The sequence below is a fragment of the Pantoea agglomerans genome (genome assembly GCF_020149765.1).
GTDB classification, from domain to species: domain Bacteria; phylum Pseudomonadota; class Gammaproteobacteria; order Enterobacterales; family Enterobacteriaceae; genus Pantoea; species Pantoea alvi.
The window spans coordinates 1,134,953-1,596,325 of record NZ_CP083809.1 but is presented as its reverse complement, the minus strand read 5'-3'; the positions used below and the strand labels follow the sequence as shown (position 1 = coordinate 1,596,325).

At 58.7% G+C, this 461,373-nt stretch carries 425 protein-coding genes, 5 tRNA genes, 5 pseudogenes, 1 riboswitch and 1 other annotated feature (2 of these 437 only partly in view); of the genes and pseudogenes, 165 read left to right on the top strand and 270 right to left on the bottom strand.

Annotation, left to right across the window (positions count from 1 at the left end; translation table 11 throughout):
• The 5 genes and pseudogenes from fliP to LB453_RS10125 all read left to right on the top strand — a co-directional run.
• Positions 1–382, top strand: the 3' portion of a protein-coding gene (gene fliP / locus LB453_RS10145) for a flagellar type III secretion system pore protein FliP (protein WP_103797693.1). 350 nt of this gene lie to the left of the window's left edge; only the last 382 of its 732 coding nucleotides appear in the window; its start codon lies off the left edge, out of view; its stop codon occupies positions 380–382.
• Between the two features lie 25 nt (positions 383–407).
• Positions 408–677: a flagellar biosynthesis protein FliQ gene (gene fliQ / locus LB453_RS10140; RefSeq protein WP_103797683.1), complete on the top strand. Its 270-nt coding sequence runs from the start codon at positions 408–410 to the stop codon at positions 675–677.
• Positions 677–1,462: a flagellar biosynthetic protein FliR gene (gene fliR, locus LB453_RS10135; RefSeq protein WP_103797682.1), complete on the top strand. Its 786-nt coding sequence runs from the start codon at positions 677–679 to the stop codon at positions 1,460–1,462. The genes fliQ and fliR overlap by 1 nt, the downstream gene beginning before the upstream one ends.
• Before the next feature lie 636 nt (positions 1,463–2,098).
• Positions 2,099–2,734: a transcriptional regulator RcsA gene (gene rcsA / locus LB453_RS10130; RefSeq protein WP_224481718.1), complete on the top strand. Its 636-nt coding sequence runs from the start codon at positions 2,099–2,101 to the stop codon at positions 2,732–2,734.
• Positions 2,735–2,869: 135 nt separating this feature from the next.
• Positions 2,870–4,577, top strand: a pseudogene (locus tag LB453_RS10125) (methyl-accepting chemotaxis protein).
• A 139-nt stretch (positions 4,578–4,716) separates the two neighbouring features.
• Here LB453_RS10125 and dsrB read toward each other — a convergent pair.
• Positions 4,717–4,911, bottom strand: coding sequence for a protein DsrB (gene dsrB / locus LB453_RS10120; protein WP_103796915.1), 195 nt, complete (start codon positions 4,909–4,911; stop codon positions 4,717–4,719).
• 48 nt (positions 4,912–4,959) lie between these two features.
• Positions 4,960–5,118 carry a YqaE/Pmp3 family membrane protein gene (locus tag LB453_RS10115; protein WP_033749833.1) on the bottom strand — a complete coding sequence of 53 codons (159 nt, stop codon included), beginning with the start codon at positions 5,116–5,118 and terminating at the stop codon, positions 4,960–4,962.
• 331 nt (positions 5,119–5,449) lie between these two features.
• Between LB453_RS10115 and LB453_RS10110 the strand changes: the two genes are divergently transcribed.
• The 3 genes from LB453_RS10110 to LB453_RS10100 all read left to right on the top strand — a co-directional run bounded on the left by LB453_RS10110 (position 5,450) and on the right by LB453_RS10100 (position 8,063).
• Entirely contained in the window at positions 5,450–5,674 is a 225-nt protein-coding gene (locus LB453_RS10110) for a DUF2525 domain-containing protein (RefSeq protein ID WP_158253398.1), read from the top strand.
• Positions 5,675–6,020: 346 nt separating this feature from the next.
• Complete coding sequence (locus tag LB453_RS10105) at positions 6,021–6,809, top strand: mannosyl-3-phosphoglycerate phosphatase-related protein (protein WP_103796913.1); 789 nt, start codon at positions 6,021–6,023, stop codon at positions 6,807–6,809.
• Between the two features lie 33 nt (positions 6,810–6,842).
• The gene (locus tag LB453_RS10100; protein ID WP_033749838.1) at positions 6,843–8,063 is read left to right on the top strand and encodes a glycosyl transferase; all 1,221 of its coding nucleotides are present in this window, start codon (positions 6,843–6,845) and stop codon (positions 8,061–8,063) included.
• Here the strand turns inward: LB453_RS10100 and dgcQ are convergent.
• The 6 genes from dgcQ to LB453_RS10075 form a co-directional block, all read right to left on the bottom strand.
• Positions 8,060–9,709: a cellulose biosynthesis regulator diguanylate cyclase DgcQ gene (gene dgcQ / locus LB453_RS10095; RefSeq protein ID WP_103796912.1), complete on the bottom strand. Its 1,650-nt coding sequence runs from the start codon at positions 9,707–9,709 to the stop codon at positions 8,060–8,062. The genes LB453_RS10100 and dgcQ overlap by 4 nt on opposite strands.
• Positions 9,710–9,818: 109 nt before the next feature.
• Positions 9,819–9,998 (bottom strand): YodC family protein, encoded by a 180-nt coding sequence (locus LB453_RS10090; RefSeq protein WP_103796911.1) that lies wholly within the window; start codon positions 9,996–9,998, stop codon positions 9,819–9,821.
• A 178-nt stretch (positions 9,999–10,176) separates the two neighbouring features.
• Positions 10,177–10,308, bottom strand: coding sequence for a hypothetical protein (locus LB453_RS23305; protein WP_255351574.1), 132 nt, complete (start codon positions 10,306–10,308; stop codon positions 10,177–10,179).
• A gap of 41 nt (positions 10,309–10,349) precedes the next feature.
• Positions 10,350–11,261 carry a DUF808 domain-containing protein gene (locus LB453_RS10085; protein ID WP_103796910.1) on the bottom strand — a complete coding sequence of 304 codons (912 nt, stop codon included), beginning with the start codon at positions 11,259–11,261 and terminating at the stop codon, positions 10,350–10,352.
• Positions 11,262–11,271: 10 nt separating this feature from the next.
• Positions 11,272–11,544 (bottom strand): hypothetical protein, encoded by a 273-nt coding sequence (locus LB453_RS10080; RefSeq protein ID WP_103796909.1) that lies wholly within the window; start codon positions 11,542–11,544, stop codon positions 11,272–11,274.
• 65 nt (positions 11,545–11,609) lie between these two features.
• Positions 11,610–12,086 (bottom strand): very short patch repair endonuclease, encoded by a 477-nt coding sequence (locus LB453_RS10075; RefSeq protein ID WP_103796908.1) that lies wholly within the window; start codon positions 12,084–12,086, stop codon positions 11,610–11,612.
• Between the two features lie 188 nt (positions 12,087–12,274).
• Between LB453_RS10075 and dcm the strand changes: the two genes are divergently transcribed.
• Together dcm and LB453_RS10065 are read left to right on the top strand one after the other, a co-directional pair.
• On the top strand, positions 12,275–13,669 hold the full coding sequence (gene dcm, locus LB453_RS10070) for a DNA (cytosine-5-)-methyltransferase (RefSeq protein ID WP_409520909.1): 1,395 nt from the start codon (positions 12,275–12,277) through the stop codon (positions 13,667–13,669).
• Between the two features lie 125 nt (positions 13,670–13,794).
• Positions 13,795–15,378, top strand: coding sequence for a methyl-accepting chemotaxis protein (locus LB453_RS10065; RefSeq protein ID WP_103796907.1), 1,584 nt, complete (start codon positions 13,795–13,797; stop codon positions 15,376–15,378).
• A 39-nt stretch (positions 15,379–15,417) separates the two neighbouring features.
• Here the strand turns inward: LB453_RS10065 and LB453_RS10060 are convergent, their stop codons facing one another.
• Positions 15,418–15,669 carry an Arc family DNA-binding protein gene (locus LB453_RS10060; protein WP_103796906.1) on the bottom strand — a complete coding sequence of 84 codons (252 nt, stop codon included), beginning with the start codon at positions 15,667–15,669 and terminating at the stop codon, positions 15,418–15,420.
• Between the two features lie 78 nt (positions 15,670–15,747).
• Positions 15,748–16,446: a phosphohydrolase gene (locus LB453_RS10055; RefSeq protein WP_103796905.1), complete on the bottom strand. Its 699-nt coding sequence runs from the start codon at positions 16,444–16,446 to the stop codon at positions 15,748–15,750.
• A 605-nt stretch (positions 16,447–17,051) separates the two neighbouring features.
• Between LB453_RS10055 and LB453_RS10050 the strand changes: the two genes are divergently transcribed.
• The 3 genes from LB453_RS10050 (at position 17,052) to LB453_RS10040 (ending at position 18,843) form a co-directional block, all read left to right on the top strand.
• Complete coding sequence (locus LB453_RS10050; RefSeq protein WP_224481717.1) at positions 17,052–17,729, top strand: hypothetical protein; 678 nt, start codon at positions 17,052–17,054, stop codon at positions 17,727–17,729.
• 158 nt (positions 17,730–17,887) lie between these two features.
• Positions 17,888–18,664: a DgsA anti-repressor MtfA gene (gene mtfA / locus LB453_RS10045; RefSeq protein WP_103796903.1), complete on the top strand. Its 777-nt coding sequence runs from the start codon at positions 17,888–17,890 to the stop codon at positions 18,662–18,664.
• 103 nt (positions 18,665–18,767) lie between these two features.
• Positions 18,768–18,843: transfer RNA gene (locus LB453_RS10040), tRNA-Asn, on the top strand.
• A 152-nt stretch (positions 18,844–18,995) separates the two neighbouring features.
• On the opposite strand, the gene LB453_RS10035 is transcribed toward LB453_RS10040, so the two are convergent.
• The 11 genes from LB453_RS10035 to LB453_RS09985 form a co-directional block, all read right to left on the bottom strand.
• Complete coding sequence (locus tag LB453_RS10035; RefSeq protein ID WP_103796902.1) at positions 18,996–19,748, bottom strand: alpha/beta fold hydrolase; 753 nt, start codon at positions 19,746–19,748, stop codon at positions 18,996–18,998.
• 8 nt (positions 19,749–19,756) lie between these two features.
• Positions 19,757–20,821 (bottom strand): class I mannose-6-phosphate isomerase, encoded by a 1,065-nt coding sequence (locus LB453_RS10030; RefSeq protein WP_103796901.1) that lies wholly within the window; start codon positions 20,819–20,821, stop codon positions 19,757–19,759.
• A gap of 18 nt (positions 20,822–20,839) precedes the next feature.
• Entirely contained in the window at positions 20,840–21,697 is an 858-nt protein-coding gene (locus tag LB453_RS10025; protein ID WP_224481716.1) for a glucose 1-dehydrogenase, read from the bottom strand.
• Between the two features lie 201 nt (positions 21,698–21,898).
• Positions 21,899–23,701, bottom strand: coding sequence for a DNA/RNA non-specific endonuclease (locus LB453_RS10020; RefSeq protein ID WP_224481715.1), 1,803 nt, complete (start codon positions 23,699–23,701; stop codon positions 21,899–21,901).
• A gap of 123 nt (positions 23,702–23,824) precedes the next feature.
• Complete coding sequence (locus LB453_RS10015) at positions 23,825–23,995, bottom strand: hypothetical protein (RefSeq protein WP_199187350.1); 171 nt, start codon at positions 23,993–23,995, stop codon at positions 23,825–23,827.
• 123 nt (positions 23,996–24,118) lie between these two features.
• Entirely contained in the window at positions 24,119–25,528 is a 1,410-nt protein-coding gene (locus LB453_RS10010; protein ID WP_103796898.1) for an EmmdR/YeeO family multidrug/toxin efflux MATE transporter, read from the bottom strand.
• A 119-nt stretch (positions 25,529–25,647) separates the two neighbouring features.
• Positions 25,648–26,397, bottom strand: a complete 750-nt coding sequence (locus LB453_RS10005; protein ID WP_103796897.1) for an ABC transporter ATP-binding protein — start codon at positions 26,395–26,397, stop codon at positions 25,648–25,650.
• Positions 26,390–27,265 carry an ABC transporter ATP-binding protein gene (locus tag LB453_RS10000; protein ID WP_103796896.1) on the bottom strand — a complete coding sequence of 292 codons (876 nt, stop codon included), beginning with the start codon at positions 27,263–27,265 and terminating at the stop codon, positions 26,390–26,392. Before LB453_RS10000 ends, LB453_RS10005 begins: the two co-directional genes overlap by 8 nt.
• Positions 27,258–28,532, bottom strand: a complete 1,275-nt coding sequence (gene livM, locus LB453_RS09995; RefSeq protein WP_375337764.1) for a high-affinity branched-chain amino acid ABC transporter permease LivM — start codon at positions 28,530–28,532, stop codon at positions 27,258–27,260. Before livM ends, LB453_RS10000 begins: the two co-directional genes overlap by 8 nt.
• Positions 28,533–28,542: 10 nt before the next feature.
• Positions 28,543–29,457: an ABC transporter permease subunit gene (locus tag LB453_RS09990; RefSeq protein WP_103796894.1), complete on the bottom strand. Its 915-nt coding sequence runs from the start codon at positions 29,455–29,457 to the stop codon at positions 28,543–28,545.
• Positions 29,458–29,540: 83 nt separating this feature from the next.
• A complete protein-coding gene (locus LB453_RS09985) occupies positions 29,541–30,656 on the bottom strand; it encodes a branched-chain amino acid ABC transporter substrate-binding protein (RefSeq protein ID WP_103796893.1) in 1,116 nt (371 codons plus the stop codon).
• Between the two features lie 348 nt (positions 30,657–31,004).
• On the opposite strand from LB453_RS09985, the gene LB453_RS09980 reads away from it, so the two are divergent.
• The gene (locus LB453_RS09980; RefSeq protein WP_103796891.1) at positions 31,005–32,459 is read left to right on the top strand and encodes an AMP nucleosidase; all 1,455 of its coding nucleotides are present in this window, start codon (positions 31,005–31,007) and stop codon (positions 32,457–32,459) included.
• Positions 32,460–32,534: 75 nt separating this feature from the next.
• Here LB453_RS09980 and LB453_RS09975 read toward each other — a convergent pair whose 3' ends face one another.
• Both LB453_RS09975 and LB453_RS09970 read right to left on the bottom strand, forming a co-directional pair.
• On the bottom strand, positions 32,535–33,125 hold the full coding sequence (locus LB453_RS09975; protein WP_224481714.1) for a hypothetical protein: 591 nt from the start codon (positions 33,123–33,125) through the stop codon (positions 32,535–32,537).
• Positions 33,126–33,446: 321 nt separating this feature from the next.
• On the bottom strand, positions 33,447–34,745 hold the full coding sequence (locus tag LB453_RS09970) for an NCS2 family permease (protein ID WP_224481713.1): 1,299 nt from the start codon (positions 34,743–34,745) through the stop codon (positions 33,447–33,449).
• Positions 34,746–35,173: 428 nt separating this feature from the next.
• Here LB453_RS09970 and LB453_RS09965 point away from each other — a divergent pair, with 428 nt between their 5' ends.
• Positions 35,174–35,908 (top strand): winged helix-turn-helix domain-containing protein, encoded by a 735-nt coding sequence (locus tag LB453_RS09965; RefSeq protein WP_103796889.1) that lies wholly within the window; start codon positions 35,174–35,176, stop codon positions 35,906–35,908.
• 30 nt (positions 35,909–35,938) lie between these two features.
• Here LB453_RS09965 and LB453_RS09960 read toward each other — a convergent pair whose 3' ends face one another.
• From LB453_RS09960 to LB453_RS09950, 3 genes are all read right to left on the bottom strand, one after another.
• Entirely contained in the window at positions 35,939–36,877 is a 939-nt protein-coding gene (locus tag LB453_RS09960) for an ABC transporter substrate-binding protein (RefSeq protein ID WP_103796888.1), read from the bottom strand.
• Positions 36,878–36,946: 69 nt separating this feature from the next.
• Entirely contained in the window at positions 36,947–37,927 is a 981-nt protein-coding gene (locus LB453_RS09955) for an ABC transporter permease subunit (RefSeq protein ID WP_103796887.1), read from the bottom strand.
• A gap of 13 nt (positions 37,928–37,940) precedes the next feature.
• The gene (locus LB453_RS09950) at positions 37,941–39,455 is read right to left on the bottom strand and encodes a sugar ABC transporter ATP-binding protein (protein WP_224481712.1); all 1,515 of its coding nucleotides are present in this window, start codon (positions 39,453–39,455) and stop codon (positions 37,941–37,943) included.
• Positions 39,456–39,597: 142 nt separating this feature from the next.
• Between LB453_RS09950 and LB453_RS09945 the strand changes: the two genes are divergently transcribed.
• Positions 39,598–42,174 carry an ATP-binding protein gene (locus LB453_RS09945; protein WP_103796885.1) on the top strand — a complete coding sequence of 859 codons (2,577 nt, stop codon included), beginning with the start codon at positions 39,598–39,600 and terminating at the stop codon, positions 42,172–42,174.
• On the opposite strand, the gene phnE (LB453_RS09940) is transcribed toward LB453_RS09945, so the two are convergent.
• The 14 genes from phnE (LB453_RS09940) to phnF all read right to left on the bottom strand — a co-directional run bounded on the left by phnE (LB453_RS09940) (position 42,128) and on the right by phnF (position 53,574).
• A complete protein-coding gene (gene phnE, locus LB453_RS09940; RefSeq protein WP_224481711.1) occupies positions 42,128–43,012 on the bottom strand; it encodes a phosphonate ABC transporter, permease protein PhnE in 885 nt (294 codons plus the stop codon). The two genes, LB453_RS09945 and phnE (LB453_RS09940), sit on opposite strands and share 47 nt — an antisense overlap.
• Positions 43,009–43,869 carry a phosphonate ABC transporter, permease protein PhnE gene (phnE, locus tag LB453_RS09935; protein ID WP_224481710.1) on the bottom strand — a complete coding sequence of 287 codons (861 nt, stop codon included), beginning with the start codon at positions 43,867–43,869 and terminating at the stop codon, positions 43,009–43,011. The genes phnE (LB453_RS09940) and phnE (LB453_RS09935) overlap by 4 nt, the downstream gene beginning before the upstream one ends.
• Before the next feature lie 280 nt (positions 43,870–44,149).
• On the bottom strand, positions 44,150–45,076 hold the full coding sequence (phnD, locus tag LB453_RS09930) for a phosphonate ABC transporter substrate-binding protein (RefSeq protein ID WP_103796882.1): 927 nt from the start codon (positions 45,074–45,076) through the stop codon (positions 44,150–44,152).
• Between the two features lie 26 nt (positions 45,077–45,102).
• On the bottom strand, positions 45,103–45,933 hold the full coding sequence (phnC, locus tag LB453_RS09925) for a phosphonate ABC transporter ATP-binding protein (protein WP_103796881.1): 831 nt from the start codon (positions 45,931–45,933) through the stop codon (positions 45,103–45,105).
• An 83-nt stretch (positions 45,934–46,016) separates the two neighbouring features.
• Positions 46,017–46,787, bottom strand: coding sequence for a phosphonate metabolism protein PhnP (gene phnP / locus LB453_RS09920; protein ID WP_103796880.1), 771 nt, complete (start codon positions 46,785–46,787; stop codon positions 46,017–46,019).
• A complete protein-coding gene (phnN, locus tag LB453_RS09915; protein WP_103796879.1) occupies positions 46,784–47,320 on the bottom strand; it encodes a ribose 1,5-bisphosphokinase in 537 nt (178 codons plus the stop codon). Before phnN ends, phnP begins: the two co-directional genes overlap by 4 nt.
• Positions 47,320–48,456: an alpha-D-ribose 1-methylphosphonate 5-triphosphate diphosphatase gene (phnM, locus tag LB453_RS09910; RefSeq protein ID WP_103796878.1), complete on the bottom strand. Its 1,137-nt coding sequence runs from the start codon at positions 48,454–48,456 to the stop codon at positions 47,320–47,322. Before phnM ends, phnN begins: the two co-directional genes overlap by 1 nt.
• Entirely contained in the window at positions 48,453–49,157 is a 705-nt protein-coding gene (gene phnL / locus LB453_RS09905; protein WP_103796877.1) for a phosphonate C-P lyase system protein PhnL, read from the bottom strand. The genes phnM and phnL overlap by 4 nt, the downstream gene beginning before the upstream one ends.
• Before the next feature lie 14 nt (positions 49,158–49,171).
• On the bottom strand, positions 49,172–49,933 hold the full coding sequence (gene phnK / locus LB453_RS09900; protein ID WP_103796876.1) for a phosphonate C-P lyase system protein PhnK: 762 nt from the start codon (positions 49,931–49,933) through the stop codon (positions 49,172–49,174).
• A complete protein-coding gene (locus LB453_RS09895) occupies positions 49,923–50,771 on the bottom strand; it encodes an alpha-D-ribose 1-methylphosphonate 5-phosphate C-P-lyase PhnJ (RefSeq protein WP_103796875.1) in 849 nt (282 codons plus the stop codon). The genes phnK and LB453_RS09895 overlap by 11 nt, the downstream gene beginning before the upstream one ends.
• Positions 50,764–51,840, bottom strand: coding sequence for a carbon-phosphorus lyase complex subunit PhnI (locus tag LB453_RS09890; protein WP_103796874.1), 1,077 nt, complete (start codon positions 51,838–51,840; stop codon positions 50,764–50,766). The genes LB453_RS09895 and LB453_RS09890 overlap by 8 nt, the downstream gene beginning before the upstream one ends.
• On the bottom strand, positions 51,840–52,415 hold the full coding sequence (gene phnH, locus LB453_RS09885; protein ID WP_103796873.1) for a phosphonate C-P lyase system protein PhnH: 576 nt from the start codon (positions 52,413–52,415) through the stop codon (positions 51,840–51,842). Before phnH ends, LB453_RS09890 begins: the two co-directional genes overlap by 1 nt.
• Complete coding sequence (gene phnG, locus LB453_RS09880) at positions 52,415–52,861, bottom strand: phosphonate C-P lyase system protein PhnG (protein WP_103796872.1); 447 nt, start codon at positions 52,859–52,861, stop codon at positions 52,415–52,417. The genes phnH and phnG overlap by 1 nt, the downstream gene beginning before the upstream one ends.
• Positions 52,861–53,574 (bottom strand): phosphonate metabolism transcriptional regulator PhnF, encoded by a 714-nt coding sequence (gene phnF / locus LB453_RS09875; protein ID WP_103796871.1) that lies wholly within the window; start codon positions 53,572–53,574, stop codon positions 52,861–52,863. Before phnF ends, phnG begins: the two co-directional genes overlap by 1 nt.
• A gap of 318 nt (positions 53,575–53,892) precedes the next feature.
• Here phnF and LB453_RS09870 point away from each other — a divergent pair, with 318 nt between their 5' ends.
• The gene (locus LB453_RS09870) at positions 53,893–56,049 is read left to right on the top strand and encodes a putative bifunctional diguanylate cyclase/phosphodiesterase (protein ID WP_103796870.1); all 2,157 of its coding nucleotides are present in this window, start codon (positions 53,893–53,895) and stop codon (positions 56,047–56,049) included.
• A gap of 37 nt (positions 56,050–56,086) precedes the next feature.
• Here LB453_RS09870 and LB453_RS09865 read toward each other — a convergent pair whose 3' ends face one another.
• The 18 genes from LB453_RS09865 to LB453_RS09780 form a co-directional block, all read right to left on the bottom strand.
• On the bottom strand, positions 56,087–56,929 hold the full coding sequence (locus LB453_RS09865; RefSeq protein ID WP_103796869.1) for an oxidoreductase: 843 nt from the start codon (positions 56,927–56,929) through the stop codon (positions 56,087–56,089).
• A gap of 118 nt (positions 56,930–57,047) precedes the next feature.
• A complete protein-coding gene (locus LB453_RS09860) occupies positions 57,048–58,826 on the bottom strand; it encodes a thiamine pyrophosphate-requiring protein (protein WP_103796868.1) in 1,779 nt (592 codons plus the stop codon).
• A 56-nt stretch (positions 58,827–58,882) separates the two neighbouring features.
• Positions 58,883–60,844, bottom strand: coding sequence for a hydantoinase B/oxoprolinase family protein (locus LB453_RS09855; protein ID WP_103796923.1), 1,962 nt, complete (start codon positions 60,842–60,844; stop codon positions 58,883–58,885).
• Between the two features lie 2 nt (positions 60,845–60,846).
• On the bottom strand, positions 60,847–62,898 hold the full coding sequence (locus LB453_RS09850; RefSeq protein ID WP_103796867.1) for a hydantoinase/oxoprolinase family protein: 2,052 nt from the start codon (positions 62,896–62,898) through the stop codon (positions 60,847–60,849).
• Between the two features lie 16 nt (positions 62,899–62,914).
• Positions 62,915–63,361 carry a GNAT family N-acetyltransferase gene (locus LB453_RS09845; protein WP_103796866.1) on the bottom strand — a complete coding sequence of 149 codons (447 nt, stop codon included), beginning with the start codon at positions 63,359–63,361 and terminating at the stop codon, positions 62,915–62,917.
• Between the two features lie 409 nt (positions 63,362–63,770).
• Positions 63,771–64,283 (bottom strand): Lrp/AsnC family transcriptional regulator, encoded by a 513-nt coding sequence (locus LB453_RS09840; protein WP_033749932.1) that lies wholly within the window; start codon positions 64,281–64,283, stop codon positions 63,771–63,773.
• A gap of 141 nt (positions 64,284–64,424) precedes the next feature.
• Positions 64,425–65,741: a 4-aminobutyrate--2-oxoglutarate transaminase gene (gene gabT / locus LB453_RS09835; RefSeq protein ID WP_103796865.1), complete on the bottom strand. Its 1,317-nt coding sequence runs from the start codon at positions 65,739–65,741 to the stop codon at positions 64,425–64,427.
• Positions 65,742–65,917: 176 nt separating this feature from the next.
• Positions 65,918–66,844: a 2-hydroxyacid dehydrogenase gene (locus LB453_RS09830; RefSeq protein ID WP_103796864.1), complete on the bottom strand. Its 927-nt coding sequence runs from the start codon at positions 66,842–66,844 to the stop codon at positions 65,918–65,920.
• Entirely contained in the window at positions 66,844–67,692 is an 849-nt protein-coding gene (locus tag LB453_RS09825) for a GNAT family N-acetyltransferase (RefSeq protein WP_103796863.1), read from the bottom strand. The genes LB453_RS09830 and LB453_RS09825 overlap by 1 nt, the downstream gene beginning before the upstream one ends.
• A 10-nt stretch (positions 67,693–67,702) precedes the next feature.
• Positions 67,703–69,034: an NAD(P)/FAD-dependent oxidoreductase gene (locus tag LB453_RS09820; protein WP_103796862.1), complete on the bottom strand. Its 1,332-nt coding sequence runs from the start codon at positions 69,032–69,034 to the stop codon at positions 67,703–67,705.
• A gap of 116 nt (positions 69,035–69,150) precedes the next feature.
• Positions 69,151–70,815 carry an ABC transporter ATP-binding protein gene (locus LB453_RS09815; protein WP_103796861.1) on the bottom strand — a complete coding sequence of 555 codons (1,665 nt, stop codon included), beginning with the start codon at positions 70,813–70,815 and terminating at the stop codon, positions 69,151–69,153.
• Positions 70,812–71,660 (bottom strand): ABC transporter permease, encoded by an 849-nt coding sequence (locus LB453_RS09810; protein WP_103796860.1) that lies wholly within the window; start codon positions 71,658–71,660, stop codon positions 70,812–70,814. Before LB453_RS09810 ends, LB453_RS09815 begins: the two co-directional genes overlap by 4 nt.
• On the bottom strand, positions 71,657–72,613 hold the full coding sequence (locus LB453_RS09805; protein WP_224481709.1) for an ABC transporter permease: 957 nt from the start codon (positions 72,611–72,613) through the stop codon (positions 71,657–71,659). Before LB453_RS09805 ends, LB453_RS09810 begins: the two co-directional genes overlap by 4 nt.
• Before the next feature lie 24 nt (positions 72,614–72,637).
• Positions 72,638–74,224: an ABC transporter substrate-binding protein gene (locus tag LB453_RS09800; RefSeq protein WP_103796858.1), complete on the bottom strand. Its 1,587-nt coding sequence runs from the start codon at positions 74,222–74,224 to the stop codon at positions 72,638–72,640.
• A gap of 48 nt (positions 74,225–74,272) precedes the next feature.
• Positions 74,273–75,550, bottom strand: coding sequence for an NAD(P)/FAD-dependent oxidoreductase (locus tag LB453_RS09795; RefSeq protein WP_103796857.1), 1,278 nt, complete (start codon positions 75,548–75,550; stop codon positions 74,273–74,275).
• A gap of 10 nt (positions 75,551–75,560) precedes the next feature.
• Positions 75,561–76,229 (bottom strand): haloacid dehalogenase type II, encoded by a 669-nt coding sequence (locus tag LB453_RS09790; protein WP_103796856.1) that lies wholly within the window; start codon positions 76,227–76,229, stop codon positions 75,561–75,563.
• Between the two features lie 28 nt (positions 76,230–76,257).
• A complete protein-coding gene (locus LB453_RS09785; RefSeq protein WP_103796855.1) occupies positions 76,258–77,727 on the bottom strand; it encodes an aldehyde dehydrogenase family protein in 1,470 nt (489 codons plus the stop codon).
• A 374-nt stretch (positions 77,728–78,101) separates the two neighbouring features.
• On the bottom strand, positions 78,102–79,562 hold the full coding sequence (locus LB453_RS09780) for an NAD-dependent succinate-semialdehyde dehydrogenase (RefSeq protein ID WP_103796854.1): 1,461 nt from the start codon (positions 79,560–79,562) through the stop codon (positions 78,102–78,104).
• A gap of 162 nt (positions 79,563–79,724) precedes the next feature.
• Here LB453_RS09780 and LB453_RS09775 point away from each other — a divergent pair, with 162 nt between their 5' ends.
• Complete coding sequence (locus tag LB453_RS09775) at positions 79,725–80,390, top strand: O-methyltransferase (protein ID WP_103796922.1); 666 nt, start codon at positions 79,725–79,727, stop codon at positions 80,388–80,390.
• Here the strand turns inward: LB453_RS09775 and cbl are convergent.
• A complete protein-coding gene (cbl, locus tag LB453_RS09770; protein WP_103796853.1) occupies positions 80,387–81,346 on the bottom strand; it encodes an HTH-type transcriptional regulator Cbl in 960 nt (319 codons plus the stop codon). The two genes, LB453_RS09775 and cbl, sit on opposite strands and share 4 nt — an antisense overlap.
• A gap of 249 nt (positions 81,347–81,595) precedes the next feature.
• Here cbl and LB453_RS09765 point away from each other — a divergent pair, with 249 nt between their 5' ends.
• A complete protein-coding gene (locus LB453_RS09765; protein WP_224481708.1) occupies positions 81,596–82,228 on the top strand; it encodes a hypothetical protein in 633 nt (210 codons plus the stop codon).
• A gap of 279 nt (positions 82,229–82,507) precedes the next feature.
• Entirely contained in the window at positions 82,508–82,987 is a 480-nt protein-coding gene (locus tag LB453_RS09760; protein WP_103796851.1) for an Hcp family type VI secretion system effector, read from the top strand.
• 96 nt (positions 82,988–83,083) lie between these two features.
• On the opposite strand, the gene nac is transcribed toward LB453_RS09760, so the two are convergent.
• From nac to LB453_RS09740, 4 genes are all read right to left on the bottom strand, one after another.
• A complete protein-coding gene (gene nac / locus LB453_RS09755; RefSeq protein WP_103796850.1) occupies positions 83,084–84,001 on the bottom strand; it encodes a nitrogen assimilation transcriptional regulator NAC in 918 nt (305 codons plus the stop codon).
• 401 nt (positions 84,002–84,402) lie between these two features.
• Positions 84,403–85,425: an ABC transporter permease gene (locus LB453_RS09750; protein WP_199187352.1), complete on the bottom strand. Its 1,023-nt coding sequence runs from the start codon at positions 85,423–85,425 to the stop codon at positions 84,403–84,405.
• A 23-nt stretch (positions 85,426–85,448) separates the two neighbouring features.
• Complete coding sequence (locus LB453_RS09745; RefSeq protein ID WP_103796848.1) at positions 85,449–86,933, bottom strand: sugar ABC transporter ATP-binding protein; 1,485 nt, start codon at positions 86,931–86,933, stop codon at positions 85,449–85,451.
• 32 nt (positions 86,934–86,965) lie between these two features.
• Positions 86,966–87,889: a sugar ABC transporter substrate-binding protein gene (locus LB453_RS09740; RefSeq protein ID WP_103796847.1), complete on the bottom strand. Its 924-nt coding sequence runs from the start codon at positions 87,887–87,889 to the stop codon at positions 86,966–86,968.
• A gap of 507 nt (positions 87,890–88,396) precedes the next feature.
• Between LB453_RS09740 and LB453_RS09735 the strand changes: the two genes are divergently transcribed.
• A tRNA-Asn gene (locus tag LB453_RS09735) sits at positions 88,397–88,472 on the top strand.
• 98 nt (positions 88,473–88,570) lie between these two features.
• Here the strand turns inward: LB453_RS09735 and LB453_RS09730 are convergent.
• The gene (locus LB453_RS09730; RefSeq protein WP_103796846.1) at positions 88,571–89,044 is read right to left on the bottom strand and encodes an Lrp/AsnC family transcriptional regulator; all 474 of its coding nucleotides are present in this window, start codon (positions 89,042–89,044) and stop codon (positions 88,571–88,573) included.
• A 190-nt stretch (positions 89,045–89,234) separates the two neighbouring features.
• On the opposite strand from LB453_RS09730, the gene LB453_RS09725 reads away from it, so the two are divergent.
• The gene (locus tag LB453_RS09725; protein WP_103796845.1) at positions 89,235–89,657 is read left to right on the top strand and encodes a DUF2000 domain-containing protein; all 423 of its coding nucleotides are present in this window, start codon (positions 89,235–89,237) and stop codon (positions 89,655–89,657) included.
• Between the two features lie 224 nt (positions 89,658–89,881).
• Positions 89,882–90,508: a LysE family translocator gene (locus tag LB453_RS09720; RefSeq protein ID WP_103796844.1), complete on the top strand. Its 627-nt coding sequence runs from the start codon at positions 89,882–89,884 to the stop codon at positions 90,506–90,508.
• Between the two features lie 2 nt (positions 90,509–90,510).
• On the opposite strand, the gene LB453_RS09715 is transcribed toward LB453_RS09720, so the two are convergent.
• Both LB453_RS09715 and LB453_RS09710 read right to left on the bottom strand, forming a co-directional pair.
• On the bottom strand, positions 90,511–91,296 hold the full coding sequence (locus tag LB453_RS09715) for a DeoR/GlpR family DNA-binding transcription regulator (protein ID WP_103796843.1): 786 nt from the start codon (positions 91,294–91,296) through the stop codon (positions 90,511–90,513).
• A gap of 34 nt (positions 91,297–91,330) precedes the next feature.
• Entirely contained in the window at positions 91,331–92,227 is an 897-nt protein-coding gene (locus LB453_RS09710; protein ID WP_103796842.1) for a sugar kinase, read from the bottom strand.
• A 165-nt stretch (positions 92,228–92,392) separates the two neighbouring features.
• Between LB453_RS09710 and yihU the strand changes: the two genes are divergently transcribed.
• The 6 genes from yihU (at position 92,393) to LB453_RS09680 (ending at position 100,424) form a co-directional block, all read left to right on the top strand.
• A complete protein-coding gene (gene yihU / locus LB453_RS09705; protein ID WP_103796841.1) occupies positions 92,393–93,310 on the top strand; it encodes a sulfolactaldehyde 3-reductase in 918 nt (305 codons plus the stop codon).
• Position 93,311: 1 nt separating this feature from the next.
• A complete protein-coding gene (gene yihT, locus LB453_RS09700; RefSeq protein ID WP_103796840.1) occupies positions 93,312–94,190 on the top strand; it encodes a sulfofructosephosphate aldolase in 879 nt (292 codons plus the stop codon).
• 15 nt (positions 94,191–94,205) lie between these two features.
• Positions 94,206–95,447, top strand: a complete 1,242-nt coding sequence (gene yihS, locus LB453_RS09695; RefSeq protein WP_103796839.1) for a sulfoquinovose isomerase — start codon at positions 94,206–94,208, stop codon at positions 95,445–95,447.
• 103 nt (positions 95,448–95,550) lie between these two features.
• Positions 95,551–97,587: an alpha-glucosidase gene (locus LB453_RS09690; RefSeq protein ID WP_103796838.1), complete on the top strand. Its 2,037-nt coding sequence runs from the start codon at positions 95,551–95,553 to the stop codon at positions 97,585–97,587.
• A 46-nt stretch (positions 97,588–97,633) separates the two neighbouring features.
• The gene (locus LB453_RS09685; RefSeq protein ID WP_103796837.1) at positions 97,634–99,013 is read left to right on the top strand and encodes an MFS transporter; all 1,380 of its coding nucleotides are present in this window, start codon (positions 97,634–97,636) and stop codon (positions 99,011–99,013) included.
• Positions 99,014–99,047: 34 nt separating this feature from the next.
• Positions 99,048–100,424, top strand: a complete 1,377-nt coding sequence (locus LB453_RS09680) for an MFS transporter (protein WP_103796836.1) — start codon at positions 99,048–99,050, stop codon at positions 100,422–100,424.
• Between the two features lie 100 nt (positions 100,425–100,524).
• On the opposite strand, the gene LB453_RS09675 is transcribed toward LB453_RS09680, so the two are convergent.
• From LB453_RS09675 to LB453_RS09620, 12 genes are all read right to left on the bottom strand, one after another.
• Positions 100,525–100,827 (bottom strand): helix-turn-helix domain-containing protein, encoded by a 303-nt coding sequence (locus LB453_RS09675; protein WP_103796835.1) that lies wholly within the window; start codon positions 100,825–100,827, stop codon positions 100,525–100,527.
• A gap of 4 nt (positions 100,828–100,831) precedes the next feature.
• A complete protein-coding gene (locus tag LB453_RS09670; RefSeq protein WP_103796834.1) occupies positions 100,832–101,185 on the bottom strand; it encodes a type II toxin-antitoxin system RelE/ParE family toxin in 354 nt (117 codons plus the stop codon).
• 237 nt (positions 101,186–101,422) lie between these two features.
• A complete protein-coding gene (locus LB453_RS09665) occupies positions 101,423–102,721 on the bottom strand; it encodes an NtaA/DmoA family FMN-dependent monooxygenase (protein ID WP_224481707.1) in 1,299 nt (432 codons plus the stop codon).
• Positions 102,718–103,929: a M20 family metallopeptidase gene (locus tag LB453_RS09660; RefSeq protein ID WP_224481706.1), complete on the bottom strand. Its 1,212-nt coding sequence runs from the start codon at positions 103,927–103,929 to the stop codon at positions 102,718–102,720. The genes LB453_RS09665 and LB453_RS09660 overlap by 4 nt, the downstream gene beginning before the upstream one ends.
• Positions 103,926–104,714 (bottom strand): ABC transporter ATP-binding protein, encoded by a 789-nt coding sequence (locus tag LB453_RS09655; protein ID WP_103796831.1) that lies wholly within the window; start codon positions 104,712–104,714, stop codon positions 103,926–103,928. The genes LB453_RS09660 and LB453_RS09655 overlap by 4 nt, the downstream gene beginning before the upstream one ends.
• Positions 104,711–105,484 (bottom strand): ABC transporter permease, encoded by a 774-nt coding sequence (locus LB453_RS09650; RefSeq protein WP_103796830.1) that lies wholly within the window; start codon positions 105,482–105,484, stop codon positions 104,711–104,713. The genes LB453_RS09655 and LB453_RS09650 overlap by 4 nt, the downstream gene beginning before the upstream one ends.
• Positions 105,481–106,485 (bottom strand): ABC transporter substrate-binding protein, encoded by a 1,005-nt coding sequence (locus LB453_RS09645; protein ID WP_103796829.1) that lies wholly within the window; start codon positions 106,483–106,485, stop codon positions 105,481–105,483. Before LB453_RS09645 ends, LB453_RS09650 begins: the two co-directional genes overlap by 4 nt.
• Positions 106,486–106,586: 101 nt before the next feature.
• Positions 106,587–107,285: an aspartate/glutamate racemase family protein gene (locus tag LB453_RS09640; RefSeq protein WP_103796828.1), complete on the bottom strand. Its 699-nt coding sequence runs from the start codon at positions 107,283–107,285 to the stop codon at positions 106,587–106,589.
• Positions 107,278–108,294, bottom strand: a complete 1,017-nt coding sequence (locus tag LB453_RS09635; RefSeq protein WP_103796827.1) for a D-cysteine desulfhydrase — start codon at positions 108,292–108,294, stop codon at positions 107,278–107,280. The genes LB453_RS09640 and LB453_RS09635 overlap by 8 nt, the downstream gene beginning before the upstream one ends.
• 110 nt (positions 108,295–108,404) lie before the next feature.
• Complete coding sequence (locus tag LB453_RS09630; RefSeq protein WP_103796826.1) at positions 108,405–109,061, bottom strand: methionine ABC transporter permease; 657 nt, start codon at positions 109,059–109,061, stop codon at positions 108,405–108,407.
• Entirely contained in the window at positions 109,042–110,160 is a 1,119-nt protein-coding gene (locus tag LB453_RS09625) for a methionine ABC transporter ATP-binding protein (protein ID WP_103796825.1), read from the bottom strand. Before LB453_RS09625 ends, LB453_RS09630 begins: the two co-directional genes overlap by 20 nt.
• 11 nt (positions 110,161–110,171) lie before the next feature.
• On the bottom strand, positions 110,172–111,002 hold the full coding sequence (locus tag LB453_RS09620; RefSeq protein WP_103796824.1) for a MetQ/NlpA family ABC transporter substrate-binding protein: 831 nt from the start codon (positions 111,000–111,002) through the stop codon (positions 110,172–110,174).
• A 214-nt stretch (positions 111,003–111,216) separates the two neighbouring features.
• Between LB453_RS09620 and LB453_RS09615 the strand changes: the two genes are divergently transcribed.
• The 3 genes from LB453_RS09615 (at position 111,217) to LB453_RS09605 (ending at position 114,161) form a co-directional block, all read left to right on the top strand.
• Positions 111,217–111,858, top strand: coding sequence for a TetR family transcriptional regulator (locus LB453_RS09615; RefSeq protein ID WP_103796823.1), 642 nt, complete (start codon positions 111,217–111,219; stop codon positions 111,856–111,858).
• A 73-nt stretch (positions 111,859–111,931) separates the two neighbouring features.
• Positions 111,932–113,314 (top strand): D-arabinono-1,4-lactone oxidase, encoded by a 1,383-nt coding sequence (locus LB453_RS09610; protein ID WP_199187349.1) that lies wholly within the window; start codon positions 111,932–111,934, stop codon positions 113,312–113,314.
• Positions 113,315–113,333: 19 nt separating this feature from the next.
• On the top strand, positions 113,334–114,161 hold the full coding sequence (locus LB453_RS09605) for a glycosyltransferase family 8 protein (RefSeq protein WP_103796822.1): 828 nt from the start codon (positions 113,334–113,336) through the stop codon (positions 114,159–114,161).
• A gap of 39 nt (positions 114,162–114,200) precedes the next feature.
• Here the strand turns inward: LB453_RS09605 and LB453_RS09600 are convergent, their stop codons facing one another.
• The gene (locus LB453_RS09600; protein WP_103796821.1) at positions 114,201–115,322 is read right to left on the bottom strand and encodes a Gfo/Idh/MocA family protein; all 1,122 of its coding nucleotides are present in this window, start codon (positions 115,320–115,322) and stop codon (positions 114,201–114,203) included.
• Positions 115,323–115,414: 92 nt separating this feature from the next.
• Here LB453_RS09600 and LB453_RS09595 point away from each other — a divergent pair, with 92 nt between their 5' ends.
• From LB453_RS09595 to LB453_RS09585, 3 genes are all read left to right on the top strand, one after another.
• Positions 115,415–115,627: a hypothetical protein gene (locus tag LB453_RS09595; protein ID WP_103796820.1), complete on the top strand. Its 213-nt coding sequence runs from the start codon at positions 115,415–115,417 to the stop codon at positions 115,625–115,627.
• Positions 115,628–115,648: 21 nt separating this feature from the next.
• Positions 115,649–115,724 (top strand) — tRNA-Asn (locus tag LB453_RS09590).
• Between the two features lie 243 nt (positions 115,725–115,967).
• Positions 115,968–119,573 (top strand): AAA domain-containing protein, encoded by a 3,606-nt coding sequence (locus LB453_RS09585; RefSeq protein WP_224481705.1) that lies wholly within the window; start codon positions 115,968–115,970, stop codon positions 119,571–119,573.
• Between the two features lie 33 nt (positions 119,574–119,606).
• On the opposite strand, the gene LB453_RS09580 is transcribed toward LB453_RS09585, so the two are convergent.
• On the bottom strand, positions 119,607–120,818 hold the full coding sequence (locus LB453_RS09580; RefSeq protein WP_103796819.1) for an MFS transporter: 1,212 nt from the start codon (positions 120,816–120,818) through the stop codon (positions 119,607–119,609).
• A gap of 201 nt (positions 120,819–121,019) precedes the next feature.
• On the opposite strand from LB453_RS09580, the gene LB453_RS09575 reads away from it, so the two are divergent.
• Together LB453_RS09575 and LB453_RS09570 are read left to right on the top strand one after the other, a co-directional pair.
• Entirely contained in the window at positions 121,020–121,562 is a 543-nt protein-coding gene (locus LB453_RS09575; RefSeq protein ID WP_103796818.1) for a TetR/AcrR family transcriptional regulator, read from the top strand.
• 76 nt (positions 121,563–121,638) lie between these two features.
• Entirely contained in the window at positions 121,639–122,835 is a 1,197-nt protein-coding gene (locus LB453_RS09570) for an MFS transporter (protein WP_103796817.1), read from the top strand.
• 80 nt (positions 122,836–122,915) lie between these two features.
• Here LB453_RS09570 and LB453_RS09565 read toward each other — a convergent pair whose 3' ends face one another.
• A complete protein-coding gene (locus tag LB453_RS09565) occupies positions 122,916–123,938 on the bottom strand; it encodes an LLM class flavin-dependent oxidoreductase (protein WP_103796816.1) in 1,023 nt (340 codons plus the stop codon).
• Between the two features lie 210 nt (positions 123,939–124,148).
• On the opposite strand from LB453_RS09565, the gene LB453_RS09560 reads away from it, so the two are divergent.
• Positions 124,149–125,207, top strand: coding sequence for a fatty acid desaturase (locus LB453_RS09560; RefSeq protein ID WP_103796815.1), 1,059 nt, complete (start codon positions 124,149–124,151; stop codon positions 125,205–125,207).
• Complete coding sequence (locus LB453_RS09555) at positions 125,113–125,871, top strand: phosphate/phosphite/phosphonate ABC transporter substrate-binding protein (protein WP_103796814.1); 759 nt, start codon at positions 125,113–125,115, stop codon at positions 125,869–125,871. The genes LB453_RS09560 and LB453_RS09555 overlap by 95 nt, the downstream gene beginning before the upstream one ends.
• Position 125,872: 1 nt before the next feature.
• On the opposite strand, the gene LB453_RS09550 is transcribed toward LB453_RS09555, so the two are convergent.
• The 8 genes from LB453_RS09550 to fusA all read right to left on the bottom strand — a co-directional run bounded on the left by LB453_RS09550 (position 125,873) and on the right by fusA (position 136,888).
• The gene (locus LB453_RS09550) at positions 125,873–127,207 is read right to left on the bottom strand and encodes an LLM class flavin-dependent oxidoreductase (protein WP_103796813.1); all 1,335 of its coding nucleotides are present in this window, start codon (positions 127,205–127,207) and stop codon (positions 125,873–125,875) included.
• A gap of 11 nt (positions 127,208–127,218) precedes the next feature.
• Positions 127,219–128,820 (bottom strand): dipeptide ABC transporter ATP-binding protein, encoded by a 1,602-nt coding sequence (locus tag LB453_RS09545; RefSeq protein WP_103796812.1) that lies wholly within the window; start codon positions 128,818–128,820, stop codon positions 127,219–127,221.
• Positions 128,817–129,650, bottom strand: coding sequence for an ABC transporter permease (locus LB453_RS09540; RefSeq protein WP_103796811.1), 834 nt, complete (start codon positions 129,648–129,650; stop codon positions 128,817–128,819). Before LB453_RS09540 ends, LB453_RS09545 begins: the two co-directional genes overlap by 4 nt.
• The gene (locus LB453_RS09535; protein WP_103796810.1) at positions 129,650–130,639 is read right to left on the bottom strand and encodes an ABC transporter permease; all 990 of its coding nucleotides are present in this window, start codon (positions 130,637–130,639) and stop codon (positions 129,650–129,652) included. Before LB453_RS09535 ends, LB453_RS09540 begins: the two co-directional genes overlap by 1 nt.
• 12 nt (positions 130,640–130,651) lie before the next feature.
• On the bottom strand, positions 130,652–132,265 hold the full coding sequence (locus LB453_RS09530; protein WP_103796809.1) for an ABC transporter substrate-binding protein: 1,614 nt from the start codon (positions 132,263–132,265) through the stop codon (positions 130,652–130,654).
• A gap of 39 nt (positions 132,266–132,304) precedes the next feature.
• Positions 132,305–132,829: a GNAT family N-acetyltransferase gene (locus LB453_RS09525; protein WP_103796808.1), complete on the bottom strand. Its 525-nt coding sequence runs from the start codon at positions 132,827–132,829 to the stop codon at positions 132,305–132,307.
• Between the two features lie 173 nt (positions 132,830–133,002).
• The gene (locus LB453_RS09520; RefSeq protein WP_103796807.1) at positions 133,003–134,619 is read right to left on the bottom strand and encodes an ABC transporter substrate-binding protein; all 1,617 of its coding nucleotides are present in this window, start codon (positions 134,617–134,619) and stop codon (positions 133,003–133,005) included.
• A gap of 172 nt (positions 134,620–134,791) precedes the next feature.
• Positions 134,792–136,888 carry an elongation factor G gene (fusA, locus tag LB453_RS09515; protein ID WP_103796806.1) on the bottom strand — a complete coding sequence of 699 codons (2,097 nt, stop codon included), beginning with the start codon at positions 136,886–136,888 and terminating at the stop codon, positions 134,792–134,794.
• A 141-nt stretch (positions 136,889–137,029) separates the two neighbouring features.
• Here fusA and LB453_RS09510 point away from each other — a divergent pair, with 141 nt between their 5' ends.
• Both LB453_RS09510 and LB453_RS09505 read left to right on the top strand, forming a co-directional pair.
• A complete protein-coding gene (locus LB453_RS09510) occupies positions 137,030–137,335 on the top strand; it encodes an ArsR/SmtB family transcription factor (RefSeq protein WP_103796805.1) in 306 nt (101 codons plus the stop codon).
• Positions 137,336–137,407: 72 nt separating this feature from the next.
• Entirely contained in the window at positions 137,408–138,319 is a 912-nt protein-coding gene (locus tag LB453_RS09505) for a ketopantoate reductase family protein (RefSeq protein ID WP_103796804.1), read from the top strand.
• Here LB453_RS09505 and LB453_RS09500 read toward each other — a convergent pair whose 3' ends face one another.
• Positions 138,320–139,099: a YdcF family protein gene (locus LB453_RS09500; protein ID WP_103796803.1), complete on the bottom strand. Its 780-nt coding sequence runs from the start codon at positions 139,097–139,099 to the stop codon at positions 138,320–138,322. It lies immediately after the preceding gene.
• 92 nt (positions 139,100–139,191) lie between these two features.
• Between LB453_RS09500 and LB453_RS09495 the strand changes: the two genes are divergently transcribed.
• Positions 139,192–140,253, top strand: coding sequence for a LacI family DNA-binding transcriptional regulator (locus LB453_RS09495; RefSeq protein ID WP_103796802.1), 1,062 nt, complete (start codon positions 139,192–139,194; stop codon positions 140,251–140,253).
• 72 nt (positions 140,254–140,325) lie between these two features.
• On the opposite strand, the gene tmaR is transcribed toward LB453_RS09495, so the two are convergent.
• Positions 140,326–140,646, bottom strand: a complete 321-nt coding sequence (gene tmaR / locus LB453_RS09490; RefSeq protein ID WP_103796801.1) for a PTS system regulator TmaR — start codon at positions 140,644–140,646, stop codon at positions 140,326–140,328.
• 161 nt (positions 140,647–140,807) lie between these two features.
• Complete coding sequence (locus LB453_RS09485; RefSeq protein ID WP_199187348.1) at positions 140,808–141,866, bottom strand: FUSC family protein; 1,059 nt, start codon at positions 141,864–141,866, stop codon at positions 140,808–140,810.
• 207 nt (positions 141,867–142,073) lie between these two features.
• Between LB453_RS09485 and LB453_RS09480 the strand changes: the two genes are divergently transcribed.
• Genes LB453_RS09480 through LB453_RS09470 form a run of 3 tightly spaced genes read left to right on the top strand, consistent with a single transcriptional unit; the run spans position 142,074 to position 145,797 of the window.
• Positions 142,074–142,826, top strand: a complete 753-nt coding sequence (locus LB453_RS09480; RefSeq protein ID WP_103796800.1) for a gluconate 2-dehydrogenase subunit 3 family protein — start codon at positions 142,074–142,076, stop codon at positions 142,824–142,826.
• Positions 142,823–144,586 (top strand): GMC family oxidoreductase, encoded by a 1,764-nt coding sequence (locus LB453_RS09475; RefSeq protein WP_103796799.1) that lies wholly within the window; start codon positions 142,823–142,825, stop codon positions 144,584–144,586. Before LB453_RS09480 ends, LB453_RS09475 begins: the two co-directional genes overlap by 4 nt.
• Positions 144,583–145,797 carry a cytochrome c gene (locus tag LB453_RS09470; protein ID WP_103796798.1) on the top strand — a complete coding sequence of 405 codons (1,215 nt, stop codon included), beginning with the start codon at positions 144,583–144,585 and terminating at the stop codon, positions 145,795–145,797. Before LB453_RS09475 ends, LB453_RS09470 begins: the two co-directional genes overlap by 4 nt.
• 34 nt (positions 145,798–145,831) lie before the next feature.
• Here the strand turns inward: LB453_RS09470 and dacD are convergent, their stop codons facing one another.
• Positions 145,832–146,995 carry a serine-type D-Ala-D-Ala carboxypeptidase DacD gene (dacD, locus tag LB453_RS09465; protein WP_199187351.1) on the bottom strand — a complete coding sequence of 388 codons (1,164 nt, stop codon included), beginning with the start codon at positions 146,993–146,995 and terminating at the stop codon, positions 145,832–145,834.
• A gap of 289 nt (positions 146,996–147,284) precedes the next feature.
• On the opposite strand from dacD, the gene sbcB reads away from it, so the two are divergent.
• The 7 genes from sbcB to LB453_RS09430 all read left to right on the top strand — a co-directional run bounded on the left by sbcB (position 147,285) and on the right by LB453_RS09430 (position 155,917).
• Positions 147,285–148,715, top strand: a complete 1,431-nt coding sequence (sbcB, locus tag LB453_RS09460) for an exodeoxyribonuclease I (protein ID WP_103796796.1) — start codon at positions 147,285–147,287, stop codon at positions 148,713–148,715.
• Positions 148,716–149,375: 660 nt separating this feature from the next.
• Positions 149,376–149,990, top strand: coding sequence for a helix-turn-helix transcriptional regulator (locus LB453_RS09455; RefSeq protein WP_224481704.1), 615 nt, complete (start codon positions 149,376–149,378; stop codon positions 149,988–149,990).
• Between the two features lie 20 nt (positions 149,991–150,010).
• Complete coding sequence (locus LB453_RS09450; RefSeq protein WP_103796795.1) at positions 150,011–150,556, top strand: fimbrial protein; 546 nt, start codon at positions 150,011–150,013, stop codon at positions 150,554–150,556.
• Positions 150,557–150,655: 99 nt separating this feature from the next.
• Positions 150,656–151,372 (top strand): fimbria/pilus periplasmic chaperone, encoded by a 717-nt coding sequence (locus LB453_RS09445; protein ID WP_224481703.1) that lies wholly within the window; start codon positions 150,656–150,658, stop codon positions 151,370–151,372.
• 40 nt (positions 151,373–151,412) lie between these two features.
• Positions 151,413–153,899, top strand: coding sequence for a fimbrial outer membrane usher protein (locus tag LB453_RS09440; protein WP_233215871.1), 2,487 nt, complete (start codon positions 151,413–151,415; stop codon positions 153,897–153,899).
• A 4-nt stretch (positions 153,900–153,903) separates the two neighbouring features.
• On the top strand, positions 153,904–155,229 hold the full coding sequence (gene stbD / locus LB453_RS09435; protein ID WP_224481702.1) for a fimbrial usher protein StbD: 1,326 nt from the start codon (positions 153,904–153,906) through the stop codon (positions 155,227–155,229).
• Positions 155,195–155,917: a fimbrial assembly chaperone gene (locus tag LB453_RS09430; RefSeq protein ID WP_103796791.1), complete on the top strand. Its 723-nt coding sequence runs from the start codon at positions 155,195–155,197 to the stop codon at positions 155,915–155,917. Before stbD ends, LB453_RS09430 begins: the two co-directional genes overlap by 35 nt.
• Positions 155,918–155,987: 70 nt before the next feature.
• Here LB453_RS09430 and LB453_RS09425 read toward each other — a convergent pair whose 3' ends face one another.
• Entirely contained in the window at positions 155,988–157,343 is a 1,356-nt protein-coding gene (locus tag LB453_RS09425; protein WP_103796790.1) for an APC family permease, read from the bottom strand.
• 347 nt (positions 157,344–157,690) lie between these two features.
• Positions 157,691–159,106 carry a glutamine synthetase family protein gene (locus LB453_RS09420; protein ID WP_103796789.1) on the bottom strand — a complete coding sequence of 472 codons (1,416 nt, stop codon included), beginning with the start codon at positions 159,104–159,106 and terminating at the stop codon, positions 157,691–157,693.
• 209 nt (positions 159,107–159,315) lie between these two features.
• Between LB453_RS09420 and puuD the strand changes: the two genes are divergently transcribed.
• Genes puuD through LB453_RS09405 form a run of 3 tightly spaced genes read left to right on the top strand, consistent with a single transcriptional unit; the run spans position 159,316 to position 161,936 of the window.
• A complete protein-coding gene (puuD, locus tag LB453_RS09415; protein WP_103796788.1) occupies positions 159,316–160,080 on the top strand; it encodes a gamma-glutamyl-gamma-aminobutyrate hydrolase in 765 nt (254 codons plus the stop codon).
• A complete protein-coding gene (gene puuR, locus LB453_RS09410; RefSeq protein WP_103796787.1) occupies positions 160,077–160,634 on the top strand; it encodes an HTH-type transcriptional regulator PuuR in 558 nt (185 codons plus the stop codon). The genes puuD and puuR overlap by 4 nt, the downstream gene beginning before the upstream one ends.
• Before the next feature lie 24 nt (positions 160,635–160,658).
• Positions 160,659–161,936, top strand: coding sequence for an NAD(P)/FAD-dependent oxidoreductase (locus LB453_RS09405; protein WP_103796786.1), 1,278 nt, complete (start codon positions 160,659–160,661; stop codon positions 161,934–161,936).
• 9 nt (positions 161,937–161,945) lie between these two features.
• Here the strand turns inward: LB453_RS09405 and LB453_RS09400 are convergent, their stop codons facing one another.
• The gene (locus tag LB453_RS09400) at positions 161,946–162,773 is read right to left on the bottom strand and encodes an SDR family oxidoreductase (RefSeq protein WP_103796785.1); all 828 of its coding nucleotides are present in this window, start codon (positions 162,771–162,773) and stop codon (positions 161,946–161,948) included.
• 147 nt (positions 162,774–162,920) lie between these two features.
• Here LB453_RS09400 and hisL point away from each other — a divergent pair, with 147 nt between their 5' ends.
• The 12 genes from hisL (at position 162,921) to LB453_RS09340 (ending at position 172,962) form a co-directional block, all read left to right on the top strand.
• Positions 162,921–162,968 (top strand): his operon leader peptide, encoded by a 48-nt coding sequence (gene hisL / locus LB453_RS09395; protein ID WP_100396937.1) that lies wholly within the window; start codon positions 162,921–162,923, stop codon positions 162,966–162,968.
• Positions 162,944–163,064 (top strand) — a sequence feature (His leader region). (Overlaps the previous gene by 25 nt.)
• A 50-nt stretch (positions 163,065–163,114) precedes the next feature.
• Positions 163,115–164,014, top strand: coding sequence for an ATP phosphoribosyltransferase (hisG, locus tag LB453_RS09390; RefSeq protein WP_103796917.1), 900 nt, complete (start codon positions 163,115–163,117; stop codon positions 164,012–164,014).
• A 3-nt stretch (positions 164,015–164,017) separates the two neighbouring features.
• A complete protein-coding gene (gene hisD, locus LB453_RS09385) occupies positions 164,018–165,325 on the top strand; it encodes a histidinol dehydrogenase (RefSeq protein WP_103796784.1) in 1,308 nt (435 codons plus the stop codon).
• Complete coding sequence (gene hisC, locus LB453_RS09380; protein WP_103796783.1) at positions 165,322–166,398, top strand: histidinol-phosphate transaminase; 1,077 nt, start codon at positions 165,322–165,324, stop codon at positions 166,396–166,398. Before hisD ends, hisC begins: the two co-directional genes overlap by 4 nt.
• Positions 166,395–167,462: a bifunctional histidinol-phosphatase/imidazoleglycerol-phosphate dehydratase HisB gene (gene hisB, locus LB453_RS09375; RefSeq protein WP_103796782.1), complete on the top strand. Its 1,068-nt coding sequence runs from the start codon at positions 166,395–166,397 to the stop codon at positions 167,460–167,462. The genes hisC and hisB overlap by 4 nt, the downstream gene beginning before the upstream one ends.
• Positions 167,463–168,053, top strand: coding sequence for an imidazole glycerol phosphate synthase subunit HisH (gene hisH / locus LB453_RS09370; protein WP_103796781.1), 591 nt, complete (start codon positions 167,463–167,465; stop codon positions 168,051–168,053). It begins immediately after the preceding gene.
• The gene (hisA, locus tag LB453_RS09365; RefSeq protein WP_103796780.1) at positions 168,053–168,790 is read left to right on the top strand and encodes a 1-(5-phosphoribosyl)-5-[(5-phosphoribosylamino)methylideneamino]imidazole-4-carboxamide isomerase; all 738 of its coding nucleotides are present in this window, start codon (positions 168,053–168,055) and stop codon (positions 168,788–168,790) included. The genes hisH and hisA overlap by 1 nt, the downstream gene beginning before the upstream one ends.
• Entirely contained in the window at positions 168,772–169,548 is a 777-nt protein-coding gene (gene hisF, locus LB453_RS09360; RefSeq protein ID WP_103796779.1) for an imidazole glycerol phosphate synthase subunit HisF, read from the top strand. The genes hisA and hisF overlap by 19 nt, the downstream gene beginning before the upstream one ends.
• Positions 169,542–170,153 (top strand): bifunctional phosphoribosyl-AMP cyclohydrolase/phosphoribosyl-ATP diphosphatase HisIE, encoded by a 612-nt coding sequence (gene hisIE / locus LB453_RS09355; RefSeq protein WP_103796778.1) that lies wholly within the window; start codon positions 169,542–169,544, stop codon positions 170,151–170,153. Before hisF ends, hisIE begins: the two co-directional genes overlap by 7 nt.
• A gap of 70 nt (positions 170,154–170,223) precedes the next feature.
• Complete coding sequence (locus LB453_RS09350) at positions 170,224–170,700, top strand: YbaK/prolyl-tRNA synthetase associated domain-containing protein (protein WP_103796777.1); 477 nt, start codon at positions 170,224–170,226, stop codon at positions 170,698–170,700.
• A gap of 62 nt (positions 170,701–170,762) precedes the next feature.
• Positions 170,763–171,557 (top strand): ABC transporter substrate-binding protein, encoded by a 795-nt coding sequence (locus tag LB453_RS09345; RefSeq protein ID WP_224481701.1) that lies wholly within the window; start codon positions 170,763–170,765, stop codon positions 171,555–171,557.
• 106 nt (positions 171,558–171,663) lie between these two features.
• Positions 171,664–172,962, top strand: coding sequence for a succinylglutamate desuccinylase/aspartoacylase family protein (locus LB453_RS09340; protein ID WP_103796775.1), 1,299 nt, complete (start codon positions 171,664–171,666; stop codon positions 172,960–172,962).
• Positions 172,963–172,994: 32 nt separating this feature from the next.
• Here LB453_RS09340 and gndA read toward each other — a convergent pair whose 3' ends face one another.
• The 24 genes from gndA to wbaP form a co-directional block, all read right to left on the bottom strand.
• Positions 172,995–174,404, bottom strand: coding sequence for an NADP-dependent phosphogluconate dehydrogenase (gene gndA, locus LB453_RS09335; RefSeq protein ID WP_103796774.1), 1,410 nt, complete (start codon positions 174,402–174,404; stop codon positions 172,995–172,997).
• 165 nt (positions 174,405–174,569) lie between these two features.
• Entirely contained in the window at positions 174,570–175,784 is a 1,215-nt protein-coding gene (locus LB453_RS09330; RefSeq protein ID WP_224481700.1) for a hypothetical protein, read from the bottom strand.
• Positions 175,785–175,796: 12 nt separating this feature from the next.
• Complete coding sequence (locus tag LB453_RS09325) at positions 175,797–176,924, bottom strand: glycosyltransferase family 4 protein (RefSeq protein WP_103796772.1); 1,128 nt, start codon at positions 176,922–176,924, stop codon at positions 175,797–175,799.
• Positions 176,924–177,826 (bottom strand): glycosyltransferase, encoded by a 903-nt coding sequence (locus LB453_RS09320; RefSeq protein ID WP_103796771.1) that lies wholly within the window; start codon positions 177,824–177,826, stop codon positions 176,924–176,926. Before LB453_RS09320 ends, LB453_RS09325 begins: the two co-directional genes overlap by 1 nt.
• Positions 177,823–178,974, bottom strand: a complete 1,152-nt coding sequence (glf, locus tag LB453_RS09315; RefSeq protein WP_224481699.1) for a UDP-galactopyranose mutase — start codon at positions 178,972–178,974, stop codon at positions 177,823–177,825. The genes LB453_RS09320 and glf overlap by 4 nt, the downstream gene beginning before the upstream one ends.
• A gap of 3 nt (positions 178,975–178,977) precedes the next feature.
• Positions 178,978–180,879 (bottom strand): DUF4422 domain-containing protein, encoded by a 1,902-nt coding sequence (locus tag LB453_RS09310; protein ID WP_103794045.1) that lies wholly within the window; start codon positions 180,877–180,879, stop codon positions 178,978–178,980.
• Between the two features lie 11 nt (positions 180,880–180,890).
• Complete coding sequence (locus tag LB453_RS09305; protein WP_103794046.1) at positions 180,891–181,628, bottom strand: ABC transporter ATP-binding protein; 738 nt, start codon at positions 181,626–181,628, stop codon at positions 180,891–180,893.
• Positions 181,628–182,395, bottom strand: coding sequence for an ABC transporter permease (locus tag LB453_RS09300; RefSeq protein ID WP_103794047.1), 768 nt, complete (start codon positions 182,393–182,395; stop codon positions 181,628–181,630). Before LB453_RS09300 ends, LB453_RS09305 begins: the two co-directional genes overlap by 1 nt.
• Positions 182,396–182,695: 300 nt before the next feature.
• A complete protein-coding gene (galE, locus tag LB453_RS09295; RefSeq protein ID WP_103794048.1) occupies positions 182,696–183,709 on the bottom strand; it encodes a UDP-glucose 4-epimerase GalE in 1,014 nt (337 codons plus the stop codon).
• A gap of 53 nt (positions 183,710–183,762) precedes the next feature.
• Positions 183,763–184,659 carry a UTP--glucose-1-phosphate uridylyltransferase GalF gene (gene galF, locus LB453_RS09290; protein ID WP_103794049.1) on the bottom strand — a complete coding sequence of 299 codons (897 nt, stop codon included), beginning with the start codon at positions 184,657–184,659 and terminating at the stop codon, positions 183,763–183,765.
• 275 nt (positions 184,660–184,934) lie between these two features.
• Positions 184,935–186,275: a lipopolysaccharide biosynthesis protein gene (locus tag LB453_RS09285; protein ID WP_103794050.1), complete on the bottom strand. Its 1,341-nt coding sequence runs from the start codon at positions 186,273–186,275 to the stop codon at positions 184,935–184,937.
• A complete protein-coding gene (locus LB453_RS09280; protein ID WP_103794051.1) occupies positions 186,272–187,495 on the bottom strand; it encodes a glycosyltransferase in 1,224 nt (407 codons plus the stop codon). The genes LB453_RS09285 and LB453_RS09280 overlap by 4 nt, the downstream gene beginning before the upstream one ends.
• A gap of 4 nt (positions 187,496–187,499) precedes the next feature.
• Positions 187,500–188,762 carry a colanic acid biosynthesis pyruvyl transferase WcaK gene (gene wcaK / locus LB453_RS09275; RefSeq protein ID WP_103794052.1) on the bottom strand — a complete coding sequence of 421 codons (1,263 nt, stop codon included), beginning with the start codon at positions 188,760–188,762 and terminating at the stop codon, positions 187,500–187,502.
• 186 nt (positions 188,763–188,948) lie between these two features.
• Positions 188,949–191,159 carry a phage tailspike protein gene (locus LB453_RS09270; RefSeq protein ID WP_103794053.1) on the bottom strand — a complete coding sequence of 737 codons (2,211 nt, stop codon included), beginning with the start codon at positions 191,157–191,159 and terminating at the stop codon, positions 188,949–188,951.
• A 90-nt stretch (positions 191,160–191,249) separates the two neighbouring features.
• On the bottom strand, positions 191,250–192,284 hold the full coding sequence (locus LB453_RS09265) for a glycosyltransferase (protein ID WP_103794054.1): 1,035 nt from the start codon (positions 192,282–192,284) through the stop codon (positions 191,250–191,252).
• Between the two features lie 40 nt (positions 192,285–192,324).
• On the bottom strand, positions 192,325–193,077 hold the full coding sequence (locus LB453_RS09260; RefSeq protein ID WP_103794055.1) for a glycosyltransferase family 2 protein: 753 nt from the start codon (positions 193,075–193,077) through the stop codon (positions 192,325–192,327).
• A 64-nt stretch (positions 193,078–193,141) separates the two neighbouring features.
• Positions 193,142–194,059: a glycosyltransferase family 2 protein gene (locus tag LB453_RS09255; RefSeq protein WP_103794434.1), complete on the bottom strand. Its 918-nt coding sequence runs from the start codon at positions 194,057–194,059 to the stop codon at positions 193,142–193,144.
• A gap of 81 nt (positions 194,060–194,140) precedes the next feature.
• The gene (locus LB453_RS09250; protein WP_103794056.1) at positions 194,141–195,343 is read right to left on the bottom strand and encodes an acyltransferase family protein; all 1,203 of its coding nucleotides are present in this window, start codon (positions 195,341–195,343) and stop codon (positions 194,141–194,143) included.
• A 32-nt stretch (positions 195,344–195,375) separates the two neighbouring features.
• Complete coding sequence (locus tag LB453_RS09245) at positions 195,376–196,098, bottom strand: SGNH/GDSL hydrolase family protein (protein ID WP_103794057.1); 723 nt, start codon at positions 196,096–196,098, stop codon at positions 195,376–195,378.
• 13 nt (positions 196,099–196,111) lie between these two features.
• Positions 196,112–197,248 (bottom strand): EpsG family protein, encoded by a 1,137-nt coding sequence (locus LB453_RS09240; protein WP_103794058.1) that lies wholly within the window; start codon positions 197,246–197,248, stop codon positions 196,112–196,114.
• 239 nt (positions 197,249–197,487) lie between these two features.
• Entirely contained in the window at positions 197,488–199,665 is a 2,178-nt protein-coding gene (gene wzc / locus LB453_RS09235; RefSeq protein ID WP_103794059.1) for a tyrosine-protein kinase Wzc, read from the bottom strand.
• A gap of 12 nt (positions 199,666–199,677) precedes the next feature.
• Positions 199,678–200,112: a protein tyrosine phosphatase gene (locus LB453_RS09230; protein WP_103794060.1), complete on the bottom strand. Its 435-nt coding sequence runs from the start codon at positions 200,110–200,112 to the stop codon at positions 199,678–199,680.
• 8 nt (positions 200,113–200,120) lie between these two features.
• Complete coding sequence (locus LB453_RS09225) at positions 200,121–201,260, bottom strand: polysaccharide export protein (protein WP_033750198.1); 1,140 nt, start codon at positions 201,258–201,260, stop codon at positions 200,121–200,123.
• 293 nt (positions 201,261–201,553) lie between these two features.
• Positions 201,554–202,987 carry an undecaprenyl-phosphate galactose phosphotransferase WbaP gene (wbaP, locus tag LB453_RS09220; RefSeq protein ID WP_103794061.1) on the bottom strand — a complete coding sequence of 478 codons (1,434 nt, stop codon included), beginning with the start codon at positions 202,985–202,987 and terminating at the stop codon, positions 201,554–201,556.
• A 796-nt stretch (positions 202,988–203,783) separates the two neighbouring features.
• Between wbaP and LB453_RS09215 the strand changes: the two genes are divergently transcribed.
• The gene (locus tag LB453_RS09215; RefSeq protein WP_103794062.1) at positions 203,784–205,358 is read left to right on the top strand and encodes a TerC family protein; all 1,575 of its coding nucleotides are present in this window, start codon (positions 203,784–203,786) and stop codon (positions 205,356–205,358) included.
• Between the two features lies 1 nt (position 205,359).
• Here LB453_RS09215 and asmA read toward each other — a convergent pair whose 3' ends face one another.
• The 3 genes from asmA to udk form a co-directional block, all read right to left on the bottom strand.
• Positions 205,360–207,183 (bottom strand): outer membrane assembly protein AsmA, encoded by a 1,824-nt coding sequence (gene asmA / locus LB453_RS09210; protein WP_103794063.1) that lies wholly within the window; start codon positions 207,181–207,183, stop codon positions 205,360–205,362.
• A 20-nt stretch (positions 207,184–207,203) separates the two neighbouring features.
• Positions 207,204–207,785: a dCTP deaminase gene (dcd, locus tag LB453_RS09205; RefSeq protein ID WP_033750209.1), complete on the bottom strand. Its 582-nt coding sequence runs from the start codon at positions 207,783–207,785 to the stop codon at positions 207,204–207,206.
• 83 nt (positions 207,786–207,868) lie between these two features.
• A complete protein-coding gene (udk, locus tag LB453_RS09200; RefSeq protein WP_103794064.1) occupies positions 207,869–208,510 on the bottom strand; it encodes a uridine kinase in 642 nt (213 codons plus the stop codon).
• Positions 208,511–208,806: 296 nt separating this feature from the next.
• Here udk and LB453_RS09195 point away from each other — a divergent pair, with 296 nt between their 5' ends.
• The 3 genes from LB453_RS09195 to yegD all read left to right on the top strand — a co-directional run bounded on the left by LB453_RS09195 (position 208,807) and on the right by yegD (position 213,565).
• Positions 208,807–209,421 carry a phosphatase PAP2 family protein gene (locus tag LB453_RS09195; RefSeq protein WP_103794065.1) on the top strand — a complete coding sequence of 205 codons (615 nt, stop codon included), beginning with the start codon at positions 208,807–208,809 and terminating at the stop codon, positions 209,419–209,421.
• Between the two features lie 166 nt (positions 209,422–209,587).
• Entirely contained in the window at positions 209,588–212,149 is a 2,562-nt protein-coding gene (locus LB453_RS09190) for a diguanylate cyclase (RefSeq protein ID WP_103794066.1), read from the top strand.
• Between the two features lie 63 nt (positions 212,150–212,212).
• The gene (gene yegD, locus LB453_RS09185) at positions 212,213–213,565 is read left to right on the top strand and encodes a molecular chaperone (protein ID WP_103794067.1); all 1,353 of its coding nucleotides are present in this window, start codon (positions 212,213–212,215) and stop codon (positions 213,563–213,565) included.
• 156 nt (positions 213,566–213,721) lie between these two features.
• Here yegD and LB453_RS09180 read toward each other — a convergent pair.
• Together LB453_RS09180 and LB453_RS09175 are read right to left on the bottom strand one after the other, a co-directional pair.
• A pseudogene (locus LB453_RS09180) lies at positions 213,722–215,062 on the bottom strand (carbohydrate porin).
• Between the two features lie 212 nt (positions 215,063–215,274).
• Positions 215,275–216,234, bottom strand: coding sequence for an aldo/keto reductase (locus LB453_RS09175; protein WP_103794069.1), 960 nt, complete (start codon positions 216,232–216,234; stop codon positions 215,275–215,277).
• A 238-nt stretch (positions 216,235–216,472) separates the two neighbouring features.
• Between LB453_RS09175 and LB453_RS09170 the strand changes: the two genes are divergently transcribed.
• From LB453_RS09170 to LB453_RS09110, 13 genes are all read left to right on the top strand, one after another.
• The gene (locus LB453_RS09170; protein WP_224481698.1) at positions 216,473–217,696 is read left to right on the top strand and encodes an MdtA/MuxA family multidrug efflux RND transporter periplasmic adaptor subunit; all 1,224 of its coding nucleotides are present in this window, start codon (positions 216,473–216,475) and stop codon (positions 217,694–217,696) included.
• Positions 217,696–220,818: an MdtB/MuxB family multidrug efflux RND transporter permease subunit gene (locus LB453_RS09165; protein ID WP_103794071.1), complete on the top strand. Its 3,123-nt coding sequence runs from the start codon at positions 217,696–217,698 to the stop codon at positions 220,816–220,818. Before LB453_RS09170 ends, LB453_RS09165 begins: the two co-directional genes overlap by 1 nt.
• Positions 220,815–223,889: a multidrug efflux RND transporter permease subunit MdtC gene (mdtC, locus tag LB453_RS09160; RefSeq protein WP_103794072.1), complete on the top strand. Its 3,075-nt coding sequence runs from the start codon at positions 220,815–220,817 to the stop codon at positions 223,887–223,889. Before LB453_RS09165 ends, mdtC begins: the two co-directional genes overlap by 4 nt.
• Positions 223,890–223,903: 14 nt before the next feature.
• Positions 223,904–225,307, top strand: a complete 1,404-nt coding sequence (mdtD, locus tag LB453_RS09155; RefSeq protein WP_103794073.1) for a multidrug transporter subunit MdtD — start codon at positions 223,904–223,906, stop codon at positions 225,305–225,307.
• Positions 225,304–226,692, top strand: a complete 1,389-nt coding sequence (baeS, locus tag LB453_RS09150) for a two-component system sensor histidine kinase BaeS (RefSeq protein WP_103794074.1) — start codon at positions 225,304–225,306, stop codon at positions 226,690–226,692. Before mdtD ends, baeS begins: the two co-directional genes overlap by 4 nt.
• A gap of 6 nt (positions 226,693–226,698) precedes the next feature.
• A complete protein-coding gene (baeR, locus tag LB453_RS09145) occupies positions 226,699–227,406 on the top strand; it encodes a two-component system response regulator BaeR (RefSeq protein ID WP_103794075.1) in 708 nt (235 codons plus the stop codon).
• Positions 227,407–227,526: 120 nt separating this feature from the next.
• Positions 227,527–228,870 (top strand): tRNA 5-hydroxyuridine modification protein YegQ, encoded by a 1,344-nt coding sequence (yegQ, locus tag LB453_RS09140; RefSeq protein WP_103794076.1) that lies wholly within the window; start codon positions 227,527–227,529, stop codon positions 228,868–228,870.
• Positions 228,871–229,110: 240 nt separating this feature from the next.
• A complete protein-coding gene (gene yegS / locus LB453_RS09135) occupies positions 229,111–230,010 on the top strand; it encodes a lipid kinase YegS (protein ID WP_103794077.1) in 900 nt (299 codons plus the stop codon).
• A gap of 216 nt (positions 230,011–230,226) precedes the next feature.
• Positions 230,227–231,441 (top strand): D-mannonate dehydratase ManD, encoded by a 1,215-nt coding sequence (gene manD / locus LB453_RS09130; RefSeq protein ID WP_103794078.1) that lies wholly within the window; start codon positions 230,227–230,229, stop codon positions 231,439–231,441.
• Between the two features lie 10 nt (positions 231,442–231,451).
• Complete coding sequence (locus LB453_RS09125; protein WP_103794079.1) at positions 231,452–232,459, top strand: Zn-dependent oxidoreductase; 1,008 nt, start codon at positions 231,452–231,454, stop codon at positions 232,457–232,459.
• A gap of 81 nt (positions 232,460–232,540) precedes the next feature.
• Positions 232,541–233,824, top strand: a complete 1,284-nt coding sequence (locus tag LB453_RS09120; RefSeq protein WP_103794080.1) for an MFS transporter — start codon at positions 232,541–232,543, stop codon at positions 233,822–233,824.
• Between the two features lie 60 nt (positions 233,825–233,884).
• Entirely contained in the window at positions 233,885–235,345 is a 1,461-nt protein-coding gene (locus LB453_RS09115) for a mannitol dehydrogenase family protein (RefSeq protein ID WP_103794081.1), read from the top strand.
• A 100-nt stretch (positions 235,346–235,445) separates the two neighbouring features.
• Positions 235,446–236,132 (top strand): GntR family transcriptional regulator, encoded by a 687-nt coding sequence (locus LB453_RS09110; RefSeq protein ID WP_103794082.1) that lies wholly within the window; start codon positions 235,446–235,448, stop codon positions 236,130–236,132.
• Positions 236,133–236,160: 28 nt separating this feature from the next.
• Here the strand turns inward: LB453_RS09110 and thiD are convergent, their stop codons facing one another.
• The gene (gene thiD, locus LB453_RS09105) at positions 236,161–236,961 is read right to left on the bottom strand and encodes a bifunctional hydroxymethylpyrimidine kinase/phosphomethylpyrimidine kinase (protein WP_103794083.1); all 801 of its coding nucleotides are present in this window, start codon (positions 236,959–236,961) and stop codon (positions 236,161–236,163) included.
• On the bottom strand, positions 236,958–237,752 hold the full coding sequence (thiM, locus tag LB453_RS09100; protein ID WP_224481697.1) for a hydroxyethylthiazole kinase: 795 nt from the start codon (positions 237,750–237,752) through the stop codon (positions 236,958–236,960). Before thiM ends, thiD begins: the two co-directional genes overlap by 4 nt.
• Positions 237,753–237,786: 34 nt before the next feature.
• Positions 237,787–237,883: riboswitch (TPP riboswitch) on the bottom strand.
• 133 nt (positions 237,884–238,016) lie between these two features.
• Here thiM and LB453_RS09095 point away from each other — a divergent pair.
• The 3 genes from LB453_RS09095 (at position 238,017) to LB453_RS09085 (ending at position 240,412) form a co-directional block, all read left to right on the top strand.
• Positions 238,017–238,235 carry a hypothetical protein gene (locus tag LB453_RS09095; protein ID WP_146053791.1) on the top strand — a complete coding sequence of 73 codons (219 nt, stop codon included), beginning with the start codon at positions 238,017–238,019 and terminating at the stop codon, positions 238,233–238,235.
• Positions 238,235–238,615 (top strand): hypothetical protein, encoded by a 381-nt coding sequence (locus LB453_RS09090; protein WP_224481696.1) that lies wholly within the window; start codon positions 238,235–238,237, stop codon positions 238,613–238,615. The genes LB453_RS09095 and LB453_RS09090 overlap by 1 nt, the downstream gene beginning before the upstream one ends.
• 612 nt (positions 238,616–239,227) lie before the next feature.
• Positions 239,228–240,412, top strand: coding sequence for a XylR family transcriptional regulator (locus LB453_RS09085; RefSeq protein WP_103794085.1), 1,185 nt, complete (start codon positions 239,228–239,230; stop codon positions 240,410–240,412).
• Positions 240,413–240,520: 108 nt separating this feature from the next.
• Here the strand turns inward: LB453_RS09085 and LB453_RS09080 are convergent, their stop codons facing one another.
• The 4 genes from LB453_RS09080 to LB453_RS09065 form a co-directional block, all read right to left on the bottom strand.
• Positions 240,521–241,228: an oligogalacturonate-specific porin KdgM family protein gene (locus LB453_RS09080; RefSeq protein WP_158253378.1), complete on the bottom strand. Its 708-nt coding sequence runs from the start codon at positions 241,226–241,228 to the stop codon at positions 240,521–240,523.
• A gap of 251 nt (positions 241,229–241,479) precedes the next feature.
• The gene (locus LB453_RS09075; RefSeq protein WP_103794087.1) at positions 241,480–243,858 is read right to left on the bottom strand and encodes a glycoside hydrolase family 3 N-terminal domain-containing protein; all 2,379 of its coding nucleotides are present in this window, start codon (positions 243,856–243,858) and stop codon (positions 241,480–241,482) included.
• 36 nt (positions 243,859–243,894) lie between these two features.
• The gene (locus LB453_RS09070; RefSeq protein ID WP_233215840.1) at positions 243,895–245,319 is read right to left on the bottom strand and encodes an MFS transporter; all 1,425 of its coding nucleotides are present in this window, start codon (positions 245,317–245,319) and stop codon (positions 243,895–243,897) included.
• A 153-nt stretch (positions 245,320–245,472) separates the two neighbouring features.
• The gene (locus LB453_RS09065; RefSeq protein ID WP_199187287.1) at positions 245,473–247,311 is read right to left on the bottom strand and encodes an alpha-glucuronidase; all 1,839 of its coding nucleotides are present in this window, start codon (positions 247,309–247,311) and stop codon (positions 245,473–245,475) included.
• Between the two features lie 646 nt (positions 247,312–247,957).
• On the opposite strand from LB453_RS09065, the gene LB453_RS09060 reads away from it, so the two are divergent.
• Entirely contained in the window at positions 247,958–248,158 is a 201-nt protein-coding gene (locus LB453_RS09060) for a hypothetical protein (protein ID WP_103794436.1), read from the top strand.
• A 96-nt stretch (positions 248,159–248,254) separates the two neighbouring features.
• Positions 248,255–249,214, top strand: a complete 960-nt coding sequence (locus tag LB453_RS09055; protein ID WP_103794090.1) for an AEC family transporter — start codon at positions 248,255–248,257, stop codon at positions 249,212–249,214.
• A 54-nt stretch (positions 249,215–249,268) separates the two neighbouring features.
• On the opposite strand, the gene ahpF is transcribed toward LB453_RS09055, so the two are convergent.
• Positions 249,269–250,837: an alkyl hydroperoxide reductase subunit F gene (gene ahpF, locus LB453_RS09050; protein WP_103794091.1), complete on the bottom strand. Its 1,569-nt coding sequence runs from the start codon at positions 250,835–250,837 to the stop codon at positions 249,269–249,271.
• A 72-nt stretch (positions 250,838–250,909) separates the two neighbouring features.
• Positions 250,910–251,473, bottom strand: coding sequence for an alkyl hydroperoxide reductase subunit C (gene ahpC, locus LB453_RS09045; RefSeq protein ID WP_103794092.1), 564 nt, complete (start codon positions 251,471–251,473; stop codon positions 250,910–250,912).
• 286 nt (positions 251,474–251,759) lie between these two features.
• Here ahpC and LB453_RS09040 point away from each other — a divergent pair, with 286 nt between their 5' ends.
• Positions 251,760–252,188: a GNAT family N-acetyltransferase gene (locus LB453_RS09040; protein WP_103794093.1), complete on the top strand. Its 429-nt coding sequence runs from the start codon at positions 251,760–251,762 to the stop codon at positions 252,186–252,188.
• A 23-nt stretch (positions 252,189–252,211) separates the two neighbouring features.
• On the opposite strand, the gene apbC is transcribed toward LB453_RS09040, so the two are convergent.
• Positions 252,212–253,324 carry an iron-sulfur cluster carrier protein ApbC gene (apbC, locus tag LB453_RS09035; protein ID WP_103794094.1) on the bottom strand — a complete coding sequence of 371 codons (1,113 nt, stop codon included), beginning with the start codon at positions 253,322–253,324 and terminating at the stop codon, positions 252,212–252,214.
• Positions 253,325–253,488: 164 nt separating this feature from the next.
• On the opposite strand from apbC, the gene metG reads away from it, so the two are divergent.
• The 6 genes from metG to sanA all read left to right on the top strand — a co-directional run bounded on the left by metG (position 253,489) and on the right by sanA (position 260,600).
• Positions 253,489–255,519, top strand: a complete 2,031-nt coding sequence (gene metG, locus LB453_RS09030) for a methionine--tRNA ligase (RefSeq protein ID WP_103794095.1) — start codon at positions 253,489–253,491, stop codon at positions 255,517–255,519.
• Positions 255,520–255,807: 288 nt separating this feature from the next.
• Positions 255,808–256,197: a CidA/LrgA family protein gene (locus LB453_RS09025; RefSeq protein WP_103794096.1), complete on the top strand. Its 390-nt coding sequence runs from the start codon at positions 255,808–255,810 to the stop codon at positions 256,195–256,197.
• Entirely contained in the window at positions 256,190–256,882 is a 693-nt protein-coding gene (locus LB453_RS09020) for a CidB/LrgB family autolysis modulator (protein WP_103794097.1), read from the top strand. The genes LB453_RS09025 and LB453_RS09020 overlap by 8 nt, the downstream gene beginning before the upstream one ends.
• Positions 256,883–257,001: 119 nt before the next feature.
• A complete protein-coding gene (gene cdd / locus LB453_RS09015; protein WP_103794098.1) occupies positions 257,002–257,892 on the top strand; it encodes a cytidine deaminase in 891 nt (296 codons plus the stop codon).
• Positions 257,893–258,047: 155 nt separating this feature from the next.
• Positions 258,048–259,745 carry an NAD-dependent malic enzyme gene (locus tag LB453_RS09010; RefSeq protein ID WP_103794099.1) on the top strand — a complete coding sequence of 566 codons (1,698 nt, stop codon included), beginning with the start codon at positions 258,048–258,050 and terminating at the stop codon, positions 259,743–259,745.
• Positions 259,746–259,880: 135 nt separating this feature from the next.
• A complete protein-coding gene (gene sanA, locus LB453_RS09005) occupies positions 259,881–260,600 on the top strand; it encodes an outer membrane permeability protein SanA (RefSeq protein WP_103794100.1) in 720 nt (239 codons plus the stop codon).
• A 162-nt stretch (positions 260,601–260,762) separates the two neighbouring features.
• Here the strand turns inward: sanA and mglC are convergent, their stop codons facing one another.
• From mglC to LB453_RS08970, 7 genes are all read right to left on the bottom strand, one after another.
• The gene (mglC, locus tag LB453_RS09000; RefSeq protein ID WP_103794101.1) at positions 260,763–261,773 is read right to left on the bottom strand and encodes a galactose/methyl galactoside ABC transporter permease MglC; all 1,011 of its coding nucleotides are present in this window, start codon (positions 261,771–261,773) and stop codon (positions 260,763–260,765) included.
• 19 nt (positions 261,774–261,792) lie between these two features.
• The gene (gene mglA, locus LB453_RS08995; protein ID WP_103794102.1) at positions 261,793–263,313 is read right to left on the bottom strand and encodes a galactose/methyl galactoside ABC transporter ATP-binding protein MglA; all 1,521 of its coding nucleotides are present in this window, start codon (positions 263,311–263,313) and stop codon (positions 261,793–261,795) included.
• A 69-nt stretch (positions 263,314–263,382) separates the two neighbouring features.
• Entirely contained in the window at positions 263,383–264,378 is a 996-nt protein-coding gene (gene mglB, locus LB453_RS08990) for a galactose/glucose ABC transporter substrate-binding protein MglB (protein WP_033791578.1), read from the bottom strand.
• Positions 264,379–264,692: 314 nt separating this feature from the next.
• Positions 264,693–265,733, bottom strand: a complete 1,041-nt coding sequence (gene galS, locus LB453_RS08985; protein ID WP_103794103.1) for an HTH-type transcriptional regulator GalS — start codon at positions 265,731–265,733, stop codon at positions 264,693–264,695.
• A 156-nt stretch (positions 265,734–265,889) separates the two neighbouring features.
• Positions 265,890–267,041, bottom strand: coding sequence for a DUF418 domain-containing protein YeiB (gene yeiB, locus LB453_RS08980; protein WP_103794104.1), 1,152 nt, complete (start codon positions 267,039–267,041; stop codon positions 265,890–265,892).
• A gap of 269 nt (positions 267,042–267,310) precedes the next feature.
• The gene (folE, locus tag LB453_RS08975; RefSeq protein ID WP_033750312.1) at positions 267,311–267,976 is read right to left on the bottom strand and encodes a GTP cyclohydrolase I FolE; all 666 of its coding nucleotides are present in this window, start codon (positions 267,974–267,976) and stop codon (positions 267,311–267,313) included.
• Between the two features lie 122 nt (positions 267,977–268,098).
• Entirely contained in the window at positions 268,099–269,229 is a 1,131-nt protein-coding gene (locus tag LB453_RS08970; RefSeq protein WP_103794105.1) for a YbfB/YjiJ family MFS transporter, read from the bottom strand.
• Between the two features lie 105 nt (positions 269,230–269,334).
• Here LB453_RS08970 and ptrR point away from each other — a divergent pair, with 105 nt between their 5' ends.
• From ptrR to fghA, 3 genes are all read left to right on the top strand, one after another.
• Positions 269,335–270,246 carry a putrescine utilization regulator PtrR gene (ptrR, locus tag LB453_RS08965; RefSeq protein ID WP_103794106.1) on the top strand — a complete coding sequence of 304 codons (912 nt, stop codon included), beginning with the start codon at positions 269,335–269,337 and terminating at the stop codon, positions 270,244–270,246.
• Between the two features lie 88 nt (positions 270,247–270,334).
• A complete protein-coding gene (locus LB453_RS08960; protein ID WP_103794107.1) occupies positions 270,335–271,459 on the top strand; it encodes an S-(hydroxymethyl)glutathione dehydrogenase/class III alcohol dehydrogenase in 1,125 nt (374 codons plus the stop codon).
• A 12-nt stretch (positions 271,460–271,471) separates the two neighbouring features.
• Entirely contained in the window at positions 271,472–272,314 is an 843-nt protein-coding gene (gene fghA, locus LB453_RS08955) for an S-formylglutathione hydrolase (protein WP_103794108.1), read from the top strand.
• Positions 272,315–272,386: 72 nt separating this feature from the next.
• Here fghA and LB453_RS08950 read toward each other — a convergent pair whose 3' ends face one another.
• The 5 genes from LB453_RS08950 to LB453_RS08930 all read right to left on the bottom strand — a co-directional run bounded on the left by LB453_RS08950 (position 272,387) and on the right by LB453_RS08930 (position 277,228).
• Positions 272,387–273,175 (bottom strand): ABC transporter ATP-binding protein, encoded by a 789-nt coding sequence (locus tag LB453_RS08950; protein WP_103794109.1) that lies wholly within the window; start codon positions 273,173–273,175, stop codon positions 272,387–272,389.
• Positions 273,172–274,230 carry a FecCD family ABC transporter permease gene (locus LB453_RS08945; RefSeq protein WP_103794110.1) on the bottom strand — a complete coding sequence of 353 codons (1,059 nt, stop codon included), beginning with the start codon at positions 274,228–274,230 and terminating at the stop codon, positions 273,172–273,174. Before LB453_RS08945 ends, LB453_RS08950 begins: the two co-directional genes overlap by 4 nt.
• A 145-nt stretch (positions 274,231–274,375) precedes the next feature.
• Positions 274,376–275,842: an amino acid permease gene (locus LB453_RS08940; protein WP_103794111.1), complete on the bottom strand. Its 1,467-nt coding sequence runs from the start codon at positions 275,840–275,842 to the stop codon at positions 274,376–274,378.
• A gap of 129 nt (positions 275,843–275,971) precedes the next feature.
• Positions 275,972–276,838: a DNA-binding transcriptional regulator YeiE gene (yieE, locus tag LB453_RS08935; RefSeq protein WP_103794112.1), complete on the bottom strand. Its 867-nt coding sequence runs from the start codon at positions 276,836–276,838 to the stop codon at positions 275,972–275,974.
• A gap of 9 nt (positions 276,839–276,847) precedes the next feature.
• Positions 276,848–277,228: a YkvA family protein gene (locus LB453_RS08930; RefSeq protein ID WP_103794113.1), complete on the bottom strand. Its 381-nt coding sequence runs from the start codon at positions 277,226–277,228 to the stop codon at positions 276,848–276,850.
• Between the two features lie 101 nt (positions 277,229–277,329).
• Between LB453_RS08930 and LB453_RS08925 the strand changes: the two genes are divergently transcribed.
• Positions 277,330–278,397: a YeiH family protein gene (locus tag LB453_RS08925; protein ID WP_103794114.1), complete on the top strand. Its 1,068-nt coding sequence runs from the start codon at positions 277,330–277,332 to the stop codon at positions 278,395–278,397.
• Between the two features lie 40 nt (positions 278,398–278,437).
• Complete coding sequence (nfo, locus tag LB453_RS08920) at positions 278,438–279,283, top strand: deoxyribonuclease IV (protein WP_103794115.1); 846 nt, start codon at positions 278,438–278,440, stop codon at positions 279,281–279,283.
• Between the two features lie 209 nt (positions 279,284–279,492).
• Here nfo and fruA read toward each other — a convergent pair whose 3' ends face one another.
• From fruA to LB453_RS08900, 4 genes are all read right to left on the bottom strand, one after another.
• Positions 279,493–281,184: a PTS fructose transporter subunit IIBC gene (gene fruA, locus LB453_RS08915; RefSeq protein WP_224481694.1), complete on the bottom strand. Its 1,692-nt coding sequence runs from the start codon at positions 281,182–281,184 to the stop codon at positions 279,493–279,495.
• 16 nt (positions 281,185–281,200) lie between these two features.
• Entirely contained in the window at positions 281,201–282,139 is a 939-nt protein-coding gene (fruK, locus tag LB453_RS08910) for a 1-phosphofructokinase (protein WP_224481693.1), read from the bottom strand.
• Positions 282,136–283,266, bottom strand: coding sequence for a fused PTS fructose transporter subunit IIA/HPr protein (gene fruB / locus LB453_RS08905; protein WP_103794118.1), 1,131 nt, complete (start codon positions 283,264–283,266; stop codon positions 282,136–282,138). Before fruB ends, fruK begins: the two co-directional genes overlap by 4 nt.
• A 265-nt stretch (positions 283,267–283,531) precedes the next feature.
• Complete coding sequence (locus LB453_RS08900) at positions 283,532–283,795, bottom strand: YkgJ family cysteine cluster protein (protein WP_103794437.1); 264 nt, start codon at positions 283,793–283,795, stop codon at positions 283,532–283,534.
• 160 nt (positions 283,796–283,955) lie between these two features.
• Here LB453_RS08900 and yeiP point away from each other — a divergent pair, with 160 nt between their 5' ends.
• The 9 genes from yeiP to yejF all read left to right on the top strand — a co-directional run bounded on the left by yeiP (position 283,956) and on the right by yejF (position 294,833).
• Positions 283,956–284,528 (top strand): elongation factor P-like protein YeiP, encoded by a 573-nt coding sequence (yeiP, locus tag LB453_RS08895; RefSeq protein WP_103794119.1) that lies wholly within the window; start codon positions 283,956–283,958, stop codon positions 284,526–284,528.
• 72 nt (positions 284,529–284,600) lie between these two features.
• Entirely contained in the window at positions 284,601–285,578 is a 978-nt protein-coding gene (locus LB453_RS08890; RefSeq protein WP_103794120.1) for a CobW family GTP-binding protein, read from the top strand.
• A gap of 41 nt (positions 285,579–285,619) precedes the next feature.
• Positions 285,620–286,324, top strand: coding sequence for a phosphatase PAP2 family protein (locus tag LB453_RS08885; RefSeq protein WP_103794121.1), 705 nt, complete (start codon positions 285,620–285,622; stop codon positions 286,322–286,324).
• Positions 286,325–286,865: 541 nt separating this feature from the next.
• Entirely contained in the window at positions 286,866–287,435 is a 570-nt protein-coding gene (gene mepS, locus LB453_RS08880; RefSeq protein WP_065426286.1) for a bifunctional murein DD-endopeptidase/murein LD-carboxypeptidase, read from the top strand.
• A gap of 225 nt (positions 287,436–287,660) precedes the next feature.
• Complete coding sequence (locus tag LB453_RS08875; protein ID WP_224481692.1) at positions 287,661–289,184, top strand: cyclic di-GMP phosphodiesterase; 1,524 nt, start codon at positions 287,661–287,663, stop codon at positions 289,182–289,184.
• A gap of 121 nt (positions 289,185–289,305) precedes the next feature.
• On the top strand, positions 289,306–291,114 hold the full coding sequence (locus LB453_RS08870; protein WP_103794123.1) for an extracellular solute-binding protein: 1,809 nt from the start codon (positions 289,306–289,308) through the stop codon (positions 291,112–291,114).
• A 10-nt stretch (positions 291,115–291,124) separates the two neighbouring features.
• On the top strand, positions 291,125–292,210 hold the full coding sequence (locus tag LB453_RS08865; protein WP_103794124.1) for a microcin C ABC transporter permease YejB: 1,086 nt from the start codon (positions 291,125–291,127) through the stop codon (positions 292,208–292,210).
• The gene (locus LB453_RS08860; RefSeq protein WP_103794125.1) at positions 292,210–293,232 is read left to right on the top strand and encodes an ABC transporter permease; all 1,023 of its coding nucleotides are present in this window, start codon (positions 292,210–292,212) and stop codon (positions 293,230–293,232) included. Before LB453_RS08865 ends, LB453_RS08860 begins: the two co-directional genes overlap by 1 nt.
• 2 nt (positions 293,233–293,234) lie before the next feature.
• Positions 293,235–294,833, top strand: a complete 1,599-nt coding sequence (gene yejF, locus LB453_RS08855) for a microcin C ABC transporter ATP-binding protein YejF (RefSeq protein WP_103794126.1) — start codon at positions 293,235–293,237, stop codon at positions 294,831–294,833.
• Here the strand turns inward: yejF and LB453_RS08850 are convergent.
• The 3 genes from LB453_RS08850 to rsuA form a co-directional block, all read right to left on the bottom strand.
• On the bottom strand, positions 294,820–295,140 hold the full coding sequence (locus LB453_RS08850) for a hypothetical protein (protein ID WP_033750373.1): 321 nt from the start codon (positions 295,138–295,140) through the stop codon (positions 294,820–294,822). The genes yejF and LB453_RS08850 overlap by 14 nt on opposite strands.
• Positions 295,141–295,481: 341 nt before the next feature.
• A complete protein-coding gene (locus tag LB453_RS08845; RefSeq protein WP_103794127.1) occupies positions 295,482–296,678 on the bottom strand; it encodes a Bcr/CflA family multidrug efflux MFS transporter in 1,197 nt (398 codons plus the stop codon).
• Between the two features lie 10 nt (positions 296,679–296,688).
• Entirely contained in the window at positions 296,689–297,408 is a 720-nt protein-coding gene (gene rsuA / locus LB453_RS08840; RefSeq protein ID WP_103794128.1) for a 16S rRNA pseudouridine(516) synthase RsuA, read from the bottom strand.
• A 164-nt stretch (positions 297,409–297,572) separates the two neighbouring features.
• On the opposite strand from rsuA, the gene LB453_RS08835 reads away from it, so the two are divergent.
• Together LB453_RS08835 and rplY are read left to right on the top strand one after the other, a co-directional pair.
• Positions 297,573–299,327: a DEAD/DEAH box helicase gene (locus LB453_RS08835; protein ID WP_103794129.1), complete on the top strand. Its 1,755-nt coding sequence runs from the start codon at positions 297,573–297,575 to the stop codon at positions 299,325–299,327.
• Positions 299,328–299,457: 130 nt separating this feature from the next.
• A complete protein-coding gene (gene rplY, locus LB453_RS08830) occupies positions 299,458–299,742 on the top strand; it encodes a 50S ribosomal protein L25 (RefSeq protein ID WP_103794130.1) in 285 nt (94 codons plus the stop codon).
• Positions 299,743–299,804: 62 nt separating this feature from the next.
• Here the strand turns inward: rplY and yejK are convergent, their stop codons facing one another.
• Positions 299,805–300,809 carry a nucleoid-associated protein YejK gene (yejK, locus tag LB453_RS08825; RefSeq protein WP_103794131.1) on the bottom strand — a complete coding sequence of 335 codons (1,005 nt, stop codon included), beginning with the start codon at positions 300,807–300,809 and terminating at the stop codon, positions 299,805–299,807.
• Positions 300,810–300,967: 158 nt separating this feature from the next.
• On the opposite strand from yejK, the gene LB453_RS08820 reads away from it, so the two are divergent.
• The 5 genes from LB453_RS08820 to LB453_RS08800 all read left to right on the top strand — a co-directional run bounded on the left by LB453_RS08820 (position 300,968) and on the right by LB453_RS08800 (position 304,691).
• Positions 300,968–301,195 (top strand): YejL family protein, encoded by a 228-nt coding sequence (locus LB453_RS08820; RefSeq protein ID WP_033750387.1) that lies wholly within the window; start codon positions 300,968–300,970, stop codon positions 301,193–301,195.
• Between the two features lie 21 nt (positions 301,196–301,216).
• Complete coding sequence (yejM, locus tag LB453_RS08815) at positions 301,217–302,971, top strand: LPS biosynthesis-modulating metalloenzyme YejM (protein WP_103794132.1); 1,755 nt, start codon at positions 301,217–301,219, stop codon at positions 302,969–302,971.
• Positions 302,972–303,042: 71 nt separating this feature from the next.
• Positions 303,043–303,119, top strand: a tRNA-Pro gene (locus LB453_RS08810).
• A 557-nt stretch (positions 303,120–303,676) separates the two neighbouring features.
• Positions 303,677–303,880 carry a hypothetical protein gene (locus tag LB453_RS08805; RefSeq protein WP_103794438.1) on the top strand — a complete coding sequence of 68 codons (204 nt, stop codon included), beginning with the start codon at positions 303,677–303,679 and terminating at the stop codon, positions 303,878–303,880.
• Positions 303,881–303,941: 61 nt separating this feature from the next.
• Complete coding sequence (locus tag LB453_RS08800) at positions 303,942–304,691, top strand: 4'-phosphopantetheinyl transferase (RefSeq protein WP_103794439.1); 750 nt, start codon at positions 303,942–303,944, stop codon at positions 304,689–304,691.
• A 110-nt stretch (positions 304,692–304,801) separates the two neighbouring features.
• On the opposite strand, the gene LB453_RS08795 is transcribed toward LB453_RS08800, so the two are convergent.
• The 3 genes from LB453_RS08795 to apbE form a co-directional block, all read right to left on the bottom strand.
• Positions 304,802–306,472, bottom strand: a complete 1,671-nt coding sequence (locus tag LB453_RS08795; RefSeq protein WP_103794133.1) for a multidrug ABC transporter permease/ATP-binding protein — start codon at positions 306,470–306,472, stop codon at positions 304,802–304,804.
• A gap of 84 nt (positions 306,473–306,556) precedes the next feature.
• Positions 306,557–307,198 carry a DNA oxidative demethylase AlkB gene (gene alkB / locus LB453_RS08790; protein ID WP_103794134.1) on the bottom strand — a complete coding sequence of 214 codons (642 nt, stop codon included), beginning with the start codon at positions 307,196–307,198 and terminating at the stop codon, positions 306,557–306,559.
• A 17-nt stretch (positions 307,199–307,215) separates the two neighbouring features.
• Positions 307,216–308,247, bottom strand: a complete 1,032-nt coding sequence (gene apbE / locus LB453_RS08785; protein ID WP_103794135.1) for an FAD:protein FMN transferase ApbE — start codon at positions 308,245–308,247, stop codon at positions 307,216–307,218.
• A 375-nt stretch (positions 308,248–308,622) separates the two neighbouring features.
• Here apbE and LB453_RS08775 point away from each other — a divergent pair, with 375 nt between their 5' ends.
• Positions 308,623–308,772: a hypothetical protein gene (locus LB453_RS08775; protein WP_199187279.1), complete on the top strand. Its 150-nt coding sequence runs from the start codon at positions 308,623–308,625 to the stop codon at positions 308,770–308,772.
• Here the strand turns inward: LB453_RS08775 and LB453_RS08770 are convergent, their stop codons facing one another.
• Positions 308,773–309,228: a DUF1348 family protein gene (locus LB453_RS08770; protein WP_199187280.1), complete on the bottom strand. Its 456-nt coding sequence runs from the start codon at positions 309,226–309,228 to the stop codon at positions 308,773–308,775.
• A gap of 95 nt (positions 309,229–309,323) precedes the next feature.
• On the opposite strand from LB453_RS08770, the gene LB453_RS08765 reads away from it, so the two are divergent.
• Entirely contained in the window at positions 309,324–309,887 is a 564-nt protein-coding gene (locus LB453_RS08765; RefSeq protein ID WP_103794136.1) for a TetR/AcrR family transcriptional regulator, read from the top strand.
• Between the two features lie 25 nt (positions 309,888–309,912).
• Here the strand turns inward: LB453_RS08765 and ompC are convergent.
• Positions 309,913–311,025: pseudogene (gene ompC / locus LB453_RS08760) on the bottom strand (porin OmpC).
• A gap of 921 nt (positions 311,026–311,946) precedes the next feature.
• On the opposite strand from ompC, the gene LB453_RS08755 reads away from it, so the two are divergent.
• Genes LB453_RS08755 through rcsB form a run of 3 tightly spaced genes read left to right on the top strand, consistent with a single transcriptional unit; the run spans position 311,947 to position 316,431 of the window.
• Positions 311,947–313,101 carry an MFS transporter gene (locus tag LB453_RS08755; RefSeq protein WP_224481691.1) on the top strand — a complete coding sequence of 385 codons (1,155 nt, stop codon included), beginning with the start codon at positions 311,947–311,949 and terminating at the stop codon, positions 313,099–313,101.
• A gap of 23 nt (positions 313,102–313,124) precedes the next feature.
• A complete protein-coding gene (gene rcsD / locus LB453_RS08750; RefSeq protein ID WP_103794441.1) occupies positions 313,125–315,779 on the top strand; it encodes a phosphotransferase RcsD in 2,655 nt (884 codons plus the stop codon).
• 1 nt (position 315,780) lies between these two features.
• Positions 315,781–316,431 carry a response regulator transcription factor RcsB gene (rcsB, locus tag LB453_RS08745; protein WP_224481690.1) on the top strand — a complete coding sequence of 217 codons (651 nt, stop codon included), beginning with the start codon at positions 315,781–315,783 and terminating at the stop codon, positions 316,429–316,431.
• Between the two features lie 62 nt (positions 316,432–316,493).
• On the opposite strand, the gene rcsC is transcribed toward rcsB, so the two are convergent.
• Together rcsC and gyrA are read right to left on the bottom strand one after the other, a co-directional pair.
• Entirely contained in the window at positions 316,494–319,346 is a 2,853-nt protein-coding gene (rcsC, locus tag LB453_RS08740; protein WP_103794138.1) for a two-component system sensor histidine kinase RcsC, read from the bottom strand.
• A 192-nt stretch (positions 319,347–319,538) separates the two neighbouring features.
• A complete protein-coding gene (gyrA, locus tag LB453_RS08735; RefSeq protein WP_103794139.1) occupies positions 319,539–322,178 on the bottom strand; it encodes a DNA topoisomerase (ATP-hydrolyzing) subunit A in 2,640 nt (879 codons plus the stop codon).
• A 177-nt stretch (positions 322,179–322,355) separates the two neighbouring features.
• Here gyrA and ubiG point away from each other — a divergent pair, with 177 nt between their 5' ends.
• The 4 genes from ubiG to yfaE all read left to right on the top strand — a co-directional run bounded on the left by ubiG (position 322,356) and on the right by yfaE (position 327,236).
• Positions 322,356–323,084 carry a bifunctional 2-polyprenyl-6-hydroxyphenol methylase/3-demethylubiquinol 3-O-methyltransferase UbiG gene (gene ubiG, locus LB453_RS08730; protein ID WP_103794140.1) on the top strand — a complete coding sequence of 243 codons (729 nt, stop codon included), beginning with the start codon at positions 322,356–322,358 and terminating at the stop codon, positions 323,082–323,084.
• A 394-nt stretch (positions 323,085–323,478) separates the two neighbouring features.
• Entirely contained in the window at positions 323,479–325,764 is a 2,286-nt protein-coding gene (gene nrdA / locus LB453_RS08725) for a class 1a ribonucleoside-diphosphate reductase subunit alpha (RefSeq protein ID WP_103794141.1), read from the top strand.
• Between the two features lie 78 nt (positions 325,765–325,842).
• Positions 325,843–326,973 (top strand): class Ia ribonucleoside-diphosphate reductase subunit beta, encoded by a 1,131-nt coding sequence (gene nrdB / locus LB453_RS08720; RefSeq protein WP_103794142.1) that lies wholly within the window; start codon positions 325,843–325,845, stop codon positions 326,971–326,973.
• 2 nt (positions 326,974–326,975) lie between these two features.
• Entirely contained in the window at positions 326,976–327,236 is a 261-nt protein-coding gene (yfaE, locus tag LB453_RS08715; RefSeq protein WP_081140402.1) for a class I ribonucleotide reductase maintenance protein YfaE, read from the top strand.
• Between the two features lie 187 nt (positions 327,237–327,423).
• On the opposite strand, the gene LB453_RS08710 is transcribed toward yfaE, so the two are convergent.
• Positions 327,424–328,620, bottom strand: coding sequence for a nicotinamide mononucleotide deamidase-related protein YfaY (locus LB453_RS08710; protein WP_103794143.1), 1,197 nt, complete (start codon positions 328,618–328,620; stop codon positions 327,424–327,426).
• A 178-nt stretch (positions 328,621–328,798) separates the two neighbouring features.
• Positions 328,799–329,110: a stress response protein ElaB gene (gene elaB / locus LB453_RS08705; protein WP_103794144.1), complete on the bottom strand. Its 312-nt coding sequence runs from the start codon at positions 329,108–329,110 to the stop codon at positions 328,799–328,801.
• A 272-nt stretch (positions 329,111–329,382) separates the two neighbouring features.
• Here elaB and LB453_RS08700 point away from each other — a divergent pair, with 272 nt between their 5' ends.
• Positions 329,383–331,041: a glucan biosynthesis protein D gene (locus LB453_RS08700; RefSeq protein WP_224481689.1), complete on the top strand. Its 1,659-nt coding sequence runs from the start codon at positions 329,383–329,385 to the stop codon at positions 331,039–331,041.
• A gap of 33 nt (positions 331,042–331,074) precedes the next feature.
• Here LB453_RS08700 and LB453_RS08695 read toward each other — a convergent pair whose 3' ends face one another.
• The 15 genes from LB453_RS08695 to lrhA all read right to left on the bottom strand — a co-directional run bounded on the left by LB453_RS08695 (position 331,075) and on the right by lrhA (position 348,313).
• Positions 331,075–331,524 (bottom strand): GNAT family N-acetyltransferase, encoded by a 450-nt coding sequence (locus LB453_RS08695; RefSeq protein WP_103794146.1) that lies wholly within the window; start codon positions 331,522–331,524, stop codon positions 331,075–331,077.
• Positions 331,525–331,587: 63 nt separating this feature from the next.
• Positions 331,588–333,045, bottom strand: a complete 1,458-nt coding sequence (nuoN, locus tag LB453_RS08690) for an NADH-quinone oxidoreductase subunit NuoN (RefSeq protein WP_103794147.1) — start codon at positions 333,043–333,045, stop codon at positions 331,588–331,590.
• 6 nt (positions 333,046–333,051) lie between these two features.
• Complete coding sequence (gene nuoM / locus LB453_RS08685) at positions 333,052–334,572, bottom strand: NADH-quinone oxidoreductase subunit M (RefSeq protein WP_103794148.1); 1,521 nt, start codon at positions 334,570–334,572, stop codon at positions 333,052–333,054.
• Positions 334,573–334,782: 210 nt separating this feature from the next.
• Positions 334,783–336,618 carry an NADH-quinone oxidoreductase subunit L gene (nuoL, locus tag LB453_RS08680; RefSeq protein ID WP_103794149.1) on the bottom strand — a complete coding sequence of 612 codons (1,836 nt, stop codon included), beginning with the start codon at positions 336,616–336,618 and terminating at the stop codon, positions 334,783–334,785.
• Positions 336,615–336,917: an NADH-quinone oxidoreductase subunit NuoK gene (gene nuoK / locus LB453_RS08675; protein ID WP_103794150.1), complete on the bottom strand. Its 303-nt coding sequence runs from the start codon at positions 336,915–336,917 to the stop codon at positions 336,615–336,617. Before nuoK ends, nuoL begins: the two co-directional genes overlap by 4 nt.
• Positions 336,914–337,453 carry an NADH-quinone oxidoreductase subunit J gene (nuoJ, locus tag LB453_RS08670; protein WP_103794151.1) on the bottom strand — a complete coding sequence of 180 codons (540 nt, stop codon included), beginning with the start codon at positions 337,451–337,453 and terminating at the stop codon, positions 336,914–336,916. The genes nuoK and nuoJ overlap by 4 nt, the downstream gene beginning before the upstream one ends.
• A gap of 10 nt (positions 337,454–337,463) precedes the next feature.
• Entirely contained in the window at positions 337,464–338,006 is a 543-nt protein-coding gene (gene nuoI, locus LB453_RS08665) for an NADH-quinone oxidoreductase subunit NuoI (protein WP_103794152.1), read from the bottom strand.
• Positions 338,007–338,017: 11 nt separating this feature from the next.
• Complete coding sequence (gene nuoH, locus LB453_RS08660) at positions 338,018–338,995, bottom strand: NADH-quinone oxidoreductase subunit NuoH (RefSeq protein ID WP_103794153.1); 978 nt, start codon at positions 338,993–338,995, stop codon at positions 338,018–338,020.
• Positions 338,992–341,715: an NADH-quinone oxidoreductase subunit NuoG gene (gene nuoG, locus LB453_RS08655; protein WP_103794154.1), complete on the bottom strand. Its 2,724-nt coding sequence runs from the start codon at positions 341,713–341,715 to the stop codon at positions 338,992–338,994. Before nuoG ends, nuoH begins: the two co-directional genes overlap by 4 nt.
• Positions 341,716–341,818: 103 nt before the next feature.
• Positions 341,819–343,159, bottom strand: a complete 1,341-nt coding sequence (nuoF, locus tag LB453_RS08650; RefSeq protein WP_199187289.1) for an NADH-quinone oxidoreductase subunit NuoF — start codon at positions 343,157–343,159, stop codon at positions 341,819–341,821.
• Between the two features lie 2 nt (positions 343,160–343,161).
• A complete protein-coding gene (gene nuoE, locus LB453_RS08645) occupies positions 343,162–343,677 on the bottom strand; it encodes an NADH-quinone oxidoreductase subunit NuoE (protein ID WP_081140392.1) in 516 nt (171 codons plus the stop codon).
• 2 nt (positions 343,678–343,679) lie between these two features.
• Positions 343,680–345,479 (bottom strand): NADH-quinone oxidoreductase subunit C/D, encoded by a 1,800-nt coding sequence (gene nuoC, locus LB453_RS08640; RefSeq protein ID WP_103794156.1) that lies wholly within the window; start codon positions 345,477–345,479, stop codon positions 343,680–343,682.
• A 116-nt stretch (positions 345,480–345,595) separates the two neighbouring features.
• A complete protein-coding gene (locus LB453_RS08635) occupies positions 345,596–346,273 on the bottom strand; it encodes a NuoB/complex I 20 kDa subunit family protein (RefSeq protein WP_103794157.1) in 678 nt (225 codons plus the stop codon).
• 15 nt (positions 346,274–346,288) lie between these two features.
• A complete protein-coding gene (locus tag LB453_RS08630) occupies positions 346,289–346,726 on the bottom strand; it encodes an NADH-quinone oxidoreductase subunit A (RefSeq protein WP_033750490.1) in 438 nt (145 codons plus the stop codon).
• A 663-nt stretch (positions 346,727–347,389) separates the two neighbouring features.
• Positions 347,390–348,313 (bottom strand): transcriptional regulator LrhA, encoded by a 924-nt coding sequence (lrhA, locus tag LB453_RS08625; RefSeq protein WP_224481688.1) that lies wholly within the window; start codon positions 348,311–348,313, stop codon positions 347,390–347,392.
• A 753-nt stretch (positions 348,314–349,066) separates the two neighbouring features.
• Between lrhA and LB453_RS08620 the strand changes: the two genes are divergently transcribed.
• The 3 genes from LB453_RS08620 (at position 349,067) to yfbR (ending at position 351,158) form a co-directional block, all read left to right on the top strand.
• Positions 349,067–349,243, top strand: coding sequence for a hypothetical protein (locus tag LB453_RS08620; protein WP_158253380.1), 177 nt, complete (start codon positions 349,067–349,069; stop codon positions 349,241–349,243).
• Positions 349,244–349,272: 29 nt separating this feature from the next.
• Positions 349,273–350,490: a pyridoxal phosphate-dependent aminotransferase gene (locus LB453_RS08615; RefSeq protein ID WP_103794158.1), complete on the top strand. Its 1,218-nt coding sequence runs from the start codon at positions 349,273–349,275 to the stop codon at positions 350,488–350,490.
• 68 nt (positions 350,491–350,558) lie between these two features.
• Positions 350,559–351,158: a 5'-deoxynucleotidase gene (gene yfbR, locus LB453_RS08610; RefSeq protein ID WP_103794159.1), complete on the top strand. Its 600-nt coding sequence runs from the start codon at positions 350,559–350,561 to the stop codon at positions 351,156–351,158.
• Positions 351,159–351,170: 12 nt separating this feature from the next.
• On the opposite strand, the gene LB453_RS08605 is transcribed toward yfbR, so the two are convergent.
• From LB453_RS08605 to yfbV, 3 genes are all read right to left on the bottom strand, one after another.
• Positions 351,171–351,830, bottom strand: a complete 660-nt coding sequence (locus tag LB453_RS08605; protein WP_103794160.1) for a sugar phosphatase — start codon at positions 351,828–351,830, stop codon at positions 351,171–351,173.
• Between the two features lie 11 nt (positions 351,831–351,841).
• Positions 351,842–352,336 (bottom strand): YfbU family protein, encoded by a 495-nt coding sequence (locus LB453_RS08600; RefSeq protein WP_224481687.1) that lies wholly within the window; start codon positions 352,334–352,336, stop codon positions 351,842–351,844.
• 145 nt (positions 352,337–352,481) lie between these two features.
• Entirely contained in the window at positions 352,482–352,934 is a 453-nt protein-coding gene (yfbV, locus tag LB453_RS08595; RefSeq protein ID WP_033750506.1) for a terminus macrodomain insulation protein YfbV, read from the bottom strand.
• A gap of 341 nt (positions 352,935–353,275) precedes the next feature.
• On the opposite strand from yfbV, the gene ackA reads away from it, so the two are divergent.
• Both ackA and pta read left to right on the top strand, forming a co-directional pair.
• Positions 353,276–354,478 carry an acetate kinase gene (gene ackA, locus LB453_RS08590; protein ID WP_048780908.1) on the top strand — a complete coding sequence of 401 codons (1,203 nt, stop codon included), beginning with the start codon at positions 353,276–353,278 and terminating at the stop codon, positions 354,476–354,478.
• A gap of 66 nt (positions 354,479–354,544) precedes the next feature.
• A complete protein-coding gene (gene pta, locus LB453_RS08585) occupies positions 354,545–356,689 on the top strand; it encodes a phosphate acetyltransferase (protein ID WP_103794162.1) in 2,145 nt (714 codons plus the stop codon).
• A 286-nt stretch (positions 356,690–356,975) separates the two neighbouring features.
• Here the strand turns inward: pta and yfcD are convergent, their stop codons facing one another.
• On the bottom strand, positions 356,976–357,494 hold the full coding sequence (yfcD, locus tag LB453_RS08580) for an NUDIX hydrolase YfcD (protein WP_033750514.1): 519 nt from the start codon (positions 357,492–357,494) through the stop codon (positions 356,976–356,978).
• Positions 357,495–357,607: 113 nt separating this feature from the next.
• The gene (gene yfcF / locus LB453_RS08575; RefSeq protein ID WP_103794163.1) at positions 357,608–358,249 is read right to left on the bottom strand and encodes a glutathione transferase; all 642 of its coding nucleotides are present in this window, start codon (positions 358,247–358,249) and stop codon (positions 357,608–357,610) included.
• Between the two features lie 172 nt (positions 358,250–358,421).
• Here yfcF and LB453_RS08570 point away from each other — a divergent pair, with 172 nt between their 5' ends.
• Positions 358,422–359,342 (top strand): TIGR01777 family oxidoreductase, encoded by a 921-nt coding sequence (locus LB453_RS08570; protein ID WP_103794164.1) that lies wholly within the window; start codon positions 358,422–358,424, stop codon positions 359,340–359,342.
• A gap of 46 nt (positions 359,343–359,388) precedes the next feature.
• On the opposite strand, the gene hisP is transcribed toward LB453_RS08570, so the two are convergent.
• The 15 genes from hisP to LB453_RS08495 form a co-directional block, all read right to left on the bottom strand.
• The gene (hisP, locus tag LB453_RS08565) at positions 359,389–360,162 is read right to left on the bottom strand and encodes a histidine ABC transporter ATP-binding protein HisP (protein ID WP_103794165.1); all 774 of its coding nucleotides are present in this window, start codon (positions 360,160–360,162) and stop codon (positions 359,389–359,391) included.
• Between the two features lie 8 nt (positions 360,163–360,170).
• Positions 360,171–360,887 (bottom strand): ABC transporter permease, encoded by a 717-nt coding sequence (locus LB453_RS08560; RefSeq protein ID WP_103794166.1) that lies wholly within the window; start codon positions 360,885–360,887, stop codon positions 360,171–360,173.
• On the bottom strand, positions 360,884–361,570 hold the full coding sequence (locus LB453_RS08555) for a histidine ABC transporter permease HisQ (protein ID WP_033750538.1): 687 nt from the start codon (positions 361,568–361,570) through the stop codon (positions 360,884–360,886). Before LB453_RS08555 ends, LB453_RS08560 begins: the two co-directional genes overlap by 4 nt.
• Positions 361,571–361,697: 127 nt before the next feature.
• Positions 361,698–362,480: a lysine/arginine/ornithine ABC transporter substrate-binding protein ArgT gene (gene argT, locus LB453_RS08550; protein ID WP_103794167.1), complete on the bottom strand. Its 783-nt coding sequence runs from the start codon at positions 362,478–362,480 to the stop codon at positions 361,698–361,700.
• 268 nt (positions 362,481–362,748) lie between these two features.
• The gene (locus LB453_RS08545) at positions 362,749–363,318 is read right to left on the bottom strand and encodes a UbiX family flavin prenyltransferase (RefSeq protein ID WP_103794168.1); all 570 of its coding nucleotides are present in this window, start codon (positions 363,316–363,318) and stop codon (positions 362,749–362,751) included.
• A 112-nt stretch (positions 363,319–363,430) separates the two neighbouring features.
• Complete coding sequence (gene purF, locus LB453_RS08540) at positions 363,431–364,948, bottom strand: amidophosphoribosyltransferase (protein ID WP_103794169.1); 1,518 nt, start codon at positions 364,946–364,948, stop codon at positions 363,431–363,433.
• A gap of 36 nt (positions 364,949–364,984) precedes the next feature.
• Complete coding sequence (cvpA, locus tag LB453_RS08535) at positions 364,985–365,470, bottom strand: colicin V production protein (RefSeq protein WP_103794170.1); 486 nt, start codon at positions 365,468–365,470, stop codon at positions 364,985–364,987.
• 252 nt (positions 365,471–365,722) lie between these two features.
• A complete protein-coding gene (gene dedD, locus LB453_RS08530) occupies positions 365,723–366,502 on the bottom strand; it encodes a cell division protein DedD (RefSeq protein WP_103794171.1) in 780 nt (259 codons plus the stop codon).
• Entirely contained in the window at positions 366,492–367,766 is a 1,275-nt protein-coding gene (folC, locus tag LB453_RS08525; RefSeq protein WP_103794172.1) for a bifunctional tetrahydrofolate synthase/dihydrofolate synthase, read from the bottom strand. Before folC ends, dedD begins: the two co-directional genes overlap by 11 nt.
• Positions 367,767–367,852: 86 nt before the next feature.
• Entirely contained in the window at positions 367,853–368,764 is a 912-nt protein-coding gene (gene accD / locus LB453_RS08520) for an acetyl-CoA carboxylase, carboxyltransferase subunit beta (RefSeq protein ID WP_103794173.1), read from the bottom strand.
• A 150-nt stretch (positions 368,765–368,914) separates the two neighbouring features.
• On the bottom strand, positions 368,915–369,577 hold the full coding sequence (locus tag LB453_RS08515) for a DedA family protein (protein WP_103794174.1): 663 nt from the start codon (positions 369,575–369,577) through the stop codon (positions 368,915–368,917).
• Between the two features lie 27 nt (positions 369,578–369,604).
• Complete coding sequence (truA, locus tag LB453_RS08510; RefSeq protein WP_103794175.1) at positions 369,605–370,411, bottom strand: tRNA pseudouridine(38-40) synthase TruA; 807 nt, start codon at positions 370,409–370,411, stop codon at positions 369,605–369,607.
• A complete protein-coding gene (locus tag LB453_RS08505; protein ID WP_103794176.1) occupies positions 370,411–371,421 on the bottom strand; it encodes an aspartate-semialdehyde dehydrogenase in 1,011 nt (336 codons plus the stop codon). The genes truA and LB453_RS08505 overlap by 1 nt, the downstream gene beginning before the upstream one ends.
• A gap of 104 nt (positions 371,422–371,525) precedes the next feature.
• A complete protein-coding gene (gene pdxB, locus LB453_RS08500) occupies positions 371,526–372,659 on the bottom strand; it encodes a 4-phosphoerythronate dehydrogenase PdxB (protein ID WP_103794177.1) in 1,134 nt (377 codons plus the stop codon).
• A gap of 58 nt (positions 372,660–372,717) precedes the next feature.
• Positions 372,718–373,497: an AraC family transcriptional regulator gene (locus LB453_RS08495; RefSeq protein ID WP_224481686.1), complete on the bottom strand. Its 780-nt coding sequence runs from the start codon at positions 373,495–373,497 to the stop codon at positions 372,718–372,720.
• A gap of 94 nt (positions 373,498–373,591) precedes the next feature.
• Between LB453_RS08495 and LB453_RS08490 the strand changes: the two genes are divergently transcribed.
• Positions 373,592–374,488 (top strand): DMT family transporter, encoded by an 897-nt coding sequence (locus LB453_RS08490; protein ID WP_103794179.1) that lies wholly within the window; start codon positions 373,592–373,594, stop codon positions 374,486–374,488.
• A gap of 100 nt (positions 374,489–374,588) precedes the next feature.
• The gene (flk, locus tag LB453_RS08485; RefSeq protein WP_103794180.1) at positions 374,589–375,620 is read left to right on the top strand and encodes a flagella biosynthesis regulator Flk; all 1,032 of its coding nucleotides are present in this window, start codon (positions 374,589–374,591) and stop codon (positions 375,618–375,620) included.
• A 17-nt stretch (positions 375,621–375,637) separates the two neighbouring features.
• On the opposite strand, the gene LB453_RS08480 is transcribed toward flk, so the two are convergent.
• Both LB453_RS08480 and fabB read right to left on the bottom strand, forming a co-directional pair.
• Positions 375,638–376,822, bottom strand: coding sequence for an MFS transporter (locus tag LB453_RS08480; RefSeq protein WP_411970196.1), 1,185 nt, complete (start codon positions 376,820–376,822; stop codon positions 375,638–375,640).
• An 87-nt stretch (positions 376,823–376,909) separates the two neighbouring features.
• Positions 376,910–378,130, bottom strand: a complete 1,221-nt coding sequence (gene fabB / locus LB453_RS08475; protein ID WP_103794181.1) for a beta-ketoacyl-ACP synthase I — start codon at positions 378,128–378,130, stop codon at positions 376,910–376,912.
• A 155-nt stretch (positions 378,131–378,285) separates the two neighbouring features.
• On the opposite strand from fabB, the gene mnmC reads away from it, so the two are divergent.
• A complete protein-coding gene (mnmC, locus tag LB453_RS08470) occupies positions 378,286–380,298 on the top strand; it encodes a bifunctional tRNA (5-methylaminomethyl-2-thiouridine)(34)-methyltransferase MnmD/FAD-dependent 5-carboxymethylaminomethyl-2-thiouridine(34) oxidoreductase MnmC (protein WP_103794182.1) in 2,013 nt (670 codons plus the stop codon).
• Between the two features lie 30 nt (positions 380,299–380,328).
• Here the strand turns inward: mnmC and LB453_RS08465 are convergent, their stop codons facing one another.
• Genes LB453_RS08465 through prmB form a run of 6 tightly spaced genes read right to left on the bottom strand, consistent with a single transcriptional unit; the run spans position 380,329 to position 384,919 of the window.
• Positions 380,329–380,610, bottom strand: coding sequence for a YfcL family protein (locus LB453_RS08465; protein ID WP_033750596.1), 282 nt, complete (start codon positions 380,608–380,610; stop codon positions 380,329–380,331).
• Between the two features lie 31 nt (positions 380,611–380,641).
• A complete protein-coding gene (locus LB453_RS08460; RefSeq protein WP_103794183.1) occupies positions 380,642–381,187 on the bottom strand; it encodes an elongation factor P hydroxylase in 546 nt (181 codons plus the stop codon).
• Positions 381,188–381,237: 50 nt separating this feature from the next.
• Positions 381,238–382,035 carry a sulfite exporter TauE/SafE family protein gene (locus LB453_RS08455; protein ID WP_103794184.1) on the bottom strand — a complete coding sequence of 266 codons (798 nt, stop codon included), beginning with the start codon at positions 382,033–382,035 and terminating at the stop codon, positions 381,238–381,240.
• Positions 382,036–382,044: 9 nt separating this feature from the next.
• Entirely contained in the window at positions 382,045–382,869 is an 825-nt protein-coding gene (mepA, locus tag LB453_RS08450; protein WP_103794185.1) for a penicillin-insensitive murein endopeptidase, read from the bottom strand.
• A 4-nt stretch (positions 382,870–382,873) separates the two neighbouring features.
• Complete coding sequence (aroC, locus tag LB453_RS08445; protein WP_103794186.1) at positions 382,874–383,959, bottom strand: chorismate synthase; 1,086 nt, start codon at positions 383,957–383,959, stop codon at positions 382,874–382,876.
• A gap of 27 nt (positions 383,960–383,986) precedes the next feature.
• Positions 383,987–384,919 (bottom strand): 50S ribosomal protein L3 N(5)-glutamine methyltransferase, encoded by a 933-nt coding sequence (gene prmB / locus LB453_RS08440; RefSeq protein WP_103794187.1) that lies wholly within the window; start codon positions 384,917–384,919, stop codon positions 383,987–383,989.
• A gap of 160 nt (positions 384,920–385,079) precedes the next feature.
• Between prmB and smrB the strand changes: the two genes are divergently transcribed.
• On the top strand, positions 385,080–385,628 hold the full coding sequence (smrB, locus tag LB453_RS08435; RefSeq protein WP_103794188.1) for an endonuclease SmrB: 549 nt from the start codon (positions 385,080–385,082) through the stop codon (positions 385,626–385,628).
• 32 nt (positions 385,629–385,660) lie between these two features.
• On the opposite strand, the gene sixA is transcribed toward smrB, so the two are convergent.
• The 4 genes from sixA to LB453_RS08415 form a co-directional block, all read right to left on the bottom strand.
• Entirely contained in the window at positions 385,661–386,143 is a 483-nt protein-coding gene (gene sixA / locus LB453_RS08430; RefSeq protein WP_103794189.1) for a phosphohistidine phosphatase SixA, read from the bottom strand.
• 204 nt (positions 386,144–386,347) lie between these two features.
• Positions 386,348–388,465, bottom strand: a complete 2,118-nt coding sequence (gene fadJ, locus LB453_RS08425) for a fatty acid oxidation complex subunit alpha FadJ (RefSeq protein WP_103794190.1) — start codon at positions 388,463–388,465, stop codon at positions 386,348–386,350.
• Positions 388,465–389,775 (bottom strand): acetyl-CoA C-acyltransferase FadI, encoded by a 1,311-nt coding sequence (fadI, locus tag LB453_RS08420; RefSeq protein ID WP_103794191.1) that lies wholly within the window; start codon positions 389,773–389,775, stop codon positions 388,465–388,467. Before fadI ends, fadJ begins: the two co-directional genes overlap by 1 nt.
• Before the next feature lie 161 nt (positions 389,776–389,936).
• Positions 389,937–390,233, bottom strand: a complete 297-nt coding sequence (locus LB453_RS08415) for a YfcZ/YiiS family protein (RefSeq protein WP_103794192.1) — start codon at positions 390,231–390,233, stop codon at positions 389,937–389,939.
• A gap of 364 nt (positions 390,234–390,597) precedes the next feature.
• On the opposite strand from LB453_RS08415, the gene fadL reads away from it, so the two are divergent.
• Positions 390,598–391,881, top strand: a complete 1,284-nt coding sequence (gene fadL, locus LB453_RS08410; RefSeq protein WP_103794193.1) for a long-chain fatty acid transporter FadL — start codon at positions 390,598–390,600, stop codon at positions 391,879–391,881.
• Between the two features lie 236 nt (positions 391,882–392,117).
• Here fadL and mlaA read toward each other — a convergent pair whose 3' ends face one another.
• From mlaA to ccmA, 10 genes are read right to left on the bottom strand one after another with little or no spacing between them, the layout of a single operon-like run.
• A complete protein-coding gene (gene mlaA, locus LB453_RS08405) occupies positions 392,118–392,882 on the bottom strand; it encodes a phospholipid-binding lipoprotein MlaA (RefSeq protein ID WP_103794194.1) in 765 nt (254 codons plus the stop codon).
• Between the two features lie 35 nt (positions 392,883–392,917).
• Positions 392,918–394,129, bottom strand: a complete 1,212-nt coding sequence (gene ccmI, locus LB453_RS08400; protein ID WP_103794195.1) for a c-type cytochrome biogenesis protein CcmI — start codon at positions 394,127–394,129, stop codon at positions 392,918–392,920.
• Positions 394,126–394,584 (bottom strand): cytochrome c-type biogenesis protein, encoded by a 459-nt coding sequence (locus LB453_RS08395; RefSeq protein WP_103794196.1) that lies wholly within the window; start codon positions 394,582–394,584, stop codon positions 394,126–394,128. Before LB453_RS08395 ends, ccmI begins: the two co-directional genes overlap by 4 nt.
• A complete protein-coding gene (locus tag LB453_RS08390; RefSeq protein WP_103794197.1) occupies positions 394,581–395,135 on the bottom strand; it encodes a DsbE family thiol:disulfide interchange protein in 555 nt (184 codons plus the stop codon). Before LB453_RS08390 ends, LB453_RS08395 begins: the two co-directional genes overlap by 4 nt.
• A complete protein-coding gene (locus LB453_RS08385) occupies positions 395,132–397,090 on the bottom strand; it encodes a heme lyase CcmF/NrfE family subunit (RefSeq protein ID WP_103794198.1) in 1,959 nt (652 codons plus the stop codon). The genes LB453_RS08390 and LB453_RS08385 overlap by 4 nt, the downstream gene beginning before the upstream one ends.
• Entirely contained in the window at positions 397,087–397,572 is a 486-nt protein-coding gene (gene ccmE, locus LB453_RS08380) for a cytochrome c maturation protein CcmE (RefSeq protein ID WP_103794199.1), read from the bottom strand. Before ccmE ends, LB453_RS08385 begins: the two co-directional genes overlap by 4 nt.
• Positions 397,569–397,802, bottom strand: coding sequence for a heme exporter protein CcmD (ccmD, locus tag LB453_RS08375; protein ID WP_103794200.1), 234 nt, complete (start codon positions 397,800–397,802; stop codon positions 397,569–397,571). The genes ccmE and ccmD overlap by 4 nt, the downstream gene beginning before the upstream one ends.
• Positions 397,799–398,539 (bottom strand): heme ABC transporter permease, encoded by a 741-nt coding sequence (locus tag LB453_RS08370; protein WP_103794201.1) that lies wholly within the window; start codon positions 398,537–398,539, stop codon positions 397,799–397,801. The genes ccmD and LB453_RS08370 overlap by 4 nt, the downstream gene beginning before the upstream one ends.
• A gap of 56 nt (positions 398,540–398,595) precedes the next feature.
• On the bottom strand, positions 398,596–399,255 hold the full coding sequence (gene ccmB, locus LB453_RS08365) for a heme exporter protein CcmB (RefSeq protein ID WP_103794202.1): 660 nt from the start codon (positions 399,253–399,255) through the stop codon (positions 398,596–398,598).
• Positions 399,255–399,872 carry a cytochrome c biogenesis heme-transporting ATPase CcmA gene (gene ccmA / locus LB453_RS08360; protein WP_103794203.1) on the bottom strand — a complete coding sequence of 206 codons (618 nt, stop codon included), beginning with the start codon at positions 399,870–399,872 and terminating at the stop codon, positions 399,255–399,257. The genes ccmB and ccmA overlap by 1 nt, the downstream gene beginning before the upstream one ends.
• Positions 399,873–400,116: 244 nt before the next feature.
• On the opposite strand from ccmA, the gene LB453_RS08355 reads away from it, so the two are divergent.
• From LB453_RS08355 to LB453_RS08345, 3 genes are all read left to right on the top strand, one after another.
• Positions 400,117–401,034: a formate/nitrite transporter family protein gene (locus tag LB453_RS08355; protein WP_103794204.1), complete on the top strand. Its 918-nt coding sequence runs from the start codon at positions 400,117–400,119 to the stop codon at positions 401,032–401,034.
• Between the two features lie 75 nt (positions 401,035–401,109).
• Positions 401,110–401,184: transfer RNA gene (locus LB453_RS08350), tRNA-Arg, on the top strand.
• 162 nt (positions 401,185–401,346) lie between these two features.
• A complete protein-coding gene (locus tag LB453_RS08345; RefSeq protein WP_103794205.1) occupies positions 401,347–402,519 on the top strand; it encodes a tyrosine-type recombinase/integrase in 1,173 nt (390 codons plus the stop codon).
• A gap of 329 nt (positions 402,520–402,848) precedes the next feature.
• Here the strand turns inward: LB453_RS08345 and LB453_RS08340 are convergent, their stop codons facing one another.
• The 3 genes from LB453_RS08340 to LB453_RS08330 all read right to left on the bottom strand — a co-directional run bounded on the left by LB453_RS08340 (position 402,849) and on the right by LB453_RS08330 (position 407,771).
• On the bottom strand, positions 402,849–406,184 hold the full coding sequence (locus LB453_RS08340) for a phage tail tip protein (RefSeq protein ID WP_158253381.1): 3,336 nt from the start codon (positions 406,182–406,184) through the stop codon (positions 402,849–402,851).
• 138 nt (positions 406,185–406,322) lie between these two features.
• Positions 406,323–407,066 carry a phage antirepressor KilAC domain-containing protein gene (locus tag LB453_RS08335; protein WP_103794207.1) on the bottom strand — a complete coding sequence of 248 codons (744 nt, stop codon included), beginning with the start codon at positions 407,064–407,066 and terminating at the stop codon, positions 406,323–406,325.
• 69 nt (positions 407,067–407,135) lie between these two features.
• Positions 407,136–407,771, bottom strand: coding sequence for a Bro-N domain-containing protein (locus LB453_RS08330; RefSeq protein WP_103794208.1), 636 nt, complete (start codon positions 407,769–407,771; stop codon positions 407,136–407,138).
• A 332-nt stretch (positions 407,772–408,103) separates the two neighbouring features.
• Between LB453_RS08330 and LB453_RS08325 the strand changes: the two genes are divergently transcribed.
• Entirely contained in the window at positions 408,104–408,439 is a 336-nt protein-coding gene (locus LB453_RS08325) for an Arc family DNA-binding protein (protein WP_103794209.1), read from the top strand.
• 40 nt (positions 408,440–408,479) lie between these two features.
• Here LB453_RS08325 and LB453_RS08320 read toward each other — a convergent pair whose 3' ends face one another.
• The 24 genes and pseudogenes from LB453_RS08320 to LB453_RS08200 form a co-directional block, all read right to left on the bottom strand.
• Positions 408,480–409,133, bottom strand: a complete 654-nt coding sequence (locus LB453_RS08320) for a tail assembly protein (RefSeq protein ID WP_103794210.1) — start codon at positions 409,131–409,133, stop codon at positions 408,480–408,482.
• On the bottom strand, positions 409,120–409,479 hold the full coding sequence (locus LB453_RS08315; protein ID WP_103794211.1) for a C40 family peptidase: 360 nt from the start codon (positions 409,477–409,479) through the stop codon (positions 409,120–409,122). The genes LB453_RS08320 and LB453_RS08315 overlap by 14 nt, the downstream gene beginning before the upstream one ends.
• A complete protein-coding gene (locus tag LB453_RS08310) occupies positions 409,476–410,177 on the bottom strand; it encodes a phage minor tail protein L (RefSeq protein ID WP_103794212.1) in 702 nt (233 codons plus the stop codon). Before LB453_RS08310 ends, LB453_RS08315 begins: the two co-directional genes overlap by 4 nt.
• A gap of 10 nt (positions 410,178–410,187) precedes the next feature.
• On the bottom strand, positions 410,188–410,517 hold the full coding sequence (locus tag LB453_RS08305; protein WP_103794213.1) for a phage tail protein: 330 nt from the start codon (positions 410,515–410,517) through the stop codon (positions 410,188–410,190).
• Positions 410,517–413,093 (bottom strand): phage tail tape measure protein, encoded by a 2,577-nt coding sequence (locus LB453_RS08300; RefSeq protein ID WP_103794214.1) that lies wholly within the window; start codon positions 413,091–413,093, stop codon positions 410,517–410,519. The genes LB453_RS08305 and LB453_RS08300 overlap by 1 nt, the downstream gene beginning before the upstream one ends.
• On the bottom strand, positions 413,074–413,379 hold the full coding sequence (locus LB453_RS08295; RefSeq protein WP_103794215.1) for a phage tail assembly protein T: 306 nt from the start codon (positions 413,377–413,379) through the stop codon (positions 413,074–413,076). The genes LB453_RS08300 and LB453_RS08295 overlap by 20 nt, the downstream gene beginning before the upstream one ends.
• 8 nt (positions 413,380–413,387) lie before the next feature.
• A complete protein-coding gene (locus LB453_RS08290; protein WP_103794216.1) occupies positions 413,388–413,783 on the bottom strand; it encodes a phage minor tail protein domain-containing protein in 396 nt (131 codons plus the stop codon).
• 41 nt (positions 413,784–413,824) lie between these two features.
• Positions 413,825–414,325 (bottom strand): annotated as a pseudogene (locus LB453_RS08285) (phage tail tube protein); the annotation flags it as partial.
• Between the two features lie 9 nt (positions 414,326–414,334).
• A complete protein-coding gene (locus LB453_RS08280; protein ID WP_103794218.1) occupies positions 414,335–414,733 on the bottom strand; it encodes a phage minor tail U family protein in 399 nt (132 codons plus the stop codon).
• Entirely contained in the window at positions 414,730–415,296 is a 567-nt protein-coding gene (locus LB453_RS08275; protein WP_199187290.1) for a phage tail protein, read from the bottom strand. Before LB453_RS08275 ends, LB453_RS08280 begins: the two co-directional genes overlap by 4 nt.
• A complete protein-coding gene (locus LB453_RS08270; protein ID WP_103794220.1) occupies positions 415,262–415,573 on the bottom strand; it encodes a hypothetical protein in 312 nt (103 codons plus the stop codon). The genes LB453_RS08275 and LB453_RS08270 overlap by 35 nt, the downstream gene beginning before the upstream one ends.
• Positions 415,566–415,889: a DUF2190 family protein gene (locus LB453_RS08265; protein WP_103794221.1), complete on the bottom strand. Its 324-nt coding sequence runs from the start codon at positions 415,887–415,889 to the stop codon at positions 415,566–415,568. Before LB453_RS08265 ends, LB453_RS08270 begins: the two co-directional genes overlap by 8 nt.
• 84 nt (positions 415,890–415,973) lie before the next feature.
• Positions 415,974–417,896: a ClpP-like prohead protease/major capsid protein fusion protein gene (locus LB453_RS08260; protein ID WP_103794222.1), complete on the bottom strand. Its 1,923-nt coding sequence runs from the start codon at positions 417,894–417,896 to the stop codon at positions 415,974–415,976.
• 13 nt (positions 417,897–417,909) lie between these two features.
• Positions 417,910–419,415: a phage portal protein gene (locus LB453_RS08255; RefSeq protein ID WP_103794223.1), complete on the bottom strand. Its 1,506-nt coding sequence runs from the start codon at positions 419,413–419,415 to the stop codon at positions 417,910–417,912.
• Entirely contained in the window at positions 419,415–419,627 is a 213-nt protein-coding gene (locus tag LB453_RS08250; RefSeq protein ID WP_103794224.1) for a hypothetical protein, read from the bottom strand. Before LB453_RS08250 ends, LB453_RS08255 begins: the two co-directional genes overlap by 1 nt.
• Positions 419,624–421,717 (bottom strand): phage terminase large subunit family protein, encoded by a 2,094-nt coding sequence (locus tag LB453_RS08245; RefSeq protein WP_103794225.1) that lies wholly within the window; start codon positions 421,715–421,717, stop codon positions 419,624–419,626. Before LB453_RS08245 ends, LB453_RS08250 begins: the two co-directional genes overlap by 4 nt.
• Positions 421,714–422,226: a DUF1441 family protein gene (locus tag LB453_RS08240; RefSeq protein ID WP_103794226.1), complete on the bottom strand. Its 513-nt coding sequence runs from the start codon at positions 422,224–422,226 to the stop codon at positions 421,714–421,716. The genes LB453_RS08245 and LB453_RS08240 overlap by 4 nt, the downstream gene beginning before the upstream one ends.
• 123 nt (positions 422,227–422,349) lie before the next feature.
• Entirely contained in the window at positions 422,350–422,691 is a 342-nt protein-coding gene (locus tag LB453_RS08235; protein ID WP_199187282.1) for a hypothetical protein, read from the bottom strand.
• On the bottom strand, positions 422,688–423,260 hold the full coding sequence (locus LB453_RS08230; RefSeq protein ID WP_103794227.1) for a BRO family protein: 573 nt from the start codon (positions 423,258–423,260) through the stop codon (positions 422,688–422,690). Before LB453_RS08230 ends, LB453_RS08235 begins: the two co-directional genes overlap by 4 nt.
• A 174-nt stretch (positions 423,261–423,434) precedes the next feature.
• Positions 423,435–423,896, bottom strand: a complete 462-nt coding sequence (locus LB453_RS23300; RefSeq protein WP_103794228.1) for a lysis protein — start codon at positions 423,894–423,896, stop codon at positions 423,435–423,437.
• Positions 423,893–424,417 (bottom strand): lysozyme, encoded by a 525-nt coding sequence (locus tag LB453_RS08215; RefSeq protein ID WP_103794229.1) that lies wholly within the window; start codon positions 424,415–424,417, stop codon positions 423,893–423,895. The genes LB453_RS23300 and LB453_RS08215 overlap by 4 nt, the downstream gene beginning before the upstream one ends.
• Entirely contained in the window at positions 424,404–424,718 is a 315-nt protein-coding gene (locus tag LB453_RS08210; protein ID WP_103794230.1) for a hypothetical protein, read from the bottom strand. The genes LB453_RS08215 and LB453_RS08210 overlap by 14 nt, the downstream gene beginning before the upstream one ends.
• A 202-nt stretch (positions 424,719–424,920) precedes the next feature.
• Positions 424,921–425,322 carry an antiterminator Q family protein gene (locus LB453_RS08205; protein ID WP_103794231.1) on the bottom strand — a complete coding sequence of 134 codons (402 nt, stop codon included), beginning with the start codon at positions 425,320–425,322 and terminating at the stop codon, positions 424,921–424,923.
• Between the two features lie 442 nt (positions 425,323–425,764).
• A complete protein-coding gene (locus LB453_RS08200; protein WP_103794232.1) occupies positions 425,765–427,318 on the bottom strand; it encodes a GGDEF domain-containing protein in 1,554 nt (517 codons plus the stop codon).
• Between the two features lie 710 nt (positions 427,319–428,028).
• Here LB453_RS08200 and LB453_RS08195 point away from each other — a divergent pair.
• The 3 genes from LB453_RS08195 (at position 428,029) to LB453_RS08185 (ending at position 429,249) form a co-directional block, all read left to right on the top strand.
• Positions 428,029–428,319, top strand: coding sequence for a hypothetical protein (locus LB453_RS08195; protein ID WP_103794233.1), 291 nt, complete (start codon positions 428,029–428,031; stop codon positions 428,317–428,319).
• 251 nt (positions 428,320–428,570) lie between these two features.
• Positions 428,571–428,741 (top strand): general stress protein, encoded by a 171-nt coding sequence (locus LB453_RS08190; protein WP_103794234.1) that lies wholly within the window; start codon positions 428,571–428,573, stop codon positions 428,739–428,741.
• A gap of 133 nt (positions 428,742–428,874) precedes the next feature.
• Positions 428,875–429,249, top strand: a complete 375-nt coding sequence (locus LB453_RS08185; protein ID WP_103794235.1) for a hypothetical protein — start codon at positions 428,875–428,877, stop codon at positions 429,247–429,249.
• 282 nt (positions 429,250–429,531) lie between these two features.
• On the opposite strand, the gene LB453_RS08180 is transcribed toward LB453_RS08185, so the two are convergent.
• The 6 genes from LB453_RS08180 to LB453_RS23425 all read right to left on the bottom strand — a co-directional run bounded on the left by LB453_RS08180 (position 429,532) and on the right by LB453_RS23425 (position 433,380).
• On the bottom strand, positions 429,532–430,194 hold the full coding sequence (locus LB453_RS08180; protein WP_146053792.1) for a hypothetical protein: 663 nt from the start codon (positions 430,192–430,194) through the stop codon (positions 429,532–429,534).
• Positions 430,187–431,107 carry a hypothetical protein gene (locus tag LB453_RS08175; protein WP_146053793.1) on the bottom strand — a complete coding sequence of 307 codons (921 nt, stop codon included), beginning with the start codon at positions 431,105–431,107 and terminating at the stop codon, positions 430,187–430,189. The genes LB453_RS08180 and LB453_RS08175 overlap by 8 nt, the downstream gene beginning before the upstream one ends.
• Complete coding sequence (tmk, locus tag LB453_RS08170) at positions 431,104–431,781, bottom strand: dTMP kinase (protein ID WP_103794237.1); 678 nt, start codon at positions 431,779–431,781, stop codon at positions 431,104–431,106. Before tmk ends, LB453_RS08175 begins: the two co-directional genes overlap by 4 nt.
• A gap of 1 nt (position 431,782) precedes the next feature.
• Complete coding sequence (locus LB453_RS08165; RefSeq protein WP_103794238.1) at positions 431,783–432,436, bottom strand: helix-turn-helix domain-containing protein; 654 nt, start codon at positions 432,434–432,436, stop codon at positions 431,783–431,785.
• Between the two features lie 406 nt (positions 432,437–432,842).
• Positions 432,843–433,016: a hypothetical protein gene (locus tag LB453_RS08160; protein WP_158253382.1), complete on the bottom strand. Its 174-nt coding sequence runs from the start codon at positions 433,014–433,016 to the stop codon at positions 432,843–432,845.
• A 184-nt stretch (positions 433,017–433,200) separates the two neighbouring features.
• On the bottom strand, positions 433,201–433,380 hold the full coding sequence (locus tag LB453_RS23425; RefSeq protein WP_411970222.1) for a replication protein P: 180 nt from the start codon (positions 433,378–433,380) through the stop codon (positions 433,201–433,203).
• A 436-nt stretch (positions 433,381–433,816) separates the two neighbouring features.
• Between LB453_RS23425 and LB453_RS08150 the strand changes: the two genes are divergently transcribed.
• The gene (locus tag LB453_RS08150) at positions 433,817–435,376 is read left to right on the top strand and encodes a recombinase family protein (RefSeq protein ID WP_103794443.1); all 1,560 of its coding nucleotides are present in this window, start codon (positions 433,817–433,819) and stop codon (positions 435,374–435,376) included.
• 140 nt (positions 435,377–435,516) lie between these two features.
• On the opposite strand, the gene LB453_RS08145 is transcribed toward LB453_RS08150, so the two are convergent.
• The 4 genes from LB453_RS08145 to LB453_RS08130 form a co-directional block, all read right to left on the bottom strand.
• A complete protein-coding gene (locus LB453_RS08145; RefSeq protein WP_103794240.1) occupies positions 435,517–435,780 on the bottom strand; it encodes a hypothetical protein in 264 nt (87 codons plus the stop codon).
• Positions 435,781–436,000: 220 nt separating this feature from the next.
• Positions 436,001–436,708 carry a replication protein P gene (locus LB453_RS08140; RefSeq protein ID WP_103794241.1) on the bottom strand — a complete coding sequence of 236 codons (708 nt, stop codon included), beginning with the start codon at positions 436,706–436,708 and terminating at the stop codon, positions 436,001–436,003.
• Positions 436,705–437,484 carry a helix-turn-helix domain-containing protein gene (locus LB453_RS08135; RefSeq protein WP_103794242.1) on the bottom strand — a complete coding sequence of 260 codons (780 nt, stop codon included), beginning with the start codon at positions 437,482–437,484 and terminating at the stop codon, positions 436,705–436,707. The genes LB453_RS08140 and LB453_RS08135 overlap by 4 nt, the downstream gene beginning before the upstream one ends.
• 39 nt (positions 437,485–437,523) lie before the next feature.
• Positions 437,524–437,745: a hypothetical protein gene (locus LB453_RS08130; RefSeq protein ID WP_033753576.1), complete on the bottom strand. Its 222-nt coding sequence runs from the start codon at positions 437,743–437,745 to the stop codon at positions 437,524–437,526.
• Between the two features lie 117 nt (positions 437,746–437,862).
• Between LB453_RS08130 and LB453_RS08125 the strand changes: the two genes are divergently transcribed.
• Both LB453_RS08125 and LB453_RS08120 read left to right on the top strand, forming a co-directional pair.
• Positions 437,863–438,543, top strand: a complete 681-nt coding sequence (locus tag LB453_RS08125) for a helix-turn-helix transcriptional regulator (RefSeq protein ID WP_103794243.1) — start codon at positions 437,863–437,865, stop codon at positions 438,541–438,543.
• A gap of 300 nt (positions 438,544–438,843) precedes the next feature.
• Entirely contained in the window at positions 438,844–439,221 is a 378-nt protein-coding gene (locus LB453_RS08120) for a hypothetical protein (RefSeq protein ID WP_146053794.1), read from the top strand.
• 99 nt (positions 439,222–439,320) lie between these two features.
• Here the strand turns inward: LB453_RS08120 and LB453_RS08115 are convergent, their stop codons facing one another.
• Entirely contained in the window at positions 439,321–440,016 is a 696-nt protein-coding gene (locus LB453_RS08115) for a hypothetical protein (protein ID WP_146053795.1), read from the bottom strand.
• A 213-nt stretch (positions 440,017–440,229) separates the two neighbouring features.
• Between LB453_RS08115 and LB453_RS08110 the strand changes: the two genes are divergently transcribed.
• From LB453_RS08110 to LB453_RS08070, 9 genes are all read left to right on the top strand, one after another.
• The gene (locus tag LB453_RS08110; protein ID WP_103794245.1) at positions 440,230–440,448 is read left to right on the top strand and encodes a hypothetical protein; all 219 of its coding nucleotides are present in this window, start codon (positions 440,230–440,232) and stop codon (positions 440,446–440,448) included.
• A gap of 55 nt (positions 440,449–440,503) precedes the next feature.
• Complete coding sequence (locus tag LB453_RS08105; protein ID WP_224481685.1) at positions 440,504–440,776, top strand: hypothetical protein; 273 nt, start codon at positions 440,504–440,506, stop codon at positions 440,774–440,776.
• A gap of 69 nt (positions 440,777–440,845) precedes the next feature.
• Positions 440,846–440,995, top strand: coding sequence for a hypothetical protein (locus tag LB453_RS08100; RefSeq protein WP_158253383.1), 150 nt, complete (start codon positions 440,846–440,848; stop codon positions 440,993–440,995).
• 235 nt (positions 440,996–441,230) lie between these two features.
• Positions 441,231–441,440 (top strand): hypothetical protein, encoded by a 210-nt coding sequence (locus LB453_RS08095; RefSeq protein ID WP_103794248.1) that lies wholly within the window; start codon positions 441,231–441,233, stop codon positions 441,438–441,440.
• Positions 441,437–441,703 carry a hypothetical protein gene (locus LB453_RS08090; RefSeq protein ID WP_103794249.1) on the top strand — a complete coding sequence of 89 codons (267 nt, stop codon included), beginning with the start codon at positions 441,437–441,439 and terminating at the stop codon, positions 441,701–441,703. The genes LB453_RS08095 and LB453_RS08090 overlap by 4 nt, the downstream gene beginning before the upstream one ends.
• Positions 441,704–441,770: 67 nt before the next feature.
• The gene (locus LB453_RS08085) at positions 441,771–442,037 is read left to right on the top strand and encodes an ANR family transcriptional regulator (RefSeq protein ID WP_146053796.1); all 267 of its coding nucleotides are present in this window, start codon (positions 441,771–441,773) and stop codon (positions 442,035–442,037) included.
• Positions 442,038–442,250: 213 nt separating this feature from the next.
• Complete coding sequence (locus LB453_RS08080) at positions 442,251–442,412, top strand: hypothetical protein (protein ID WP_158253384.1); 162 nt, start codon at positions 442,251–442,253, stop codon at positions 442,410–442,412.
• 19 nt (positions 442,413–442,431) lie between these two features.
• Positions 442,432–442,680 (top strand): hypothetical protein, encoded by a 249-nt coding sequence (locus LB453_RS08075; protein ID WP_103794251.1) that lies wholly within the window; start codon positions 442,432–442,434, stop codon positions 442,678–442,680.
• 100 nt (positions 442,681–442,780) lie between these two features.
• Positions 442,781–442,969 carry a helix-turn-helix transcriptional regulator gene (locus tag LB453_RS08070; RefSeq protein WP_103794444.1) on the top strand — a complete coding sequence of 63 codons (189 nt, stop codon included), beginning with the start codon at positions 442,781–442,783 and terminating at the stop codon, positions 442,967–442,969.
• 112 nt (positions 442,970–443,081) lie between these two features.
• Here LB453_RS08070 and LB453_RS08065 read toward each other — a convergent pair.
• From LB453_RS08065 to LB453_RS08055, 3 genes and pseudogenes are all read right to left on the bottom strand, one after another.
• A pseudogene (locus LB453_RS08065) lies at positions 443,082–443,831 on the bottom strand (type VI secretion system contractile sheath domain-containing protein); the annotation flags it as partial.
• Between the two features lie 30 nt (positions 443,832–443,861).
• Positions 443,862–444,356, bottom strand: coding sequence for a type VI secretion system contractile sheath small subunit (gene tssB / locus LB453_RS08060; protein ID WP_103794253.1), 495 nt, complete (start codon positions 444,354–444,356; stop codon positions 443,862–443,864).
• A gap of 868 nt (positions 444,357–445,224) precedes the next feature.
• Positions 445,225–446,091 (bottom strand): helix-turn-helix domain-containing protein, encoded by an 867-nt coding sequence (locus tag LB453_RS08055; protein ID WP_103794445.1) that lies wholly within the window; start codon positions 446,089–446,091, stop codon positions 445,225–445,227.
• 194 nt (positions 446,092–446,285) lie between these two features.
• Here LB453_RS08055 and LB453_RS08050 point away from each other — a divergent pair, with 194 nt between their 5' ends.
• Positions 446,286–447,185, top strand: a complete 900-nt coding sequence (locus LB453_RS08050) for a DMT family transporter (protein ID WP_103794254.1) — start codon at positions 446,286–446,288, stop codon at positions 447,183–447,185.
• A gap of 36 nt (positions 447,186–447,221) precedes the next feature.
• On the opposite strand, the gene LB453_RS08045 is transcribed toward LB453_RS08050, so the two are convergent.
• Positions 447,222–447,458 carry a hypothetical protein gene (locus LB453_RS08045; RefSeq protein ID WP_103794255.1) on the bottom strand — a complete coding sequence of 79 codons (237 nt, stop codon included), beginning with the start codon at positions 447,456–447,458 and terminating at the stop codon, positions 447,222–447,224.
• A gap of 276 nt (positions 447,459–447,734) precedes the next feature.
• Here LB453_RS08045 and LB453_RS08040 point away from each other — a divergent pair, with 276 nt between their 5' ends.
• Positions 447,735–448,961, top strand: a complete 1,227-nt coding sequence (locus LB453_RS08040; protein ID WP_103794256.1) for an MFS transporter — start codon at positions 447,735–447,737, stop codon at positions 448,959–448,961.
• A 76-nt stretch (positions 448,962–449,037) separates the two neighbouring features.
• Here the strand turns inward: LB453_RS08040 and LB453_RS08035 are convergent, their stop codons facing one another.
• Positions 449,038–449,913, bottom strand: coding sequence for an SMP-30/gluconolactonase/LRE family protein (locus LB453_RS08035; protein WP_103794257.1), 876 nt, complete (start codon positions 449,911–449,913; stop codon positions 449,038–449,040).
• Positions 449,914–450,176: 263 nt separating this feature from the next.
• On the opposite strand from LB453_RS08035, the gene LB453_RS23295 reads away from it, so the two are divergent.
• Positions 450,177–450,308, top strand: coding sequence for a hypothetical protein (locus LB453_RS23295; protein WP_255729686.1), 132 nt, complete (start codon positions 450,177–450,179; stop codon positions 450,306–450,308).
• Between the two features lie 73 nt (positions 450,309–450,381).
• Here the strand turns inward: LB453_RS23295 and LB453_RS08030 are convergent, their stop codons facing one another.
• The 4 genes from LB453_RS08030 to LB453_RS08015 form a co-directional block, all read right to left on the bottom strand.
• Positions 450,382–450,663: a hypothetical protein gene (locus LB453_RS08030; protein ID WP_103794258.1), complete on the bottom strand. Its 282-nt coding sequence runs from the start codon at positions 450,661–450,663 to the stop codon at positions 450,382–450,384.
• Between the two features lie 254 nt (positions 450,664–450,917).
• Complete coding sequence (locus LB453_RS08025; RefSeq protein ID WP_103794259.1) at positions 450,918–451,721, bottom strand: hypothetical protein; 804 nt, start codon at positions 451,719–451,721, stop codon at positions 450,918–450,920.
• Positions 451,722–451,731: 10 nt separating this feature from the next.
• Positions 451,732–452,184, bottom strand: coding sequence for a universal stress protein (locus LB453_RS08020; RefSeq protein ID WP_103794260.1), 453 nt, complete (start codon positions 452,182–452,184; stop codon positions 451,732–451,734).
• Positions 452,185–452,190: 6 nt separating this feature from the next.
• On the bottom strand, positions 452,191–452,976 hold the full coding sequence (locus tag LB453_RS08015; protein WP_103794261.1) for an IclR family transcriptional regulator: 786 nt from the start codon (positions 452,974–452,976) through the stop codon (positions 452,191–452,193).
• A gap of 146 nt (positions 452,977–453,122) precedes the next feature.
• On the opposite strand from LB453_RS08015, the gene LB453_RS08010 reads away from it, so the two are divergent.
• From LB453_RS08010 to ypdK, 3 genes are all read left to right on the top strand, one after another.
• Positions 453,123–454,727, top strand: a complete 1,605-nt coding sequence (locus LB453_RS08010; protein WP_103794262.1) for an MFS transporter — start codon at positions 453,123–453,125, stop codon at positions 454,725–454,727.
• Between the two features lie 4 nt (positions 454,728–454,731).
• Positions 454,732–455,760: an HlyD family secretion protein gene (locus LB453_RS08005; RefSeq protein WP_224481684.1), complete on the top strand. Its 1,029-nt coding sequence runs from the start codon at positions 454,732–454,734 to the stop codon at positions 455,758–455,760.
• A gap of 200 nt (positions 455,761–455,960) precedes the next feature.
• The gene (gene ypdK / locus LB453_RS08000) at positions 455,961–456,032 is read left to right on the top strand and encodes a membrane protein YpdK (RefSeq protein ID WP_102990980.1); all 72 of its coding nucleotides are present in this window, start codon (positions 455,961–455,963) and stop codon (positions 456,030–456,032) included.
• A gap of 39 nt (positions 456,033–456,071) precedes the next feature.
• Here the strand turns inward: ypdK and alaC are convergent, their stop codons facing one another.
• Complete coding sequence (gene alaC / locus LB453_RS07995; protein WP_103794264.1) at positions 456,072–457,307, bottom strand: alanine transaminase; 1,236 nt, start codon at positions 457,305–457,307, stop codon at positions 456,072–456,074.
• Positions 457,308–457,425: 118 nt separating this feature from the next.
• Complete coding sequence (locus LB453_RS07990) at positions 457,426–457,950, bottom strand: GNAT family N-acetyltransferase (protein ID WP_103794265.1); 525 nt, start codon at positions 457,948–457,950, stop codon at positions 457,426–457,428.
• 257 nt (positions 457,951–458,207) lie between these two features.
• Here LB453_RS07990 and LB453_RS07985 point away from each other — a divergent pair, with 257 nt between their 5' ends.
• Both LB453_RS07985 and LB453_RS07980 read left to right on the top strand, forming a co-directional pair.
• Complete coding sequence (locus LB453_RS07985) at positions 458,208–459,896, top strand: sensor histidine kinase (RefSeq protein ID WP_103794446.1); 1,689 nt, start codon at positions 458,208–458,210, stop codon at positions 459,894–459,896.
• Complete coding sequence (locus tag LB453_RS07980) at positions 459,896–460,621, top strand: LytR/AlgR family response regulator transcription factor (RefSeq protein WP_103794266.1); 726 nt, start codon at positions 459,896–459,898, stop codon at positions 460,619–460,621. Before LB453_RS07985 ends, LB453_RS07980 begins: the two co-directional genes overlap by 1 nt.
• Before the next feature lie 55 nt (positions 460,622–460,676).
• Here the strand turns inward: LB453_RS07980 and glk are convergent, their stop codons facing one another.
• Positions 460,677–461,373, bottom strand: partial view of a glucokinase gene (gene glk / locus LB453_RS07975; RefSeq protein WP_033753641.1) — the 3' portion only. The gene runs 269 nt beyond the window's last position; 697 of the gene's 966 nt are visible here — the last part of the coding sequence; the start codon falls outside the window, past its right edge — the gene reads right to left on this strand; it ends in the stop codon at positions 460,677–460,679.

Sequence of the window (461,373 nt, the reverse complement as noted above, 5' to 3'; positions counted from 1 at the left end):
TAAGATCAGCATGGAGGTGGCGCTGGAGAAAGGTGCGCAGCCGCTGCGCGACTTTATGCTGCGCCAGACGCGCGAAGCGGACCTGGCGCTGTTTGCCCGCCTGGCGAACACGCCGCCTATCCAGGGGCCGGAAGCGGTGCCGATGCGCATTCTGCTGCCCGCTTACGTTACCAGCGAGCTGAAAACCGCCTTCCAGATTGGTTTTACCGTTTTTATCCCGTTTCTGATTATCGACCTGGTGGTCGCCAGCGTGCTGATGGCGCTGGGGATGATGATGGTGCCGCCGGCAACCATCTCGCTGCCCTTCAAACTGATGCTGTTTGTACTGGTGGATGGCTGGCAGCTGCTGGTCGGTTCGCTGGCACAAAGCTTCTATTCCTGATTATTCCGATTTCCCGGAGAGACTAATGACGCCAGAATCCGTTATGGTAATGGGCCAGGAAGCGATGCGCCTGGCGTTAATGCTCGCAGCACCGATGCTGCTGGCGGCGCTGGTCAGCGGCCTGATTATCAGCCTGCTGCAGGCGGCGACTCAGGTGAACGAACAGACACTTTCCTTTATACCGAAGGTGCTGGCCGTCGCGGCGACGGGCGTGATTGCCGGGCCATGGATGCTGAATCTGGTGCTGGACTATATCCGCACCCTCTTCACCAACCTGCCCTATATGATCGGCTGATGATTACTCTCGACAGCGGCCAGCTGGTTCACTGGGTCAGTCAGTTTTTCTGGCCGCTGGCGCGCATGCTGGCGCTGTTTGCCACTGCGCCGCTGCTGAGCGAGCGTGCTATCAGCAAACGCGTGAAAATCGGTCTGGCGGCGCTGATCACCTGGATAATGATACCAACGCTGCCTCCGGTTGACGTCACGCTCTTCTCGCCCGCCGGCTTCTGGCTGCTGCTTCAGCAGATGCTGATCGGTATCGGGCTGGGGTTCACGATGCAGCTGGCATTTGCTGCGGTGCGCCTCTCGGGCGAGGTGATCGGTTTACAGATGGGCCTCTCTTTCGCCACGTTTTTCGATCCAGGCAGTCGCTTGAATATGCCGGTTCTGGCCCGTTTTCTCGATATGCTGGCGATGTTGCTGTTCCTGACCTTCAACGGGCACCTGTGGCTGATCTCCCTGCTGGCGGACAGTTTTCATACGTTGCCGATTGGCGGGCAGCCGTTAAACGCCAACGCCTTTAATGCACTGGTCAAAGCGGGCGGTTTAATTTTCCTTAATGGCATGATGTTAGCGCTACCCTTAATCGTTTTACTGCTTCTGATAAACCTGGTCCTGGGTTTGTTAAACCGTGTTACACCTCAACTATCCATTTTCGCGATTGGCTTTCCAATTACCTTAACAGTGGGAATTTTGACCATGGGGTTGATGATGCCTCTGGTTGCGCCCTTCTGTGAGCATCTGTTCAGCGAAGTCTTTGATTTGCTCGCTCAGTTTATATCGGAACTGTCTCACCCCTGATGATTAAGTATCTCACTATCTTTCTAAAGTGATACTTAAGCCACCCAAAACATTCTGTGCATTTTTCAAACCAGTTTTCTCAGAAATCAACTAAGGAAATTCTGATAAGTGAGAAGTAACTCTGAAAATTATTCTTATTAAACCGCGCTTCAAGTATTTTATTTCTCAGATTCCCGCTACAGCTAACTCGGTGGAATCGTTGACAAAATCGGCAACAGATTGTTTTGGAACAAAAAAAATCCTTTAACGATTTTTCTTGTCAGAACCTTTTTTTTCCGGCATTGTCAACACTCGCTAAAACGTCACACTTTCGCGAATCAAATGTTTTTAAGAATTGTCCTATCAGCATTGGCTGTGTTATGCGCGATAGTGACGAGGCTCTCAAAACAGGGTGTTATGCACGCTTATTGCAAATCGCCAGCGATTCCCGCTATCACTGGCGAGTTAAGTGACGTCGAGGCAACACAAAAAATAACTTTGCAGAAACGGGTCAGGGAAGAATACTTTTGGCGGGCGTATGGCCTGTCGCCAGACTGCTGAGCAGAATAAAAAAGTGTCTTAGAAATCTCTCTCGTACAGCAACGCGTAATTCATCGTTGATTTAAACGGATAACAAATTGGTGAGGGTCGCTAAACATGCCAACGATTATTATGGATTCATGCAACTACACACGCCTGGGATTATCGGACTACATGTCCTGTAAAGGAGTCAAAAAGAAAAACATTTTTTCTGTCTCCGATATTGAGCAATTACAGCATCGCTGCGAACAGCTAAAACCTGGCGTAGTGTTTATTAACGAAGAGTGTTTTATCCACGAAGCGGATTCCAGCGACCGCATCCGAAATATTATTATGCAGCACCCGGAAACGCTGTTTTTTATCTTCATGGCCATTTCTAATATCCATTTTGAGGAATACCTCTACGTTCGTAAGAACTTGATTATTACGTCAAAATCGATAAAAACGACGACACTGGACTCATTACTCAGCACGTATTTACAGAAAAAGCTTAACGCATCAACTCGTATTTCTTCAGGTCTGGATGTACACCCTCTGACATTAAGCCAGACGGAGTCAAATATGCTGAAAATGTGGATGTCAGGCCATGACACCATTCAGATCTCAGACAAGATGCAAATTAAAGCCAAGACCGTTTCGTCACACAAAGGCAATATTAAACGCAAGATCAAAACCCATAACAAACAGGTTATCTACCATGTGGTGCGTTTAACTGACAATGTGACGTCAGGTATCTATGTCAATGTGAGATAATCAACTCGCGAAAGAACCGGCCCCCTGGCCGGTTTTTTTTTCGCCATTTTTGCGAGCCAGATCGCACTCCCTCACCTAACCCTTTCCCCTTCTCTGCCGATGTTAGTTTCATAACCCCGACATGAGATCAAGGATATGAACACACCACTGGACTCTTCTACACCGTTCAAGGCTGGCCTGTGGCGCAACCTGCGCCTGGTGCCGCTCTTTAGTATGATTTTCGGCGGTATTCTGCTGCTGTTCGCCCTCTGTATCGCCCTGGCCAGCTATTTTCTGATTCAGAGCAACCAGTCTCTTAAGGATGCCACTGATGAGATCCAGGTGCGCATGGGACTCTCTAACAGTTCAAACCACCTGCGCACCGCGCGTCTCTCTATTATTCAGGCCGGTGCCGCCGCTCGCATCGGCGAGATGGATGAGTTCAAAGCCAACATCGCCGCCTCCGAAAAGCGTATCCAGCAGGCACAGGAAGGCTTTAAGGTTTATCAGGATCGCAAGGTCAAAACCCCGCAGGATATCGCCCTTGACGCCCCGCTGACGGCGCGCTTCAACGACTATATTGAGAAAGGCCTGAAGCCGATGATCCACGCCGGCAAGCAGGGGAGCTTCGAGGGTATTATCGCGCAGGAGACCGACGTCACGCGCAAACTCGACAATGCCTATAACGAGGTGCTGCTGCAGGCGATTAAACTGCGCACCCAGCGCGCCGAGTCGATCAACGCGACGGCGGAGCACGAGTCGCGCATCGGCTTTATCGCCATGGCGGCCGCCTTCGTCGCCGCTTTACTGCTGACGCTGATGACCTTTGTCTTTCTGCGTCGCGTGGTGATCAGCCCGCTGCGTCTGTCGGTGGCGCGTATTGAGCGCATCGCGCAGGGCGACCTCACCGCCCCGCCGGAGCCGCACGGCCGCAGCGAAATTGGCACGCTGCTGCATAACCTGCAGCTGATGCAGGATTCGCTGGTGAAAACCGTTGGCACGGTGCGCGAAGGCGCGGTGGCGATCTATCAGGGATCCGGCGAGATCTCCGCCGGCAACACCGATCTCTCTTCCCGTACCGAGCAGCAGGCCGCCGCGCTGGAGCAAACCGCCGCCAGCATGGAGCAGCTGACCGCGACGGTGAAGCAGAACGCCGAGAACGCTCATCACGCCAGCCAGCTGGCGGCAGACGCTTCCGGCAAAGCCCGCAACGGCGGCGAGCTGGTGAGCGGCGTGGTGAAAACCATGACCAATATCTCCGGCAGCTCGAAGAAGATCGCCGAGATCACCAACGTCATCAACAGCATCGCCTTCCAGACCAATATTCTGGCGCTCAATGCCGCGGTGGAAGCGGCGCGCGCCGGCGAACAGGGTCGCGGCTTTGCGGTGGTGGCCAGCGAGGTGCGCAGCCTGGCGCAGCGCCCAGGCGGCCAAAGAGATTGAGTCGCTGATTGCCGAATCGGTCAGCTTGATTAAAGAGGGGTCGCATCAGGTAGGCGAAGCGGGCGACACCATGGGCGAAATCGTCGAGGCGGTACGCCGCGTGACCGATATTATGGCGGAGATCGCCGCCGCGTCAGATGAACAGAGCCGCGGCATCCAGCAGGTCAGCCAGGCGGTCACCGAGATGGATAACGTTACGCAGCAGAACGCCTCGCTGGTTGAAGAGGCGTCGGCAGCGGCCGCGTCGCTGGAAGATCAGGCTGGCAAGCTGACCAGGGCTGTCGCCGCCTTCCGCCTGCAGGAGAGTCCCGCGCTGCCCGCTGCGTCCGCCGCCTCTGCCGCGCCGGCGCTGACGTCGCCGCGGGTCATGCCGCGTCCGGCGCTGGCGACCTCCGGCAATGACAACTGGGAAACCTTCTGAGCCGGAGCAAAAACCGAGGCGCGTCGGCGCTTGCTTATTGCCGATCAGCCATAAAATAAGGCGCCGTCAGGCGCCTTATTATTTTGCGATATTAAGAGGATAAAAGATCGGTCGCGCGCCCACTCCGGCCGCTTCGCGTTTATTCCGCCTGATAAGGCTCCACGAATACCCCTTCTGGATCATCGCTCTCATTAAAGAACCAGATGCCGAGCGGATAATCTTCCAGCGCCACCAGATACATAACGCCTTCGTTAAACGGCTCTACGGCAAGGACGGTGCCGAGGCGGCGCGGGCCGCCATCGGTCTTTACGGTGACGCGGTCATTGACCTTCATGGGGGTTGCTCCTGATGATTTTCCTGTGCATCAGTGTAAACGTCCGCCTCAGCGACGCGCAATCACCCAAACCGCATGAATGATACCGGGAATATAGCCGCACAGCGTCAGTAAGATATTTAGCCAGAAGGCGCCGCCGAAACCGACCTGCATAAATACGCCCAGCGGCGGCAAAATAATGGCGATAATAATGCGTAACAGATCCATGGTCTCTCCTTGTCGCGTCAGTTGTCATTCCGTCTGTAACTATAGACGATGCTGCTGATAACAAAGGAAAAAAGAGGTAAATTTACGTAAGCGGACGCTTTTTCACTTTCTTAACGTTTCACAACAAGACTTCTGACACGTCAACCTTTTACACTTCTCTTACTGCCCCACCCCTAAGGGGTAGTCAACCTAAAAGTAACAAGGATTTTGCCCGCGCAGCGCGGGCTTTTTTTTGCCTGCGTTTTTTCCTGCCGTCTATACTTAATCGATCCGCCTTAGTCTCCGGCGTGAGTGAAGTGAAGTGTCCTTTTTTGACAAAAGGAGAGCGATGATGGCGCCAATAACCCCTGAGCGGCCCGCCAGCGAAAAACCCGAAGTGGACTCGCTGCTTAACAGCCTGCCGCGCAGCACCGCCGAGCGCGCGCAAACCCTCCCCGAAGCAGATAGCAGCCGCCATTTAAGAACCGGCGGCAGAGCCTGGGGAGGGAGTATTGAGCTGGCGGACGAGTATGAGCTGGATATTCGCGACTGTAGCTGCAACGAACTCAACCGCTAACCGCGCGGCAAAAAAAACCCGGCAGGGAGCGCCGGGTGAAGAACCACATAAATTCGTTACATCAGGAAATGCTTGACACCTCTGCAGATTACGCCTGCCCGGCATTAAGACAAGTCCTGGCTATGCACAAATCTGCTGACCTTTCCGCATCAGACCCGCTGAAGTTACCGGAAACAGCCTGATTTCACCCGCTTTCAGCCATGCATTTTCTGTGCATTACGCTTTGCTTTACCGTTGCGTTTTAAGAATTATCCTGGAAGTGGCGCGCGACGGGTGAAAAGCAGGCGCAATTGTTCATCAACTATAATACTGAAAATCCGTTGGTTAATGTCGCAAGGAGCCTGCTATGCCCAGTTTGCAACAGCCGCTGTTAGTCATTACCGATCTGGATGGTTCCCTGCTCGATCATCACACCTATCGCTGGGATGCCGCGGCCGCCTGGCTGGATGAACTGCAGCGTCAGCAGGTGCCGGTGGTGCTTTGCTCCAGTAAAACCGCCGCCGAAATGGCGCCGCTGCAAAAGCGCCTCGGCCTGACAAATACGCCTTTTATTGCGGAAAACGGCGCGGTGGTGCAGATGTCAGCGCAGCGACGCGAGCGGATCCCGCCGGATAGCCTCGCCTGGGACGCGCTCTGCCGCACGCTGGATACGCTGCAGGGGAACTTCCGCTTTCAGGGCTTCAGCCACTTCACCGATGCCGAAGTGGCGGCAATGACCGGCCTGACTGAAAGCGACTCGGCGCTGGCGCGCCAGCGTGAGGCGTCAGAAGTGATCGTCTGGCGCGACGACGAAGAGAAGCTGGAGGCGTTTCGCACCGCGCTGGCCCAGCATCAGCTGCAGCTGACGCAGGGCGGCCGTTTCTGGCACGTCATGCCCGCAGGCAGCGGCAAAGGCGAAGCGCTGCGCTGGCTGCTCGGCCAGTATGACAGCGCACCCGCCACTATCGGCCTCGGCGACGGCCCCAACGATGCGCCGATGCTGGATGCGGTTGACTACGCCGTGGTGATTAAGGGCTACAGCAAAACGCCGGTCTCGCTGACCCGACAGGATACAAGCCGGATCTACCATACGGCGCACTACGGCCCCGAGGGCTGGAAAGAGGGACTCGACTATTTCCTGACCCAACCCGATTAAGCCGCAACCACTGATGATTAACAGGATGGCGCGATGAGTGATTTTTATCAGAATGGCGTGATTACCAATTTCCATAATCTGACCAACCGCAGCGTTGAGTCGCTGGAAAAAGAGATGGTGCGCTTCGCGCGCAAACGCAAAATGGGGCTGATTCTGCCGTCGCTCTTCTCCGAACTGGAAGGACCGGCGCTGGGCAATATCGTCGATGAGCTGGCTAAAGTGCCCTATCTTGACGAGATCGTGATTGGCCTCGATCGCGCCGACCGCGATCAGTTTCTCTTCGCGCGCGAATTTTTTTCGCGCCTGCCGCAGCGCCACCGCATTTTATGGAATGATGGCCCGCGTCTGAAGGCGATTGACGCCGAGCTGGATAAAGAGGGACTTTCCCCTTCCCAGCCGGGCAAAGGGCGCAACGTCTGGTTCTGCACCGGCTTTACCCTCGCCTCGGACCGCACCCAGTGCGTGGCGCTGCACGACTGCGATATCGTTACTTACGAACGCGGCATGCTGGCGCGCCTGCTCTATCCGCTGGCGAACCCGGCGTTTCAGTATGAGTTCTGCAAAGGCTTTTACGCGCGCGTCGCCGACGGCAAGCTGAACGGCCGCGTCGGCCGACTGCTGGTTGGCCCGCTGCTGCGCTCGCTGCAAAAGGTGTATGGCCACTCCGAGTATCTCGACTATCTTGCCAGCTTCCGCTACCCGCTGTCGGGCGAATTCGCCATGCGCACCCACGTGCTCAACGGCATTAAGATTCCCGGCGACTGGGGGCTGGAGATTGGCGTGCTGTCGGAAATCTACCGCAACTACACCACGCGTCAGACCTGCCAGGTTGAGATCGCCGACAACTACGACCACAAACATCAGCCGCTGGCGGAAGATGACGGCACCGGCGGCCTGAAGCGGATGAGCAGCGATATCGTGCAGTCACTGCTGCGTAAACTGGCGACCATGGGAGTGCCGCTCACCAGCGACTCGTTCCGCGTGCTGAAGGCCACCTACTACCGCAACGCGCTCGATATGATGGAAATCTATAACCACGAGGCGGCAATGAACGGCCTGAAGTTCGATCAGCATATCGAAGAGGCGGCGGTGGAGATGTTCACCCAGTCGATTCTGGAAGCGGGACAGGCCTTTATCGAGCGTCCCAACGACAAGCCGTTTATTCCCAGCTGGAGCCGCGTCCAGTCCGCCTTCCCCGATATCCTGCAGCGTATCTATCAGGCGGTGGAAGAGGACAACGCCGGCAACGTTTAACCTCTGGCTACCACGCGGTTGCGGCCCTGACTCTTCGCCAGATAGAGTCGGCGGTCCGCTTCCGCCTGTAAGCGAATCGCCTGATACTCGCCCTGCTCTTCGCTGCTGGCAACGCCCGCCGAGAGCGTCACGCTAAAGCTCTGGCTGGCGTTAACCAGAATAGTTTTCGCCGCCAGCCGCTCGCGCATCCGCTCTGCTACCTTTTCCGCATCCGCCAGCCCGGTTTCCGGCAGCACCACGCAGAACTCCTCACCGCCGACGCGGCCCGCCAGATCGTTTTTCCGCAGCCCCTGACTTACGATCGCCGCGACGCGCACCAGCGCCTGATCGCCCGCCTGATGGCCCCAGGTGTCGTTAACCCTTTTAAAATGGTCGATATCGAGCTGGATCACCGTCAGCGGTGCGTTAAGCGCCCGGCAGCGCGCCACCTCGGCTTCAAAGCGCTCAAAAAAGGCGCTGCGGTTAAGCAGCTGCGTCAGGCCGTCGTAGCTGGCGCGCCACACCAGACGGGCGGAGAGCTGGCTCAGCCGCCGCACCAGGCGCACAATAATCTGATCCGCCAGCAGCAGCAGCAGCACAAACAGCAGCCACATCAGCAGCATAAACAGCATGGCGCGCCCTAAATCCTGGCGCAGCCCCTGCCCCAGGGTCTGCTGGTTCAGCAGATAGCCGTCCATGTTTTTTAGCTTGCTCCAGCTGATGAACTGATTCTCCAGCCGCAGCGCGCCCTGCGGCTGTCGGGCAATCCGGGCGTAGAGGCGCCGCTGCGCGCCGTCGCTCAGCGGCCTGCTGTCCGTCGCGTCAAGGGAGGCCACCAGCTGCTGTCGCTTATCGAGCAGCACCACGCTGCCCTGCAGCGCGCTGTGGCGCATTGTGCTCAGCTCGCTGGCGATACGCTCCCGGGTGAAATCCATCGACAGCGCGCCATACCAGTAGCCGTTATTGAAAACGGGCGTGCTGGCCGTCAGCATCGCCCCCTCCTCCTCCGCGCCCTGATAGACGCCGGACCAGCTCAGCTGCTGAGGCGTCACCTGCGTCGCCATGGCGCGGAACCAGGGACGCGAAACCATAGTGGCGTAGCTGGCGGAGATGGCGGAGAGGCTTTGCGGCGGACGCGAGGTAATAAAGAAGCCAGCGCGCGAGGTGTACCAGAAGCGCGAGTGGAAATCGGCTTCCGCATCGCTGAACTGCATAATAAAGCTGAACTCCAGCGCCGCGAGCATCTCATCATTAAGCCGTGCCGGATCGCGCTGCAGCAGCGCGTCCTGCACCAGCGCGCTGTCGCCGACGCCGTTTATCGGCATGCTGCGCGGCATATTAAGCCGCAGCTGCCAGGCGGGCTGCGGGCGCAGCTGCTGAAACTTCGCCAGCGCATGGCGCGCGTGGTGGGCGTCGAGCGGATGCGCCAGCGCATAGGTGAACATACGGCGGTAGTAGATCATCCCGTCGATGCTCTCCTGAAACTGACTCTCCAGCCTGCTCTGCATATCCGCCAGCGCGGCGCGCTGTCGATCCTCATAGTTGGCTTTCAGAACATGCAGTTCGCGCCAGGTCAGAAAAGAGGAGAAGAGAAAGACCGCTAAAAACAGGAGATGTACGCGCAGTTCGGGACGTAATTTTCGAACGGAATGCGGCAAAGCAGCCATCAGCAACGGTGCTCCGAATAACTGGGATCAAGGGAGTATAGCAGGCGAGGAGGATCTAAAAATGGCAGAAATCACGGGGGATGAACAGCGCATCCCCGTTAACTAACGCTCAGCTGGCGAGCTGCGCGTCGGGAATGGCGTGGCTGAGTTCATCCTGATGAAAGGCTTCGCGGCGCACGGCGTAGCCGTCATACCAGCGACACTCTACCATTCCGCTGGCGTAGCCGGTGACCACCATGGCAGGCCCGCCCTCTTTGTGCTGCACTTCATCGCTAATACCAAAGATCATGACGCATCCTCCTTTTGACCGTTAACAGAACCTTTCTATCTATAGCAGCCATCTGGACACCCTGCCCGTTAAGGCATGGAAAAAAAGCGTAAATTCAGAATAAATCAGTAAGAAATGTTGAAAATAAAAAAAGCGGATAAGAATGCTTATCCGCTTTTAATATCTGCTGGCGTGGAAATCAGATTTTGCAGCCTTCGCAATCCGCTTCGTCGCCTAAGTCGTCAGGCACTTCATTGACCTTTTCCGCCGCTTTGGCTTCGGCCTGCTCCAGCTGGGCATCAATATCAAATTCAAACATATCGTCGTTCATGGCCTCTCCTCTTCTGGCTTCACATCATATGGCAGTGCGCTTTATACCGATTTACCGCGCAGTTTAGCAATCAGATTCACCGCTAACAGCACGATCGACCCAACGATAAAGCCGAGCACCAGGTTAGCGCCGTTGCTGAGCAAACTGGCCACCAGACCGCTCATATCGCCGGTGACCGACTCGATCAGATGATGCAGCGGCGTCAGGCCATGCACGATAATGCCGCCGCCGACCAGGAACATCGCCAGCGTGCCGACCACCGATAAAATCTTCATCAGCCAGGGGGCAAACGCCAGCAGAAAACGGCCGATGCCCTGCGCCAGCGCCGAGGATTTCTCATTCAGCCAGTAGCCGAGATCGTCGATTTTAACGATAGCGGCGACGATGCCGTAGACGCCAATGGTGACCAGGATAGCGATGCCCGCAAGGATCAGCACCTGGTTAAGCAGCGGCGCGTCAGAAACGATGCCGAGGGTAATGGCGACGATCTCTGCGGAAAGAATAAAGTCGGTGCGCACGGCACCTTTGACCTTGCTCTTTTCATAGGCGCGCGGATCCTGCTGCGACAGCTTATCCAGCCGCTGCTGACGTGCCTCCGGGCTTTTCTCCTGCTTATCGTGCTGCAGGCTGTGCAGCACTTTTTCTACCCCTTCATAGCAGAGGTAGGCACCGCCGATCATTAGCAGCGGCGTAATAAGCCAGGGGGCAAAGGCGGAGATCAGCAGCGCCAGCGGCACCAGAATCAGCTTATTAAGAAAGGATCCCTTGGCGACGCCCCACACCACCGGCAGCTCGCGATTGGCCTTGACGCCCGTCACCTGCTGGGCATTAAGCGAGAGATCGTCGCCCAGCACGCCCGCGGTTTTTTTTGCCGCCACTTTGCCCATGACGGAAATATCGTCCAGAAGTGTTGCAATATCATCTAATAAAGTCAGTAAGCTGGATCCAGCCAAAATGTCTTCCTTATTCCGGTTCGTTATGTTGACAACAGGGACAGCGTTCCAGCGTCGCGACGGTAATGTCAGCGATGCCGTCGCACTCCCACTCTACGCGGACCGCGCCGGACAGCTCCCCTGCGTGCAGGTATTTGCTGACCGGACTTTCCGTCATGCCGGTAATCTCCTCCGTCGCAACCAGGGCGTCGCCAATGTAGACGCGTGCGGTCGCATGGGCGTTTACCATGCGCTCGTCGCGCAGCTGATAAAGGCGTTTTACCGTGAGTTTAATACTGCTCATCCACAACTCCTGATCGCGAGGGAAGGCGAAATCTAACCCGGCGCAGCCCACAAGGCAAGGCGGCCTCAGCGCGGGCGATAGTGCTGAATGCCGTTGTGATCGATCTCGGCGCTCTGGTCCATCGCCAGCAGCCACTCCTCCAGCCGCTCCTGCAGATCGGCGTCGCTGAGCCGCAGCTTGTTGCGCAGCGCGCACTCCCAGATAATCAGCACCTTCCAGCCGCTCTCCTGCAGCTGGCGCACGTAGCGGTTATCGCGCTCGACGTTGCTGTTGATCTTGCCGACCCAAAACTCGGTGCGCGTCGCCGGCACCTTAAACAGATAGCAGTGATGGTGATGCCAGAAGCAGCCGTGCACAAAGATAATCGCCTGCTGCTCCAGCAGAACGAAATCGGGACGGCCCGGCAGGTTCTTATCCTGAACGCGGTAAGCGAAACCGCGATCCTTTAGCAGCTGCGCCACCCGCAGTTCGATGGCGGTATCCTGCTGGCGTATCGCACGCATATTCTTGCTGCGCGTCGTGCTGGAGTGTACATCGGCCATGGCGTCTCCTTTTTGCCCTCTCTTACAACTTTAGCCTGACTCAATAAAAGCGAAAGCCTGCGTCGCAGTTAGCGACGCGGGTAAAATTGCGGCGAAGCGTCCTGCAACCCGCCTTTAGGCATCGTGCGCCAATTTCTTCGCAGCCAGAGGAGTGTTAGCATAGCCCGTTCACAGTTAAGGAAAAACGCATGCTTGTCGATGACGCCACCGCAATGACGGAACCCGCTTCTCCCCTGCTCTCTGCCGATAGCGAAACGGCTGACCTGATGCGCCAGGCGCTGGCGATTTACGCCGCGCGCGATTTAGCCGCCGCCTTTCATCAGGCGGGCTTCCGCGACTGGACGCCGCAGCAGCTGACCCGTCTGCGGCAAAACAAAAGCGCGCTGCCGCCGCTGAGCGAAGGTGAATTAACGCTGCTGCGCGGCCTGCTGCCGGCGCGTCCGGCGCACTACGACAATCCGCTGTTTCGCTTTATCGATCTCTTCGCGGGCATTGGCGGCATCCGCCGCGGCTTCGACGCCATCGGCGGAAAGTGCGTTTTTACCAGCGAGTGGAACAAAGAGGCGGTGCGCACCTACAAGGCGAATCACTATAGCGATCCGCAAGAGCACCGCTTCAACACCGATATCCGCCTGATTACCCAGCCTGATGGCCTGCGCGACGAGGCGGATATCTATCGCCATATTGACGCGGCGATCCCTGACCATCAGGTGCTGCTGGCTGGCTTTCCCTGCCAGCCTTTTTCGCTGGCGGGCGTCAGCAAAAAGAACGCGCTGGGCCGCGCGCATGGCTTTGAGTGCGAAGCGCAGGGCACGCTGTTTTTCGACGTGGCGCGCATCATCGCCGCCAAAAAGCCCCCGATCTTCGTGCTGGAGAATGTTAAAAATCTCAAAAGCCACGATAAGGGCCGCACCTTCGCCGTGATTATGGCGACGCTGGATGAGCTGGGCTACGACGTGGCGGATGCCGATGCCACCGCGCCCGACGCAAAAATCATCGACGCGCGCCACTTTCTGCCGCAGCACCGCGAACGCATCGTGCTGGTCGGTATCCGCCGCGACTATCCCTTCAGCAAGTCGCTGTCGCTGCGCCAGATCCAGCAGCTCTACCCGGCTCAGGTGCCGACCCTGCAGAGCCTGCTGGAGCCCGAGCCGGAGGAGAAATATATTCTCTCCGCCCAGCTCTGGCGCTACCTCTACGACTACGCCAGAAAACATAAAGCGAAAGGCAACGGCTTTGGCTTCGGGCTGAACGATCCGCGTCAGGCTGACGTCTGCGTCCGCACCCTCTCGGCGCGCTACTACAAAGACGGCTCGGAAATCCTTATCGACCGCGGATGGGATCGCGCGCTGGGCGAAGCGGACTTTAGCAACGCCGACAATATGGCGCGCCGACCGCGCCGTCTCTCGCCGCGCGAGTGCGCGCGCCTGATGGGCTTTGAAGCGCCGGGCGAGCGCCGCTTCCGCATTCCGGTTTCCGATACCCAGGCCTATAAGCAGTTCGGCAATTCGGTGGTGGTTCCGGTTTTCGCCGCGGTGGCGAAGCTGCTGCTGCCCTGTATCAGGCAGATAAATCAGGCGTAACGGGTCCAGAGTTTAGCTTAGTCGCGCGCATTATGCTGTTTTGCTGCGAATGCGCCCGCTGTCACAATGCTGTCACGCAACCGGCGAATACTCGCTTTTTATTTTCAGGCTGCGCGATTGCTTCTATGACTCTTTTTACTCGCCGCTTTCGCCTGCGCATGCCGGGATTACCCGGCTGGCTCAGGAGTTTACGCGGAAACTTCACCCTGTTCGTTATCCTTTTCTGCCTGCTGCAGGCGCTAGGCGTCGCGCTGCTCGCGGCGCAGGTCAGTCATACCCAGAGTACGCTGGCGCAAACGGCGCAACTACGGGAAAGACTGGCCCTGCTCGATAAGGCGCGCATCGAACTGCTCACCGCCAGCGACAGCAGCCACCGCGCGGGCATCTATCTGATGCAGGATCAGCAGAGCGGCTCGGTTGATAGCTGGAAAAGCCTGGCAGAGAGCGCCAGCGCCTCGCTGCAGCAGGCGAAAACGCTGTTCGCCCGCTACCGCGCCGATGAGAAAAGCGCACTGGCACAGGCCTTTACCCTGCTGGCGCAGGGGCTGGAAGAGCAGCTGAAAGGGCTGAAGGATAACCAGATCGACGCCTTTTTTATGGTGCCGATGCAGGCCTGGCAGCAGCAGTTCAACGACGCCTGGTTCGCGGAAATTGACGCGGCGAACCAGCAGCTTAGCGCGGTCAACCGCAGTATGCTGGCGAGCATGACCCACAGCCGCAATCTCTCGCTGCTGGTCAGCGCGCTGCTGTTCGCGCTACTGCTGGTGGGCGGCGTGCTGCTGGCGAGCGGCGTCATCGCGCCGCTGCGTCACGCCAGCGGCCAGCTGCAGCGCATCGCCACCGGCGACCTGCAGCCGCCCCCTGTCGCCGGACGTCTGCAGCCGCGTGAAACGCAGCAGCTGTTCAGCGCCATGGCGGAGATGCGCCAGGGGCTGTGCCATATCGTCTATGAGATCAACACCATTGCCGCCAGCGTGGCGGCGGGCGCAGGCGAGATGCAGCAGCACAACGCGCGCGTTAGCGAGCAGCATCAGGCGCAGAACGCCAGCTTTACCCATCTGTCGCAGCGGCTGCGTCGCGTGGCGGATGAGGTAGAGAGCAGCGCGCAGGTGTCGCAGCAGGCGACCCAACAGGCGTATGACGCCGACCAGCTGATGCAGCAATGCGTATCGCGGGTGGATGAGATGGAGACGCAGATGCGCCAGATTGTCGCCGCCTCAGGGGATATCGCCGGCATCGTCGAGATGCTGGAGAGCCTCTCGCTGCAAACGCGCCTGCTGGCGCTTAACGCGGCGATTGAGTCGGCGCACGCCGGCGTCTACGGCCGCAGCTTCTCGGTGGTGGCGAAGGAGATTGGCCTGCTCTCCAGCCAGAGCAGCGGATCGACGCAGCGCATCGACGGTTTGATCCAGCATACGCAGCAGCATGTTGCCCAGGGCTTTAGCAAGGTCAAGGTGCTGGAGGCGCTGTTTCAGACCATCAGCGGCGCGGTTACCGCTATCGCCGCGCAGCTGCAGGCGCTGCAGCAGAACGCCACGGCGCAAAGCACGCGCGTCAGCCATATTGCCGCCGAAATCCACAAGCTGGACGAGACGCTGCAGGCCAGCGCCGGACTCAGCGCGCAGCAGCAGCGTGCGGCGGATGCGCTGCAGCAGCAGGCGGCGCGCCTGGCGCAAAGCGTACAACAGTTCCGCATCGGTCAGGCCTGAGCGCCGCCCATAAAAAACCCGTCTCGCGACGGGTTCTGATTATTTCTTCTTCTTGCTCTGTTTCTTTAGCAGAGCACGGAGCTGTTTGACCTCGTCGGCGGAAAAAGCACTGGACGCGGTTTCCGCCGTATCCTGGTTGTCTACCGCCGATGCGCTGGGTGGCAGCAGGCTCTCCTGTAAACGCTGAACAATCTCCTGACTCATTGAGATCTGATTCTCCTGCGCCAGCTGTTTAAGCTGCTCTTTCAGCGCGGGATCAATCTTAATCGTCAAATTTACCGTCTCAGTCATTCCTTTACTCCCTTCGTTTATTTTCATCAACGTAGCGGAAGCAACGAACATTTAACAGACTGTCATAAAAATTTAATATTAGGCGCGTAAGGGGCTGAAATCGCGCAGCACCGATTCGTCAAAGCTGGTGAGATTGCCCTGCAGCTCGGCGCATAGCTTGGCCATATAGTGCACCAGAAAGTCCGCGTTATGCTGCGCCAGCGCCCTGCCCGCCTCGGTCTGCATGGTATCGGGCAGCCGCAGCAGCTTCTTCTGAAAGTGATCCAGCGTCCAGTTGACGTCGTTAAGCTCGCGCATCTTGCCGAGCGGATCCTCATTATCAAACAGCGGCCGGTTGAGCGCGCCAGCCGTATAGAAGACGCGCGCCAGCCCGATAGCGCCCAGAGATTCAAGCCGATCGGCGTCCTGCACAATTTTCGCCTCCAGGCTTTCCGGTGCGATGGCGGCGCTGAAGCTATGTGCCTTCACCGCGTGCGCCACCGCCGGGATCAGCGCGGCGGGAAAGTCAGGGAAATCCTGCGTCAGGATGCGCGTCGTCTCTTCGGCGGCGTAGGTTGAAGCGAGATGGCGTTCAGGATGGTTTTTCGGCAGGTTGACCACATCGTGAAAGTAGCAGGCGGTAAGCACCACCAGCGGGCTGGCGTCGCTGCCTGCCATAATACGCTGTGCGCTCATCCAGACGCGGCGCAAATGGGCAATATCGTGCGCCTTGTCATCGTGAATCCAGTTAATCTGAAACCAGCTTTCGAAGCGCGTTTGCCAGAGTGAGAGCGTCATGGCTTATCTCCCTGTTAATGTTTGGGTAGCGGTCTTAACAGCGGACCCTACGCAGTGGGACGTCATCTTACCGACTGGTTGATGACAAATTTTTGACACAGGGTGATGTAAAATGCGTCGTAATAAAAAATGATTCGGAAAAAATGGGACCGAAATCGAGTTATAGCGCTAATTCAACCATTATCCCAGCCTTTCGCAAATTTTCAGCATTACCCCATATCATTTAGCTTAAGCAAAACTTATTAATATCCGGCAAAACTGACTCGCTATACCCCAACCCGGAGAGGCTGCCTGCCGGTCTCAACTCTCAGGCTCAATCAGGATATCTACGCCTTGTGAAGGTTAAAGAATCTGAAAAGGTTTCAAAAACGTCCGATATAACGTACTGTATTCGGGTTATACCAGGTAAGGGACCACTTAGTAGACTCGGACTGGTGCGTTTTTTGCATTTTCGCTTTTTCCTAAAGGCAAATCGTTGTGTTGCCGTTACTGTAAGTCGACAAAGTGTTAAGCAGATTGATGTAAAATTATCAAAGCTGCACGCAGGCGCAAGACAGCGGTTTAGTGTGTGTCCACCGGGTTCTATTTATATTCAGAGGTAATCAATGAAAGAACGGCCGATTCTTTTTTCCGAACAGCGGGTTCGCGCCCTGTTGGTTGGCCAGCAGACCCAGACCCGGCGCATCATGAAAACCCAGTCTTTCGGACCCGGTCAGGATCATCATGAGGGCGTTCACGCGTTTGACGTCAACGCTAACCATCTTCATGGCTATAAACTGATGTCGATGGCCGATATCAGCCAGCACTGCCCTTACGGCAAGCCGGGCGATATCCTGTGGGTGCGTGAAACCTGGCGCGGCCCTATCGTGCCGGAAAGCGATCTGGCGGAGTATGAGCGCGATCCGGCGCCGTTCCGCCTGCCAGCCTTTTGCCAGTACCGCGCCGATAACAATGAGCTGGGACATCACGCCCAGAGCGGCCCGGAAGCCGATCAGTTCGGATGGCAGACCGCCATTCATATGCCGCGCTGGGCCAGCCGTATCAACCTGCAGATCACCGCCGTGCGCGCGGAAAAAATCCAGGATATCAGCGACGATGACATTATGGCGGAAGGCGTGCAGACCGATTCGCACTTCCTCAATAACTTCTTCACCATGAATATGAATGCAGAGACGCCTAAAGAGGCTTATCGTAAGGCGTGGCAGAAGCAGTACGGCGCCACCAGCTGGGAAGTAAATCTCTGGGTCTGGGTTATTGAATTTGAACGCGTCGCGCGCAATTAAGCGCTTTGCGCGCTGAATCACAGACATATTGCATGCTAAGTGGTTGAATAGACAGCTCTCATCCCTGCAGTCAGATTAAGGTGCCAGCGACCGCTTTGGATGCTGGCATTTTTTCTGGCGGTCAGGATAGCGCGGGTAGTTCGTCAGCGAGTATTGCGATGTTTAAATGGCCGTGGAAAAACGAGAACCGCACCTCCGTCGCCGATCTTCCCTGGCGACAGGCGCTGGCGCAGCCGGTGTTCAGCTGGCTGGATGAGGATGAACAGCAGGCGCTGATCGGCATGGCGCAGCGTTTCCTGCAGCAGAAGAAGCTGGTGCCGCTGCAGGAGGTAGAGCTTGACGCGCTGCACAGCGCGCGCCTCGCCCTGCTGTTCTGCCTGCCGGTGCTGAAGCTGGGGCTGGAGTGGCTCGATGGCTTTCACGACGTGCTGATCTACCCGGAACCCTTCGAGGTCGCCGACAGCTGGGAAGATGAGCAGGGGCTGGTGCATCACGCCGCCGCCGTCCATGCCGGGCAGAGCTGGACGCAGGGACCGATTGTGCTTAACTGGCTCGATCTGCAGGATGCGTTCGATCTCTCTGGCTACAACCTGGTGATCCATGAGGTGGCGCACAAGCTCGACGCGCGCGGCCGTGGCTATACCAGCGGTATACCAGTAATGGCGCTGCGCGATGTGGCGCTGTGGGAGAAAGATCTGCGCGCCGCCATGGATGAGATTGAAAATGAAGTTGAGCTGGTGGGCGAACAGGCCGCCACCATCGATCCCTACGCCGCCAGCGACCCCGCCGAGTGTTTCGCCGTGCTCTCTGAATACTTTTTCACCGCGCCCGATCTGCTCTATGAGCGCTTCCCGGCGATGTATCACCACCTGAGCCAGTTTTATCGTCAGCATCCGCTGCCGCGTTTTGACGGTTTTTCATCCCGCGACGCTTAATTCGCGATCGCTTTGCTGCAAAGCTAGCCAGTTGAATGCTAATGTGTTTTTCGCTGTTGACAGGCCGGAGCGCGGCCATTAATATGCGCTCCATCGAAACGATTCCTCTGTAGTTCAGTCGGTAGAACGGCGGACTGTTAATCCGTATGTCACTGGTTCGAGTCCAGTCAGAGGAGCCAAATTTAAAAAGCCTGCTTACGAGCAGGCTTTTTGCTTTCCGCTGCGGACGACGATGACTAGTCGCAGCGGCGACGCTTTTTTCCCCCTTTGCAAAAAGCCCGCTCAGAGCAACCTGAGCGGGCTTTTTGATTTTAACGCCTGGCTTGCGGACTCAGAGATCGCGCTGTGCAAACGCCAGCATCCGCTCCGCCAGCGCCTGAGGCGTCTGCATCGGCAGCAGATGCCCGGCGCCGTCGATAATCTCCAGCTCCCCCTGCGGCAGATGGGTGCGCATCACCTCAATCTGATCCTCAACGCCCGGCACGTTGCCATCCTCGCTGCCGAGAACCATCATGGCGGGCAGCTCAAGACGGCCAATCTGCTCGCGCAGATCTTCGCGGCTGCCGTGCAGCGCCCAGGCGCGAAAAGCGGCTGGCGCGGCGTGTTGTGCATCGGCTATCGCCACCTCGCGCAGCACGTCCGGCAGGCGCGCGGAGCAGGCGCCGTCGACAAAGACCTCCGCCTGCTGGCGCGAGCCATCAAAGGCGGCCTGCGCCTGGCGATCCTGCTCGCTCATCGGCTGTGGCCCAGGCGGCGATGGTGCCACCAGCACCAGCCGCTGAAGGTAATCGGGCCGGCGGGCGGCAAGCGCCAGAGCCACTTTGCCGGTCATCGAGTGGCCAACAAGAATCACCTTTTCCAGCTGCAGCTGGCGAAGGGTTTCATCAACCCGATCCGCCATAGCGGCCACATCATAGCCATCCTGGTCTGACGCCTCACCAAAGCCGGGCATATCCAGCGCTACGCAGCGGGCGGCGCGGTCCAGCCAGGGCAGCACTGAAAACCAGGTGCGATGCGATCCACCCAGATAATGCATCAGCACAAATGTCGTCTCGCCCTCTCCCTGCAAGCTGTAAGGCAGCATAGAACCTCCTATATCATGGTGCCGTGAATGTCGCCCAGCCGCGCAATCGCCGCCTCGCTATATCCCGCCTGACGCAGCGGGGCAACCACCTCGCGCGCCAGATCCGGCACATAGCCAATCAGCAGCTCCCCGGCGTCGCGCAACCTCACCTCCTGCAGCGCGGCGGGCAGCAGCAGCGATTCAGCGCGGCCCAGCGTGACGCTGACGCCATTCGCCTCGACCGTTAACGGCTCGCCGAGGTTGGAAACAATCCGCGCGCTATCGAAGCTGAACTGCTGCGGCTCGCTAAAGCGCCAGCGCTCCAGCGCAAAATAGGGGCCTGCGCAGCAGAACAGCCGCGTCAGCCCCGGGGCCTCCAGCGCCAGTCCGGGCTGCGGCGTGCAGCGCAGCGCCGGCCGTAGCTCCTCCAGCAGCGCATCGATATTCTTCTCCCACTCCTGCTGAGAGAGGCGCGAGCCATCCTCCATGCGCCACGGCATCGCATGCTGCTGGATATTGGAGGTCTGTTCAATCTCATAGATCAGCGTATCGGGACCGAAGCTGTGCAGCATGCCACCGGGCACATAAAAGGTATCGCCCGCCTTCACCGGTACACGATGCATTACCGCATCGTAATCCTGCGCCAGCAGTGCGGCCTTTAGCCGGGCGTTATCCACGCCGTCACGCACCCCCAGCAGGCAGGTGGCGTCAGGGGCGGCCCAGAGAATATGCCAGGCTTCGCTTTTGCCGTTCGGCTGCTGCTCGAGCTTTTGCGCCAGCGCGTCGTTAGCGTGCAGGTGAACCGGCAGCATGCCGGTTCCGTCGATAAACTTGCTGAGCAGCGGAAAAAAGGGGCCGCGCCAGCCAGGGGCGACCATCTCGTCAGGGTAGCGTTCGGTGAGCTGGCGCAGCGTCTGGCCCGCCAGCTCGCCGTTGGTGACGGTGGCGATCATGCCGTCCACGTCGCTGATTTCCCAGCTCTCCGCCACGCGCGTCTCAGGCAGCCCCGCTTTTCCCAACTGCTCCCTGATACGCTGGCCGCCAAAGATATGGGTGGCGAGCGGCGTAGTCAGTTTTAAAGGATAAGCGTTCATCTCTCCTCCTGGACGAAATCAGATAACCGCGACGCCGCCTGTCACCGCAATGGTGGCACCGGAAATATAGCTGCCTTCATCGCTGGCCAGCATCACATAGGCTGGCGCCAGCTCGGCGGGCTGTCCCATACGCTCCAGCGGGACTTCGCTGCCGAAGCTTTCCACCTGCTCTGGCGGCATGGTGGCCGGGATCAGCGGCGTCCAGATAGGACCAGGGGCCACGGCGTTGGCGCGAATGCCCTTCTCTGCCAGCAGCGCCGCCAGACCGCCAGAAAAGTTCACGATAGCGGCTTTGGTAGCGGAGTAGGCCAGCAGCTTCGGCTTCGGCTGATCGGCATTGATCGAGGCGGTGTTAATAATGGATCCGCCAGCTGGCATATGGGGCACCGCCGCCTTGCAGATATAGAACATGGCGTAGAGATTGGTTTTCATGGTGCGATCGAATTCGTCATCGCCAATCTCCTCCAGTGAGGTGCGCGTCATCTGGAAGGCGGCGTTATTCACGACGATATCGATTTTGCCGAAGCGCTCGGCGGTCTGCGCCACGATGCTGCGGCAGTGTGCCGCTTCGGTAACGTCGCCGGCAATCAGCAATGCCTGCTGACCCGCCTCTTCAACCAGTTTCGCCGTATCTTTTGCGTCTTCATGCTCGTCCAGATAGGAGATCACCACGTCCGCGCCTTCCCGGGCGTAGGCGATGGCAACGGCACGGCCGATGCCGGAGTCGCCGCCGGTAATAACGGCGGTTTTGCCTTTCAGGCGGCCAGATCCCTGATAGCTGGTTTCCCCATGATCGGGTTTGGGGTCCATTTTCAGAAAGCTGCCGGGCCACGTCTGCTGCTGCGCCTGATGAGGATTCTGGGGACGATCTGTCATAGTTTCTCTCCTTTTAGCGACTCTTTCACGCTCGTCGGTGGAGCTGAATCGTTATCAGCCTTGAGCCCTAAGTGTAGCAGCCATGTCAGAATCGCAAGTCCGATGGCTAAGCGTAACGGCTTGAAGGAACAACGATTTTGTCAAAAAAGAGGCGTAAAAAAGCCCGCACAGCCGGGGCTGGGCGGGCTTTCGCAGGCAGGGTTACAGCAGATCTTCCCAGTCCATAATCAGCTTCGCCGGCAGCGGTTGCGCCAGCAGAGACTCATCCGGCTGCCAGCTCTCCCAGTCGCGAAAAGCGGCGAAGTTCAGCCCGGTGAGCGTCTCCAGCGCGCTGACCGTCACGCGGTACTCATCGACGTTGGGGCGCGGCGCTGTCTGGGCGTGGGGCAGCACGCGGCGCGGCTCATCCAGCAGATCCGCCTGGCTGACCAGCAGCGCCGTCGCCTGCGGCTGACCTGCCCTGTTAATGCGCAGCACCACCTTCCAGAACATCAGCGGCACCTGCCATTCAGCATACTGCCGCCACTGGTCGTTCAGTACCGGACCGGTCAGCACGCTGATTTTCCGCTTCGACTCCAGCACGCCCGACTCCAGGATATAGCGCTCTACCCCCTGCCAGTACTGCAGGCTCTGGTTGAAGCGAAAATGCTGCGGCGAACAGTTGGTAAAGTGAAAGGTATCTTTGTTAGCGCGCACTGCTTCCGCCGCCGTGCCCCATGTGGGGTCGCTGCGCCGCGTGAGATGACCGCGATCGAACCAGCGGCTGAACTCGCTGTAAAAAGCCTGACCGGTGACGTAGCGGCTGTCGATACGGCTGTCTTCCACCCAGCGATCCCCCTCCTCCAGCAGCGACGGCTGGCCGTTGCCGCGATCGATGGCGATATAGCGCGCGCCGTCGATATTGGTGGCGGTAAAAAAGGCGAGCCGCCGCTCGGCGTTCATCAGCAGTGAAAAATGCTCATAGTCGAGCTGCGCTTCCGCTCCCTGACGGCCGTCGCGCAGCGGTGCCACCTCGGCGGCGCGCGGCGCAATAATGGCCGCCAGATCGATCGGCGCGCCCTCAAGAAACACTGGCTGAAAACCGTCGCGGTTGCCATAGCCGCTCTCCGGCGCGGTGGCGGTGGCATACGGCGGCACGCCGTCGCTGCCGGTGAGCGCCTGCATCAGCAGCGCCTGCTGCGGCGCAGGCAGCTGCGGCAGCTCGCCCTTCAGCCAGTCGATAATAGCGCTGATGCGGATCCCTTCATTCACCCAGCCGTCGTCGCTCTCGACCCCGCCGTGATGCAGCGCCACCAGCTGCCAGCTGTCGTTGAACACCGGTGCGCCGGAAGAGCCGCCGTCGGTGTCGGCCGCATAGTGCAGCAGCTGCTGGTGACGCGCCAGCAGCGCGTTGTTGCGCAAGGTGATCTGCTGCGGCGCGCCGCCCGGATGGTGGATAAGGTTGAGACTGATGCCCAGCGCATGCTTGTCGTTGCGATCGTTAAGCGCCAGCGGCTGCGGCGCGTCGCCGCCTCCCTCAATCCCCTCACCCAGCGCAATCAGGGTGCAGTCCAGCTCATCGGTGGGGCTGGTGAGGAAAAAACGCGCTGCATCGATGCCAAAAGTGACGCCGTCCACCAGTTCGCCCGCTTCCGTGCGCCGCCAGCCGAACTGCAGGGTAATGCGGCCCGACGCAGGGGGTGCCGGCAGCAGATGATGACAGGTGACCAGCAGGCCGCCGTGGGTTAAAAACGCGCTGCCGACGGGCACGCCATCTTCGCGCAGCAGCGCTACGCCGCGTGCGCAGGTCAGGCCCTGCGCTAAAAAAGCGATCGGCAGCAGATCGTTGCTGCCGCCGACAATCACCTCCTGACGCACGTGCTGCTGAAAGGCGTAGCGCTGCGCGCGGCCGCGATCCGGCTCCGCCGTTACGCCCTGCGCCAGCGCGGCGCGGGTCTGCGCACGCTGCTGCGCGGTCAGTGCCAGCCGCGCGCTAATCAACGCGGCACTCTCTTTATCGCTCATTCGCTTCTCCAGGATAAAAGGCATGCTGCCCTTTTAACCATAGCCGCTGCGGCTGAACCTCAGACGAAAAAAAGCCCGCTGGGTAGGAGCGGGCTTTAGCGCCGGTAGCGACAACAGGGATCGCTATTTTTCATGGTAGCGATGCACAGAGGGAAAATATTCAAAGCCGTAAAGCTGGCTAATGGGAAGCAACAGCTCCTGCTCCAGGCTTAACTCACTCTCGACGCGCGCGTCGTGCTGGGGTACCAGCCAGGCATCGACGCGCTGTTTCCACAGCTGCAGTAATGTTTTCATCGGGTTCACCCTCCGTCAGTCAGGCATTCAGTAAACCCTCTGCGCAGCCGTAACTGAACCATCAATTTCTGCGCTTTATTGCTGAAAAACAGATAACGGTGGACCGCGCCGGTCAGCCTGGCGCTACGGCTGCTTCGCCGCCATCTTGCGGTAATTATCCAGCCACTTGCCGCTCTTCAGCCGCCACCAGAAGCAGACGCCGCGCACCGCCCAGTCGAGGAACATGCCGAGCCAGACGCCGACCACCCCCATGCCGAGCATAATGCCCAGCACGTAGCCGACCACCACGCGCGCCCCCCACATGCTGAACATCGAGACGTACATGGTGTAACGGGCGTCGCGCGCCCCCTTCAGCCCGGCAGGCAGCACCCAGGAGGCGGCCCAAATTGGCATAAAGGCGGCGTTCAGCCAGATGAGATGCTGGGTCACGCTGATTACGTCCGGGTCGCGGGTATAGAAGCGCGCCAGCACGCCGGAGAGCGGCACGGTCATAAACGCCAGCACGCAGAGACAGAGGCTCGCCAGCCAGAAGACATGCCTGATCTGCCGCTCCGCCTGATAGACCTGATTGCGCCCCAGCCGGGTGCCGGTGATGATGGTTGAGGCGGATCCCAGCGCGTTGCCCGGCAGGTTGATCAGCGAGGCGATAGAGAAGGCGATAAAGTTGCCGGCGATAGCGTCGGTGCCCATGCCCGCCACAAACACCTGGGTCAGCAGCTTGCCGCCGTTAAACAGCACCGATTCGATACTCGCCGGGACGCCGATACCCAGCACCTCCATCAGGATTTTCGAATCCCAGCGGCGGAAATAGCTCGGCAGGCTGATCTTCAGCGAGGCGTTAAAACCGATCATCAGCACGTAAATTACGCCGATAGCGCCGATATAGCGCGAGATGGTCAACCCCAGCCCGGCGCCGACGAAGCCCAGCCCTTCCCAGGAGAAGGCGCCGTAGATCAAGACGCTGCTGATGGCGATATTCAGGATATTCATCCCGCCGTTGATCAGCATCGGGATTTTGGTATTCCCCGCGCCGCGCAGCGCGCCGCTGCCGATCAGCGCAATCGCCGCCGCCGGATAGCTCCACGCCGAGGTCTGCAGATAGCTCAGCGCCAGCTCTTTGACTTTTGGCTCCGCGCCGCCGGCGATCAGATCGATGATCAGATGCCCCCACAGCTCGATGGCGAACACCAGCACCAGCGACAGCACCGTCATCAGCGCCAGCGACTGACGCGTAGCCGCGCGGGCGCGCTTGCCGTTGCGCTTCGCCAGGCTAAAGGCGACCACCACCGTCGTGCCGAGATCGATGGCGGCAAAGAAAGAGATAATGATGATGTTGAAGCTGTCCGCCAGCCCAACGCCCGCCATCGCCTCTTTGCCCAGCCAGCTCACCAGAAATGTGCTTAATACCCCCATCAGCATCACGCACAGGTTTTCGATGAAAATGGGCACCGCCAGTGGCGTGATCTCACGCCAGAACAGCGTGCGATAAAAGCGTCGTTTGGGATACCACGCGGTGCGCTTTATCGCCTGCATCACTGCTACGCCAGGATTTTGCAAGGGAATAACCAAATCAGAACAGATTGGACAGGAGTTCTAATGATGAGTCCGCTTATCTATTTATGCAAAGCGTTTCCCTGATTTTTCAATCATTATTACACTCTTTTCTCGTCGTTTACCGCAGCGGCTGCCGCGCCGCCCAGATAGGCGCTGCGCACCTCTTCATTATTGAGCAGCTCCCGGCCGCTGCCGCTGAGGCGGATCTCGCCGTTAGCCATCACATAGCCGCGATCGGCGATAGCTAACGCATGACGGGCATTTTGCTCGACCAGAAACAGCGTCATGCCCTGCTGCGTCAGCTCGCGCAGAATCGCGAAGATCTGCTTAACCACAATCGGCGCCAGCCCGAGGCTCGGCTCGTCGAGCAGCAGCAGCTTCGGCCGGCTCATCAGCGCGCGGGCGATCGCCAGCATCTGCTGCTCGCCGCCGGAAAGGGTCATTGCCCGCTGCCTGCGCCGCTCCAGCAGGCGCGGAAAAAGCTCATACATCCGCGCCAGATCGCTTTTCTGATGCGCGCTGCCGATGGCGATGGTACCCATCTGCAGATTCTCCTCAACCGTCATATCGGCAAAAATCCGCCGCCCTTCCGGCGCCTGGGCGATGCCGCTGGCGGCGATAAAATGGGTCGAGCGCTGGCTGACAGGTTCTCCCTGAAAGTAGATTTCACCCTGTGCGATGCGCGGCTGGCCGAAAATCGACATCAGCAGCGTCGATTTGCCGGCGCCGTTGGCGCCGATCAGCGCCACGGTCTCGCCGGGCTGCACGCTGAGCGACACCTTTTTCAGCGCCTGCACCGGGCCGTAATAGAGATCGACCGCGTCAAACTTCAGCATCGGTTCAGCCATCAACATCCTCCTCTTCTGCGCCAAGATAGGCGGCAATCACGCGCGGGTCCTGCTGGATCTGTCGCGGCGCGCCCTGGGCGATAACGTCGCCGTGGTCGAGCACCACGATATGGTCGGAGATCGCCATTACCATCGGCATGTCGTGCTCGATCAGCAGCACGCTGATACGGTGGTCAGCGCGCAGACGGTGCAGAATTGCGCTCAGCGCCTCGGTCTCCACGGGATTGAGCCCCGCCGCCGGCTCGTCGAGGCAGATAAGCTCCGGCTGGGTACACATGGCGCGCGCAATCTCCAGACGCCGCTGCTGGCCATAGGAGAGCGTGCCGGCCAGCCGATTGGCCGTCTGCGTCAGATCTACCGTTTCCAGCCAGTAGAAGGCGCGATCGAGCGCGCGGTTCTCCGCCTCGCGATAGCTGCGGGTATTGAAAATGCCCGCCAGCAAATTGCGGTTCGCCAGCATATGCTGCGCCACCAGCAAGTTCTCAATCACTGACATTTCGCGAAACAGGCGGATATTCTGAAAGGTGCGCGCCAGCCCGGCGCGGTTCACCAGGTGGGCGCCGCCGAACATCTTGTACCAGAGCCGTGAACCCAGCTGCGTCGGCCGCAGCCAGTCCTGCGGCTCGATTTTCTGGCCGAGAATTTGAATCACATCGGTGCTGCGCGACTGGGCGTTCAGCAAAATGCGGCCGCCGCTGGCGCGGTAGAAGCCGGTCAGGCAGTTAAAGACCGTGGTTTTGCCCGCGCCGTTGGGGCCGATTAGCGAGGTAACCGAACCGCGCTGCACGCGCAGGCTGACGTCGTTAAGCGCCCTGATGCCGCCGAAGCGCATCATCAGATGATCGACCTGAAGGATAGCGTCACTCATGGCGAACTCCTTTGCGCGGCGCGACGCCGACGCGGCTGGTGCGCACCAGTCCGCGCGGCCGCCAGATCATCATCACCACCATCAGCATACCGAACAGCAGCACGCGGTATTCGGCAAAGCTGCGCAGCAGCTCTGGCGCCACCGTCAGCACAAAGGCCGCTAGCACCACGCCGAGCGTCGATCCCATACCGCCCAGCACCACAATGGCGAGGATCAGCGCCGACTCGAAGAAGGTAAACGAGGTCGGATTGACGAATCCCTGATAGCTGGCGAAAAAGACGCCCGCGATGCCCGCCGTCGAGGCGCCGAGCATAAAGGCCGACAGCTTCACCAGCACATGATTTAACCCCATCGCGCGACAGGCGATCTCATCTTCACGCAGCGCCTCCCACGCGCGTCCGACCGGCATGCGCGTCAGGCGGTGCTTGATAAACAGCACCAGCGTCACCACCAGAACCAGCACCACGTAGAGAAAGATAAATTTCATATTGGGGTTGTAGTCGAGGTGAAAGAACGCATGAAAAGGTACGCCGCCTTCGCGCGCGCGCCGACCAAACTCCAGGCCGAGAAAGGTTGGCGACGGCACGGAGACGCCGTTCGGCCCGCCGGTGAAGCTCAGCCAGTTGGTCAGCACCAGGCGGATGATCTCGCCGAACCCCAGGGTAACGATAGCCAGGTAGTCGCCGTGCATGCGCAGCACCGGAAAGCCGAGCAGCGCCCCGGCGAAGGCGGCCAGCAGCGCGGCCAGCGGCAGCATGCTCCAGAATCCCAGCCCGAGATACTGATAGCCGAGTGCCAGCCCGTAAGCGCCGATGGCGTAAAAGGCGACGTACCCGAGATCGAGCAGCCCCGCCAGCCCCACCACGATATTTAGCCCCAGTCCCAGCAGCACGTAGATCAGCCCGAGGATCGCCACGGTCAGCAAGTATTTGCTGGAGAGAAAGGGAAACAGCAGCGCCACCGCCAGCAGCAGCGGCAGGATCCAGCGCAGCCGCGAGCGGTAGCCCGGTTCGCGCACGTAGACGCCGTCGTCCGCACCTTCGAAGCGTCGCAGCAGCGCCCGCCCGCGCCCGGTCTGCAAAAAGAGGCTGAGCAGTAGCCGTCCCGCCATCACCACCGCCACCAGCAGCGCCACGCGCATGGGGGCGAGCGTAAAGGCGTACCCTTTCAGTACCACGCCGACGACAGGTCCGAACACCACCACCGCAATCAGCCCGGCCAGCAGGGTTTCACGCAGCGCCTGAGACACACTGATAGATCGACTCATCATTGCGCCCTCACACTTTCGCCACCAGCGGACGGCCAAGCAGCCCCTGCGGGCGGAAGATAAGGATCACCACCAGCAGCGCGAAGGAGAAAACGTCTTTGTAGTCTGAGTTCACCAGCCCGGCGAACTGCGCCTCCGCCACGCCGAGCAGCAGCCCGCCCAGCATCGCGCCAGGCAGCGATCCGATACCGCCCAGCACCGCCGCGGTGAACGCCTTGATGCCGATGATAAACCCGGCGTAAAAGTCGAAGGTGCCGTAGTTCATCGTCACCAGCACCCCGGCCAGCCCGGCCATCGCCGCGCCGATCACGAAGACCAGCGAGATAACGCGATCGGTATTGATGCCGAGAATAGCCGCCATGCGCCGGTCCTGCTGCACCGCGCGGCAGATACGGCCGAGGCGGGTGTACTGGATAATCCAGGTGAGCAGCGCCATGCCGCAGAAGGCGGCGGCGAGAATAAAGAGCTTGGTCCAGGTGATCTGCACCAGCCCGCCGTCAAACTCGAAGCGCAGCACGCCGGTGAGCAGCGTCGGCACGCCCTGCTGATTAGGTCCCTGGCTCAGCTGCACGTAGTTTTGCAAGATAAGCGACATGCCGATGGCGGAGATGAGCGGCGCGAGGCGCGTCGAGTGGCGCAGCGGCCGGTAGGCGATACGCTCGATGGTCCAGCCGTAAACCGCCGTCACCACCACGGTAAACAGCAGCGTGCCGAAAATCAGCAGCGGAAAAGAGTGCACGCCAAAAAAAGAGAGCAGCGCCAGGCCGATGGCGCAAAGATAGGCGGAGATCATATAGACCTCGCCGTGCGCAAAGTTAATCATGCCGATAATGCCGTACACCATGGTGTAGCCGATCGCGATCAGGCCATATACCGCGCCCAGCGTCAGCCCGTTGATCAGTTGCTGAAGTAAAAAGGCGTCCATAACGAAGTCTCTGCGCAAAGCGGACCGCGCAACCGGGCGGTCCGGACAGGAAACGCCCTGCGCTGCGCAGGGCGGGCTCAGGCTTACAGCTGGTGATATTTACCCTTGTCGTCCCACTGATAAACGACATAATCGGACACTTTCAGATCGCCCTTGCCGTCCCAGGCTTTTTTACCCATAACGGTGGGCACATCGTGAGATTTCAGCCATTCGCTGGCTTTCTCATTGTCTTTGCCCGCGCCTTTATAGGCGGCAGCCAGCGCCTGAACAGAGGCGTAGGCGTAGAGGGTATAGCCTTCCGGTTCAAAGCCCCCTTTGCGGAATGTCTCAATCACCGCTTTGCCGTCGGCGATCTGACGCGGATCGTTGCCGAAGGTCATATAGATGCCGTTGGTGTACTGCGGCCCGCCCGCGGCGGTGACCAGCTCCTGCGTCACGATGCAGTCGCCGGAGAAGAAGTTAGCTTTAACGCCCTGCTCGCGCATCTGGCGCACCAGCGGGCCCGCCTCGGGGTGGCAGCCGCCGAAATAGACCACGTCGGGATGCGCCTGGGCGATTTTGGTCACCAGCGCGTTAAAATCTTTCTCGCCGCGCGACAGGCCCTCATACATCACCTCTTTTACGCCGCGCTTCTCCAGCGCCGCTTTCGTGGCGTCGGCCAGCCCCTGCCCATAGGTATCTTTGTCATGGATAATCGCGACCTTTTTCGCTTTTAGCTTATCGAGCATAAAAGTGGCGGCGATGGCGCCCTGCTGGTCGTCGCGCCCGCACATGCGAAACAGGGTTTTCATGCCGCGCTCGGTGATCTGCGGATTAGTGGATCCCGGCGTAATCGACAGCACGCCGGCGTCGTCGTAGACCTCCGAGGCGGGCATGGTGCTGGAGGAGCAAAAATGGCCGACCACCGCCATCACCTTATCCTGATCGACAAGTCGGTTCGCCACCGCAACCGCCTGTTTGGGTTCGCAGGCGTCGTCTCCCTGCACCAGCACGATTTTCTCGCCGTTGATGCCGCCCGCCGCGTTGATATCCTCCGCTGCCTGCGTCGCCCCTTTCCAGTACTGCGCGCCATAGGTGGCGTTGGGGCCGGAGAACGGCCCGGCGACGCCGATTTTTATATCGGCCTGCGCACTCAGCGCAGCGCCGAAACAACCTGCAATTACGACGTTTAACGACAACTTGATCAGTTTCTGAGACATGCTGTCTATCCTCGACACAGTTAGTTTGCGTTCGCCAGACCACGGCGCAGGAGCGGTGAATGTTTTTTAATTCGGTTCGGGAATGCTACGCGCGACGCTGAAGGCCGCTATTAATCGCAAGCAAGAATCTCGCCAGAACCAATCGGGCGGCGGGATTTCGCCAAAGGAAGGTGGCAACGCCAGCGACAGCGCACGACGTCACCTTCTGATTCATTTAAACGTAGGCGGGGTTTGGCAACACGCCAGCACCCTGTTGGTGCATAATGCGGTCGATCACAGATTCTTGCTTTGCGGCGGCGGCAAACCCGCTAAGCTGTGGGGAAGGATCGCTTAATATCAGGAGAGCTTATGCCTACACAACGGAACGGCCTTACCCGCCAGCAGGCGCTGGATGAACTGGAGCGTCTGTATGACAACGCGGTGAACGCGCTGCGCGCGGCGATAAAAACCTATACCGAACAGGGCACGCTCCCCGAGGCGGAAGCGCGTCGCCAGGGACTCTTTGTCTACCCCGAGCTGCGCATTACCTGGCGCGGCGAAGGGCCGCAGCAAAACCGCACGCGCGCCTGGGGACGCTTTACCCATACCGGCAGCTACAGCACCACCATCACGCGTCCGGCGCTGCTGCGTCACTATCTCAGCGAACAGCTGGCGATGCTGGAAAAAGAGTATGAGGTTGAGATTCAGGTCGGCCCGTCCAGCCAGGAGATCCCCTATCCTTACGTCATCGACGGTTCCGATCTGTCGCTGGACCGCACCATGAGCGCCACTATCGCGCGTCACTTCCCGACCACTGAGCTGTCACAGATTGGCGATGAAACCGCCGACGGTCTGTTTAATCCGGACGCGGTTTTCCCTTTGTCTCACTTCGATGCGCTGCGCACCGACTTCTCTCTGGCACGCCTGCGCCACTACACCGGTACCTCGGTAGAGCATTTCCAGCCGTTTGTGCTGTTCACCAACTACACGCGCTATGTGGATGAGTTTGTTCGCTGGGCAACAGAGCAGGTGCGCGATCCCGCCAGCGACTATGACAGCCTGGCCTGCGCGGGCGGCGCGGTGATCACCGCCGAGACGGCGGAGAGCGATGCGGCGATGCTGGATCTGGCGTGGAAAAAGCATCAGATGCCCGCCTGGCATCTCACCTCGCCTGGCCGCCGCGGCATCACGCTGGTAAATATCGGCGTCGGCCCGTCCAACGCCAAAACCATCTGCGATCACCTTGCGGTAATGCGACCGCACGCCTGGCTGATGATCGGCCACTGCGGCGGCCTGCGCGAAAGCCAGCGCATCGGCGACTATGTGCTGGCGCACGCCTACCTGCGCGACGACCACGTGCTCGACAGCGTCTTACCGCCCGATATTCCGGTGCCAAGCATCGCGGAAGTGCAGCGCGCGCTCTATGACGCTACCAAAGCAGTGAGCAATATGCCGGGAGAAGAGGTTAAGCAGCGTCTGCGCACCGGCACCGTGGTAACGACGGACGATCGCAACTGGGAGCTGCGCTACTCCGCCTCGGCGCTGCGCTTTAACCTGAGCCGCGCGGTGGCGGTGGATATGGAGAGCGCCACGATTGCAGCACAGGGCTATCGGTTCCGCGTCCCTTACGGCACGCTGCTCTGCGTCTCGGATAAGCCGCTGCATGGCGAAATCAAGCTGCCAGGGCAGGCAAACCGCTTTTATGAAGGGGCGATTTCAGAGCATCTGCAAATTGGCATTTGCGCGGTAGAGCTGCTGCGCGCCGAAGGAGATAAGCTGCATTCACGCAAGCTGCGTACCTTTAACGAACCGCCGTTCCGTTAATGGTTCAGAGCACGGGGACCACCGCTCGTGCTCTGCCTTAACCCGATGTAGAGAGACGCAGCAGGTTTCGTCTCTCTACCTCATCCAGAATTCTCTCGCCAGCCAGCCGAGCACGGCGAGCACAGCTGGCACCATCAGCGTCCAGGTAATGCGATCGTTAAGGCGGTCAAACTTTTCGTCGACGCGCTCAAACTTTCCGTCCAGGCGCTCAAACTTCTCGTTCATACGTTCAAACTTTTCGTCGACCCGCTCAAACCTTTCATCAATACGCTCAAACTTTTTGTCAACGCGTTCGAACTGTTGATGAATCCGCTCAAAGTGCTTGTCAATGGCGGCAAAATTATTGTCGACCTGCCCGCTCCAGTCACTGACGCGCGCAAACCTCTCATCAATACGCGCAAACTGGGCTGCCGACTGGGCGAAGCCTTCAAGCATTTCACATCGCATCCTGAACTGTTCGGTACGCAGGCCTTCAACATCCGTTTTCGTGGCGAAATGTTGCGAACGTTCGGTCAGTACCGCCAGGTCTGTTTTTATCTGTTGCGTATCCAGCTCAAGCCGCTCAACGCGTTTGGTCAATCGCTCCACAGGATCGCCTCCTGATTGCTGAAGAGGGATGAGGGGACAGGCAAACCTGCGCGGAAGAGGGCTTAACGGCAGTTCCATACTATTCTCTCCTTTCCCTGTTACGCCTTACAGTCACGTCACCGGTGCGTCCCCAGACTGTTGGGTATTTAACCAGATTACCGCCCAGTAAACATTCCCCGTTCCGCTAATTCGGTTATAAATGGCGATCGATGCGCCTCTCGAATTAGCGCTGGCAGGGTAGCGCTGCGCCAGCAGAGTTAACACCCTTTCTGACCCATTCTGGAAGCCGCTACGCAAACGTACAGGAGCAGGACAAAAAAATGCGCGCAAGACGGTTTACGTCTTGCGCGCAGCTAAAGGATAAAACCGCACCAGCCTGCGCCGGCGCGGCGATCGCTATCAGGCGCTGAGCCAGCCCAGCTTGATCACGAACAGCAGTGAAAGGATCACCAGCGCCGCATTGATCTCTTTCGTGCGGCCGCTCAGCAGCTTCACCACCGTCCAGGTGATAAAGCCGAAGGCGATGCCGTTGGCGATGGAGTAAGTCAGCGGCATGGTCAGCGCGGTAACGGTGACCGGCGCCGCGGTAGTAATATCTTTCCAGTCAATCTCCGCCAGCCCGGAGGTCATCAGCACCGCGACAAACAGCAGCGCCGGCGCCGTCGCGTAGACCGGAACGCTGCCCGCCAGCGGCGAGAAAAACAGCGCCAGCAGGAACAGGATAGCGACCACGACCGCCGTTAAGCCGGTGCGTCCGCCCGCGCTCACGCCAGCTGCAGATTCCACATAGCTGGTGGTGGTCGAGGTACCGAGCAGCGAGCCAAACAGCGCCGCGGCGCTATCGGCCACCAGCGCGCGCCCCATCTTCGGGATATTGCCCTGCTCATCCGCCAGCCCGGCGCGTTTAGTCACTCCCAGCAGCGTACCGGTATTGTCGAACACGTCGACAAACAGAAAGGCGAAAATCACGCTAACCAGGCCGACGTTAAAGGCGCCGGCGATATCCAGCTGCATAAAGGTAGGCGCGATAGAGGGCGGCACGGAGAAGATGCCAGCAAAGGGCGACAGGCCGATGCCCATCGAAATAAAGGTGATCAGCAGGATGCCAATCAGCACCGCGCCGGTGACGCGACGTGCCTCCAGCACCACAATCACCACAAAGCCCAGCAGCGCCAGCAGCGGGCCCGGCTTCGTGAGATCGCCCAGACCAACCAGCGTTGCCGGGTTATCCACCACGATGCCCGCGCCTTCCAGCGCGATCAGCGCCAGGAACAGCCCGATGCCCGCCGCAATCCCGGCGCGCAGCGGCAGCGGAATGCTGGCGATAATCCACTCGCGAATTTTAAAAATCGACATCGCGAAGAAGATCACCGCCGACAAAAACACTGCGCCTAGCGCGATTTGCCAGGTGTAACCCATATGCAGCACGACGGTATAGGTGAAGAAGGCGTTCAGCCCCATGCCGGGCGCCAGCGCGATCGGGTAGTTGGCGATCAGCCCCATCAGTACCGATCCGATCGCCGCCGCCAGACAGGTGGCAACAAACACCGCGCCTTTATCCATCCCGGTTGCGCCCAAAATGCTGGGGTTAACAAACAGGATATAGGCCATCGCCAGGAAGGTGGTGATCCCGGCGACCACTTCGGTGCGAACCGTCGTGTTATGCGCTTTTAGCTTGAATAGTTTTTCTAACATCATCATCTCTCAAGAGCGGAGACGGCACGAATGCGCGTTCTCACTTGCCAGTGTGGGTTACATGCTGATTATTGTGGTACCGCACGACGCGCCGCTGCATGCTGACGGACGCTGTCGTCACGCCCTGAATCTCCATAAGGCCTGAAGTCATAGCAAGCGCTATGCCAGCGGGAAACGCAATCGTTTACCTCGCCAGGCCCGGCATTTTCTAAGAGAAATCTGAACCAAAACAAGGCGCGATTATGGTGCATTGCCCCGCTTCCGCGCAATCGTTTTCATCGCTTCCTCTGCGCTGCGCAAAATTCTGCGCCAACGCACGCTTCAGCAAAGCCGAAGGCGATATCGCTCACGTTTCCATCGCTTGTCAGGGCGGCGCAAATCGCGCCGTGTACACTCTTGTTAACCTTTTTTTAACCTTGAGGTCGCCCTGCATGAAGCCCGCCATTCTGGTTATCGATGATGATAAAGCCGTCTGCGAACTGCTGCAGGATGTGCTGAATGCGCAACAGTTTAGCGTTTACTGCTGCCACTATGGCCGGGACGCGCCGGCGCTGCTGGCGCAGCACGGCGATATCGCGCTGGTGATGCTGGATATGATGCTGCCCGATACCAACGGCCTGCTGGTGCTGCAACAGCTGCAGCGCCAGCGCCCCGATCTGCTGGTGATCATGCTGACCGGCATGGGCTCCGAAGCGGAAATGGTGGTCGGGCTGGAGATGGGCGCGGATGACTATATCGCCAAGCCTTTTAATCCGCGCGTGGTGGTGGCGAGAGCGCGCGCGGCGCTGCGGCGCGGCGGACGGCTGATATCGCCGGAGACGGTGGAGAGCGGCTGGCGCTTTAACGGCTGGCAGCTGGATGAGGCGCGCTGTCAGCTGCTCAATCCGCAGCGCGAAGCGGTGCCGCTGACGCAGGGTGAATATGCGCTGCTGCGCGCGCTGGTGCGCCACGCGCGCAAGGTGCTGACGCGCGATCAGCTGCTGGAGCTGACCCACGGCGAAAGCCTGGACGTTTTCGATCGCACCATCGACGTGCTGATAATGCGACTGCGGCGCAAAATCGAAACGAATCCGCATCAGCCCAGTTTGATCCGCACTATTCGCGGCCTCGGCTATGTCTTTTCCGCCGATGTCACGCGTCCGGAAGCGGTCCGGCTGAGCGCCTGACGGGGCGAACAGCCGGGCGCGCGCCCGGCGCTATTTCACCGTCCAGCCCTTGTAGCTGCCCACATTGTCGCGATCGATCAGGGAAACCGGGATCAGCACCGGCTTATCGGGCGCCGGTTTGCCCTGCAGAATGTCATAGCCGATCTCCACCGCTTTTGCCGCCATCACCTGTGGATCCTGCGCCGGCGTAGCGACGAACAGCGAGTTCTTACGCTTCAGCGCCTCTTCGCCGTCGGGCGATCCGTCGACGCCGACAATAAAGAATTCGTTGCGCTGTGCCTGTTTCGCCGCCAGATCGGCACCGATCGCCGTTGGATCGTTGATAGCGAACACCGCATCCACCTTCGGATTGGCCGACAGCAGACCCGTCATCACTTCCAGCCCCCCTTCACGGCTGCCCTTGGCGTTCTGGTTCCAGGAGAGCAGCTTGATCTCAGGATGGCGTTTCAGCTCGGTCATACAGCCCTCAACCCGGTTCTGCACGGCGGAAACCGGCGGGCCATTGATAATCAATACGTTGCCCTTCTCCTTCAGGCGATCGGCGATATATTTACAGGCCATCTCCCCCGCCTGGGTGTTGTCTGAGGTAATGGTAGCGTTGGCGCCGTCAGCCGCCACGTCGACCGCCACCACCACGATGCCAGCGTCGCGGGCGCGTTTCACCGCCGGCGCGATGCCTTTGGAATCGGCGGCGTTCAGAATAATCATGTCGACTTTCGCCGCGATAAAGTTATCGATCTGCGCCACCTGCTGGCCCAGATCGTAGCCGCTGGAGACCAGCGTCACGTTGACCTTGTCGCCCGCCAGCTCACGCGCTTTCATCTCCGCGCCTTTGGTAATCTGCACGAAAAACGGGTTGGCGAGATCGCCGACGGTGACGCCGATGGATTTAAGATCTTTCGCCTGAGCGAAGGAGGCGCTGAACAGCGTTGCCGCCAGCAGCCCGGTTACGATCGGATTAAAACGCATAGATCTTCTCCTGCTGTTATTAGAATCGCCAACGGCTGAATGGCGGAGGGTAAAAAGAGGGCGCCGCGCTCAGGAGACGTGGTGCCGGGTGCGATATTTGTCGATCAGCACCGCAATAATGATCACCGCGCCTTTGATCACCAGCTGCCAGAAATAGGAGACCCCCATCAGCGTCATGCCGTTGTTGAGCGTGGCGATAATCAGCGCGCCGATCAGGGTGCCGGTAATGGTGCCGATGCCGCCGACGAAGCTGGTGCCGCCGAGGATCACCGCGGCGATGGCGTCCAGTTCATAGCCGACGCCGAGGTTGCCGTTGGCGCTATAGAGACGCGACGCCGACATCAGCCCGCCTAGCCCGGAGAGCAGCCCGCTCATGGCGTAAACGAACAGCAGTACCGCGCTGACCTTAATCCCGGTGAGACGCGCCGCCTGCATATTGCCGCCCACCGCGTAGATATGAACGCCCAGCGTGGTGCGGCGCAGGATAAACCAGCAGACGGCGATCACCGCGAAGGCGATAACGATCAGCCAGGGCACCGGGCCGAGATAGCCGTTGCCTATCCATTCAAAGCTGATATCGGAGTTAATCACCGTGGTGCCGTTTGCCAGCAGATAGGCGGCGCCGCGCAGCGCCGTATAGGTGCCAAGGGTAACGATAAAAGGCGGCAAGCCGGCCCAGGCGACCAGTATGCCGTTAAACAGCCCCATCACCAGGCCAGCGCCGAGCGCCATGGGGATAGTCATGCCGGCGAGCATGGGATCGAGCGAGGCAACCATCGCCACCACCGCCGTGGTGCCCAGCATTGAGCCCACCGAAAGGTCGATGCCGCCGGTGAGGATCACAAAGGTCATACCGGCCGCCAGCACGATATTAATCGAGGCCTGGCGGGTAATATTGAGCAGATTGCCCTCGGTGAAGAAGTTCGGCGCGACAAAGCCGAACACCACCACAATCAGCACCAGAATCGGCAGAATGCCGACGGTTTGCAGCATGTCGCCTATCAGCGCCCGCTTAACGGTGGGCGGTTTCGCCCGCGTGGTTTCTGTCATCGCTCTCTTCTCCTTATATTTCCAGCGGCGAGGCGGTATGCGCCCCGGTGGCCAGCGTCATAATGTTTTCCTGGCTGATCTGCTCTTTATCCAGCTCACCGGCGATGGTGCCTTCGCGCATCACATAGACCCGATCGCTCATGCCGACCACTTCCGGCAGCTCGCTGGAGATCATCAGGATCGCCACCCCCTGCTGCGCCATCTGGTTCATCATGCGGTAGATTTCGCTTTTGGCGCCGACGTCAACGCCGCGCGTCGGCTCATCGAGGATCAGGATGCGCGGCCCAATCGATACCCAGCGCGAAATCAGCAGCTTCTGCTGGTTGCCGCCGGAGAGGCCCCCCGCCCGCACCTGCGCATGCGGCACGCGGATGTTAAGCGTGGCGATGGCGTCGCCGGCGATCTTTCTTCCTTTGCGTCGGTTGAGCAGCCCGTAGCTGGCGTCGCGCTCCAGCGTCGCCATCACAATGTTCTCCTGCGCCGCCATCTCCAGAAACAGCCCCTGCTCTTTGCGGTTTTCAGTGAGAAAGCCGATGCCACGCGCAATGGCGTCGCGCGGCGAATGGATTGTCACCTGCTGCCCGTCAATCCAGATCTCGCCGCCGCTCGGCTTACGCACGCCAAAAATCAGCTGCGCCAGCTCGCTGCGTCCTGCGCCCACCAGCCCGGCGAGCCCGACGATCTCGCCGGCGCGCACCGCCAGGCTGCTCGGCCGCACCTTGCCGCCGTCGGTAAGATGATTGACCGCCAGGCGAATATCGCCGAACGGGATGGTGCGATCCTTGTTAAAGAGATCGCTGAGCGGACGGCCCACCATCATGCGCACCAGCTCGCTGGCGTTAAGCGTGTCGCGGGTCAGGCTGCCGACATACTGCCCGTCGCGCAGCACGCTGACGCGATCGGAGAGCTCATAGACCTCCGCCATACGATGGCTGATATAGATAATCGCCATGCCTTCCGCGCGCAGGCGCTTGATGAGCGCGAACAGCTGCTCGGTTTCGCGGTTGCTCAGCGCGGCGGTGGGTTCATCCATCACCAGAATGCGGCTGTGGCGGTGCAGCGCGCGGGCGATTTCAACCTGCTGCTGTTCGGCGATGCTGAGGCGGCTGACGCGGTCGGTGGCGCTAAACTGCGCGCCGAGCCGATCGATCACCTGCTGCGCCTCCTCGGCCATCTGGCGACGCCGAATCAGCCCGCCGCGCGTGATTTCGCTGCCGAGAAAGATGTTCTCCGCCACCGTGAGGTTGGGGGCCAGATTGATCTCCTGATAAATCAGGGTAATGCCTGCCGCCAGCGCCTCTTTCGGCCCTCTGATCACACAGGGGCGACCGTCGATCAGGATCTCACCGCTGGTGGCGCTGTAGGCGCCGGCGAGGATCTTCATCAGGGTACTTTTGCCTGCGCCGTTCTCCCCCATCAGCGCGTGGATTTCGCCAGCATAGACCGTCAGATCGACGCCCTTAAGCGCATAAAACTGGCCGAAGCGCCGCGTGATTTCGCGCATTTGCAGAATCGGTGTGGCTGTCATGGGCCGCTCCAGATAACCGTGGTTAGGGCTGAGTAAAGCAACGCCAGATAAATGGAAAATGTCAGCGGCCGTTCATATTTGTCATAAATGCGCCCGGGCCGCGCCCTATACTCGCCTCACTGAGGGCGGGCGGAGGCGCGATATGCGGCATCAACATCTCTGGCAGGCGGGCGCGCGCGGCCGCCTGCTGCTGTTTAACCTGCTGGTGGTGTGCGTCACGCTGATGGTGAGTGCGGTAGCGATACTTGGCTTTCGCCACGCCGGGCGCATTCAGGAGCAGGCGCAGGCGCAAACCCTGAGCGATATGAGCGCCAGCCTGGCGCTGGCGCGCGATACCGCCAGCGTCGCCACGGCGGCGGTGCGCCTGTCGCAGGTGGTGGGCGCGCTTGAGTATCAGAGCGAATCGCAGCGACTCCAGCAGACGCAACAGGCGCTGCAGCAGTCGCTGTCGCTGCTTGCCTCGGCGCCGCTTGCCGCGCGTCAGACGGCGCGGGTGGCGCGCATTCGCGCGCGCAGCCTGATGCTGGAGCAGACCATCACGCAGCTGCTGATCAACGGCCATCAGCGCCACCTGCAGCGCAACGCCCTGCTCAGCGGCCTGTGGCAGTCGCAGCTGCTGCTTGACCATATTAACCAGCTCGCGGTGCGGCGCGGCCCTCCGGCGGCGCTGCGCCAGCAGACCGAGCGCTTGCTGGCGGCGGCGATCCGCACCCCGTCTCCGGTTGCGGTGGTCGATCAGCTGCAGCAGGTGATGGCAGCATGGCGGCCAGAGGCGGGCGAGGCGGTGCTGGATGAGAAAATCGCCCGCCTGATCGCGACCCAGCAGTCGCTGCGGCCGCTGGCGGAACGGCTGGCGGAGAACGATCTGGCTATCGCCTATTCCACCTACCGCATCAAAGCGCTGGTGGCGGCGCTCAACGACGACATCACCGCCTGCGTGCAGCAGGTGGCGCAGCAGAGCGAAATGCGCAGCGCGGAAACCCACCGCGAACTCAACTCGGTGATCCTGTTTATCGCGCTGTTCGCCCTGCTGGCGCTGGCGATCACCGGCTATGCCGGGATCTATATCTACCGCAATCTCGGCTCCAGCCTGACCGCCATCGCCGACGCCATGACGCGGCTGGCGCAGGGAGAGAAGCGCGTTGCGGTGCCGGGCCTGCAGCGGCGCGACGAACTGGGCGATCTGGCGCGCGCCTTTAACGTTTTCGCCCGCAATACCGCGTCGCTGGCGCACACCTCCCGCCTGCTCAAGGAAAAGAGCAGTCAGCTTGAGTCCACCTTTCTGGCGATGCGCGACGGCTTTGCGCTGTTTGATAACCACGGCCAGCTGGTGGTGTGGAATGCGCAGTATCCCCAGCTGCTGGGGCTGCCCGAACAGGCGCTGCATCGCGGCCTGCACTATCGCCAGCTGCTGAAGCGGGTGGGCGTGGATCTGCAGCATCCGGGCGAGCCGCAGGAGGTGCGGCTGGCGGATGGCCGCACGCTGGAGCTGCGCTTTAGCCCGGTGCCGCGTCGCGGCATCGTCAATACCGTGCTGGAGCGCACCGCGCGCAAGGCGCTGGAGGAGGCGCTGGTACACAGCCAGAAGATGAAAGCGGTTGGCCAGCTGACCGGCGGCATCGCGCACGACTTCAATAACCTGCTGGCGGTGATTATCGGCAGCCTGGCGCTGACCCAGGGGCAGCTGCCGCCGGGCAGCCTGGCGAGCCGCATCGACCGCGCCCGTCAGGCAGCGGATCGCGCCGCCCTGCTCACCCAGCGGCTACTGGCCTTTTCGCGCAAGCAGGCGCTGCATCCGCGCGCCGTGTCGGTGACGCAGCTGGTGGAGGAGCTGCAGAACCTGCTGCAGCACTCGCTGCTGCCCGGCCAGCGCCTGACGGTCGAGGCGCCGCGGCCCGGCTGGCTCGCCTGGATCGACGCCAGCCAGCTGGAGAACGCACTGATGAATCTGGTGGTGAACGCGCGCGACGCCATGCAGCAAAAAAGCGGCGAGATCCGCCTGCGCATCGCCAGCCAGCAGCGCGAACAGGGCGAGCGCGTAGTGATTGAGGTGATCGACCAGGGCTGCGGCATGACGCCAGAGGTGCGGGAACAGGTGTTCGAGCCCTTTTTCACCACTAAAGAGACCGGCAGCGGCAGCGGGCTGGGGCTGTCGATGGTGTATGGCTTTGTGCGCCAGTCAGGGGGCCAGATTGAGATCGACACCGCGCCCGGCCAGGGAACCACCGTGCGTCTGCTGCTGCCGCGCGCCCCAGAGAGCGCCGTCGCCCCCGCGCCAGCCGCGCCGGTGGTGCCATCCGCCCCGTGCGATAAGCTGATTCTGGTGCTGGATGACGAACCGGCGGTGCGCCAGACGCTGTGCGAGCATCTGCACCAGCTTGGCTACGTGACGCTGGAGTGCGCCAGCGGCGAAGAGGCGCTGGCGCTGCTGCGGCAGACCCCCGATATCGATCTGCTGATCAGCGATCTGATGCTGCCCGGCGGGCTGAACGGCGCCGAGGTGATCCGCCAGGCGCAGCAGCAGTGGCCGCAGCTGGCGACGCTGCTGATCAGCGGGCAGGATCTGCGCCTGCAGCCGGTGGCGCTGCCGCTGTGCGAGCGGCTGGCAAAACCCTGGCGCAGCGCGCAGCTGGCGCAGGCGCTGGCGCGCGCCTGGCAGCGCAGCGAGCGCCTCAGTCGCGCGCGGCAGGCTGCCAGAGCGGCACCGGCTTGCCGCTGATATAGCGCTTACGCAGGCGGCTGGAGAGCGCATCCATAATCATCACCACCGCCACGAGGATCAGGGTTAAAAACATCACCACGTCCCAGTTCCACAGGCGCATATTCTCGGCGTAGACCAGCCCGACGCCGCCCGCGCCGACAAAGCCCAGCACCGCCGCCGAGCGGGTATTGGATTCGATCTGATAGAGGCTGAGCGCCAGGAAATGGGGAAACGACTGGGTAAAGATGCCGAAGCGGTGCTTCTGCAGGCTGTTGGCGCCGACCGCACTCAGACCGCGGCTCGGCGAGCGCTCTACCGCCTCGTGCCCTTCCGAGTAGAGCTTGCCCAGCAGACCGACATCCTGCATCACAATCGCCAGCACGCCCGCCAGCGGCCCCATGCCGACGGCGCGCACAAAAATCAGCCCCCATATCGCCATATCGATGCCGCGCAGCAGATCGAGCAGGCGACGCACCGCCCAGGCGATGGGCCGCATGGCGCGGTCGTGCATCACGTTGCGCGCGGCGAAAAACGACAGCGGCAGCGCGATAAGGGACGCGGTCAGCGTCCCGGCGAAAACGATCGCCAGCGTGATACCGATTTGTGAGAAATAGTAGCCAAACGGCCAGTTAACAAAATCGTGCCAGACGAACATACGCAGAAAATAGCGTCCCAGCTGCTGGGCGCCCAGCGCGGCGCGGCTCCACTCAATGCCGTAAAACTCAAAGAAGTAGAGGTAGTAAAGCAGAATGGCCGCCGCCGCCAGCGCGAGTCGCCGCAAATAGCGCGGCTGCGCGGCGAACAGCCCGCCATTTTCCCGTCTGATTTTGCCGATATCCGGCGCCAGCGACATCATGATGCTCCCTCCACGACGCGGCGGCGCAGCCGGCCGGAACAGCTGTCCAGCAGCGACACCACCAGGATAATCAGCAGCAGCGTGATGCTGACCTGATCGTAACGATCGAGTTTGATATTGGTCATCAGCTCCTGGCCGATGCCGCCCGCGCCCACCAGCCCCAGAATGGTTGATGAGCGAAAGTTGATCTCCAGCCGCATAAAGCTGTAGGAGAGAAAGATCGGCTTCACCTGTGGCCAGAAGGCGAAGCGCATGCGCTGCAGCTTGCTGGCGCCGCAGGCGGCCAGCCCGCGCACTGGCTTATCGGAGGCGCTTTCAATCGCCTCGTAGAAGAGTTTGGTCAGGCTGCCAATGGTGTGCAGCACCAGCGCTAGGAAGCCGGGAATGGCGCCGATACCGAACGCCATCACGAACATCACCGCCCAGGCCAGCTCCGGCATGGTGCGCAAAAAGGCGACAAAGGCGCGAATGGCAACGCGCAAACCAGGCGGGGTTTGGGTGTTATCGGCGGCAAAAAAGGCCAGCACGGCGGCGATACAGACCGCCACAACGGTGGATGCCAGCGCCAGCTGCAGGGTTTCCCAGATGAGCGGCAGCTGGAAATGGAGGCGGTAGCCCCAGTAAGCGAGCGATCCTTCGGTCTTCACGCCGTCGAACAGCGTGGCGACGTGCAGCACCGGCAGGGTTTGCCACAGGTAGTCGAAGAAGTGCGGCAGCGATAGCCACAGCGTGGTCAGGCTGAACTCTGACAGGTTGCCTGCGACGAGGTAGAGCGTCACCAGCACCAGCGACCAGAGCAGCGTGTCGCGTTTCTGCTGGCTGCGGATGCGTTGGTAGTAGCGTTCGAAGTCAGTCAAAAGTAGATTCCTGCGTAATAAAAGAATTTTGAGCGTGCAACAGGCAGATTCTCAGGCCGCAGATCGGCTTACTCAGCGGGGTACAGGGTGAGAAGAGCAACGCGGCCCGCGCAGGGACAAAAACGCCGCGAGCGTTGTTGAACAGCGCAGCGCGCTGGCCCGGTAACGGGCGCACCTCAAGGATGAGGTGCGTATCCGCGCGGGCCTGGCCGGCAGGGATGCCCTCCCCTGCGTCTTTGCGATCTCACCCTGTTACCCGCATCAGCGCCGGGTAACGCCCTTAGCCGCGCTGCCCTTTCGCCAGATCGCGCTTCATATCGATAATATTCTGATAGTCCGCCACTGACGCCGGGCCAATATGCTGCGCGCCGCCCACGGCCTTCACGAAGCAGGCGTGCTGCTCTTTATCCAGCTTCTTAATCGTCTCGACCACTTTCTGTTTGAAATCGGCGGGCAACTTATTGCTCACCAGCAGCGGGCCGTTGGGGATCAGCGGCGACTGCCAGATAATGCGGATCTGCTTCATCAGATCGGGGTGATCCATGCGGATCAGGCGACCAAAGGCGCCAGCGCTGTAGCCGCTGTTATAGTCGCCCACCAGCGAACTCCAGGTCACCGCGCCGTCGAACTGATTGTTCAGCACGCCGAGGATGTCCTGCTCGTGGCCGCCGGAAAAGGTCACGCTGGAGAAGAAGCCGTTGTACTTGTCATCCACGCTGCCGCCGAACTGCTTTTTAAACGCCTGGTTCGGCATCAGGAAGCCGGAGGTGGAGTCCGGGTCGGCCATGCCAAAGGATTTGCCCTTCAGGTCTTCCAGCTTCTTATAGGGGCTGCTGTTTTTCACAATCACCACCGAGTGATAGCCTTTCGAGCCATCTTTGTCATCCACCAGAATGCCGACGATATCCACGGCTTTGGCATCCTGCAGGTAGACCGAGGCGTAAGAGGCAGGCGACATGCTCAGCACCATATCGATCTTGCCGCCCAGCAGTCCCTGAATAACGCCGGCGTAGTCGGAGGAGTTGCGCAGCTTCGTGTCGACGTTGAGTTCCTTATCAAAAAAGTCCTTCACGCACTGGTTATCGCCAATCTGCTGGGTGGCGTTCTGCCCGCCGAGAATGCCCAGATTCAGCTCTTTCGGTGCATCCGCTGCGTTCACGCCAAAGGTCACTACGCTGGTCAGTAATGCTAATAAAGTCAGTTTCATTCGAGTTTTGTCTCTTGCCGTGGAGGTTAGTGAAGCTGATTGATTTCATCGCCGTAGAGCTGTTGCAGCAGGCTGTCGGTCAGGTGCGCCGGATGGCCGTCGAACAGCACTCTGCCGCGCTGAATACCGATGACGCGCGTGCAGTAGCTTTTCACCAGCTCAACCGAATGGAGGTTTACCATCACGCTGATGCCCTGCTCGCTGACCTGGCGCAGCACATCCATGATGCGTTTGGTATTTTTGGGATCGAGCGACGCCACCGGTTCGTCGGCCAGCAGGATTTTCGGGTTCTGCATCAGGGCGCGGCAGATGGCCACGCGCTGCATCTGCCCGCCCGACAGGTTCTCGGCGCGCTGCAGCGCCTGCGGCAGCATATTCATCCACTGCAGCAGTTCGATAGCATGGGCGCGGTCGCTGTCAGAGAAGACTTTAAAAAAGGATTTCAGCGTTGAGGTCTGGCTAAGACGGCCCAGCAGCACGTTGGTCAGCACATCGAGGCGCGGCACCAGGCAGAAGTCCTGAAAAATCATGCCGCATTCGCTGCGCCACTGCCGCAGCTGACGGCTGCTGAGGGTCAGCAGGTTGCGCTCGGCTTCGCCGTTGCGCAGGCTGTAAACCGCCCCTTCAGAGGCGTCGATGGTGCCGTTAAGCATATGCAGCAGCGTCGATTTGCCTGCGCCCGAGCGGCCGATCACGGCGACCATTTCTCCCGCATGCAGATCAAAACTGACATTGTCCAGCACGCGGTTCTCGCCCCAGCGCTTGCCCAGCCCCTGCACCGACAGCACCTTCTCTGCTGGCGGGCTAAGGGGCGCGCTGCTGTTGTCCACCACGGTTCTTAACAGTGCCTGTGCCATGATTCACTCCGTATGCGTTGACAAGGTGTAAGTTGACGCCTATTACGGCCCGGCGTGATGACTCTCTGATGACAGCGAGATGATCAAACGGTGACAGGGTCGTCCGCGCTCAGCGACAGCGTTATGCCGTCGGCAGCCGCGAAGAGAGACGGAGGCAAAGGATTGTTTGCTAACCAGTTATCCATCTGATGCGACAGATGCGTCAGCCAGGCGCGCCGCGGCGCAAGCCGCTCGACAATCGCCAGCGCGCGCGTCAGATCGTTATGGTTGCGCGCAGCGGGCGACGGCGGATCGTTGCAGTCGATCACCAGCTCATCGATGCGCTGGCCGGTGAGAAAATCGTCGGTGTCGGGCGGCAGGCCGCAGGTATCGCACAGCCAGGCGAGCCGCGCGCCGTGCCAGTCAAACAGGTAGCCGTGCGTCAGCTTTGAGTGCTGCAGCGGCAGCGGCGTCACCTGCAGCGCGCCGAAAAGATGCGGCACAAAGGGCGTCAGCGACGGGCGAAAATCGAGCAGGCCGGGATGCTTAAAGAGATCGTCGCAGCCCCGCTCGTCCGGCGGCCCCCAGACGGGGATCGCCGCCCCCAGCCCCCAGCGCAGCGCAAACAGCCCCTGTACGTGATCCATATGGTAGTGGGTCAGCAAAATGCGCGACAGCTCGCCGGGCGCGAAGCGCTCCGCCAGCAGCGGCAGTCCGGCGTCGAGCAGGATGCGCTCGCCCCCCGCCTCGATCAGCGCGCTGCAGGGGGCGCGTCGCCTTTTGGCGTCGGCGCGCGCCCGCATGCAGGCGGCGCAGTCGCAGCCGAAAAGCGGCGCGGCGGTCACCCCGCCGGTACCGAGAAAGGTCAGCTTCATGGCAGCGGCTCCAGCAGCTGGCGCAGCTGCAGCAGGGTCTGCGACAGCGCGCCGTTGTTGTTCAGCAGGTAGCAGCCCGCCGGCGGCGCGTGCGCGGCGCGATCCAGCCGCCGCGCGATCTCGCTCTCGCTCTCACGCCCGCGCTGGCGCAGACGCGCCGCCAGCACCTCCGGCGCCACCGTCAGGCAGAGCGGCAGCAGCCGCGCGCCGTAGCGTGCCTGCGCCTGCGGCAGATGGTGGCGCGAGCCGTTGACCAGCACCTGGTGGCCGCGCGCCAGCCAGAGGTCGATCTCCAGCCCGAGGCCGTAGTGCAGGCCGTGCGCCGTCCAGCGCAGGGCAAACAGCCCCTGCGCCGCGCGGCGCGTGAACTCCGCTTCGGTCAGGGCGATATGGTTCTCGCCGCCCGCGTCCGCCGCCCGCGTGATATAGCGATGCGCGATCAGCAGATTCGGCGGCGGCGCTTCGCGCAGCGCGTTGAGCAGGCTGTCTTTGCCCGAGCCTGACGGCCCGATAAGCCAGATCAGGCGCGCCATCAGTAGACCTGCCTGCCCTGCGACCAGACGTGACGAATATGCGGATGGCCGTGGTCGGTATGCGCCAGCACCAGATCGGCGCGGCGGCCTTCGGCGATCGTGCCGCGATCCGTCAGGCCGAGGGCGCGCGCCGGATTGCACGTCACCAGCGCCACCGCCTGCGGCAGCATAAGCGGATTACGCTCGTCGGCGGCGAGGCGGAACGCCGCGTCGAGCAGCGATGCCGGATAGTAGTCGGAGGAGAGAATATCGAGCAGCCCCTCCGCCGCCAGCGCCCAGGCGGCGACGTTGCCGGAGTGAGAGCCGCCGCGCACGATATTGGGCGCGCCCATCAGGATCTGCATCCCTCTGGCGCGCGAGGCGCGCGCCGCCGCCAGCGTGGTGGGAAACTCGGCGATGGCGCTGCCGACGCCGTGCGACTCCTCAACGTGCGCCTCGGTGGCGTCGTCGTGGCTGGCAATGGCGATATTGCGCGCGCGGCAGAGCGCGGCGATCCCCTCGCGGTTCGGCTGCGACCACTGTGCCGCCAGCGTCAGCTGCTCCTGCTCAAAGGCATCCATCTGCTGGTCGTTGAGCGCGTATTTGCCCTGGTAATATTCGCGGTACTTCTCCAGCGAGGCGTACTGCCGCTGGCCCGGCGAGTGATCCATCAGCGACACCAGCGACAGCTCCGGGGTGCTCATCAGCGCCTCGAACAGCGGCAGCGTGGCGTGATGCGGCAGCTCGCAGCGCAGGTGCAGCCGATGCTCGGCGCGGTTCAACCCTTTGCGGTTGCTGTCGCGGATGGCGTTGATCATTTTGCTCAGGTTATCGAGACGATGGCCGCCGTCGCGCACGTCGCCGACGCCGATGGCGTCCAGCACCGTGGTGATGCCACTGGCCACCATGAGTGCGTCGTGGCTGCTCATCGCCGAGTGGGCGGGCCAGTCCACCTTCGGCCGCGGGGCGAAAAACTTATCGAGATTGTCGGTGTGCAGCTCCACCAGGCCGGGCAGCAGATAGCCGCCCTCGCCGTCCAGCGCGCCGGGCTGGCGGCTCGGGGTTTCGCTAAAGCTGGCGATCAGGCCGTCACGCATCTCCAGCGATCCCGCCACCAGCTCATTTTCCAGAATCAGATGAACATGGTTGATAATCATGCTTCCGCTCCGCTGTTAACCGGCTGCATAACGTGCAGGCGATCCGCCACCCGTTCGCGCACCGCTTCATCGTGAAAAATGCCGACAATCGCCGCGCCGCGCGCGCGCGCCTGCTCGATCAGCTCCACCACCGCTGTGCTGTTGGCCTTATCCAGCGAGGCGGTCGGCTCGTCCAGCAGCAGCACCGGATAGTCGGCGATAAAGCCGCGCGCGATATTGACGCGCTGCTGCTCGCCGCCGGAGAAGGTCGAGGGGGCCAGCGACCAGAGGCGCGACGGCACGTTAAGCCGCGTCAGCAACTCTTTTGCGCGCTTCTCGCAAAAGGCGCGCGCCACGCCGCGCTCCAGCAGCGGCTGCATCACGATTTCCAGCGTCGGGACGCGCGGGATCACGCGCAGAAACTGACTGACCCAGCCGAGGGTGTCGCGGCGCATCGCCAGCATTTGACGCGCCGGGGCGTGCGCCATATCGATCCATGCGCCGTCGTGGCGCAGCCAGATATGGCCGCTGTTGGCCTGATAGTTGCCGTAGAGCGCGCGCAGCAGCGTCGATTTGCCGCTGCCGGAGCGGCCGTGCAGCACCACCACCTCCCCCGCAGCCACCTCAAGCGAGGCGTTTTGCAAAACCGGCAGTTCAGCCCCTCCCTGGTTGTGCAGCACAAAGGTTTTGCACAGATTCTCGACGCGCAGTTGTATGTTCATGGGGTTATCCGTCATTAGTTGAGCACCGATGAAACCAGCAGCTGGGTATAGGGATGGTGAGGATCGTCCAGCACGCGGTCGGTCAGGCCGCTCTCCACCACGCGGCCCTGCTTCATCACCAGCAGCCGGTGCGCGAGCAGGCGCGCCACGCCGAGATCGTGGGTGACAATAATCACCGCCAGATTCAGCTCGCGCACCAGGGTGCGCAGCAGATCGAGCAGGCGCGCCTGCACCGACACGTCCAGGCCGCCGGTCGGCTCGTCCATAAACACCAGCTTCGGCTGGGTAACCAGGTTGCGGGCGATCTGCAGGCGCTGCTGCATGCCGCCGGAAAAGGTGGTGGGCAGATCGTCGATGCGGCTGGCGGCGATCTCCACCTCCTGCAGCCAGCGGCCCGCCTGGGCGCGGATATCGCCGTAGTGGCGGTTGCCTACCGCCATCAGCCGCTCGCCGATATTGCCGCCCGCGGTGACCTGGGGGCGCAGCCCGTCAAGGGGGTGCTGATGCACCACGCCCCATTCGGTCCGCAGCAGGCGGCGGCGATCGCTCTCCGACAGTGCGTAGAGGTCGCGCTGGCGGTAGAGAATGCTGCCCTGCTGCGGCGTCAGGCGCGCGGAGAGGCTGCGCAGCAGCGTGGTTTTGCCGGAGCCGGACTCGCCGACGATGCCCAGCACTTCGCCGGGATAGAGATCGAAACTCACGGCTTCGAAGCCTTTGCCCGGCGCGTAGAGGTGCGTCAGGTTATTAACCGCAAGCAGCGGCTGTTCACTGTGCATGTTGCTGTTCCTGCTGCTGATGGCAAAAGTCGGTGTCGGAGCAGACAAAAAGACGCGTGCCCCGATCATCCATCACCACTTCGTCGAGATAGCTGTGGCGCGAACCGCACAGGGCGCAGGGCTCCTCCCACTGCTGCACGGTAAAGGGGTGGTCCTCGAAATCGAGGCTCTCGACTTTGGTATAGGGCGGCAGCGCATAGATACGCTTTTCACGGCCTGCGCCGAACAGCTGCAGCGCGGGCATCATATGCATCTTCGGGTTATCAAATTTCGGGATCGGCGACGGGTCCATCACGTAGCGATCGTTAACCTTTACCGGATAGGCGTAGGTGGTGGCGATATGGCCGTAGCGCGCGATATCTTCATAGAGCTTCACCTGCATCACGCCATACTCCTCCAGCGCGTGCATGGTGCGGGTTTCCGTTTCGCGCGGCTCAATAAAGCGCAGCGGTTCAGGGATCGGCACCTGGAAAATCAGGATCTGATCCTCCGCCAGCGGCGTCTCCGGGATGCGGTGGCGCGTCTGGATCAGGGTGGCGTCGGTGGTGCGCTCGGTGGTCGCCGCGCCGCTGACGCGCTGAAAGAAACGGCGGATCGACACCGCGTTGGTGGTGTCGTCCGCCCCCTGATCGATCACCTTCAGCACGTCGGCGTCGCCGATAACGCTGGCGGTGATCTGAATGCCGCCGGTGCCCCAGCCGTAGGGCATCGGCATCTCCCGTCCGGCGAACGGCACCTGATAGCCGGGGATCGCCACCGCTTTCAGGATGGCGCGGCGGATGGCGCGCTTAGTCTGCTCGTCGAGATAGCCGGAGTTATAGCCGCTCAGTTCAGCCATGATTGCGCTCCTCGTGCTCCTGACGCAGGCGCTTCAGCAGCGCCAGCTCCGCCTGAAAATCGACGTAGTGCGGCAGTTTAAGGTGAGAGACGAAGCCGGCGGCCTCGACGTTATCGGCGTGCGCCAGCACAAACTCCTCGTCCTGCGCCGGGCTGGTGACGCGCTCGTCGTGCTCGCGGGTTTGCAGCGCGCGATCCACCAGCGCCATCGCCATCGCCTTACGCTCGGCGCGGCCAAATACCAGCCCGTAGCCGCGGGTAAAGTGCGGCGCCTCTCTGCCCTGGGTGGTGAAGCCGTTGACCATTTCACATTCGGTCAGCAGCACTTCGCCGATCTCCAGCTCGAAATCGAGCTCATCCGGACAGATGCTGACGCTGAGGTAGCCGGTGCGGATCTCCCCGGCGAAGGGATGGGTGCGGCCGTAGCCGCGCTGGGTCGAGTAGCCGAGCGCCAGCAGAAAGCCTTCATCGCCGCGCACCAGCTGCTGCAGGCGCGCCGCGCGCGACGCCGGGAAGCCCATCGGTTCGCGGGTGATATCCACCGGCTCGCTGCCGTCGTCAGTTTCCCGCGCCGCCAGCCCTTCATCGCTCATCATGGTGAACATATGGGGACAGCGCGCGGCCAGCGCCTCGTCGGCGCGCGGCGCGGCCGGGGCGTCGCCGTTGGCCAGCAGCGTAAAGTCGAGCAGGCGGTGGCTGTAGTCACAGGTCGGGCCCAGCACCTGGCCGCCAGGCAGATCTTTATAGACGGCGGAGATGCGGCGCTCGAGGCGCATGTCGCCGGTCGCCAGCGGTGCGCTGTCGGCGAGGCGCGGCAGCGTGGTGCGGTAGGCGCGCAGCAGGAAAATCGCCTCCACCAGGTCGCCGCTCGCCTGCTTGATCGCCAGCGCCGCCAGCTCGGGATCGTAGATGCCGCCCTCGGTCATCACGCGGTCGACCGCCAGGCCAAGCTGCTGCGCCACCTGGTCGCAGCCCAGCTCCGCCACCTCGCGCGCGCCGCGCCGCAGGTCCGCCTGCAGCTGATGGGCATTGGCAATCGCCTTCTCGCCTCCTTTAACGGCTACGTACATCAGCACACCTCCACGCGGGTGGTGCGCGGCAGCGCCATCATCGCTTCGCCGCAGGTGAAGATAAGATCGACCCCCTGCGGAAAGGGATGCGGACGGTTGCGCAGATAGTCCAGCACGCTCTCCGGCAGCTGTGGCGCGATAGCGCGCGTCTCGCGCAGGCCCGGCCCGGAGAGGCGCAGCGTCAGCCCGCCGTTAAGCGACGGCACCTCAATAATCAGCGTGGTGCTCTTTTCCGGCGCCAGGTTGTCCCCTGCGGCGAACGCCGCCGGGCGGGGGCTGCTGGCGGCATGGCTCAGCGCAAACGGGGCGTCGCGACTCTCGCTCAGCGGCGCACCGGTATGGAAGCGCAGGTTGCTGCGCAGGATGGGGTTATCGACCTGCGGATCGATCCACAGCGGACTCTCCTGATCCACCAGCGTCAGCAGCACCGCGGTCGCGGCGGGCGACAGCGCGCCCCAGCCCTGCGCCAGCGGCAGCGAGACCATCACGCCCGGCTCGCTCATCGCTTTCAGAATGCGGCGGAAGGCGCGCTGCGCATCGGCCACCGGATGGTTAAAACTAGCCAGTAAAGTCATCAGTTATCTCCGCGAACCAGCGTAAAGAAATCTACTTTCGAGCTGGCGATCTCGCGCGCCCGCAGCTGGCGCTGCTCCTCGCGCAGGGCCGCCAGCGGCGTTATCACTTTTTCGGTCAGCAGCGCGTGGGTCTGCGGCTGCTGCAGCAGCGCGTCTATCAGGGCGCAGCGCTCGGCGTGCGCCTTGTCGCGGCCCAGCACGTAGCTGTAGCCAAGCGTGCCGTCCTCCAGCTGCACCACGGCGCGCGTCACGGTGGCGTCGCCCATAACAAAGCGCTTGCCGCTGGCGCCCATGCGCGCCATCAGCCGCGTCAGGCCGATTTCCGCCGGACGGATCAGCGAGAAGCGCGGCGAGAGGCGCAGCGCCTGCCAGTGCTGCGCCAGCGCCGACGCGCTGCTGTGCGCCAGCACCGACAGCCACTGCTGTCGTTGGGTTATGCTTTCCATCAGTGCTCCAGGGTCAGTTCGATCATATCGCCGCGCGTCAGGCTGACGGAGTACTCCGCCAGCGCGCCGTCGCGGGTGCGGTTCAGGGTGCGCACGCAGAGCAGCGGCGCGTGCAGCGCGATCTCCAGCAGGCGGCACTCTTTGGCCTGCGCGCGGCGCGTGCTGATGCGGGTCTGGCTGCGGGCCAGCTGGTGGCCGCCGTGCTGCTGCAGAAAGTCGTGCAGCGAGCCGCTGCTGAAGCGCTGCAGCGCCGGCCACCAGTTCAGATCGGGCAGAAAGTGGTTAATCACGCAGACCGGCATGCCGTTCACCCGGCGCAGCGTACGCAGATGGATCACGCTGTCGCCCTCGGCCACCCCCAGCGCGCTGGCGACGTCGGCGCTGGCCGGCCGCAGCACCGCCAGCAGCCGCTCGCTGGTGGGATGGCTGCCCTGCTCCATCAGGTTCTGGCTAAAGCGCGCCTGCGCATGCAGCGGATAGTCGTAAGGGCGCATCAGCACCAGGATGCCAACGCCGTGACGGCGCTGCAGCAGACCTTTGTTGACCAGTTCGTCTACCGCGCGCCGCAGCGTGTGGCGGTTGACCTCATAGCGCTCGGCCAGCTGTTGTTCGGAAGGCAGATAGTCGCCGCTGCGGTAGTTCTCGCGCAGCGCCTGCTCCAGCTGCGCGGCGACGGCCTGGTAAACAGTGGTCGGATGTCTGGATATCTCCATCTTGAACAGATCCTCAACCTTGACTGAGTGGGGAGCGCAGCGGTCAGCCCGGCTGCGTGTTGGCCACTACCTTGACCTGCAGAGATGACAGGATGGTGACCGTGCAGTGACGCGACGATGAATTCCACCCGGTGGCGCTCAACGGAGCAGCGAAATGCGGGGCGATTAATTAACGCTGCTGAACGGTTTGACCTGCGTATCCACATCTGTATTTTTTAGTGCGTAATCAGTCACAATCTTGCACCTCCTGTGACGTGCAGGCTGAGGGATTTCTGCCAGGCTATTAACTGACACAGGATGACGACGTGAACAGGTAAAATGATTAACAGCGCCAAACTTTCCGCGGGCTTTCGCGGCAGTTTTATTCGTGAAGTGTTGTTGCCGCTGGCGGCGATCCTGCTCCTGACGCTGGCAGGGGCCGGAACCGGTCTGTTTCTCAGTACCGCAATCAGCAACCAGAAAGCGCTGGCGCAGCAGCAGCGAATGATTGAAGCCTCTTTTTCCCAGAGCCTGGCGGAACATCAGCGCCAGCTAAACAGCCTGTCGCGCTGGACGCCGCTGCAAACGCATCTCGACGCAGCTCAGCCCGACCAGCACTGGCTGGATGACAACGTAGGCCGCTGGCTCTATGAGATGTTCGGCCATCAGCTGATTATGGTTCTGGACGAGGGGCGTCGGCCGGTGCAGGCGTGGCGCAACGGCGCGCTGCTGCCCGAACCGGCGCGCGATGCTGGCGTGCAGACGATTTTAACCAGCGCGCTGCTGCGCGCCGCGCCGCAGGAGGCGGTGGATCTCGCCCGCGTCGACGGCCGCGTGGCGGCGCTGGCCATCGGCACCATTCACCATGCTGCGCAGAGCGCGCCGCGCTTTATGCTGGTCAGCCTGAAGTATCTCGACGACGGCTATCTTGCCGCCCTGGCGGAGCGCAGCCAGCTCAAGGGGCTGCACTACTCCGATCCCGGCGCGCCGCCCGTCGCCCCGGCGCGCTTTATGCTGAAGTCGCCAGCGGCCGGCGACGTCGGCTATATCAACTGGAGCCCGGCGCGGCCCGGCGCGGAGATGCTGCGCACCATCGGCCCCTCAACCGGCATCGCCGTGCTGGTGGTGATGCTGCTCTGCCTCTATATGGTGTGGCGGCTCTGGACCTCTTCCCTGAAGCTGTCGCAGTCGATGCTGAAGCTCGGCGCCAGCGAAGCGCAGGCGCTGCATCTGGCCTTTCACGACGTGCTGACCGGCCTGCCGAACCGCGCGCTGGTAGAGGATCGGCTGACCCAGGCGCTGGCGCTGGCGACGCGACACGAACAGCGCGTGGCGCTGCTGCTGATCGATCTCGACCGCTTTAAAAATATCAACGACACCTACGGCCATCACGCCGGCGACGAGCTGATTATCGCCGTCGCCCATCGTCTCGCCAGCCTGATGCGCCCCTGCGATACCGTGGGGCGCATCGGCGGCGACGAATTTCTGGTGGTGATGCCGGAGGTCGATAATATCGGACAGGTCGAGGCGCTGGCGCAGCGTATTCTCGAGGCGCTCAGCCAGCCCTTTCCGCTGTTTGGCGGCGAGGTGTGGAGCGGCGCCAGCATTGGACTGGTGCTGGCGCCGAAAGATGGGGTGGATCGTCAGGAACTGGTGCGCAAAGCGGACATCGCGCTCTATGAAGCGAAAAGCAGCGGGCGCGGCAAATATCGTCAGTTTGAACGGGTGATGGACGAGTCGATCCGCACGCGACAGAGCATCGCCGCCGACCTGCGCGTTGCGCTGCAAAACTTCAAGGGTCTGGCGGTCTGGTACCAGCCGCTGATGGATATCGACGGCAAAAATATGGTGGCCGTTGAGGCGCTGCTGCGCTGGGATCATCCGACGCGCGGCGCCATCCCGCCCGGCGATTTTATCGCTATCGCCGAAGAGACCGGGCTGATTATTCCGCTGGGGGAGTGGGTGCTGCGCGAGGCCTGCCAGACCCAGCAGCGCTTTGCCGATTTAACGGTGGCGGTAAACGTCTCGCCGGTGCAGTTCCGCGCCAGTGGCTTCGTCGCGCGGATGGTGGAGATCGTGCGGGAAAGCGGCGGCGATCCGCAGCGTATCGAGCTGGAGATCACCGAAGGGGTGCTGATTGAGGATGAGCATGAGGCGCGCGCCATTATTATCGCCCTGCGCGAGGCTGGCTTCCGCATCGCGCTGGACGACTTCGGCACCGGCTACTCCAGCCTTAACTACCTCAGCACCTTCCCGGTGGACAAAATCAAGATCGACCGCTCTTTTACCCAGTCGCTGGGCGTGGCGGAGAATTCCGTGGCGATTATTGAGTCGGTAGTCAAGCTGGGACATGCGATGGGGCTGACGGTGACGGCGGAAGGGGTGGAAACGCCGGGACAGATGAACGCCCTGGCCGATGCGGGCTGCAATCAGCTGCAGGGCTATCTCTTCAGCAAGGCGGTTCCGCTGGAACGGCTGGGCGACTGGATGCGCTAAAGCGGCGTGCGCGCTGGCAGCCAGCGCGCAGCCTCACTTATTCTGGAAAGTCGGTTTCCACCGAGGTCTGCTTCCAGGCTTCAATCTGCGCCAGACGCTCTTTCAGCTTCGCCGTGACCGCGTCATAGCCCCACGCGCCCATAACCAGATGGCGCGGCGGATTATCGTGCTCGGTTATGGCGATCATCGCCTGGGCCGCGCGCGCCGGATCGCCTTTCTGCGTGCCGCTGTTCTCAGCGGTCGCCTTCATGCGCGCCGCCGCGGTTTCCGCATAGTCTGGCAGTTTGCTGGGCGTCTGATGCAGCGAGCGGCCAGCCCAGTCGGTGCGGAACGGGCCCGGCTCGACGCAGGTAACGTGAATGCCGAGCGGCGCGGTTTCCAGCGCCAGCGAGTCGGACCAGCCCTCGACCGCGTGCTTGCTGGCGGAGTAGTAGCCGGAGCTGGCAAAGCCGATAAAGCCCGCCACCGAGGTGATGTTAATAATATGGCCGCGGCGCTGCTGGCGCAGGGTCGGCAATACCGCGCGCGTCAGGGCAAACAGGCCGAAGACGTTGGCGTCAAACTGGTCGCGAATCGCCCGATCCTCGCCCTCTTCCACCGAGCTCTGGTAGCCGTAGCCGGCGTTATTCACCAGCACGTCGATGGTGCCGAATTTTTCCAGCGCCGCCCTGACCGCGCTGTCGATGCTCTCCATGCGGGTGACGTCGAGCGTCACCGCCAGCGCGTTGCTGTGGCCCGCAACCAGATCGGCCACTTTCCCGGTGTCGCGCGCCGTCACCACCACATTAAAGCCGCGCGCGATGGTCTGCTGCGCCAGCTCACGACCAAAACCTGTCGAACATCCTGAAATAAACCACACCGGAGTGTTTTCTGTTGCCATGGGTGACTCCTGAACGAGAGTGATGGCGAATCGCCTGAACCCCGACGCGAACGGCCTGGGGAAAGAGAGAGGATAAGAGTAGCGGCCCGCAGCCGGGCCGCTTAACCCTTCGTGCCTGTTACTTTTTGTGCAGCAGCTGGCTGGCGGTGTCGCTGATAATCTGCGCCGCGCCGCGATCGCCCTTCGCCATTGAGCTCATAAAGGCTTTTGCCTGTTTAAAGGTGATATGCGGCGGCAGCGGCGCCACTTCCGGGTCGGTTTTCACCTCCAGCACCACCGGACGATCGGCGCTCAGCGCGCGTCGCCAGGCCTCCTCCAGCTCATCCGGGTTGTCAACAAAGATGCCCTGCAGGCCAAGCGACTCGGCAAACTGGGCGTAGCGCACGTCCGGCAGCTGCTGCGTCGCCTCAAAGCGTGCATTGCCTTCCATGACGCGCTGCTCCCAGGTAACCTGGTTAAGATCCTGGTTGTTGAAGACGCAGACGATAAGGCGCGGATCGCTCCACTGCTGCCAGTATTTCTGAATGGTGATCAGCTCCGCCATATTATTCATCTGCATCGCGCCGTCGCCGACCAGCGCCACCACCGGCCTGTCGGGATGGGCGAACTTGGCGGCGGTAGCGTACGGCACCGCCGCACCCATGCAGGCGAGCCCGCCCGACAGCGTGGCGCGCTGCCCCTGCTTGACGCGGTAGTCGCGCGCGAACCAGTTGGCGCAGGAGCCGGAGTCAGAGGTGACGATGGCGTTGTCGGGCAGCTGCGGCGACATCTCCCACACTACGCGCTGCGGGTTAACCGGGTTGGCGGGCGCATGGGCGCGATCTTCCATGACCTTCCACCAGTCGCGTACCTGCACGGCGATCTCCTCCTGCCAGCTGCGGTCCTCTTTGTGCTCCAGCAGCGGCAGCAGCGCGCGCAGGGTTTCCGCCGCGTCGCCGTGCAGGTTCACTTCGCAGGGGTAACGCAGGCCGAGCATCGCCGGGTCGATATCGATCTGCACCGCGCGCGCCTTGCCCTCTTTCGGCAGGAACTCGGTCCAGGGGAAGCCGCTGCCGATCATCAGCAGCGTGTCGCAGTTCTGCATCAGCTCCCACGAGGGTTTGGTGCCGAGCAGGCCGATAGAGCCGGTAACGAACGGCGCGTCGTCCGGCAGCACATCTTTACCCAGCAGCGCTTTGGCGACGCCCGCCGCCAGCACGTTGGCGGTCTGCACCACTTCCACCGCCGCGCCACGCGCGCCTGCGCCGATCAGAATAGCGACCTTTTTACCGGCGTTCAGCACCTCAGCGGCGCGCTGCAAATCCGCCTCGTAAGGCACCACTTTAGGACGCTGATAGCCGGGGCCGGAGTGGGTAAAGCCGTGCAGATGCTTTGGCGCTTCCCAGGGTTCGTCCTGAATATCTTTCGGCACAATCACTACCGCCACGCCATTTTGCGCTTTGGCGATGCGCACGCCGCGGTCAATCAGATGGCGCACCTGCGCCGGCGCGGCCGCCTCCTGCACGAAGTTAGCCACATCGGCAAACACGCGATCGAGGTTCATCTCCTGCTGGTAGCTGGCGCCGCGCGCCGTCACTTCCGCCTGACCGGCAATCGCCAGCACCGGCGCGTGATCCATTTTGGCGTCGTAGAGGCCGGTCAGCAGATGGGTCGCGCCCGGGCCGCCGGTGGAGAGGCAGACCCCCAGCTCGCCGGTGAACTTGGCGTGACCAGCCGCCATAAAGGCGGCCATCTCTTCGTGCCGCACCTGAATAAACTCAATGCCGTCGCCCTTTTCATTGGCGCGCTGGATGGCGCCGAGCACGCCGTTGATGCCGTCGCCGGGGTAGCCGTAAATCCGCGTGACGCCCCAGGCCTTCAGCCGCTGCACAAAGAAATCGCTGGTTTTCATGCTCATCGTTGTCGCCTCCTTGAAAATCCGTGTCAGAGAGTAAGGGTAGACGACAATCTGGCTTATTCGCCTGCTAATGCGGGAAAGCGCAGCCGTAAGGCGCTGAATATTTGCGCCATATCCGCCGCTTCACCTGCCTGCTCGACGGCGCGAAACACCTGGGTTTTCAGAAAATGGCGCCAGCTTACCGGCGCGTCGGCGAGAAAGGCGGTGAGCAACCGGTAGCGTTCCGGCGTCCAGATCGCCTCAAACGCCTGGCGCGCCGTGCCGTGATGAAAATGCGCCCCGACCTGCTGCGGCATTGCGGCGCGCAGCCGCGCCGTTGCCGCCTCATCCACCTCGCCGTTGGCTATCGCCACCCCGTACTGCGCGCGCGCCGCCGCCGCGCTGAGAAAGCCGCAGCGCACATCCTGGAGCACCGCATTAACGTCGCGCTGCGACGGCAGGCCGTAGCCGCCCGCGCCCGGCCCGCGCACCTCTACCACATCCCCCGGCTGGCAGTGGATCACGTCGCGGTTGCCGTGCTCCAGCACCTTGCCGTCGCGCAGGGTGCGAAAGTAAGAGAGCGCACCCGCGCAGCCGCCCGCCGCCCCTGCCGAGGCGAACACCGATCGGTTGCGGTTGCGCGCGGTGACGGTGGTCTCCGGGGTAAAAATTTCAAACGCCATTTCGGTCGCCAGCCCGCCGCGATAGCGCCCGGCACCGGCGCTGTTGGCGGCGAGACCGTAGCGCAGGAAGCGAATCGGCACTTCCGCCTCGTTGATCTCAATCGGGGTGTTTTTCAGAAAGGCTGACAATCCGCCCGAACCGTCCGGTCCGTCGTGGCGCGGCGTACCGCCCGCGCCGCCGCCAACCGGCCCGAGCGAGGCCACCACGCTGCGGTTGCGCGCGTCCAGCGTGCGGATATTCATAATCGAGTTGCCGCCCGGCGAGTTAGCCGGCAGGCGCGTCGGCAGCGCCAGAGAGAAGACGCCGACGGTAGCGATTTGCGACAGCGCGCAGGTAAGGGAACGCATGCCGACGGCGGCGGGCGCTTCGCAGTTCATTACCGTGCCCGGCGGCAGGATCGCGCGCGTCGGGCGCAGCGTTCCGGCATTGAGCAGCAGATTGCGATCGAGCGTCGAGAGCACGTAAGTGACGCCAACCAGCGCCAGCGGATGGCGCTCGCGGCCGCCGGTCGGCATATTGAGCGACGAGGCGAGCTGCGGATCGCTGCCGGTATAGTCAAGCTCCAGCGTATCGCCGCGCACCCGCAGCGTAATGGCGATGCGACAGGGATAGCCCCCTTCGCCATCTTCATCGGCGTAGTCGGCGTAGACGTAGTCGCCGTCGGGAATGGTGCGGATCGCGGCGCGCGCCTGCTGTTCGGCGTAGTCGAGTATCCCCTCGATGCCCTGCAGGAAATCGGCCACGCCGAAGCGGGCGACAATCTCATGGATTTTGCGCTCGCCGATATTCACCGAGGCGATTTGCGCCTTAAAGTCGCCCCAGTTCTGCTCCGGCACCCGCACGTTCAGCCGCAGAATGCGCGCCACATCCTCGTTGAGCTCGCCGTTGCGCATGATCTTCAGCGGCGGGATGCGAATACCCTCCTGCACGATATCGGTCAGGGATCGCGACAGCGAGGCGGGCACCGCGCCGCCAATATCGGTGTTATGAATATGGCCGACCACAAAGCAGAGGATTTCACCGGCGTGAAACACCGGCTTCCAGATATGGATATCCGGCGAATGGGTGGCGACGTTGCCAGCGTAGGCGTCATTGGTGATGCAGATGTCCCCTTCGTCATAGCGATCGATCAGCGCCAGCACCGGCGCATAGTCGATGCCGCTGTACCAGGGGGCGCCGAAGCTGCGCGGCGAGGCAAACGCCAGCCCCTCGCGGCTGACGATCTGGCAGGAGAAATCCTCGGTCTCTTTGACGAAGGTGGAGTGCGCGGTGCGCATCAGGGTAAAGGCCATCGCGTCAGCCGCCGCCGCGCAGTAGTTGGCGAGAATTTGCAGGTTACGTCCGTCAATAGCCACGATCACTTCTCCTCGTTCAGCGGGGTAATTAACAGATTGCCGAAGCTGTCCACCTCAACCTGCATGCGCGGCGGTACGCAGGTGGTGCAGTCATCCTGCGCCACGATGACCGGGCCGCGCAGCCGATGGCCGGGGCGCAGCGTCGCGCGCAGCACCAGATCGACCTGATGAAAAGCGCCCTCTATCCACGCCTGAACCTGTTTCACCACCGCCACGGGCGCGGTGGCGGGCGCGAGGCGATTCAGCACCGGTTTCGGCGTGGGCGAGGTAATGACCAGCCGCAGATTGATAAGCTGCACCGGCGCGTCAGCGTCGCTGTGGCCAAAGAGCTGGTGATGCTGGCGATCGAAGGCCGCATGCAGCGCCGCCACGTCGGCGCTCATCAGCCACGCCGCCTCCAGCGGCACGTCAACTTCAAACGACTGGCCGCGATAGCGCATATCGGCGCTGAACTGCAGCCTGAACGGCATCGCCGCGCCGTGCTCCGCCGTCAGCCAGGCCTGCGCCCGCTGGCTCAGGCTCTCCGCTTCAGAGGCCAGCCGGTCCGCCAGCTGTGCGTTAAGATCGCCATAAAGCGTGCGGATAAAGTCGTTGCGGATATCCGCCACCAGCCCGCCCAGCGCCGAGAGCACGCCCGGCGTCGGCGGCACGATTACGCCTTTCATATTGAGTTCGCGCGCCAGAAAACAGCCCATCATCGGACCGGCACCGCCGAAGGCGAGAAACCAGAACTCGCGCGGATCGAGGCCGAAGCGCGACAGCAGGCCGCTGGTATCGCCGTACATGCTGGAGATCGCCAGTTCAATAGCGGCTTCAGCGGTCTGCTCTGGCGACACGCCAAGGCGATCGGCCAGCGGCTGCCAGGCGGCGCGGGCGGCGGCAACATCCACCTGCACGGCGTGGTAGCCGAGATCGCCGTGGCCGATCATGCCGCAGGCGGCAAAGGCGTCGGTGGCGGTCGGCTGAGTGCCGCCGCGCTGGAAACAGACAGGGCCGGGCAGCGAGCCGGCGCTGTCCGGCCCCATCTGCATCACCCCCTGCTCGTCGATCCACGCCAGCGACCCGCCCCCCTGCCCGACGGAGGTCACCGCCACCGAGGGGATATAAACGGGAAAGTCGCCGATGATCTCGCCGTTGCCCTGCGCCACCTCACCGTTAATAATCACCGCTACGTCGGCGCTGGTGCCGCCGATATCCAGGCTGAGGATGCGATCAAAGCCGCAGGCGCTGGCGAGATAGCTGGCGCCGATTACCCCGGAGGCGGTGCCGGAGAGCACCATCTGCACGCATTCGCGCTTCGCCTGCTCAACGCCCATTACGCCGCCGTTGGATTTGGTCATGCGCGGCGGCGTGGTGACGCCTTTATCACGCAGCGCGCCTTCAAACTTTTCCAGATAGTTGATGACCATTGGCTGCACGTAGGCGTTGATAGTGGCAGTAATGGTGCGCTCATATTCGCGGATAACGGGCCAGATGTCGGCCGAGCAGGAGGTCAGCAGCTCGGGCGCGACCTCCTCAACGATCGCCTTTACCGCCGCCTCATTGTGCCGGTTGCGGTAGCTGTGCAGCAGCGCCACCACGATGCCCTCACAGCCCGCCGCGCGTGCGCCCGCGATAGCCGCCAGCACGCTCTGGCGATCCACCGACTGCAGCACCTTGCCGTCGCGGTCGGTGCGCTCGCGGATAGCGAAGACGCGGTCGCGGCTAATCAGCGGCGTGGGCCGACGGGAAAAGAGATCGTGAATATGGGGAATTTTCAGCCGCGCCAGCTCCAGCACGTCGCAGAAGCCTTTGGTGGCAAACAGCGCCAGCCGCACGCCGCGCCGCTGGATCACCGCGTTGATGCCGACCGTGGTGCCGTGGGTAAAGTAGCCGATCTGGGCGGGATCGACGCCGTCGCGCGCGGCGAGCTGCGCCAGCCCGGTCAGGATTTCACTGCCGGGCGCATCGGGCCGCGACAGCACTTTCAGGGTATGGATCTGGTTGGTTTGCCGATCCAGCACGGCGAAATCGGTAAAGGATCCGCCAATGTCCACGCCAACGCGGTAACGCATCTGTGTCACTCCAGGGTCAGGAGAGAGGGAATTCCATCAGCTTGTGCGGCTCCTGCACCACGCGCCAGCCAAGCCGCTGATAGAGCTGATGAGCATCGTTTGTTGAAAGCATCCAGCGCCGCACCGTGGCAAGCTCCGGATGCTCGCGCACGCAGCCTGCCAGCCAGCTGCCCAGGCCATGCCCGCGCCACGCCTCGTCGATAATGACGTCGCACAGCCAGCCGAAGCGGGTGTAGTCGGTAATCAGCCGCGCAAAGCCGATCTGCGCATCAATGTGATAGAGCCCAAACGGCAGCGAGGCCGCCACGGCCCGCTCGGTGGTGGCGCGCGCCTGCCCTTTCGCCCAGTAGGATCGCTCGGCCAGCTGGAAGTGGACCCAGTCCATATCCAGCCGCGTCCGTTTGGTAGAAAGGGTAAAGTCGTCGCGCTGCCAGAGATGGTCGGCGATAATCAGTGCGGTCATAAATAACTCCTTGTGGCGGCATCGATTTATAGTAAGCGCGCCTCTTCAGCCGACGCGGCTGAAGAGGCGCGGCGAACCCGTTAAATGCGTTGAAAAAAGGGCGGAAAAGAAATGTTATGCTGTGTGAAAGGGGCTGGCTGCGGCCATAAAAAAGCCCCATAGCGGGGCGGAACAGGCGGATGATTTTTTAAAGCCGCAGGCAGAGGCAATCGCTCGTCCATAAGCCGCGATATCCGCGTGGTAAGCGTGCCCGTCTCTTCGCGCCGCGATGAAATGTCTGCTCTTCCCAATGACCGGTTAACTGCCTGACGGGTGGAACAGAACGTTTTTATCCTGCGCTGTTTTCACGCCCTTCCCTTGCTCGCCCGCGTTGATAAAGCAGACTGTAAAAGGCTCAGTGCGGCAGAAACTAGAGCGCGCCCAGCACGTCATTCTGCCGGGTAATCAGCGAGCGCAGCGGCACGCTGCTCTTCATTACCGGCGACTTAATCACGATATAGCTGAAGTATTTATCGATGCCGATCTGCGCATCCAGCATCTTCTCAATGACTTCCTGGTAGTGCTCAATGCTGCGGGTGATAAAGCGCAGCAGATAGTCGTAGCCGCCGGTAATCAGGTGGCACTCCATCAGCTCGTCGACATCGCGCAGCGCGCTCTCGAACTTCATAAAATCTTCGCGGCGATGGCCGGAGAGCGTCACTTCGGTAAAGACCGTGACCGAATCGGTTATTTTGGTGAGATTGATATGGGCTTCATAGCCGGTGATAAAGCCAGCCTGCTCAAGGCGCTTGACGCGCTGCAGGCAGGGGCTGGGCGAAAGTCCCACGGCATCGGCGAGATTAACGTTGCTGATACGGCCATCTTTTTGCAGTTGCACCAGGATGTTGATATCGATGCGGTCAAGTTTCATTAAGCCGTTCATACCACCCCTCATTGTTAACCAATTGTGCAGGACGTGCTGATGGTATAACACGCTTTGCGCCGCCAGCGCCAGCGTTAACGCGCGCGTTATCCATCAGGAAAAATTATAATTATTCCAGCAATATCAATGAGGAAGCGGGTTTCAGCCCAGCCGGCCTGTGGCGCGCGCCAGCGCAATATCGAAAATGTGCAGCGCCTCCTCCAGCTGTGAATCGGTCGTTACCAGCGGCGCCAGGAAGCGCACCACATTGCGCTGAACGCCGCACTTGATCAGCAGCAGTCCCTCCTGGCAGGCGCTGTCGAGGATCTTCTGCGTCAGCGCCGCGTCCGGCCTGCCGGTTTCAAAATCGAGGATCTCCACCGCCAGCATAAAGCCGAGGCCGCGCACGTCGCCGATGCAGGCATATTTCTCCGCCAGCAGCTGCAGCCGCGCCAGCAGCTGCTCGCCAAGCTGGTTAGCGCGCGCCAGCAGGTTGTCGTGCTCCAGCAAATCGAGCACCGCCAGCGCCGCCGCGCAGCCCAGCGCATTGCCGCCGTAGGTGCCGCCCAGCCCGCCGGGCGTCGGCGCGTCCATTATCGCCGCCTTGCCCACCACGCCAGAAATAGGCAAACCGCCGCCCAGGCTTTTCGCCACCGTGACCAGATCGGGTTTGATGTTGAAGTGCTGGAAGGCGAACATCTTGCCGGTACGGCCAAAGCCGCTCTGCACCTCATCGCAGATCAGCACGATGCCGTGCTGCTCGGTAATGCGGCGCAGCGCCTGCATAAACGCCGGGCCGGCCGGCAGGAAGCCGCCGTCGCCCTGCACCGGCTCGATAATGATCGCCGCCACGCGCTCTGGCGCGATCTGCACCGCAAAGAGCTGATCCAGCGCCTTCAGGCAGTCCACTTCGGTGACGCCATGCAGCGGATTGGGGAACGGCAGGCGGTAGATATCCGCCGGGAAAGGACCAAAATTCTGCTTATAGGGCTGGCTCATGCCGGTCAGCGTCACGCCCAGCAGCGTACGGCCGTGAAAGGCGCCGTCAAAGGCGATAACGCCAGAGCGGCTGGTATGCGAGCGGGCAATTTTAATGGCGTTCTCTACCGCTTCCGCGCCGCTGGTAAAGAAGACGCTTTTGTACGCTTCGCCGCCGCCCACCAGCCGGTTAAGACGCTGCGCCAGCTCGATATAGCCCGGATAGGCCACCACCTGAAAACAGGCGTGCGACACCAGGCCCAGCTGGCGCGTCACCGCATTCACCACCGCCGGATGATTGTGCCCGACGTTGAGCACGCCGATGCCGCCGACGAAGTCGAGATAGCGGTTCCCCTCGACGTCCCAGACTTCACTGCCTCTGGCGCGCTCAATCACCAGCGGATGGGCGGTCACCACGCCGCGCGGCACATTCTGCTCGCGCGCGTCCAGCAGCAAACTGTTGTCGGAATAGGTCTGTTGTTCGGCCATGACATTCTGCATTTTTATACCTCATCCACGTAACGTTCGGTTGGCTCAAGTATCGCAACCGGCGGGTTTCGCATGCTGCCGTTGTAGGGTGTGCGGCGGCATATCCTGTTAAAATCAGTGCCCTTTCAGCAGGGAAATTTCTTAACGCAGCGCACGCCACGCCCCAGAGGCCCGCAAGCCGAGGCGCATCAGTAGCCTCGCGCGCGGTCGATAAGGCCGACCATCGGCTCGCCGCGCTGGTAGCGACGCAGGTTTTCCAGCAGCGCGGCGACGGCGCTTTCGTTTTGCGTCTGGCTGGCGATATGCGGCGTCAGCCAGATAGCGGGATGACGCCAGAAAGGATGGGACGGCGGCAGCGGTTCAGGATCGGTCACGTCGATCACCGCTGCCGCGAGCTGGCCGCCGTCAAGCGCCGCCAGCAGATCCTGTGAGTTAAGCTGCGCGCCGCGTCCCGCCTGCACCAGCGCCGCTCCCGGCGGCAGCTGCGCAAACAGGTCGCGGTTAAGCAGGCCGCGCGTCTCTGCGGTCAGCGGCAGCAGACAGACCAGAATGTCGCTGCGCGCCAGAAAGGCGCCCATCTGCGCTGCGCCGTGAAAGCACTGCACGCCGTCGAGCTGGCGCGGCGTGCGGCTCCAGCCTGCGCAGTCAAAGCCGAGCGAGACCAGCTGGCGCAGCACCGCCTGCCCCAGCTCGCCCAGCCCCATTACGCCGACGCGGCGCGTCGCGGCGGGCCTGACGCTGTGCGCCTGCCACTGCGCGGCGCGCTGCTGTTGCAGGTAGCGCGGCATATCACGATGAATGCCGAGCACCGCAAAGGTAACGTACTCCACCATGCCCTGCGTCAGGCCCGGCTCAATCATGCGCACCACCGGCAGATCGGGCGGCAAGGCGGCAAGATCGAACTGATCCGCCCCCGCCCCCACCGACAGCAGCGCCTTCAGGTTGGGAAAGGTCTCTGTCAGCTTTTCCGGCGGCTGCCAGACGATCGCTATCTCAATCGCCTGCGGATCGCCGGTCTCCGGCCAGAGATGCAGCTGGACATCGGGCGCGTGCTGCGCCAGCCACTGCTGCCACAGCGCGCCGCGCTGGGGGTCCGATTTATAGAGGATCTGCATCAGGCCATCGCCTGCGTCATCAGGCCAAACGCCTGCATGCCGCCCGCTGGCACCGTCCAGGGCGTGCCGCGCACCATGGTGGTCGGGTTATCCACCTGCGCCAGCCCCAGCGTGGCGAGCCAGCCGGCCAGCGGCAGCGCGGCGTCGGTGTCGATACGCACAAATTCGCCGCGCAGCCCCTGCATCAGCGAGGCGACCAGCGCCTGTGCGGCCGGGAAATCCTGCGCGATGACCGGGCCGATCGCCCAGCCGTGGCCGAAGCGGCGCAGGCTGGCGAAGCCGTGAACCGTGCCGCGGGTATCCTCCAGCAGCACGGTCTGATGCTCGCTGACGATGTGCGCAATCAGCGGCGACCGCAGCATGCCGTGCGCCTGCTGGTCGAGCGCGGTCAGGGTCGCCACATCCTGCGCCTGCGCCCGGCGCAGCGTTACGCCCGCCGGCATCACTACCGGCGGCACCGCCGCCAGCGCCCGCGTCTGGTGCTGCAAAATCTCGCCGGTGGTGACAAAGCCGAGCTTTTCATACAGCCCCTTGCCCATCTCGGTGGCGTGCAGCCGCACGTTATAGTCAGGCACTTTCTCCAGCAGGGTCAGCATCAGCTGTTTGCCCAGGCCGCGCCCCTGCTGCTGGTTATTGACAATCACCAGCCCGATGGTGGCGGCGCGTTCGCCCCAGCGCCAGAGAACAGCGCTGCCGAGCAGTTTGCCCTGCTCCTCAATCACCACGCCTTCGCCCAGCGCCAGCGCCTGCTGCCAGTCTTCGCGGCGGTGCGGCCAGTTCAGCTGCTGCGTCATGGCGTAGCAGGATTCAATATCGTGCGCCTTCATGGCGCGAAAAATGGGGGTCATGCGTTGCTCCTTACATCATGCCAGGCGTTTCAAGTGCGCTGCCGTCAACCAGACGGCTATAGCGATAAGGTGTCGGGTCGACGATCGGCGCGTCGTCGGCGGCGAGATCGGCCGCCAGCCGCCCCGCGCCCGGCCCGATGCCGAAGCCGTGCGCGCTGTAGCCTGCCGACAGCACCAGGCCCGGCAGCTGCGCCACGGTGGAGATAACCGGGATCGCATCGGGGGTGCTGTCGATCATGCCGCCCCAGGCCTGCGCCAGCTTAAGGCCCGCCAGCGCCGGGTATTCGTTGCGCATCGCATCCAGCCCGGCCTGCACGGTCGCCGCGTCGGCAGCGGGATCGAGAATGCGCGCGCGCTCAAAAGGCGATTCACGGTCAAAGGCCCAGCCGCCGAGCGCTTCCGGGCCGTGGAAAAAAGGTTTCATGCCGAGGTTCAGGCGCAGATTTTTACGGCGGCTTTTGAAGGTGGGATAAAACTGACGCGCGTAGCGGATGCCCTGCGCGCCCGGCTCCAGTCGGCCGCGTCCGGAGACGGAGACGGTATAGCTGCCGTCGAGCTGCGGGCGGCAGGCAAAGCCTGGGGTATAGAGCGGCACCGCAATCGCCTGCGCAATGGGCCGGGTGCGAAACGCGGTGCCGATAACGTTGCCGATCGGCAGATCGATGCCGTGGCGGCGGCAGAACATCGAGGTCCACGCCCCCGCCGCGCAGATCACCCGGCTGGTTTTGATTAAGCCGCGCTCAGTCCAGACGCCGCTGACGCGACCGGCGGCAATATCCAGTCCGCGCACCGCGCACTGCTGAAACAGCCGCGCGCCAAGGCGCTGGGCGGCGATCGCCAGACCCGGCGCGGCCAGCCGCGGCTCGGCATGGCCGTCGTCAGGCGACGAAACGCCCCCGAGCCAGCGCGTGGTGCTGCCGGGCGTCATCGCCTTCGCCCGATGCGCCGTCAGGATCTCGCTCTGCACCCCATAATGCTTCGCCATGCGGTTCCAGCGCTCCCACGCGGCGATATCCGCCTCGCTGCGCGTCGCGTAGATCAGTCCGCTGCGGCGGAAGCCCAGCTCTTCGCCGGTCTCCTCACCCAGTTCGCCCCAGCGCTGCAGCGCGTGGATGATCAGCGGCAGCTCGCGCTCGTCGCGGTTCTGCTGGCGGCACCAGCCCCAGTTGCGGCTCGACTGTTCAGCGCCGACCAGTCCCTTCTCCAGCAGCGCCACCTTCAGTCCTTTTTTGGTCAGCTCCCAGGCGGCAGCGGCGCCAGCAATACCGGCGCCAATAATCACCACATCGACGGCGTCGGGAAAATCGGCGCTGTCCTGTACATAGCGGAGTGGAGCGGGCATAGCGTTGATACCTCTTTTTTTGCAGTGAAAAGCCAACCTTTCAGAGCGTTATCTGCGCAGCCAGATTGTTCACGGCCAGCGCACTGCCTGGGGACAGTATGGCAAGCAAGATAGCCCTATTCCGCCTTTAAAATCTCTTCGTGCTCATCCAGCCACCCCTGCCGCAGCTCCGGCACCGCGCGCTTCAGGCGCTCGAAATAGAGTTCGCTGGTCGGCTTGTCGTAATCTTCACGCGCCAGCTGGGTGACGATGCGCCCCGACTTCATCACCACGATGTTGTCGCACACCGCCCGCACCGCGTGCATATCGTGGCTGATAAACAGCACCGACAGCCCCAGCTCGCGCCGCAGCTCGCTGATAAGATCGAGCACCGCCGCGGCAACCACCGTGTCGAGCGCCGAGGTCACTTCATCGCACAGGATCAGATCGGGCTCTGCCGCCAGCGCGCGCGCCAGGTTGACGCGCTGCTTCTGCCCGCCCGAGAGCGCCCAGGGGCGCCGCCACAGCACGCTGCGCGGCAGCTTCACCAGATCGAGCAGCTGGTGCAGCCGCTGGGTCAGCGCCTGGCCGCGCAGGCCGTGGAACAGCGCCAGCGGCCGCGACAGGATGCGCTCAACGCTGTGCGCCGGATTAAGCGCGGTGTCCGCCATCTGAAACACATACTGAATGCGGCGCAGCTCGTTGTCAGGCCGCTTGTGCATATCCCCCGCGATATAGTGGCCGTTAAACAGCATATGGCCGTGGCTGGGGGCGTTAAGCCCGGCGATGGCGTGCGCCAGGGTTGTTTTACCCGATCCCGACTCGCCGATAATGCCGATCGCCTGCCCTTTCCACAGCCTGAGGTTGATATCCTGCAGAATGGGGATCTTCGGCTGGCCGTCACGGCCGCGCGGGCCGTAGCCGGCGCTGAGGTCGCGCACCTCCAGCAGCGGCTGCCGCTCGCCGCTCTCCCCGCGCCACGGGCTGGGACGCTCCTGCTGCCGCGCCGCGTCCATCAGCAGGCGGGTGTAGTCCGCCTGCGGCGCGCCAATCAGCCGTTCGGTAGTGCCGTACTCGGCGATCTGACCGCGCAGCAGCACCAGAATGCGGTCCGCCATCTGCGCCACCACCGCCAGATCGTGACTGACGTAGATGGCGGTGACGCCGCGCTGCGCCACGACGCGACGAAAGGCCTTCAGCACTTCCACCTGGGTGGTGACGTCGAGCGCGGTGGTTGGCTCGTCGAGGATCACCACGTCGGGATCGCCAATCAGCGCCATCGCGGTCATCAGACGCTGCAGCTGCCCGCCAGAGACCTGATGCGGCCAGCGGTCGCCAATGGTGTCGGGACTGGGCAGCGCCAGCTCGCGGAACAGCGCCACCGCCTTGGCTTTCGCCGCCTTGCGCGTCATGATGCCGTGGATCACCACCGGCTCGATCACCTGATCGATAATTTTCATGCCGGGGTTGAACGACGCCGCCGCGCTCTGGGCGATATAGGCGACTTTGTTACCGCGAAATTCGCGCAGCTGCTGCGAGCTGAGGCTGTTGACGTCAACGCCCGCCACGTGAATATTACCCTCGGCGATGCGGCAGCCGTGGCGCGCATAGCCCATCAGCGCCATCGCAATGGTGGTTTTTCCCGAGCCCGACTCGCCAATCAGGGCGAGCACTTCCCCTTTCTGCACGGTAAAGCGGATATCTGACACCAGATCGACGGCGTCGCCCTTGTCGCTTTGCGCCGTGACGCGCAGATTTTCCACCGAAATCACCGGCATTGCGGTATGCGGCATAACGTTCATACGCCCTCCTTCGCCAGCATCAGCGGGCGCATCTGTTGCAGGCTGTCGATAAACAGGTTGGCGCCGATAGTCAGGCTGGCGATGGCCAGCGCCGGCATCAGCACCGCTGGCGAGCCGTCAAACAGCCCCTGCATATTTTCGCGCACCAGCGTACCCCAGTCGGCATAGGGCGGCTGCACGCCGAGGCCGAGAAAGCTCAGGCCGCTCAGCAGCAGCACGATATAGACGAAGCGCAGGCCGAAGTCCGCCAGCATCGGATGAACCATATTGGGCAGGATGTCGTGAATAGCGATATACCAGCGGCTTTCGCCGCGCAGCCGCGAGGCGCGCACGTAATCCATATTGCGCAGGCTGCCCGCCATCGCAAACGCGATGCGGAACGCCCCCGGCCAGAAGGTAAAGATCGCCGTCACCAGCAGCATCGGCAGCGAGGAGCCAAACACCGCCACGATCATCAGCGACAGCACCTTGCCCGGCAGCACCAGCATGGCGTCGTTGATGCGGCCCAGCAGCTCCTCCAGCCAGCGGCCGGTCACCGCCGCCAGCAGCGCCAGCAGCGTGCCGACCAGGCTGGCCCCGATCGCTGCGCCCAGCGCCAGGCCGATAGAGAACTTCGCGCCGTAGAGAATGCGGCTAAGGATATCGCGCCCCAGCGCGTCGGTGCCGAGCCAGTTGTCGGCGGTAAATCCGCCGAACAGCGGGCCGCCGCCGATATCTTCGACGTTGTGCGGCGCCAGCTGGCTGCCAAAAATAGCCATCAGCAGCCAGAAAATCGACAGCGTCAACCCCAGCCGTCCTGAGACAGAGAGCGACTGAAAGAAACGAACCGGAAGTAAGGTATTCATGCGCTTCTCCATTTCGGGTTGAAGGCGATAGTCAGCACGTCGGCCAGCAGCAGCAGCACCAGATAGCAGCCCGCAAACAGCATCACGCAGAACTGCACCACCGGCAGATCGCGGTTGCTGACCGCATCCACCAGCTGGCTGGCGAGGCCGGGGTAGCTAAAGATGGTTTCGATAATGATCACGCCGCCGAACAGGTAGGCGAGGCTGAGCGAGATGGCGTTGGCAATCGGGCCGACCGCGTTAGGCAGAGCGTGGCGCAGCACGGCGCGCAGCGGTGAGACCCCCTTCAGCAGCGCCATCTCCAGGTAGGGGCTATCGAGCTGGTCAATAATGGCGGCGCGCGACATACGCGCCATCTGCGCCACCAGCACGCAGCAGAGCGTCAGCACCGGCAGCGCGTAGGCCTTCAGATAGCTGACCAGATCCATATTTGGCGAGCCGAAGGACATGGCCGACACCCAGTGCAGCTTCACGGCAAAGATCAGCACCGCCACCGTCGCCACCAGGAACTCCGGCACCGCCACCGTCGCCATGGTGGTAACCACCAGCAGGCGATCCAGCAGCGAACCGCGCGTCATGGCCGCCGTAATGCCAGTCAGCAGCGCCAGCGGCACGCAGATTAGCGTGGTGATCGCCGCCAGCTCAAAGGTGGCGGGAATGCGCTGCGCCATCAGCTGCATCACCGGCAGGTGGCTGGCGAACGAGGTGCCGAAGTCGCCCTGCAGCATGCCGCCCAGCCAGCTGAAGTAGCGCAGCAGCAGCGGCTGATCCAGCCCGAGCTGTGCGCGCAGCGCCGCCACCGTCTCCGGCGTGGCGTTTTGCCCCAGGATCATCTGCGCCGCGTCGCCCGGCAGCAGGCTGGTGATAAAGAACACCACCGCCGAGACGATAAGCAAGGTCAGGATGCCGGCGCCGGTGCGTCGGGCGATCAGGAACATCATGTATCGGTTCATCGGCGATCTCCAGCGTCGAAAGGGTTAAGCGGACAGCCAGGCAAATTCGTGGAAGCGGTAGCCCATCATCATGCCGGAGGGCCAGGCTTCAACGCCCTTCACCTTTTTGCTGTAGCCGTCGGTGGAGCTGATAAAGGTCGGGATAATGGTGCCGCAGTGGTCGTAGATTAGCTTCTGCATATCCCCGTACATCTGCTTGCGCTTCGCCTGCTCGCGCTCGCCGCGCGCCGCCACCACCAGCTGATCGAACTGGGCGTTTTTCCAGCCCGACTCGTTATTGGGCGCGCCGGAAAGGTAGAACTGCGAAAAGAGCATATCGAGCGTCGGGCGCGGGTTGATGGAGCCGTAGCCCACCGGATCTTTGGTCCAGTGCGTTGACCAGTAGCCGTCATAGGGCACGCGGCGCACCTTGATAGTGATGCCGGCATTGCGCGCCACCTGCTGGATCAGCTGGCCCCCCTCGACCGCGCCTTCGATATTGGGCGTGGTGACGATCTCCACCGTCGCCCCCTTCATGCCCGCCTTTTCGATGTGAAATTTCGCCTTTTCGACGTCGAGCGGGCGTGGCTTCAGTTCGGCGTTGTAGAGCGGATGCCACGGCGGCACCGGCGTATCGTTGCTGACGTCGCCGTAGCCCTGCAGCACGGTTTTCACCAGCATCTCGCGCGGCTGCAGGTATTTCATCGCCAGCACGAAATCTTCGTTGCTGCCGGGCTTGATATCGGTGCGCACAATCAGGTTGGTATACATGCCCGATTTGCTCTCCAGCACCCCGAAATCGCTGGTCGCCTTGATGCGCTTGCAGTCGCTGGCGCTCAGGGTCGAGACGATATGCAGATCGCCCGACATCAGCGCGTTGACGCGCGCCGCCTGGTCGGTGACGCCCAGCAGTTCTACCTCGTCGAGGTGCGGCAGGCCCGGCTTAAAGTAGTTGGGATTTTTGCTGCCCACCGTGCGCACGCCCGGGGTAAACTCCTTGCAGACGTAAGGCCCGGTGCCGATGCCTTTGTTGAACGCTTTGGTGCCGTCCTGCACGATCAAAAACGGCGGCGCGGCGAGGATATAGGGCAGATCGAAGTTTGCCTGGCTCAGCACCAGCTGTACTTCGTTATCATTGACGGCGCTAAGGGTTTTAAACTGCTCGGCAATTTTAAAGGCGTTTGAGGCGACCGCCGCGTCTTTATGGCGGCTGAGCGAATAGACCACATCTTTCGCGGTCAGCGGCTTGCCGTCGTGGAAGGTGACGCCGCTGCGCAGCTTAATCTGCCAGGTGACGCCGTCGCTGGAGTCAAGGGAGGCGGCCAGCGCGGGCAGCGCTTTCAGATCCTTATCCAGCTCGGTCAGGCCGTTGTAGAACATGTACTGACGGGTGTAATCGCCGCTGTTGTTGGCTTTGGCGGGGTCAAGGGTATCGGTGGCGGAGGCGTTAGACATCGCGGCGCGGATTTTGCCGCCTTTTACCGGCGTTTCCGCGGCGAAGCCCAGCTGCGGAAAACCGATAATGCCGCTGCTCATCACCGCCCCGGCGGAGAGCATTTTCATCAGGCCGCGGCGTGACAGCGTGCCTTCGGTCAGCATGCGCGTCAGCGCGTTATTATCATTTTTACTCATCTGCGTACCCTCAATAAGCGTTAAGGTTCAGCCCCTGGAATGCAAGCATCAAGAGAAACGATCTTTGGCTTTGTAATAGAGTCCGGCCAGCGGCAAAAACCACGGCTTGCCGTGATAGCCCGGCAGTGCGGGCCAGGCGTCGCGCTGCCAGGGATTGCGGTTGCTTTTTTCCGCGATGAGATCGGCCATTACCGCCCCCATCCACACCGACATCTGTGTGCCGTGACCGCTGTAGCCCATGGAGTAGAACAGGCCGTCATGCTCGCCCGCATGCGGCAGCCGATCGGCGGACATATCCACCATGCCGCCCCAGCAGTAGTCGATGCGCGCCTGCGCCAGCGGCGGAAAGAGGCTGGCCAGCGTGGCCTGTAGAATTTCACCGCTGCGTGAATCAGAGGTGGGATTGCTGACCGCGAAGCGCGCGCGGCCGCCGAACACCAGCCGACGGTCGGCGGTGGTGCGAAAGTAGTTGCCGAGGTTAAGTGAGGTGACGTAGGTGCGATCCTGCGGCAGCACCTGGCGGATTAACGCGTCGCCCAGCGGCTCCGTCACCACGATAAAGCTGCCCACCGGCACGATGCGCCGCTGGAACCAGCGAAAAGGGCCGACGTTGGAGCAGCCGGTCGCCATCAGCACCTTGTCGGCGAGGATCTCTCCTCTGGCGGTCTGCACGCGGTGGCGATAGCCGTCAAGGCGGGTCAGGCCGGTCACGGCGTGGTGCGGGAAAATCTTCGCCCCGCTGCGCGCCGCCGCTTCCGCCAGCCCAATGCCGAACTTGCCCATATGCATCTGGCCGCCGCGCTTTTGCAGCAGCCCGCCGTGAAAGGCGTCGCTGTTCACTTCGCGGCGGATCGCCGTCTGGTCGAGCAGCTCAATCTCCGGATCGACGGTGCGACGCATCAGCGCCCAGGCCTCGCGCAGCCCGGCGAAATGGGACGCCTTGCTGGCGAGCTTGAGCTTGCCGCACAGGCGGAAATCGCAGTCGATCCGCTCGTCGCGCACCAGCTGTTCGACGTAGCTTACCGCGTCGTCGTAGGCGCGGTAGAAGCGCGTGGCTTTCTCGATGCCCTGGCTCGCTACCAGCGAGGCGAAGTTCTGTGCCACCCCGGTATTGCAGTGGCCGCCGTTGCGCGCCGAGGCCTGGCTCATCATGCCGCCGCCCTCCAGCAGCACCACGTCAAGGCCGCTGCGCGCCAGGCTCAGCGCCGCCGAGACGCCGGTAAAGCCGCCGCCGATCACCACCACGTCGGCGTGCGACGGCAGTGCCCTTTCCGCCGCGCCGTGAAACGAGGGCGCGGTCGCCTGCCAGAACGATTCGAGTTTCATCGCGCGATCCTCAGAGTCCGACCAGGGCAGGCAGGCCGCCGATGTCAGGGATTTCGCTATAGCCGTAGTAGGGGTTTGCCGGCTCATGACCGCGATTAACCCAGGCTTTATGGGTGATGCCGAGATCGTGCGCCGTCATCAGGTCGTAGCGGAAGCTGGAGGAGACGTGCAGGATCTCGTCAGGCCGGCAGTTGAGCTTCTGCAGCATATACTCGAAGCCTTTCATCTGCGGTTTGTAGGCGCCCACCTCTTCGGCGGTAATCGCCAGGTGTATCGGCGCGCCCAGCCGCGGAATATGGTGCGGCAGCAGATCTTTCATCGAGTTGCTGAGCAGCACCAGCGGGAACTCGGTCGCCAGCTTCGCCAGCCCGGCCGGCACGTCGGGGTGCGGCCCCCAGGTGGCGCAGTCGGTGTAGATAAAGTCGCTGTCCGCCTTGTCCCACGCTACGCCCCACTTTTTGCAGGTGCGCTGTATCGCGTTGCTCACCACGTCGTAGTAAGGCTTCCAGGCACCCAGCACTTCATCCAGGCGGTAGCGGGAGAAATCGGTGGTGAAGGCCGCCATCTTATCGGCCGCCACGCGGTCATCAAAGCAGCGCGCCGCCGCGCCCGCCATATCGAAGTTAATCAGCGTGCCGTAACAGTCAAAGGTGATGTATTTCGGTTTAAACAGAGCCATGACGCGACCTCATCTCTATCATAAAAAGTTAAAAATCGATCAGTACGCTTTTCTGGCGCTGGCAGGCCTGAAATGCCTGCCGCCCCAGATCTTTGCCGATGCCGGAGCCGAGAAAGCCGCCGGTGGGAATGATGAAATCGCCAGAGCGGCCATAGCGGTTTACCCAGACCGTGCCCGCCTCGATGGCGCGTATGGCGCGCATGGCGCGCGGCAGGCTCAGGGTATGCACCCCCGCGCACAGGCCGTAAATCTCGTGCGCCGCCAGCTGCAGCCCCTCTTCTTCATCGTCGAAGGTCTGCACCGTCAGCACCGGACCGAAGATCTCCTGCTGCACCGCCGGGTTGTCCTGAGCGACGCCGCACAGCAGCGTCGGCTGCCAGAACCAGCCCTCGTCGGTGTCGGCGAAACGCTCACCGCCGACCAGCACCTCCGCGCCCTGCGCTTTCGCGGCGGCGATCACCGAGGCGACTTTATTCCCCTGGCGTTCGTCGATCAGCGGCGCGTAGCGGCTGTCGTCGCGCCAGGTGACGCCGGGGCGCACGCTGCTGCACAGGGTTGCGAGGCGATCGAGCAGCGGCGCGGCGATGGCGCGCTGCACAATCAGGCGAGTGCCCGCGACGCACGCCTGCCCGCCGTTAGCGGTAAAGCCGCGCAGGATGCGCTGCGCCAGCACTTCGATTTCGCCCGCGTCGTCAAACACCAGCTGCGGGCTTTTGCCGCCCAGCTCCAGCGTCACCGGCTTCATGCCGTGCTGCGCCACGTCGCTCATAATGCGCGCGCCGGTCAGGGTCGAGCCGGTAAAGGAGACCTTGCGCACCAGCGAATGCGTCACCAGCGCATGGCCGGTTACCGCCCCACTGCCCTGCACAATATTGAGCACCCCGGCCGGCAGGCCGGCCTGCACCGCCAGTTCCGCCATGCGCACCGTCGAGAACGGCGTCAGTTCAGAGGGTTTCAGCACCACCGCGTTGCCTGCCGCCAGCGCCGGCCCGCATTTCCACGAGGCCATCGACAGCGGAAAATTCCACGGCGTAATGGCGCCCACGACGCCATACGGCTCGGCGATCAGCATGCCAAGGCTGCTGTCGCGCGTCGGAAAGAGATCGCCGCTGTACTTGTCGGCGCACTCGGCGTAGAAGCGGATCGCCTCAGCGGTAAAGGGAATTTCATGCTGCACCACATCGCTGACGGGGCGCGTGGATCCCAGCGCCTCCAGCTGCGCCAGCAGGCTGTCCTGCTCGATCAGATCGGCCCAGCGGCGCAGCACCCGGCCCCGCTCGCGCGGTGCGCAGCCTGACCAGCCGCTGGTTTTCAGCGCCTGGTGCGCCGCCTGCACCGCACGGTCAACGTCGGCGGCGTCAGCCTCATGCAGCGTGGCGTAGACTCTGCCGTCCGAGGGACGTTTCACCGCAAACGCCGTCCCCTGGGTCTGAATGTGATGGCCGTCAATATAGTGGCCGACAGGAAGCGGAACTTTTTCAGGGTCGAAACTTAACATGGATAAATCCTTATTTGTTGCACCCGTCAACCGTCAGGGAATTAGCGCACTGGCAGCGCTTATATTCAGCGAGAATAAGCTCATGAAAACTGGTAATGCAGAAAGTATGCCAGTCAGCTAAAAAATAAAAATGCGTTTAAAACAGCGCAAAAAAATTTTCTGCCGTATTGAAAGCGGAAATTTTGCGTAATTGCCGAACCAATAAACAGATGATTTGGCTCACAAAATTCATGCATTGCCGTGGTGCATCGCGCATGAAACTTGCACTAAAATGGCAAACGGCGAGAAAAAGCCGACGCAGCGCACAAAATAAAAAAAGCGTTTGCCGCAGATGCGACAAACGCTTGCAATAGAGAATGATAAACAGAGAAGAATTAATTCAGGCTGCCAATATGAAACGCTTTCTGTTCCAGATATTCTTCGATGCCGTAGCGCGACCCTTCCCGGCCTATTCCTGATAATTTTACGCCGCCGAACGGCGCCACTTCTAATGAGATTGCGCCGGTATTAAAGCCGACCATGCCAAATTCCAGCGATTCCGCCACGCGCCAGGCGCGACGAATATTTTCGGTGAAAAAATAGGCTCCCAGGCCAAAGGGCGTATCGTTGGCCATCGCAATCGCCTCTTCTTCCTTATCAAAGATAAACAGCGGCGCGACCGGCCCAAAGGTCTCTTCATGGGCGATACGCATCTGCGTCGTGACCTTGCCAAGCACCGTCGGCTGCACCCAGGTGCCGTTGCCGTGGCTGGCGCCGCCGGTCAGCAGCTCCGCGCCCTGGCGCAGCGCATCCTCAATATGGCCGTTAACTTTCTCTACCGCCCGGTCGTTGATCAGCGGACCGATCGTGCTGCCGACCGCAAAGCCGTCGCCCACCTTCAGCGTGGCAACCGCTTCAAGCAGCTTCGCCGCGAAGCGCGGATAGATGCCGCGCTGCACCAGAATACGGTTGGCGCAGACGCAGGTCTGTCCGGCGTTGCGGAATTTGCTGACCATCACGCCCGCCACTGCGATATCGATATCGGCATCGTCGAAAACAATAAAAGGGGCATTGCCGCCCAGCTCCAGGCTCAGCCGCTTTACGCTGTCGGCGCTCTGCTGCATCAGCAGCTGACCAATGCGCGTCGAGCCGGTGAACGAGATCTTGCGTACCAGGGGGCTGCCGGTGAGCGCCGCGCCGATCTCTGCTGGCAGGCCGGTCACCACCTGCAGTACGCCAGCCGGGAAGCCGGCGCGCTCCGCCAGCACCGCCAGCGCCAGCGCCGACAGCGGCGTCAGCTCCGACGGCTTCACGATAATCGGGCAGCCTGCCGCCAGCGCGGGAGCGACTTTACGGGTGATCATGGCGATGGGGAAGTTCCACGGCGTGATGGCTGCCGCCACGCCGACCGGCTGTTTCAGCACCAGGATACGGCGATCCTCACTCGGCGCCGGGATGGTATCGCCGTAGATGCGGCGCGCCTCCTCGGCGAACCATTTCACAAAGCTGGCGCCGTACAGCACCTCGCCTTTCGCCTCCGCCAGCGGCTTGCCCTGCTCGGCGGTCATAATGGTCGCCAGATCCTCGGCGTTATCGAGGATCAGCTGGTGCCACTTCTCCAGCAGCGCGGCGCGGCTGGCGTTGGGGGTTTTGCCCCAGGCGATGCGCACCGCGTCGGCGCAGGCGATGGCCGCTTCCGTCTCTGCACGGCCCAGCGCCGGAATGGTCGCCAGCGTTTCACGCGTGGCGGGATCGACCACCGGCAAGGTTTCGCCGTTGCGTGCATCCTGCCAGCGGCCGTCAAACAGCGCCTGCTGGCGCAGCAGACTGGAATCTTTTAGTTGAAGACGCGACATCTCACTCCCCTTTTTGCTCGGTTTGATTCCACTCTATCGCGTCGTCTCAGCGCAGGATGTTTTTCTTACCGGGCAGAAACCTTAAACAGCGAGTTTTGCGCGCGGAAAGAAAATTTTATGCCGCACGGCTGCTATGCTCAGTTTTTAAACAAGGAGATAACCATGAGCGATCATATGTGGCGAGCGGTGGATGATTACTTTATCCAGACGCTGGTCAAACCCGATGCGACGCTGGCGTCGGTGCTGGCACGTAACGCCGCCGCCGGTCTGCCGCCGATCGACGTAGCGGCCAACCAGGGCAAGCTGCTCTACCTGCTGGCGCGCATGATGAACGCCTCACGCATTCTGGAGATCGGCACTCTGGGCGGCTACAGCACGCTGTGGCTGGCGCGCGCCCTGCCGAAGAACGGCAAAATCGTGACGCTGGAGTTTTCGCCGCAGCATGCGCAGGTGGCGCGCGAGAATTTCGCCGAGGCGGGCGTAACCGATAAAGTTGAGCTTCTGGTGGGGCCGGCGCTGGAGAGCCTGCCGCAGCTGCAGGGGCCGTTCGATATGATCTTTATCGATGCGGACAAGCGCAATAATCCACACTACCTGCGCTGGGCGCTGCAGCTGGCGCGCGTCGGCAGCGTGATTATTGGCGATAACGTGGTGCGCAGCGGACGGATCGTCGATTCGCAGTCCGCAGATGAAAACGTACAGGGGCTACGGCAGTACCTGCGCGACGTCGGCGAGAGTCCGCACCTGACGGCTACCGCGCTGCAAACCGTCGGCAGCAAAGGCTGGGATGGCCTGCAGCTGGCCATCGTCGAGTCGCTGCCGGATTAGATCTGAAAGTCGATCGCCGGCTCTTCTACGCTTTGATAAGAGAGCGCCTGACGTTTGATCTCCTCCAGCGACAGGTTGGCGTTGCACAGCTCCATGAACTGCCACACATAGTTGCGCTGCAGCTGGCCGCGCTTCAGGCCAAGCCAGACGGTATTGGCGTCAAACAGATGGCGCGCGTCGATGCGCACCAGCGACTCTTCCGGCTGAATGTCGCACGCCTGATCGGCAAGGATGCCGACGCCGAGGCCCAGTTCGACATAGGTTTTCACCACGTCTGAATCCTGCGCGCTCAGCACGATATCCGGCTTGAGGCCAGCGGCCTGAAAGGCACGATCGACGCGCGAGCGCCCGGTAATGCCCTGGCGATAGGTTATCAGCGGATAGCGGCTCAGCGTGCCGAGCGAAACCGGCTGCTGCTGCACCAGTTCGTGATCGCTGGGTACCAGCAGCGCATGGTGCCAGCTGAACCAGGGAAAGGCCGCCAGGCTGGGATTGTTCACCAGCAGTTCGCTGGCGATACCAACGTCCGCTTCGCCTGCCAACAGCATGGCAACGATCTCCTGCGGCGATCCCTGGTTAAGCTCCAGACGCACGTTAGGATAGAGCTGACGAAACGCTTTGATGACCCGCGGCAGGCTGTAGCGCGCCTGAGTGTGGGTGGTGGCGATAGTGAGAATGCCGCTGGTTTCGTTGGTAAAGACATCCGCCAGGCGGCGTACTTTTCCCGCCTCGTCGAGGATGCGTTCGGCAATGGTCAGCAGCGCTTTACCCGGTTCCGTCATGCCCAGCAGGCGCTTGCCGCGGCGGATAAAAATCTCAACGCCCAGCTCATCTTCCAGATCGCGGATATGGCGGCTCACGCCTGACTGCGAGGTAAATAGCGTGTTTGCCACTTCCGTCAGATTGAACTCGCAGCGCGCAGCCTCACGGATGATTTTAAGTTGCTGGAAATTCACGATATTTACCTCCCTTTACGAAATTGTTAACTTCGATGGTAAGAAGGTTTATTGATATCAACAAATAATAAAAACTTTGTCCTTATGCGCACAGGGAATATATAGCAACAGGTACGCGCGTTATGGGGCAGCGGTATTGTTGTTTAGCGCTAGCGGGTTCACAAAATGAAAGCCCCACGGCCAGAACGCCTTGAAGGCAGCACGCGTCAGCGAATACCCTTATAACATTACAAAAAGCAGGGATATTCTATGCAGGCTTCCGAGGTTTTAAAGATGAAGTTGCAGAGCGAGAGGCTGCTGGCGCTTTATGCGCAACAGGGCGTGACCTATACATGGAAGGCGATGAAGGGTATTGGGTCAGATATTTATGCAGGGGTTGAAAGGGTGAGCTGGTATTCGTCCTGCCTTGTTCCTGACTATCATGAGGTTTGTCGCGAATTGATTTCAGAAGAAAAAAGAATGCACCTTTCGATTCTTTCTGTTTTCCGCCATCGTAACGTGATTGCTCACATGTTTCGGCTCTATTTTGAAATGCTTATTAACGACAGCAACGCTGGCAACAAATCAGGTCGCATCCGGAACGTAACGTCAAAAATAACGGAAGTTGCTAACTATATCCCGACAGGCAGAGCGACGCGTCTTGCATTAGCCCTGGCGCTTGCCAAAGCGCTGGCTGCGTCTGATTTAGTATCGCAAACTGTCGTTGAGCGCCTGGCGCGCCGAATACCCGCCATTGTCATTACGTTCCAGCTTATCGGTACCGATCAAAAATGCGCCCTTGCGGCCCGTCAGCTAAAGGCACTTGATGCCGAATATTACAGGATACTCTATCAGGCAGAAATTGAAATGTTGTATTACTTTATTGAGCCAGTGCTTTCATAATTAATCAAAAAATATCAAATACAATTTCAGAATGACTTCGATGGATTTTACAGCTATGTAAAGGAAGCATTTCATGTTTAAGAGCTTGTTATCGATATTATTTACAGAAATCCTCTTTCCCGTATGGATTTTTGCATGGGCCTCTCTTTTTATCTATTTCCTCCCAGATTACTGGCTCATACTTACGGTAATATCGGTCATTATACTTATTGTCATCCATCCCGTTTTTTTTGGCCGGTTTGATAAATACGATAAATAATCACTTAAAAAGGGAATTTTATGTCTAATCCAGCTTACCTGTGGTTAACCGATGAAAATGGATCGCCAATAGTTGGGCCGTCGCTTGTGTCAGGCCGTGAAGGGGCGATTGAGCTAAAATCCTTTACCCACAACGTCAACATTCCTGTCAATGGCAACACCGGAAGATTAACAGGAACGCGCGTTCATATGCCGATTATGTTTCAGAAGGAGTTCGATCGCGTTACCCCCCTGCTCTTTCGCGCGTTAAGCACGGGTAAAACGCTCCACTCCGCGACGATTAAAATGTATCAGATTAACGAGGCGGGTAGAGAGCAGGAATATTTTAATATTATTCTTCAGGGCGTAAAGCTGATCGCCATAACGCCCGATCTCTATCCCGGTGCGCAGACCGGCACGCATCTCGAAACGGTTCTCTTACGCTATGAGAAAATTACCTGGAAGCATTGCGACGGAAATATTGTCTTCACCGACGCATGGAATGAGCGAGCAACTTATTAAGGCAGTTGGCTGCGCTATAACCGGGTCACTCACTATCCGTTAACCTGCCCGACGGCGCAGCAGCCAAAAGCGGCCCCGCAGGACCGCTAACCCGACTTAGCTCACCAGCAGCAGCGCCCGCTCTTCCGCCATCGGCTTATTCAGCAGCGACAGCAAAATATCCTTTACCGCCTGCGCGGACGGCGAGAGCGGCAGACGCGCCGACACGTTCAGCGACAGCGGCAGATTCAGCGCCGGACTGTTGATGCGCGCCATCCAGGCCTGGGTCGATCCCACCAGCGCGCGCGCAGCGGACTCCGGTAGCACCGTGACGCCCATACCGCTGGCAACGGCGGCGGTCAGCATCGACAGCGATTCAATCTCGCCGATAATGCGCGCGCTCAGACGACGCAGCGAAAAGGCTTCGTCGACCCGCTTGCGCACGGCGCTGTAGTCGCGCGGCAGGAACAGGCTCATCTGCGCCACCTCGGCTAAATCTACCGATCCGCCGGGACAGTCGGTGGCGCCGACCAGATAAAGCTCCTCTTTCATCAGCGGCAGGCTGGTGATGCCCGCCGTCGGCGCGCGATCGTAAAGCACCGCCATATCCAGCTGGCCGCTCATCACCTTTTCATTCAGCGAACTGCCGCTGTTTTCATGCAGATAAACCAGAATCTCCGGGTGCTGCTCGCGCACCGTTTGCAGCAGCGGCATAGTCAGCGATGAGGCCGCCGTACCCGGCGCCATCCCGATGGAAACCTGACCGCTCAGCGCCTGTCCGGCGTTAACCACCGCCGTCTGCGCCTGTTCGCACTGCCGCAAAATCGTACGCGCATGCGCATAGAGTATCTTACCGGCTTCGGTCGGCGTCACGCCGCGCTTGGTGCGAATCAGCAGCTGCTGATCCAGCTCGTTCTCCAGCGTGGCGACCTGTTGACTGAGCGCAGGTTGCGCGATGTGCAGCACTTCAGCCGCCTGCGTCAAACTGCCAATATCGACGATTTTCACAAAGTACTTCAGTCGTCTTAAGTTCATCTTGCCTCCGTCACATTCCCCGAATGCCAATAACATCTGTTCTTGTGGCCTGCTGGCCTGGTAATAAACAAATTGCAATTAGCAGGCCACTTTTCCTGAAGGCCCGCGCTCTGCGCTGCAGAAAAATCCTAACAACCCGAAAAATAAGCCTTTCTGATTACCCATTAAGAGTTAATAAGAAGCGGGAATGGCGCGTCAGCGCAGCGCGTGACCGCGACTGCACTCTGCTGGTGCAGCCCGTGCGAGCCAGACGTGCATAAAAGTGATGACCTGACGCGGAACAGGGGCGATAACACGTCGGGAAGCAGGAAAAAGCGGGGTATCCAGCAGGAAAACTTATTCAGCGCGAGAAACAGGCCTGCCCGGCTGTTCGGGCGCGGGCAGGCCAGGCAATGGAAAGATCAGCGTTTTTTACGGTTGCGATGCATATCAATAGCGACCGCGGCCACAATAATAATCCCCTTGATAATGTCCTGGACGTAGGCGTCGACGCCGACAAAGGTAAAGCCGCTTTTGATCAGGCCCAGAATCACTGCACCAATCAGGGTGCCGGTAATGCGCCCGACGCCGCCCATCAGGCTGCTGCCGCCGATAACCGCCGCGGCGATGGCGTCCAGCTCATAGGACATCCCCATGCTCGACTGGCCGCTGCTGACGCGCGCCGCCAGCACCACGCCCGCCAGGCCGGAGAGCGCGCCGGCGATGGTATAGACAATCACCAGATATTTATTAACGTTGATGCCGGAGACTTTGGCCGACGTCATATTGCCGCCGATGGCGTAAACGTATTTGCCGTAGCGGGTGTGCTTCAGAGCGATATGAAACACCAGCGCCACCACCAGGAAGATAATGACCGGCATCGCGCCCTGGCCGATAGCGGTAAAGCCGTCGGAGAGAAAGCTAATCGGATTGCCCTGCGTGTAGTACTGCGCCAGACCGCGGGCCGACACCATCATGCCCAGCGTGGCGATAAAAGGCGGAATGCCGGTGCGGGTAATCAGCACGCCGTTGACCAGGCCGCAGAGCAGGCCGACGCCGATCCCCGCGCCAATGGGCACCACGGCGGGCATATCCACCAGCGCCGGAAACATCGGCGACAGGCTGTCGGAGGTTTGCGCCAGGCTGGCCGCCACCACGGCGGTCAGCGCGATCACCGACCCTGATGAGAGGTCGATGCCGGTGGTGATGATCACCTGCGTCACCCCGACCGCGATCACGCCGATAATCGCCACCTGCAGCAGGATCAGGATCAGCCGGTTGGTGTTCATCAGAAACGACTGATCGCGCACATACCAGCCGGCTATTTCGAAGATCAGCGCAATGCCAACCATCACGATAAAGATCCCGGTATCTTTAGGCAGCTTATGCCGCAGATTGCCGAAGAACGACGAATGTTCAGCTGCTGGAGTAGCTGTTGCTTTGATATTGCTCATAGGTGTCTCGCGCCTCACTCGGATGCCAGCGACAAAATGGTTTCCTGGTCGGCCTCTTCTTTATCGAGGATGCCGGTAATGCGTCCCTGATGCATCACCATCACGCGGTCGCTCATGCCGAGAATTTCCGGCAGTTCCGACGACACCATAATGATGGCCACGCCGCGGTTGGCCAGCTCAGAGATCAAACGGTAGATTTCCGCTTTCGCACCGACGTCGATACCGCGCGTCGGCTCGTCGAGGATAAGGATTTTGGGCTGCGCCAGCAGCCAGCGGGCAATCAGCACCTTCTGCTGGTTGCCGCCGCTCAGGTTGTTGATGATCTGATCCATGGTCGGCGTTTTGATATTCAGCCGCCGGATCTGCTCCATGCAGTCCTGCGCCATTTTGACGTGGCTGACGAAGCCGCTCTTGCCGCTGTACTCGGGCATATTGACGATGCTCATGTTCTCCATCACCGACAGCACGAGAAACAGCCCCGACTTTTTGCGATCCTCGGTTAAAAACGCCATGCCCTTCTCAATCGCCGTCGAAGGCGAATCGATAGCGACCGGCACGCCGTCGATCAGCACCTCGCCGCTGTCGACGCTCTCCATGCCAAACAGGCTCTCCATCACTTCGCTGCGTCCCGCGCCGACCAGGCCGGCAACGCCAAGGATTTCGCCGCGCCGCACGCTGAAGCTGACGTCATGAAAACGATCTTTGCTGGTGAGGCCGCGCACCGTCAGCACCTCTTCGCCAATGGCGTTATTAAACTTGGGAAAGAGCTGGGTCAGTTCGCGCCCGACCATCTGGGTGATCAGCGACTGACGGGTAAACTGCGCGGTGTGGTTGCTGCCGACCCAGCTGCCGTCACGGAAGATACTGATCTCATCGGTAATGGCGAAAATCTCGTCCATTTTATGACTGATATAGATGATGGCTTTGCCCTGCGCGCGCAGGTCACGAATGATGGTGAAAAGATGCGCCACTTCGCTTTCGGTCAGCGCGGAAGTCGGCTCATCCATAATCACGATATCGGCGTTCCAGGAGACCGCTTTGGCGATCTCCACCATCTGCTGCGCGGCGATGCTTAACTCGCCTACCAGCCGGTCTGCCTTGAGGCGGATATTAAGCTGGTCAAGCAGCACCTGCGTCTGCTGGTTGAGCTTGCCGTGATCGACAAAGCCGTACTTTATCGGCTCGCGTCCCAGCCAGATGTTCTCAGCGACAGTCATGTAGGGCACCAGATTCAGCTCCTGGTGGATCATGGAAATGCCGGAACGCAAGGCGTCCATGGTGTCCTGAAACTGCACCGGCTCCCCTTTAATGCGGATGGTGCCCCGATCGGGACGGTACATCCCGATCAGGCACTTCATTAAAGTGGATTTGCCCGCGCCATTTTCGCCCATCAAGGCATGAACCGATCCCGGACGCACGCGCAGCGACACGTTATCGAGTGCCTTCACACCGGGAAAGAACTTGCTGATGCCTTCGGCTTCAAGCGCAAAAGCGGTCATACATCACCTCCGTACGGCTGAGTCGGGATCGGTTATTTCTGGTTACGGTTAACGAACTGCTGCATATTGTCTTTGGTGATCAGCTGATAAGGGATATCGATGATCTTCTGCACTTTTTCGCCCTTCGTCAGCTTAACGGCCGCCTGAACCGCCCCTTCGCCCTGGCCACGAGCGTCCTGGAATACCGTGGCGACCATCTTGCCGTTTTTCAGCATCTGCAAGGCGTCCGGGGTGCCGTCCACGCCGGCGATAAGGATATGGTTGGGGTTTTTGCCCAGCGCCTGCAGCGCGCCGATCGCCATTTCATCGTTATTAGAGGCGATGGCCTGGATATCGTCGCCGGCGGTCAGCCAGTTGCTCACCACATCGACCGCGTCGTTACGCGTAAATTTCGCGGTCTGCTTCTGTACCACTTTGATGCCGGGGTATTTGGCCACGACGGCCTCAACCCCTTTGGTGCGGTCGCGCGTCGATTCGTTCGCGAGATCGCCCATCAGAATGGCAACGTTACCTTTGCCGTTCATCGCTTTTGCCAGCGCTTCCATTTGCAGCCGACCTGCCAGCTCCGAGTCCGATCCTACATAGGCCATTTTGTCGGTCAGCTCCGCCTGAGGACGGCGGTTGACGAAGATGAGTGGAATGCCCGCTTTGGTGGCCTGATCCATGATGGGTTTAACGGCGTTGGTATCTACCGGGTTAACAATAATGGCGTCAACGCCCTGCCCGATAAAGTTCTGAACCTGCTGCAGCTGCTGCGACACGTCGCCTTTGGCATCTTCCATCTGCCCTTTGACCCCTTCTTTCTGCATCTCTTTTTGCATCGCGGTGCGCAGGATGGTGAGGAAGTTGTCATCAAACAGCGCCATCGAGACGCCGACGGAGAGATCTTTCGCCATTGCGGCGGCGGGCAACATGCAGGCTAACAGTGTGACAGCGAGTGTTTTTTTGATGTTCATGAGTAACCCTTATTGTCGTTAACTTGCCGACGCCGCTGAGACCGCGAATGAAAAATATCTTTTACATTCACTCAACGTTGCTGGCGGTTCCAGGTCTGATTACAGAGGTGAGTGCTGGGCCTTCGCGCTTTTTTGTGACCAACCCCTCCTTTTTACAATCACTTGTTTCTACAGCAGATATTTTTAAAATCTCGTTCCAGTTTTACGGACTGATTACGCGGGTGATAATAAGCAGTTTATTTGTTCCATTAATTTCTTTTTTGAAATTTTTATCATAAAAGCACTGAAACAGTTGTTTTAACATCGGCAAATAACAAAACTTTGACACGCATCTAACATCTGCGGGGAAATGCGTTTAAAGTGAGATCCTGTCGGCAGTTTGAAATCTCGCCGGATCTGCTGAAAAAGCGGCAAACCGCTGCTTTAACGAGCGTTCAGTTAGAAAAAGTGAAATCGTGCTTTGACAAGCCAGAACGGCGTCGCTAATATTCGCCCCGTTCCAACGATTCCTCTGTAGTTCAGTCGGTAGAACGGCGGACTGTTAATCCGTATGTCACTGGTTCGAGTCCAGTCAGAGGAGCCAAATTCAAAAAGCCCGCTCAGGGAAACCTGAGCGGGCTTTTGTTCGTCTGGCATGCCTGATATGCGTTACGTCCCTGCCTTACCCCGGCGGCTTACAGCCTATTCCGCTGTCTTCTTTATGGGATACGTCACGAGAGGCTTGATCTCTTTAAGCACAAACATACTCTGCATCTCTTTGATTCCCGGCAGTCTGCGTACCACTGACATGGCGAAATCGGCATAGGAGTCGAGATCCGATGCCACAACCTGCAGCAGGAAGTCGGCGTCCCCCCCGATGCTATAGCAGGCCACAACATCCTCCAGCGCGGTGACCTCTTCTTCAAACTTTCTCGCCTCCGCTTCGCTATGGCTGTCGATAGCAACCCGAACGAAAACCATCACGCCCAGCCCGATTTTTTTACGGTCAAGAACGGCGCGGTAGCCCTGAATCACTTCATCCTCCTCTAGCTTGCGCACTTTACGCCAGCAGGGAGACGCTGACAGGTTTATCTTCTCCGCCAGTTCCTGATTCGTGACGCGCGCATCGTCCTGTAAAATTTTCAGGATCTTCATATCTGTCAGGCTGAGTGCCATAGAGGGAAATTCCTTTCTCATTAAAAGCAATAAAGGGGAATTTTTACCTGACAACAGGCGTTGAGTAAATGATACAGGCAACAATTTCCTCTTTTGCTACTGCATAATATGTTTACTTTTCTAATGAGTGATAACAGCAGCACCAACCCTGTGTTCATGCACCTTGTCATATGGCCCCTGAGGAACAAAAATGAAATTTGACCCAAGCCAGCACCGCTGTACGATTATTATTGATAAAGATCTCCCCGCAGGCCTTGCTATGAATGCTGCAAGCGTCACAGGCATTAGTTTTGGCCGTACCGTTGAAAATCTTGTCGGCCCCGATATGGAAAGCCTGGATGCTGTTAATTATCCCGGCGTGATTTACGCGCCGCTTCCGGTTTTGCTGGCGTCAGGCCACTCTCTGCGTGAAATACAGGTGAGCGCGGAAAGGGATAGTGAGATTTACGTGATGCCCTTTAGCGCCCTGGCACAGTCGTGCAAAACCTATGACGAATATGGCGACAAAATCTCCTCGGTTAAAAGTGAAGATATTGCGCTGGTCGCCATTGGTATCATTGGCCCTAAAAAGAAAATAACCCGGCTGACCGGAAACCTCCCGCTCTATAAATAATCTCCCGCCGGTAACGATTTTATCAACAGCAATATAGTGCTGGTTATTTTGCTGCATGCAGGACGATTTACTCTGCCTGAGGATAAGAATATGTATGTTATTTCAAGAATAATCGAACCGGCAAAAGAGGTCTGTTATCAGCATTGTGATTTTGATAGAGGCAATATCCGCTTTCCAGCAACCTCACTCTTTAATTTCCGCATCTCATTTTGACAGGAACAATTATGTCAGGAATGGCTCAAATACTTTCTTATATCGCTGCGCTCGGTTTAGCGGCGGCAATCCCGGGGCCGGGAATGACCGCCCTGGTCGCTCGCAGCGTTAGCGGGGGTGCCCGAACCGGCTTTACGATGCTTGCCGGCCTGATCCTCGGTGATTTGATCTACTTATCTACCGCGGTATTTGGTCTGGCGGTGGTCGCCCATAGTTACTCATCCGTATTCACGCTGATCAACTGGGCCGCCTCACTCTATCTGTGCGTGCTGGCATGGCAGTTCTGGCGCTATCAGCCTAAGGCGATTAGCATTGACCAGAAAGCGACAACGCAGGAGCTGGCATCAGCCTGGCTTTCAGGGTTAACGATCACGCTCGGCAATCCCAAAACCATCGCCTTTTATCTGGCGATACTGCCTCTTGTTATCTCGCTGGATAATGTCTCTTTACAGATTTGGGGCGGAATGCTGGTGCCCCTTACCATTTTCGTGCTGCTGAGCGTTGGCGCGGTTTTTATTCTCGCAGCGCTTAAAATTCGCCATCTGCTCACCAGCGCAAAGGCGCAGCGACGCCTTTTTCGCTCGGCCGGCGTCATCATGCTGCTGGCGGCGTTTGGCATGGTGGTGAAGACGCTTTAGCGCTACACCTCCTCTTGCGCCACAATCAGCTCTGTCTGATGCTCATCAAGCCAGGATTTCAGCTCCCCTGATGGAGGCGCATCGGTGAACAGCGCCGCAACCTGCGCAATGTTACCGATCGTTACGGCGGCGGAGGCGGTGTATTTGGTGTGGTCGGCAGCCAGAAGAATATGGCGGGCGTGCGCCATCATCGTTTTCACCACGCTGGCTTCGTTAACATCAAATTCCAGCAGCGTTCCGTCGCTGTCGATTGCCCCGACGCTGGTGATCAGATAATCGGCGCGAAAATCCGCCACAAAGGCGGTTGCGGCCGGGCCAATAATGCCGCTGTTGTGTGGACGCAGCACGCCGCCGGGCACCATGACTTCAAAGCGCGCATTGGTATAGAGAATCTGCGCCACGCGCAAACTGTTCGTGATAATGCGCAAATGGTTATGGTTGAGCAGCGCACGGGCAACCTGCTCAACGGTGGTGCCGATGGTGATAAACAGCGTTGAACCGTCCGGGATATAATCCGCTACCGTTTCCGCAATGGCTTTTTTCTCCTCCGTCCAGGAGATTTCACGCTGCTCAAAGGCCGTATTCACCACGCTGGAGGCTCTGCCCGCCCCGCCGTGGTGACGGGTAATCAATCCCTGCTCACTGAGTTTGCGAATATCGCGGCGCACGGTCTGCGTTGAGACATCAAGCAGCGTGGCCAGCTCGTCGATATTCATATAGCCCCGCTCGCCTATCAGCATCAGCAACCGATCGTGCCGCGGATTACCGGTCAGTTCGGTAAAGCTCATGATATCTCCTCAGAAAATCCCTTGAGCTGACATTTTATACACAAAGTGACAGAAAAGAGCGGATTTGATCACCGTCCGGGATACCGGCCCGTCCTCCTGGGCGCGTGCATTTCAGGGCAGCAACACCGCTGGCAAACCTGACGGCTTCGGCCGGGCTGTCGCCGACAGCCAGCGCAAAGGCCAGCGCACCGTGAAAAACATCCCCGGCCCCGGTGGTATCAACCACCGCCACGGAAAAGCCGGGCTGGTGGTGCAGCGCTCCCTGTTCAAGCCAGTCGCAGCCCTTCTCTCCTCGCGTCACGTAAACCTGACCCTTTGTGAGCAGCTGCGCCGCTTTTAACCCCGCCTCAGCCCTTTTTTGCCCGGTTAACCGCGCCAGGCCCGGCTCGGAGAAGACCGCATGATCGCTCAGCGCCACCAGCCCGGTGATACTTTGCGGCGTTACGTCGCCATCCAGCACGGTCATCACCCCCGCCTGACGCGCCAGGGTAAACGCCTGCATTGCGCCCTGATGCCAGCGAACGTCCGCCAGCACCACGTCCCACTGAGAAAAATCGATCTCTTCAAGCCACTCAGCGTCTGGCCGTAAATCGGAGCTGGGATAATTTACGATTATTCGTTCGCCTCTGCTGTCTACCATAATCGCCGATTGCGACGAATTTGCCCCCTTACAGCGTCGGGTATAGCGGGTATCTACCCCAAAAAAAGCCAGCTCCGCCAGCAGGCGGGTGCCGGTGTCGTCATCACCCACGCGGCCAATAAAGTCCACCTGCGCCCCCAGCTTCGCCGCCGCCACGGCCGCCGTCGCCGCTGGCCCGCCGCCCGCTTCCGTATAGCGCTGCGCCACATACTTACCGCCTTCCGTCGGCAGAGCGTCCACGAAATAGAGGCGATCCATCACGCTAATCCCTACACAAGCAATACGAATCATGGCCACTCCTCAGGCATTTCTGGATGCGCTTATTTTAGTTGCGGCAAATGTTTAAAAAGTGACCGCTGTCAATTTTTTGACCATAGATTACAAATACGATCAGAAAAAATCACAAACAGACATTAACGAATGGCAAAGATGACATTCACGGTTCAGGAGAAGGCTATGGCAGTGATTGCATTTATCGGGCTGGGTCAGATGGGGTTACCTATGGCGGGCAACCTGCTCAGGCAGGGCCATCGGCTCAGCGTATTTGATGTCAACCCGGCGGCGGTTCAGCGTCTTGCAGAGCAAGGCGCACAGCCTGCCGTCAGTGCGGCGCAGGCGGCAGAGGGCGCAGAGTTTGTTATCACCATGCTGCCACACGGCGATAGCGTTCGCAGCGTGCTGTTCGGGGAACAAGGTGTGTGTGAGACGCTCTCACCGCAGGCGCTGGTTATCGATATGTCCACCATTCACCCCCTGCAAACCGACAGGCTGATTGCCGATATGCGCGCCAGAGGCTTCGAGCTGATGGACGTGCCGGTGGGACGCACCTCCGATCACGCGGTAGCAGGCACGCTGCTGCTGCTGGCGGGCGGAAGCAGAGAACAGGTCGCGCGGGCAACGCCAATACTTATGGCGATGGGTAATGAGCTGGTTAACGCCGGCGGGCCCGGCATGGGTATCCGCGTCAAGCTTATCAATAACTATATGAGCATTGCGCTTAATGCTCTCTCCGCCGAAGCCGCAGTGCTGTGCGAAGCGCTCGGCCTCCCGTTTGAGGTGGCGCTCAGGGTGATGAGCGGGACGCCCGCCGGAAAAGGCCACTTCACCACATCCTGGTCGAACAAGGTGCTGAAAGGCGATCTCACCCCATCCTTTATGATCGATTTAGCTCACAAAGATCTCGGCATTGCGCTGGATGTCGCCAGCCAGCTGCAGGTTCCGATGCCGCTCGGCGCCGCTTCCCGTGAGGTTTACAGCCAGGCGCGCGCCGCCGGTCGCGGGCGGGAAGACTGGAGCGCCCTGCTGGAGCAGGTACGTGCCAGCGCCGGACGCCCCACTCAGGTGAAAACCTTCCCCCTGGATAAAGGAAAGTGATATGGACAACCACACCCTCAAAGAGCTGACGCGCGCCTCCGGCGGTTTTGCCATGCTGGCGGTGGATCAGCGTGAAGCCATGCGGCTGATGTTTGCGGCTGCGGGCGCGGCATCTCCGGTGGCCGACAGCGTGCTCACCGATTTTAAAGTCAATGCCGCAAAGATCCTCTCTCCCTATGCCTCCGCCATTCTGCTGGATCGGCAGTTTTGCTACCGCCAGGTAGTGGAACAGCAGGCCGTGGCGGACGGCTGCGCCACCATCGTTGCCGCCGATGAGTTCATTCCAGGCAACGGCATTCCCGTGGATAACGTGGAGATCGATAAAAATATCGATCCGCAGGCCGTCAGGCGGGAGGGGGCCAGGGCGCTCAAGCTGCTGGTGCTGTGGCGCAGCGATGAGGATGCGCAGCAGCGCCTTAACAGGGTGAACGAATTTAACCGGCTGTGTCACAGCAATGGCCTGCTTAGCATTATCGAACCGGTGGTTCGCCCTCCGCGTCGCGGCGACAAATTCGATCGCGAACAGGCGATTCTTGATGCCGCAAAAGAGCTGGGAGATTGCGGTGCCGATCTCTACAAGGTGGAAATGCCCCTCTACGGCAAAGGCTCCCGGCAGGCGCTGCTCACCGCCTCGCAGCGCCTGAATGAACATATCTCTGTGCCCTGGGTCATTCTCTCCTCCGGCGTGGATGAAAGGCTTTTCCCTCGCGCCGTCAACATTGCTATGACGGCTGGCGCATCAGGCTTTCTGGCCGGACGAGCGGTCTGGTCTTCGGTTATCGGCCTGCCGGATACCGCGCAGATGCTGCGCGACGTCGCAGCGCCGAAGTTGCAGCGTCTGGCCGAGATCGTTGATGAAAACATGGCCCGTCGCCGCTAACACAAGGAGCCACGTATGAAATGGTTTAACACCCTGAGCCACAACCGCTGGCTGGAGCAGGAAACCGATCGCATCTTTCGCTTTGGCGAGAAGGCGGTGGTTCCCACCGGATTTGGCTGGCTGGGAAATGAGGGGCAGGTCAGAACGGAGATGGGAACCCATCTGTGGATCACCGCGCGGATGCTGCACGTCTATGCCGTTGCCGCCGCGATGGGCCGTCCGGGCGCGTATCGCCTTGTTGATCACGGCATTAAGGCGCTAAACGGCGCCCTGCGCGACAGGCGCTACGGCGGCTGGTACGCCTGCGTCAATAGCGAGGGCGTGCTGGACGCCTCCAAGCAGGGCTATCAGCATTTCTTTGTGCTGCTTGGCGCGGCCAGCGCCGTCACTACCGGTCATCCGCAGGCGCGCCCGCTGCTGGAGGAAGCGATTCAGGTTATTGAACGCTATTTCTGGAGCGACAGCGAGCAGATGTGCCTGGAATCCTGGGACGAAGCCTTCAGCCAGACCGAGGATTACCGCGGGGGTAACGCCAACATGCACGCGGTGGAAGCCTTTCTGATCGTGTATGACGTCACCCACGAGCGTAAATGGCTTGACCGCGCGCTGCGCATTGCGTCGGTGATTATTCACGATGTTGCCCGGCCGGGAGCGTATCGCGTCAATGAGCACTTCGATTCAGCGTGGAACCCGCTGCGCGATTACAACCGGGATAATCCGGCACATCGCTTCCGCGCCTACGGCGGCACGCCAGGCCACTGGATTGAGTGGGGCCGACTGATGCTGCATCTGCACGCGGCGCTGGAGGCCCGCTTTGAGACGCCTCCCGCCTGGCTACTGGAGGATGCTAAAGGCCTGTTCCACGCCACCATCCGCGACGCCTGGGCGGTGGATGGCGCGGACGGGTTTGTCTACTCGGTGGACTGGGACGGCCAGCCTGTGGTGCGCGAAAGAGTGCGCTGGCCCGTCGTCGAAGCGATGGGCACCGCCTATGCCCTCTACACCCTTACCGGCGACAGCCAGTATGAAGCCTGGTACAGGAGGTGGTGGGATTACTGCATCACCTTTCTGATGGACTACGAGGGCGGTTCATGGTGGCAGGAGCTGGACTGCAATAACCAGGTCACCAGCAAAGTCTGGGAAGGCAAGCAGGACATCTATCACCTGCTGCACTGCCTGGTCATTCCGCGCCTGCCGCTGGCGCCAGGACTGGCACCGGCGGTAGCGGCGGGCCTGCTGGACATCAACGCAAAGTAGGCTCAGCGACAGCAGCTATGCCGCACGGTGGAAAAGCCGATAGGCCTGGCCGGACGGGGTCAGGCCAGCATGGCGCGACTTCCCTACCTCTACGGAGACCAACATGACTCAATTAGCAGAGCGGTCAGACGCCCTGGCACTCGACACCTCGCCGGAGGGCTTTACCTTAACCTGGCAGCAGCGCCTGATTTTACGCCACAGCAGCGATCGTCCCTGCCTGTGGATGGGGGCTGGCGTTGCTGATATTGCTATGTTCCGCGGTAATTTCAGCATCAAAGATAAGCTACACGAGAAAATAGCCCTGCCCGATGTTGCGGTCAGCAACACCGCCGACGGCTGGCGGCTGCACTTCAGCCGGGGATCGACCCTTACCGCCACGCTACATATCGCTATCGATGAACAGGGGCGACTGAAGCTGGATCTGCAGAACGGCGATCCCAGCCACAACCGTATCTGGCTGCGGCTGGCCGCCAGCCCGGACGATCATATCTATGGCTGCGGAGAGCAATTCTCCTGTTTCGATCTGCGCGGTAAGCCGTTCCCGCTGTGGAGCAGTGAACAGGGCGTCGGCCGCAACAAGAAAAGCTATGTCACCTGGCAGGCGGACTGCCTGGAAAATGCCGGTGGCGACTATTACTGGACCTTTTTTCCGCAGCCAACCTTTGTCAGCACGCAGAAGTATTACTGCCACGTTGAAAACAGCTGCTATATGAACTTTGACTTCAGCGCACCGACCTATCACGAACTCGCCCTGTGGGAAGGCAACGCCACCCTGCGTATTGAGTGCGCCACCAGCTGGATCGCCCTGCTGGAAAAACTCACCGCCCTGCTGGGCCGTCAGCCCGCCCTGCCGGACTGGATCTACGACGGCGTGATACTCGGTATTCAGGGCGGAACCGAGGTTTGTCAGCAGAAACTGGATCGGATGCGCGAGGCGGGCGTAAAGGTAAACGGTATCTGGGCGCAGGACTGGTCGGGGATCCGCATGACCTCCTTTGGCAAGCGCGTAATGTGGAACTGGCAATGGAACAGCGACCACTACCCGCAGCTCGATAGCCGTATCAGGCAGTGGAAAGAGCAAGGCGTGCAGTTCCTCTCCTATATCAATCCCTACGTTGCCAGCGATAAAGCGCTCTGCGCCGAGGCCGCCGCGCGTGGCTTCCTGGCAAAAGACGCGGCGGGCGAGGATTATCTGGTTGAGTTTGGTGAGTTTTACGGCGGCGTAATCGATCTCACCAACCCCGAGGCGTACGACTGGTTCAAAGGGGTGATCCGGCAGAACATGATCTCGCTGGGCTGCGGCGGCTGGATGGCTGATTTTGGCGAATATCTGCCGACCGATGCCCGCCTGCACAACGGCGTCAGCGCCGAAATCATGCATAACGCCTGGCCCGCGCTGTGGGCGAAGTGTAACTACGAGGCGCTGCAGGAGAGCGGCAAGCTCGGCGAGATCCTGTTCTTTATGCGGGCGGGCTATACCGGTAGCCAGAGGTACTGCACCATGATGTGGGCGGGCGATCAAAACGTAGACTGGAGCCTTGATGACGGGCTCGCCTCCGTGGTTCCGGCCGCGCTGTCGCTGGCGATGAGCGGCCACGGTCTGCACCACAGCGATATTGGCGGCTACACCACCCTGTTTGAGATGAAGCGCAGCAAAGAGCTGCTGCTTCGCTGGTGCGACTTTAGTGCCTTTACGCCGATGATGCGTACCCATGAAGGCAACCGCCCCAGCGATAACTGGCAGTTTGATAGCGATGACGAAACCATCGCTCACTTCGCCCGGATGACTACCGTTTTCACCACCCTGAAACCCTATCTCAAGCAGGCGGTGGCGCAGAACGCTGCGACCGGGCTACCGGTGATGCGCCCCCTTTTCCTGCACTACGACGATGACGCAACAACCTACACCCTGAAATATCAGTATCTGCTGGGCGCGGATCTGCTGGTTGCCCCGGTACATGAACAGGGTCGGCACGACTGGACGCTCTATCTGCCGCAGGATAGCTGGATCCATCTCTGGAGCGGAGAGCGTTATCAGGGCGGTGAAATTACCCTTGAGGCACCGCTCGGCCAGCCCCCGGTCTTTTATCGCGCGGAGAGCGAGTGGGCGTCACTGTTTGCCACGTTGCGCCACATCTGATGCGGCTTGCCCGGCGAGAGGATCGCCGGGCTGAGGGAGAAGAAAAATGCAACAGACAGCCAATCCGGCAACCCTGCGCTTGCCGTTCAAAGAAAAACTGGCCTATGGCATGGGCGATTTAGGCTCCAATATTCTGCTGGACATCGGTACGCTCTACCTGCTCAAGTTCTACACCGACGTGCTGGGTTTGCCCGGCACCTATGGCGGGATTATTTTCCTTATCGCCAAGTTTTTTACCGCTTTTACCGATATGGGCACCGGGATTATGCTCGACTCCCGGCGCAACACTGGCGCAAAAGGGAAATTTCGCCCCTTTATCCTTTATGCGGCCTTCCCCGTTACCCTGCTGGCGATTGCCAATTTTGTCGGCACTCCCTTTGAGATCGCCGGCAAAACGGTGGTGGCCACGGTTCTGTTTATGCTTTACGGGCTGTTCTTTAGCATGATGAACTGCTCTTACGGCGCGATCGTGCCCGCCATGACCAAAAACCCGGACGAGCGCGCGGCGCTTGCCGCCTGGCGCCAGGGCGGAGCGACGCTGGGATTGCTGCTCTGCACCGTGGGTTTTGTGCCGGTAATGAACCTGATCGACGGAAATCCACCGCTGGGTTATATCTTCGCCGCTACCCTCTTCTCCCTGTTCGGTCTGCTGTTTATGTGGTGGTGCTATGCCGGGGTGAAAGAACGCTATGTCGAGGTAAAACCGCTCGACGGCGGGCAAAAACCCGGATTGCTGCAATCCTTCCGCGCCATCGCCGGAAACCGCCCGCTGTTTATTCTCTGCATCGCCAACCTCTGCACGCTCGGCGCATTCAATATCAAGCTGGCGATTCAGGTTTATTACACCCAGTACGTGCTGAACGACCCTGTGCTCCTCTCCTGGATGGGCTTTTTCAGCATGGGCTGTATATTTATCGGCGTCTTTTTAATGCCCGGCATGGTGAGGCGCTTTGGCAAGAAAACGGTCTATCTCAGCGGCCTGATGATTTGGGTGGCGGGCGACCTGCTCAACTACTTCTCTGACAGCGGCTCGGTCAGCTTTGTGCTCTTCTCCTGTCTGGCCTTTTTTGGCTCAGCGTTTGTTAACAGCCTGAACTGGGCGCTGGTATCTGACACGGTGGAATATGGCGAATGGCGCACCGGCGTGCGCTCTGAAGGCACGGTCTATACCGGCTTTACCTTTTTCCGCAAAGTGTCGCAGGCGCTGGCCGGTTTCTTCCCCGGCTGGATGCTGACGCAAATTGGTTATCTGCCTAACGTGGTGCAGTCAGCGGGAACCGTCGAGGGCCTGCGCCAGCTGATCTTTCTCTATCCCTGCGCGCTGGCGGTGATCACCATCGTCGCCATGGGCTGCTTCTACAACCTCAACGAGAAGATGTATGTGCGCATCGTTGAAGAGATAGAAACCCGTAAGCAAACGGCTTAATAAATAGCGCCCGGCGAGGCGTAAAGGAGCGATGATGTCTGAACCTGATCCGCTAACGCTAAAGCTCAGCCTGCGGGAAAAATGCGCCTGGGGTCTGGGCGACTTAGGCTCCAATTTGATGCTCTGCATCGGCACGCTCTATCTGCTGAAGTTCTATACCGATGAGCTGGCGATGCCGGCCTACTATGGCGGGATTATCTTTCTGGTGGCAAAGTTCTTCACCGCCCTGACCGATATGCTGACCGGCGTGCTGCTCGACGCGCGCCGCCATATTGGCGCAAAAGGCAAATTCAAGCCCTTTATTTTCTACGCCTCCTTTCCTGTTGCGCTGACCGCCACGGCGCAGTTTTTCGCCACCGATTTTACGCTAACGGTGAAAACCGCGCTGGCTACCCTGCTGTTCATGCTGTTTGGTCTGTTTTACAGCCTGATGAACTGCGCATACGGGGCGATGGTGCCTGCCATTACCAAAAACCCCCTTGAGCGCGCCCAGCTTGCCGCCTGGCGCCAGGGCGGAGCCACCCTCGGTCTGCTGCTGTGTAGCGTGGGTTTTATGCCGATTCAGAGAGCTTTTAACGACTCGCCTTCGCTGGGATATGTTATGGCCGCGCTGATCTTCTCAGCTTGCGGGCTTATCTGCATGGGGTGCTGCGTTCGCGGCGTGAAAGAGCGCTATATCGACATCACGCCCGATCATCACCAGCCCAGCATTATGAAGTCGTTTTGCGCCCTTTTTCATAACCCTCCGCTGCGGGTGTTATGCCTGGCTAATCTGTGTACGCTGGCCGCGTTTAACATCAAGCTGGCCCTTCAGGTCTATTACGCTCAGTACGTGCTCAACGATATCCGGCTGCTGTCGTGGATGGGCTTTTTCAGCATGGGCGCGATTCTGGTGGGCGTACTGCTGGTACCGACCGCGGTGAAGCGCTTGGGTAAAAAGCAGGTCTATCTTGGTGGGCTAATAATATGGGCAGCTGGCGATGTGCTGAACTTTTTCTGGGGCCTCTCGTCACTGTTATTTGTCGCCTTCTCCTGCATCGCGTTTTTCGGCACCGCCTTTGTTAACAGCCTGAACTGGGCGCTGGTGCCGGATACGGTGGATTACGCAGAGTGGAAAACGGGTATCCGCGCCGAAGGTTCTGTCTATACCGGCTATACCTTTTCCCGCAAAATCTCCGCCGCGCTGGCGGGCTTTCTGCCGGGTATTATGCTGACGCAAATTGGCTATATGCCCAATATGGCGCAAAGTGAAACCACGCTGCTGGGGTTACGCCAGCTGATATTTCTCTGGCCCTGCGCGCTGGCCCTTATCGCCGCGCTCACTATGGGTCTCTTTTATAAGCTGAATGAGGCCCGCTTCGTTTTTATTATCGAAGAGATCGGCCGACGAAAAAAAATCGTGCCGCGCTGACCCAGCCGTCAGGCGAGAAACAGAGCCTGCGGTTTACCGCCTGGTCGCTGAGGTGCGCAGCCGCTATAACACACTGCGCGCCGGTCATCCCTCGCCTAGCCTATACCTGAAACCCATAGTGCGTGCCATCCGGCAGCTCAATATCGAGATGCAGTTTGCCGCCTGCCGCCTCCACATAGCGCTTCAGCGTAGAGAGGCGCAGATCGCGTCCCGGTTTTTCCATGCCTGCCACGGTGGGCTGCCTGATGCCCAGCGTCTGCGCCATCTCAACCTGGGTTTTCTGCACCTTTTCGCGCAGTTCAGCCAGATGAATATTCAGCAGAATCTCAGCGGCCGAGCGCTCTGCTTCAGCAGCCACCTCGGGTTTTTCATCTGCAATAAGCTGTTCAAGCGTTCTGCCCATCGCGTTACTCCTTTTCTCTTAACCCCTTAAGCCACCCGGTAAACTCCCGGTCGGCTGCTGGGATCATTTCAGCGTAAAATCGTTTTTCATTGCCAGCTTTGTGACCGGCACAAAGCAAAACTCCCGTACGGTCGGGGTCAAAGGCAAAAAATGCCCGAATGGGATGACCTCGACACTGAATGCGCAACTCTTTCATATTGATGTAGCGCGAACCTTTAAGCGTATCAGCATAGGGTCTGGGCAACCCCGGCCCTCTCTCCTGAAGGGCGATCATCGCAGCCAGTACGCTGGCCCGGTCGCTATCGCACAGCTGTGTAAACCAGCGATCGAATCTGACCGTGGTTTTTATAGCCCACACATTTCCTCCTGATAATATAGTCTTAGACCTATATAGATGTAAAGCGATAAACAGGAGTATGTAGCGGCGTGATGGCAGGGTCACCTGCCTGAAAGGGAAACGCAGAGAAGGCGTGCAAGGTTTCGGCTTAGGGGCTGCAACGCACCACGGCTTTTTGATCCGTGCCGCAGAATCAGGTAGTTAAAAGAAAATATCCCGCTGTCCAGATGAACAACGGGAATATGTGCAGCAATAAATTCATCCCTGCGATAGCGGTGCCAGTTCCAGACTGGATCGGAAATCATCCCCCACATAGTCACTGTCCAGCAAATTGCGTCTGCGCAGCTCCGGCAGCAGCCCGTTCAGCAGCAAATCCTGTTGATCCGGCTGCCCAAGCCCGTGCAGAGAAATCACATCCAGCACGCCCGCGCGATAACGCTGCTCAATCGCATCGGCCAGAACCTTTGGGATGCCTGCGGTAAACCAGTGACCGGTCTCTTCCGCCTTAATAATCAGTTCACGCAGCGTCAGACCTTCCAGCGCAAAGCTGCGGAAGATCGCGGCACGCCCCTGACGTCGGTGCACCTGCGCCAGCGCCGGGATCAGCGCAGCAGGCAACGGCCGATCGAGTGGCAGATCGCGCAGATCGATCTCGCCGCCGAGCATATCGGCCACGCGCAGCCTGCCCTGTTCATAATTAATACGCTCGTGCTTCTCGCGCAGGCGGCGCGCCACGTCAGCGTCGCTATCGCCAATGATGGCATGGAAGGAGTTCATGATCAGCGGCAGGTTCTGTTCGCGACCAACGCGCCGCGCACGCTGCTGCACGTCGGCAACAAACGCCTGCGCCGCCTCGAAGGTCGGCTGCGAGGTGTAAATCACCTCGGCAAAGCGCGCGCCGAGCGAGACGCCCGCCTCTGACTGCCCGGCCTGAAACTGCACCGGGCGACGCTGCGGCGGCGGCGGCACATTGAGCGGCCCGGCAACCTGAAAATAGTCGCCGCGATAGTTAATTGCGTGCAGCTTTGCGGGATCGATGCTGATTCCGCCGCTGGCGGTACGCTGCACCGCATAGGGCTGGTTGGCGTCGAACAGCGCATTAATGACCTCGATGAATTCGCTGGCGCGGGCATAGCGCACTTCCGGCGGCGGCAGCGCACCTTCGCCGAAGTTCTCTTCGCCCACGGACGAGGTCACCGCGTTCCAGCCCGCGCGTCCGCCGCTGAGGTGGTCGAGCGTGCCGATTTGACGCGCCAGGTGATAGGGATGCAGCCAGCTGGTGCTGACGGTAGCGATCAGGCCGATATGCGACGTCGCCTGGCTCAGCGCCGCCAGCGCGATCAGCGGATCCTGACTGCCGGTCGTCCCCGCCAGCCCGGCGGGATCGGCCTGTAACAGGTCAGCGGTGAACAGGCCGGTTATTTTCTCGCGTTCGGCTATCTTCGCCAGCGAGATAGCGCGCCTGATGCCGGTATCTGGCGCGCTGTCGTTGCCCGCCGCGATCACGCTGGCCGCGCCGACCAGCGTTTTAAGTTTTCTGCGATAGGGTTGCGTCACGATCCTCTCCTCTGTTGCGTCGTAAAATCAGATTTGATGCGCTCAAGCGCGTCGGCATCGGTCAGCAGACGCAGCCCGGTGCGCGCCAGCACCCGCGCGCCGACGATCAGCGCCTGATAGCCCCGTTCGGAATTGGCCGCCTCGCGGAAAGGCACGGTGTGAAAAATCAGATCGTCAGGGCCGATTTTCAGCCAGGGGTGCGCTGTCGGCACCGCGTGGCTGATGTCGCCCGCGTCGGTCGAGACTTTGCTGGTCTGCGGCGAGCGATCGACCTGCTCGCCCGCCGCCGTTAGCTCCTCCAGCAGCAGCGCATCCAGCGCCGGATTAAGCCTGAAGTCGCGCGGGCCGACCTGGTGGTCAATCTCGACTCGCGCGCCGGTCGCCAGCGCCACGCCCTCCGCGATGGCGCGCAGGCGCGGCTCAAGTGCTTCAACCTGTTCGCGGCTGTCGGCACGAATATAGTAGTGCGCCGCGGCATACTCAGGAATGACGTTCGGCGCCTGACCACCGTTGGTAATAATGCCGTGCACGCGCACGCCGTCCGGCAGCTGCTGGCGCAGCACGCTGATGCCGTTGTAGAGCAGCACCAGCGCGTCGAGCGCGTTAATGCCTTTGTGCGGCGCGCCCGCGGCGTGCGACGGCCTGCCGTAAAAGTGAAAATAGAGGTGATTATTCGCCAGCGTCGCTTCGGTAAGGCGCGTTTTTCCCGCTGGATGCGCCATCAGCGCCGCATCGACGCCGTCAAGCAGTCCCGCCTCGACAAAACGTTTTTTGACGTTGCCTCTGGGGCCGCCCGGCCCGGCGAGGCCGCCCTCTTCCGCAGGGGTGCCCAGCACCACCACGCGACCACCGGTCTGCGGCAGCGTCTCGCCCAGCGCAATCGCCGCCGCGACGCTGGTCACGCCGATCAGGTTATGGCCGCAGGCGTGACCGATGCCGATCAGCGCGTCATACTCGGCGATAAAGGCCACCGTCGCGCCGGGTTTATCGCTATCTTTCACGGCGTAGAAGGCGGTCTCGTGTCCGGCCACGTTGCGCGTCACCCTAAAGCCCTGCGCCTCCAGCAGCTGCGTGAGCTGCTGGCTGGCAAAGTATTCATTGTTGCCGGTTTCTGGCTGGCTGAAGATCGCTTTCGACACCTCGACATAGCGCGCACCATACTGTTCAAGGCTGTTTTCCAGCCGCTGTTGGAGCCTGTTCAGGGTCATTTTTCCTCCTTAGTGAAGGGCGTCAGATGGCGTTTCGCCTCCTGACGCACGCGCTGTAATACATGGTGTTTGATGTCGCCGTAGTGCGGCTCGCTCGCCAGGGTCTCGATATCGCGCTGGCGGCCGAACGGCAACCTAATTTCTTCTACGATGCGGCCCGGCCGCGCCGACATCACCAGAATGCGGTCGGCGAGAAACAGCGCCTCCTCGACATCGTGGGTGACAAACAGCAGCGTAGTCTGGGTAGCGAGCCAGGACTCGCGCAGCAGCTCCTGCATCATCAGGCGGGTCTGCGCGTCGAGCGCGCCAAACGGCTCGTCCAGCAACAGCACCTCAGGACCAGGCAGCCAGGCGCGCGCCAGCGCCACGCGCTGCTTCATGCCGCCGGAAAGCTGCCAGGGCGCATGATCCTCAAAGCCCGCCAGCCCGACGCGCTTCAGCCATTCGCGCGCGCGCGCCTCGACTTCTGCCCGGTTGTGCTTGCGCAGGCGCGGCCCAAAGGTGACGTTCTCCAGCACGCTAAGCCAGGGAAAGAGATTCGGCTGCTGAAAGATCATGCCGCGTGACGGATGCGGCTGCCGCACCGGCTCGCCGCCGCACAGCACGCGCCCCTGCTGCGGCCGGGCAAAGCCCGCCAGCAGGTTGAGAATCGTGGACTTGCCGCAGCCAGAGGGGCCGAGCAGCACCACAAATTCCCCTTTTTTCAGGCTGAGATCGATATCTTCCAGCACCGTCAGCGCGCCGAAGCGCAGCGTGACCTGCTGCAGTGAAACAGGGTCGCTCATGCGTCTCTCCCGGCCCAGGGCACCAACCAGCGCTGCAGGCCCAGCAGCAGCAGGTCGAGCAGATAGCCGATGCCGCCGAGCAGCAATATGCCAAGCATTACGATATCGGTGCGTAGATAAGCGCTGGCATTCATCACCATCCAGCCGAGGCCGGAGTTGGCCGCCACCATTTCGGCGGCTATCAGCGAGGTCCAGCCAATGCCCACCGACAGCCGGACGGTAGTGAAAAGATCGGGCAGCGTATCCGGCAATACCACGCGCAGAAAGATCTGGCGCGGGGATGCGCCCAGCGTCTGCGCCACGCGTATGCGCGCGCGCGCCAGCCGCTCTACCGCCGCCTGTGCGCCAACCACCACGCTGAGAAAGGTAGCGATAAAGATCAGAAAGAATTTAGAGGCCTCGCCGATGCCGAGCCATACCACTGCCAGCGGGATTAGGGCGATTTTCGGCAGCGGACGCAGGAACTGCACAAAGGGGTTAAGCGCTGCCGCCAGCGGCTCCGACATGCCCATCAGCAAACCCAGCGGCACGCCGATAACAATCGCGCAGGCGAACGCGCCGAGCGAACGCGCCAGGCTGACGACGATGTTCTGCCACAGTGGCACCTGACGATAGCCGTCGCTGACCAGCTCCTGCGCCGTCAGGCCAATATCGGTCAGCGACGGCAGCAGCAGCGGATCGACCCACTGTCGCTCAGCCGCCGTTTGCCACAGCAGAAAAAACAGCGTCACCGAGATGACGCTGATGCTGATTTTTGTACGCAGCTTCATGGCGCGGCGTGTGCAGCTTGCTGCAGAAAGCGCGGATTGATAGCCGCATCCCAGTGCGCCGGAATATCCCGCTTGCGCACTTCACCGGTTTCAGCGAGGAAGCTGGCGGTCTTGCTCAGCGCCTGGCCAATCCCGCTGGCGTCCGCATGGTTGCCGTCGCCCAGCCAGGCCGCCGTCGCCTGGTCCTGAATCGACGGATACTCCAGCCCGGAAAGGGTATTGGTGGCGGTCGTCACCGGCGCGCCAACCTCTTTCGCTACCGTCGCCGCGGCTTGCTCAGGGTGTTGACGGAACGCCTCCACCTTTTGCTGATGCACGCGCAGGAAGGCGCTGACGATTTGCGGATACTGCTCGGCGAAGGCTTTACGCACCGCATAGTTGTTGTAGATCAGGTAGCCATCTTTCTGCAGATCTTTGGTGGCGAACACCTGATGGCCGCCCGCCGCCTCCAGCTGCTGGGCGAATGGCGCCCAGACGTAGCCCGCGTCAATATCGCCGCGCTTCCACGCGGCGACCATCTCTGCCGGGCGCAGCGGCAGTAGCGTAATTTTGCTGCGGTCCAGGTGATGCACTTTGATCGCCGCGTCCAGTGCGTACTGCGAGGTGGAGTTCGGCGGATAGCCAACGCGCTTGCCTTCCAGATCGCGCAGATCCTTAATGCCCTCTTTGCCAATTAGCCGCTCGTAGCTGGCGATTACGCCAGAAACGCCGACGATCTCAATCGGCAGCTTGCGCACCAGACCCGCCGTTGCCGGGCTGGAGCCGAAGTTGGCGATATCGATAGCGTTGCTGGCGAAGTAATTCAGCGCATCCGCACCCGAAGCGAACTGCACCCAGTTCACTTTGGTGCCGAAGGCTTTATCCAGCGAGCCGTCCGCTTTCGCCAGCATGATGACCTGCGAGCCGCCGCTGTAGGCGATACGCACTTCATCCGGCGTGGCACCGTAGCTGAAAGCGCTGACCAGGCTGGCAGCGAGTAAAAATCCCAACTGCTTTTTCATAGCATTATCCTTGTGGAAGTCCTGACGACAGGCAAAAGCGTGCCGCCGCACGCGCAGAACGCGTAACCGATTAAAGTATGTTGTAATTAAATAGCGCGTTGTTACTGCTGCCACAGGCGAGCGCACACCGCCGCCATCGCCTCTGCCGGATCGATCGCCGCGCGCGGCGGCTGCCAGCCGATGGCGCGCAGCGCCAGCGGCACTTCGGTACAGGCCAGCACCAGCCGCTCCGCGCCGCGATCCAGCAGCGTCTGCGCCTGACGCGCCAGCAGCGCCCCGCCCGCCGCAATATCGCCGCGCTTCACCGCATAGCAGCCCGGCACAAAATAGTGCGCTGTCTCCGCCGCCGTGGGCAGCAGTGTTTCGATGCCGCGCTGCGCAAAGCGCCGCTGAAACCAGCCCGCATCCAGCGTGCCCTGCGTCGCAATCAGCCCCACCGAGGCGGGTGCCAGCGCGGCGGCCGCCTCCGCCGTCGCGTCGGCGATATGCAGCAGCGGCGCGCGGCTGGCGGCCTGTAGCGCGTCAAACCAGTGGTGCGCCGTATTACAGGCAATCACGATATGGCTGGCGCCGACGCGGTTCAGCCGCGCAATACCGTCAATTAGCTGCGGCAGCGGCGATGGCCCCTGGCCCGCCAGCGCCTTTTGCCGATCGGGGATCTGCGGCACGTTCCAGACCACCATCGGTATCTGCTGCTGGTCGCTGGCACTGTTCACCGCGCGCAGCAGCTGATGCTGAAAATCGACGGCGGCGAGCGGCCCCATGCCGCCGAGCACGCCGAGCAGAAACGGCTCAGCCATGAGCGAAACTCGCCTCAAGCGGCTGCTGATAGCCAAACAGTCCCGCCGCGCCGCCGGTGTGAATAAACACCAGGTTCTCATTCTTTTGGAAGCGGCCCTGACGGATCAGATCGATTAGTCCGGCGAAGCCTTTGGCGGAGTAAACCGGATCGAGCAGGATGCCTTCATGCTGCGCCAGCAGCGTCAGCGCCTCCAGCGTGCCTGCCGCAGGAAGGCCGTAGCCGTCGCCGACGTAGTCGCTGTTGGCGACCACCGCTTCGCGCGGCAGCGGCTGCGTCACGCCCAGCAGCTCAAGCGTTTGCGACGCCAGGTTCCAGACGTTCTGCTCCTGCTTCTCCTTCGGTGCGCGCACGCTGATGCCCAGCACCGGAATGCCGCTGTTGCTGGCGAACAGGCCCGCCACCAGGCCCGCCTGGGTGCCGCTGCTGCCGGTGGCGTGCACCACATGATCGATGCGCAGACGCTGCTCCGCCGACTGCCACAGCAGCTCCTGCGCGCAGGCGACGTAGCCCAGCGCGCCGACCGGGTTCGAGCCGCCGCCGGGGATCACAAAGGGGCGATGCCCCTGTTCGCGCAGCTGCGCGGCGTGCTGCTCCATCGCCTGCTGCATATCTGCGCCGTTGGGCAGATGGGCAATGATCTCGCCGCCCAGCAGCTTGTCGAGCAGGACGTTGCCGGAGCGCTGGTAGGCTTCGCCGTAGTCGCTGACGCGCTGTTCGAGAAAGACGTGGGCTTTCAGACCGAGACGCGCCGCGCCGGCGATGGTCTGGCGCACGTGGTTAGACTGGGTCGCCCCCTGGGTAATCACGATGTCCGCCTTTTCTGCCAGCGCCTGCGCCAGCAGAAACTCCAGCTTGCGCGTTTTGTTGCCACCCGTGGCGAGACCGGTGCTGTCGTCACGCTTGATCCAGAGCTGCGGGCCGCCCAGCAGCGTCGTCAGATTGTGCAGCGGCTCCAGCGGCGTGGGAAAATGGCCCAGCGAAAGACGGGGAAAACGGGCGAGATGCATAGCGCACTCCTTGAGAGGTTAAACAGGGATTTGCCGGTACTTTATGCCGGTAGCGCGCTGATGTTTAAAAAGAAATAGTGCTATCCATTGCGGGAAAAAGCACAAGCGCGCTAGTGCCGTTTATCGATACGCGCCACCAGCCGGTCGCCCAGCCACTGAATGCCACACACCAGCACGATCAGCACCGCAATCACCGCCACCATCACCGCGGTGTCGAAGCGCTGATAGCCGTAGCGAATTGCCAGGTCACCCAGCCCGCCGGCACCAATTGCGCCCGCCATTGCCGACGCGCCAATCAGCGCCACCAGCGTCACCACAAAACCGGCCAGAATGCCCGGCAGCGCTTCGGGGATCAGCACGTCCCAGACGATACGCAGCTTGCTGGCCCCCATGGCGCGCACCGCATCGATCAGCCCGCGATCGACGTCGCGCAGCGACACCTCCGCCACGCGCGCAAAATAGGGCGTGGCGGTGATCGATAACGGCACGATCGCCGCCCAGGTGCCGAGCGAAGTGCCCACCAGAAAGCGGGTAAAGGGGATCAGCGCCACCAGCAGAATAATAAAGGGCAGCGAGCGAAAACCGTTGATAATCAGGCCGAGCACGCGGTTGACGCCGCGATGTTCGGCGATGCCGCCGGGGCTGGTCATCACCAGAATCAGGCCGAGCGGCAGCCCGGCGAACAGCGAAAACAGCCCGGCGATCGCCGTCATAATCAGGGTTTCCCACAGCGCGTTAAGCAGCAAGTCAATCATTACTGGCGACATAACCCACCTTTTCTACCTGAGCCTGCTGCTGATGCAGCCAGGCGAGAACCCGTTGCTCATCGGCGTGATTGCTGGCCGGAATGGCAATAAAGAAGCGCACCACCGCGTAGTGCTGAATATGGTAGACGCCGCCCTGAATCAGGCGAAACGCGCCGGGCAACGCGCAGGCAAAACGCGTCAGCAGCTCGCCCTGCCCCTCCTGCCCGGCGAAGTGCACGTTGTAGATAGCATCGCCCTGTTTTTGCTGGCTCAGACGCGCGGCAATGTTGTCGGGCAGCTGCGGCAGCAGCCCGCGCAGCAGCGTGCGGGTAAGCTGCGCCTGCGGATGGGCGAACACCTGCCACACCGGCCCCTGCTCGATAATCTCGCCGCCGTCAATCACCGCCACGCGATGCGCCACGGACTTAATCACCTCCATCTCATGGGTGATCAGCAGAATGGTGATGCCGAGCCGCTGATTCAGCGATTTCAGCAGCGCGAGGATCGCGCGAGTGGTTTCCGGATCGAGCGCCGAGGTCGCCTCGTCGCACAGCAGCAGCGCCGGGCTGGCCGCCAGCGCGCGGGCGATGCCGACGCGCTGCTTTTGGCCGCCCGAGAGCGCCGCCGGATAGTGCTGCGCCTTATCGGACAGCCCTACCAGCGCCAGCAGCTCCGCGACGCGCCGGGCGCGCTGGGCTTTCGCCATGCCGGCAATCTTCAGCGGCAGCGCCACGTTCTGCGCCACGGTTTTCGCCGACAGCAGATTAAAGTGCTGAAACACCATGCCGACGCGGCTGCGGACTTTTTGCAGCTGCTTCTCCGACAGGCCGGTAATCCGCTCTCCCTCAATCTCAATCTCGCCTTCGTCAGGCTGCTCCAGCCCGTTAAGGCAGCGGATCAGCGTCGATTTACCCGCGCCGCTGCGGCCGATAATGCCGAGGATCTCGCCTTTGCGCACCCTGAGCGACACCGCCTTTAGCGCCTGCGTCTCGCCGAAGCGGCGCGACACATTTTGCAGGCGCACTACGCTATCGTCGCCCGCGGCAAGCTCCTCCGCGCGCTCGACCACGCCGCGCACTACCGCGCGGATCGGCGCGGCAACCTCTGAAAATACCGTCATGCTCGCTATCCTTACCAGGCGGTCAGGCCGGTGCCTTTGTAAACCTGATCAAACACTTTCTTCACCGCGTCGTTCTGGTAAGAGGCGACCAGGGTTTTGACCCAGGGCGCGTCGACGCTCTCTTTTTTCACCGCGATAAAGTTGTTATACGGATTATCTTTTACCGGCTCCTGCGCGATGCGATCTGCTTTGGTCAGGCCGCTTTTCAGCGCCCAGTCGGTATTCACCACCGCCGCGTCGAGATCGGGCACCGAGCGGCCGATAATGCCGGAGTCCAGCTCTTTGATCTGCACGTGGCGCGGATTATCGGTGATATCCGCCGTGGTGGCGGCAATGCCCGCGCCCACGCGGAGTTTGATCACCCCCTGCTGCTCAAGCAGCACCAGGCCGCGCGCCTCGTTAGAGGGATCGTTCGGCACGCCGATGACCGCCCCCTCTTTCAGATCCGCGGCAGATTTTACCCTCTTCGAGTAGAGGCCGATGGGCCAGACGGCGGTGTCGCCGACGCGCACGATATCGTAGTGGTTAACCTTGATCTGGTTATTGAGGAAGGGCTGATGCTGGAAGGCATTAGCATCCACTTCGCCGTTTTGCAGCGCCTCATTGGGCTGGTTGTAATCATTGAACACCACGGTCTTCACCGTCAGCCCTTTTGCTGCGGCCTGCTTCACCACCTCACGCCAGACATCCTCATCTTCGCCGCTCATGATGCCGACTTTAATGGAACGCTTATCATCGGCATGGGCTGCCGTAAACGGAGCCAGAGCTGCACCAGCCAGCAACAGCGCGGCGGTGGTGATAGAGAGGAATCTGTTTTTGGTAACGGCCACGCGTGTGTGCATAGATTTGCTTCCTGAAAGTGATAGTCGCCAGCGTCAAGGTTCACTGTCGAAACGACAGCTAGCCGCAGTATACGCAGTTGCTTATATCGCTATTAATATTTTTACGGCAATACTATTCCTGAAATGCATATAAACAGGTTGCCGCTCGCGTCGCCAAATCAGCCTGGCGGGGTGTGATACCATGCTGGCTGAATTTTCTTAGTTACTAAGTGCTATGTCAGACACCACACCAAAACGAAAAAACGACCCTGAAGGGCTGAAAAAACGCATTCTCGCCGGCGCGCTGGCTACCTTCGCCGAGTTCGGCATGCAGGGCGCGCGGCTGGAGCAAATTGCGGAAAACGCGCAGACCACTAAACGTATGGTGGTCTACCACTTCGGCAACAAAGAGAAGCTCTATATCGAGGTGCTGGAGCAGGTCTACCAGGCGATCCGCCAGCATGAAACCGGCCTCCATCTGGAGGCCATGGAGCCGGAACTGGCGATAAGCAAGCTGGTGGAAGCCAGCTTTGACTATCACGTCTCCCATCCCGATTTTATGCGGCTGGTCTGTACCGAGAACCTACTGCGCGGCCGCTATATTACCCAGTCGCCGCGTATCAAGGCGCTGAACCGCAGCGCGCTCGACGTGCTGGAGGCGATCCTGACGCGCGGTCAGCAGCAGGGTGTCTTTATCCGCGAGATCGAGACCATCGACGTACACCGCCTGATCAGCAGCATCTGCGTGCATCACGTCTCCAACCGCTACACCTTCAACGCCCTTTTCAGTCCTGACAACAGCGAAGAGGAGAGCATCCGCCGTAATCGCCAGCTCGCGGTTACGGCAACGCTGCGTTATATCCGGAAATCGGGCTAAGGGAAGCGACAACGCTGTGATGGGCTACGCTTAAATAATGCAAATTAATATGTTTAACCACAGGAATGCATTAGTGAGCATAGATGCCCAACATTATCCTCTGCGGAACACTACCCTCAACGACACAGACGACGCGCTGTGGAACTGGGCGCAAAACGCCCAGGTTGGCAGCCGCCAGCAGTTACACCAGCCGCGCAGCGAGGCGGCGCTGCAGCAGCTGTTACGTGATACCCGGGGCCGCGTACGCGTTATCGGCAGCCGCCTGTCGCCGGGCCGAATGCTGAATGTCGACAGGGATGATGTGCTGGTCGATATCAGCGCCCTCTCCGGCATACTGGCCCACGACAGCGACAGCGTTACCGTCGCGGCGGGCACCACGCTTAACGAGCTCTATATCCATCTCACCGCGCTGGATCGCATGCTGGCCGCTTCGCCCGGCGTGATTGCGGTGCAGAAGCTGGCGGGCGCGATGGCAACCGGCACGCACGGCCAGGGCCTGCATCAAAGCTCGCTGGCGGACGAGGCGCTGCGCATTCGCATGGTGCTGGCGGACGGTTCGATACGCGAATTTACGCGCGGCGAGCCAGACTTCCCCGCCGCTCAGGTGACGCTCGGCGCGCTCGGCATTGTCACCGCCGTGACGCTGCGCACCCAGCCTTTCCGCATCTACACCTGCCATAAAAACGCGGTGTCAGCGGACAATCTTGAGCAGGATCTGCTGCGCTGGAACAGCGAATATGCGCTGAGCAAAGCCTGGTGGTTCGTTGACGACAACCTGATGCACGTCTGGAACGCCAACGAAGCGAGTGCGCAGGAAACCGCCGGGTGGCAGGCGAACAATCGTGAGGTGGTGAAGCACGCCGACCAGGGCGACGACAGCCTGAACAGCACCATTGACCAGACGCTGGAGCAGATGCACCGCGACACGCAGATCCACGGCAAAGGCGGCAAACAGTTCCGCACCGTCACGCGCTTCCGCGACTTTACCGACGTGACCGGCGACATCTACCAGCTGTTCTGCCGCGGTATCGCGGTGCCGCAGATCAACGTTGAAATCGGCGTCCCCCTTTCGCGCACGCCTGCCGTTATCAGCAAAATCAAACGCTGGTACGCCGCGGAGCGACCGCATATGCACTACCCGATTATTCTGCGCTGCACCGGAGCCTCTGAAGCCTGGCTTAGCCCGGCCTATGGTGAGCCGACCTGCTTCTTCGGCTTTGTGGTCTATTACGCCGACGATGGTTCGCTGTCGCAGGATGGCCTGCACTTTCTTACCGAGGTAGAGAAGCTGCTGGCAGAAGAAGGCGGCCGCCCGCACTGGGGCAAATATTATGACGCTGGGCGCTACGTCTGGCGCGACGTTTATCCGCACTGGGACGACTTCCGCACGCTGCGCAGCGAGCTGGATCCGCAGCACCGCTTCAGCAACGATTATCTGACCGCACTTTTTGACTGACTTTTACAGGGAGGGAACCATGTTTGCATGGGTTACGCTGCTGACGCAGCCCGATTATCTGGTGGGTGTGAAGGCGCTGCACCGTTCGCTGAAGCAGAGCGGCACGCGCTGGCCGCTGGTGGTCATGACCACCGACGCGATCCCGCAGGCGGACCGCGCAGCGTTACAGGCAGAAGGCTGCATAGTGCAGCCGGTCGATCCGATCTACCCCAACAGTGCGCTGGAACAGCACTACGCTTCGGCGCAGTTTGGCGAAGTCTGGACCAAGCTGCGCGCCTGGCAGCTGACCGACTATGCGCGGGTGGTGTTCCTCGATGCCGATATGCTGGTGCTGCAAAATATGGACGAGCTGTTTACGCTCGATCTCGGCGACAACCTGCTGGCCGCCTGTCACGCCTGCCGCTGCAACCCTAACCATATCGCCTCCTATCCCGCCTGCTGGCAGCCGGAAAACTGCCATTACACCTGGCAGGATCGCGGCGAGCGAGCGCCTGCGCTGCTGGATAACTACCTCAACGGTGGTTTTCTGGTGCTGCAGCCGGACAATGCGCTGTTTGAACAGCTGGCGGACCGGGTTGCCGCGATTGTGGATTTAAAGGCTTACCCCTTTTCAGAACAGGATCTGCTGAACGAGGCGTTTCACGGCCGCTGGCTGCCGCTCTCCTATATCTACAACGCGCTGAAAACCCTGCCGTTTCAGCACAGCCGGATGTGGAAAGAGAGCGAGGTGAAGAACCTGCACTTTATTCTGGCGAAGCCGTGGAAGCGCGATTTGCAGCAGCCGGAGAGCGAACGCGACCGCTACTATGCGCTGGATAAGCTGTGGTGGGAGAAAGCCGCAGGATAATCATTCAGGCGCGCGGCGTCACGGCCGCGCGCCGCTTCTCTAAACCGCCTGCCAGCGTCGCTCGGCGGCGGAAACCGCAATCGCCTCCAGCACCTTTTGCACCTGCAACCCTTCGGCAAAATCGGGCCACAGGCGATCCCCTGCCGCGATGCCGTTGATCAGGTCGCGAATTTCCACCGTTTTTTGATCGTTAAAGCCGATGCCGTGCCCGGCCGAGACGCAGAAGCTGGCGTAGTCGGGATGCGCCGGGCCGGTCAGGATGGTTTTAAACCCCTGACGCCCCGCCGGTTCGTTGTGCAGATAAAGCGCCAGCTCTGCCATACGCTCCTGGGTGTATCGCAGCGTGCCTTTGGTGCCCGTGACGACGTAGGTCAGGCCCATTTTGCTGCCGCAGGCGATACGCGAGGTTTCAATCACGCCGTGCGCGCCGTTGCGAAAGCGCAGCAGCGCGCTGGCCTGATCCTCATTCTCTACCGGCAGCTGGCGGCTGGGATCCTTCGCGTCGGGACGGGTTTTAATCACCGTCATCATGTCGCCGCTCACCTCTTCAATATCGCCCACCAGATAGTGCGCCATATTGACGATATGCGCCGCCAGATCGCCCAGCGCGCCGAGGCCCGCCAGCGCTTTCTGGCAGTGCCAGTCGAGCGGCGTCTCGGGCTTCGCCAGATAATCTTCGTTGTGGGTGCCGTAGAAGTGTACGACCTCACCGATTTCGCCGCGCGCAATAATCTCTTTAGCCAGCTGGCTGGTGGGGTTTTTCATATAGTTGAAGCCCACCAGGGTTTTCACCCTGGCGGCCTGGGCTGCCTGCACCATCTCTTCCGCATCGGCCACCGAGAGCGACAGCGGCTTTTCTGAATAGACGTGCTTGCCGTGGCGAATCGCCTCCAGCGCCATCTCTTTATGCAGGAAGTTAGGCGCGCAGATATCCACCACGTCAATCTCAGGATCGCGCACCAGCTCGCGCCAGTCGCCGGTCGAACGCGCAAAGCCAAAGGCGGCCGCCTGCTTCTCCGCCAGCGCCGGATTGACCTCCGCCAGCATCTCCCGCACGATTTCGCCCTTTAGCGGGAAAACCGTCGGCGCCTGCGCGTAGGCGATAGCGTGGCAGCGTCCGATATAGCCGCTGCCGATCATGCCAATCCTGACTCTGTTCATTGACCGCCTCTTGTTTCATTGTGGGATTTTCACGGAATATACGTTTCGAAAAAAGCGCAGGCAAACGGCAGCGCAAAGAAGTGTGAGCGGCTTTGAAATCTTTCTTTCGCGCCGGAAGCGGCGTTCAGGCGCTGCCCTTTTTTACACCGAAGCAGTCAGCATTTTTCATTAATGCTATCGGGGAAAAATACTTTCCATTTCCTGGGTGCAAAGCTCTCGGCCAGCGCAGCAGCTTCTGGCGGTTATTTCAGCAGTTGAACGCTTTTGTGAAAAAGGGCTTTGACATGGCCGGTGAGGGTCGATAATATGCGCCCCGTTCAAGCGATTCCTCTGTAGTTCAGTCGGTAGAACGGCGGACTGTTAATCCGTATGTCACTGGTTCGAGTCCAGTCAGAGGAGCCAAATTCGAGAAGCCTGCTCAGGGAAACCTGAGCGGGCTTTTTGCGTTTTAAGTTTCTGCATAGCCCTGCTTTATTGATAACAGCGCAGCCCTGAACTCTGGGGGTAAAGTGAAATCTTTCTGTATGTTGTAACTAGAAGGGTGTTACCCCTTTCAGAGAAAACAATTAGCGGCTTTAAACATTACCTCTATGTTATTCTCTGACCATTAATATCAGGGAGATACTCAGGAAAGGCTCAGTTAGCATGATGCAAAACTCATCAAGGAACATCCTCTCAGCGTGGCATGACTACGTAAAATTCAGTGGTGCAGAAAAAAGCAAAATATCAGCCAGCCAGGTGCATGAATATCAACAATTCATGCTTAACGAAAATAATTGTGCAGAAAACCAGAGCGGTATAATCGTTAGTGTGTCGCCTGAAATGCGCGAAAACTGGCGCAGGCGTTTCGTTAAATATGGCGAAAAGGGTGAAATTACTCATATTGAGCCTGTCAGCCTGCTGTTTCCGCTGCTGCGCTGCACTGAACAGGAGCGTGGTAAATCCATTGTAAAATACCTGCCGCTGTTCTCTTTCCCACTGCCAAAATCATTCTTTGAGCAAGAGACAACTTCACTTCTGGTTCCTGTTAAAGATGGGCAACTTGTCAGCGCGTTCCCCTTCGCCTTTCGTGAAATCTTTGGGATCCAGCTGGATGAGCTTGGTGAAAATCGCCATATGATGAGTATCGTCAGCGCGCTCACCGGCTGTAAATATGACACCTTTCTTGAGTCGTTTGAGGCACTCCTGTTATGGGTCACTCAGCACTCAAACAGTAAATTCAGGGGACTGGAAACGGCGTTTAACGCCCTGGTGGCTCCCCTGCATAATGAAGATTACAACCTTAAGCGTGATGAGGAAGATTTTACCTGGCTTTGTAATAAAGCAGTCGGTGATTTTCCCCTGCTGGAACAGTATCTCAACCATATTCACCATGCCGGTAGTGCGGCCGATATTTACGACGTGGTGACGGGTGGTTTGTTTGAAACACACTATCCGTTAGGCCATGGACAGATGGCCGCCATTCAGGCCATTAATCAGGATGAACGTCTGATCGCTGTTCAAGGCGCACCCGGTACCGGGAAAACCACGCTGTTCAAGTCGCTTATAGCACAACAGCTGGTCGCCCGAGCGCTGGCGATCGCTGACGGGAAAGACCAGAATTTCGGTATGCTGGTCACTTCCACAGCAATAAAAGCAGTTGAAAATATCATTGATGATCTGCGTGCCGATCCTGTCACCCAGGATCTTGACTGGTTATGGTTTCATAGCGGCTCAAACGATCAGGTACAGAGTGAACTTGCCCGGCTTGAACGTCTTATCAGTCGCTGGCGACAGGAGAGCTATGACGAACAGCAACAGCGCGATTTTTTAGCTGTTCTAATCAGGCATCGTAACGAACTGGATGCCTGTTATCGGGCATATCTGAATGCGAAAGCGAGCGTAATACAGTCGGCTGAAGATTGTGGGCTACATACCACCCGTGCAGAAGAGCTTACGCCGCGCTTTATGGAAAATATTCCTCCGCTTGCGGCTCACGCACAGCTACTCGGAATTGACATCTCGCTACGTCATCCCAACGACCTCGATGCTTTAGCCTGTCAGCTGGAGCAGCGCCTCCAGGAAATTCGCGCGATAAAAACGCAGCGTCAACAGGCCGGCAGAATTTACCAGACGTTGCAGGCGACCTGGCCACAGCCGCATAGTCTGGACCAGATACTGCGATGGATGAATTCCCCGCTACGCCCGGCGCTGGCGCTTCATTACCGCGACTACCCGCGAACAGGAATAAAGCGCTATCTGGTTCGTTTTTTCAAAGGGAAATATCAGTCAGGGTTGCAGCAAATGAGCCTGGCTGCGCCAGAAGACTTTCAGCACTTCAGTCTTTTTACCCTGACCCATCATCAGTTGGCGGCCCTGGCTGATGCTGGAGACAGACTGGCACATCAGGAAGATAACCTTGCACTACTGGAAGTGCTCCTGCATGCAGAACCCGACGCTCAATATGAAGCCGATCTTATGACCCTGAGCGGTGACGTGGCAAAATTGCAGAAGCAATGGCGTCAGGTTATCCGGGCGCAACAGCTCATGGCAGCTTTTCAACAGGATTATCCGGAAGGTAGCTGGTGCGATATTTTGCGTAAGCGCTTCATCAGACAACACCGGGAAATGTTTGAAGCCGCTATCGGCTATCTCTGGCAGGAACAACTCAGGCGTAAAATTGAACTGGAAGAGGTGCTGACTCACTGGCGAGCATTAATGAGCAGACGCACCAGTGCGGGCTACTATCGCTGGCTGGATAAGCTGGATGAATTTTACCGCGCACTTTCGCTGGTCTATCCGGTTATGGCAACCACGCTAGTCTCCGCCTGGAAAGTCGCAGGCTACCGTAAGCTCGAAGAGCTAAAGGGGCATAAACCCTGGCATCTGGCACTGTGCGATGAGGCAGGCATGATCTCGCTGGAATCTTTGGTACCGCTGTTAAGCCGCAGCGAAAAAGCGATGATTGTCGGCGATCCCCTGCAAATCGAGCCCATCAGAAACCTGTCGGAAAATTTGCAAACACAGCTACGTGAACGTCATTTCGCCAGCAACAATACTTTGTATGAGCGGGTCTCACCTGCAAGCGTTACGGGCTGGCACCGTGCGGCAGGTACGCTTTCCGGGCGGGTAGATGATACCGGCAACGGCATTATCCTTGATGAGCATCGCCGGTGTCAGAAACCGATTGCCGATCTCTTTATCCGGCTGGCGGGCTATCATGGCGTTAGCGTGGAAACAGCCTCTCCTTCTGAACGCATAGCCAGCGCCTTTGAGAAATCGGGTGGCCATCATTTGATGTTCTACAGCGTTGAGGGCCAGAAAGGCGATATGGTCAATACCAATGTGGATGAAGTCGATGCTATTGAGCTGCTGCTGAATAAACTGGAGGAATGCGGTTACGATTTGACCGCCGATGTTGGCATCGTCACGCCCTATAGCAATCAGAAGTCATTACTGATTAAGCGCCTTGCCCAGCGTATGAATCACTGGCAGAAAAACTGCATTGGTACAGTGCATCAGTTCCAGGGCGTAGGCTTTGAGGTCATAATTTACAGCCCGGTAATTTTTCATCCGCTCGATAAGCCAGCTTTTCAGAACGACGCGCCAAACATGTTGAATGTTGCCGTTTCCCGCGCAAAACAGCAGTTTATCGTGGTGGGTAATCATCACAGGCTGCGGCAGGCTGGCGGATATCTGAAAATTCTTGCGGACAGCGTTGCCGAAGATTTTCTTCTCGAACAGGGTAGCCAGCATCCGAATTTTGCCAGCCTGAGCCAGACACCGCGTTTACAGCGTTATTATCGCGACTGTGAACATATCGCCGCATTCAGTGCCCTGACGAGCCGGTGTGAGCAGGAACTGGTTATTATCACTCCCTGGATCCGCCGAGGAGGCAATCAGTATCAGAGGCCGGAACTGGCGCATCTCATTGCTGCACAGCAGCGTGGCGTCAGGGTTAAGATCTATTACGGCTACTATCATCAGCGTCTGGATCGCGCTGAAGATAATGATGAGTCACTGGTTGCTGAGTATCGAGAAAAGCTTGGAAAAGACAATGTTATCCGGTTGACGGAAGGGACGCATGAAAAGGTCATAATGATCGATGGCCGCTATATCGTTCTTGGAAGCTGGAACTGGCTGTCTCATGGCTACCATCATAGCTGCGAGCGTAGCGAACAGTTCATCCACGCTATTCGTCATGAGATTAGCGCAGAGCTGGATGATGTTTCGCTGGTGAAGGCGCTAAGGGAGAGGCTAACGCTGGAATAGCGTTTCGATTCGAAGTTGCGGTTGTTGCCTTCGCTACTCGCGCTGCCGCAGCTTTCGTATCCCTGGCACCAGACAGGCCGCCAGCGTCGCCGCCAGCACCGCCGCCGCGCAGCTCAGCAGCACCGTCTGGTTGCCGAAGCGTATCGCCAGCGGCCCGGCGGCCAGCTCACCCAGCGGAATGGTGATAAAAGATCCCATCGCGTCGTAAGCGTACACCCGCGCCAGCCGATCGCGCGGAATATGGGTTTGCAGCGCCTGCGCCCAGATCACGCCGAACTGACCGAACCCCATCCCGGCGATACAGAACGCGATCATCAGCCAGCCGGACGGCGCACCACCTGCCAGCAGCAGCATGGGAAAGACGCAGAGCGCCACCAGCATGACGCCGGTGAACATGGCGCGCCGCGGACGCCAGCGCAGCGCGATGCCGGAGCCGATAATCAGCCCGACGCTCTGCGCCGCAATCATGACGCCCCAGCGGGCGCGGCCAAAGGTGCTGTCGGCGATAACCGGGCCAAGCACCATCACCATGCCGGTAAAGGTGGCGTTAACCACGGCGAACTGCGCTACCACCGCCCAGACCCAGCTGCGGGCGGTAAATTCCTGCCAGCCGTCGCGCAGATCCTGCCGCAGCGTCGCGGCGGATGATGTCGCCTGCGCGCCGGTGCGCACCGCGTAGTAGAGCGGCGCGGCCAGCGCGAAACCCAGCGCGTCCACCGCCAGTCCCCAGCCCGCGCCCAGCGTACTGGTAAGCATGCCGCCGAGCGACGCGCCGATAATGGTCCCCGCATAGACGCCCGACTGAATAACGGCGTTGGCCTGGCGCAGCTTTTGTGCCGGAACGGTTTGCGGCACCATTGCCGATGAGGCGGGCAGCGCGATGCCTGCAGCCGCGCCGTTAACGGCGCTCAGCAGCGCCAGGCTGGCAAGCGTTGCGGCCTGCTCAATCACCAGCCAGGCGACGCAGCTCTGGGAGAGCGCGGCGACCAGCGACGCGAGCAGCAGCACCCGATTGCGCGAATAGCGATCCGCCAGCACGCCGCCAGACAGCAGAAACAGCACGTTGCACAGCGAACGCGCGGCAACCACCACGCCGAGATCGGTGGCGGAACCGCCCATATCGAGCACCGCAAAGGCGAGCGCCACCGGCGCGACGCTGTTGCCCAGCACCGTCAGCGTACGAGCGAAAAAGAGGTGGCGAAACGGCGCGTAGTGAAAGGCGTGGCGCGGAGTGTTAATCTTCACGGCCGCGCTCCCTGCTGCCGACCCTGATGCTTAAGCTGCTGATAGTGCCTCCCTGCCGCTGGCTGCTGTCGATATCGTTCAGGGCAAAATCATAACCGCAGTGGCGCGCGCTGCCCAGCTGGATCCCGCTCGCGCCGCATGCTTTGCTGCCGCCGAGCGGTTATCCTTACCCAGTTTACGTCAGAGAAGTGAGAGCAGTAGATGGCCGTTACACGGGATATTAAAACCGACATTCTGGACGCGACGCTGACGGTGATAATTAACGAAGGCGTGCGCGGCACCACCTATCGCCGGGTGGCGGATCTGGCGGGCCTCTCGCCCGGTACCCTCACCTACCACTTTCCGCAAACCGATCTGCTGCTGATGGGCGCGTTCAGCTATATGGTTGATACCATCTCCGAGGCGTTCCGCCAGCGCATGCAGAGTGCGACCGATCGCGCGGACGCCTGCGAAGCGGTGGTGGATTTGATCTGCGGCGACGTCTGGGCCAGCCAGCGCCATCTGATCCTCAGCTTTGAGCTCTATTCGCTGGCGGCGCGCAAAGCGCCGTTTCGTCAGCTGCTACAGCTGTGGATGTCGCGCAGCCGCGCCTCGCTGCACCTCTGCTTTCCCATGGAGACCGCCTGCGCGCTGGATGCGCTGATTGAAGGTTTAACCATCCATAACCTGCTAAACGACGCGCCGATGAGCCGCGACGCCATTCTGCGCGCGGTGCAGAAAATAGCTGACCCGACCCGGCAATAAAATTTCGCCTCTCCCCTCGCGTCGCGCCATTTTTGTATTATCCTCTCGTACATCCGTACGACAAACAGGAGTCGTGATGACGCCTCAACAGCAAACCCGTGGCAAGTGGGCCATCTTCGGCCTGATGTTTATTCCCGGCTTTACCTGGGCCTCCTGGGTCAGCCGCACGCCCTTTATGCGCGATACGCTGCACGCCTCCACCGAGCTGATGGGCATGATCCTGTTTGGCTTCTCCTGCGGCTCAATGCTCGGCGTGCTGCTGGCCGGCAAGCTGATCGCCCAGCTCGGCACGCAGCGGGTGATGCGCTACGGCATGGTGCTGCTGCTGGGTGGACTGGTGCTGATGGCGCTGAGCCTGACGCTGACGAGCGCGCTGGGCGTCTTTGCCAGCCTCACGCTGCTGGGCAGCGGCACGGCGCTGATGGATGTGGTGATCAACGTCGAGGGCGCCGCGTTCGAACGGGCGCTGGGCCGATCAATCATGACCACCATCCACGGCTTTTTCAGCCTGGGCACGCTGGCGGGCGCGCTGGCAGGGCTGGCGATGACCGCAGCGGATATCAGCACCAGCCTGCACTTTGCCGCCGTGCTGCTCTGCAACGTGCTGATTATCGCCGTCGCGCTGCGCCATCTGCCGGCGACCAGCGACGGCGAACGCAGCGAGCAGGCGCACAGCGGCGGCTTTATCGCGCAGGTGCGGCATGAGCTGCGCGATCGCCAGCTGCTGATCCTCGGCGTAGTGATCCTGGCAATGGCGCTGGCGGAGGGCTCCGCCAACGACTGGCTGCCGCTGCTGATGATCGATGGCCATAACCTCAACCATACGCAGGGCACGCTGGTCTATGCCGGTTTTACCGCCGGCATGACGCTGGGCCGCTTTCTCGGCGCCTATGTGGTCGATCGCATCGGCCGCGTCTGGATGTTGCGCGCCAGCGCCTTCTCCGCCGCGCTCGGCCTGATGCTGGTGATTTTCTCGGACAATTCGTGGCTGGCCGCCGCCGCCGTGCTTTTCTGGGGCATCGGCGCGGCGCTCGGCTTTCCGCTCACGGTCTCAGCCGCAGGCGACGGCAATAACAGCGCGATTCGCGTCACTATCGCGGCGACCCTCGGCTATCTGGCTTTTCTGGTGGGACCGCCGGGGCTGGGCTTTATCGGTGAGCACGCCGGGCTGCGCATGGCGATGCTGCCGGTGCTGGCGCTGGTGGTGATAGCGCTGTTCTGCGCCGGGGCGGCGGGCAGCCGGAAGGCGCCTGAGGCGGAGCAATCCGCTTAGCGGGTTTCGCAGCCCGCCAGTAATGTCGCTCTGGGTGAAATGCAAAAAAACAACGGCGGCCGAGGCCGCCGTTTTCATGCTTAGCGCCAGCCTAACTCCGGCGCGACATATTTCAGAATCGCTTCGATAACGTGCGCGTTGTAGGCAACGCCAAGCTGGTTCGGCACCGTCAGCAGCAGCGTGTCCGCTTCGGCAATGGCCTCATCCTGCGCCAGCTGCTTGATCAGCACTTCCGGCTCCGCCGCGTAGCTGCGGCCGAAAATAGCGCGCGTTTTCTCATCGAGGAAGCCGACGGAATCCTGATCCTGGCCGCTGCGGCCAAAGTAGGCGCGGTCCATATCGTTCACCAGCGCAAAGATGCTGCGGCTGACCGACACGCGCGGCTCGCGCTTGTGCCCCGCCGCTTTCCAGGCTTCGCGGTAGGCGCGGATCTGCTTCGCCTGCTGAACGTGGAACGGCTCGCCCGTCTCATCATCTTTCAGCGTCGAGCTTTGCAGGTTCATGCCCATTTTCGCCGCCCACTCGGCGGTGGCGTTGGAGCCGGAACCCCACCAGATGCGATCGCGCAGCCCTTCTGAGAACGGCTCCAGGCGCAGCAGACCCGGCGGGTTCGGGAACATCGGCTGCGGATTGGGTTTGGCAAAACCTTCGCCGCGCAGCACCTCTAAAAAGGCTTCCGTATGACGGCGGCCCATATCGGCGTCGGTTTCGCCCTCCTGCGGCGCATAGCCGAAGTAGCGATAGCCTTCCACCACCTGCTCCGGCGAGCCGCGGCTAATGCCGAGCTGCAGACGGCCGTTGGCGATCAGGTCCGCCGCGCCGGCGTCTTCTGCCATATAGAGCGGGTTTTCGTAGCGCATATCGATAACGCCAGTGCCGATCTCAATTTTGCTGGTGCGCGCCCCGACCGCCGCCAGCAGCGGGAACGGCGAGCTGAGCTGACGCGCAAAGTGGTGCACGCGGAAGTAGGCGCCGTCCGCGCCCAGCTCTTCAGCCGCAACCGCCAGATCGATGGACTGCAGCAGCACGTCCTGCGCAGAGCGGGTGGCGGACTGTGAAGAGGGCGTCCAGTGACCAAAAGATAAGAAGCCAATGTTTTTCATAATTCAGTTCCTTTCGCGGGCCGTTTTTGCCCCTGCGTGAGAGATAAGATTCGATAAACAAAGGTTACGTCAGCCGCGTCCGCACTGATAGCCAATAGTTTTCAACCGTATCATCAAGTTTTTCGACATAAGTAAGTCGCACAGGATCTTTCTCTTTTTTAATGCCTTCGCGCATGTTGTGCTGAATTCCGTCAACTGTGGCAGGTTGCTATGACAAGAGGATCGTCCGACTGGCTTCATGCGCAGCAGCGCGCACACATCCATCAGTGGCAGAGAAGCTGGCTGTGGCGCAGCGAGCTGCCGACCTGGCTGCTGCTGATAACCATTTACGGCGGCTGGTTCGCCACGCTGACGCACTGGCGGACGCTGGGCCTCTGGCCCACCACAGGTTTGCTGATCCTCTTCACCAGCTGGTATCTGTCGCTACAGCATGAGCTGATCCACGGCCACCCGACGCGCTTTCCGCGTCTGAACCAGCTGTTCGGCACGCTGCCGCTGGCGGTGTGGTATCCCTACGGGCTTTATCGTGACTCGCATCTGGCGCACCACCGCAACCACAGCCTGACAGAGCCCGATGAGGATCCTGAAACCTGGTATCTGTCGCCCGTGCGCTGGGCGCAGCTGCGGCCCTGGCAGCGCCAGGGGATCCACCTGCGCAATACCTTTCCCGGCCGCCTGCTGGTGGGGCCGCTACTCGATATTTACGCGGCGCTTCAGTCGCTGCTGCGGGCGGTATGGCGCGCTGAGTGGCGCGCTATCGCCATGTGGGCGATCCATCTGGCGCTGCTGGCAGGCCTGTTTCTCTGGATGGCGCGCCAGGGCTTTTCGCCGCTCCTGTTTGTGCTGGCGGTAAGCTATCCCGCGCTGATGCTGACCAAAGTGCGCTCCTTCTACGAACACCGCGCCGATGCCGATCCGCTGGCGCGATCGGTCAATAACGAGGCGGGCTGGCCGTGGCGCCTGCTGTTTCTTAATCTTAACTATCACGCGGTGCATCACGACCTGCCCGGGCTGCCGTGGTATGGTCTGCGCAGGGTTTATCTGCTGTGGCGCGATGACTATTACCAGCGCAACCGGGGTTTTCGCGCGGCAGGCTACGGCGAATGGGCCAGGCGCTTCGCCACCACGCCCGTTAACGTTAACGCCCATCCGGGCAGACAACAGGATCGCCCGCATGAAACGGCTTTCGCTACCGATGTACGACATCCACCGTCCGCACACCCAGGCGCTAACGGCAACGCTGGCGCAGCTGTCAGGGGCGGATGTTGAATGGCCAGAGGATTTGCTGGCGCACTGGCGCGCCGGCGATCTGCTGCTGAGCCAGACCTGCGGCTATCCGCTGATGACGCAGCTGCCTGATGTGCAGCTGGTCGGGGCGTTTGAGCTTAGCGCGCCGGGCTGTCGCGGCGCGTGCTACCGCAGCTGGCTGGTAGCGCGCGAGGAAGATGAAAACAGCGCGCTGGCCGATTTCCGCGGCCGCCGCGCGGTGGCTAACAGCCTCGACTCCCACTCCGGCTATAACGCGCTGCGCTACCTTATCGCGCCGCTGGCGCAGAGAGGACGCTTTTTCAGCACCGCCCATTTAAGCGGCAGCCACCGCCGGTCGCTGGCGTATCTGCGCGACGGGAGAGCGGATATTGCGGCGATTGACTGTGTCACCTGGGTGCTGCTGCGGCGTTATGCCGCGCACGAGCTGGCGGGGCTGGCAATTGTCGGCGAAACGCCGCTCTGCCCCGCGCCGCCGCTGATTACGTCTGCGCAGACGGATGCCAGGACGCTGGCGACGCTGCGCCGCGTACTGGCGCAGTTTGTTAAGAAGAAAGCGGCGCGCGACAGCTTTATTACCGGCTTTACCGTGCCGGATCGCGCGGCGTATCAGCAGATAATTAGCTGGGAGGAGCAGGCCGCCGCGCTCGGCGTGACGGCCCTGTGATTCAGGCGACCTGCTGGCGGCGCCCGGCAAACTGGTTTTCCGGCTCGGCCAGCCCGAGATTTTCGCGCAGCGTCGCGCCTTCATACGCCTGACGATAGATGCCGCGCGCCTGCAACAGCGGGATCACCTGTGCGACAAAATCGTCGAACGCCGTCGGCGTGCCGCCGCGCACCACAAAACCGTCAGCCGCCCCGCTGAGGAACCACTCCGCCAGGCCGTCCGCCACCTGCTGCGCGGTGCCGAGGAAGGTCGGACGCGGTGTCGCCTCTTCCAGTGCCGCCTGGCGCAGCGTCAGGCCGCGCGCACGCGCATTGCGCTTAATGGCGTCGGTGGTGCTGCGAAAGCTATTTTCGCCAAGATCGCCAATCTCCGGGAACGGCGCGTCGACATCGTACTGGCTGAAGTCATGGTGTTCGAAGTAGCGGCCGAGATACGCCAGCGCCTTTTCGAGCGTGACCAGTTCCGCAGTCTGCTGATAGCGGCGCTCCGCGTCGGCCTGGCTGTCGCCAATAATGACGCTGATGCCCTGAAACACGCGAATATCGTCGGCGCTCCGGCCGCGCGCCACCAGCCGACGGCGCACGTCTTCGCGAAACTCGCGCGCCTGCTCCGGCGAGTTCTGTCGGGTATATATCGCGTCGGCGGCCTCAGCGGCAAAGGCTTTGCCCGCTTCCGACGCGCCCGCCTGGAACACCACCGGACGGCCCTGCGGCGAACGGCCAACGTTAAGCGGCCCCTGCACCGAGAAGTATTTGCCTTTATGGTTCAGCGTGTGCAGCTTGTCGGCGTCGAAGAACTGGCCGCTCGCCTTGTCGCGCACAAATGCGTCCGCCTCCCACGAGTCCCACAGCCCTTTCACCACGTCAAGATATTCGCTGGCGACGCGATAGCGCTCGTCATGCTCTGGATGGCTGGCGCGTGAGAAATTCTTCGCCGAGCCTTCTAGCGGCGAGGTCACCACGTTCCAGCCAGCGCGGCCGCCGCTGAGGTGATCGAGGCTGGCGAACTGGCGCGCCACGGTAAATGGCTCGCTGTAGGAGGTAGAGAGTGTCGCCACCAGCCCAATATTTTTGGTGACCAGCGACAGCGCCGACAGCAGCGTAATCGGCTCGAAGCGGTTAAGAAAATGGGGAATCGACTGCGGCGTAATGTAGAGGCCGTCAGCAACGAACAGAAAGTCGATTTTCGCCTGCTCCGCCTTGCGCGCCAGATCCAGGACGTAATCAACGTTGATGCTGGCATCGGCCACCGCGTCGGGGTGACGCCAGGCGGACATATTGCCGGATGCGCCCTGAATAATAGCGCCCAGCCGCAGCTGGCGTTGTGTCTGACTCATTGTTATCTCCTTTATGCGACGGCGGGCCGCCAGGCGGGAAGCACTGGCAAGGCCTGTAACAGTTTTTGCGTCCAGGGATGCTGCGGCGCGTCGAACACCTGACGCAGATCGCCGCTCTCGACCACCTGACCGTTTTGCATCACCAGCACGCGATCGGCGAGATGCTGGATAACGCCGAGGTCGTGAGAAATAAACAGCAGTGCGGTGCCGTGCTCGGCCTGCATATCGGCCAGCAGATCCAGCACCTGCGCCTGCACTGACACGTCGAGCGCGCTGACTGGCTCATCCGCCACCAGCAGCGCAGGATTGGGCGCAAAGGCGCGCGCGATGGCGACGCGCTGGCGCTGGCCGCCGGAGAGCTGCTGCGGATAGCGGTCGAGGAAACGGTCGCCGAGCTGCACCTCATCCAGCAGCTGACGCACGCGCTGGCGACGCGCATCGCCGAAAATGCCCGCGCTGTCGAGGCTTTCGCCAATAATCTTCTCCACGGTGTAGCGCGGATCGAAGGAGCTATACGGGTCCTGAGCAATCAGCTGCAGGCGCGCCCGTCGTGCGCGGCGCGCTTTCTCATGGAGACGATCCCAGCGACTGCCCTCCAGCAGCAGCGTGCCGCTGTCCGGCTCGGTCAGCCCCATCACCACTTTCACCAGCGAGGTTTTGCCCGAGCCAGATTCGCCCACCACGCCGAGGGTTTCGCCCGAATGCAGGCGGAAGTGAATATTGTTCAATACCTGACGATCGCCGTAGGTCTTGTTGAGACCGATCGCCTCCAGCAGCGGCGCGTTGCCGGGCTGCGGACGCGGCGGCAGCGGCGTTGGCTCGGTCGCGCTCAGGCGCAGGCCGCGCGTGGCGGGCGTCGGCACCGCGTGCAGCAGCCGCTGCGTCCAGGGATGCTGCGGCTGTGCCAGCAGCAGCTCACTGCGGCCCTGCTCCACGACTTCGCCGTCGCGCATCACCAGCACGCGATCCGCCAGCTCAGACACCACCGCCAGATCGTGGCTGATCAGCAGCAACGCGTGACCGTCGCGGCGTCGCTGCGCCAGCAGCTGCAGGATCTGCCGCTGCACCGTCATATCAAGCGCCGTGGTCGGCTCATCGGCAATCAGCAGCGCCGGGCTGGCCGCCAGCGCGGCGGCGATCAAGGCGCGCTGGCGCTGCCCGCCGGAAAGCTGGTGCGGGTAGCGCGCCAGCCGGCTTTCCGCGTCGCTAATGCCTGCGGCCTGCAACAGCCGGATACTTTGCGCCTCCAGCGCGCCGCGCTGTCCGGCGGCGCGAAGCGCATCCGCCAGCTGCTGCCCGATACGGCGCAGCGGATCGAGCGAAACCAGCGCGTCCTGTAATACGTAGCCGATGCGTCGCCCGCGCAGCGCGCGCCACGCCTCGCGCCCGGCCTGGCGCATATCGCGCCCGTCGATAACAAAGCGATCGGCGCTGAGCGTCGCCCCTTCTGGCAACAGCCCAGAGAGGCTGCGCGCCGTCAGGGTTTTGCCGGAGCCGGACTCCCCTACCAGCGCCACCGATTCGCCCGGCTGCACCTGCAGGTCGAGGTTTTTCACCACGTAGTGCGGGCCAAAACGGATCGAGAGATTCTGAATGTCGATAACCGGGTTCATGCTTCGCCTCCTTCAAAACGCGCCTGCCAGTAGCGGCCCAGCGTGTTGACGGCGATCACCGTCAGGGTGATAAACAGGCCGGGCCAAACGGCGATCCACCAGGCGTTGCGCAGATAGTTACGTCCTTCCGCCAGCATCAGCCCCCATTCCGCGGTCGGCGGCTGCGGCCCCATGCCGAGAAAGCTCAGCCCGGCGGCGCCGATAATGGCGGTGCCCAGCCCCAGCGTCGCCAGCGCAGGTACCTGCGCAATGGCGTGCGGCAGAATATGGCGCAGGATCAGCGTGGAGCGCGACAGGCCGAAGGTGCGCGCCTGCTCAACGTAGCCGGAGGTCATCACGCGCCAGGTTTGCGCGCGCACCACGCGGGCAAAGCGCGGCACCGACGCCACCCCGAGCGCGATAATCAAATTGCTGGTGCCTGGCCCGGTAAAGGCGATCAGCATCAGCGCCAGCAGCAGATCGGGAAAGGCGGAGATCACGTCTACCGCGCGGCTCAGCAGCTCGTCGACGATGCCGCGGGCGAGCGCGGCGGCCAGCCCCAGCAGCGTGCCGAACAGCACCGCCAGCGCCATCGCCGCCACGCTGATCAGCAGCGAATAGCGGCTGCCGTAGATCACTCGCGTCAGCAGGTCGCGTCCAAGCTGATCGGTCCCAAGCCAGTGCTGTGCAGACGGCGGTAGCTGAGCGTTGAGCGGGTCGGCCAGCAGCGGATCGCTGTGCGCCAGCCACTGCGGGGCGACCACCGCCAGTAGCAGCAGAAACAGAAAGCCGATCGCTGCCCATACCGCGGCGGGCAGCGCAAAGGAAACGCGTTGCAGAATGGCTTGCATTATTGGTTCTCCCCACGCAGGCGCGGATCGATCCACAGCGCCAGAATGTCCACCAGCGTGCTCATCACCACGTAGATCAACGCCGATAAAATGGCGACCGCCAGCACCACCGGCAGATCTTTCGCCAGCACCGCGTCGACCGTCAGCTTGCCAAGTCCGGGCCGGCCAAACACCTGCTCAGTGATCACCGCACCGCTCAGCAGGCCGCCCACCAGCCAGCCGGTCAGGGTGACGGCGGGCAAGGCGGCATGGCGCAGCGCGTGGCGCAAACGAATAGTGGTTTCGCCGATGCCCCAGGCGCGCAGCGTCAGGGTAAAGGGAGCATCCAGCGCGCGCTCCAGCTCGCGCCGCAGCAGCTGGGCCACCACCGCGCCCTGCGCCAGTCCCAGCGCCAGCGCAGGCAGCACCAGCGCCGAGAGCGTGCGGTCGCCCGCCACCGGGAACCAGCGCAGCGTAAAGCTGAAAACAAACAGCAGCACGATGCCCATCCAGAACGACGGCGTCGAAGCCAGCAGCAGCTCCACCGCGTTGGCCGCGCGGCGGCCCCAGCGGCGATGCGCGGTGCTGACCGCCACCGCCACGGCGAAGAGAATGCTCACCAGCAGCGCCGCCAGCGTCAGCTTGATGGTGGGCCACAGCTGCGTTGCCAGCAGATGGCTCACCTCGGTATTAAGGATGTAGGAGCGCCCGAAATCGCCGTGCAGCACGCGCCATAAATAGTGCAGATATTGCAGCCACAAAGGTTCGTTCAGCCCCCATTCGGCGCGGATCGCCGCCTCAATGGCCGCCGTGCGCACCTGTTCGCCAATCAGCAGGCTCACAATGTCGCCCGGCGCCAGATGCACGCCGAGAAACGCCAGCGTAACGGCCGCCCACAGCACCAGCACGCCGCCAGACAGCCGCCCGGCAATGCGCCGCGCCAGCGCATTGCGCCAGAATGAGGGCGTCGGCTTACGCGGCGCGCGGGTTGCGATGCTCTCCAGACTCATCCTCGCCTCCTGTTAGTGTTCGCTAAGCCAGACGTCGTAAACGCTTTCCGGCATCTGTTTGTAGCTGCGGAAGCCGTAGCCGTGCACGTAGCTGGCCGTGGCAAGCTGGTCTTCCGGCTCGTAGAGCGGCAGCGCCAGCGCAAGCTCGGTCAGCGCCCGCGTTTGCAGATCGCTATAGGCCTGACGGCGCTGGGCGATATCCAGCGTGCCGGCGGCCTTATCGAGCAGCGCGTTGATCTGCGCATCGTTAACGCGGCTGTAGTTGATAGCGCCGCCCTGTTTGATCGGCCGGTAGTGGTTTTCTATATCGACGCCGTCGGTAGGCGTATTGGAGTTGGCGATGGTGCCGAACTTGCTGCTGGCGCGCACCTCGGTGTAGGTGCCGGAATCGACATAGTTGAGTTTCAGGTCGACGCCGAGCCGCTGGCGCGCCTGCGCCTGAATCGCCTGCAGCAGCACGTCGCGCTGGTCGCGCACCGTTGCCTGCGCCTGGATCAGCTCGATGCGCAGCCGCTGGCCCGCTTTGGTGCGGAATCCTTCGCTGTCGCGCGCGCTCCAGCCCGCCTCATCCAGCAGCCTGTTGGCGGCGTCTGGCTGATTGCCATATTTGCCCTCCAGCGCCTTGTCATACAGCGGATCGACCGGCGAGGTGATGCCCCACGCGCGGGTGCGTTCGCCGCGATAGACCGATTTCAGCAGCGGATCGATCTCCAGCCCCTGCAGCAGCGCCTGGCGCACGCGCACATCCTGCGTCGGGCCATAGTCGACGTTAAGGAACAGCGAATATGGCGTGCCGGTATTGAGCGCGTGCTGGTAGGTGAAGTCGCCGTTGTCTTTAAATTCGCCCGCGTCGTTGCCGGAGATGCCTTCGATGGCGTCCACCTGGCCGGAGAGCAGCGCGCCGGTGCGCACCGAAGATTCCGGCAGGAACCGGTAGGTGACGCGCTCAAGATAGGCCGGTCCCTGGTGCTTCGCCGTGGCGGGCGCCCAGCGGTAGTTCGGGTTTCGCACGAAGGTGACCTGCTGCCCCTTCTCGTAGCTGTCAAGAATAAACGGCCCGGTGCCTGCAATCTCTTTGCCGCCCGACTTGAGCTGCGTCGACTGCCAGCTGGCGGGCGCAAGGATCTGCAGCCCGGCGGCGAACGACAGGAACGGCGAATAGGTGGCGTTGAGATTAATCACCACAGTGGTATCGTCCGGCGTCTCAATGCTGGCGATATGGGTGCCCATCAGACACAGGCTGGTGCCCGCGCAATATCGGGCATCCTGGGTATGGCGGAAATTCTCCGCTACCGCCTGGGCGTTCAGCTTTTCGCCGTTGGAGAAGGTGACGTCGTGGCGCAGCGTAAAGCGCAGCGTTTTGCCGTCCGGGCTGATCTGATAGCTCTCCGCCAGCCAGGGCACAAAGCTGCCGTCGGGGCGGCGCGCCAGCAGCGATTCCCAGAAATTACGCAGGGTGATCTCTGCTTTGTCCTGGCCGTTGAGCTGCGGGTTAAAGGTGGTAGGTTCGGTCTCGACGCCAACCGTCAAACTGCCGCCGCTGTGCGGCGCGTCAGCGGCCAGCAGAGGTGATGCGCTTCCCAACAGAGAGGTGAAACCCAGCGCCAGGGTAAAAATCTTTTTCATATTGTCCTTATTAAATGCAGGTGCGTTTTATTATAAAAATCAGGCCGAGCGAGCAATTTCGGTGGCGACTTCAGGCTGAAATTCCTTTTTCAGAAACACCAGCGCTTCACCCAGCGGATTAGTGCGATGATAAAAAGGCTGATAGCCGCGGCGCTGATATAATTCACTCAGCCACGGATGTTTGACTGCGGTGGCCAGATAAACGCCCGGCGCTTTTAACGTCTCTTTTAATAAATGATCCTCCGCCCAGCTGATTATTTCACGGCCATAGCCCTGGCCTTTAAAATCGGGATCGACGGCGAACCAGTGAATAAACGGCAGCTGCGACGGCGCGTTCGCCTCCTGAGTCCAGGGAAAGCGCACCGTCACCGTGGCAACCGCCCGCTGCCACTTGCGCAACACCAGCACGGTTTCGCGCTCGATGGTCTGACGCACCTGGCTCACGTTGCCCTGCGTAATGGTGAAATGGATATCCTGCTCCAGCAGCGAGGCATAGGCGCGCTGCAGCAGGGCGAAGATCTCTTCTGCATCGTCGGATTTTGCCACCTGAACGGACTGACTCATATTTTCGCTCTCTCGATTAATTACCGGGAAATTATTAAAATCCGGCGCGAAGAATGTAAACCGACAATAATGACAATCGTTTTGTTGAATATGGGAATCCGCCCCGGCATGGCGCGGGAATAATTGCGCCAGGCGCATATTGAAATAACAACTTTATCTAAGCCTGGCGTGAATTAACGATCGCTTAGCCAGACCTCATAGGCGTTTTCCGGCATCTGCTTAAAGCTGCGGAAGCCATAGCCGTGGACATAGCGCGCGGCGGCGATCTGATCTTCCGGCTGATAGAGCGGCACCGCCAGCGCCAGCTGGCGCAGCGCGCGGTTTTGCAGTTCGCTGTAAGCCTGACGGCGCTGCGCGACGTCCAGCGTGCTGGCGGCTTTATCCAGCAGCGCGTTGATCTGCGCATCATTGACCCGGCTGTAGTTGATCGCCCCGCCCTGGCTGATGGGCCGGTAGTGATTTTCAATATCGATACCGTCGGTTTCGGTATTGGAGTTGGCAATCGCGCCGAACCTGCCGCTGTTGCGCACCTCGGCATAGGTGCCGGAATCGACGTAGCGCAGCCTGAAATCAACGCCAAGCCGCTGCCGCGCCTGCGCCTGAATCGCCTGCAGCAGCACGTCGCGCTGGTCGCGCACCGTCGCCTGCGCCTGGATGACCTCAATGCTCAGCCGCTGGCCCGCTTTACTGCGAAAACCTTCGCTGTCGCGCGTGGCCCAGCCCGCCTCGTCCAGCAGCCGGTTAGCGGCCTCCGGCTGGTTGCCATATTTGCCCTCCAGCGCCTTGTCGTAGAGCGGTTCAACCGGCGAGGTAATGCCCCAGCCGCGCGTGCGTTCGCCGCGATAGACCGATTTCAGCAGCGGATCGATATCAAGCCCGCTGACGATCGCCTGACGCACGCGGACATCCTGCGTCGGGCCATAGTCGACGTTGAGATAGAGCGAGTACGGCGTACCGGTATTGAGCGCATGCTGAAAGGTGAAGTCGCCGTTGTCTTTAAATTCGCCCGCGTCGTTGCCGGAGATGCCCTCAATGGCGTCGAGCTGGCCGGAGAGCAGCGCGCCGGTGCGCACCGAGGATTCCGGCAAAAAGCGATAGGTGACGCGATCGAGATACGCCGGCCCCTGATGTTTTGCCGTGGCGGGCGCCCAGCGATAGTGCGGGTTGCGCACGAAGGTCACCTGCTGGCCTTTCTCATAGCTGTCGAGAATAAAGGGGCCGGTGCCGGCTATCTCCTTGCCGCCTGACTTGAGCTGCGCCGACCGCCAGCTGGCGGGCGCGAGGATCTCCAGCGCGGCGGCGAACGAGAGAAACGGCGTGTAGCCCTGCTTCAGGGTGATCACCACCGTAAAGTCGTCTGGCGTTTCGATGCTGCTGATGCGCGCCCCCATCATGCACAGGCTGGTTCCCGCGCAATATCGCGCATCCTGGGTATGGCGGAAATTCTCCGCCACCGCCTGCGCATCCAGCTTTTCGCCGTTGGAAAAGAGCACGTCGCGGCGCAGCGTAAAGCGATACTGGCTGCCGTCCGGGCTGGCCTGATAGCTCTGCGCCAGCCAGGGAACGAAGCTGCCGTCGGGCTGGCGCGCCAGCAGCGACTCCCAGACGTTGCGCAGCGTGACATCGGCCTTGGCCTGTCCGTTGAGCTGCGGGTTAAAGGTATTGGGTTCGGTTTCAACGCCGACGGTAAAGCTGCCGCCCGCTCGCGGCGTTTCGGCAGCGGAGACGGCGGCGACGTGGCCCAGCAGGCAGATCGCGCCCAGCGCGCGGTGCAGAGAATTGGCGTTCATAGTGTCCTTGTCCGCAAGAGTAGAAAGGTGCGCGCCAGCGACGCGCGCAAAGAGTCGAGCCGCGAAATGATTAAACGTCCGAAAAGGGGAAGTAAAACGAGAATAGTGACAATGGTTTGGCGCGAGGCGGGATTAGGGAAAGATGGCGTCCCTGCCATCATAGTTTAGCGGCTTAGTGGCGCGCGGCAATCACCGCGTCGGCTACCTGACGCGGCGCCTGCGCGTAGTGGGCAAACTCCATGCTGTAGGTGGCACGCCCCTGCGTCAGCGAGCGCAGCGCAGTCGAGTAGCCGAACATCTCCGCCAGCGGCACTTCGGCGCGGATAATCCGGCCGCCAAAATGCTCATCCATGCCCTGCACCTGTCCGCGACGCGACGAGAGATCGCCCATAATGCCGCCCGCATACTCTTCCGGCGTTTCAACTTCAACCTTCATTACCGGCTCCAGCAGCACCGGCTCCGCCAGCTTCGCGGCGGCGCGGAAGCCGAGGATGGCCGCCATGCGGAACGCCATCTCCGAGGAGTCGACGTCGTGATAAGAGCCGAAAGTGAGCGTCGCTTTGAGGTCCACAATCGGGTACCCGGCAATTACCCCGGTGTTAAGCGCCTCGCGGATCCCCTTCTCTACCGACGGGATATATTCGCGCGGCACCACCCCACCTTTGGTAGCGTCTTCGAAGACAAAGCCGCTGCCCGGCTCCAGCGGTTCCAGCGTCAGCACCACGTGGCCATACTGCCCTTTCCCGCCCGACTGCCGCACAAATTTTCCTTCCACGTCGCGCGCCGCTTTACGCAGCGTTTCGCGGTAGGTCACCTGCGGACGGCCGATATTTGCCTCAACGCCGAACTCGCGCTTCAGACGATCGACAATAATCTCCAGATGCAGCTCGCCCATGCCGGAGATAATCGCCTGACCGGACTCCTCATCGGTGTGCAGCCGGAACGAGGGATCTTCCGCCGCCAGCCGCTGCAAGGCCAGGCTCATCTTCTCCTGATCGCCTTTGGTTTTCGGCTCGATCGACAGCGAGATCACCGGTTCCGGGAATTCCATACGCTCCAGCGTAATAACGGCGTTGGGATCGCACAGCGTCTCGCCGGTGGTCACCTCTTTCAGCCCGACGCAGGCGGCGATATCCCCGGCGCGGATCTCCTCGATTTCATGGCGCGCGTTGGCATGCATCTGCACGATGCGACCGATGCGCTCTTTTTTGCCCTTTACCGCATTCCAGACGCTCTCCCCTTTGCGCAGCACGCCGGAGTAAACGCGCACAAAGGTAAGCTGGCCGACAAAGGGATCGCTCATCAGCTTGAACGCCAGCGCTGAGAAAGGCTCGTCATCGCCTGGATGCCGCTCCGCCTCATTGCCCTCTTCATCCACGCCTTTAATGGCGGGAATATCGGCGGGCGACGGCATCAGCTCGATCACCGCATCCAGCATGCGCTGCACCCCTTTGTTCTTAAAGGCGCTGCCGCACAGCATCGGCTGGATCTCGTTGCGCAGCGTGCGCTGGCGCAGGCCAGCGATAATCTGATCGTGCTCCAGATCGCCGCTCTCCAGCCAGGCCTCCATTAGCTCGTCGCTCGCCTCGGCGGCGGCCGAAACCATTTTTTCGCGCCAGAGCTTTGCCAGCTCCAGCAGCGCGTCGGGGATGGGCGCATAGCTAAAGGTCATGCCCTGCGACGCCTCGTCCCAGTAAATCGCCTGCATTTTCAGCAGATCGACCACGCCGCTGAAGTGCTCCTCCGCGCCGATAGGGATAACCATCGGCACCGGGCTGGCGCTGAGGCGATCTTTCATCATCTGCACCACGCGGAAGAAATCCGCCCCCTGGCGATCCATTTTGTTGACGAACGCCAGCCGCGGCACATGATATTTATTGGCCTGACGCCATACCGTTTCCGACTGCGGCTGCACGCCGCCGACGGCGTCATAGACCATAACCGCGCCGTCCAGCACGCGCATCGAGCGCTCGACTTCGATGGTGAAATCGACGTGGCCGGGCGTGTCGATAATATTGATGCGGTGCGGCGCGAAGCTGCCGTCCATGCCGGGCCAGAAGCAGCTGACCGCCGCCGAGGTAATGGTGATGCCACGCTCCTGCTCCTGCGCCATCCAGTCGGTCGTTGCGGCGCCATCGTGCACTTCACCCAGCTTGTGGCTCATTCCGGTGTAAAACAGGATGCGCTCGGTCGTGGTGGTTTTACCGGCATCGATATGCGCGGAGATGCCGATGTTGCGGTAACGCTCAACGGGAAGTGTTCGGGGCATGATGCGTCCTTAGTCAGATGACTGTCGGTGCGGCGCACAGGATTGCGCGCCGTCGAAAAGCAGCTTACGCTCACTGTACGACTAAATGCGAACAGTTTGAGCTATAATTGCGCAATTCATCGATCGTAGAACAGGAACGCCATGCTGGAAAATCATCCGCAGCCGCACGAGATCAAACTGGAGAACGTGCTGTTTGCCCTCGGCAACCCGATTCGCCTCGCCATTCTCCAGACCCTGGCGCAGCACGGCGAGCAGAGCTGCAACGCGCTGCGCGGCGAGATCGCCAAATCGACCATGACGCACCACTGGCGCGTGCTGCGCGACAGCGGCGTTATCTGGCAGCGCCCCGTCGGGCGGGAAAATCTGATTTCGCTGCGCCGCGACTGTCTGGATCAGCGCTTTCCCGGCCTGCTCCCCGCCCTGCTGGCGGCGATGGCGCAGCGCTGAGCAACGCGACGCTGGCAACCGCCGCCGTCAGGTTTTAAGGTAGGAGCCTCAACGGCTAAGGGAAAATCGATCATGCGCATTCTTATCGTGGGCGCCGGGGCTACCGGCGGATATTTTGGCGCGCGTCTGGCGCAGGCGGGACGCGATGTCACCTTTCTGGTGCGCGAGCGCCGTTTTAAACAGCTACAGGAGAACGGGCTGGTGCTGCGCACGCCGCAGGGCGTGGAGAAGCTGCAGCCGCAGCTGGCGCAGGCGGGCGCGCTGCGCGGCACCTGGGATCTGATTATCCTGACGGTAAAAAGTTTCGGCCTGGCGCAGGCGATGGAGGATATCGCGCCCGCTGTAGGTGAGCAGACGCTGATCATGCCGATCCTTAACGGTATGCGCCATTTCGACAGGCTGCGCGAGCGCTTTGGCGATAAGGTGATTGGCGGGCTGGTGAAAATTAACGCCACCCTGGGCGAACAGGGCGAAGTGGTGCAGATGACGCCGCTGCATCAGATCTACTACGGCGCGCTGGACGGCCGTAACGATGCGCGGCTGCAGCGCGTCGACGAGGCGTTGCGCACCGCCAGCGTTGACACGATCTTTTCCGACAACATTATCGGCGAGCTGTGGGAGAAGTGGCTGCTGCTGAGCACCCTCGGCGCGGTCTGCTGTCTGACGCGCGGCGATACGCGGCAGGCGTTGACCGCTGAGGGCGGTGAAGCGCTGCTGCGCGGCCTTTTCAGCGAAGTGCTGGCGACGATTACCGCCGACGGCTATCAGCCGCGGCCGGCGGTGACGGCGAAAATCTTTGAGCTGCTGAGCAATCCGGCCACGCCGATGACCTCTTCGATGTATCGCGACTTAAGCCAGGGTCAGGATATCGAAGCGGAACAGGTGATCGGCGATCTGGTGCGGCGCGCGGCGCGCAACGGCGTCAGCGTGCCGCTGCTTAACGCGGTGAACGTCAATTTGCAGGTCTATTTACAGAGCCGTTAATTAGCGCCCGGCCGCCAGCCGCGCCTGCACGGCGGGCAGCTGCATCAGGCGATGCCAGGCGGCGTCTACCGCGTCGGGCATCTCAACGTCGCCGAAGAAACCCGCGCCGCGCGGGCCGTAGCCCGTTTCATCGTTGCGCAGGCGCTGCACTTCGCCCATCAGCAGCTGGACAAAGCGCTCCAGCGACCACAGCCCCTGGGGCGGCGCGCCGGTAATGCGCGCCATACCGGAGTCGATCGTCACGACCGGGGTAAACACCGGCCAGTTGATAAAGCGCGGCGCGTCGTCGCGCTCGCGCCACTGCCAGCGAAAGGTAGCGTCGGTACGGCGCTGCAGCAGCGGGTCCTGGATCAGCACCACGCGCTGCGGCCGGAGCTGACGGGCGTCAAGCAGACGCTGGCTAAAGGCGGCATTTTCGCCGGAGTGGCGCGACGCGCCCTCCAGCAGCAGCTGCTCCTCGTCAAGGCCGCCGAAAACGCGGGCGATCGCCGCCAGCATCTGCGCCTCGCTTTTGCCGCGCGTCTCGATATCGCGATAGAGCGGATGCAGCGCCATCGCCTGCGCCAGCGCGCCGGTGGCGTGGCCGATGCCGCCGCTGAGCAGCAGAGGCAGCCCGAATTTTTTCGCCAGCGCTACCGCGCCCTCGATATTTGGCAGCACCGCGTGGCCTGCCAGTATCGCCATATCGGCTTCAATGTCGCCTTCGGCAGGCATATCGTCCAGCGCCAGCCAGGCGGCGATAAGATTAAGATCCTGAATAGCCTGAGGGTTAAGCTGCATCTCTCCTCCGTTCGGGTGATGCGCTGGCGCGACGATACGCCTGCGCGGCGAAATTTTGCTACACTGGCCGCCTCTGTCCTGTGGAGAAATCAATGACTTCCCGCGCTATCACTCTTGATGACGTCGCCCGCCTTGCCGGCGTCTCCTATCAGACCGTTTCCCGCGTGCTGAACCATTCGCCGCAGGTGTCGCCGCGCACGCGGGCGAAAGTGGAAGCGGCCATGCAGCAGCTCAACTATGTGCCAAACCGCGTGGCGCAGCAACTGGCGGGCAAAGCGACGCGCACCCTCGGACTCGCCACCAGCGATCTGGCGCTGATGGCGCCGGCGCAGATCGCCTCGGCGATCCAGCAGCGCGCCAGCCGCGCCGGTTATCACCTGGTGATCGCCATGCGCAGCCACAACAGCGCCGCCGAAACCGTCAACGAGCTGCTGGCGCAGCGCGTCGACGCGCTGATGATTAACCTGCCGCTGGCTGCTGCCGAAGCAGAGCAGATCCAGACGCTGTGCGGCGATAAGCCGGTTATTTTTATGGATGTCGAACCGCAGGCAAAGGTGGCGCAGTGTCAGTACTCTAACGCGCGCGGCGCGCGGGCCGCCGTCGAGCATCTTATGGCGCTGGGGCATCGCCAGATCGGCCTGCTGAACGGCCCGCCGCAGGCGATTTCGGCCCAGCTGCGCGAAGCGGCGTGGCGCGAGGCGCTGGCAACGCACCGGCTGACGCCCTTCTGCGTGCTGCAGGGCGACTGGAGCGCGCAGTCCGGCTACCGGGCGATGCTGCAGCAGCTGCCGGACCGCCTGCCGCAGGCGCTGCTGGTGGCGAACGATCAGATGGCGCTTGGGGCGATGCGCGCGCTGCATCAGCATGGCGTGGCAATTCCGGGTGAGATTTCGGTTGTCGGCTACGACGATACCGCCGAAAGCGCCTGGTATCAGCCGCCGCTGACCACGGTGCGTCAGGATCTGCAGGCGCTGGGGGAAGAGTGCGTCGAGACGCTGCTGGCGCAGCTGCAGGGTACATCGCCGCCCGCCAGCGTGCTGGAGCCGGCGCTGGTGCTGCGCGCCACTACCGCCGCGCCGGGCGGCGAAGGGCCCGACCGCGCGGCGCTGGCGCAGCAGCTGCAGCATATCGCGCGTCAGCTGCAGCAGGGCTAATGCAGCACTCACGCCGGTTTCAGAAGAAAAAAAACCCACGCTTCAGCGTGGGTTTTGTTATTCAGCCTGCGCTTACTGCGCTTTCGGCTCGCCCATCGCTTTCAGTTTTTTCGACAGATCGCGACGCTCTTTCGACAGATCGGCGTTTTTGATGATGTACTCATCCACGCGATCTTCATAGTCAGAGCGCATGGAAGCGATGATTTCCTGAATCGCCTCAATGCTCATGCCGGGCTTGATATATTCGCTCAGGTTGTCCAGCAGCAGAACGCGCTTCTGGTTATCACGGATTTTTTTCTCGTTATCAGTGATTTCACGCTGCAGTTTGTTTTTACGACGGAACATACGCACAAACTCCAGTACGTCCTGAAATGATTGCTTGGCATTTTCCATGGTGGCACCTTTTTTTGGGCCTGCTTACGCAGGGAGTAGAGTCATAACCTTCAGCTTAGCGGTTCGCCAGCCGGGGCGACAATTGTCGCCGCTAAAATCGGACTGGCGCTTATCTTAGCGCAAAGAATGCGCCTTTCGCATTAAGTCATTGTCCCTGGTGATTATTTGCGCAGCGCCAGACGAATCAAATCGGTCATGCGCTCCAGCTGCTTCGCCAGCTCCAGACTCAGCCAGACATAGCCATAGATCGGCGCCTCTTCCAGCCCTTCGCTACCCGCATCGGCGATCAGCTGCTTCAGCTCGCGGGTAATTTCCGTCAGCTCGTGGCTGTTAGCCACCACCTCGTCGGTCTCGCCGCGCAGCGCCAGCGCCGAGAGCGCAAGCAGCGTTTTTTCGGTCATCTGCTGGGTGCGCCGCAGCGTCGGCGCGTTGAGCAGAATAAGATGCGTTTCGCGCGAGGCCCACCAGGCTTCGATCTGCATCTCCACCGTATTAACCATATTGCGGTTGATGGTCTGAATCGCCTCGAACACCGATTTGGGAATACGCGTCTCTTTGCTCGCCGGCACCAGCAGCGCGCGCATTTTCACAACGCTGGTCAGCAGCTTGCCCAGCGGCTTTTTCAGGCGCGGCTTCTCTATCAGGTTTGAGGAAAAGCCGGCGTGATAAATTTTAGCGATCTCCGCCAGCGAGTCCGACAGCTGGATGCGCCAGTGGGTATAGGCGCGCTGCGCCCAGATGGCGCTAAACAGCAGCGCCAGCAGCGAGCCGAGGATAACGTCACCGCCGCGCCACAGCGCCACGGTGAAATCGCCCGCCGGTGCGCCCACCACCACGCCCAGGGTTATGCCGATCAGCAGCGCCATATAGGGATGCTTCCCTAACGTCAGGTAGCCGCACACAATCATAACCACGCCGCACCATGCCAGCATCACCGGCAGCGACATCAACTCCAGCTTGAGGGCGATCAGGCCAGAGATCAATCCGGCGAAGGTGCCGCAGATGCGCTGAATAGCGCGCGGGAAGACGTTCCCCCAGGTGGAGATAGGCCCCATCACCACCACCAGCGTAATCAGCGGCCAGGTGCCCTCGGGAATGCCGGTGAGCCGCACCAGCAAAAAGGTGAGTAAAAAGGCGATGGCGATACGGACGCCATGCACGCTGCGGTAGTGGCGATAGAACCAGAACTCGATATTCGATATGGGCTTATCTGGACGCAAGATGGCTTTCCGGCTGAGGATCATAAAGTGCGCTATTTTATCCCATGACGTTGCTAAGGCTTACTGCCGCTTCTACATTTCAATACAGTTTTGACACCTTCTTACAATTATCAACATTGTCTTTACAAGCACCCAAAACCATAAAAACAACCACATAACTACTTCGCTTATTTTCGTTTAATTGATAACACGACAAAAGGAAGCGACATGAGAAAAAGAGCCAAAACGCTGCCGGGCGTAACGCGACGCCAGGTATTGACCTGGTCTACGCTGGGTGTAGCCGCTACCGTCACCCGCGCGGCGGACGCCGTCTCCCTGAAGGGTTCGCCGGGCTGGACGCCCTTCTCCGATAACCCGCCTGAAACCTTCGACCAGCCCGGCTGGCTCTTTTTTACCCAGGAAGAAGCTGAAACCATTGAGGCTATCGTCGATCGTCTGATCCCCGCCGACGAGCTGAGCGTTGGGGGCAAAGAGGCGGGCTGCGCGCAGTTTATCGATCGCCAGCTGCACGGCGCTTACGGCACCTTTGAGCGCATTTATATGGAAGGGCCGTTCCAGAAAGGCACCACCGAACAGGGCGATCAGTCTCCGCTGGTGCCGCAGCAGCGCTACCGCCAGGGCATCGCCGCCCTTAACCGCTATGTGCAGCAGACCTCGCAAAAGTCGTTTAAGGCATTAACCCCGGCACAGCAGGACGCGCTGCTGGCCGCCATGGAGGCGGGCAAAGTGCACTTCGACGGTTTCGACGCCCAGTCGCTGTTTATCGAGGTGCTGAACAACACCATGGAGGGCTTTTTTGCCGATCCCATCTACGGCGGCAATCGCGATATGGCCTCCTGGAAGATGCTGGGCTTTCCCGGCGCGCGCTACGACTACCGCCCCTATATCGAGCGCCATAACCAGGATCTGCACCTTGAACCCATCAGCATCGGCCAGTGGAAAGGCAGGGAGAAGCCATGAAAAAACTCCCTAAAACGGATGTCGTGGTCATCGGCCTCGGCTGGGCAGGCTCGATTATCGCCAATGAGCTGGCCGATGAAGGGCTGGAGGTGATCGGCATTGAGCGCGGGCCGTGGCGCGATACCGCGCGCGATTTTAATATCGGGACGGTCACCGACGAGCTGCGCTATGTCATGCGCGAAGAGCTGATGCTGCGCACGCGCCAGAATACCTGCACCATGCGCAATAACCCGTCGCAGACCGCGCTGCCGATGCGCACCTGGGGCTCTTTTCACCCCGGCAACGGCACCGGCGGCGCCGGCAACCACTGGGCGGGTATTACCTTTCGCTTCCAGCCGCACGAATTCCAGCTAAAGAGCTACCTCACCGAGCGTTACGGCGCCGACGCGATGCCCGGCGAGCTGACTTTGCAGGACTGGGGCACCACGTGGGAAGAGATGGAGCCGCACTATATGCAGTTTGAGCGCGTGGCGGGCACCTCCGGCTACGCGGGCAACCTCAACGGCGAGAAGCGCGCCGGCGGCAACCCGTTCGAAGGCCCGCGCAGCGGCGAATATCCGACGCCGCCGCTGCGTCAGCCTTACGGTCCGACGCTGTTCGCGCAGGCGGCAAAAGAGATGGGCTATCAGCCCTTCCCGGTGCCCTCTTCGCTGGTCTCCGAGGCCTATACCAATCCCTACGGCGTCACCATGGGGCCCTGCACCTTTTGCGGCTTCTGCACTAACTACGGCTGCGCCAACTACTCCAAGGCCAGCGCGATTACTACCGTGCTGCCGGCGCTGATGCGCAAAGAGAACTTCACCGCCTATACCAACTGTGAAGTGCTGGAGGTGCTGACCGACTCCAGTGGCAAAAAAGCGACCGGCGTGACCTACGTCGACTCTTCTGGCGATACCTGGGAGCAGCCAGCCGATCTGGTGATCGTCGCCGCCTTTACCTTTGAGAACGTGCGCCTGATGCTGCTTTCACGCATTGGTGAAGCCTACGATCCGGTTACCAACAAGGGCACCACCGGCCGCAACTACGCCTACCAGACCGCCAACAACGTGACGCTGTTTTTCGATGACAAGAACTTTAATCCCTTTATCGGCGCGGGCGCGGTCGGCATGGGCATCGATGAGTTCAACAACGATAACTTCGACCACAGCGGCCTCGGCTTCTTCGGCGGCGGCAGCATCCGCGTGACGCCCATCGGCGCCGCGCCCATCGGCTACCGTCCGCTGCCGCCCGGCACGCCGAAGTGGGGCTCGAAATGGAAGCGCGCGCTGAAAGATAACTACCTCAGCACCATGTCCATCGGCTGCGAGGCGAGCAGCTACACCACCCGCACCAACTATCTTTCGCTCGATCCCAACTACAAAGATCCGCACGGCCGCCCGCTGCTGCGTATTACCTTCGACTTTTCGCACAACGATCTGAAGATGGCGCAGTACTGCACCGGCAAGGTGGCGGAGATCGCCAAATCGATGAATCCGCGCGAGATGATCGTTAAGCCGATGACCGGCCACTGGAGCAGTGTGCCCTATCAGTCCTCGCACGTGGTCGGCGGTTTTGTGATGGGTGCCGACCCCAGCACCAGCTCCGTTAACAAGCATCTGCAGGTCTGGGACGTGCCCAACCTCTTTGTGGTGGGCGCCTCCGCCTTTCCGCAGAATCCCGGCTATAACCCGACCGGCACCGTCGGGGCGCTGGCGTTTAAGGCGGCGCACGCCATCCGCACCTGGTATCTGCAACGTCCAGGGGAGATGATTACCGCATGAAAACGCTGAATGCACTCTCCGCCGCGCTGCTGCTCGCCGTCAGCCTCGGCAGTCAGGCGCAGCCGGAGTATGACCAGTATGCGCGCGGCAGCTACCTCGCTACCCTCGGCGACTGCACCGCCTGTCATACCACCGATGCGAAGCAGCCCTATGCGGGCGGCGTCAAGATTACCACCCCGTTTGGCGTGCTGGCCGGCGCCAATATCACGCCGGATCGCGAGACCGGCATCGGCGACTGGAGCTATGACGATTTCCGCCGCGCCATGACGGAAGGTATCGGCCACAACGGCAAACGGCTCTACGGCGCGATGCCCTTTACCGCCTACACCAAAATGTCCGAGAAGGATTTGCAGGATCTCTGGGCGTGGATACAGACGCTGCAGCCGATCCACCATGAAGTTGAGACCAACCAGCTGCCCTTCCCCTTTAATATCCGCACCAGCCTGATTGCCTGGAACTGGCTTAACTTCGATAAGGGCACTTTTATACCCGACGCGAAAAAGTCAGCGGAGTGGAACCGCGGTGCTTACCTGGTACAGGGACTCGGCCACTGCGGCACCTGTCACACCTCGAAAAACTTTCTTGGCGGTGACAAAGGCGATCGCTTCCTGAGCGGAAGCGAGGTAGAAGACTGGTACGCGCCAAATCTCGGCGCGGATGACCATACCGGACTGGGCAAATGGACCCAGGAGGATATCGTCAGCTATCTGCGCACCGGCGTAAACCGCTACGCCATCGCTTCCGGTCCGATGGCCGATGCGGTGCGCCACTCGACCCAGTACTGGCGCGACGAGGATCTGCGCGCGGTCGCGACCTTCCTGAAAGAGGGTAAAACCCACGATGAAGAGGTGCCGCAGCCGCTGGCCGCCAGCGACGAGCGCATGAAGCTCGGCGCACAGATTTACGAGGCGAAGTGTTCCGCCTGCCACAGCCCCGGCGGGCGCGGTGAGAAGAATATCTTCCCACAGCTGGCGTCAAATCCGCTGGTTAATCAGCCGAACGCGACCTCGCTGATCCGCGTGGTCAGCGCGGGCAGCCGCGGCGTCGATACCGACGCGCGGCCCACCGCGCCGGCGATGCCCGCCTTTGCCGGCGTGCTGGATGACGAGCAGATCGCTGCGGTGCTCACCTGGGTGCGTAACAGCTGGGGCAACGCCGCCGCGCCGGTGTCGGCGAGCGACGTCAAAGCGGTAAAAGAGGAGCTGAAGTAGCGCAACAGGCGGCACGGAGGCCGCCTCTCCTGAATTAAAGCTTCTGCTTCAGGTAGTCCTGAATGCGCGTGATAACGCCCGCTTCCTCTACTGCATTTAGCGTGACCAGCGGATAGCTCGCCAGCTGCTTATCTTTGTCGAGCACCTGAATCTCACCGATGGTTTCGTTGGCCTTGAGCGGCGCTTCGAGATCCTGACGGTTAATCACATACTTGGCCTTCACGTTCGCAATCTCACTGCGCGGCAGCGACAGGAAGACGTCCTTAGCGGTACCCACCGCGACGCTGTGCGGATTACCGTACCAGACGTTTTCGGTGCCAATCTTTTTACCGGCGTGGAACAGCTGCACGGTGTCAAAGGTGTTCTGGCCCCACACCAGCAGCTTACGCGCCTGCTCTTCGCGCCCTTTCGCGCTTTTGCCACCCATAATTACCGCAATCAGGCGGTGCTGGCCCACCACATTTGAGGCGATGATATTAAAGCCTGCCGTTGCGGTATGGCCGGTTTTCAGGCCGTCGACGTGCAGGTTATTATCCCACAGTAAGCCGTTACGGTTGTTCTGCGTAATCCCGTTCCAGCTCAGCGTCTTCTCGCTGTACATCGCATAAAAATCGGGCTCCCCCTGGATAATGGCGCGGGACAGAATGGCCATATCGCGCGCAGAGGAGAACTGGCCCGGCGCGTCAAGGCCGTGAACGGTTTCAAAATGGGTATTGGTCAGACCGAGCTTCTGTACGTACTGATTCATCATATTGACGAAGCTCTGCTGGCTGCCCGCGACGTAATCGGCCAGCGCCACGCAGGCGTCATTGCCGGAGTCGATAATAACGCCGCGGCTGAGGTCGCGCACCGTGACCTTGTCGCCGGGCTTAATGAACATCAGGGACGAGCCTTTAAATACCGGGTTGCCGGCAGCCCAGGCATCTTTGCCCACGGTGACCACGTCATCGCGGCTAATTTTTTTCGCATCAATGGCGCGATCCACCACGTAGCCGGTCATCAGCTTGGTCAGACTGGCCGGGTTGCGGCGCTCGTCCGGATTGCCTGCGGTCAGCACCTGTCCGGTGGTGGCGTCCATCAGAACCCAGGAAGCGGCATCAATAGACGGGGGCGTCAGGGGAAACGGCATATCGTCGGCCTGCGCCAGCGACGCCAAAAAGAGAGTTCCAGTTACAGTAATCAACAGACGCCTTTTCAACACTCAATCCTCAGGGTTACGGGGAAAACAGCGGCTCGTTTTACGGCAAAAGGGTTGAACAGGTTTGATTAAATTGAAAAAAAATGTGATCGGCTGCGGAGCGGGTTTCTGACTGCGGGCCAGCTTACCCTGTCTGCATCCGCATCCGTAACTTCTGACCGACTCTAATATGGTTTACCATGTAGAGAGCAGCGTCACACCGCGCCATCATTTTGCTATGGAGAAACAGGCCAGATACCCGCCGCGAGAGGACATAGCATGAATACACATATATCAACGGTAATGAACATTGAAAAACGATCGCGCACAATTTACGTTTCTCTTTCACGATTACGAAACCTTCGGTAAAAGCCCGTCGCTCGATCGTCCGGCACAGTTTGCCGGGCTGCGCACCGACAGCGACTTCAATCCGGTCGGCGAACCGCAAATTTTCTACTGCCGCCCCGCCGATGATTACCTGCCCCAGCCGGAAGCGGTGATGATCACCGGCATTACGCCGCAGGTCGCGCGGACGCGCGGCGTGTCAGAAGCGGAGTTTGCTGCGCGCATCTATGCGCTGTTTACCGAAGAGCAGACCTGCGTAGTGGGCTACAACAATGTGCGCTTCGATGATGAAGTCACCCGCAATATCTTCTACCGTAACTTTTTCGATCCCTATGGCTGGAGCTGGCAGAACGGCAATTCCCGCTGGGATCTGCTGGATGTGATGCGCGCCTGTTATGCGCTGCGCCCCGACGGCATTGTCTGGCCAGAAAACGACGAGGGCTTTCCCAGCTTTAAGCTGGAACATCTCACCAAAGCCAACGGCGTGGCGCACGAAAACGCGCACGACGCCATGTCCGACGTCTATGCCACGCTGGCCATGGCAAAGCTGGTTAAAGAGAAGCAGCCGAAGCTGTTCGAGTTTCTGTTTACCCACCGCAATAAAAATAAGCTGATGACGCTTATCGACATCCCTCAGATGAAGCCGCTGGTCCACGTCTCCGGCATGTTCGGCGCGGCGCGCGGCAATACCAGCTGGGTCGTCCCGCTGGCCTGGCATCCCGATAACCGCAACGCCCTGATTGTGGCCGATCTGGCGGGTGATATGTCACCGCTGCTGGAACTGGACGCCGATGCGCTGCGCGAGCGGCTCTATACGCGCAAAAGCGATCTGCCCGAAGAGGCCGCAGCGGTACCGATTAAGCTGGTGCATATCAACAAGTGCCCGGTGCTGGCACCGGCGAACACCCTGCGTCCGGAAGACGCGGCGCGCCTGGGCATCGATCGTGAAGCCTGCCTGGCGAATCTGGCGCTGCTGCGTCAGCACGCTGAGGTGCGCGAAAAAGTGGTCACGCTCTACGCCGAAGCGGAACCCTTCACCTCACCGGACGATGTTGATGCGCAGCTTTATGACGGCTTCTTTAGCGACGCCGATCGCGCAGGAATGAATATTCTGCGACAGACCGCGCCAGCGAATCTGCCCGCGATGGATCTCACTTTTCAGGATGCGCGTATTGCGAAGCTGCTGTTCCGCTACCGCGCCCGCAATTTCCCCGGCACGCTGGATGACGCCGAGCAGCAGCGCTGGTTGCAGCATCGCCGCGAGGTGCTGAACGCTGAACGCGTACAGGCCTTTTTGCTGGAGCTGGAGTCGCTGGCCACGCTGCATGAGGATGATGCCGCGAAGATGGCGCAGCTGAAAGCACTCTATCTTTATGCGCAGGAGCTGGTCTCCTGATAATCGCATCCAGCAGGGTTCTCCGCCCTGCTGGCCCTGATGATATTGCTCTTATTTTAACTTCCCCTTCTTGCTTACCACCCTTCCCGTCGTGACCGTTTAATTCGCGCCCTTTTATAACGTTCAAAATAATATGGAAAAATCCTATATTCCATTTATTGATTTTATTAAACAAAAGCGAGATGGACATTTATTGATAAAATCTGCGACTCAAAAAATGTAAGATTCGTCTAATCTGGAAACCAGCTGCATCTTTAAGAAAACAAGAACTTTTAAGAATAAATAGTAGCAGCGGCATCAATTCTGGCTATATATCTCCGTAAAGTTAGCGTTTCAAGTATTAAGTTCGGTTATGCGATTCCGCTGCCTGCTTGCTGATTTTAGTTTTTTAGCAATTAGTGCGATATTTTCTTTGATCGTCTGGCAACGTTTTACCGAATATTCTTAATCGCCGAGGAGAATTCCTAACTCTTAATAACGAATTTAAAAATTAAACTGCACCAGATTGAGAAATCTCAATGATCTTCTCACTGTTTTATCCTTTTGGCACATAAGAATTTTCTTAACAAACAAAACGCGCGATTTTTTTAACTTATTGAAACTCAAGGGGTAAGATGCCAGGATAGGCTCAACTCTCTTAGCATGCGGATAAATCAGCCTATGAGAAATATCACCAGAGAGGATTTGTGCTGCGCCAGCTGCAAATACAGCTGCCAGTTAATAAGCCACGATAATGAAGTTATTAATCGATGCCCTATACAGAAGATAGCAATATGGCCCGACGGCAATTACTTTCTCAAAAAAGGTATACTCTCCCTGGTGGCAGGACGCTATGAGAGCATATTTTGCAGAGGGTGTATTTTTGTTGATTTTTCCATATTTCGTCTTCGTTACTTCACCAATAATAACTGGCTGGATTATCTTAAATCGACAGGTTTAAACATCATTATTGTTAGCGATCGACCTATGGCCCCGCTGGCGGCCTACTGGAGCAGAAACGGAAATATTCATTCCGTTATCTACTGTGGCGGGCCAATAGAGAACATCAAAAAATCGATCAACCTTTATTATTATGGTTTAAAAGGAGGAGAGACCGGAAAAAAAGTGAATGCGCTGTCCAGTGAAGAGGTAGAACTGCTGGATTTTGCAAGAAATGGATATTCACTTTCATCAATAGCCAAAAGAATGAATCTCGACGTAAAAAAAGTATACAACATGAAAGAATCCGTTCGGAGAAAAACCGGACGCAGCCTTAATCAGCTGCTTTCATGCTAATGAATATAAAGGATTATCTAATGAAAACTAAATTTACTCTATCTACATTGACGTTATTTATTGGCGGTTTATTTATCTCTGCATCAGCGAACGCCGCGTCTGAAAACACCATTAATTTCCAGGGTGAAGTGGCTGACGAAACCTGCTCTATTGCCGTAAACGGTAATACGGCTACACCGGTAGTGAGTATGCCGACCGTCAGTAAAAAAGAGCTGGCGGCCAGCGGCGCTACCGCAGGACAAACCAGCTTTACCGTTGGCTTAACCGGCTGCACCGGCGGCGGCGGCAGTTCGACCAAGGTCTCAACGGTATTTATCGGCAACAACGTCAGCTCCACCGGTAATCTTCTTAATGCCGGCACGGCGCAAAACGTGGAAGTTCAGCTGCTCGATCCCGCCGACGCCGTGATTAATCTGACAGGCGGTTATACCGGCAACGGCGACCTGACGCTGGCAACAGGTGCGACCGAAGCATCTGCCACCTACAACGCGCAGTACTACGCCACCGACGCCGTAACCGCGGGCACGGTGACAGCTTCACTGCAGTACGCCGTTACCTACCAGTAATGATCAAATCAGTGCGTACCTGTTGATCGGTACGCACTGTCCATCGGTGAGACCCTGGGTATGTTCTCTTTTATCAAATCCACGCAGCTAACTATTTTTATGCTGTTGCTTACCACTGCCTCTGCGCAGAGCAGCGTAACCATGGTGGGAAGCCGTATTATTTATCCGGCAAAGGCTGCTTCAGTAGACGTTCAGTTTAAAAACAACGATGACTTTCCCTACGTTATTCAGGCCTGGTTTGACAAGGGAAATATAGATTCCCAGCCTCAGCAGGAAAGCGGTGTTCCCTTTGTCGTCACGCCGCCTGTGTTTCGCATTCAGCCAAACGCGGGACAGATAGCGCGCATAATTTTTACCGGCAACGCATCACTGCCGGCCGATCGTGAATCGCTTTTTTGGTTTAACACCCTGCAAATCCCCCCAACCCAGCGCGGCGTGGAGAGCAAACAAAATGCCATGACGGTCATGTTACGCAACAGGGTGAAACTCCTTTATCGCCCGGCCGCTATTGGTAAGCCCGACAACATTCTTAAAGGCGTGCAGGTTAACTATGTTTTTGACCCTGCGCGAGGCAGCGGCATTGAAATTAATAATGCCCAGCCCTGGCATCTGTCGCTGGTTTCCCTCTCACTCCAGCTGGCAGGACAAAAACAGCGTACCGACGGGCAGGCCATCGCGCCATATACCAAAAAGACCTTCTGGTTCAATAACATTAAACAACGCTTGCAGGGCGCAGGCACGGCAACCCTTGCCGCGATAAACGATCAGGGAGCAAGAATAAGTGAAGTTTTTGCGGTTAAATCCCAGCAGCCTTAAATTAAATTCTTTTGTTTTAGGTGTTTCTGCGTCTTTTTGCCTGCCGGCATACAGTGAGGAATATTACTTTGACGCCTCTCTTTTCAAGGGTTCCGCTTTCGGACAAAACATTGAGCAGTTTAATCACGGCACCATTGCGGCTGGCGATTACCTGGTCGATCTCTGGTTAAATAACCGCTTAGTAAAATCTGGCGTAAAGCTGACCTTTGTCGCGTCTGACGCCAATAAAAATGCAGAGCCCTGTCTGCCTCGCTCACTGCTTGAAATGATACAGGTCAGGCTAAACAGCGTGGTTAACGTCAGCGAGCGCTGCGCGCCTCTCACCACATGGGTGCCGACGGGCAGCTGGGCGTTTGATCCTGCCGCGCTGCGCCTGCAGCTGACTATTCCGCACTCCGCCCTGAACAGAACGCCGCGCGGCTATATTCCGCCGTCGCAGTGGGATAAGGGCATCAGCGCGCTTTTTTTGCGTCACAACACCAACTATAGCTGGACGGAAAACAGCAGCGCCCACTATCGCTATCAATATTTATGGAGCGGCATCACCGCAGGAACCAATATTGCCACCTGGCAGCTGCGCCATCAGGGAAATTTACGCTATATGAGCAGCAGCACCGACGGCGGACGTTACCGCTACAACAGCGTTCGCAGCTGGGTTCAGCATCCCGTTGAACGCATTAACAGCCTGATGACCCTTGGCGACAGCTACACCGACAGCTCGCTGTTTGGCAGCCTGGCGTTTAACGGTATTCGCCTCGCAACCGACAAGCGAATGTGGCCGCAGGGCCGCCGGGGATATGCCCCGGAGATCCACGGCATCGCCTCGTCTAACGCGCGCGTTATCGTCAGGCAGATGAACAGCGTGATATATGAAACCAGCGTGCCGCCTGGCCCATTCGTGATCGACGATCTCTATAACACCCGCAACCAGGGCGATCTGGAGGTAGAGGTCATCGAAGCCAACGAAAAAACCTCCTCTTTCACCGTGCCCTACTCGTCCGTGCCCGACTCGGTGCGCCCGGGTAACTGGCACTATTCGCTGGCGCTGGGACGGGTTCGCCAGTATTACGCGGTGCAAAACCACTTTTTCGAGGGTATTGTGCAGCACGGTCTCAGCAACAGCCTGACCACCACGCTTGGCACCCGGATGGCCCAGGATTACCAGGCCTGGCTGCTGGGCGGCGTCTGGGCAACCGAGGCTGGCGCAGTGGGCCTGAATACCACCTTCTCCCAAGCAAAGGCGGAGAATAACGATCGCACCTCAGGCTGGCGCGCAGAGCTGAGCTACAGCAAGACCTTTGAGACCGGCACCAATCTGGTGCTCGCCGCCTGGCGCTACTCCACCAGCGGCTTCCGCGATCTGCAGGATGTGCTGGGCGTGCGGCGCGAGCAGCAGGCAGGCATCCGCTACTATTCCGATTCGCTGCACCAGCGTAACCGCCTGTCGGCAACGCTTAGCCAGTCGGCGGGCGACTATGGCCTGTTCAGCCTGAGCGCCAGCACCGCCGACTATCACGATAATCAGTCGCGTATTACGCAGCTTCAGCTCGGCTACAACAACAGCTGGCATAACATCAGCTATAGCCTCAACGTGGCACGCCAGCGCACCGCCTGGATAAGCCGCAGCCTGCGCGATCGCAGCGATAATGACGATCTCAGCCGCCGCCAGAAATATACCGAGAACACCCTCTCCCTGAATATCTCTGTGCCGCTCGACTGGGGCAAAGGACTCGCCTCTGTGGCCTATAACTACAACCAGTCAAAGCAGAGCCGCAGCTCAATGGTCTCGCTGACCGGTTCCGCCGGTGAACAGCGCGACCTTAGCTACTCGCTCTACGCCGGTCGCGACAGCTACCGCAGAGGTGCTGAGGGCGAGGCCACCTCCTTTGGCGGCAATCTACAGCAGAATACCCGCGTCGGGGCGCTGCGTGCCAGCTATGGTCAGGGCAATGACTATCGTCAGCTGGGATTAGGCACATCAGGCACGCTGCTGTTCCATCGCGGCGGCGTAACCGCCGGCCCCTACGCCAGCGATACCTTTGCTCTGATCCACGCCGAGGGCGCGCAAGGTGCCGTCGTGCGCAACGGTCAGGGCGCGGTGATCGATCGCTTTGGCTACGCCATTTTGCCGTCGTTAACCCCCTACCGCGAAAATAGCGTCAGCCTTGACACGCTAAATATGCGTACCGACACCGAGCTGAGCGGCGGCAGCAAGCGGGTGGTGCCCTATGCCGGTGCCGTCAGCCGGGTCAGCTTCGCCACGCTCCGAGGCAAAGCGGTGCTGATTTCCCTTTCCACCACCGATGGCGAGACGCCCCCCATGGGCGCAGAGGTGCGTGACGCCGATAAGGTTCTGGTGGGCGTAGTCGGTCAGGGCGGTCAGCTTTATGCCCGCGTGCCTCACGACTCCGGCACGCTGAAGGTGAGCTGGAATGAACAGAAAAGTGCCTGCCTGGTCAGCTATCAGGTTAGCGGGCGTCAGCAATCGGATCTTATCCCGCTCAACGGGTCATGCAGGAAGGAGTAATAGAATGAGATTAAAACAGACGCTGCTGGCGCTTATCCTGTTGTTCCCCACCGCGCTCTGGGCGGAGTGTATCAAGGTGACCAGCACCTCTTCGCTCTCAGCGGATGCCATCGCCGCGGGCTACACCGCCGCCAACTGGGCGGGTGCCTGCGATACCTGCTCTGGCAATATTGGCCTGCCGTCGGTGATTAGCATTAACAACGGCAGCGCCTTTCAGCCCGCCGGTACCCTGCTGGCCAGCGCGGTGGGTTCCTTCCCCACCGCCGCCAGCGACTCCCCCTACATGCCAAACCAGATCCTTTTTCGCTGCGCGGCAGAGGATGCGGGGAGCCTGTATGAGATGTACGCCACTAACGGCAGCAGCACCTATTCGGGTAAAAACATCAGCCACGAAGTGGAGGGGGCTTACTACGATGCGGCGAGAAATGTGGCCGTACGCATGACCAATCTTTCCACCGGCGAGTACTACAGCCGCTACAGGAAATCGCGTCAGCTTAGCGCCAGCAGCTGGTACAGCGACGGCACCTATATCTATATTCCGGCCAGCGCCTTCAGCAATGTGCTCTATGAGATGTTTAAAATCGACTCCATTGAGTATTACGTCAACGGCACCCGTTATTATGTCGATACCTGGGCGCAGCCGCGTGGCTATATCGCCTTTAAAGGGCCGGGGTTACTCGCTGAGAGCCTGGGGGACGGCCAGGACAGCGCCAGTAACTGGAGCGGCTGGAATAGTGCCGAATGGCCCGGCGCCTGGAGCACCTATAAAAGCGTTACCTACGTGCGCGGCGCGCTGTGTGAGGTAAAAGACTATCCCTCTGTGGTGCGGCTTCCCCTTATCACCGTCGGCGAGCTGGCCGAAGGCAACAGCAGCCAGACGCCCTTCTCCGTCTCTGTCCGGTGTGAGGCGGAGGCGAGCTCCGGCACCTTACCCTCATCCGAATTCGTTTCCAGTGTAGCGATGGGGTTTCTCGTCAATCAGCCTAACGCCGTCACCCAGGCGACCCGGCTGGGGCTGGTCAACTCCGGCGGCGGGCTGACCTGGCTGCTCGATACCCGCTATGGCAGCAGCGGCGTCGCCTCCGGCGTCGGGATAAAGATCTATGACGCGAAAGGGCGTGCGCTCAATTTACTGCCCGACCTCAGCTCAACCGGCACGGGCAACAGCCGGGGCTGGTATGGCTATAAAGAGTTAACCTCGCAGGTCTCTTCGGGGACGGGCAATATTTACAGCGGCGATTTTATCGCTTCGCTGGAAGCGATAAACGGTCAAACCATAACGGCAGGAGCGGTGAATGCGCAGTTACAGGTGGTGGTTAGTTTTCAGTAAGGCGCTGGCGCTTTTTGCTCTGCTGCTCGCCTTTCAGGCGCGCGCGGTGGTAAATGTGGATAAGACGCGCCTGGTTTTTAACCAGGAGGAGATCAGCCAGACGCTGAATCTGAAAAACGGCGCGGAGAGTCCGACTATCGTGCAGATCTGGAGCGATGAGGGAGACATCATGCTCTCTCCCGAACTCAGCAAAACGCCGCTGATTGCGCTGCCGCCGGTGATGAAAATGTCCCCCGGCGAACTGCGCTCGGTTCGGGTAATGTTAACCAGCAAAGCCGGTCTGGCCACCGACCGGGAGAGCCTTTACTGGCTTAATATTTATCAGATTCCGGCGCTGGAAAAGTCCTCAGAAAAGGCAGAGAGGAAGGTGGTTTTACCTTTGCGTATCCGCCTGAAAGTCTTTATTCGCCCTGCGGGCCTCGCCGCGCCTCAGCCAGCAGATATGCAAAAACTCCGCTTTGTGGTGCAGGGCAAGACGCTGAAGATCGTCAATCCCCAGCCCTGGTTTATTACCCTGCGACTGCGGGTCGGTGACAAACTCCGTCTGGATAATCTGATGATGGCACCGCACGCTCAGCACGCTGTGCCGCTGGATAAAACCCTTACGCCCGGCGAGAAAGTCAGTTTTAGCGTGTTAGAAGATGACGGCAATCCCATCTCCTTTCAGGGGGTGGTTTCCGCCTCCTGAGCCTTCGGCGGCGTAAGGAGCAAAAAAAAAGGGTGAGGCTGACGCCCCACCCTTTTTTATCGCCAGCGAATTACACTTCTTCGCTGTACTGCGGCACCGGATTACGGAAGCTGCGGGTAACAAACGCGAGGTAGATAATCCCCACGGCGGCCCAAATCAGGCCCAGTACCATCGAGCTCTCTTCCAGGTTGATCCACAGTGCGCCCACCGTCAGCGCGCCGAGCACCGGCAGCACCAGATAGTTGATATGGTCGCGCAGCGTGCGGTTACGCTTCTCGCGGATCCAGAACTGCGCAATCACCGACAGGTTTACAAAGGTAAACGCCACCAGCGCGCCGAAGTTCACCAGCGCCGTCGCGGTCACCAGGTCGAAACGGATCGCCATCAGCGCCACGGCGCCGACCAGCAGCACGTTCAGCGACGGCGTACGCCACTTCGGATGGATATAGCCGAAGAAACGCTCCGGGAAGACGCCGTCACGGCCCATCACGTACATCAGACGCGACACGCCCGCGTGCGCCGCCATACCTGAGGCCAGCACGGTCACCACCGAGAAAATCAGGATGCCGAACTGCAGCACATGGCCCGCCACGTACAGCATGATTTCCGGCTGCGACGAATCGGGATCCTTAAAGCGCGAGATATCCGGGAAGTAGAGCTGCAGGAAGTAGGAGGCCACGATAAAGATCAGACCGCCGATCAGCGCCGTCAGGAAAATCGCGCGCGGAATGGTGCGCTCCGCGTCTTTGGTCTCTTCCGACAGCGAGCTGATGCCGTCAAAGCCCAGGAACGAGAAACAGAGGATAGTCGCGCCGGTAATCATCGGCACCACATGGGCGTCTGGGGACCAGAACGGCTGCGAGCTGGTAAGCGTGCCCGCACCTTCGCCGTGCGCCACGCCGTAGATCACCATGCCGGTAATACCGATCATCACCACAACCTGCAGCACCACGATCACGCTGTTAAAGTTGGCCACGGTTTTAATGCCGCGCAGGTTGGACATCGTCATAAACGCCACCAGCAGCACCACGAAAATCCATGACGGAATGCCGGGCACCAGCGCTTCGAAGTAGTTTTTCGCCAGCAGAATGTTGATCATCGGCATGAACAGGTAGTCCAGCAGCGATGACCAGCCGACCATAAAGCCGACGTGCGGACTGATCGCCTTCTGAGCGTAGGTATAAGCGGAGCCCGCAGATGGGAAGCGGCGTACCAGCTTACCGTAGCTTACGGCGGTAAACAGAATCGCAATCAGCGCAAAGGCGTAGGCGGTGGCGACGTGACCGCTGGTCAGACCCGACACGATACCGAAAGTATCAAACAGGGTCATCGGCTGCATGTAGGCAAGGCCAATCATGACGACCGGAAGCAGGGTCAGAGATTTTTTCAGGTGGGCACGCTGTGGTGCTGAGGTATCAAGCGACATGTTTCAGACCTCCCTGAGCTGCAACCTGACTGGATTGCATCACGGGAGCGAGGAAGGCGGCGTTATAAGCCTGAGCGGCGCCGTAGTCATCACGGAAACGAGTGCCAGCGCGCGCTGGCTGAATGAATAACATCCCCATCTTTGTATCCTCAGTTCGTACGCTTGCGCGTTTTTAACGTGTATCTATCCGGGCGCGCCCGGCCTCATGCGAATCGGCGAAGTACATGCAAAAAAAATAACCGAGGCTCTTAAAAGCATCGGTTATATTCGGATTTTTGCAGGCCGAGTATTCTGCCCAACATGCAGTAAAAACACAAGAGCTACTGATAAGTATAGCGACTTTTTTCTCAGGCGTTTTTGAGCATCCAGTCGATCTCCGTGGCGGTCACCAGCCGCTCAAACTGCATCATCTCGTGGCGCTTACAGCTGTGCCACACCGCACCGAACCGCTCGCCCAGCAGTTTTTGCAGCGGAAAGCTGCTTTCAAATTCAAACAGCGCCTCGCTCTGGCGCACCGGCAGCGGGATGCCCTCCGCCTCGTGGCCGTTGCCCTGAACCGGCTGCGGCAGCGGCAGCGCGGTATCCAGCCCGTGCAGAATTCCCGCCAGAATCGCCGACATCACCAGATAGGGGTTGGCGTCCGCGCCCGCGACGCGATACTCAACGCGGTGGTTTTCCACGTCGCCGCAGGGAATGCGCAGCGCCACGGTGCGGTTGTTATGCCCCCAGGAGGCGCGCATCGGCACATAGGCTTCCGGCACAAACCGACGGTAGGCGTTAACGTTGGGCGCCAGCAGCGCCATCGACGCTGGCATCAGGTCGAGCATGCCCGCCAGCGCGCGCTTCAGCAGCGGCGAATCGCTGCCGTCATCGGTGGCAAAGGCGTTGTGATCGGCGGCGTCCAGCATGCTGATATGCACGTGCATGCCGCTGCCCGCATACTCTTCATAGGGCTTGGCCATAAAGGTAGCGGTCATGCCGTGGTTCTCCGCCACCTGACGGATCAGCCTTTTAAGCTGCACGGCGTGGTCGCAGGCGCTCAGCACGTCGCGGGTGTGGTGCAGGTTGATCTCAAACTGGCCGGGCGAGGCTTCCGCCAGCGCGCCGTCGGCGGGAATGTTTTGCTGGCGCGCCAGCGCGTCGATATCGCGCAATACTTCACCAAAGCGATCGAGATTGTCCACAGAGTAGACCTGGCTCTGCATATTGCGATCGCTGCTGCCCGGCGCGCACGGCGGCTGAATATAGCCTTCGGCATCGCGAATTTTATCTACCAGATAGAACTCCAGCTCTACCGCTACCACCGGAAAGAGTCCTCGGTTGCGCAACTGCTGCCACAGCCGGTTCAGGACATTGCGGGGTTCAACGTCAAAGGGAGTGCCATCTTGGTTGCACATGGTCAACAGCAGCTGGGCGATGTGCTCAGGATCGGACGCAGAGGGAACTAAGGTGCCGGGAACCGGCAGGCAGAGATTGTCTGGTTCGCCGAGGGACTGGCCCAGACCGGCCTCTTCGACTGTATTACCAAGGATATCCATCGCGAAAACCGAGGCCGGGAAATAACACCCCTTTTCCAGCTTCGCCAGCGCGGCGACCGGGATGCGCTTACCGCGAAAGACGCCATTTAAATCATTTAATAAAATATCGACATACTGCGTTTCAGGATGGCGTTCCAGCCAGTTTTTCACTTCAAGCTGGAACGCGCTGGTTCGTCTCTCTTCACTGTGTCGCGTGAAGTCTTCTACTTCCACGAGGTTCGTCATATCCCACCCGCCTTCTACCGTTAGTTGGTTTGCGCAATGCTCAAAATAACAGCCACTCCTCTAACATAGCGCCAACAGAAAAAGTGTGCAAATGTAACAAATCTGTTTGAGAAACAATCAGCGCATTGCTAGATTGAAAAAATATTGCACAGTTTTCCCTGCTGCCGTCCCGATCGGTGAATTTTTTGAACAGCGAGTCGAGGAGTGAGATGGGCATTATTTTTAACAACCCTTTGATCGGCGTAGCGATGTGCCAGATCGACAACGGCGGCCATCCCACCCAGTCGGTGCATAACAAATACCTGACGGCGATAGCGCAGGCGGGCGGCGTGCCGCTTGCCCTGCCCCAGCAGCTCTGCGCGACGCCTCACCTGCTGGAGCAGGCGCTGGCGACGCTCGACGGCGTGCTGCTGACCGGCAGCATCAGCAATATCGAACCCTGGCACTACGGCGAAGCGGGCAGCGAGCCGCTCGCCGATCCCGGCCGCGACCGGCTCGCCTTCGCCATTATTACCTGGGCCACCAGCCGCCGCATGCCGCTGCTGGGCATCTGCCGCGGCATGCAGGAGCTGGTGGTGGCCAACGGCGGCGCGCTGTGGCGCGATCTCGACCAGCGAAAAACCGGGCTGCCGCATCATGCCGAGGCGACGCTGCCGCTGAGCGAACAGTACGCGCTGGCCCACGACATCTTTCCCGAGGCGGACGGGCTGCTGGCCTCTCTGCTGGGCAGCGACGCAGCCCTGGCGGTCAATTCGCTGCATCATCAGGGTATCCGCGAAACGGGCCCGCAGCTGCGCATCGAGGCGCGCGCGCCAGACGGCCTGATCGAAGCGGTCAGCCTGCGCCACCATCCCTTCGCCCTCGCGGTGCAGTGGCATCCCGAATGGCAGCCGGAACATCACGACGCCTCGCGCGCCCTTTTCGCGGGGTTTATCCACGCCGCACAGCACTATCACAAGGAAAAATCACCATGAACGATGCCGCTCTGGCGCCGGGACGACGCTTATCGCAAATCCGGCAAGAGTTGGGATTGTCTCAGCGCCGCGCCGCTGAACTGTCAGGCTTAACCCACAGCGCAATCAGCACCATCGAACAGGACAAGGTCAGTCCAGCGGTCAGCACGCTGCAAAAGCTGTTAAAGGTCTATGGGCTGTCGCTGTCGGAGTTCTTCTCCGAACCCAAAGCGCATGACGCGCCGAAGGTCATCGTCAGGCCAGCCGATCTGGTGGAGATCGGCAGCCAGGGCGTGTCGCTGAAGCTGGTCGACAACGGGCAGGCGAAACGCTCGCTCGGCATGCTGCTGGAGACCTATCAGCCCGGCGCCAGCACCGGCGAAAAGCTGCGCCATCCGGGCGAAGAGACCGGAACGCTGCTGGAAGGTGAGATCACGCTGGTGGTCAACGGCCAAAGCTACCACCTTAACGCGGGCGAAAGTTATGTCATCGATACCGGGCTGCCGCACAGCTTCACCAATCTTTCGGCGCAGCCCTGCCGTATCGTCAGCGCCCATACGCCCGCCAATTTCTGATGCACTTGCAGCCAGGAGGTTGAGATGAAACATGTTGAAAGCTACTACGCGGCGACCGCCAACGACCATGCGCCCTGGCCGACGCTGCAGGAGAGCATCCAGTGCGACGTTTGCATTATCGGTGCCGGCTTTACCGGCCTCTCCGCCGCGCTCTATCTTACCGAAGCGGGCTATGACGTAGTGGTGCTGGAGGCGGCGCGCGTCGGCTTTGGCGCCAGCGGCCGCAACGGCGGGCAGGTGGTCAACTCCTACAGCCGCGATGTGGACGTGATCGAGCAGCGCTATGGCAAAGAGAGCGCGCGCATGCTCGGCAGCATGATGTTTGAGGGGGCGGAGATTATTCGCGACCGCATCGACCGCTACGCCATCGCCTGCGACTACCGGCCCGGCAATATTTTCGCCGCGCTCAACCCGCGCCAGATGAATCACCTGCGCCGCCAGCAGCGGCTGTGGGAAAAGTATGGCAATCACCATCTGGAGCTGCTGGACGAGCGCGGCATCCGCCGCGAAATCGCCACCGAACGCTACGTCGGCGGCCTGCTGGATCGGCGCGGCGGCCATCTGCATCCGCTGAACCTGGCGCTGGGCGAAGCTGAGGCGATTCGACGCCACGGCGGGCGCATCTATGAACGATCCGCCGCAACGGCGCTGACCTACGGCGCGCCGAACAGGGTGAAAACTGAACATGGCGAGGTGAGCGCCACCTTTGTGATTTTCGCCGGCAACGCCTATCTGCCCTCGCAGCTGGAGCCGCGCCTGGCGCGCAACAGCATGGCGTGCGGGTCGCAGATCCTCGCCAGCGAGCCGCTGAGCCGCGATCGCGCGCTGGCGCTGCTGCCCAATAATCACTGCGTCGAAGACTGTAACTATCTGCTCGACTATTTTCGCCTGACGGCGGATAACCGCCTGCTCTACGGCGGCGGCGTGGTCTACGGCGCGCGCGATCCCGGCGACATCGAGGCGCTGATCCGTCCCAAGCTGCTGCGCACCTTCCCGCAGCTGCGCGACCTCACCTTCAGCTACCGCTGGAGCGGCAACTTTCTGCTGACGCTCTCGCGCCTGCCGCAGTTTGGCCGACTGGAGAATAACGTCTACTTTATGCAGGGCGACAGCGGCCACGGCGTCACCTGCACGCACCTCGCCGGCAAGCTGATTTGCGAAGCGCTGCGCGGGGATGCGGAGCGCTTCGACGCCTTTGCGAAGCTGCCGCACCTGCCCTTCCCCGGCGGACGGCGCTTTAAGGTGCCGCTGACCGCGATGGGCGCCGCCTGGTATGCGCTGCGCGACCGGCTCGGCGTCTGAGGACCACGACTACTCCAGCGGCATCTTCGCCGGATCGTCGTAGCTGTACTCAAACCCCAGCTCGCTGCAGATGCGCGAGCCGTCGATCAGCTTGCCGGTCTCGCCGGAGGCTGATGGCAAAAAGGTCGGCGGCGTCAGGCCCAGCTGGCGCGAGACGGCGGGATAAAAGGTCGCGCGCGACGGGTGCTTTTGCGCGCAGAGGTTATAGACGCGTCCGCCCTTCGGCGTCTGCAGCAGCAGCGTAATTGCGCTGACCACATCATCCAGATGCACCAGATTGACGCCGTGCGCGCCATTCTCCAGCCCGGTTTTTCCCGCCAGGAAGCGGCCGGGATGACGACTCGGCCCCACCAGCCCCGCCAGCCGCAGAATATCCACCTGGGTGCCAGGCAGATCGTGCAGCCAGCTCTCCAGCGCGGCCAGGGTTTTTCCCGCCACCGTTTCCGGCTGCAGCGCACTGCTCTCTTTCATCACCCCGTTGCCGCTGCCGTATACCGAGGTAGAGCTGGTAAAGATAATGCGCGGCACCTGCTTCGCCAGCGCGCTGTCCACCACGTTCTGCACCGCCTGCATATAGCTTTCGCCGCCTTCCGCCGTCCGGCTGGCGGGCAGGGTCACCACCAGCGCGTCCACCGCCAGCAGCAGATCGAGATCCTCGGCGTCGCACTCGATTTCCGGCGTCAGCCGCAGTTGCACCGCGTCGATGCCGCAGCGGCGCGCCGCCTCGACGCCGTCCAGCGTGGTTTTACTGCCGGTGACCTGCCAGCCGCGCGCCGTTAGCGCCAGACCCAGCGGCATGCCCAGCCATCCCAGACCGATAATTGCGACCTTCTTCATATAGACTCCTGCGCCTGATTCACTGTCGTCCATCTTAGTGCGCCGCGCCGCCGAACCGCAAAGGTTAAAAAAGGGTTGCGCATCGCCGTTATCTTCGCTAGGTTAATCAGCACGCAAATGAATATCCATTCAGCAACGGAATTAACTATGACACGCGTTCAGTTCAACCATCATCATCACCATCATCCTGACTAGTCTTTCAGGCGATGTGTGCTGGGAGACATTCAGATCTTCCAGTGGTGCGAACGCAAAGAGAACCCCCGGAAGATCGTCTTCCGGGGGTTTTTTTATGGGCTGAAGCGATACCTTTTCAGACAGGAATGAAACAGAGGACGGGAATGATGTTAGATAACAAGCGAATTCGCATAGCTATGCAGAAATCTGGCCGTTTAAGCGATGATTCACGCGAGCTGCTGGCGCGCTGCGGCATTAAAATTAACCTGCAGCAGCAGCGTCTGATCGCCTTCGCGGAGAATATGCCGATCGATATTCTGCGCGTGCGCGATGACGATATTCCCGGTCTGGTCATGGACGGCGTGGTGGATCTCGGCATTATCGGCGAAAACGTGCTGGAAGAGGAGCTGCTGACGCGCCGCGCGCAGGGCGAAGATCCGCGCTACTTTACCCTGCGTCGCCTGGACTTCGGCGGCTGCCGCCTGTCGCTGGCGATGCCGGTAGATGAAGAGTATAGCGGCCCGCAGTGTCTCAATAACGCCCGCATCGCCACCTCCTATCCTCACCTGCTGAAGCAGTATCTCGATAAAAAAGGCCTTAACTTCAAACCCTGTATGCTGAACGGTTCGGTGGAAGTCGCGCCGCGCGCCGGACTGGCCGACGCGATTTGCGACCTGGTATCGACCGGCGCCACGCTGGAAGCCAACGGCCTGCGTGAAGTCGAGGTGATCTACCGTTCAAAAGCGGTGCTGATCCAGCGCGACGGCGAGATGGCACCGGAGAAGCAGGAGCTGATCGACAAACTGATGACGCGTATTCAGGGCGTCATTAAAGCGCGCGAATCGAAATACATCATGATGCACGCGCCGAGCGATCGGCTGGAAGAGGTGATCGAGCTGCTGCCCGGCGCCGAGCGTCCAACCGTGCTGCCGCTGGCGGGCGACCAGAGCCGCGTGGCGATGCATATGGTCAGCAGCGAAACCCTGTTCTGGGAAACCATGGAAAAACTGAAAGCGCTGGGTGCCAGCTCGATTCTGGTGCTGCCAATTGAAAAGATGATGGAGTAAGCCATGTCCTTTATGACCCCCGTCGAATGGCAGCAGTGCAGCGAGGAGCAGCGCCAGGCACTGCTGCAGCGTCCGGCTATCGCCGCTTCCGACACCATCAGCGCCACGGTGCGCGCGGTGCTGGATCAGGTAAAGAGCAGCGGCGACGCGGCGCTGCGTGAGTTCAGCGCGCGCTTCGACAAGGCGCAGGTAGAGGCGCTGCGCGTGACGCCCGCCGAGATCGCCGCCGCCGGCGCGCGACTCAGCGACGAGCTGAAGCAGGCGATGGCCGTTGCCGTCGCCAATATCGAAACCTTCCACAACGCGCAGCAGCTGGCGACGGTGGATGTAGAGACCCAGCCAGGGGTGCGCTGCCAGCAGATCACCCGGCCGGTGCGGTCGGTCGGCCTCTATATTCCCGGCGGCTCCGCCCCGCTCTTCTCTACCGTGCTGATGCTGGCGACCCCGGCGCGTATCGCCGGCTGCGGCCGCGTGGCGCTCTGCTCGCCGCCGCCCATCGCCGACGAGATCCTCTATGCGGCGCAGCTCTGCGGCGTTGAAGAGGTGTTTCAGGTCGGCGGCGCGCAGGCGATCGCCGCCCTCGCCTTCGGCACCGAGAGCGTGCCGAAAGTCGACAAGATTTTCGGGCCGGGCAACGCGTACGTTACCGAGGCGAAGCGCCAGGTGAGCCAGCGTCTCGACGGCGCGGCCATCGATATGCCTGCCGGTCCGTCGGAAGTGCTGGTGATCGCCGACGAAGGGGCGACGCCCGCCTTTGTCGCCTCCGATCTGCTGTCGCAGGCGGAACACGGCCCCGATTCGCAGGTGATCCTGCTGACGCCGTCGCTGACGCTGGCGCAGCAGGTGGCCGAAGCGGTAGAGGCGCAGCTGCAGGCGCTGCCGCGCGCCGCCACCGCGCGTCAGGCGCTGGCGAGCAGCCGCTTGATCGTGGCGCGCGACCTGGAGGAGTGCGTGGCGATCTCCAACCAGTACGGCCCGGAACACCTGATTATTCAGACGCGCCAGCCGCGCGATCTGGTCGACGCCATCACCAGCGCCGGTTCGGTGTTTCTCGGCGACTGGTCGCCGGAGTCGGCGGGCGATTACGCCTCCGGCACCAACCATGTGCTGCCGACCTACGGCTATACCGCCACCTGCTCCAGCCTTGGCCTGGCCGATTTTCAGAAGCGCATGACGGTGCAGGAGCTGACGCCGCAGGGCTTCCTCAACCTGGCCGCAACCATTGAAACCCTGGCTGCCGCCGAGCAGCTGGAAGCCCACAAAAACGCCGTTACGCTGCGCGTCGCTGCGCTGAAAGAGGAGCAGGCATGAGCCAGAATATTGAAGAGCTGGCGCGCGACAACGTGCGCGCCCTGACCCCTTACCAGTCCGCGCGCCGCCTGGGCGGCAACGGCGACGTCTGGCTCAACGCCAACGAATTTCCGCTGCCGGTCCCCTTTGAGCTGTCGCAGCAGACGCTGAACCGCTACCCGGAGTGTCAGCCAAAGATCGTTATCGAGCGCTACGCCGCCTACGCGGGACTACAGCCGGAGCAGGTGCTGGTCAGCCGCGGCGCCGATGAGGGCATTGAGCTGGTGATGCGCGCCTTCTGCGAGCCGGGCAAAGACGCGATCCTCTTCTGCCCGCCGACCTACGGCATGTACAGCGTCAGCGCCGAGACCATCGGCATTGAGTACCGCACCGTGCCCGCGCTGGAGAACTGGCAGCTGAACCTGCCCGCCATCGCCGAACAGCTCGACGGCGTAAAAGTGGTCTATATGTGCAGCCCTAACAACCCGACCGGCAACCTGATCGATCCAGAGGATATCCGTGCGCTGCTGGAGATGACCGCCGGAAAAGCGCTGGTGGTGGCCGATGAGGCCTATATTGAATTCTGTCCGCAGGCGACGCTGAGCGGCTGGCTGAAAACGTATCCGCACCTGGTGATCCTGCGCACGCTGTCGAAGGCCTTTGCGCTTGCCGGCCTGCGCTGCGGCTTTACGCTGGCCAGCCCGCAGGTCATCAATTTGCTGATGAAAGTGATCGCCCCCTATCCGCTGGCAACGCCGGTCGCCGACGTCGCCGGTCAGGCGCTGAGCGATCAGGGCATCGCGCTGATGCGCCAGCACGTCGCCGAGCTGAACGCCAGCCGCGCCTGGCTGCTGGAACAGCTGCCGCAGCTGAGCCTTGTGCAGCAGGTCTTCCCGAGCGAGACCAACTATATCCTGGCGCGCTTTACCGATTCCCCTGCGGTGTTTAAATCCCTGTGGGATCAGGGCATTATTCTGCGCGACCAGAACAAAAATCCGGGCCTGGCGGGATGCCTGCGCATCTCAATCGGCACGCGTCAAGAGTGCGAGCGCCTGATCGCCGCGTTACAGGCTTTATCTGTGGAGAGAGCATGAGTCAGAAGACCCTTTTTATCGATCGCGACGGCACCCTTATCGCCGAGCCGCCTGAAGATTTTCAGGTGGATCGCATGGAGAAGCTGGCGTTTGAAGCCAACGTCATCCCGGCGCTGCTGGCTCTGCAGAGCGCTGGCTATCGGCTGGTGATGATCACCAACCAGGACGGGCTGGGCACCAGCAGCTTCCCGCAGGCCGATTTCGACGGCCCGCATAACCTGATGATGCAGGTGTTCAGCTCGCAGGGGATCCATTTCGACGACGTGCTGATCTGCCCGCACAAGCCGGAAGATAACTGCGACTGCCGCAAGCCGAAAACCAAAATGGTCGAGGCCTGGCTGGCGGAAGGCGCCATCGACGTGGCCAACAGCTATGTGATCGGCGACCGGCTGACCGATATCCAGCTGGCGCAGAATATGGGCATCCAGGGTATCCGCTTCGGGCGCGAAGGCGAGGAGTGGAACGCCATTCAGGCGCGCCTCACCAGACGCGATCGCCATGCGCTGGTTAACCGCAACACCAAAGAGACGCAGATTCAGGCCGAGGTGTGGCTGGACCGCGAAGGCGGCAGCAAAATCAACACCGGCGTCGGCTTCTTCGATCATATGCTGGACCAGATCGCCGTTCACGGCGGTTTCCGTATGAGCATCGAGGTGAAAGGCGATCTCTATATCGACGACCACCACACCATCGAAGACACCGGGCTGGCGCTCGGCGAAGCGCTGCTGAAGGCGCTGGGCGACAAGCGCGGCATCGGCCGTTTCGGCTTTGTGCTGCCGATGGATGAGTGCCTGGCGCGCTGCGCGCTCGATATTTCCGGCCGTCCGCACCTCGAGTTTAAGGCAGAGTTCAGCTATCAGCGCGTCGGCGATATGAGCACCGAGATGGTGGAGCACTTCTTCCGCTCGCTCTCCTACGCCATGATGAGCACCCTGCACCTGAAAACCAAAGGCAAGAACGATCACCACCGCGTGGAAAGCCTGTTTAAAGCCTTCGGCCGCACGCTGCGCCAGGCGATCCGCGTTGAGGGCAACACCCTGCCCAGCTCGAAAGGAGTGCTGTAAATGAACGTGGTGATCCTTGATACCGGCTGCGCCAACCTCTCCTCGGTGAAGTGGGCAGTAGAGCGCCTTGGCTACACGCCCGACGTCAGCCGCGATCCTGACGTGGTGCTGCGCGCCGACAAGCTGTTTCTGCCGGGCGTTGGTACCGCGCGGGCGGCGATGAACCAGATGGAAGAGCGCGACCTGGTCGACCTGATCAAAGCCTGCACCCAGCCGGTGCTCGGCATCTGCCTCGGCATGCAGCTGCTCGGCAGCAGCAGCGAGGAGAACGGCGGCATCAGCACCCTCGGTATTATCGACGCCGAATGTGGCCTGATGGACACGCGCGGCCTGCCGCTGCCGCATATGGGCTGGAACCAGATCACCGCCCAGGCGGGCAACCACCTGTTTCGCGGCATTGACGAAGAGAGCTACTTCTATTTCGTGCACAGCTACGCCATGCCGGTCAACGCCAGCACCATCGCCCAGTGCGATTACGGCCAGCCGTTCACCGCGGCGGTGCAGAAAGATAACTTCTTCGGCGTGCAGTTCCACCCCGAGCGTTCCGGCAAAGCGGGCGCGCAGCTGCTGAAAAACTTCCTGGAGATGTGATGATTATCCCCGCGTTAGATTTGATTGATGGCAAGGTGGTGCGCCTGCATCAGGGCGACTACGGCCAGCAGCGCGACTACGGCAGCGATCCGCTGCCGCGCCTGCAGGATTACGCCCGCCAGGGCGCGACGGTGCTGCACCTCGTCGACCTTACCGGCGCGAAAGATCCGGCGCAGCGCCAGATCCCACTGCTGAAAACGTTGCTGAACGGCGTCGACGCAACGGTGCAGGTCGGCGGCGGCATCCGCACGCGCGACGACGTGAAGGCGCTGCTGGACGCCGGTGCCAGCCGCGTGGTGGTCGGCTCCACGGCGGTTAAACAGCCGGAAGAGGTGAAGAAGTGGTTCAGTGAGTTCGGCGCCGAGGCGATAGTGCTGGCGCTGGACGTGCGCATCGACGCGGCAAACCGCAAAGAGGTCGCCATCAGCGGCTGGCAGGAAGCGGCCGGCGTGACGCTGGAAGAGGTTGTCGCCTGGTTTGAGCCGGTCGGCCTGAAGCATGTGCTCTGCACCGATATTTCACGCGACGGCACGCTGAGCGGCTCTAACGTCGCGCTCTATCAGGAAGTGACCGCGCGCTATCCCGATATTGCGTTTCAGTCCTCCGGCGGCATTGGCGGCATTGAGGATATCGCGGCGCTGCGCGGCAGCGGCGTTAAGGGCGTGATCGTCGGACGCGCTCTGCTTGAAGGCAAATTCACGGTTTCGGAGGCTATCGCATGCTGGCAAAACGCATAATCCCCTGTCTTGACGTGCGCGACGGCCAGGTCGTCAAAGGCGTCCAGTTCCGCAATCACGAGATCATCGGCGACATCGTGCCGCTGGCGCAGCGCTACGCCCAGGAAGGCGCGGACGAGCTGGTGTTCTACGATATCACCGCCTCCAGCGACGGCCGCGTGGTCGATAAAAGCTGGGTGTCGCGCGTCGCGGAAGTGATCGATATTCCCTTCTGCGTGGCGGGCGGCATTAAGAGTGAAGAGGATGCGGCGCGCATTCTGGAGTTCGGCGCCGACAAAATCTCCATCAACTCGCCCGCGCTGGCCGATCCCACGCTGATCACCCGCCTCGCCGACCGATTCGGCGTGCAGTGCATCGTAGTGGGCATCGATACCTGGTTCGACGAGGCGAGCGGCAAATATCATGTTAACCAGTATACCGGCGACGAAGCGCGCACCCGCGTGACCCAGTGGGAAACTGAGCAGTGGGTGCAGGAAGTACAGCAGCGCGGCGCAGGAGAGATCGTGCTGAACATGATGAACCAGGATGGCGTGCGCAACGGCTACGATCTGGTGCAGCTGCAAAAAGTGCGCGACCTCTGTAAGGTGCCGCTGATCGCCTCGGGCGGCGCGGGCACCATGCAGCACTTCCTCGACGCCTTTGAACAGGCGAACGTCGACGGCGCGCTGGCCGCCTCGGTGTTCCATAAGCAAATTATCAATATCGGCGAGCTGAAAAGCTTTCTGAAAGAGAACGGAGTGGAGATTCGCGCGTGTTAACTGAAGAGCAACTGGCCCGCCTCGACTGGGTTAAAACTGAGGGCATGATGCCCGTTATCGTGCAGCACAACGTCTCCGGCGAAGTGCTGATGCACGGCTATATGAATCAGGACGCGCTGGCAAAAACCCTGAGCGACGGCAACGTCACTTTTTTTTCGCGCACCAAACAGCGTCTCTGGACCAAAGGTGAGACCTCTGGCCATTTTCTTCAGGTCGTCAGCATCACGCCGGACTGCGACAACGATACGCTGCTGGTGCTGGCCGATCCCATCGGCCCCACCTGCCATCGCGGCACCTCAAGCTGCTTCTCACCTGCCGTACCGGACTGGACCTTTCTTTATCAGCTGGAACAGCTGCTGGCGTCGCGCAAAAGCGCCGATCCGGCCAGCTCCTATACCGCGCAGCTCTATGCCAGCGGTACCAAGCGCATCGCGCAGAAAGTCGGTGAAGAAGGCGTCGAGACCGCGCTGGCGGCTACGGTAAAGGATCGCCACGAGCTGACCAATGAGGCCTCTGACCTGCTCTATCACCTGATGGTGCTGCTGCAGGATCAGGAGCTGGATCTCAGCGCCATTATCAACAACCTGCGCGCGCGGCATAAATAGCAGCGCGCCATGCTGCTCAATACCGGAATGATATTGAGCAGCCTCTGTTCTTTAGCGTCAGGATCTGGCTATGACCACCCATGAAAAACTGATCGCCCTGCTGGAACAGCATCAGGCGCGCTATCAGCTGATGAGCCATGAGGCGATCGGCAAATGCGAAGCGGTGGCGGCGATCCGCGGCACCGCCATCGGCCAGGGCGCGAAAGCCCTTGTCTGCCACGTAAAAGGCAACGGCGTTAAACAGCATGTGCTGGCGGTGCTGCCTGCCGACCAGCAGGCGGATTTAGCCCGGGTAGCGGAAGCGGTCGGCGGCCTACGCGCCTCGCTCGCCAGTCCGGCAGAGGTTGATATGCTGACCGGCTGCGTGTTCGGCGCCATTCCGCCCTTTTCTTTTCATCCCGATCTCAGGCTGGTGGTCGATCCGCTGCTGTTCGAGCGCTTTAGCGAGATCGCCTTTAACGCCGGACGACTCGACAGGTCGGTGGTGCTCAACACGGAAGATTATCGCCGCCTCTGCAATGCTAACGTAGTGAAAATAATCCAGTAATTGTCATCGTGAAAACAGGCAGGTACTCTGCTTTATTCAACATCACGATAAAAGAAGACATTATGGCCACTCCTACTCTCTCTCGTCTGCGCGCCGCGCTGATAACCGCCGTACTGGCAGGCTGCGCCTTTGGCGCGCAGGCAAAAATCGAACAGGTACGCTTTGCCGTCGATCCGACCTATCCGCCTTTCGAGTCAAAAACCCCGCAGGGCAAGCTGGTCGGTTTCGATATCGATCTGGGCAACGCCCTGTGCCAGCAGATGCAGGCGAAATGCGTCTGGGTGGAAAGCCAGTTCGACGGCATGATCCCGGCGCTGAAGGCGCGCAAGTTCGACGCGATCCTTTCGGATATGGGCATTACCGAAGAGCGTCTGAAGCAGATCGACTTTACCGTACCGCTCTATGATACCCATACCCAGCTGGTTGCGCGCAAAGGCAGCGGCCTGCTGCCGACCGCCGAGTCGCTGAAGGGCAAAACCGTCGGTGTCGAACAGGGTACGGTGCAGGAGCGCTACGCGCGCGCCAAATGGCAGCCGTTTGGCGTCAACGTAGTGCCTTACGGCGATCAGGCGCAGGTTGAGAGCGATCTGGTTTCCGGGCGGCTCGATGCGGTATTCACCGATGCGGCCCAGGCGGCAATCGGCTTTCTCAAGCATCCGCAGGGCAAAGATTTCGAACTGGCGGGGCCTGTTGTCGAGGATCCTATTATCGGCCCCGGCACGGCCCTCGGCCTGCGTAAAGGCGACAGCGAGCTGAAGAGCGCGCTGGACAACGCCTTCGCCGAAATCAAAAAGAACGGCACTTTCGATAAGATCCAGAAGCACTATTTCGCCACCGATATCTCTATCCAGCAGTAGTCTGAGGCGACCCGAGTGGTCGCCCGCTCTGATTCGGCACTATACTTTTCTTCATTTCCTGGGCGCAGTTGCGCCCTCTTCTAAATGAAAGGACAATCGGCGCCCTATGCATCAACAACATCATCCCCTTCTTAGCGCCTCGCTGGGCACTCAGCGCGAAATCGTCAGCTTCCACTTCGGCGAAGAAAAATATAAACAGGTCTATATTCAGGCGTCGCTGCACGGCGACGAGATCCCCGGTATGGCGGTCGCCTGGTTTCTGAAGCAGAAGCTGATGGCGCTGGAGTCCGCTGGCAGGCTGCGCGCTGGCTTTACGCTGGTGCCGGTGGCGAATCCGCTGGCGCTGGGCCAGCACTGGCACGGCACCCATCTGGGACGTTTTCACTGCGAGTCGGGCCAGGACTTCAACCGCCGCTTTCCGGCGCTGGGCGAGAAGCTGGCCACGGAGCTGGCGGGATCGCTGACGCCGAACGAAGGCGACAACAAGCGGCTGGTCCGCGAGGCTATCGATCGCCACTACCGCGATGTGATTGCAAAAACCGAACTCGAGGCGCAGCGCTTTACGCTGATGCGTATGGCGAGCCAGGCGGATCTGATGATTGATTTGCACTGCGACTGGGAGGCGCTGCCTCACCTCTATACCACGCCGCACGCCTGGCCAGACATTGAGCCGCTGGCGCGCTGGCTGGGGAGCGAAGTGCAGCTGCTGGCGCAGGTTTCCGGCGGTGAGCCGTTCGACGAAGCCTGCTGCGAACCCTGGCTGACGCTGGCGCAACGCTTTGGCGACCAGTATCCGATGCCGCGCGGCCTGCTGCCGGTGACGCTGGAGCTGCGCGGGGTGCGCGACGTCGATCCCGAGCAGGCGGAGCAGGATGCAGATGCGATTATCAGCGCGCTACGTGAGAGCGGCTATATCGCTGCGGAAAACCCGCTCGTATCCGCGGAAGTCGCCGCGCCGGTGATTGGCGGCGACGAGCTGGCGCTGGTGACGGCCAATGCCGAGGATATCGCCGGCATGACCGAGAGCAGCGCGGCGGCCAGCGCGCTGGAAGCGGTGGATGTGCCGGCAGAGAGTGGCGTGATTAAGCCGCGCCACAGCGAAGGCGCAGGTGCGGTCTCCCCGGCCCTTAAGCACCCTGCCACACCGCTGGCTGCGTGCGAATATATTCACTCACCGGTATCGGGACTGATTCTGCACCGTAAGAAGCTGGGCGCGCATATTCGTCCGGGCGAAGTGGTGGCGGAGGTGGTGGATCCGGTTACCGACAGTGTGACGCCGCTGGTGGCGGAGTTCGGCGGCGTGCTCTATGCGCGGCACTGGGCGAAGTTTGCGACGGCGGGGATGCTGGTGGTGAGGCTGGCGGGTGAAGATGAGGTGAGAAGCGGGGATTTGCTGGTGGGATAAAAAAAGGCTTCCTGACGGAAGCCTTTTTAATGTTAGTCCAGCCACTCGGTGTGGAACACACCTTCTTTATCGATGCGCTTGTAAGTATGCGCACCAAAGTAGTCGCGCTGCGCCTGAATCAGGTTGGCAGGCAGCACTTCTGAACGGTAGCTGTCGTAGTAAGCGATAGCGGCAGAGAAGGTCGGCGTCGGGATACCGTTCTGCACGGCGTAGGCCACGACGTCACGCAGCGCCTGCTGGTATTCATCGGCAATATTTTTGAAGTAAGGCGCCAGCAGCAGGTTAGCGATGTTGGCGTTTTCTGCATAGGCATCGGTAATCTTCTGCAGGAACTGCGCGCGAATGATGCAGCCAGCGCGGAAGATTTTAGCGATTTCGCCGTAGTGCAGATCCCAGTTGTACTGCTCGGAAGCCGCACGCAGCTGAGAGAAGCCCTGAGCGTAAGAGACAATTTTGCCCAGATAGAGCGCGCGACGCACTTTCTCAACAAATTCAGCTTTGTCACCGGTGAAGGCCTGCGCCTGCGGGCCGCTCAGCACTTTGGACGCGGCAACGCGCTGGGTTTTCAGCGAGGAGAGGTAACGCGCGAAAACAGACTCGGTAATCAGCGACAGCGGTTCGCCGAGATCGAGCGAGCTCTGGCTGGTCCACTTACCGGTGCCTTTGTTAGCCGCTTCATCCAGAATCACATCAACCAGGTAGTTACCCTCTTCATCTTTCTTGGTGAAGATATCCTTGGTGATGTCGATCAGATAGCTGCTCAGCTCGCCGTTGTTCCACTCGGTAAAGGTTTTCGCCAGCTCTTCATTGCTCAGACCCAGCGCGCCTTTCAGCAGGGCATAGGCTTCAGCAATCAGCTGCATATCGCCATATTCGATACCGTTGTGCACCATTTTGACGTAGTGACCCGCACCGTCTGGACCGATATAGGTGACACAGGCTTCGCCATCTTCAGCGCGCGCGGCGATTTTATCCAGGATCGGCGCAACCAGCTCGTAAGCTTCTTTCTGGCCGCCAGGCATGATAGACGGGCCCTTAAGCGCGCCCTCTTCACCGCCGGAAACGCCGGTGCCGATGAAGTTAAAGCCCTGCTCAGACAGCTCTTTGTTACGACGGATAGTGTCTTTATAGAAGGTGTTACCGCCATCGATCAGGATATCGCCTTTGTCGAGGTGCGGAGTCAGGGAGGCAATGGTTTTGTCAGTTGCTTCGCCCGCCTGCACCATCAGCAGAATACGGCGCGGTTTCTCAAGGGACTCCACAAACTCTTCAATGGTGTAGTAAGGCGCCAGTTTTTTTCCTTCGTTCTCAGCGATGACTTCATCGGTTTTTTCGCGAGAGCGGTTGAAGATAGAGACGGTGTAACCGCGGCTTTCAATGTTGAGAGCCAGGTTACGACCCATCACTGCCATACCTACAACGCCGATCTGTTGCTTGGACATTATTTACTCCTGTCTGAGTTTGAGGCTAATAATCATTCAAAATGAAATGAGCTTTAGTATCTTACAGTAGGATACAGGTAACATATATCAGCATATTAAAATCAAGCACTAACTGACAAAACCCATATAATTAATATGTGAACGAGACCAGAGCATTCTATAATTTTATATATTGCTACGAAGTTGCTCTAATTCTTCCTCACAAGCGCGAACACGCTCTATATATCGCTGAAGCTCAGAAGCTAAGGCCGCTTTTTCCTTTTTCAGATCCTCATAAAGATCTATTGCAGCATAAGCATCTAACGTTGATTGCTTTGCTTTACGCTGCTCATACTCAAGACGGCCTTGAAGATCAAGAATTATAGGCATTAAAACATCAGATGGGTTGATATGCGCATCAACAACACCAAATTCAGGATCAAAATTTTCCAAAGCCTTATCAATAGCGTTCTCGAAATCAGATGGCGACTCGGGATTTATCCAATACTTTGTAAGGATATAAGTAAGCGTTTTCTTTTGTAAAAGATTCATTTTTTCAGGTTGTGACGAAAACGCTTTTCTTAGGTCGTTTTTATCTGAAATGATATTACAGCATCGCTGCCACTCACATCTTCCAGAACAAAATACACTTGCACCATCTATTAATGCTTCAATGCCAACGCCTGAATTAACCGTTATTACAGATCTTGATTTCCTTACAAGATCATGAATATTACTATTAGTGCGAATTACCCACGGATTGCTTTCCGTCAAAAGCGTAATAGTCTCTTCTATGGCAAAAGACTGACAAAATGGATGCCGCTTTACAAGCAAATAGACCTGATTTTCCCTTGCTAATTCTGCCGCGTCATGAAGTAACTTTAAGCCGTCGTAGGGACTGTGAATAGATACGGGATCGTTCTGCACTTGCATTGGATAGAAGACAAAATCCGTGGCAATTTCTGGAACTAATTCATCTGACTGAGGATATTTGGAATTGTTTTTTTCTATAAACCGCTGCTTCCATTCTTCAAGAACCAGATCAACAGTCCCTTCATCTATTTTTGCAATCTCTTTCTCATAGCGCTCGAAATTGATAGAAATATCTGACCATCCAGAATAGCCAGAAGAATCCATTGAAAACAATGGAGTCACGGCTGCTTCTTTCATCCTTATGATATTTTTCTCTGCTCCCCAGGAATGATAAGAAAAAACTAAAGTTCCTTTTTCTGGTTGTCGAGGTGCTTCATCTGCGCCAAATGGCACTTCCCTAAAATACAATGGAATCTTTCTTTCTGTTAAGGCCAAAATAAGATTTGTAATAAAAGATTTATGTTTATATCCATCTACTGGGTTTTTCGTCCAGGAGACTGGGACTTCTACTACTATTTTATTAGGCATTAATTTCTCCACTTATTCAACCAGATGCCGATAAATTCCAAGTGTTTTCTCTACCACATATTTTGAACAAAAATGTGATTTAACTCTTAAATGCGCATTATGCCCAAGACTCTCTCTTAATTCCTTATTTTTTATTAAACACTCTAATTTATCCGCAAGGTCAATTATATCCTTATTTGCAATAAATCCAGTCAAGTTGTTTATTACTATACTGCTACATCCTCCAGTATTGTAAGCTATAGAAGGACGGCCTACGGCTGCAGCTTCAATAAGAATACGGGGAACCCCCTCTGCATAAACAGAAGGCAGTGCAACAATATTACATCTTCCTATTAGATCTTTGATATCATCTCGCTGACCTAACCAATATATAGCTTTAGAATTGGACCATTGCTCAATTACACTGTGAGGGATGGCATCAGGATCATTTTTGACAGTTATCCCTGCGACAAGTAATTCGAAATCAACGCCCTTATTTTGGAGCAAGTTTTTAGCTTTCACTAAATCAGCCAACCCTTTACTCCAAATTAGCCTGCTTGCAAAAAGAACAACTGGAGTGTTATTGGCAGGATCTGGCAAATATTTAAATTCGTCCGTATTAATTCCTGCACCATCTATAACTATGGTTTTTTCAGGCCTAATCCCTGTAATTGATATTAAGTCCGCCCGATCACTTTCATGTTCAAAAATCATAAAAATATCAGGTTTGGTGCTAAGCCATCGATAAAAACCCGAAACCAATCTTTTTATAATTTTATATTTTTTAGAAGGCGAAGAGAAAACTCTCCCCAACCCAACGAAACTCATCACAAGTTTCTTCTTAAAAAATTTTGCATACAACCCACCAATAATACAAGGCTTGATTGTAATACAGTGCAAAATGTCGGGATTAATAGCGCGGATGATCCTAAAGGAATTAATTAAATCTTTTACGATAACAAGCGGATTAAGTGATTGCTCAGACATTTTTGAATTATGGGCTTTAATACCTAAAGATGTAAATTCGCTCATAATCATTACGTCTTCAAATTTGCATACTACATGAACCTCATATCCGCTTTCTTTTGCAGCCAATGCTCGCTCTTTCCAGTGCAGATTAAAATACCAATCAGAGTTGATATAAAAACAAAGCTTTTTCATTAAACCCTGCCATTCTTTGATTCCTTTAACCTGAAACTAATTCCGTCAAAGATCCCTTTCGTCAGATATTTCACATAACTAAGTTTGTTATCTGACTTTACAACCATAAAATAGCATTTCACTAATCTTAGTATTATAGAAATCAAGCTAAAAGGTCTATTTTTCTTAAAAAGGAATCTCGATAAAATCAAATTTCGCGACAAATAATAAACCTTCCATGGCAGCATTGCTGAGTTAGACTCAAGAATATCGTGATAAAAATTTAATTCTGGATTGAAAATAATTTTACAATCATTGAGATGAAGTTCCCACGAAAAATATACATCGTCAAAATAAATAAACAAGTCTTTGTTTATTTTATGGTAATGTCTTTTTAAAACATTGAAGTTAATGAACACACCAACAAAGGAAAAAGTAACAACTTCTGAAACCTGGGAAGGACGGGCTTCGTAACGAGAAGGTTCATTATAATAGCTAATAATATCCCCCAGGCTATTCGGAATTTTGAGCCAGGGAATATTCATTTTACATCGTGAACCTTTCATATCAACAACGTTAGTAACAACTACCTGTGCGTTGTCATTATGACTCGTCATAAATTTTTTAAGTATATCTGGCTCAGGGTAGGCATCATCATCAAAGAAAAGCACCCAGTCAGGGGTGCTGTTTTTCGCTAACCATTCAGAGCCTTTATAAAAGCCACCTGCCCCGCCTTCATTAACGTCATTTGAAATAACTCTAAGACGTGAATCTTGTAGCTCATTAAGCCACTCTCCCGTAGCATCAGTTGATGCATTATTCACAATTATTATTTCGTGAAATGAAAGCGGCTCAATTGCAGCCCAACATTTTTTTAGTTTGTCGAGACGATTGTAAGTGACGATTAAAGCGGCGATTTTCATCTAGGGTTAACCACAAAGACCGGCATTTGCAGTTCATTCTGAATACAATTACGGTATGTCTTAACGACATCTAAAGCTTCTTTTATCGTAACATCCATATCAAGATAACGATAAGTGCCAAGCCGCCCTATAAAAGTAAGGTTGGTTTCTTTTTCCGCCGCATCCAGATATTGATTTAACAATTGCATTTCGCCCATTTGACGAATCGGATAGTAAGGAATATCTTTCTCCGTTGATGCACGACTAAACTCTTTATAACAAACGGTATTTTCATGATTTTCCCAAGGCGCGAAGTACTTGTGCTCTGTTATTCGTGTATAAGGAACATTCACGTCACCGTAATTCATTACTGCACAACCCTGAAAATCACCTTCCGCCTCAAACCGTTGAAAGTCTAAAGTCCTGTAGCCTAAACGACCTAATGTGAAGTCAAAATATCCATCTAAAGGACCACTATAAAAAACATGATCATATTTATCTTTGTCATTTTTATCAAAGTGTGTATTTAATTCAACATGGATGTTTTCATGGTTTAAAATAGACTCTACGATTACCGTATACCCATCTCTAGGCATCCCCTGGAACTTATGATTGAAATAATTGTCATCATAATTAAATCGCACAGGTAATCTTTTCAGAATAGAAGCAGGCAATTCTTTCGGTTCAATACCCCATTGTTTTATAGTGTAACCTTTAAAAAATGCCTCATACAATTCCTTGCCCACAAATCGTAATGCTTGATCCTCAAACGTTTTAGGGTCGGTAATACCTTTATCGCCCTTAGAATCAATCAACTCTTTAGCTTGCGAAGGATTACAGGTTTTATTGAAGAATTGATTTATGGTATGCAAGTTAATAGGCAAAGAATAAACGCTTCCATTTACGGTCGCTTTCACCCTATTAACATATGGCATCATGACACCGTGAGCATTTATATAATCCCATACTTCTTCATTATCAGTATGGAAAATATGTGGGCCATAGGTATGCACCATCACATTAGTATTAGCGTCTCTTTCGCTATAACAGTTACCGGCTATGTGATTTCGCGAGTCGATAATATGGATATTATGTCCATCTTCAGCTAGCTCGCGACCAATAACTGCACCTGAAAAACCTGCACCGACAATCAAAATATTCTTTTTCATAGTTTAACCTAAAATTACGCGACGAACTCTGTAATAATTACGAGCAATTAACTGCCTGCGCTTACTTCCAACAGGTGCATATTTATTCAAATAGGGCATTAATTTTCTTTTGATTTTAGTCTGCAAAAGTATTTTATGTTCTATTTGAGGTGCGGCTGACACAAACGTTCTGTTAAGCCGATCATAAACTTCTTTTTGCCATGGCGTATTATTAACATACGACATAAAGTTATCAAAGAAATCTACATGTGGTGTATCCCACGGTTTATTTTCGCCTGCAAAATGAATCATTTTTGGATTTTTACGTGACTTCAAAAAACCCATATAAGTTTCAAATTTCAGGTTTGGGAAAAAATCATCGGTATTGCCATTACCATGATAAACGTTCCACTCGCCTGGTAGATAATGAACGCGGTCATTGAATACCTTATTCATGATATCCTGATCGAGGAACCAGTAGTTTCTGGCCTTCATTGCCTGCATTAATTTCCCATAAGTATTCTCTTTTTGCATTTGAGCAATATTAAAAAGAATTAGCCCTGCCTGGAAGTATTGTTGAGTCTCTTTCATCTCCAGGACAGTTTCGAGATATTCTTTTGCAGCAATGTCTTTAGGCTCATCAATATGGGCTATAGCACCAAACTTGACGAATCCTTCCATCACAATATCTCTAACAGCCGCAATCAAGTTATTGCCAAGTTGAATATGAACAAGCTCTGCCACATCGCTTTCAACGATTGTATCAGCATCGATAAATAGAACTTTTTCAAAATCAGAGAAAAGAGAGGGAATAAATAATCGTGCATAGGTCGCGGCACTAAAGTGCGCTCGCGTATAAACGCTCTTCATTTCACTAAAAGCATTTACATCGAAGAAACGAATGGAAAAATTTTCTTTAGCTTTTAACAGGGAGCATAAACGAGTCTTGTTTCTTACTGAGACTCCATTTTCAAGCACGACGATATCATAATTATCATCTGCGTGGCTATTCTTAACGATAGAGTTGATTAATGCTCCACCGCTAAGAGAATAATTGTCATCAAAGCAAATTACCACCGGCACATTTTTTTCAGGAAATGCAGGCTTAAGCTTGCCATTAAAAGTTTCTGTTTTAACAAAGGTTCGCTGAAGCTCTTTTTTCTTTAAGGGCGAATGTTTTTCTTTATGAATGATGAAGATGTTAAAAAGCCTTTCTGAAATATGTCCAATGACCCTTTTCTCCTGTGCATTATAGTTACGTAATGCAAAGTTTTTTTCGAGATCATCAAATATATTGAAAAGCCATTCAGAGTATTCACAAAAAAGCTCTGAACGCATAACGAACATGTTAGTGTAATAACCATCATGTGCGCTGTTAAAGGTTTTAACAGCTGAAGCATACTCAGGATAAAGATATAAAAGACTATCAATTGCTGCCTGATAATCTTCAATATGTAGATGAGGGGATATCTTATAATGCTCATAATTATTTTTACTGCCAGCTTGCCTTACGCTCCACTTCCTGGGCAAAAGAATATCATTATCACCAATAGCCTTAACGATAGCTTCTTCATTTAAACCAAACTTCTCTTCATATTCAGGAGAAATAATATCTTCATTAACGACACCCCATGCATCTTCAACATAATCCTGATGCTCAGAAAAATTCAGGTGACGTCTGTAGTGCATAAAGCCGACATACTCGGATGAAATATCGTTTTTCCAGACCCAATATTGTGCAGTCAGCTCACAATAAAAGGGGTTTTTGAATGAAATATTGTCTCCAGTGTCATCCCCATCGCAGCAAATTTCATTATAGCTGTTAGCTTTGCCTACATGGATAGGTTTGATGACAGGAGATGATAAGAAAGCGCTTGGCTTATGATGGCTTGTATAAAGCTTTACTTTTTCTTTGTTGATATTCATTAGATGTTTCCCTACATTGAAGAACGATATTCTTTTAATATATTTTCGGCATTGCCACTCGCTTTTAATCGGTGGTTTTCAATCCAGATAACACGATCGCAAATTTTCTCAATATCACTTAAATTATGGCTGACAAATAATATTGTCACCCCTTTAGCTTTGAATTTATCAATGGTATCAATACATTTCTTTTGAAATGCATAATCACCCACAGCTAACACTTCATCAATAATAAGAATATCCGGATCGACTTGTGTAATTACTGAAAAACCTAGCTTTGCAAGCATTCCACTTGAGTACACTCTGATAGGTTCATCGATAAACTCACCTAGCTCAGAAAACTCAATGATCTTTTCCAGCCGTTCATTCAGCTGCTTTCGCCGTAAACCAAGTAAAGTAGCATTGAGCCGAATGTTTTCACGCCCGGTCAGTTCTGGATGAAAGCCACCGCCTAGCTCCAGCATTGAGGCGACTCTTCCTGTAGTTGTTACTGAGCCTGCGCTAGGCTTAATTACTCCTGCAACCAAGCCTAGTGAAGTACTTTTACCCGCGCCATTTCGCCCAATGAGTGCAACAGATTCACCTTTATTTACGGTGAAACTTATATCTTCTATAGCTAAATAACTTCTGCCAGATAGCAATGTCAAAGCACGCTTTGGATTAAAAATGAGCTCTTTAATACCAGAACCAATATGGTGATATAAAGGGTAACGTTTAGTCACCCCTTTAAATTCTATTGCGACTTCCATTATAAGATCTCAGCAAATCGGAATTTTAATTTATTGAATACCCATGAACCAATGATGAGGGTGACCACACTCATTCCATATAAAGATAAGATTTTTTCATAATCGACGTGACCATTCATAAATAGCTCTCGCCAGCTCAAAATCATATCAGCAAGGGGATTATAGTTAATCAACCACTGATAATTTTGAGGGATCATATCTCCTGCATAGAGAATCGGAGTACAATAAAAGAGCAACATGATACCTAAAGTAATAAAACGCTCCAGGTCGCGAAAAAAAAGATTTAGCGTTGAGAGAAAAAGGGCAATGCCATATGAAAATAGGAGTTGCGCCAGGCCGATTAGAGGAATGCCATATATCCAGTTCCAGTGAGGCGTCATGTCATAAATAAACAGAAAAACAATTATCACCGGGATAGTACATAAAAAGTGCAGACATTCCATCATAACATTGCTGAAGGGGATAACAGAGCGAGGAAATACTGTCTTCTTGATTATCTGGGCGTTAGCAATAAATGAAAATAACGAGTTCGATGTCGTACTCGCAAACCATTGCCACGGAAATAATCCTGTAATGATGAAAATGGTGTAATTAGGTATTTGTACCCGCATGATAAGTTTGAAAATAAAATAGTAGATCATGGCAAAAAGCAATGGGTTTGCTATCGACCACAAATATCCCAGAAAGCTACTTTTGTATCGAACTTTGAGCTCTTTCTCAGTGATAACTGATACTAAATCAATGAGATAACCTAAACTAAACTTCATACTTTACGCTCTGTATTCAACTTTCAAATTGATTGATTTACGTTCGGCCTTGCGCAATAAATATGCTACCGCCCCTGGCTCAACAGCTACCAGTAAACTACAGACTAAGCCACGTTGTCGGGTCCTTTTGTAACAATGTTAAAGGCTAAAACTGCCAGTCAGTGCCTTATGATTGCTGCAACAAAATATAGTAAACGTTTGATATTAGCATTTCCTGCTAAGACTTCAAAGCCAGCAAATTTAGATTAGTTATAAAGTAAAAAAGCCTGTCCGTAGACAGGCTTTTGATTAAATAATCAGTTATTTAAATCCGTTCGGGTTCTTGCTCTGCCACTTCCACGTATCGCGCATCATCTCTTCGATCCCGCGCGTCACGCGCCAGTCCAGCTCTTTATCCGCCAGGCTCGCATCGGCCCAGAAGGCCGCCAGGTCGCCGTCGCGACGCGGTTTGATCTCATAAGGAATCTGCTTGCCGGACGCCGCTTCAAACGCCTTGATCATCTCCAGCACCGAGTAGCCTTTACCCGCGCCGAGGTTGTAGGCCTTATAGCCTTCCACCCTGGGTAAGTGATCGAGCGCTTTCAGATGCCCTTCCGCCAGGTCGACGACGTGAATGTAGTCGCGCTGACAGGTCCCATCCGGCGTCGGGTAATCGCCGCCGAACACGCCGAGCTGCGGCAGACGACCGATTGCCACCTGCGCGATATAGGGCAGCAGGTTGTTGGGAATGCCGGTCGGGTCTTCGCCAATCTCGCCAGACTCGTGAGCGCCTACCGGATTGAAGTAGCGCAGCGCGATGGCTTTGAATTTCGGTTCGGCGAAGGCGAAGTCGCGCATCACCAGCTCAATCATCAGCTTGGAGGTGCCGTAAGGGCTGGTGGTGCCGCCAATCGGCGTGGTTTCCACATAGGGAACCGGGGCGTCAGCGCCGTAAACGGTGGCGGAAGAGCTGAAGATAAAGTTATAGACGCCAGCGGCGCGCATCTCTTCCAGCAGCACTACGGTGCCGGCAACGTTGTTCTCGTAATACTCCAGCGGCATGCGGGTCGACTCCCCTACCGCTTTCAGCGCAGCGAAGTGAATCACCGCTTCGATGTCGCTGCTGGCGAAGAGATCGCGCAGGCAGGCGCGGTCGCGGATATCGCCTTCGACAAAGGTCGCTTTTTTACCTGCCAGCTTCTCAACGCGATTAATCGCCTCGCGCGAGGCGTTGCACAGGTTATCCAGTACCACAACGTCGTCGCCGCGCTGCAATAACGCCAGCACCGTATGCGAGCCGATATATCCCGCCCCGCCCGTTACCAAAATAGCCATGTGTGCTCCTGTCTAAGCTGCCGCGTCAGGGCGCGGCAAAACGTGAGAAAAGGTTATTTTGCCAGAATTTTCTCGATAGCGGCGCGGAATTCCTGTCCCATGCCGTTGCTGCGCAGGCCGTAAGAAACGAACGCCTGCATATAGCCGAGTTTACGACCGCAGTCGAAGCTGCGACCCATCAGCAGGGCGGCGTCAACCGGCTTCTTCTGGCTCAGGCTGGCGATCGCATCGGTAAGCTGAATACGGCCCCACGCGCCTGGCTCGGTGCGCTCCAGCTCGCCCCAGATATCAGCGGAGAGCACATAGCGGCCGACCGCGGCCAGATCGGAGTTCAGCGGTGCCGGCTCTTCCGGTTTCTCGACGAAGTTGGTGATTGTGCTGACGTCCCCTGGGTTGTCCAGCGGCTGCTCGGTGGTGATCACTGAGTACTCAGAGAGATCGGCGGTCGGCATATGCTGCGCCAGCACCTGGCTGTGGCCGGTCTCTTCGAAACGCGCCACCATAGCGGCGAGGTTATAGCGCAGGTGGTCGGCGGTGGAATCATCCAGCAGCACGTCCGGCAGCACCACGACGAAGGGGTTATCGCCAATCATCGGGCGTGCACACAGAATAGAGTGGCCGAGGCCCAGCGGCTGCGCCTGACGAACGTTCATAATAGTGACGCCCGGCGGGCAAATTGACTGCACTTCGCTCAGCAGCTGACGTTTTACGCGCGCTTCAAGCAGCGCTTCCAGCTCGTAAGTGGTATCGAAGTGGTTTTCCACCGCATTTTTGGAAGCATGGGTGACCAGCACGATCTCTTTGATGCCTGCTGCAACGCACTCATCAATGATGTATTGAATCATCGGCTTATCAACGACAGGCAGCATCTCTTTTGGAATTGCTTTCGTCGCCGGGAGCATATGCATACCGAGACCCGCAACCGGGATTACTGCTTTAAGCTTGGTCATATTTTTTCCATTTCATGAAGTGAATACGTGCGGTCGATTATGCAGGATCGGCCAGAACTGCAAGTATAATCTTTATCCGAAAATCCGACACTAAATGCCTGTCATCCCTTAGAAATTCATCTTTTTCCCACTGTTCAGGAGCGCCATAAAGTGAGTAAAGACAAGCGCTAACCCAGGTGTTAAAACCTGTACCGGGCACGCTACATAATCAGGGTCAATGCCAGGCTAAAAAAGAGTCGGGCGGCACGCTGGCCGCCCGAGATAAGAGACGTTGATCAGAGCCAGCCTTCAAACCACTCCGGCATGATAAACAGGTTGAAATGGCTCACCAGCCCGATCGCCGCGATAAATAACGCCGATACCGACACCCACTGTCGCGCATAGGGCATAAAGCGAATACCAATCACCGGCCTGATAAAGAACGGGTGAGCGAAGGCGGAGATCAGCACCTGCGAGATCGACAGCGTCAGCGCCACATAGAGCACGTTCGGCCAGATAAAGGTGGTCGCCAGCACCGCCAGCACCACCAGACTCGCGACCACATTCCAGTAGAACTCAACGCTGGTGCGTCCGTTGGCCTGGGAAATCGCGCCGGTCAGCCCGCCCATCGGTCGCAGCATGCCAAACAGCAGCATCAGCGGGATCAGATGGTAGACCTGCTCGTGCGACGCGCCATAGAGCACGCGCACAATCACCGGCGAGAGGATGCCGATGGCGAGATACATGGCGCTGCTGAACAGCATGATGACAAAGGTGCCCTTCAGGAACAGCTTTTCCAGCTGCTCCGGATCCTGCTGTTTCTCGGCGAAGCGCGGCAGCGCCAGGCGGTTGATCACCGGCGATACCAGCTTCAGCGGCTGGAGGATCAGCTCTTTCGCCAGCGAGTAGATGCCGAGCATCTCGGCGCCCATCACCTTGCCAACAATCAGCGCGTCCGCCTGGGTGCGCAGCTGGTTGATAGTCTGCGAGCCGAGCTGATAGATGCCGTAGCGCACCGCGCTGATAAAGGTCGCTTTGTCAAACTCCCACCCGGGCCGCCAGGACTTCTCGCCAAAGGCGATCATACAGAGGATACGGGTAAAGGCGTTGATAAACAGGCCAAGGATCGCCGCTGCCACCGTCAGCGAGGTGAAGTAGAGCATCGCTACGGTACAGGCGAAAGCGAACAGCTTAGTGGCCATCTCGATTTTCGCCAGCAGCACCATACGTTTGGTCTTGATATAGTGCGCCTGATACTGAGACAGATGCCCCAGCACCAGGAAGTTCAGGCTGGTCAGCATAATCAGCCCCACCAGCTCCGGCAGGTGGTAGAACCAGGCGATGGGATAAGCGATGCCGAGCAGGATCAGGCCGGTGGCCAGACTCAGCGAGACGTTGACCCAGTAGATAGTGCTCTGCTCGCGCCGGGTGATCTGCTGCCGATGCACGATATAGCTGCTCATCCCCATATCCTGCAGCACGGTCGCCACCGCCAGAATGGCGTTGATGATCGCCAGCAGCCCCAGCTCATGCGCCTCCAGCTTGCGCGCCAGCACGCTAAGCTGCAGCACCTGCAGCAGCGCGGCGAAACAGGTACTGCCAAACAGCCAAATCGCCTGTTTTTTCAAACCACTCACGCCAGCTGCTCCAGAAGCCTCGCCAGCTCGCCGTAGGCGATATGCTGGTTAAATTCCGTTTCAACTTTATGCCGCGCCGCCGCAACCACCGGCGCGACGTCAATATCGCCCTGCGACAGCCTGAAGAGCGTATCGGCCAGCGCCTCGGCGTCATCTTCCGGCACCAGCCAGCCCGAGACGCCGTTCTCAATCAGCTCGGGAATGCCGCTGTGGAAGGTGGACACCACCGGCAGCCCCACCGCCATCGCCTCCATCAGCGCGACCGGAATGCCCTCCATATCGCCATCGGCGGCGGTTTTCGACGGCAGCAGGAAAATATCCGCTTCGCTCAGGGCGGCGCGGATCGCCTCCTGCGGCTTAAAGCCCGGCATGCTGACGCAATCTTCCAGGCCGGCGTTGGCAATATGCTCGCGCATCATCTCATCCTGGTCGCCGTTGCCGATAATGGTGAACTCAAACTGCCCGCCGCGCTGCTTCAGGATCTCGCTGGCCTTCACCGCCACGTCGAGCCCCTTCTTCTCGGTAAGACGCGCCACGGAAACAATGCGCAGCGGCGAATGAAACGCCTGGCGCGGCTCAAAGCTGAACTTCTCCGGCTCGATGCCCATGCGGGTGACGTGGATCTTCTCCGGCGGGCAGCCCATCTCGATCAGCTTGCGCTCCCAGAGATGGCTAATCGGCAGCAGCAGCTCGCTCTGTTCGAACAGATTGACGTAGTCCTGCTTGTGCTCTTCCAGGATATGGCGGCGAGAAATATCCGCGCCGTGAAACACCGTCGCCTGTTTGCCCACCAGCACGCCCAGCTCGCGCAGCTTGTTGGCCAGCGCGCCCGCATAGCCGAAGTGTACAAGGAACACGTCGGCGGTATAGGGCTGGCGGGTATTGGCCACGATAGAGGGCAGCAGCAGTTTGCTGGACTGCGCGCCGTAGCGGCGCACGTTCAGCGAGCGGATCAGCGCGGGTTTAGCCACTTTCGGCAGCACCAGCTTCAACCGCTGGTTGAGCTTGTCGATATTCGAGACTTTCTCTTCCGGCAGTAGATAGTGAGTGCGCGCCGCCAGCTGATATTCGTCGAAGGCCGCGTGACGGTTCACCAGATCGCCTGGGAACACAGAGATAATCTCTACGTCGTAGCCGGCGTCGATAAAATGGGTCACCTGGTTCAGCACGAAGGTCTCAGAGGCGACCGGGAAACGCATGGTGAAAAAAGTCAGTTTCATAGCATTACCCCAATACGTTGAGGATCTCTTCTGTGATCCGGTTACCGACTTCGCGCTCATGCGCAACCGCCGTATTGACCTGCTGCCTGATGGCGTCGTAATTCGCCAGCACCTCGTTAACTTTGCCGATCAGCGAGCCGTCCATCAGGCTCTTCACGTCGGTCGCCATCTGCGGCAGACCGAGCTGATTCATTACGCCCATCGACTTGTGTTCGTAGTTAATAGCCACGGCCGGCGTGCCGAAGTTCATGGAGATAATGGCGGAGTGCAGGCGCGTGCCGATGGTGAGATGGCAGTGGCTCAGCAGAATGCCCAGCTCCAGGTCGTTGAACTCATCCATAATGACGTGGTAATTCTCCGGGCGCTCGACGCTGTCGCGCAGCGTCAGCGCCACCATACGATCGTCTTTGGCATAGCTGTCGATGCCGGTGCAGGTTGAAAACGCCACCACCTGATAGCCTTCGGCGATCATCGCGTTGATGACGCGGCCAAAGGCGGCCTCATACTCCTGCTGCGTTACGCCCAGCCGCTTGTCGAACGGCGCCAGCTCGCGCACGGTGATAGCAATGGTTTTGCGGCTGCTGATAATCTTCTGCCAGTGCAGCAGGTTATGGCTAGGCTGTTCGACGCTGCGCGCGCGCACCAGAAAGGCGGTGTCGACGCCGGGGGCGACTTTGCGCGTGGTCACGCCATCTTTTTTCATCAGATCGAGGCTGACCGATTCGCGCAGCACCAGGCTGTCGACGCGGTCAAAAACAAAGTTCGCCAGCGCGTTGACGCGCGGATTCTGAAAAGGACCGACCGAGTGGCCGATCAGGTAGATCGGCTTTTTCGCCATCAGGGCGCAGAGCGCATGGTCGAACTGCGTCACGCCGTAGAGATCGACGAAGAAGGAGCCGCCGACCTGAATAATCGCGTCATACTGCTTCAGGCTGTCGGCAAAGGTCTGCAGATGTGCCGGTACGGCGAAGGATTTAAACGGGCCGCCTTTGCCGAGATGCGCCATCATAATGTTCGGCATCAGCCGGTTGGCAATCTTGCGCTTAACCGTGCCAATAAGGCCCTTCGCCCCTTTGCTGTTGTGCAGAAACAGCGAGTCCTGCTTAATGTCCTGCTGGAGCAAATACCCAGAGCTCGTTGGATAACGGCTGATCACATCAATCTCTATGTCACTGCGGGCGGCATGTATTGAATCGATCAGCCCGCGGAGAATCGCGCCATCCCCGCGATTCCCACACGTGTGGTTACCCACCAATAAAATTTTCATCCAAAACTCCGAAAAAATTCTTTTAATTTTTTACCCGGCCGGTACTGCTGCGATGCGTCGGATAAACAAACCGCCCTGTCCTGACGGGCAAAGTAAACTCTGTGTTTAAAAAACAACCAAAAGACAAGCTAAAAAAAGCTCCAGAGGGTGCTGCTCGCGCGCTTCCCTGCGCGCGGTAAGAGGTTATTAGCCCTTCACGGCGAAATAGGGCACGGCGCACTGTTCGCCGTTAATCACCATTGAGATAAAGCCTTTCGGCTTGCTGGTGTCGACCTGATCGGCATGCAGCGCGCGCGAGGCCAGCAGCAGATCGCCCTGCTCGTTGCCGCCGATGCCCGCCTTGCCGTTATGCAGGCTGAAGCGCTGCGGCGCCGCCACGTTGCCGGACGGCGGCGTGGCCTTCTCCATGCTGGCGCTGACGCGGGCGCAGCGGCCGGTGGCGAAGCGGTCTTTGCTGGTGGTCTTCATCAGCACCACCGCCGACGGCGTCCAGCCCGCCAGCTTAACGAAGAGGCGCACTTCGCTGTCGCTGGTGGCGACGTAGCGCACCTCGACCACCGGGCTGCTCCCCTCCGCCGACCAGCTCGCCTCCGCCTTGCTCTTCTTGCGCTGCACGTGGATTACCGCGCGGCCGCCGGTCGAGCGATCGGCGATTGGGTTCATCAGCGGCTGGCTGGTGCTGCCGTTGCTGAACTCCGACTGACCAAAGATTTCGATCTCCCAGGCGTCGCCGACATCGGGGGAATAGATCGTGCCCAGCTCGAACCAGGTCTGCTGGTCGCTGTTGTTCACCAGCCGCCAGCGCGAGGTGATGTAGTTGTATTTCAGACTGCCGTCGATGGCGACGCCGTAAGACTCGACGCGCGTCGACCCCATCTCCCAGACGTTAAGCCAGCGCTCGCCCTGATCGGAGTTATCGATCCAGCTACCGGACTGTAAATTGGTCTGGCGCATATTGAGGCGCGAGTTGTGCGCAATCAGCGGATTTTTACAATCTTCCAGGCTCAGCGCATCGACGATCCACTGACCGTTGGAGATATCGCCCGGATGGTCGCAGTGCTCGATCCAGCCATTATGAATAATCGACTGGCTGCAGCGCGGCAGGTTAAGCACCATGCCGCCGCGGCAGTTCTGCGCGTTGAAGTTAGAAAGCTCGATAGCGGTGCTGTGATCCCAGGCGCCCGCTTTACGACCTGACCAGCCCGCTTTAATCACGTCGCCGGTGCAGCGCGAGGCGTACCACTGATCGATTTTGCAGTCGAGCGTATCCAGCAGGCTGAGCGCGGTGCCGCCCACCGCGTTGAAACGCAGGCAGGCGCCGCGGAAGAACTGGCCGCCGTCGCAGGTGTTGCGAAACAGCCCCTGTTTATTGGGCCGCTTGTCGCTGTTGCCGTTGAAGATCAGGTTAGAGATCTCCACCCAGCGCGCGTTGACGTCGAAGACGAACTCCGACTGGCCGTCGGAGACGATAGTGGTGGCCGGGAAGTAGCCGAAGTTAACCATCGCGCCAGAGATGCGGAAAAAGCGGCGGCCTTCGCTGCCGAAATCGCAGGCGGAGACAAAGAAGGTGCCGGCAGGGAACTGCACGCAGATAGGCTGCTGCGCCTGTTCCGACCACTGGTACATCGCCTTGATGGCGGGCGCGGCGTCGGTTTTGCCGTCGGCGATGGCGCCAAAGTCGAACAGTGACAGGCGGTTAAAGTCGTCTACCACGCGGCGCCAGTAAAAGCCCTCGCCGGCAAAGTTTACGCCGCCGTCATCTTTCACGCTCTGGAAGCTGCCGACGAACTCGCCGCCGCCCACTTCCAGCCCTTCATGCCAGCTTTTTAGCTTGATTTTCGCCCCTTCGAACAGCGGACGGGTTTTGCGCAGCTCCTCAACCGAGGCGATCTCGCCAATCAGCTGGTAGCCGCCCGGCTGCGCCAGCCGCTGGCTGAACGCCGCCTGCCCCGGACGGCTGACGTCGGGAATGTTAAACAGCGTATTGCCGTCTTTGTCTTTCACCGTCATGGAGTGCGCCGGGTCGGCGATCAGCGCGGCGTTGTCGTGAACGAAGCGGGCGAAGCTGCCTTTGTTGAGCGCGATGGGCTGGGTGATTTGCGCCAGCTTGCCGCTGTCGTCACGCAGGAAAACCGGGATCTGGTTGCCGGCCTGGCTGGCGTCGCTGCCCGCTTTGCCGATCCAGAGCTCTCCTTCGAAGCCCTGCCAGAACTGTGGCGGCATGGCGTAGAGGTTCTCCGGGGTCAGAATCGGCACGTCGCCTTTCGGCACCGCCGCCGGATCGACCGTTTTCAGGGTGACGCCGCTGTTTTTCGCGGCGTGGCTGGAGAACGCACTGACGGAGAGTGCGGCAACAATGGAGGAGGCTGCGCTCTGCAAGACTTCTCTTCTTTTCATGCATCTAATCCCGTAGTCGATGGGGCCGCGCAATGGGCCATAACAGTGTCCCCTGAGGCACGTTGCAATCGGGCCCGTCCCTTGCCGCTGTTAAACCAGCGCCAGCCAGCTCTGCTTGATCTGCTTACCGTCAAATTTCAGCGCGGTAATTTTTGTTTTCTGACTCATGGCGTAGAAGAGCGCGTCGTCGCTGGCGAGCTGATCCATGCGCGCCAGGAAGGTCGCTTTGTCATTCATCGGCACCAGGAAGCCATCTTCGCCCTGGTTGATAATCTCCTGCGGGCCGGTCGGGCAGTCATAGGCCACCACCGGCAGCGACCAGGATTTGGCTTCCAGCAGCACCAGCGGCAGCCCTTCATAGCGCGAGGTCATCAGCGCCATATCGCTGTCGCGGTAGTAGTCGTTGATATTGCTGACGCGGCCGACAAAGTTGACGCGGCCGCTGATGCCGAGCGCCGCCGCCTGATCTTCCAGCTGCTGGCGCAGTTCGCCGTCGCCGGCGATGACCAGCGTCCATTCCGGATGGGTCTGCGCGAAGTCGCGCCAGATATCGAGCAGCAGATCGAACCCTTTCTGATGATCGAGACGGCCCACCGCCAGCGCCTGACGGCTGCGCGAGGTGCGCTCAAAGGCTTTGTAGACCACCGGATTGGGAATTTGCTTGCTCGGAATGCGCCAGCGGGAAAAGACCTGGTGGTCTTTGTCGGTCAGGACGATGACCCGATCGTAGTAGCGCAGCAGCAGGTACTTGAGGAGTTTGATCGGCTTGCTGAAGGAGTTGATGGCGATATGTTCACAGGCATAGGCCTTGAAGCGCTTCTTCTTGCCGGAGAGCAGGCTCCAGAAGGCGAACATCACGCTCAGGCGCCCCATGCTGATAAGAAATACGCTATCGACCTCTTCGCTGTGAATGCGTTTGACGATGCTTTTGATCGGATTGCTGTGCCCCTCGAAGCTGACGATCTCTTTCACGTGCTCAAAGGGATAGAAGGTTTTACCGCTGCCTTCCAGCGAATAGATGGTGACGTCATGCGTTTCGCCCAGACACTCGGACATAAAGTTACAGATGTTCTCAGTGCCGGCGTACGAATAGGCATCTTTGATCACCAGGACGATTTTTTTCATTTAACGCTACCCACCTCAAAAGAGTAAAAAGACAATCCTGTTATCGATGCTTGAGGGTAAACAGCACGCCGTTCACCATATACCAGCCGTAATAGTAATAGATTTTTAAAGGATTGTTTTTATAGATAATTCTTAATAATTCCAGGTGCCATTTCGCCGCTTTATTCTTGTTGCGCGAAAGGGAATCGCCTAATTCGTAGTAGTTGACGAGGATGCTCTGGATCACGCGCGCCTGTTTATATCGGGTGAAGAGTTCGTAGAGGAACAGGAAATCTTCGTGCCCTTTACGCTGGAAGAAAATGCCCTGCGGCGGGCGGCGGAAGCAGACCGAGGAGAAGCAGACGCGATACTGCTTCTTCACGAAGTTTTCCTGCTGCAGATAGGGTTTGCTGTAGGTAATGTCGTGATCGGCGTTTTTGGTTTTGTAGTGATATTCGGTGATCACAAAATCGTCGCCGGCGGCGATAGCGGCCGCCTGCTGCGCCAGCTTGTCGACGTGCCATTCGTCATCGCTGTCGAGAAAGGCGATGATCTCCTCTTTCGCCGCGCGCAGCCCGACGTTACGGGTCTCCGCCGCGCCGAGGTTCACCTCGTTGTCGAGGATGGTAATACGCGGATCGTTACAGTGCTCGCGCACCAGCGCCAGCGAATCATCGGTAGATTTGTCGTTGATCAGGTAAAGGTGCCAGTCCGGCCAGGTCTGGTTCATTACCGACTGCACGGCGCGTAAAACCGTCTGGCGAGCGTTATACATCGGCATCACAATGCCTACGGTGCCAACATGATTCGTCATATTCATACCTGAATAAAAAAGTGTCTTTCCGGGAAAACGCTCCCGCACTGGGGAGCAAGAAGAGTCAGGAAACCGCTTTCTCACCGCCCAGCCGCGCCCTTAACTTGTCTTTCACGCGGTTAAGGAAGTAGGCCTGGTTATCTTTGTTGGTGAGAAAGAAGTAGCGCGCAAAGGTCAGGCTCGCCATCAGCGATTTGCCGTCCATTTTGTAGCGCAGCGGCAGCTTAAACGCCTTGTAGGTGTCGATATCGCGCGCGGTCAGGTGCGGCTTCATGGCATCCAGCCAGAAAAGCGAATATTTCACCGATTCGCCTTTATGTTTGGATCCAAATTTCGTGACCAGATGGTAGGTGGCGAGCGGGCGCGCGATCATCACAAACTCATAGCCGAGGCGATCGGCGCGAATGCAGAAGTCGTAATCCTGATGGCGGATGTAGCGCGTATCAAACTGGATGCGCAAGGCGTCCTCGCGCTTCAGCACGATGGTGCTGGTCTGGATAAAGCCGTAACAGCCGAAAAGATATTCCGCCACGGTTTCGTTCTTGCCCGGCGACTGCATCGGCATCACCTTCAGGAAGCTGCCGTCCTGATAGATGTTCACCTGGCTGTAGATCACAAATTTGCTTTTGCCCTGCGCTTCCAGCTGCTCGATTTTGCGGCTGGTCTCAAGCAGCTTATCGGCGTGCCACTCATCGTCGGCGTCGAGAAAGCTGATGTAGTCCCCTGTCGCCAGCTCAATCCCTTTGTTGCGCGCGCCTGCGCCGTTCAGTTTCACCTCGGAGAGCACCAGGTTAATGCCCAGCTCCTGATAGCGCTCGCTGTTGACTACCTCCGCCAGGGCCGCCGCATCGGCGGATTTGTCGTCAACGATAATCACTTCGAAATTGCGGTAGCTCTGCGCCTTGACGCAATCCAGCGTCGCGACGATCGACTGCGACGCGTTATACGCGGGGATTACAATGGAGAAACGAATGTCCTTCATGCCAGTACCTCTTAAAAACAGGGCTGAAATCGATAAAAAAACGGACTGCGTGCCGCGCGGCGCCGGACGCAGTCCCGTCAATCAGTAAGGGTTACCGGAGCGATCCTGCTTTGTCGGCGCCACCTCGGCCGCCACCTTCTTCTTGTTGCTGCTGCCGATAAACGGCTTTTCAACATAGAGATAGGTCAACTTCGCCACGTAGAACGAGAGCACGAAGAACAGCGTGGAGATCAGGGTATAAGCCACCATGTTGTGCGGCACCATGCTCTGCGGGATCTGCTTGATGAAGTAGAGCACCACGCCGTGGATCAGATAGAGGCTGTAGCTCACCTCGCCGATCGACATCAGGGTTTTGTTCTCCAGCATCCCCAGCAGGTTATTGCCGCTGCTTACCACGAAGAAGATCGCCGTCAGGCAGCAGAGGAACACCAGATACCAGAAGGCGTTGCTGGTGAAGGCGAGCGCGAAAATCGCCAGCAGGATGCAGGCCACCCCCGCAACGCGCGACTCTCTAAAGCCCACCAGCCGGTCGCGCCAGATGTAGGCGAAGTAGCCCATGGCAAAGCCCAGCACCGGACGCGGGTCGGTATAGGTTTTGCCCCACAGGCGCAGCGCCACGGCGACGCAGAAAATTGCGCCGATAGAGCCAAGGATCAGCAGGGTTTTATATTTGCCGCGGGTGGCACGGTTCACCACGAAAATCAGCGGAATAGAGAGATAGAGCAGCCACTCAAGACGCAGCGTCCATTCCACGCCAGCGTTAACGTCAGCGGTGAGAAAATCACCCATATGATAGCTGCCGACGAACAGCAGCCAGAGCACGGCGTCGGTAATGCTGTGCGCGTCGATCTGCAAATCGCCCTGCACCAGACCGACCAGAATGATCACCAGCCCGGAGAACCAGAACATCGGCACGATGCGGCGCACGCGCGACTTCAGCAGCTTCCAGGTGAGCTGGCTCGCCGGCATGCCGTCGTTGTCCAGCCAGCGATAGAACAGAAACGCCGAGATCATAAAGAACAGCAGCACGCCGAACTTGCCGGCGTTGACGAAAAAGTTGCCTTCGGAGAACCAGACAAAGTAGTCCTTATCGAAGATCCAGTTGCCGTCCAGCGAATAGAGATAGTGCACCAGATGGGAAAAGGCGACGATGCTGGCCAGCAGCGCGCGCAGCCCGGAGATGCTCTTAATGCCGCTGCCGTTATAGACATCTTTATGGAAGCCGGTCGCGCGCAGAATAAGCAGCGCCAGACAGAACGACACCACCATGATTAATACATACATGACAACTCCTGAAGCCCAGAGGGAAGTTGAATTTAGCTACCCGGCTGCGCCAGCTGTTTGCCGAAGCTGGCGCTGATGACGTCGAAGGTCTGCTGCGCTTTTAGCTTATAAAGCGATTCGGAGGGATGAATGCAATCCGCCGACATGCCGCTCTGCCAGTCGCGCTGCGCCTTAATGGCCGACCACTGCTTCACCACCGGCACGCCTTCCGCCTTCGCGACCGCGTTAAGCTGATAGACGTAGGGCCAGACATTCCAGCGCTCGACTTTGCCGCAGATAGGGTTAGGCTCCTGCAGCACCACCAGCTTGTTGTGCGCCTTCGCCTCTTTCACCAACGCGGTCATAATGCGGCCGTACTCTTCCGGGCTTTCCAGATGGGCGTTCTTGTCTTTAAAAAAGTAGTGACGCGCATCGTTAATGGCGTAGTTAAGCAGGATCAGCTGCGCGCTGGAGTTCGCCATGCGCTCGCGCCAGGGGCTGGTATCGTCGGTGCCCTTCTTGTAGAGCAGCTCCGCCGCCTGCGCCCCCGGCACGCCGTGGTTTTTCACCTCAATAGCGCTGCCATATTTGCTCTGCAGCATTTGCTGCAGATAAGCCATCTCGTTGCCTGGCGCGATAATATTTTTTCCGCCAGAGGAGGTGACGCCCGCCGTGGTGGAGTCGCCGTAGGCGTCGATAATAAATGCGCCGCGATCGGCGGCCTGCGCGAAGCAGGAGAGTGAAAGGATCGCTGCGGCAATAAGTGATTTAGTCATGTTACCTCCCCGGTTAATGGAACAGCCTGAATCCCTGAGCCACTTCATAGCCGACTACGGCCTGCTTCAGAGAAATCGTGTTGTAGTAGAGGTAGTAGACAAGGAAGAAAGCGAACATCGCGAACATTGCCGGCTTGAGTATCGGACGCACCTGATAGACCAGCGAGGCTAAAATAATCGGCTCGACCTGCAACAGGTAGTTGGAGAGGCGCGCGCCCGACGAATAGTTATAGAAGAAGATGCGGATGCCGCCGCCGATGGCGAAGGTCAGCACCAGCAGGTAGTTAAGGCGATACTGCTGGTAGTTATACTTTTTAATCTCGTTACTCAGCAGGAAGTAGACGAAGATAAACACCAGCATGATGTTTTTCAGGTTCGATACCGAGAAGATACTGCCTTCACCGGTATTGGAGGTCTCGTTGCTGTAGCCTTCCGCCCTCTCCCCCAGCGATCCCAGGTGTGCCGAAATCAGCGAGATAAAGCTGGTGCCGCCAACTTTTGAGGCGGGGATACTCAGCAGGATAATCGCCACCGGCCACCAGCGCGAGTCGCGGATAAACAGGAACGGCACAATGGTCACCACCATTACCGCGGTGTTGTGGCTGAAAAACGACAGCAGGGTAAAGGCGAGCGCCATCCAGTAACGCTTCAGATAGATATACCAGATCACGCCGAGAAACAGCGCCGAACTGAGGCCGAAGCGGATCTGGTTCATATCTTTGTTAATAAAGATATGCGCCGAATAGAGCGCCAGCGCCAGAATGGGATAAGGCGACATCTTTTTAAAGAAGACGGCGTTAACCGCTACCGCCAGCAGGCAGAAGATAAACAGGAAAACGTCGGCGTTGTGTGACACCAGGCTGGTGAGCCAGGCCAGGCCAAAAATCAGCGGTTCATAGCGGAAAAAGGCCACTGTGTTGGCGAAGCCGTTAACCTGAATGCGGTTGATAAAGTCGGCGAAAAAGCTGCGGTACTGATAATCATCCATGCCGGTGCCGAGGCCGCGGATACCGCCAAACACCACCAGCGTCGCAGCGGCGATGCAAAGCAGATAAGTCAGGATGTGCGTGGTGCGTTCGTCTTTTTTCAGCAGGATTTCTACGATCGAAATCAGCAGCAGAAACCCTGATATATACCAATATGGAGCCATGGTGTGATTCCTTAATTCCACACGTTGCCAGCTCGACAGGCGTTTACGCCTTCTGCGTAAAGCCGCGCCTCAAGGCGCCTGCCTGTTGCTGAACCATTCTGTTATGGGCGCCCGCCCGGTTATGCGTGTTATGCGTGGCGTCTGGCGCGAAACACAGAATCACCTGTGTACATCGTTGCGTGTCGTCTTTAAGAGACGATAAAAAGGGGCGGTCTCGCCGCCCCGTTAATCGTCAAAGTTTAGCTTTTGGTCGGCTTGCCATATTCGTAGTCGTAATAGTCGTAGCCATACCCGTAGGCGTTGGCGGCTTTACGCACCACGGCGTTCAGAATCACGCCTTTGATCTCGATACCGTTCTGCGCGAAGCGCTTGAAGCTGACGTCGATCTCTTTGGTGGTGTTGGTCTCAAAGCGCGCCACCATCAGCGAGGTGCCCGCCAGCTTGCCGATAATCGAGGCGTCGGTGACGGCCAGAATCGGCGGCGTATCGATCAGCACCAGGTCGTAGTTCTTGCTCGCCCAATCCAGCAGCTCGCCCATGCGGCGGTGCATCAGCAGCTCCGACGGGTTCGGCGGCACCTGGCCGCGCGGCAGGAAGTCGAAGCCGTATGCGCCGCGCTGGATCATCGCCGGGGTAAACTCGGTTTTGCCGGAGAGCACGTTAGAGAGACCAGACTTGTTCTCCGCACCGATCAGGTCGTGGGTATAGCCGCGACGCATATCACCGTCGATAAACAGCACGCGCTGACCCGCTTTCGCCACCAGCGTCGCCAGGTTGGCACAGATAAAGGTTTTACCAATGCCTGGGCTCGCGCCGGTGATCATCAGGATGTTGTTCTTCGCTTCCATCATCGCGAAGTGCAGGCTGGTACGCAGGCTACGGATCGCTTCGATAGAGAGGTCGGTCGGGTTGCCCAGCGCCAGCAGCGTTTCGTGCGGATCGGTCTTCACTTTATGACCGCGACGCGCCAGCGCTTCGGTGTCTTTCTTACGCTGCCATTCAGAGAGCGGCACGCTCGCATAGACGTTCATACCCAGCTCTTCCAGCTGTTCCGGGTTCTCGATGCCGTGATGCAGCAGCGCCTTCAGCAGTACCAGACCCACAGAGACAACCAGACCAAACAGCAGGCTGGCGACAATAATCAGCGCTTTCTTCGGCGCGACCGGCGCGTTAGCCGTTTCAGCGTTGTCGATGATGCGTACGTCGCCGACGGTGCTGGCTTTACTGATGCCCAGCTCCTGCTGACGGTTCAGCAGCTGCATGTAGATCTCCTGACCCGCCTGCACGTCACGCGTCAGGCGCAGGATCTCTTGCTGCGTCTGCGGCATCTGGGAGATTTTCTTGTTCAGCTGCGCCTGCTCGCCTTCCAGCGTTTTGCGTTTTTCCAGCAGCGCGCGGTAGGTCGGGTGGTCTTTGGTGAACAGCTGCGACACTTCAGCTTCGCGGAAGGTCAGCTCGTTGAGCTGGCTCTGCACGCTGACGGAGGAGTCGAGCGCTGATTTCGCTTCCAGCGACATATCCACCGATTCGTTCTGACGACGGAAGGTGTTCAGCTTGTTCTCAGCGTCGTCCAGCTTGGCGCGCACCTGCGGCAGCTGGTTGCGCAGAAACTCGAGGCTCTTCTCAGCCTGCTCAGATTTGCGCTCGACGTTTTGCAGCAGATAGTTGTTGACGATCTGGTTCAGCACCTGGCTGATGCGCTCCGGATCTTCGCCGACATACTGCAGACCCAGCACGCCGGTGTCTTTGCCCTTGTCAGCAACGGTCAGGTTCGCCAGCACGGAGTTGATCGCCTGCAGCTCGTTCAGCTTGGTGACGGTGAAGCTGGTGCCCTCTTCCGCCTGGATGCCGCTGACCAGCATAGTGATTTCGCCATGCTGCTCCAGACGACCCACCTGGCCTTTAAACAGCTCGTCGCCATCTTTGGTCACGGTATAGGTTGTCGGGCTGTTCACTTCCAGCTCAACGCTGCGCTTGTCGACGGTGCGCGGGATCTCCAGACGCGAGATAGCGATCTGCGCCGGTTTATTGCCCATCAGGCGCGACAGACCTTTACCGATGATCGGGAAGTATTTCTGCTCCACCACGGTGTCCAGACCGAGATCGCTCACGGTCTTGCCGATCACCATGCGCGATTCCAGGATCTGAATCTCGGTGTCCGATTCCGGCGTCGCTGGAATGATGCTTTGCAGATCGGAGAGCACGGTGCTGCTGTTCTTCTGCTCGACCTGCACCATGGCGTCAGCGCTGTAAATCGGCGTTGCAAAAAGTGTGTAGAGCGTTCCCACCAGCATAAAGAAGGCGGTTACGGCGACAATGATCCAGCGATGATCGATCAGCTGTCCCAAAAGGTGGCCAAGATCGAATCCTGTGGACTCCTCTCTTGGCGCGGTCATAACCTTATTTTTAATATTCATGGATAATCCCAACTATCGGCTTAATACGTTGACCCATTTCTGGGTAGCGTTTTCCAGTAACCCGTAAACCTCTTCAAAGGCCTCACGACTTTTTCTATACGGATCCGCGATTTCCTGTTGGTTGAGCCAGTGCCCAAGCAGCATGGTTTTTCCGCGCGCGGCTGGATCGATGCGATTGACCTGTTCGATATGACGTTTTTCCATCACCAGAATCAGGTCGAAATCGCGGCACATACTGGCAGTGAGCTGCTGCGCGTGATGCCCCTCCAGCGAGAGGCCATGGCGTGCAGCCACCTCGCTGGCGGTTTGGTCCGCCGGATAGCCCTTGAGGGCACCAAGCCCCGCCGAGGCGATGCGCTTTTCCGGCAGCGCGCGCTTCAGTAAGCGCTCTCCGGTAGGAGAGCGGCAGATGTTGCCGACGCAGACCACTAACACGGAGGTAATCATGGCTTAACCTAGTTCGACCAGTTGCGGAAACGCAGCGCCGCCTCGCTCGCATCGTTGATGCCGGCGATGGTCGGCAGCAGCTGCGAAATCACGCGGTTCCAACGCGTCAGCGGCGTCGAGGTGACATACACGATATCGTAAGGTTCAAGTTGGAATTCGGTACCCATGACCATCGCCGCCGCATCTTTGGTGTTCAGCTGATAGATGTTGGCGATCTTGGTGCGGTTGGTGCCGCGAATCGGACGGATAACGAACACGCCGGTGGCGTCAGCGGCAGTCTGATCCATGCCCTGCGCGTTGCCCAGCGCTTCCGCCAGCGTCATGCCGCTGCGGTCCATTTTCAGCGTCGACTGCTGACGGACTTCGCCCATAACGAAAACTTTCAGGTCGTCGTTGCGCGGCACGTAAAGGATGTCGCCCGGGTAGAGCAGGTGGTTCTGGCTCAGGTCGCCGTTCTGCATCAGCGCCTGCAGCGAGATGCGCTGCTCGGTGCCGTTGTGCGTCAGCACCACGTTGCGCCAGTCGGCATCTGCCGCCAGACCGCCCGCGGCGTTGATGGCGTCCAGCACCGTCAGCGGCACGTTGGTGATCGGCTGCTGACCTGAGGTGGTCACCGCGCCGGTCACGTAGGTTTTCTGCGACTTAAAGGAGGCGATGCTGACGTCAACCTGCGGGCTCTCGATATACTGCGCCAGGCGACGCGCAATCTCACCGCGCACTTCGGTGACCGTGCGGCCAACGACGCGGACTTTGCCGATATAGGGGTAGAAGATGGTGCCGTCAGAGTGTACCCAGTTGCCGGTGTCGCTGGCGCTGCGGTACTGGCCAGCCGGCGTCGTCAGCTCCGGGTGATCCCATACGGTTACGTTAATCACGTCGCCGATGCCGATGCGGTATTCATAGTTCTGAATTTCGTTCTGCAGCCCTGGGTTAGCTTGCGCCACTAGCGGCTTGGGACGCATCTGCTCAACCAGGCGCGGCGTTAACGGGAAGACATTGACATACTTATCGATGTCATAGTTGCTGTCCTGCTGCTCAACGACATCTTTTCCGCTAGTGGAAAGGTGCTGGCCTGGAACAACCGTACACCCTGAGAGAAATGTGGCGGATACCAGCATGGGTATCAATTTCGTTTTGATTGTAATCATTTAGATCTTCGCTATCAGTTATTGATTGATAGAGGCGAAAACGCCGCTGTGTAAGCGCTGAAAAAAAATAAACTCGCCAGCCTAAGCACTGAAAATGCCTGTCATTATCACTTGCTCCCTAACTCTTTTTTGTTGCTACCGTTAACAGATGAATAAGCAAACGCATGCGTTGCGTTCCACCCGTTAACGGCTTCCTTCAGCCACGATAATGGCGGCTATCGCCAATGACGTTGCCAGCAGCGGCGCTTGAAATCAGGGAGCGTCTGAGCTTCGCTCCCCGCACTCGCCTGCTATCAATACGCCCCATCGCGCTTCAGTACGACACCAACCGTTTTGAACAAAATGGCGATATCGTTCCACAGCGACCAGTTTTTTACGTACCACGAATCGAAATAGACACGCGTTTCGTAATCAACGTCGTTACGACCGCTGACCTGCCACAATCCCGTCATGCCTGGCTTCGCCATCAGATAGTAGTCGACATCCCCGGCATAACGGCAAAGTTCATCTTCAATCACCGGGCGCGGACCGACGAGGCTCATGTCGCCGCGCACAACGTTCCACAGCTGCGGCAGTTCATCCAGGCTGGTTTTGCGGATGAAGTGGCCGACCTTAGTGATGCGTGGATCGTTTTTCAGTTTGAAATCTTTATCCCACTCGGCGCGCGCCACGGGGTCGGTGCGCAGCACCTCTTCCAGCACCTCTTTGGAGTTGATCACCATCGAGCGGAACTTCAGGCATTTGAACTTGCGGCCGTTCATGCCGACGCGTTCATGTCCGTAAATCGGCGGTCCACCGTCGCGGCCGACCAGAAAGCCGAGCACCAGCAGCGCAGGCAGCAGCATGATAATAATCGACAGCGCGCCGACGATATCGAATGCCCGCTTCAGGAAGCGCGAGGTGCGCTTCGCCAGGTTGTTATTCACGCGCAGGATCATCACTTCATGGCTGAAGATGTAGGCCATGTCGGTGCCGTAGAGCGGCACGCCGCGCAGCGTCGGGATAACAGAGACCGAGCGGCAGTTGTGCATCGCCAGGTTCTTCAGCCATACGTCGCGATACTGGCTCTGCTCAAACTCGACCGCCACGATAAACTGCGTTTCGCTGTGGGTCAGGTTCCAGAGTTCGGCCTCTTCGCGCAGCACCGGCACGCCGGAGATGCTCGCCTGCGGGCAGCTGCCGTCGACGTCGTAAAAGGCGATAACGTCGAAGCCCATCACCTCTTCGCTCTGCAGCGCCTGCCAGGCTTCCTGCGCGTTCTTGCTGCTGCCGATAATAATGGTCTGCTTTTTCCACAGGCCATAGTGATTAAGCATATGTTTGACCACCGCGCGCGACAGCGGAATCAACACCAGCGCCAGCACCCAGGTCAGCAACCAGACGAAGCGCGACATTTGCCACTGTGACAGCGCGGTAATCGACAGGTCGATAATAGAAAAAATAAGAATGGTACGAAAAACTTCTTTCAGCTCGAACCAGAATGGTTTGCGGTAGGTAAAGTGACGCAGCCTGACCCAGAACCATCCGACGCAAATTACCGACAGGAGAATATGCGTAGCTATTTTCAAATTCAGATCTTTTTCAGAAATATCTGCCAGCGGTGAATCAGACATCATATTAATTAACGCCAGCGCGATGAATAATGCTGCGTTAAAACAAATTAAATCCGAACCTGCCAACAACAATTTAGTGAAAAGACTTTTAAACGTAATTTCAGTATCGCGCATATTTAACTCTTTATTTTATTTCCTTTAACCCGTGACGCCCTGAGCTGTGTAATAATTGAGCGAACCAGTCTCTCGTCGACATATGCGTAACTGAGGGGAGTTCCAGGGTACGTCTACACCCGTTTCCTTAGTAAAAAACAGGAAAATCGTGATGAATACCAACAGATTACTCTGACTTACCTGTGGTGACGCACTGATTATTTTCTAAACGTAAAAGGCGTTTCAGGCACGCTACCGCCCTTGGCTGTCGCTGCCAATACCGCTTTTGATATCCTGTTTCCGGCCTGCTATTCCCGGACCGGTTGCCTGATGCATACCCACGGGGCAGATCACAATTCACAACATTAGGTGCCAAATCAGTGGGCGAATATCAACATAAGCGCAGACTTTTAACAGCACGTTGCTATACTAGTTATTACTGGCTTCTTTACAAGTAGGCCCCGCTGTCCCCTGACTATTTTAGGAAAAAGACTACCAGCCATTAGTATTGAGGCCCGCCAACCGGTAAAAATGAAAGTGCAATACCCTGCGCAAAAATCAGATTAATGCCATATTCGCGACGCTAATAAATTCTTCAGATGCCGCCCTCTCGTCTTAATCAATTCATCAGTTATTCATCGCGCCGCCATCTTCGCATTTACCTGATTCTGACAAAATGGTGAAACAAACCTGGCACTACCCTCTCATTATTCCCTGATAAGGCATGGCACCCCGGTCGCCATCCCCTGTTGTGCCCTGCCCCCTGCTCCACTATCCTCAGATTTTACTGACTTCGATATATTCAGGCGGCTAAGGCATGTTGGAGGTGTTTGCGGATCCCTCGCTATGGGCGGGGTTAATTACGCTAATCGTTCTTGAACTGGTGCTGGGGATAGACAACCTGGTATTTATCGCCATTCTGGTGGAAAAGCTGCCTGGCAAAGATCGCGACCGGGCGCGCGTTATCGGTTTACTGCTGGCGTTACTCTGTCGCCTGCTGCTGCTGGCCTCCCTTTCCTGGCTGGTCACGCTGACGCAGCCGCTGTTTACGCTGCGGGGCCACCCCTTTAGCGCGCGCGATTTGCTGCTGCTGCTCGGCGGACTCTTCCTGCTGTTTAAGGCCACAACCGAGCTGAATAGTCGGCTGGAGGGTGAGGATCACGCGGATAATCAGCAAAAGCGCGGCGCTAAATTCTGGCCAGTCGTGGCGCAAATCGTGGTGCTGGACGCTATTTTCTCGCTGGACGCGGTGATCACCGCCGTCGGCATGGTCAGTGAGCTGCCGGTGATGATGACGGCGGTTACCATCGCCATTCTGCTGATGCTGCTGGCCAGCAAGCCGCTGACGCGCTTCGTCAACCGCCATCCCACTATCGTTATTCTCTGCCTCAGCTTCTTGCTGATGATCGGCTTCAGCCTGGTGGCGGAAGGGCTTGGCTTTGCGATCCCCAAAGGCTATCTCTATGCGGCGATTGGCTTCTCTATCGTTATTGAGGCGTTCAACCAGCTGGCGCAGCGCAACCGGCGCCGCGCGCTGTCGGCCGGGCGTCCGCTGCGCCAGCGCACCGCAGAGACGGTGCTGCGGCTGCTGCGCGGCGAAGCGGAACATGCCGAGCTGGATCCGCAGAGCGCGATGATGCTCGCCGACAGCGACCGGCAGGCGCTGTTTAACCGCCAGGAGCGGGTGATGATCGCGCGGGTGCTCAACTTCGCCCAGCGCCACGTCAACAGCATCATGACCTCGCGTCACGATATCGAACATATCAATCTGGACGACGACCCGGCGGAAATTATGGCGCGCCTCGACCGCAACCAGCATACGCGCCTGCTCATCACCGATCAGAGCAATGAACTGCTGGGCGTGGTGCACGCCATCGACCTGCTGCATCAGTCGCTGCATCACCAGTCGCTCGATTTGCGCGCGCTGGTGCGTCAGCCGCTGGTGTTTCCCGAGCGGCTGACGCTGCTGCAGGCGCTGGAGCAGTTCCGCCAGGCGCGCACCCATTTTGCCTTTGTGGTAGATGAATTCGGCTCGGTCGAGGGGGTGGTAACGCTGAGCGATCTGATGGAAACCATCGCCGGCAACTTACCCCTTGAGGGGGAAGAGATTGATGCCCGCTACGATGTGCAGGCGCAGGGCGAAGGCCGCTGGATCGTCAACGGCAATATTCCGCTTGAGGATTTAGCGCTCTACGTCAGGCTGCCGCTGGATGAGCGACGCAGCTACCACACGCTGGCGGGCCTGCTGATGGATAGCCTGCAGCATATTCCTGAAGAGGGGGAAACCCTGCAGGTCGGCAGCTATCTGCTGCGCACGCTGCAGGTGGAGAATCATCGCGTGCAGAAGGTGGAGATCCTGCAGCAGCCGCAGGATCCCGATTACGAGGTGTGACTCAGGGTCGCAGCAGCTTGCGCAGGCTGTCGCTGTCGCTGTTTTTCGGCTGGCGGTCCAGCCACTGATTGAGGCGCGACTTCGCCTCGCTCTGCAGCTGCTGGCGCAGCAGCTGATCCACCGGCAGCGAATACTGCACGTTATTCCAGCCGCCATAGATGCGCAGCGGCACCGCCTGCTGCGACAGCAGTGCAACCAGCCTGTCGTCGCCTTTCCAGCCGGTGAGCGTGAGGCCGAACGTCATATCCAGCTGCTGCGTCGGCATATTCACCTCGCCGCCGCCCTGCAGCCTGAGCCGATCGCCCTCGCCTTTGAGATCCGTCAGGCGCAGCACGCCATTATTCAGCGCCAGCCTGCCGTCGAGCTGGCGAATGCCCTGCTCACTGCTCTCGTCGCTGCTGACCCGATCGCTGGCGCGCGCCACCGCACGGCGCACCATCTGCTGCAGGTTGAGCTGCGCCAGCTTAACATCGCTGGCGCTGAGCTGCGCGTCGCCGCGCCAGCGGCGTTTGGCCGCCTCCAGCGACAGCCCTTCGCCGCTCAGCTCGCCGTTAAGGGAGAGCGCCCCCTGCACGGTCTGTGGCAGATCGAAGGCGGCGAGCAGCGGCTGGATCGCAACCTTATTCAGTACCGGCTGCAGCGCGACGCGGGTTTCCGCCTGGCGAATATCAATCGTGCCCGGCGCGGAGAAATCCCCCTCCCCCAGCCTGCCGCGCAGCGTGCGCAGCGCGATCTGCCCCTGCTGGTTAGTGACGTCCAGCGCAAAGTCCTGCAGCGTCAGTCCACGCCACACCGCGCTGTCCGCTTTCAGGTTCACCGCCAGATTCATCGCGTTAAGGGGCGAATCGAGATTATTCTGCTCGCGCGGCGTCGCAATGACCGGCGCGCGCGCCACCGTGGCGTGCTGCGTCGCGCCGTCGCCCGCCTGCGGCGCGTTTGCCATCAGGTTATCGAAGTTAAGCTGCGTGGCGTGCAGCTGAAGCGCCAGCTGCTGCGGCGACGCCAGCGAACCGCTCGCCTCGCCCGACAGCGCGCTGTCGTTGGCGCTCAGCTTCATCTGCGTCAGCGCAAACTGCTGCGTCTCGGCGCGCCAGCTGCCCTGCGCGCTCAGCGTGCCCTTAATGCCCTGCGGCGGAATATCGGCGCCGCTCAGCGCATAGTTGAGTTCGTCGATTTGGCCGCTCAGGCGGTGGGGATACTGCGACGCGTCGAGCTGGCCCTTCAGCGACAGCACGGCGTTGCGCTGATTGCGCGTCAGGCTGGTGCTGAGTTCGATGCTCGCCAGATGGCGGGCGTCCTGATTAAGGTTGATATTAAGGTTGCGGAAGTTGTACTCGTCGCCGCCCGGCTGGCGCCAGATCAGCAAACTGTTGGCGACGCGCAGCTGGCCAATATCGAACGACCAGCCGCTGGCTGGCGCGGCGGCTTCGCTGCGGCCGGGGGCCACCGGCGCGTTTTGCGGCTGCTGCGGCGCGCTTTCCGGCGTGGCGCGCACCACCGCGTTGCTTAACATCACCTGGCTGACGCTGAGCTGGTGCGACAGCAGCGGCCAGAGATTAACGTCAAGACGCATATTTTCCGCCGTGACCAGCGGCTGCGCGGCGCCGGGAGCGGTCAGGCTCATGCGACCGGCCAGAATGCTGAGCTTAGGCCAGACGTGCCAGCGCAGATCGCCGCTCACCTCCAGCCGATAACCACTGCGTTGCTCGACCTGCTTCACCATGTAGGATCGAAAATCGTTTGGATTGACCAGCAGCACCAGCGCGGTCATGCCTGCAACGATGACCACCAGTAAAATGGCCAGCGTGGTTATCACTCTTTTCATCACATCCCCATGCTCGCGGTTTAATCTTTGTCGATACGACTGGCGACAGCGCCCTGCTGTCCGCGATATTTAGCGTCTTCGCGACGGTTGTAAGGCCGCGCCGCCGGCCCGGAAAGGGGCTCAAAGCTTAGCGCGCCGATCAGCATGCCTGGACGCAGCGCCAGCGGCAGCTTACCGGAATTATAGAACTCCAGCACGATACGGCCCTGCCAGCCGGGATCGATACGGTGTGCGGTAACGTGCACCATCAGCCCGAGACGCGCCAGCGAGGAGCGGCCGTCCAGCCAGCCCACCAGATCGTCTGGAATAGTGACCGACTCGAAGGTTACCGCCAGCGCCAGTTCGCCGGGATGCAGGAAAAAGGCTTCGCCTTCCGGCAGCACAATCTCATCGCTCATTACGCGATCCAGCGCAGCGCTGACTTCATCTTTCGGGCCGCTTAAATCAATAAAGGCGGCGGTGTGGCCCCGGAACGTGCGGAACTGATTGCCCAGACGGACATCGACGGTGGCACCGTTGATGCGCTCGACCGGGGGACGCGGATCGATAGCAAGCCTGCCGTCATCCAGCCAGGCTTCAATATCGCGGTCACATAATCTCATTCATCTGTCTCCATGATATAAGTGTAGCGAACTGCCTGAAACTCGCGTGACAGGCGGCTCGCTGCGCGCCAGACCCGACGCGGCTACTCAAAAAACTGGTTGATCCTCGACTTGAGGATATCAATGGCGATACGGTTTTTCCCGCCGCGCGGCACGATAATGTCGGCGTACTGCTTCGAAGGTTCGATAAACTGCAGGAACATCGGACGCACGGTTTTCTGATACTGGCTCATCACCGAATCCATTGAGCGGCCGCGCTCGTTCACGTCGCGCTTCATGCGGCGCATCAGGCAGATGTCGAGCGGCGTATCAACGAAAATAGAGAAGTTCAGCTCCTGGCGCAGGCGCGCGTCGGTGAGCAGCAGGATCCCCTCCAGAATAATCACCTTTTTCGGCTTCAGGTGAATAGTGTCGCGGGTGCGGGTATGCTCAACGTAGCTGTAGACCGGCAGATCGATCGCCTGGCCCGCTTTCAGCGCCTGCAGATGCTGCAGCAGCAGATCGTGATCCATCGCGCTGGGGTGGTCGTAGTTGGTTTTTACCCTCTCTTCCATGGTGAGGTGACTTTGATCCTTGTAATAAGCATCTTCAGGAATAACCCCGATATGCTCGTCACCGACCTGATCGCGGATTTCACGATAGAGCGTGCTGGCGATTAAACTTTTTCCGGATGCGGAGGCACCGGCAATGCCCACAATCACGCACTGATGAGACTTGTCACTCATACTTTTTTTAAGACCTGATACTGGAGCCTGCGCTGTACGCGGTTTAGACGTTTTGACGCAGGACGGAATGGAGAGGGTTTAGTAGGCGCTAAGTATAGGGATTTCATTCTTTTGACGCCAGAAAAAGCCGCTCCAGGCATTTCAGAATTTCCCCTTTTCAAACCGAAACCATTACCCGATAAACTAACTGACAGATCTGTTTTTACTTATGCGGCTGGCGCAACAGGCGACGGAAGCGCGTTCCGCCCCGGAAAAGGGCGCGGGAATATCACTGTCGGCCCACAAAAAGGAAGCTTATGCACTGGAGAACACTGACCTATTTCGGCGACAGCATGCTGCTGATCCCTACTGCGGTGATCATCGCCCTGATCCTGCCGTGGAAGAGCGATAACCGCCGCACGGTCTGGTACTGGCTGCTCGCCTTTGGCCTGGCTGGCCTGCTGGTGAGCCTGTCGAAGATTCTGTTTCTCGGCTTCGGCATCGGCAGCGCCCGCTTTAACTTTACCGGCTTCAGCGGGCACAGCGCGATGTCGGCAACGCTCTGGCCGGTGATGCTGTGGCTGGTCTCCGGCCGCTGGCCGACCCCGCTGCGGCTGCTCGCCATCGGCGTCGGCTATCTGATTCCGCTGATGGTGGGCTTCTCACGCCTGGTGATCCACGCGCACTCCGCCAGCGAAGTGGCAACCGGCCTCCTGCTGGGCTTTACTCTCAGCTCGGCGTTTCTGCTTAGCCAGCGCCGCACCGCCCTGAAGGGCTTTAGCTGGCCGCAGATTGGCGCCGCTTTTTTAGTGCCGCTGCTGCTGCTGGGCCACGGACGCCTGGCCACGACCCAACAGTTCCTCGAGCGCTTTTCCGCCGATCTGGCGGGGCTGGAGAAACCCTTCACGCGCGCCGATCTCTTCCGCCAGTAGCCTGTCTACGCCCTGTTGCGCCGCGACAGGGCCAGTCAATCCGTTGAATAACACACTAATTTGATTTAACCGACCCACGGCAGCGGCGATGTGCTAGCATGCCCAAAAGAGAATGACTGGCGCATTTTTCGTCATCCAGACGCGGTGCGCGTTGCCGGGTTAGTGAATGAGTATTGAACTGTTGTCCTTGCCGGACAAACCGCAAAAAACCCTGCTGAGCGCCCTGATTCTGGCAGCGCTCGCTTTTCTGCTGACGCTTTTCTGCCTGGAGCTGATTGTCTTCAGCGGCCGCATTTCGCCTCTCTGGTTCGCGACCGCGCTGATGACCATCGTCGCCTTTCGCTCGCCTTCCCGCCATGCGCCGCTGCTGCTGCTGGGCTGTGCGGCGGGCACCGCGCTGGCGAACGCGCTGATACTCGGGTTCAATCTGGGGAACCTGAAATTTACCCTGCTTAACGTGCTGCAGGCGATGGTGGGCGGCCTCTTGCTGCGCGCGCTGCTGAAGCGCCATGCGCCGCTGAACGCCCTGCACGACTGGCTGCGATTTGTGCTCTCGGTCGGCATTATTACGCCGCTGGTGGGCGGCCTGCTGGCGCTGTGGATGCTGAATATCAGCAGCCACGGCACCTTATCCTTTTTCTCGACCTGGGTAATTTCTGAAATCATCGGCATGCTGGCGCTCGGCCCGGTGCTGCTGCTGATGCCCTGGCCGCTGCGGCTTGCCGCGGTTAGCCTGCACCGCGTGGCGGAGTTCCTCTTTACCCTGCTGCTGACCGCGGGCGCGAGCTGGCTGGCGCTGCGCTTTATGCCCTGGCCATTTACCTTTATCGTGGTGATCCTCTTCTGGTGCGCCGTGCGGCTGCCGAAGCGTGACGCCTTTTTACTGTTTTTGCTCAACGCCTGTGCGATTTCGCTGTTTCTGACGCTCGGCCCTACCCCCATCGAAACGCGCAGCGACGTGCCGGGCCAGATCGCCAGCTGGCTGCCCTTACTGCTGGTGCTGATTCCGAGCCATGTGATGGCGCTGGTTATGGACGCCTTTCAGCGCGAAAAGCATCACATTAGCGAAAGCGAAACCCGGTTTCGCCACGCGATGGAATATTCCGCCATCGGTATGGCGCTGGTGTCGCCGCAGGGAGGCTGGCTGCAGGTCAATCACTCTCTCTGCCTGACGCTGGGCTTTCCCGATGCCGAGCTGAAAAAGCTCACCTTCCAGCAGATTACCCACCCCGACGATCTGGAAAACGATCTGCAGCATGCCGACAGGCTGCTGCGCGGCGAGATTGACGCCTATACCATCGAGAAACGCTACTTCCGTAAAAGCGGCGAGATCGTCTGGGCGCGCCTGACGGTGTCGCTGGTGCGCGACGGCGTGCAGCAGCCGCTCTACTTTATTTCCCAGATTATCGATATTTCAGAGCTGAAGCAGAGCGAGCAGGTAAACCGGCAGCTGATGGAGCGCATCACCCTGGCCAACGAGGCGGGCGATATTGGCGTCTATGAATGGAACCTGACGCGCAATGAGATGATGTGGGACCGCCATATGTACCGGCTGTTCGACCTGCCCGCCCACCAGCCGCCCAGCCGCGAGCTGTGGCGCAGCCAGGTACACCCGGCGGATCGCGAGCGGCTCGACCGCGCGCTGCAGCCGTCAGAGAAGGTCGACGTTTTCGATATTGAGTACCGCATTCAGCGCGCCGACGGGACGCGCACGCTGCGCACTCAGGCGCGTCGCTTCTTTAATCAGGAGGGACGCATCGAACGCATGCTGGGCATCTGCCAGGATGTGACCCACCTGCGCCACCTCACCGACGCGCTGTTTCAGGAAAAAGAGCGCATGGCGATTACGCTCGATTCCATCGGCGAAGCGGTTATCAGCACCGACAGCGAGATGCGCGTGACCTTTATGAACCCGGTGGCGGAGAAGATGAGCGGCTGGCGGCAGGAAGAGGCGGCGGGTAAACCGCTGAGCGAACTGCTGCATATCACCCAGGGCGTTCACGGCGCGCCGATGGAAAACCAGCGCCTGCGCCGCCTGCCGACGGAAAAAATTACCCCCGATCTGGATGACGAACTGGTGCTGCACGGCGCCGACGGCGGCGTGGTAGAGATCCACTACAGCATCACCCCGCTGCGCACCCTGGAGGGGGAAGAGATCGGCGCGGTCATCGTTATTCAGGACGTCAGCGAATCGCGCCAGATGATGCAGCGCCTTAGCTACAGCGCGCTGCATGACACCCTGACCCGGCTGCCGAACCGCGCCAGCTTCGATGGTCAGCTGCAGCGTCTGCTGGGCGACGCGGTGACGCGTGGGCATCAGCATGTGCTGGCATTTATCGATCTCGATAAGTTTAAAGCGGTCAACGACAGCGCCGGCCACGCGGCGGGCGACGCGCTGCTGCGCGAACTCGCCGAGCTGATGCAGCGTCATCTGCGCGGCACCGATTTCCTGGCGCGCCTCGGCGGCGACGAGTTCGCCCTGCTGATGCCGGAATGCGCAATGCCGCAGGGGTGCGAGGTGGTGCAGCGCATCGTCTCAGCGGTTAACAGCTATGAATTTAACTGGCAGGGCGGCGTGTATCAGGTGGGGGCCAGCGCCGGACTGACGCAGATAGCCGCCGACAACGGCGTCGGCACCGAGGTGCTGTCGCAGGCGGACATCGCCTGTTATAACGCCAAAAACGCCGGCCGCGGACGGCTGATGGTTTACGCGCCGCAGGCGCGCTGAGCCGCTTGCCAGCCCCGCCCAGCTGCGCTAAAGTCGCCCCCTTTTTTCCGGGAGGGGCATCAGATGTTCATTGGTTTCGATTACGGTACGGCGAACTGTTCCATTGCGGTGTGCGAAAATCACACACCGCGTCTGCTGACGCTGGAGAAGGGTCAGCGCCTGCTGCCGTCGATGATTGCCGCACCCACGCGCGAAGCGGTGAGCGAATGGCTCTATCGCCACCATCAGGTCGCGACCCCGGACGCGGAGACCACCGCGCTGCTGCAGCGCGCGCTGCGCTACAACCGCGAAGAGGATATCGAGGTGTCAGCCACCAGCGTGCAGTTCGGCCTGAGCGCGCTGCAGCACTATATGACCGACCCGGAAGAGACCTGGTTCGTTAAATCCCCCAAATCCTTTCTCGGTGCCAGCGGCCTGAAGCCGCAGCAGATCGCGCTGTTTGAAGACCTGGTGTGCGCCATGATGCGCCATATCCGCGAACAGGGCGAAGCGCAGCTCGACGCGGCGATCGATCAGGCGGTTATTGGCCGTCCCATTAACTTTCAGGGGCTCGGCGGCGATGACGCTAACGCCCAGGCGCAGGGCATTCTGCTGCGCGCCGCGAAGCGCGCCGGTTTCCGTGACGTGGAGTTTCAGTTCGAGCCGGTGGCGGCGGGACTCGATTTCGAAGCGACGCTGGACAAAGAGACGCGCGTGCTGGTAGTGGATATCGGCGGCGGTACCACCGACTGCTCGATGCTGCTGATGGGGCCGGAGTGGCGCAAGCTGTCAGACCGCCGCGAGAGCCTGCTCGGCCACAGCGGCTGCCGCGTGGGCGGCAACGATCTCGATATTATGCTGGCGTTTAAAACCCTGATGCCGCTGCTCGGCCTCGGCGGCCGGACGCAGAAAGGCACCGCCCTGCCCGCGCTGCCGTGGTGGAACGCGGTGGCGATTAATGACGTACCGGCGCAGAGCGAGTTTTACTCCGCCGCCTGCGGCAAGCTGCTGCGCGATCTGGTGCGCGACGCGGAACAGAGCGAACAGGTGGCGCATCTGCTGAAAGTCTGGCAGCAGAAGCTCGGCTATCGTCTGGTGCGCGCGGCGGAGGAGAGCAAGATCGCCCTTTCCGATCGCGCCGCTTTCGACGCCAGCCTCGACTTTATCGCGCCGCAGATGCAGGCCGCCATCAGCGACGGTATGCTGCAGGAGGCGATTAATCAGCCGCTGGAGCGTATTCTGGAGCAGGTGCATCTGGCGCTCGCCAGCTGCGACGCAAAACCCGAGGTGATCTATCTGACGGGCGGCAGCGCGCGTTCGCCGGTGCTGCGCGCCGCGCTACAGCAGGCGCTGCCGGAGACGCCCATCGCCAGCGGCGATGACTTCGGCTCGGTTACGGCCGGTCTGGCGCGCTGGGCAGAGGTCATGTTTCGCTAAAAGAAAAGACGCACCTCATCTCTGAGGTGCGTCCGTAAAGGGGCAAGGCGCCGCGTTGAGCAAAAACGCGCCCGGCGTTTTGTCCCGGTCGCGGCGGGCTTTGCGCCATGCCATGTTCTGTGCGGCCTGAGGCGTCAGCCTCAGGCCGCTGCGCTATCAGAAGTTGATATTGGCGCTGATGCCGCCGACAAAGGCGTCTTTCACTTCGCTTACCGCACCCGGCGCCACGATATACTGCACGTTCGGACGCACCTGCAGCCATTTCGCCAGCTTCACGTTGTAGTAAAGCTCGTAGTTATATTCCGAACCATCCTGAATCGGCAGATAGGTCGGGCTGTTAAAGTCCGTTTCGCCGTTGGCGGCGTTCTGCTGACGCTGCGCGCGGGTGTAGTCGCTGTTAACGTGAATACGCGCCGCGGCAATGCCGATCTCATCTTCAGGGCGCGCATCAAATGGCCCCGCCCAGGTAAAGGCGATCGACTGATAGTTGTCGGTCTTCGACGTTTTGTGATCGTTCATCACCGCCTGCACCGACACGCCGATGCCGCGGCTGGCGTCGCCGCCCTGCGCGGTCAGCTACTGCTGTAACAGCACGTAGCCGCCGTAGGCGTGATCTTTATCCTGATAGGCACCGTCGCGCCAGCTGCCGTAAACGTCGCCGTTGGCGGACGAATAGTAATAGCCGATGCGGTAGTTACCCGGCAGTTTGTCCGGGCCCAGCGTCGGCTTCCAGCCCAGTTCCACCGGCACCAGGTTGCCCTCGGAGTTGCTGGTATCAAGACGGAAACCGTCGCCGCGATCGTAGTTAGCGCGGTTCTGGTTATAGAAGCCGACCTGGAAGAAGACTTCCGGCGTGATATTGAGCTTCACGCGGCCGCCCCACTGCGATACCGGCCAGTTAAACCAGCGGTCGCCGCGCCAGTTACCCGCCTGGCCGCTGCCGAACGCCAGGTTCTGGAACTTGCTGTCGAAGTTATCGAAATCTTCGCCCACGGTCACGCGACCCGCTTTCAGGTTGACGACGTCGTCAAACAACCCTTTGCTCAGCCAGAACTGCGTCAGACGCCAGGTCTGCCCGCGTCCGTACACTTCCTGCACCGAAGAGAGCATGCCGGTGCGACGATCGGCCACCTGATCGGAAATATTACGCCCGTCGCGGTTGGTGATGGTCGCCTGGAACTGCGTATCCTGCCAGCCCAGCAGCTTTTCCAGATCGAGATTGGCACCGAACGCCCACTGATCGCTGTAGCGCATAGAGGTGTTAGTATCGGCGCCGCCGCCGAGGTTCGATGCGCTTTCCATGGTGTAATTAACGTCAAATTTAACGCCGTCATTTTCCAGCTGCGTTCGCGAACCGCCCCAGTCGCCGAACATATAAGGCGAGTCATAGCTGAAAGCGTCTGCGGCCACAGCAGAGGCGCTCAGCATGGCAAACATCAGGGAGCCGGCCGCCACTCGGCGCAGCGGGAAGCGTTGCACTGCTTTATTTGTGTTCATAATCGTTCTTCTTATCTGGATGGAGGTTATTTCCACGCAGAGAATAGTGCTGCAAAAAGTTCAACTTTTGTAAAAATGTGCGCACGAATAGGCAAAGAGACAGTTTCTTCGAACAATTGTGAAGGGAATCGCTGAACAGAAACGCGGCTGGAATTAACGCACTATATGGCACGCAAATTAAAGACGAGGCGCTAACGCCCCGTCTGGCGGGATTAGCGGCTGGCCTGGGTCAGCTTTTCACTCTCTTCCGGCGTCAGGCGCAGCTGCGTTGCGCCGATCAGATCGTCGAGCTGGGCGAGCGACGTGGCGCTGACAATCGGCGCGGTAATGCTGGGTCGGGCAATCTGCCACGCCAGCGCCACCTGGGTCGGGGTCACGCCGCGCGCCAGGGCGATCTCATCCAGCGCCGCCAGGATCTTCAGGCCGCGCGGATTGAGATACTTCTCCACCACGCCCTGCCCGCGCGCGCTTTTGCTGGCGTCCGCTGCGCTGCGATATTTGCCGCTCAGGAATCCGCTCGCCAGCGAATAGTAGTTAATCACCCCCAGCCCATGCCGGGTCGCCACCGCCTCCAGCGCCGACTCGTAGCCTTCGCGATCGTAAAGGTTGTACTCGGGCTGCAGGGTGGCGTAGTGCGCCAGGCCCTGCTCCTCGCTGATCTTCAGCGCCTCCTGCAGGCGCGGCGCGCTGTAGTTGGAGGCTCCAATGGCGCGCACCTTGCCCTCTTTGATCAGCGAATCAAACGCCGCGAGGGTTTCCGCCAGCGGCGTATCGGTATCGTCGCGGTGCGCCTGGTAGAGATCGATATAGTCGGTTTGCAGACGGCGCAGCGAATCCTCTACCGCCTGACGAATATACTGCGGCTTCAGGCCGGTTTTCTCCGGCGAAAGCGCCATGCCGACCTTGGTCGCCAGCACGATGCGGTCGCGTTTGCCGCTCTTTTTCAGCCAGTTGCCGATAATGGTCTCAGACTCGCCGCCTTTATTGCCCGGCGCCCAGCGCGAGTAGACGTCGGCGGTATCGATAAACCACAGCCCTTTCTCCACCAGCGCATCGAGCAAGGAAAAAGAGTTCGCCTCATCCAGCGTCCAGCCGAAGACGTTGCCGCCGAAGGTCAGCAGCGGCACCTGAATACCGGTATCGCCGAGCTGGCGGGTTTCAACCTGACTCATCATTTTCTCCTTCTGTAAGAAATGCCCTGCTTAACAGCATAGCAAAAGCAAAAACCACTCCTTATGCGTAATTCCTCGATAAGTTTGTTCTGACAGGGATACTTACGTCGGTCTGACAGATATCCTTAATTCCTTCAACTTCTGCCCGCGTTGCGGGTCTACACTCTGCTATTTGCAGGCTGCCGCGTTTCAGCCTGCGTTTTGGGGATTTCGACACTGCTGGAGAGCAACCGATAAGATGAACCGACCTTCCTTGTTGAAAAATAGCCTGCTGCTGCTGGCCCTGCTGGCTGCCGCCGCAGGCGGCTACTACTGGTGGCACCATCCGGCGCAGCCTGACGCCGACCCTCAGGCGTCAACCCGACCGCAGCGCGGCAAAGGGGGCGCAGGCGCCCCGCCGGCCCCGGTGCAGGCCGCCACCGCCGTCAGCCAGAGCGTGCCGCACTTTTTAAGCGGGCTCGGCACCGTCACCGCCGCCAGCACCGTGACGGTGCGCAGCCGCGTTGATGGCGAGCTGATGGCGATCCATTTTCAGGAAGGCGAGCAGGTCAAAGCGGGCCAGCTGCTGGCGGAGATCGATCCCCGGCCTTATCAGGTAGCGTTAACTCAGGCGCAGGGCCAGCTGGCGAAAGATCAGGCGACGCTGGCGAACGCCCGCCGCGACCTGGCGCGCTTTGAAAAGCTGGCGAAAACCTCGCTGGTGTCGCAGCAGGAGCTGGATACCCAGCGTTCGCTGGTGAGCGAAACCCTGGGCACCATTAAGGCGGACGAAGGCAGCGTCGCCAGCGCCCAGCTCAATCTGACCTACAGCAGCATTACGTCGCCGATAGCGGGTCGCGTCGGCCTGAAGCAGGTGGATGTCGGTAACTACATCACCAGCGGCGATACCAACGGTCTGGTGGTGATCACCCAGACCCATCCCATCGACGTGCTCTTCAGCCTGGCGGAAAATTATCTGCCCGAGATTATGCAGGCGCAAAAAAGCGGCCAGCCGCTGGTGGTCGAGGCCTGGGATCGCAGCAACCAGACGCTGCTGACCCAGGGCGCGCTGCTCAGCATCGACAACCAGATCGACGCCACCACCGGCACCATCAAGATGAAGGCGCGCTTCGACAATCAGGATGACAAACTCTTTCCTAACCAGTTCGTTAACGCGCGGCTGAAGGTCAATACCCTGCAGGACGCCATCGTTATTCCGACCGCCGCGCTGCAGATGGGCAATGAAGGCCACTTTGTCTGGGTGGTGAACAGCGACAATAAGGTGAGCAAGAAAAGCGTCACCCCTGGCCTGCAGGACAGCCATCAGGTGGTGATTAACGCCGGCCTGAGCGCGGGCGAACGCGTGGTCACCGACGGGCTGGATCGCCTGACGGAAGGGGCGAAGGTTGAGGTCGTTGCGCCGCAGAGCACCGCGCTGAAAAGCAGCCGCGCGGCGCAACCGGCAAAAGGAGCGCGCGAGTAATGCAGGTTACGCCTCCTGACGCCAGCGGCGGACCGTCGCGTCAGTTTATTTTACGTCCGGTCGCCACCACGCTGCTGATGATCGCTATTCTGCTGGCGGGCATCCTCGGCTACCGGTTTCTGCCGGTTTCGGCGCTGCCGGAAGTGGACTATCCAACCATCCAGGTGGTGACGCTCTATCCCGGCGCCAGCCCGGACGTCACCACCTCCGCCATTACCGCGCCGCTTGAGCGCCAGTTCGGCCAGATGTCGGGGCTAAAGCAGATGGCGTCGCAAAGCTCCGGCGGCGCATCGGTGATCACCCTGCAGTTCCAGCTGACGCTGCCGCTCGACGTTGCCGAGCAGGAAGTGCAGGCCGCCATTAACGCCGCCACCAGCCTGCTGCCTAATGACCTGCCTAACCCGCCGGTCTACAGCAAGGTCAATCCCGCCGATCCGCCGATTATGACGCTGGCGGTCACCACCAGCAGCATGCCGCTGACCCAGGTGCAGGATATGGTGGAGACGCGCGTTGCGCAGAAGATCTCTCAGGTTTCCGGCGTCGGGCTGGTAACGCTCTCTGGCGGACAGCGCCCGGCGGTGCGCGTGCAGATGAACGCCCAGGCGCTGGCGGCGCTCGGCCTCAGCAGCGAAGAGGTGCGCACCGCTATCAGCAGCGCCAACGTCAACTCGGCGAAAGGCAGCCTCGACGGCCCGGAGCGCTCGATTACCCTTTCCGCCAACGACCAGATGAAATCGGCGGAGGATTACCGTCAGCTGATCGTCAGCTATAAAAATGGCGCGCCGGTCCGCCTCGGCGATGTTGCCACTATCGAACAGGGGGCGGAAAACCGCTGGCTCGGCGCCTGGGCGAACCGCGAGGCCGCCATCGTGCTTAACGTGCAGCGCCAGCCGGGCGCCAATATTATCGCCACCGCCGACAGTATCCGCGCGCTGCTGCCGTCGCTCACCGCCGCGCTGCCGAAGTCGGTAAAGGTGCAGATGCTGACCGATCGCACCACTAATATTCGCGCCTCGGTCACCGATACCCAGCATGAGCTGATGCTGGCGATCGGCCTGGTGGTGATGATTATCTACCTGTTCCTGCGCAACGTGCCGGCGACAATCATTCCCGCCGTCGCCGTGCCGCTGTCGCTGGTTGGCACCTTCGCCGCCATGTACTTCCTCGGCTTCTCTATCAATAACCTGACGCTGATGGCGCTGACGATCGCCACCGGCTTTGTGGTGGACGACGCCATCGTAGTGATTGAAAACATCACCCGCTATCTGGAGAAGGGGGAAAAACCCCTTACTGCCGCGCTCAAGGGCGCAGGCGAAATCGGCTTCACCATTATCTCGCTCACCTTTTCGCTGATCGCGGTGCTGATCCCGCTGCTGTTTATGGGCGACGTGATCGGCCGCCTGTTCCGCGAGTTCGCCGTGACGCTGGCGGTGGCGATCCTGATCTCCGCCGTGGTCTCGCTGACGCTAACGCCGATGATGTGCGCGCGCATGCTCAGCGCCGAGTCGCTGCGCAAGCAGAACCGTTTTTCGCGCGCCAGCGAAGCCTTTTTCGAGCGGGTCATCGCCGGATATGGCCGCTGGCTGCGCAAGGTGCTGGCGCATCCCTGGCTGACGCTGTCGGTGGCGCTCGGCACGCTGCTGTTGACCGTGCTGCTGTGGATCGTGATTCCGAAAGGCTTTTTCCCGCAGCAGGATAACTCGATTATTCAGGGCACGCTGCAGGCGCCGCAGAGCGCCTCGTACGCCAGCATGGCGGCGCGCACGCGCGACGTCGCCTCGCTAATCGTGAAGGATCCGGCGGTGCAGAGCATCACCTCTTTCGTGGGGGTCGACGGCACCAACGCCGCTCTCAACAGCGCGCGTCTGCAGATCAACCTGAAGCCGCTGAGCGAGCGCGACGACCGCATTCCGCAGGTGCAGCAGCGGCTGCAGCAGCAGATCAGCCAGCTTCCCGGCGTTACGCTGTGGCTGCAGCCGGTGCAGGATCTCACCATTGATACCCAGGCGAGCCGCACCCCCTATCAGTTCACGCTGCAGTCCGGCTCGCTGGAATCGCTTGGCACCTGGGTGCCCAAACTGCTGGAGGCGCTGCGCCAGTCGCCTGAACTGCGCGACATCAGCAGCGACTGGCAGGATCAGGGGCTGGAGGCGTACGTCAATGTCGATCGCGACAGCGCCAGCCGCCTCGGCATCAGCATGGCCGACGTCGATAACGCGCTCTATAACGCCTTTGGCCAGCGCCTGATCTCCACCATCTACACCCAGGCGAACCAGTATCGCGTGGTGCTGGAGCAGGATAACCGCACCACGCCCGGCCTGGCGGGCCTGGAGGGGATCCGGCTGACCAGCGCCGACGGCGGCAGCGTGCCGCTTAGCGCCATTGCCAGCGTTGAGCAGCGCCACAGCGCGCTAAGCATTAACCATCTCGATCAGTTCCCGTCGGCGACCTTCTCTTTTAACGTCGCCGACGGCTATTCGCTGGGCGACGCGGTGAAAGCGGTCAGCGCGGCGGAAGCGCGGCTCGGCATGCCTTCCGAACTGATGACCCAGTTCCAGGGCAGCACCCTGGCGTTCGAGGCGGCGCTCACCAGCACCGTCTGGCTGATCGTCGCGGCCATCGTGGCGATGTATATCGTGCTCGGCGTGCTCTATGAGAGCTTTATTCATCCCATCACTATTTTGTCGACGCTGCCCACCGCCGGCGTCGGCGCGCTGCTGGCGCTGATAGTGAGCGGCGGCGAGCTGGATATTGTCGCCATTATCGGCATTATTCTGCTGATCGGCATCGTGAAGAAGAACGCCATTATGATGATCGACTTTGCGCTGGCCGCCGAGCGCGAACAGGGGATGACGCCCTATGACGCCATCTTCCAGGCGTGCCTGCTGCGCTTCCGTCCGATCCTGATGACCACGCTGGCGGCGCTGCTGGGCGCGCTGCCGCTGATGCTCAGCACCGGCGTCGGCGCGGAGCTGCGCCACCCGCTCGGCATCGCCATGGTGGGCGGGCTGATCCTGAGCCAGGTGCTGACGCTGTTTACCACGCCGGTGATCTATCTGCTGTTCGATCGCCTCGGCCGCGCCGCACGCCGCCGCTTTCACGGCCGGGAGGCGCAGCAGTGAGGTTCTTCGCGCTGTTTATCCATCGTCCGGTAGCGACGACGCTGCTCACCATCGCCATTGCGCTGGCGGGCGCGCTCGGCTTTCGCCTGCTGCCGGTCGCCCCGCTGCCGCAGGTCGACTTTCCGGTAATTGTGATTTCCGCCTCGCTGCCGGGCGCCTCGCCGGAGATTATGGCCTCGTCGGTGGCGACGCCGCTGGAGCGTTCGCTGGGCCGCATCGCCGGGGTCAGCGAAATGACCTCCACCAGCTCGCTCGGCAGCACGCGCATTATCCTGGTGCTCGATTTTGACCGCGATATCAACGGGGCGGCGCGCGACGTACAGGCGGCCATCAACGCGGCGCAAAGCCTGCTGCCGACCGGGATGCCGAGCCGCCCTACCTGGCGCAAGGTCAATCCCTCGGACGCGCCGATTATGATCATGACGCTGACCTCGGATATCTATAATCCCGGCCAGCTCTACGACTACGCCTCGACCCAGCTGGCGCAGAAGCTGTCGCAGATCGAAGGCGTCGGCGACGTCACCGTCGGCGGCAGTTCGCTGCCTGCGGTGCGCGTCGCGCTGAATCCGCAGGCGCTGTTTAATCAGGGCGTCTCGCTGGACGCGGTGCGCGAGGCGATTGCCAACGCCAACCAGCGGCGTCCGCAGGGCGCGGTGGAGGATGGCCAGCAGCGCTGGCAGCTGCGCACCAATGACGAGCTGAAAAGCGCCAGCGACTATGCGCCGCTGGTGGTGCACTACAGCAACGGCGCGGCGGTGAAGCTGGCCGACGTCGCCAGCGTGCAGGACTCGGTGCAGGACGTGCGCAACGCCGGGATGGCGGACGGCAAGCCCGCGGTGCTGCTGCTGGTGCGTAAAACGCCGGAGGCAAACGTGATCGATACCGTCGATCGCATTCGCGCCGAGCTGCCGACGCTGCATCAGACCATCCCCGCCGCTATCGACCTGCAGATTGCGCAGGACCGCTCGCCCACCATTCGCGCCTCGCTGCATGAGGTGGAGCAGTCGCTGACCATCGCCGTGGTGCTGGTGATTATGGTGGTGTTTGTTTTCCTGCGCTCCGGTCGCGCCACGCTGATCCCCGCCGCTGCCGTGCCGGTGTCGCTGATCGGCACCTTCGCCGCGATGTACCTGTGCGGCTTTAGCCTGAATAACCTGTCGCTCATGGCGCTGACCATCGCCACCGGTTTCGTGGTGGATGACGCCATCGTGGTGCTGGAGAATATCGCGCGCCACGTCGAGGCGGGCATGAAGCCGCTACAGGCGGCGCTGACCGGCGTGCGCGAGGTGGGCTTTACCGTGCTGTCGATGAGCCTGTCGCTGATCGCCGTCTTTTTGCCGCTGCTGATGATCGGCGGGCTGATTGGCCGCTTCTTCTCTGAATTCGCCATTACGCTGTCGGTGGCGATCGCCATCTCGATGGTGATCTCCCTGACCCTGACGCCGATGATGTGCGCCTATTTGCTGAAGCCGCATGCGCCGCGCGCCCAGCCGCGCCGCCGCGGCGCAGGCCGGATGCTGCTGGCGATCCAGCAGGGTTATGGCCGCTCGCTGGGCTGGGTGCTGAATCATGCGCGCTGGGTGCTGCTGCTGCTTTTTGGCACCGTCGCCCTGACCGTCTGGCTCTTTATTCAGGTGCCGAAAACCTTTATGCCGGAGCAGGATACCGGCCGCCTGATGGGCTTTATTTCCGCCGACCAGAGTATCTCTTTTCAGGCGATGCGCCAGAAGCTGCAGGATTTTATGGTGATAGTGAAGGCCGATCCGGCGGTCGAGAGCGTGGTGGGCTTTACCGGCGGCATGCGCACCAACAGCGGCTCGATGTTTATTTCGCTGAAGCCGCTCTCCGAGCGCAGCGAAAACGCCCAGGCGGTTATCGCCCGGCTGCGCACGAAGCTGGCGAAAGAGCCTGGCGCCAGTCTCTACCTCAACGCGGTGCAGGATCTGCGCGCCGGCGGCCGCGAGGCGAACGCCAGCTATCAGTATTCCCTGCTCTCTGACGATCTCGCCGCGCTGCGCGAGTGGGAGCCGAAAATCCGCCAGGCCTTCTCCGCGCTGCCGCAGCTGGCGGACGTGAACTCCGATCAGCAAGATAAGGGCAGCGAAATGGCGCTGATCTACGATCGCGAAAGCATGTCGCGCCTCGGCATCGACGTCTCTGAGGCAAACGCCCTGCTGAACAACGCCTTCGGCCAGCGGCAGATTTCCACCATCTATCAGCCGCTGAATCAGTACAAGGTGGTGATGGAGGTCGATCCGCGCTACACCCAGGATATCAGCGCGCTGGAGCAGATGTTTGTGATCAACAGCGACGGCAAGGCGATTCCGCTGTCGTGGTTCGCCCGATGGCAGCCCGCCAACGCGCCGCTTTCGGTTAACCATGAGGGGCTCTCCGCCGCCTCGACTATCTCCTTCAACCTGCCGGAGGGCGTTTCGCTGTCGCAGGCGTCTGAGGCGATAGACCGCACCATGACGGCTATCGGCGTGCCCGCCAGCGTGCGCGGCAGCTTCGCCGGCACCGCGCAGGTGTTTGAGCAGTCGCAGGGCAGCCAGATCTGGCTGATGCTCGCCGCCATCGCCGCCGTCTATATTGTGCTGGGCATACTCTATGAGAGCTATGTCCATCCGCTGACCATTCTCTCGACGCTGCCCTCGGCCGGGGTCGGCGCACTGCTGGCGCTGACGTTGTTCGATACGCCGTTCAGCCTGATCGCCCTTATCGGCATTTTGCTGCTGATCGGCATCGTGAAGAAGAACGCCATTATGATGGTCGACTTTGCGCTGGAGGCGCAGCGCAGCGGCAATCTGAGTGCGCGTGACGCCATTTTCCAGGCCTGCCTGCTGCGCTTTCGCCCGATTCTGATGACCACGCTCGCCGCGCTGTTTGGCGCGCTGCCGCTGGTAATCACCAGCGGCGACGGCGCGGAGCTGCGCCAGCCGCTCGGCATCACCATCGCGGGCGGACTGATTATGAGCCAGCTGTTGACGCTCTACACGACGCCGGTGGTCTATCTCTATATGGATAAGCTGCGGCGCAGGCGCAGCGCAGGCGCACGTACGGCAGAGACTTAAGGGGGAGCAAAGCAATGAACGCCCAAAACGCGACGGTTCGCTGGCAGCTGTGGATTGTCGCCTTCGGTTTCTTTATGCAGACGCTGGACACCACCATCGTCAACACCGCCCTTCCCTCAATGGCGCACGACCTGGGCGTCAGTCCGCTGCATATGCATTCGGTGATCGTCTCCTATCTGCTGACGGTGGCGGTCACGCTGCCGATGAGCGGCTGGCTGGCGGACCGCTTCGGCGTGCGCAATATTTTCTTCAGCGCTATCGTGCTGTTCAGCGTCGGCTCGCTGCTCTGCGCCTTCTCCTCGACGCTCGATCAGCTGGTGATGGCGCGCGTGGTGCAGGGCATCGGCGGCGCGATGATGGTGCCGGTCGGCCGCCTGACCGTAATGAAAATCGTACCGCGCGAGCAGTATATGTCGGCGATGACCTTCGTTACCCTGCCGGGACAGATCGGCCCGCTGGTGGGGCCAGCGCTCGGCGGCGTGCTGGTGGAGTACGCCAGCTGGCACTGGATCTTTCTGATCAATATCCCGGTCGGCATTATCGGCGCTATCGCCACCCTGACGCTGATGCCCAACTACTCGATGCAGACGCGGCGCTTCGATTTCCTCGGCTTTCTGCTGCTGGCCATCGGCATGGCGACGCTGACCCTGGCGCTCGACGGCCGGCGCAGCAGCAATTCGTCGCTGCTGCTGGGCGCGATGATCCTGATCGGCTTCGCTTCGCTGCTCTGTTATCTGCTGCATGCGCGCGGCAACGACAACGCGCTGTTTAGCCTGAAGCTGTTCGACAACCGTCTTTTCTCGATTGGCCTGCTCGGCAGCTTCCTTGGGCGGATTGGCAGCGGTATGCTGCCTTTTATGACGCCGATTTTTTTGCAGGTCGGCATGGGATTTACGCCGTTTCACGCCGGGCTGATGATGATCCCGATGGTGCTTGGCAATATGGGCATCAAACGGGTGGTGGTGCGCATCGTTAATCTGTTCGGCTACCGCAACGCGCTGGTGGGCACCACCCTGGCCCTCGCCGTGGTGGTACTGCTCTTTCCGCTGGTGGCGCTGCTCGGCTGGCTCTGGCTGCTGCCGCTGGTGCTGTTGATGCAGGGCATGGTCAACGCGCTGCGCTTCTCCTCGATGAATACCCTGACGCTGAAAGATCTGCCGGACGAACTCGCCTCCAGCGGCAACAGCCTGCTGTCGATGATAATGCAGCTGTCGATGAGCGTGGGCGTCACCATCGCCGGTCTGCTGCTGGGGGCATTCGGTCAGGATGCGCTGGCCAGCAGCGACCATACCCACAGGCTGTTTATGACCGCCTGGGCCTGCATGGCGCTGATTATCGCCCTGCCCGCGCTGGTGTTCTGGCGCGTGCCGAAGGAAACCAGTAAAAACGTCGATTTGCGACGTCGGAGAAAACCATGAAGTTGCCGTTGCGCCTGGGTATCAGCGCGAAACTCTTTTTAGCTATTTTTTCCACCTGCATGCTGGTGCTGATCACCATGCACTGGGGCGTGCGTCTCAGCTTTGAGCACGGCTTTGTCGACTATATCAAGCGCGGCAACGAGCAGCGGCTCGCCATGCTCGGCGACGCGCTGGCCGATCAGTATGAACAGCACGGCAACTGGGATTTCCTGCGGCATAACGATCGGCTGGTGTTTACCATACTGCGCTCGCTGGAGCAGAATCCCGACAGCAGCAATCAGCTGCCGCCACACGGCTGGCGCACCCAGTTCTGGATTATCGACCAGCAGTATAAGGTGCTGGTCGGGCCGCGCGCGCCGGTGCCGCCGGAAGGCTCGCGGCGCAACATCACCACCAGCAACGGCAAAGTGGTCGGCTGGGTGGTCGGCTCGCCGCCCGAGCGGCTGACGCGCAGCACCGATATCAATTTCGATCATCAGCAAAAGCGCACCAGCTGGCTGATTGTCGGCCTGTCGACGCTGCTGGCGGCGCTGGTCACCTGGCTGATGTCGCGCGGCCTGCTGGCGCCGGTCAAACGTCTGGTAGCGGGTACCCACCACCTGGCGGCGGGCAATTTTGCCACGCGCGTCGAGGTGGGCAGCCGCGACGAGCTGGGCCAGCTGGCGCAGGACTTTAACCGTCTCGCCAGCTCGCTGGAGAAAAACGAAAGCATGCGCCGCGCCTTTATGGCCGATATCTCCCACGAGCTGCGCACGCCGCTGGCGATCCTGCGCGGCGAGCTGGAGGCGATGCAGGACGGGGTGCGCAAGCTGACGCCGGCGGCGATCGGCTCGCTGCAGAGCGAGGTTGGCGTGCTCAGCAAGCTGGTGGACGATCTGCATCAGCTGTCGCTCTCCGACGAAGGCGCCCTCGCCTACCGCAAGCAGGCCACCGATCTGGTGCAGCTGCTGGAGGTGACCGCCGGCAGCTTTAACGAACGCTATCGCAGCCACGGCCTGACGCTGACGCTGCAGATGCCCGACGAAGCGCCTTTCTTCGGCGATCCCGATCGCCTGATGCAGCTTTTTACCAACCTGCTGGAGAACAGCCTGCGCTATACCGACGCGCCGGGCCAGGTCGAGGTGAAGCTCTGGTATGAAGCGCCCTGGTGGCAGATGAGCTTTGCCGACAGCGCGCCGGGCGTCGACGCGCAGCAGCAGGCGAAAATCTTTGAGCGCTTTTACCGCACCGAGGGATCGCGCAATCGCGCCAGCGGCGGCTCGGGGCTGGGGCTGGCGATCTGTAAAAATATCGTTGATGCCCACGGCGGCCATATCGCTGCGGAGCACTCTGATTTAGGTGGACTGAAAATCGCGCTACAATTGCGCTATGTTCCCCAGCCGTAACTGACGATGATCCCCGAAAAAACCGACCCGCTGATTCTGGTAGTGGAAGATGAGCCGAAGCTGGCGCAGCTGATGATCGACTATCTGGAAGCCTCTAACTACCGCACGCACCATATCGCCCACGGCAGCGAGGTGCTGCCTTTCGTCCAGCAGACGCCGCCCGATTTGATGCTGCTGGATCTGATGCTGCCCGGCAAAGACGGGCTTTCGCTGTGCCGCGAAATCCGCCGCTTCTCGGAGCTGCCGATCATTATGGTCACGGCGCGCACCGAAGAGATCGATCGCCTGCTTGGCCTGGAGATTGGCGCGGATGACTATATCTGTAAGCCCTTCAGCCCGCGCGAAGTGGTGGCGCGCGTAAAAACCATTCTGCGCCGCGTGAAGCGCGCGCCGGAAGAGTCCGGCAAGGCGTCGCCGCTGAAAATCGACGAAGGCCGCTTCCAGGCGAGCTGGCGCGAACAGCCGCTGGAGCTGACTCCCGCCGAATTCCGGCTGCTGAAAACCCTGGCGCTGGAGCCGGGTAAAGTCTTTTCGCGCGAGCAGCTGCTGAACCATCTCTATGACGACTACCGCGTCGTCACCGATCGCACCATCGACAGCCATATCAAAAATCTGCGGCGCAAGCTGGAGAATCTCGACGCCGACCAGCCGTTTATCCGCGCCGTTTACGGCATGGGCTATCGCTGGGAAGCGGATCTGTGCCAGTTGATCTAGATCAACTAGCTGGCGCGCTGCGCCGCCTACAATTCTGCACCTTTTGCCGGGCCGCCAGTATCGCGGCCGCGGCACGTGCCGCGCCAGGCGGCATGCTGACCTGACATCAGTGAGAACACCATGAAACCAGAACTGCTTTCTCCAGCGGGAACGCTGAAGAATATGCGCTACGCCTTCGCCTATGGCGCCGACGCGGTCTATGCCGGCCAGCCGCGCTACAGCCTGCGCGTGCGCAATAACGAATTCACCCATGAGAACCTCGCCAAAGGCATTGCCGAAGCGCACGCGCTGGGCAAGAAGTTCTATGTGGTGGTGAATATCGCCCCCCATAACGCCAAGCTGAAGACCTTTATTCGCGACCTGACGCCGGTGGTGGAGATGCAGCCCGACGCGCTGATCATGTCCGATCCCGGTTTGATTATGCTGGTGCGCGAAGCCTTTCCGCAGATGGCGATCCATCTTTCGGTGCAGGCCAATGCGGTCAACTGGGCGACGGTGAAGTTCTGGCAGCAGATGGGGCTGACGCGCGTGATCCTGTCGCGCGAGCTGTCGCTGGAGGAGATCGAGGAGATCCGCCAGCAGGTGCCGACGATGGAGCTTGAGATCTTTGTACACGGCGCGCTCTGCATGGCCTACTCCGGCCGCTGCCTGCTCTCCGGCTATATGAACAAGCGCGATCCCAATCAGGGCACCTGCACCAACGCCTGCCGCTGGGAATATAAAGTCGAGGAAGGCAGGCAGGACGAGGTGGGCAATATCGTCGAGGTGCAGGCGATCACGCCAACGCTGGGGCTTGGCCAGCCGACCGATAAGCTCTTTCTGCTGGAAGAGAAGATGAAGCCGGGCGAGGTAATGAGCGCCTTTGAAGATGAGCACGGCACCTACATTATGAACTCAAAGGATCTGCGCGCCGTGGCGCACGTTGAGCGCCTGAGCAAGATGGGCGTTCATTCGCTGAAGATCGAAGGCCGCACCAAATCATTCTACTACTGCGCGCGTACGGCGCAGGTTTATCGCCGCGCTATCGACGACGCCGCGGCCGGAAAACCCTTCGACCCCGCGCTGCTGACCACGCTGGAGGGTCTGGCGCATCGCGGCTACACCGAGGGTTTTCTCCGCCGCCACACCCACGACAGCTATCAAAACTACGCGCAGGGCTATTCGATTTCCGAGCGGCAGCAGTTCGTGGGCGAATTTACCGGCGAGCGGCGCGGCGACTGGGCGGAGGTGGCAGTAAAGAATAAGTTCCTGCTCGGCGACAGCCTGGAGATTATGACGCCGGGCGGCAACCTGAACTGCACGCTGGAGGCGCTGCAGGACGCGCGCGGCGGCGCTATCGAGGTGGCACCCGGCGACGGCCATCGCGTCTGGATGCCGGTGCCCGCAGAGGTTGAGCTCGCCTTTGGCTTGCTGCTGCGCAACTTTACCGACGGCAGCACCACGCGCGATCCCCATAGCAAATAAGTCAGATTCTGCAAGTAAAAAAGGGAAGTTAGAACAGGATCACAGACGGTCGCAGCGCGCTCCTTTATAGTTGCGCCTGCTGCTAACGAGTAACAACTAATAGCTGTTGTATCAGGAACCACCTCATTCACCCGCCCGGCTCCCCCGTGCGGGTTTTCTTTTTTCCGCTTTTCTCCCGTAAATTTTCCCCCCTGACTATGCTATAAGCAGAAATCTTTGTAGGTTTTCAAGGAACGGACAATGGAACAAAAACCGCTGACTCTACTTATTCTTAATGGCAAAGGCGCGGGCAACGAGGATTTGCGCGCGGCCGTCACCACGCTGCGCGATGAAGGCTTTGACGTCGCCGTGCGCGTGACCTGGGAGAAAGGCGACGGCGAACGCTACGTCGAGGAGGCGCTGCAGCTGGGCGCCGAGACCGTGGTTGCCGGCGGCGGCGACGGCACCATTAACGAGATTGCCACCGCGCTGGCGGCCGTTGACGCCGCGCGTCGGCCGGTGCTCGGCATTCTTCCTCTCGGCACCGCCAATGACTTTGCCACCAGCGTCGGCATTCCCGTCGAGATGGAGCCTGCGCTGCGCCTGGCGGTGCAGGGCAAAGCCCACGTTATCGATCTGGCGCGGGTTAATCAGGATCGCTATTTCATTAATATGGCCACCGGCGGCTTCGGCACCCGTATCACCACCGAAACGCCGGAGAAGCTGAAGTCGGCGCTGGGCGGCGTCTCCTACTTTATTCACGGTCTGATGCGTATGGATACGCTAAAGCCGGACAGCTGTGAGATTTCCGGGCCCGGCTTTCAGTGGCAGGGCGACGCGCTGGCAATCGGCGTCGGCAACGGCCGCCAGGCGGGCGGCGGGCAGCGCCTGTGTCCCTCGGCGCTGATCAATGATGGCCAGCTCGATCTGAGCATCGTTACCGCGCAGGAGCTGTTGCCTACCCTGCTGCACTCGCTGACCAGCAACGATGAAAACCCGAATATTGTCACCGCGAAGCTGACCTCGCTGCGCATCGTTTCCCCCAACGAGATGACCTTTAATCTGGATGGCGAACCGCTTTCCGGCCGCGAGTTTGAGATTGAGGTGATGCCCGGCGCGCTGAGCTGTCGCCTGCCGCCACAGTGCGCGTTGCTGGCTTAAGGTCACGTTTCGGGCGGTAAGAGAGGCGTTTACGCGGGCAGACTGGCCCGCGTATTAATTTTTATGCTGCCGGTAAAGCAACCCCTTATCCCCTGACCTCAGACGGGGTGCAAATTCTCTCTGTGATTGCCTTCACAACTCCGCGCGACCAGCTTGTATGGTAGTATAAATGCGCGTACTTTTTCAGCATTGATTGCTGAAAGAAGGCCACGAGAGATGAAAATTGTTAACGCCGAAGTCTTTGTCACCTGCGCCGGCAGAAACTTCGTTACCCTGAAAATCACCACCGATGAGGGTCTGACCGGCCTCGGTGACGCCACCCTCAACGGCCGCGAACTGCCGGTCGCCTCCTACCTGAAAGATCATATCTGCCCGCAGCTGATCGGCCGCGACGCGCATCAGATCGAAGATATCTGGCAATATTTCTATAAGGGCGCCTACTGGCGTCGCGGGCCGGTGACGATGTCAGCCATCTCCGCGGTCGATACGGCGCTGTGGGATATCAAAGGCAAAGCCGCAAATATGCCGCTCTATCAGCTGCTGGGCGGCGCGTCGCGCACCGGCGTTATGGTCTATTGCCACACCACCGGCCATACCATCGACGAAGTGATGGATGACTACGCGAAGCACAAAGAGATGGGCTTTAAAGCGATCCGCGCCCAGTGCGGCGTGCCGGGCATGAAAACCACCTACGGCATGGCGAAAGGCAAAGGCCTGGCCTATGAGCCGGCGACCAAGGGCAGCTGGCCGGAAGAGCAGCTCTGGTCAACGGAGAAATACCTCGACTTTACGCCGAAGCTGTTCGAAGCGATCCGCGACAGGTTCGGCTTCAACGAGCATCTGCTGCACGATATGCATCACCGCCTGACGCCGATTGAAGCGGCGCGCTTCGGCAAGAGCGTCGAGGATTACCGCCTGTTCTGGATGGAAGATCCGACGCCTGCGGAAAACCAGGCGTGCTTCCGCCTGATCCGTCAGCATACCGTGACGCCGATTGCGGTCGGCGAGGTGTTTAACAGCATCTGGGACTGCAAACAGCTGATTGAAGAGCAACTGATCGACTATATCCGCACCACTATCACCCACGCCGGCGGCATCACCGGGATGCGCCGCATTGCCGATTTCGCCTCGCTCTATCAGGTGCGTACCGGCTCACACGGCCCGTCAGATCTTTCGCCGATCTGCATGGCGGCGGCGCTGCACTTTGACCTCTGGGTGCCGAACTTCGGCGTGCAGGAGTATATGGGCTTCTCCGAGCAGATGATGGAGCTGTTTGACGCCAGCTGGCGTTTCGAGGATGGCTTTATGCATCCGGGCGACAAGCCGGGCCTGGGCATCGGATTCAACGAGAAGCTGGCGGCAAAATATCCCTACGAACCCGCCTGTCTGCCGGTGGCCCGTCTGGAAGATGGCACGCTGTGGAACTGGTAAGGAGCGCATCATGAAAAGTGTCGTGATTGAACAACCGGGCGAACTGCTGCTGGCGGATCGCCCGCTGCCGACGCCTGCGGCGGGCGAGGTGCGCGTAAAGGTGAAATACGCCAGCATCTGCGGCTCCGACGTGCATATCTGGCACGGCCACAACCCTTTCGCCCAATACCCGCGCGTTATCGGCCACGAGTTTTTCGGCGTAATTGACGCGGTCGGCGACGAAGTGGACGCGCGCCGCATCGGTGAACGGGTGGCGGTCGATCCCGTCGTCAGCTGTGGCCGCTGCTATCCCTGCTCGGTGGGCCGCCCTAACGTCTGCACCACGCTCAGCGTTATCGGCGTACACCGCGACGGCGGCTTTAGCGAATATGCGGTCGCACCCGCCAGCAATGCTTACCGGCTACCTGAGACCATCCCGGACCAGCTGGCCAGCCTGGTGGAGCCTTTCACCATCGCGGCCAATATCACCGCCTTCTTGAAGCCGCAGCCGCAGGATGTGGCGCTGATCTACGGCGCCGGGCCGATGGGCCTGACGGCGATTCAGGTGCTAAAGGGGGTTTATCAGGTGGCGCAGGTGCTGGTGGTAGATCGCCTGCCGGAACGGCTTGAACTGGCGAAAGCCAGCGGCGCGGATCGGGTGTTTAACAACGCCGGGGTACCGCTGGCGGCGCAGCTGGAGGGGGTGCAGCCGACGCTGATTATCGACGCCGCCTGTCATCCCGCTATTCTGGCGGAAGCGGCGGCGCTCGCCTCGCCCGCTGCGCGTATCGGACTGCTCGGCTTCTCCGGCGAGCCGTGCAGCATTACCCAGCAGAGCCTGACCAGTAAAGAGCTGTCGCTGTTTACCTCCCGCCTCAACAGTCACCGTTTCCCGCAGGTGATTGAATGGATGGCGCAGGGGCTTATCCAGCCGGAGAAACTGGTTACCCACTACTTTCCGCTCGCCGAAATCGAACGCGCGATGACGCTGTTCGAAAAAGACCCCCGCACCTGCTGCAAGGTTGTGCTGGCCATGTAGCTGTTGCCCTGCCCTCACCGGGGATTCAGCCGGCGGCGCGCTGCCGGCGTAATATCACTATAAAAAAGCGTTGGAGCCACTATGTTTAAAAATCTGCGCTGGACAATCGTACTGCTGCTTTTCCTTGTTTACATGATCAATTATCTCGATCGTGTCGCCCTCTCGCTTACCCTGCCGCTGGTAGAAAAAGATCTGGCGATTAATGCCGAACAGTTCGGCATGATCTTCGGCAGCTTCTTCTTCGGCTACGCCCTGTTTAACTTCGTCGGCGGCGTCGCCACAGACCGCTTTGGCCCGAAAATCGTGCTCGCCATCGCTGTCGGCATGTGGTCGCTGTTCTGCGGTATGACCGCGCTGGCGACCGGCTTCTGGTCGATGCTGATCCTGCGCGTGCTGTTCGGCATGGCAGAAGGCCCTATTTGCGCCTCGGCCAACAAAGCGATTAACGGCTGGTTCCCGAAAAAGCAGGCGGCGACCGCGATGGGTCTGCTGAGCGCCGGCTCGCCGCTGGGCGGCGCGGTTGCTGGTCCGATTATCGGCTATCTCGCCCTCGCCTTTGGCTGGCGTCCCGCCTTTGTGATCATCTGCCTGATTGGCCTGGTATGGATGGCGATCTGGCTGTTCGTTTCGGCGGACAACCCGGCGAAAAGCCGCCACGTTTCCGCCGAGGAGCGCGCGCTGGTCGACCAGCTAAAAGCCGAGCAGCCGGGCGAAGAGGCGGATCTGGCGCAGGCGTCGCACGGTTTTGGCTACTATCTGCGCCAGCCAGTTATCCTGGTCACCGCCTTCGCCTTCTTCTGCTACAACTATATTCTGTTCTTCTTCCTGAGCTGGTTCCCCGCCTATCTGGTGCAGGCGCACGGCCTGGATATCAAATCAATGTCCATCACCACCATGATCCCCTGGATTGTCGGCTTTGTCGGCCTCGCGCTCGGCGGCTGGATCTCAGACAAGATCTTCAATATTACCGGCAGGTTACTGCTCTCGCGTAAAATTGTGCTGGTGGTCTCACTGTTTGCCGCCGCCGTTTGTGTGGCGCTGGCGGGTACGGTAAAAGAGGTCAACTCTGCGGTAATGATGATGTCGATCTCCATCTTCTTCCTCTACATCACCGGGGCTATCTACTGGGCGATTATTCAGGACGTGGTGCACAAGAGCCGCGTCGGCAGCATCAGTGGCTTTATCCATCTGGTGGGCAGCCTGTCGGGCATCATCGGCCCGATCGTCACCGGCTTTATCGTGCAGCATACCGGCAAGTTTGACAGCGCCTTTGTGCTGGCAGGCGGCGTCGCTGCCGTCGGCGCCTTCCTGGTGCTGTTCGTTATCCGCAGCCCGAAAGCGAATAAGAAGCCGGTTTCGGTGTAAACAGATCGACATGACTGAATCCCGGGGCGCAGGACGCCCCGTTTGCCATAAGGACGAACTATGTTAGAGATTGATCGCCTCCCCGCCGACGTGCAGCGCCCGTGCTACGACCGCCGCAAGCTAAAAACCCGCATGGTGCATATCGGCTTCGGCGCTTTTCACCGCGCCCATCAGGCGCTGTGCAGCGACAAGCTGGCGGAACAGGGCAGCGACTGGGGCTATTGCGAAGTTAACCTCAACAGCGGCGAGCTGATCCAGGCGCTGCGCCAGCAGGATCACCTGTACAGCCTGACGGAGATGGCTGACGACTCGCTCACGACGCGGATTATCGGCGTCGTGACCTCGGCGCTGCACGGTAAAGGCGACGGCATTGAGGCGGTGATCGCCGCCATGAGCCAGCCAGACGTGGCGATTGTTTCAATGACCGTTACTGAGAAAGGCTACTGCCATCATCCCGCCAGCGGCGACCTTAACCCGGATCATCCCGATATTGTGCACGACCTGGCCCATCCCGATGCGCCGCGCTCGCTGCCGGGCCTGATTCTGGCGGCGATCCGCCGCCGCCGCGACGCGGGCCTGCCGCCGTTTAGCGTCATGTCCTGCGACAATATGCCGGAAAACGGCCACGTCACGCGCAACGTGATTGTGCAGCTGGCGCAGCGGCAGGATAGCGCGCTGGCGGACTATATTCAGCAGCATGTCACCTTCCCTTCGACTATGGTGGACCGCATTGTTCCGGCGATGACCGATGCCGCATTTGCCCGCCTTGCCGAACGTCTCGGCTCCAGCGATCCGGTGGCGGTTGAGGCTGAGCCTTTTTTCCAGTGGGTTATTGAGGATAACTTTGCGAGCGGTCGCCCCGCCTGGGAAGAGGCCGGCGCGGAGCTGGTGCAGGACGTACTGCCGTTCGAAGAGATGAAGCTGCGTATGCTGAACGGCAGCCACTCGTTTCTGGCCTATCTCGGCTTCCTCGCCGGCTATGAGCACATCAGCGACTGCATGGCGGACGCCAGCCTGCGCACCGCCGCGCGCAGGCTGATGCTTGAGCAGCAGGCGCCGACGCTGCGCACCCAGGGCGTCGATTTAACCGCCTATGCCGATTCGCTGATTGCGCGCTATGAAAACCGCGCCATTAAGCATCGTACATACCAGATCGCCACCGACGGCACGCAAAAGCTGCCGCAGCGCCTGCTCGACAGCGTGCGCTGGCACCTGAACAACGGCAGCAACTGCGACCTGCTGCTGCTGGGCGTTGCAGGCTGGATGCGCTATGTGGGCGGCGTGGATGAGCAAGGCGCGCCGATCGAGATCCGCGATCCGCTGAAGGCGGAACTGGCGGAGCGCGTGGCCGCCAGCGCCGAAGGCGAAGCGCGCGTGAAGGCGCTGCTGGGGATGAAGGCGGTCTTCGGCGAGGATCTGGCGCAGAATACGGCGGTGGTCGCGACGCTGACGCGCTTCTGGCTGCAGTTGCGCGAGCATGGCGCGCGCGCCACGGTGGCGCAGGTGGTCGCTTCGCTGTAATTGTTCAGTAGCAAAAGCGCTGGCGCAGTCGCAGCGCGCTGATTAGACTGACACTTTCCCAACGGGCTGGCTCAGGCCAGCCGTAATACGGATATGCCGCATGTCAATCGCCTATACCATCACCACCAGCGAACCGGTTAACCAGCAGATTTATCGTTATCTGCGTAAGGATATCGTGACCTGCGTCATTCAGCCGGGTTCGCTGCTGTCAGAAAAAGAAGTGTCCGCCCGGTTTAACGTGTCGCGTCAGCCGGTGCGCGAAGCCTTTATCAAGCTGGCGGAAGCGGGTCTGGTGCAGGTGCTGCCGCAGCGCGGCACCTTCGTGCGCAAGATCTCCGCGCGGCGCGTCGCGGACGGTCGGTTTATTCGCGAAGCGGTAGAGGTGTCGGTGGTGCGGCGCGCGGCGCTGGAGATTGAGCCGGCGGCGCTGATGGCGCTGGAGCACAACCTTCAGCTGCAGAAGATGGCCGCCGATCGCCATGACAGCCAGGCCTTTCTCAGCCTCGACGATGAGTTTCACCGCCTGATTGCCGAGAGCATCAACTGCCTGCTGGCGTGGGAAACGGTGGAGAATATTAAAGCGGCGATGGACCGCGTGCGCTTTCTGACGCTGAGCGAGGTCTCACCGCCGGACAGCCTGATTGAGCAGCACGAAGAGATTTTATCGGCGCTGAAGAACCACGACGCCGACGCCGCCGAAGCGGCAATGCGCCGCCATCTGCAGGAGATGATTTTCTCTATTACGCCGATCGCCGAGCGCAACAGCGAGTGGTTTGAGGCGCTGTAAGGGCGGCAGGCCTGCCGCCCTCTCTTTCCTACCACCAGCGATGAAAATGGTGTACCGGCCCAATTCCCCTGCCCACCTCCAGCGTATCGGCCTGCAGTAACGCCTGCTGCAGCCAGCCTTTCGCCTCGCGCAGCGTTGACTCCCAGCTGTCATAACGCGGGCGCAGCGCCGCCAGCGCAGCGGAGAGCGAACAGCCGGTGCCGTGGGTATGGCGCGTATTAACGCGCGGCGCGGTAAAGCGCTCCGCGCCGTCGCGGGTGATCAGCCAGTCCGGGCTTTCGCTGTCGCTGAGGTGGCCTCCTTTCATCAGCACCGCCTGGCAGCCCAGCGCCATCAGGGCTTCGCCTTGATCCAGCATCGCCTCTTCGCTGCGCGCCGGCGCGCACTCAAGCAGCGCCGCCGCCTCCGGCAGATTGGGGGTGATTAACGACACCTGCGGCAGCAGCCGTTCACGCACGCTGGCGATGGCGTCAGGCGAGAGCAAGGGATCGCCGCTTTTCGCCACCATCACCGTATCCAGCACCACGAAAGGGATAGCGGCGCGTTCCAGCTTCTCCGCCACGATCTGCACGATAGCGGTTTCCGCGAGCATACCGATTTTCGCCGTGTCGATGCGCACGTCGCTGAGCACGGAATCGAGCTGCGCCCCCACAAAGGCTGGCTCAATACGATACACCGACTGCACGCCGCAGGTGTTCTGCGCCACCAGCGCGGTAATCACGCTGGTCCCGTAAGCGCCGAGGGCGGAAAAGGCTTTCAGATCGGCCTGAATACCGGCGCCGCCGCTGGGATCGGTGCCGGCAATGGTTAACGCGTTAATACGCTTCATGCGCGCGCCTCCTGTGCCTGCTGCCACAGGGCGTCGATAAACAGCGTGGCGAAGCTACCGGGGGCGCCGGTCTGCGCGGCGGCGCGTTCCCCCGCCAGCGCCATCACGCGGCAGGCGCTGGCGATATTGCTTAGCCGTTCGCCGGGCAGGCTGCAAAAGGCGGCCACCACGGCGGAGAGCGCGCAGCCGGTGCCGACCACGCGCGTCATCAGCGCGCTGCCGCCGGACACGCTGAGCGTCTCAACGCCGTCGGTGACGTAATCGACCTCGCCGCTGACCGCCACCAGCGTCTGATGCCGCTGTGCCAGTTCGCGCGCCGCCTCAAGCGCCGCTTCCGCCTGATGCTGCGTATCCACGCCACGTCCACCGCCCCCCTGCTGCGCCAGCGCGAGAATTTCAGACGCGTTGCCGCGCACGGCGGCAGGCCGCAGCGGAAGGAGCTGCTGGCAGAACGCCGTGCGCAGAGTCAGCGCACCGACCGCCACCGGGTCGAGCACCCAGGGTTTTTGCGCCACGTTGGCCGCCTGCGCCGCCGCCAGCATGGCGTCGCGGCGATCGCGGGTCAGCGTGCCGACATTGATCAGCAGGGCATCGGCCACGACGGCGAACTGCGCGGCTTCATCGGGATCGATCACCATAGCGGGCGAGGCGTTAAGCGCCAGCAAAACGTTGGCGGTGATGTTCTGTACGACATCGTTAGTCATGCAGTGCACCAGCGGCTGGCGCTGGACGAAGCGGGCGAGTACAGGCGCGAAATGCGCGTCGGAAAAGCGTTGAGGTTGGCGGATCATTATAACTCCCAACCGGCGAGCAAGAAGGCGAATGCGGTCAGGCATCTGACTTCCCTACGCTGGCATTATCCAGATCAGGTGGTACGGGTATTTCTCAGCCTTCACAAAGAAGGGCACCCCGAGTCATAAGTACAAAATAAGTTACTCCCCGGCAGATTAGGGGAAGTGAGTTGCGGATACAAGCTCGCCGCGTGGGGTATTGCGTTTTGCATAACTGGTCTTAAAATCAACATCGCACAATACCCATAGTCAATGGAGGGACTTATGGCAAAAGGCGTTGTACTTTGCAAAGGAGATAAAACAACCTGCGGAGGAAAGATAATCGCGGGGACTGCCCTGGGTATTGCGTTCGGTAAGCCACAGGCCAGAGAAGGTGATCCTGGTGTAGTACCTGGTTCAGGAGGGGGCTACTTAGGCGGAGAATACTTATCACGTAAAGGAGAGGTCCTGGGTGAGTCAATATATGAGGTCATAGGTAAATAATGAAACTTATACCTGCTGTATGCACCTTTTTGTGTATCCTGTTTGGATTAATGTCGATTGGTTATTCTGTGTTAAAAAACAAACAGCATAATAAACTATGTGAAGCTTTTAAGAAAAAGTTTGGCTATTTACCCGCAGGTATAATCCTCGCTCAGGCGGGAGGGTTATTTTCATCAATACAAAAAGATTTTTATTTTATATTCCCCCTCATTGTTAAAAAAGGAAGTTTCGCAGTCAGAAACATGAACCCTGATCATTATGATTTCATTAAATATCAGCCCAAAGAAATGACTTCATGGTTAAAAGTTAAATTCACACTATTCCTGCTAGCTGCCATATTCTTTTTCGCAACCATCGTAACCTCCTATTTATTTGAATGAACACAACAAGGATTCATGCGTAATTTTTTGATTAGATCTCATTGCAGTGATTTATTGTCAGCTTACAGAAGCTATCCCATAACAAGCTGAGGGTAAGGAAAAAATATGCAGGCAGCATTGAACAGCCCCTTCGCGTTACTTTTGACCTGGGATCTGATTTAGATGCACAATATTTTTCACCTGTCCTGAACTTGTCGAAGAGAGAGACTAAGCCTGCCGTTCCCTTCTCATGGATTATGCTGGTTAAAGACAGTCTCGACAGCGGCCTCTGATAAGCGCGTTAAGAATTTTCCACTGCAGCGCCTCGCCGCCACCAGGCGTCGCGGATGCACAGAGCAGATGCTATTTCCCGACCCTGTATCGGAAACGAAAGTTAAATGGCTGGAAACGAGCGGTATACTATGACACTCATTATTTATTCTGAAAAAATCGACAGGGGTAAAAAACGCTTTACCATAAGCCAGTATCGCACGCCCATCAGTTATAAACGTTCACTGCTCCAACGATAATAAAAGATCTGCTCTACACCGCCTTTCAGCTATTCAATTGCTCATTAATGTAAAGTAATTGTATGCAATTAGCTTTCAACGCCAGCTTAGCAGGGATATTAACATGCGTGAAAAAACTTTCCGTATTGCGCTGCTGTTTAATGCCAATAAAGCGCATGACCGGCAGATTATCGAGGGCATTGGTGAATATCTTCACTCATCACATACGCTGTGGGATGTTTTTATTGAGGATGACTTCCGCAGTAACATTGTTAAAATAGGCAACTGGGATGTGGATGGTATTATCTCTGACTGTGATGATGTTGCCGTCGAGCAAGAGCTGACAAAGCTGAGCCTTCCGGTGGTTGGCATCGGCGGCTCCTATTTCTCAAAAGATGATTTCCCCCCGCTGCACTATGTCGCCACCGATAATGAGGGGCTGGTCAGGGTGGCACTGGATCACCTGATGAATAAAGGCATCCATCACTTTGCCCTCTACAGCTTTCCAGCCTGCCGCAACAAGCGCTGGGCAAAAGAGCGTGAACAGGCATTCACGCGTTGTTTACAGCAAAAAAACCGTCAGGGACTTATTTATCGCGGCCACGACATTAATATCGATAACTGGCAGCAAGCCCAGCATCACCTGATTAACTGGATTGCCTCCCTGCCCGAGGGCACCGGCATTGTCGCCGTCACCGATTCCCGGGCGCGGCATCTGCTACAGGTATGCGAAAATCTGCATATTCCGGTGCCGGAAAAAATCGCCATTATCGGCATTGATAATGAAGAGCTGACTCAGTATTTATCGCGTATCTCACTCTCCACCGTTGTTCACGGCTCTAAAAAAATGGGATACCGCGCCGCTGAGCTTTTGCATCGCTTGCTGAAGCAGAGAGTAATACCGCTACAGCGCATTGTTGTTCCGCCTCATAAGCTGATCGAACGTCGCTCCAGCGACTATCGCTCGATTATGGATCCCTATGTTATCCAGGCTATGCACTATATCCGTAACAACGCCTGCAGAGGCATCAAGGTTGAGCAGGTCATCAGTTTTGTCGGGCTTTCCAGAACCAACCTTGAGATGCGCTTTAAGGAGCATGTCGGGTTAACGATCCACGCCATCATCCATAACGAAAAAATCAATAATGCCCGCAACTTACTGATCAACACCTCACTGTCTCTGAAAGATATTTCACGTATCGCGGGCTACCCCTCGCTGCAGTACTTCTATCTGGTGTTTAAAAAAACCTACAAGGTTACGCCGAAAGAGTACCGCACTCACTATCATATGCATCACGCTGATGAATAATCGCTTGTTTGTTTTGCGTTTAGACGCTGCTTTTAACCGCGCTAAAAAAGCAAAACCCCAGGGATACGAAGTAATATTAGCGATTGTCAGCCCAGGTGAAGCACAGGATTAAAAGGTATATTTAATACCCACACGCGAACGGTACTCTTTTTTGCCGTTATTAGCCCGCCCTAAATCAGAGACATCCACATAAGGCGTCCAGTGCTGGTCATATTTATAGTTGACGTACAGGGTATGCTGCCACATGGTTTTCTTGTTATTGCCAAAGTGGAAGTCATTCTGCTTTTTCAGGAAGACCGGGTTGTAGTTAGCAAAGACCCGGTCATTTATCTGCCAGTTAAGCCATAAATTATATTCGTGTGCGTTGTTTCTCTGCTGCTCATTGTTAAGCGCGACCGATTTAAAGTTATTATGGTAATAACGATACCCGACCATAACGCCAAAAGCGGGCAAAAACTGATAGTTGGCCTTCAGGTAGGGATCGATATGGCTGCCGCTTTTCCCCCAGTTAAATATCACATCGGGTATCACCGCAAATTTATCGGTGATCGGGATAAACCAGGAGGCCTCTACTTCTGAATAGTTATTTTTGAACTCATTCATACGCGAGCCATGGTTAACCGTGTTGTGATAGGCCAGCCAGATCCTGTCATTAATAACGGTTGAAATTTGCAGCTTGGTCTGAAATAACTCACTACCGGTAAGATAAGTTTCCCGGAAGTCGAGTTCAGGAGACGAAAACGTCAGTGCAGACGCAGAGGTTGTGGTAATTAAAGCTGAGACAAGAGTCATCAGTGAAGCTGTTTTTATACGCATCATCATTTCCTTTTATTGTGAGCATCTCCCTGGGTAGAGTGATAATAACGTGAACAGTCGCGCAGGTGATTCATGTTTTTTAACTTCACAATTATCAAATATATCAACTGTGATTGTGCGCATAATTAAAACTGCGCAAATAAATTAACAAGGTGTGCAATATAATAATAAACCGCTCAGCGAGCGGTTTATATGTAGCCTGGCCGACTTTATTTTCCTGCCTTCATTCAGTTAATTGCTGACTTAACGTCTTATTCTTTGTTCACCTCGGCATAACTCTGCATGCGCCAGTTTTCATCGAGAATGCGTACCTCTCCCACCAGAACGATTTGCTGCTGCAGCAAAATATTCTGTGAGGAATTACCAATCATTAACTGAAACGCGCCCGGCTCCACCCGTCGTTTGCCCTGATTGTCAGTGAAATTAAACATATCGACCGGCAGCGTAAAACGCACCTCTGCCGCTTCTCCGGCCCGTAGCCGCAGTTGTTGAAACGCTTTTAGCTCTTTCACCGGCCGTACCAGCGAGGCCTGGAGATCCTGTAAATAGACCTGAACCACTTCCGTCGCATCACGGTTGCCACGGTTGGTGACCCTGAGGGAGAAGGTCACCTCATCGTGCATGGCGAAGGTGGTTTTCGGCAGCATGAGCGCAGAAAAAGCAAAAGTGGAGTAAGTCAGCCCATAGCCAAAGGCGTAGCGTGGAGGAAAATGGAAGGCTACCGGCGTTCCGCTGCTCTTTACTTTATGGTTGTAGAAACAGGGCATGGCGCCGACATTTTGCGGAACCGAGAGCACCAGCTTCCCGCCGGGACTCTGGTTGCCCGTTAAAATATCAGCAATGGCGTAGCCTCCCTCCTGCCCCGGCTGCCACGCCAGCAGATATCCGGCCAGCCTCTTCTCCAGCCCCTGTAAGCTATAGGGACGACCGCTGGTCATCACCACAATGGTTGGCACCCCGGTCTCAACGATCGCCGTCAGTAGCTGTTGCTGTACCCCTGGCAGGTTCAGACTGTCGGTATCGGATCCCTCACCCACCGTGCCGCTTTGAAACAGCCCCGACAGGTCGCCGACAAAGCAGAGCGCATACTGCGCCGCACGCGCTGCCTCCACCGCGCTGGCAATCAGGGATTCATCCTGCGACACCGGCGATGAGGTTGACGCTTTGCCTACGTCGCCGGGGAAGACCGGCGTCCCGGCGGCGCGCTGCGTCAAAATATGGCACCCCTTTTGATAGAGGATCCGGCAGTCGGGCAGCGCCTCGCGCAGCGCCGCCAGCGGTGTCACCACCTGAGCGGTCTTCACCTGCGCATCGCTTAAAATCAGATGGACCGGGAAGCTATAGCCGGAGAGCAGCGCCAGCGGATCGTCCGCCGTTGGGCCGATTACCGCAATCGACCTGAGATGCTGCCGCTGCAGCGGAAGCGTGCCGTCATTCTCCAGTAGGGTGATGGATTCAACCGCTACCTGACGGGCGAGACGCCGCGCCTGCGGCGATTGAAAGTCAGGCTGCGGGCTGGCAATCAGCGGGCGATCGAACAGGCCGGTTCGGAACTTCTCAGTGAGGATCCTGCCGACAATGCTATCAACGGTCGCCTCGTCGATCAGGCCGCGCGCCAGTGCCTCCTTCAGCGACGCCGCGCAGTCATCTTTGGGCAACTCAATATCCAGCCCGGCGTTAAAGGCGCTGGCCGCTGATTCGGCCCGGTCAGCCGTCACCCCGTGGTGCTGATGCAGCAGGCTGATGCCGCCATAATCCGCCACTATCAGGCCGTCAAATCCCCAGCGCTGACGTAGTACCTCGTTGAGCAGGAAGGCATCATTATGACAGGGCTGATTATCAATATCGTGATAGGCGGGCATCACCGACCCGGCATCTGCCAGCTTTACCGCCATCTCAAAGGGCAGCAGAAAAATATCGTTCAGCTCTTTAAAGCCGAGATGGACCGGCGCGTGATTGCGCGCGCCCTCGCTAAAGGAGTGCGCCACATAGTGCTTAAGGGTGGCCAGCAGATCGCGTTTTTCCCCCTGCAGTCCCTGCACATAGGCGACCGCCATCATGCCGACCAGATAGGGATCTTCCCCGAAGGTCTCTTCGGTGCGCCCCCAGCGAATATCGCGCGATACATCCAGTACCGGCGCCAGTCCCTGGCGGCAGCCGATGCTGCGCGCCTCCCTGCCGATACAGGCGGCCATCGACTTGATCAAGTCGGGATTCCAGGTGGCGGCCATATTCAGCGAGGCGGGGAACAGCGTCGCGCCCAGGCACATCAGCCCTGTCAGGCACTCCTCGTGGAACATCGCCGGAATACCAAAGCGCCCAGCGGTGATAATGCGCCGCTGCAGCGCATTGAAACAGGCGATCCCCGCGGCGGCATCGATAATGCCGCTGCCGAAAGGCCGCGTAATTTGCCCTACCCCCAGCGCGATCTTCTCCTCAAAGGAGGCCTTCGCCATGCGGTGGCTAAAGGCATCGCTCGCATCCTGACGCTCACTCACCTCGCCATTTTCGGCAACAACCAGCCACCAGCTGTGCATCTGCGCCAGCTTCTCTTCCAGCGTCATCTGGCTGAGCAGGCTCTGCACACGTGCCGCCACCGGCAGTGATGGGTTCTGATAATTAGCATCCATTAATCACCTCTGTCTGACAGAAAATAAGCTCTCCGCTTATTCAGTTTTCGCTTGCTGACAACAAGGCGGATCGGCGGGTTTATCATCCTTCCAGACCTTCTCATAGCTGACCCCTGTCAGGCTCTCAATGATGGTTCGCGTTTCCGGGGTGACGCTGGATTTATCACCCTTGCTCTCTTTCAGCCGGGCAATCTCATTCAGCAAAACCTGATGCGTATGCCTGTCCAGCCTGAAGCGCGAGGCCACAATCAGGGCGAGCAGCAGGAGCCCGATTGAGCCGAAGCAGACAATCGCGGTAATGGCATCAACCGCCGATTCAGGCTGGATTTTGGCGCCGGTAACAAATCCGTTCATTTCAAGCAGGATGCCCACCACCAGCGCCGTTCCCCCCAGGGTGCTTTTTCTGACAAAGGTCATCATCCCGGCGAAAGTCCCTTCACGCCGCTGTCTGGTCATGATTTCATCAACGTCGGGAATAAAGGGATAGATATTCCATGACAGGTAGACATAGCCGCCTTTAAAGAGCTGATAGATAAAGGCGACAGCATATAAGGCCGGCACCATCCAGACGGGCTGGTAGAAATAGAAGGCGGTAAAGGCCAGCATACAGAGCATAACGATCAGATAGCAGAGCTGCAGCAGCCTGGCAGGTTTAAAGCGGATAAAGCCCCAGGCAAAGGTTGCGGTTCCCCAGCCAAAACAGAAAATTCCCACCGACATCAGATTAGCGGCCAGGGTGGCGCTCTGATGAAGCGCAAAGATGATGTAGAAGGCAAAGACGGAGCTCAGTAAATCCATCGCCGTGAACGACAGGATATACATCAGCAGATGCTGTCTGAAGGCTTTTACTTTCAGGCTGGTAAACATCCCCCTGACAATGTCCGTGAGGATGGTTCGGCAGGATTTGCGCGGCGTTGCGGTCGGGAGTGGCGGCTCCGCCTCGCGTTCCCAGGTGGTGAACCAGGTAATCATCACCATGATCATCGACAGCAGGGTGAATAACGTCCCGTTAATAAAAAAGACCCAGGTTGAGTCATGTCCCAGCCAGTTAAATAACTGTCCGGGAATAAAGGTCGCTAGCGATGTGCCCACGCCCGAGGCGATAATTCTGGCCGCCGACAGTCGGGTTCGTTCCTTATAATCGCTGGTCATTTCAGAGGCAATGGCTTCATAGGGAATAATAATCATAGCCGCCACCACTTCCATCATCAGGTAAGTCGCCAGATAATAGAAGTAGTTCATATTATTCACCCACATCAGGGCATAAACCAGCAGCAGCGGACAGCTCATCAGCAGAAACGATCGCCGACGACCAAATCGCCTGCCGATGCGCGTATTACCGATATTATCAGTGATATATCCCACCAGCGGACTGATAAAGGTATCCAGTATCCTTGCAATAAAAAGTATCGACCCTGCTTCAATTGGGCTTAATCCACAGTAGGTCACGTAGAAATACATTAACCATGCACCAATGACTGCAAAGGCACCGCCACCAAATATATCCGTGACGCCATATCCTATGTAATTCTTTATTGTTAAAGTACGAGACTCTTTCATTGTAGGCTCCATGCGGTAAGCGCGGGAACAGTCTCCCGTTACTGTCAGTTTTTTTTATTTATAGATTTCCCTGCCTTGATTATCTTCAATGCCTGACTTGCGGTAAAAATAGGTATTAATCCGGTCGCGCCACTCAACGGCATTATTTCGCTGTCTTGCCAGACGTTCGGCAACGCTGTTATATATTTCAGCGGGGAGCAGACTGGCCAGCGTTTCCCAGCGCCGAATATAATCCTCTACCGCTTCGACGCCGGCAAAATGGGTATCATAAATATGCTGAATAACGGTTTTGCCGCTCTTTAGCGGCTGGTCATAGCGCAGGAAGTGGAAGAAAAGAATTAATTCATCAGGGCAGCGCTGGGGATCGTCGTAACAGCGGCCGTTTGCGCTGGCATACTGCGAGACAAAGCCGGTGCCGGTTGCTGAGGTGCGATCGACCCCCAGCCCGTTGCGATCGGCATAGTGGTAGGTTCCCCAGAGATCGTACTCATAGCCATCGACATTTGGGCCGTAGTGGTGATGGGGATTGACCATCCAGCCCACGCCCAGCGGCGCACTGTAGTTCTCATAGGTCTCGCCGCTGGTGAGCAGCAGATAGCTGACCGTGTCGGTCACCTGCGGGTGCATACCAAAGCTAAGCTGGCTCCACTCGCGCGCCAGTTCTTCCGCCTCTCTTGTCGGGTTCCAGAGCAGCGCGCCGTAGCCGTAAAGATTGGCCTGGGCGAGCACATGGCCCGTCCAGCACCTGTCGTCGCCAACGTTAACCACGGCGGTGACGCCGGCAAAAGGCGTGTCGTGCATACGGCCACACACCAGATCCTCAATGGTTGAGGGGCCAGCGGTGAGATGGGTATCAAACGCCAGGATGGTTTTCCACTGCGGCACCAGCCAGAAGAGATCGATCTGCTGACCGGTATACTCCTGGGTAATTTGCAGCTCCAGCACCTGACTGGTGCGCGGCATGGCCCCCAGCAGCGGAGAAACCGGCTCCCGCACCTGAAAATCCATCGGGCCATTTTTGATTTGCAGAATAACGTTATCGCGGAACTGGCCGTCAAGCGGCGCAAAATGGTCCCAGGCCGCACGGGCGCGGTCGGTTTTGCGGTCGCGCCAGTTTTGCCGACAGTTATAGACAAAGCAGCGCCAGAAAACCACGCCGCCGTGGGGAGCCAGCGCCTCACCTAACATATTGGCCCCCTCGGCGTGGCTACGCCCGTAGCTAAAGGGGCCGGGACGGTGCTCCGAGTCCGCCTTAACCACCACACCCCCTAAGTCTGGAATATCCTGATAGAGCGCATCGAAGCAGTCGCGCCACCACCTTTTCACCTGCCGATCCAGTGGATCGGCTGTTTTTAGCCCGCCCAGCTCTATGGGACTGGCGTAATTCACCGACAGATAGACGCGGATACCCCATGCGCGAAACAGATTACAGAGATGAATTAAATCTTGCCTGAATGCCTGGGTAATTAATCGCGTCTCAACCTGATGAACGTTAACATTATTTATCGTCAGTGCATTGATGCCGATACTCGCCAGCAGGCGGGCATAGCGAATAATTTTTTCATCATGCTGAATAAATTTATTGTCGGCAAAAAAGAACGAATGGCCAGCGTAGCCGCGTTCAATGGTGCCATCCATATTATCCCAGTGATTAATCATCCTGATATTGATGGCGGGCGATTCACTGATGCGTAGCCCCGGAGAAAAATCCCGCAGGCGTAGCCGCTTAAGCAGATAAAACCAGCCATACAGCAGCCCACTGTGATCGCCGGCGGCAATAATAATTTGCTGTTCGCTATAGTGCAGCTCAAAGCTGCCAGGGATGGTTTCTTTATCGTGCAGACGGAATATCAGCGCCAGCCCGTCAGGATGAAAAGCGCTAAAGCCGCACATTACTTCGTTTTTAAGATTTAACAGCAGCGCGGATTCAACGCAGGGAAAAGTAATGCTGTTAACCGCTAATCCCCTCTCTGAAAATAATTCGCCAGCCTGCGCCTCATTTACTAACCAGCATAAAGAATCCTGTGCTTTTTCCATTGTCATTTGATTATTCCTCTGGCTTTTCCTTGCTGTGTTATGCGGCATTCACAGACGGCACAGCAATTACTTTTTTTAAAGAGGCTTTCTGTTTCTTAACAACTGTGAATCAGATCACTGGCGAGAATGAACAATTATTCCGTCAGGAGCGAAATAAATGATAAATAAGGCAACGCGCGCCGACACAGGCCGCTGCGCCTCTGCTTACTCTCTGCCTGCGCAAAAGAGACAGGCGCTAACAGGCTGTAAAAGAAATGCAGCTGACCGGCTGTTTCGTATGATCCCGATCAACGCCTGTGCGGGTAAAAACGGGCCTAATGCTGTGGGTCATCCGGGTACCTCTTAATAGGTAGGCGTTATTTGCTGCCACAACCTCTCACTGTTACCGAAAAAAAAGATGAACACGCAACCAGCTTTACTCTGCTCGCACCACCCGACAGATAACCGGTCTCTAAACAGGTTAACGCCTTCACGACGCTCATCGTCCTCCCTGGCAGGATACATAAGGCGGCTGCTGGCGCTTATTCCCCACGGCCACCGCTGGCAGGAGATCGCTATTGAACGTCAGTGGGCGGTTGCACCCAACGGCAGATATTATTTCTCGACCTATGTTTCAGCACGCTGCAAGGGGTGCGGTGAGGCGATTCATCGCGTCTACTACCGCGATATCAGCGATCAACAGGCGCGTCGCTGGCTGGGATAACAGCGCTGACCCGGCTGGCTGAGGTTTGAACAGGGTTAACATATAGTTATCATTTTGTTAGCATGATAATTATCCTCTCTCGATCAGACACGCGCTATGCCACCGCTGCTGGAAAGCTTAAGCCATCAAATTTATCTGTCAGGTCCACTCTTTATTCTGATCCTGCTGGGGTATTGCCTGACGCGGCTGGGGAAATGGCCCGCCAGCATCAGCGAAGGCATGAACCGCTTTGTCTTCAACGTCGCCCTGCCCTGTATGCTGTTTCGCGTTATGAGCGACTTCTATAAAAGCCCGCCGGTAGATGTGCGGCTGCTGCTGGCTTTTTTTGGCAGCTGTCTGCTGATCTTTATTCTCGGCCGCCTGCTGGCGGCGCGCCTGTTTAAGCTCGACGGCGTGGCGGGAACGGTTTTTGCGCTCGGCGGCATCTTCTCTAACAACGTGATGCTGGGTATTCCGGTGGCGACGGTGCTGCTTGGCCCGCAGGCGCTGCCGTCGGTGGCGCTGGTGCTGGTGTTCAACAGCCTGATCCTCTGGACGCTGCTGACGCTCTCGGTAGAGTGGGCAAAGCAGGGTAGCTTCTCGCTGAAAGGTATCGGTCATACCCTGCTCAGCGTGGCGAAGAATCCGCTGATTATCGGTATTCTCAGCGGCACCGCCTGGAGTTTTCTGCAGCAGCCGCTGCCGTCGATCGCGGCGGAGCCGCTGCGTATGCTGGCCTCAATAGCCGCGCCGCTCTCGCTGATTACGCTCGGTATGAGCCTGGCGCACTATCGCGTGCGCGACGGGCTGCGCGAAAGCTACACCATCTGTTTGCTTAAGCTGGTTTTGCAGCCGATGACGGTCTGGGCAATCGCCTGGCTGGTTAAGCTGCCGCCGCTGGAGAGCCGCGTGGTGGTGCTGCTGGGATCGATGGCGGTCGGCATTAACGTCTACCTGATGTCGCAAAAGTTCAACGTGCTGACCGGCCCGGCGGCGGCCAGTATGCTCTTCTCTACGCTGTTTGCGGCGGTAACCACGCCACTGTGGATGATGCTGATGTCGCTGGCGGGCTATTAAAAAAAAGGCCCCGAGACAGCAGTCCCGGGGCCGTTGCGTGGCTATCGCAAAAAATTATTCAGCCGGTTTGGTGCGAATCAGATAATCAAACGCGCTCAGAGAGGCTTTCGCGCCTTCGCCGCTGGCGATAATGATCTGCTTGTACGGCACCGTGGTGCAGTCGCCCGCCGCGAAGACCCCTTTCAGGCTGGTTTCGCATTTAGCATCAATCAGGATCTCGCCCATTTTATTGCGCTCCACCGCGCCTTCCAGCCAGGTGGTGTTCGGCAGCAGACCGATCTGCACGAAGATACCGCTCAGCGCGATATCGTGCGCCGTCTGGTTATTGCGATCGATATAGGCCAGCCCGGTCACCTTGCTGCCGTCGCCTTTCACTTCCGTGGTCTGCGCGTTGAGGATCACATCGACGTTTTTCAGGCTGCGCAGCTTGTTCTGCAGCACCTGATCGGCGCGCATTTCGCCCGCGAACTCCAGCAGGGTCACATGCTCAACGATGCCTGCCAGGTCGATAGCCGCTTCAACGCCGGAGTTGCCGCCGCCGATTACCGCGACGCGCTTGCCTTTAAACAGCGGGCCGTCGCAGTGCGGGCAGTAGGTCACGCCTTTGGTGCGATACTGCTCTTCGCCCGGTACGCCCATGTTGCGCCAGCGTGCGCCGGTAGCGATGATAATGCTGCGTGATTTCAGCACCGCGCCTGAAGCGGTTTCAATAGCGTGCAGACCGCCCTCTTTCGCCGCCGGGATCAGCTTGATGGCGCTCTGGGTATCGATCACATCAACGTCATAGTCGTCAACGTGGGCGCGCAGTGAGCCAGCCAGCTTCGCGCCTTCGGTTTTCTGCACGGAGATGTAGTTTTCAATATCGACGGTGTCGAGCACCTGGCCGCCGAAACGCTCGCCCATCAGGCCAGTACGGATGCCTTTACGCGCCGAGTAGATCGCCGCCGCCGCGCCTGCCGGGCCGCTGCCGACGATCAGCACTTCATAGGCGTCGCGCTTGTTCAGCTCTTCTGCCGCGCGCTTGTCGGCGTTAGTGTCGACCTTGCCGACGATCTCAGCGAGGCTCATGCGGCCCTGACCGAACTCTTTGCCGTTCAGGTAAACCGCCGGCACGCCCATCACGTTGCGCTCGGTAATTTCATTCTGGAACATGCCGCCGTCAATCGCCGTATGCGAGACGCGCGGATTGATAATCGCCATCAGGTTCAGCGCCTGCACAACGTCAGGGCAGTTGTGGCATGACAGCGAATAGTAAGTTTCGAAATGGAGGTCGCTATCCAGCGACGCAACCTGATCCAGCAGGCTCTGCGTCTCTTTCGACGGATGACCGCCGGTCTGCAGCAGCGCCAGCACCAGAGAGGTAAATTCGTGACCCATCGGCGAACCGGCAAAGCGCGGGCCGCTGTGCGAGCCAGGGTTAGCGATCAGAAAAGAGGGTTTCCGTACCGGACGATCGTTCTCTTCGCGGAAGCTGACTTTTTCAGACAGGCTTGCGATATCCACCAGCAAATCACGAATTTCCGCTGATTTGGCGCCATCGTCCAGGGTGGCGATCAACTCAACAGGCTTGGTTAATTTCTCAAGGTAGGCCTTGAGCTGGGTTTTTAAGTTAGTGTCGAGCATAGTGAGTTCCTGTCAGAAGAAATCGGGTGCCGCAGCACCCGATTAGAGAAAGATCGAAAAGCGGCAGGGAAATTAGATTTTGCCAACCAGGTCCAGAGACGGAGCCAGGGTTGCGTCGCCTTCTTTCCATTTAGCCGGGCAAACTTCGCCTGGGTGAGAAGCAACGTACTGTGCCGCTTTCACTTTACGCAGCAGGTCAGACGCGTCGCGGCCGATACCTTCAGCGGTGATTTCGATCGCCTGGATGATGCCTTCCGGGTCAACGATGAACGTACCGCGGTCAGCCAGGCCTTCAGCTTCGCGCATGATTTCGAAGTTGCGGGTCAGCGCGCCAGTCGGGTCGCCAATCATGGCGTACTGGATTTTCGCGATGGTTTCAGAAGAACCGTGCCAGGCTTTGTGGGTAAAGTGGGTGTCGGTAGAAACAGAGTAGATATCTACGCCCAGTTTCTGGAATTCTTCATAGTGGTCAGCCACATCACCCAGTTCGGTCGGGCATACGAAGGTGAAGTCAGCCGGATAAAAGAAGAACACACTCCATTTACCTTCAACGTCTTTCTCAGTTACGTCAATGAATTCGCCGTTTTTAAACGCAGTGTTTTTAAACGGTTTGATTTTGGTATTAATGATAGACATCTGAAGTCCTCCGCTAAAAGATGTGATGTACGTTACAAAATTTTCGGGCCAACTTCTAATATGCAGTCGTTATCAATCAGATAAACGAAAGCTATCAAACGCGGCAAGCCGCACCGCTATTGACGCCGCCCCGGCATTCTACACGCAAAGCACCTTGATTTAACGCGGTTTATCTTTTCGTCGTAGACCTGCTAGTTTTGTAGAGACGCTTAATAATAACGAGCCAGCGCCTCTCTCCCGTTTGCGGATATGGCCGGCATGCTGATTGCCGTTAAGGGAGTTTACCGTGCAGATACGTTCTTATACCGAAGCCGATCGTCCATTCCTGCGCACGCTGTTCCTGGCCGCGCGCCGCCATAACTGGCGCTGGCTCGACGACAGCCACTGGCAGCTGGAAGATTTCGACAGCGTGATTCTGGGCGAGACCGTCTGGGTGGCCGAGCTGGATGGCCATCGCGTCGGCTTTGCCGGCGTGCTGGAAAATGACAATTTCCTTCACAGCCTCTATGTCGATCCCGCCTGGCAGGGCCGCGGCGTTGGCAGCGCGCTGCTGGAGAGAGTCCAGGCGCGCTTTACCAGCACCGGCGCGCTAAAGTGCCTGCTGATGAACAAGGCGGCGCAGGCGTTCTATTTAAAGCACGGCTGGAAGATCATCGCGCAGGGCGAGAGCGAGCAGGGAAAATATGTGCTGATGCACTTTCCGCTGGCGTCCTGAGGTGACGCCAGCGGCACAGGATTTTACAGCGCGCGGAAGGCGATATCGCCGGGGATCACTTCCCCCTGCCAGTAGAGGCGCGACGCGACGCGGCCCGCCAGCTGGCGATAGAGCGCGGTAAACTCGCTCTCCGGTCGGCGGATCACCGTCGGCTCGCCGTCGTCCAGATCTTCACGCAGGTTAATATGCAGCGGCAGCTGCGCCAGCAGCTGCGTCTGATAGTCCGCCACCAGCTTTTCCGCGCCGCCGGTGCCGAAGATCGGCTCATGGAAACCGCAGTGGCTGCAGATATGCAGGCTCATATTTTCCACCACGCCCAGCACCGGCACGTTGACCTTCTCAAACATCACCATGCCTTTGCGCGCGTCGATCAGCGCAATATCCTGCGGGGTGGTCACGACAATCGCGCCGGTCACCGGCACGCTCTGCGCCAGCGTCAGCTGGATGTCGCCGGTGCCCGGCGGCATATCAAGCACCAGATAGTCGAGATCGGGCCAGAGGGTTTCGTTGAGCAGCTGCATCAGCGCCTTGCTCGCCATCGGGCCGCGCCACACCATCGCATTATCGTCGGTAACCAGATAGCCGATAGAGTTGGTGGCGAGGCCGTGCGCCATAATCGGCGCCATATGGGTGCCGTCCGGCGAGGTGGGACGCTCATGCTCGGTGCCCAGCATGTTGGGCACCGAGGGGCCGTAGATATCCGCGTCGAGGATGCCGACGCGCGCCCCTTCCGCCGCCAGCGCCAGCGCCATATTGACGGCGGTGCTCGACTTGCCGACGCCGCCCTTGCCGGAGCTGACGGCAATAATGTTTTTCACGCCGTTAACGCCGGGCTGGCCTTTGACGCGCTTCAGGGTGGCGATATCGTGACGCAGCCGCCAGTCGATCGCCTCGCTGCCGGTCAGGCGCAGCAGCTCAGCGCTGGCCTGCGCCTTTAGCTCTTCAAACGCGCTCGCCCAGGCGAACGGCATGCAGAGTTCGATATGCAGCTTGCCGTCCAGCAGCGCCACATGATGCAGCGCTTTCAGCGCGGTAAGATTGCGTTCGAGGGTCGGATGCTGAAAGCCGCTGAGTACGCCCATTACCACGGCGCGCAAGGCTTCAGGTGAATGTGATGTCTGGGATTGTGCTGTCATCCCCACTCCTTGTTATTTTTTCTGTCGCTGGGTTCAGCGGTATCACAACAATGATATCAGATGTCGGCGCGGTAGACGCCAGACCCGCCCTTGTGTTTACGCCCGCCAGGGCATGAGTTACCATCTAAGCCCGTTTTTTCAATCAACAGAAAGCTACGCAAACTATGACTCAAGTCGCTAAAAAAATAATGGTAACGTGCGCCCTGCCGTACGCGAACGGATCAATCCATCTCGGCCACATGCTCGAGCATATCCAGGCAGACATTTGGGTGCGTTACCAGCGAATGCGTGGCAATCAGGTCTATTTCATCTGCGCCGACGACGCGCACGGTACGCCGATCATGCTGAAAGCGCAGCAGTTAGGCATTTCGCCGGAGCAGATGATTGCCGAAATGAGTCAGGAACATCAGGTCGACTTCGCCGGGTTCAACATCAGCTACGACAACTATCACTCGACGCACAGCGATGAGAACCGCGTGCTCTCTGAGCTGATCTACACCCGCCTGAAAGAGAACGGTTTTATTAAGAACCGCACTATTTCGCAGCTTTACGATCTGGAAAAAGGGATGTTCCTGCCGGACCGTTTCGTTAAGGGTACCTGCCCGAAATGCAAATCGCCGGACCAGTATGGCGACAACTGCGAAGTGTGCGGCGCCACCTACAGCCCGACCGAGCTGATCGAGCCGAAGTCGGTGGTATCGGGTGCCACGCCGGAAATGCGCGACTCCGAGCACTTCTTCTTCGATCTGCCGTCGTTCAGCGCCATGCTACAGGCGTGGACCCGTTCCGGCGCGCTGCAGGAGCAGGTGGCCAATAAAATGCAGGAGTGGTTCGAATCTGGCCTGCAGCAGTGGGATATCTCCCGCGACGCGCCCTACTTCGGCTTTGAGATCCCCAACGCGCCGGGCAAATATTTTTACGTCTGGCTGGATGCGCCGATCGGCTATATGGGCGCGTTCAAGAACCTGTGCGACAAGCGCGGCGATATCGATTTCGACGAGTTCTGGAAGAAAGACTCCACCACCGAGCTGTATCACTTTATCGGCAAGGATATCGTCTATTTCCACAGCCTGTTCTGGCCGGCGATGCTGGAAGGCAGCCAGTTCCGCAAGCCCAACAATCTGTTCGTACACGGCTATGTGACGGTAAACGGCGCCAAGATGTCTAAGTCGCGCGGCACCTTTATTAAGGCGAGCACCTGGCTGCAGCATCTGGACGCCGACAGCCTGCGCTACTACTACGCCGCCAAGCTCTCTTCGCGCATCGACGATATCGACCTGAATCTGGAAGATTTCGTGCAGCGCGTCAACGCCGATATCGTCAACAAGGTGGTGAACCTGGCGTCGCGCAACGCTGGCTTCCTGACCAAGCGCTTTAACGGCCAGCTTTCAGCCGAGCTGGCGGATCCGGCGCTCTACCAGACCTTTGTTGAGGCCTCTGACAAGATTGGCGACGCCTGGGCGAGCCGCGAGTACAGCCGCGCCATTCGCGAAATTATGGCGCTGGCCGATCTGGCTAACCGCTATGTGGATGAGCAGGCGCCGTGGGTAGTGGCGAAAGAAGAAGGCCGCGACGCCGATCTGCAGGCGATCTGCTCGATGGGCATTAACCTGTTCCGCGTGCTGATGACCTGGCTGAAGCCGGTGCTGCCGAGCCTGAGCGAGCGCGCCGAAGCCTTCCTTAATAGCGAGCTGAGCTGGGATGCGATTGCGCAGCCGCTGCTTAACCACCAGGTTGCGCCGTTTAAGGCACTGTATGGACGTATTGAAATGACCAAAGTTAATGCGCTGATTGAAGCGTCAAAAGAGGACGCGGCTGCCGCCAGTAAACCGGCCACCGGCCCGCTGGCGGATGCGCCGATTGGCGATACCATTACCATCGACGACTTTGCGAAGGTCGATATGCGCGTAGCGCTGATCGAAAACGCCGAGCTGGTAGAGGGTTCCGATAAGCTGCTGCGCCTGCAGCTCGATCTGGGCGGCGAGAAGCGCCAGATTTTCTCTGGTATTCGCGCGGCCTATCCGGATCCGTCGGTGCTGATCGGCAAGATGACCATTATTGTTGCTAACCTTGCGCCGCGTAAGATGCGCTTCGGCGTCTCGGAAGGCATGGTGCTCTCTGCTGGCCCTGGCGGGAAGGATCTGTTTGTGCTCTCCGTTGACAGCGGCGCGCAGCCGGGCATGCCGGTTAAGTAAAGGGCGCAGGCGGGGATTGAGGCGGCCTGGAGTCGCCCTGCTGGCCGCACACTTGGGGTCGCCCTGCTGGCCGCACAATAGTTCAAGAGTGGGTGACCTGGACCGAAGAGCAAAGCGTCACGCGACAGGATGTCGCGTGCCGAGCGCGCAGGGATGCCTTGAGCGACTTTGCGATCGGTCCAGGTCACCCGCGACCGGCACCCTAGTTAAAGCCCAGGGCGACAGCAATGTCGCCCTTTTTTATGCTTTGTCGCGTATGATGTTGTGCAGTAAAAACAGGAGCCTGCTATGTCCACTCTGCTCTCTCTGTGCTGGCGCTACGTGCGCGCCTTCGTCATCATCTATCTCTGCCTCTATGCGGGCAACGCCATCGCCCTGCTGCTGCCGATCACCATTCCCGGCAGTATCCTCGGCATGCTGACGCTGTTCGCGCTGCTGGCGACGCAAATCCTGCCGGTGGACTGGGTAAAGCCAGGCTGCCATCTGCTGATCCGCTATATGGCGCTGCTGTTTGTGCCCATCAGCGTCGGCATCATCAACTACACCGACGTACTGAGCGCGCAGTTCGGTCCCATCGTGGTCTCTGTTGTCATCAGCACCTTCCTGGTGCTGACGATTGTCGGCTGGAGCGCCCATAAAATTCATACGCGCAGCGTGCAGGAGAAGCCGAGTGAGTGACATCTGGTGGTCGCTGCCGCTGAGCGTCGGCGCCTTTATGCTGGCGCGCCGCCTGGCGGCGAAGCTGAAAATCTCGATAATCAATCCGCTGCTGGTGTCGATGGCGATCATTATCCCGCTGCTGCTGGTGCTGCAGATCCCCTACGCGCGCTATTTCGCCGGCAGCCAGATCCTTAACCAGCTGCTGCAGCCGGCGGTGGTGGCGCTGGCGCTGCCGCTCTATGAGCAGATGCATCAAATTCGCGCGCGCTGGAAATCGCTGATCGGCGTCTGCTTTATCGGCAGCCTCACGGCGATGGTCTCCGGCACCGCTATCGCGCTGTGGATGGGCGCGACGCCAGAAATCGCCGCCACTATTCTGCCCAAATCGGTCACCACGCCCATCGCCATGGCGGTCTCCGCCTCGCTGCACGGCATTCCCGCCATCAGCGCTATCTGCGTGCTGATTGCCGGCGTGCTCGGCGCGGTCTTCGGCCATATGGTGCTGAACCTGCTGGGGGTAAAAACCCGCGCGGCGCGCGGGCTGGCGATCGGCAATGCGTCACACGCGCTCGGCACCGCGCGCGCGGCGGAGGTGGATTATCAGGAGGGGGCGTTCAGCTCGCTGGCGCTGGTGCTGTGCGGCATTATCACCTCGCTGCTGGCGCCCTTTATTTTTCCGCTGCTGCTGCACGCTCTTGGGTAAAACTTTGCGATAGATCTCGCAAAGTTGAAACGATGCAAATCTGTTGCATTGTCAGAGCGATACAGATCACATATAACCCCTCTGGCGGCAATGGGCCGCCTGATATTGACGAGGCTATCATGCATCCACGTTTCACCTCCGCCTTCGACGCGCTGCCCGCTGCTCTGCAAAGCGCCCTGCGTCCGGTTCTTGACGATGCGCAGTTTAAGGCGGCGCTGACGCCGGAGCAGGTCGCGTCGCTGATGCAGCAGACCCGGCTGGATGCCGACGCGCTGGCGCTGGCGCTGCTGCCGCTGGCGGCGGCCTGCGCGGTCGCGCCGGTCTCGCGCTTCAACGTCGGCGCCGTGGCGCGCGGCGTCAGCGGTTACTGGTACTTCGGTGCCAATATGGAGTTCGCAGGCGTGGCGCTGCAGCAGACGATCCACGCCGAACAGAGCGCCATCGCGCACGCCTGGCTGCGCGGCGAGCAGCGCCTGGAGGCCGTCACCGTCAACTACACGCCGTGCGGCCACTGCCGCCAGTTTATGAACGAACTCAACAGCGGCACCGAACTGCGCATCAGCCTGCCGGGCCGCGGCGTCAGCACCCTGGCTGACTACCTGCCCGACGCCTTCGGCCCGCGCGATCTGAACATTACTACCCTGCTGCTGGATAGCGTGGATCACGGCTATCAGGCGGACGGCGACGCGCTCGCTCAGGCGGCAGTCGCGGCGGCCAACCAGAGCCATGCGCCCTACAGCGGCTCGCACAGCGGCATTGCGCTGCGCACCGCGAGCGGCGTGACGGTCACCGGACGCTACGCCGAGAACGCCGCCTTTAACCCGAGCCTGCCGCCGCTTCAGGCAGCGCTGATCCTGCTGAATATGCAGGGGGAAGCCTGCGAAAGCATCGAGGCAGTCGCGCTGGCCGAAGTGGAAAACGCTACGCTGGCTCAGTTCGCCGCCACTCAGGCGACCCTGGCCGCGCTGGGGTGCGAGCAGCTGGTCCGCGTGACGCTGCGCAAAGGCTGAGGCACAGCACACGCTTTCCAACACTTCCGATATCTTTTATTTACAAAAGCTGTACATCGGCGAGAAATTTCATAGGATCGTGCGCCAGCAACACAAAAAAAGAACGACTGGCGTCTGAGCTTTGCCAGACAACACCGCAACCGGAGCATCAATTCATGGAACATGAGTACGAAAGTAAGCGTCCGCTGTATATCCCCTACGCTGGCCCGATCCTGCTGGAATTTCCCCTGCTGAACAAAGGCAGCGCCTTCTCACTGGAAGAGCGCAACGAATTTAACCTCAACGGCCTGCTACCGGAAGCGGTTGAGAGCATTGAAGAGCAGGCAGAGCGCGCCTGGCGTCAGTTCCAGGACTTTAAAAACAATAACGATAAGCACGTCTACCTGCGCAATATTCAGGACACCAACGAAACCCTTTTCTATCGCCTGCTCGACAACCATCTCGAAGAGATGATGCCGATTATCTATACCCCGACCGTCGGCGCAGCCTGCGAACACTTTTCCGAGATCTACCGTCGCGCGCGCGGCGTCTTTATCTCTTATCCGAACCGCGCCCATATCGAAGATATGCTGCAAAACGCCACCAAGCAGAACGTGAAGGTGATTGTGGTCACCGACGGCGAGCGCATTCTCGGCCTTGGCGATTTGGGCATCGGCGGCATGGGTATTCCTATCGGCAAGCTGTCGCTCTATACCGCCTGCGGCGGCATCTCCCCGGCCTATACGCTGCCGGTGGTGCTGGACGCCGGCACCAACAATCAGCAGCTGCTTAACGATCCGCTCTATATGGGCTGGCGTCATCCGCGCATCACCGGCGAAGAGTACGACGCCTTCGTTAATGACTTTATCCAGGCGGTAAAACGCCGCTGGCCGAACGTGCTGCTGCAGTTTGAAGACTTCGCGCAGAAAAACGCCATGCCGCTGCTGCAGCGCTATCGCGACGAAATTTGCTGCTTTAACGACGATATTCAGGGCACCGCCGCCGTGACCGTCGGCACGCTGATTGCCGCCAGCCGCGCCGCAGGCAGCCGCCTGTGCGAGCAGAAGGTGGTGTTCCTCGGCGCAGGCTCTGCCGGATGCGGCATCGCCGAGCAGATTATCTCGCAGATGAAATCGGAAGGCCTGAGCGACGAAGAGGCGCGCGCCCGCGTGCTGATGGTTGACCGCTTCGGCCTGCTGACCGATAAACTGCCGAACCTGCTCGACTTCCAGAGCAAGCTGGTGCAGAAGAGCGAGAACCTGAAAGAGTGGGATACCGCCAGCGATGCTATCTCGCTGCTGGACGTAGTGCGCAACGCCCGTCCCGATATTCTTATCGGCGTTTCCGGCCAGCCGGGCCTGTTTACCGAAGAGATTATCCGCGAGATGCACAAGCACTGCGCGCGCCCTATCGTTATGCCGCTCTCAAACCCGACGTCGCGCGTGGAAGCAACCCCGGCGGATATTATCGCCTGGACCGACGGCGCGGCGCTGGTCGCGACCGGCAGCCCCTTCTCGCCGGTAAGCTGGAAAGGCAAAGTCTACCCGATCGCCCAGTGCAACAACTCCTATATCTTCCCTGGCATCGGGCTGGGGGTGATCGCCTCCGGCGCGACGCGCGTCACCGACTCAATGCTGATGACGGCAAGCCGCGCGCTGGCCGACTGCTCGCCGCTGGTAAACGAAGGCGAAGGCCCGGTGCTGCCGGAGATCAAAGATATTCAGGGCGTGTCGAAAATCATCGCCATGGAAGTGGGTAAAGCCGCCCAGCTGGCGGGCGTTGCGGTGGTGACGTCGGAAGATGTGCTGTCACAGGCGGTGGCCAATAATTTCTGGCTGCCGCAGTACCGCCACTATCGCCGCACCTCAATCTGACAACCGGTCGCCGGGCCGCTTCAGGCCCGGCAACCGTGCAAAAATCCATCAGCCAACCGGCGGTGCCTTGCTTCGCAACCGCTCCTCAAGTAGCCTTGATGCACCCTTTTTTCCTGACTCCGAGCGCTCACGCGTATGTTGAAACGCGTTTTTATTGGTCTCTTATTCATCATCTTACTGGTGGTGGCGACCGCGCTCGGCCTGGATCGCTGGATCAGCTGGAAAACCGCCCCCTATATTTATGAAGATGTCGCCTCGCTGCCGCATCGTCAGGTTGGCGTGGTCCTGGGTACCGCGAAGTATTACCGCACCGGCGTCTACAATCAGTACTACCTCTATCGCATTCAGGGCGCACTGAACGCCTATAACAGCGGCAAGGTTAACTATCTGCTGCTGAGCGGCGACAACGCCATGAGCAGCTATAACGAGCCCATGACCATGCGCCGCGATCTGATCAAAGCCGGCGTCGATCCGCAGGATATCGTGCTGGACTACGCCGGTTTCCGCACCCTCGACTCTATCGTGCGCACGCGCAAAGTGTTCGACACCAACGACTTTATTATTATTACCCAGCGCTTCCACTGCGAGCGCGCGCTGTTTATCGCCCTGCATATGGGGATTCAGGCGCAGTGCTATGCGGTGCCGTCACCAAAAAATATGCTCAGCGTCCGCTTCCGCGAGGTGGGCGCCCGCCTCGGTGCGCTGGCCGATCTCTACGTGATGAAGCGCGAACCGCGCTTCCTGGGTCCGCTGGTGCCGATCCCGGCGGTACATGAGGTGCCGGAAGATGCGCAGAGCTATCCGGCAGTGACGCCGGAGCAGCTGCTGGAAAGCGAGCAGAAAGCGCACAAATAGAAAGAGCTCCGTGCCGTTTCATTCAGGCGGCTCAAAAGCCTGCCTGGTGGGCGACAGGGGATGTGGAGCAAAGCGTCCCGCGCCGCTTCTTACACACACAAGGGGCACCCGCAAACAAAAAGAGCGACCCAAAGGTCGCTCTTCTTCAGTAACGTCTCATCCTTACTTCTTACGAGAATATTTCAGCGAGTCCAGCGCCACGGCGAAGATAATGATGCCGCCCTTGATAATGTACTGCCAGTAAGGGTTCACGCCGATATAGGTCAGACCGTAGTTGATCACGGTAAAGATGATCACACCGGTCACCACGCCCGCTACCGTACCCACGCCGCCCGCAAAGGAGACGCCGCCCACCACGCACGCCGCGATGGCGTCCAGCTCATACATAAAGCCGAGGTTGTTGGTGGCGCTGCCGATACGGCCCGCTTCCAGCATACCGCCGAAGGCGTAAAACACGCCGGAGAGCGCATAGATCAGAATCAGGTTTAAGTTGACGTTAACGCCAGATACCTTCGCCGCTTCCGGGTTACCGCCGATAGCAAAGATATTTTTGCCGAAGCGGGTCTTGTTCCACAGAATCCAGACGAAAACGATGGCGACAATCGCGTAGAAGGTAATGTAGGAGAGCTTGAAGTCGCCAAAGCGCAGGAAGCCCTGAGCAAACTTCGAGAAGCCGCTGTCAAACCCGGCAATCGGCGACGCGCCGACAAAGTCGTAATAGAGCGAGTTGATGCCGTAGACGATAATCATGGTGCCGAGCGTGGTAATAAACGGCGTCACCTTGAGATAGGCGATAATCAGGCCGTTCAGCAGGCCGATCAGACCGCCAATCACGCACACCACCAGAATCACCACCGGAATCGGCACGGTATCCAGCGTCGGAAACACCTTATTGGCGTTATCCATCGCCTGCAGCAGCGTCGCCGCCACCACCGCCGCCAGACCCACCTGACGACCGGCCGAAAGGTCGGTACCCTGCGTAACGATCAGCCCCGCCACGCCCAGCGCGATAATAATACGCACCGAGGACTGGGTAAGAATATTACTCAGGTTCATCAGGCTTAAAAAGGTTGGATCCTGGAAAATAATAATAGCCAGCAAAACCAGCAGAACGACATAAATGCCGCCCTCTTTCAGCCAGGTTAGCGCATTCTTTTTAGTAGTCGCTTTCATGTTAACAGCCCTTGCTTCATTAAAGGTGTAATGACGCTAAACGCAATATTTCGTTCTGCGTGGTTGTCTTGGTATCTACAATGCCCGCTACCTGGCCGTTGCTCATTACCAGAATACGATCGGTAATGCCCAGCAGCTCCGGCATCTCAGAGGAGATAATAATGATGCCCTTCTCTTTCTTCGCCAGCTCGGCAATCAGCTGGTAGATTTCGAATTTCGCGCCGACGTCAATACCGCGCGTCGGTTCATCAAGCATCAGTATTTCAGGCTGGGTCAGCAGCCAGCGGCCGATAATTACCTTTTGCTGGTTACCGCCCGAAAGCGATCCAATTTGCGTATGGTGACCCGGCGTTTTTACCCGCATGGCGTCAATAACCCACTGGGTATCGCTTTTCATCCGCTTATTGTCGAGCAGCCCGAGCGTGTTTTTATATTTCTTGATATTGGAGATTAACGAGTTAAACCCGATATCGAGAAAGGCATAAATACCGGTCGAGCGGCGCTCTTCCGTGACCAGCGCGAAACCGTGGTTAATGGCTTCGTTGGCGCTGTGGTTATTAATCGCCTTGCCGTGCAGCTTAATGGTGCCGCTCACCTTCTCGCGAATGCCAAACAGCGTTTCGACGATATCGGTACGCTTGGCGCCCACCAGCCCGGCGATGCCGAGGATCTCCCCTTTGCGCAAATCGAACGAGACGTCGCGAATTGACGGCTGACGCAGCGACGTTAAATGACGTACCTCAAGAATGGTTTCGCCCGGCACGTTGGTTTTGTTGGGAAAGCGCTGGTTCAGGGAACGGCCGACCATCATGGCGATGATCTTATCCATATCCAGCCCTTCCAGCGGCTGGGTGGCGATCCACTGGCCGTCGCGCAGAATAGTGATCTCGTCGCACAGCTGGAAAATCTCCTCCATCTTGTGCGAGATATAAACAATGCCGCAGCCGCGATCTTTCAGCTTGCGAATAATGGTGAACAGATGGTTCACCTCTTTTTCCGTCAGCGAAGAGGTCGGCTCATCCATGATGACGATTTTGGCATCATAGGAGAACGCCTTGGCGATTTCGATCATCTGCATCTGCGAAACAGAGAGCGTCGCCACTTTGTCGCGCGGATCGATATCGATATCCAGCTCGTCGAAAATCGCTTTGGTGTCGCGATACATTTTTTCCTGATCGACGAACGGCCCTTTTTGCGGATAGCGACCCAGCCACATATTGTCCATAACGGTGCGCTGTAAAACCAGGTTCAGCTCCTGGTGCACCATCGAAACGCCGTTTTCCAGCGCCTCTTTGGAACTTTTAAAATCAACTTCCTCACCCTGAAACAGGATGCTCCCCGTATCTTTTTTATAAATACCAAACAGGCATTTTAATAATGTCGATTTACCGGCGCCGTTTTCACCCATCAATGCATGAACGGAGTGAGGCCGCACTTTTAAATTTACATTATCTAAGGCTTTAACCCCTGGAAATGATTTCGAGACGTTCGTCATTTCCAGCAGATATTCACGCTGCGCGGTCGGATTATCACTGGCCATAATTTACCTGGCTAAAAAAAGCGTTGGTCACGTGAAAACAGGGCGCGGCTCAGCCGCGCCCGGACAGGATTACTTCTGGAACTGAGAGAGGTTCTCTTTATCGACCGGCACGTAAGGCACGCGGACGATTTTATCGGTGATCTTATAGCTGGTGCCTTCGGTCGCGGCTTTGCCATCCGCCAGGTTTTTCGCCATATCCAGCGTCGCTTTCGCCTGGTTTTCCGCATCGTTCAGCACGGTGCCCGCCAGCGCGCCCGATTTCACCAGCGCCAGCGCTTCCGGCAGCGCATCGACGCCGAATACCGGAATCGAGGTCTTGTTATGCGCTTTCAGCGCTTCCACCGCGCCCATCGCCATGGCGTCGTTGTTGGCGATCACCACTTCGATTTTGTTAGCGTTCGGGCCGGAGAGCCACGCATCCATCTTGTCTTTCGCCTGAGCGGTATCCCACATCGCGGTATCCATCGCCAGCTGCTGGGTCTTGATGCCGTCCTGATTCAGGGTATCGATAACGTATTTGGTACGCGCTTCGGCATCCGGGTGGCCCGGCTCGCCTTTCAGCAGCACGAACTGAATCTGACCATCTTTGTTCAGGTCCCAGTTCGGCGAGGCTTTCCAGTGCTTCTCAATCAGTTTGCCCTGGATAATGCCGGACTCTTTTGAGTCGGTGCCGACATAGTAGGCCTTGTCGTAGCTGGCCAGCACTTTCGCGTTCGGCTCTTTGTTAAAGAACACCACCGGCACATCGTTGCCGCGCGCTTTATCAATCACCACGGCCGCCGCAGCCGGATCCACCAGGTTAATCGCCAGCGCCTTCACGCCTTTCGCCATCAGCACGTCGATCTGATCGTTCTGTTTGGACTGATCGTTCTGCGAGTCATTCATCAGCAGCTGCACGCCGCCGAGGGTTTTGGCCTCTTTCTCGATGTCTTTGCGAACCATCGACATAAAGTTGTCGTCATATTTGTAGATGGTCACGCCGATACGCGTGTCCGCTGCGTGTGCCGTTGCGCCGAACATCATGCTGGCAACCAAAGCTGTGAGCGTGAAAACCTTCTTATTCATGGTATCTCCGGTTTTTTGCAGGGTAGTACTGGCTCAGGCGCGTCAGGCGCGCAGGAGCTTTCGATAAAATAAGATTCGACGAGTCGCAAAGAGGCGAGTGAAATCGCGCTGCCCCGCTGAAACGCCGTCCAGAAATCTGACTTCCTTGTGCGACAACGCATCCTGAAGATGTGATGAACTTTTTCAACGGGTTGCTGAAACCACGCCAGCTGCGGTTATAACGGCGTTACATAATGTTTCAGTCCGGTAAGACGCTGCCATCATAGTGAGCGGCATGTTAATTAACTGTGAATACAATCACAGATTGAAAACGGTTACATGGCGCTATCGCCTGAATTAGTGACCGACTCCACATTTTGCCGCTGCGCCACGGAATGACGACGCACCAGGGTCGGCATAAAGACATGCTGCGCGCTGACGTCCAGCTGGCCCGCCGCGCCGCTCAGCGCCAGCTCAGTGGCAAGTTTCGCCATAGAAACAATGGGATAGCGTACCGTTGTCAGTTGGGGATCGGTGTATCGTGACATCGGGATATCATCGAAGCCGATAATTGAGAAATGCTGCGGCACCTGAATGCCGTTATCTTTCAGGGCGGTAAGCGCACCGGCCGCCATGCCGTCGTTATAGGCGAAAATGGCGCTGAGATGCACATTGCGGCCCAGCAGCTCCACCATCGCCGCCTCGCCGCCCTGCATATCGGGTTCGGCGCAGGCGATCCAGCCCTCCTGCGGCCGAATCCCCTGCTCCGCCAGCGCCTGCTCCCAGCCTTCGCGCCGCTGCCGCACATCCTCGATGTCGTGGCTGGAGCAGAGATAGCCGATGCGGCTGTGCCCCTGCTGCAGCAGCATACGGGTCGCCATCAGCGCCCCCGCCACATTATCCAGGCTGACGCAGCGATGGGCGAAGCCAGGCACAATGCGGTTAACCATCACCATGCCCGGCACCTGCTGCATAAAAGAGGCAAGCTCGGCGTCTGAAAGCGTTTTCGCGTGTACCACCAGCGCATTGCAGCGCTGACGGATCAGCACCTCAATGGCATGGCGCTCTTTATCTTCCTGATGCCAGGAGTTGCTGATCAGCACATGTTTATGCAGGCGCTGCGCCACGGTATCCACCGCTTTCACCAGCGCGCCAAAGAAGGGATCGGAGACGTCCATCACCACCACGCCGATGGTGTCGCTGACCTGCGTCGCCAGCGCCTGCGCGTTGGCGTTAGGCCGATAGCCCAGTGAATCTACCGCCTGCAGCACCGCGTCACGGGTGTCCGCGGTAACGGCGGTGCTGTTATTCAGCACGCGCGAGACGGTCGCCACCGACACGCCAGCCAGACGGGCAACATCACGAATCGTTATCATGCAGCTGTTCCACAGAGGAAAAAAAGGCATCACGCCAGGAAGTAAACCCGGCGCTATTCTGGCAGGCAGGGCGCGGCGACAGCGTGAATCACGTCACACTGATGAAAACGGTTACATACAATTATGCAACCTTTGTGATGAATATCATTATCTGACTCAGAGGCGATGCGGCGTTTTCCCCGCCGCCAGCTGCGTCAGGCGGCGCCACAGCCATTCAAGCGGCCCCTGCGGGAAAAAGCGCAGCCAGATTACCGAGAAGAGAATATTGACCAGCCAGACAGCGGGCACAAAGGCCAGCAGCTGCAAACGGTCGAAGCGCATAAAGAGATCGAAGCGGTAGAACAGCGTGGTGCAGATCAGCGTCTGCAGCAGATAGTTGCTCAGCGCCATGCGGCCGACGCACTCTATCGCCGACGTGACGCGCCAGCGCGCCAGCTGCGGCCAGTAGCCGAGGATCAGCGCGGCGTAGCCAAGGCTGATAAACGGGCTGGCGAGATCGCGCGGCACCTGCAAGTAGAAGCCGCTCCAGCGAAACGACCAGTGCAGCATCCACTGCGCCACCACCCCAGACAGGGCGATGGCGTAGCCTGATGCCAGCAGCAGCGCGGCGCAGCGGCGGTAGTGGCGCAGGCTGAACTCGCCGGTCAGCCAGCCGCAGCGCAGCAGCGCGGCACCCATCATCATCAGCCCGGCCAGCTGCCAGCCATACTGCGCCGCCAGCGCCATCAGGCTGGAGGAGAGATGATCGAGACGGTTCTGCACCGCCTCCCAGCCGCCGGCCAGCTTCCAGAAATGTTCATACTCCAGGTCAGCCGCGCCGGGCAGCCAGGAGCGGCTCGGCTCGGGATCGGAGATCGATCCGAAGATCAGCAGCACGCCGCAGCCAACCAGGTAGAGCAGCGCGCCGGTGTGAAACAGGCTGCGCGTTGCGGGCACGTCGCGCAGCGTACGCCAGACGATAAGGCCAATAATGGCGTAATCGAGCAGGATATCCCCTTCCCACATCGCCAGAGCGTGAAACAGGCCAATAAGCGCCAGCAGCGTCAGGCGCGCCGACAGCCAGCGGCCGCCGCGCGGCAGCTGAAGCTGCAGGCCCGCGCCGAACAGCAGCGCGAACAGCGTCAGGAACTTCATCTGCGCCAGCAGGTCGAGCACCGCCCAGGTCCAGACCTCGTCGGTAGCGGGATCGCCGTGCCAGGCGGGATTGAGATAGGCGGCGGAAGGTAAGGCGAAGCCGACGATATTGAGCAACAAAATGCCGAGGATGGCGCAGCCGCGAATAAAATCCAGCATAGGATAACGTTGCATATCGGTCCCTGTTGGCGTGGAACAGCGCCGCCTGAGAACAGGCGGCGCACAGGCATGCAAACGAGTGAGATAAACCGAAGAGCAAAGCACGCCGCGTCAGGGACAAAACGTCAGGAACGTTTTTGAACCATGCCGCAGCGCGCTGGCCCGGTTACGGGCGCACCTCACCGCTGAGGTTGCCTGCGACGCGGGCCGGACAGGCAGGGATGCCCGCTTTTGCGTCTTTGCGATCGGGTCATCTCACCCGCGTCGGTGCATAACCAATGGTGTTAAATATGACGCACCGCGCGCAGAAACTCCTGGCGAGTATTCTGGCTCGACTTAAACAGGCCGCCCAGCGAGGTGGTGGTGGTCGCGCTGGTGGCGTCTTTCACTCCGCGCGCTTTCACGCAGTAGTGCACCGCATCAATAGAGACCGCGACGTTGTTAGTGCCAAGCAGCGTCTGCAGCGCCACCAGCACCTGCTGCGTCAGACGTTCCTGCACCTGCGGGCGCTGGGCGAAGAACTGCACGATGCGGTTAATCTTCGACAGGCCAATCACCTTCTCTTTCGGAATATAGGCCACGGTCGCTTTGCCGTCGATAATCACAAAGTGGTGCTCGCAGGTGCTGGTCAGGGTGATATCGCGCACCGTCACCATCTCATCCACTTTCATCTTATTTTCGATGACGGTGATTTTCGGGAAGTTAGCGTAATCCAGGCCGGAAAAGACCTCATCCACATACATTTTGGCGATGCGATGCGGCGTCTCCATCAGGCTGTCATCCTCAAGATCCAGATTCAGCAGCTGCATGACCTCGGTCATATGGCCGGCGATCAGGCGCTTACGGGTTTCGTCATCCATTTCACGCGTCGGCGCGCGTAACGGCGTTTCCAGGCCTCGCGCCAGCAGCGCTTCGTGAACCAGGATAGCTTCCTGACTAAGGGTGCTCATCGTACTCATCTCCGCAGGTGTAACGCCCGCCGGAGAGACCGGCGGGTTCAATTCTGAGCGCGTATTGTGAAGCTTTCCGCAGGGGTAATCCAGTAATCAATCCAATCGGTGATGAAAGCTTTTCATTGCGCGCGTCGCCAGACCAGCAGCCCGGCCGCCGCCAGGCCCAGCCCGGCGATCCACAGCGCGGGCGCCAGCTGATGCAGCAGCGCGGTCGAGAGCGACGACAGCACCGGCCCCACCAGCTGCCCGACGGCGTAGCCGGTGGTCAGCAGCCCCGCCATATAGCGCGTATGCTGCGGCGCCAGCTCGCGCGCGTAGGCCAGCGCCAGCTGTACCACGCAGAGAAAGCCGCCGCCCACCAGCAGCGCGCCGATCAGCAGGCCGCTAAAGCCCGGCAGCGCCGCGGCCGCCGCCACGCCCAGCGCCTGCGCCCAGAGCACAAAGGCCAGCCGCCGGTTGTTGCTGGCGAGGTGGCGCGTCAGGATCCCCAGCGCGATGCCAACTATCGCCGCGCCGCCGAAGATCGGCCAGACCAGCTGGGCAAAGGCGCCGTCGGGAAAGCGCGCCGCCGCCATCTGCGACAGAAAGGTGGCGGGCAGGATATAGCCGAAGCCCGCCAGGCTATAGCTCAGCACCAGCCGTCGCAGGTCTGGGGTCAGCACCAGCGGATCCGGCGCCCGATCGGGACGGTGCAGATCGCCGACGCGGCGCGGCAAATTGCGCGCGATAGCGGCGATAATCAGCAGCGCCAGCAGGCCGTAGGCGGCCCAGGCCAGCGAGGCGGAAGCCTGCGAGGCGTGCAGCTGCACCGCCAGCAGGCCGCTGATAAAGATGCCCGCCCCCGGCCCGGCGAATACCGCCGCCGACAGGCCGGGACGGCCGTAGTGATGCAGCTGCTCGCTGCTCCAGGCGGCCACCAGCACCAGCGCCACGCCGCTCGCCCAGCCGATCAGAAAGCGCACCGCGCCGTGCAGCCAGGGGCCGGTGACGCAGGCGGAGAGCAGCGTCAGGATCACCGCGCCCCAGACGCCCAGCTGCAAACGCAGCTCGACGCGACGCCGCGCGCGCATCGCATCAAAAGAGCCGCAGAGATAGCCAAGATAGTTGAGCGCCGCCACCAGACTGGCGCTGGTCAGCGTCAGCTGGCCGTCGTGTATCATTAGCGGCACCTGCGGCGTAAAGGCGAAACGTCCGATGCCCATCACCACCACCAGCGCCAGAAAGGCGCTGAGCGCCACGCGAAAAGCCATTTCCCTACTCCTGCCCTCTTATTATCACTTGCTTATAACATGCCAGCTTATTAAACTCACGAAAACTGAATAATTCACATCAAGTTGTTTACGAGAAGAGAATATATGGATCTTGTCCAGCTACGCATGTTCTGTTCCGTGGCCGAAACCGGTTCGCTGGCGCGCGCTGCGGAACAACTTCATCGCGTCCCCTCCAACCTCACCACGCGGCTGCGGCAGCTGGAAGAGGAGATGGGCGTCGATCTGTTTATACGCGAGAAACAGCGCATTCGGCTGTCGCCGATGGGCCACAACTTTCTTAATTACGCGCAGCGCATTCTGGCGCTGAGCGACGAGGCGCTGAGCATGGCGCGCGCGGGCGAACCGGCCGGCAACTTCGCGCTCGGCTCGATGGAGAGCACCGCCGCGACGCGTCTGCCTGCCCTGCTGGCGGCCTATCATCAGCGCTTTCCGAAAGTGTCGCTGTCGCTGATCACCAGTACCTCCGGCGAGATTATCGACAAGGTGCGTGAAGGCACGCTGGCCGCCGCGCTGGTCGACGGCCCGGCGCCCTATGACGATCTCAACGGCTGCATCGCCTTCCGCGAAACCCTGACGCTGATCACCAGCCTCGATCATCTGCCGGTCAGGAACGCGCGCGACGTGCAAAACGACACCCTGTTCGCCTTTCGCAATAGCTGCTCCTATCGCGTGAAGCTCGAAGCCTGGTACCGCGACAGCGGCATCGCGCCCGGCAGCGTGATGGAGATCCAGTCCTACCACGCGATGATGGCCTGCGTGGCGGGCGGTGCGGGCGTGGCGATGATCCCTGAATCGGTGCTGAAGCAGATGCCTGAGCGCGCCCGCGTGCAGGCGCATCAGCTGCCGGCCGCCTGGCGCGACACCGCCACCTGGCTGATGTGGCGCCGCGACGCCTTTACCCCCAACGTAGAAGCGCTTAAGTACTTGATTATTGATATGTTTGACGACCGGCCGCAGGATGACCAGCTGCTGCATCCGCTGCAGGTCGCAGAGTAATTGCTGATTACGCGCTATTTTTATTGATATCACGACCTACGGACGCGACCAGACCGGCGCGTCCCCATCTGACCGCAAGAGGGATTGCATGAACATGATTAAAACCCGCGCCGCCGTTGCCTGGGCCGCTGGCGAACCGCTGAAAATCGAAGAAGTGGATCTGATGCCGCCGCAGAAAGGTGAAGTGCTGGTGCGTATCGTCGCCACCGGCGTGTGCCATACCGATGCCTATACCCTGTCGGGCAAAGATCCGGAAGGCGTATTCCCGGCGATCCTCGGCCATGAAGGCGGCGGCGTAGTGGAAGCGGTTGGCGAAGGCGTAACCAGCGTCGAAGTCGGCGATCACGTGATCCCGCTCTACACGCCCGAGTGCGGCAAGTGCAAATTCTGCCTGTCGGGCAAAACCAACCTCTGCCAGGCGATCCGCACCACCCAGGGCAAAGGCCTGATGCCGGACGGCACCACGCGTTTCTTTAAGGACGGCAAGCCGATTTTCCACTACATGGGCACCTCAACCTTCTCCGAGTACACCGTGGTGCCGGAAATCTCGCTGGCGAAAATCAGCAAAGAGGCGCCGCTGGAGGAAGTGTGTCTGCTGGGCTGCGGCGTTACCACCGGCATGGGCGCGGTAATGAACACCGCCAAAGTTAAAGAAGGCGATACCGTGGCGATTTTCGGCCTCGGCGGCATCGGCCTGTCGGCGATTATCGGCGCGAAAATGGCAAAAGCGGGACGCATTATCGGTATCGATATCAACACCAGTAAATTTGACCTGGCGCGCAAGCTGGGTGCGACCGACCTGGTGAACCCGAAAGATTATGAGAAACCGATCCAGGAAGTGATCGTTGAGATGACCGACGGCGGTGTGGATTACTCTTTTGAATGCATCGGCAACGTCAACGTCATGCGTTCCGCGCTGGAGTGCTGCCATAAAGGCTGGGGCGAATCGGTGATTATCGGCGTGGCCGGCGCGGGCGAAGAGATCTCAACCCGTCCGTTCCAGCTGGTGACCGGTCGCGTCTGGCGCGGTTCCGCCTTCGGCGGCGTGAAGGGCCGCTCACAGCTGCCGGGTATCGTGCAGGATTATCTGGACGGCAAATTCGCCCTGAACGACTTTATTACCCATACCATGCCGCTGGAGGAGATTAACGAGGCCTTCGATCTGATGCATGAAGGGAAGTCGATCCGTTCGGTGGTGCACTTCAACAAGTAATCGGGAGGCGATATGGCATCCACGCTGGAACTGCTGGAAGAACACAGGATGTTCGGCGGCTGGCAGCAACGCTGGCGACATCAGTCAGCCGCGCTCAACTGCCCGATGACCTTCAGCATTTTTTTGCCCAATCCAAAAGGCGACACGCCGCCGCCCGCGGTGTGGTTTCTGGCAGGCCTGACCTGCACGGATGAGAACTTCAGCACCAAAGCTGGCGCGCAGCGCGTCGCGGCGGAGCTGGGTCTGGTGTTGATTATGCCGGACACCAGCCCGCGCGGCGAGGCGGTCGCCAACGACGACGCCTACGATCTCGGCCAGGGCGCAGGGTTTTACCTTAACGCGACCCAGGCGCCCTGGTCGGCGCACTACCGCATGTTCGACTACCTGAGCCAGGAGCTGCCGGCGCTGATCGCCGATAACTTCAATATCAGCGAGCGGCAGTCGGTTATGGGGCATTCGATGGGCGGCCATGGCGCGCTGATGCTGGCGCTGCGTCTCGGCAACCGCTTTGCGTCGGCGTCGGCCTTTGCGCCCATCGTCAATCCCAGCGAGGTGCCCTGGGGGCAGAAAGCGTTCAGCGCCTATCTGGGTGACGATCGTGCCGCGTGGCGCGAGTATGACAGCTGTGCGCTGATGCGCGAGGTGCAGTCGCGCCTGCCGATCCTGATCGATCAGGGCGACAGCGATCAGTTCCTGGCGGATCAGCTTCAGCCAGAGCGGCTGGATGTGGTGGCAAAAGAGGTGGGATTCCCGCTGACGCTGCGCGTGCAGCCGGGCTATGACCACAGCTACTACTTTATTGCGACCTTCGTCGAGGATCATCTGCGCTTCCATGCGCAGCACTTACTGGTGTAGGTCGTTCAGGGCCGCATCGCGGCCCTGAACGTTTGGCAAGTTGTGCAGCGACAGGTAATGCGCACACGCGGTTTAAACCAGCTCCGCGCCGACCAGCCCGTCAATCATCACCTGCGGCATTCCCTGCGAGCAGTGTTCGATACGTCCTTTCACGCCATATACCTGCGCCAGCGTTTCCGGCGTAATCACCTGCTCCGGCACGCCATCCGCTATCAGCGCACCCTCTTTCAGCATCAGCGCATGGTGCGCATGGCGTAGGGCGATATTGATATCGTGTACCACCACCACGGTAACGATATTGCGCTGGGCGGTTTCGCGGCGCACCAGATCCATCACGTGAAACTGGTAGTTCAGGTCCAGCGCGCTCAGCGGCTCATCCAGCAGCAGCAGCTCCGGGCGGCGGATCAGCGACTGCGCCAGGCCGACCAGCTGTTTCTGTCCGCCTGACAGCTGATCGAGATAGCGCATCGCCAGATGTGAAATGCCGAGCTGCTCCAGCAGATACATCACTTCCGCTTCGCTGGCGGCATTATGCAGGCCGCCGGACGCGCGCTGCGCCACGATAATCGACTCCAGCACGTGCAGATGCACCCCCGCCGGCAGCGTCTGCGGCAGATAGACCACGCGCTGGGCGCGGCGCGCGAACGGCTGCTGCATCAGCTCTTCGTCGTTAAGCCACAGTTCACCCTGCCCTTTGTTCAGCCCGGCCAGCGCGCGCAGCAGCGTCGACTTGCCGCAGCCGTTCGGCCCCAGCAGCACGGTGATCTTGCCGCGCGGCAGAAGCGCCACGCTGAGATCCTCAATCACCTTGCGTTTGGGGTAGCCTGCCGTGAAATGTTTTAACCTCAGCCCCTGACTCATACATTCCCCCGGTGACGCAGAATAATGCTCAGGAAAAAGGGCACGCCCACCAGCGAGGTGACGATACCCACCGGAATAATCACGCCGGGAATGAGGTTCTTTGAGGCGACCGACGCCATTGAGAGCACCAGCGCGCCGGTCAGTGCGCTGGCGGGCAGATAGTAGCGGTGATCTTCGCCGAAGATCATGCGGGCGATATGCGGTGCCACCAGTCCGATAAAGCCGATTGGTCCGACAAAGGCGACCGCCAGCGCGGAAAGAATACTGATGCGCAGCAGCGTTGCCAGGCGCAGGCGACGCACGTCGATGCCGAAGCTCACGGCACGATCTTCGCCGAGGCGCAGCGCGGTCAGCTTCCAGCTGCTGAGCAGCGAAAACGGCAGCAGCAGCGCAAAGGCGGCGCTCAGCACGCCAAGCTTCTCCCAGGAGGCACGCGCCAGGCTACCCATGGTCCAGAACACCAGCCCCTGCAGGGTATCTTCGCTGGCGATAAACTGCATCATTGATACCAGCGCGTTAAAGGTGAAGACCAGCGCGATGCCGAACAGCACCACGCCCGAGGTAGAGACCCGCGTCCAGCGCGTCACGCCGTCGAGCATCAGGGCGGCGAACAGCGCGAACACAAAGGCGTTGGCGGAAATCAGCCACTGATCCGGCACGCCGGGAATGCCGATGCCGAGAATAATCGCCAGCGCCGCGCCGAAAGCCGCCGCTGAAGAGACGCCGAGGGTAAAGGGGCTGGCCAGCGGGTTATTGAGGATGGTTTGCATCTCGGCGCCCCCCAGTCCGAGGCAAAAGCCGACCACCACCGCCATCAGCGCGTAGGGTAAACGGATATCCCAGACGATGACGCGCGTGCCGGCGTCAACCGTGGCGGGATGAAGCAGCGATTGCCAGAGGGTCGGCAGCGAAAGGCCGGCCGGGCCAAGGGTAAAGTCCAGTACCAGCGAGGCGATAATTGCCAGCACCAGCACGGCGATCATCAGCATGCGGCGGCGCAATACCTGATGATAGCGGCCCATAGCGCCCTGCGCGGGCAGAGTTGAGTCCGTCATAAAAAGCCTGTGTTAAAGGTTCGGTCGAAAACGCTGCCACAATAGAGCAGATGATAATAATTATCAATTCTTCAACCTAACAAAACGGCTCCTTAACGAAAAAAGCGCGGCCTGGCCGCGCTTACTGTTATCCCGAAGGTGAGCTTCACTCTTTATGCGTCGGGAATTCCATATCGCTGTACTTCACGAAGCGGGTGCCGCGCGTCAGCTTGTAGCCCATCCAGATCAGCAAAAACAGCGGCAGACCGATATAGGTGGCGGCAACGCCGTACCAGTCGATGCTGTCGTTGAGGAACGCCTGATAGTTCTGGCCCAGCGTGATGATCAGGCAGAGCACGAAGGCGAAAATCGGGCCGACCGGGAAAAAGCCCGAGCGGTACGGCAGGTCGTCCAGGCTGTGGCCCTGCCTGATATAGCCGCGACGGAAGCGATAGTGGCTGATGGCGATGCCCAGCCAGGCAATAAAGCCGGTCATGCCCGAGGTATTCAGCAGCCAGAGATAGACTTCCTGATTGCCGAACTTCGAGGTGAGAAAGCAGAGCCCCGCCACCACGGTCGTCGCCAGCAGCGCGTTGCGCGGCACGCCGCCTTTTGACAGCCTGGCGAAAATGCGCGGCGCTTTGCCTTCACTCGCCAGGTTATAGAGCATGCGCGTCGAGGCGTACATACCGGAGTTGCCCGCCGACAGCACCGACGTCAGGATCACCGCGTTCATCACCGCCGCCGCTGAAAGCAGGCCAGCATGCTGGAACACCAGGGTAAAGGGGCTGACGCTGATGTCGGTGACGTCGTTGTGCAGCAGCTGCGGATCGGTATAGGGCAGGATCAGGCTGATAATCAGAATCGCGAAGATATAGAACAGCAGGATACGCCAGAACACCTGGCGCACCGCGCGCGGAATGTTTTTCGCCGGATCTTCCGACTCGCCCGCCGCGATACCGATCAGCTCGGTGCCCTGGAAAGAGAAGCCGACGATCATCGCCACGCCTATCATCGCCGCGAATCCGCCGGCGAACGGCGCGTCGCCGACCTGCCAGTTATGCCAGCCGGCGTGCTCGCCGCCGCGCAGAATACCGAGGATCATCAGGACGCCAACCACGATAAAGATAATCACGGTCGCCACCTTGATCAGCGAGAACCAGTACTCCGCTTCACCAAAGCCTTTTACTGAAATAAAGTTAAGCAGGAACATCAGGCAGAGGAACAGCGCGCTCCAGATCCAGCCGGGCGTATCGGGAAACCAGTAGTTCATCACCAGCTGCGAGGCAACGAGATCCACGGCGATGGTCACCGCCCAGTTGTACCAGTAGTTCCAGCCGAGGGCGAAACCAAAGCCCTCTTCTACATATTTTGCGCCGTAGGTGGCGAAGGAGCCGGAAACCGGCATAAAGGCGGCCAGCTCGCCGAGGCTGGTCATCAGGAAGTAGACCATCAGGCCAATCAGCGCGTAGGAGAGCAGCGCACCGCCCGGCCCCGCCTGGGAAATGGTGGCGCCGGAGGCAACGAACAGGCCGGTGCCGATCGATCCGCCGATGGCGATCATCGTCAGGTGACGCGCCTTTAACTCGCGTCGTAACGCAGGTTGTTGTGTTGTATTTGTGTCTTTATGCATGTGTAAACACTAGGCTCGCTAAAAATGAGGCGCGATTGTAGCAATTCACCCTGCCCTGTATAGCACTGGTGCCCTGTTATTAGTTACCTTCATAATTGCAGCTGAATTATAAGCAAAAACCTTTTGCAGCTACTCGCGGCAGTAGGAGAGAAAGCGGTCAAGCGCCCGGGAAAGGTGCTTCTGGCGATGATGAATACGGTACAGAGTGCGCGTCAGGCGCGGCAGCGGAATCGTCAGCTCGACCAGGGTGCCCGCCTCCAGCAGATCGGCGATGACGCGCCGCGACAGGCAGCTGATGCCCATATTGTGCCGCACCGCATGCTTGATCGCCTCGGAATTGCCCAGCTCCATGCCGAGCTGAAAAGCGGGCAGGTGCGAGAGCAGCAGATAGTCGACGATTTCGCGCGTGCCGGAGCCGCGCTCGCGCAGGATCCACGGGGCGTTGCCGAGGCTCTCCAGCGTCACCGGCTGGCGCGCAATCTCCGCATCGGGCGCGGCGAACACCACCAGCTCATCCTCCAGCCAGGCATCGCTCACCAGTTCAGTCATATGGCACGGCCCTTCAATCAGGCCGACGTCGACGCGGAAATCCGCCACCGCGTTGATAACATCCTGGCTGTTGCCGACGCTCAGCTCCAGCGGCAGGCCGGGAAAGTCGCGGCGATAGGCGGCGATCATACCCGGCAGCAGATAGTTGCCGATGGTGCTGCTGGCGTAGATACGGATGGCACCGTTGTCCTCTTTAAATAGCTGTTCGATTTCGCCCGCCTGCTCCAGCAGGCCGATGGCGCGCGGATAGAGCAGGCGGCCGTGTTCGTTCAGCACCAGCCGCTTGCCGACCCGGTCGAACAGCTGTACGCCCAGCTGGCCTTCCAGATCCGCCAGCGCAGCGCTCACCGCCGACTGCGAAAGCGCCAGCACCTGCGAGGCCTGCGTGGTCGAGCCGCTTTTCAGCACTTCGGTAAACACTTCTATCTGCCGCAGCGTGATATGCATGGGGTCTCCTTACATTGCGTAGCGCTGAATGAGGTAGTAGAGCACTCCCAGCCAGATCAGCACCATCAGCACCAGGCCAAAGCCGCTGACCACCTTCTTGCCGCGCGCGCGCTGTACTTCAGCGCGCTCCGCGCTGCTGATACGCACGTCGCGCGGCAGCAGGCGCAGCAGGATCAGCACGCCGAGCGGAATGATTATCGCATCGTCCAGCAGGCCGATGATGGGGATGAAGTCGGGGATCAGATCGATGGGGCTAAGCGCATAGGCAACCAGCCCAAATGCCAGCAGCTTGAACCACCAGGGCGTGCGCGGGTCGCGGCAGGCGAACCACAGCGTCAGCACATCCTTTTTAATCAGGGCGGCCCAGCGGCGTAAACGTCCAAATAACATCTTTCGGCCTTATCGTTTTATCTGGTTAATTATAAATATATTATCAATTTCACTTTTAAGCCAGCGCGGCGCATGCTTTGCCTGAACCTAAGGAGCAGATGATGGCAGAGCTAAGTTTTCCCCGACTTCCCGATTTTATTCAACACCGTTTTCCGGGTTTGCTGCTGACCGCCGCCATTGCCGGCGGCGCGGCCTGGCTGGCGCAGCGCCCGCAGGTTGCTGAACTGGGCCTCGGCGCGCTGACGCTGGCGATTATGCTCGGCATTCTGGTCGGCAACACCCTTTACCCTTCCGTAGCCGCTCCGTGCGACGCGGGCGTGCTGCTGGCGAAGCAGAAACTGCTGCGCCTCGGCATTATTCTGTTCGGCTTTCGCATTACGCTGCAGCAGATCGCCGAGGTTGGCCTGAGCGGCGTGCTGATCGACCTGCTGACGCTGAGCTCCACCTTCTTTATTACCTGCCTGCTGGGCATCAGGCTGCTGAAGCTCGACCGCGAAACGGTCTGGCTAATCGGCGCGGGCAGCAGCATCTGCGGCGCGGCGGCGGTGCTCGCCACCGAGCCGGTGGTAAAGGCCTCGCCGTCGAAGGTCGCGGTGGCGGTGGCGACCGTGGTGCTGTTCGGCACCCTGGCGATCCTGATCTATCCCCCGCTCTGGCTGCTGGCACAGCGCTATTTCCCGGCGCTGAGCATGGCGCAGTACGGCATCTTTACCGGCTCCACCATCCATGAGGTGGCGCAGGTGGTGGCGGCCGGTCATGCGGTAGGCCCAGAGGCGGAGAACAGCGCGGTGATCGCGAAAATGCTGCGCGTCATGATGCTGGCGCCCTTTCTGCTCTGCCTGAGCGGCTGGCTGCGCCGCGCGCCGCAGCAGCCGGCGCGCCGGGGCATCGCCTTCCCCTGGTTCGCGCTCGGCTTTATCGGCGTGGCGCTGTTTAACTCGCTGCATCTGCTGCCGGCCGCCTGGGTCGCCTCGATTAATCAGGTCGCTAACCTGCTGCTGGCGATGGCGATGGCGGCGCTCGGCCTTACCACGCGCTTCGGCGCGCTGCGTCAGGCAGGCGCAAAACCGCTGCTGCTGGGGCTGATGGTCTTTATCTGGCTGATCGTCGGCGGCGGCGCCATCAATCTGCTGACGCAGCATTTCATGGGTCTGGCGCATCAGGTATGATGCGGGCTTCTTTTTAGTCGGCCTTTTCAGGAGAAGCGGCATGAAATATATCGGCGCCCACGTCAGCGCGGCTGGCGGCGTAGAGCAGGCAGTGATTCGTGCCCATGAACTGGAAGCGACCGCGTTTGCCCTGTTTACCAAAAATCAGCGGCAGTGGAAGGCGGCGCCGCTTTCAGGCGCCACCATCGACGCGTTCAAATCCGCCTGCGAGAAATACCACTTTGGCCCGCATCAGATCCTGCCGCACGACAGCTTTCTGATTAACCTTGGTCATCCAGTTATGGATGCGCTGGAAAAGTCGCGCGCCGCCTTTATCGACGAGATGCAGCGCGCCGAGCAGCTGGGCCTAACGCTGCTCAACTTCCATCCGGGCAGCCATCTGAGTCAGATCGAGGAAGAGGCGTGCCTGAAGCGCATCGCCGAGTCGGTCAATATCGCGCTGGATAAAACGTCACAGGTGGTGGCGGTGATTGAGAACACCGCCGGTCAGGGCAGTAACCTTGGCTTCCGCTTTGAACATCTGGCGACGATTATCGAGCACGTTGAGGATAAATCCCGCGTCGGCGTCTGTATTGATACCTGCCATGCCTTTGCCGGCGGCTACGATCTGCGTACCGAAGCGGCGTGCGAAGAGACCTTCGCCGAGTTCGAGCGCATCGTCGGCTTCCAGTATCTGCGCGGCATGCACCTTAACGACGCCAAGAGCGCCTTCGGCAGCCGGGTCGATCGTCACCACAGCCTGGGCGAAGGCAATATCGGCAAAACGGCCTTTAGCTGGCTGATGAAGGATGCGCGCTTTGATGGTATCCCGCTGATTCTGGAGACCATTAATCCGGATATCTGGAAAGATGAGATCGCCTGGCTGAAAGCAGAGCAGAAAAACTAAAAGAGGGAGCCACATGGCTCCCTTATCGTTGTTAATGCTGTGCTCATCGCAGGTGACAGGGCCCGATCGCAAAGACGCAAAAAACGGCATCCCTGCCAGCTCGGCCCGCGACATCCTTGTCGCGGGACGCTTTGCTCTTCGGTCCCTGTCACCTGCTTTATAAACTACTCAGCCGCTGTAGGGAGTCTGCAGACGCCCCGCACCAAGGATCAGGCTTTCGCTAGCTCCTCTTCCGGGCGTTTCAGGATGGCGTAACCCAGGCCCGCCACCGCCGTGCCGACGATAATCGATACCAGGTAGCCCAGCACCGGCGTAATCGCGCCAGGAATAAGCAGTACGAACAGGCCGCCGTGCGGCGCCATCAGCTTCGCGCCGATATACATAGAGATAGCGCCGGTCAGTGCGCCACCGACGATACAGCACGGCAGCACGCGCATCGGGTCGCGCGCCGCAAACGGAATCGCCCCCTCGGAGATAAAGCAGAGACCCAGCACCAGCGCCGCTTTGCCTCCCTCCTGCTGACCTTTATTGAACTTACGGCGCGCCACCAGCGTCGCAACGCCCATCGCCAGCGGTGGCACCATGCCCGCCGCCATAATCGCCGCCATCGGCGCGTAGGTCTGCGAACTCAGCAGGCCGACGCCGAAGGCGTATGCCACTTTATTCACCGGGCCGCCCATATCGGTACACATCATGCCGCCCAGGATTGCGCCCAGCAGCACCGCATTTGCCGTGCCCATATTCGACAGCCAGGCGGTCAGGCCGGTCATAATAGCGGCGACCGGTTTACCCACCACGTAGATCATCAGCAGGCCGGTGATCAGGCTGGCAACCAGCGGGATAATCAAAATAGGCTTCAGCGCTTCCATACTCTGCGGCAGCTTAAGCTTGCCGCTGATCAGCTTCGCCGCATAGCCGGCGATAAAACCGGCGATAATGCCGCCGAGAAAGCCAGCGTTAATGCTGGTGGCGATCATGCCGCCAATCAGGCCCGGCGTCAGGCCCGGACGATCGGCAATTGAGAACGCAATAAAGCCCGCCAGCACCGGCACCATCAGCGCAAAGGCGCTGCCGCCACCGATCTGCATCAGCGCCGCCGCCAGGGTGCCCGGCTCTTTAAAGGCGGTAATGCCGAAGGCGAAGGAGAGCGCAATGCTCAGACCGCCCGCCACCACCATCGGCAGCATATAGGAGACGCCGGTCAACAGGTGACGGTACGCGCCCGCTTTCTCTTTTTTCTCGTCCTGCGGCTCGCCGCTCTGGCCGCCAGCAGCTTTGTAAGGCCGGGCTTCAGCCACCGCCTTATCCAGCTCCTGCGCGGTTTTCTTCAGCGCCAGACCGGTTGAGGTGCGGTACATCGGCTTACCGGCGAACTTCGCCAGGTCAACCTCAATATCCGCCGCCACGATCACCAGATCGGCAGCCGCCACCTCTTCCGGGGTAATCGCATTGCCTGCGCCAACGGAGCCGCGGGTTTCCACTTTCACCCACCAGCCGCGTTTGGTCGCCTCTGCCTGGATCGCCTCGGCAGCCATAAAGGTGTGCGCTACGCCGGTGGGACAGGCGGTAACCGCAACGATACGTTTTTGCGCGCTGGCCTGCGCGGCGGCAGGTGCAGCCTCGACCGCGGCTGGCTGCCAGGGTTTCGCTTCCGCTTTCACCTGCGCGAGGAACTGCTCAGGCGCACGTACCGCCTGCTGTACATCGCCCAGCCAGACAGATTTGCCGTTCAGGGCGGCGTCGTTCGGCAGCGCGTGGCCGAGGACGATCGCCAGCTCCGCTTCCGCCGGATTATCGGTAAGGGTAAAGCCAGCCTGCGCCGCAGCGGCAGCCAGACGCTGTTGCGCCATCCAGGCCGAGGCCTGGCCAGTTGAAGGATCTTTTATCAGCAGCGTTTTCATTATCGCTCTCCTGCTGTCAGTTAACGGGTTGTAAGTCGACGCGCGCCATCATCGCGGCCAACTGGGTACGATCGGTTACGCCAACGTTGCTCTGGCTAACGGCCATCGCCGCCACCGCCGTCGCAAGACGCAGCGTGTGTTCACTGGATTCGCGCATCAGCAGGCCGTAAATCAGGCCGCCGACCATCGAGTCCCCCGCCCCCACGGTGCTGACCACTTCGCACACCGGCGGTCTGGCGATCCATTCGCCTGAGGCGTTGACCCAGAGCGCGCCCTCCGCGCCCAGCGAAATTACGACATGGGCGATGCCCTGCTCGCGCAGCTCATGCGCCGCGCCAATCACATCCTGCAGCGTCGGCAGCGTACGTCCGGCCCAGATCTCCAGCTCGCGACGGTTTGGCTTCACCAGCCAGGGCGCGGCCTTCAGGCCCGCCACCAGCGCTTCGCGGCTGCTGTCGAAAATAATGCAGGGGCAGTGGGTGCGCAGGTCGCTCATCCAGCGGGTAAAGGCTTCCGGCTGCACGCCCGACGGCAGGCTGCCGCTGACGCACACCATGTCGAACTGGCCGAGCCAGGTCAGGGAATCGCTGGTGAAGCGATCCCAGTCCTGCTGGCTTACGTCAAAGCCGGAGAAGTTAAGATCGGTTACGTCGTTGTTCTGCTCGGTGAGCTTGACGTTAATGCGCGTGCGGCCCGGTACCACCTGGAAACGGTTGGCGATGCCCAGCTCGCTGAACAGCTGCTGAAAGCCGTCCTGATTCTCTTTGCCAAGGAAGCCGCCCACCGTAACGTCGATGCCGAGATCTTTCAGCACCTTCGCCACGTTAATGCCTTTGCCGGCCGCATGCAGGCCGGTGGTTTTTACCAGGTTAACCTCGCCGCGCTCGATCTCTGGAACGAAGCCCACCAGGTCGTAGGCGGGGTTTAGCGTAATAGTTGCGACGCGTCTGCTCATGCTACTCCCTCGCCCAGCCCCGAATTAATCGCCTCTTCTATGGCGTTCAGCGCCTGCTGCGCATCTTCGCCGCTGGCGGTAAAGCGCAGGCGATGGCCCTTCTTCACGCCCAGCGCCACCACTTTCATCAGGCTACGGCCGTTGGCTGGCTTGCCGCTGCCGTCGAGGTTAGTGACGGTAATATCGCTGTTAAACTGTTTGATGACGCTGACCAGCGCCGTGCCGGGACGGGCGTGCAGCCCGTGCTCGTTGCGAATGGTGAACTCTGCGCTCAGCACCTCGGCCTGCTCGTCCACTTCGCTGGTCAGCAGCGCGTAGACGCCCGCCGCGTCCGCCTTCAGCAGGCGATCCGCCTTGCCGTTCAGCAGCAGCGTGCTGAGATAGCTCAGCACCTCCATCGGTCGCTCGTCGACGGCGGATACCGTCACCAGCAGCGCTACTTTTTCGCCCTGATGTTCACCCGGCGTGGCGGCGCGGCTGACCGCGACCGCGCTGCGCAGGTTGCCGCGGCTGCTGTCGCTCAGCCAGATGCCCTGTCCCAGACTCAGCGGCGTCGCGGCCACCACGTCGGCGACAAAGCTGGCGTCTACCGCGCCCGCGGCCTGCAGACGGCCGGCATTCAGCGCCTGCAGCGTCATCAGGTCGCTGGCGGCGACGTCTAAGGTAATCAGCGAGGTGTCGAAACTGAATTCGGCCGCCTGTTTTTCGCCCATCAGCAGCGCGCGCAGATCTTCCGCCGAGGCGGTTTTCAGCTGTTCAGCGACGCTGTCGTCGCTCAGCACGTGCGTCAGCTGACGCAGCAGCGCCAGGTGCTCGTCAGATTTCGCTGCGATACCGATCGCGACAAACGCGGTCTGATCTTCGCCCCAGGCGACGCCCTGCGGAAACTGAAACACCTGCACGCCGGTTTTCTGCACCAGGTCGCGCGTATCGGTGGTGCCGTGCGGGATAGCGATGCCGTTGCCCAGAAAAGTTGAGGTCTGCTGCTCACGCGCCAGCATGCCGTCGACGTAGCCTTCCGCCACGTTGCCCGCTGCGGTCAGCGCCGCCGCGACCTGACGGATCGCCTCTTCTTTGTTTTGTGCACTGGCTCCGGTGTGGATGGCCTGCAATTCGAGCTGGAACATATTTCTCCTCGCTTACTGAAATTGAATCGTTTCAGCCTGATGGCCGTTTAAAGCGCGGCGACGCTGCGCAGAGCGCGGGCCTGCCCCGCTGAAACGTTTCAAGGAGTCTGGTACAGCGCACCAGGCCATGCAAGAAAATGCGTAAAATGCGTAGCAGATTTTTGACGTTACGCACACTTCATAACTGAGAGAGTAAGAATATCCTCAGGGCGCTGAACGCCGTGCTGTAACAGCATGTCAGGAGGCCCTGCCTGCGTCAGCAGCGTCAGCGCGATGAGGGTGCGGTGTCCGCTTCCAGCTGCAGCAGATAGACCATAGCGTCATGGCGCGTGGTGCCGCACATCTCGCGCGACGGCTGTAAACCGGCACAGACGGCGGGCCGCAGCGGCGAGCCGAACAGTTTGCAGCGCAGATCGGCGTCAAGCTGAACGCAAGGGGTATTGGCGGGTTTGCCCTGAGGCATGCCGGGGATCGGCGAGGAGATCGACGGCGCGGTACAGCAGGCGCCGCACTGACTACGGCATTGCATGATGCGCTCCAGCGAGAGTTGAGCCGAGACAATAGCAGCCCCCGCACCCGAACGCCATCTCTGCGTCATCGCGCGCATTTTTTCCGGCGCCATATTGCCTGTTTACCCCGGCGCGAGTAACGTGGCGCGCATCAGAGTTCTTCTTTAAGCGAGAGTTGCAATGCCAAGAGCAAATGAGATCAAAAAAGGGATGGCGGTGAGCTGGAACGGCAAACTGCTGCTGGTTAAGGATATCGATATTCAGAGCCCGAGCGCGCGCGGCGCCGTGACGCTGTATAAAATGCGCTTTACCGATATCCGCACCGGGCTGAAGGTGGAAGAGCGTTTTAAAGGTGATGATATTCTGGACGTCATCCAGCTCAGCCGTCGCAGCGTCACCTTCTCTTATATTGACGGCGACGAATATGTCTTTATGGATGACGAGGACTACACGCCCTACTCGTTCAAGAAAGATCAGATTGAAGAAGAGCTGCTGTTTATTCCCGAAGGCGGCATTCCCGGCATTCAGGTGCTGACGATGGATGGCCAGGTGCTGGCGCTTGAACTGCCGCAGACGGTGGATATGGAGATCGTTGATACCGCTCCAGGCATCAAAGGCGCCTCCGCCAGCGCGCGCACCAAACCCGCCGGCATGAGCACCGGACTGAGCATTCAGGTGCCGGAATACCTGAGCAACGGCGATCGCATCCGTATTCATATCGCTGAACGCCGCTATATGAGCCGCGCTGACTAACCGGCACTGCTTATGTTATAAAGTAACATTATGGCCGCTTTCGCGGCCATTCTCGTTTAAGGAGGCAGCAGCATGACGCGCGTAAATCTTATCACCGGCTTTCTCGGCAGCGGCAAAACCACCCTGCTGCGCCATCTGCTGGCGGGCAAGCCGGCGCAGGAGAACTGGGCGATTCTGGTTAATGAGTTCGGTGAAATCGGTATCGACGGCGCGCTGCTGCGCGACAGCGGTGCGGCGTTAAAGGAGATCCCCGGCGGCTGCATGTGCTGCGTCAACGGCCTGCCGATGCAGGTGGGGCTGAATATGCTGCTGAAGCAGAGCCGGCCGCATCGTCTGCTGATCGAACCCACCGGGCTGGGCCATCCGCGCCAGCTGCTGGAGATGCTGAGCGCACCGGTTTATCAGCCGCATTTGCAGCTTAACGCCACCCTGACGCTGCTCGACGCGCGCCAGCTCGCCGATGCGCGCGTGACGACCAACGAAAACTTTCGCGATCAGCTGGCAGCGGCCGACGTGATTATCGGCAACAAGAGCGACCGCTGGGACGAAAGCGATCGCCAGCGCCTGCAGCAGTGGCAGGAAGCGATGCTTAATGGCCGTCCCTTTATCGAAACCCGCTTCGGCGCGGTAGAGGCGGCGCTGCTCGATCTGCCGCGCACAAACCGTCAAACGCTGCCGCAGCCTGCGCATCATCATGCTCACCGTCAACGCGATAGCGGCCTCGCCGCGCTGCGCCTCGATGGCGGGACGCGCTGGCGTCGGGCGCTCAATGAAGGCCAAGGCTACGTCGCCTGCGGCTGGATCTTTGACGGCGCGACGCTTTTCGACGCCGCCGCGCTGCTGGCGTGGGCGCGTCTTGCGACGGTTGAGCGTATTAAAGGGGTAGTGCGCACGCCGGACGGCACGCTGCGCCTGAACGGTCAGGGCGGCGATGTGCAGGTCGAAACGCTGAGCGCCGACGCGCCCGACAGTCGCATTGAGCTCATCCATTCGCAGCCCGTGGACTGGAATCGTTTGCAGTCCCAGCTGTTGAGGCTTCGTTTAAACTGACCAGGTTAGTTTCTGCCGTTAATTTTTTTTGAGTGAATACGATGCGCGCAACTCGTTTTGTCACAATTCTGCTGCTCAACGCGCTTGGCGTTGTTCTGTTTCTCTCCTGGTATCTGCCGCCCGATCACGGTTTCTGGGCAGCCATCGATAAAGGGATCTTTTTCAGCTTCAATAACCTGATGGTCGATCACCCCGGCTTCGCTCTGCTGGTGGCGATTACCAACTTCCGCGGCTTCGATCTGGTGTCGCTGCTGGCGATGGGCGCGCTCTATCTCTTCTACTGGCGGCGCGAAACGCCGCCGGGCCGTCGTCGCATGCTGGCCATTGGCACTGCTATGCTGCTCAGCGCGGTGATCGTTAACCAGCTCGGCCACCTGCTGCCGGTGCAGCATAAAAGTCCGACGCTGTTTTTCGACAACGTGCATCGCGTCAGCGAGCTGACCGGTATCCCGGCCAAGGACGCCTCCACCAACAGCTTCCCTGGCGATCATGGCATGATGCTGATGATTTTCGCCTGTTTTATGTGGCGCTATTTCGGCTTCCGCGCCTTTCTCACCGGCGTGGCTATCGTGATCGTTTTCGCCCTGCCGCGCGTCATGGCGGGCGCGCACTGGTTTACCGATATCGCCGTCGGCTCCCTTTCGGTGCTGCTGGTCGCACTGAGCTGGGTGCTGCTGACACCGCTGAGCGACGCAATTGTCAGCTTCTTTTACCGCAAGCTGCCCGGCAAATATAAGCCTGAATAGCGGCAGGTAATTAAAGCGCAAATGTATTGATAAGCGCGGAGTGAAGAATGGCTATATTCTTATCTCTCCGCGCTTAATAAAATCCCGCCAGTATTATTAGCAAGCTAACCATGTTGCGATATATAGAAAATATTATGATGTTTTCTGCTGACAACAGCCCCTTTCCCCACCCTGTCCAGCGCTAAAGCTCCTAAAAAGCCGCCTACTCCAGGAATTGACCCCATTTGATGTCCTTATTTTAAGGATAATTTTCCAAAATTGCGGATAAAGTAACCACTCTGTTACAGACTGATTTCACATCAAAAAAAGCTATTAGAATTTACGTAAAACCACTCGCCACGGCGTCTGGAATCGGTTAACCTCCAATGCGTTGAGGGTATAGCAGCAGAAAATTCGGCTCCTTTTTATACAAAAACGTGTTCATTAACACATTTTAGTAATTAAGGAATTGTCTTAGCGAGCAGCGCTTATTAATCTCAATCCGTTTTGTCATCTGGCTGGCGACATTCTGTCGTAAGGACATCGAAGGAATATACGAACAATGGTCAAGTCTCAACCAATACTGAGATATATCTGGCGGATTGTGCCTGCAGTGGCGCTGGCAACACTCCTCTCGGCATGCAGCAGTACCGGTCAACACGCAAAAAACGAGAATCATGAAGTTAACAACCAGAATGGTTTTTTACTTCAGGCGTCTCAGGATGAATTCGAAGAGATGGTGCGGAGCGTGGATGTTAAGTCCCGCATCATGGAGCAATACGCCGACTGGAAAGGCGTACGTTACCGCCTCGGCGGCGACACCAAACGCGGCATCGACTGTTCAGCTTTTGTTCAGCGCACTTTTCGCGATCAGTTCGGTTTAGAACTGCCGCGTTCAACCTCTGAACAGCAGGATACCGGCAGCGAAATTTCACGCGGCAAGCTGCGTCCCGGCGATCTGGTGCTGTTCCGCGCCGGTTCTACCGGTCGTCACGTGGGGATTTATCTCGGCAACGATAACTTCGTTCACGCCTCTACCAGCAGTGGCGTGATGATCTCCAGTCTGAACGACAGCTACTGGAAAAAACGCTACCGCGAAGGCCGTCGGGTATTAAGCCGTAATCCCAGCTGATTCCTGACCTTCGATCGTTTCTCAGCCAGAGAAAACAGAACGCTGCTTCGGCAGCGTTTTTTTTCGCCCTTGTTCAGGATAACTGCATAGTAATCCCGGAAAAGTGACTGTTTATCAGAAGAATAACGAGACATTTCCTGCCATCTCGTTATATTCTCATGACCTTCGCCAGAGAGCAGTCGTGCACAGTCAATAATAAAAGATAAGACAAGGGGAAAGCACTTCATGCCATTGTCCAGGGCGCTGATGCGCCAGGCCACCTACCCTCGCCGCATCGCCTGGAGCAGCGCGATTTTCGGTAGCCTGTTCTTTATTCTGTTTACCCTGATTTTGCTGACCTTTATCTGGCATAAGCGGCAGCACCAGCATCAGCAGCTGCTGCATGACAGCCGCAACGCCCTCCAGCAGTCGCTGGATACGCTGGTCACCCATACCTTGAATCCCCTTCTCTCTTTTAGCCGTTTCGACTGTCACGCCATCAGCCAGGAGCTGACCTCGCGCGCCGCCTTTGCCGGCGATCTGCGCGCCATTCTGCTGGTGCGCGAGAGCTACGCCTTTTGCTCCTCGGCGACCGGGGCGTTCCGCCTGCCGCTCAGCGCCATTTCCGACCAGACCGATCTCAGCCGCGATCGCGATCTTCGCCTGCTGAGCGGCACCCCGCTGCAGCCCGGCAAGCCAGTTTTCGCGCTCTGGCTGCGTAATCCGCAAAGCGTGCAGTCCGGCGTGCTCGCCACCATCAACCTTAACCTGACGCCTTATCAGCTGCTGGCCTCTTACCATCCGGAAATCTCCGGCATGGCGCTGGTGGCGCAAAACAGCGCGCTCGCCAGCTGGCGGCCGACCACCATCGCGAAAAGTGACCTGCCGCCGCAGCCGCTGATGCAGCTGGCGCTCGACGGCTATCCGCTAGAGTTTGTTCTCTACGGCGACACGGTGTCGATGCGCGACGTGCATATGATCGTGCTGAGCGGCATTCTGCTGTCGCTGCTGGTCGGCGGCGGCTGCTGGCTGCTGCTGTCAATGAACCAGCGCCCCGGCAAAGAGATCCTGCTGGGCATTAAGCGCGGCGAGTTCCACGTTGAATATCAGCCGCTGATCAGCACCCTTAGCGGACGCGCCTACGGGCTGGAAGCGCTGCTGCGCTGGAACCATCCCAGCGAAGGCATGATCCCGCCAGATATGTTTATCAGCTACGCGGAGTCGCTGAACCTGATCATTCCGCTGACGCGGCATCTGTTCGAGCTGGTGGCGCGCGACGCGCACCGGCTCAATCCCTACGTGCCCGCCGGTACCCATATGAGCCTGAACCTTTCGCCGCTGCATCTGGCGTCGGAGAGTTTTCAGCAGGACGTAAAGCGCTGGATCGCCGCCATGCCGGATAACCACTTTAACTATGTATTTGAAGTGACCGAACGCACCATGGTGCGCGATAAAAATGCCGGCGAGGTTTTCGCCTGGCTGCACCAGAACGATATCCAGATTGCGATAGACGATTTTGGCACCGGCCACAGCGCACTGATCTACCTGGAAAAATACCCTTTCGACTACATCAAGATCGATCGCGGTTTTGTGCAGAGCATCGGCACGCAAACCCTGAACTCGCCGGTGCTGGACGCGGTGCTTCATCTGGCGAAGAAGCTGAATTTGAAAACCGTCGCCGAAGGCGTGGAGACCGGCGAGCAGGCGGCATGGCTGGTCAGGCACGGCGTCAGCCATATGCAGGGCTATCTTTTTAGCCGCCCGCTGTAGCCGGACCGGCTGATTGACTATTACCGCAGCCGCAGCCTGGCAACGCTGGCGGGATAGCCGGGCGCCCCGCCCCGGAAGCTGCTACGCTTCCTGCGAATGACCACGGGAGAACGAGAATTTGATGCTGTTTCGCCTGATATCGCTGCTGCTGTTTATGGCCCTTTGCGCGCCGCTGCGCGCGGAAGTGGTGCAGGAAAGCCGCGCCTTCGCCACGCTGGGCGAGCCGAAATATGCGCCCGGCTTCAGCCACTTCGACTATGCGGATCCCGCCGCGCCAAAAGGCGGCCAGCTTACTCAGGCGGTAACAGGCACGTACGATAACTTTAACCGCTACGCCTCGCGCGGCAATCCCGGCGCGGGCACCGAGACGCTCTACGATCGCTTATTTACCTCCTCCGACGACGAGCCGGGCAGCTACTATCCCCTTATCGCCGAGTCGGCGCGCTATGCCGACAACTTCCGCTGGATGGAGATTCGCCTCAATCCACGCGCGCGGTTCCACGACGGCACGCCCATCACCGCGCCCGACGTCGCCTTTACCTTCGATAAGTTTATGCGCGAAGGCGTGCCGCAGTTTCGCGTCGTTTATCGCGGTGCGACGGTAAAGGCGCTGGACAACCAGCGGGTGCGCATCGATCTGCCGAAGCCTGACCGGGATTTGATGCTGGGGCTGCTGACGCTGCCGGTACTGTCGCAGCGCTTTTGGCAGGATAAAAAATTCAACGAGCCGCTGAGCGCGCCGCCGCTCTCCAGCGGCCCTTACCGCATCAGCCGCTATAAGCTGGGTCAGTACATCGAGTACAGCCGGGTAAAAAACTACTGGGCGGCGGATCTGCCGGTGAACCGCGGCCGCTTTAACTTCGACACCCTGCGCTACGACTACTACCTTGACGATAACGTGGCCTTTGAAGCCTTTAAGGCGGGCGCCTTCGACCTGCGCGAAGAGGGCTCCGCCAAAAAGTGGGCGACCCAGTATCGCGGCCGTAACTTCGACAATCAGCAGATCATCAAAGAGACCACGCCCAACCAGGCGTCGACCAATACCACCTGGCTGGCCATCAACAATGAAAAGGCGCCGTTCCGCGACCGTCGGGTGCGCCAGGCGCTGACGCTGGCGCTCGACTTTGAGTGGATGAATAAGGCGCTGTTTTACGGCGCCTATAAGCGAGTCACCAGCTATTTTCAGAATACCGAATATGCCGCGCAGGGGCTGCCGGACGCGGCGCAGAGGGCGCTGCTGGCTCCCTTTAAGGATAAGCTGCCGCCCGAAATCTTTACCACGCCCTACGCGCCGCCGCACACCGACGGCAGCGGCTACGATCGGGCGAATCTGCTGAAGGCGCTGGATCTGCTGCGGCAGGCGGGCTGGCAGGTAAAAAATCAGCAGCTGGTTAACGATCAGACCGGCCAGCCGCTGCGCATCGAACTGCTGCTGCGCAGCGGCGCCAGCAACGACTGGGCGCTGCCGCTGCAGCATAATCTGTCGCGGCTCGGCATCAGCCTGACGCTGCGCGTGGTGGACGCGTCCCAGTATCTGCGCCGGCTGCGCGAAGGCGATTACGATATGATCGCCAGAATCTATCAGGCCATGCCGACGCCCGGCTCCGATCTGCAGTTCAGCTGGCAGTCCGACTATATCGACTCATCCTGGAACAGCGCGCGGCTGAAAGATCCGCTGGTCGATCACTTCGTTAAAGCGATTGTGGCGCATCAGGGCGACAAGGCGGCGCTGCTGCCGCTGGGCCAGGCGCTGGATCGCATCCTGCTGTGGAATGCGTATATGATCCCGATGTGGTACAACGCGGAAGATCGTATCGCCTGGTGGAATAAATTCTCCCATCCCGCCATTAAGCCCCTCTACGCCAGCGGGCTGGAAAACTGGTGGTATGACGTGAACAAAGCCGCGCGTTTGCCGGCCGAACGACGCTGAGGAGCCTGAGTTGGCCGCCTATTTCTTGCGCAGACTGCTGTTAATTATCCCCACGCTGTGGGCGATTATTACGCTGAACTTCTTTATCGTGCAGATCGCTCCCGGCGGCCCGGTCGATCAGGCGCTGGCTAACATTCAGTTCGGCCAGACCACCGGTCTGCCAGGCGGCGGCGAGAGCGGCGCACGCGGCGCGCTCAACCGCGCCGGCCCGGGCGACAGCGAGTACCGGGGGGCGCGCGGCCTCGATCCAGAAGTGATCGCCGAAATCAAAAAGCGCTACGGCTTTGACAAGCCGATATGGCAGCGCTACGTGGAGATGCTGTGGAACTATGTGCGCTTCGACTTCGGCGACAGCCTGTTCCGCAGCGCATCGGTACTGCAGCTGATAAAAGAGAGCCTGCCGGTCTCCATCAGCCTTGGGCTATGGAGCACGCTGATTATCTATCTGGTGTCGATTCCGCTGGGCATTAAAAAAGCGGTGCGCAACGGCAGCGCCTTCGACATCTGGAGCAGCACCTTTATTATCATCGGCTACTCGGTGCCTGCCTTCCTGTTCGGTATCATGCTGATCGTGCTGTTCGCTGGCGGCAGCTATCTTGACTGGTTTCCCCTGCGCGGCCTTACCTCGCCGCAGTTTGACTCCCTCTCCTGGTACGGCAAGATCGGCGATTACCTGTGGCACATCAGCCTGCCGGTGCTGGCGACGGTAATTGGCGGTTTTGCCACCCTGACCATGCTGACCAAAAACAGCTTTCTCGATGAGATCCGCAAGCAGTATGTGGTGACGGCGCGCGCCAAAGGGGTGAGCGAGCGGCGCATCCTCTATCACCATGTGTTCCGTAACGCCATGCTGCTGGTGATCGCCAGCTTCCCCGCCACCTTTATCAGCATGTTTTTTACCAGCTCGGTGCTGATCGAGGTGATGTTCTCGCTGAACGGCCTGGGCCTGCTGGGCTATGACGCCACCATCCAGCGCGACTATCCGGTGATGTTCGGCACGCTCTATATTTTTACCCTGATCGGTCTGCTGATGAATATCCTCAGCGACCTGACCTACACGCTGGTCGATCCCCGTATCGATTTCGAGGGCCGCTGATGCGCTTGTCTCCCGTTAATCAGCAGCGCTGGCTGCGTTTCCGCCACAACCGACGCGGCTACTGGTCGCTGTGGATTTTTCTGGTGATTTTCCTGCTGTCGCTCGGTGCCGATCTGCTGGCCAACGATAAGCCGCTGCTGGTGCGCTACCAGCAGCACTGGTACGTGCCGCTGCTGGTGAGCTACAGCGAAAGCGACTTTGGCGGCGCGCTGCCCACCGCGGCGGACTATCAGGATCCCTGGCTGCAAAAAAGGCTGGAGCAGCAGGGCTGGGCGCTGTGGGCGCCGATCCGCTTTAGCGACAGCACCATTAACTTCGCCACCTCGACCCCCTTCCCTTCGCCGCCCTCGGCGCAGAACTGGCTGGGCACCGACGCCAGCGGCGGCGACGTGCTGGCGCGCCTGCTTTACGGCACGCGCATTTCGCTGCTGTTCGGCATCTTGCTAACGCTGTTTTCCAGCGTTATCGGCATTATCGTCGGCGCCGTGCAGGGCTATTTCGGCGGCCGCGTCGATCTGATCGGCCAGCGCGTGATTGAGGTCTGGTCCGGCATGCCCGCGCTGTTTTTGCTGATCCTGCTCTCCAGCGTGATCCAGCCTGACTTCTGGTGGCTGCTGCTGGTGACGGTGATTTTCGGCTGGATGGGGCTGGTGAGCGTGGTGCGCGCCGAGTTTCTGCGCACGCGCAACTTCGACTATATCCGCGCCGCGCGGGCGCTGGGGGTGAGCGACGGACGCATTATGCTGCGGCATATGCTGCCTAATGCGATGGTCGCCACCCTCACCTTTCTGCCCTTTATTCTGTGCGGATCGATTACCACGCTGACCTCGCTCGACTTTCTCGGCTTTGGTCTGCCGGTGGGATCGCCGTCGCTCGGCGAGCTGCTGCTGCAGGGCAAAAATAACCTGCAGGCGCCCTGGCTGGGGCTGGCGGGCTTCTTTACGCTGGCGATCCTGCTGTCGCTGCTGATCTTTATTGGCGAAGCGGTACGCGACGCCTTCGATCCGGCCAGAGGGGTCTGATTATGTCGCTGCTTGCTATTCATCATCTTTCCGTCGCCTTTACCCGCGGCGGCGTCACGCGCAATGTGGTAGAGGATGTTTCCCTGAGCGTCGACGCGGGCGAAACCCTGGCGCTGGTGGGCGAGTCGGGCTCGGGCAAGAGCGTGACGGCGCTTGCGACGATGCAGCTGCTGCCCGCGCCGCCGGCGAGCTATCCCACCGGCGAAATTATCTTTAACGGCGAGGATCTGCTGCGCGTCGGCGAGCGGCGGCTGCGCGCGCTGCGCGGCAACCAGATGGCGATGATTTTTCAGGAGCCGATGGTTTCCCTTAACCCGCTGCACACCCTCGAAAAGCAGCTTTACGAAGTGCTCTCACTGCATCGCGGTATGCGGCGCGAGGCGGCGCGCGGGGAGATCCTCAGCGCTCTCGATCGGGTCGGCATCCGTAGCGCCGCCGCGCGGCTGAATGACTTTCCTCATCAGCTCTCGGGCGGCGAGCGCCAGCGCGTGATGATCGCCATGGCGCTGCTGACCGAACCCTCGCTGCTGATTGCCGACGAGCCGACCACCGCACTCGACGTCACCGTTCAGGCGCAAATTCTGCGGCTGCTGCGCGATCTGCAGCGCGAACGCAATATGGCCATGCTGTTTATTACCCATGATTTAGGCATCGTGCGGCAGCTGGCGGATAAGGTCAGCGTGATGCGTCAGGGCAATATCGTCGAGCAGAGCAGCAGCCGCCTGCTTTTCAGCCAGCCGCAGCATCCCTATACGCGCCAGCTGCTGGCGGCGGAGCCGGAAGGCCGCGCCGTGCCGCTGCGCGACGACGCGCCGCCGCTGTTGCAGGTGCGCAACCTGCGCGTCGGTTTCCCGGTGCGGCGCGGCCTTTTCAGGCGGCAGGTGGCGGAAAAGGTCGCCGTCAGCAACCTCAGCTTTACGCTGCGGCGCGGCGAGAGTCTGGGGCTGGTGGGCGAATCGGGCTCCGGCAAAAGCACCACCGGCCTGGCGCTGCTGCGGCTAATTGCCGCGCAGGGCGAAATCTGGTTTGACGGCCAGCCGCTGCACGCGCTGTCGCGCCGCGAGCTGTTGCCGCTGCGCCGCCGCATTCAGGTGGTGTTTCAGGATCCCAACTCCTCGCTCAATCCGCGTATGACGGTGCAGCAGATTATCGCCGAGGGGCTGGCGGTGCATCAGCCCGATCTCAGCGCTGCCGAACAGCAGGCGCGCGTTATCGCGGCGATGGAGGAAGTGGGTCTGGACGCGGAGAGCCGTCACCGCTATGCGGCGGAGTTCTCCGGCGGTCAGCGGCAGCGGATCGCCATTGCGCGTGCGCTGGTGCTGGAGCCGCAGCTGCTGGTGCTGGATGAGCCGACCTCATCGCTGGATCGCTCGGTGCAGAAACAGATCCTGACGCTGTTGCGCAGCCTTCAGCAGCAGCGTCAGCTGACCTATCTTTTTATCAGTCACGATCTTCAGGTGGTGCGCTCGCTCTGCCATCAGGTGATGGTGCTGCGCCAGGGCGAAGTGGTGGAGCATGGCGACTGCGAGACGCTGTTCGCCGCGCCTGCCGCAGGCTATACGCGTGAGCTGCTCGCCTCGGCGCAGCTCAGTGACCGTTGAAGGTTTCCGCGATCGCTACGCCCTGGTTTTTCAGGCAGCAGCTGGTGGCGCTTTCGTCGCTGCGCAGGATAAAGAGACAGGGCGAGCCTTCGCATTCGGCCACCCGGCACTCCACCTGAATCGACGCCAGCGCGTCCTGCAGCTGATGCATAATCTCCCAGCCGGGATGTCCGTCGTGGCTAATCAGGCGCAGCGCAATAAGATCCTGCTCATTGGCGACGCCCTCTTCCGCCACAATGGCGCTATGTAGCTCGCTGGCCCAGCGATAGCGCTGCGGCAGGCGGTGCACGATGGAAAGTTGCAGCATAGTTAATTGGTATCCCCAGAGCGATTCACTTCGGTCACGATGAACAACGCTTGCTGTTGCTGCTAAACGGCAGAAACGGACGTCAAGGCCTGCTCTCTCGTTTCCCAATATACGACGTGTGGAAAGATTGTTATTTGCGAGTCGGCTCGCATTTTGGCCTATTAGTACCGCGTTCATCGACAGTTAACAATCAGTTTAGACGCATTTTCGTTACTTTCTTAATCATTAATATTCACAACTAAGAAACATACTGGACTGAATACAGGGGAGCGGAGCGGAAAAAGGGATTTTTGCTGCGCACCTCATCCCTGAGGTGCGTCCGTTAGCGGGCCAGGACCGGGTTAGTGTCCGGTCGCGCGAGGACGTGAGGCGTACAAAAAGAAAAGCATCGAACATGTGGCGCACGCCGCGATGGTGCCGACCATCGGCCAGGCGCTGTTAAAGGTGGCGGTCGACAGCAGCGCGCCAACCAGCGCGCCGACGCCAAACCGCAGCGTCCCCGCCAGCGACGACGCGGTGCCCGCCATATGGGGAAACTCATCGAGGATCACCGCCATGGCGTTGGAGGAGACCATCGACACGCAGCCGATAAACATCGCGACGCCCAGCACCATGGGAATAAACCCCATATGCAGCGCGCTCACCGCCAGCAGCCAGATCCCCATGGCAAACTGAATCACCAGCCCGGTGCGAAACATCGCCAGCGGACCAAAGCGGCGCACCGCCCGGCTGTTGATCAGCGTCATCACAAACAGAAACACCACGTTCAGCGCAAAGTAGTAGCCGAAGTTCTGCGGCGAAACGTGGTTCACCTCGATATAGACAAAAGGACCGGCGTTGAGAAAGGTAAACAGCCCGGCAAAGGAGAAGCCGCTCGCCAGCATATAGCTAAAGGCGCGCTTGTGGCGAAACAGCGTAACGAAATTGCCCAGCATGGTGCGCAGGTGAAAACGCTGGCGCTGCTCCGGCCTGAGCGTCTCGCGGATCTGCGTCATCACCATCACGGTAGTGATCAGGGCGGCGATCGAGAGCGTCCAGAAAATCGCGTGCCAGTCCCACGCCAGCAGCAGCCAGCCGCCGATAATCGGCGCCAGCAGCGGCGCGATGGTGGTGATCAGCATGACAAACGACATCATGCGCGAGAAGTCCTCTTTCGAGTAGCTGTCGCGCATCAGGGCGTTAATCACCACGCTGGCCGCCGCTGCGGAAAGGCCGTGCAGAAAGCGCATCAGAATCAGCTGGTCGATGGTCTGCGCCAGCGCGCAGGCCGCCGCCGCGCAGGCGAAGATCAGCGTGCCGAGCACGATCACCGGCTTGCGGCCGTAGCTGTCCGCCAGCGGGCCATATACCAGCTGGCCGATGGCGAATCCCAGGATATAGAGGTTAAGGGTCATCTGCACGCTGCCCGCCGCCACGCCGAATTCGCGGGCGATCTGCGGCATCGCGGGCAGATACATATCGATGGAAAGCGGCATCAGCATCGCCAGCAATCCCAGAATCACCACCAGTCCCGCAGCTGAATTTTTTTCCTTGCGCACGGCCGCTCCGCTATTTCTGCTTTAACTCGTCGGGCAGCCCAACGCTGTTAATTTCATCTTCCGTCAGCGGACGATATTCGCCCGGCTCTAGATCCGCATCCAGCACGATATCGCCGATGCGCTCGCGGTGCAGCCCGACCACGCGGTTGCCAACGGCGGCAAACATGCGCTTTACCTGATGATAGCGCCCTTCGCTAAGGGTCAGCAGCACCTCGGTCGGCGTAATTTCTTCCATTTGCGCCGGCTGGGTAAGCGATTTTTCGCCGTGCAGCTGAATACCCTCGGCGAACTGCTGCGCCACATCCGCGGCGACGGGATGCTCCAGCATCACGCGGTAGGTTTTCTCGCAGTGGTGGCGCGGCGAGGTAATGCGGTGTGACCACTGGCCGTCATCGGTCAGCAGCACCAGCCCGGTGGTGTCGATATCGAGACGGCCCGCGGCGTGCAGCTTCCACGCGGTTGGCTCTTCGATAAAGTAGAGGATAGTCGGGTGATCGGGATCGTCGGTGGAGCAGACATAGCCCTGCGGCTTGTTCAGCATAAAGTAGCGCGGCCCAACCTGCAGATGCAGCGGATTGCCATCATATTCCACCTCATGCTCGGGCTGGATTTTAAAGGCGGTGTCGCGTACCACTTCGCCGTTAACGGTGACTTTTTGCGCCCGGATCTCACGCCCGGCGATAGCCCGGCTGACTTCCAGTTGCTGAGAGATGAATTTGTCGAGTCGCATGAATTCGCTTTGCCTGTTACTGCGGAGGGAAACTGAAACGGGGTTTTACCCGTTGAAAAAGTATGGGAAGTATATCTTGAACCACCGCTGCCGCACAGAGCCGTTCCTGCGTTTCATCCATTTTCATGGCATAATCTCGCTCAGTTTCGCAAAAGTGATCGGCAATGGCTTTTACTCTACGTCCCTATCAGCAAGACGCGGTTAACGCGACCCTTAACCATTTTCGTCAACACGCCGAGCCGGCGGTGATTGTGCTGCCTACCGGCGCCGGCAAAAGCCTGGTGATCGCCGAGCTGGCGCGGCTGGCGCGCGGCCGCGTGCTGGTACTGGCGCACGTTAAAGAGCTGGTGGAGCAGAACCACAGCAAATATCAGGCCTACGGCCTGGAAGCGGATATCTTCGCCGCCGGCCTGCAGCGCAAAGAGAGCCAGCGCAAGGTGGTATTCGGCAGCGTGCAGTCGGTCGCGCGCAATCTGGCGCAGTTCGACAGCGCCTTTTCGCTGGTGATTGTCGACGAGTGCCACCGCATCAGCGATGACGACAACAGCCAGTATCAGCAGATCTTTACCCATCTGCGCCAGCATAACCCGCAGCTGCGCCTGCTGGGCCTGACGGCGACCCCGTTTCGCCTCGGCAAGGGCTGGATCTATCACTTCCACTATCACGGCATGGTGCGCGGCGACGAGAAGGCGCTGTTTCGCGACTGTATCTACGAACTGCCGCTGCGCTACATGATCAAGCACGGCTTTCTGGTGCCGCCGGAGCGGCTCGATATGCCGGTGGTGCAGTATGACTTCAGCCGCCTGACGGCGCAGGCCAACGGGTTGTTTAGCGAGTCGGATCTCAACCGCGAGCTGAAGCAGCAGCAGCGCGTGACGCCGCATATCATCAGCCAGATCCTTGAGTTCGCCGAAGATCGGCGCGGGGTGATGCTATTTGCCTCTACGGTAGAGCACGCGCGCGAGATCCTGACGCTGCTGCCCGCCAACAGCGCGCTGATTTCGGCGGAGACGCCGGCGAAAGAGCGCGATGCGACCATCGCCGCCTTTAAGGCGCAGCAGCTGAAGTTTCTGGTCAATGTCGCGGTGCTGACCACCGGCTTCGATGCGCCCCACGTCGATCTTATCGCTATTTTACGCCCCACCGAATCGGTCAGCCTCTATCAGCAGATCGTCGGCCGCGGACTGCGCCTGTCGCCGGGCAAAACCGACTGCCTGATCCTCGACTACGCCGGCAACCCGCACGATCTCTTTACGCCGGAAGTGGGCGCGCCGAAAGGGGCCAGCGACAATGAGCCGGTGCAGGTGTTCTGCCCCGCCTGCGGCTTTGCCAACACCTTCTGGGGCAAAACCACCGCAGACGGCATGATTATTGAGCACTTCGGCCGCCGCTGTCAGGGTGTGCTGGAAGATGACGAAGGCCACCGCGAGCAGTGCGATTTTCGCTTCCGGTTTAAAAGCTGTCCCGACTGCGGCGCGGAAAATGATATTGCGACGCGGCGCTGCCATCAGTGCGACAAAATACTGGTCGATCCTGACGATATGCTGAAGGCGGCGCTGAAGCTCAAGGACGCGCTGGTGCTGCGCTGCGGCGGCATGACGCTGACGCACGGCCGCGACGATAGCGGCGAATGGCTAAAAGCGACCTATTTCGACGAGGACGGCACCAGCGTTGACGAGCGCTTCCGTTTGCGCACGCCCGCGCAGCGCAAGGCGTTTGAGCAGCTCTTTATGCGCCCGCACCAGCGCGCGCCGGGCGTGCCGCTCGGCTGGCAAACCGCGGCCGACGTGGTGGCGCTGCAGCCGCTGCTGCGCCATCCCGATTTCGTGGTAGCGCGCGCTAAAGGGCAATTCTGGCAGGTGCGCGAGAAGCTTTTCGACTATCAGGGCCGCTTTCGTCGCGCCAATGAGCTGCGCTAAGCGGCGGAATCATTTGCCCGCCTCGCCCATTACCGCTATACTGCCGCCCGCTTTTGCATTCGCAATCGCCTTTGAACAACCTGCCTGCTGCTGGGTCGCCTGTAGCAGGAATTATTGAAGAGACATAACCATGTTGACCATCAACGCAGAAGTACGTAAAGAGCAGGGTAAGGGTGCGAGCCGCCGCCTGCGCACAGCGAACAAATTCCCGGCCATCATCTATGGTGGCAGCGAAGCCGCTGTTTCTATCGAACTGGATCACGACGCCGTGATGAACATGCAGGCTAAACCTGGGTTCTACACCGACGTGCTGACTCTGGTTGTCGACGGTAAAGAAACCAACGTGAAAGTGCAGGCCGTTCAGCGTCACCCGTTCAAGCCAAAACTGCACCACATCGACTTCGTACGCGCGTAATCGCCTGCGAATCGACATAAAAAACGCCGCTTATGCGGCGTTTTTTTTTGGCTGGCTGACGCCTACTTGCCGCTGGTGCGGCGCTGCAGCTGATCGCGCAGGTTCGGCGGCGTGCCTTTGATGGTTAAGGTATCGGTGGCCGGATCCCAGAAAACGCGCTCGCCCAGCAGCCCGGCGTCAAAATTGAGCGTCAGACCGCCGCCGCTGCCGGCAAATTTAGTCAGCTGGCGCAGCGTGCTGCGATCCGCCGGAAAATGCTCTTCCAGCTCGTAGCCCTGCTCCTGAGTAAAGGCCTGAAAGGATTTTTCGCCGAGCGGCGGCAGCTCTTTCGACAGCTCCTCCAGCGCGATCTCCTCGCCCGCCTGCAGCTGTTCGTTGCAGTAGCTGTAAACCTGCTGGCGATAGTTCTGCCGCTCGCTTTTATCCAGATCCGACTCGGCGCAGTAGTCATCTACCGCCTGCAGCAGACCGCGGTTTTGCGCTTTGGTATCCAGGCCAACGCTGGCGCCGAGGAAGTCCATAAAGAAATCGGCGACTTTGCGCCCTACCCGTCCGCGCAGGAAGGTCAGATAGCGGGTCGATTCCGGCGTCAGCTCCCATTCGGTCAGGTCGATGCGCGCCACGATATCGGCATGGTTGATGTCGAGATAGTGCGTGCTGCTGATGTCGAGCTGCTCGTTGACGCGCATGCTGCGCTGGCTGTTAAGCACCGCTATCAGCAGATACTCCACCGCCAGATAGCGGTAGTGAACAAAGAGCACCACCCCGCCTTCGGCGAAAGGATATTTAGCCAGTTCGTCGCGCAGGCGGCCGGTCGCCGCGCGGCTGAACGCCAGGAAGTCGTCATTGCCTTTGCGGCAGTTGCGCAGCGCCTCCGCCAGTTCGCTCTCCGGGTTAAACAGGCCGTAGGCTTTATTTTTTGCGCTGTAGACGCGGTGCAGCTCTTCTACCATCGCTTCCACGGTGGCGTTGGCGGGCAGCAGCGTATCGCGCAGCACCAGCTCAAGCTGATTCTCGTCGCGCTTGATCATCTGATGCAGGGCAATCTGGTCGATATCCAGACTCATGGTAGACTCTCCTTTAAGTTCAGGCGCGTATTCAAACACCGCCCGCATCGGCTTTCAACTCCATGCTTTAGCCGATCGATGCGCTTTCGATAAAATTGCGGTAAAAACCCTGTTGTTACGGTACTATATCGCCTTTTGAAACGAGATTAGTCGACGATATGCCACAATCATCCCGTTACAGCGACGAACGCGTGGAAAAACTCCTCGCGCAACTGGCCCAGGTGCTGCAGAAAGACAATGCGCCAACCGACCTTTCCCTGATGGTGCTGGGGAATATGGTGACCAACGTGATCAACAGCGACGTTGCCCCGGCGCAGCGCCGTTCTCTGGCACGTTCTTTCGCGGAAGCCCTGCAGGCCTCCGTGCGCGACGACAACGCCCATTAATCGCCTATTTGATCGCATAATATGGTAACCAACCGGCAGCGCTACCGCGAAAAAGTGTCCCAGATGATCAGTTGGGGGCACTGGTTTGCTCTGTTTAATATTTTATTCGCGTTGATTTTAGGCAGCCGCTATCTGGTGGTTGCCGACTGGCCCGCGTCGCTCGCCGGGCGCATTTACGCCTTTAGCAGCTGGATCGGCCACTTCAGCTTTATTGTGTTCGCCGTCTATCTGCTGGCGATATTTCCGCTGACCTTTGTGGTGATGTCGCAGCGGCTGCTGCGCGTCCTGTCGGCGATTATCGCCACCGTCGGGCTGACGCTGATTATGGTAGACAGCGCGGTGTTCAACCGCTTCCACCTGCACCTTAATCCAGTGGTGTGGGAGCTGGTGATCAACCCCGACCAGAGCGAGATGGCGCGCGACTGGCAGCTGATGTTTATCAGCGTGCCGCTGATTTTCCTCGTGGAGATGCTCTTCGCCACCTGGAGCTGGCAAAAGCTGCGCAGCCTGAACCGGCGATCGTTCGGCAAGCCGCTGGCGGCGCTGTTTATCAGCGCCTTTTTTGCCAGCCATCTGCTCTATATCTGGGCCGATGCTAACTTCTATCGCCCAATCACCATGCAGCGCGCCAATCTGCCGCTCTCCTATCCAATGACCGCGCGACGCTTCCTCGAGCGCCACGGTCTGCTGGACGCGCAGGCTTACCAGCAGCGCCTGATCCAGCAAGGCGATCCGGAAGCGGTTTCGGTGCAGTATCCGCTCAGCGATATCGCCTTCCGCGACGGCGGCACGCGCAATAATTTGCTGGTGATCACCGTGAAGACGCTGAACGCAGGCGATATGGCGCAAGCGCTGCCGCAGCTTAATCAGTTCGCCAGCGATAATGTGCGCTTTACCCAGCACTTCAGCGCTGGCGACCTGCCGGAAAAAGGGCTGTTTGGCCTGTTCTACGGCATTTCCGCCAGCTATATGGATGGGGTGCTGGCGGCGCGTATGCCGTCGGCGCTGCTCGGCGCGCTCAGTTCGCAGGGCTACCAGTTCGGGCTTTTCTCATCGGAAGGCTTCAACCAGCCGCTCTATCGCCAGGCGCTGCTGACGGACTACACGCTGCCCACTACCGACAGCCAGCCTAACGCCAGCACCGTCACCCAGTGGCAGAACTGGCTGAACGGCCAGAAAGGCGACGGCAATCCCTGGTTCTCCTGGCTGGCGCTGGACGGCGTCGATCTGAGCGGCACCACGGTGAAAACCCGCCAGCGTAGCTACCTGCGCCAGGCTGCATCGATTGACGAACAAATTCACCATGTGCTCGCCACCCTACAGCAGCGCGATCTGCTGAAAAATACCGTGGTGGTGATCACCGCGCAGCAGGGCGTGGCGCTGAATGGCAACCTCGACAGCGTGGGCAACCGCGCGACCCTGCAGGTTCCGCTGGTCATCCACTGGCCGGACACCCCTGCGCAGACCATCGATCGTCTTACCAATCATCAGGATGTGATGGCGACGCTGATGCTGCGCCTGCTGCACGTGCGCACCAACCCGGTGAACTATTCGCAGGGAGAAGATCTCTTCGCCGCCCAGCGTCGCCACGACTGGGTCGCCAGCAGCGAAGAGAATCGCCTGGTGGTAACGACGCCGCGGGTGACGCTGGTGCTTAACAATAACGGCAGCTATCGCGCTTACGACGCGCAGGGCAACGCCCTGAAAGATCATAAGCCGCAGCTGGCGTTACTGCTGCAGGTGCTGACGGAAGAGAAGCGTTTTATCGCTAACTGATTAATTATGAGGCAGTTAGACGGCCGCTGCTTGCATTCCGCCAGAGAAACAGTAGACTAAGCCCCACTGTTCGGCACGTAGCGCAGCCTGGTAGCGCACTGTCATGGGGTGTCAGGGGTCGGAGGTTCAAATCCTCTCGTGCCGACCAAAATTCCCAACTAAAGCAGCCTGTTAAGGCTGCTTTTTTTATGCCTGCCAGTCGTGGCGCCCCGCTCGCGCAACATCCTTTTTCACGCTCCGCATTAATAGCCGAAAACCCACCAGCGCCCTGAAAACCGGCGTAATGTCACGCGTCGCCGCTTTTATCAGTGCGCTGCGGAACCCCGCCCGCTTCGCCACAGGATGAAAAAGGGGTCTATACTGACCTGTGTGTGGGTAAAAAGAGGAGAGTTTATGCATTACATTGAAAAAGACGATCCAAACAATGCGCCGGAGTCAGGCGACAAACGTCCTGAACCGGATCAGAAGTAGTGACCCACAAAGGCCGCCGCGTGCGGCCTTTTTACTGGCCGCAGCCCACCGGGCAAGCCGATCTCTCCCCGTCAGGTGAGACAGCGTCTCCTCTTCCAGCTTTCAACTTTTTGCAGTCGACTCTGATCTTTCTCACAAATTCCACAGACCGCTGCGCTTTTTAACCTTACTGAAACAAAAATGTCATAAATGTTCATTAATCTTAATGACTCTGAATATCGGATGGATATCACTATGGTTATCAAAGCGAAGAGCCTGCAGGATGCGGAAGAACTGCTTCACTCAGGCGTCAGCAAAGTGGAACTGGCTTACAATATCGGCAGCGACGATTTTTTTCGCCTGGCATCACGCTGGTGCGAGCGCGGCGCGCGTATCACCAGAGGTCACCATCACTTCGTTGTTTCCGTAAAGGGCTTTGCCATTCCGCCTAACGACTAAGCGGTTGCCCCAGCCATGGCGGGCTGCTTTAATGCCCTTTTGTGCGCCGCCGTGGGCCCTGATGAATTCTCAGAACATTTCTCTGCCGCCTCCCGAAGGCGGCTTCATTCGCTGTGCGCATCTGCGAGGTGGCAATACCCTGCTGGCGCAGGCGCGCTTCGACCTTGATCGCTATGACGACAGTTTAGGCGCGCGCTGGAATCTGCCTTTTCCGCCCGCGCTGCAGCAGGCGGTAAAGAAGCGCCGCGCCGAATATCTGGCCAGCCGCTGGCTGGCGCGCGAGGTAATGGGCCAGATGGGCATCGCCGGTTTCCTGCTGCAAAACCACAGCGATCGCTCTCCCCGCTGGCCAGACGGCCTTCAGGCCTCGCTGTCGCACACCGACGGCGCAGTGGCGCTGGCGGCAACGCGCCAGCCGCGCTGCGTTGGCGTCGATATCGAAAGCGTGATGAGCCTGCGCACGGCTGAGGAGACCGCTGCGCTGCTGATGAGCAGCGATGAAAAAGCGCAGCTGCGCGCGCTCAGGCTGCCCTTTTCGCTGGCCGCGACGCTGCTCTTCTCGCTTAAGGAGAGCCTGTATAAGGCGCTTTGGCCGCAGCTGCATCAGCCGATGGATTTCCATCAGGCGAGCCTGCTGGAGGCGGATATCGCCGCAGGCAGAGCCGTGCTCGCATTGAACCAGACATTTAGCACCACCTTTGCCGCCGGTACGCGGCTGGAGGCGGAATTTCAGCTAGAGGCGGATCGGGTGCTGACGCTGTTGACCCATCCCGTGGCAGGCAATAAAAAACCGGCTGAGCAAAGGGGCTGAGCCGGTACAAACACAAGACGACAGAAAATATTCCAGGGAGGCAAAAACCGCTGTTTTTGCCGGGGTCAGCTTACCGCCTGCCGTGGGCGCTATGCCACTAACCCTTTTCGCTAAGCTTTCTCATCCTGCTGATAAAGCGCATCGGTGCGCTGCACCGCATCCAGCGTCGCCATCTCGCGCTCGCGTCCGGTCAGCTCGCTGAGTTTGCCTTCGCGCATCTCCAGCAGGCGATCGGCATGCATAAAGTAGTGGTCGTCATGGCTGATGGCGAACACGGTTTTGCCTGACGCCTGCAGCCAGGGCAGCAGCTCGCGATAGAAGACGCGGCGGAAATGGGGATCCTGATCCGCCGCCCACTCATCCAGCAGCAGCACGTCGCGCTCTTCCGCCGCCGCCAGCAGCAGCGCTACCCGCTTGCTCTGCCCTTTCGACAGCTGCAGGTTAAGGATTTTATTGCCTTCGATTTTCAGCTTGTCCTGCATTTTCAGGCGCTCAAGCCAGGCCTGCACCAGTTGAGGACTGGCGGGCGCGCCCTCGCGCCCAATCAGCCGATCGAACAGATGCACGTCGGTAAACACCGCGGAGAAGTGCTTGCGCCAGCGATCGCGATCCTCCGCGCCGATCGGCTTGCCGTCGAGCAGCAGCGTGCCGCTGTGCGGCTGATAGAGCCCGGTCAGCAGCATCGCCAGCGTCGACTTGCCACTGCCGTTACCGCCGATCAGAAATATCAGCTCGCCGCGCCGCAGCGTCAGGTTAATCGGCCCGACTTCAAAGCCGTTTTGTCCGTAGTGGAAGCGAACGTCGCGCAGTTCCAGCGTGCGCCACGCCGCCAGCGGCGGCAGCGTATGGAAGCCCTCCTGATAGGGCGCCAGATCGAAGGCGTTCAGCTTGCGAAACGCCACCTGGGCGCTGAGCAGCGTCGGCAGCGCGCCGACCGCCGACAGCAGCGGCGTGCGCAGGAACAGCAGCGTCAGCGAGAAGGTGGCCGCCACCGCGGTATTGGCCCAGCCCAGGCTGTTGGCCATGAAAAACACCATGCCGATAGCGCCAAGCGTCATAATATTCGACCAGTTTACCGCACTGAGATGGTAGGTATCGGCGCGCACGATATGGTGACGGTAGGCGTTCGCATCTTCCTGATAAACGGTTTCGTAAATCAGCTGGGCGCGCTCGCGGTTGAGATGCAGCTCTTTACGCCCTTCCGTCACCGTCTGAAAATCGCGATAAAGGTCATCTTCGACCTCGCGCAGTTTCGCCATATGACGATAAACGCGCGACACCAGCAGCCAGCCGCCCACCAGCGTGACCGCCATCCACAGGCTGGAGACCATCAGCATTTTCGGCGAGAGCCAGGCGAGATAAAGCGCGCAGCCCAGGGTGATAATAATGCCCTGAATCAGCTCCGGCAGACGCACGAAGGCGATGGTGATCGCGCGGATATCGCTGGTCAGCCCGGCGAGTAGCTGCGCGTTGCCGATCTGCTCCAGCCGCTCGACGCGGGTATCCAGAATACGCTTGATAAATTCGCCGCGCAGACGCCAGACAAACTGGTGTCCCAGCAGCGTCAGCGCCAGCTGGGCGGCGAGCGTTACCGCCATCAGCAGCACCAGCTGTAGCAAAAAGCCAGGCAGCACCGAGAAAGAGGTATTGATGGCCGAGATCATTTCGCTGTTGATATAGGCGATCATGGCGATGCCGAGCGCGGCGCTGAGCAGCGTCAGCAGGATCACGCCAATGAAAGGCCAGCGAAACTGGCGAAAAACAACCTTAAGCAACGCCATAAAAAAGTCCAGCAGTCAGGAAAGCAGCCAGCAGTTTAAAGCGATGCGGAATGATAGCAATAGTTATTCGCACTCGCGCCGCGCTCAGAAGGCGCGGCGAAAGGTCAGGTTGTAGCGGAACGCCCCGGTCAGCGGGTGAACGCCGGGCTTGAGCGGTAATATGCCGTGATAGCGCAGGCGCGACGGCCCGCCCCACACCACGACGTCGCCATGCTCCAGCAGCACGCGCTGGGTGGCGTCACCGCGCGCGAAGCCGCCGAACTGAAACACCGCCGGCAGCCCCAGCGACACCGAGACGATGGGATGACGCAGATCGCGCTCATCTTTGTCCTGATGCAGCGTCAGCTTGGCGCCTGGCTCGTAGCGGTTGATCAGGCAGGCGTCGGGATTGAACTGCGGGAAGCCCGCCTCGCGCGCGCAGTCAAGCGCCAGCTGGCGAAACAGCGGCGGCATCGGCGGCCACTTGCGGCCGTTCTCCGCGTCCTGCTCGGTGTACTGATAGCCGCGCGAGTCGCTCGACCAGCCGAAGTCGCCGCAGTTGGTCATCGCCACCGACATGCGGTGGCCGCCCGGCGTAATGCGATGGTGGAATGGATTCTGCTGCGCCACCGCCAGCAGCGCCTCCATCAGCGCCGGCGCCGAATCGCGCGCGCGGCGACGCAGGATCACCGCCCCTTCTGCCAGCGGCTCCTGCCACGGCGCGTCTTCACTAAACAGATCAAGCATGATTTCCCCTTGCGCCGCTACTTGCCGTCGATAAGAAAGGCTTTGAACTGCGGCGACATCCAGCTGACGAATTTATCGCCCTCTTTACTAATAAGATAGACCGCCAGCTGCTGCTGCAGCGCCAGCGCTTTCGCCTTTTCGCTGCCCAGCACCATCAGGCCAGTGTCCCAGCCGTCTGCTTCCAGCGCCGTGGTGGCGATCACCGTGGCGGAGACCAGCTTATGCTCGATGGGACGGCCGGTCGCCGGATCGATGACGTGCGAAATGCGTTTGCCATCCAGTTCATAATAGTTGCGATAGCTGCCGGATGTGCTGATGCCGTGCCCCTGCAGGTCAACGCGCGCCTGTACCGCGTTCTCGCTGTCGGTGGGTTTCTGGATCGCCACGCGCCAGCCCTGGCCCTGCGCATTCTCTCCGCGGCTCAATACCGCCCCGCCGACCGATACCAGATAGTTGGCAATCCCTTCGCGCTCCATCAGGCGCGCCAGGTGATCGGTGGCGTAGCCTTCGCCCATGGTGGAGAGATCGACATAGAGCCCCGGCAGATCTTTCTGCAGCCACTGCCCTTCCACCGTCTGTACCACGCGCAGGTGCTGGAGCCCGGTTTGCGCCTTCGCCGCAGCGATCTCCGCCTCCGTCGGGCGGTGCGCTGGCTGTTTCGCCGGGCCGAAGCCCCAGAGATTCACCAGCGGCCCCACGGTGATGTCCATCGCGCCGCCGGTTTTGGCGCCGATACGCAGCGCTTCGGTAACGATATCGGCCATATCGGCGCTAATCGGCTGCGGCGCATCGCCCTGATAGCGGTTAAAGCGCGACAGCACGGAATCCTCTTTCCAGGTCGACAGCGTCCGATCGTCCGCGTCAAGCTGCCGCTGGATCGCCTGCTGTAGCGCAGCTTTGCGCGCCGCGTCGACGCCCGCCAGCGAAACCCGCCACACCGTGCCCATGGTTTTGCCTTCCAGCACCATCCCCTGCTGCGAACTTTTGCTGTCGCAGGCGCTCAGGGCGCCGAGCGCCGCTGTCATTAGCAGAATATTCCAGTATCGCATTCTTCTCTCATCTGTAACGCTATATTCCAGCCTGAAACAAAGCATAAGTCGTTAGTAAAGTAGTCAAAAGCGGCTTGTAAACCCGCCCTGCCTGACCCAGGCTCTGGCAGGCTACCGGCTGATAACAGGAGGCCCCATGATCTATCTGATTCTCGCGTTCGCAGGCGGACTATTTATTTTCAGTATTGTTAAGCTGCTGCAACAGCGGCGCCAAAAACGGCTCGCCTGGGGCGCGGCGCGTCAGCGTTGAGCAGCAGTGCACCAAAATGCTGCGGCAGTGTAGCAAACCAGGCGGGAAATCCGTGGCTGTGAGAGCGATCGAACTGGCATGAATGCTGCACGGTTTAGACCGGGTTTATTTCCGGGAGGTGCAGCATGCGTAAATCATCGTCAACGTTTGGCCAGTGGCAGCAGTGGCTGAGTTTTTCCGCGTTTACCCTGGCGGGGGTGGGATTTGAAGGCAGCGCCCCGCCGTCGCCAAAGGCGAAGCCCGCGGCAAGCCGCAGGCGGACGCCGCAGTCGTAATTACATACCCAGTTCACTCAGCCCCGGATGATCGTCCGGGCGTCTGCCGAGTGGCCAGTGAAAGCGTCGTTCGCTGGCCGCTATCGGCAGGTCGTTAATGCAGGCGAACCGCTCAATCATCAGGCCGTCAGCGCCGAAGCGCCAGTTCTCATTGCCGTAACTGCGGAACCAGTTGCCGCTGTCATCATGCCATTCATAGGCAAAGCGCACCGCCAGCCGGTCGTTGTGCCACGCCCATAGCTCTTTGATTAGCCGATAATCCAGCTCTCTGGCCCACTTGCGGCTGAGAAACGCCACCACTGCGTCACGGCCCTGCACGCTTTCGCTGCGGTTGCGCCAGCGCGTGTCGGGAGTGTAAACCAGCGACACCCGCTGCGGATCGCGGCTGTTCCAGGCATCTTCCGCCAGACGGGCTTTTTCGGTGGCGCTCTGTTGGTTAAAGGGAGGAAGCAGCATAGTGATCTCCTGAGTAGGTAGACAGGATTGTCTACTTGCAATACTCTGCTGCATGTAGACAATTCTGTCTACTAAAAAAATTCAGAGGTCTGACTATGCTCGCTCCGCTTGTTTTTGATGCTGGCGCTTCCGCCCGCGACCGTATCCTGACCGCAGCGCAGCAACTCTTCTACCAGCAGGGCATCCGCGCCACCGGCGTCGATCGCGTGATCGCGGAGGCGGGCGTGACCAAAGTGACCTTCTACCGCCACTTCCCGGCGAAAAATCAGCTGATCGCGGCGGCGCTGGAGCAGCGCCACCAGCGCTGGATGCAGGGGTTTCAGCAGGCGCTGGCGCAAAATACGCCGCTGCGGGACGCCCTGCCGGCCGCGCTGAAAAGCTGGTTTAGCGAAGCGGACTTTCGCGGCTGCGCCTTTATTAACGCCAGCGCGGAGCTGGGCGAGAGCCTGCCTGAGGTGGGCGCGCTGATTCGGCGCCATAAGCAAGAGATGGCGGACGCCATAGCCCTCAGGCTGGCGCAGGCGGAACGCGGCAAAACCGGACAGATTATGTTACTGGCGGAAGGCGCCATCGTGCGGGCGCAGCGGGGAGAAGAGGCGGAAGCGGTAACGGCGGATCTGGCTGCCGCGCTGGCGGCGATTCTGCAAACGGGAGCGTAGCCCGCAGGCTACGCTCCTTAGCGGTTTAGAACTGATAAACCAGACCCAGCGCCACGGTATCGTCGGTGTTGATGCCTGCCGCGTCGGTGAAGTCGTTGTCGTCCATCAGGTTGATCTGGTAATCAACGTAGGTGGACATGTTTTTGTTGAAGTAGTAGGTCGCGCCCACATCAACATACTTTTTCAGGTTCTGTTTGCCCCAGTTCTGAATGTCGGTGCCGCGTGAGGTCACGAACGCCAGAGAGGGACGCAGGCCGAAGTCGAACTGATACTGCGCCACCAGCTCCCAGTTATCCGCCTTGTCGGCGAAACCGTAGATAGCGTCATCCGTCGAACCGAAGCGGGTCGCGTTGTAGGAACGGCTGTACATCGCCGCCAGGTAGATATTGTTGGCGTCATATTTCAGACCGCCGGTGTAGACTTCCGCCTTGTCGCCGCGACCCAGGATGCCCGGCGCTGCGCCGTTCTGGTTGTTGGTGCGGTCAGACTGGAACATGGCGGCACCGATGCCCAGGCCAGAGCCGAGATCGTAAGTGGTGCTCAGGCCCCAGCCGTCGCCGTTCTCGCCCAGCACGTCGCGCCCTGTGGTTTCACGGCTCGGGTTGTCGTTTTTGCCCTGATACTGAACGGCGAAGTTCCAGCCGTCCACCAGGCCAAAGAAATTAGAGTTGCGGTAGGTCGCCAGGCCATTGCTGCGCTGGAACATAAAGTTGTCCGCGCCATAGGTGTCGCCGCCAAATTCCGGCAGCACGTCGGTCCATGCGCCGATGTCGTATGCTACGCCGTAGTTACGGCCGTAGTCGAATGAGCCCGCATCGCCGAACTTGATACCCGCGAAGCCAACGCGCGTTTAGCTTTTCGCGGTGCCTTCGCTTTCCGCCGTGTTCAGCGCCGCCTGATATTCCCACTGGCCGTAACCGGTCAGCTGGTCGGAAATCTGGGTTTCGCCTTTGAAACCGAAACGCAGGTAAGACTGATCGCCGTCATTACCGTCGTTATCTGAGAAATAGTGCAGACCGTCGACTTTGCCGAACAGGTCTAATTTGTTGCCGTCTTTGTTGTAGATTTCCGCTGCGCTTGCAGAACCCGCTGCGACCAGCAGCGCAGGGATCATCAGGGAGAGAACGCGACGTTTCATTTTATTGCCCTCTGTTATATGCCTTATTTTTGCCACTGCGAGCTGAACGCTTAAAAATTCAGCCGGCACGCCATTGTTATTTTATAAAGGGCAATAAGCCATCACGAAAATGCTACGAAATTTCCAAATCTGTTTCATAATGCGAAATAGTTATTTCCAGGTGTAAATTTTGCGGAACTAATAACCAGCACATATCGATAAAAATTATCGCACAAAATATCAAACCAATTTTAAGTCCATTAATTTCAAAGAGTTATGATTGAGTTTATCTGAGCACTGAATGACAAAACATATGCGTCATCTGAGAATACAATAGATCCCGCTATCATCATTTATTTCATTATTACCTTCATTCACCCCGAATGAGATGTTTACCCTAATTCCCGCCGGACTGTTAAGTCCGGCATTTTTTTGCCCAAAACCTGCCCCTTGCCCCCCCCGAGAGTAAAGTTAATTAACGCGCTGAAAATAACATCGCCGCTTATGGGCATTTATTGCTAATAATCGCACGCGTTGTTAATTAATTCGCTGAATATTCTCCCTGTTAATTTATCACCGTAATAAAGTTTTATCACACCTCTGCGCCTGCCTTATTCATTTTCGTTGCGCCGCCCGGCAGGATATATAGCCAACAGGCGCGCAGAATATCATCGACTTAATGCCGCAGAGAGCAAGCGCCGGGTCAGGCCAGCGATGTTTCAGGCGGGTTAACCGCGTAGCGCGCCGGCCTGTAAAGCGACATTAAGGCTATCAGCCTGTCGCGAGAGGCCAGGAAAGTTCTGGAAAAGTTTAGCGGCAGGCTAAAAGTCGTTAAAATGGCGGCTTTCACGCCGGCTTATCGCCGCCCTGCCCTTTCGGGTAGCGCATGCGGCTGCGGCTTTGATGCTACACTTCGTCGCTTTGACACTCACGAATATGACTATGACCGCACTGGACGCTGCACCACCCAGGAAACTTCACAGCCGTGTCAGTCTGGGGACACGCCTCGTTTTTCTTATTGCCGGTCTTGGCATGTCCTCCTGGGCGCCGCTGGTGCCGTTCGCCAGCCAGCGGCTGGCGCTGAGCGGCGCATCGCTGGGTGCGCTGCTGCTCTGCCTGGGCATGGGTTCGCTGGCGGCGATGCCGGTTACCGGCGCGCTGGTGGGCCGCTTCGGCTGCCGTCGCGTTATCTTCGGCTCGACGCTGGTAACGCTGGCGACGCTGCCGCTGCTGGCGACGCTGGAGACCACAGGAAGCATGGCTGCGACGCTGATAATTTTCGGTGCCGGGCTGGGCATGCTCGACGTGGCGATGAACGTGCAGGCGGTTGAGGTGGAGAAAGCGGCCAGCAAGCCGATGATGTCCGGTTTCCACGGCTTCTTTAGCCTCGGCGGCATTCTGGGCGCGGGCGCAGTCAGCCTGCTGCTCAGCGTCGGCCTGTCGCCGCTGGCGTCGGTGGCGCTGGTACTGCTTCTGATGGCGCTGCTGCTGGCGGCGAGTCTGCCAACGCTGATGCGCGAGCGCCTGCATCAGCCCGATCAGCCCTGGCTGGTGATGCCGCGCGGCTTTGTCGCCTTTCTCGGTTTGCTCTGCTTTATTCTGTTTCTCGCCGAAGGGGCGGTGCTCGACTGGGGCGCGCTGCTGCTGCTGCAGAGCCCTGAGATGTCGACCGCGCACGCCGGCCTTGGCTATGCGGTCTTTTCGGTGGCGATGACCATCGGCCGCCTGACCGGCGACCGGATCATTGACCGTTTCGGCCGTTTCCCGGTGATGCTGACGGGCGCGCTGACCGCGTCGGCTGGTCTGGCGCTGGCGGTTTACCTGCCCTGGCCGCAGATGGCGCTGCTCGCTTTTCTACTGGTGGGCTTCGGTTTATCCAATACGGTGCCGATGTTATTCAATGCTGTCGGGAATCAACGGGATATGCCCTCGAATCTGGGGATTTCCGCCATGACAACGCTGGGATATGCGGGTATTCTCTCAGGTCCGGCCTTAATCGGATTTATTTCTCAATGGCTGAGCCTCAGCGGTGCCTTTCTGCTTATCGCGCTGCTGCTGCTGGCTGTGGCCGCCAGTGCCCGACTGGTTGCGCGATGATTTCAGGTGCCTGACACGCTATGTTGCCCTTTAAGTTTCCAGTGACATCCGGCAATGTCACTCGCTTTTTTGTGATTTTCAATCTGGTGCTGCTGCTGGCGCTGGGCTTTATGGTTCACAACTCGGTCAACACCTGGCTGACCGAGAAACGCTATGCCATGGCCGATCTGGCGCGCGCGACGCAAAAGCGTATCGACGCCTATCGCTTCGCCACCTGGCAAATTTATGAAAATCTCGCCACCAGCGCGGCGGGAAGCTCGCCGAACAGCAGCCTGCAGGAGACGCGGCTGCGTCCTGACGTCTACTATCTGGAAAAAACCCGGCGCAAAACCGAAGCGCTGATCTTTGGCTCGCACGACAGCAGCACGCTCGATATGACCATGCGCATGTCGAGCTATCTGGATACCCTGTGGGGCGCGGAAAATCCGACCTGGTCGATGTATTTTCTCAACGGTCAGGACAACAGCCTGATTATGATCTCCACGCTGCCGCTGAAGGATATGGCGACGCGCTATAAAGAGAGCGCCATCAGTTCGCTGGTGGATGGCCGTCGCGCCGAAATGCTGCAGCAGGCCAATGCGCTGGACGAGCGGGAAAGCTTCTCGCCGCTGCGCCACTTCGCCTTTCAGAACGACCACTACTTTACGCTGCGCACCACCTTTAATCAGCCGGGCCATCTGGCAACGGTGGTCGCCTTCGATCTGCCGATCAACGACCTGACGCCGCAGAACATGCCGATCGAAAACTTCCAGCTGCGTCAGGACGCTGCGCTGCCTGCTGCTAACGATCAGACAGAGGGCGAAAGCACGCAGATCGCGATGGTCAATCCTGACCTGGAGATTGCCGCCACCCTGCCGAGCACGCCGCTGCAGCTGGTCTATCGCGTGCCGATCACCAGCCTGATGATCGATACGCTGCATAACCTGCTCTGGCCGCTGCTGGTTAACCTGCTGCTGTTTCTGCTCTCCTTTACCGGAATGACGCTGCTGCGCCAGCAGTCGCTGCGCCCGAGCGAGAACCAGAGCGCGGAGCTTGACTCGCTGCGCGTGCTGAATGAAGAGATTGTCGCCAGCCTGCCGGTCGGCCTGCTGGTGTATGACTTCGCCAGCAACCGCACCATCCTCAGCAATAAGATTGCAGAACATCTTTTGCCGCACCTTAACCTGCAAAAAATTATTAATATGTCCGACCAGCATCAGGGCGTGCTGCAGGCGACCATCAACAATGAAGTGTATGAGATCCGCCACGCGCGCAGCGTGCTGTCACCCCATACCCAGCTGTTTTTGATGCGCGATCAGGATCGCGAGCTGCTGGTGAATAAAAAGCTGCAGAAAGCGCAGCAGGTGCTGGATCGCAACCATCAGATGCGTCAGCAGCTGCTGCAAAATCTGGGTCACGCCCTTAACCGTCCGCTGGAGAAGGTGGTGGCGCAGCTGGTGCAGCTGAGCCAGCGCGACGAAGATGAAACCGTGCTCGACCTGCTGGACGAAAGTCAGGGCCTGGCGCGGCTGGTGGACGATATCGTGCTGCTTAACCGCCTTGAGGCGCACGACTGGTCGCCAGACGCCAGCGTTTTCAACCTGCAGGAGCTGCTGGACGAGATCGCCCTGGAAAGCCTGCCGCTGATGCGCCGCAAGGGGCTGTCGCTGGTGGTGAACAACCTGCAGCCTAATGACGAGCAGCGCTTTGGCGACCGCCGCGCGCTGCGTAAGGTGCTCGCCACGCTGATGCACTATGCGCTGACCACCACGCGCTGGGGCAAGATCTCCCTGACGGTAAGCGCCGACGAGGCGCGGCCGGAGCGTCTGCTGATTGAGCTGGTGGATACCGGCGCGGGTCTGACCGTCGATGAGCTGGCCAACGCCGACTTCCCGTTCCTCGGCGAAACCAGCCAGGATCGCTACGGTCAGGCCTCCGGCATGGCCTTTTTCCTCTGCAAGCAGCTCTGCAAGCAGATGGGCGGTAGCCTGGAGATTATCGCTAAAGCCGATATCGGCACGCGCTACAGCATCCAGCTTCCGCTGGCGGTAGAGCCGCGGCCGGAAGAGGAAGAGGAGAAGCTGCTGGACGGCGTGACGGCGCTTATGGAGATCGAGGTAGAGGATGTCTATAAAATCGTCTGCCGCCATCTGGAGAACTGGGGCGCACGCTGCCTGTCGCCCGAAGAGCGGCTGTCAGGCCAGGAACATGACGTGCTGGTGACCGACGACCCCAACAAGCTAAGCGGCTGGGCGCTGCTGCTGGCGGAGGATGAGCTGGGTCACCACGCGCTAAACGATCGGCAATACCGGGTCAACTTCAATCTCAGCAACGCGCTACAGGATGCGCTGCTGGCCCTGATTGAACAACAGCTGGCCCATGATTCCATGGATGAGATTACAGAAGACGAGGAACTGACCCCGCTGCTCAGCGGCGGCTACTTCCAGCTGTTTACCGAGACAGTACCGCCTGATGTAAAGAGACTGTATACTGAGTCGGCGGAAAAGGACTACGCCATGCTTGCTCAGACAGCGCATCGCCTGAAAGGCGTGTTTGCCATGCTTAACCTGACGCCAGGCAAACAGCTTTGTGAAGAGTTGGAACTGCACATCAAAGCATGTGACGATTCAAACATTACAAATACCACCAGTGACATCGACGCTTACGTCAATGAACTGCTGCAGCAAGGTAACCAATAAGATGAATAACTTAAATGTAATTATTGCCGATGACCATCCAATTGTTCTTTTCGGTATCCGAAAATCTCTGGAACAAATTGAGTGGGTCAACGTTGTAGGTGAGTTCGAAGACTCAACAGCACTGATTAACAGCCTGTCAAAGCTTGACGCCAACGTCCTGATCACCGATCTCTCCATGCCCGGCGAGAAATATGGCGACGGCATCACGCTGATCAAATATATCAAACGTCACTATCCGGACCTGTCGATTATTGTTCTCACCATGAACAACAACCCGGCAATCCTGAGCGCCGTGCTGGATCTCGATATCGAAGGTATCGTGCTGAAACAGGGCGCGCCGACCGATCTGCCAAAAGCACTGGCCGCGCTGCAAAAAGGCAAGAAGTACACGCCGGAAAGCGTAGCGAAGCTGCTGGAGAAGATCAGCGCCGGCGGCTATGGCGACAAACGCCTGTCGCCGAAAGAGAGCGAAGTGCTGCACCTGTTCGCTGAAGGCTTCCTGGTGACGGAGATCGCCAAGAAACTGAACCGCAGCATCAAAACCATCAGCAGCCAGAAGAAATCGGCGATGATGAAGCTGGGCGTAGATAACGATATCGCCCTGCTGAACTACCTCTCCTCCGTCAGCGCAACCCAGATCGACAAAGACTAACGCGTTGTACAGACGGCGCTCAGGCGCCGTCTGGTTTTCTGCCTCAGCATACTGACCTCTCCCTAACCTTCCCGCGCTTTTCTCACCCGCTCCGCGTAGACCGCCAGCGTAGTTTTCAGCACGTCCAGCGTAACCGGCTTCGACAGGCAGTTATCCATGCCGGCTTCCATACAGCGCTGCTTCTCTTCCGCCAGCGCGTTGGCGGTGACGCCGATGACCGGGAAAACGTGGCCGAGCTGGCGCAGCCGCTGCGTCAGCCGGTAGCCATCCATATTCGGCATATTAACGTCGCTCAGCACAATGTCGATTTCGCTGCGGCTGATAACGTTGAGCGCGTCGACGCCGTCCTGGGCGGTTTTAACCTGATAGCCCAGGGTGCCGAGCTGCTCCGACAGCAGCATGCGGTTAATAGGATGATCGTCAACAATCAGGATCATAATGTCATCGTTGCCGATGACCTCTTCCGCTGGCGCAGAGAGCGCGAGGTTGGTCGCCGTGTCGCTCTGAATGGCGATGCGGTAGATGCGCGCCAGCAGGCTCGGCAGCTCGTGCGGCGTCGCCGTGCTGTGCAGCCAGCGTCCCGGCGCGATTTCGCGCGGCATATCGATATGGGCGCCGCTAAAGATAATTACCGCGCGCAGCGTCGTCTCCCCTTCCGGCTCATAGTCGGTGATCAGCACGTCGTCGCTGCCGCCTTTGCCGTTATAGGGCAGGATGGCGATGCCCTGCTGCTGCAGGTCGCGCTCGATAAAGCTGGCGAGATAGTCGTTGCGCATATCGATCCACAGGGTTTTTTCGTGCAGCCCGTCGAGCAGCGGCACCGCAGGATGCTGGCCGTTATAGATCGGAATACGCACGATAAACTGGCTGCCCATGCCAGGCTCGGAGTCCACTTCGATATCGCCGTCCATCATATTGGTCAGCTTTTCGCAGATGGCCAGGCCCAGGCCGGTGCCCTGGAAGTTGCGCTGCACGCCGTTGCCCACCTGGAAGAAAGGATCGAACAGCCGCGTAACCTCTTTGCCGGGAATGCCGACGCCGGTATCGCGAATGCGGAACGCCAGATAGCCCTCTTTCACATAGGCGTGCAGGATAATGCAGCCGGTATGGGTGAATTTGATGGCATTGTTAAGCAGGTTGGAGATCACCTGCTGCAGCCGCAGCGGGTCGCCATCCAGCGCCAGCGGCACGTCATGCTCGATAAAGCAGTAGAGCGTCAGCCGCTTTTTCATCACCAGCGAGAGGTAGTTGCCGGCGATATGGCTAAGGACTTCGCGCGGCGAGAAGGGACGCGGCTCAATCTTCAGCTGCTCCGACTCAATCTTGGAGAAGTCGAGAATGTCGCTGATGATCTTCAGCAGCAGGCTCGATGAGTTATTCATCGCCGTCACCAGCGAATCGACCTCTTTTGGCAGCTGCTTGGTCTGCAGCAGATCGAGGTTGCCGATAATGCCGTAGAGCGGCGTGCGCAGCTCGTGGCTGACGGTGGCGAGGAACATCGACTTCGACTGGCTCGCCTGCTCCGCCGCCTGCGCCATCTCCTGCAGCGACTGCTCCATGCGCACGCGCGCGGAGACGTCCACCAGCACGCAGATCGCCACGTTTTCGTTGCGGTAGCGCGAGTGAACGAAGCTGATCTGCAGGTTGGTGTTGCTGCCGGTCAGCACGTCAACAAAGTTAACCTGCTGGGTACCGATAATTTCATTGAGCCGCTGGCGATCTTCCTGCGTCAGCAGCGTCAGATAGTTGTGCGCCAGCTCGTTGCTGAGGATATTGGTGCCGTCGCGGGTGCGCAGGATGCAGATGCCCACCGGCGCCGAGGCGACGATTTTGCGGTTGAACTGTTCATGCTCCTCCAGCCGGTGCGCATTCTCTTCGGCCGGCAGAAACATTCGGCGCTCAAACAGCCAGGCCAGGGTGAAGAGCACAATCGCGCTGAGCAGGTTGAGCAGCAGCGCGTTGATAATCATCAGCTTGAGCTGATCGACCAGCACCCGGGTTGACACCGACCACACCACGTTTAAATCAGAGGGCGGTAAGGGCTTTTTCAGCACCAGCTGGCGATAGCCGTCGAGGTAGCCAAACCAGCTGGGGTCGTCCGACAGATCGTTAAGCGAGAAGCCGACGCCGCCGCGGCGCGACGTCAGCAGCGGACGGTAATTCTCGTCGACGATGGTGGCCACCACCGGCAGGCTGCCGGGCTGAATAAACTCGTCCAGCCGGATATTTTGCTCGACGCCCAGCAGCGCCTGCAGCTTATTGGCGACATAAACCGGCACCATCATATAAAAGGTGCCGACGCCGGGCTGCGCGCTGGCGTTGACCCAGTAGATGGGATTGCGGCGCTCTTCGTCGTTGCCGTTGCGGTAGCGTAACACCCGCTCGCGCAGCATCTTCAGGCTGCGTTCGCGGTCTACATTGCCGCTGCCGATGGTGAAGTCCGCCAGACACTGGCTTTCGCCGCCGATAAAAAAGACGCGGTTCAGCTCGTAGGTAGAGGCGAAGTTGCTTTTCCAGTAGTTGATGTAGTAGCTGAGGGAGTCGAGCGAGTTGCGCCAGGTGTTGCTCATTGAGGAGCAGTCGCCGTCGGAGAAGAGCGGCGTAAACTGCGGCAGCGTCGACTTGCCCGGCAGCACGCCGTTGATCATATCGAGGCCGCTGCTGGCGCTGGTCAGGCGGTTTTCAGTGATGTACTTCAGTTCGCGCATCACGTCGGCGGAGTGACGCACATACCATTCTGCCTGGCCGTAGTTGCTGGCGAACTCTTGCCGCACGCTGGTCTCTTTTTCATGCAGCACGCTGATGATAAAGAACGTGGTCAGCACCGCGCCCAGCGTCCAGAGCAGCAGCGCCAGCGCACGGAACAGGTAGCGCGAGATGCGCAGCGTGGTTCGGAAAGAGACCAGATATTTCAAGGGAAACTCACTACGGCAAGGTTAATAACGGGCTGGCTTCAGAATGCTCATTACACTAGCTTTATCAGGGAAGAAAAGCCAGTCGGCATCTGCGTTTAAGGTGCTGCGCCACAAAAAGCAACGGCAGGTCGGGTCGCCCTTTCCTGCCGTAAAATTCAGTGCCGCCTTCCCTGGCGGCGTAAGCGCGAAGCGTTACTCTTCTTCGTCCGCTTCCGGCGCATCGTCGTCAGTTTCCGCTTCCGGCGCGATATCGTCCTCGCCTTCCGCTACGCTGCCGTCGATGGCGTCGAGCTCTTCCTCTTCCACCGGTTCAGCTACGCGCTGCAGACCCACAACGTTCTCATCTTCCGCGGTGCGGATCAGGATAACGCCCTGGGTGTTACGGCCGACGATGCTGACCTCAGAGACGCGGGTACGCACCAGGGTGCCGGCATCGGTGATCATCATAATCTGATCGCTGTCGACCACCTGCACCGCGCCAATCACCGGACCGTTACGTTCGGTGACCTTGATGGAGATAACGCCCTGGGTAGCGCGCGAACGGGTCGGGTACTCGCTAATCGCGGTACGCTTGCCGTAGCCGTTTTGCGTCACGGTAAGAATGGCGCCCTCTTCGCGCGGCACAATCAGCGAGACCACGCGATCCCCTTCCGCCAGCTTGATGCCGCGCACGCCCGAGGCGGTACGGCCCATGGCGCGAACGGCGCTCTCTGCGAAGCGCACAACTTTACCGCCGGCAGAGAAGAGCATCGCCTCGTCGTTGCCGTTGGTCAGCGCCACGCCGATCAGCTCGTCATCTTCGCGCAGGTTAACCGCGATGATGCCCGCGCTGCGCGGACGACTGAACTCCTGCAGCGCCGTTTTCTTCACGGTGCCGCTGGCGGTCGCCATAAAGATGTTGAAGCCTTCGGTATATTCGCGCACCGGCAGGATCGCGGTGATGCGTTCGTCAGGCTGCAGCGGCAGCAGGTTGACGATCGGACGACCGCGCGCCCCGCGGCTCGCTTCCGGCAGCTGGTAGACCTTCATCCAGTAGAGACGGCCACGGCTGGAGAAGCAGAGGATGGTGTCGTGGGTGTTGGCCACCAGCAGACGATCGATGAAGTCCTCATCTTTCGTGCGCGCGGCCGACTTGCCTTTGCCACCGCGACGCTGCGCTTCATAGTCAGAGAGCGGCTGATATTTCACATAGCCCTGATGCGACAGCGTGACCACCACATCCTGCTGGTTGATCAGATCTTCAATGTTGATGTCAGCGCTGTTGGCGGTGATCTCGGTGCGGCGTTCGTCACCGAACTGGTCGCGCATGGCGATCAGCTCTTCACGGATCACTTCCATCAGACGTTCAGCGTTCATCAGGATATTGAGCAGCTCGGCGATCTGCTCCAGCAGCTCTTTGTACTCGTCGAGCAGTTTTTCATGCTCAAGTCCGGTGAGCTTCTGCAGACGTAAGTCGAGGATCGCCTGCGCCTGCTGTTCGGTCAGGTAGTAGCGACCGTCGCGGATGCCGAACTCGTCGTCCAGCCACTCCGGACGCGCGGCGTCATCGCCCGCGCGCTCCAGCATGGCGGCAACGTTGCCCAGATCCCACGCCTGCGCGATCAGGCCCGCTTTCGCTTCGGCCGGGTTCGGCGCACGGCGGATCAGCTCGATAATCGGATCGATGTTGGCCAGCGCGATCGCCAGACCTTCAAGGATATGCGCACGATCGCGCGCTTTACGCAGTTCGAAAATCGTGCGGCGCGTCACTACTTCGCGACGATGACGGACAAAGGCTTCAAGGATCTCCTTCAGCGTCATGATCTTCGGCTGGCCCTGATGCAGCGCCACCATGTTGATACCGAACGAGACCTGCAGCTGCGTCAGCGAGTAGAGGTTGTTGAGCACCACTTCGCCGACCGCATCGCGCTTCACTTCGATCACGATGCGCATGCCGTCTTTATCCGACTCGTCGCGCAGCGCGCTGATGCCTTCAACGCGCTTCTCTTTCACCAGCTCAGCGATTTTCTCAATCAGGCGCGCTTTGTTCACCTGATAGGGAATTTCATGCACCACGATGGTTTCACGGCCGGTTTTCGCATCGGTTTCCACTTCGCCGCGCGCGCGGATATAGATCTTGCCGCGCCCGGTGCGATACGCCTCTTCAATGCCGCGACGGCCGTTGATGATGGCGGCGGTCGGGAAATCGGGCCCAGGAATGTGCTCCATCAATCCTTCGACGCTGATATCTTCGTCGTCGATATAGGCGAGGCAGCCGTTGATCACTTCCGTGAGGTTGTGCGGCGGAATATTGGTCGCCATCCCTACCGCGATGCCGGAGGAGCCGTTCACCAGCAGATTAGGGATTTTGGTCGGCAGCACTTCAGGGATCTGCTCGGTGCCGTCATAGTTCGGCACAAAGTCGACGGTCTCTTTTTCCAGGTCTGCCAGCAGATCGTGTGCGATACGCGACATGCGCACTTCGGTATAACGCATCGCCGCGGCGGAGTCGCCGTCGACGGAACCGAAGTTGCCCTGTCCGTCCACCAGCATGTAACGCAGGGAGAAAGGCTGAGCCATGCGGACGATGGTGTCGTAAACGGCGGAATCCCCGTGCGGGTGATATTTACCGATAACGTCACCGACCACACGGGCGGATTTCTTATAGGGTTTGTTCCAGTCGTTACCCAGTTCGCTCATCGCGTAGAGCACGCGGCGGTGGACCGGCTTCAGGCCGTCACGAACATCGGGTAAGGCTCGGCCAACGATGACCGACATGGCGTAATCGAGATAGGAGCTTTTTAACTCTTCTTCGATATTGACCGGTGTTATTTCTCTTGCAAGGTCGCTCATGGAGCCGCATTCCCTCTACATATGCCCGGATTTTAAAGGTGCGAAAGTATATCACACACCAGCCCGCTGGTGAACGTTAACCACCGTTTTCACGCGCTTTTCGTCGCGCCGGAAAGGTGCCCCCGAAAGCAATAAGCGTTTATACTCAGTCAACATTTTTTCTGGAGTAATGATTCAATGAATGCACAACCGCAGGAAACGCAGCCCAACGTCGATGCGCAGGAAATCGCTAAGTTTGAGGCGGTAGCCTCGCGCTGGTGGGATCTGGAGGGCGAATTCAAGCCTCTGCACCGCATCAACCCGCTGCGACTGGGCTTTATCGCGCAGCACAGCAACGGTCTGTTCGGCAAAAAAGTGCTGGACGTCGGCTGCGGCGGGGGCATCCTGGCGGAAAGCATGGCGCGCGAAGGCGCAGAGGTCACCGGTCTCGATATGGGTGCCGAGCCGCTGCAGGTGGCGCGCCTGCACGCGCTGGAACAGGGGGTGACGCTCGACTACGTGCAGCAGACGGTGGAAGATCACGCCGAGGCGTTTGCCGGCCAGTATGACGTGGTGACCTGTATGGAGATGCTGGAGCACGTCCCCGATCCGCGTTCAGTGGTACACGCCTGCGCGCGTCTGGTGAAGCCAGGCGGCGAAGTGTTCTTCTCAACTATCAACCGCAACCCGAAAGCCTGGCTGATGGCGGTGTTCGGCGCGGAATATGTGCTGCGCATGGTGCCGCGCGGCACCCACGACGTGAAGAAGTTTATCCGCCCTTCTGAACTGCTGGGCTGGGTCGACGAAACCCCGCTGCGCGAGCAGCATATTACCGGCCTGCACTACAACCCGCTGACCAACAAGTTTCGCCTCGGCCGCGGCGTCGACGTGAACTATATGGTGCACACCCGCCACGTTAAAAAGTAACCCGCCGGCGCGCAAGGCGATTGCGCGCCTGCTCTCTCCCCGTCACGCTTTTTCACTCTCTGCCGCTTCGTCGCTAGACGGTTGTCGGGAAAAAACCCAGCGATGTGCGAAAAATCAGCGGTCGATCAAAATCTCGAATTTTTTACTCTGGCAGTTGACACGCCATCGGGCCTTATAAGTCGCGGGGTTAAGAAATTTCCCACAAAACGCAAGCCCCATAGCCATCATTTTTCTGTCTTGTTATCTGGCCACAGGTCACTAGAATAACCTCCATATTGTTACTCATTCTCTTCCAACCCCCAACATATAGTGTTTATCCACAGAATTATTCACATTGAATAACCCTGTGAATAAACAGGGGACTCTTTTTCACTTACGGATGGTATAACGCGACATGAATCAAAGTCTGCTCGTTACTAAACGCGATGGCCGCCAGGAACGCATTGATCTCGATAAAATTCACCGGGTACTCGACTGGGCCGCTGAAGGGCTGAATAACGTCTCTGTCTCCCAGGTTGAACTGCGCTCCCATATCCAGTTCTACGATGGCATCAGAACCTCTGACATTCATGAAACCATCATCAAGGCCGCAGCAGACCTGATCTCACGCGACGCGCCGGACTATCAATATCTGGCTGCCCGCCTGGCGATCTTCCACCTGCGTAAAAAAGCGTACGGTCAGTTCGAGCCGCCGAAGCTGTACGATCAGGTCGTGCGCATGGTGGAGATGGGTAAATATGACCCTCACCTGCTGCAAGACTACACGGTTGAAGAGTTTGAGCAGATGGACGGCTTTATCGACCACTGGCGCGATATGAACTTCTCCTACGCGGCGGTCAAGCAGCTGGAAGGCAAATATCTGGCGCAGAACCGCGTCACCGGCGATATCTATGAGAGCGCGCAGTTCCTCTATATCCTGGTCGCTGCCTGCCTCTTCTCCGGCTACCCGCGCGACACGCGTATGGACTATATCAAACGCTTCTACGACGCGATTTCGACCTTTAAAATTTCGCTGCCGACGCCGATCATGTCCGGCGTGCGCACCCCGACGCGCCAGTTCAGCTCCTGCGTGCTGATCGAGTGCGGCGACAGCCTCGACTCCATCAACGCCACCTCCAGCGCCATCGTGAAGTATGTTTCCCAGCGCGCCGGTATCGGCATCAACGCCGGCCGCATTCGCGCGCTGGGCAGCCCGATCCGCGGCGGTGAAGCGTTCCATACCGGCTGTATTCCGTTCTACAAGCACTTCCAGACCGCGGTGAAATCCTGCTCGCAGGGCGGCGTTCGCGGCGGCGCGGCGACGCTGTTCTACCCGATGTGGCATCTGGAAGTGGAAAGCCTGCTGGTGCTGAAAAACAACCGCGGCGTTGAAGGCAACCGCGTGCGTCACATGGACTACGGCGTGCAGATCAACAAGCTTATGTATCAGCGTCTGCTGAAGGGCGAAGAGATTACCCTGTTCAGCCCGTCCGACGTGCCTGGCCTCTACGACGCGTTCTTCGCCGATCAGGAGGAGTTTGAGCGCCTCTACACCAAATATGAGCAGGACAGCAGCATCCGCAAGCAGCGGGTGAAAGCGGTCGATCTCTTCTCGCTGATGATGCAGGAGCGCGCCTCTACCGGCCGTATCTACATTCAGAACGTCGACCACTGCAACACCCACAGCCCGTTCGACGCCAGCATCGCGCCGGTGCGCCAGTCTAACCTCTGCCTGGAGATTGCGCTGCCGACCAAACCGCTGGAAGACGTCAACGACGAGAACGGCGAAATCGCCCTCTGTACGCTGTCGGCGTTCAACCTCGGCGCCATCGACAGCCTGGACGATCTGGAAGAGCTGGCGACCCTGGCGGTACGCGCGCTCGACGCCCTGCTCGACTATCAGGACTACCCGATTCCGGCCGCCAAACGCGGCGCGATGGGTCGTCGTACCCTGGGCATCGGCGTCATTAACTTCGCTTATTACCTGGCGAAGAACGGCGTGCGCTACTCCGACGGCAGCGCCAACAACCTGACGCACAAAACCTTCGAAGCGATTCAGTACTACCTGCTGAAAGCCTCGAACGAGCTGGCGAAAGAGCAAGGCGCCTGCCCGTGGTTCAACGAAACCACCTATTCGCAGGGCATTATGCCGATCGATACCTATAAAAAGGATCTCGACAGCATCTGCAACGAGCCGCTGCACCTGGACTGGGACAGCCTGCGTGAGTCGATCAAAACCCACGGCCTGCGCAACTCAACGCTCTCTGCGCTGATGCCGTCTGAGACCTCGTCGCAGATCTCCAACGCCACCAACGGCATTGAGCCGCCGCGCGGCCATATCAGCATCAAAGCCTCGAAAGATGGCATTCTGCGTCAGGTGGTGCCGGAGTATGAGCGTCTGAAAGATCAGTACGAGCTGCTGTGGGAAATGCCGTCCAACGACGGTTATCTGCAGCTGGTCGGCGTCATGCAGAAGTTTATCGATCAGGCGATCTCGTCAAACACCAACTACGATCCGTCGCGCTTCGCCAACGGCAAGGTGCCGATGAAGCAGCTGCTGAAAGATCTGCTGACCGCGTATAAGTTCGGCGTGAAAACGCTCTACTATCAAAACACCCGCGACGGTGCGGAAGACGCGCAGGACGATCTGGCGCCGTCTATCCAGGATGACGGTTGCGAAAGCGGCGCCTGTAAGATTTAAGGTTGGGCGGGAGCGCGTCTCCCGCCTGCGTTATTTCACGGGGCCGCGCTGCGCCCCGTCTACATTTGGACAGTTTGTATGGCTTACACTACGTTCTCACAGAATAAAAACGATCAGCTAAAAGAGCCGATGTTCTTTGGTCAGTCCGTCAACGTGGCGCGCTTCGACCAGCAGAAATATGACATTTTCGAAAAGCTGATTGAAAAACAGCTCTCCTTTTTCTGGCGCCCGGAAGAGGTTGACGTCTCGCGCGACCGCATCGACTATCAGGCGCTGCCGGAGCATGAGAAGCACATCTTTATCAGCAACCTGAAATACCAAACCCTGCTCGACTCCATTCAGGGCCGCAGCCCGAACGTCGCGCTGCTGCCGCTGATTTCGATCCCCGAGCTGGAAACCTGGGTCGAGACCTGGGCGTTTTCCGAGACTATCCACTCGCGCTCTTACACCCATATCATCCGCAATATCGTCAACGACCCGTCGCTGGTGTTCGATGATATCGTCACCAACGAGCAGATCCTCGCGCGCGCGCAGGATATCTCTAAGTACTACGACGATCTGATCGAGATGACCAACTACTGGCATCTGCTGGGCGAAGGCACCCATCAGGTTAACGGCAAAAGCGTGACCGTGAACCTGCGCGCCCTGAAAAAGCAGCTCTATATCTGCCTGATGAGCGTTAACGCGCTGGAAGCGATTCGCTTCTACGTCAGCTTCGCCTGCTCTTTCGCCTTCGCCGAGCGCGAGCTGATGGAAGGTAACGCGAAAATCATTCGTCTGATTGCGCGCGACGAGGCGCTGCACCTGACCGGCACCCAGCATATGCTGAACCTGATGCGCACCGGTGAAGACGATCCAGAGATGAAAGAGATCGCCGCCGAGTGCCGCGACGAATGTTTTGAGCTGTTCAAGAAGGCGGCCGAGCAGGAGAAAGAGTGGGCGGAATATCTGTTCAGCGGCGGTTCGATGATCGGCCTGAACAAAGACATTCTCTGCCAGTACATTGAGTACATCACCAATATCCGTATGCAGGCCGTGGGTCTGGATCTGCCGTTCCAGACGCGCTCTAACCCGATTCCGTGGATCAACTCCTGGCTGGTGTCGGACAACGTGCAGGTTGCGCCGCAGGAAGTGGAAGTAAGCTCCTATCTGGTGGGTCAGATCGACTCGGAAGTGGGCGAAGACGACTTTAACGACTTCCAGCTGTAACCATGAGCCGTGCCGTTGTTATCCTGCGCAGCTCCGGCCAGCGGCTGGAGTGCGCAGAGCATCACCCTAACCTGCTGACGACGCTGGAAGCGCACAACCTGTGCGTGGAGTTTCAGTGTCGGGAAGGCTACTGCGGCTCCTGCCGCACGCGCCTGCTAAAAGGTGAAGTTCACTATGCCGAAACGCCGCTGGCGTTTGTGCAGCAGGGTGAGATTCTGCCCTGCTGCTGTCTGGCGAAAGGTGAGATTGAAATCGAGCTGTAGCTGGCTTCTTTGCTCTCACAGACCACGCAATAGTCAAAACGCGGAAGGCAGGAAGCGAAGAGCAAAGCGTCCCGCGCCAGGGATGGCGCGGGCCGAGCTGGCATGGATGCCGCTTTTTGCGTCTTTGCGATCGCTTCCTGCCTTCCGCGTGGGCTCACGAAGCGACAGACGCCTCCGCTACCCTGTTTTACAGCTTCACCGACTCCAGCACATCAATCCAGCCGTGGCCGGTGCTGACCTCGCTGCCGTGCAGCCAGCGGCGCAGCATATTCATCGCCATCATCGCCACCACCTTCTGCCGCGTCTCCAGATTGTGACGCCCGTGGGTAAACTTCACCCGCTGTCCCCAGCTCGCTTCCGGCGTATGCAGCGCCAGCGACACTTCGCCCTCTTCCAGCGCGCCGGTCGACAGCGCCAGCACCGTGCCCTGGTGCGCCGCCAGCGCCCGCGTGCGCTGTACCTGCTGCTCCAGCCCCTCTGCGTGCGCCGGGAGGATCTCCGCCGCGCTCAGCGGCACCTCTGCCGCCGCCAGCTGCCAGTGCAGCAAGCCTGCGGTGTACTGCTCGCTAAGCGCCAGACGGAAGCCGCGATCCTTTAGCTCTCGCGCCAGCAGCGCCGGTAACCCCTCGGTGCCCTCAAAAATGGTGCACTCCGCCAGCAGCAGGCGCACCTGCTGCCAGACCTGCTCCATCGCCACGCGCTGGCTGGCCGGGCCGGTAAGCTTGATCTCGATAATCGGCATTGATGAGCGATAGCCCATCACCACCCCTTCCGGCAGCGCCAGCGGCTCCAGCTCGGCGGCGATATCGCTCTCGCCGCGGCCGAAGGTAGTAAGACGCAAACAGAGCGGCGGTTCAGGCAGGTCGAACTGCTGTTTAAGGCGCGGCAGAATCTGCTGCTCTGCCATCACCTTGAATTCAGAGGGGACGCCGGGCGTAAAGAAGATCCAGCAGCGATTCAGCCGCAGCGCAAAGCCGCAGGCGGTGCCAACCGGATTATCCAGCATCTCGGCATTGGCGGGGATCTCCGCCTGCTTGCGGTTGCTCGGCGCCATTACGCGGCCGCGGCTGGCGAACCACGCCTCGATATTGTCCAGCCACGCCTGATGCAGCACCAGCTCGACGCCGCTGGCTTTTGCCGCCGCCAGCGCGCTGAGATCGTCGCTGGTCGGCCCGAGGCCGCCGTTAACGATCAGCACATCCGCTACCTGACTGCGCGCCTGCAGTGTCTCCACCAGCGACGACAGGGAGTCGCCGACCGTGGTGCGGCTGGTCATCGGCAGACCGTGCTGAAACAGCAAATCCGCCAGCCAGGCGGCGTTGGTATCGACGATTTGGCCGTGCAGCACCTCATCCCCGGTAGACAGCATCTCGACTCTTATCACGTGTTCATCTCCTTTTGTCCGTCGATCTACTGTAGGAAGCGCGCTGGGTAAACTCAACTCAATAGTGCGCTTTTCGCGTCAGCGGGCAGTCAGCATGGGGAGAAGAACAAAGCGGGGATAACGCAAAGAGGGAGAAAACAAACGGCGGGAGAGCCCCGCCGTTTTCAGTGGCGACCGATTAGCGACGCGCCAGCAGCAGACCAAGCACCAGACCGGCGGCTGCGCCGATACCGATACCCTGCCAGGGCTTCTCATGCACGTAATCATCGGCGCGGTAAGCGACATTTTTTGCGCGATAGTAGTAGCTGTCGGAGGCCTGGCTGACGCGTGCTTTTACATCTTCCAGCGCCTGCTCCGCTTTGGTTTTCAGCTCGATATATTTCTGATCGGTCGGATCGCCTGACGACTTCAACACCTCTTCCAGCGTCTCAGTCAGCAGCGCCAAATCATCATCCAGATTGGTGTCAAAAGCTTCTGTCTCTTTTACCATCATTTCCTCCGTGTCATTTACAAAGCAGTCTTTTAACTATAGCGGTTAAATCGCCGTTTGCAGGATGGTTTATCCAGGATTCCCCTGAGTTTCCTCTGGCGTGACCTGAGACGAAATTCCTCGGCCTTCTTGATTAATCTGATAAATTTAAGGCGGACTGAATTTTTCACCTGGCCGACTGTCGTACCCTGCTGTTATCTGCGCTTTTTCATCACCTGCGCGCAGAGCAGGACAGTCACAACACACTCGAACGCTAAGGAATAATTTCTGGCATGAATCGAAGAATGTTTATGAAAGCGTCAATGGCCTTCTCCGCCGTCAGCGGCATGACCGGCCTGTCCACGCTGTTTGCGCAATCCGCCTGGGCAGAAGATGGCATTGCAGACGGTGCCGCCGTGCGCTTCGATTTCGATGTACTGAAAAAGAAAGCCGCCGCGCTGGCGAAACAGCCCTGGGGCGGCGCGCCAGGCGCGCTGCCGGAGACGCTGGCAACGCTGACGCCGCAGGCGTACAACGAAATTCAGTACGACGCCGGTCACTCGCTGTGGAACAACATCCCCGATCGTCAGCTCGACGTACAGTTTTTCCACGTCGGCATGGGCTTTAAGCGCCGCATCCGCATGTTCTCCGTCGACGCCGACAGCCGCGAGGCGCGTGAGATTCACTTCCGTCCTGAACTGTTTAACTACAATAACGCGAAGGTGGATACCCAGCAGCTGGTGGGCAAAAACGATCTCGGCTTTGCCGGCTTCCGCGCCTTTAAAAAACCAGAGCTGGCGCGCCGCGATATCGTCTCTTTCCTTGGGGCGAGCTACTTCCGCGCCGTGGACGATACCTATCAGTATGGCCTCTCCGCGCGTGGCGTGGCGGTCAACACCTTCAGCAACGGCGGCGAAGAGTTTCCTGACTTCACCGCATTCTGGTTCGAAACGCCGAAAGCGGACGACACCACCTTTGTTGCCTACGCCCTGCTGGATGGTGCCAGCCTCACCGGTGCCTATAAGTTCACCATCCACTGCGAGGCGAGCCGCGTGGTAATGGAGGTGGAAAACCATCTCTACGCGCGCAAAGATATCCGCCAGCTCGGCATCGCGCCGATGACCAGCATGTTCAGCTGCGGCACCAACGAGCGCCGCATGTGCAACACCTATCATCCGCAGATTCACGACTCCGATCGCCTGGCGATGTGGAGCGGCAGCGGCGAGTGGATCGCGCGTCCGCTGAATAACCCGCAGAAGCTGCAGTTCAACGCCTATCAGGATGAGAACCCGCGCGGCTTTGGCCTGCTGCAGCTCAACCACGATTTTAAAGACTATCAGGATGTTATCGGCTGGTATGACAAACGTCCCAGCCTGTGGGTCGAGCCGGTTGGCAAATGGGGCAAAGGCGCCATCAATCTGATGGAGATCCCGACCACCGGCGAAACGCTGGATAATATCGTCTGCTTCTGGCAGCCGGCCGAGCCGGTGAAGGCGGGCAGCGAATTCAGCTTCTCCTACAAGCTTTACTGGAGCGGGCTGCCGCCGGTGCGCAGCGGTCTGGCGCGCGTCGACGCTACCCGTACCGGTATTGGCGGCTTCCCGGAAGGCTGGGCGCCGGGCGAGCACTTCCCTGAGAAGTGGTGCCGTCGTTTCGCCATCGATTTCGTCGGCGGCGATTTGAAAGCGGCCGCGCCAAAGGGCATCGAACCGGTAATTACCCTCTCATCCGGCACCTTTAAACAGGTGGAGATCCTCTTCGTCGAGCCGATGAACGGCTATCGCATCCTGTTCGACTGGTATCCAGACAGCGACGCCACCACGCCGGTGGAGATGCGTCTCTTCCTGCGCACCAAAGATGAAACCCTGAGCGAAACCTGGCTCTATCAGTATTTCCCGCCGCCGGCGGATCAGCGTAAATATGTAGACGACCGTCAGATGACGGTGGGCTAAAAAGAGAAACGGCGAGCATCTGGCTCGCCGTTTTTATTTGCGCATCTCAATATGCGGAATAGCGTCTTCCAGATAGATCTCGCCCACCGCCTGAAAGCCGAGACGCCCATAGAAACCCTGCAGGTGCGCCTGCGCCGAAAGATAAATCTCGCGTGACGGCCAGTGCTGCTCGCAGCTGCGCAGCGCCTGCTCCATCAGCCGGTTGCCGAGATTCAGGCCGCGCGCGCTGGCGGAAACAATCACGCGTCCGATCGCTACCGGCGCGGCCTCATCCGCAGGCGTCAGAATACGCGCGTAAGCCACCAGCTCCTCGCCGCGCATCCCCAGAATATGACGGTTATCCGCCACCAGATCCTGACCGTCAACGTCCAGATAGGGACAGGTCTGCTCAACGATAAAGACTTCGCAGCGCAGCGCCAGCAGCGCATAAAGCTGCTGCGCGCTCAGTTCGCTGTGATGCCGATCCTGCCAGCGGATATCCATAGGCTCTCCTGAAGACAAAAAAAATCAGGCCCGAGGGCCTGATTTCACAAGGGTAAACGCAGTTTACATCAGCGGCTGCGCCATCTGCACCAGCGAGATCAGCGGCTGCGGGTAAACGCCGAGCAGCAGAACCAGGATCGCCGAAATCAGCACCACTACCCCGCCTGCGGTCAGCGCCCAGTTAGCCGGCGTGTCGCGCGTATGCAGCTCTGGCGGACTGAGGTAGAGACTGACGGTCACGCGCAGATAGTAGTAGAGGCCGATGGCGCTGCCGACCACCACCGCCGCGGTGAGCCACCACAGCTGAGCATTCACGCCCGACGCAATCACGTAGAACTTACCGATAAAGCCAAGCGTGGCCGGAATACCCGCCAGCGACAGCATCATAATCGTCATCACCGCCGACAGTACCGGACGATGCCAGAACAGGCCGCGATAGGAGTAGAGCGAGTCGGCGTCCGGACCGCGGTACGGGCTGGACATCAGGCTCACCACGCCAAACGCGCCCAGGCTGCTGAACAGGTAGCCCGCCAGGTAAACCCCTGCGGTCTCCAGCGAGAGCTGATGGGTTTTCACCGCAATCAGCGCCACCAGCAGATAGCCAAGATGGGCGATAGAGGAGTAGCCGAGCAGACGTTTGATGTTGCTCTGCGAAATCGCCATCAGGTTGCCGAACAGAATCGACACGAAAGCGATCAGCCCCAGCACGGTGCGCACGGCCTCGCTGTCGGTCAGCGGCGCGTACATAAACAGACGCATGATGACGCCGAAGATGGCGATCTTGCTGGCGGTGGCGAGGAAGGTCGACACCGGCGCAGGCGCGCCCTGATAAACGTCAGGCGTCCAGAGGTGGAACGGCACCAGCGACAGCTTAAAGCCAAGGCCTATAATCATCATGCCGAGACCAACCAGCAGCAGCGGCTGCTGGATCACGGCGTCGTTCAGGCTCTCACCCAGCTTCACAAAGCTCAGGCTGCCGGAGTCGGCATAGATCAGCGCGATACCGAACAGCAGGAAAGAGGAGGCAGCCGCTGACAGAATGGTATATTTCAGCGCCGCTTCCAGCGAGCGTTTCTGGCGGAAGGCGTAGCCGATCATGCCGAACAGCGGCAGCGACAGCAGCTCGACGCCGATAAACAGCGACGCCAGATGATTAGCGCTCGCCAGCACGATACCGCCCAGCGTGGCGATCAGCACCAGCAGATAGAACTCATCCTTGTTGTCCGGGAAACCTGCCAGCCAGGGATAGGCAAAGGTGCAGGTCGCCAGACTCGCCAGGATCACCAGCGCGGTGTAGAACACGGCGTAAGGATCAATCCGCAGCAGCGGCGTTACGTCCATCGCCCCCGCCTGCGCCACAAACCAGAGCGAAACCAGCGCCAGGTTCAGTCCGATAACCGTCAGCGTGGCGTTAACAAAGTGGTTGCGTCGCCAGGCAATGGACAGCATCACAACCACCACCGTCAATCCGACGATCAACAGCGGCAGCAACGCGATCAATTGTTGAAATGTTATTGTCATGGCGAATTACGGCCTTGTAGTTGAAATTGAAGCGGTAAACCACTGCTGAATATTGCTCATGGCGGCATGGGAAGTATCCAGAATCGGCTGCGGGTAAACGCCCAGCAGCACCAGCAGAACCACCAGCACCATAATCATCGTAAATTCACGCGGCGACATGCCCGGCAGCGGATCTTTCGACTTCGCTTCGCCGTAGTAGGCGCGCTGCATCATGATCAGCGAATAGACCGAGGCGAACACCAGGCCAAAGGTAGCGATGACGATAATCACCGGCACCACCTGGAAACTGCCCGTCAGGATCATAAATTCGCCGGCGAAGTTACCGGTGCCCGGCATCCCCAGGTTCGCCACCGCAAAGAAGAGCGACAGGCCCGGAATCCACTTAATGCGCGACCAGAGGCCGCCCATCTGACGCATATCACGCGTGTGCAGACGCTCATAGAGCTGACCGCACAGGATAAAGAGCGCGGCGGCAGAGAGGCCGTGCGCAATCATCTGCACCACCGCACCCTGGAAGGCGAGCTGGCTGCCGGTGTAGATGGCGATCAGCACGAAGCCCATATGCGAAATTGAGGTGTAGGCGATCAGGCGTTTGATATCGGTCTGCGAGAAGGCCATCCAGGCGCCGTAGAAGATACCGATAATGCCCAGCCACATAGCGACTGGCGCGAACTCCGCCGAGGCGTTAGGAAACAGCGGCAGGCTGAAGCGCAGCAGGCCGTAGGCGGCAGTTTTCAGCAGGATGCCGGCGAGGTCGACCGAACCCGCGGTCGGCGCCTGGCTGTGCGCATCCGGCAGCCAGCCGTGCAGCGGCACCACCGGCATTTTGACCGCGAAGGCGATAAAGAAGCCCAGCATCAGCAGATATTCCACCGTATGCGACATCGGCGTCTTCAGCAGCTGTTCGTAGTTAAACGTCCAGACGCCGGTGGCGTTGTAGTGCACAAACACCAGCGCCAGAATCGCAATCAGCATCACCAGACCAGAGGCCTGGGTGTAGATAAAGAACTTGGTGGCGGCGGTGATACGGGTTTTACCGTCAGATGCCTTATGTCCCCAGAGCGCGATGAGGAAGTACATCGGCACCAGCATCATCTCCCAGAAGAAGAAGAACAGGAACATATCGATCGCCAGGAAGACGCCGATAACGCCGCCCAGAATCCACATCAGGTTAAGGTGGAAAAAGCCCTGATACTTCTCGATTTCGTTCCAGGAGCAGAGCACCGCCATCAGGCCGAGCAGGCCGGTCAGCACCACCATCAGCAGCGACAGGCCATCCAGCGCCAGATGGAAATTGATGCCGAAACGCGGGATCCAGGCGGCGGAGAACTCCGACTGCCACTGCGGCATACCCGCGGCCTGCGTCAGTGAATAGCCGCCCTGCAGCCAGAGCTGCAGCGAAATCGCCAGCGTCAGGCCCATGGTGATCAGGGCTATCCAGCGCGGCGTTTTCGCGCCGAGGCGCTCAGCCAGCCAGCAGAGCAAGCCGCCGACGAATGGAATGATTATTAGCCAAGGTAGTAGCACTGAAGTCTTTCCCTTTTTTCTGCCTGTCTTCGGGCTATCCTGCTGGTCAGCTTTGCCCCCGGCCCGGCTCGCAACCCTTACGTACCTGAGTACCATCCGGTTGCTGCGCTGGCGGTAGCGAAACTGACTGCGCCGATAACGCCCTCATAATGGGCAATTTTTAACATTCTTGACCTGGGGCGACTCGCCGAGCCGCCCCGCTCATCAACCTTAAACCACCAGCATCAGCGCCAGCACCACCACGGCGCCGATGCTCATTGAGGCGACATACCAGCGCAGATAGCCGTTTTCGCTGACCACCAGGCCTTTATTGCCGATACGCGACACCAGCGCAGGCAGATTCATCAACGCATTCAGCGGGTCGCGCTGCAGCAGCCAGGCGATACCGAGATAGGGTTTGACGAACACTTTGTCATAGAGCCAGTCGAAGCCCCATGCGGCGAACCACCAGGTGCCGAAGAAGCGGCCCGGGGCGCTGCTGGCGACGCGGCTCACCAGCTGGCGTTTGCCCAGCCAGAGCGCGGCGGCGATCAGAATGCCCACTACGGCGACCACGCCGGAGGCGATCTCCAGTCCGACCTTGCCCGCTTCGCCGGTTTCGCTGTGCGGCAGCACGCCCGCCAGCGGTGGCGTAATCAGCGCGCCAACAAAGGTCGACAGCACCAGCAGCACAATCAGCGGCAGATGATGAGTAATGCCTTTACCCGCATGGGCGTGAATCTGCTCTTTACCGTGGAACACGATAAAGATCATGCGGAAGGTATAGATCGAGGTCAGGAAGGCGCCCACCAGGCCCGCCACCATCAGGTTGATGTGGCCGTTCGCCAGCGCGCCAAACAGAATCTCATCTTTACTGTAGAAGCCTGCCGTAATCAGCGGCAGCGCAGCCAGCGCGGCGCCGCCCACCAGGAAGCAGACATAGACCAGCGGAATGCTTTTACGCAGGCCGCCCATTTTAAAGATGTTCTGCTCGTGATGGCAGGCGAGGATCACCGAACCAGAGGAGAGGAACAGCAGCGCTTTAAAGAACGCGTGCGTCATCAGGTGGAAAATCGCTGCGTCCCACGCCTGTACGCCGAGCGCCAGGAACATATAGCCGATCTGGCTCATGGTCGAGTAGGCGAGCACGCGCTTGATATCGGTCTGTACCAGCGCGGCGAAGCCCGCCAGCACCAGCGTAACCGCGCCGACGATACCCACCAGATGCAGCACATCCGGCGTCAGCAGGAACAGGCCATGGGTGCGGGCGATCAGATAGACGCCTGCCGTTACCATGGTCGCGGCGTGGATCAGCGCCGATACCGGCGTCGGACCGGCCATCGCGTCCGCCAGCCAGGTTTGCAGCGGCAGCTGCGCCGATTTACCTACCGCGCCGCCCAGCAGCATCAGCGTCGCCCACTGCAGCATATGGTTGTCCGCCGCAAAGTGCTGCGGCGCCAGTTCCATCATCTCGCGGAAGTTGAGCGTGCCCAGTTCGTTGTAGAGGATAAACAGCGCAAAGGCGAGAAAGACGTCACCGACGCGGGTGATGATAAAGGCCTTCATCGCCGCCTTGCCGTTTTCCGGATTGCTGTAGTAGAAGCCGATCAGCAGATAGGAGCAGAGCCCTACCCCTTCCCAGCCCAGATACATCAGCATCAGGTTGTCGGCCAGCACCAGCACCACCATGCTCGCGATGAACAGGTTGGTGTAGGCGAAGAAGCGGGAATAGCCCTCTTCACCGCGCATATACCAGGAGGCGAACATATGGATCAGGAAGCCGACGCCGGTCACCACCGACAGCATGGTAAGAGAGAGGCCGTCCAGCGTCAGATTGACTTTAATGTCGAAGTTGCCGACCTGCATCCAGGTCCAGAGCGCCTGGCTAAAGGGCTGCTGGCCGTTGGCGAAAAAGTCGATGCCGACATAAAGCGTCACCAGCGCCGCCAGACCCACTGAGCCCATACCGATTGCGGCCGACAGGTTCTCCGACCAGCGACCACGCGAAAACGCCAACAGCAGGAAGCCGATTAGCGGAAACAGGATTGTTAAGTAGAGAAGATTCATCCGCGCATCTCGCTCACAGTATCAATGTTCAGCGTCTGACGACGACGATAGAGCTGGAGCAGCAGCGCCAGGCCAATGCTGGCTTCCGCCGCCGCCAGGCTGATCGCCAGGATATACATCACCTGCCCATCCGCCTGTCCCCAGTAGCTGCCTGCTACCACCAGCGCCAGCGCGGCCGCGTTGATCATAATCTCAAGGCCGATCAGCATAAACAGCAGGTTGCGGCGCATCACCAGTGATGTCAGTCCAAGGACAAACAGCACGGCGGCAAGAATTAAGCCGTGTTGTAACGGGATCATGCGTGCTCCTCCTTATTGGCGTCACGGTTGCTCAGCACTTCGCCCTGACGCTCTTCGCGTCCGACGTGGAACGCGACCACCAGCCCTGCCAGCAGCAGCATTGAGGCGAGCTCAACCGCCAGAACATAAGGACCGAACAGGCTGATGCCTACCGCTTTGGCGTCGATAACCGTGCCGTCGATGCCCTGATCGTTGGCGGTCAGAATGGCGTAAACCATAACCACCAGCAGCAGCAGAGAGACGATGCCCGGACCAATCCAAAGCGACGGCTGCAGCCAGTCGCGCTCCTGCTTCACCGTGGCGTTGCCCATGTTAAGCATCATCACGACGAAGACGAACAGCACCATAATGGCACCGGCGTAAACAATGATCTCCAGCGCGCCGGCGAAATAGGCGCCGAGCGAAAAGAAGACGCCCGCGACGGAGAGCAGCGACACGATCAGGTACAGCAGCGCATGTACCGGATTGGTGTGGGTAATGACGCGCAGCGTCGTCAGCACCGCCACCAGTCCGCAAAGATAAAACGCAATTTCCATGCCGGGCTCCTTAAGGTAACAAGCCTTTGACGTCGATGGGTTTGGCTTCGTTTTCGGCGTCGCCCTTCTCTTTCCCTTCGATCGCCATACCTGCCATGCGGTAGAAGTTGTACTCGTGGTATTTGCCCGTACCGGAGATCAGCAGATCCTCTTTTTCATACACCAGATCCTGGCGTTTGAATTCGCCCAGCTCGAAGTCGGGCGTCAGCTGGATCGCGGTGGTCGGGCAGGCCTCTTCGCACATCCCGCAGAAGATGCAGCGCGAGAAGTTGATGCGGAAGAACTCCGGGTACCAGCGGCCATCTTTGGTCTCTGCTTTCTGCAGCGAGATGCAGCTGACCGGACAGGCCACCGCGCAGAGGTTACAGGCGACGCAGCGCTCTTCGCCGTCGGGATCGCGCGTCAGCACGATGCGTCCGCGGTAGCGCGGCGGCAAATAGACCGGCTCTTCCGGGTACATCTGAGTTTCGCGTTTGGCGAAGGCATGCATGCCAATCATCCAGATACTGCGCACTGTCGTGCCGAAGCCAACGACAATATCTTTTAAAGTCATCTCAACACCTCTTACTGCGCGTTGTACAGAATCACTGCGGCGGTCGCCAGCAGGTTCAACAGCGTCAACGGCAGACAGACTTTCCAGCCGAACGACAGCACCTGGTCATAGCGTGGACGCGGGAGCGCAGCACGAATCAGGATAAACATCACCATAAAGAACGCCGTTTTCAGGGCGAACCAGATGAAAGGCGGCAGGAACGGCCCCTGCCAGCCACCGAAGAACAGCGTCACAATCAGCGCCGAGACGGTGGTGATAGCCACATACTCGCCGACGAAGAACAGGCCGAACTTCATACCGGCATATTCGATGTGATAGCCGTCCGCCAGCTCCTGCTCCGCTTCCGGCTGATCGAATGGATGACGGTGACACACCGCTACGCCTGCGATACAGAAGGTCAGGAAGCCGAAGAACTGCGGGATGATGTTCCACAGATGCGTCTGGCTCTCAACGATAGCGGTCATATTGAACGAGCCCGCCTGTGCCACTACGCCCATCAGCGACAGGCCGAGAAAGACTTCGTAGCTCAGCGTCTGCGCGGAAGCGCGCATCGCGCCCAGCAGCGAGTATTTGTTGTTACTCGACCAGCCGGCGAACAGCACCGCATAGACAGCCAGACCCGCCATCATCAGGAAGAAGAGCAGCCCGATGTTAAGGTCGGTCACCATCCAGCTCGGCGACACCGGCACGATGGCGAACGCCAGCAGCAGGGAAACGAAGGCAATGACCGGCGCCAGGGTAAAGATAAAGCGGTCGGTAAAGGGCGGAACCCAGTCCTCTTTAAAGAACATTTTGATCATGTCCGCTGCCAGCTGGAGCGAACCGCCCCAGCCTACGCGGTTCGGCCCGTAGCGGTTCTGCCACAGCCCGAGCAGTCGACGTTCGGCGAAGCTCATAAAGGCGCCGCACGCCACCACGACCAGCAGAATGACAATCGCTTTGACCACGGTCAGAATGATGTCGATAACGTCCGGTGTTAACCAGCTCATTGCGCCGCCTCCTGCAGTTTGTCAATGTGCGCGCCCGCCAGGAACGGCGGCACGCCCGGCATACCCAGCGGCAGGCCAATCTGGCCCGGCTGCAGCGCGCTGGAGATGCGCACCGGCAGACGCAGGGTCTCGCCCGAACAGCTGAACTCCACCGCCGCGCCTTCGTTTACGCCCAGCTTCGCCGCGTCCTGCTGGTTGATGACCAGCATCGGCTGCGGCATGCGCTTCTGGAATACCGGGGAACGCTGAGACATCTCCTCGCTGCCAAACAGCTGGTAGCAAGGCGCTACGCGCCAGCGATCGCCGCTGATAAACGCGGCTGGTACCTCGGTGAACCACGGCAGCGACGCGTCGCCCGCCTCAAACAGACGCACGCCGGGATCGCCGTTGCGCAGCTTGCCGCCCACTTCAGCCTGGAACTTGTTCCACGCCTGCGGGGAGTTCCAGCCTGGCGCCCAGGCGAACGGAATTTGCGAACGCGGCGCGCTCGGCTGGTTGTTCCCTTCCATGGAGAAGGCGAACATCGTGTCCCGATCCTGCGGCTGACGCGGCTCGTGCACGCTGATATTGGCGCGCGCGGCGGTGCGTCCGCTGGAGCGAATTGGCGAACGCGCCAGTTTTTGCCCACGGATACGGAAGCTGGCGTCCGGCGCCGCCTCTTTAATGCCTTTCAGCTGCGGCAGCTTCGCTACCACGGCGTCGATAACGTGATCGAGCTGCGTCCAGTCGGGATGACGGCTCTCCAGCGTGCTGTGCAGCGAGTGCAGCCAGCGCCAGCTCTCCAGCATCACGATGCTGTTGTCGTAGTAGGCGGGATCGTAAACCTGGAAGAAGCGCTGCGCGCGGCCTTCATGGTTAATCGAGGTGCCGTCACTTTCGGCAAAGCTGGCGGTAGAGAGCACAAGGCCCGCTTTCTCCAGCGTGGCGGTGCGCTGATGATCGACCACAATCACATTGGTGGCGTTAGCCAGCGCCGCATCCACCAGCGCCTTCGGCGCGTGACGGTAGAGATCGTTCTCCAGCACCACCACCGTATCCGCTTCGCCGCTTCGCAGCTGTTCCAGCGCGCTGTCGAGGGTGTTGCCGCCCATCAGGCCCAGGCCCATGCTGTTGGCCGCACTGGCCAGCAGCGTGATGCCGACGTCCGCGCCGCGCGCTTTCAGCGCTTTCGCCACGTTAGCCGCCGCTTCGATCATCGCCGTGCTGCCCGAGTGGGTGCCGGAAATAATCAGCGGTTTTTTCGCACCGGCGAGCGCCTGCACCACCACGTCCAGCTTGCCGTTCAGGCTGCTGTCAAAATCGCTGACCGCTGGCGCACTTTCATCCAGCGCGCTGGCGATAGCGAAGCCGAGACGCGCCTGATCTTCCACCGGGGCGCGATAGCTCCACGCGGCGATATCGTCGAGTCGCGTCTCATCGACGTGAGTGACGAACAGCGGATGTTTGGCGTGCTGACCGATATTCATAATCGCGGCGATCTGCCAGTCGGCGACTTTCTGCGCCGCGGCCATGTCGCGCGCTTTGCCTTTTACCGCCTGTCGCACCGAGAGCGCCACGCGCGCGCCGACCTGGGTCAGATCTTCGCCCAGCACCAGCACCGCGTCGTAGCTTTCCATTTCACGCAGCGACGGCGTATAGATGCCGCTTTCGCGCAGCACTTTCAGCATCAGCTCCAGGCGCGCCTGTTCTCCCGCCGGCATGCCGGTAGAGAAGTTTTCCGCGCCAACCAACTCGCGCAGCGCAAAGTTGCTCTCAACGCTGGCGCGCGGAGAGCCGATGCCGATCGCGCGCTTCGCCTGACGCAGAACGTCAGCCGCCGCGTTAACCGCCTGCTCTGCATTCAGCTGCACCCAGTCGTTGCCGCGCAGCAGCGCCGGGTGACGTGGGCGATCCTGACGGTTGACGTAGCCGTAGCCGAAACGACCGCGGTCGCAGAGGAAGTAGTGGTTAACCGTGCCGTTGTAGCGGTTTTCGATACGACGCAGTTCGCCGTAGCGCTCGCCCGGGCTGGTGTTACAGCCGACGCTGCACTGCTGACAGATGCTCGGCGCGAACTGCATATCCCATTTACGGTTGTAGCGTTCGGAGTGGGTTTTATCGGTGAAGACGCCGGTCGGGCAGATCTCCACCAGGTTGCCGGAGAATTCGCTCTCCAGCGTGCCCTCTTCCGGACGGCCGAAGTAGACGTTGTCGTGCGCGCCGTAGACGCCCAGATCTTTACCGTCGGCATAATCTTTGTAGTAACGCACGCAGCGGTAGCAGGCGATACAGCGGTTCATTTCATGAGAGATGAACGGGCCGAGATCCTGATTCTGGTGGGTGCGTTTAGTAAAGCGGTAGCGGCGGAAGCTATGACCGGTCATTACCGTCATATCCTGCAGGTGACAGTTGCCGCCCTCTTCGCACACCGGGCAGTCGTGCGGGTGGTTGGTCATCAGCCACTCCACCACGCTTTCGCGAAACTCTTTCGCTTCGCTGTCGTCAATGGAGATAAAGGTGCCGTCGGAGGCCGGCGTCATGCAGGACATGACGAGACGGCCGCGGGTATCCTCGGCGTTCTGGAATTGCTTCACCGCGCACTGGCGGCAAGCCCCAACGCTTCCCAGCGCCGGATGCCAGCAAAAATAAGGAATATCAAGGCCCAGAGAGAGACACGCCTGCAGCAGGTTGTCCGCCCCGTTCACATCATATTCTTTACCGTCTACATGGATTGTAGCCATAGTGAACATGCTTCCGTAAGGCTCGTCAGAGACGAGCGTTAATCATATTCTCGCCCCGGTCAGGGGGCTGCGGCGCAGAGCCGGTTCCGTGTGCTGCGGCGAATTACCAGCGCGCTTTCAGCAGGTTAGGCTGAATACCGCTAATCGCGCGCGTATTGCCAAACACCTGCGGTGCCATGCCGGCTTCAAACTCTTCACGGAAATATTTAATCGCGCTCTGCAGCGGTTCCACCGCGCCAGGCGCGTGGGCGCAAAAGGTTTTACCTGGGCCGAGCTGGCGGCAAAGCTGCAGCAGGGTTTCGATATCGCCCGGCTGACCTTTGCCCTGCTCCAGCGCGCGCAGGATCTTCACGCTCCACGGCAGGCCGTCGCGGCACGGCGTACACCAGCCGCAGGATTCGCGCGCGAAGAACTCTTCAAGGTTACGCACCAGCGACACCATATTGATCTCGTGATCCACCGCCATTGCCAGCGCCGTGCCGAGACGGCTGCCCGCTTTGCCAATGCTGGCAAATTCCATCGGCAGATCGAGATGCTGCTCGGTGAGGAAGTCGGTGCCCGCGCCGCCCGGCTGCCAGGCTTTAAAGCGCAGACCGTCGCGCATCCCGCCAGCGTAATCTTCCAGAATCTCGCGTGCGGTGATGCCGAACGGCAGTTCCCACACCCCTGGGTTTTTCACGCGGCCAGAGAAGCCCATCATCTTGGTGCCGGCATCTTCGCTTTTCGACAGGCCTTTGTACCACTCGACGCCGTTCGCCAGGATCGCCGGAACGTTCGAGAGCGTCTCTACGTTGTTAACGCAGGTCGGCTTGCCCCACGCGCCCGCGCTCGCCGGGAATGGAGGCTTGGAGCGCGGATTGGCGCGACGCCCTTCCAGCGAGTTGATCAGCGCCGTCTCTTCGCCGCAGATATAGCGGCCAGCGCCGGTGTGGACAATCAGCTCAAAGTCAAAGCCGGTGCCGAGAATGTTCTTGCCGAGGAAGCCCGCTTCGGTCGCTTCCGCGATGGCGCGACGCAGGTTGACCGCCGCCTCGATATATTCGCCGCGCAGGAAGATATAGCCGCGATAGGCTTTCAGGGCGAAGGCGCTGATCAGCATGCCTTCCACCAGCTGGTGCGGCATCTGCTCCATCAGCAGGCGGTCTTTATAGGTGCCCGGCTCCATTTCATCGGCGTTACACAGCAGGTAACGGATGTTCATGGACTCATCTTTCGGCATCAGGCTCCACTTAAGACCGGTGGAGAAGCCCGCGCCGCCGCGCCCTTTCAGGCCGGAATCTTTAACTGCCGCAACAATCTCGTCCGGTGCCATGCCTTTCAGCGCTTTTTCCGCGCCGGCATAGCCGTTTTTGCTGCGGTACTCTTCGAACCATACCGGCTGCTTGTCATCGCGCATGCGCCAGGTCAGCGGGTGCGTTTCCGCAGTACGAATGATCTGTTTGATGGTCATTGATACTGCTCCAGTAGCGAGGCGATGCCTTCCGGCGTCAGATGAACGTGGGTATCTTCATCCACCATCATGGTCGGGCCTTTGTCGCAGTTGCCCAGGCAGCAGGTGGGCAGCAGCGTAAAGCGACCGTCCGCCGTGGTCTGGCCGGGCTTGATGTTGAGATTCTGCTCCAGCGCCGCCTGAATGCCCTGATAGCCGGTGATATGGCACACAACGCTGTCGCAATAGCGGATAACGTGACGGCCAACCGGCTGGCGGAAAATCTGGCTGTAGAAGGTGGCGACCCCTTCAACGTCGCTGGCCGGAATGCCCAGCACCTCGGCGATGGCGTTGATGGCACCGTCTGGCACCCAGCCGCGCTGCTTCTGCACGATCTTCAGCGCTTCAATTGACGCCGCGCGCGCATCTTCATAGTGGTGTTTCTCGTGCTCGATGGCGTGATGCTCTTCCGCGCTCAGCACGAAGACCTCAGTTGGGTCGATCGTATGAATGGCAATTTTTTGATCGTGCATAATTAGCGGTCCACGTCTGACATAACAAAATCGATACTACCGAGGTAAACGATCAGGTCGGATACCAGGCTGCCGCGGATCACCGACGGGATCTGCTGCAGGTGCGGGAAGCTCGGCGTACGCACGCGGGTGCGGTAGCTCATGGTGCTGCCGTCGCTGGTCAGGTAGTAGCTGTTGATTCCTTTGGTCGCCTCAATCATCTGGAAGGATTCATTGGCCGGCATCACCGGACCCCATGAGACCTGCAGGAAGTGCGTGATCAGCGTTTCGATATGCTGCAGCGTACGCTCTTTCGGCGGCGGCGTAGTCAGCGGGTGATCCGCTTTAAACGGCCCTTCCGGCATATTGTTCAGGCACTGCTCAAGAATGCGCAGCGACTGCCACATCTCTTCCATCTTCAGCTGTACGCGGGTATAGGCGTCGCTGATGCCAGCGCCGACCGGGATCTCAAAATCGAAGTTTTCATAACCTGAGTACGGACGCCATTTACGCACGTCGAAGTCCAGCCCGGTGGCGCGCAGCGCGGCGCCGGTGGTGCCCCAGGCCAGCGCCTCGTCCATGTTATAGGCGGCGACGCCTTTGGAACGGCCCACCAGCACGCTGTTGCGCAGCGCGGCCTTGTCATACTCTTTCAGACGCTTCGGCATCCAGTCGAGGAAGTCGCGCAGCAGGCGCTCCCAGCCCTTCGGCAGATCGTGCGCCACGCCGCCGATGCGGAACCAGGCCGGGTGCATACGGAAGCCGGTAATGGCTTCGACCACGTCATAAATCTTCTGGCGATCGGTAAAGGCAAAGAACACCGGCGTCATCGCGCCGACGTCCTGAATAAAGGTTGAGATATAGAGCAGATGGCTGTTGATGCGGAACAGCTCGGAGAGCATGACGCGAATTACGTTGACGCGATCCGGCACCACAATGCCAGCCAGCTTTTCTACCGCCAGCACGTAAGGCATCTCGTTAACGCAGCCGCCGAGATACTCCACGCGGTCGGTATAGGGGATGTAGCTGTGCCACGACTGGCGCTCGCCCATCTTCTCTGCGCCGCGGTGGTGATAGCCGATATCCGGCACGCAGTCGACGATCTCTTCGCCATCCAGCTGCAGGATGATACGGAAAGCACCGTGCGCCGACGGGTGGTTCGGGCCCAGGTTGAGGAACATAAAGTCCTCGCTGTTGGTGCTGCGCTTCATGCCCCAGTCTTCGGGTTTGAACGTCAGCGCCTCCATCTCCAGGTCTTCTTTCTGCTTGGTCAGCGTAAAGGGATCGAACTCTGTCGCGCGCGCCGGGTAATCTTTACGCAGCGGATGGCCTTCCCAGGTCTGCGGCATCATGATGCGCGTCAGGTGCGGGTGGCCGTCGAAGGTTACGCCGAACATCTCCCAGGTTTCGCGCTCGTACCAGTTGGCGTTCGGGAAGATTTTCGTCAGCGTCGGCAGATGCAGATCGTTTTCCGCCAGCGCTACCTTGAGCATGATGTCGCGGTTACGCTCGATTGACAGAAAATGATAGAAAACAGAAAAATCCGCGGCAGGCAGACCGGCGCGGTGGGTACGTAAACGCTCGTCCATACCATGCAGGTCATACAGCATGATGTACGGCTTCGGCAGTTTACGCAGGAAGGTCACAATCTCCAGCAGCTGTTCGCGCTTTACCCAGACCACAGGAATGCCGGTGCGGGTTGGCTGAACGGTAAAGGCATCCGGCCCAAAACGGTTACGCAGCTCGCCGATCACCGGGTCATCCAGGTGATCCCGGGTTTGCCATGCAGGCTGAGCGAGATCGTGCGTGGTTAAATCTGTCATACGTTACTCACCATTCCGGCCTGTCGCCAGGCACTCAAAAGAAGGCGTCAGGATGGGCCGCGCATTAAATTGTCATGTTTTGCTGCGGGCGTGGAATCCATCCATGTACGGTGTTCTTACACTTCGTCAGGGGCGCGAAGAGTGGTTACGGCGATGCGCTCACCGCGTTTTCTTTCACGTTCCGACTGCATATTGGCGCGGTAGACGCCCTGATCGCCGACAACCCACGACAGCGGACGGCGCTCTTTGCCAATCGACTCGCGCAGCAGCAGCAGCGCCTGCATATAGGCTTCCGGGCGCGGCGGGCAGCCAGGGATATAGACGTCAACCGGCAGGAATTTGTCCACGCCCTGCACCACGGAGTAGATGTCGTACATGCCGCCGGAGTTGGCGCAGGCACCCATCGAAATCACCCACTTCGGCTCCAGCATCTGGTCATAGAGACGCTGAATCACCGGCGCCATTTTGGTAAAAGGCGTTCCGGCGATAACCATAAAGTCCGCCTGACGCGGCGAGGCGCGCATCACTTCCGCACCGAAACGCGCAACGTCGTGCACGGCGGTAAAGGAGGTGGTCATCTCTACGTAGCAGCAGGACAAACCAAAGTTATAGGGCCACAGGGAGTTCTTACGGCCCCAGTTCACCATGTCATGCAGGGCATGCTCGAGCTTGCCCATGTAGACGCTGCGATGAACGTGCTGCTCAAGGGGATCGGTAACGATCTCCTGTTTTTGCAGAGGATAACGGTCGTTCTCACCACCGTTGGGGTCTATGCGGGTGAGCGTATAGTCCATCAGATTGCCTCGCTTTTACTGCTTATGAGGGTTGGTGTGACCGATCGGGCTGGATTTGACCACCACGCGACGACGTGCAGGCGCCCAGTCCAGCGCGCCGATACGCACCAGATAGACCAGCCCCGCCAGGAGCACCAAAATGAAAATTGCGGCTTCCACAAAGCCGACCCAGCCGCTTTCGCGGATTGAGGTCGCCCATGCGTATAAAAAGAGCGCTTCTACGTCGAAGATGACGAAGAACATCGCGACGAGATAGAACTTCGCCGAGAGACGGATATGGGTGTCGCCAACGGATTCGATACCGGATTCAAACGGGGTCTCTTTATGACGGGCGCGGGCGCGGCCGCCTAAGAGCCATCCTCCGGTAAGCATAAAGGCGCAAAGGCCGAAAGCGATAATGACAAATATGATAAACGCCCAGTGATGAGCGACGACTTCGGTGGCTGTTGACATACTCTTTGCTTACTCATCAAAAGTGGCGATGGCATCCTGCGCGGGTCACTTGCAGCAAACGCACCACATCGATTCAAGGGAAGGAAAAAAACCTTATAAATTATGCTGTCATTATCAATTAGGCAGCAATTTTATGGGGTTTTTTACTCCTTTCTATAACCTTTTGTCAACTTTGACAAAAGTATCCAAACATTATTTTACACGCGCATCAAAATTTTAACATATGATGCGCGCGTTGCCAGCTAAATCGCTTCAGTCTGTATGGTCTTTTAGAATGTCGCGTGAATTCAAATGCATGGATCGTGCATTTTACCAACGTATTCTGGCAGGCTTTTGCGCTTTTTCCTTCCCCTTGTCAGGGGTATTTTTTTGATCCAGGACACAAAACTGGCCTTTTTGTCCTTTTTTTCAGCAAATGTTGCCTAAATACGGAACAGAGTTTTCACATCTTCAGAAAGAGAATTTCATCTTTGCTCAGAACGGAATAGCGCTTTGCTTTGGTTAACGGACGCAGAGAGCTTGTGTGAGATAACGGCGAGAAAAAGGGTGCGTTAAGGGGATAAAAAAAGCCCTTCGATGCAAAAGCATAACGAAGGGCTTTTTTATTACAGTTTTAACAACTGGCAGGCGGAAGAAAGTGAGTTGAACAGCAGCCTCTGCCGCTTACTCCTCATCATCCAGCAACAGCGTCCCATCCGGATTGGCGCTCAGGTTGTAGGGATCGTTGGTGGACTGCATGGCGTTGAAAATCGCCAGCGCCAGCTCGTTATCGCTGTCTGGATTGCGGCACAGCAGATACTGCGTATCCGGCAGCACCGGCAGCCCTTCCGCCGCACCCATCACGCGCAGTTCTGGACTCATCATCTCAACCGGACGTGTCGTCACGCCCAGACCCGCTTTTACCGCGGCGCGCACTGCAGCCAGGGTAGAGGCGACGTAGGAGATGCGCCACGGAATGCCCGCTTCATTGAGGTGATCGATCGCCATATCGCGATACGGGCTGGGTTCGTCCAGCAGCACCAGTGGAATTGCTTCGCCGCGCTGAAAGATATAGTCCGCCGCGCAGTACCACAGCGTCGGCGACGTGCGCAGCACCTGATGGGTAAAGCTGCCAGGACTGGAGGTGGTTACAACCAGATCCACTTCGCCCTGGTTCAGCATCTCCATCATAAAGGGGTTACGTTTTACCCGGACGTCGATCGCCAGCTTCGGATAGACCGAGGTCACGCGGTTAAGCAGGAACGGCAGGATAGTATCAGAGGTATCATCTGAGGCGCCGATAGTCAGCACGCCCTGAATGTTGCTGTACATCAGCGATGTGCAGGCCTCGTCGTTGAAGCGCAAAATTTTCCTGGCGTAGCCTAAAAGCTGAATACCGTGTTCGGTTAATAATTTATTACGTCCATGTCTGGCAAACAGCTCTTTACCTACCAATTGCTCCAGACGCTGCATCTGCTGGCTGACGGCCGACTGGGTTCGGCACACAGCGGCAGCGGCCGCCGCAAACGTATTCAGGTCCGCAACGGCCACAAACGTTCTCAGCAGATCGAGGTCGAGATTCAGTATCGGACGATTTGCATTAGTCATGTTTTCTTCACTTATAAGATTTTTAAAAAACTACTACCCTGGTGTTATTACGCTACTTATCAAAGAGATAAGTGGTAATTATGCTCATTGCCGGTCCTGTGTGAGACCGCCAAAGAAATTCGTGTCAGACGTATACCGACAAACGCGCATCCCGAAGTAGCGAGAAAGCAGCGTTGAGTAGACAGAAACAACTTCTGGACCGACAGCGCGGGAGCGCAATTGCAGGAAGCTGCGTTGGTGTCTAGGGTTCCGTACCTACAGCGGACGGAAAAAGCCGACTACAGGATTATGAATTGCGTAGCAGCTAAATGCGACAAATAATAAATTATACTTAATCATTTTTAACTTCAAAATGGAAATGATTTTGTGAAAAGCATCGTAATTTTTGACCAGATCGCATTTCAGGGCCATCCTGGCACATCGCTGCCCACTTTTTAACCGACCCGTATCTGAAAGTCGAGATAAAGTGAGAAGATACGCCTTAAATACCTTTTATCGGGTATGGAGTGGCCCTTTCGCACAGGGAACTTTTCCGGCTATTCAGAGCCGCTAAGCCGCCCCGGCGGGCGCAATCGTTTGCCGGTTGGCTTACTGGACGATCGCCTCGGCTGTTTTTTTAAACATTCGTATAAAATAGCTTAACTATTTCCTGATTCATCTAACTGCTCACCTGCTCATCTTTCAGCCAGAAACTTCTCATTCGTTTCTCTGGCCGCCGGACAGCGCCGTTTACACTCAAAAAGGCGTATTCCAGTGAAAAATATTGCCTGCACGCCAAAAATCAGCCTCTTTAACCAGTTAATTGCAAAGAAATTAGGCTTTACGCCATCAGGGCCGCAAAAAGATGGCAAAGACGCCAAAACCTGCCGCTGCCCTTCTTTTGTCGCATTGAGGAGAGTACATTGTGCTGGTTTGATTCTGCGGCAGTAAAAGGATTCTGCCCATAAAGGCGATTAATAATGACTTTTCAAATTGATAAATCCGGCAAGCTGGAAAACGTCTGTTACGACATTCGCGGGCCGGTACTTAAAGAGGCTAAACGTCTCGAAGAAGAAGGCAACAAAGTTCTCAAGCTCAATATCGGCAACCCGGCGCCTTTCGGTTTTGAAGCGCCTGACGAGATTCTGGTCGATGTAATCCGTAACCTGCCGAGCGCGCAGGGCTACTGCGACTCCAAAGGGCTCTACTCGGCGCGTAAAGCCATTATGCAGCACTACCAGGCGCGCGATATGCGCGACGTCACGGTGGAAGATATCTATATCGGCAACGGCGTTTCCGAGCTGATCGTGCAGGCGATGCAGGCGCTGCTGAACAGCGGCGACGAAATGCTGGTGCCCGCGCCCGACTATCCGCTCTGGACGGCGGCGGTGTCGCTTTCCAGCGGCAAGGCGGTGCACTATCTGTGCGACGAGTCGTCTGACTGGTTCCCGGATCTTGACGATATTCGCAGCAAAATCACGCCGCGCACCCGCGGCATCGTGATCATTAACCCGAACAATCCCACCGGTGCGGTCTACAGTAAAGCGCTGCTGCTGGAGATCGTCGAGATCGCGCGTCAGCATAACCTGATCATTTTCGCCGACGAAATCTACGACAAGATCCTTTATGACGCGTCGCAGCACCACTCGATCGCCGCGCTGGCGCCCGATCTGCTGACCGTTACCTTTAACGGCCTCTCCAAAACCTACCGCGTGGCGGGCTTCCGTCAGGGCTGGATGGTGCTTAACGGGCCGAAGAAACACGCGAAAGGCTATATCGAAGGGCTGGAGATGCTGGCCTCGATGCGTCTGTGCGCCAACGTGCCGGCGCAGCACGCTATTCAGACCGCGCTGGGTGGCTATCAGAGCATCAGCGAATTTATCGCGCCGGGCGGCCGTCTCTATGAGCAGCGCCAGCGCGCATGGGAGCTGATCAACGATATTCCCGGCGTCAGCTGCGTGAAGCCGAACGGCGCGCTCTATATGTTCCCGCGTATCGACGCGAAGAAGTTCAACATTCACGACGACCAGAAGATGGTGCTGGACTTTCTGCTGCAGGAGAAGGTGCTGCTGGTTCAGGGCTCCGCCTTTAACTGGCCGTGGCCGGACCATGTGCGCATCGTAACGCTGCCGCGCGTCGACGATCTGGAGATGGCGATCGGCAAGTTCGACCGTTTCCTGCAAGGCTATCGTCAGTAAAACCTGCCGCGTATACTGACAGCATTTGGGGAGGCGTGACGCTTCCCCCGTTGCTGACAGGATAACGCATGACCCGAAGCCACTTTTTCGCCCATCTTTCCCGCCTTAAACTGATCAACCGCTGGCCGCTGATGCGTAACGTGCGGACCGAAAACGTGTCGGAGCATAGCCTGCAGGTCGCAATGGTGGCGCATGCGCTCGCCGTAATTAAAAACAAAAAATTCAGCGGCACGCTCAACGCCGATCGCATTGCGATGCTGGCGCTCTACCATGACGCCAGCGAAGTCCTCACCGGCGATCTACCGACGCCGGTGAAGTATTACAATGCGCAAATTGCCCACGAGTATAAAAAGATCGAAAAAATCGCCCAGCAGAAGCTGATCGAGATGCTGCCGGAGGAGCTGCAGGAGGTTTACCGCCCGCTGCTTGACGAACATCAGCACAGCGAAGAGGAGCAGTCGGTGGTGAAGCAGGCGGACGCGCTCTGCGCCTACCTGAAATGCCTTGAAGAGTTATCTGCAGGCAACAATGAGTTCCTGCTGGCCAAGGCGCGTCTGGAGAAAACCCTGCAGCAGCGCCGTTCGCCGGAGATGGACTACTTCGTCGAGGTATTTATTCCCAGCTTTAGCCTGTCGCTGGATGAGATCTCACAGGAGTCGCCGCTGTAACGCGGCGGCGCCTCACTCTTCCCGCTGCAGAGAAAAGCCGCCTTCAGCCTGCGGCGTCACCCGCAGCGACGCCAGCGAGCGAAGCTGCATCAGGGTTTCCCCCAGGCGCGGCGTATCGGCGGGCGCGTTAAGCGCGATGACCGCGCAGCGGGCGTTCAGGCCAGAGAGAATGCCGGCAGGCGCGTCCTCGACCACCACGCAGCTTTCCGCCGCCAGCCCCAGTTTCTCCGCGCCAAGCAGATAGGGATCGGGCGCCGGCTTGCCCTGCTCTACCTGTTCAGCGGTGATAAAGACCGACGGCAGCGGCAGTCCGGCGGCCTTGTGACGCGCGTGCGCCACCGGCACCGAGCCGGAGGTCACGATAGCCCAGGGGATCTGCAGCGCGTCCAGCCGCGTCAGCAGCGCGTGCGCGCCCGGCAGCGCCCGTACGCCGTCGGTATCCTGCGCTTCATTTTGCTCCAGCGCGCGAAACTCCGCCTGAATGGCCGCTTCCGGCTGACCCGCCATAAAATGGCGCAGCGAGGCGATCGCCTGCTTGCCGTGAATAAAACTCAGGATCTCTTCAGCGGCGATGCCGTGCCGCGCTCCCCAGTTGCTCCATGCGCGCTCTACCGCAGGCAGCGAATCCACCAGCGTGCCATCCAGATCAAATAAAAAACCGCTATAGGTCACAGGCACTCCCGTCAGGCATTGATAATCTGCGCGATTTCCGTCGCGCTAAGGTGATATTGACGTGGACAAGTGTGCCACACCGCCAGCATGCGTCGATACTTTTCCCACATTGGCGTCTGCGCATTAAAGCCGTGCGTGCCGGAGTCGAAGTGAGTATAGCGACCTTCGGTATTGACCATAAAGCGCACGTAGCCGAGGAAGCGCGCTTCGGTGGCCGCATCAAAGCCGAGAAAAGCGAGGCGGTGCTCGTCCAGCGAGCCTTTATCGCCAAGATTCGACCAGGAGACATGCAGCGCATGGTGCATTTCCATAATGTCGATAATGGTGCGGCAGGTCTCTTCCGTCAGTTCGCCAAACTCTTTATCCAGCTCGCGCATCTGCAGCCCATAGCCGCGCTCGATAATGGTCTGGTAACGGCGATAGCGTTCGGCGTTGTCAGGCTCCAGCATGGTCATCATTTTGTACTGGTTAGAGAGAATCAGACGCTGTGCGTGGGTCATTTCCATCATAGGCTCCTGGGCCGACAGGCCGCTCAAGTATTAGACGGAAAATAGTGGCATAAGGCGAATGATGCGGGTATGCCCGCACCACTTTTCTTTGATTTAGACCCGGTTGAGCAACAAATTCTCTCTGCGGGAAAAGGGTGGTCGATCAAAGATCGTCGAGGAAGGTGCGATCCAGCTGTTTAAATGCCCGCTTCAGCAGGTCAGCCAGCGCCTGATAGGTCGGCTTGCCCTCAACCGGCGCAATGGCCTGGCCCGCCTCTTCCAGACGGGCGCGCACCTCGTGAAACCAGTGCAGCAGCGTGGGCGGCAGCGGCGTCACCGAGCGTTTGCCCAGCCACCATAGCCCCTGCATCGGCAGACTGCAGGCAAAGAGCGCGGTGGCGACCGCCGGACCCAGCTGCCCGCCCAGGGCGATTTGCCAGCTCAGCGTGAACACCGCCAGCGGCGGCATAAAGCGGATGGCGAACCGGGTCACGCTCGATACGCGATTTTCAGGAAAGATCGGCGCGAGGCGTTTGTCATTCGGCCAGGTCTTCATATAGTGCTGGCCGTTTTGAAAAATACGGAACCAGCCAGTATTGCCAGAATCATTCGCCATGGCGGACCTCAACTAAACCTGCAAAAAATAAAATTAATTTATAACTACACAACTTTACGTGACGTCCTTCAAAACTTTTTGTCTTTAAAGGGCACTCTCGCTATCCTGACCCAGCCTCTCAATAACCTACTGGAAGCGGGCAAAAACGTAAATCACAAACGTAGCGGCTAGCTTCCGCTAAGCAAATTTCAAAAATTTTTGTAAAATTACCGAAATTTTTTTGCGGAGAAGCAACATTTTGACTACCGCAACGGCGTTATGATTAAGCATCCCGCTTTCATGGGCTACGCTGATAGTCTGATTGCCTTTTTTTTAGCCACTTTTAACAAATAGGTACTTCCATGTCGAGTAAGTTAGTACTGGTTCTGAACTGCGGCAGCTCTTCACTGAAGTTCGCCATCCTGAATGCCGCCAGCGGAGAGGAATATCTGTCCGGCCTGGCTGAATGTTTCCACCTGCCGGAAGCGCGCATTAAGTGGAAACTTGACGGAGAAAAACATGAAGCCCCTCTGGGCGCTGGCGCCGCACACAGCGAAGCGCTAAATTTCATTGTTAAAACTATTCTGGCACAAAAACCAGAGCTGTCGGCACAAATTGCTGCAATTGGTCATCGCATTGTGCATGGCGGTGAGCAGCTGACGGAATCGGTCATTATTACCGACGCCGTGGTGCAGGGGATCAAAGACAACGCCTCTTTCGCGCCGCTGCATAACCCGGCGCATCTGATCGGCATTGAAGAGGCAATGAAAAACTTCCCGCATCTCTCCGACAAGAATGTGGCAGTTTTCGACACGGCGTTCCATCAGACGATGCCGGAAGAGTCCTATCTCTACGCCCTGCCCTACCGCCTCTATAAAGAGCACGGCGTTCGCCGCTACGGCGCGCACGGCACCAGCCACTACTATGTGACGCACGAAGCGGCAAAAATCCTTAACAAACCGGTCGACGAGCTGAACATCATTACCTGCCACCTCGGCAACGGCGCCTCGGTGGCGGCGGTGCGTAACGGCAAGTGCGTCGATACCTCAATGGGTCTGACGCCGCTGGAAGGTCTGGTCATGGGCACCCGCAGCGGTGACATCGATCCGGCGATTATCTTCTATCTGCACGATACGCTGGGCATGAGCGTCGACGCCATCAACAAGCTGCTGACCAAAGAGTCTGGCCTGCTGGGCCTGACCGACGTCACCAGCGACTGCCGCTACGTCGAAGACAACTACGAAACCAAAGAGGACGCGAAACGCGCCATGGATGTTTTCTGCCATCGTCTGGCAAAATACATCGGCAGCTATAGCGCGATGATGGATGGCCGCCTGGACGCGGTGATCTTTACCGGCGGCATCGGCGAAAACGCGGCGATGGTGCGCGAACTGTCGCTGAAAAAGCTGGGCCTGCTCGGCTTTGAGGTCGATCATGAGCGCAACCTGGCGGCGCGCTTCGGCAAATCCGGCTTTATTAATAAAGAGGGCACCCGCCCGGCAATTGTCATCCCGACCAATGAAGAGCTGGTGATTGCCCAGGATGCGGCGCGTCTGACCGCCTGATGTTCCCTCCCCGTCAGCCTCGGCTGACGGTGTTGTTTTTGACACTACCTAAAGCGAGGTTCAAACGTGTCGCGTACAATTATGCTTATTCCTACCGGCACCAGCGTCGGCCTGACCAGCGTCAGCCTCGGCGTTATTCGTGCCATGGAGCGTAAAGGCGTTCGTCTCAGCGTCTTTAAACCTATCGCGCAGCCGCGCGCTGGCGGCGACAAGCCCGACCAGACCACCATGATCATCCGCAAGAACTCGTCAATTCCCGCCGCCGACCCGCTGAAAATGTCGCGCGTGGAGTCGCTGCTGGGCGCTAACCAGCAGGACGTGCTGATGGAAGAGATCATTGCGCGCTACCATGAAAACACCAAAGATGCGGAAGTGGTGCTGGTTGAAGGCCTGGTGCCGACGCGGAAGCATCAGTTCGCCAATGCGCTCAACTATGAGATCGCCAGGACGCTTAACGCCGAGATCGTGTTTGTTATGGCGCTGGGCAACGACTCTCCCGCCCAGCTGAAAGAGCGTATCGAACTGACGCAAAGCAGCTTTGGCGGCAGCAAGAACAAAAATATCACCGGCGTTATCATCAACAAGCTGAACGCCCCGGTGGATGAACAGGGCCGCACGCGCCCGGATCTGTCAGAGATTTTCGACGACTCCACCAAAGCAAGCGTCGCCAACATCGATCCGAAACAGCTGTTCGCCGACAGCCCGCTGCCGGTGCTGGGCTGCGTGCCCTGGAGTTTCGATCTTATCGCCACGCGCGCCATCGATATGTGCCGCCACCTCAATGCCGACGTGATCAACGAAGGCGAGATCGCTACGCGCCGCGTCAAGTCTGTTACCTTCTGCGCGCGCAGCCTGCCGCATATGCTGGAGCATTTCCGTCCCGGCTCGCTGCTGGTGACCTCAGCGGACCGTCCCGACGTGCTGGTGGCCGCCTGCCTCGCCGCGATGAACGGCGTAGAGATTGGTGCCATCCTGCTGACCGGCGGCTACGAGATCGACAGCCGCATCGCGAAGCTGTGCGAACGCGCCTTCCAGACCGGCCTGCCGGTCTTTATGGTGAAAACCAACACCTGGCAGACGTCGCTCAGCCTGCAGAGCTTCAATCTGGAAGTACCGAGCGACGATACTCAGCGCGTGGAGAAAGTGCAGGAGTATGTCGCCAACTATATCAACGCCGACTGGATCGAATCGCTGACCGCGACCTCCGAGCGCAGCCGTCGCCTGTCACCGCCGGCCTTCCGCTATCAGCTCACCGAGCTGGCGCGCAAAGCGGGCAAACGCATCGTGCTGCCGGAAGGCGATGAGCCGCGCACCGTCAAGGCTGCCGCCATCTGCGCCGATCGCGGCATCGCAACCTGCGTGCTGCTGGGCAACCCGGATGAGATCCAGCGCGTCGCCGCAGCCCAGGGCGTCGAACTGGGCAAAGGCATCGAAATCGTCGATCCTGAAGTGGTTCGCAACAACTATGTGCCACGCCTGGTGGAGCTGCGTAAGAACAAAGGCATGACCGAAGTGGTGGCGCAGGAGCAGCTGGAAGATAACGTCGTGCTCGGCACCATGATGCTGGAGAGCGGCGAAGTAGACGGTCTGGTGTCAGGCGCGGTACACACCACCGCCAACACCATTCGTCCGCCGCTGCAGCTGATTAAAACCGCGCCGAACAGCTCGCTGGTCTCCTCGGTGTTCTTTATGCTGCTGCCGGAACAGGTGCTGGTCTATGGCGACTGCGCCATCAACCCGGATCCAACCGCAGAACAGCTGGCGGAAATCGCTATTCAGTCTGCCGACTCCGCCCATGCTTTCGGCATCGAACCGCGTGTGGCGATGATCTCCTACTCAACCGGCACCTCCGGCGCGGGCAGCGACGTGGAAAAAGTGCGCGAAGCGACGCGTATCGCCCAGGAGAAACGCCCGGATCTGGTGATCGACGGTCCGCTGCAGTATGACGCGGCAATTATGGAAGATGTGGCCAAATCCAAAGCGCCGAACTCGGCGGTTGCAGGTCGCGCCACGGTGTTTATCTTCCCGGATCTCAACACCGGCAATACCACCTACAAAGCGGTGCAGCGCTCAGCGGATCTGATCTCTATCGGGCCGATGCTGCAGGGCATGCGCAAGCCGGTTAACGATCTGTCGCGCGGCGCGCTGGTGGACGATATCGTCTACACCATCGCCCTGACCGCGATTCAGTCGCAGCAGGCGGAAGGCTAAGTTTTCCGGGTTCACATCCTGACGAACAAGAGCATGCCCACGCATGCTCTTTTTTTATCGCATCGCCTGGTGCCGAATCTTGCTCGCTACGCCACGTTCGGAGACAACCAGGGACGCGAATAGACTGACTTTGCTGCGGCATCCTGGTGCATCCCGGCGGCGCATTAACAGAGCTCGCACAATGCCCCATAAAGGCGCGGGCAACAACCGGTGAAGGGAAGCGGCGGCCTCACAGGCCGCAAAAACAAAAAAACGCCCAGACGGGCGTTTTTTCAATCACCTGTTTTTAAGCGTCGCCGTTACGCGTCAGCCATAGCGACAGCGCCTTGAGCGAATCATCGGTGAACTCGTCGCAGCGCGCGGTAATCTCATCCGGGGTCATCCAGAACACCTCGTCCACCTCCTCTTCCTGCATGGCGAACGGGCCGTGATAAACGCAGCTGAACAGCCCGCCCCAGACGCGGACATGCTCATCTTCGAAGTAGAACTTACCGTGCTCGGCGAAAGGCACATCGGCGATGCCCAGCTCCTCTTCAGCCTCGCGGCGTGCCGACTCCAGCAGATCTTCGCCGCTCTGCACCACGCCGCCCGCCGTGGCGTCCAGCATGCCGGGCATGAAGTCTTTGGTCTCGGTGCGGCGCTGCACCAGAATCTTGCCTGCGCCGTCATGCACCACGATATAGGTGGCGCGATGGCGCATACGCTGCGCACGCATCTGTGCGCGCGTCGCCTGCGCAATCACTTCATTCTCTTCATTAACGATATCGACCCACTCGATAGCGTCGCCCGCGGTTTGATCCACCATCCGGTAACCCTTTTCTGTTCTGGCGTGCCGTGCGACACGCACCTGATTGCCACGTCGTTGTTATAGTGTGCTGTAAGGTAATCACTTCCGCTCGCCTGAGCAAGCGGCGCAATCTATCGTTGTTTGCCGCTTTCAGCCAGCCAGAGCTGTACCGAGGCGCGCTGCCACTGAAATTCAGCATATTCCCTGAGTTTATCCGGCAGCGCGTCGCCGTGCAGCGCCAGACGATTCAGCATTACCGCCAGATCGGTATCGGCCACGGACCACTCGCCAAACAGGTTCTGCTGCCGATCCGGCAGCAGACGCAAACTCGCCGCAATCAGCTTTTCTGCCGCCTGGGCCGCCGCCGCGCTCAACGGCGGAAAACGCTCGCCGGCGAATAACACCTCTGTCGGCCGCTCCTGACGGACAGGTAAAAAGTCGCTGCGCAGCCACGCCTGCACTTCACGCGCTCGCGCGCGCTTCTCGCGATCGCGCGGATAGAGGCGCTCGAACGCCGGCGCGGGAAAACGCTCTTCCAGATATTCAGCGATAGCGGAGGATTCGCTCAGCACAAACTCGTCGATCTGCAGCGTTGGCACGCGGCAGGTCAGCGACAGCGCGCGATAGTCATTAGTGAACTGCTGATTTTGTGCAAGATCGATACGTTTCAGCGAAAAAGGGACGCCTTTTTCGGTAAGCGCGACGTAAACAGACATGGCGTAAGGACTAAAAAACGATGAATCAGACCACAGGGTGATGGAGGGGTAATTCATCTGTTACCTCAACTGTCTTATCCGGGTAGCCTGATATTTACCCATTTTCTTTCCGCAAAGCAATGTCCTGCTGGTCCGATGTTCTTAAAGCGCGACGCAGCGCTGCAGCGTGCGGCCACGCTTCTTCTATGCTGAAACTGTGCGTATCAGAAAAATGATAAGGAGACGCGAGATGCACATACTTGTAACCGGCGGAACCGGGCTAATCGGCCGCCATCTTATCCCCCGCCTGCTGACGCTGGGACATCAGGTTAGCGTCGTCACGCGCGATGTCGCCGCCGCGCGCGAAAAACTCGACGCGCGCGTCGCGCTCTGGTCAGGCCTGGCGCAGCAGCAAAACCTTGACGGAGTTGACGCGGTCATCAATCTTGCTGGCGAACCCATCGCCGACAAGCGCTGGACCGAGCAGCAGAAACAGCGGCTGTGCGAAAGCCGCTGGCAAATCACCGAACGCATCGCCTCGCTGATCAACGCCAGCCATACGCCGCCGCGCGTGCTGCTCTCCGGCTCGGCGACCGGCTACTACGGCGATACCGGCGAGCTGGTGATGACGGAGGAGGATCAGGGTCAGGAGGAGTTTACCCACAGCCTCTGCGCGCGCTGGGAGCAGCTGGCGCTGAGCGCCCAGAGCGAGCGCACCCGCGTCTGCCTGCTGCGCACCGGCGTGGTGCTGGCCAGCGAAGGCGGCGCGTTAAGCAAAATGAAGCTGCCGTTTAAGCTCGGCGTTGGTGGCCCTATCGGCAGCGGCAAACAGTATCTGCCCTGGATCCATATCGACGATATGGTCAACGCCATTCTCTGGCTGCTGGATCGCGACGACCTCAGCGGCCCGTTCAATATGGTGGCGCCCTACGCGGTGCGCAACGAGCAGTTCGCCGCCACGCTTGGTCACGTTATGCACCGCCCGGCCTTTATGCGCACTCCCGCCAGCGCCATCAAAATGATGATGGGCGAATCGGCGGTGCTGGTGCTGGGCGGGCAGCATGTGCTGCCGAAGCGGCTGGAGGCCTCCGGCTTCGGCTTTCGCTGGTACGATCTGCAGGAAGCGCTGCAGGATGTGGCGGGAAAACACGCCGGCAAAGGCGCGGCGTAGAGTCAGGCTGTTTTCCGCCTCCTCCCCTGGACGGAGGAGGCGGCCTTTACTTCAGCGACCCCTTAAGAAACTGCTGCAGGCGCGGGCTTTTCGGGTTACCGAACAGCACGTCCGGCGGCCCTTCCTCTTCAATCTTGCCCTGGTGCAGAAAGATGACGTGGCTGGAGACGTGGCGCGCAAACTCCATCTCATGGGTCACCACCACCATGGTTTTACCCTCTTCCGCCAGCTTCTGCATGATACGCAGCACTTCGCCCACCAGCTCTGGATCGAGGGCCGAGGTCGGTTCGTCGAACAGCAGCACTTCCGGCTCCATCGCCAGCGCGCGCGCAATAGAGACGCGCTGCTGCTGACCGCCGGAAAGATGCACCGGATATTTCGCCTGCGCGCGCTCGTCGATGCCAACCTTGTTGAGATAGTTAATGGCGCGGGCGCGGGCGTCCGCTTTGCTGAGCCCCAGCACCTGAATCGGCGCCTCCATCACATTCTCCAGCACCGTCATGTGGCTCCACAGGTTAAAGTGCTGAAACACCATGGTGAGACGGGTACGCAGCGAACGCAGCTGCTCTTTATTGGCCACCTTCAGCTGACCGTCGGTGTCGCGCACCAGGTTGATCGGCTCGTTGGTAACGGAAATGGTGCCCTCGCTCGGCTTCTCCAGGAAATTGATGCAGCGCAGAAAAGTGCTTTTCCCCGATCCCGACGATCCGATGATGCTGATGACATCGCCCGCATCGGCCTGTAAAGAGACCCCTTTTAATACTTCATGGTCACCGTAACGCTTATGCAGTTCGGTCACGCTTAATTTGTTATCAGCCATAGTTCTACTCAATGCGATGACGAAGGTTTGATGTGTGCGAGGAAGCGGCGCTCCGCCAGACGGAACAGGCTAATCAACACCCAGGAGATAATCAGATAGAGCACTGCCGCGATGCCGAACGCGGTAAAGGGCTGATAGGTCGCCGAGTTGATATCGCGCGCAATTTTCAGCAGATCCGGCACCGTCGCGGTAAAGGCGAGCGCCGTGGAGTGCAGCATCAGGATCACCTCATTGCTGTAGGCGGGCAGCGCGGTGCGCAGCGCGGACGGCAGAATAATGCAGCGGTAGAGCTTAAAGGTAGAGAAGCCGTAGGCGCGCGCCGCCTCGATCTCGCCGTGCGGCACGGCGCGGATCGCCCCGGCGAAGATCTCCGTGGTATAGGCGCAGGTATTCAGGGTAAACGCCAGCAGGGTGCAGTTCAGCCCGCTGCGAAAAAAGGCGTTAAGCAGCTCCGAGCCTTTTACCACTTCCAGCGTATACATGCCCGAATAGAACACCAGCAGCTGAACGTAGAGCGGCGTGCCGCGAAACACATAGGTAAAGAGCCAGACCGGGGTGCTGACGAAACGGTTTGGGGAGACGCGCGCAATGGCGAGCAGCACCGCCAGGCAGCCGCCGATCACCACCGACAAAATCAGCAGCCACAGCGTAATAGCGACGCCGGTAAAGCGATATCCGTCGGTCCAGAGCAGGGATTTCCAGTACTCCTGAATAATATCGATCATAACTCCGCCCTTTTTACGCCGACCGAGTAGCGGCGATTCAGCCACCACAGCACGCCGTTAGACAGCGTGGTAAAGATTAAATAGATCGCGCCAGCGACAATGGCGAAGTAGAACGGCTGCCAGGTGCTTTTACCCGCCAGCTGCGTCGCTTTCACCACATCCTCCAGCCCCAGCAGCGACACCAGCGCCGTGGCTTTCAGGATAACCTGCCAGTTATTGCCGATGCCGGGCAGCGCGTAGCGCATCATGCCGGGAAACAGGATGCGGCGAAATACCTGGGAACCGGTAAAGCCGAAGGCGGTGGCGGCTTCGATCTGGCCTTTCGGCACGGCAAGAAAGGCGCCGCGAAAGGTTTCGGTAAAGTAGGCGCCGTAGATAAAGCCGAGCGTAATAATACCGGCCACCATCGGATCGATATCGAACTGGGCCAGGCCCATGGCGTCGGTCAGCGCGTTAAGGGCGATCTGCAGGCCGTAGAAAATCAGCAGCATCAGCACCAGGTCGGGCACGCCGCGAATCAGCGTGGTGTAGCCTTCAAACAGCATCGCCAGCGGGCGACTGCGGGAGAGCTTTGCGCCCGCGCCGATCAGGCCGAGCACAACAGCCAGCACCACTGAGCTGAGCGCCAGCTCCAGCGTGACCAGGGTGCCTTTGAGAATAACCTCGGAATAGCCGTACAACATTTAATCGATCCCGTCGTGGAGAAAACATCAATGTCCTGCCCGCGGGCGCGCCAGCGGGCAGTCCTGATCGGATGGTGCGTTGCGCCGTGCGGCTCAACGCAGAAGGATCAGATAAGGGTCGACAGGATTAGTCACCGTACACATTGAAATTAAAATACTTTTTCGCGATCTTGTCGTAGGTGCCATCTTTGCGCATCGCCTCAAACGCTTTGTCGATGGCCGCCTTCAGCTCGCTGTCGTCTTTACGCAGTCCCATACCGGTGCCGACGCCGAAAATCTTGTCGTCTTTCACCGCCGGACCGGCGAAGGCGTAGTTCTTGCCCACCGGCTGCTTCAGGAAGCCTTCACTCGCCTGCACTTCATCCTGAAACGCCGCGTCGATACGACCCGCGTTCAGATCCTGATAAACCAGGTCCTGATTAGCATAAGGCGTCACGTTAACGCCTTTAGGACGCCAGTTCTGGTTGGCGTAGGTTTCCTGCGTGGTGCCCTGCAGCAGGCCGATGTTTTTGCCCTTCAGCGACTCGATGGTCGGCTGAATCGGCGAACCTTTCGGCGCCACCAGGCGGGCGTTGGCCGCATAGAGTTTGTCAGAGAAGGCGATCTCTTCCTGACGTTTGGCGGTGATAGAGAGCGAGGAGATGATGGCGTCGATCTTCTTCGCCTTCAGCGAAGGGATCAGCGCGTCAAAATCGCTTTCTACATAGGTGCACTTCGCATTAATACGTTTACAGATTTCGTTAGCAAGATCGATATCGAAGCCGACAAGCTCTCCTTGCGCGTTTTTCGATTCAAACGGCGGGTAAGTCGGGTCAGTCCCAATGCGAATCGACGACGGCACCGCGGCGAAAACGCTGGCGGCGCTGGTCAGGCCCAGCATGAGAGAAAGAGCCAGAACTCGCTTTTTCATAGATTACCCTCAGTGAAGTGCTTTTTGTTATGGGTGCGTGATGTGTTTGCGCTTGTTAAGCCACATATTTCTTGCATATTTCATGCCAGCAATGCAAGCCGTTCGCGCACCCGGCAGCGCGCCAGCAAGGCGTTGCCGCCGGGTTTGTGAGGGGAATATATCAGTGATGTCAGCGAGAAAAAGCGACCTTGTTAACTTTTGGTGCACCAAATGCACGAAGAGTGATCGGCCGCGCGAATTTGCACATGAACAGTGCAAAACATGCGGGTTATGCACCGTTCCAGCGCGTAAAAAGATCCTGCGGCAGCGTAATATCGAACTGATCGATCACCCGGTTAACCGTCTGATCCACCAGCTCCATAATGGACTGCGGACGATGATAGAAGGCCGGCACCGGCGGCATAATTACCGCGCCCAGCTCGGCGGCGGTGGTCATCATGCGCAGATGGCCGATATGCAGCGGCGTTTCGCGCACCCCCAGCACCAGCTTACGCTGCTCTTTCAGCACCACGTCGGCGGCGCGCGTCAGCAGGCTGTCGCTGTAGCTGTGTACGATACCGGAGAGGGTTTTCATCGAGCACGGCAGGATCGCCATGCCCAGGGTCTTGAACGATCCCGACGAGATGCTGGCGGCGATATCGCGCACGTCATGCACCACATCCGCCAGCGCCTGCACTTCGCGCAGCGTATAGTCGGTTTCCAGACTCAGCGTCTGCCGCGCCGCCGGACTCACCACCAGATGGGTTTCCACCTCGCTGACCTGCTGCAGCACCTGCAAAAGCCGCACGCCGTAGATCGCGCCGCTTGCGCCAGAGATGCCAATGATGAGTCGTTTCATGGGTGTTCCTTGCCGGTTCAGTGAGGCGCTATGATAGCGCGGGCCAGAACAGGAAAACAAACGGGGCGGATTTCTCCGCCCCGTGCTCTACTGGTTAGCGCTGAAAACGCGCTTAGCCTTCGTTATGCAGCTCGAGGTTCTCAACTTCATTCTGACGCTGCAGCGCTTTGGCATCGTCGTTGCGCAGCGACTGGAGATACTCCAGATACTGCTGATCGACATCCTTAGTCACGTAAACGCCGTTAAACACCGAACATTCAAACTGGGCGATATCGGGGTTCTCTTCGCGCACCGCTTCGATCAGGTCGTTGAGATCCTGGAAGATCAGCGCGTCGGCCTTGATCAGCTGACAGATTTCATCCACTTCGCGGCCGTGTGCGATCAGCTCGGTGGCGCTCGGCATATCGATGCCGTAGACGTTCGGGAAGCGAATTTCCGGCGCGGCGGAGGCCAGGTAGACGCGTTTCGCCCCCGCTTCACGCGCCATCTCGATAATCTGCTCAGAGGTGGTGCCGCGCACGATAGAGTCATCTACCAGCAGCACGTTCTTGTCGCGGAACTCGGCGCGGTTGGCGTTGAGCTTGCGGCGAACGGCGCTGCGACGCAGCTGCTGTCCCGGCATAATAAAGGTGCGGCCGACGTAGCGGTTTTTCACAAAGCCCTGACGATAGGGCTTGTCGAGAATACGCGCGATCTCCAGCGCGATATCGGTAGAGGTTTCCGGAATGGGAATCACCACGTCGATATCGAGATCTTCCCACTCGCGGGCAATCTTCTCGCCCAGCTTGGTGCCCATGCGCACGCGCGCGCTATAGACGGAGATCTTGTCGAGGAAAGAGTCGGGACGCGCAAAGTAGACATACTCGAACAGGCAGGGGTTGCTCTTCGGGTTTTCCGCGCACTGGCGCGTAAAGAGCTGGCCCTGCTCGGTGATATAGACGCCTTCGCCCGGCGCGACGTCGCGCAGAAACTCGAAGCCCAGCGTATCGAGCGCCACGCTCTCAGAGGCGACCATATACTCGACGCGGCTGTCAGGCAGCACGCGCTTGCCCAGCACCAGCGGACGAATGCCGTTTGGATCGCGGAAGGCGACCATGCCGTGGCCGATGATCATCGCAACAACGGCGTAAGCGCCGCGCACCTGCTGATGCACCGCCGCCACCGCAGCGAAAATATTGTCCGCTTCCAGCGGGTCGTTCTGAAAACGGTCCAGCTCCTGCGCGAAGATATTCAGCAGGATTTCAGAATCTGAAGTGGTGTTGACGTGACGGCGGCCCTTTTCGAACAGGTGCTTGCGCAGGTCGTGCGCGTTAGTCAGGTTGCCGTTATGGGCCAGCGTAATACCGTACGGCGAGTTAACGTAGAACGGCTGCGCTTCAGAGGCGCTGGAGCTGCCTGCGGTCGGGTAGCGAACGTGGCCGATCCCCATATTGCCCTGCAGACGCTGCATGTGGCGAGCTTCAAAGACATCGCTGACGAGGCCGTTCGCCTTACGCAGACGGAAGCAGTTCAGCGCATCGATAGTACAAATGCCTGCGGCGTCCTGCCCGCGGTGCTGAAGCACCGTTAACGCATCATAGATCGACTGGTTGACCGGCATAAACCCGGTGATACCAACAATACCGCACATGTTGTCATTTCCTCATTAGCCGCACTCCCGGTGGCGTCACCGGGGCAAAAAACTCGACGTGCTTTTCAGGTAGTCAAAAAACCATCTGATTATATAACTGAACTGGGGAATGAGCTGGGACTGCTGCCAGTCCGGACTTTTGGAAAAGCCGGTGAATGTATCGAGGAAGAAAAGAATCGCGCTTACGATCAGCACGCCGCGTAACGCCCCGAAACAGACCCCCAACACCCTGTCGGTTCCCGACAGGCCGGTCTTCTCAACCAGCGAGCCGATCACATAGTTGACTATCGCGCCGACAATCAGCGTCGCGACGAACAGCACCGCGATGGCGATGCCGTTACGCACCAGTTCGTCGTCAAAACCTGTAAACCAGACTGCAAGGTAGGCGTAGTAATGACTGGCGACAAAAAACGCGCATCCCCAGGTAACGAGAGATAAGGCTTCGCGGACAAACCCTCGAATCAGGCTGACCAGAGCCGAAAAACCAACTACCGCAATAATGACGTAATCAATCCAGACCATGAACTCTTCCAGCGCCAGTGCGTTTGCACCCCTGCATCCAGTTCGGGGCGCATTCTAACAGAAAAAGAAAACGTTTGCGTAGCGCTTTTCCTTTTCACCTTCCATAAAAAGGGCGATGAAAAAAACTTTCCTCGCCCTGTGGAGATTCAGCCATTCAAGCCGTTGAATCTCAATCAGTTATATTAAGCTGCGCAGCTTTAACACTGCGTGCGGCGCCGCCTTTTTATGCTATCGGCGGCACCAATCAATGCCTTAACGGGCGCTATAGGGCTTCACCACGCCGCCGAGGCCAGAGACGCTCTGCAGCTCCGACAGCGAGCCCTGCAGTTTGGCTTTCGAGGCGTCCGGGCCGACATAAATGCGGGTGATTTGTCCCTGTACAGGCGTAGAGGGCACGGTAAAGGCGCGATAGCCCGACAGACGCAGCTTCGCCACGATTTCGCTGACCTTCGCCGCATTTTTCAGCGCGCCGAGCTGCACCACATAAGCCTGACCGGCTGGCGCGCTCTGCTCGGCAGCCTTCGGCGTTTCCGCTGGCTTCGCCGGTTCACTCTGCTTCGTTTCCACCGGCTTAGACTCGACCGGCTTCGCCTGCTCTACCGGTTTCGGCTGCGCTTTCGGCTGCTCGACCGGTTTCGCCTTTGGCTGTTCCGCCGGGCGGGTTTTCGGCTGTTCCACCTGACGCGGTTTCGACGGTGTATTCTGGTGCACCGGCGGCGGCGTCACCACGCTGGGCTCGCTTTCGCTCTGCGGCGTGGCGTTGCCCTGCTCGGCGACCGGATTGTGGGCGGTGCTGCTGTTGCTGTTTACCGCGCTGCCCGCCCCCTGCGGTGGCTGTGACGGCAGCGGCTGCGTCACCGGCGGCACCATCTCGCTATCCTGCTGGTCATCCGGCTTCGGCACCAGCGGGATCGCTGCGAACTCCTCTTTATAATGCTTCTTTTTGCCGTCCAGCAGGCCCGGCAGCACAATCACGCCGACCGCCACCAGAATAATGGTGCCGACCAGGCGGTTCTGAAACTTACTTGCCACGACCTTTCTCCGTCTCTGTCGATTCCATGACCTGCGCCACGGTATGGAAAGATCCACATACCAGCACAATGTCCTGCGTCCCGGCCTGCGCGCGCGCCGCCTGCCAGGCGCTCTCCACGTCGGCAAAGGCGGTCGCCGCGTCGCGAGGCAGATGCGTCATCAGCTCATCGGCGGTGGCACCGCGCGACCCCTCAAGCGGCGCGCAGTACCAGCGGTCGATTTGCGGCGCCAGCGCCGCCAGGGTGCCGGCGATATCTTTATCATGTAGCATCCCCACCACCGCGTGTACCCGGCCGCTTTTTGGCAGCTGCGCCAGACGCGACGCCAGATAGCTCGCCGCGTGGGGGTTGTGCGCCACGTCGAGGATCACGCGCGGCGATTCGCTTACCGTCTGGAAACGGCCAGGGAGAACTGCCAGCGGCAGATTATTGCGGATAATCGTCTCGCTGACGTTCAGGCCGGAAGCGCGCAGCGCCGCCAGCGCCGTGGCGGCGTTAGGCAGCGGCACCTGCGGCAGCGGCAGATCGTTCAGCTCTCCCTGCGCGTCGCGCCAGGCCCAGCTCTCCGGCTGCTGGCTGTAGTGCCACTCCTGGCCGCGACGCAGCAGCAGCGCGCCCTTCTCCGCCGCAACGGCGGCGATGCTGGCGGGCATATCTGGCTCGCCGACCACGGCGGGCTTGCCGCCGCGAAAGACGCCCGCTTTCTCGCGGCCGATGCTTTCACGATCCGGGCCAAGCCAGTCGGTGTGATCCAGCGCGATGCTGGTCACCACCGCCACGTCGGCGTCGACAATATTAGTGGCATCCAGCCGGCCGCCCAGCCCCACTTCAAGGATCACGACGTCCAGCTGCGCCTGTTGAAACAGGTTCAGGGCGGAGAGCGTGCCGAATTCAAAATAGGTCAGCGAGACGTCGCCGCGTCCGGCTTCGATTTTCGCGAAGCTGGCGCTGTGCTGCGCCTCGTCAAGCTCCTGACCCTGCACGCGCACGCGTTCGGTATAGCGCACCAGATGCGGCGAACTGTAGACCCCGACGCGATAGCCCGCCGCCATCAGCAGCGTCTCGAGCGTACGGCAGGTGGTGCCTTTGCCGTTGGTGCCGGCGACGGTGAAAACAAAAGGCGCGGGTTTTAGCAGGTCGAGGCGCTGCGCGACGCAGCGAATGCGATCGAGCCCCAGCTCGATGGTCTGCGAGTGCAGATGCTCAAGATAGTAAAGCCACGTGGCCAAAGGCGACGTGGCTTGAGGAAGGTGAAGAGTATCCATATGTCCCGTTTAACAGATTTTGACCCGGTTCAGCCGGTTCGACGGTGCATTGGTGAAAGGCGCGCCGCGCGCGCCTCTCTCTCCTGTCAGGCCTCGTTGCTTTCCGGCGCTTCCGCAGGCGCGGTCGGTTCGCCATCGTGCAGCGGCGCGGGAAGATTCATCATCTTCGCCAGCAGGCTCGCCAGTTTATAACGCATTTCCGGGCGGCGAATGATCATATCGATCGCGCCCTTCTCAATCAGGAATTCGCTGCGCTGGAAGCCCGGCGGCAGTTTTTCACGTACGGTCTGCTCGATGACGCGCGGACCGGCAAAGCCGATAAGCGCCTTCGGCTCGGCGACGTTAAGATCGCCCAGCATCGCGAAGCTGGCGGAAACGCCGCCCATGGTCGGGTCGGTCAGCACCGAAATATAGGGCAGACCGCGCTCCTGCATTTTAGCCAGCGCGGCGCTGGTTTTTGCCATCTGCATCAGCGACATCAGCGCTTCCTGCATACGCGCACCGCCGCTGGCGGAGAAGCAGATCAGCGGACAGTTGTCTTCCAGCGCCTGCTCAACCGCGCGCACGAAGCGTGCGCCGACCACCGAGCCCATTGAGCCGCCCATAAAGGCAAACTCAAACGCGGCGGCCACAACCGGCATGCCGTGCAGCTGACCTTTCATCACGATCAGCGCGTCTTTCTCTTCTGTCTCTTTCTGCGCGGCGGCAAGGCGATCCTTATACTTCTTGGAGTCGCGGAATTTCAGGATATCCTTCGGCTCCAGCTCGCTGCCCAGCTCGGTCAGCGTGCCCTGGTCGAGCAGGCTGTTGAGGCGCTCGCGGGCGTGCATGCGCATGTGATGGTCGCACTTCGGGCAGACCTCAAGATTACGCTCCAGCTCGGCGCGGTACAGAACCTGACCGCAGCTGTCGCACTTGGTCCAGACCCCTTCCGGGATGCTGGCACGACGTGCAGGCGTAACGTTGCTTTTATTAAGAATGCGTTCAATCCAGCTCATTGAAGACCTTTTTGTTTAAAACTGACCTGGTCCAGTCATCTTATTTGCTGCTGAAAACCGCTTCAGCAGACATGAAATGTCGCTCATTAAACCACAACCCATTCCGACTGTGGATAAAAATCTGGTCTAACCGCAACGCGACCGAACCCGTTACGACTGTTTGCCCTGCTTCGCCTGGCGGCGGTGACGCCACACCTCAATGACGCCGGGCAGCACCGAGACCACAATGATGGCGACGATCAGCAGCTTCAGGTTCTCCTGCACCACCGGCAGGTCGCCGAACAGATAGCCCGCGTAGGAGAAGAGCAGCACCCACGCCAGCGCGCCGGCGACGTTAAACAGGGCAAAGTGACGATAGGACATATGCCCCATACCAGCGACGAAAGGCGCAAAGGTGCGCACAATCGGCACGAAACGCGCCAGGATAATGGTTTTGCCGCCGTGACGATCGTAAAACGCATGGGTTTTATCGAGATAGCTGCGGCGGAAGATGCGCGAATTCGGGTTGCTGAACAGCCGCTCGCCGAACAGACGACCAATAGTGTAGTTCACCGCATCGCCCAGTACAGCGGCCACCACCAGCAGCGCCGCCATCAGGTGGACGTTGAGGTCGTTGCCCGGCAGCGCCGCCAGCGCGCCTGCCACGAACAGCAGCGAGTCGCCCGGCAGGAAGGGGGTGACCACCAGGCCGGTTTCGCAAAACAGGATCAGGAACAGAATGGCGTAAATCCAGATGCCGTACTGCGCAACCAGCTCGGCCAGATGCACATCAATATGCAGAATAAAATCAACCAAAAAATGGACGAACTCCATAACGCCTCTCTGAAATGACCTGCTAAATTAGTCCGCCAGGAACAACGGCCCCATCGGCGGTTCGGGTAACGCAAAATGCGACGGATAGTCCACCGCCACTAAATAGAGTCCTTCCGCTCTGGCCGTCGCCGCCGCCAGGGTGCGATCTTTCGCCGCCAGCAGCGTCGCCATCCACTCCTCCGGCTGGTTGCCGCAGCCGATCTCCATCAGGCTGCCGACGATATTGCGCACCATGTGATGCACAAAGGCGTTGGCTTTAATATCGACGATAACAAAGGCGCCCTGGCGCGTGACGTTCAGATGCATCACATTACGCCACGGCGTGCGCGACTGACACTGCACGGCGCGAAACGAAGTAAAGTCATTCTCGCCCAGCAGACACTGTCCGGCGCGGTGCATCTTCTCTGCATCCAGCGGGTGATAAAAATGGGTGACGCCGCGACCCAGGATCGCCGGACGCAGCCGCTGGTTGTAGATCACATAGCGATAGCGGCGCGCCGTCGCGCTGAAGCGCGCGTGAAACTCGTCCGGCACCGCTTTTACCCAGCGTACCGCGATATCTTCCGGCAGATTGGCGTTAACGCCCAGCGTCCAGGCACCGTCGGCGCGCTGCGACGTGGTTTCGAAATGCACCACCTGGCCGGTGCCGTGTACGCCGGCGTCGGTACGCCCGGCGCAGAAGACGCTTACCGGATGATTTGCCACTTTCGACAGCGCTTTTTCCAGCTTCTCCTGCACGCTGCGTACTTCCTGCTGGCGCTGCCAGCCGTAGTAACGGCTGCCGTCATACTCAATACCGAGCGCCAGTTTATGCGTCTGACCTTCAGCCAACATTAATAGAGATACTCCTGCACCAGCTTCTCAGCCGTCTTCACCGCCATCAGCGCGCCGCCGAAGCGAATGTTGTCCGCCACCGACCAGAACTGCAGCAGTTCAGGAATGCCGTAGTCGTTGCGCACGCAGCCGATGCTGAGCTGTTCATTGCCGGAGGCGTCGCCGACCTGCGTCGGATAGTCATCCTCGTCGCTCAGGCTGATATCAGCCGCCTGCGCCAGCTCGGCGCGCGCCTCATCCGCCGACAGCGGGCGCAGGCTCTCCAGGTGGACAATCTGCGCGCTGCCGTAAAAGACCGGCGCCTGCACGCTGCTGACCGCAATCGGCAGCCCGTCGTCCTGTAGCACCTTACGCACCTGATCGACCAGACGACGCTCGCTGGCTACGCTGCCCTCCGCGTCGGCCAGCTGCGGCAGCAGGTTGAACGCCAGCTGGCGGCCGAAGAAGTGATCTTCCGCCGGCACACCGTTAAGCAGTCGCGCGCTCTCGCCCGCCAGGCCGTCAACCGCGCTTTTGCCGTGGCTGGAGACGGAGATCAGGTTGGTGACCTGCAAACGGCCCAGACCCGCCGCGTCTACCAGCGGTTTGATGGCGCTGAGCAGCTGACTGGTCAGGCTGTCGGCGACGCTGACCAGGTTGCGGTTGCGGTAGTCCGCCAGCACCTGCGGGTTGACGTCCGGCACCACCAGCGGCACATCCGGCGACAGCGCGAAGCAGTCGCTGCTGTCGATCACCAGACAACCGGCGCTGGCGGCCTCATCGGCATAGCGCGCCGAGGCGTCGCGACCGGCGACGAAAAAGGCCAGCTGCGCCTGCGACCAGTCGAAGTCCGCCGCGTTCTCAACGCGCAGCGAGCGCCCCTCGAAGCGCAGCGTTTCGCCGGCGCTGTTTTCACTCGCCAGCAGATATAACTCACCAACCGGGAACTGGCGTTCCGCCAGCAGCTCCAGTACAGCGTTCCCTACTGCGCCTGTCGCGCCAAGTAGCGCAATATTCCAGCCGTCAGACATGTTGGTTTACTCCAGACAATGACATAAAAACAGAAGGCGGTGATATTCACCGCCCAGGTTTCGGAATTATCCCCCGCTATGTCCGCCACAGCGAGAGGAAAAATTTAGCAGTTATTGAGACGCGCGCTAAAACCGAGGGCGTTCAGTAAGCTGGCGGTCTCTGCGTCGTTGCAGATCACCTCCAGCGATGACCACTCGCGCCGCTCCTGATACTCCTTGCGCAGGCGGTCAAATTCGCCAGGTTTTGCCGCCGCTTTACGCAGCGGCGCGTCGTCTCGGCGCACATCATACACCAGATGCGCCAGACGTTTCAGCGTTGCCTGATCGAGCGGGCCGTTAAGGGTGACGCTGCTGAATTCCGGCGTCGGCAGCAGCTCGCTGAGCGGCACCTGCTGCGGCTGGCCGAGGAAGTCGCACCAGGCTTCAAACACCTGGGTGGTGCCGCGCGCCTTGCCCTCCAGCGTATAGCCAGCGATATGGGCGGTGCCGACATCCACGCGATCCAGCAGATCGAGCGACAGCGCCGGTTCCGGCTCCCAGACGTCGAGCACCACGCTGAGATCGGGGCGCATCTTCAGTACCTCCAGCAGCGCGGCGTTATCCACCACCGGTCCGCGGCAGGCGTTGATCAGAATAGCGTTGGGCTTCAGCGCCATCAGCAGCGCCGTATCGGCGAGATGCCAACTTTTATAGGGCCCCTCTTTAAACAGCGGCGTATGGAAGGTCAGGATGTCCGCCTCCGCCACCAGCGCGTCGAGCGAGCGGAAGTCGCCCGCGTCGCCGCGATCGGCGCGCGGCGGATCGCACAGCAGGGTTTTTACGCCCCAGGCTTCCAGCCGTTTTTGCAGTCGGCCGCCGACGTTGCCGACGCCGACAATGCCAACGGTGCGGTCGCGCAGCGCGAAACCGTCGCGCTCTGCCAGCAGCAGCAGCGCGGAGAAGACATACTCCACGACCGCGATAGCGTTGCAGCCCGGCGCGGCGGAGAAAGCGATGCCCGCCTGTTGCAGCCAGGCTTCATCAATATGGTCGGTGCCCGCCGTGGCGGTGCCGACGAATTTTACCGGCTTGCCCGCCAGCAGCGCTTCGTTCACCTGAGTGACCGAGCGCACCATCAGGCCGTCAGCATCCTCCAGCTCCTGCTGCGGCAGCGGACGACCCGGCACCGCCTGTACTCTGCCGGTACGGCTGAACAGTTCACGCGCATAAGGCATATTTTCATCGACAAGAATCTTCACCACGGCTTTCCTGCTGGTTGCATTGTTGAGGTGAACTATTGTGGCACAAACGCGCCTGTTAACCCAGGCGCGCGCGGTAGCGATCCGGCGTGGTGCCCGCCTGCTGTTGGAACATCACGATCAGCGCCGACGCCGAGCTGTAGCCGAGATCGTGCGCAATCGCCTGCACGCTTTTGCCCTGCCCCAGCTGCGCGACGGCGTGCAGAAAACGCAGCCGCTGCCGCCACTCGCCAAAGGACATATGCAGCTCCTGACGGCAGCGGCGCGCCAGCGTGCGCTCCGTTGTAAAAACGCGCGCCGCCCATTCCGCCAGCGTAGTGTTATCGCCGGGATTCGCCTCCAGCGCGTGCAGCACCGGCGCGAGAAACTTATCCTGCGAGCCAGGCAAATAGCTCTCCTGCACCGGCGCCAGCCGCAGCCGATCGCGCAGCACCTCGCACAGCCGCCACTGTTCGGCGCTCTCTGGCTGTTCAAGGCCGAGACGCGCGAACTCATCCATAATCGCATGGACGATGGCGTCGACGTTCAGCAGGCACGCCTGCGGCGGCAGCCCCTCGCAGAGCGCGGCGGCGAGATTAAAGGTGCGGAACTGCGCCTGCTGGTGGTTGTAGCTGGCGTGGCGCTGTCGCGGTGGGATCCAGATGGGAATGCTGGCGGGCGTCAGCAGCCGTTCACCCTCTACGCTCATCTCCAGTACGTGGCGCGTCACAAAGATCAGCTGCCCCCATTCATGGGCGTGCGGCAGATATTCGGTTTTGGCGTTGGCTTGTTCATAGCGCATAAAATAGCGAAGCTGCAGCGCATCTTCGGGCGGCTGGTATTCAACCTGTACACTCATTCTGTCCGGTCAGCCCCTTTTTTTGTCTGTTTTTCACTATCTCCTTAAAAGCGGTCAAAAGTAAACTGGCGCCCTACATCCGCAGGAGAAGATCATGAATTTACTTTTTCCGCTGCTGGCGGTGCTGATCTGGTCGGTGAATACCATCGTCAGTAAGCTCTCCGCCGGCAGCATCGATCCCGCCGCCATATCGTTTTACCGCTGGCTGCTGGCGCTGGTGGTGCTTACGCCCTTCGCGCTGCCGGGCGCGTGGCGACATCGCCGCGCCATCCGCGCCAGCCTGGGACGTCTGCTGATCCTCGGCCTGCTTGGCATGGTGCTCTATCAGAGCCTGGCCTACTACGCGGCGCATAGCGTTTCGGCGGTGATGATGGGCATTCTCGGCGCTACCATTCCGCTGCTGACCATTCTGCTTAGCCTGGTGGTGCTGCGGCTGGCGCCGACGCGCGGCATTCTTATCGGCGGGCTGCTGTCGTTTGCGGGTCTGGTGTGGCTGGTGAGCGATGGTCATCCCGCCCAGCTGCTGCACCAGCGTCTCGGCAGCGGCGAGCTGATGATGCTGGCCGCCTCTACCTCCTACGCGCTCTACGGCGTGCTGACCAAACGCTGGGCGATCCCGCTGCCGACATGGCAGAGCCTCTACGTACAGGTTTTTTTCGGCGTGCTGCTGCTGCTGCCTGGCTTTCTGCATGCGCCCGAGGTCACGCTTAACGCGCGCAATATCCCGCTGGTGCTGTTTGCCGGACTCTTCGCCTCGATTATCGCCCCCTTTCTGTGGATCCTGGGCGTGCAGCGTCTGGGTGCCAGCACCACCAGCATTTTTATGAATTTCGTTCCGGTTTTTACCGCCGTTATCGCGGTGCTGTTTCTGCATGAGCAGCTGCACGCCTGGCACTGGATCGGCGGTGCTATGACGCTGCTGGGGGTGATCCTCGCCCAGCGGCTGAAAACTCCCCTCAGGCGTTCCAGGGCGGAGGCGACGCCCGGCTGAATAAACCGCGGCCCCCGTGGGATTTCCCGGGGGCTTTTGCTATCATGGCGCATCTTTTTTCCGGCGCACCCCACGCTGTTCTGTTTTCAAGGATTTCGCCATGCAACCTCTTAGCGGCCCCGGTGCGCCGATGGGCGATCGTTCTGCTGTCCCGCCGTCAACCGGCGCGTCCCGTCCCGGCGTGACGCCGGGCGATCAGCCCCTCTCTCCGGCCCAGCGCACCACGCTGGAACGCCTGATCGTGCGCATTATGTCATTCAGCACCTTAAAAGCGCCTGAACTCTGGGCGGGCGTGCAGCGCGAAGTCGGGGTAAAAAGCGAGGCGGAGCTGCAGTCGCGTCATTTCCCGGCGGCAGAGCAGTATCTGAATAGCCGTCTGACGCAGGCGGAAAACGGACGCGCCACGCGCCAGCTGCTTACCCAGCTCACCGACCTGCTGCCGCAGGGTAATAACCGCCAGGCGGTAAGCGACTTTATTCGCCAACAGTTCGGCCAGACGGTGCTGAGCTCGCTGTCGCAGGATCAGCTGCGTCAGGTGCTGACCATGCTGCAGAACGGCCAGATGGCGATCCCGCAGCCGCAGCAGTCGCGCACCACCGACCGCACGCTGCTGCCCGCCGAGCATCAGACGCTGAATCAGCAGATTGCCCGACTGGCCGCCGCCACCGGCGAGTCCACCGGCAAGATCTGGGCCTCGGCGCTGAAGCTGGCCAATCTCACCAGCGGCGATCCCATCCCGTCGCGCCTCTTCCCGCTTTTGACGCAATATTTGCAGGTGCGCCAGACGCTGAGTCAACACGCCGCCCCCACCCTGCTGGTGCTGGAAGCGTCGCTGAAGCAGCCGCTCGACAGCAACGAGCGCCAGCAGCTGGAGGATTACAGCCTGCAGCGCTTTCAGGCGACGCCGCAGACGATTCTGACGCCTGCGCAGACCCAGGATCTGCTCAACCAGCTTTTCGCGCGCCGCGCCGAACGGCATCAGGAGCAGCCGCTGGCCGAAAGCGCGCTGCGCCCGCAGCCGATCTGGGCACCCTTTATTGCCGCGCTGCCGCAGCCGCTGGCGCAGCGCCCGCTGCTGGGCGTCGCCGCGGTGCTGATTGTGCTGTTCCTGCTGCTGTGGCTGGTGATCTGAGTAAGTCGCCGCGCGCTTCAGGCGCGGCGGGCAAAGCGACAGGTCACAACGATACCCAGCAGCGCGCAGCAGGCACCGGCCAGGTAGACCGAGCCGTAGCCGAGCGCGGTCGCCAGCAGTCCGGCGAGCGGCCCGCTGGCGCCGTAGGCGACATCCTGAAACGCAGAGAAACCGCCCAGCGCCGTGCCGCGCACCTGCGGCGAGACGCGCTTCACCACCTCTACGCCGAGCGCCGGAAAGATCAGCGAACAGCCGCAGCCGGTCAGGGCCGCGCCGATAAGCGCCATCCAGCCCTCCGCGGCGAACGCCAGCAGCAGCAGCCCCGCCGCCTCTACCAGCAGTGAAATCAGCGCGACGCGGATGCCGCCGTGCCGATCCGGCGTGCCGCCGAACGCCAGCCGCACCAGCACAAAAGCGACGCCAAACGCCGTCAGGGTAAAGCCGGCGTTGCCCCACTGCTGCGCGGCAAAGTAGAGCGAGGTGAAGGCGCAGATCACCGCAAAGCCGACGCCCTGCAGCGCCAGCGCGAGGCCCGGCTGGAAAATAGTGCGAATCACGCGCCACAGCGCAGGTCGCTCGCCTCCCATCACCGGCACCGGCCGGATGGCGCTGTTAAGCAACAGCGCCACCAGCGGCAGCGCTGTCGCTACCGCGCCCAGCAGCGCGAAGCCGCCGTGCTGGTACAGCAGCAGCCCGAGCGGCGCGCCAGCCGCCAGCGCGCCGTAGATCGCCATACCGTTCCACGACATCACCAGCCCGGAGCGTTTCGCCCCGACCAGCCCCAGCCCCCACGTCAGGTTCCCGGTAAGCAGCAGGCTTTCGCCGAAGCCGAGCAGCAGACGCCCCAGCGCCAGCAGCGCAAACCTGATGAGCGCCGGAACCGGCAGCAGCGCGGCGGCCAGGTAGGCGATGCCCACCAGCATAATCGCCAGCATCCCCTGCTGGGTGGTGCGCTTTGCGCCGTGCCGATCGGCGCGGCGGCCGGCAAAGCCGCGCGTCATCAGCGTGGCGAAAAACTGAATGCCGACCGCGACGCCGACCATCACGTTATTCATGCCCAGTTCCTGATGGACATAGAGCGGAATAACCGGCAGCGCCAGTCCGGCGGTAAGGTAGGTAATAAAGACGGCAAGCGAGGAGCAGGCGAGCGGCAAAGTAGAGGCGGCCTGCGGTTCTGTTGCGGTGGTGGTCATAACGGACATAGCTCCCTGATGTCAAACGCGTCTGCACCCGGGCCACAAAAGAAAAAGGGCCGGTCAGACCGGCCCTTTATAAAACATTTTTAGCGATTACGCCTGAAACTTACGCATCGTCAGCGTCGCGTTGGTGCCGCCGAAGCCGAAGCTGTTGGACATAACGGTGGTCAGCGCTTTCTCCGTCGGTTTAGTGACGATATTCATGCCTTCCGCCGCCGGGTCTGGCGTTTCGATGTTGATGCTCGGCGCGATAAAGCCGTGCTCCAGCATCAGCAGGGTGTAGATCGCTTCCTGCACGCCCGCCGCACCCAGCGAGTGGCCGGTCATCGCTTTAGTGGCGGAGATGGCCGGGGTGTTGTCGCCAAACACTTCACGGATGGCACCCAGCTCTTTCACGTCGCCAACCGGCGTGGAGGTGCCGTGACTGTTCAGGTAGTCGATTGGCGTATCCACGCCCTGCATCGCCATCTTCATGCAGCGCACCGCGCCTTCGCCCGATGGTGCAACCATGTCCGCGCCGTCAGAGGTCGCGCCGTAGCCGACGATCTCTGCATAGATATGCGCGCCGCGCGCCAGCGCGTGCTCCAGCTCTTCCACCACAACCATGCCGCCGCCGCCGGCGATAACAAAGCCGTCGCGCTCGCTGTCATAGGTACGGGACGCTTTTTCCGGCGCGTCGTTATATTTGGTAGAGAGTGCGCCCATGGCGTCGAACTCGCACGCCATTTCCCAGCACAGCTCTTCGCCGCCGCCGGCAAAAACGATGTCCTGCTTGCCCAGCTGGATCTGCTCAACCGCGTTACCGATACAGTGCGCCGAGGTCGCACAGGCGGAGCTGATGGAGTAGTTTACGCCGTGGATCTTAAACGGCGTGGCGAGACAGGCGGAGACGCCGGACGCCATCGCTTTGGTGACCACATAGGGGCCGACCGCTTTCAGGCCGCGCGGGCTGCGCATCGCGTCAGCGCCGAATACCTGGAAACGCGGCGAACCGCCGCCTGAGCCAGCAATCAGACCCACGCGCGGGTTGCTCTGATACTGCTCGTCGGTCAGACCGGAATCTTTGATCGCTTCTTCCATGGAGAGGTAAGCATAGATGGACGCATCACTCATAAAACGCACAATCTTGCGATCGATAAGGCCGGTGGTATCCAGTTTGACATTACCCCAGACGTGGCTACGCATACCGGAATCCTTCATCTCCTGAGAGAAGGTAATGCCGGAACGGCCTTCACGCAGAGATGCGAGTACTTCCTGCTGGTTATTACCAATGCTGGAAACAATCCCCAGGCCAGTAATCACTGCACGTTTCATTCAGTTGTCCTCATTCCACTTCTTTTGGATTGACACGCACTCTAGCTTACACTTGTACGCCGAACAAGTCCGATCAGCCATTTCCTTTTGTAAATTTGCGTCATGTGACCCTGGTCGCTAAAATCGCGCCACTGCCTGAAAGATGAGCCTTTACCGTGAAATTATCCCCGGTTGAACATGCCCAGCTAAGCTGGAATGAACAGGGTACACCTGTTTCCCGAGCCTTTGACGACGTCTATTTTTCCAATGACAACGGTCTGGAAGAGACGCGCTACGTGTTTCTCGGCGGCAACGATCTGCCTGGCCGCTTTGCGCACCATCCGCGCGATCTCTTTATCGCCGCAGAGAGCGGGTTCGGCACCGGGCTTAATTTTCTCACGCTATGGCAGGCGTTCGACGCCTTCCGGCTGGCACATCCTGACGCGGCGCTGCAGCGACTGCACTTTATCAGCGTTGAAAAGTTCCCCCTGACGCAGGCGGATTTGGTCGCGGCGCATCAGCGTTGGCCGGCGCTTCAGCCCTGGGCCGAGCAGCTGCAGCAGCAGTGGCCGGTCGCCCTGCCCGGCTGCCAGCGCCTGCTGTTTGACGGCGGCCGCGTGACGCTCGATCTCTGGCTCGGCGATATTAATACCCTGATAGAGACGTTTGATGACAGCCTGCATCGCCAGGTTGACGCCTGGTTCCTCGACGGCTTTGCCCCGGCGAAGAACCCCGATATGTGGACGCCGCGCCTCTTCAATGCCATGGCGAAGCTGGCCCGACCCGGCGGGACCTTCGCCACCTTCACCGCCGCCGGTTTTGTGCGTCGCGGACTGCAGGAGGCGGGTTTTGAGGTCAGCCGCCGCAAAGGGTTTGGCCCCAAGCGCGAAATGCTGTGCGGCGTCCTGACGCAGGCGCCGGATCTGCCCGTCGCCCAGCCCTGGTTTGCGCGCCCCGCCGCGCGGGAAAAAGAGACGGCGATTGTCGGCGGCGGCGTGGCGAGCGCGGTGCTGGCACTCGCTCTGCTGCGCCGCGGCTGGCGCGTCACGCTCTACTGCGCCGACGAAGCGGCCGCGCTGGGCGCGTCGGGCAATCGCCAGGGCGCGCTCTATCCGCTGCTGAATCAGCATGACCCGGCGCTGGCGCGCTTCTTCCCCGCCGCCTTTAGCTTCGCCCGCCGGCTTTATGACGCGCTGCCGGTGAGCTTTGAGCACAGCTGGAGCGGCGTGCTGCAGCTCGGCTGGGATGAGAAAAGCGCCGACAAAATCGCGCAGATGCTGACGATGGCGCTGCCGGAAGAGATTGCGCGCGGCGTCAGCCCGGAAGAAGCGGCGGCGCTGGCGCAGGTCGAACTCGACGTCGGCGGCATTTTCTATCCGCTCGGCGGCTGGCTCTCGCCCGCCGAGCTTACCGCCAGCCTGCTGGCGCACGGCGAAACCCAGGGGCTGCGCATCCACTGGCTGCATCGTCTGACGCAGCTCTCTCCGGCGGACCCGGGCTGGACGCTGCGCTTCGCCGACGGCAAAACCGCAACGCATCAAAACGTGACGCTGGCGACCGGCCACGCCCTCAGCGCCCTGCCGGAAACCGCGCAGCTGCCGACCTACCCGGTTTCCGGCCAGGTGAGCCACGTGCCCAGCACGCCCGGCCTCGATGCGCTGCAAACCGTGCTCTGCTACGACGGCTATCTGACGCCGGTCAGCCCGCAGTTTGGCACCCACTGCATCGGTGCCAGCTACCATCGCGGCGATACCTCGACCGCCTGGCGCGAAGATGACCAGCAGCAAAACCGGGCGCGGCTGCTGCACTCTCTGCCGGGCTGCGGCTGGGCGGAAAAAGTGGACGTCAGCGCCGGCGAGGCGCGCGTCGGCGTGCGCTGCGCCACGCGCGACCATCTGCCGATGGCGGGCGCGGTGCCTGACTATGACGCAACGCTGGCGCGCTATCAGGATCTGCCCGCCCGACGCGCACGCGGCGAAGCTATCGCCGAGGCGCCGCATCACGCGGGTCTGTTCCTGCTGGGGGCGCTCGGCTCGCGCGGACTCTGCAGCGCCCCGCTCGCCGCCGAAGCGCTGGCGGCGCAGATGAGCGGCGAACCGCAGCCGCTGGATAGCGCGACGCTGGCCGCGCTCAGCCCGAACCGCTACTGGGTGAGAAAGCTGCTGAAAGGAAAAAAAGCGGGGAAATAGCACCGGGGCGGCAGGCGCCGCCCCGATGGATCAGGCGGTCTGACGCGCCTGCAGGAACAGGTTGTCCCACATGCCGACCACCAGCACCTGGTCGCGCGGCGAAAGCTCACCGGCGGCAATGGCGTTTTGCAGGCTGTTGGCAACCTGGATCTGCAACGCTTCCGGCGTGTGCTCGCCCGACTGTTCGATTTCCGCAACCGCGAGGGTCAGGTGACCGCGCAGATAGCCGCTGGCGAACAGCTCGTCATCGCTGGCGTGATCGACCATATCGTCGATCAGGGCCAGAATACGCGCTTCAAATTCTGCGATCATCTCAATTCCTCTTTAAAAATGCCTGCACTCATCACAGATCGTCTGGCCAGGGAAAATGTGCTGACGTCAGTGCAGGCGTGCCATAAAAGTCCGCCAGAGCGGCGATAAAACGCGCGGGCCGCGCAGGTATGCCGTTCTCCAGATAAGACATCACCTGAGCATGGACCTTACGCTGAAACGCGACGCGATCCGGCTCACACTCTCCGTCGAGATTGTCACAGCTGACGTTGAACGGAAAGCCTGCCGCCACGCAGAACATCCACTCCAGCGCCTGCGGCTTAATCTCCACCGACTCAAACTGATTCTGCGTCTGAGCGTCGCGTCCATCGGGACAGTACCAGTAGCCGAAATCCACCAGCTTGCGCCGCGCCTCGCCGGCGATGCACCAGTGAGAGATCTCGTGCAGCGCGCTGGCGTAAAAGCCGTGGGCGAACACCACGCGGTTCCACGGCGAGCTCTCATCTGCCGGAAGGTAGATGGGTTCGTCGTCGCCTTTAATTAGACGGGTCTGAAACTCGTCGCGAAAGCAGCTATCGAAAATCGTAATCAGTTGTTCGTAATGGTGCGTCGTGTTCATGGTGTCATCGTAAAAACGGCGTCATTATCGCGGCGCCGAGAATGAATGTATTACAGCGCGGCGATCCACGCCAGCAGCGCGCTGCCGTGAGCGTCCCACAGCAGCTTCGCGCTCATTACCGCAGAAACGATAACCACCATCGGGCGGATCAGTTTCTGCCCGCGGCTCAGCACCAGCCGCGCCCCGAGCCGCGCGCCGCAGAAGGCACCCAGCAGCATAATAAAGCCGGTTCCCCAGATCACCTTGCCGCCGAACATAAAGAACAGCAGGCTGGCGAAATTGGAGGTGAAATTCAGAATTTTGGCATGCGCGGTGGCTTTGGCGAGGTTGAAGCCGCAAAGCGTGACAAAGGCGAGCGCGTAGAACGAGCCGGCACCAGGGCCGAAGAAGCCGTCGTAAAAGCCGACGCAGCCGCCGCCCACCAGCGCATAGGGCAAACCGTAAAGGCGGCGCGCACGATCCTCTTCGCCAAGTCGCGGCATCAGCAGAAACCACAGGCCGATGGCGATCAGCAGCAGCGGCAGCACCTGGCGCAGCGCATCGGCGTTCATATGCTGGATCAGGATAGTCCCCAGCACTGCGCCAACAAACGTCATGGCGATATTGAGCCGCTGCTCGCGCAAATTCACCGCGCCGCGGCGGATAAAGTAGAGGCTGGCGGAGAAAGAGCCGCCCACCGACTGCAGCTTATTGGTGGCCAGCGCCTGCGCAGGGGAGAAACCGGCCGCCAGCAGCGCGGGCACGGTGAGCAGCCCGCCGCCGCCGGCGATGGAGTCGATAAAAGCCGCCAGCATCGCGACCAGAAACAGCACCCCGACCTCTATCGGGCTGACGACAAACCACTCCATGTAGCTCCCTTATAAAAGATGTTTATCCAGCAGCGCCTGGCACGCCTGCGGCAGCGGCGGCGGCTCGCGCTTCACCGGCGCTCCGCTGCCCGGTTTCTTCGGCAGGAACCAGCTCTCCAGCTCGGCGCCGCACCCGTCGCCCGGCGGCGGCGCAGGCTGATCTTCACAGCCGATGCTGTTGGCGGGACAGCGCAGCCGCACATGCATATGCGCGCGATGTGCGAACCATGGGCGCACCTTGCGCAGCCAGTCGCGGTCGGCGCCAGCGTCGGCGCAAAGCTGCTTTTTAATCGCCGGATTGACGAAGATGCGCGTGACATCGTTATCTTTCGCCGCCAGTTTGATCAGGCTGTCGATCTCCGGTCGCCAGTGGCGCGCCACCACGCTCTTGTCATCTGCGGTCACCAGATCGAGCGGCTGCGGCTTCAGCAGCTGCTGTGCGCTCCAGCGGGTTTTCGGCAGCTGCAGCCAGATATCGACGTCGAGGCCGGTCTGATGGCTGGCGTGGCCGCTGCTGAAGCGCCCGCCCGCCGCCATGCCCATATCACCAATCAGCACGTTGCCCAGCTGCAGGTTATGCACCTGCGTGCTGAGACGCTGAATAAACTGGATCAGATCGGGATGGCCGAAGTAGCGCCGCTGATCCTGGCGCATCACCTGATATTCCGGCGCGTTAAGCGGCAGCGCCTGCGCGCCGACGATGCAGCCGTTAGCGAAGGAGCCGATAGACTGCGCGCTGCCCGGGATCGGCTGCTGAATGCGCTGCCACGGCGTCGCGGCCAGGGCGGAGGCGCTGAACAGCAGCGCCGAGGCAAGAATAAGCAGAGATTTCATGGCGTCACCAGCGCGGCACGGTGCTGTTAACATCTGCGTTCTGCGCGCGCTGGCGCAGCAGATGATCCATCAGCACGATCGCCATCATCGCTTCGGCGATCGGCACGGCGCGAATGCCCACGCAGGGATCGTGTCGTCCTTTGGTGATCATCTCCACCTCTTCGCCGCTGCGGGTGATGGTCTGCCCCGGTACGGTAATGCTGGAGGTCGGCTTCATCGCCAGGTTGGCGCTGATGGTCTGGCCGCTGCTGATGCCGCCGAGGATGCCGCCAGCATGGTTGCTCTGGAACCCGCTGGCGCGGATCTCGTCGCGATGCTGGCTGCCGCGCTGGTTCACCACCGCAAAGCCGTCGCCAATCTCTACCCCTTTTACCGCGTTGATGCTCATCAGCGCGTGCGCCAGGTCGGCGTCGAGGCGATCAAACACCGGCTCACCAAGGCCCGGCGGGACATTTTCCGCCATCACCGTAACTTTGGCGCCGATAGAGTCGCCCTCTTTTTTCAGGGCGCGCATCAGTTCATCCAGCGCCTCCAGCTTGCTGGCGTCCGGGCAAAAAAACGGGTTCTCTTCAACGATGCTCCAGTCTTTCAGCTCGCACGCCACGTCGCCGATCTGCGCCAGATAGCCGCGCACCACGACGCCATGCTTCATCTGCAGATATTTTTTGGCAATCGCGCCCGCCGCAACGCGCATGGCGGTTTCCCGCGCCGACGAGCGGCCGCCGCCGCGATAGTCGCGCAGGCCGTACTTCTGCTCATAGGTGTAGTCGGCGTGGCCGGGACGGAAGAGATCTTTAATCGCGCCGTAGTCCTGCGAACGCTGGTCGGTATTTTCAATCAGCAGGCCGATCGAGGTGCCGGTAGTGACCCCTTCGAAAACGCCAGACAAAATTTTCACCTGATCCGGCTCGCGTCGCTGGGTGGTATAGCGCGAGGTGCCGGGACGGCGGCGGTCGAGATCGTGCTGGATATCCGCTTCGGTCAGCGGGATGCCCGGCGGCACGCCGTCGACGATACAGCCCAGCGCGAGGCCGTGCGACTCGCCAAAAGTGGTTACGCGAAAGAATTGTCCGATGCTGTTTCCGGCCATGGGGATTCCTTGTTACGAAGCGTTCGCTCAGTCTTTATAAATAGAGAAGTGATGTTGTGCGTCGACGATCTGCTGGCGCGTCAGCATAAAGACGCCGTCGCCGCCGTTGTCGAACTCCAGCCAGGTAAAGGGCACGTCGGGATACTGCTCGATCATATGCACCATGCTGTTGCCGACTTCGCAGATCAGGACGCCGTTTTCGCTCAGGTAATTCGGCGCGCAGGCGAGGATGCGGCGCACCAGCTTCAGGCCGTCGCTGCCCGCCGCCAGGCCAAGCTCCGGCTCGTGGCGATATTCGTTCGGCAGATCGTCCATATCTTCCGCGTCCACATAGGGCGGATTGGTTACGATCAGATCATATTTCACCGGCGCCAGCTCGCGGAACAGATCGGCGCGGATCGGCGTCACCTGATGGATTAAACCGTGCTCTTCGATATTCTGCTCGGCGACCGCCAGCGCATCATAAGAGATATCCACCGCGTCCACCTCCGCTTCCGGGAAGGCGTAGGCGCAGGCGATAGCGATACAGCCGCTGCCGGTACACATATCGAGGATATGGCGCGGCGCCTCGGCGACCAGGCCGGCGAAGCGGTTTTCAATCAGTTCGCCGATCGGCGAGCGCGGCACCAGCACGCGTTCGTCAACGTAGAATTCGTGGCCGCAGAACCAGGCTTTGTTGGTAAGGTAGGCAACCGGAATGCGCTCGTTAACGCGGCGGATCACCCGCTCAACGATGCGGTGACGCTCGCTGGCGGTCAGGCGCGCGCTGCGCATATCTTCCGGAATATCCAGCGGCAGCCAGAGCGTGGGCAGGACCAGTTGTACCGCTTCGTCCCACGGATTGTCGGTGCCGTGACCGTACCAGATCCCGGCGGCGGAAAAACGGCTGACCGCCCAGCGCAACATATCCTGAATGGTGTGCAGTTCGTTGACTGCCTCATCGACGAAAATTTTGTCCACGTAGCCCTCCGCAGGCCCAATTGCTAAATCGGCCGATAGTGTGCCATGAAGCCGGAGAGAATTCAGCGCAGCAAGGTGAAAAAGCTGACAATTAGCGGATCGGGCGGTAAGGTAACGCCATTCGCTGTTTTCCAGCCTTATCAGACAAGATTCGCCTGAAATGAGTAAAAAAACATCTCTTAATGACGACGACAAGGCGTTGTTTCGCCAGCTAATGAGCGGCACGCGCAAAATAAAGCAGGATACCGTGGTGCATAAGCCCGTGGTAAAAAGCCGCGAGCTGCCGCTGAAGCGGTTGATTTCCGAACAGGTGGACAACAGCCACTATTTTTCCGACGAATTTCAGCCGCTGCTGGCGACCGAAGGCGCTATGCGCTACGTGCGCGCCGACGTCAGCCACTACGAGCTGAAAAAGCTGCGCCGCGGCGACTATACGCCGGAGATTTTCCTCGACCTGCACGGCTTGACGCAGCAGCAGGCTAAACAGGAGCTGGGCGCGCTGATCGCCGCCTGTCGTCGCGAGCACCTGTTCTGCGCCAGCGTGATGACCGGCCACGGCAAGCATATTCTCAAGCAGCAGACGCCGCTCTGGCTGGCGCAGCATCCTTACGTAATGGCGTTTCATCAGGCGCCAAAAATGTTCGGCGGCGACGCGGCGCTGCTGGTATTGATTGAGGTAGAGGAGTGGCAACCGCCCGAGCTGCCTTAAGAGGGGTGGGCCGTCTGCGCGGCCCGCGGGCGTTATATGGCTTTCGCCAGTTTAGAGGGGCTGACCTGCCACAGCAGCTTGCCTTCGCAGCTGACGGGATCGAAATCGATGCAGGCGATGGCGGAGGTGGCGAACATCGGTGGCGCTTCCTGCGGGCAGAGCTCTGAAACCAGATAGCCCACCAGCGGCAGATGTGAAATCACAATGGCCGATTTTACCCCCTGATTTCCCAGCGCCTGCAGGTAGCAGGCCACAAGGCCGGGATCGCCGCCTGGCGTCAGCTCGGGTAAAACCTCCTGCCCTTCCGGCAGTTTTAACGCTTCGCGTACCGTCGCCAGCGTCTGCTGGGCACGAAGATAGGGACTGACCAGCACACGTTCTACATCCACCGTCTGGCTGTTGAGCCAGCTCGCCATCTGGCGTGATTCATCACAGCCGCAATGGGTGAGAGGTCGGACCGAATCACTGGCGGCTTCAAGAGCAGCATCGCCGTGACGCATGATAAAAACTTGCATAAAGCACCGCTGTTGTTTGTCGATATCGCCCGGCGCGGAGGCGCCTGACTCTTCACTCTGCGAATGAACGCTGTGTTGTACCCCAATGACTTGAGTATAGTCAACCGGTTGTTTATTAAATAAGCGCTTCTCAGAATCGTGCCGCGCCGCCTGCCCTGGCGGCGCATTTCTAACCCGCTGAATCGGTGCGGATATTCCATTCGGTCAGGAAATGTAAAATTTCCTCTCCTGCTGTTCCGCCGCCAGTAGCGCTTCGCATGGGGCAAAGCGCTCGCCATGCTGGCGCATTAATTCGCGTAATGTTTGCGCGATATCCGCCGCGCCGCGCCGATCCATATAACGGAACGGCCCGCCGAGAAAAGGGGGAAAGCCGATGCCGAATACTGCCCCGATGTCGCCGTCGCGCGGGCTGCGGATCACCCCTTCGTCAAGGCAGCGCGCCGCCTCGTTCAGCATCATCATTATGCAGCGCTCGGCGATCTGCGCTTCGCTTTGCCTGGCCGCCGGCTGCACGCCGAGCAGCGGATAGATTGCGGGATCGGGCTTTTTGCCGCCGCGCCGACCGCCGCCGTAGAGATAGAAGCCTTTGCCGTTTTTACGCCCTTTGCGATCGTCCTTCAGCACCGCGTCAAAGGCGGCGGGTGCGGCGAAGCGTTCGCCCCAGGCCTGCTGCAGCACCGGCGCGATCTTGCTGCCGACGTCGATGCCCACCTCGTCCAGCAGCTGTATCGGACCAACGGGAAAGCCCGCCCTCACCAGCGCGCGATCGATATGCTCAACCGGCTCGCCCTCCAGCAGGCAGCGCATCGCTTCATTTATATAGGGCGTAAGAATGCGATTTACATAGAAGCCGGCGCGGTCCGCCACAACGATGGGCGTTTTGCCCTGCTTTTTCGCCAGCGCCACGGTGGTGGTCAGCGTCTGCTGCGAGGTGCCGGCGTGCGGGATCACCTCCACCAGCGGCATCTTTTCCACCGGACTAAAGTAGTGCAGGCCGATAACGTTTTCCGGCCGCTGCGCCTGCGCGGCGATATCCGCGATCGGCAGCGATGAGGTATTCGAGGCGAAAATGGTGTGCGGCGCGCAGTGGGCTTCAACCTCGCGCACCATCTGCTGTTTCAGCGACAGCTCTTCAAACACCGCCTCAATCACCAGGTCGCGCCCGGCGAAGCCCTGATAATCGGTGCCGCCGGTTATGCGCGCCATCTGCTGCTGACGCTGCGCCGCGCTGATATGGCGTCGTCTGACCTTTTTGCTCAGCCCTTCCCAGCTCGCTTTCAGCGCATGGTTGACCCCCTGCAGATGGATATCCTTGATGCGCACCGGCAGCCCGGCGTTAATCGCCGTAACGCTGGCGATCCCCCCGCCCATCAGCCCGCCGCCCAGCACGCCGACCTGATGCAGCGCGCGCGGCTCAGCCTCGGCACCGCGCTCTTTTTTCATCGCCGTGCTGGCGAAAAACAGGCTGCGCAGCGCGGCGGATTGCGGCGTCATCGCCAGCTCGCCGAAGGCGCGCGCCTCCGCCAGATACCCCGCCTCGCTGCCCTGTTCAATGCCGGTGCGCACCGCGTCGATAATGCGCTGCGCCGCCGGATAGTTGCCGTGGGTTTTACGCGCGGTTTCCCGCTGCGCCAGGGCGAAAAAGGCATGGCGCGCCAGCGGCCCCTCGATTACGCGATCGCGCAGCGGCAGCGTCCGTGCGGCATGCTTGCCCTTCAGCGCGCGCGCCGCCGCGGTTTCCAGCAGGATCGCCTGCGGCACCGCGTCATCCACCAGCCCCAGCCTGCGCGCCTGCTTCGCCCGCAGGGTTTTGCCGGTAAGTATCAGCGGCAGCGCCTGGCGCAGCCCGATAAGGCGCGGCAGACGCTGGGTGCCGCCCGATCCCGGCAGCAGCCCCAGCTGCACCTCGGGCAGGCCAAGCCGGGTTTTGTCATCCAGCGAGCAGATGCGCGCGTCGCAGGCGAGCGCCAGCTCCAGCCCGCCGCCCAGGCAGGCGCCGTGGATCGCCGCCACCACCGGAAAGGGCAGCGCCGCGATCGCCGCCATCGCCTGCTGGCCTTGCCGCGCCAGCGACTCCGCCTCCTGCGCGCTGCCGCAGTCGGCGATCATGCCGATATCGGCGCCGGCGATAAAATTGTCAGGCTTGCCGGAGATCAGCACCAGGCCAGCCAGCTGCGTATCGCGCCGCGCCTCGTCAATCACCGCCGCCAGCTGCTGCGCAAAGGCGGCGCGCAGCGTATTCATCTTTTCACCCGGCACGTCGATTACGATGACGCCAACGTGATCCGGTCGCATCTGTAAAGAGAAAGCGCTCTGTTCCATTATTCCGCCTCCAGAACCATCGCCGCGCCTAAGCCGCCCGCCGCGCAGGCGGTGACCAGCGCCAGCCCGCCGCCGCGACGCCGCAGCTCATGCAGTGTCTGGGTAATCATACGCGCGCCGGTGGCGGCGAAAGGATGGCCGTAGGCGATTGAGCCGCCGAGCACGTTGAAACGCGCCTCATCGACCTCGCCCAGCGCGTGAGAACGGTTGAGTTTTTCCCGCGCGAAGCGTTCGTCGTTAAAGCACTGCAGGTTGCAGAGCGTCTGGGCGGCGAACGCCTCGTGCATATCAATTAGCGTCAGATCGGCCAGCCCAACGCCGGCGCGCTCCAGCGCCAGCGGGGAAGCGTAAGCCGGGCCGAGCAGCATGTCCTGCTGCACGTCGATGGCGGTAAAGGCGTAGCTGCGCAGATAGCCCAGCGGCGCAACGCCCAGTTCGCGCGCGCGCCCTTCGCTCATCAGCACCACCGCCGCCGCGCCGTCAGTAAGCGGCGTGCTGTTGGCCGCCGTGACGCTGCCGTGCTGGCGGTCGAACGCCGGCCGCAGCCGCGCATAGTCTTCGATTTTCGCCGCCATGCGCACGTTGTTATCCTGCTCGATGGGCGCTTTCCACGGCGGCGCGAAGGCGGGCATCACCTCCTGTCGCAGCACGCCCGACTGCCAGGCGCTGGCGGCGCGCTGGTGCGATCGCAGCGCCAGCGCATCCTGCGCCGCGCGTGTGATGTGATGCGTTTTCGCCATCTGTTCGGCGGTATCGCCCATACGCAGGCCGGTAGAGTACTCGGCGACCGCAGGCGGCACCGGCAGCAGATCGCGCGGCCGCAGGCGACGCACTATCTGCATCTTCTGCCCCAGGCTGCGCGCCTTGCTGAGATCGAGCAGCGCGCGCGCCAGGGTTTTGCTGACGCCGATGGGCAGCACCGATGAGGAGTCCGCGCCGCCCGCGATGCCCGCTTTGATGGTGCCCGCCATCAGGCTTTCCGCGACGCTGGCGACCGCCTGGAAGCTGGTGGCGCAGGCGCGGCTGACGCTGTAGGCATCGGTATGCACGCCCAGCCCGCTGCTGAGCACCACTTCTCGCGCGATATTGGGCGCTTCCGGCATCTGGATCACCTGTCCAAACACCAGCTGCTCTATCGCCTCGATCGGCAGTTCGCTGCGCGCCATCAGTTCGCTTACGACCATCCGGCCAAGCTCCACGGCGGGGATGCCATGAAAGCCTGTCGCCTGACGCAGGAACGGCGTGCGAAGTCCGTGAGTAATGGCGATGCGATCGCCCGCACGCGTCAGCAACGGCTGCGCTTTGCTCATCTGTTTCACCTGTGAATGTTGACCGGGCGTCATTGCCCTGAGAGGTCTGACCTGATCCACAGTGTTAACGACAAGCGGGCGCGCCGCCAATCAGGAAAGAAAAAAAGTGCGAGGGAAAACACGAAAATAGAAAACGCCGTTGAGCAACGGCGTTCAGAGAGTTAGCGCAGGCCCAGCTGAAAAATCAGGGTTTCAGCCTGGCAGGCGAAGGTGAAATCGATATCCAGCTGCACGCCGTTGTCGCGCGCGTCGAAGCGGGCATCGATCTGGCAGGGGTCCGACTCAATCTGCCGCGCTTTTTCCGTCAGGCTCGCCAGTTTAGCTTCCGCCTCGCTGCGCTGCGCAAACCACTCTGACCAGCTGGCGGTGCAGTCACTGTTATCCATCACGGTGCCGACATCCACGCAACAGCAGGCAGCGGTTTCACTGGCGCTGCATTTATTCATGGTATTGGTCATTGCGTTCTCCTGGGAATAAATCTGTTAGCGATCTGGATTAACGCCCGAAATTCTACGCCTCCGCTTTAAAATGCGCTATGTCAGAGGCGCTAAGTGACGAATATCACAATAAAATTTGATCCAAAACAAATTAGAGCCGGTATGCTACGCTCTGCTCCGCCGGTTTTGTTAAGCGGATCGAAATTTTGAAGATCAATTCAGAAATATTTTAAAAACAATATTGCAACATCGACACAGGTCAGACCTATACTTGCCGCACTGGTCTGATTTGTCAGCTTCTGGTCAGTCCCTACAATCCGCCGACCCTTGTTACGCGATGTAACAATTACAGTTTAATAATAATAATTCAGATGAGGTTGTGGTCATGAGCCATAAAAACCTGTTCGCAAAGTCAGCCGTGGCGGCTGCAGTGGCGCTTGTCTCTTCACACGTATACGCAGCGGGCTTTCAGCTTAACGAATTCTCCTCTGCTGGTCTGGGCCGCGCCTATTCCGGCGAGGGCGCAATGGGCGATACCGCCGCCTCAGCCAGCCGCAACCCGGCGACCATGGCGCTGATGGATCGACCGATGTTTTCCGTCGGCGCGGTATTTATCGATCCCGATGTCGATATTACCGGCAACAGCCCGACCGGCCGCAGCCTCGACGCCAGCAATATCGCACCGACGCAGTGGGTGCCCAATATTCACTATGTGCAGCCGATTAACGATCAATGGTGGATCGGCGCGTCCGCTACCTCAAACTATGGTCTGGCGACGGAGTTCAACGACGGCTATACCGCAGGCGGCTTCGGCGGCAAGACCGATCTGATGACCGGCAACCTTAACCTCAGCACCGCCTATCGTCTTAACGAGCACTTCAGCTTCGGCGTCGGCTTCGACGCGGTTTACGCGCGCGCCAAGATTGAGCGCTACGCGGGCGAAGCAGGCGCTGCGCTGAGCATTCCTGCCGATACGCAGGTGGCCCACCTGAAGGGTGATGAGTGGGGCTACGGCTGGAACGCCGGTATTTTGTATGAGGTGGATAAAAACAACCGCTTTGGCCTGAGCTATCGCTCGGAGGTGAAGGTTGATTTCGACGGCGACTATAAGAGCAGCCTGCCGACGGCGATTAACCGCATCAATCAGGCAGCCAATTTAGGCCTCCCCTACGCCACCGGCGGCTCGACTATTCCGGGCGCGCTGACGCTGAACCTGCCGGAGATGTGGGAAGTGTCTGGCTGGCATAAAGTGGCACCGCAGTGGGCGGTACACTACAGCCTGGCCTACACCAGCTGGAGCCAGTTCCAGGAGCTGAAAGCCACCGGCTCCAGCGGTCAGACGCTGTTCTATAAAGATGAGAGCTTCAAGGATGCCTACCGTATCGCGCTGGGCACCACCTACTATTACGACCAGAACTGGACTTTCCGTACCGGTATCGCCTTTGATGACAGCCCGGTTCCGGCGGATAAGCGCTCGATCTCAATCCCCGATCAGGATCGTCTCTGGCTGAGCGCTGGCGCCTCCTACGCCTTTAACGACGACGCCTCTGTCGATGTGGGCGTCTCTTATATGCACGGCCAGCACGTTACGGTTGAAGAAGGGCCTTATACCTTTAATTCCGTGGGTAAAGCCTGGCTGTATGGCGCGAACTTTAACTACAAGTTCTGATGATATAGCTGGATAAATGGCGACCTTTGGGTCGCCATTTTTATTGGGGAAAGGCGCCGACGCGAGTGGCCCGGGCAGAGGAGCAAAGCGTCCCGCGCCATGGACGGCGCGGGCCGAGCAGGCAGGGATGCCGTTTTTGCGTCTTTGCGATCGGCCCGGGCCACTCGCGTTTCGCGTTCGATGCACGCATTAAAAAAATGGCGACCCCAGGGTCGCCATTGCTGTTTTTACCGCCGTTACTCCGCGTCGATATCTTTAAGATCGTCCTGAATCGCGCTGGCGTTCGGGTTCTCTTCCGGCTTGAGACGGCCGCCGTTCGCCAGGAAATCATGACGCTGGAAATAGGCGTTACGAATAAAGGCGTAAGGGTCAGACTGCTGCTTCAGCAGCGCATCGGAGTCAAGCAGCTGCGCGCGCGTCTCTACCCCTTCCAGCGTCCACTTCGCAATGGACATCGGCCAGGTCAGCCAGCCCAGCACCGGATAGAGCGTATCGACGTAGTCGCCGCCATCTTCGCGGATGGTGAAACTGCCGTAGGCGGGCAGTTCCACGTAGGGGCCGTAGCCGACGCCGTAGTGGCCCAGAGTGCTGCCGAAGCGGTGCGGCACTTCACGCGCCAGCTCCGGGTTCGCCTTGCCCGCCACGTCGATAAAACCGCCCAGGCCCAGAATCGAGTTCAGGAAGAAACGGGTAAAGTGAATTCCCGCCTGGCGCGGCTCGCCAACCAGAATAGAGTTCACCATGCTGGCCGGCTCCTCCAGGTTGCCGAGGAAATTGCTTAAGCCAGTACGCGCCGGCACCGGCACGTAGTCGCGCCACGCCACCGCGACAGGACGCAGCACGTATGGATCCAGCACGTTGTAGTTAAAGTTGAACATCGTGCGGTTAAAGCCTTCGAGCGGATCGCTGCGCTGCGCAGGCGCCTCGCTCTCCGGCTTTGAGCTGGCGCATCCAGCCAGAATGACGCTGGCCAAAACCAGGCTGGTCAGGCGGTAAGCCATTGTTATCTCCCTGTGCGGTTTAATGAAGTATCGCTTCAGGGCTGCTGTTGATTAATCTCCACAGCCATGTGCTGATGACCATCCCAGGGCGTTACCGCGCTCAGACCAAACCAGTCGCCGGATTGCGGACTGGCGCTGCCGTCGCGGGAAATACGCACCCGAACCTGCACCTGATGCTGCGCCGAAAGCAGGCGCTCCGGCATCATGGCGTTGCTGTCATCCAGCGTAAGCGATAACGGAAAGTGGCTCAGCGGCAAGCGCTTAACGGCCACGGGCACCGGTGAAACACCGTCAGAAACAGAAATATACATGACTCCGCCCGGCGGTAACATTTTTTCTGCCTCCGGCGTCAGCGTCACCGTTAGCGCCAGCTGCGTATTCTGCTGACCGGCGTCGGTTTTTGCTTGTTCAATGCTGCGCTCAATCATTACGCGACGGCGATCGTCGGCCGGGATCCGTTTCAGCATAGCCTGCCAGGCGCTAATCGCCTGCTCATACTGCTGCTGTTCATAAGCGTTAAACGCCAGCAGGCCAAGCGTGCGCAGATTGTCGCCATCCTCTTTCACCATATCGCGCAGCATCAGCCCCGCCTGGCGGTTATCCTGCGGATCGCTGGAGCGGGTCAGTACTTCAGCATAGTCCTGTTTCAGCGCCAGGTTGTTGGGCGCGAGCTGCAGCGCATGCTCGAACGCCTGGCTGGCGCTGGCGGCGTTGTTAAGCACCATGCCGAGGCGGCCCAGCATGGTCCAGTCGTTCAGGTTATCAGGCTCTGACTGCAGCGCGGTGCGCAGGCCGAGCTGCAGGCGCGCCAGCTCCTCCATGGTGAGCGGCTTCGCCTGCGGATCCATTACCCGCGCGCGCAGCGCCGGATATTCCTGCTGCACCTGTATCCAGCCGGCGACCTGCGCCAGCCCGCCGCTTTTCAGATAGAAGCCGAGCGACACCGCGATCAGCGCCACGACGCCGGGCAGCAGCAGCAGACGGCTGCTGGCGCGCGGCGCTGCGGCATCCTGCTGTGGGACATCGGTCAGTAGCGTCTGCTGCAGTTCGCTTACCATGGTGGCGCGCTCGCCGATCACGCCCTGCGCCTCATCCTCTTCCAGCTCGCGCAGGCGCTGGTGGTAAAAATCGGTATTCAGACGGTCGCGATCGGTGTTGCTCGCCTGGCGCTGACGCCAGCCCGCGCCGAGAAACAGGGCGCTGGCGGCCATCAGCAGCACAATAATGCTAATCCACAAAGCGCTCATTTCAGCTTCCCGTCGCGTTTAAGTATCGCCGCAAGGCGCTGTTGATCGGTCTCATCCAGCTCGCTGCGCGTTTTGCGCTGACGGCTGCGCAGGATGATGACCAGGCAGCCCAGCACGGCGAACAGCGCCGGGCCGACCCAGAGGATCAACGTCGACGGCGTCACCGGCGGTTCATAGGTAACGAAATTGCCGTAGCGCGCCACCATATAGTCGATGATCTGCTGACGGCTCTGCCCCTGCTTCATCAGCTCATAGACCTTGAGGCGCATATCCGCCGCGATCATCGCGTTTGAGTCGGCAATGCTGTTGTTCTGGCATTTCGGGCAGCGCAGCGAGGCGGTCAGGTCGCGGTACTGCTCCTCCTGCGCCACGGAGTCGAACTGGTATGTGTCGATCGCCGCCCACAGGCTGAAGCTGAGCAGCAGGCCGCAGAGAATTGAAAGTAAGGGTTTCATGCGCCCTCCTTGCTGTATTTCCGCCACAGCGGCAGCACTTCCTGCTGCCAGACGCGCGCGTTGAGATCCCCCGCGTGGCGGTAGCGAATAATGCCGTTGCCGTCGATCAGGAAGGTTTCCGGCGCGCCGTAGACGCCGAGATCGAGCCCCAGCATGCCGTCGCCGTCATAGAGGCTAAGCGCGTAAGGGTTGCCCAGCGTATTGAGCCAGGCGACCGCTTTGGCGCGGTCGTCTTTATAGTTAAGTCCGACTACGCGAATGCCCTGCTCCGCCAGCTGGTTGAGATACTGATGCTCGGCGCGACAGGTCGGGCACCAGGTCGCCCAGACGTTCAGCAGGATCGGTTTGCCGTCGTTAAGGATCTTCTGGTCGTAGAGCTGGCCGGGCCGATCGAGCGCCTCCAGCTTAAACAGCGGCACCGGCTTGCCGATCAGCGCCGATTCGAGCCGGGTGGGATCGTCGCCGCTGGCGTTGCGCGACAGCTGCCACAGCAGCGCCGCCGCCAGCAGCAAAAACAGGATCAGCGGAATAAAGAGAATTTTCTTGTTCATGCCCGTTCCTCACGCGCGGCTTTTTTCCGCGAGCGGTAGCGCGGATCGAGCAGGCAGAGCAGGCCGCCAAGCGCCATAAACACGCCGCCGAACCAGATCCAGCGCACAAAGGGTTTGTAATAGATGCGCACCGCCCAGGAGCCATTATCCAGCTCCTCGCCCAGCGCGGCGTAGAGATCGCGCGTAAAGCCGCCGTCGATCGCCGCCTCGGTCATCATGGTGCGCGCCGCGGTATAGAAGCGTTTTTCCGCGTGCAGCACCGCCTCCGGCTTGCCGTCGCGGCTGACGTCGATAATGCCGACGCCGCCGCTGTAGTTCGGCCCCTGCAGGTTATGCACGTCGCGGAACACAAAGTGATAGCGGTGAATATCGATGCTGTCGCCCGCCTTCATGCGCACGTCGCGCTCGACGCTGTATTGGGTGCTGAAGGCGATGCCGATCACCGTGACGCCGACGCCGATATGGCCCAGCACCATGCCCCAGTGGCTGCGCGACAGATGGCGCAGGCCGCGCAAGAAGGCGTGCCGATGCGTGGCGCGCTCGTGCAGCTCCATCAGCGTCAGCACCAGGATCCACACCGCCATCAGCAGCCCCACCACCGTCATCGCCTCGATGCGATCCTGCATCAGCCAGGGCAGCAGGATCGCGCTGGCGAGCGTGACCACCAGCGCCAGCGCCAGACGCTTCCACAGCTTCTGCGGCTCGTCGCGACGCCAGCGCACCAGCGGCCCGATGCCGAGCATCAGCGCGAACGGCGCCATCAGCCAGCTGAACATGGTGTTAAAGAACGGCTCGCCCACGGAGATACTGCCGAGGCCGAGCTGCTTGTGCACCAGCGGCAGCAGCGTGCCCAGCAGTACCACCAGCATGGCGGCGATCAGCAGTACGTTATTGCCGAGCAGGAAAGATTCGCGCGACCAGGTTTCGTTCTGCACGCGGCTGCGCACCTGTCCGCCTTTAATGGCGTAGAGCAGCAGTGAGCTGCCGATGACGATCACCAGGAAGGCGAGGATAAACATGCCGCGCGCCGGATCGGAGGCGAACGAGTGTACTGACACCAGCACGCCGGATCGCACCAGAAAGGTGCCGAGCAGGCTGAGAGAGAAGGCGGTGATCGCCAGCAGCACCGTCCAGGCTTTAAAGGTGCCGCGCTTCTCCGTTACCGCCAGCGAGTGCATCAGCGCGGTTCCCGCCAGCCATGGCATAAAGGAGGCGTTTTCCACCGGATCCCAGAACCACCAGCCGCCCCAGCCGAGTTCGTAATAGGCCCACGCGGAGCCCAGCACGATGCCGATGGTCAGGAACACCCAGGCTGCCGTGGTCCAGGGACGCGACCAGCGCGCCCAGGCGGTATCCAGCCGTCCCGCCATCAGGGAGGCGATGGCGAAGGCGAACGCTACCGAGAAGCCAACGTAGCCCATATAGAGCAGCGGCGGATGGAAGATCAGGCCGATATCCTGCAGCATCGGGTTGAGATCGCGCCCGTCGATGGGAAAATCGGGCAGCGTGCGGGTAAAGGGGTTCGAGGTAAGAATAATAAACAGCAGGAAACCGAGGTTAATCATTCCCATCACCGCCAGCACGCGCGCCAGCGCGTCCTGCGGCATGCCGCGGCTGAAAATCGCCACCAGCAGCGTCCAGCTGCTGAGCAGCAGCACCCAGAGCAGCAGCGAGCCTTCGTGCGCCCCCCAGGTTGCGGCGATGCGGTAATAGACCGGCAGCAGCGTATTGGAGTTAGCGGCAACGTAGCCGACGGTAAAGTCGTTGACCACAAAGGCGTGCACCAGCACGAGGAAGGCGCCAGCGACACAGAGAAACAGCCCGCTGGCGAGCGGACGCGCCAGCCCCATCAGGCGGGCATCCTGGCGCACCGCGCCCCACAGGGGATAGACGCTCAGCAGCAGCGCGAGGCCCAGCGCCAGGCAGAGCAGAAAACTTCCGACTTCCGGCATCATGGCGCTGTGCTCGCCTGTTCCGCCAGCGCCTGCGGGCTCTTGTGATTCTTCTTCATCGCATCCTCAATTTCCGGCGGCGTGTATTTCTCGTCATGCTTCGCCAGCACCTCTTTGGCGTTGATCAGGTTGCCCTCTTCCAGCACGCCCTGCGCCACCACGCCCTGCCCTTCGCGGAACAGGTCCGGCAATATCCCTTCGAAGCTGACGCTGACCACGCCGTTGGCGTCGTAGAGCTTAAAAGAGACGGCAAGCGTATTTGGATCGCGCTTCACGCTGCCCGGCATCACCATGCCTCCGACCCGCAGGCGCTGACCCGCTTCCGGCTTCTGATGATCTTCACCTTTGCCGTAAAGGATTTCGCCTGGGGTATAGAACAGGTCGATATTGGAACGCAGCGCATACATAACCAGTGACGTGGCGAGGCCCAGCCCCACCAGGATCGCCACCACAACATACAGGCGCTGACGACGACGGCTATTCACATTGGATCTCCTGCCGCTTCACCGGCGGCTTGTTTCATTTTCGCCGAACGGATGCGGCGCTCCCTGGACTGGCGCTGGCGGATCTCAGCCAGCAGGCGGCGGCGCTGCAGCAGCGTATGCAGCAGCAGACCGACAAGCGGCACAAGGGTGCAGATCACCGCCAGCCAGACGTAAAAGGCGTAGCCGCCCATGGCGAAAAAGGCGGACAGGGAAGAGAAAGCGGGCGTCATGCTTTACGGCCTCCGCTGACGAGGTTTGCCACCCAGGGACGGTGACGCTCGGTGTAAAGGATCAGGTTGCGCAGGCGCATCAGCGTCAGGGTAATGAACAGCAGCAGGTAGCCGAGGATCGCCCAGCGCAGCGGCGTGCGCATGCTCGGCGCGATCGCCTGCTGCAGGATGCCCGATGAGCCCTGATGCAGGGTGTTCCACCACTGTACCGAGAAGTGAATGATCGGCAGATTAACCACGCCGACCAGAATCAAAATGCCGGCTGCGCGTCCCGCGGTGCGGCGGTCGTCAAACGACTGATAGAGCGCTATCACGCCCATATAAAGGAAGAGCAGCACCAGCTCCGACGTCAGGCGCGCGTCCCAGATCCACCAGGTGCCCCACATCGGCTTGCCCCAGGCGGAGCCCGTGATCAGCGCGATAAAGGTAAAAACCGCGCCGACCGGGGCCATTGCGGTCGAGACCAGATCGGCCATTTTCATCTGCCACACCAGGCCGGTAAACGCGGCGACCGCCATTGCGGCGTAGACGCCCATCGACCACATCGCCGCCGGAACGTGGATATACATAATGCGGAAACTGTCGCCCTGCTGGTAGTCGGCCGGCGCAAAACCGAAGCCCCAGATCCAGCCGAGCAGCAGCGTTGCCGCGCCCGCCACGGCGAACCAGGGAATTAAACGCCCGCAGAGCTGATAAAGCCGCTCCGGCCTTCCCAGCTGATGTAACCATTTCCACATGTTGCATTGCTCACAGGTTAAAAAATCATTTCCGCCATGGCTGACGCATGTGCGGATCAGTGCAGCGCGATACGCAGCGCGGCGGCGGTGGCGAACGGCGACAGCGTCGCGCTGGCCGCCAGCATGGCGCCGAGGATCGCCAGATAGCCGCCGATCGGCAATCCCTGGCCCGCCGCGTCGATCGCCGCGCTGGCGAAAATCAGCACCGGCACCGCCAGCGGCAGCACCAGCAGGCTCAGCAGTACGCCGCCGCGCCGCAGCCCCACCGTCAGCGCAACGCCGATGGCGCCGAGAAAGCTGAAGGTCGGCGTGCCGAGCAGCAGCGTCAGCGCCATCGCCAGCCAGCTGTTGAAATCGAGGGACAGCAGCAGCGCCGCCAGCGGCGACAGCAGGATCAGCGGCAGCCCCGTTACCAGCCAGTGAGCGATCACTTTGCCCAGCACGGTAACCGGCAGCGGCGTCGGCAGCAGCAACAGCTGCTCCAGCGAGCCGTCAATAAAATCGTCGCGGAACAAGCGCTCCAGCGCCAGCAGCGATGAGAGCAAGGCGGCCACCCAGGCGACGCCCGGTGCGATACGCGCCAGCTGCTGCGGCTCCGGCCCGATGCCGAGCGGGAACAGCGTTATCACGATCAGAAAGAACCAGAGCGGGTTAACCACCTCCGCGCCGCTGCGAAAGGCGATGCGCAGCTCGCGCTGAATCACGCGCAGCGACATCAGAGCAGCTCCGCGCCGGTAAGCGCTATTTTACGCACGCGCCCATCGCTTTCTGGCAGATCCTGATGGGTGGTAAGGATCACCAGACCGCCCTTTTCGGCATGTTGCGTAAAACGCTTCATTAATTTTTCCACACCCGCTTTATCTATCGCCGTCAGCGGCTCATCCAGGATCCACAGCGCGGCGTCGCTGAGCCAGAGCCGGGCCAGCGCCACGCGCCGCTGCTGTCCCGCTGAAAGCTGCGCCACCGGCACCTCCTCGTAGCCCAGCAGATCGACGCACTCAAGGGCGTCGAAGATTTGCGCGTCGTTGCGGTTCGGGTGACAGAAGCGCAGATTTTCCAGCGGCGATAGTACCGCTTTTACGCCGGGCTGATGACCGAGAAAAAGCAGGCTTTGGTGCCACTGTTCGCGCTGTTGGCGTATTGGCTGGCTTTGCCAGCGCACCTCGCCCTCTTCCGGGCGGCTCAGTCCCGCCAGCAGGCGCAGCAGCGACGTTTTACCGGCGCCGTTCGGCCCTTCTATCTGCACGATATCGCCCGCCGCCACGCCGAATGAGAGGCCGTGGAACAGCGTGCGTTCGTCGCGAACGCAAGAGAGATTAATGACTTCGAGCATGCCGGAGGAGTCGCGCCAGGAAAAAAAGTGGGCAGGATAATAGCATAAGGTTGCGGTGGGCCGAAGCTCATGGCGTGCGGCACGGCGCGCCTGAAGCGGTGGTAATGCCCCTTGCAGCGTGAATATGCTTAAAAAAGATACTACGTTAAAATTTTGTAACGCTTCGCTGAAAAGATAGTTACATTTCGCCCTTGCAAAAACAGGCTACGCTTATTACGCGCAGCAATAATAACAAGGAGCAAACATGAAACCTTCCCCATCTGTTCACCAGGATGAAAACGATGTCGACAGCGAAGAAAAAGAGCAAGGAACGGAGATTGAGGTAAACGAAGACGCCCTGCCCTCGCGCGCGGCGGCGATACATGAAGAGATTCGCCAGGATGGCGAAAAGGAGCTGGAGCGCGACGGGATGGCGCTGCTCTGGTCGGCGATTGCCGCCGGCCTGTCAATGGGCGCCTCGCTGATGGCAAAAGGGATTTTTCAGGTACATCTTGACGGTCTGCCCGGCGCCTTTTTGCTGGAGAACCTGGGCTACACCTTCGGCTTCGTTATCGTCATTATGGCGCGCCAGCAGCTCTTCACCGAGAATACGGTGACGGCGGTGCTGCCGGTGATGCACAAACCGACGCTGGGCAATATTGGCCTGCTGCTGCGACTGTGGGGACTGGTGCTGCTCGGCAACCTGATCGGTACCGCCCTCGCCTCGATCGCCTTTGCGGAGATGCCGATTTTCGACGACGCGACGCGCCAGGCCTTTAGCGCCATCAGCCAGAAAGTAATGGAGAACACGCCCGGCGAGATGTTCGCCAATGCGGTGATTTCCGGCTGGATTATCGCGACGATGGTCTGGATGATGCCGCAGGCGGGTGCCACCAAGCTGATTGTGATCGTGATGATGACCTGGCTGGTCGGGCTGGGCGATCTGGCCCATATCGTGGTGGGCTCGGTGGAGATCCTCTATCTGGTCTTTACCGGCCAGATCAGCTGGTATGAGTTTATCTGGCCGTTCGCGCTGCCGACCCTGCTGGGCAATATCACCGGCGGTACGCTGATTTTCGCATTAATCAGCCATGCGCAGATCCGCAACGATATGAGCGAGGCGGCGAAAGCAGAGGCGAAAGCGAAACAGCGCGAAGCGAAGCAGCAGGAAAAAGCGCGCTAAGCTGTTGAGGAAATGAGCAAACGCGCCGCAGCTGGGTTATTCTTGCGGCGCATTTGCGCTATACTTCGCGCCGCCGTCCCCTTAGTTAAATGGATATAACGAGCCCCTCCTAAGGGCTAGTTGCAGGTTCGATTCCTGCAGGGGACGCCATTCTGGTATGAACCCGCCACCACCGACACGAACAATCTCCCTCCCCGCCTTGATTTCAGGGCTTTCTGAGCACAACTGGCATGAACCGTCAGGCATTGACTACGCCGGTTTTTTGCGGGCATATTGTGGGCATAAAGTAACCACATCCGGAGTTATGCCCACATGCTTACGGTAAAGCAGATCAACGCCGCTAAACCTAAGGATAAGTCATATCGCCTGGCTGACGCAGGAGGCCTGTTTCTGTTTGTCCCGCCTACCGGAAAGAAGGTATGGCGGCTCCGCTACCGCTTTGATGGCAAAGAGAAAACGCTGGTCATTGGCCCCTGGCCGCAGATATCCCTGACAGAAGCACGCGCGCGGCAGTCGGAAGCGAAAATGAAACTGCTGTCTGGCATCGATCCGGCTCACCAAAAACAGGCCATGAAAAAGAAAGAAAAGAGGCCGGATGCCTGGACCTTTGCCGGCATCTTCAGAGAGTGGTATGCCCATAAAGCCGTCGTGTGGTCAGAGAAGTATGCCGGTGAACTGCGCCGTATGTTTGAGAATGACATCCTGCCGATCATGGGTCATATGCAGATGGATGAGATTGAGCCGCTGGAGCTGCTGAAGGTGATCCGTCGGTACGAGGAACGCGGCGCAATGGAGCGCGCAGACAAGGCAAGGAAACGGTGCGGAGAGGTGTTCAGATATGCGATTGTCACCGGCCGGGCCACATACAATCCGGCGCCCGACCTGCTCAAGGCTCTCAAAGGATACAAAAAGAGGAACCATGCCTTTCTGCCCATGAACCGCATACAGGCGTTTCATCGTTCCCTGGAAAGCTATGGAGGTGGCGTGGTGGCAAAAAATGCCGCCCTCATTCTTCATTATACAGTGTTGAGAACGGCAGAACTTCGCTCTATGAGGTGGGAAAACGTCGACTTTGAAAACCGCCTTATTGTTATTGACGCGGAAGTAATGAAAAACCGGCGCCTTCATGTTGTGCCGATGTCAGATCAGGTTCATGCACTGATGATTTCAATGAAGAAGATCACCGGCCATGGCGCGCTGTGCTTTCCGGGCAGAATAAACAAGAATAAGCCCATCAGTGATAACACCATCCTTGGCGTTATCCGCCGTATTGGCTATGAAGGTCAGACTACCGGGCATGGATTCCGACACCAGTTCAGTACAGTGATGAATGAATATCAGTGGCCGGCAGATGCGATTGAACGTCAGCTGGCACATCTTGATCACAACAAGATGCGTACGGTCTACAATCACGCTCAGTATCTGGAAAAGCGGCGCGAAATGATGCAGTGGTGGGCAGACTGGCTTGATGACAACCTGGAGTAAATTGTCACAGGTGCTAACCTTTGAGTCTTCACTGAAGGAGATTCAGAAATGGACATATCACCCCGCACTGCTATTACACTCAATGTTATTTCATCCGTTGCGCTTGTTATCGGTACAGCCATATATCTGAACTGGATTTGAGGCTTGTCGCACAGACTACCGGCCAGCCTGACTAGGTATCTATCTGACGCTCGCTGGTTTATGGGGAACTGGTGAACTCAGCGGGTGAAGAGCATCCGGCTTTGCTGGTATTCAATCCCTTCTGATTGTTCCAGGGTCTGGCTGCAGAGCCTGGCCGGCTATTCAGAGTGATCGCTCAGCACGGTTTATTATATTTCCCCGCTGGTAACAAACGATCGGCCAGCGCGATAGGCCGTAAATTTTGGTGCCTCGCCGGGAGGGATATAACAGTAAACACGGCCAGACCGGTTACTGTTAACCACAATCACGATCAACTCATGCACGTGCGAACGGCCGATTGCCGGCATGCTTATTCCTTTTATTTTGTAACTCATACCCGGGGCATGTCCCTTATTACGAGTATCCGCATAACTGAGCTCAACATCTGTGTGTATTGCACTGGTGCGATGATGCCGGACGATTAACCTGAACTGCTGCCGTTTATTCTGGCATTGAGCCACCAGCGTCAGATTCGTATCCAGAATACGGTCAAATGACTCGCCAGCAATTCTGAACAGAACGTGTTCTCCCGCTTTGTCGGACCAGCTGAAAGCGCCTTCGGGCAACCGCACCCCGCCTGACTGAACATTAAAAATGTCACCGGTGATCTGTCTGGCATCCAGTACACCTTCAATCGTACAGCTGTCTTTGATCGTGACATTCTCAAGCTCACCCGATGTAGCACGAAGTCTGCCGCTGATATCAGCATTTTTTGCCGTTAGCTTGCCCTCAGGCGTGAGTGCAAAAGCTGGCGGATTGCCACTACTGGTAATGCTGACCGCACGCAGGTACCTGATGAGCGCGTCACGGAAATAGATCTGGTCATGTTCAATAACCAGTGCGGGCACGGCGTTTCCATTCTCAGGGTTCACAAAAGCTACGCGATCGGCTGCCATCAGGATCTGACTCTGCATCCCCCCCGGTTTTTCTTCAATTCCCATGCCAAAGCCAGTCATGCAGTACTGACCATTTTTCAGCTGCTGTAATTTGACTGACCATTGCGAATTCAGTCGTCCTTCCGTGTCTTTCCAGCTCTTTTCAATTTTCCCGATTTTAGCTGCGCCCTCTGACAGCTGGTCCATTTTTGTCAGTAAGCTCTGGCCAAGATGTGTGTCGCTGATTTTCCCCTTATAAAACGCCAGATAGTCTTCTGCTTTATCACTCGGACTGGCGGCCTGTTCGGTGAAAGCAGATTTGCCCAGCGCATTTACGCTGCGGATATAGAAGTAGTGAACATTGCCTGGCATGAGGCCGTCTTTTATCCAGCAGCTTCCTTCTCCAAGATATTGCGCCTGGGATTCGGTCTGTTGCGCGTCAGCGAGCCGGGTTCCGGAATACCAGAATTCATAACGTACTGTGGCATCATAAACGGACTGATGCGGCACCAGCGTGACCTGGAAATAGCCGGGTGTGGCATCGACGGATACGGGAGGCTCAGGTGCAGCAACCGTAATACTGACAGAGACAGGTTCGCTTTTCTGCCCGGCCTCATTGACTGAACAGACACTCAGCGCATAGCCCCCCGTCTCTGGCAGAATGAAAGTACATTCAGGCCGGTCTGCGGTGTTGCTGAAAACCAGCTCTCCCGTGGCATCATGTCCACGAGTGACCCGTATTTCAAAATGCACGCTGCTTAATGTCCGCAAAATTTCCCACCGGGCAAGGGCCTGAATGCGTCCGGATGAAGTGCTGAGGCTGACACGAAGGTGTCTGACTGCTGGTGGTAAGACCGCATGCTCGCTGGCCGGTGGCTCTGAAAAGCGCCTGCCTTCATCCACCTGCGCCTGCTTCTCCGGGCAGTGCTGCAGCGCGGTCACGGCATAGCCGCCGTTTTCGCTTTCACGAATGGCCACGCAGCGAAACAGGCGCCGCCGCAGACCCGGCAGTTTCAGTCCCCAGACGCTGAATGACATTATGCCTTCAGGCATGTTGTCCACTTCGACACAGTCAGGTTCAGGATGGCCGGTCACGCTGACGGTCACAGGCTGCCCGGTCTCACTCATCAGATTCAGCGTGGCACGCCCCTCATCCGGAAGAAACACAGGCCGGTCAAGCCTGAGTAGTTTTTTCTCATGCTCTGCGGCAATGATCCGGCCACCGGTTGCGGTCCCGGCATAATCGTTGTCGCAAATTTCGAAGATATCACCAGGGATATGACGCAGCCCTTCTGCCCCCACGCAAAAATCGACGGTCTGGGTTTCCAGCAGTTCGGTCTGGATGATCCATAAGCCGGTCCGGTGTGCCTGCCCCCGGCTGGTACAGCCAAACGCATCGACTTTCAGCAGATTGCGCCCGTATCGCTTTATGGCCTCGCGGTCTTCCACCAGCTCTACGGAAGGCTGCCAGTTATTGTGTGGATCGATGAAACGCACTTCAACCGCGTTATGGCGATCTTTCAGCGCGCTGAAGCTGTAATGGAACTGGCCGCCGGCCACGCTGGCACGGGTGTAGGTCCAGACAACATCTGAAGGCGCATCCTGAATAAACGTCAGATGCTGGCCGCTCCATACGGGCATACAGCGCATCATGCTGCAGAAATCACCGATGACATCGAACGTCTTCCGCTGCCGGGTCAGCCACGCGTTGCAGCGGATGCGGGGCTCCAGCCCGCCATAGCCATCACTGACCTTTTCATCACAGTAGCGGGCAATGTTATACAGTGCCCACTTGTCTGCATCTGCAATACCCATTCGCTGACCCAGACCATAGCGTGGGTGCATCAGCAGGTCATACAGGCACCAGGCCGGGTTGTCCGTCCAGGCTTCTTTGAACTCGCCATTCCAGCGTTCTCCGGCATAGCGGCGCGTCACCGGGTCATAATTTGCCGGCACCCTGACCAGGCGCCCCCGCATCAGGTAATTACGCTCCGCGCGCTGATTGCCCGATTTCTCTGAGTCAATTTTCAGGCCCGTCACGGCCGTATGGGGATAGCATTGCCGGACATCGGTGATTTCTGTATATGATGACCAGAAGGTCTTATTGAACAGCCGGTTACCGGTACTTTCAGGCGTAATACGCGTTACGCGAACGTCAAAGGGCGCAGCCGGCAGGTCTTCAAGGATCACCGAAAACGCAAACGGCTCATGCGTGCACCCCTTCACGGTAATGTCTTTTTCCGTTTTCCAGCCATCAGGATGCCGGATATGAATTTGCAGGTTGACTGACGCATCCTGCGTTTCGCCTTTTTTGTTGACCGAGAACAGCTGGCGAACCCCCAGAGTCAGGCGAAGCCGGTCTGTTTCCTTTCCATCGACTGTGCGCGTGACGGCATATTGCGCGGTTACGTCAGCATTGATCAGCTGTTCCCGGGCTGATGCCTCAAATCCGCTCAGCGGTGGCTGATCCGCCGTTCCGGCATGAAAGCGCATACTGACGCCCTGCACGTTCACCTGTCCGTCCGGCCCAAGCACAGGCGTGCCATTAATCAGCACGCTTTTTAAGCCGTCAACGAGACCGGCAACGGGGCCTTCGCTGATAACGTCCATTACGCTCAGTACCTGACAGGAGCGAAGATTGTCAGGTTTGTCGTGCGGCGTTTTACCATGGTGATGCAAGACGCTCATTATGCCCCCAATAAAAAACCCGCCGAAGCGGGTTAGTTTTCTGACGATGAACCGGGCTGTTCAAGCCGCGACAGTTTTCATGCTGAGAATTTTAGACAGCTTTGCCAGGCCTTTTGCGGTAACAAGAACCTGCTCAACGACTTTTTCACTGCCGTCTGAACGTTCTATGACGATAACTTTGTGCTCCAGCACGCCAGCCTGGATGCGATCCTGATACGCCAGCCATGCTTTTCCACCAGTGCGGCGGTATATCCAGTGGTTTTCAGACAACATTTTGAAAAGCGATTTAGGCTGGACTTGCAGGTGCTTAGCAGCGTCAGTAATGCACATGCTGCCGTGGGCTTTTGCGATGCGGTCAAGCGCCTCAACATCAGGCTTCATCTCTTCAAGCTGGTGCTCAAGCGCGATGACTTTTTCACTGTACGACAGCAAAGTGCCACGAAGAAACGCGGCATCATTAAGCGCAGCCATGGGATCAAACTCCGGCTGACTCATTGCCTCCAGTTTGTCGACCAGTGCGCGACGAACCGCTTTTGACTCACGGGCAGCCACGCGAAGCGCCTGCTTGATGGTCATCTCTATAACGTCAAAAGGCCGCCCACCGTTAGTGCCAGAAGGTTTTGCACTTTTTGTGTAAAACTCCCCTTCAAGCTCATCTTCGACTTTTTCGATAAACTTGTTATTGCGAACTTCTGGCTCACCGCACTGCTTGCGCGCTTCATTAACCATTGCCAGCAGGGACTGACTATCGATGGTTTTCTCCGTGACAACAGATCCGAGCACTGTTAAATTATCTGTAAGCATTGATTGATACCTGGTCGTTTTAATTGATGTAGACCGCCAGCGCCAACTGGCGGTTTTTTTTGCGCTGTTCTAAGCGCCAAACAATGATGCGTACTTCCCTAACCTCAGCTTGTCCAGTATTCGCCAGTCGCGGTTAGCCTCCCCTGAAATATCAATATGCAACGTTTCACGTTCGAGCATGGCGCGGGCATTGTTGAGGGTCTCAACGTAAAGATGCGGCATGGCGCTGAATTCAGCGGCAAGTCTGTGTTCAGCCACTCTAAGTAACGGCGCAATATCGGCAATGTTTCCCAGCATGTTCACTGAATGACTCCAGAGCAGGCAGAGTGTGCGCAGTTCCTCATCCGTAAACTGGCTTGATGGAACTTGTTTCATTTCCTCCTGTTCCAGAATATCCAGCACCCAGCGGCGAAATTCTTTAGCGACCGGAGTGCGCGCGAACATGGCCAGTAAGTGAGCGCCGCGCAGTGAGAAAACGCGAGCTCTTTTGCGGTAATTGCCTGAGGTCACTGATTCAATGACCTGAGTCATCGCGCTAGTAAACTCATCTGCATTCTGGTTAAAGAGATTGGTGATCGATTTGGGGCTTTTATACTTAAGTGCAGTGGCGATGTCTGCCGACGTCAGCCAGATACCGCTATGGTGAGTAATTGGTAGTATGGTAATACCATGGAAGTTAAGTTCTGAGCTCGCTACAATGTTCATATCGTTAATTCCTTGCTGGGGATTTTCGATAAATGAAGCCTGACGGTCTGACCACCGTTAGGCTTCTGTCATTCTGGGCACTTGACACCCTGCCGTTCTGCATACTTTTTCATTGCTCGCACCGCGTCCTTACTAAAGGATCGATCTCCTTTCTGCGCTAAATCCACCATCACTTTTCCAAGCTTCTGGCATGCGCAACGTTTTAACTTTCATTACATTATCCATATATAGTAGGTATGCATGCATATTATTTTGGTACGCATTGCTAGTCAATAGGTATGTACGTACCATTTCTATATGAGCGCAGCGCCCGCTTAGGCGAAGGAGTCAAGATGTCAGAAAGAAGGTACAAAAATCCGCAAGTTAACCTTAGGTTACCTGAGGAATTGAAAGATAAGGTGGCAAAGCTGGCCGACAAACATAAGCGATCAGCTAATGCTGAGATGGTTGCCGCCATTGAACATTGGGTTAGCGAATATGAGCAACTTGAAAGCAATCAAGCGACAATTGATCTTGTGAATTCTAGTCCTGACATTCGAAGCAATTACCCAATCAGCGCCATTTTGAATGAGTTTGTTGAGAAGGTAGCCCCCCTTTTGAAGCAGGAGATCGATCGCAGGGAAAAACTTGAAGAAGAACAGGATAAAGTAAACAAAAAGCCCACCTGAGTGGGCTTTTTGCTTTCTTGTTTTAGCGCGACCGCGACCTTCAATGACCAATAACAATCACTTTTCCCTCTCCGCTCATATCCCGGGTGGCAATCTCCTGAGAAATTACGCGTGATCCCACCCGCATTTCTCCATACAGGACCGGTACCGGCGCGCCCTGAGCCATCATGTTTTCTGTGCCTGAAAACCAGGTGCTTTTGTTATCCCTGGCATCTGCGCCCGCAGGTCGGGGAGCCAGCAGCTGTGCGGCTCCGCCCAGCATCAGGCTGGCCCCCAGCGAAAAAGCCGCCCCGCTCAGCGAAAGCGTTGTCGCGCCCACTGTCCAGGCAAAAGCATTCAGACCCGGAATAAATGACGCCGCGATGAGCGCGGCACCGGCAAACAACTGAAGCAGGCCCCGCCGGGAAGCGCCCTGCAGCCGGGGAACCAGATGGACAACTGCGCCGGACGGTAGCTTTTCATGCAGGCGGGTATGCAGGTTGCCAGTATCAAGATCGCTGCCGGCAATACGCACCTGATAAAGCCCTTCGCTGAACTGACGCCTGAACTCACCGGACTGCATCACCAGCGCATGCAGCGCTTCTGCCGCAGTCCTCACATGCAGATCAATGCGCCTGCCAGACCTGGCGAGGTTGCCGTACAGACACACCCGAATCGGCCGGGCCCTTTCAGATGAATATTCAGGTGAACTCATTTTCATCTCCAAAGCGATAAATGCTGTCGCCGCAGACCAGCCACCAGCTGCAGGCGCTGTACCTCATGGCGGCTTTGTCCGCAGGACTCAGTTCAGGTGGTCCATCAGGGTGACTGTGAACCAGCGCGATAATCGTGCCGGCGGCAGAGGCACTCAGGTAATCTTCAGGGGTGATCAGAAAATGCCGGTGTGGCTCAGGGGAAGCGTTAATGCATGGCCGATACTGGCAGTCGTCCGGTGTCAGGATGACCAGTCCGCAGCACTCCTGCGGATGACAGGCCTGGGCGTGGGCAAAGATATCTTCGGAGAGACGCCCGACTGTCGCTGCGCTACAGGCGTAAGTCATTCTGCAGAGTACGTATTCAGCGAGAGAAACCCGCCGAAGCGCCCGGTGTTATGACGAAGCCGGCAACCTGCCGCACAGTTGCCACAGTGATCCTGAGCGGCATCCTTCACGGGTTGTCCGTTGCTGTCCGCAATTGCTGGCCCAGTGTACCCACAGTCTGCAGAGCGGTATTCCCACGGGCAAAGGTCGGACAGCATAATGCGGCCCGGGCACAGCAGCCCTTCGGTTTCTGTCGGCACGGCCAGAATAAATCTGGCCGTCAGTGATGTCAGTTCCGCCAGCTGCTCTATAACATAATGGCTGACCACTTCCTGCTGCGGATCGGCGTCCGGATTTCCTTGCCTGAAATTCTCTGCATCCAGAAACCGTGCACAAACCGTTCGCCGTATGACAACGCCGCCCACCAGGCTCTGGTGCGCCTCAGCCAGGCCGGTCACGATGCCATACAGGTTTGAGACAACAATCGACGGCCGCGCAGCCGGGCCCCGACCGCTCATGCCACACTCTTCCACCCTGACGGGATAAGGCCGGTAGCGACGTTTCTGCCAGATAACCGCTTTTCCGAGTTCATTCTGTTCATTGCAGAAGAAATAACGTTTACCGCCTGTTGCGGTCAGATCCGCTTCCCACAGGTCAATACGGGCAGACGGCTCTGTCCGGGTCAGTTCACTCAGCATTTGAGAAGGAATGGTGTTCATCGCTGTTACCTCAGGCGGGGACCTGTTCAAATTCACCGGTTATTTCCGTGCGCCTCGCCAGACGCACCGCCGACCAGCGTCGGCAGACAAAGGCGGCGGGATCAGGCTGGCCCGGCGGTTGCCACAGGAAGGCTCTGATACCGCTGTGCCGGGTAAGGAAATCCTCCACCGCCTGCATAGAGACGTGAGGTCCGGACAGCATAATGGCGTAGCGGCTTTGAAGAACATTCAGGCCATCTGCGCGCCGCTGCTCATACCCGTCTCCAAACCGGATTGTCTGCACGCGCGGTTCTCGCTCCGCACGCATACCCGGCCTGATCTTCCAGTTAAATGACTCCATCAGACCCGGCCTCCGCTCATCATGCCGCCGTCACGCTGCTGCTGAAGGAAGAAATCTTTCGCGCCCTGACGCCCCAGCTCATACATCATTCTGATGGCCTCCGGCCCGAGCTGCCCGTTGCGGCCGTCATTGTGAATGGTGACATTAAAGACGGGTGCGTATTTCAGGCTGGCTCCTGTCATCCGGGCCACCACACCCAGCTTACCGTCGGCACCGCGACGTAGTGGAAAGATACCTTCCGGCCCGGCCTCTCCCATGACGCCGGCACCATGGGCAAACGCAAACAGTGTAGGCGTCCTGATCACACTTCCGCTGAAGGCATGGAGGTCCCGAGAATGAAAAACACCGCCCTGCGCATGAAATGACAACGCATGTTGCTTAATCAGCCCGGCGAAAAAATCCACGCCCCTGACCAGTGTCATTTTCACCAGGATCTGGGTGAGCATGCTCAGAACGGTTCGGGTAAAGTCGTGAAAACCTGCCTTACCGTCCGTCAGCAGAGCACTCAGCTGTGTGCTTAACCCGTCAAGTGCCCTGGACGAAGCCTGTTTTATCTGGCTGTTGGCATCAAGCGCTGCATCACGGTACTCAGCCCATGCGCTTTTAGCTCCCGCCAGCCAGTCAGCCCGCAGCTTTTCTTCCGCCTGCCAGGTTTTTTGCTGTGCCTTTAACACCGCTGCAAGCATATCTGGCGCCTCTGCATAGGCGGCACCGAGTCGCGTAACGCTGGCATGCTGCTGCGCCTCCCGGGCCGACAGGCCGTGTTCAAGCGCCGCAATTTCTGCCTGCCGCGTGCGCTGCTGCTCCGTAAATTTTCCAGCCTGCACCTGAAGCTGATTTATGCGTTCCTGAAGCGCAACTTCATCCCCCAGCATGGCCAGTTTTTCCTGCTGAAGCAGGACGCTGGCTTTACCAGCAAGCAGGGATTTTTCCTCATGGGTCAGCTGGCGTTTTTGTGCGGCTTCCTCAAGAACATGAAATTTCGCCTGGGAGGCCCAGAGGTCTTTACGCTGCTGGCTGACAATACCTGCTTCGTGATGCGTCTTCAGAGCATGAAGCCGGGCCTGCAGTGCCAGCATGTCAGCCTGCGCCTTTTCACCTGCGAGAGCAGACGCGGAGGGGTGATAGGCGTCCTGCCGTTTTCGGCGGCCTGCGACAAGCGTGTCATAGCGCTGTTTTTCACGGCGCATCGCCTCCTCTTTAACCTCTCGGGATGCCCATGAATGGCGAATAACTGACAGCGCGCGCTGATGCTTTTCCTCTTCCGTTTCGTACTGTTTTTTCAGGGCCTGGTCAGCATCAAAACGGCGCTTTTTACGGATTTCCGCATCCTGGGCTGCTTTATCGCGCGCGGCCTTCAGGTCATGCTGAAACTTCTGCTCTTCCAGCCGGGAAAGCCTGTCCCTGTCCTGCTGCGTGAAAGGTATCCAGGCTTTGCCCAGGGCCTTTCCACCCGCGTTTAACTTCTCCTTCAGGGCAGCAATCTGCTCTTCCAGCGACCGTTCCCGTCCGATGCCCAGCATGGTATCCCATGCCCCCGCCGCCGTTTCCCCCAGCCATTTCCAGGTTTTTTCCAGCGTTCCCAGATGCTGTGCCACATCGTCGCTGCGAAGACGCAGGGTTTCCGCGTAACGATCCATAGCCAGCGCTGCCGCATCGGCTTCACGCCCCTGTTCAGCCAGGTGGGTGATGTTTTCCAGTTCAGTCGCCGTCAGAAAGTGCAGGGATTTATCCACCTCCCGGACGGCAGCAACGGGCGAGTCCTGAAGCCGCGCAAACTGCCGGATAGTCTCTTCGGTGGCCTGACCGGTTACCGTTTTGAGACGGGCCGCGACGTCAGCGACCTGCCGGAGGTGCTGCCCGTTAAATAAACCCGAGCCGGTGACCTCCGCCAGCACAGAAGCCGCTTCGTGCTGCGTAATACCGTTGCCCGCCAGAGAGCGGCTCATCGCCTGTAGCGCTGAGGTTGTCCGGGCGGCATAGTGGCCGGTGAGGATAAGATTCCTGTTAAAGGTCTCAGCTTCCTGGCTGCCCTGATACCAGGCTCTCCCCAGTCCCCAGACAGCAGCGGCAATACCACCCACCATCCCGGCTATGCTCAGACCGCGCAGGGTCATCAGCTTTTCTATCCATCCGGCATTATTCGCAAGCGTAATGCCGGAGCCACGAAGTGCGCCAAAATTGCCCCGCGCCATTTCGCCAAACAACACGCCAAGCTCGCGCCGCGCCGCCGCGCTCGCCAGTCCCAGAGAGTGCGTTTTCTGACGGGCCGACTCCAGCTTACGGATATAGATTTCCGCCGCATCGCCCAGCCCCAACTGTGCCGCGCGCGTTCTCAGCATCTCTTTACGTGAAAGCCGTTGTGTAGCCAGCTGTGCCTTGAGCTGGCTGAGAAAGCGGGCTTTTGCCTGCGTGGCCTGCACTTCAGCGCGCGAAACGGAGAAAACCTGCTGCGCAGTACGCCCGGCCTGCTGCCCCGCGTTTTTCAGCTGACGTTCGACCCGGCCCATTTGCTCGTGAAACCGGGTAGTTTCAGCCCCAAGGTTTACGACAAGATCAGCGATCTGCCGGGACATGGCGTTCTCCTCCCATGGACTCAGCCACGGCCATCAACATGTCATCAGTCATGAGGTCACTGGTTCCAGAGCGACTGAGCAGGCTGAAATCTTCTGCAGTCAGTCCGCATTCGCCTGTGGCGAGCGCCACCATTGTGCTGCTGAGCGCCGCAAATTCAGCATCCAGCAGGCGATGGCTGAACGGCACCGCGGCGAAATAACGCTGCCAGCCTGCGAGTTCAGAAGACGTCATCTCGCTCAGCATCCGGCGCCAGTCAGGACGGCGAAACTCATGGGCCAGAAACATGATAAATTTCAGCTCCCGTTCGTCGGCTTTACCTTCACGTCATCCTCCCTGGGGCCGGAGGGCTCGGCCGACTTTCCATCCCCGTTGAGATCGCTGAGAACCATCACCTTTTCCGCAGCCAGACACAGCGCCTTTTCGGGCCAGTCGGCCAGAACCCCCTGATAAATATCGTTAACGTCCGCCTCACGATGACAGTTCCAGAGCGCGCGAGAGACAAGCCAGGCACTGTACTCAGTATTGAGCCTGACCAGTACTGCATTCCGGGCCGCGTCAGTGGGGGCCTTATCTTTAACCACTTCTGAACTGGCAACAAAATCAAAAAACTCGGCGCGCTGCAGTGCTGTCAGTTCAGATAACTCCATTTGCTCGGGCCCGTAATGAAACACGGTTTTTTCCAGAAACATCAGAGCCCTCCTTTCTCATTGTTATTGTCAGAATGTGGTGCAGGTGCAGGTGCAGGTGCAGGTGCAGGCGACTGCGAAATTTCCTCAGCCAGAACCGGACGGCCGCTGTTCGTTACTTTGATGGTTCGCGTGATGACCTCTTTTGCCGGAATGGTCTTGCCCAGGCTGCTGACCCAGCCCCGGAACAGATCGACCGTGCCGTTCGGATAGCGGATTTTGTAATAGCGAACCTCCCCGCTGTGAAACCAGCTCAGTAAATCTTTCTGTCCCTGCTCACCGGGTTTCCAGGCAAGCGTAATACTGGCTTCACCCGCAGATTTCTCGCCCTGCGCCGTGGCTTTCCAGTCGGCATCCGGATCGTCCAGCCAGGTGTCGTCGTAACTTTCCGCACTGATTTCTCCAGGCTGCAGCTCCCGGATCTGGGCGAGTCGTGTCCAGCCGTCATCGTTCAGTGGCTTAGCGGTGGCATCGCCGCTGCCGGTGAAAATCAATAGGGTGGTACCTGCACCTTTGACTGATGCAAGAGGATTTGGTGTCGCCATAGTGGCTCCTTACATCTGATAGGTAATGAGATAAGTCAGATCGGCTGAACCCCAGCTCGCCATTTCACTGTCTCGCTGCCAGTCATAACTCTGCGGCGTGAGCGTATCGATCACGGATGAAAGTGCCGGCACATTAACGAGTGCCGGAAGGATATGGCGTTCAACCCACTCATCCAGTGCCGTATCCGGTTGGGTTGCCCGGAGGAATACCTCGATATGCAGCGTGGCCTGCCAGGCTTCCGCATCCAGATAGTTACCGCTGTATCGGGCGTCTGACAGGTAAACGGCTATGGCGGGCAGTTCTTTTTCATCAATAAAAACGGGGCGGCCATCATGAAAGGCCGCCCCGCTGATATGGGACTTAAGCGCATCCGTGAGGGTGCGCCTGATTTCAGCATGTTTTTTCATACCCTCCTCCTCAGGTACAGCCTCAGTTGCTGTCTGAGCGCGGCGGCCAGTTCGGCCTGCATATCTGTTTTCAGCAGCTGCTGGGTTTGTTTCTGATAAGTATCCGTCAGCGCTCCGGACAGCGGAATTTTTACAACCAGAACCGGATAGCGACTGCGGCCGGTCCGCTGCAGGACATGCCAGCGGCCGTTAGCCAGTTGCTGTATAAATGCATTCCGGAAAGTAAACCGCCCGATTTTCAGCACACTGCCGTGCCGGCCGGACACTGTTTTACGCCGGGACAGTTGCAGACGGGCCGTGCCCAGACTGATAGCCGGCAAATCCCCGCGGTTAACGACCAGTCGCGCGGTCGGATCAGCATGGCCGGGCGTGGCCGGGCGTAGCCGGACACGCTGCCTGATCAGCTTCTGGGGAACGCTCGTCTCCTTTGCAACCTCGCGTGTGCAGCGCGTAATGACGCGACGGGCCACACGATTCACCGCCTGCGCCAGCGCGCGGGGGACCAGCTGACGATCGAGCTCATGCAGGTTATTCAGTGCCTGTTTCAGCCCCTGCACTTTTATCCTCCTCAAGCCAGATTTGCGGCTTGCCGTTGTAAAACTGCCAGCGGGTCACCCGCCAGTGTTTCTCCTGCCATTCAACCCGATCATGGCGTTCGGGCTGATAAGCCCGGTCGAAGACAATTAACGACACGCCCTCTCCGGACAGTGGTCCCATGTCAGCCGTAAAGGCATGTTCAGCTGCGCATATCGTTCGTCCATTAATTACCACGGCCTGACCGAACCGGCGTGCGGTGACATCGTCCATCCTGTCAGTCAGACGGAAAAACGGGCTAGCCAAAAAGCTTAACGGCCACAAAGGGCGCCTTGCCTTCGGCGTTCTCCCATGCGGTCCCCAGGGGTACGGCCCCCTCTGCCTTGCTGGCTACAACCTGATGCCCCTGCTCATAAACAGGCTTGCCGGCCTGAACAGAGACATCTGTTTTTTTCGGCAAGTTGAAGACGCCTTCCGCCAGGCCAGTTCCGGCGCAACCTTTCGGGGTATCGGTTACGGCAATAACGATACGATCCCCCACATGCACCATATCGCCGCTTTTATAGTCTTCGTCCGCAATGAACGTCAGCGTCTTGCCATCCTGCACATAATTTTTTGCCATGGTTATTCTCCTTCCCGGTCCGCGTTGACCGGATTTCAGGCATAAAAAAAGCCCTTCCGGGCGTTCAGATTTATTCAGGGCGCATCAGGCGGTGCACTTCACCAGGCCGCGATAGTCAACAGGCGCAACACCAGCGTCGATGCGTACTTTGGTCGTGACACCATCAGAAGTGAATCCCTCCATCTGGTCGATAAACGGCGTATCCACACCGTTAAGGTAAGCTACCTCAATCGTGTCCGAACCTTTTGCCGCCGCGAGGTAGAACGTGTTCTGGCTGGCATCGTCCAGACGTGGTTCGGCAATCACCGTCGCGAAGTTCTGCACGGGGTTAATGATACCGGCATTGATGTCGGCGCCTTTAACAGACGTTGAGCGAATGACCTGACTGGCCGTGGACTCCATGGCGGTCGGCACCAGCACGAAAGCCGGACGGATATTGAGATGGCGTTCGCCTTCTTTCTGACGGCGCATCATCTGCCGGGCTTTATCCAGGGACGCTACATCCATTGCGGCTTTGGTCAGAAGATTTGCATGGCTGTCTGCAAACAACGCAATGTTATCCGTGCTCAGTTGCGGATTTTTCACGAGGATGGCATAGACCAGATCTGCCACCGTGGCTTTAGCCGCACGGCCAAGTTTCATGGGAACATCGGTCAGCATGCTCAGGTCATCATTGATAATGGCCTGGCGGGTGATGCTGAACAGCTCCCCGTAGGTGGCCAGGGCAATCGTTGCCTGCTTGTCTGACGTCGTGACGTATTTGTATTCCGCCCCCTCGCGGACCTGACGTAGCGAAGGAAAACCACCCAGCCCCACACGGTGCGCAATTTTGAAATCGGACAGCTGTCCCTTTTTGGTCCATTCACCGAACGTCTCAGGGGCCTGTTCCCAGCCCTGAAGAATGGATTTGTAGGACACATCCAGCATGATATTGCCAAAATCGGACGTGCTGTGCGTAAACGCCAGCCCGACGATCTGTACCGGGTTATAACTGGCCACACCGAAGCCCCGTTCGGTCAGTGACAGGCGCGCATGCTCGCGAAGCGTCATGGCGTTGTAAGGGTTATCCGGCTGGAGTGGCTCATATCCGGCCCGCGCCATGATGGCCTGCCGGATACCGTCACCGGTAAAATTACCGTTTCCGGCATAGATGTGAGGTGCGGCTGATTTGTTAGAAGGCGTGCTGTCTTTGCCCATCTGCGTCAGCAGCTTCTCACGTGCCAGCTCAAGCGTGCACGTCGGATCCGCGATGCAGGCTGCCTGCAAGGTATTGTATTTATCACCGAACATCCCAAACAGGTCAGTGAGCGCCCGTGCGCGGACACGCTGTTCTTCAATGAACTGTTCACGTAAACCCGCTTCGTTCACACCTGCCTGAGGTGGAGCAGGATCATGCGTCAGGCTGTTCTGCGGCGGCGTCAGCATATTACGAAGGTTTTCTGGCATTTTTTCGTACTCCTCGATACGTTTTGAATCTATGCGGGCCATTGCCTGAACGGCGGGAGCCAGCTGGTCAGCGAATCCCAGCGAGACACACTGGGTCCCGTCCATCCAGGTTTCTTCTTTCAGCATCCCGGCGATAACCTCATGAGCCAGCCCTGTTTTTGCGGTATAAGCCGGAATGAGCACAGCTTCGATCTTATCCAGCAGCTCAGCGAGATCACGCATGGCCGCGGCGCCCCCCCTCGCAACTGCATGAGGCTTATGGATCATCATGAAACTGTTTGCCGGCATGATGACCAGATTACCGGCCATGGCGATGACGGAAGCCATCGACGCCGCCACGCCGTCGACATGAACCGTAATGCCAGCAGGATGAGATTTGAGTGCGTTGAATATGGCGATCCCGTCAAAAATGCATCCGCCTGGCGAGTTAATATGAAGAGTGATGTGTTTGATCTCGCCGAGTGCTTTGAGATCACTGATAAACTGTTTTGCCGTCACGCCCTGAAAACCGATTTCGTCATAGATATAAATTTCTGCCTCAGCCTCGCCCCGTGCGGCCATCCGGAACCAGGATTCAGTCTTCCTCGCCTGTGTCGCCTGACGCTGGCTGATCTGCTTTATTTTCTCGGTCACTGCTGACTCCTTTGTCGTTTGCCGGGTCAGTGTCGAACACCAGCCCCTCTTTCTGGTTTTCATCGACTTCCGCTTTGCGGCGACGTTTAACCTCATCAGGGTTGCGCCCGCACGCCCGAGCCCAGTCGGATTCGGTTGCCGCCCCACCCCGTATCTGAATTTTCCAGGCTGTCGCCTCTTTCACAGGGTCGATCCAGGGCATACCGGGTCCCGAGTAAATAGCGTCATACAGTGTGGAAAGTTCGATATCGGCGGGTGGCTTAATCACACCCGCCGCAAGCGCCTGCTTCAGCCATGCGCGATAAACCGGCCGGGTGACAGCAGCAATAAAACAGTCCTGCAGAATGAGATATCCGTCCGTAGACTCCACCAGCTCCTGTCGCTGCGCGCTGTATGTGCCGTTGTAATTGCGGGCTGTGCTCGAAAAGCTCAGACGTGTACCGGCAGCCACGGCACGCAGCTGCCCGTTCCGGAATGATTCAAGATTGGTGTTGGGCCGGTCTGACTTGATCATGCCAATCTCTTCACCCTGGCGAAGATCGTCATACAGCATGCCCGGCTGAATAGTCAGTTCACGCTCACTGTTGCCACTCAGGCTTTCTGAATAGTCCTGCCCGTCACCTTTTTTGATGTACATCCCCAGCGCAGCGGCGATGCGCGCGGCGACCATTTCGCTTTCTTCATAATCTTTCAGTGCGCTCAGACGGATCATCACACCGGACAAGATGGTAATGCCCCTCACCTGGTGCAGACGCCGCGCAAATTTAAGATGCAGCATGGCGTCAGAAGGAACCTCTTTGGTATCAGAGAGCAAACCGCTGACGGGGAGATTTTTATAGACCTGATACTTAAGCGGTTTACCCCACTCGTTCAGCCAGACGCCCTGGATGAGCCCGGCGGCAGGATCGGAGTTCATGGTCACGAAATCTGGCTCAAGTGCTTCAAGCCAGAAAGGTACGCCGCTATCTGCCCTGAGCCCGGCACCATGGCCGCTCACCAGCTGAGCAAAAACCTCTCCGTCTCTGAGCCAGGTGCGCAGCATCAGACGCTCCAGTACTGGCCGGGAAAACTCGCCAGTGACATCAGGCCGCAGTGACCATTCACCCCATTTTTTGCGTATGGTTTTCACCAGCTCGGTGGCCACACGGCCGTCTTTCAGCAGCGGATGCGGGTCAACGATGATGCCTTTTGCGCCGATAACGCGCTCTTCCAGCTTGTCCAGTATGCCAATCACCAGGTCATGATTCGCATCCAGCGCCCTGGCCTGCTGACGAAGGGAAACGGCCCCGGCCTGACTGAGCTGGTTGGCTGAGCGTGTTTCGCGTCTGGCCTTATGTGTGCGGGTGGGAAGCGCGGCTTCGTAGGCGCGGATCTGCATGCGGGCACGTAGCCTGGCAGCCTTCCACGAAGGCGAAAAAACACCGATTGCATTATCCAGGAATGACATCAAAACCTCGCTAAACGATATCCCGTCTGACCACAGCGTTTTTTAAGGTATCCGGCCAGGCGGCGCTCCCACTCCTGCCGTCCCTTTCGAATGTCTGCCAGATTCTCCATCGTCATGGACTGCCCGTTCAGCATGATGGTTTTGCCACTCAGTACGGCAACCTCTGCCTCGGTGTAATAGCGGATCATGGTTTCCACATCGCTCTGGTTCATATCCAGCCTCCGTTTGTAATCCAGGGATTGTTGGTCATGTCGGGAATCGGGCCTGATGAGGATTTGCGGACTTTCAGTGGCGGAGACGCACTTTCCAGTGTGTTGTCTGTATCAATGTCTTCAAGCCAGGTGTCCCGACGAGCCCATGAAGGTGCATCAGGCCATTTGATTTTTTCATAGCCATGCAGAATGACCAGCGCATCGGCATAGACAAGCAGATCAAACCCTTCATTGGCTCCCCGCCCCGGTTTACGCCACCGGCCTTCTGGCGAACGCTCTTCATAGGTGAGCTCGTCATAAAACCAGCTCCCGATCCAGGCCGGAAAATGAACGTAATTGGGCCCCGGAGCTTCACGCCACAGCGCGTTGTTCACCCGGTCCTTGAGCGCATCGGTCTGGAGCAGATAAAGCGGAACATCCCCTGCGGCCTTTGCCCGGCGTGCTGAGCGTCCGGTATTGTCAGGCCATGTCCGGGTAATCAGCTTTTCACGCTTATGGCTGTCGCCCTTGAAAAGATAAACACGCTTTCCTTCCCCCTCCCGACGGCATTTTCGCCAGAAGCGATAGGCGTTGTCGGTCACACCGTCCTCACCTCCGGAATCCACAGCCATCGCCATAAGCGACATTCGCTTTGACGGATCGCTGGCCAGCGCCCAGGTTTTATACAGCACGTCCGAGAGAAGCAGATCCCAGTCCTCAGGGTAACTGCCGGGATCGAGAGGACGGCTTTCGCCAAGGTCATCGCTGCGTAACGAATGACGGATGTTGTACCGGTCAACAACCCATCGCTCTCCCATCGAACCGTATCCGGTTATCTGCACCACGAAACGGCGATGCCGGCCGCCCTGTACATCAACGGTCGCAACAAGAAACCTCACCCCGTCTGCAACCGTTCGCTCGGGAATATCCTCTGCCCGGCTCTCCAGATGTTCACCCTTGCGTTGTTCAAAAGCGGTCTTGGGAAAATAAGGCCTGCCGAAATCCGTATTGAAGACGGCTTTAAGGGTCTCTTCACTGCCTGTTGCCTGATACTCCTGTTCGGCAGTGAGATATTTATAAATCAGCTGGGTCCATGTCTGATATGCCGCCGCCGGCCCCTCCATCCAGAAAGAGGCAATCCGGGACTGGCGTGCCTTCCCGCTGAGTTGCCCCTCACAATTAATGCTCTGCCCGTCACGTAGCCAGACGCCACGGCCATTCAGGACACGCTTCATATCGGGTTCAATCAGTTCAGAGCAGGCCGGACACTGCAGACGTGCAGCCTCACTGGCCACTACCGGCTCGGTATAGCCACGATAGCCTGTCATACTGGCTATTTCCGGCTGAAAATATTCCCCACAATGCGGGCACGGCCAGTACCACCGGCGGCGATCGCCCCGGTTATATAACGAGAGGATCCCTGTAGCTGGCGGAGCTTCATGTGGCGTCGAAGCCTTCCATTTTGTATCGCAAATATCCCGGCCCGGGGAGCTCTCCACCAGCGTCATGCCAGCTGACATAAAGGTGGTGGTGCGTTTGGACGCCAGGGAAAAACCATCCCCCTCCCCGTCTATATCATCGGGCCAGCGGTCATAGTCAGTGAGTGCAACATATCGATAATCAGATGAGGACATGATATTGACGGATGGCCAGCCAATTTTGAGGTAGTTGCCGGCGCGAAAAGTCCGGTCGTGCACATTATTATCGCTGGCGCGCGGGCTGAGACGGCTGTGAAGCTCAGGGCTGCAGCGAAAAGTGCGTTCAAGGCGTTTCTTTGAATGTTCGCGCGCCTTTTCTTCTGTCATCTGTATCAGCAGAAAATCTGCCGGATCGCAGACCACAGAATAGGTTATCCAGCCATCAATCAGCCCCAGCGTTTTACCCGTCCGCGCGGGGCCGACAAAAACCACCGCGTCATAATTGCGTGACGTCAGGCAGTTCATGGGTTCAACAATATAGGGCGTCAGCGTCGCATCCCAGGGGAGTGAACTGCCGCCCCCCAAAGGCACGCGCATGTAGCGTTTAACCGCATCAGCTACTGGCATTCTGTGGGGAGCCTTAAAGAGTTCGGAGATGTCTCGACGTATCTCAGCAGCTGAGGCGTATGTCATGACCCACGCTCCTCGACGATATCTGCACTACGGATCTCTGCAGCCAGCGCTTCTCGAATTTCATCAACAATGCTTTGTGCTTCTGAAATCTGATGGGGAGACCACCCACGATCGCGCTCCAGCCTGTCAGGCCATGTATCCAGTACCTGTAAAACAGACTTCGCCATCATGGCCATCTCGCGATGTACTTCATTAGCAGGAACGAGCTGGCTGAGCGCAGCTTCAAGCTTTACGCGCTCATTCTCAGACTGAAACCAGTCCTTCCGGGATTTAGGATCCATGCGGGAGGGATCATGAAGTGTTTCAGGTGTGGCGGCTTCGTCAGGGGCAAAGAGAACAGGACCGATGTCCTTAAGGGCATAGACCGGATTTCCACGAATGTTTCCGGCGGATGCAACCTGAGCGTTCATGATTTTCTTTCTGACCGTCTTACGATCTATGCCGAAAGCTTCAGCAATTTTCGCAATACTCCAGTTATAGGCATCCCCGATTCTGCTGATGTCTGACATTCCTCACCTCAACACACCAGCTCATTTACGGATTTCCTTTTTAATATCATGTAATTAACCGCTACCCACCTGTCCCTGTTTTTGGCGAAATGGACACCTCAGAAGCCGATTTAACTCATAGATTCAATTAGTTACGACACGTGGTGGTGTCCCTATGAAAATCGCAAAACTAGCCGTTTTCTGCGGGGCCGCCGCCTCGTGGACAGGGTACCCCTCCGGGAGGACCCGCAGGTTCAGGGCGTGCTGGGGCAATTTTTTTTTACTGGTCTGGCTTTTAACAGCCCAGGTCTTCGCCACGCTCAGGCACTCATCGAACATCTTATTCTTTCCACCGCCCGAGCCTGTGCGACGGTAAAACTTCAGCGCCTCACGCGCGCCGATATTCGCGACGTCAGTGGCGAAGCCCTGACGGGTGAGTTCAGAAATGATGTTTTTCTCCAGAAACTGAGCTGGCGTCAGATTCATGATGTTTCCTCCAGAGAAAACTCGCCCAGATCCGGAATGGCCATCTGTGTAAGGCTGAGTGCCAGACGCGTCGCTTCTTTCACACGTTTGATATCGCGCTTACGCTGGGCCATGAGTCCGCTGCCGCGCTGCCCCCGTAAGGCAAAGGATTTCTGGTCAAAGCCTGCAATGGCATCGTGAAGTTTCTGACCTGTAAGGCTGGCCAGTTCGTTGACCGGGAGCTGACCGAGTTCGATACCCGACTCTTTTTCTGCCAGGTTCAGCAGCCAGATACGCAAATCCTTAGCGACTTTCGTTCTGGAGAGCATCCCGATGAGGTGAGAGCCACGGACAGAAAATGCCCTTACCTTGATGTAATGTATCTCATTGTTATTACTACAAGTCCTCACTTTGAGGATACAGGTCATGCTCTCCGTGAATTCATCTTTGTGGCGGTTATAAATATTTGAAATCTTTTTGCTGTCCGCGTAATCCAGCAACTCAGCAAGCTGCTCGCCTGTAAACCAGATTTTCCCGTCACCGTTGTCAAATGGCACGACACTGTGATTGTTAAATATCAGTTCATTCATTTCGGACACCTACAGAAAAGTGAGCCTGTCGCACAGAGAAACCGCCCCAGAGAGGTCCGTACCTATACGGTTTCTCTCAGGCTCACTTTTCTGTAGGCTCTGGGTTAATAGCTGCGCGTACGAGGCGCATGGATTTATTGATGACGAAAAAAAGGCCCGCTAATGCGAGGCCCGTTATTTCAGACACTGCTCTCTGATGTACTGCTGCAAACCGGCTATTTGCTTTCTGGCGAGCTCGATTCGACGTCTGAGAGTGAAATAATCCCGTTCAGCGGACTTAGCAGATCGGGTGCGGGCTGCATCATCCACGCCGCTGGCGCCGGGGGCTTTACCCTCTGGCATGGCTGAACGGCGGGTTTTGAGGTACAGCCGCTTGTGACCAGCAATAACGTCATGGTGAAGCTGATTAATAGTCGCCTGAGCATCGGCTAGCTCCTTTGTGTATTTCGCATCGAGCGCGGCAACCTCACGCTGTCGCCTCTGCATTTCGCTGATAGTGGCGTCCTGCTGCTTCGCCAGCTGTTGCGTCTGATGTACTGCCGCGCGCCATTCTGTGGCTTTGTCGTGATAATGGCTGGCGAGCAGTCCGGCTCCCAGCGAAACCAGACAGAGGCACAGCAGCACATACCGCATCATTTCACACCCTTCAGGCAAAGCTGCCTTTCTTCCTCGCGACGTGTCACCAACCCGGGCAGCTCTTTGCCTCCACCGAAAACCCACCGGGGAAATTCATTGCATCCGTCCACCAGCTGCCCATGGCGGAAATAGCGGAACATCGTTGATTTCTGCATTTTTGGACAGCCGACATTGAATGCAATCGAGACCGCAGCGGAAAATGTGTTATCCGGCAGTCGAATGCCGGCGGCGTAGCGATTGACGCATGCCTCGGCGTCCAGGATATTTTGTTGCCAGTCTGCAGCTATCTGCTCGTCAGTTTTGCGTCTGCCTGGCTGAGTACTGTGCGTGTTACCTATGCCATCGGTAATGATGCCCGCGGGACATATATACGGCTCACGCCGGCACCCTTCTGCATTACCAATGAGTTCCAGCCCGCGCTGGTTAGTGCGCACCTGGCCGCCCGAAAGCACGATTGCAACGATGACACCAACAGTACATACCGCGCCTGCTGCGCCGGCTTTTCTGTTAATTGTTGGCATCTGTCTTCCTCCCGCCTTCAGTTGCTTTAGCCACGACTTCAGCAGCGGTTGGGCGCTCGCTTTCCGGCTTAGCGATAACGCTGTCCAGATAGGCTCTGAGCATCTCTGTTCGCTTGCGCTCTTCCTCCAGCAGCTGTCGCCTTTCGTGTCGCGAGGCGTAATAGGTTTTGATTGTGAAGAACGCCGAGATCGCTGCGCCGATGCAAAAAACGCAGTCGTAAAGCGTCAGCGTTGAGAAGAACGCCAGACACGCAGACCACCAGTACGGCATTTGATGAGATGTAGAATCCATACGATGCATGCTCTGCCCTCACTGGTGTGGGCAACGACAGGGTTTGAAGAAAAAAGCCGCGCGTCGGCGTGCGCAGGGTGCGCGGTGGGAACCAGCGGCGACTTTGGGTATAAAAAAAGCCCGCCTTAAAGGCGGGCCTCCTGAAATTAAATGTCCGGGCACATTTTTTACTGTATAAAGCATACCCGTCATTTCACGTACGTAAATACCTTTATTCTACAGGACAGACACTCGCAAAACGCTGGACATGCCGGTCCATTTCAAGCGGAACATTGAGCATTATCAGCATTCCTTCAATCAGCCCTTCTGCTTTCTGTAACCTTTTCCCTATATGTCCGTCAGAGCAGCCATGTTTCTTTGCCAGGCACATAAATGTATAACCCAGCACATAATAATCAATCAGGAGGTCATGCATATCACGGTTATTTTTACAGAGTCTGGCAATGCATGTGCTGATAATAAGTGCATCGTTATCACTGCACTGAGGGCGTGATAAAACCTTATCGGGGATTAAGCGACCGAAGCCTGCTGCAGTATGATACCAGGTCATCGTTTCGTGATGATTAGCAGCCCACGCGCCCCAGCGCTCAAGTACCTGTTGTATATCGCGCATTAATTCCTCCGGGCACCTAAATGGTTAAAAAAGGAACTACCCCGTATCACAACGTTATATAATTTTTTAATGAACCACGCTTGTGATGTTTATTATCTCATACATTTCATATAAGCAAAGACTTCTCTGGCAGCAGGGTTATCGACACGAGACATTTCTTTTGCGAAATATTATCAATGCGGATAGGCGTGTATTAATCCTTTTATCAGAAAGCATACATGCAGCGCATTGAATTCGCTTTTTCTTGAGGAGTGTTTTTAACTGTTCCTCCGGCGTAAGCCATTTAATCAGAGTTTTCATCCTGATATTCCACATTGCGCGTCAGCGAAAGATACACATGGCTTATGCTCAGGCTTTCGGTACAGCGTCGTTTGCACTAGATACTGTTTGTTATGCTTATACAGTTACTGGCAAAGAGTATTTTCTTAATATCAGCAGACAACTACCGTCGCTTATGCTGCGCGACCTGGTTGCCTCCTTTTTCGATGGCTTCGTTCAGTGCCTCACCGGCTCGCTGCAAAAGCCTGGACGCATCGTCACCACTGCCGGTTCCGGTGAGCGAAGCATAACCCACACTAAGACTCATCACACTTTCAGGCATCTTTCCAGCTGGGATGGAAAACTTACGCAAGCGTACAGCCTGCAGGAACTGGCTTCCCACCTCCAGCGCCATTTCTGGCAGCGTATCAGGCATAAGAATGGCGAACTTTTCCTCATCAAATCTCGCCGGCATATCTGTCCCCAACAAAGACATTTCCCGAAGCACGGCTCCGGTTGCCTGCAGTAAGCTCTGAGCAGCTTCCTGCCCCTCTCTTTTCTCGTAATCCCTGAACCAGTCAATTTGCGCAAGGAGCAAGGAGATCGGCTTGCCGGTTCTGGCTGAGCGCTTCAAACTGTCTTTCAGAAACACATCGAACTGCCGGCGATTTGCCAGTCCGGTCAGGCCGTCAACCAGCGCAAGAGATTGCAGGGTCTGATTTATCGATGTCAGGCGATCCCGCGTCCGTGTCAGTTCCTTCTGATTACGAATATGCGTGCCTGCCTGACGTAACACCATTATCCCCATAAACAGAATAACGACCAGCAGCATCCCATTCACAATCACACCAGGCAGCTGTTCCTTCAGCCATTGTGCCCGGGCAGCCGCTTTGTCATACCCAGAAATGACCACCAGCGGAAATCGCTTCAGGCGGGCATAGCCATGAATGCGTTCAACTCCATCCAGCTCAGAATGCCAGATGTTGCTACCGCTTTTTGATTCAGCCGAGTGTGCAGTAAATACCGGGCTGCTGATGACGCTTTTGTTGATAAAAGCATCAGGGTACGGACGGGCGTAAAGAACTGTACTGTCCGCCAGGGTCAGAGCCAGAATATCCCGGGCACCCAGTTCAAAATAGCTATAGAACTGCCGGAAGTAATCTACCCGAACAGTGGCAAGCACAACGCCCGCAAAGTTGCCTGTGCTGTCATCCATACGTGCTGAGACGGGGATGATTAAGTCACCTGTAGAGCGACTGCGGAGCACTTTTCCGATATGTATCGCATTGTCGGGATGGCTTCTGTGCCACTGAAAATATTCCCGATCGGAGTTGTCAGGATTCTCTGGCACCTTTTCTCCGGCTGTCGCTATCCAGTGGCCCGCCGCATTATAAATAAATAAACCGTGCAGCTGAGCCAGCCTTTCATGATGTATCTGCAGAAAGCGGTGCATGGAAGGCGAGCGGATATCCGGCATGCCATGCTCCCGGACTTCCCGCAGAATATCTCTGAGAGTAAACTCTACCTGCAGAAAAGTATCTTCTGCCTGCCTTGCCTGTGAAACAGACAGATTCATCGCTTCATCAGCCATTTCCCTGACGCGCTTATGCCAGTTACTGTACAGAGCCCAGGTATTGCTGCCCGACACAGTAAAAAGCAGCAACAGCAAAAAAATGCTGATGCTTCGTCCCAGAGGACTATGGAGGGATAACGCTTCCCGGATATCTTTGACTATCATTTTGCCCCCTGATGGCTCAGCTTTCTGGCAGCTACTGTGGCTCTGTTTTTTCAGATAACCGGATTGTGAACTAAGCCACCCTTTAATTTAAGTTTACTTAAATTAAATAAGCAAGGATTTCGGCCTGAGCCAGTACAGAAGTTGAAATGTTCAGAATGAAAGGCATGCCAGAGAACTGCATCACTACAGGTAAGCGCCATAGAGGGCATGTGCAAGATTGCGAACCTGAATACCAGCACGTAAGCGCAAGAATCTGACATACTGGCAACCTGATGACAGAGGCTGATTCTGCTCCGAATGCCTCAGTCACCTCTGGTATATTTTTTAGCGTTCTTCATCTCACTATCAGATCCGCTGACCTCTGGATAATGAAGTCTTGTTGCTAAAAAGCTGAAATAACAGAATGTGATGCCAGAAGTTGCCCGACACTGTCAGGACAGGATCACGTTGTTCTTGCGCTCCTTTCTTAGCAGTATGGTTAATCCCGGTTTCTCGTCCGAACCTGTCTCTTTCTGACATGGGAATGCCTGTACCGGTAGTGTCTGTAGTACTACTCATGAGCTGATAACTCTGATTTTATCGCCTGCTTCTTAAAGCCAAAAAATACCCCACCGTTATTGTCACCACCAGGACTTGTCTTAAATGTACATTTTTCACTCAGACACATACTAAAATTAAGTTATCTTAAATAATTGTTATCAGGTGTGGTTATGGCCAGTTATACGATCCGTATTGAGTTGAAAGCGCAGTCTGAAAAAAAACGTACCAGGCTTATGTGCACAATGCTGGAAAATGGCTTTTCACGAAGCGTGGTCTGTAGCAAGGGATTAACCTATGCCTTACCAACAGATGAATTTGTTTATGTCGGTCCTGAAAATGTTACCGTTTTGATGGAGCGTATAACTGACCTGTTAGGCAGCTTCAGTGAAGAGCCGACCATTCTCATTACCCGTTCAGCAGAACGGGGCTGGTCAGGGCTACGTGTGATTAACCTTGAATAAAGCCCCCTTAACCAGCAGCTCTTCGCTCTTTTAAGTTAAAAATCAAAGATAGCTTAAATACTCTCCCTTTAACTTTTAAAGTAAAATCTTTATAAATAAACGGACCGGTTAATATTAAGGAAATTCTCAATTACTCAGCTATCAGGCCCGCTGAAAGGCATAATTGTTTCCTGATGCTTATATTATAAATATTGCCGTATCGTTAATCTGTGAACGGCGGAATTTTTATTTTCACATAATGTGGGGTAAACATGAGTGAGCGTCGTGGTGGTAAGGGTAATTTTGCCGAAAATCCTGAGCGGGCAGCTGAGGCGGGCTGGAAAGGCGGACAAGCCAGCGGTGGTAACTTTCGTAAAAATCCTGAAAGGGCAATAGAAGCAGGCAGAAAGGGTGGCAAAATCAGCCGAAGAGGCAAAGCCTGAACCAATCAATACGGGCTCTTTTCTGTGACCGATATGTATACACCACTCTGAATTTACGGTTTTGAGGGTTTTTATTCAGGGGTTGTCTGAACGGGTCTGCAAGTCATGATGCTTCATCCAGCGATGATGGGTTATGACCGACTCTGGCTATTTGCAGCGGGAAAAGAAAACCATCTTCTTCTCGTACAGTCACATTTGTGAAGCGCGTGGCTACAGTCAGCTTGAGAGTAAACAGTTTGACCGGCAGTTTTTAAAACTGAAAACAGATGATTACGGTAAGGTAATTATTCCCGCCCTTGAAGGAAGAAAAGGTTGGTTCAGATTTAAGGAAAATATGCTGAGAGAGTATGTCAGGATGATGGCTGAACTCAATGTTGTGGAGCTGGACTGCGATCGCCGTTTTACCGCAAATGAGTCTTCAGCGCAGGCAGTCTCATACCGTTCGGGATCTACAGGCCACTCACGCCTGTTGAGAACAAAATATACCGGCGTGAGCAGAGGCAGTTAAAAAGTAAATAGTGACGTTTGCTGAAGTCCGACAAGATCTCAAAACAGCCATCTGATTGCGTACTAGATCATCAGAATGGCTTTCAATTTTTGCTTCTTAATTTCACTGGCAGTCATGGCACTTTGAGCGTTTGCGGATTAATCCTTGACTGTCATCTAGCTGCGAGACAATTTCTCTTATAGACAACAAGCCAGCACCTCCATCTTAAACCAGATGGATGTCATCCCTGATTGATGTTACCATACGTGCTTCCATAATAACCGAGCTATAAGGGGGGTTGCTTTAATCAGCCCTAATATTCTCAGTGAGTCCATCACGACATTCCATAAGAATTCTACGCCACTCAACTTTGTCATATGGTAAGAATTTACGATACTTGTAACTCTCATTTTCAATAGTCGATAAGGTAATAGGCTCTTTTTTTAAGTGTTCATAAGTAGCAACAAGAGTTAAAGCAAACCCTTCATTAGTCAAATTTGATCGATGAAAGCTTGACGAATTTATACCATAATATTCACCACTAGCTGTTATTTCTTCACTTGATGTACTAACGTCATAAAAATAATTATCACTTGGGATTAGATACGAGTATCCCTCACCATACTTAACAGTATAAGCATAGTGTGTAAACTTTTTACTAGTTGCTTCCGAAACTACAAAAACTTCATTTTTAATCTTCCCAGATATAACGTAAATTTTAAGAGAAAATAGATGATCATGAATTTTTTCGAGCTGCTCATCAGCATGCTTTAATTTATCTGACCAAAAATGTAGCCTTAAAGATCCGCTCCCAAAATCAAGAAGCTTGCAATGAATAAATCCTAAAGCATGCCAGTTTGGCTCAAAGCATTCATAGTTTTCTATGATAAAATCAAGTATATTCTTAGGGCTCAACTCTTTTTCACCCAATAGTTTATCATAGACTTCTTTCAGAAAATCATACATAAGGATTATCATTCTCCCGACATATTTTTGCAATTTTCTCAAGCATATTGCTATCTAAAGAAGCATGGTGAATATTAAGTTCACTCAATACGCTCTTCACTTCTAAGGCATTTATATCACTAATTCTAAAATTTGCCTCTTTAATTTTAGTTAACGGACTAGACTGATTCAAAGAGAGAATAACTTCGTCTTTATAAGAATTGTAGAAATAAGACCCCTTATGACAAATTATTGCTGGCGCATTCCTATCTTCTTTTGTGATCACAGCATATTTATCTGACAAATCAATTCTGAACGATGAATAATGAGGGCACAAGGAAATACTTATTCTTAGCAGTGGTTCTTGCACTTGAGTAACAACTGTTGAAACTATGGTAGCAAACAGCTCTGCTTGTACCATAGATAAATCCCATTTATTTTTTTCTAATTGTTGAGAAGCCATGCCACTTCTGTAGATAGCATGTTTTTTACATACATCATCGTTAGTGGGGTCAAGAATAACAACCAATATTTCTCTTGATTGACTTTTCTCACGAGCTGCACGTGCTAACTCTGGTAACGTTTTGGTTCTAAAGTAACGACCGCACCCTCCTTTATAGTACCAAATTTCGGATGATGAAAATGCGCTCTGAAACATATCTTTTAGAGCAGATTGCGCCTCTATTTCTATTTTCGAATTGTTCAGTGACTCCGGCAGAACCCAATAGAGGAATGAACCTACTATTGTTGTCACTATTAGTGACGTTACTACTCCATTAAGCAATAAAGCCAAAAAACTGCCAAAAGTTGAAGTTGTTTCAGGAAATTTAATAGGTAGTAAAAAAAACCTTATTAATAAGATTAAAACGGCACCAATTACTACAGCGCTATAGAAAAAATTTCTAGTATGTCGCTTGCTAAGAATTTCATTCATTTTATTATTAATTCCATGTTCAGAATATCCATAACATTCTCATTAATTTCTTCAGGATGTTTCATAATTAAACCGTTGCAACATTCGATTTTTTGCCATCTTTTACCATAATCTATAGCCAGATATGCCTCATACACTTTTTGGAGATAACCATGGGCTTTTTCATGTATATCTTCAGAAGAATCAGTATAATTCCTTTTCTGTTTTTTTAACACTAATTCTCTAGAAACCTCAATGGGCACGTCCAGAAAGAATGTAATATCCGGAGAAGGCATTTTATTAAAACCATACTCAAGTTCTTCAATCCATTTTATGAATTCTTTTTTTTCGCCACCAGGAAGTTTCGATGCTTGATGAGCAATATTTGAATCTATATATCGATCACAAATAACAATTTTATCATCTTCCAAGCTGCTTAATATGCTATCTCGCATTTCATAGCGATCCATTGCATAAAGTATTGAAGCAAGTTTAGGATGAACTTCATCTATACCGCCAAATTCCCCTCGTAAAAAAGCGCCTATTTCTTTTCCAAAAAAAGTTTTGTCATAGCAAGGGAAGCTAAAAAGTATTGAATCTACTCCTATTTTTTTTAATTTTTCGTGCAGAAGTGTGGATTGCGTTCCTTTACCGCTCCCATCAATACCTTCGAAACTTATTAACTTACCCTTCATTTTACCAATTCCTTAATACATTATTATAAAATTCACTATCAACATCAATTTCTTTCAAAATATTTTCTACACGTTCTTTTCTCATTGCTGGAGACCAAAAAACAGCATCACGTAAATCTTGCTCAAGGGCATAGGCAACTAAATAAGTTTTATCAATAATTTTTTTAAAATCACCACAATATGATTTTTTTCTCATATCGACTTTCAAAACCTCCTTAAGAGTATTTAATTCATACCCCGCCATGAAAATAACACTATTACTTTGTTCATACGCCTTAACATATGGAAAACCATTAGCCCTTAATAAAGGAGGAATAGTTTCAATATTAAATTCATTAGAAGAAATATAATCCTCAAGCGTTAGAAATTTCCTTCGTTCAAAAATATCAATCAGCAAACTCTTTCCATCAGACATATGCCCCTCGGTCTTCTTTACACCGTTAAGGATCTTCAGAACCTCATGTCCAGAACTTTCGATCATGTTCAAAAGAACCAATGATGAACCTGTAGGTTTGCGGTCACCTCTTTCCCAATGACGAAAGGTATTGAGATTTAGACCAAAATGTTCGCAAAACTCTTCTTGGGTTAGTCCTGTTTTCATCCTCATACTTTTAATGTGTTCAGCAGTCATTTCTTTTATGAACTCTTCACTCATACAATACCTCCATTCATTAGTGCCCATTGTAATCCAATGGATTATTGTTTGCAAAAGCTGGGTATGCATTTTGTAGAAGGATTACCTTTAAAAGCGTCATTCCATTCATCCTCTTTTTGAACACATCAAAAATGCTAAGCTAACGCATAATAATGATTTTAAGAAAATTTATTAATTAAATTCAACGGCTTAAATATGTAGCCGATAGTCCCCCTTTCTCCTATGGTGGAAATTTTGAACTGTATCTTGCTACTGCAGGCCTCTCACAGAATCTTATAGCCTGTATCTGATATGATGTTAACATCACTTTGTACCGTCCCTGCCCTCAAACCTTTCGCTCCACCATCAGCCGCTGAGCCAGTTTAAAGGCCAACTGTACATGTCAGAACCGATTCCCCTCTGATCGTCAAAGTGCGCGACATTCAGTAATCTGAACAGGCTCAAGGCTGCTTTTATCGGATTCGACGTCAACAATCGTGTCGTGCACTTCGCGTGCCAGCATGCTGATCGCAAGTAGCCAGTCCTGATATTCCTCTGAGGGCATTACCGGCTTTTTGGCAAGACTGATAACCGCCAGCATTATCTGGCGGGCCTGCTCTTAGTGCGACTGCTCCGAGATGAGCTATGTCACTTTCGCCATCCGGAACTTCTTTCGATTTGATAAGCGTCTTCATGCGCGCCACGTGAACTAGCGCTCTTTCGGTGCTGGTTGGCACATATAGCTTCTCACCCTGAGGGCGAGGTGGCGGAATCTGCTCGCCAAACTAAATGCGCATGGCCATTCTCTGCAGTTCTCTGCGACACTTCAGACGCAGCTCCTGCTCAGAAAGCCCTTGCGCGCGCATCGTGCTGTACAGGCTCGTGACCATCCAGTAATCCGCGTTAGTCTTCCAGGGATATTTTTCAGGAGTTTTATACAGGCCCCGTCGGGCGCAGTATTTCATTACCATGTCGTAGAGCTCGTCTTCATCCGGCAAGCCGACAGCACTTTAATCGTCTCGTTTTCACCACTGGATAAACTCATCCGGTGAGGGCCAGAACGGCGAACCGCTGGTGCGCGCTCATTTCATTGCAGCCGGAAGTCACCGTTTCGAACCGATCGCATTGGCCACTTACGTTTGGCTAGCTCCCGTCTTCCAACCTTTCAAAAGAATTTGAAGCTAAAAGTTAATGATCCGGCTCCACCGTAGAACGACTTCAGTCGTCATGTAAGAAACCGCTTACAATGTCGGTGCCCGCCTTCGTGAACCAGCGTTCTTTAAGCCGTGCAGAGAGAGAGAAGTTCCCCCTCGCCTGTAAGGCAATCCTTAACGATGAAATGCCCGACCATTAAAACTAATGGTGTGCCAGCCTTCACATAACCTGAGCGACACAAGTGTCATGCTGTCACGATATGAGGGAGGTCATCATGATAAAAAAGCCATAGCCTATGTAAGATTTTCAAATGCTTCCCAGCAGTACGGTGACTCCCTGCGTCGTCAGAACGCGCTCATTTCTGAGTGGTTGTCCCAGCATCCGGATTATGAGCTCGATGACACAACCTACCAGGATCTGGGGCTCAGTGCTTACAGCGGTATGAACGCTACCCGCGGCGCGCTTTACGATTTCCTGGACGCAGTAGAGCACGGGTACATTGCTGCAGGAACCGTTCTTCTGGTAGAGAGCCTGGACAGGCTTTCACGTGAAAAAATCAGCGATGCCACCGAACGGCTGAGGAGCATCCTGCGGTCCGGCGTCGAAGTAGTCACGCTGTGTGATCATACTCACTACTGCATCGATTCGCTTGATGACCCTTATATCCTCATTAAAGCTATCCTCATCGCACAACGAGCGAATGAAGAGAGCGAGACGAAGTCACGACGCATGCGTGCGGCCTGGCAGAAAAAACGGGAAGATGCGGCGGCAACCGGAAAGCTCATTACGCGCAGCTGCCCGCGCTGGCTGACTGTTTCGCCTGACGGTGAGAAGTTTGAGCTGATTGAAGAACATGCCAGAACCATTAATGTGATATTCAGGCTCAGACTTAAAGGCTCCTCACTGAATGGCATCACGAAAACGCTCAATGAACGCGGCGTTCCAACCTTGACGGGGGAAATTGGGCGATGGAATCCCAGCACCATTGAAAGTCTGCTTGGCAACAAGGCCCTGACAGGCACGTTTACTCCGTCTTATCAGACGATGGCAAAAGGAGTAAGCGAAATCAGCGGGTATTTTCCTCAGGTGGTTCCGGACAAACTGTTCCACGACGTGCAGAGCGTCCGTCTCGCCCGATTCGGTAACCCTGGCGTCAGCGACAATCCTTATCTCATTAATATTTTCAGATCCCTGATGTACTGCGGAACGTGCGGGCATTCCATCATTTTGACCAGCGTCGACAAAAAGGGCCGGGGCTATTACGCCTGTCCAATGAGGCGGCTGAAGCGCTGCAACGAGCCGGCCATACGCCGCGATCACGTTGATGCTGCGCTGGTGGACGTCCTGCTGTGCAGCATGGATATGCTGCAGGCAAACGGAACCGTAGTGGGCACCGCCAGTCGGCTAGAAAGCCGGCTGGTCGAACTCAATATGAGCATCAACCGGCTTATCGCCGCGCTTCAGATTGCGCCGGACGTTCCTGAGCTGGCCATGAAGGTGCGGGAACTGAGCAAAGAGCTACGGGCGGGTGAACTGAAGCTTCGCGCCCTCAGAAGCAGAGGTGTAGCAGGTTCCAGAGAGTGGATTGCCGCACTGAACCTGGCCGACAGGCGCAACCGTGAACGATGCCGCGACTACGCTGCCCGACATATAGACAGGCTGTTTCTGCATAGCGCAGAGGGGCGTTGCGACGTGCACCTTCTTAATGGGCTCAAGCTAATCAACTTTCCGCTAAAGAAAAAGCTTCCCGTCTCATCCTTCATCAGCAGTCTTGCCTACCTGTGCGGAGACACGCTGATACTCTGATCCGTACCCATCCACGGACTGGCAAGCATTGGCCTGCTTTGTGCAAAAATTAGACAACACTGAACCAGCTATGTCTGCCGGTAACACAGGATTTTGTGGGCCGAGTGGGCTGAAAATGCCCTGTCTGGTGGAGGCTAATCTCAGTGATAGTTTTCTTTAACTTCGGAACAAGCAGAGGGGCGTTGAGAGTACAGATACTCATACAGCAGGAGTAATCCAACCGGATTATCATAAAGTTTTTCGAAATCAACGTGCGTTTTCTCCAGAAGATACCTTCTCAGATCGCCTGGAGCCATTTTTTTATGGTGAGCGAGTACCCGGCACAACTGTGTCACGATCTCGCATTTTACTGCATACGGCACATCAGGATTATAAATTTCCGGAACGGAGTGGGTCTTATTCATTACGGTACCCTTTATAAGCGCTAGAGCTGACTGGAGAGGCCAGAATGCCCGCCGATTCGAGATAAGATATAGCAAGGATCGAACTTTGTGTAAATGAAGAACCTGATTACGGTTATATACGGAGATTTGACCTCCAGCCTATGTCTTTCATGCACCAGAACGGGTGCAGTAAAAATACAGCTCATGGGGTCGAAGGTCCGCTTATCGCCCATACAGGAAGTTAACTCCGGCGCTTTGTGCCATTTGCTTTGAGCAAAGCCTTCAACTGCCTGATATGTGCCACTGCCCTTTCGGTACTGGCTGGCACGTATAGCTTCTCAACCTGAGCGCGGGGTGGCGGAATCAACTCACCAGACTGGATACGTGCAGCCATCTTACGCAATTCACTGCGACACTTCATGCTTAGCTCCTGCTCCGTCAGCCCTTGCGCGCGCATCATGCTGTACAGGCCTGTTACCAACCAGTAGTGCGCATTGGCTTGCCACGGATAGGCTTCTGGAGAGTTATATAGACCGCGGCGTGCACTGTAGCGCATAACCATGTCATAAAGCGTATTTTCATCCGGCAAGCCTGCAGCGCCATTTTCACCGTCCCTGCACCAGCTGATGAACTGCCCAGGTGATGGCCAGAACGGTGAACCGCTGGCACGTGCTCGCTTCATCCCTGCTGATAGCTGCTGTTTAGAGGTAATGCCGTTTTCGACGAACGCGGCAACCCATTGGCGTTTCGCTGCTGCTTCATCCCTGGGTTCTTTTAGAATCGTGCTGATGGAAGCGGGAAAGACCAGCTTCAGACTACTGAAGAGTGTGTCCACCAACTGCTCCGCAGTTGAGTTGAAACCACGATTGTCCGGCCGAGCGCTGATACCATCCATGCCGGGCCCCTTGCTTTGCTGCAGGTCATCGTAAACTGCTACACGATTCGTCATATGAAATTATTCTCCCACTCGCTGAGATCATTCCAGTGTGGCTGGCTTGTATCCTCAGCCGGTAGCTGGCCCCGCCGTGCAGCCTGTTTGTTCTGGTAGCTGAGCTTCTGGCTGGCTGTGATAAACCAGCTTTTTGGCCGCTCATGTGAAAACTCAATGTCGAGTTTCTGCAGCTCATAGAGCAAATCAACGCTCGAGTAGAGTTTTTGCCACGATGCAAAGTCTGCGTGGTTCAGCTTCACCACCCTGCCTTCGAAAGCGTAACGAGATAAGCCCGTTTTCGTCACGTACGTCGCGTCAGCGGCGGGTGTTATGTTTTGAGATTCTATGACTGGTTCAAAAAAGTGACTGGTTCTGGGGGCAGCTCCTGCCCCACCCCCTGGGACAACTCCTGCCCCACCCTCGGTCAGATTCTGACCCACCCCGGTTATGATTTGCCCTACCCCCTCGGTCAAATCCTGCCCTAGGTCATTATTTGCCCCACTACTGGCTTTAGCGCTTTGGGTTAATTTATCGAATGTGAGATGGAAGAGATTTGACTGATTGAAGTCTCCATTCTTACGATACTCACGTCGTACTAGCCCCATTTCCTCCAGAGCCCTGATGTGGGCTTTTACTGTGGACCGTCCGATTTCGCACTGGTCAGCAATATGCTGATAGGAAGGCCAGCACTCGCCTTTATCATTGGCATTGTCTGCAAGCTTGATCAGCACCAGCTTTCGGATGGGATTTCCTACTTTGATGCTCATAGCCTGAGTCATGAGTGTCATGCTCATAACAGCTCCGTTTAAAAGCCGTGCTTTGATTTTTCTCAGCTAGGCACGTGAACCAAACACCAGACTTTCTTTAGTTACCGGCTTCCTTGAGGTGAATTCAGCTGAGGCCTTCTCAATCTGAACAGCTTTTGAGGGAGAAGCCTTCCTGAAACCGTAAGCCAGCTGATCCAGATAGCCTACGGTCGTCATTGCCTTACCAGCTAATAGCGCCCACTCTTCTTTGCTAGCATCTTTGCGCCAACGTAAAAGTTCATTGTTCATCCGCTACCCTCCTCTGCTTTAAAACCGATGCGACTTTATCAATTAGATAAATTACAAGCAACCAAGTTTATCTTTTTGAACATTTATCATGCAGATAAATCATGTGAGAATTTAAAGATGGAAAACAAAGAGATCAGAAAGGTCAACCTGTCAAAGCTTCTAAATGAACATTTGCAGCAAACCGATGCAACTAAGGCTGGCTTTGCAGAGCAGTGTGGACTGAACCCCGCCCAGCTCAGCCAGGTATTAGGCAATGAGGCATTTAGAAATATTGGTGACAGGCTTGCCCGCCGAATTGAAAGTTCGTTAAAGCTTCCTACGGGATGGCTGGATAGCATTCATCCTGACAACATCCCGGAAGATGAGGTTGAGATTGCAGGCGCACCTGCTAAAGGCTTTGTACGAGTGGTAGGAGAGGCTTTACTGGGCACAGATGGCTCGGTGGATATGATGGAGCTTCACGCTGGCTGGTTATGCATATGTAGTAAGGACCTGGAAGCTTTTGGGCTGAAAGTGAAAGGCGATAGCATGTGGCCAAGGATTCAATCAGGTGAATTCGTCGTAATAGAACCCAATACTCCTGTCCAGGTCGGAGATGAAGTTTTCGTAAGGACCAGGGACGGGCGTAACATGATAAAAATTTTCAATAAAACCCGAGATGGGTCTTATCTTTTTACAAGTGTAAATAGCCAGCATCATCCAATCACGCTGGCTCCAGACGAGATTGAAAAAATCCAGTATGTTGCAGCAATACTAAAGCATACGCGTTTCCTCGAACGCCTCGATAAAGTCAGTTAACCGCACTCCCCCCTTCATAAGTTCTCTTTTCTCGAAACCTTCTCATGCAGGTTTCGAGCTAAACCAAACATTTTTAAATCAAAAAGATAAATCACAACTTGTGATATTTATCATTTTGATATTGACGCGAATTTATCATGAAGATAAAGTCTTTTTAAGCAGCGATATCCTATCAACCTGCATGACATAGGCTCTTTAACAACGAGCAGGAAGCTCTACGGCAGGTGCCGAGAACGCACCGACCTCAGGTTACTGAGTGCATTGTTGCGACTGTGCAGCCAGTAACTTAGCGGGGGAAGTATGGCAAATATCAGCTATGGCAGATCTGTTAAACCTGTGTTGAAAGACAACGCCAGAACACGCCGACATATGTGTCGCATGGTTGAGGCGATTGAGTGTCGCAAGATTGAAGAGATTCTGGCTTCTGAGCTGGGATGGGAACCACCAGCACGGGGTACTGAACTCAGCCGGGCGGAAAACCAATGCAGGCGAGTAGCAAGCGATCGCGTCAGTAAGGCAGTGGAGACAGAAACGGAGTATCACAAACAGATTATGAAAGGTGCTTCGTCTTATAGTGAATACCGTTCGAAGCCACAACACCAGCGCATCGGTAATGAAGCTGGACGCACAATCCATGTGAAACAGAGGCGTATTCATACACCAATATCATTGGTTTGAATAAAAAAGATATTCTCATTTGAATAGCATAACGCATAAAAATCATTGAAGATGGTAAGATCATGCATTTTCCACCACCTTCAAATTAAAAAGGAGCCGCTAAGTTATATAAGACGCGATTTTGGATAATTCCCTTTTATTATATTCAAATATTTTTTTAGTTATACTTACATCAATAACCATTGCAACTCCTACAGACGCAAGATAAAGCAAAGCCGGGAGAATGACTGAAATTAGCAAGATAGTAAAAAAGTAGTTCTTAGAACTGAGATCTTTTAACTTTTCCATCTTTTCAGGAATTAGCATGTAATCGCAAACACTTTCCTTTGTAGATGTCTTTATACTTTTTATCTTATTAAGCTCACTCATGTCTTTACAGATATCTGGGGTGATACTCCAGGTTTGTGCACCTTGAGGGTTTTGAGCTTTCCCAGGTCGAATCCATATTGTATCTTGACTTGATTGCATGGTCACCTCCATGCTCTCCAGAGGGAGCTTGCTGAATAAATGCGCAATCCATATAAATGATAGTAAGAAAAAAATGGCAATAGCTATTCCCCCTTTGACTTGAGAAGAAAGTTGCCTGGCTGTCCTTGGCTTAATATTTTTCTTGTATTTACAGTAACTAAACCTGATTAGAGGGGCGTTAATCCCAAGCTCATCTACAAGAAAATTTTCTTCGGGATAAACTTTATGCACCCAGTTCCAAAAGGCTTTAATAGTGCTTACCAACCATTTAAGCATTAAGCCACCCAGAGCTGTTGCCAGAAAAGTGTTTAATTTATCTATTTCCAAAACATTCTCCAATATGTAATGACTTTCAACATATCTATCAGCGCGCAAACACCGTAGCAATTATTAATCAATTATGTAGTTTCATTTGGACATAGTAATTCCCCTTTATACCCATGGTTAATAGGAGGATACCATCTCGCCTGATGCTGTTAAAAGCAGGCATACGCACCGTCCACTGAGGCGGTTTTTTTACGTCTAAATCCGGAGAATCCAATGCAAAAAGACAAATCGTCATCTGTCCTGACTCAGAAAGAAATGCAGCGCCTCGCCCTTGTTCATGTGCAGGCATATGTGGGTGCCTGCCACTGCCAGAGCCGCAGTGATGTGCTTCTGGCACTGGCGCACTGGCAGAATGTAGGCGATGAAATCGCTGATTTCATGAGAACTACACGCATCGTCGTCGTCAATGAATATGGCGCCCATGAGTTTTGAAACGTCGTTACGTTAACCCCGCCCGACAGGGCATTCATCTGACCCGGAGGTCACTATGCAAAACCGTGAAGTTGCAGAAAACGTCATCGACACACTTTTCGATGTGGCTGAAAAACTGTATGCATCAATGGACATGACTGATGCCTGCTCACAGGAAGGAAAAATCAGCAAAGAAGAGGCTGACGCTTATCGTACGGCCCTAATGAATTTACTGGAAGAGATGGATCATGCCATCGTCAGCCCGATTTTCAGTATTCATCCTGACCTGCGTCCCACCTGCTGCTGCTGCACCGACTCTGAAGAGGATGAGGCAGACCTGCAACCGTGAAGCTTTCAATGGCAGTCCTGAATCCAACCGCCCGCTGTGGCGGTTTTTTTATGCCTGAAGGAGGCCCCTGTGGTTATTCAGATCCGTCATGGCCGGTACATCTTTACCGCCAGCGTATTAAACCGAAGCCGGCAGTTTGTCAGCTTCATGGAAGGCATTGTCTGGGTGTTTGTGCAGAAGCTCGCCGCTGCCTGCGCCGCTGAAATGAGGCAGCCGTGATGTCCAAGCCTCATGCACCCGACAGGATAACCCGGCGCGCGCAACAGCAAATCAGACAGTGGCGCGCTGGACATATTCACGCCAGACGAACCTGGCGTGACGGGTACCTGACACTCCGCGTTACGCCGCACTGGCGCCTGCTTTCACGAGACAACGGTCGGCACTGGGAGTTGCTCAGCCATGCCGACTACAACAACCAGATTTAATCCCCCAGCCTGACAGAGGAACATTTCCCATGATGCAGTCACACATCAGGGGCGATGCCGCTTTTGCTCGCCCTTTTAACGCCATCCGCAATATCGAGTTTGCACCGGAAAATATCGTCACCGGCGCCAGCTTTTCATCCCAGCCGCCGCCAGCCCTTCCACCTCAGCCACCGCTGCCGCTGTTACAGATTGCCTTTGACCATGTTGTTGAAATTTTGCTTCAGGAGGGCCAGCCATGATCTGTTTCTCCCGCCCAGGACGACGTCAGGAACAGCGGAACGCTGAGGCTGCAGAGGATGAAATGAAGGCGCTGCGGGAAGAGCTTGCGTCGCTCTTCCCTGAAAAGCTCCATCAGTTTGTCTCCCCTTACCTGCCGTCAGGCATTGTCTGCACGCTTTACAGCAAAGACGCTGAGGAGGCTTACGCCCGGCTGGTGGACAGCCTGATCACTGCTGAGCTGAACGCCATCCGCCATCTGAAAGCGATGAGGTGGATGCCCTGATATGCCGCCTGCTCACGCCGGCCGAAACGTTCAGGTCCGGCGTGGGTGACACAGAAAGGAGAAAAGAATGAAATCCCCTGTTTACGGCCAGCGCGTCAGCCGGTATTCCCTTACTGCTTCTGACGCGGCGAGGGTTGAAAGAGACGGTAACTATGCGCTTGCCGCGAAAATGTGGAAGGAAGCGGCCGGTTGTGCCTGCCGGGCAGCCAATCAGAACTGGGCAGAAAAACGTGCCGGTTTCTGTCAGGCCATGGATGAACGGATCCCGACTGTGGCTTCAGGACGCGACGAGTCTTCTTGTGCAAAAGAAGGCAGCGATGAACGGCATTCCTGATGCAGGCTCCCGCTCATCACGGATAACGACGCCCACGTTACCGGTTTTGCCGCCCGCACCGGGCATACTCATCCGGCTGGCCGGCAGCTTGTAAGTTATTCCCTCTCCCTTCGCGACGACTGACAACTGGCCATAACAGATGCTCTGTGACGTCAGTCGCGCCATACGTCCGTCGCCGCGCAGGGATCTGATTTTATATGCCCGGAACTTTTCATGAATAACCATTCTGACCGCACCAGAAAGCGCCCGGTATTACGTGCGCTTGTCTGGATTTTTACTCTCTCTGCGATCGCAGGCGCCGGCCTGACAGCAGGCTCGCTTGCCCTGTCCGCCCTGGTGATCGTTGTGGCTTATCTTGCCGGTATTCCCGGCTAACGCATATTCAGGAGACACCATGAAAATCATCTGTCAGCAGGACAGTAAACAGGCCTCTCTGATCCTGACGGCCTCTCTGTTCCGCCTCCCGCGCCTGGTCCGGGTGGTCAGTGCAGCACTCAGCGTTGTTCCGGGCGCGGTGGTGGAAACGACGGGGATGCTCCGTCTGCGCACGACGATTACGGGCCCGGCCTCTTTCATGAACGAGGCGCTGGCGGAAGCCCTCTCTGTGCTGCATCCCTCTTCACAATATACCGCATCCCGCTGAAGAAGAGAGTCAACGCCAGGCTCCGCCAGCAGCTGAAGATGTTTCCGGCTGCGCCTGGTCAATCATGAACAGCCTGAGCAGGCTTAATCCCAGGGGAAAAATGATGGAACTTCGTGATGATTCACTTATTGACATGAAATTCATGGTACGCGACTCTGGCTTTACCGATCGCTACTTCTACAAACAAATCCAGCAGGGCAAGCTGCCACCGCCCAGAAAATTTGGTCGCGCGTCCCGGTGGGAGTACAGGGAATACCAGCTCTGGAAGCAGTCATTTTCCCGGAACTGATGCGTACCGGCGGGCACGTTTTCTGTGGGCATAACTGTGGGCACAGTCTGAGCGTAAGCACGTTGCAAGGCATTTAAATCAAAAGGTTAATATCACAGTTCGGTGTTGCGGAAGATTTCCACTTGATATATTCGGCGCGGTCGAAGTAGTTGCCGATATCCTTGATGGCCGCCACCTCTTCCATGCTCTCTTTCAGGAAGAATTTCGGGCCGGCCGAGCCGATAAACGGCATATGCGCGGCGGCAGAGACTTTTGAAATATTGCGCAGCAGGGCAACGTCCTGCGCCGAGGCGTCAAATTCGTAGGCGGAAATCAGCGCGGCAATCGGCTCTCCACCCGGAGTGTCATATTCGGCGACGTAGGTCTGCAGATAGAGACCGCTCTGGATAATCTCCGGGCTGTCCTCAAAGTCGCGGCGCAGATCGTCTTTCGACATATCCAGCAGCTCGATTTTTACGTTCTGGCGGAAATCGGTTTTATCCACCAGCGATTTCACCCCGCGCCAGAGGGACTCTACCGCCTGAAAATCTTCATGGTGCATCACCGCATCGAGCTGGCGGCTAATCTGGCGATCCAGCTCGGAAATATGGTGATCAATCAGAGATTTGTCGAGCTTGTCAACCCTTGCTCCCGCTTTGCTCAGGCACTCCAGAAACACCTGCATGCCGGCGGTAAGACGCTCATCCGCCGTGGCATCCGACATCGCCTGGTTGTCCTGCCAGATATCCAGCGCGCTCAGTTGAGAAACCGGGTTTAAATTGATCTTTCTAAACAGGGAGGCATAAACGCCGTCCGCTTCAGAACGTTCCTGCACCACGCTCTCGCTTCCAGCCAGACCTTCGTTTTGAACAGTCATGAGCATTCCTCTAATCCATTTAAGTTATTGATGCGATTAAGACCTGGGTGCCAGCGCAGAGAGCTCATTGCGCAGCTCAGCACTTAATGCCGGGTCGAGCAGAATTTTTTCCAGCTCTTTTCGGAAAGCCTGGTTATCCAGCAGATTGGCTTTTAAATCGCGCAGCAAATTGCGCATCGCCAGCATGGCTTTCAGCTGCGGGATCTGGCGCGCCACCTGTTCGGGGGAGAAATCTTTTAAATCCTGGAAAGTCAGGCTGATATTTTCTTCACTGCCGTCGTTGGCCAGCGTATTTTTAATAGTGAGATTAACTTTTGGGGAATATTCAGAAAGCACGCTGTTAAAATTATTCTTATTTACGTTCACTTTTTTTCTTTCTGACAGCGGCGCCGTTTCCTGACCGTGGCTGAAATCGCCCGCGACCAGTAACTTTAACGGTAATTCGGTTTTCTTACTTGCACCTCCTGTATGCAGATCAAGCTTCAGGTTAATACGTGCCTTTGGCACCTCGTTCTGGAAACTATCAGCCATTATTCTTTCCCTCGTTTAATCGCTGTGTGGTATCAGATATTTATTTGTGCGAGCGAGATAATAGAGCAATTTACCGCCCGCGATCAAATATAAAGTTCGACGATATTCAACTAGAATATTCTTAATTATTTGTGCTGCTTAATCTCTTTTTTTGACAGAAAATACTGGTTAGTTCCGCTAATTTCTTCACTATTTCTATAGATATTTTTCAGCAAGAAGCGTTTAATGATGCCCTAAAAATTTAATTACTAACCATTGATTTTAATGGCAAAAATATAAAACCACCCCGCTACACAGATTGTCATCTTACCGATCACCATTAAACATCGCCGTTAATAGATCACAGAATTTTCGTGTGGAAAATTCTTATATCCCGCAAGCAAAATAATGACGCCTTCCGCCGATCGCTCTGCAGAGAGATATTATCTGCGGCGGCATCCTCTCTTCTCATCAGGCCGGGCAGAACGGACGGCAGTTTATTTATTTGGAATGAATGTGAGTAAACAATTGCTGCCGCCGGAGATGGCCTGGCATCACTTTCTCTTCTGGCATAAAGGGGGATCCCTGGCACACCAGGCCAGCGCCTTTTAATTCAGCCTCTATCGCATATTTCCACTCGGCAGGCATGGGCTGTTGCAGCATGAAAACGGCGACCGGTTTCAGGGGTTGCTCATATTTCAGCAGGCTCCTGAAGCGGAGAGAAATAAGCTGATGCGCCCCGCCTCCCTGAATGATTTTCGCCGTAGCCGGCAGGCGCTCAGCTCAGGCAGCGCCAGCCCGCTTTGCTGAATTCACACCCGCGCGATCCCTGTTACCCGCTATCGTGGCAATAGCAGGAAGGGGTAAATAGTGTTGAAGCAGCCCGCGATTAACCTTCGTCTGCACCACTGGATGGGGGATTGCTGCGCCACAGGGAAGGCGACATGCCATGCATCTGCCTGAAGCGATTAGTGAAGTGGCTGGGTGAGGAGAACCCGCAGCTCAGGGCGATCGCCGTTAACGACAGCGAGTCATCAGCCAGCATCGCCTTCGCCCGCAGCATCCGGCGGCGCATCACATACTGATGCGGCGCTTCGCCCACCGAGTGGCGAAACATACGCGCAAAGTGAAATTCGCTCAGCGCCGCCTGCTGGCTCAGCTGCGCCAGGGTCAGCGGCTGATCGAGATGAGCCTCAATAAAATCCAGCAGGTTGCGCAGCACAACGGGCGCAAGCCCTCCGCGCACCCGCGGCGCACGCCACTGCACATCACTGTAATGCTGCAACAGATGGGTCATCAGCAGCGTTGAGGCGCTGCTGAGTATCAGCTGGCTGGCAGGCTGTTGCCAGTCGCAGCTCAGCAGAAAATGGCGGTAGAGCTGAGTAATGCGGTCGTCGCTGGCAAACACCTTCTCGTGCAGCTGCAGCTGCGCCGGGCTGCGATCCCATATCTCTTCTGCCATCTGGCGCAAATGCGCTTCGGTGCAGTAAAGGTGTACAAACGAGAGATCGGCACGCAAATCCCAGGTGGATTCCGTACCGGCGGGCATCAGGCAGAAGCGATCCGGCCCGCCGCCGTTACGCCAGCCATAGGGCGTTTTATGCCAGGTATCATAGCCGTCAGCGATATAGAGGCTCAGGGTATGGTGATTGCTGAGGTTGGTGACGCGATCGCCGCTGTTAAACCAGTGCGCCAGCTGAATGCCGTGGTTAAGCCGGGCGTGATGACGCAGCTGGGCTTTATGGCGTTGCAGCATATCAAAGGTCTGGTAGTTCACGGGCGATCTCCTGATGGCGGCATGCCAGTTTAAAAAGAGCCGCGCCGCGAGAACAGTCTTATCCGCCACCGTGGAAAAAAAAGCGCAAGAATATGCAAGTGCAGCGCAGGCCAGTGCAAGCGGCACGCTCCAGGAAGCACGACACTGAGCGCTGAATCAACAGGAGGCGTAGGATGAATCTGTTTTTGTATCTTTCCGTGGTGATTATTTGGGGCACAACCTGGATTGCGATCTATGCGCAGCAGGCGGCAAGCGGCGGCAGCGTCGGCGCAGCGGTATTCTGGCGGTTTATCGTGGCGTCGCTGGTGATGCTGATTGCCTTAAAAGCGTTGAAACGTCTGCGCAGGCTGACGGCGCGCGATCACCTGTTTTGCCTGCTTCAGGGCTGCTGCGTCTTTGGCTTCAACTTTATCTGCTTTTATCACGCTGCCGCCTGGATCAACAGCGGGCTGGAGTCGGTGATTTTTTCTATGGCGGTACTCTATAACGCCCTGAACAGCTGGTTTTTCTTTCGGCTGCGCCCCTCGGCCCGACTGTTGCCCGCTATCGTGCTGGGTATCGGCGGCATTATCGCCCTGTTCTGGCAGGATCTGCACAGCAGCGAAGCCTCCGTCACGCTGCTGTGGGGCATGGGTCTGAGCGCCCTGGGCACGCTGGGGTTTTCGCTGGGCAATATGATCAGCCTGCGCCATCAGCGTCTGCAACGGGATGTGCTGACCACCAACAGCTATGCCATGCTCTACGGTGCGCTGGCCATCGCCCTGTTCACTCTTCTACGGGGGGAATCACTCGCTCCGGTCTGGAACCTGCAATGGCTTGGCGCGCTCGGTTATCTGGCTATATTCGGCTCCGTCATTGGCTTTGGTGCCTACTTCACGCTGGTGGGACGCATCGGCGCCAGTCAGGCAGCCTACAGCACGCTGCTGTTTCCGCTGGTGGCGCTGGCGTTATCTACGCTTTATGAAGGGTATCAGTGGCACGCCGGGGCGCTGCTGGGATTAACCATGATCCTGGCGGGAAATCTGGTGATGTTTGCTCGCTTGCCTGCCTTCAGGCGGCGCGTGACGGCATAAAGCAAAGAGCGGGCTGCTGCCCGCTCCGCGTGAGCGTTATGCCCGGCGCTGCATAGCGGTTAGTTGATGGGGGCGATTGATAGCCTTGCGCGCGATCCAGTAAAGCAGCACGCGCTCATCGTCGGTGTCCTGGTCGGCCATGGAGAGCAATTTCAATGCCAGCGTCGATTTAGTGACTGGCTGCTGCTCATCGCTAAGTTCAATCACTGCCTGACCGATGATGCAGCGAACTTCATCCTCACAGCTAAGGGATTCATATGCCCGGTCTTTCATATTTCCTCCTGTTTAGTGAACTATAAGCCTGGCAAAAATTCTGTGAGCCTGCCGGTGAAGCGCCCTGTATGACACATCTGCTTACCCGCTGTAACCAATGATTATCAGGTTGCCGGATTATTCACAGTTTAACGAAGCGACAGGCGCTGTTATTCATACCTTCTGAGCGGCATTTCATGACGCATTTCCTTCCGTTCATGCCTTTTTGTCTCGCACGCGCGTAGCGGCGGCTTAATCTGGCAACAGTTTTTAGATTCCCGAACGGGAGAGAAAATCATGAACCAGTCAATATCCCCCTCTTACCAGCGTACCCGCTGGCTGACATTATTCGGCACCATCATTACCCAGTTCGCGCTGGGGTCGGTCTATACCTGGAGTTTGTTTAACGGCCAGCTCGCCGCAAAACTGGATGAGCCGGTCAGTCAGGTCGCCTTTTCCTTTGGGCTGTTAAGCCTGGGGCTGGCGGTCGCCTCCTCGCTGGCGGGGAAATTACAGGAGCGTTTTGGCGTGCGGCGGGTCACTATCGGCGCAGGCATTCTGATGGCGCTGGGCTTCTGGCTGACGGCCCACGCCAGCAACCTGATGATGCTCTATCTCAGTGCCGGCATTATGGTCGGGCTGGCGGATGGCGCGGGCTACCTGATGACGCTGTCAAACTGTGTGAAGTGGTTCCCGGAGCGCAAAGGGGTGATTTCAGCCTGCGCCATCGGCGCGTACGGTCTCGGCAGCCTGGGCTTTAAGTTTATCTGCGGCGCGCTGCTGGGGGCGGTCGGCCTGGAGCAGACCTTTATTCTCTGGGGACTGATGGCAATGGGCATGATCCTGGTCGGTGCGCTGATGATGCGCGATGCGCCGGTTCAGCGCGCAGCCGGGCCGGTTGCCCAGCAGGCGCGTGACTACACCCTGGCTGAGTCGGTGCGGCTGCCGCAATACTGGATGCTGGCGATGATGTTCCTGACCGCCTGCATGAGCGGCCTCTATGTCATCGGCGTGGCGAAAGATATTGGCGAAGGCCTGGTGCATCTCAGCACACAAACGGCGGCCAACGCCGTCACCATTATCGCTATCGCCAACCTCAGCGGTCGGCTGGTGCTGGGCGTGCTGTCCGATAAAATGGCCCGCATTCGGGTGATTTCGCTGGCGCAGATCGTTTCGCTGGCGGGCATGAGTATCCTGCTGTTTACCCGCATGAATGAAACTACCTTCTTTCTCTCTATCGCCTGCGTCGCCTTCAGCTTCGGCGGCACCATTACCGTCTTCCCGTCGCTGGTGAGCGATTTCTTCGGCCTCAACAACCTGACGAAAAACTATGGCCTGCTCTATCTCGGCTTCGGTATCGGCAGCGTACTCGGCTCGCTGGTGGCGTCACTGTTTGGCGGCTTTACCGTTACCTTTAGCCTGATTATGACGCTGCTGGTGATGTCGCTGCTGCTGTCGCTGATCATTCGCCTGCCGCAGCGCCAGCCGCTTGCCGGGCAACAGCTGCAGCGCAGCGGAGGTTGATGCGCCAGCCGGCGCGCTGGCCCGAAAAAAGGCGCACCTCAGCGATGAGGTGCGCCTTAATTATTCCGGCACCCTGTTAGCCTGGAAAACAGGGCTCGGCGATCCCCGCTACCTCCACCTCTACGGCAAAAATATCGCCCGACTGCGGATAGCGCGCCAGCTCCTCCTCGGTGCGATCCTCACGCGAGCTGGTGATATAGAGCGTTTTCAGATCGGGACCGCCAAAGGCGACCATGGTCGGCCAGCGCACCGGCAGCGCAATCTCATCAACAATTTCCGCGCTGGCGGGATCGATGCGCACCACACGTCCGCCGTCAAACTGTGCTGACCAGTAAAAACCTTCGCTGTCGACAGCGGCGCCGTCCGGCAAACCGCCTGCGGCGTCAAACTGGCGGAAGATTTCCCGCGCGCCCGGCTCGCCCTTTTCATCCAGCGGATAGCGGTAGAGCACTTCATTCGGCGTATCGCTGTGGTACATCCAGCGGCGGTCAGGTGAAAAGGCGACGCCATTGGAGATCATGATGTCGCGCGCTTTTACCTCCAGCGACAGCGAGGGCGTGACGCGGCACAGCAGCCCACCATTCTTATCCTGCGGCTCCCACAGGCTGCCGCACCAGAAATTACCCCAGGGATCGACGCGCCCGTCGTTAAAGCGGCTTTTTGCCGCTTCGCCCGGATTGTCGGCAATCTTACGCTCTGGCCTGCCCTGCTCATCCAGCAGCCAGACGCCGCTGCGCAGCGCCGCAATCAGCCCGCCCTGCTCACGCAGGCCGATACAGCCCACCTCTTCCTGCTGCGGAAAAGTCTCCAGCGCGCCGCTGCGCGGATCGAAGCGGTGAATCGCGGGCGCCAGGATATCCACGCACCACAGCACCTGTTCGCGCACCGACCAGGTGGGGCACTCCCCCAGCTCCGCCTGCAGCGCCAGTACATTTTTGACTTCGGGCTTCATTATCGCTCCTTTTTATTTCGCATCAGCATACTTTAGCCTGAATTCGTCGCGACGGGTAAAAACGCCGCGCTTGCTTTTCAGAATTATCTTGCCGATAATCTCTTTTATTCAGCCTGTTCCGATAGGCTTATTAAATAAGACTCTGGCAATCGCTGGCTCTGAAATATTCCGTAATATCTCTCTAAATAACTCTACATTCGCTGCATCATCACTCCACTATTCCGGCGTAATGTCGTACCTATCGGAAAAGAGGAGAACTTTGTTTGAAAAAAATCGTTAAAGTTGCCACCGTTTTTGCCGTTATCTCTATGCTTAGCGGGTGCATTATCGACAGAGGTCATGGCGGCGGCTGGCATCACGGCGGCGGGCATGGCTGGCATCATCATCACCGCTAAGGGCAAAGATTTCACACAGCAAACAATAAAAAAAGGGCGGGATATTACCCGCCCAGTTTATTATTAAGCAATATTAGCTTTTCAGCGCATAGTTACACTGGAACCAGCTGGTTTTCAGTCCTGGAATATAGCTGTCTTTCGGCGTCAGCGATTCAACTTTATCAAATCCTTTGCTGCCGCAATAATTCGCCAGATCCAGCTCCATCGCATCTCTGTTTAATTTCTGCGGATCGTAACGGTACTGTACGGTATTTGCGCTCGGATCTTCATCAACGCGTTCAAAGCCTCCGGGTTTGCTGACGCTACAGCCGGTCAGCAATAACAGCGCCATCGCGCTGGCGATAATTGATTTCATTTTTTCTTTCTTCCTCTTATTGCCGCAGCAGTTTAAGCCGCCGCGCGGGCGTCGCCTATCGGAAAACTGCCCGGCTTGATTCCACACATCTAAGTTTTTACCGATTAAAGTGATACTACCAAACGGTTATCTCTATCACCAAAAGGGTGAGATGATGCCTTCAGACAAAACAGCGTCTGCACCACACCAGGTGATACTTAAGAAGACATTCAGATTGATTTTATGCCCGTGCTAAGCGGGCATTTTTTCGTCTGTCAGCCAGAGAGAGCCACCATTCTACGCAACAGATTGGCGGCCTGTTTGTCCGGCAATGCGAGGATCGCGCTGTAGAGATCCACTGACATCGCGCACATAGATGAGCGATCGACCGCCGTATCGGCAGGCATATTCAGCTGCTGCAGTTTATCGCCCCACTTCTTATAGAGCGCCGCCACGATGCGCTGCAAATCCTGCTGCGCCTGCGGCTGATCCACCGGCAAATCGCCGCCGCGGCTCGACAGCAGCAGCTGCTCCATCGCCGCCGCCTCCTGCGCGTTAAGCGTCGGCGACAGCGTCTTCGTCAGATTAACCCCACCATTCACCTGCGGATAAAGAAAGCGGAAGCAGAGCCGGGGATCGCGCTGCCCCAGGGCCTGCATCGCACTGACCGAGACGCGAATATAGTTAACCACCGCCGCATCCGGCGCGCGCATCAGCCGCTGATTGATCAGGTCGGCCAGCCAGCCGCGCAGCTCGCCCGTTGCCTGCTGCGGCGTTTCGCCGCGGCGCAGCCTGAGCTGCATCTCCTGCACCAGCAACTGCCAAAGCGCAGGCTCCTGCGTTTGCAGTACGCGATAGCCCGGCGTTTGCGCCAGATAATCAATCGCCGCCTGCTGCTGCGCCGCCTGCTGCTGCTGCGGCTTCAGCCAGCTAAACCAGAGCAGGTTTGCCAGCAGCAGCGGCAGCAGGAAAAGCAGCACGCCCTGCCAGGCGCGCAGACGGGTAGTTTTAATCAGAACGACGATGATAAACGCCAGCAGCGCGAAGGCGGCCAGCGTGACGATCCACAGCGAGGTCATGCGAAGTTGCTCAATCCTTTCGAACGTCGATTAATACCGGGCAGTGGGCGCGCTCGATCACCGCCGCGCTTACCGAGCCCTTCAGCAGGCGATTAAAAGAGGAGAGATGGCGACGCCCCATAATGATCATCTGCGCGTTAAGCTGCTGCGACTGGGCGACGATGGTATCCGCCGCTTCACCCGCGACGATTAGCCCGCGCGCGTCGACGCCGGCGCGCAGCAGCGGCGCCAGCGCGTGTCGCACCACCAGCTCGGCGGTATTCTGTTCATCTTTTGCCACGGCAAAATCTTCTGGATCTTCGCCAGCGGTAATCTCGATCGGCTGATTACAGGAGGAGTAAGCAGGATCGACGCAGCACAGCACCACAACCTGCGCCTTGTGCGCTAGTGCCTCATCAATTGCCGTCGCAATCACCTTTTGGGCAACCGGCGAATTATCAACAGCCATCAGCAGTGTTTTCATCAGAGTTTATCCTTCAACAGCGGCGGTTTTGCCGATTTCACGTATCAGCGCCTCTTTGCACCTGAGCATCTCTTCACGGTATGCCTCTTCATTTTTTTGAAAACGCGACGTAGGCACCAGCAGAGAGACAGAGAAGCGGCCGAACAGCGTATCCAGCGCCACCGCCATGGTGGAGATGCCTTCAAGCGTTTCGCCGCGATCGTAAGAGATGCCGGTTTTACGCACCTCATGGATCAGCGCCATCAGCTGCGGCAGCGTTTTGACCGTTTTATCCGTTAGCTCGCGCCAGGCTTCGCCAACTATAACCCGCACATCCTCGTCGCACTCCAGTGCCAGCAGCGCGCGGCCGCCCGAGGTACTGTAGAGCGGCAGGTTCAGCCCCATGCGCGGCACCACGCGCAGTTCGCGCGACGCTACGACGTGGTGAATGATAGTCAGCTGCGTGCCGCTGGCGCGCGACAGCGAAACGGTTTCATTGGTTGCCGCGCAGAGCGCCTCCAGCTTGGGCCGCATCAGATCGACGACGTCGGTATGCACGCTGGAGATCAGTTTCAGCAGCGCCGGGCCGAGCCGCAAACCGCCTGCGCCGCTGCTGCGCACCAGCTGGGCGTTGTCGAGCGCGGCGACGATGCGCTGCACCGTGGAGCGCGGCAGATCCACCGCCTGCGCGATTTCGCCCAGGCTCATGCCGCCGGGATGTTCTCCCAGCGCGTTAAGAATTTTTGCCGCGCGGGCGATGACCTGGATACCGCCCGATTTTTCATCCTCGCGGCTGGATGGAAGTTTTGCCATGAGTCGTCCTTTTCAGCTGCCTTACTCTAACGCGAAAAAGGCACGATTTACAGCATGTACCACATTGCAATACAGCATATCGAAATGTAAGATCGCACCCTGTATCACATCGCAATACACTGCATCATAATAATGAGAAACCTGCTATGAACGCTCAGCCTGCCGCTGCGCCGACGCCGCAACCCTTTACGCTTCGCCTTGCGCTGGGACTGGTCGGCGTGCTTATCGCCGCCCTGACTTCGGGCCTTAACGATCGCGTTACCGATATCGCGCTGGCGGATATTCGCGCCGCTATTGGCGTCAGCTATGACCAGGGGAGCTGGATCGTCTCTGCCTACCAGGCCGCCGAAGTCGCGGCAATGATGATTGCGCCCTGGTTTGCCGTCACCTTCTCGCTGCGCCGTTTTTCGCTGACGGTGTCGACCGGCTTTATGCTGTGCGGCATCCTGCTGCCGCTGGCCCCCTCGCCCGGCAGCTTTATCGCCCTGCGCGTAGTGCAGGGGCTGTTCGGCGGCGCACTGCCGCCGATGCTGATGACGGTGGCGCTGCGCTTTCTGCCGCCGCCGCTCAAGCTCTACGGTCTGGGCGGCTATGCGCTGACGGCGACCTTCGGCCCGAATATGGCCGCCTCGCTGGCGGCCTTCTGGACCGATGACGTCAGCTGGATGTTTGTATTCTGGCAGGTGGTGCCGCTGATGCTTATCGCCATGCTGCTGTTCGGCTGGGGCCTGCCGCAGGATCCGCTGCGCCTGGAGCGTTTTAAGCAGATTGACCTGTTCGGCATGCTCACCGGCTGCAGCGGTATGGCGCTGCTGGTGCTGGGGCTCACCCAGGGCGAGCGTCTGGACTGGTTCGACTCGCCGCTGATCGCCGCTATGCTGCTCGCCGCCGCGCCGCTGCTGCTGGTATTTCTGATTAACGAATGGTTTCACCCGCTGCCGCTGTTTCGGCTGCAGATGCTGTCGCGCCGCAATCTGACGCATGGCCTGCTGGCGCTGGCAACCGTGCTGATCGTCTCGCTCTCCGGCTCGGCGCTGCCCTCCGCCTACTTTGGCCAGGTAGAGGGCTTCCGCACCCTGCAGTTTGCGCCGCTGGCGTTGACCGTTGGCCTGCCGCAGCTGCTGATCGCGCCGCTGGTCGCCGCGCTGCTGAATATCCGCTGGATCGACTGTCGCTGGGTGCTGGCGGTGGGCGTCGCGCTGCTGATCGCCGCCTGTCTGCTCGGCGCGCAGATCACCAGCGACTGGGCGCGCCAGAACTTCTGGACGCTGCAAATACTGCAGGCGTTCGGCCAGCCGATGGTGATCCTGCCGATTCTGATGAGCGCCACCAGCGTGGTAGCGCCGCCGGAAGGCCCCTTCGCCTCGGCGATGTTTAATACCGTGCGCGGCTTTTCCAGCGTCGCGGCCTCGGTGCTGGTAGAGGTGTTCCTCAGCCACCGCGAAAAGATCCACTCCAATATTTTGCTGGATCAGGCCGCCAGCCGCCCCTGGCTGATGAGCGCGCCCAGCAGCGCGGAGGCCAGCGCCAGTCGGCCGCTGCTTATGGACGGCAGCGTCAGCAGCAGTGAAAACCTGAGCGGCTTCGCCACGCTGGTTAAGCATCAGGCCACCGTACTCAGCCTGAGCGACAGCTGGCTGATGCTGATTGCCTTCGCCGCGCTGCTGCTGCTGCTGACCGGCTGGCTGCCGAAGCGCGTCTGGCCGCCGCAAACCCTGATTCAACCTGCTTCTTCGACATCGAGAAAATAAGATTATGCGTGCTTTAGTAATGAGAAAAACCGTGCTGCTGAGCCTGCTGCTGCTGGTGCTGCTGGCCATCGCGTTTTTTATCTGGTCAGCCATGACCGACAACGATCACCGCACCACCGACGCTTACGTCAACGCCGACTACACGCTGGTGGCGCCCAAGGTTTCGGGCTATATCGCCGAGGTGAAGGTGCAGGATAACCAGCAGGTGAAAGCGGGTGAGGTGCTGGCGACGCTGGACGATCGCGACTATCGCGTGGCGCTGGAGAGCGCCGAGGCGGATCTGCAGGTCAGCCAGGCGAAACTGCTCAGCAGCCAGGCGCAGCTTGAGCAGCAGCAGTCGGCTATCGAGCAGTCAAAGGCGACCCTGGCGGCCAGCCAGGCGACCGCGCAGTATGCCGGCCAGAACGCTGACCGCTATAACCGACTCTATAAAAGCGGCATTATCGCCGCAGACGACCAGCAAAAGGCCAGCTCAACCCAGCGCTCCGCCGCGGCAACGGTGCGCCAGAGCCAGGCTGCGTTGGCTTCCGCGATAAAAGAGACCGGCGTGCTGCAGGCGGCGGTGCGTCAGGCGCAGGCGGATGTGGCGGCGGCGCAGGCAAGTGTGGATCAGGCGCGCCTGAATCTCTCCTATACGCGCATCGTCGCGCCGGTGGACGGCATGGTGGGCCAGCGCGCGGCGCGCGTCGGCGCATACGTCTCCGCCGGGACGCGGCTGCTGGCGGTGGTGCCGCTGCAGCAGACCTATGTCACGGCGAACTATCTTGAGACGCAGCTCAGCGACGTGCGTCCAGGACAGCGGGTGCAGATCGCCATCGATGCGCTGCCGGGCAAACATTTCACCGGCCATGTCGACAGCATCGCCCCGGCGACCGGCGCAACGTTTTCAGCAATTTCACCCGATAATGCGACTGGTAACTATACTAAGGTCGTCCAGCGCCTCCCGGTCAAAATCGTGCTGGATACGAACCAGCCTGACCTCTCGCAGTTAAGGGTTGGAATGTCGGCGATCCCGGAGATTGAAGCAGAGTAAAAATGTGATACATCTCACACGCTGGTGCTATTTATTTTAGGATCGATTACGCGTAAATTAGCGTTCGATCCTGTTCTGAGTTACTCAGAACGACCTGAGAAAATGCCTGAGGCGATGATGACCTGATGCGTTTTTCTCATTCTGTTCGCGTTGCGCTGGCCTGGGATCGCTATCGTCGTAACCGCTCAGAGGAGTTGTCTGTGAAATACGCCTTGATGGGAATCTCTTTCTTTGCGCTGCTTTGGCTCGGCACATTTGTGCTGATGCTGTAGCCTAAGCCAGGGGCGACAGCGCTGTCGCCCCGCACTGCTTTACTCCGCTTCTTCTACTGCTTTTACGCTGCCCGGCAAGATGCCGTCCGCGCGAAACATCGCTTTAATCCCCCGCACCGCCTGTCGGATACGATCGCTGTTTTCAATCAGCGCGAAACGCACGTGGGTATCGCCATACTCGCCGAAGCCGATGCCGGGCGAGACGCAAACCTTCGCCTCCTGCAGCAGCTTTTTGGCGAACTCCAGCGAGCCGAGATCGGCGTAGCGATCGGGGATTTTTGCCCAGACGTACATTGAGGCCCTGGGATTTTCCACCATCCAGCCCGCCTCATGCAGCCCTTTCACCAGCACATCGCGACGACGCTTGTACTGCTCGGCGATGTCGCGCACGCACTGCTGATCGCCCTCCAGCGCGGCGATAGCCGCCACCTGCAGCGGCGTAAAGGTGCCGTAGTCGTGATAGCTCTTGATGCGTGCCAGCGCGGCGACCAGCTCTTTGTTGCCCACCATAAAACCGATGCGCCAGCCCGCCATATTGTAGCTTTTTGACAGCGTGAAAAACTCCACCGCCACGTCGCGGGCGCCGGGCACCTGCATAATCGAAGGCGCTTTCCAGCCGTCATAGACGATATCGGCGTAGGCGAGATCGTGAACCACCAGCACGTTGTACTGTTTCGCCAGCGCGATAACCCGCTCGAAAAAGTCCAGTTCGACGCACTGCGCAGTAGGGTTAGAGGGAAAGCCGAGGATCATCATTTTTGGCTTTGGATAGCTTTCGCGGATGGCCCGCTCCAGCTCGGCGAAGAAATCGACGCCCGCCACCAGCGGCACCGAACGCACCTGCGCGCCGGCGATCACCGCGCCGTAGATATGAATCGGGTAGCTGGGGTTCGGCACCAGCACCGTATCGCCGTGATCGAGCGTCGCCAGCATCAGGTGCGCCAGCCCCTCTTTCGAGCCGATGGTGACGATAGCTTCCGACTCAGGATCGATCTCGACCTGATAGCGCTCGGCGTACCAGCGCGAAATGGCGCGGCGCAGGCGCGGAATGCCGCGCGAGGTGGAGTAGCCGTGCGTATCTTCGCGCTGCGCCACCTGGCAGAGTTTTTCCACGATATGCGGCGGCGTCGGGCCGTCGGGATTCCCCATCGAGAGGTCGATGATATCTTCGCCGCGCCGACGCGCAGCCATCTTCAACTCAGCGGTAATGTTAAACACATAGGGGGGAAGGCGATCGATACGCGAGAAACGACGGGGTGTGCTGTTGTCAGCCATAATGTCCTCTTGAATACGTAAGCGCCCGGACCGTCCGAGCGACGCAGGTCACTGCTGTGACCGAAAAAAGACCATAACGCGGCGATCGCCGCGCTGTCGAGAGGAGAATAAAATTTTTTTAATTTTCCGGATTCAGGCGACCAAACACCCAATCGTTCACCCATTCGCCATTTAGCAGATAATTATCCCGCAAAGTACCCTCAAGCTCATAGCCATTCTTCTCCAGAATACGGCGCGATGCCACATTTCCTTCTACCACCATCGCCTTGAGCTTATGGAAACCTGCCGTCAGCAGGAAGTCGCTCAGCGCGGCCAGCGCCTCACTGCCGTATCCCTTGCCGCAGAATCGATGCAGCAGCATATAGCCGACCTCTGCCTGGCGATAAGGCTGCCACTCCGGGCTGCAGCCGAACAGGCCGATCGGTTCGCCGCTGTCGCGCAGGCGCGCCACCACGCACAGCATATGAAAACTGCTGACCTGCCAGGGCGCCAGACGCTCGCTGAAGCGCTGGCGCAAATCCGCCTCGTCAGGTATTTCGCTAACCCAGGTCATGGTGGCCGCGTCTTCATGCACGGCGCGAAACAGCAGCCAGTCTTCGGGCTTTAGGGTGGTGAGGGTAAGGCGCGGCGTGATTAACTGCATGAACTGCTCCCGGTGAGGATAGCCATAAGGGCTGTCGGAATAAAAACGCTATCGGCTCGCCAGCCTGCGGTCGGCGAAAAACCTTCCCTGTTTTGCTACTCAGGTTTCCCCTTTTTACCATTTCAGCCGTGAAAATTGATCCACAACATGAAGGAAGCGCTCACTCTTTTTGCAGACTGGCGTATCGCGATCACATTTTTTATCATAGGCCTCTCCCTGTTATGACCTGAAGGCTGGCTGTGATCTCTCACTTCGATATGCTGCTGGCGGTGTTTGACCGCGCCGCCCTGATGCTGATCTGCCTTTTCTTCCTGACCCGAACCCAGCTTTTCCGCCAGCTGCTGCAAAAAGATGAACATGCGCCGCTGGAGAAAGCCGCCGTTATCGCCATTTTCTCGCTGTTTGCCCTCTTCAGCACCTGGTCGGGCATTCACGTCGACGGCTCGCTGCTGAACGTGCGGGTGATCGCGGTGATGGCCGGCGGCATTCTGTTCGGTCCCTGGGTCGGCATCACCACCGGCGTTATCGCCGGCCTGCACCGCTTTCTTATCGATATCCACGGCGTCACCTCGGTGCCCTGCCTGATTACCAGCATTATCGCGGGCTGCGTGGCCGGTGCCATCAACCGCCGCGTGCCGAAAGCGCAGCGCTGGCGCGTCGGCATCATCGGCGGCATGCTGTGCGAGAGCCTTACCATGCTGCTGATTGTGCTGTGGGCAAAGCCGATCTCCCTTGGGCTGGCGATTGTGTCGGAGATTGCGCTGCCGATGATCCTCGGCGCCTCAAGCATCGGTCTGATTGTGCTGCTGGTGCAGAGCGTCGAAGGCGAGAAAGAGGCGATTGCGGCGCGTCAGGCCAAGCTGGCGCTGGATATTGCCAACAAAACGCTGCCGCTGTTCCGCGACGTCAACAGCGACTCGCTGCGCCGCATCTGCGCAATTATCTGTAACGATATCAACGCTGACGCCGTTGCCATTACCAATAAAACCCATATTCTCGCCTACGTCGGCTACGGCGAGCAGAACTACCAGAACGGCGACGACGGCATCAGCCCCACCACCGCGCAGGCGATGGCCACGGGAAAAATCATCATTAAAAACAACGATGAGGCGCATCGCACCCGGGATATTCACTCGATGATCGTTATTCCGCTACGGGAGCAAGGAAGGGTTACCGGCACCCTGAAGATTTACTACCGCCGCGCGCACCGCATTACCGGCTCGCTGAAAGAGATGGCGATCGGCCTGTCGCAGCTGATCTCAACCCAGCTTGAGGTGTCGCGCGCTGAGCAGCTGCGTGAAATGGCAAATAAAGCGGAACTGCGCGCGCTGCAGAGCAAAATTAATCCCCATTTTCTGTTTAACGCGCTAAACGCTATTAACTCCTCTATTCGCCTGAATCCCGATACGGCGCGGCAGCTGGTGATCAATCTCTCCCGTTATTTGCGCTACAACCTTGAGCTGAACGACGACGAGACGATCGATATCAAACGCGAGCTGTGGCAGGTAAAAGATTATATCGCCATCGAACAGGCGCGCTTCGGCGACAAACTGTCAATGATCTATGACATTGACGAAGATCTTCACTTCTCGCTGCCCAGCCTGCTGATCCAGCCGCTGGTGGAGAACGCCATCGTACACGGCATTCAGCCCTGCCGCGGCAAAGGCGTGGTGACGCTGAGCGTTAAGGCGTATGGCGACCGGGTGCGTATCGCCGTGCGCGATACCGGGCCGGGCATCAGCGACGAGGTGATGCGCCGCGTGGCGAATAATGAGATGCCGGGCAATAAGATCGGCCTGCTGAATGTGCATCACCGCGTCAAACTGCTGACCGGCCAGGGGCTCGAGATTACCCGGCTGCAGCCCGGCACCGAAATCGCCTTTACCCTGAGCAAGAGCGGACAGCTGCTGACCGAGCCGCCGCCTGCCGTCGCGGAGAGCGTGTAATGAAAGCCATTATTGTCGAAGATGAATTTCTGGCGCAGCAGGAGCTGAGCTGGATGATCCAGCAGCACAGCAAGATCGAAATCGAGGCCTGCTTCGACGACGGGCTGGAGGTGCTGAAGTATCTGCAGCAGCACCGCGTCGACGTCATCTTTCTTGATATCAATATTCCGTCGCTGGACGGCATGCTGCTGGCGCAGAATATTCGTCAGTTCGCGCAGCGGCCGTTGATTGTGTTTATCACCGCCTGGAAAGAGCATGCGGTAGAGGCTTTTGAGCTGGAAGCCTTCGACTATATTCTCAAGCCCTATCACGAGGCGCGCATCGTCACCATGCTCAACAAGCTGGAAGCCGCCGGGCAGCAGCAGAGCGTGGCGCAGGCGCCGATCGCCGATGGCCCGCACACGGTGAATCTGGTGAAAGACGATCGCATTATCGTGACGGATATTGATGATATCTATTACGTGGAGGCGCATGAGAAGCTGACGTTTGTCTATACGCGGCGCGAGGCCTATGTGATGTCGATGAGCATCAGCGAGTTCTGCGCCCGTTTGCCGGAGCAGCGTTTTTTCCGCTGTCATCGCTCCTACTGCGTGAACCTGAGCAAAATCTCCGAGATTGAACCCTGGTTTAACAATACCTACCTGCTCAGGCTGCGCGATTTGGCGTTTCAGGTGCCGGTCAGCCGCAGCAAGGCAAAGCGTTTTCGCGAGCTGATGCGCCTGTAGATAAACAGGCGTAAGGGCGATAAAAAAACGGCCCGCAGGCCGTTTTCAGAAGGGTTTACAGGATCCGCCCCAGCGTCTGTCGCAGATGCGCGCCAGCGCCCAGCAGGCCGGGCTGATCGTGGGTGATCATATAGACCGGAATACGGGAAACGTAGTCGCGGAAGCGCCCTTTATCCTCAAAGGCGGCGCGGAAGCCCGAGGCCTTAAAGAACTCCAGGAAGCGCGGCACGATGCCGCCCGCGATATAGACGCCGCCGAAGGTGCCGAGATTCAGCGCCAGGTTGCCGCCGAAACGCCCCATAATCACGCAGAACAGCGACAGCGCGCGACGGCAGTCGGTGCAGCTGTCGGCGAGCGCACGCTCAGAGACATCCTTTGGCTTGAGATTTTCCGGTACGCGGTTATCCGCCTTCACAATGGCACGATAGAGATTCACCAGACCGGCGCCGGAGAGCACGCGCTCCGCGGAGACGTGGCCCAGCTCAGCGCGCAGCACCTCCAGGATCAAATCCTCCTCATCGCTGTTGGCGGCGAAGTCGACGTGGCCGCCCTCGCCCGGCAGGCTGACCCAGCGGCGATCGACATGCACCAGATGGCTGACGCCCAGCCCGGTGCCCGCGCCGTAAATTGCGATAGGCTTATCCTTCACCGGCTCGCCGCCGCCGAACTGAATCACGTGCTCAGCCTTCAGCATCGGGATCGCCATCGAAACGGCGGTGAAGTCGTTAATGATTTCCAGATGATCGAAGCCA

Bases quoted from the DNA above. Each gene is read 5' to 3' on its own strand.
- LB453_RS08495 (WP_224481686.1), bottom strand. From the start codon at position 373,497: ATGAGTGTACAGGTTGAATACCAGCCGCCCGAAGATGCGCTGCAGCTT.
- thiM (WP_224481697.1), bottom strand. From the start codon at position 237,752: ATGATCCGCCAACCTCAACGCTTTTCCGACGCGCATTTCGCGCCTGTA.
- LB453_RS08305 (WP_103794213.1), bottom strand. From the start codon at position 410,517: ATGGAGTCATTTAACTGGAAGATCAGGCCGGGTATGCGTGCGGAGCGA.
- LB453_RS08090 (WP_103794249.1), top strand. From the start codon at position 441,437: ATGATCTGTTTCTCCCGCCCAGGACGACGTCAGGAACAGCGGAACGCT.
- LB453_RS10025 (WP_224481716.1), bottom strand. From the start codon at position 21,697: ATGACAGATCGTCCCCAGAATCCTCATCAGGCGCAGCAGCAGACGTGG.
- LB453_RS09625 (WP_103796825.1), bottom strand. From the start codon at position 110,160: ATGACGGTATTTTCAGAGGTTGCCGCGCCGATCCGCGCGGTAGTGCGC.
- nuoG (WP_103794154.1), bottom strand. From the start codon at position 341,715: ATGGCTACAATCCATGTAGACGGTAAAGAATATGATGTGAACGGGGCG.
- nuoI (WP_103794152.1), bottom strand. From the start codon at position 338,006: ATGACTTTAAAAGATATTGTCGTTGGCTTCGGCACGACAGTGCGCAGT.
- LB453_RS09110 (WP_103794082.1), top strand. From the start codon at position 235,446: ATGTCAATCGCCTATACCATCACCACCAGCGAACCGGTTAACCAGCAG.
- LB453_RS08105 (WP_224481685.1), top strand. From the start codon at position 440,504: ATGCAAAACCGTGAAGTTGCAGAAAACGTCATCGACACACTTTTCGAT.
- nuoK (WP_103794150.1), bottom strand. From the start codon at position 336,917: ATGATCCCGTTACAACACGGCTTAATTCTTGCCGCCGTGCTGTTTGTC.
- nuoH (WP_103794153.1), bottom strand. From the start codon at position 338,995: ATGAGCTGGTTAACACCGGACGTTATCGACATCATTCTGACCGTGGTC.
- LB453_RS09215 (WP_103794062.1), top strand. From the start codon at position 203,784: ATGTTGGAGGTGTTTGCGGATCCCTCGCTATGGGCGGGGTTAATTACG.
- LB453_RS08515 (WP_103794174.1), bottom strand. From the start codon at position 369,577: ATGGAGTTCGTCCATTTTTTGGTTGATTTTATTCTGCATATTGATGTG.
- LB453_RS10080 (WP_103796909.1), bottom strand. From the start codon at position 11,544: ATGAGCAGTATTAAACTCACGGTAAAACGCCTTTATCAGCTGCGCGAC.
- LB453_RS09470 (WP_103796798.1), top strand. From the start codon at position 144,583: ATGAAAACGCTGAATGCACTCTCCGCCGCGCTGCTGCTCGCCGTCAGC.
- LB453_RS08330 (WP_103794208.1), bottom strand. From the start codon at position 407,771: ATGAACATTGTAGCGAGCTCAGAACTTAACTTCCATGGTATTACCATA.
- LB453_RS23425 (WP_411970222.1), bottom strand. From the start codon at position 433,380: ATGAAATACTGCGCCCGACGGGGCCTGTATAAAACTCCTGAAAAATAT.
- LB453_RS09800 (WP_103796858.1), bottom strand. From the start codon at position 74,224: ATGAGTAAAAATGATAATAACGCGCTGACGCGCATGCTGACCGAAGGC.
- LB453_RS08930 (WP_103794113.1), bottom strand. From the start codon at position 277,228: ATGTTATTTGGACGTTTACGCCGCTGGGCCGCCCTGATTAAAAAGGAT.
- LB453_RS08200 (WP_103794232.1), bottom strand. From the start codon at position 427,318: ATGATAGTCAAAGATATCCGGGAAGCGTTATCCCTCCATAGTCCTCTG.
- LB453_RS09960 (WP_103796888.1), bottom strand. From the start codon at position 36,877: ATGCGTTTTAATCCGATCGTAACCGGGCTGCTGGCGGCAACGCTGTTC.
- LB453_RS09505 (WP_103796804.1), top strand. From the start codon at position 137,408: ATGCGCATTCTTATCGTGGGCGCCGGGGCTACCGGCGGATATTTTGGC.
- LB453_RS09115 (WP_103794081.1), top strand. From the start codon at position 233,885: ATGTTAGAGATTGATCGCCTCCCCGCCGACGTGCAGCGCCCGTGCTAC.
- yeiB (WP_103794104.1), bottom strand. From the start codon at position 267,041: ATGCAACGTTATCCTATGCTGGATTTTATTCGCGGCTGCGCCATCCTC.
- LB453_RS09340 (WP_103796775.1), top strand. From the start codon at position 171,664: ATGCATCAACAACATCATCCCCTTCTTAGCGCCTCGCTGGGCACTCAG.
- LB453_RS09500 (WP_103796803.1), bottom strand. From the start codon at position 139,099: ATGCAGCTTAACCCTCAGGCTATTCAGGATCTTAATCTTATCGCCGCC.
- LB453_RS23305 (WP_255351574.1), bottom strand. From the start codon at position 10,308: ATGAACGACGATATGTTTGAATTTGATATTGATGCCCAGCTGGAGCAG.
- LB453_RS07980 (WP_103794266.1), top strand. From the start codon at position 459,896: ATGAAAGCCATTATTGTCGAAGATGAATTTCTGGCGCAGCAGGAGCTG.
- LB453_RS09250 (WP_103794056.1), bottom strand. From the start codon at position 195,343: ATGTATGTATTAATCATGGTGGTGTCGTTCTGTCTGGCGCTGCTTATT.
- LB453_RS09655 (WP_103796831.1), bottom strand. From the start codon at position 104,714: ATGAGCGACCCTGTTTCACTGCAGCAGGTCACGCTGCGCTTCGGCGCG.
- LB453_RS09740 (WP_103796847.1), bottom strand. From the start codon at position 87,889: ATGAACATCAAAAAAACACTCGCTGTCACACTGTTAGCCTGCATGTTG.
- LB453_RS08630 (WP_033750490.1), bottom strand. From the start codon at position 346,726: ATGTCAACAGCCACCGAAGTCGTCGCTCATCACTGGGCGTTTATCATA.
- sanA (WP_103794100.1), top strand. From the start codon at position 259,881: ATGTTGAAACGCGTTTTTATTGGTCTCTTATTCATCATCTTACTGGTG.
- nuoC (WP_103794156.1), bottom strand. From the start codon at position 345,479: ATGACAGATTTAACCACGCACGATCTCGCTCAGCCTGCATGGCAAACC.
- LB453_RS09170 (WP_224481698.1), top strand. From the start codon at position 216,473: ATGAACCGACCTTCCTTGTTGAAAAATAGCCTGCTGCTGCTGGCCCTG.
- puuD (WP_103796788.1), top strand. From the start codon at position 159,316: ATGGGCATTATTTTTAACAACCCTTTGATCGGCGTAGCGATGTGCCAG.
- LB453_RS09350 (WP_103796777.1), top strand. From the start codon at position 170,224: ATGACCACCCATGAAAAACTGATCGCCCTGCTGGAACAGCATCAGGCG.
- fruK (WP_224481693.1), bottom strand. From the start codon at position 282,139: ATGAGCAGACGCGTCGCAACTATTACGCTAAACCCCGCCTACGACCTG.
- LB453_RS09055 (WP_103794090.1), top strand. From the start codon at position 248,255: ATGCCACCGCTGCTGGAAAGCTTAAGCCATCAAATTTATCTGTCAGGT.
- LB453_RS09860 (WP_103796868.1), bottom strand. From the start codon at position 58,826: ATGAGCATGAAAACCAGCGATTTCTTTGTGCAGCGGCTGAAGGCCTGG.
- LB453_RS09870 (WP_103796870.1), top strand. From the start codon at position 53,893: ATGATTAACAGCGCCAAACTTTCCGCGGGCTTTCGCGGCAGTTTTATT.
- LB453_RS08035 (WP_103794257.1), bottom strand. From the start codon at position 449,913: ATGAAGCCCGAAGTCAAAAATGTACTGGCGCTGCAGGCGGAGCTGGGG.
- glf (WP_224481699.1), bottom strand. From the start codon at position 178,974: ATGAAAAAGAATATTTTGATTGTCGGTGCAGGTTTTTCAGGTGCAGTT.
- LB453_RS09660 (WP_224481706.1), bottom strand. From the start codon at position 103,929: ATGACCCTGAACAGGCTCCAACAGCGGCTGGAAAACAGCCTTGAACAG.
- hisP (WP_103794165.1), bottom strand. From the start codon at position 360,162: ATGGCTGATAACAAATTAAGCGTGACCGAACTGCATAAGCGTTACGGT.
- LB453_RS09805 (WP_224481709.1), bottom strand. From the start codon at position 72,613: ATGAACCGATACATGATGTTCCTGATCGCCCGACGCACCGGCGCCGGC.
- LB453_RS09345 (WP_224481701.1), top strand. From the start codon at position 170,763: ATGGCCACTCCTACTCTCTCTCGTCTGCGCGCCGCGCTGATAACCGCC.
- LB453_RS08355 (WP_103794204.1), top strand. From the start codon at position 400,117: ATGAAACCTTCCCCATCTGTTCACCAGGATGAAAACGATGTCGACAGC.
- LB453_RS09495 (WP_103796802.1), top strand. From the start codon at position 139,192: ATGACTTCCCGCGCTATCACTCTTGATGACGTCGCCCGCCTTGCCGGC.
- LB453_RS07990 (WP_103794265.1), bottom strand. From the start codon at position 457,950: ATGCAGTTAATCACGCCGCGCCTTACCCTCACCACCCTAAAGCCCGAA.
- yegD (WP_103794067.1), top strand. From the start codon at position 212,213: ATGTTCATTGGTTTCGATTACGGTACGGCGAACTGTTCCATTGCGGTG.
- hisA (WP_103796780.1), top strand. From the start codon at position 168,053: ATGATTATCCCCGCGTTAGATTTGATTGATGGCAAGGTGGTGCGCCTG.
- LB453_RS09425 (WP_103796790.1), bottom strand. From the start codon at position 157,343: ATGTCGCTTGATACCTCAGCACCACAGCGTGCCCACCTGAAAAAATCT.
- wcaK (WP_103794052.1), bottom strand. From the start codon at position 188,762: ATGAAAATTTTATTGGTGGGTAACCACACGTGTGGGAATCGCGGGGAT.
- galS (WP_103794103.1), bottom strand. From the start codon at position 265,733: ATGATAACGATTCGTGATGTTGCCCGTCTGGCTGGCGTGTCGGTGGCG.
- yfaE (WP_081140402.1), top strand. From the start codon at position 326,976: ATGAGCCGTGCCGTTGTTATCCTGCGCAGCTCCGGCCAGCGGCTGGAG.
- LB453_RS09600 (WP_103796821.1), bottom strand. From the start codon at position 115,322: ATGAACAGAGTCAGGATTGGCATGATCGGCAGCGGCTATATCGGACGC.
- dsrB (WP_103796915.1), bottom strand. From the start codon at position 4,911: ATGAAGGTCAATGACCGCGTCACCGTAAAGACCGATGGCGGCCCGCGC.
- LB453_RS08260 (WP_103794222.1), bottom strand. From the start codon at position 417,896: ATGGCCGCACGGGGCGAGGCTGAGGCAGAAATTTATATCTATGACGAA.
- manD (WP_103794078.1), top strand. From the start codon at position 230,227: ATGAAAATTGTTAACGCCGAAGTCTTTGTCACCTGCGCCGGCAGAAAC.
- LB453_RS10105 (WP_103796913.1), top strand. From the start codon at position 6,021: ATGCCCAGTTTGCAACAGCCGCTGTTAGTCATTACCGATCTGGATGGT.
- LB453_RS08390 (WP_103794197.1), bottom strand. From the start codon at position 395,135: ATGAACAAGAAAATTCTCTTTATTCCGCTGATCCTGTTTTTGCTGCTG.
- LB453_RS08695 (WP_103794146.1), bottom strand. From the start codon at position 331,524: ATGGATATCCGCTGGCAGGATCGGCATCACAGCGAACTGAGCGCGCAG.
- mglA (WP_103794102.1), bottom strand. From the start codon at position 263,313: ATGGCCAGTGATAATCCGACCGCGCAGCGTGAATATCTGCTGGAAATG.
- LB453_RS09645 (WP_103796829.1), bottom strand. From the start codon at position 106,485: ATGAAAAAGCAGTTGGGATTTTTACTCGCTGCCAGCCTGGTCAGCGCT.
- LB453_RS09890 (WP_103796874.1), bottom strand. From the start codon at position 51,840: ATGTACGTAGCCGTTAAAGGAGGCGAGAAGGCGATTGCCAATGCCCAT.
- nac (WP_103796850.1), bottom strand. From the start codon at position 84,001: ATGAACTTAAGACGACTGAAGTACTTTGTGAAAATCGTCGATATTGGC.
- hisC (WP_103796783.1), top strand. From the start codon at position 165,322: ATGAGCCAGAATATTGAAGAGCTGGCGCGCGACAACGTGCGCGCCCTG.
- LB453_RS09825 (WP_103796863.1), bottom strand. From the start codon at position 67,692: ATGACCCCCATTTTTCGCGCCATGAAGGCGCACGATATTGAATCCTGC.
- nfo (WP_103794115.1), top strand. From the start codon at position 278,438: ATGAAATATATCGGCGCCCACGTCAGCGCGGCTGGCGGCGTAGAGCAG.
- LB453_RS10090 (WP_103796911.1), bottom strand. From the start codon at position 9,998: ATGATCTTTGGTATTAGCGATGAAGTGCAGCACAAAGAGGGCGGGCCT.
- LB453_RS09405 (WP_103796786.1), top strand. From the start codon at position 160,659: ATGAAACATGTTGAAAGCTACTACGCGGCGACCGCCAACGACCATGCG.
- ubiG (WP_103794140.1), top strand. From the start codon at position 322,356: ATGAATGCACAACCGCAGGAAACGCAGCCCAACGTCGATGCGCAGGAA.
- alkB (WP_103794134.1), bottom strand. From the start codon at position 307,198: ATGCTTGATCTGTTTAGTGAAGACGCGCCGTGGCAGGAGCCGCTGGCA.
- LB453_RS08850 (WP_033750373.1), bottom strand. From the start codon at position 295,140: ATGCTGCAACTTTCCATCGTGCACCGCCTGCCGCAGCGCTATCGCTGG.
- mdtD (WP_103794073.1), top strand. From the start codon at position 223,904: ATGAACGCCCAAAACGCGACGGTTCGCTGGCAGCTGTGGATTGTCGCC.
- LB453_RS08160 (WP_158253382.1), bottom strand. From the start codon at position 433,016: ATGCTGGCGGTTATCAGTCTTGCCAAAAAGCCGGTAATGCCCTCAGAG.
- LB453_RS08950 (WP_103794109.1), bottom strand. From the start codon at position 273,175: ATGAGTCAGGGGCTGAGGTTAAAACATTTCACGGCAGGCTACCCCAAA.
- LB453_RS08095 (WP_103794248.1), top strand. From the start codon at position 441,231: ATGATGCAGTCACACATCAGGGGCGATGCCGCTTTTGCTCGCCCTTTT.
- LB453_RS10010 (WP_103796898.1), bottom strand. From the start codon at position 25,528: ATGCAGGCGATAAAGCGCACCGCGTGGTATCCCAAACGACGCTTTTAT.
- LB453_RS10005 (WP_103796897.1), bottom strand. From the start codon at position 26,397: ATGGCTGAACCGATGCTGAAGTTTGACGCGGTCGATCTCTATTACGGC.
- LB453_RS08215 (WP_103794229.1), bottom strand. From the start codon at position 424,417: ATGCCAACAATTAACAGAAAAGCCGGCGCAGCAGGCGCGGTATGTACT.
- LB453_RS09095 (WP_146053791.1), top strand. From the start codon at position 238,017: ATGGCAAAAGGCGTTGTACTTTGCAAAGGAGATAAAACAACCTGCGGA.
- fadI (WP_103794191.1), bottom strand. From the start codon at position 389,775: ATGAGCAAAGCGCAGCCGTTGCTGACGCGTGCGGGCGATCGCATCGCC.
- yihT (WP_103796840.1), top strand. From the start codon at position 93,312: ATGGACAACCACACCCTCAAAGAGCTGACGCGCGCCTCCGGCGGTTTT.
- LB453_RS08165 (WP_103794238.1), bottom strand. From the start codon at position 432,436: ATGAGTGAAGAGTTCATAAAAGAAATGACTGCTGAACACATTAAAAGT.
- rcsA (WP_224481718.1), top strand. From the start codon at position 2,099: ATGCCAACGATTATTATGGATTCATGCAACTACACACGCCTGGGATTA.
- LB453_RS09535 (WP_103796810.1), bottom strand. From the start codon at position 130,639: ATGAGTCTGGAGAGCATCGCAACCCGCGCGCCGCGTAAGCCGACGCCC.
- LB453_RS08125 (WP_103794243.1), top strand. From the start codon at position 437,863: ATGGAAAACAAAGAGATCAGAAAGGTCAACCTGTCAAAGCTTCTAAAT.
- LB453_RS09650 (WP_103796830.1), bottom strand. From the start codon at position 105,484: ATGAAGCTGCGTACAAAAATCAGCATCAGCGTCATCTCGGTGACGCTG.
- baeS (WP_103794074.1), top strand. From the start codon at position 225,304: ATGAAGTTGCCGTTGCGCCTGGGTATCAGCGCGAAACTCTTTTTAGCT.
- LB453_RS09585 (WP_224481705.1), top strand. From the start codon at position 115,968: ATGATGCAAAACTCATCAAGGAACATCCTCTCAGCGTGGCATGACTAC.
- LB453_RS08250 (WP_103794224.1), bottom strand. From the start codon at position 419,627: ATGAACCAGAGCGATGTGGAAACCATGATCCGCTATTACACCGAGGCA.
- LB453_RS09765 (WP_224481708.1), top strand. From the start codon at position 81,596: ATGCAGGCTTCCGAGGTTTTAAAGATGAAGTTGCAGAGCGAGAGGCTG.
- LB453_RS09230 (WP_103794060.1), bottom strand. From the start codon at position 200,112: ATGATTACCTCCGTGTTAGTGGTCTGCGTCGGCAACATCTGCCGCTCT.
- hisF (WP_103796779.1), top strand. From the start codon at position 168,772: ATGCTGGCAAAACGCATAATCCCCTGTCTTGACGTGCGCGACGGCCAG.
- LB453_RS10000 (WP_103796896.1), bottom strand. From the start codon at position 27,265: ATGAGTGACGCTATCCTTCAGGTCGATCATCTGATGATGCGCTTCGGC.
- yieE (WP_103794112.1), bottom strand. From the start codon at position 276,838: ATGCATATCACGCTGCGGCAGATAGAAGTGTTTACCGAAGTGCTGAAA.
- LB453_RS08295 (WP_103794215.1), bottom strand. From the start codon at position 413,379: ATGTTTCTGGCCCATGAGTTTCGCCGTCCTGACTGGCGCCGGATGCTG.
- LB453_RS09025 (WP_103794096.1), top strand. From the start codon at position 255,808: ATGTCCACTCTGCTCTCTCTGTGCTGGCGCTACGTGCGCGCCTTCGTC.
- yfcF (WP_103794163.1), bottom strand. From the start codon at position 358,249: ATGAATTACCCCTCCATCACCCTGTGGTCTGATTCATCGTTTTTTAGT.
- LB453_RS09255 (WP_103794434.1), bottom strand. From the start codon at position 194,059: ATGAAGGACATTCGTTTCTCCATTGTAATCCCCGCGTATAACGCGTCG.
- LB453_RS08175 (WP_146053793.1), bottom strand. From the start codon at position 431,107: ATGAATGAAATTCTTAGCAAGCGACATACTAGAAATTTTTTCTATAGC.
- purF (WP_103794169.1), bottom strand. From the start codon at position 364,948: ATGTGCGGTATTGTTGGTATCACCGGGTTTATGCCGGTCAACCAGTCG.
- yejK (WP_103794131.1), bottom strand. From the start codon at position 300,809: ATGAGTCTGGATATCGACCAGATTGCCCTGCATCAGATGATCAAGCGC.
- alaC (WP_103794264.1), bottom strand. From the start codon at position 457,307: ATGGCTGACAACAGCACACCCCGTCGTTTCTCGCGTATCGATCGCCTT.
- LB453_RS10065 (WP_103796907.1), top strand. From the start codon at position 13,795: ATGACTCTTTTTACTCGCCGCTTTCGCCTGCGCATGCCGGGATTACCC.
- rplY (WP_103794130.1), top strand. From the start codon at position 299,458: ATGTTGACCATCAACGCAGAAGTACGTAAAGAGCAGGGTAAGGGTGCG.
- LB453_RS08345 (WP_103794205.1), top strand. From the start codon at position 401,347: ATGCTTACGGTAAAGCAGATCAACGCCGCTAAACCTAAGGATAAGTCA.
- ptrR (WP_103794106.1), top strand. From the start codon at position 269,335: ATGGATCTTGTCCAGCTACGCATGTTCTGTTCCGTGGCCGAAACCGGT.
- LB453_RS08235 (WP_199187282.1), bottom strand. From the start codon at position 422,691: ATGAATCTGACGCCAGCTCAGTTTCTGGAGAAAAACATCATTTCTGAA.
- LB453_RS09810 (WP_103796860.1), bottom strand. From the start codon at position 71,660: ATGAATACCTTACTTCCGGTTCGTTTCTTTCAGTCGCTCTCTGTCTCA.
- LB453_RS08315 (WP_103794211.1), bottom strand. From the start codon at position 409,479: ATGACTTACGCCTGTAGCGCAGCGACAGTCGGGCGTCTCTCCGAAGAT.
- LB453_RS08325 (WP_103794209.1), top strand. From the start codon at position 408,104: ATGTCAGAAAGAAGGTACAAAAATCCGCAAGTTAACCTTAGGTTACCT.
- fusA (WP_103796806.1), bottom strand. From the start codon at position 136,888: ATGCCCCGAACACTTCCCGTTGAGCGTTACCGCAACATCGGCATCTCC.
- wbaP (WP_103794061.1), bottom strand. From the start codon at position 202,987: ATGCGCGATACTGAAATTACGTTTAAAAGTCTTTTCACTAAATTGTTG.
- nuoE (WP_081140392.1), bottom strand. From the start codon at position 343,677: ATGCACGATCAAAAAATTGCCATTCATACGATCGACCCAACTGAGGTC.
- phnF (WP_103796871.1), bottom strand. From the start codon at position 53,574: ATGGAGATATCCAGACATCCGACCACTGTTTACCAGGCCGTCGCCGCG.
- LB453_RS08025 (WP_103794259.1), bottom strand. From the start codon at position 451,721: ATGACCTCGCTGTGGATCGTCACGCTGGCCGCCTTCGCGCTGCTGGCG.
- LB453_RS09550 (WP_103796813.1), bottom strand. From the start codon at position 127,207: ATGAGTCAGACACAACGCCAGCTGCGGCTGGGCGCTATTATTCAGGGC.
- LB453_RS08465 (WP_033750596.1), bottom strand. From the start codon at position 380,610: ATGATCGCAGAATTTGAAGCGCGTATTCTGGCCCTGATCGACGATATG.
- ahpF (WP_103794091.1), bottom strand. From the start codon at position 250,837: ATGCTCGACACTAACTTAAAAACCCAGCTCAAGGCCTACCTTGAGAAA.
- ccmA (WP_103794203.1), bottom strand. From the start codon at position 399,872: ATGCTCGAAGTCATTAATCTCTCTTGCGTTCGCGACGAACGCACGCTG.
- fliQ (WP_103797683.1), top strand. From the start codon at position 408: ATGACGCCAGAATCCGTTATGGTAATGGGCCAGGAAGCGATGCGCCTG.
- LB453_RS09445 (WP_224481703.1), top strand. From the start codon at position 150,656: ATGCTGTTGCTTACCACTGCCTCTGCGCAGAGCAGCGTAACCATGGTG.
- LB453_RS10035 (WP_103796902.1), bottom strand. From the start codon at position 19,748: ATGCTGCCTTACAGCTTGCAGGGAGAGGGCGAGACGACATTTGTGCTG.
- LB453_RS08545 (WP_103794168.1), bottom strand. From the start codon at position 363,318: ATGAAACGACTCATCATTGGCATCTCTGGCGCAAGCGGCGCGATCTAC.
- LB453_RS09325 (WP_103796772.1), bottom strand. From the start codon at position 176,924: ATGAAAAAGCTTTGTTTTTATATCAACTCTGATTGGTATTTTAATCTG.
- ccmI (WP_103794195.1), bottom strand. From the start codon at position 394,129: ATGAGCGCTTTGTGGATTAGCATTATTGTGCTGCTGATGGCCGCCAGC.
- phnD (WP_103796882.1), bottom strand. From the start codon at position 45,076: ATGAAACTGACTTTATTAGCATTACTGACCAGCGTAGTGACCTTTGGC.
- LB453_RS08860 (WP_103794125.1), top strand. From the start codon at position 292,210: ATGCGCTTGTCTCCCGTTAATCAGCAGCGCTGGCTGCGTTTCCGCCAC.
- mglB (WP_033791578.1), bottom strand. From the start codon at position 264,378: ATGAATAAGAAGGTTTTCACGCTCACAGCTTTGGTTGCCAGCATGATG.
- accD (WP_103794173.1), bottom strand. From the start codon at position 368,764: ATGAGCTGGATTGAACGCATTCTTAATAAAAGCAACGTTACGCCTGCA.
- dgcQ (WP_103796912.1), bottom strand. From the start codon at position 9,709: ATGGCTGCTTTGCCGCATTCCGTTCGAAAATTACGTCCCGAACTGCGC.
- LB453_RS09510 (WP_103796805.1), top strand. From the start codon at position 137,030: ATGCTGGAAAATCATCCGCAGCCGCACGAGATCAAACTGGAGAACGTG.
- LB453_RS09575 (WP_103796818.1), top strand. From the start codon at position 121,020: ATGGCCGTTACACGGGATATTAAAACCGACATTCTGGACGCGACGCTG.
- LB453_RS08130 (WP_033753576.1), bottom strand. From the start codon at position 437,745: ATGAACAATGAACTTTTACGTTGGCGCAAAGATGCTAGCAAAGAAGAG.
- LB453_RS09305 (WP_103794046.1), bottom strand. From the start codon at position 181,628: ATGGAAGTCGCAATAGAATTTAAAGGGGTGACTAAACGTTACCCTTTA.
- mepA (WP_103794185.1), bottom strand. From the start codon at position 382,869: ATGAAATCTCTGCTTATTCTTGCCTCGGCGCTGCTGTTCAGCGCCTCC.
- cvpA (WP_103794170.1), bottom strand. From the start codon at position 365,470: ATGGTCTGGATTGATTACGTCATTATTGCGGTAGTTGGTTTTTCGGCT.
- LB453_RS09780 (WP_103796854.1), bottom strand. From the start codon at position 79,562: ATGTCGCGTCTTCAACTAAAAGATTCCAGTCTGCTGCGCCAGCAGGCG.
- LB453_RS08945 (WP_103794110.1), bottom strand. From the start codon at position 274,230: ATGACGGACTCAACTCTGCCCGCGCAGGGCGCTATGGGCCGCTATCAT.
- LB453_RS09745 (WP_103796848.1), bottom strand. From the start codon at position 86,933: ATGACCGCTTTTGCGCTTGAAGCCGAAGGCATCAGCAAGTTCTTTCCC.
- LB453_RS09725 (WP_103796845.1), top strand. From the start codon at position 89,235: ATGAAATTTGACCCAAGCCAGCACCGCTGTACGATTATTATTGATAAA.
- tmaR (WP_103796801.1), bottom strand. From the start codon at position 140,646: ATGGAAAATGCCAAGCAATCATTTCAGGACGTACTGGAGTTTGTGCGT.
- LB453_RS08290 (WP_103794216.1), bottom strand. From the start codon at position 413,783: ATGTTTCTGGAAAAAACCGTGTTTCATTACGGGCCCGAGCAAATGGAG.
- LB453_RS08775 (WP_199187279.1), top strand. From the start codon at position 308,623: ATGCGTAAATCATCGTCAACGTTTGGCCAGTGGCAGCAGTGGCTGAGT.
- yihU (WP_103796841.1), top strand. From the start codon at position 92,393: ATGGCAGTGATTGCATTTATCGGGCTGGGTCAGATGGGGTTACCTATG.
- galE (WP_103794048.1), bottom strand. From the start codon at position 183,709: ATGGCTATTTTGGTAACGGGCGGGGCGGGATATATCGGCTCGCATACG.
- thiD (WP_103794083.1), bottom strand. From the start codon at position 236,961: ATGAAGCGTATTAACGCGTTAACCATTGCCGGCACCGATCCCAGCGGC.
- LB453_RS08140 (WP_103794241.1), bottom strand. From the start codon at position 436,708: ATGACGAATCGTGTAGCAGTTTACGATGACCTGCAGCAAAGCAAGGGG.
- LB453_RS09830 (WP_103796864.1), bottom strand. From the start codon at position 66,844: ATGCAGATCCTCTATAAATCGGACCCCCAGCGCGGCGCGCTGTGGCAG.
- LB453_RS08480 (WP_411970196.1), bottom strand. From the start codon at position 376,822: ATGTCCGTTATGACCACCACCGCAACAGAACCGCAGGCCGCCTCTACT.
- LB453_RS08300 (WP_103794214.1), bottom strand. From the start codon at position 413,093: ATGTCCCGGCAGATCGCTGATCTTGTCGTAAACCTTGGGGCTGAAACT.
- LB453_RS09985 (WP_103796893.1), bottom strand. From the start codon at position 30,656: ATGTCTCAGAAACTGATCAAGTTGTCGTTAAACGTCGTAATTGCAGGT.
- elaB (WP_103794144.1), bottom strand. From the start codon at position 329,110: ATGGTAAAAGAGACAGAAGCTTTTGACACCAATCTGGATGATGATTTG.
- LB453_RS08135 (WP_103794242.1), bottom strand. From the start codon at position 437,484: ATGAGCATGACACTCATGACTCAGGCTATGAGCATCAAAGTAGGAAAT.
- LB453_RS09120 (WP_103794080.1), top strand. From the start codon at position 232,541: ATGTTTAAAAATCTGCGCTGGACAATCGTACTGCTGCTTTTCCTTGTT.
- asmA (WP_103794063.1), bottom strand. From the start codon at position 207,183: ATGAAAAGAGTGATAACCACGCTGGCCATTTTACTGGTGGTCATCGTT.
- livM (WP_375337764.1), bottom strand. From the start codon at position 28,532: ATGAGTCGATCTATCAGTGTGTCTCAGGCGCTGCGTGAAACCCTGCTG.
- yfbR (WP_103794159.1), top strand. From the start codon at position 350,559: ATGACCCGAAGCCACTTTTTCGCCCATCTTTCCCGCCTTAAACTGATC.
- LB453_RS09895 (WP_103796875.1), bottom strand. From the start codon at position 50,771: ATGGCTGAACTGAGCGGCTATAACTCCGGCTATCTCGACGAGCAGACT.
- LB453_RS09530 (WP_103796809.1), bottom strand. From the start codon at position 132,265: ATGAAAAAGATTTTTACCCTGGCGCTGGGTTTCACCTCTCTGTTGGGA.
- truA (WP_103794175.1), bottom strand. From the start codon at position 370,411: ATGTTGGCTGAAGGTCAGACGCATAAACTGGCGCTCGGTATTGAGTAT.
- LB453_RS09690 (WP_103796838.1), top strand. From the start codon at position 95,551: ATGACTCAATTAGCAGAGCGGTCAGACGCCCTGGCACTCGACACCTCG.
- LB453_RS08600 (WP_224481687.1), bottom strand. From the start codon at position 352,336: ATGGAAATGACCCACGCACAGCGTCTGATTCTCTCTAACCAGTACAAA.
- LB453_RS09815 (WP_103796861.1), bottom strand. From the start codon at position 70,815: ATGAACGTTATGCCGCATACCGCAATGCCGGTGATTTCGGTGGAAAAT.
- LB453_RS08490 (WP_103794179.1), top strand. From the start codon at position 373,592: ATGAATTTACTTTTTCCGCTGCTGGCGGTGCTGATCTGGTCGGTGAAT.
- gndA (WP_103796774.1), bottom strand. From the start codon at position 174,404: ATGTCCAAGCAACAGATCGGCGTTGTAGGTATGGCAGTGATGGGTCGT.
- LB453_RS09190 (WP_103794066.1), top strand. From the start codon at position 209,588: ATGAGTATTGAACTGTTGTCCTTGCCGGACAAACCGCAAAAAACCCTG.
- LB453_RS09640 (WP_103796828.1), bottom strand. From the start codon at position 107,285: ATGGCTGAGCCGTTTCTGCTCGGCGTGCTCGGCGGCATGGGGCCGCTC.
- LB453_RS08960 (WP_103794107.1), top strand. From the start codon at position 270,335: ATGAACATGATTAAAACCCGCGCCGCCGTTGCCTGGGCCGCTGGCGAA.
- LB453_RS08085 (WP_146053796.1), top strand. From the start codon at position 441,771: ATGAAATCCCCTGTTTACGGCCAGCGCGTCAGCCGGTATTCCCTTACT.
- fliR (WP_103797682.1), top strand. From the start codon at position 677: ATGATTACTCTCGACAGCGGCCAGCTGGTTCACTGGGTCAGTCAGTTT.
- LB453_RS08185 (WP_103794235.1), top strand. From the start codon at position 428,875: ATGACCGACTCTGGCTATTTGCAGCGGGAAAAGAAAACCATCTTCTTC.
- ackA (WP_048780908.1), top strand. From the start codon at position 353,276: ATGTCGAGTAAGTTAGTACTGGTTCTGAACTGCGGCAGCTCTTCACTG.
- LB453_RS09990 (WP_103796894.1), bottom strand. From the start codon at position 29,457: ATGGACGCCTTTTTACTTCAGCAACTGATCAACGGGCTGACGCTGGGC.
- LB453_RS08020 (WP_103794260.1), bottom strand. From the start codon at position 452,184: ATGAAAACACTGCTGATGGCTGTTGATAATTCGCCGGTTGCCCAAAAG.
- LB453_RS09840 (WP_033749932.1), bottom strand. From the start codon at position 64,283: ATGAACGGCTTAATGAAACTTGACCGCATCGATATCAACATCCTGGTG.
- yfbV (WP_033750506.1), bottom strand. From the start codon at position 352,934: ATGGCGAATGATTCTGGCAATACTGGCTGGTTCCGTATTTTTCAAAAC.
- LB453_RS08280 (WP_103794218.1), bottom strand. From the start codon at position 414,733: ATGAAAAAACATGCTGAAATCAGGCGCACCCTCACGGATGCGCTTAAG.
- LB453_RS09605 (WP_103796822.1), top strand. From the start codon at position 113,334: ATGTTTGCATGGGTTACGCTGCTGACGCAGCCCGATTATCTGGTGGGT.
- LB453_RS08210 (WP_103794230.1), bottom strand. From the start codon at position 424,718: ATGCATCGTATGGATTCTACATCTCATCAAATGCCGTACTGGTGGTCT.
- LB453_RS09570 (WP_103796817.1), top strand. From the start codon at position 121,639: ATGACGCCTCAACAGCAAACCCGTGGCAAGTGGGCCATCTTCGGCCTG.
- LB453_RS08180 (WP_146053792.1), bottom strand. From the start codon at position 430,194: ATGTATGATTTTCTGAAAGAAGTCTATGATAAACTATTGGGTGAAAAA.
- LB453_RS09430 (WP_103796791.1), top strand. From the start codon at position 155,195: ATGCGCAGTTACAGGTGGTGGTTAGTTTTCAGTAAGGCGCTGGCGCTT.
- LB453_RS09455 (WP_224481704.1), top strand. From the start codon at position 149,376: ATGAGAAATATCACCAGAGAGGATTTGTGCTGCGCCAGCTGCAAATAC.
- nrdB (WP_103794142.1), top strand. From the start codon at position 325,843: ATGGCTTACACTACGTTCTCACAGAATAAAAACGATCAGCTAAAAGAG.
- mtfA (WP_103796903.1), top strand. From the start codon at position 17,888: ATGTTTAAATGGCCGTGGAAAAACGAGAACCGCACCTCCGTCGCCGAT.
- LB453_RS09245 (WP_103794057.1), bottom strand. From the start codon at position 196,098: ATGACTAAATCACTTATTGCCGCAGCGATCCTTTCACTCTCCTGCTTC.
- LB453_RS09950 (WP_224481712.1), bottom strand. From the start codon at position 39,455: ATGACAGCCACACCGATTCTGCAAATGCGCGAAATCACGCGGCGCTTC.
- LB453_RS09555 (WP_103796814.1), top strand. From the start codon at position 125,113: ATGAAACGGCTTTCGCTACCGATGTACGACATCCACCGTCCGCACACC.
- LB453_RS09260 (WP_103794055.1), bottom strand. From the start codon at position 193,077: ATGACGAATCATGTTGGCACCGTAGGCATTGTGATGCCGATGTATAAC.
- LB453_RS08145 (WP_103794240.1), bottom strand. From the start codon at position 435,780: ATGAATAAGACCCACTCCGTTCCGGAAATTTATAATCCTGATGTGCCG.
- LB453_RS08080 (WP_158253384.1), top strand. From the start codon at position 442,251: ATGAATAACCATTCTGACCGCACCAGAAAGCGCCCGGTATTACGTGCG.
- hisG (WP_103796917.1), top strand. From the start codon at position 163,115: ATGTTAGATAACAAGCGAATTCGCATAGCTATGCAGAAATCTGGCCGT.
- LB453_RS08925 (WP_103794114.1), top strand. From the start codon at position 277,330: ATGGCAGAGCTAAGTTTTCCCCGACTTCCCGATTTTATTCAACACCGT.
- LB453_RS09540 (WP_103796811.1), bottom strand. From the start codon at position 129,650: ATGCAAGCCATTCTGCAACGCGTTTCCTTTGCGCTGCCCGCCGCGGTA.
- LB453_RS09685 (WP_103796837.1), top strand. From the start codon at position 97,634: ATGCAACAGACAGCCAATCCGGCAACCCTGCGCTTGCCGTTCAAAGAA.
- baeR (WP_103794075.1), top strand. From the start codon at position 226,699: ATGATCCCCGAAAAAACCGACCCGCTGATTCTGGTAGTGGAAGATGAG.
- LB453_RS09675 (WP_103796835.1), bottom strand. From the start codon at position 100,827: ATGGGCAGAACGCTTGAACAGCTTATTGCAGATGAAAAACCCGAGGTG.
- LB453_RS08415 (WP_103794192.1), bottom strand. From the start codon at position 390,233: ATGACCAATACCATGAATAAATGCAGCGCCAGTGAAACCGCTGCCTGC.
- aroC (WP_103794186.1), bottom strand. From the start codon at position 383,959: ATGGCCGGAAACAGCATCGGACAATTCTTTCGCGTAACCACTTTTGGC.
- LB453_RS09265 (WP_103794054.1), bottom strand. From the start codon at position 192,284: ATGAAAAAAATCGTCCTGGTGATCAAAGATGCCTATTCGTACGCCGGC.
- LB453_RS09635 (WP_103796827.1), bottom strand. From the start codon at position 108,294: ATGCATCTCGCCCGTTTTCCCCGTCTTTCGCTGGGCCATTTTCCCACG.
- LB453_RS08240 (WP_103794226.1), bottom strand. From the start codon at position 422,226: ATGTCAGACATCAGCAGAATCGGGGATGCCTATAACTGGAGTATTGCG.
- ccmB (WP_103794202.1), bottom strand. From the start codon at position 399,255: ATGTCGCTGCGCGTGATTCAGCGCGAGCTGCGCATCGCCTTTCGCAGC.
- fadJ (WP_103794190.1), bottom strand. From the start codon at position 388,465: ATGGAACAGAGCGCTTTCTCTTTACAGATGCGACCGGATCACGTTGGC.
- phnP (WP_103796880.1), bottom strand. From the start codon at position 46,787: ATGAAGCTGACCTTTCTCGGTACCGGCGGGGTGACCGCCGCGCCGCTT.
- LB453_RS09970 (WP_224481713.1), bottom strand. From the start codon at position 34,745: ATGATGTTAGAAAAACTATTCAAGCTAAAAGCGCATAACACGACGGTT.
- LB453_RS08070 (WP_103794444.1), top strand. From the start codon at position 442,781: ATGATGGAACTTCGTGATGATTCACTTATTGACATGAAATTCATGGTA.
- LB453_RS08460 (WP_103794183.1), bottom strand. From the start codon at position 381,187: ATGAACACGACGCACCATTACGAACAACTGATTACGATTTTCGATAGC.
- yegS (WP_103794077.1), top strand. From the start codon at position 229,111: ATGGAACAAAAACCGCTGACTCTACTTATTCTTAATGGCAAAGGCGCG.
- LB453_RS09630 (WP_103796826.1), bottom strand. From the start codon at position 109,061: ATGTCGCCAGTAATGATTGACTTGCTGCTTAACGCGCTGTGGGAAACC.
- apbE (WP_103794135.1), bottom strand. From the start codon at position 308,247: ATGCGATACTGGAATATTCTGCTAATGACAGCGGCGCTCGGCGCCCTG.
- LB453_RS08030 (WP_103794258.1), bottom strand. From the start codon at position 450,663: ATGAAATCAATTATCGCCAGCGCGATGGCGCTGTTATTGCTGACCGGC.
- LB453_RS09240 (WP_103794058.1), bottom strand. From the start codon at position 197,248: ATGGCTCCATATTGGTATATATCAGGGTTTCTGCTGCTGATTTCGATC.
- folE (WP_033750312.1), bottom strand. From the start codon at position 267,976: ATGAGCACCCTTAGTCAGGAAGCTATCCTGGTTCACGAAGCGCTGCTG.
- LB453_RS09865 (WP_103796869.1), bottom strand. From the start codon at position 56,929: ATGGCAACAGAAAACACTCCGGTGTGGTTTATTTCAGGATGTTCGACA.
- LB453_RS08875 (WP_224481692.1), top strand. From the start codon at position 287,661: ATGCCATTGTCCAGGGCGCTGATGCGCCAGGCCACCTACCCTCGCCGC.
- hisB (WP_103796782.1), top strand. From the start codon at position 166,395: ATGAGTCAGAAGACCCTTTTTATCGATCGCGACGGCACCCTTATCGCC.
- nuoL (WP_103794149.1), bottom strand. From the start codon at position 336,618: ATGAATCTTCTCTACTTAACAATCCTGTTTCCGCTAATCGGCTTCCTG.
- LB453_RS08150 (WP_103794443.1), top strand. From the start codon at position 433,817: ATGCTGTCACGATATGAGGGAGGTCATCATGATAAAAAAGCCATAGCC.
- mepS (WP_065426286.1), top strand. From the start codon at position 286,866: ATGGTCAAGTCTCAACCAATACTGAGATATATCTGGCGGATTGTGCCT.
- LB453_RS08795 (WP_103794133.1), bottom strand. From the start codon at position 306,472: ATGGCGTTGCTTAAGGTTGTTTTTCGCCAGTTTCGCTGGCCTTTCATT.
- LB453_RS08340 (WP_158253381.1), bottom strand. From the start codon at position 406,184: ATGGACGTTATCAGCGAAGGCCCCGTTGCCGGTCTCGTTGACGGCTTA.
- LB453_RS08770 (WP_199187280.1), bottom strand. From the start codon at position 309,228: ATGCTGCTTCCTCCCTTTAACCAACAGAGCGCCACCGAAAAAGCCCGT.
- LB453_RS08615 (WP_103794158.1), top strand. From the start codon at position 349,273: ATGACTTTTCAAATTGATAAATCCGGCAAGCTGGAAAACGTCTGTTAC.
- LB453_RS08385 (WP_103794198.1), bottom strand. From the start codon at position 397,090: ATGATGCCGGAAGTCGGAAGTTTTCTGCTCTGCCTGGCGCTGGGCCTC.
- LB453_RS09400 (WP_103796785.1), bottom strand. From the start codon at position 162,773: ATGAAGAAGGTCGCAATTATCGGTCTGGGATGGCTGGGCATGCCGCTG.
- LB453_RS09085 (WP_103794085.1), top strand. From the start codon at position 239,228: ATGCGTGAAAAAACTTTCCGTATTGCGCTGCTGTTTAATGCCAATAAA.
- LB453_RS08265 (WP_103794221.1), bottom strand. From the start codon at position 415,889: ATGGCAAAAAATTATGTGCAGGATGGCAAGACGCTGACGTTCATTGCG.
- yihS (WP_103796839.1), top strand. From the start codon at position 94,206: ATGAAATGGTTTAACACCCTGAGCCACAACCGCTGGCTGGAGCAGGAA.
- fadL (WP_103794193.1), top strand. From the start codon at position 390,598: ATGAGCCATAAAAACCTGTTCGCAAAGTCAGCCGTGGCGGCTGCAGTG.
- LB453_RS09075 (WP_103794087.1), bottom strand. From the start codon at position 243,858: ATGGATGCTAATTATCAGAACCCATCACTGCCGGTGGCGGCACGTGTG.
- hisD (WP_103796784.1), top strand. From the start codon at position 164,018: ATGTCCTTTATGACCCCCGTCGAATGGCAGCAGTGCAGCGAGGAGCAG.
- LB453_RS09720 (WP_103796844.1), top strand. From the start codon at position 89,882: ATGTCAGGAATGGCTCAAATACTTTCTTATATCGCTGCGCTCGGTTTA.
- LB453_RS08755 (WP_224481691.1), top strand. From the start codon at position 311,947: ATGACCGCACTGGACGCTGCACCACCCAGGAAACTTCACAGCCGTGTC.
- galF (WP_103794049.1), bottom strand. From the start codon at position 184,659: ATGACCAAGCTTAAAGCAGTAATCCCGGTTGCGGGTCTCGGTATGCAT.
- LB453_RS09795 (WP_103796857.1), bottom strand. From the start codon at position 75,550: ATGAAACTCGAATCGTTCTGGCAGGCGACCGCGCCCTCGTTTCACGGC.
- LB453_RS10100 (WP_033749838.1), top strand. From the start codon at position 6,843: ATGAGTGATTTTTATCAGAATGGCGTGATTACCAATTTCCATAATCTG.
- LB453_RS10060 (WP_103796906.1), bottom strand. From the start codon at position 15,669: ATGACTGAGACGGTAAATTTGACGATTAAGATTGATCCCGCGCTGAAA.
- sixA (WP_103794189.1), bottom strand. From the start codon at position 386,143: ATGCAAGTTTTTATCATGCGTCACGGCGATGCTGCTCTTGAAGCCGCC.
- tssB (WP_103794253.1), bottom strand. From the start codon at position 444,356: ATGGCTGATAGTTTCCAGAACGAGGTGCCAAAGGCACGTATTAACCTG.
- LB453_RS08700 (WP_224481689.1), top strand. From the start codon at position 329,383: ATGAATCGAAGAATGTTTATGAAAGCGTCAATGGCCTTCTCCGCCGTC.
- LB453_RS08370 (WP_103794201.1), bottom strand. From the start codon at position 398,539: ATGTGGAAATGGTTACATCAGCTGGGAAGGCCGGAGCGGCTTTATCAG.
- fghA (WP_103794108.1), top strand. From the start codon at position 271,472: ATGGCATCCACGCTGGAACTGCTGGAAGAACACAGGATGTTCGGCGGC.
- udk (WP_103794064.1), bottom strand. From the start codon at position 208,510: ATGAGTGACAAGTCTCATCAGTGCGTGATTGTGGGCATTGCCGGTGCC.
- LB453_RS09065 (WP_199187287.1), bottom strand. From the start codon at position 247,311: ATGTGCGGCTTTAGCGCTTTTCATCCTGACGGGCTGGCGCTGATATTC.
- LB453_RS09845 (WP_103796866.1), bottom strand. From the start codon at position 63,361: ATGACCGCACTGATTATCGCCGACCATCTCTGGCAGCGCGACGACTTT.
- metG (WP_103794095.1), top strand. From the start codon at position 253,489: ATGACTCAAGTCGCTAAAAAAATAATGGTAACGTGCGCCCTGCCGTAC.
- LB453_RS08940 (WP_103794111.1), bottom strand. From the start codon at position 275,842: ATGCATAAAGACACAAATACAACACAACAACCTGCGTTACGACGCGAG.
- LB453_RS23300 (WP_103794228.1), bottom strand. From the start codon at position 423,896: ATGATGCGGTATGTGCTGCTGTGCCTCTGTCTGGTTTCGCTGGGAGCC.
- LB453_RS09620 (WP_103796824.1), bottom strand. From the start codon at position 111,002: ATGCACACACGCGTGGCCGTTACCAAAAACAGATTCCTCTCTATCACC.
- LB453_RS08560 (WP_103794166.1), bottom strand. From the start codon at position 360,887: ATGATCGATATTATTCAGGAGTACTGGAAATCCCTGCTCTGGACCGAC.
- yeiP (WP_103794119.1), top strand. From the start codon at position 283,956: ATGCCAAGAGCAAATGAGATCAAAAAAGGGATGGCGGTGAGCTGGAAC.
- LB453_RS09420 (WP_103796789.1), bottom strand. From the start codon at position 159,106: ATGACGAACCTCGTGGAAGTAGAAGACTTCACGCGACACAGTGAAGAG.
- phnG (WP_103796872.1), bottom strand. From the start codon at position 52,861: ATGGAAAGCATAACCCAACGACAGCAGTGGCTGTCGGTGCTGGCGCAC.
- LB453_RS09615 (WP_103796823.1), top strand. From the start codon at position 111,217: ATGTCAGACACCACACCAAAACGAAAAAACGACCCTGAAGGGCTGAAA.
- LB453_RS08110 (WP_103794245.1), top strand. From the start codon at position 440,230: ATGCAAAAAGACAAATCGTCATCTGTCCTGACTCAGAAAGAAATGCAG.
- LB453_RS10050 (WP_224481717.1), top strand. From the start codon at position 17,052: ATGAAAGAACGGCCGATTCTTTTTTCCGAACAGCGGGTTCGCGCCCTG.
- LB453_RS08455 (WP_103794184.1), bottom strand. From the start codon at position 382,035: ATGGAGTGGTTTGTCGTCAGCCCGATAGAGGTCGGGGTGCTGTTTCTG.
- LB453_RS09270 (WP_103794053.1), bottom strand. From the start codon at position 191,159: ATGAAAAGAAGAGAAGTCTTGCAGAGCGCAGCCTCCTCCATTGTTGCC.
- dcd (WP_033750209.1), bottom strand. From the start codon at position 207,785: ATGAGATTATGTGACCGCGATATTGAAGCCTGGCTGGATGACGGCAGG.
- LB453_RS09975 (WP_224481714.1), bottom strand. From the start codon at position 33,125: ATGGAACTGCCGTTAAGCCCTCTTCCGCGCAGGTTTGCCTGTCCCCTC.
- LB453_RS09225 (WP_033750198.1), bottom strand. From the start codon at position 201,260: ATGATTACAATCAAAACGAAATTGATACCCATGCTGGTATCCGCCACA.
- yfcD (WP_033750514.1), bottom strand. From the start codon at position 357,494: ATGGTGGATCAAACCGCGGGCGACGCTATCGAGTGGGTCGATATCGTT.
- LB453_RS08555 (WP_033750538.1), bottom strand. From the start codon at position 361,570: ATGTTGTACGGCTATTCCGAGGTTATTCTCAAAGGCACCCTGGTCACG.
- ahpC (WP_103794092.1), bottom strand. From the start codon at position 251,473: ATGTCTATCATTAATACCAAAATCAAACCGTTTAAAAACACTGCGTTT.
- phnK (WP_103796876.1), bottom strand. From the start codon at position 49,933: ATGCACAGTGAACAGCCGCTGCTTGCGGTTAATAACCTGACGCACCTC.
- LB453_RS08045 (WP_103794255.1), bottom strand. From the start codon at position 447,458: ATGAAAGACCGGGCATATGAATCCCTTAGCTGTGAGGATGAAGTTCGC.
- LB453_RS08505 (WP_103794176.1), bottom strand. From the start codon at position 371,421: ATGTCTGACGGCTGGAATATTGCGCTACTTGGCGCGACAGGCGCAGTA.
- LB453_RS09195 (WP_103794065.1), top strand. From the start codon at position 208,807: ATGCACTGGAGAACACTGACCTATTTCGGCGACAGCATGCTGCTGATC.
- LB453_RS09480 (WP_103796800.1), top strand. From the start codon at position 142,074: ATGAGAAAAAGAGCCAAAACGCTGCCGGGCGTAACGCGACGCCAGGTA.
- LB453_RS08395 (WP_103794196.1), bottom strand. From the start codon at position 394,584: ATGAAACCCTTACTTTCAATTCTCTGCGGCCTGCTGCTCAGCTTCAGC.
- LB453_RS09300 (WP_103794047.1), bottom strand. From the start codon at position 182,395: ATGAAGTTTAGTTTAGGTTATCTCATTGATTTAGTATCAGTTATCACT.
- LB453_RS09320 (WP_103796771.1), bottom strand. From the start codon at position 177,826: ATGAAAATCGCCGCTTTAATCGTCACTTACAATCGTCTCGACAAACTA.
- LB453_RS08195 (WP_103794233.1), top strand. From the start codon at position 428,029: ATGGCCAGTTATACGATCCGTATTGAGTTGAAAGCGCAGTCTGAAAAA.
- wzc (WP_103794059.1), bottom strand. From the start codon at position 199,665: ATGAATATTAAAAATAAGGTTATGACCGCGCCAAGAGAGGAGTCCACA.
- LB453_RS08335 (WP_103794207.1), bottom strand. From the start codon at position 407,066: ATGCTTACAGATAATTTAACAGTGCTCGGATCTGTTGTCACGGAGAAA.
- cdd (WP_103794098.1), top strand. From the start codon at position 257,002: ATGCATCCACGTTTCACCTCCGCCTTCGACGCGCTGCCCGCTGCTCTG.
- fruB (WP_103794118.1), bottom strand. From the start codon at position 283,266: ATGTTCCAGCTCGAATTGCAGGCCATCCACACCGGAGCCAGTGCACAA.
- ccmD (WP_103794200.1), bottom strand. From the start codon at position 397,802: ATGACGCCCGCTTTCTCTTCCCTGTCCGCCTTTTTCGCCATGGGCGGC.
- LB453_RS09980 (WP_103796891.1), top strand. From the start codon at position 31,005: ATGCCTACACAACGGAACGGCCTTACCCGCCAGCAGGCGCTGGATGAA.
- LB453_RS08050 (WP_103794254.1), top strand. From the start codon at position 446,286: ATGAATCTGTTTTTGTATCTTTCCGTGGTGATTATTTGGGGCACAACC.
- LB453_RS08005 (WP_224481684.1), top strand. From the start codon at position 454,732: ATGCGTGCTTTAGTAATGAGAAAAACCGTGCTGCTGAGCCTGCTGCTG.
- phnH (WP_103796873.1), bottom strand. From the start codon at position 52,415: ATGACTTTACTGGCTAGTTTTAACCATCCGGTGGCCGATGCGCAGCGC.
- LB453_RS08205 (WP_103794231.1), bottom strand. From the start codon at position 425,322: ATGCGCGATATACAACAGGTACTTGAGCGCTGGGGCGCGTGGGCTGCT.
- apbC (WP_103794094.1), bottom strand. From the start codon at position 253,324: ATGACAGCACAATCCCAGACATCACATTCACCTGAAGCCTTGCGCGCC.
- LB453_RS09850 (WP_103796867.1), bottom strand. From the start codon at position 62,898: ATGCGTTACCGCGTTGGCGTGGACATTGGCGGATCCTTTACCGATTTC.
- hisH (WP_103796781.1), top strand. From the start codon at position 167,463: ATGAACGTGGTGATCCTTGATACCGGCTGCGCCAACCTCTCCTCGGTG.
- LB453_RS08190 (WP_103794234.1), top strand. From the start codon at position 428,571: ATGAGTGAGCGTCGTGGTGGTAAGGGTAATTTTGCCGAAAATCCTGAG.
- LB453_RS09165 (WP_103794071.1), top strand. From the start codon at position 217,696: ATGCAGGTTACGCCTCCTGACGCCAGCGGCGGACCGTCGCGTCAGTTT.
- LB453_RS09790 (WP_103796856.1), bottom strand. From the start codon at position 76,229: ATGGCTCTGTTTAAACCGAAATACATCACCTTTGACTGTTACGGCACG.
- nuoJ (WP_103794151.1), bottom strand. From the start codon at position 337,453: ATGGAAATTGCGTTTTATCTTTGCGGACTGGTGGCGGTGCTGACGACG.
- LB453_RS09715 (WP_103796843.1), bottom strand. From the start codon at position 91,296: ATGAGCTTTACCGAACTGACCGGTAATCCGCGGCACGATCGGTTGCTG.
- mlaA (WP_103794194.1), bottom strand. From the start codon at position 392,882: ATGGCTTACCGCCTGACCAGCCTGGTTTTGGCCAGCGTCATTCTGGCT.
- gyrA (WP_103794139.1), bottom strand. From the start codon at position 322,178: ATGAGCGACCTTGCAAGAGAAATAACACCGGTCAATATCGAAGAAGAG.
- yegQ (WP_103794076.1), top strand. From the start codon at position 227,527: ATGAAACCAGAACTGCTTTCTCCAGCGGGAACGCTGAAGAATATGCGC.
- LB453_RS09125 (WP_103794079.1), top strand. From the start codon at position 231,452: ATGAAAAGTGTCGTGATTGAACAACCGGGCGAACTGCTGCTGGCGGAT.
- LB453_RS09080 (WP_158253378.1), bottom strand. From the start codon at position 241,228: ATGCGTATAAAAACAGCTTCACTGATGACTCTTGTCTCAGCTTTAATT.
- LB453_RS08900 (WP_103794437.1), bottom strand. From the start codon at position 283,795: ATGCAATGCCGTAGTCAGTGCGGCGCCTGCTGTACCGCGCCGTCGATC.
- LB453_RS09475 (WP_103796799.1), top strand. From the start codon at position 142,823: ATGAAAAAACTCCCTAAAACGGATGTCGTGGTCATCGGCCTCGGCTGG.
- LB453_RS08015 (WP_103794261.1), bottom strand. From the start codon at position 452,976: ATGGCAAAACTTCCATCCAGCCGCGAGGATGAAAAATCGGGCGGTATC.
- yejM (WP_103794132.1), top strand. From the start codon at position 301,217: ATGGTAACCAACCGGCAGCGCTACCGCGAAAAAGTGTCCCAGATGATC.
- LB453_RS09710 (WP_103796842.1), bottom strand. From the start codon at position 92,227: ATGATTCGTATTGCTTGTGTAGGGATTAGCGTGATGGATCGCCTCTAT.
- LB453_RS08320 (WP_103794210.1), bottom strand. From the start codon at position 409,133: ATGAGTTCACCTGAATATTCATCTGAAAGGGCCCGGCCGATTCGGGTG.
- LB453_RS09785 (WP_103796855.1), bottom strand. From the start codon at position 77,727: ATGTTAAGTTTCGACCCTGAAAAAGTTCCGCTTCCTGTCGGCCACTAT.
- LB453_RS10110 (WP_158253398.1), top strand. From the start codon at position 5,450: ATGGCGCCAATAACCCCTGAGCGGCCCGCCAGCGAAAAACCCGAAGTG.
- LB453_RS09945 (WP_103796885.1), top strand. From the start codon at position 39,598: ATGCGGCATCAACATCTCTGGCAGGCGGGCGCGCGCGGCCGCCTGCTG.
- LB453_RS09310 (WP_103794045.1), bottom strand. From the start codon at position 180,879: ATGAATATCAACAAAGAAAAAGTAAAGCTTTATACAAGCCATCATAAG.
- yejF (WP_103794126.1), top strand. From the start codon at position 293,235: ATGTCGCTGCTTGCTATTCATCATCTTTCCGTCGCCTTTACCCGCGGC.
- LB453_RS09775 (WP_103796922.1), top strand. From the start codon at position 79,725: ATGAGCGATCATATGTGGCGAGCGGTGGATGATTACTTTATCCAGACG.
- LB453_RS08765 (WP_103794136.1), top strand. From the start codon at position 309,324: ATGCTCGCTCCGCTTGTTTTTGATGCTGGCGCTTCCGCCCGCGACCGT.
- LB453_RS10015 (WP_199187350.1), bottom strand. From the start codon at position 23,995: ATGAAAACATTACTGCAGCTGTGGAAACAGCGCGTCGATGCCTGGCTG.
- LB453_RS08805 (WP_103794438.1), top strand. From the start codon at position 303,677: ATGGTTATCAAAGCGAAGAGCCTGCAGGATGCGGAAGAACTGCTTCAC.
- LB453_RS08890 (WP_103794120.1), top strand. From the start codon at position 284,601: ATGACGCGCGTAAATCTTATCACCGGCTTTCTCGGCAGCGGCAAAACC.
- LB453_RS09090 (WP_224481696.1), top strand. From the start codon at position 238,235: ATGAAACTTATACCTGCTGTATGCACCTTTTTGTGTATCCTGTTTGGA.
- LB453_RS08245 (WP_103794225.1), bottom strand. From the start codon at position 421,717: ATGACATACGCCTCAGCTGCTGAGATACGTCGAGACATCTCCGAACTC.
- LB453_RS10055 (WP_103796905.1), bottom strand. From the start codon at position 16,446: ATGACGCTCTCACTCTGGCAAACGCGCTTCGAAAGCTGGTTTCAGATT.
- LB453_RS08040 (WP_103794256.1), top strand. From the start codon at position 447,735: ATGAACCAGTCAATATCCCCCTCTTACCAGCGTACCCGCTGGCTGACA.
- LB453_RS08230 (WP_103794227.1), bottom strand. From the start codon at position 423,260: ATGAATGAACTGATATTTAACAATCACAGTGTCGTGCCATTTGACAAC.
- fabB (WP_103794181.1), bottom strand. From the start codon at position 378,130: ATGAAACGTGCAGTGATTACTGGCCTGGGGATTGTTTCCAGCATTGGT.
- folC (WP_103794172.1), bottom strand. From the start codon at position 367,766: ATGGATACTCTTCACCTTCCTCAAGCCACGTCGCCTTTGGCCACGTGG.
- LB453_RS08870 (WP_103794123.1), top strand. From the start codon at position 289,306: ATGCTGTTTCGCCTGATATCGCTGCTGCTGTTTATGGCCCTTTGCGCG.
- dcm (WP_409520909.1), top strand. From the start codon at position 12,275: ATGCTTGTCGATGACGCCACCGCAATGACGGAACCCGCTTCTCCCCTG.
- LB453_RS08255 (WP_103794223.1), bottom strand. From the start codon at position 419,415: ATGTCATTCCTGGATAATGCAATCGGTGTTTTTTCGCCTTCGTGGAAG.
- LB453_RS08835 (WP_103794129.1), top strand. From the start codon at position 297,573: ATGGCTTTTACTCTACGTCCCTATCAGCAAGACGCGGTTAACGCGACC.
- LB453_RS08970 (WP_103794105.1), bottom strand. From the start codon at position 269,229: ATGGCTTTTCGCGTGGCGCTCAGCGCCTTTCTGGCGCTGGTGGTGGTG.
- rsuA (WP_103794128.1), bottom strand. From the start codon at position 297,408: ATGCGACTCGACAAATTCATCTCTCAGCAACTGGAAGTCAGCCGGGCT.
- LB453_RS08800 (WP_103794439.1), top strand. From the start codon at position 303,942: ATGAATTCTCAGAACATTTCTCTGCCGCCTCCCGAAGGCGGCTTCATT.
- LB453_RS09010 (WP_103794099.1), top strand. From the start codon at position 258,048: ATGGAACATGAGTACGAAAGTAAGCGTCCGCTGTATATCCCCTACGCT.
- stbD (WP_224481702.1), top strand. From the start codon at position 153,904: ATGAGATTAAAACAGACGCTGCTGGCGCTTATCCTGTTGTTCCCCACC.
- LB453_RS10020 (WP_224481715.1), bottom strand. From the start codon at position 23,701: ATGAGCGATAAAGAGAGTGCCGCGTTGATTAGCGCGCGGCTGGCACTG.
- LB453_RS08820 (WP_033750387.1), top strand. From the start codon at position 300,968: ATGCCACAATCATCCCGTTACAGCGACGAACGCGTGGAAAAACTCCTC.
- LB453_RS10030 (WP_103796901.1), bottom strand. From the start codon at position 20,821: ATGAACGCTTATCCTTTAAAACTGACTACGCCGCTCGCCACCCATATC.
- LB453_RS09545 (WP_103796812.1), bottom strand. From the start codon at position 128,820: ATGAACCCGGTTATCGACATTCAGAATCTCTCGATCCGTTTTGGCCCG.
- gabT (WP_103796865.1), bottom strand. From the start codon at position 65,741: ATGCAGAATGTCATGGCCGAACAACAGACCTATTCCGACAACAGTTTG.
- fruA (WP_224481694.1), bottom strand. From the start codon at position 281,184: ATGAAAACGCTGCTGATAAAAGATCCTTCAACTGGCCAGGCCTCGGCC.
- LB453_RS10115 (WP_033749833.1), bottom strand. From the start codon at position 5,118: ATGGATCTGTTACGCATTATTATCGCCATTATTTTGCCGCCGCTGGGC.
- LB453_RS08570 (WP_103794164.1), top strand. From the start codon at position 358,422: ATGCACATACTTGTAACCGGCGGAACCGGGCTAATCGGCCGCCATCTT.
- LB453_RS09730 (WP_103796846.1), bottom strand. From the start codon at position 89,044: ATGGCACTCAGCCTGACAGATATGAAGATCCTGAAAATTTTACAGGAC.
- lrhA (WP_224481688.1), bottom strand. From the start codon at position 348,313: ATGACTAATGCAAATCGTCCGATACTGAATCTCGACCTCGATCTGCTG.
- LB453_RS09955 (WP_103796887.1), bottom strand. From the start codon at position 37,927: ATGACAGAAACCACGCGGGCGAAACCGCCCACCGTTAAGCGGGCGCTG.
- phnC (WP_103796881.1), bottom strand. From the start codon at position 45,933: ATGGCACAGGCACTGTTAAGAACCGTGGTGGACAACAGCAGCGCGCCC.
- mglC (WP_103794101.1), bottom strand. From the start codon at position 261,773: ATGAAAGCGACTACTAAAAAGAATGCGCTAACCTGGCTGAAAGAGGGC.
- LB453_RS08010 (WP_103794262.1), top strand. From the start codon at position 453,123: ATGAACGCTCAGCCTGCCGCTGCGCCGACGCCGCAACCCTTTACGCTT.
- tmk (WP_103794237.1), bottom strand. From the start codon at position 431,781: ATGAAGGGTAAGTTAATAAGTTTCGAAGGTATTGATGGGAGCGGTAAA.
- LB453_RS09680 (WP_103796836.1), top strand. From the start codon at position 99,048: ATGTCTGAACCTGATCCGCTAACGCTAAAGCTCAGCCTGCGGGAAAAA.
- LB453_RS09280 (WP_103794051.1), bottom strand. From the start codon at position 187,495: ATGAAACTGACTTTTTTCACCATGCGTTTCCCGGTCGCCTCTGAGACC.
- LB453_RS09450 (WP_103796795.1), top strand. From the start codon at position 150,011: ATGAAAACTAAATTTACTCTATCTACATTGACGTTATTTATTGGCGGT.
- LB453_RS09965 (WP_103796889.1), top strand. From the start codon at position 35,174: ATGAAGCCCGCCATTCTGGTTATCGATGATGATAAAGCCGTCTGCGAA.
- LB453_RS09525 (WP_103796808.1), bottom strand. From the start codon at position 132,829: ATGAGTCAGTCCGTTCAGGTGGCAAAATCCGACGATGCAGAAGAGATC.
- rcsB (WP_224481690.1), top strand. From the start codon at position 315,781: ATGAATAACTTAAATGTAATTATTGCCGATGACCATCCAATTGTTCTT.
- nrdA (WP_103794141.1), top strand. From the start codon at position 323,479: ATGAATCAAAGTCTGCTCGTTACTAAACGCGATGGCCGCCAGGAACGC.
- LB453_RS08635 (WP_103794157.1), bottom strand. From the start codon at position 346,273: ATGGACTATACGCTCACCCGCATAGACCCCAACGGTGGTGAGAACGAC.
- LB453_RS09820 (WP_103796862.1), bottom strand. From the start codon at position 69,034: ATGCCCGCTCCACTCCGCTATGTACAGGACAGCGCCGATTTTCCCGAC.
- LB453_RS08310 (WP_103794212.1), bottom strand. From the start codon at position 410,177: ATGAACACCATTCCTTCTCAAATGCTGAGTGAACTGACCCGGACAGAG.
- LB453_RS09565 (WP_103796816.1), bottom strand. From the start codon at position 123,938: ATGAAAAACATTGGCTTCTTATCTTTTGGTCACTGGACGCCCTCTTCA.
- LB453_RS09070 (WP_233215840.1), bottom strand. From the start codon at position 245,319: ATGTATTTCTACGTGACCTACTGTGGATTAAGCCCAATTGAAGCAGGG.
- LB453_RS09560 (WP_103796815.1), top strand. From the start codon at position 124,149: ATGACAAGAGGATCGTCCGACTGGCTTCATGCGCAGCAGCGCGCACAC.
- LB453_RS09330 (WP_224481700.1), bottom strand. From the start codon at position 175,784: ATGCCTAATAAAATAGTAGTAGAAGTCCCAGTCTCCTGGACGAAAAAC.
- phnN (WP_103796879.1), bottom strand. From the start codon at position 47,320: ATGGCGCGCCTGATCTGGCTTATCGGGCCGTCAGGCTCGGGCAAAGAC.
- phnM (WP_103796878.1), bottom strand. From the start codon at position 48,456: ATGATTATCAACCATGTTCATCTGATTCTGGAAAATGAGCTGGTGGCG.
- phnL (WP_103796877.1), bottom strand. From the start codon at position 49,157: ATGAACATACAACTGCGCGTCGAGAATCTGTGCAAAACCTTTGTGCTG.
- LB453_RS10075 (WP_103796908.1), bottom strand. From the start codon at position 12,086: ATGGCCGATGTACACTCCAGCACGACGCGCAGCAAGAATATGCGTGCG.
- LB453_RS08075 (WP_103794251.1), top strand. From the start codon at position 442,432: ATGAAAATCATCTGTCAGCAGGACAGTAAACAGGCCTCTCTGATCCTG.
- LB453_RS08885 (WP_103794121.1), top strand. From the start codon at position 285,620: ATGCGCGCAACTCGTTTTGTCACAATTCTGCTGCTCAACGCGCTTGGC.
- argT (WP_103794167.1), bottom strand. From the start codon at position 362,480: ATGAAAAAGCGAGTTCTGGCTCTTTCTCTCATGCTGGGCCTGACCAGC.
- phnE (WP_224481711.1), bottom strand. From the start codon at position 43,012: ATGATGTCGCTGGCGCCGGATATCGGCAAAATCAGACGGGAAAATGGC.
- LB453_RS08120 (WP_146053794.1), top strand. From the start codon at position 438,844: ATGGCAAATATCAGCTATGGCAGATCTGTTAAACCTGTGTTGAAAGAC.
- LB453_RS07985 (WP_103794446.1), top strand. From the start codon at position 458,208: ATGCTGCTGGCGGTGTTTGACCGCGCCGCCCTGATGCTGATCTGCCTT.
- LB453_RS08055 (WP_103794445.1), bottom strand. From the start codon at position 446,091: ATGCTGCAACGCCATAAAGCCCAGCTGCGTCATCACGCCCGGCTTAAC.
- flk (WP_103794180.1), top strand. From the start codon at position 374,589: ATGCAACCTCTTAGCGGCCCCGGTGCGCCGATGGGCGATCGTTCTGCT.
- LB453_RS09760 (WP_103796851.1), top strand. From the start codon at position 82,508: ATGTCTAATCCAGCTTACCTGTGGTTAACCGATGAAAATGGATCGCCA.
- LB453_RS09520 (WP_103796807.1), bottom strand. From the start codon at position 134,619: ATGAACGCCAATTCTCTGCACCGCGCGCTGGGCGCGATCTGCCTGCTG.
- LB453_RS09175 (WP_103794069.1), bottom strand. From the start codon at position 216,234: ATGAGTCAGGTTGAAACCCGCCAGCTCGGCGATACCGGTATTCAGGTG.
- smrB (WP_103794188.1), top strand. From the start codon at position 385,080: ATGAGTAAAAAAACATCTCTTAATGACGACGACAAGGCGTTGTTTCGC.
- puuR (WP_103796787.1), top strand. From the start codon at position 160,077: ATGAACGATGCCGCTCTGGCGCCGGGACGACGCTTATCGCAAATCCGG.
- nuoN (WP_103794147.1), bottom strand. From the start codon at position 333,045: ATGACAATAACATTTCAACAATTGATCGCGTTGCTGCCGCTGTTGATC.